Here is a 461,373-nt window from a genome sequence, read left to right on the forward strand (position 1 = left end):
CCTGTTTCCTGTTAACGGGGTGCGTAAAGCAACAAGTTTTGGACAAAGTTACTATTCCTATTGTCTGCGCCTACGACGAAGCGCCAAACGATCAAATCGAATTAACGATCGCGGCGCCCAAGTTTCAAGCTGGTAAACCAGATTCTGTTTCAACTATATTGTACTCAAAGGTTGGCTACACAAGTAGGAATATCTTACAATTAATAAACATGCGATTAAACCGGCCCATTAATCCAGGAAAATTTTCTGTGGCATTATTTGAAAAAAATTTGGCAGCAAAAGGGTTGGCAGACGAATTGGATGTGACTCTTCGTGACGCTCAATCTTCGCGCACGAAGTATATGGCTGTTGTCGATGGAAAAACAAAGGAAATGTTGCAAGCGAATTTCAGTTCAAATGAGGAAAAAGGAATGTTTTTATTTAATTTACTCGATACGAACGTACGGAACGGGCTTGTTCCCAGACAAAATCTTCACGACTTCGAGTACTCCTTTTTGGGCAAAGGAATGGACCCTTTTTTACCTCTCCTTAAATTGCAAAACAATCAAGTAGTGATTACCGGTTTAGCTTTATTTAAGGATGACAAGTATGTAATGTCTCTGAACGAAAAACAGATGCGCGTCATGAAACTTCTTCTGCAAAATGTAAAGCACGGTACTCTTGAAGCAAAGCTGGACAATGGATCTTACATCGCTGTAGTAAATGTCGGTTCAAAAGTCAATTATCGAATCGGGAAAGATGCGAAAAGTCCAAAAGTGACGATTTACATTATGCTAAAAGGTGAAATTCTTGAGTCCATGGGGATTCACTCTCCAAAACAAGAGCAGCAGAGAATAAAAGACCGTTTCGAAAAGGATCTTACCGCAACTGGAATGGATCTCATTCAATTGTTTAAAAAAGAAGGGATCGACCCGCTCGGATTAGGGGATTTTGTTAGGAGTAAAACGCGAAATTGGAATGAAGCGGAATGGAAAAAAGAATATCGAACGTTGAACGTTAGTTTGAATGTGAAGGTGAATCTTACGGAAATGGGAATCAGGAAATAAAGGTCTATTGCACACAGGCGCTATGGCAATATTCATGGTCAACCTAAAGAGAATATTGAAACTGATAAAATAAGAAACCGACTAAACTGGCTTGCTTAGACCATGATAAGACGATCCTATCACCTGAACCACACCGAATATGCGCAACATACATTTTGACCAGTGAACGATCCGATCCACGGTTTCGGGACATTTGCAACGGCTCGGAGACTTGCACAGACACTGCATACTGACCGTATGCCGAATCAATTCCTACTGCCAAAACAACCGCAAGCTCGTTAAGTTCTCTGCGGTTCCAGCATCCGGTCAACAGCATCGTCAGTATCCCCATATATATCAAGAGGAAGAGTGTTGACAGCAAGGACGGGTCCGTCTCATGGCCGTTGTCTCCGATTTGTCTTCCGATTGCCCGAGAACCAGAAGGGAAAACGAAGGATCGCATCACTCTGTTCGTCGCGGTTATATGGGGCAATCGGACTCATATAGGGAATATTAAAGGAACTCAATTTACATAAATGCACGATTAAAATATGACCGACCGTCAGTTCGTATACCCCGAAAGTCGCAGCCATGACCATGAACGCAAATCGGATGATGCGGATCGGAATGGACATAGCGTAGGAGGGAATGACAAAACTCGTAATTCCCGTAATGGCAAACATAATAACCATTGCTGCAGATTTACCCCCGTGCCTAAATTTCTCTTGGATATTATGGACAAAGCGGAAAGTACTTATGCAAATTTTGGAATTAATAAGATGAATTATGTCACACATTTACATCGCCAATTGTCATATTAGTGTCAAAACAAAAACAACAAACAACTGGAGGGAATAAGAGGATTTTCTTCTCCTGATTAAAGAGATTCTCATTTCCGTTGTTTTCACTTTATTGCTGCTATTAGGTATTTGGAGCTTGAACAATCAGAACAGAAAAGGGATGAAGACATATTGAAATCATTTGGAAATTGTCCGGTTTGTCTGGTAGGTATTGTTGAACCGGTTGGTTACGTCGAATTAAAGGAGGGACCGCTGGAATTCAAACTTGGTCAATTTCCACCGACAAACAAAGCGACTATCACCGTCGGGATGTGTAGTCGGGAACCATGTCAGCACGTAGGTATGGGGGCAGTTCCGGAATCCCGTACTCAGGCCAAGATTTTATTGAGGGATCTGATACTATCGCTTGAAAAAAGAACACGGTAAAACAATCCATTCCCGATTTTGACAAGAACATTATCTCATTCCCGACGGAGCTATTCTGTAGGTAAAATGATGAAGATCGCTTAGTCCGTCATTGAGCTCCCATGGAAGAACGCAATTACTTCCATAATCTGTGGTGTCGTGTGAGCGGCATGGATGGGTAACGGAGAACGATAGTTAAATAAGCATCATCTTTCGATGGTGCTTTTCTTATGCTCACTTACGCTAACGGAAACATTAATTGAATGAAATGGTTTTTAAACACTTTATATCTAGCCCCACCACAAATCATATTCTTTGTCGATTTAGGCTATATTACAGAAGATGAAATCAAACGTTTAGGCACTGGTTCAGGGAGGGAATAGCCGAAAATCGAATACTGCAAAACGTGATGTCCTGAAATTGCAATTACTTCAGATTTCCCGCTTTTTACTACCCTGCTACCGGTTGAACTATCATTCTCAAATAGCTATAAAATAAAAACTTGTTTTATGTCACACATGGAAGTCGCCAATTGTCTTATTAGTGTCAAAAAAAAAGCAAAGTAAAGGAGATTAACTAAAATGGCAAAAGTATTGTATATTACAGCTCATCCGCACGATCACCAGAACTCTTATAGTTTAACTGTTGGAAAAGAATTTATAGATGCATATCGGGAAGCTAACCCCAACGATGAAGTACTGCATCTTGATCTCTATCGACTAAACATCCCACAAATTGATGCAGATGTATTTAGCGGATGGGGAAAATTAAGTTCTGGCACTGATTTTAACCAGTTGAACACAGAAGAAAAAGAGAAAGTAAGTCGTCTGGGTGAACTGGTAGACCAATTTGTTGAGGCTGATAAATATGTATTTGTCAATCCAATGTGGAATTTTTCTTTCCCACCAGTTATGAAAGCATACATTGATTCTATATGTGTTGCAGGAAAAACCTTCAAATATGTTGCGGATAAAGGTCCTGTTGGGTTACTTGGCGATAAAAAGGCTGTGCATATTCAAGCAAGTGGTAGCTTTTATGCTCAAGGGGGTCCATTTGCAGACTTTGAAATTGGTCATCGTCACTTAACTATGATTATGAAATTTTTAGGTGTTCCTTCATTTGAAGGCATCTTTATAGAAGGTATGGCTGCAACGCCCGATCAAGCACCAGCAATTAAAGAGAAATCAATTCAACAAGCTCGTGAATTAGCTCGAAAGTTTTAACAAGGACCTCCATAATTAATAAGGCAACCAGTTTTTCTATGGTTGCTTTTTTTGCGTTTCATGTATGGGCTGTGTGTTTTCGACTTCTCACCAATGGGCGGCGCTTCAATAGAGAATGACGCGATTCGCTCAAACCGAGATATTAATAAATCATACCGTCGATGTAAAGCTTAACTTATTGGAGAATGCGGCCAAAGGAGCGATGGAGAAAGTTCTGCTATGGATGACCCGATGCTGCCACGTTGGATTGAAATGGCGCTATCCAATACCTTTACGACAGAGAAGCTTAGCATGAAAAAGTGGATCATGCCAATTGGAGCCAGCAGGAGGTGCGAAGGGGGCAAACTGACATTGCCCCGCGCACGGATCCATCGACGTTTTGGAATATAGTTCCAATAGTGGGAATATGCAGGTCCGCGTTTGTATTGAATACCATAGATGAGACTGTTATACATGCTTACAACAACCTTGTTAGCCATTAATAGTGCGAGGTAAGTCATTCCCGGAATGGTCAAATGGATTTGGATGTGAGAATCGGTACAAATTCTTGTCATTTATCGGAAGAAGAGTTTCTGACGTTCGACTGTAGGAGGACAAGAACATATATCTATAGAGATCCGCGCGTGTGAACGCGGTGGCGAGTGGGCCTGTCGAAACTGCTTTTCTTCGAGAGCGAATGGGACTTACAGAAGAGCAGAGGAGCAATAAGGTTAAGGAACAGGAGCGTCAGATGATCCCACTTGGCCGACGAGGTGAAACAGATGATGTAGCACGATGGATTGTGAACTTGGCCAACTCGGAATCAGGTTGGATCACGGGACAAATCATCGGAGTTGACGGCGGACTCGTAATATCTTGACTTATAGAATGCGAATATTAAAAAGAAAAAGAGATTAATAATTAGAGAAAAAGGCAGCCACTAGTTGAAGTGACCCCTAAAGTTAGACAATATTTTATGCAACCTGTTGGGCATGAGTTCGGTATTGTACCGGGCTCATGCCTTTTAATTTTGACTTGATGAGTTTGTGATTATAGTAATCAATGTATCGTGGCTGTCTTTTCCTCTTCAAAGGGATTTTATGTTGAATAGATTTTCGTCTTTACTGATGAATTCAGAATTATTGAGATTTATGTCACACATTGACCTCACCAATTGTCTTATCAGTGACAAAGCCAAAAAACTGGAGGAATCAATGATGAAAGTATATAATGAATTCCAATCTGCAAATCCGAAAGTATTTATTTTGCCTAGATAATTATTTAATGGAATAGATCATTTCGAATTGTTTAATAATAAGTAGATATAGGTGAGATTTTTCGAATGAAAGAAAGGCGGATATTATGCAAAGTTATACAATTTCAACTAATAACATTGAAGATTTGTATAAAACCTACAAGCCTCATTTATTTTCAATTGCTTACCGTATGCTTGGTTCTAGATCAGATGCAGAGGATATGGTTCAAGATTTGTTTATTAGCATACATGGATATCTAAATGACAATGTGAATAATATCAAATATTACTTAAGCAAAATGATGATCAATCGATGTTTGAATGAATTAAAATCTGTACGAAAAAAAAGAATAAGCTACGTAGGTAATTGGCTTCCAGAACCTACAGTGCAATTCATCGATAATAGTCCGTTAGATAACGTTGAGCGTCATGATACGATTTCTTATGCCTTTCTTATTCTTATGGATAAACTTACGCCATTAGAGCGAGCCGTGTTTATTTTAAAAGAAGTCTTTGCATATGAACATAGTGAAATTGGCGAAATGTTCAACAAATCAGAAGTTAATTGCCGAAAGATCTTTAGTCGTGTCAAGAAAAAAGTGGATTTATCCTCCCCAAAAGATGAAATGCTATCATCGCATCTTCTAGAAGAAAAGGAATTGGTGAATCGGTTCATTTCTGCCATTTCGAATGGTAACATACAACCACTGGTGGACATGTTAACAGAGGATGTCATATTGATTGCCGACGGTGGAGGAAAAGTGTCCGCCGCAACCCATCCTATATATAGCAGAGAACGCGTGCTCGAGATATTGAAGGCCCTTTCATCCAGTCGATTTCCCGAATCAAAGGCACAGCTGGTCGAGGTCAATGATCAACCAGGGATATTGTTAACAAAAGAAGGCACTCCAACCGGGGTTATTTGTTTTGAATGGGTTGTCCAAACGATGACCATTCAACGAATTTACATTATAGTGAACCCAGATAAATTACAATGCTTAAACTGGATTCGATAGAGGCTTGAACAAACAGAACAGAAAGGATGTAGACACCTTGAACTTAAGCAATTGTCCGGTTTGCCTGGTAGGTGTTGTTGAGCCTTTTGGTTACATCGAATTAAAGGAAGGATCGCTGTCGGGATGTGTACTCGGGAACCATGTCAGCATGTAGGAATAGGTGTAACTCGGGAAACCCCTACTCTGGCCAAAAGTTTATTGAGAGATCTGATTTTATCACTGGAAAAAAGATCAAGGTAAAAGCAAGAACGTGATTTCGTACTCGCGAGACGGTCAAAAACGACTAACCAATATCATCATCGTGAAGTTGAGGCCGAGCTGTCATCGGTTCATTTCGCCATATCAAGCCGGATGTTTTCATTAATTTATCAATGGTTCTCTTCTTTTTGTTTATTAGCAGCAGCCTCATTAAAAAACTATCGGATAATAAGAACATTATCCATTACAAGCCGCTTATATGCGGTTTTTTTATATGAGATAAAAACAATTCTCTATCCCGATATGGTCTTTCTAAATGATGGATATCCTTATGACGAAGGTAATCCTTAATTCCTTAATTAGTTGATACATCAGGTAACAATTAATTATGAAAAAGAAAAGTTTGTGGAAGTGGAAAGGAGTGAAGGGAAAATAATAAGAACGAATTATGTCACACATGGAAGTCGCCAATTGTCTTAATAGTGTAAAAAAAAATAGGAGGTACTCAGTTATGACACAACGTATCAATTATATGCAGCAATCACCAGAGCTTTTCAAAAAAATGGTGGAATTCAGCAATGCCGAGAAGGAAAGCGCAATTGAAGAGAAGATCCTCGATCTCGTTCACATCAGGGCTTCACAAATGAATGGGTGCGGATTCTGTCTGGATATGCACGTCAAGCAGGCTAAGATTCATGGTGAGAGCGAGCTTCGCCTCTATCACATTTCGATATGGCGGGAATCGACGATGTTTGTTCCACGCGAACGGGCTGCGCTGGCGTGGACCGAGATCCTGACCAAACTGCCTGAGCAAGGTGTGCCCGACGAATTGTATGACCGTGTTCGCGTGCAGTTGTCTGAAAAAGAAATCTCGGATCTTACCTTCTCGGTCATGGCCATCAATGCTTGGAACCGCATAAACGTCGCTTTCAAGAACGTACCGGGTTCGGCTGACGCGGCGTTTGGATTAACTAAAGCAGGTTTGAGCTAATCAATTGCAAAGTATAGTTCGCATGATCAAGGTCTTAGGGGCACTATATATGGCTATATCACAGAACAACAATCCAAGGCCTTTCATTCTTATCAAGAAATACATCAGAAGCCCCTTTTACGGGCTTTCTTACTAGGAGGTTCAACAACAATGAAGATTGTAGTTATTGGCGGTAGCGGACTTATTGGAACAAAACTCGTGAACAACCTTCGTCAGCTTGGCCATGAGGTAGTGGCAGCATCACCTTCCTTAGGCATTAACGCCGTTACTGGTGAAGGTTTGGCTGAGGCGCTTACTGGCGCAAAAGTTGTCGTCGACGTGGTGAACTCGCCTTCGTTCGAAGACAAGGCAGTTTTGGAGTTCTTCGAGACGTCTACTCGTAATCTCCTTGCTGCTGAAGCAACCGCTGGAGTAAGTTATCATGTTGCGTTGTCGATCGTTGGTACCGAACGCCTTCTCCAAAGTGGTTATTTCCGTGCGAAAATGGCTCAAGAAGAGCTAATCCAGAATTCCAAGATTCCTTATACGATCGTCCGCGCGACGCAGTTCTTCGAATTCGTCGGCGGCATCGCCGATGTGGCTACAGAAGGGGAAACCGTTCGTTTGCCTTCCGCCCTTATGCAGCCTATCGTTTCGGATGATGTTGCAGCAGCGCTGGTCGATTTCACACTTGGGGCGCCAGTGAATAGCATTGTCGAGGTGGCTGGTCCAGACCAGATTCGTATGGACGAATTCGTTCGACAATACTTTAGCGCAACTCAAGACAAACGTCAGGTGTTCACAGACGCCAAAGCGCTCTACTACGGATCCGTAGAGGTGAATGATCAATCTCTTGTTCCAAATGGCGATAGACCCGTGCGCATCGCTACGACACATTTCCAAGATTGGCTCAGCCGCTCTACGTCTCAGGGATAAGTCAGCAAGGCATGGTCGACGCCATAGTTTCAAATGCATGGTATACCGGGCTAACGAATCCCTCTTGAAACACTGAGCAAATGAAAAGGAGATCCGTATATCATTGGATCTCCTTTTTATTTACACCTTGATTCTCGCCACCAACTGATTCATCTGGATAAATAGGATCAAACGACAGTTTTCAGATTGAACCATACTTCAATCAATTTTCTGATCTCGAGTTTGACCGAGTGGTGCCAATGTAGTATATAATTGCCCATTCCGTCATATGGAATGAGTTTCGATATTGTCCCAAGTATTTTTGAATGAGTCAACATTTAAAAAGTAGGGTAGCAGGTTTTCATTCGATTCCCGACATTGCGCTAACAGGTACGATAGTTGAATAAAACAAATGAATGAGCAGGCGCTGCGGTGGCCTGCTCATTTTATTAAGCTTACAGGCACAGGCAGAATTGTGGAATTATTGCAAATGGTAAACGTAAGATATGAATATTATTATTTGCCATATGGCGTTATAGTGCATGCAATTATGTGGAAAATTAAGGGGTGGTAATTTGGAGGTTTTATTAGGATTTTTTGCAAATCTAATTTTGGTTTTCTTCTTATTTTTATTAATTTTTGGGCTTATACAATGCAGGAAAAACCAGTTCATTGCAGGCTTTTACTTCTTTCTTATTATCATAATACTTTGGATCTATGATTTTATTGCACCTTTTACAATAAGTCGATTCGTTGAAGTGAATCGCATTACACTACCGTTGGGAATGACATTTGGAGAGTTGATCACATTACTGACTTTCATTCCTAGAATTATAGAAGTTATTGCCTTTATCTTTCTAGTTGTTGGACTGTATCGAATGTGGAAATCTAATTCATTAAAACCATGAGGCTGATCTAACGGGTACTATAGCTCAATAACCCATGAATAGACTGCTGCGAAAAACGCGACTCAAAACTGTTATTTAAGCAGTTTGGTCGCGTTTCTTATTTAAGTAAAGTTGTGTCGTGAACTAAAACAGTTTTGTGTCAGTGTACACAAGGAGTCACCTTAAAAAGAGTGGCTTTTCTTGTTTTCAATTGAATCGTAACAGAATATTCATTCTGTTACGTTTCAGTTAAACCCTTATTTTCACAAATAGGATAGTGGTCTTAAGTTACCAGAACGGGGCTGCCGGAATAAAACGGTAGCCACGTTGAGCTAACGGGTACGATAGTTCAATAACACATATGGATGAGCAGGCGCTGCAGCGGTGGTCTGCTCATTTTATTTAGCTAAACCAGCTAATATCTTGTCAAGATTTTTCAATAGAAGATGGGGAAGATGATGCTATACTAATTACAGAGCATGCCAAATAACCCTCCAATAATGTGCTGGAAAGTTTTTTATGTGCTTCGTTTATTTTCCAATTACATTAATTCGAAGTACGCTTCTTTTCGTTTAAGCATGGCAAAGATCCAGTGCAGCAACTTGTTTACACAGGCGATCATCGCTACTTTGTGGGGTTTCCCTTCAGCTATTTTCTTGTCGTAAAAAGCTTTGAGTTTCTTACTCCCATTTCGCCTGAGCCCGCAGAGTACGGCCATGTACAAGGCATGCCTGAGTCTGCTGGAGCCACGTTTTGTGATCCGATTAATCGTTGCGGTAAACTTTCCCGAGATATGAGCACTTGGATCTACTCCAACGAAGGCAACGAGTTTTTTGGGGTGATTAAACCGATCGATCTCACCAACTTCAGAGATAATCGTTGCAGCGAGTTTTTCTCCGATGCCGGGGATGGATTGGATTATCTCATATTCTTCAACTTCATTAGCGAGAGCATCTATTTGCTTTTCGAGGGTTGATAGATGCTCTTTATAATGGAGCAGCATGCTAATGTACATATTCATACTAAACAAATGACTTTGATATGGCGCTTTACGAAATGGATTTCGAAGTGCCGCTTCCATAAGGCTCTGAGCCTTTTCCTTTGCCCATTTTTCAGAACGACATGCACAAATGACTGCAATTCTTTCCGTTAATTTAGCTTCTCCAGCACTCAGTACGGCCTCAGAAGTCGGGAATTCCAACAAAGTTTTGAGAGACACCGCAGCGTACAAAGCCCCGTATACGCCTTTAAACTCCGGGAATACCTGATCTAATACCGCTTGGAATTGAAGTTTGATCTGGACAAACTGACCCGTAACCGATTCATGCTGTCTAGTAAGATTGCGGAGGTTTAATAATTGCACGCCTCTCGTCTTATAATGTTCGAAATCTTCTTTGTAATAGAATTCGCATAAGGCATAGGCGTCCATGGCATCCGTTTTTACTTTGCGTAAGCTCGAGGACTTCTTCGCCTGATAAGACAGGATCGGATTGACAACAATGTAGAGGTAGTTCTGTTCTTCTAGAAACTGAGTGATAGGGGCATGGTAATGGCCCGTAGCCTCTAGAATTACCACTGGTTGTTGCCCAGCTATCCTTCAAAAGCTGAAGAAAACCCTGTAATCCCTCGCGTGTGTGAATGATGGTAAAACTCTTACCGTAGGGTAGTCCTTTGTCTAAGAAGGCCTGGCCCTGACTTTCCCTTTTTGCTATATCCAGACCAATTACTGGATTCATTCTCCGAATCTCTCCTAATGACTGTATTTGCCGGCAGCCTCTAGTCCTTCTTGCAGTGTCATAGCTTCGCTTGTTATGCGAGATCGTTGTCTCAACCAGCCTCAAACATGTTTCTACAAGTAGGGGGTGAACAGTTTAGTTCACGGGATCACGGTCCCACGGGCAGTTACGTTCGACCCCGGCTACCGTTTACTAAACCTCTCAAAACAAAAGAGGTCAACCAGAAAAAACTGGCTGACCTTATAATACGAACGGGCAGTTTAATACAACTAATGGTTGCAAAATCAAGTCAACGATTCAACTTGAACTCGATTTACGCTATTGTGTCCCTATGCTAACCTTAGTTTTAGGAGGGATGAGTTAATGATTGATATCAAACGAGTCGGAGAGATCATAGCAACCAACCGCAAAGAGTTAGCTATGACTCAAATACAACTTGGTGATATTTTAAATGTTAGTCATCAGGCTGTTTCAAAGTGGGAAAGAGGTGAGTGTTTACCGGATATCGATATATTGGTACAACTCGCCAAGTTTTTTAATAAGACAGTTGATCAATTATTGGTCCAAGAAGAGAATGGCAATGCAACCACAAAAATGATTCAAAATAATGATTTTAATGACATTTGGGATTCAGTCCTGAAGATAATAAAAAATAAAATATCTCAGCCCAGTTTTGATCAATGGTTTTCTAACACAACAGCAGTTCATATTGGCGACTCACTAATAATTTCAGGGCACGACACATTTGCCACTGACTGGTTATATCGGAGATACTCCTCATTGATTCTAAAAGCTGTAGATCACATTAGAGGGGATCGTGAATTAGAGATAACCTTTCGTTTTTCTGAGGGCTCTAACAATAAAGAGCGCATAACAATAGAACGTTGAACTAACGGAGAACGATAGCTCAATAAAACAGCGGCAGTCTAGGTTGTGCTACAGTAAAGGCTGCTATCCCGTTGGCCAGGATTCAACGGAGAACTATAGTTCGATACCCTCGCCAACAGGCTGGATCGTCCGCCCCCGCCGGCCGATGTTACCCGGCTGCAACAACCGTTGTCCGGAGCGCTATCATATTTACTTATTTTTATTATTTCTCTTACAACTGCTTTACGATGGTCGATTATAGTTTGATAGAATCAAAGACAAATTCAACATGAAAGTGAGGTACAAGATGATGAAAGAAGACAAGCAAAATCGACAGACGAACGAAAGCAAGAATGACGTTACGGATCAGGGAATGGATCGACTCACCTTTTTAAAAAGATCGACCCAGCTCGCCGGAGCTGTAATCGGCTTGTCGCTTGCGGACACACTTCATCCTTTGAAAGCGCTAGCGGAGTCCGGTTCTTCCGCGCGGCAGACAAATTGGAATAAACCAGATCTCGTCTTCCCGGTGATCAGCGATATTCACATCCAGACCTCCAACGACCAAAACCTGAAAAAATTCGCCGAAACGATGGATCAGTTGAACCGGGCAGCCCCGAGGCAAGATGCGTTCATGATGGTGGGAGATTTGACCGATGATGGCGCGATAAAAGAATATGACGACTTGTTGGCCGTCTACAACGCGAAAAAACAAGCCGATGCGGTCTCCTTGTGCGCCATAGGCAACCATGACTACTGGAACGGTTTATCTGTTGCCGATGCTCAAAATCTGTTTCTCGAAAAAACAGGAATGAAATCTATTTATTTTCACAAGGTGATTAAAGGGTATCATTTTATCGTTCTCGGCACGGAAGACGGCACGACAGAAGGAACTTTCACCGTAACGCAAATCGCATGGCTCAGCGAGAAGCTGAAGCTGGCGCACGAAGACGATTCGAAGAAACCGATCTTCGTCTTCCATCACCAACCGATCATCGGCACAATCTATGGCAGCGAATGGGGCTTCACAGTCAACAGAGATCTGTTCTACGATACTTTGAAACCGTACCCGCAAGTCATCTCGTTCTCCGGCCATACGCACTACCCGTTGGACGATCCCAGAATCATTCATCAAAAGGATTTCACGACCATCGGAACTTCTACCGGTGCTTATCTGTGGCTCGATGCCGGAAGAATCCAAGGGGAAGTTCCCGAAGGCGCCGATGTCTTGAACCAAGCCCTCATCGTGGAGGTTCACAACAACAAGGTACTGATCAAACGCCGCGATATCCATAACAATGACTGGACGGGCGAACCATTTGAAATCAGCTTTCCCGCCAATAAACGCAACTTCAAATATACGGACGCTAGAAAGGACAAGCAGGCTCCCTTTTTCAACAGGGACGCGATGCTATCCGTCGTTGACGACAAAACGACTTTAACCGGGCTGACCGTTATGCTGACGCAAGCGAAAGACAATCTGCTCGTCCATGACTATAAAATCGTCGCAAAAAACGCGGGAACAAGGGAAGCTTCCAAGGAATATCTCGCGTTCTCGGAATTTTACAAAGATCCGGTCCCGAATCCCTTGATGCTGAACCTCGACGGACTGCAGCCGAACACGACGTACAAGATCGAGGTCCATGCCCTTGACGCATATGGCAATGAAAGCAGAGAATCTTTAAAGGCTCTGGGTAAAACGCTCGACGGCGTAGTCAAGGATGTAACGATAACTTTGTCGAAAAATGAATTACTTGGCGTACAAGATACGATAGAAGTTACCGTCGAGAACGCTAGAGCACCCCAAAGCGATTGGATCGGGTTATATGAAGTTAATGAAAAGCCGGGAGAATTAGCCTCGATCTGGTGGATGTACACGCAAGTGACGGACGGTACATGCAAATTTACGTATGATCCGAGGTATATCGGTTACCCGGACAGGTACAAAGAGGGTTCGACGTACAAATTCGTTTACTTCTACGGCGGCGGCTACGATGCCGTAGCTTCGACGACCTTCACCATCGGCAGCAAAGCATCATAACGAAAAAGAAAGCCCTCGTTCATTTATTGCGACGTGCACCCCATAGAAGAGACATTGGAAAACCACCTGGTTATTCCGATGAATTCTTAGGGGTGCATTTTTATGGCTATTAAGGGACAGAAGTTTAAGCATTATCCGGAATGGGCTCTAAACAAACTGACGCCGAATGAGCTTGCGGACATCAAGAAGCAGGGTGAATTTCAATTCATAGAAGAGTGCCACCGTTTGTTGAAGGAAGGGAACTACCATCCTTCGCCTGTGCGACGGAAGTACATCCCAAAGAAGGATGGAAAACAAAGGCCGCTAGGCATCCCGACCATTCGGAGATTTGACGCGGTTTCAGAGTTTGAAAAACTTTAGGTAAGTAAGGACTAACTTAGAGACAATTTAACAATAACTTAATAAATGAAAATGGGATGGTTCAGTAGCTATATATGATCCATCCCGTTTTCTATTTTGAGAGAGAATAATTTACTGAATAAGGAACAGGGTGTATAGTGAGAGTGAATATATTATTGATCAAAGTTCAAGTTAGGTTATTATATTATTATTTTATGAAAGCGATTTCAGAATGTATCTCAAACACACAAAGAGGGATCGAAATGTTTAAACTGATGATAGTGGATGACGAATTATTAATGCGTATTGGCATTCGTTCCATGATCGATTGGGAAGCGCACGGATTCCGGATCGCCGCAGAGGCTGCGAACGGCAAGGAAGCAATCGAAATGGCTCACTCGGTGAAGCCAGATTTAATCATTACTGATATCAAGATGCCCGTCATGGACGGACTGCAGTTGATCCGCGAAGCGTCGAAAACTTTCACCGATTGCAAATACGTGATACTGAGCAACTTTGACGAGTTCCGGTACGTGAAGGAAGCGTTGCAGCTTGGCGCAATCGATTACTTGATCAAAAGCGAGATAACGCCGGAAGTTCTAGCCGAACTGCTTGCCGGCATCAGGCGGAAAAGGGAGCTCGGCGGCAGCGGGAGCCAGACCGTGATGTTGACGGCGCACATTTCACAAAGCCTCTCCCATCTGAAGGAAAGCTTGTTCAAAGACCTGATCAGTGGCTTGTTGGGCGAGAAGGAAGCGGCTGCGAAGGTGGAACAATTGCAGGCATGTGTGCGTTCGGAAAATCTGACGGTCATCAAACTTCGCCTCGACGGCTTTGCGAAAGTACGTCAGAAGTATGTGGAGAAAGATGAGAAGCTGTTAAGGTTCTCCGTTCTCAATATTCTGGAGGAAATTATACCGGGCAAGTGGAACAAAGAACTGGTCGTCGAAAGCTCATCCGAATATTTACTTATTGCCAATACCAGGGGAGACGACATGATGAGCGCTCGCTCGGAGATCGCAGAGCTCTGCGGCAGCATTCAGCGAACGATGAAAGATTTTATGAATATGTCCATTACTATCGGCGTAAGCTCCGTCGTTTCGGGATTTCGATTGATGAAAGCAGCATACCGAGAAGCGGATTACGCACTCAGGCGCAGTTTTTTTGCAGGGGGCGGACGTATTATATTCTTTGAAGACACGGAGGACTGTCCGAGTGATGAGATTGCGGAACTTGCGCCTAAAGAGGCGAATGAAGCAAACGCTCTTGCATTGAGCCACGTCCTTGACAGAAACAATGAAGCAAAGCTGACGGAGTTCTTCGACGCTTTTCGGGGCGAATTGGCGGCTAACAGGGCGAATGAACGTATGATCCGCGAGGCATATATTGGGATGACTGAAATTGTAGGCGCACACATGTCCTACATGGTTAGGTCCCGCCTGCAGGTTTCGGACAAACTGCCTTACGAAGCGGTCCTTTCTGCAGAGACGTGGGATGATGTTCATGGTATTGTGCTTGATTATGCGAGGCTTTGCTTGGCGGCAGAAGGTCGATCGGTAGAGCAGAGAAGCTATGCGGATATGGCTGTCGAAATGATACACCGATACTATGCAGAAGATCTCTCCCTCCAGAGCGTAGCCAGTCAAATCAACGTCAATCCGTCTTATCTCAGCCGACTGTTCAAGCAAGAGAAGGGTGAAAATTTTATTTCATGCTTGACCCGCGTCCGGATTGACCGGGCAAAGTCGTTTTTAGAGAGCCGTAAATATAAAGTATACGAAGTGGCGGACAAAGTAGGCTATCATAATTACACATACTTTAGCAAAATTTTCAAGAAGGTCGTCGGAGTCAGCCCGGAAGAATATCGAGGGTAATGAGGCAAGGCACGGCCTTGCAATGGAGACGATGTATGCGGAGAAAAATTACATTTATTAGTATCAAAGCGAAAATGTTGATTATATGCCTGACCGTCGTGATCGTGCCGATTTTCGTTATGACGGTCATTTCTTATGCTTCTTCCCAGCGGCTGCTGGAACAAAAATATACGGAGCTGCTGATGGACATCTCTAATCAGACGAACGTGAGCATCGACGCATATTTGAAAGAAGTAGAGAAAATATCGCTGGTGGCCAGCTTTGGTATGAACAGCAGTGTAAAAGCGACAGCCGAAGACAATTATCCTCTTCAGGAATATTTGCGCGACGATAACGAAGAAAATGAGAATACAGCTTATGGCATGCTGATGAACTATATCATGATGAAAGACCGGGAAATTTCTTTTTATATCTATAACCTAAACGGCGGACAAGATCTGTTCGTCGGTACCGATCTCCCTTACGATTACAGTTATAAGGCGAAGGAAGAAGAATGGTTCAAGTTTTTTCAGGCGTCGAACAGCAAGATGATGACGCTCGATACGCATGTCGACCAACAGACGAAAAGCAAGAAGCTGGCAATTGCTCACGCCAGGAAAATATTGGACATGGACAGCGGAACGTTGCTCGGCATCATGGTTGTGCGAATCGACCTCAGTATCATCGAAGTTGTGAACAGCAGACTTCAGCGAGCGCTGCGTTCGCGGTTCACGATTGTGGACGAGGCGGATAACATTATCTTCAATGCCAATACAGGTCTGATCGGAAAAAAGTTTTCCGAAACCATTCGACCGGATAAGCGCGACCATATCATCGTGGAAAGCCCATTTGACCGGCAACGATGGACGACCTATTTATATATGCCGATGAGCGAGCTGTCGGCGGAAGGGGATATTTTGCGGCAAAACATTTATCTCCTGGCGTTCCTGATGCTCCTATTTCTAGTTATTATTTCGATCTACTTATCAAGCGTCATTACGCGGCCGATCAAAAAGCTGATGACCAACATTCTGCATGTGGAAAAAGGGCAATTCGAGCAGGTTGAAGACATCCATTCACGAGACGAAATCGGATTGTTATCGACAAGGTTCAATCGGATGTCCCGAGAGCTGAAAGGGCTTGTCTCTCAAATCCAGCAGGAAGAAATGAAGAAAGCTGCCGCTGAAATTCGCGCGCTGCAATCCCAGATCAACCCGCATTTCCTTTACAATACGCTGGGATCGGTGAAGTGGATCGCCTCCATGCAGCAAGCGGACACCATTGTGGTCATGACCGAAGCGCTAATTGCCATGTTGCGTTATGCCGCCCGCGGAGAGGGCGCGATGGTGTCCGTACGCGAAGAACTCGATAATTTGCGAAACTATATGACCATTCAAAAGGTTCGTTACTATAACCGGATTCGCATGGATGTCTTTGCAGACGATACGCTGATCGAAAAGCGCATGCCAAAGCTAATTCTCCAGCCGATTGTCGAAAACGCGATTTTTCACGGACTTGCGGAAAAGGAAGAAGACGGCATTGTCACGATTCGCATTGCACGGGGTGAAAATGGGTTTATCATTGACGTCCATGACAACGGAGAAGGCATGGACGAAGAAACGCTTCGGCTCGTAAAGGCCTCTCTCGCGGGAGAGGCGGACAATGGAGAGAGTATCGGCCTGCACAACGTGCAGCGCCGCATACAGCTTCATTACGGAAATAAGTACGGAATTGAGTGCAATAGCGCTCAAGGAGCCGGCACGACGTTTCGCATTTGTTTGCCTGAGGAGGAGAATTCGCAGGAAATGAAGCATCTCGGTGCATAAATAAAGGGGGAGGGCTCGGTGGCGGGAGGAGCAAGGTTTTTGTGGTGGATAGTCGTGGCCGCTGCCGTTCTGTTGGCTGACTGTGCCGCGGACGATTCGGCAGAACGGCCCGATACGGCATTGTCGTCAACATTTGTTGTACTGCGATATACAAGCTTCATGCTGGATTCGTCGGAGACAGCAAGCCATTATTTTGACGCTATCGCCAAATTCGAAGAGATGAATCCGGATATACGCATCGAGGTGGACCATATTCAGAACATCAATTATACGGCGGGATTAAAGATGAGATTGCTCGGGGGCGAGCAAATGGACGTGTTCGACGTTTGGTCGCCCAGTCTGTTCGAGGAAATCCGGCGGCTGGATGATCATGTCTACTTAGACTTGAGCAAAGAGGATTTCTTAAACGATTTTCTTCCGGCATCTTTGGAGCCGGTCACGAAAGTCGGCCATGTATACGGCGTTCCCGGCTTGATGCATACGGACGGCTTTCTCTATAACAAGACGATGTTCCAGAAGCTTGGACTTTCCATCCCTCGAACGTGGGCCGAATTTATTCGATTGTGCGAGAAGCTGAAAGATCAAGGAATTATTCCGATCGCGCTTAATTCCGAATGGTGGGTGCCGCAATTTTTGTTTGGCTCGCTCATGTCTAATGCCGGGGCGGACGAAACCTGGACGGCTATGCTGGAACAGGGCAAGGTGAGAGCGGATCATCCGATGATTATCGAAGCTATGTCGATGACAAAGGAAATAATCGATCGAGGCTTCGTGCCGGAGGGCTGGGAGCAGTTGAAGTATGAACAGTCAAGAGATCTGATTGGCAATGGCAGAGCTGCCATGATTGTTACCGGCACCTGGGATCTGTCGGAGCTGAACGCCAACAATTCCGGACAGGAAATCGACTTTATGATGGTGCCCGGAGTAGAGCGCACCGTACCAAACCTGAATATTGGCTCCTACAAAGTCATTAGCGCGAACAGTGCGCATCCTGAAGAAGCGAAACGATTCCTGGCCTATATGAACGGACAAGAAATGCAAGAAAAGCTGGCGAATCAAGTCATGGCTGTTCCCTCCGTCAGCGGTGCCTTGCTCCATGATCCCATTGTCCGCCGCATCTTCGAATTAGTTACCGGCGAGGAAGCGATGATTTATTGGCCGCATATCGTGTCGACGGAGTCACTTCAGCTGGAAATAATCGACGCTCTGAATGAGTACCTGAGAGGAGCCGATCTGGTCCGCGAATTGGCGAAAATACAGCTTGCGATTGACCGAGCCGGGAATCGTGAAGCTCAACCGAAAACGTAATCAGCTTTCCTGTTCGACTGTAATCCTTCCCGCCCGGGAAGGGTTATTTGTCGTGTGTAAATGAAGGATGCTCATTTTCTTGCACTTTTTTTTGATGCACAGGCATTATTTTTACTTTTGGGCAGTCATCGCGGCAGTCTGGTTTCGACGTGTCAAGAAAGGAGCAGGAACTTGTCAATTAAGTTGATAGCTCCAACTCTCATTTTTTTTTACAATAAACTCGTATCAACCAATGGATAAATAGGGGGGATAGTATGAGTAAAAAGTTATTGTCTATCGTGATGGTGCTGACGCTCGTCTTGCTGGCGGCATGCAGCGGAAATACTGGGAATACGGAAAATGATCCGAAGTCGGCGCCAGAACCTGAGCAGTCGGTGAATGCAGAAGGCGAGGTCGATTACGCGTTCGGAGCCTATGCCGAGCCGGTCACCATCCACACGGTAAGAGCTGAATATTCTTCGGCGCAGTTCCCGGAAGGGGACAATATGACCAGTAACGTATGGACTCGCGCTTACAAGGAACGGTTTAATATTGATGTCGTGACAGATTGGGTAACCGACGAATACGATACGAAGCTTAATCTTGCTATTTCGTCTAATCAATTGCCCGACGTGTTCCATGTCAACGCAACGCAGCTGCAGCAGTTGATCGAAGCGGACATGATTATGGATTTGACGGAAGTGCTCGACGCTTATGGTTCCGACCGGTTGAAAGGCTATATGGAGGCCGACAGTGCCAGTTATGAGTCGGGCAAGAAAGATGGCAAGCTGTACGGCATTCCGCAAATGCACTGGGGGTTCATCGACCAGCCCGACTATATCTGGATTCGAAACGATTGGAAAGAAGAGCTGGGCCTTTCGGATCCGAAAACGATGGACGATATCAAGAACATTGCCCTGAAGTTCAAGGAGGCGTATGGCGGCTACGGCATTGCGGTCGATCAGACGCTGGACTACTTGAATCTACTCGCAATCGGCTGGGGAGCTCATCCGGACATGTGGATTCCGGGCAATGACGGCAAACTGGTGTACGGCTCGGTGCAGCCGGAAATGAAAGATGCGCTCGAGGCATGGGCCGAATGGTTCAAGCTGGGCATTATTGATCCGGAATTTCCGATTAAAGATTTCAGCGCCATGAACTCCGGGATTGTATCCGGCAAGTCCGGCATGCAGCCGTATTATCAATGGTGGGGTTATAACCCAGGCGTCGATACCGTAACTAATCAGGGCAAAGACGCGGTGTTCTATCCTTATCTGATTCCGACTGTCGATGGCCAAGTGGCGACGCAATCCGTCTTCTTCGCGAACGGCTCTTACACGGTAGTGAACAAAAAATCGAAACACCCGGAAGCAGCCATTAAGCTTCTTAACTTCTATGCTTACATCCTCGACGAAGGAACCGAAAAGGAAACGCCTGAGACGCTGTCCGCCATGTTGGACAAAGACATCGCGCATGTCACAGGCGCCTTCAAGATCATTAATCCGATGACGGATTATGAACAGTTCGAACGAGTGAGCGAAGCTCTGAAATCGAAAGATACGAGTCAATTTACGACAAGCGGCATGTGGCAAAAATACAATAACAGCGTTGAATTTATGACGAATGCGACACCTGCGGCTACCGGCGACTATCTGCAGCAAGGTTCACAGAAGCCTGCTTACGGCCTTGCCAAGTCCATTCTCGACAATGACCAGTATATAAAGACCGCGATGTGGGGTGCGCCGCCGAAAGAGCTTGCCAAATACGGCTCCACACTGGATGATATTCTGACTGAAGGCTTCACGAAGATCATTATGGGCTCGGAAAGCATCGATTATTTCGATACGCTCGTCAAAAATTGGCATGCAGCCGGCGGTGAGGAAGCGACCGCAGCCGTCAACGCTATGTATGGCCAGCAGTAAGCAATCCGAACAAGCGTATACGGCTGACGCCGTCCTTGGTGGCAAAAGCAAAGTTTCGTGGTGAAATATAGGCTTAAGTATAAGTATGAAACTTTTACCTTCCTATATTTTGAAAACGGGGAGGCGGGGATGCGCTCGCCTCCTTTACGTGAACGGAGGAGCGGGACATGTTAACAAAATTAAAACAGCAACGAGCATTCCACCTTATGCTCATTCCGAGCGTTATTATCGTTTTTATTTACAGTTACCTTCCGCTATATGGAATGATTATAGCGTTTCAGGACTATAATCCTGGTCTCGGCTTTAAATCGCATTGGGTCGGAATGGATAACTTCGAACACGTTTTCAGACAGCCTAATTTTGTGCGAACGATCTGGAACACGATGTATATGTCGGTCTTCAAGCTGATCGGAGGCATCGTCGTACCGGTCATTTTCGCTTTATTGCTGAACGAAGTCGCGCGTGCAGCGCTGAAGAGATCGATTCAGACGCTGGTCTATGTTCCGAATTTCCTATCGTGGGTCATTATGGCGGGTATTATGATCGATATTTTGGGATCGGACGGCATCGTCAATTCTTTGTTCGTCTTTTTGGGAGCGGAGCCTATTTCATTTCTGGGAAGTCCCTCCATGTTTCCTTGGACTATGATCGTGACGGACATTTGGAAAGGCTTTGGTTTCGGCACTGTCATCTACCTGGCGGCCTTGACGAGCATTGACCCGGGACTGTATGAAGCGGCGTTGATTGATGGCGCAAAACGATGGAAGCAGACGCTCTATATTACGCTGCCGCTGCTTATGCCTACGATTATATTGATGACGGTCCTATCGCTCGGCAATATTTTGAATGCAGGCTTCGACCAAATCTTCAACTTATATTCGCCCGTCGTCTATGAGACAGGCGATATCATCGATACTTATGTGTATCGGCTAGGCATTCAACAGGCGCAATATTCGGTAGGCGCTGCCGTCGGATTTTTCAAGTCGATCGTTTCCTGCATTTTAGTTGTCTTATCCTATATACTAGCTTATCGCGTCGCAGGATACCGTATCTTCTAAGGAGGGATGATCGTGGTTCAAGATAACAGCCTGGGGCGGAAGATGTTTCATATCGTTAACTACACGGTGTTGATTTTGGTTTCGCTGATCTGCGTGCTGCCGTTCGTTAACCTGTTGGCCGTCTCGTTCAGCAGCAGCGCCTCGGTATCGGCGGGCGAAGTCATGTTTTGGCCCGTCGACTTCAATACGAAAGCCTATGAGTACGCGCTTAAAGGCGATGAATTTTTTCGGTCAATGTGGGTTTCGCTCCAACGTGTCGTATTAGGTACGCTGGTTAACCTTATTTTGATGGTGCTCGCGGCATATCCGCTTTCGAAGACGAAGGAGAAAGTGTTGGGCCGCGGTATTTACATGGGCTTTTTTGTTTTCACCATGCTGTTCAATGGGGGATTGATTCCTACCTATTTGATCGTGGTTCAGACCGGGTTGATCGACTCCATCTGGTCTTTGATTTTGCCCGGAGCGATCCCCGTCTTCAGCATGATTATACTGATGAACTTCCTCAGAGGGCTGCCGGAAGAAATTGAAGAATCGGCAACAATTGACGGGGCGGGGCCCATTCAAATATTGGTCCAAATCTTGCTGCCGCTTCTGAAGCCGGCGCTGGCCACAGTCGGTCTGTTTAGCATCGTCGGCCATTGGAATTCTTGGTTTGACGGTATTATTTATATGAACGATACGGCGAATTATCCGTTGCAAAGCTATTTGCAGACGCTGCTTCTCAACTTTGAACAAATTATGTTGAGAGCAAGTACCGACTATACTCAGCTGCTGGCGATGATGAACGTACGCACCGGTCGCGCCGCCCAAATGTTTCTCGGGGCGATACCGATTTTGGCGATCTATCCTTTTCTGCAAAAATATTTTACGACTGGCCTCGTTCTTGGCAGCGTCAAAGGCTAAACTTGTACGTTACATGCGTTATGCGTTCATTAAGCCGGTCGCCTAGTAGTAAAGACATGTGAATGGCGCTCTGTTCGCCACTTTCGGCACGGACAAGGAAGGTATAGTTTCAAATTGAGCTGATTGTTTATCCGAAATTACGGCACAGAAATGGTTCAAGCCCAGCTGTTATTACAAGAATATTCGATTGATCTCATGCTTTGCGATTCCGCCTCATGCAACAGTGCAGCTACCTTGTATATTAATTCTTCGGCTACACTAGCTTCTGCTCGGAAACTGGTGCTGAAACTTCCTTCTGCGGGAACTGAAGCTCGTAGAGTTGCTTGTATCTGCCTTGCCCTGCAAGCAGCTCGTCATGCGTGCCGGATTCGAGGATGACGCCGTTATCTAGCACATAGATGGTGTCGGCTTGCTGGATCATCGACAGCCGGTGCGCGATTACGAGGCAGGTACGGCCTTCGAGCAGATGAGTGAGCGCGTCTTGAATCGACTTCTCCGATTCGGTGTCGAGCGAGGACGTTGCCTCATCCAGTATTATGATGGCTGGATTTTTCAAAATCGCGCGAGCGATCGAGATGCGCTGCTTTTCGAATTGTCAAACCGTCAGACTCCAAAAAATAAGTTTTAGACTGAGCCTAGAAATTGAAACAGCGACAGCCAAGGACGAGAAAATAAAGTCCTAGACTGTCGCTGTTTTATTTAACTAACGTTTCCCGTTAATTTAAGTACAATATTTCACAAACTATAACTATTTTTATTCAAACGAGTACATAAGAATGTCGTCACGGTTGGTACAAGCTCATTTACGAGGAAGCTCTGCGGGTTCCGTTCCTCATTCGTCAGCCAGCCCAGATCCCGCAGGGCGCAGTGACCGATGTGTGTCTGAACACTTGCGATATCATGCCCACTCTACTGTCCATACTCGAACTCCCCGTTCCGGATGAGGTCGTGGGAATAGATCTCAGTCCGTTCGCGCTCGGAGGGGATGGGCAGGAGCCAGAGGCGGCATTCCTGCAAGGAAGCGGCGCCACCGCGGATTGGTCAGACGGCCACGAGTGGAGAGCCATGAGAGACAAGCGATACACCTACGCGATTTATCGGACCGACCGGAAAGAGTTGCTGTTCGATCATCAGGCGGATCCGTACCAAATGAATAATTTAGCTGAAGATCCTCAATACAGCGCTATTCTGGACCGTTTCCGCGAGATGCTCGAACGAAAAATGGAGCAGATCGGAGTTAAGTTCGAAAGCTGCACCTGGTACCGGGATCATTGGACGGAAGACCGCCGATTCGTAAGAACGGCGACGCTAGATATGCCAATGAGATAAATGGACACCGATTGCAGGTTATTCACATGTTCATGATGGAAATATGAAAGCAAAGCAGCCCTTCCTCGGAAGGGCTGCTCAGTAAGACAGTCGCGGAAATCGCGGGCTTATTTTATATTAAATAAAGTATATAAATATATATTAATATTATTTATAATTTAAAGCGCTTACATATTTTGTGGTTGAGAAAGGAGCAGCCGGGTTGTTGTCATTTATATCATGTCGATCTAATAAAAGGAGATGACTTATGATGAAGAAATGGTTAGGTCTTTTGTTTGTTGCCGCTTTGGCGCTGACCTTTCCGGCTGGAGGCTTCGCTTATACGAATCCTATCCAGATGCCGGAATCCTGGCATTGGGACAAGGGGGACTTCTATGGGGAGGGTGACCCGTACATTCTGAAATTCAATGGTATTTATTATCTTTATACGAGTACGGTGGACGATAAAGCCGGCGTGAAGGCCTGGTCCTCCGCGGATTTGGTTCATTGGGAATACCGCGGTCTGGTGACAACGGAGCTGGTAACAAAAGCAGCATACGCTCCGGAAGTCATCTATTGGAATGGGCAATTTTATATGTACACCTCACCTGCCGGTCGAGGCCATTATGTATTAAAAAGCGATAGCCCGCTTGGCCCGTTCACCGTCCAGACGGAAAACAAAGGCATGGGGATCGATGGCCACGTATTCATCGACGATGACGGGAAATGGTACTTCTATAGTACGGGTGCGGGCCGTATCAACGTGCGTCCGATGTCCGACCCTTATACGTTCGGAGCCTTGGCCGATACGGGGGCGGAAATGAAGGGTTGGACGGAAGGACCTACGGTAGTGAAGCGTAATGGAAAATACTATATGACCTACACAGGAAACCATATCTGGAGCAAAGCCTACAGAGTGAATTATAGCAGCAGCATAAGTCCTATGACTGGCTTTACGCCGGCCTCCTCACAAAATCCGATCCTAATCAATACGGAAGGAAACCATGTCGGACTCGGGCATAACAGCATTGTGCGCGGTCCCGATCTTGATTCCGATTATATGGTCTATCATAACCATGCCAGTCCGGGACGGAATATGAACCTCGACCGGATCGTATGGAACGGTGATAAAATGATTGTTCTCGGTCCTACGACATCGACACAGACGGACCCGGAGATGCCGGATTTCAGCGACCGTTTTCAAAGGGCGGCTCTAGGCAAGGAGTGGAAGGCTGTTAACGGCGGCAACTGGGGGATTCGAAATGAAGAGTCCTTATACCAGGATAGATTGGGAGATCCGCTGCGTCCATATCTGATTACATCGAAGGAAGAAACGGAAAATCAATATACGGCTGAATTTCACATGAAGCAAGTCGAACAAGGAAAGAGCGCTAACCCGCTGATTGGCGCCGTGTTCTCCTATAAGGATAAAGATAATTATGGCGTTGCGGTATTAAGCCGCAATCATGGCACGTTGGAGACGTTCTTCCGTGTTAATGGAAGGGATATAGGCTGGGAAGCTTCTCCGCTGCCGGAGGACTATGATTTTACGAAGTGGCATGAGATCCGGGTGGAAAAGGGCGGGTCCGACTACCGAATCTATGTAGATGGTATGCTGAAGCAGACTCGAACGATTGATCGACTCGGCAGCGGTAAGGTTGGCTATACGACAACCGATGCACGGGCGGACTTTGGCTATGTCGCCTTTAGCAATGAGGTTGACGGCAGCAGCGCCAACCAAGCATCCAAGCCGATCCCCGGGGAGATCCAGGCTGTTCACTACAATACTGACGGAAAAGATTCGGATGATCGAAGTAATGAGTCGGATAAGAAAAATAAACAGGATCAGCATCGCAGCAAGGATATCATTCCAAATCCAGAGGGCGGTTATTACGTGAAATTAGTTGGAGCCGGTGATTCGCTGCGCTATAACATAACTGTTACGGAGGCCGGCACTTACGATCTTGTTATCAGGTATTCGACGGCTGCCGGCAATGCACGGTTAAAGCTTGCGCTTGACGATTCTGATTTAATGGAAAACATGCAAGTGCCGTCAACAGGAGGTGTCGACCAATGGGGCAATCTCCATATTAAAGGACTTCAGCTTCCGAAGGGACAGCACATACTCAAATTAAAGGCGGATAGAGGTGAATTTAATTTCTCTGCACTGAAGTTTCAACGATCCGCTGATACGAAAACTATTTCCGATGACTTCAATGATGGTAACGATACAGGGTGGAAAAAATTCGATCAGAGTTGGAGGATCAAAACGGATGAGCCTAGCAGCTTTGACGCCTACAAACCGATCCCGGGTATTGTCGAAGCGCCGTATTATAATACCGGCGGGGAAGGCGTTGCCTACCATGATGCAACAGCGGAAAATATCGGCGGGGCACTTCGCGGGGATGCCGTCGATATTCGTACAAACTCCTTCAATGGAATCAATGTCGGTTGGAATCAGACAGGTGAATGGTTGAAATATAACGTCGATGTCAAAGAAGCAGGCTTTTACAATTTCGAGCTTTCCGCAGCTACGACATTCACAGGAACTCAGGCTCGGCTATGGTTGGATGAAGAGACAGACCTGACCGGTATTATCGATATACCGACATCAGGGAATTGGAACGTCTGGCAAACCGCATCGTCGCAGCGCTTTTTCCTGCCCGAAGGCAAACACACGCTCAAGCTGGAAACGGTAAAGGGAGAATTTGATTTTGCGCGATTGAAGTTCACGTCATTCGATATCTATAAGCCGCTGCCCGGTATAATCGAGGCTGTGCATTACAACACTGGGGGTGCGGAGGCCGGGTATCATGACAATACGCAGGAGAATATTGGAGGCAAGTATCGTGCGGATGCCGTTGATATTCGCGTCAATCCGGAGGGTGGCTGGCATGTCGGATGGAACCAGACCGGCGAATGGTTGAAATATAACGTAGATGTTGCTGCAACGGGTACCTATAAGGTGGACGCCCGGATTGCGACGGCGCTTGATGGCGGTAAAATCCGATTATGGCTTGATGACATGACCGACTTGACGGACATCGTCGAGATTCCGAATACCGGCGGATGGGACACTTGGAATGTTGTCCGGCTAGGCGACATCGTACTTCCGCAAGGCAAGCATACGATCAAGGTTGAGATCGTGGAAGGCGAATATGATTTCTCGAAGCTTACCTTCTTTGCGTTTGATAAGCCCAAGTCCGTTCCGGGAACCGTGTATGCTGCGGAGTATAAGACAGGGGGAGAAGGAGACGGCTATCATGACCTCACTCCAGAGAATATCGGTAGTGAGTACCGCGATGATGCTGTCGATATTCGAACGCATCCCGAGGGCGGATTCACGACGGGTTGGAATCAGAGCGGGGAATGGTTGAAGTATAACGTTCATATAGACGAAGCCGGCACATATAAGCTTGATCTAAAGGTAGCGACCGCTCTGGAGGGTGGTAAAGCGCGACTATGGCTTAACGATTCAATAGATCTCACCGGAATAATGGAGGTTCCGAATACCGGCGGTTTCGATGCGTGGTCTACCTTGACTAAAGAGGGAATAACCCTTCCCGAAGGCGATCACACCATTAAAGTTGACATTGTAGAAGGGGAATTCGATTTCTACAGCTTCAGATTCCATAACGATCCGGCCGTTCTCAAGCAAGGCATGTATAAATCCGAAGCGGGAGGATTTGCGAAATCCGTCATTGGTGACGGAGGATGGTCGGACTATACGATTGAGGCGGACATCAAACTAGCCAGCGGTACTTCGGGTCCAGCGAATAGCGGCATCTTAATGCGCGTAAATAATCCTGCGACCGGGAATGATTGGGGTCAAAACAACGGGAACTTCTTGCAAGGCTACTCAGCGTATTTAACTGCGGACGGTGTTCACTTAGCCAAGTTTAATTATAACTTTGAGTACTTGACCGGAACCGCCCTGAGCGATACCGTCGACACCTGGCAGCATATGAAGGTCGTGGTTAGCGGTGCAAATATCAAGATTTATGTCGGTGACATGAATCAGCCGTTGATAGACTATACCGATCGGAGCAGCACGGCGTATACGCACGGCAAGGTGGGGGTTAGAAGCTTCTTTGCGGAAAGTCTTATCGATAACTTTACGGTAAAACCTAACAGCGTGGTTATGAAAGAACATGAGGACCAATTTTGAAGCCGGTGAATATTTGGTTTAGTTAGTATTTAAATGTAAGAACGGCCTGCTTTCCTTTGAGCGGGTGCCTAAGCTTCCGATTGAGATCTATAGTCAATTGAATGCCGGGACGATTCCGATGCTGCAAGAGGAAAAGGCGCATATCCTCAGATGAAAAAATCCAATCTTTCGATATGCAATAGACTCGCCTCACAGGCGAGTCTTTTTATGTGATGATCTTGCTCGATAGGCTTATGCTTGACAAACAAATCACAGGCGAATGCTTAATATCGGATCTCATGCTCATCAACTCTTATGATTTTATTGTGGTAGTAAACAAATACGACACGCGGTACGAGCTTCAGCGCGTCGGCGTCTTCATAGATTCCAAGACTCAAAATGATAACTTTGTCGCCTGGTGCCGAAGAAATCAGAGTTCCTACTTGGACTGAAGTTAGTCGCATGGTAGTTAATAGCAGCGGTGGATTTGGTTTTTGGCACTAACAAGCCGCTTCACGACGAAGTCACGATTAGAGTGAAGCACACGTAGATCCTCGAAGGCTTCGGGGTCGTGCGAGTTTCTGAGTAGTAACCGTTCTTGACCATGTCGGCGATAACGAGTGCATCCTTTCTGTCACTCTTTGAAGGCGTATTGTCGCGATTTTCTTTGTTCTTTTTGACGAGATGAGGATTGACTAAAACGACTTCAAAATGGTGTTCTGTGAGCCACCGAGAGACGTTAAGCCAGTAATGCCCGGATGGTTCCATCCCGACGACGGCTGTGCTTAAATGATGGGTGGTTTGCAGCTTTTGAATCCATAGCAAAAGATTATGAAAGCCCTCCTCGTCATTAGAAAAGGATAAGTAGTCTCCGATGATGATGCCACGAAATTTACAGCGCGCGCAACATGCATCTGCTGGGCGATGTCGATCCCGACAACTAAATGCTGAGAAGTAATTTTTTCAATGAGTTGATTTTGTTTCACTTGCGATTTAAACTTCATAGTAGAGCGTCCTCCTGGATGATGGGATTTCTAGGGCTATGACCCGTTGCGTACTCCCATCGTACCGAGGCGCTTCTTTTTTTGCAAAGCTGATAATTAACGCTCTACAGGAATGTTAACGGGGAACGATAGTTCAATAAAAACACGGAAGCAGCCGACCACAATGATCGGCTGCTTCATTACGCTAACGGGCAATTATCCTCAATACAGAAAGTGTGATAAATGTTAATATTGGGAATATAAAGGGGTTGTAAATATGTTTAAGTTAATATTAGGAGTGGGAGTTTATTTTTTGCAATTTTGCTTATGAGTTATTACTCTGTAGGGATTGGCTTTATAAAGTCTATACAGATGGCATTTATTATCACAATAATACATATTTTAATTCTTTTTATAGATAGGCTCTACAAGAGGGAAACTAATAATGGTGGAGAACGATAATTGAGCAAATTCACGGGAAAGTCTACGGCAACTACTCCCTTTTCATTAAGCTATCGGGTACGTTAGTTCAAAATCAAAAGGTGCAGTTTGCCGTCCGGCAGCTGCTCCATTTTTATTAAGGATAGTTGAATGAAGACAAGAAAGCAGCCGAACTGCTGAATGATCGGCTGCTTTCTCATACCCATACTGTTACCTTAAACCTGTGCAGTGGGACGGATCACAATCTCGTTCACATCAATATCGGCCGGCTGCTCGATTGCGAACGCAATAGCTCGAGCAACAGCATCCGGCGGCATCGCCAATTCGTCCCGAATAGCGGCTAGCCGATCCCTCACTTCCTTATTTGTTACACTTTCCGTGAAATTTGTTCGCACAATACCAGGCGAAATGACCGTTACGCGCAGTTGGTCGCCTGCCTCTTGTCGCAGCCCCTCGGAGATTGCGCGAACAGCGAACTTCGTACCAGAATAGACTGACTGGTTCGGTACCGTTTTATGTCCTGCGGTAGAAGAGGTGTTCACGAAATGTCCAAATCCCTGCTTGCGAAAGACGGGTAGCGCTGCAGCGATACCGTACAGTACGCCCTTCAAGTTGATGTCGATCATCGCCTCCCAGTCTTCGATACGTAATTCATCAAGGGGTGAAATCGGCATAACGCCGGCATTGTTAATGAACACGTCAAGCTTGCCGTACCTTTCGGCAGCTAACGTGACAAGACTGGACAAGTCTTCACGCTGTTGTACATCTGTTCTTGCATAAATGGCTTCACCACACCGATTTACGATGCGCTCCGCCAGTGCCTCAAGACGATCAACTCCGCGCGCTCCAAGCACGATCTTTGCTCCACGCTCGGCAAGCAGGAGTGCGGCTGCTTCGCCAATTCCGCTGCTTGCACCCGTAATGATGATGACTTTGTCTTTGATTCCAGACACGGTCACGTTCTTTTCAAAACTCATATCTGATTCCTTCTTCCATCCAAATTGTCCTTACACTTTGAAGTATAAGAACAATCAATTAATCCCAGGTAGACAAATCTTACGCGTTCTTTGCCTAATCCTGTTCGCCTAGTTACAATAAACTCATGAGAATACACGAAAAAGGATTGGTGATGAAACATGAACCAACTCTTCCCCACGCTGGCCATTTCGACCTATCAACAAGAGTTGGCTCGGCTGATTCAACGCCATACGCCTAGCGATGGCACGTACACTACAGAAATTCCCGAGCTTTGTTTTCGGCGTGCATCCCATGAATCGGAGCCGATGCATACCGTCAATATGCCTTCTCTTTACGTGATCGCCCAAGGTTCCAAAACTGCCACTTTGGTCGGAGAAAGTTACCGGTACGATTCGGCAACCTATATGGTTACTTCCGTTCATTTGCCGGTTATCGGGAGAATTACACATGCCTCGCCGCAGATTCCGTACTTAAGCTTACAATTAACTCTCTGTCCAGATGTCATTCTGGATGTGAACAAGAAATCTAGCCCGGAGGAAAAGGGAGAGACAGGACGGGGTGTTGTGGTCAATTCGTCCACTCCATCCTTGTTAGATGCGATTCTGCGTCTTGTCAATCTATTGGACACACCTGCGGATATTGAGATATTGGCTCCTCTCACCATCCGAGAAATATTTTATAGGGTGATGCAGGGTGAGAAAGGGGCTTTGATCAGGCAGTTTGCCGTGATCGGAAGCTATGCACAAGGCATTTCAAATGCAATACATCTGATCAACCATGATTTTTCTAAGCAGCTCGTCATTGAAGCGTTAGCGAAGGAAGTGAGGATGAGCCCGACATCCTTGCACAAGCATTTCAAAAGAGTAACAGGAATGAGCCCGATTCAGTATCAAAAGATCATTCGATTGCAAACCGCACGCCGATTGATGCTTACAGCAGGTTTGGATGCTGCAACTGCAGGATTTCGCGTTGGTTACGAAAGCCCTTCCCAGTTCAGCCGGGAATACGCTCGCTTATTCGGACGTCCGCCGATGACAGATATCAATCGCCTTCGGAATTCTTTATTTGAACATCAATGAATTCTTTTTTCTATTACATAGAACGTTGAATGCACAATGGGAGTAGGCCACCACGCAGCTTGCTCCCTTTCAGCATTGAAGTAACGGGAAGGGTACTGCGGTATTTGTACAACCAGAACGTGTATGCGCATCCAGCTGACAGGGGATCATACAGCGTGGAGGTGTGTATATATGCCAAACATCAATTCCAATAACAATTCAAACTTTGAGGGAATTTACAACCAATACCGCCAAGAGGGGCAGCAAGTAGCTGCTCAAGAAATTAAAGCGGAACCCGGTAAAGAACAAATTGTAGCCGTTCGAAAGAATGAGGACGGGGACATCATTGCTTTTAAGACGGCATCCGGTAGAGAACTCGATTATGTAACTGCTTTAGACGATGCAAAAAGTGGAAAATTGGCACATGTAGATGTGTTCCACAAATATGGACGCGATATCATTCGCAGTGAACCGGACGGGGTTGACGGGAACAATTTAGATAACCTTCCCACTTTTTGATTTTAATTTATTGGAAAATAAGAAATCCCGTCGAGTAACCGGCGGGATTCGTTTTAAAGTATATCCTCAGGTGAATTTCTCTAGCAACGATGCGAGCTTAGTCAACGTTGATGCAGACGGCTTGAATTATTTTTTCACTATTAGAGTCGACGGCGACCTCAATGACGTTCGGCGCATCGCCCAGATTTGAAACATAACGGACAGTCTACGTCCCGTCTTCTTGACTGACGTTTTTTTTTGATCATAAATCACGTCTTTCAGTCGATCGTATTCCTCCTTGCTGGATTTTGACCTCTCATCACTCCAAAGAAGGTAGTATTCTCCGTCGACAATTGTGAAGATCCTTTCGCCCGATTGGCTCTGGATCCATTTTCATGCTTTAAAGCGATTTCCTCCGCGCGCTTGGCCGAGATGATTCTACGACCGGGCCCTTGGTGAGAAGTCATTAAACTCCCTTAGTACGATATGTTTTTCTCGCGAATGCTCGCTTATTCGCAGGATCTCGCCCGGTTGGTAAGGGCTGAAAGACAAGAAGGGGAATACCCCGTTAGACTTCGGCAATTACATTACTGGTAAGTAATTTAGAGAAGGCTGATGTTTATCCCGATGAATATGAAAAAAATTAATTTAGGATCATGGAAAACCAATTTCAATTTGGATTATACGGATATCTCAACAACGCATCAGATAGATCAGGGCATATCATTATATAACTACGAAGCAACACTATCATCCATTTCCATTTCGCCCGTTTCCGTAACATTAAAAGTAGACAGTACGCATACCAAAGAGATTTCTGAGGCGTCCAGCCGCTCCTCGCGGGAAATAGGGCTAAACGAGTATGAGGACAGTTATCCGATCACCATAAATTACAAAGATGGAACATCGGAGACAACGGCCGTTTTTAAGGGGATCACCTCAGGAGATCTTATAACTAATACCATTACGATCGTGAAACTATTTACCCCAATTATAAATGATAAAGAAATAAAATCTGTCGAATTTTTTGATACTGTCGTTCCGATCGACTAATTCAATGATTGTTTGAAAATTCGCCCCTATAGCGTAGGCGGGTAAAGAACGAGAGAACATAATGAACCTCATGTCATTGCGCTAACCGGACACGATAGTTAAACACCGAAAGGGCTGCCATTGGTAGCCATTCATTACGCTAACGGGCAGATTTATGCAGTGACCTTAACGATCTACTCTCGCATTTAGAAATAACACGCAAGATTTGTCTCTTCTGAAATCCGTGAAGGATGCGAAAAAGGAGCATGGGCTGCTCTGTTTGTAGAGGAACGAGAAGCGTAGAAGCCATAGACTTATAGCAGCATAGAAAAAAATACATCGCTCAAGGGCTCTGGTCCTTGGGCGACATACAGCTTATCACAGCAGATATTTGCTGCAACTGAGGCGTTGGGCTATAGTGCTAATTTCTCAGGACGGGATGTTGAGGTTGGATGAAATCGATGGTGAGGCTGATTTATACGTTGATTTTAAGAGCCTTGGTTCTATACTGCAAAGGGGTACACCCGGTCAGCTTGCGGAACAGGGCATGGAAAAATTTCAGATCGGTATAGCCGATACGTCCAACAATTTCGTTGACGGGCAGGTCCGTCGTCTCCAGCATGACGCAGCTTCTCTGAATGCGGACATGCTGCACATAACGGTTAAAGGTTTGTCCGGTGGCTTGCTTGAACAGCTGCTGCAAATGATTGACACTGATGGAGCTAGAGCTCGCCATGTGCTTTAGGGTGAGCTGCTCATGCGCATGATGATGGATGAATTGGATCATATCCTCCACCTTCTCGCGGTAGCGATTCGTGGTTTGAAGCTTGTCTGCATTGGTTACCTCGGATTGCATGCGGTGTAGTAGAATCAAAATTTGCAGCAGAATCGTTTTGAGCATCGTACGGTGCTCGGAGAATTGCTGGTGAAACTCCAGATAGGCCATCTGGAACATCTGGGAAAGACGGTTATGCTTGTCCTGATAATAGTACCAGCCCTGCTTCAGTTCCTGCGGTGAGTACAGCACCCGGTAGAGCTCAGATTGTGATGGTATCCAGTCCTTCACATCCTGAATCGCTTCGAGCTGAAAAATACAATTGCAAATAACCAGAGGTTCGGTCGATTGCGGGGACGATGGCCGGAAGACGTGAGAGGTTCCGATCGGCAGCAAAAATAAATCCCCTTTTTGAACAGGAATGGTCTGATCCCCAATAAATTGAAAGCCCCTCCCTTCCTCTACCAGGCAGATCTCAATAAAATCATGCGTATGATATTTGACCTTGAACGACTCGGTCTCCCGATTGAGAAAAATGGGGAAATCAGGTTTGAAAAAACGATCTCCAGTCAGCACCTGAACCATTTCGCATCTCCTTGTCTTGGTTTGTTTTATTTATCGTAAGCGCTTTATATGCAAAATATCAAGTAGAAAAAATGATAATGACCTATATCTAGTTTGATATCAACCTATAAAAGTCGATTCATGATCTTTTATACTTTAATCAACGAAGCAGGATGCAGAGAGGAGCGCAAATGTGGGTATTACCGCAAGTCGTTTAAAAATGGTTCATCAGCCCGAACCGCAGCAGAAGGCGGCAGGCGCTGTCGCCTGCATGAGCTGGATGCTGCAATCCGCCGAGTCGGAGCAGCTTCAAAGTGCTTACCATATCCAGGCTGCATCTGCACAAGAGCAGCTGCTTCAGGGTAAGCCGGACCTGTGGGACAGCGGCGTTGTTGCATCGGGGCAATCGCTGCATGTAGAATACCAGGGCCTACTGCCCAGAGCAGGCAAACGATGCTGGTGGAGAGTCAGAGTGTGGGATGAGTCTGGATCGCCATCGGAATGGAGTGAAGCAGCCGTTTGGACGCAAGCGCACCTTGAGCCATCGGAGTGGATTGCGAAATGGATTGGAAGCGTTATTCCGAAAGAGCTGGAGCTGCCTCCGGCAAGCTATCTGCGCAAAGCCTTTCAAACGGAAAGGCATGTAAAAAATGCAACCGCTTACGCAAGTGCATTAGGGCTCTATGAGCTAACAATTAATGGAAAGCGCGCGACCGACGAGCGGTTCGCCCCCGGATGGACGGATTATCATACCAGGGCACAATATCAGGTCTGCGATGTCACACACCTGCTGCATCAAGGGAGCAATGCCATCGGCATTATTTTAGGCACAGGTTGGTACGCGGGTTATCTGGGGATGATGGGACGCCAGGTGTATGGGGAGTCTCCAAGGCTGCTGTTTCAGCTTCATCTGGCGTATGAGGATGGAAGTGAAGAATGGCTGATCTCGGACGACTCTTGGAGAATGAGCAAGGGGCCGATCCTTTACTCTGACATTATCAAAGGGGAGAAGTACGATGCCCGCCTGGCGCAGTCCGGTTGGGATGAGCCTGGTTTTCAGGATGTAGATTGGGAGCAGCCGCACTGCTTTCAGTATTACGAAGGGGAGTTGACACTGCAGCGTGATCCGCCGATCCGGGTGATGGAGCAGATTCGTCCGTTATCTGTCAGGAAGACAGAGCAGGGCAGCTATATATACGACCTTGGGCAAAATATTGCCGGCTGGACACGACTACAAATAAGTGGGTGTTCCGGACAGGAAATTACGGTTCGGCATGCGGAGATGCTGGATGCTGACGGATCGTTGTACCTCGCCAATCTCCGCAAGGCGGTTCAAACGGACATTTATATTTTGCGGGGGGATGGATCCGAGGAGTTGGAACCGCATTTTACCTATCACGGCTTCCGCTATGTGGAAGTCGAAGGTGCAGAGGATGAGCTAACCCTAGACCAACTGCTTGGACTCGCCGCCTACTCGGCTGCTGAAGCATCGGGCTGGGTAGAAACATCGGATGAGATGATTAATCGGCTGTACAGTAATATTGTCTGGGGGCAAAAGGGGAATTTCTTCAGTGTTCCGACAGATTGCCCGCAGCGGGATGAACGACTCGGCTGGACGGGAGACGCGCAAATCTTTGTACGTACGGCCTGCTATAACATGGATGTCGAAGCCTTTTTCAAAAAATATATGGTGGATGTAGCTGATGCGCAGCGGGAAGACGGCGCGTTCCCGGATACGGCACCGGATGCGAACTGGTCATACTTCAAGCAGGTATCGAGCGCGAAGTGGTTCGCACCGGATAATGCGGGCTGGGGAGATGCGGGTGTCATTATTCCGTGGACGTTGTATCTGATGTACGGAGATGCTGCCATTCTAAAACAATATTACGATCGAATGAAGCAATGGGTCGACTACTTGAAGGCTAATAGCAATGATCTGATCCGGCCGGATTATGCGGATCACGCCGACTGGTTGTCGGTGAATGCGGATACGCCAAAAGATGTGTTGGCCACGCAATATTTTGCCTACAGTACTCGGTTGTTTGCTCGGATTGCTGCCCTTGTCGGCAATGAGGCGGATGCGGCTAGCTACGATGAATTATTTGAACAAATAAAGAGGGCTTTTACGAGCCGATTTGTTACAACGGACGGTATCATTGAAGGAGATACCCAGACGGTATATGCGCTGGCATTATATTTTGGCCTGCTGACCGAGGAACAGTGTGAGAAGTCGGCTCGGCGGCTGATACAGCTCATTGAGGAGAATGGCAATCATCTATCGACGGGTTTCCTCGGCGTAGGATATCTTCTTCCTGTATTGTCCGAGATTGGCCAAAATGAGCTTGCCTACACGCTGCTTCATCAGGAAAGCTATCCTTCTTGGCTGTACTCCGTCAAGCATGGGGCTACGACGATCTGGGAGCGGTGGGACGGCTGGACGGAGCACGGCGGCTTCCAAAGCCCAAGCATGAACTCGTTCAACCATTATTCGCTAGGTTCGGTCGGAGAGTGGATGTTCCGTTACATGGCAGGATTGGAACCCGATCCGCAGCAGCCCGGCTTCAAGCACATCCGGTTTCAGCCAAGGCCGGGAGGAACACTGAAATATGTGAAAGCGCATTATGAGAGCGGATACGGCCGCATCGAAGCAAGCTGGGAATATGATGAGCAGCAAGGAATTACGGTCAAGCTCACTCTGCCGCCCAATACGACTGCTTCTGTGATTTTGCCAGAGCCTGCGGTGCGAGCGCAAGGTCAGGCGAAATCGCTTGAAGCGGGCAGCTTGCATTATGAGGTAGGCTCAGGAGCATATACCTTTTACTGCGTGCAGACAGGGAAAAAGGAAGGAAAAGCAGACTATGAGTGAAGCTTTCGATCATTATGAACAGCTGTTAAGAGCTTATATTGGCGAGAAGGCGGATACCATCCTGAAGGCGCCCGCTCATTATCTCAAGCATCCCTTTGTAGATCCCGGCTCCATCTATGACGGCAATCTATGGGACTGGGATTCCTTCTGGGCGGTCTATGCGTTGCTGAATATGGCGGAGGATGAGAGCAGAGACCGTTATATTGCACATGCCAAGGGCAATATTTTTAACTTCCTGGATTATCAGCTTGAGGATGGCTACATTCCGATGATGATTGAGAAGAGCAAGCTGCCCGAGCCTTATTTGATCGGCAAGCGCAAGGAAGGGCATATCATGAATATGCACAAGCCCTTCCTATGCCAGCAGGTTGCAATTATAAGCGGAGCATGCGGGGATTACAGCTGGATCGAGCCGCATCTGGAGCAGCTTGAGCGCTACTTTGATTGCTATGACCGTTTCTATTATCACGAGAATAGCCGTCTGTATGTGTGGGCGGACGATGTGATGATCGGAATGGATAATGATCCGGCAACCTTTGGTCGTCCGCGCTTCTCAACTGCGAATATCTATTTGAACAGCTTTATGGTCAGCGATATGAAAGCCTTTTCATCTATTACTGCTCACCTTGGTCGCTCTGAACTGCAGTCGCGCTTTGATGAGAAGGCAGCCGAGCTCAGTAAGGCCATTCAGGAGGAATGCTGGGATCAGCGGGACAAGTTTTATTATTCGGTTGATGTGGATATTAAAACCCGTGCTTATGATTGGTTCCATACTGGACTAGGGGTGTTCTGGAGAACATTACCTATTAAAATAAGGGTATGGTCTGGTTTCATCCCGCTGTGGGCGGGCATTGCCGATGATAGGCAGGCTGCTCTGCTGGCGGAGCTTCATGCAGCAGATAAAAATACGTTTAACAGCCCGTCCGGAATGGCAACGCTTGCCCAAGATGAGAAAATGTTCGATTGCCGGGCAACGAATAATCCGTCCAACTGGCTTGGCCCGGTCTGGATCGTTGCCAATTACGTGGTCTTCCGCGGCCTAATGAATTATGGATATGTGAAGCAAGCCGAGGAGCTGTGCATGAAGACGGTAACGCTGCTCGGCAGGGATCTGGAGAAAACGGGCGTACTTCATGAGTACTATATTCCAGAAACCGGGGAGCCAGTCATGAACGGCGGATTTTTGAATTGGAACCTGCTTGTACTGAACATGATTGATGAGATGCGCGGCAAACCGCCGATCAGCAGCTTTCTTGGGATTCATTTTCCTTGAAATGAAACCGATAGCAATTATGCAACACCGTTAATGTTTTAGCTTGCTAACTAAAAGGGAGGTTTTTTAAAATGCTCAGAAACAGAATGTTATGGTCTTCGCTGCTCGTCACCCTGATGATTTTCCTCGCTGCATGCGGCAACTCGTCGACTAACAGTCCTTCCGGCAGTAATAAAGGGGAGGAAGCCGCAGAGAAAAACGTAGAATTGCGGATGATGTGGTGGGGATCTCAGGCGCGTCATGAAGCAACACTAAAGGTCATTGAATTGTTTGAGGGCAAAAATCCTAACATTTCGATTAATGCCGAATATTTGGGAGCGGACGGCTACTGGGATAAGCTGAATACCCAAATTGCGGGAGGCAATGCGCCTGATCTCATTCAGCTGGGCAACAATTACCCAGACTATGTATCCCGCGGTACGCTGCTTGAATTGGACCCGTTCATAGGCAATGAAATTAATTTAAGCGATTTTGACGAGGCGATTGCCACAAGCGGCAAGCTGAATGATAAGCAATATGGCATTAATCTTGGCTCCAATGCGCTTGGCATCGTGTATAACACCGAGTTGATCAAAAAAGCAGGCATGGAGCCGCCGAAAGCGGGTCTGAGCTGGGAAGAGCTGGAACAGTACAGCAAAGAGCTTGTAGGCAAGCTTGGCAGCGGCTACTATGCTTTTGCAGACCAATCTGCCTTTACCCATTATGTTGGACATTATGTGCGGCAAAGCGGCAAAGCGCTGTTTGATGGCAGCGACATTTCCTTTGATGAAGCAGACATGACCTCTTGGTTTGAGATGTGGAAGCGTTTCCGTGACGAAGGCATTATTCCTCCAGCAGAGAAATCGGCCGCTTATTTGGAAGTTGCGCCTGACAATTCTATGCTGGTTGAAGGTAAAATCGCGATGGTCGTCATGTGGTCCAATCAGATGAAGGCCTTCCAGGAAGCGATGCAGGATGAGCTGGAGATGATCCCGCTGCCAAGTGGCGGTACTGAGAAGGGCATGTGGATTCAGCCTAGCCAGTTCCTGGGAGTAAGCGCAAAAACCGAGCATGGCAAGGAAGCGGCTGCGTTTATTAACTTCTTCGTCAATGATCCTGAAGCAACAGCGATCTTAAGCAGCGTCAGAGGTATTCCGGGTTCCAAGATCGTTCGTGAAGCTCTGAAAGCGAGTGCAGAGCCCATTGTATTGAAGACGTATAACTATCTGGATGTGGCCGCTGAGCAGTCCCGCGAGATGGACCGTGAAATGCCTAACATTGCCGAGTGGGATGCCGCTTTGAAAAATGCGGCTCAGAAAATATCTTTCGGCACGGCTTCTGCCCAAGAAGCTGCCCAAGAAGCTTTGAAGGCCGCTCAAGCTGCAGCCGCCAAAGCGAAATAAAATTCCAATAGGAGGGACCGCGTTTGAATCAATCAGCTAAATCAAATCGGACTTCAATGTATTTAAAGGGGCTGTGGAAGAAAAATGCGGTCCCCTACCTTTTTCTTCTACCCTGGTTTTTGGGGGTTTTCGCACTAACGATCGGACCGATGATCAGCTCATTGTATCTCTCTTTTACCCAATATGACATGCTGACACCGTCCAAATGGATCGGGACCGAAAACTATGCCCGAATGTTCGATGATCCCCGCTACATGCAATCGTTAAAGGTGACTTTTACTTATGTATTCGTATCCGTTCCGTTCAAGCTGATTTTTGCGCTTGCGGTAGCCATGCTACTGAACAAAGGAATACGTGCACTTCCGCTGTACCGGACGGTCTATTACATTCCGACCCTGCTTGGGGGAAGCGTAGCGATAGCTGTGCTGTGGCGCAAAATGTTTGGCGGCGGCGGCGTGCTGAATGAGTTTTTGCTCAGCGTGTTTGGCATTCAGGCCCCGGACTGGGTATCGAATCCCAAATATGCGATTTATTCGATTATTGCGTTAACCGTATGGCAGTTTGGCTCATCGATGATTATATTTTTGGCGGGCTTAAAGCAGATTCCGATGGAGCTATATGAGGCATCCGAGGTGGATGGGGCAGGCAGATTGCGCCGCTTCTTCAATATTACGATTCCGATGCTCTCGCCGGTTATCTTCTTCAATCTGGTCATCCAGCTCATTACGGCCTTTCAGGCCTTTACTCCAGCCTTTATTATTAGTGGCGGCAAGGGCGGGCCCATTGACTCGACGCTGTTCTATACCCTGTATCTCTATCAGAAGGGCTTTGCGTTCTTCGAGATGGGTTATGCTTCAGCCATGGCGTGGGGACTTCTGGTCATTATTGCGGTATTTACAGCTATTATTTTTGGCACTTCCAAGTATTGGGTTAATTATGCGGACGGGGGGAAATGACGATGAATACAACTTCAAGAGCACAGACCATGGGTACGCACCTCTTCGTCATTTTGCTCGGTCTCGTTATGCTCTACCCGATAATTTGGCTGGTGGTCAGCTCGTTCAAACCAAGCTACCTCATATTTTCGGATTTGTCGATTTGGCCCAAAGAGGTCACGCTGGACAATTATACGAAGGGTTGGTCAGGCGTATCCAAATCCTCCTTCGGCACGTTCATTGGCAATTCCATTATGCTCGGACTGATTTGCGTGGTGGGAAACCTGGTTTCATGCTCGATGGCGGCCTATGCATTTGGCAGGCTGAACTTCTCCTGGAAAAAAGTGTGGTTCGCGCTGATGATGGTGACAATTATGCTGCCTCATCACGTAACGGTCATTCCACAATATGTTTTTTTCTTCAAAATGGGCTGGGTAGACACGTTCGGTCCACTATTTGTACCTAAGCTGCTGGCAACGGAGGCATTCTTTATTTTCCTCATGGTGCAGTTTATTCGCGGCTTGCCGCGTGACCTGGATGAGTCCGCGACGATTGACGGCTGCGGGACGATACAGATTTACTGGCGAATTATTTTGCCGCTTGCTTTTCCAGCGCTGATTACAACTGCCATCTTCACGTTTATCTGGACTTGGGACGATTTCTTCAGCCAATTGCTGTATCTGAACTCACCGGATCATTATACGGTACCGCTTGGTCTGCGCCTGTTTATGGACTCCTCAGGTGAATCGAACTGGGGTCCTATGTTCGCGATGTCAGTGGTCTCGTTGATCCCGGCCCTGATCATTTTCTTCTCCCTGCAGCGATACTTTGTGGAGGGCATTTCTACGACGGGGATTAAAGGGTAAGCAGCGGAAAAGGATTAGTTAAGGCGGCTTGTTAGACAGCAGTAGGCTGGAGAACGCCTACTGCTGTAAACGAATATGGAGGGGGAAATCGCATGACGGTACGGGAAGCAGCAGTGGAGCGGTGGGGGCAATTTGAGCTTTCACTGGCCGGTCCGCAGGAGGGCAACCCTTATGCGGAGCAGGAGCTGAAGGGTTATTTTAGCAAAGACGGGCATGAGGTATCGGTTAGGGGATTCTATGACGGGGGCGGCGTATACCGCATTCGATTCATGCCGGAGCAAGAGGGACGGTGGACTTATAGAACCGTGAGCTCGGCAGTGCAGTTGAATGGACATACGGGAAGCTTTGAATGTATCCCTGCCCAGGCGGGGAATCATGGTCCGGTCCAGGTGAAGGATGAGTACCAGTTTGCCTATGCGGACGGCAGCAGCTATGCGCCTTTTGGTACCACCTGTTATGCGTGGATTCATCTGGACGAGGCTATGCAGCAGCAGACGCTGGCTACTCTGGCAGAAGCGCCGTTTAATAAGCTGCGGATGTGCGTTTTTCCGAAGCATTATGCGTTTAACTCAACCGATCCGGACTGCTATCCGTTTGTGAAGAAAGAAGGCGGCGGCTTTGATCTGGGGCGGTTCGATCCGCGTTTTTTTGCCAAGCTTGAGCAGCGCATATCCGATTTGCAGCAGCTTGGGATTGAGGCGGATTTGATTCTATTCCATCCGTATGACAAAGGGCGTTGGGGCTTTGATGCCATGGAAGCGTCAAGTGATGATTATTATTTACGCTATGTGATTGCCCGCCTGGCTTCTTTCCGCAATGTATGGTGGGCGCTGGCTAATGAATATGATTTTATGGAAGAGAAGCACATGACGGATTGGGACCGCCTGCTGCAGCTGACACAGGAGGAAGATCCTTACGCACATCTGCGTTCTATTCATAATGGCACGAAGATGTATGATCATGCCAGTGTCGTGTTCTATGATCATAAGCAGCCTTGGATTACTCATCTCAGCGTTCAGCATTGGGATGTAACGATGCCGCCGATCTGGCACAGGCAATTCCATAAGCCTATCGTGGTGGATGAATGCTGCTATGAAGGCAATCTGCCGCAGCGCTGGGGCAATGTGACAGGCGAGGAAATGGTGCGCCGTTTCTGGGATATCATCGCCCGTGGCAGCTACTGCACGCATGGAGAAACCTATGCCGATGAGCATGATACTATCTGGTGGGCCAAAGGAGGCAAGCTGCATGGCGACAGCCCGGAGCGAATCCGCTTTCTGCGGACGATTCTGGAGGCAGCGCCGGAAAACTGCAAGCCGATTCCTGAGGTATATGATGTACCGACCATTGGAATTGAAGGGGAGTACTACCTCCAATACTTTGGCATTCACCGTCCAGCATACCGGATCATTGAGCTGCCTGAAGGCAGCAGCTTCAAAGCGGAAATCATCGATACTTGGGAAATGAAGATTACCGAGGTCGAGGGACTGCTAAGCGGAACAAGCCGGTTGGAGCTGCTGGATAAAATTTATCAGGCCGTTAGGCTGACGCGCGTGTCTTAATGTGGCAGCAGCAGCAAGCTGTTAGGTTGGGACTCATTGAACGCTTACTGCAAGAAGGGAGCTTTTTTCAAGCTTCCCTTTCTTGGCGGCCAGTGTTCTTTTTTTGGAACCTAACGGTTATCTCTAAAAATGTGTCAAAGGGTAGTGCTTGCAATCGTTTGCTAAGGAGACGAATAGTAATTTATCGTAGGCATGTTTGTGGTATTGCTCATTGTCATGAATCAGGTGGAAATAGTCCCGTGAAAATGGCGTTTTTCAATTGGTATCCTCAATCGTTTATTCGTTCATTGCAGGATTTAATGAGATTTGACCCTTTGCATAAACGATATCTGCAATAAAATCAGTGCGCTCCGTGGTGAAATTAATAAATCCCGCCATGCTAGTTATCTTTGCCGCATAAAGGGACAAGCTGCCGTCTCGATTAGGCATGAGCGCCATATCCCCATTCATATGCGCATAGTCAAAGGAATTCGCGTGCTTCGTAGCCGGATCAAAATAACCTGCTAGGGAGCGATGAAGGCCGGAGCCCCATGAATAGGTGAAATACAATTCCGCTATCCCGTTGCTGTCCGGATCGAGAGCCACGCTGGTTATGCTAAACCCGCCGAACCACTCCCCAAGCGGATATACATTCCCCTCATATAGCAACTCAAAGTCCTTTTGCAAAGCTAGAAAAGAATCGACATCGTCTTGAGTTCCCACGATTGCCGTATTTTCGGGCATGTCCTCGTTGAGCTTCGAAATTTTATAAATGCTCCATTGCTCTTGAAGACCTGACGAAGCTCGGGGAAAACAACGTCAATCCAACTTCATCTAATCATCCTGTACAGCGACTACATCAATTTTCCGCAAATCATAATCAACCGAACTCTGGTTATGACGGACGAACAAGCGCTGCTCCGTATATTGAAGCTCATAGAGCTAAATGGAGGATTAAAGCTCGGCCAAATAAACCCAAAAAACTCTTCAGTTAAAGTTTAAACAATATGCTAAGGTTATTCGTTTGTATTTAAACACCAGCGGTGTTTTTTAACCTTTGGATAATCCGGAGCCCCGGTTCCCAGGAGATTTTGACATCTCACGGGAATGGGACAATGACCAGCAGGAACCAGCAGGATAACCAGAAACGCTGGATGTGGAGCACTATTTATGGTCCGCACCAAGAGCCAATCGTCTATTGTTACTATTGTCTATCATGATCACACAGAATTTTAAGTACCTGGGCAGCCAGAAATCCTGGCATTAAGAGAAGTGGAAAAGGAGGCTGTGGTTGAAACCTTATCTGCTCTCACTCCCGAATTTTCCCGAGCGCTTGAGTTTACAATCGAGTATGAGCTTCCTCGGATGTTGGCATAGATTAAGCTTATTTCGAGAATGCTACTGGTCTGAATATGGAATAAACGTTATAATATTTTTTATTAAAAGAATGGAAGTTCTATTGTATTAACGGTTTGACCATGTTCAATAAAAACAGAGCAGGTGGAAATTGATGTATACCAACAATGAATTTTTAGATAACTGGCTATCCCTTACAAACATCCAAATGAGCATTAATAACAAGTTGGAGACTGCTTTACAAGAGAACTACAGTTTGTCGTTAAAGGAATTTTATGTTCTTTATTTCCTGTCACAAACTAACGATAAAGAATTAAGATTGCTGCAACTGCAAGAGATGGTCGGTTTGAGTCAAAGCGCTATTTCAAGACTGGTGGGCAGGATGGAAGCGAAAAGCTGTGGTGCCCTGCAGCGGCACGTTTGTGAAGACGATCGCAGAGGAATATATACTCGCATGACGGAGCTAGGAGAAGAAAAATTAAACATGGCTCTGCTTACTTTTAATGAAATTTTCCAGACCGCATTTATGGAGGATGGTCTCCAGCCTGAGCTGCAATCCTTAATCGAAAAATTCAACAGCATGGATAAATAAATCCGCATCACAATAAGAACAGATGCCATAAAGATAAAATAATTGAACTTTGCTCGGAGATGTTGCGCCGAGCTATATTTAATTGTAAAGATAAGCAGATCATTTTCTGCCATTCCTTGTTGACACAGAAAAAAAATTTGTGTTAATATATGCGTGCGCATGCATATAGATGATCAAAAGGAGTTTTTACGATGATTAATTTATTTAGTCCATATAAGTTGAAAGGAATGGAGTTGAAAAACAGGATTATCATGTCTCCGATGTGTCAATATTCGGTTGATAAAAAAGACGGAATCGCGACCGAATGGCATTATTTGCATTATGTAAGTCGTGCTGTTGGAGGAGCCGGGATGATCATGATTGAAATGACCGATGTAGAACCAGACGGACGAATCTCAGATTTCGACTTGGGCTTGTGGTCTGACGAGCAAATTCCTGCATTAAAAAAAATTGTAGACGCCTGCCATGACTACGGTGCAAAAGTGGGAATACAAATTGCACATGCAGGACGCAAAGCGGAAGATGTTCAAGTCCCGGTCGCTCCTTCGGCGATCCCGTTTGACGAAAATTCAAAAATGCCGAGAGCCCTCACAACCAGCGAAGTTAAAAATATGGTGGAGAAATTTCGCAAAGCCGTACAGCGTGCTGTCAAAGCCGGAGTAGATACGATTGAAATTCATGGTGCTCACGGATATCTGATTCATCAATTTCATTCTCCGCTAACGAATAAAAGAGACGATGAGTATGGAAAAGATCTAACCAGATTCGGTCGTGAAGTTATCCAAGCCGCGAAGGCCGAGATGCCTGAAGATATGCCGCTAATCATGCGCATATCCGCTAAAGAATATGTAGAAGGCGGGTACGGGATTAAGGAAAGTGTAGCTTTTGCTAAGGAATATCAAAAAACAGGTATAGACATTTTCGATATATCTTCGGGCGGGGAAGGACCGATTACAGCATGGGGAAGACCTGGTACTCACGCTGCATATCAAGTGCCATTAGCCAAAGAAATGAAGTTGGCACTTGGCGTACCCGTCATCGCGGTAGGAAGACTGGAAGATCCTATTTTGGCCAATGCAGTTATCGGAAATGAAGAAGCGGACCTTGTAGCCGTAGGGAGAGGAATGCTTAAAAACCCATACTGGTCCCTAGAAGCCGAAATCAAACTAAAAAAAGAATCGACTGCTCCAAGACAGTATACGGCGGGTTTTTAACGGCTCATCACGACACACAGCTGCTACGGTAATTTCGAAAGGAGCGCAGGATGATAACGCTACTGTTTATTTTAGCCGGCGCTGTGATCCTGTGGATCCTGCGTCAGTGTTGGCCTATTCATGGCCTTATCGAAGTGAACCAGCTAAACTGTATTGAAGCTAAGGGCAGGAACCGAACCTTGAAACTGCTCGATGTCCGAGATGCCAGCGAATATCTCACTGGCCATATTCCAGATTCGATTAACATATCTACGGGCAGGCTCCCTTACGTCTGGCAACTTAATTTATCGCCAGATGACGATGTCGTGATCCTATCGGATAACGCGCACCAACGTAATAAATCAGCTAGAATTTTACGCAAACATGAATTCCGACACTTGTATGTATGGCATGGAAGCATCACGGACTCGCCAATAACGATTTGTAAGGAATCATAGAATTAATTAATAACCATGATAAAAAAAGGTCTTTCATTTACGCAGGAACAAGAAGAAACAACTTCAAAAGTCATTCGAGCAATGTTCGTAATGTTCGATTTACTGAAGATTGACTTGAATGGAGCAGTTAAAGTTATGCATGCTGCCGAGCTCACTAAAATAAAGAGATTAAAATGCTCAATTCAGCTTTTTCTCTGGATCAAGACAAATGGAAGGAGTCTTTTTTAAAAGATATAACGGACTATAATATTGCCAAACATTTTGCTGATCAGTGGCTTATAAATAATACCAATCTAGATTATACAATATTACAACCCGGAGTTTTAAAAGAAACTCCTGGATCTGGAAAATTAGAAGTCAATATAAATGAGCGATGGTAGAAAGCTTATACCAGAAGCTTTACGGGATTTATAAGAACACCAAGTTTTAAATCTTCCAACTGAACATATAAGACTAAGAAGTCGCGTAATCGCGGCTTTTTTTATTTATATCGATATATGTTTTGTTAATAGTCTATGACAAGAACATTTATCGTTTGCCGGTTTGGGAAAAGATCATGTATTGTTCCCATTCATTGAGGGGAGTTCTTAATCAGCAAACCAACAAAATTACATCAACTGATCGTAAAAACGAAAATAAAGGTCGTAATATTGTATGTGAGCCTCCATATGTTTCCGGTAGAATGAAAACTAGGGGGTGAAACGGCAATTTGCTTATCTAATCCAGGTCGCCGATCAGAAAGATTTCGGATCTCCGGCTTTGTATAGCGGGCGCTCTTTGTCTGATGAATACGATCTCATTCCTTGATGGGGTCCGGAATCGGAATCCCGGACCGACAATGTTTTCGCGTAAGACTATTTCTGGCGAGAGTCAAACATTTCAATCTGAGAAAAAGGTGGATTTTGTTATGGGAAGAAGTTACTACGCAATTATCGAGATAACTGATCATGGTCCTTACGTTACCAAACTGGTACTACCCATGCCGATGAATGTGAAGGCGGAAGCGGTGCAGCCGGAATGCTTTAGTGTATATGTGGAGCGGAAGGACAAGAAAGGTGAGATCCTGAAAATCTCGAGGAACTGGTTAGAGAAGACGGATAAGGAGTTAAGCAAGGGCTACTGCGTGGTGAAAGCCGCTTATCCTTCCTGCCAGTATGGCGTTCGGAAAGAGGAAGGGGAATTCGTAACTCTGGAAATGAAGTATGGACCGCTCGATTCCTTATCCGCTGCAATTGCCTGTCCGAACGTCTTCAACGAGTTTATCATTAGCGATTACCAGATTACCCAGATTGCAGAAATTCCGGCGGATGATGAGAAGCTGACGGGATTGGTATATGACCTGCGTGCAGGCAATACCATGAAACAGGCAGAGAAGTTCCTGCACGGCATTTCCTCCTATGAAGAGGAGCCGTTAAAGTATGGCTACTTCGTGCCGCAGACTGGAAACGGCAGGCGGCCACTCATCATCTGGTTGCACGGAGCTGGAGAGGGCGGAGAGGATCCGACTATCGCTTATACGAGCAACAAGGTAGTGAACCTGGCCAGCGATGCAATCCAAACCAAGTTTGGCGGAGCTTACCTGTTAGTTCCGCAGACACCGACCTTTTGGATGAACGACGGCAGCGGGCAGTACGGCAGGACAGGTCAGTCCAAGTATGGGGAGTCATTGAAGGCTTTGATTGATGAGTTCATTGCCAGGAATGATGCGGCAATCGACACTAACCGGATCTATATCGGAGGCTGCTCAAATGGGGGATTTATGACCATGCGCATGGTGCTGGACTATCCGGATTTCTTCGCTGCCGCTTATCCGGTTTGCGAAGCGTTGTATGATGAGGTCATCAGTGATGCGGATATCGAGACGATTAAGCATGTGCCGATTTGGTTTACCCATTCCAAGGATGATTTGATTGTGAAGTCGGAGGAAACGGTCATACCGACTTATAAGCGCTTGATTAAGGCAGGTGCGGAGAATGTGCATTTCTCATACTTTGATAAAGTTGTGGACATCCATGGCTTGTTTGAGGATGAAAAGGGAGAGCCGTTTATCTATAATGGGCATTTCTCCTGGATATATGCCCTGAACGATGACTGTCACCTGGATTATGACGGGAAGCCGGTCGTGGTGGAGGGTAAAAAAGTATCTCTGATGGATTGGCTTGCTATGCAGAGCAAGTAAACGAGAAACATATCCAATTTAATGGAGAGTAAAGCAATAGAAGAATTAATTATATGAGATGGTATATGCCACTTATAGTTGCAATAGATGTATTTGAAAACCCAAGTCAAAAAAATAAACAATTCTAAATTTGTGTCGAGCGATATATATCTAAACTGAGTTTTTATAAACGATCTTATAAAAGCGCTGCCAATTATGGCAGCGCTTTTATTATTAAACAAGATACGAAATGATATATGTTCCCGAATGAATGATGTCGAGTGTCATGAATATAAAACTGGGATCTTAAGAAAGAGCGTTGTCAATAGAAATGGCAGGATAGGATCGAAGATTGCTCTGATGGGGGGCGCGATATGCAGAGGCGATGGAAAAAATGACCGGCCTCTGAGTGTAATTAGTCTAAAACTTTATTTTCTCTGAACGCTTATTCTATGAGATAAAAGACGCACATGTATGTAACGTTAAAATCTTTTGTATAAACGGTACTTTCCTTTCATTCTGTGTATAATCAATAAGAGTTGTTATATTTTGCAACAGTCATAATTGATTATAAAGCGAGGATACAAAATGAAAATCAAAGTGTTGGCGATTGCCCCATATCTTGGCTTGAAGGGTTTGCTGGAAAGTATATCACAAGAAGAGCCGCGGATCGAGATGGACATTGAAGTAGCCGATCTCCAAAATGCGGTTCCAATCGTCACCGGATCCAAAGGACATCCATATGACATCATCATCAGCCGCGGGGGAACCTCTTCCGTGATAAGAGAACATATTTCCACTCCGGTAGTGGATATTCCCGTCTCAGGATATGACATTTTGCGTGTGCTTACCTTAGTCAAAGATTCCAGCACCAAGGTGGCCATCATTGGCTTCCCCACTATATGCCGCGGGGCAGCGGCCGTTTCGAGCCTGCTCGATTTTGAAATTCCGATCTATTCTATTGAGCATGAAACCGAAGTTCACACCGCGCTGCAAACGGCTTTCGATCATGGCGCAAAAATCGTTCTTGGAGACGCGATTACGGTTCGTACGGCCGAGGAGATGGGGTATAACGGCATCCTTATTACTTCAGGCCGCGAATCCGTGCTCGAGGCACTGTCGGAAGTAAAACGCATCTATGACGCTCTATTGAAGGCCCGAGAAAACGAACGTTTTTTTGAGCATATGCTAGAGCATCACCGTACGGGCGTACTTGCGTTAGATAACCGCGGCGTTATTCGTTATGCCAATCATGCTGCCTCGTTATTATTAGGTTACGATAGTTCGGTCATGTGCGGCATGAATCTTAGCGGCATCGACCCGATTTGGGGTCATTATTTGGAGGAAGCAGCCAAAAGCGATGCAGTCTCTGAAAATCAGCAAAAAATAAAATGGTTTTATAAACGCCAAATGAAGGTTGAATTTGTCGTGCCTGCCATGGCAAAGGAACAAACCTATTTAGTCTATATGTATCCGCTGGAGAACCACGTTAAAAACCCTATTTCAAGCACCTTAGAAGTAACCGGCCGAATTGCTACTTTTGCTCAGGTAATCGGTTCAAGCATAACGATTCAGCAAACTGTCAAACGCGCCAATTTGCTGGCTCAAACGGACAAGCCTATCTGGATTGTCGGGGAAGCCGGTAGCGGGAAATCGTTATTTTCTCAAGCGATCCATTCCGCCAGCGCGCAAAGTGGCGATGCATTATACGTCATTCCATGCGACAAGTTAACGGAATCCGAACAAGAGTCTATTTTATTTGGCAATGAAACGACGCCGGGGCTGCTCTACATGGAATCAGTCGGTACGGTTTGCCTCCAGCAAATCCAGCATACCAGTCAACATTTGCAGCAAAAGCTGCTGGCCGCCATGCAAGGCGGAGCCCATCCGCGCCTTATCTTCACTTCCCTGTTGCCAATAAAAGCTTTGATAAAAAAAGAAGAACTGGCCCCCGATTTTGTGCATTTATTCGCCAATACAAGCTTGCAATTACCGCCGCTTCGTGAGCGTCTGGAGGATATCGGAGAAATAGCCCGCGTCTTAATCGCCAATTACAATTCCCGTCATGGCAAGCAAATTGTCGGTATACGGCAGCCTGTGCTAGAAGACGATCTCATGCAGAAACCATGGCCGGGCAATATACAGCAATTGAAGCTGGTTTTAGAGTGCATTTTATCGGTTACGAATGGAAATTATATTGGCGCCAATGAAGCAGCTGAAGGATGGCTAAAAGTAAGTGAGTCCATACAAACGGAAGCTGACAGCCACAACGTGCTTTTAAACTTGTCGGGCACCTGGGATGAAATCGAAAAGAGAGTTTTATGGGAAATCCTGCAACACGAAGGCATGAATCAATCCAAAACGGCTAACCGATTAGGCATCAATCGCTCCACTCTTTGGCGAAAACTAAAAAATATGTTGCAATATTAAACAATACTGATATTGTTATGCAACATTTAGTCCCTTATAATAATCGTATAAAGCGTTTTTTATTTAAAGTGTTGCAAAATAAAGCAATTGATTCTAGGAAACTTGGATAAATAAATGCGTGAGTTTCTGTCAAAAGCCGTACGTACCTGTTAGGGTTCCATTCTCCGGACCTTTAAACACTCTTATGAAACACAAGAATGAGTTGCAAGGAGATACCACAATTATGAGGCAAATCGCAATTATTGCTGATGATTTAACCGGAGCTTCCGACTCTGGCGTGCAGTTCGCAAGAAAAGGCTTTGAGACCCAGGTCATTTTTAATATAGATCATTTTTCTACAGGCATAAAGGAAATAGAAGTCATTGTTCTCGATACGGATAGCCGGTCAGTTTCCGGGAAAATGGCCTATGAGAAGGCAAAGATAGCTGCGGTTCAAGTCAATCAACTAGGCTTTAAGCATGTATATAAAAAAATGGATTCTACGCTGCGAGGTAACTTAGGCTCAGAAATAGACGCCGTCGCGGATGCCATCCCAGTGGATTTTACAGTTGTAGCGCCTGCATTCCCGAAACTAGGCAGAACAACAAGAAACGGCATCCATTATATGAACAATGTACCGATCGATCAGACTGAAGCAGCAAGAGATCCCAAGTGTCCCGTAACGGAATCCAACTTAGTAAAGCTGCTCGCTTCCCAATCGAAACGGAAAGCGGGACTAATCCCGTTAGAAACCCTTCGTTCAGGCAAAGAAGCCGTTTTGTCCCGAGTAAAAGCTTTACTTCAGAAACAAATCGAAATCATTGTGTTTGATACTGTTTCGGGCGAGGATATGAAACAAATCGCAGCAATCATGGCGGTAAGCGAATATCGGATTCTATGGGCAGGATCGGCAGGTCTCGCAGATTACCTTCCAGAGGCGCTGGCTTTGTTGAGCAGCAGTAAAGCTTCAAATTCGGTTATATCCGTCACCAATAAGCCCGTACTTTTAGTTGCGGGCAGCATTTCTAAGGTAACCCGAAGTCAGGTTGCCGCGTTTAATTTAAGTCCGCAGGTGACAGCCGTGGAGTTTAACACGGTTGTGGCCCTTACCTCCGATGAGGGCTGCTCCAAGGAAATCGAGCGGTGCAAGATGGAGCTCCTGACGGCCATAGCTGCAGGCTCGGATGTGTCTCTTTATGCAAGCTCTTCACCCAAGCATGTCCGATTATCCAAAGCGGCAGGCGCCGTAAGAGGATTTGATTCTACGGAGGTTTCCAACCGGATCGCAGCTATATTGGGTGGAATTGCTTCCGGAATTATTCGAGAGATTGAACTGCAAGGCGTTATTCTAACCGGCGGGGATACGGCTAAGGCCGTATGCAAGCATCTAAGTGTATCCGGCATTCAGCTCATCAGTGAGATTGAACCGGGAATTCCACTTGGAAAACTCGTGGGGAGCACGCCTTTGTGGGTAGTCACGAAAGCCGGTGCTTTCGGCAATGAAAATAGTTTGGTGCATGCTAAAGTGGCTTTGAAGGGAGGACAATCTAATGAATAGACCAATTATAGGCATTACAATGGGGGATGCTGCAGGCGTTGGCCCTGAAATTATATTGAAATCCTTGCATGATTCCCTTGTATATGAATCTTGCAGACCTTTCGTCATCGGCGATTCGAAAATCATGGAAAGAGCCGAAGGCTTTGTCCAAACAGGACTGAAAATCCGTAACATTCAAACCGTATCGGAGGCTCAATTTCAAATCGGCACGGTAGACTGTCTGGATTTGGATTTGGTTCCCGCCGATCTCAAGGTCGGACAAGTGTCTGCCGAGGCTGGGCATGCCTCCTTCAGCTTTTTGAAGAAAGCGATCGAGCTTGCAAATGCCGGCGAGATAGATGCGATCTGCACAGCGCCATTGAACAAAGAAGCACTTCACAAAGGAGGACATATTTATCCGGGTCACACCGAAATTTTGGCCGACTTGACCGGTACAAAGGATTTTTCGATGATGCTGTCCGCACCAAAGCTGAAGGTCATTCACGTCACGACTCACGTTGGCATTATCGATGCCGTTAAGATGATCAATCCGGAACGCGTTTATAAGGTCATTCGCATGGCGCATGAAACGTTGCAAAAGGCAGGCTTTGCCGCTCCGAAAATCGCTGTCTGCGGCATTAATCCACATGCCGGAGAAAATGGGCTGTTTGGTTATGGAGAAGAAGAAGAAAAAATAATTCCCGGCGTCAAACAGGCTCAAGAAGATGGCATTCATGCGGTTGGGCCCCTTCCGGCCGATACCCTGTTCTTCCGTGCGACGCGCGGCGATTTTGATATCGTCGTAGCGATGTACCACGATCAGGGTCATGGTCCTATTAAAGTGCTTGGACTTGAGGCTGGCGTTAACATTACCGTCGGTCTGCCTATTATTCGGACCAGCGTAGACCACGGCACCGCGTTTGATATCGCCGGCAAAGGAATCGCTGACGAGCAAAGCATGAAGGAAGCTATCCGCCAAGCGATTGAGTTAGCTCCTAACCGCGTATTTGATCACCTTCCTTGGAGTAAACAATGCTAACGTTGCGATAAGTTCCACTATCGTTTCGAGGGCTTGATCAAACGGCTATAACGCAGAAAAGTATGAAGAGGAGGAAATGAAATGGCTAAGCGTCCCATACCGGATACTTTGATGCTGGAAGAACGGGCTGCCCATGCTCTGAATGCGATGGTGGGCATTGCGGATAGTGATTACGATTATGTGCCGTTCTTTGCGGCAAATTTAATGGCTAAGCCCGCTTACATGACGCATGGAGATTGGGATTACGGTTCCTCCCACGGCCGGATGATCGACGGGATGATCCTTGCAAGACATATGTCCGGTGAAACATTCGGACAGGAGGTAGAGGAGCGATATCGCTCCAACTTGCTCTCCTTCTTTAAGGAAGACGGAATGAGCTACCGCCAGTTGAACCCGGTATACAAATGGGAGACGAATGCGAATCTGATCGATCAGCGTGCTGTGATCCTGTCACTGACAACCTGGTACATGGAATCGGGAGATCAGAAGGCTAAGGAAGCTGCGGATCGTCATGTTGCGGCACTTAAACGGATCGCGATCAAGGAACGCGACATCTGGTATTATCCGGCTTCTGAATATAAGGAAACGGGATGGCCGTCCAAGAATGCCGTCCAACTCCGGCTTGCTCCGGACCCTGCTTCTTTCTGCGGGAGACTCATTATGCCACTGCTGAAGTACCACGAATTAACGGGGAACCAGGATGCCTTTGAGCTCTGCCAGTACTTCACGGCGCTCATTACGGAAAGAAGTCGTGTATTCCTTGAAGATGGGAGCTTTAATGATTCTCCAGCCTACCGCAGCGGACACTTCCATACCCGGTTGGGTACTTTGGACGCGATTGCCCGTTTCGGTGAGTTCACGCGAAACGCCGCGATGATTAGCTGGGTTAAGAAGAGCTATGATTGGGCGCTAACGAAGTGCACCGCATTCGGCTGGACACCAGGCGACCTTCACGAGCAAGCTTATGAGCACGAAACCTGCTCTTTAGTGGATCTGATCGCGACCGGGATTACGCTCGCCAAAAATGGTTACGTGGAATATTGGGGAACCGTTGAACGGTTTCTCCGGAACCACCTGGCGGAATCTCAACTGCTGGACTTGAATTGGGTAGAGCAATCTACGGACAAGTTGAGGGACATTCACGCAGATCGCTCCTATTACAAGGTTGCGGATCGAACGCGGGGAGCCTTCGCCGGATACTCCGCTCCTAACGACTTCTGCTGTGACGTTAATGAAGGACGCGGCCATACAAACGATTTGCAAATATGCTGTTTAGGCTCGGGAATGCGCGGTTTGTTCATGGGCTGGAGTAATAGTATTACGGAGCAAGAGGGCATGATCAGCGTGAACTTTCTGCTGAATCGGGGTTCGAAGTGGCTCGACGTCGACAGTTACTTGCCGCACGAAGGCAAAGTCGTGCTTCACATCCATCAGGATCTGCCGCGGCTTACCGTCCGAATTCCTGAGTGGGCGGGATTCACCAAAATCAACGTTGCCCGCAAGCGGGGCAATACATTGACGGAAGGCAACGGAAAAGATCCGAGCAGCTGGATTAACAAGTGTTTCCTGTTACTCGGTCCCGCATTTGAAGGAGAAACAATTACGATTACGTTCCCGCTGAGCTTGCGAACAACACAGGAGAATGCAGTTGGTCAAGTATTCGATACACAGTGGCGCGGCGATGATGTTGTAGACATCAGCCCTAAGGGACGGCAAAAGCCACTGTACAGCGGGCGTGAAGTATATGATCATGCGCCGATGCGGATGGGCGATTATCGGAGACTGGATCGTGAACTTGTTTGGTAGAGTGGGAAGCGGCATGAATTTCTGAAGGAAGTTATTCAGGTCTCGAATGAAGTGACCGTGCAGCGGTTTCTCCGTACTGCTTGAGAACATGGGAATCTGCAGAACGGAATTCGTTCCGCAGATTCCTCTTTTTTTTGGACGTGCAGAATGAGACCTCTGGCGTGCTGATACGAGTCGCGTTCAAAAAACAGGCAGAACTTTCGTCATATTATGGGAGGAGAGATTGCAATGAAAAGGACAATTGTAGCGGTCTATACGGGCCAAGGCCTTGCAGATCCGTTAAAAAAGGTATTCAACGAGCTCTTGCCGGACTGCCGACTCGTTAATATCATCGATGACAGCCTGATTTATGACGTCGTACAGGCTGGAGAGGTCACTCCACAGGTGTCCGGGCGGCTGTTGAACTATTATCAGAACGCGGCGGAGCTTGGGGCCGACGTCATTTTGAATACCTGCTCGTCGGTTGGTGAAGTGGTCGATCGAGCAAGGCCATTTGTATCCGTGCCAATCGTGAAGATCGATGAGCAGATGGCTCAGGAAGCAGTAAGGCGCTATTCCCGCATTGGCGTCATTGCGACCTTGCCGACGACGCTGCATCCGACAATGACCTTGCTGCGTTCCCAAGCAGAAGCAACTGGAAAATCCATTGAACTGGTGGATGGTCTGGCGAAGGGAGCATATGACGCGCTGGTCAGCGGCAAGCCGGAGGAGCACGACCGGTTAATCACGGAAACGGCGGCGAGTATCGCCTCTTCGGTGGACGCTATTGTGCTCGCGCAAGGCTCGATGGCAAGGATGGAAGCAGCTCTAAATGAGAAAACCGGCAAGCCGGTATACACCAGCCCGTATTTGGGCGTATTGGCGGTTAAACGGTTATTGGAGGCGCTTGAATAAATCGATAACAGATGGCGAGGTGTTTAAATTGGAAACCAAACGTATAATAGCCACTTATTTGGTCGAAACCCCGTTCACGCTTGAGCAGGCAGCTGCGTCCATCGCAGGGGAGCAATCAACCGGTACGTTCACAGCAGTGCCTGGCGAAACGGCGTCGCTTAAGGATCGTCATGGTGCCCGAATCGAGTGCATCACACCTTTGGAACAGGTTGGGCAGCCTTCACTGCCCGGGGCGGTCGTACCGAAAGGCCATAACGGTATCTATTCACGCGGGGAAGTCGTTGTTTCTTTTCCGCTTCATAATTTCGGACCGTCGATTCCCAACCTGATGGCTTGTGTAGCCGGCAACTTGTATGAGCTGCGCGAGTTATCGGGGTTGAGGCTTCTGGATTTGGAGCTGCCGGATGACTTCGCGGCCTGCTATCCGGGGCCGCGTTTCGGCATCGAAGGGACACGACGGTTAACCGGCGTTTACAATCGACCGATTATCGGTACGATCATCAAGCCGAGTGTAGGTCTAGGTCCGGCGGATTTAGAGTCACTTGTGTATAAGCTGGCGGTATCGGGACTTGATTTTATAAAGGACGATGAATTAAATGCGGATCCGCCTTATTTTCCGCTGCAGGATAAAGTGGTGACGGTCGCGCGGGCGATTGAGCGGGCAGCAGATGTTACGGGCCGTAAGGTGATGTATGCCTTCAATATTACAGGGGACATCGATGCGCTGAAACGCAACCATGATCTCGTGGTCAAGGCAGGAGGCAATTGTGTCATGGTCAGTATGAATAGCGTAGGAATCGCGGGTCTCGCTTATTTGAACACCTTTAGCGAGGTTCCGATTCACGGTCATCGGAATCAGTGGGGGATGCTGACGCGACATGGGCAGCTTGGTATGGACTTCCGGGCATATCAGAAGCTGTGCAGACTCGCGGGTGCTGACCATCTGCATGTCAACGGATTAGGCAGCAAGTTCTATGAAACCGACGATTCTGTCGTGAGTTCTGTGCAAGCCTGTATGCAGCCGTTATTGGGCGGTTATGCGACGATGCCGGTCCTGTCTTCGGGACAATGGGCGGGGACGGCAGCGGTCACGTTTGAACGGACGCGCACGGTTGATGTAATGCATCTCGCTGGAGGCGGTATTCTCGCTCACCCGGACGGCCCTGTCGCTGGCGTCGAGAGCATGAAGCAAGGCTGGGAGGCTGCGATACGCGGTATTTCTGCTGAAGATTATGCGAAGGATCGAGTCGAGCTGCGCCGCGCCTTCGACAAATTTCTACGTAAGGATCATGCGCAATGAACAACTTAGACGCAATGATGCAAAAAAAGGAACGACTGCTTTGCTACTATGGCGATGATTTTACCGGCTCCACAGATGTAATGGAGGCTCTGGCCATGAATGGCGTGGAGACGGTCCTGTTTCTTGAGCCGCCATCAGCGGAGCTTCTAGCTCAACGGTTTCCGAAGGTGGAGTGCTTTGGCATTGCCGGAGTAAGCCGTTCGATGACGCCGGACGAGATGGAGCGCGAGCTGCGGCCGATGCTTGAACGGCTGAAATCCTATGGGACGGCAGTCGTGCATTATAAAATATGCTCGACCTTCGATTCTTCGCCCCGCGCAGGCAGCATTGGCAAGGTGCTGGAGATGGGCCGGGAAATCTATTCTGAGCGCAGGTATGTGCCGATTGTGGCCGGTGTGCCGATCCTTAAGCGCTATACAGTGTTCGGCCATCATTTTGCCGCTGCCGGAGCGGATGGGGAGACGTATCGGCTTGATCGTCATCCCACGATGTCCCGTCATCCCATTACGCCGATACATGAATCGGATCTTCGACTCCTTCTTCGGGAGCAAACCGAATTGCCTGTTGCTTTAATGGAGCTGCCGGCATTGGATGGTGAGGCTGAGAAGGTGGCGGCTAGGCTCGAGCAACGGTTAGAGAATAAGGAGACAGCTGCTGTCCTGTTCGATGTGCTCGATGTCTCGCGCTTGGAGACGACAGGCAGGTTGATTTGGCAGGAAGCGTTAGATCAGCAGATGAGCTTATTTGTAATCGGCTCCTCAGGCGTCGAATACGCGTTGACCGCACATTGGGCAAGTGAGGGGCTCGTTGACCGGGATACTATACAATTACAAGCACCAGGCGAAGCGGATCAATTGTTGGTCGTATCGGGGAGCTGTTCGCCTGTTACGCAATCGCAAATCGAGTGGGCTTTGGGGCAAGGCTATGCCGCCATTAAGGTGCCAGTGCAGGATTGGCTGGAGCCGAAGCGAGCGGAAGAGTCGAGACAGGCGCTTTTGAAGCGGGTACTACCGCTACTGGAAGTAGGCAGGAATGTTATTCTTTATTCCGCTATTGGTCCGGAAGATCCGGCAATCGAAGCGCTTCGGAAGGTATTGAAGGTTCTTGGTCTGGAACCAGCGGATTCCGGTCGTCTTATCGGAATGCAGCTTGGTAAGTTGACCCGGGATATTTTGCAAGCATCCGGCCTGCGCAGAATTTTGATTGCGGGCGGTGACACTTCCGGCTATGTGACCCGTGAACTGGGGATCTATGCAATGTCGTGTATAAGCACCATTGTCCCTGGAGGTCCGCTATGCCGTTGTTATGCAGATGACTCCCGAATGGACGGGCTTCAGCTATCGCTTAAAGGCGGGCAAGTTGGCGGAGCCGATTATTTTGAGCGCGTTAGGCGAGGAGGGTTGGCATGAACAGCACGGTCAAAGCATTGCCGGATTGGAAGAACCTGCAAGTGCTGCAACGGAGCATGCTGCCGCCGCGTGTAACGGCCTTTCCCTATGAGAATCGGCAGTCGGCAATCAGCAATGTGAGGGGGAATTCCCCCCGTTTATTAATTATAAATGGGAGCTGGAAGTTTTGCTATTCGGAGAGTCCGTTGGCCGTTCGCGTCATCAGATGACCTGACTAATAATTGGGCGGAGGGAATGAATGTTAAACGTTAACATTGCAAGACGTCTGCGTTCGGTCGTCGGAGCACCCTATTATAGAGACGATATGGAAGCATTGGTCGCACATTCCTATGATGGTACACCGATGCTGCAGGCTCTGCCTGACGGAGTTATTTACCCCGATTCTACACATCAGATTGCTGAGATTATGACTATATTATCTGAAGAAAAAATACCGCTTGTGACCCGCGGGTCAGGTTCGAACTTATGTGGTGGTACAGTCCCGGTACAGGGCGGAATTGTGATGGTCATGCATCGGATGAACCAGATTATTGATGTCGATTTAGAAAATCTCACTGCGACTGTTCAAACTGGATTAATAACGGCCGAATTTACCGCTCATGTCGAATCATTGGGTTTGTTTTATCCGCCTGATCCCAGCAGTATGCGTATTTCTACAATTGGGGGCAATATCGCGGAATGTTCCGGCGGTCTTCGAGGATTAAAATATGGAACAACAAAAGAATATGTCATTGGTCTTAAAGCGGTATTGCCAAGCGGAAGCATCATCCGTACCGGGGGAAAGCTAATGAAGGATGTAGCTGGCTACGACTTAACCAAATTGTTAGTCGGATCGGAGGGAACGCTTGCGGTTATAACAGAAGCAACGCTTAAGCTCATTCCTCCTCCAAAAGCCAAAAAGACGATGCTCGCGATGTACCGTGATCTCTATGGTGCAGCACGTACGGTGTCCAAAATTATTGAAGATCGAATTATTCCAGCGACGCTAGAGTTTATGGATAATTCGACAATTCGAGTCGTCGATGATTTCGCTAAGCTAGGGCTGCCGCATGATATGGAAGCCATTTTGTTAATTGAACAGGACGGGGATCCTGAGACCGTTGAGCGCGACATCGAGCGGATTAGAGAGATTTGTATGCTTGAGCAGGCTGACCGAGTTGAAGTGGCGGAGAACCGCGAGGAAGCGGAGAAGCTGTTAATGGCTAGGAGGAGCGCATTTACCGCTTTGGCTCGGCTAAGACCCACGACAATACTCGAAGATGCAACAGTTCCTCGGTCCAAAATTGCCGACATGGTGCTTAGGATCAATGAAATTGCGCAGAAATACCAGGTTACAATTGCCACTTTCGGTCATGCAGGTGACGGTAATCTTCATCCTACGGCCATGACAGATGCAAGGGATACGGAAGAGATACATCGAGTAGAATTGGCTTTTGCTGAAATTTTTGAGGCGGCTATCGATTTAGGAGGCACGATAACCGGAGAACATGGCGTGGGAATGGTAAAGGCACCTTATCTCGAATGGAAGGTGGGTATGGCAGGCATGGAAGTTATGCGCGGTATCAAAGAGGTATTTGATCCTCACCATATTCTGAACCCTGGAAAAATATTTGCAAAAGAAACGAAAAAAAGGGTAGTTCTGCAGCATGGCTAACGCTGATGGTATGAACAAGCCTAATATCGAACACAGTAATCCACTGTCACATACACTTCTGAAGAAGATGGATTATGATCAATTAACGAACTGCATGCGCTGCGGGTTCTGTCTTCCGGCTTGTCCAACTTTCCGGGAAACAGGCGTAGAATCAGAATCACCGCGCGGCCGAATTGCGCTTATGAAAGCGGTTGTTGATGGGCTGATGGAGCCGGATGACAGATTTAAGGAACAAATGAATCACTGCCTTGGCTGCAGGGCATGTGAACCGGTCTGTCCTGCGGATGTGAAATACGGACAGCTCATTGAACAAGCTCGAGATGCCATTGAGGACCATAATGACCATAGTCTTCCCGTTAAGGGCCTTCGCAAATTGTTTTTTAACGGCGTTTTTCCGCATCGCAACCGCTTAAAATGGCTGGGGCGTTCCTTGCATTTTTATCAGAAGTCGGGATTGCGGCAGGTGGCTAGAGGAACTGGCATGATGCGGTTATTCCCTGCCTACTTGCGAGAGATGGAAGGGATTTTGCCAGAGGCATCCGCTCACGGAGTAGTCGAGCAATTGGGAGATTACTATCCAGCCAAAGGAGAAGCGATAGCAAGAGTAGCTCTATTCAGGGGTTGTATCATGGAGGTTTTGTTTGCGGGAACGAATGTGAATTCAGTGGAACTATTGTCAGAAGCAGGATTCGATGTGCTTATACCAAAGGCGCAAGTTTGCTGTGGGGCGCTGCATGCACATAGCGGAGAGATGGATTCCGCGAGAGAGCTGGCTAAGAAAAATATTGCAGTCTTCAAGGAGACAGGCATTGACTATATCGTTTCGAATGCCGGCGGCTGCGGAGCGTTGCTGATCGAATATGACCATTTGCTTCATAAAGATGAGAACTGGCGTGAGGACTCAAGCTGGTTTGCATCACGTGTGGTCGATATCAGCTATCTAGTGATGGAAAAAGGACGAATCCCATCTTTTACCGAGAGTCTTGTGAATAACAAGGAAGAGAACATTCGAATTACGTATCAAGATTCCTGTCATCTTCGCAATGTAATGAAAAGCTCAGCGGCCCCAAGACAATTGTTGAAGCAGGTAACTAACGTGGAATTCATTGAGATGAAAGAAGCGGATCGCTGCTGCGGTTCTGCAGGTATTTATAATGTTACTCAGCCAGTAATGGCGGGGCAACTATTGGAGCATAAGATGGAGCTTGCTAATCATACACAGGCTCGATATATGCTGACAAGCAATCCTGGTTGTTTACTCCAAATGAAGCTTGGAATTGAGAAGCATAAGCCCGATGAAAAGATGGAAGCTATGCATATCGTCGATTTTTTGCATGAGAGAATGGTTAAGTCCGATTGTTGATGTAAAGTCGTTCATCTATAAGTCACAAGTAATCATAAATTGCAGATTTGGAACGGAAAATTGTCGCTAACGTTACAGATGGTCAATTCGCGTGCAATTTCTATAAAAGAAGCGGCAGTAATGACAGCCCAGCAAAAGTCTTGCTTTTGTATAAGTGTAATTTGATACCTGGAAAAAGCCATCGTAAGACGGAATAAAGCAGTCCATCCTCAACCGAGGGGGGCTGCTTTTGCTCTGTTAGCTTCTCCAATCGTTTTATATTTACAACGAATGCGGTGAGGTAAGCTTGTAACCGAATATAGAGGGGGAGCGGTATGAGAATATAGGGAATTTAAAACGTATGTTATCGATGGCCAGCTGGTGATCTCGGGGCGCTCGAACGGCAAAAGCAATCGCCGATTTCGCAGGAGACGCTAAATTAGTTTCGCAAAAATGATCTAACGTGCATAATGCAATGGCTCTTTAAAAAACCCCCTATAAACACGGTAGATTTAGCCTATAAAAGAAAGCCTGAAACCGTGTAAAGTGGTTGTCAAACGAGCTTCCGGAGAAGCATGCGAACGGGACAACTGCAGAATCGAATTCGATATGTCGGTTGAACCGGGAAAGCTGAGCAGATACAACTTTAATCAAAAATAAGAGATCTGGAAGCGTTTTCGAAAATGAATGACTGGAATAACCGGTCGGCGAGTTTGACCATTACATCGAAAACCGCAAGAATCTCGAAGTCGGGCAGAATGCCAAGGCAGTCGTATAATAGCTGGGCCTCTCACGGCCGAGCGACGGACAGTTAATGAAAGGAGAGGACAAACAAATGGTTTCGAGCTTGGCTCAAATGCGCGTTCGTTTTTCGGAGCCGGATCCGCATTACGGACCGGTGCCGTTCTGGTGGTGGAGCGGCGAAGAAGTGACGGAAGAAAGAATCCGCTGGCAGCTTCAGAAATTCCGTGAGGGAGGCCTTCGTAATATCGGGATTATCCATCTAGCGCCGACCGGTCCGCAATACGGTTCCTGCGGCGATCGTCCCGTCTTCATGAGCAAGGAATGGTGGACGTTGTTCGAGGTCGCATTGCGGGAAGCCGAGCGGCTGGGGATGAGGCTGTGGTTTTACGATCAAATCGGGTTCTCCGGTGCCAACAAGCTTGCGCATCTCGTAGCGGAGAAGCCGGAATATGCCGGATACCAGCTGCGCAGGTACCCTGCATCGGAGGAATTACCGTCTGGCTCAAAGCTTCTGCTCGAGTCGGGCGAATACCGATATGCCGCCGTACGCCAAGGTTTTAACTGGCTGGATCCGCTGGCGTCGGCAGCCCTGCTCGACCGGATGCACGGCGAGCTCGAAAGGCGCTTTCCCGATGACCTGGGCCGAACGATCGCGGGCAGCTTCCAAGACGAGCTTCCGCCGCTGCCTCTCTGGTCACCGGATGTTCCTGTTATTTATGGTGAACGATACGGCGAGGATTTGTTTAAGGCTCTTCCGGCTCTGTTCGACAATATACCCGGCGCGGCCGACGTTCGTCGCCGTGTCTATGCGATCTCGGCGGAGCTTGCCGAACGGGCGTTTTTCATTCCGCTCGGCGATTGGCACCGGAAATACGGCATGCTGATCGGCTGCGATCAAGCCGGCCAGGCACGCAGGGTAGACGTACACGGCGCACAGCGGTTGTATCTCGATTATTTCCGGACGCACCGCTGGTATAACTCGCCCGGAGCGGATATGGATGGAGATTCGAAAGCCCATTCCTCTATCGTCCATCTGAACGGTGGATCCCGCGTATGGCTGGAAGCTTTCCATTCAAGCGGCTGGGGCGGAACGATCGAGGAAACGATGCATTGGCTGGTGCCGTGGCTGCAGTCAGGCGTGACGCTGTTCAGTCCACACGCCGTTTATTATTCCACCCGCGGCGGCTGGTGGGAATGGGCGCCGCCGGATACGGGCTGGCGCCAGCCATACTTTGAGCACTACGGCGTGTTCGCGGACACAGTCAGCCGGGTATGCCGATTGCTGAGCGAAGGGACCCACGTGGCTGACATTGCCGTTCATTATCCTTCTTACGCTGCGGTAGGCTATCTGTCGCTTGACGATGTGAAGCCTCTCGAGCATCCTATGGCCGCTTCCAACCGCGACCCTAATGAGCGAATTACACAGCTGCGGAAGGCGTATTTGAGCATAGCAGGAACCAATCACAGAAAGGTTGCCGAATCGAATACGGGCTCGCTTCGCAATCGGGGGCTTGACTTCGATATCGTGGACGATTCCGCGCTGGAAAGAAGCGACGTCCGGGACGGGAAGCTGGAAATTGCGGGTGAGCAATTCAAGGTACTTGTACTATGCGGGACTACCTTATTGGACGCGCCTGCGCTTTCGAAAGCGCAAGCCATGGCGAAGCAGGGCGGGCTGGTCGTCGGGGTAGATGTTCCGGAGGAAGAGCGCAGCGCACTTCCGGGCGCCGTGTTTGTCAGCTCGGCAGAGGAAGCAGCTGCGCTCATCGAGCTGAAGCTGGAGAAACGGGTGGAAGGACCAGGCTTGTCGCTACATCGGCGCACGAACGATTCGGACATCTTCCTCCTGCTGCCGGAGAATGGCACGCTGCTTCGGATGCACGAGCCTGCGGACAAGTCAGCGCAGCCTCTTCAGGCAGCCGTTTATAGGATTCGAACGGCAGGCGTTCCGGAACTTTGGGATCCGGTAAGCGGCCGGACCGAGTCCGTCGCCTATACGCGTGAAGGCGATTGGATTCGCCTTGAGGCCAGCTTCGACAATTGGCCGGCCGCGTTGATCGTCTGCGCCGGGGCATCCACCGTGAAAACGGGAAGCCGCAAGGCGGAAGAGGTGCAGGCCGCCTTGCGGCTTCCCGCGGGGAGAGCGCGCTTCCCAGCAAATCCGGGCGAATGGACGGCCGGCAGCGGAGAGATTCGGACGTTGGATAATTGGCGCATCCGGATCGAGGCGACGCTGGACAACCGGTACGGCGACTTCGACCTGCACAACGACCAGCGCGGTCTTATGCCTCCCGAGCGGCGCATGATGCTTGTCCGTACGGAGCAGCCGGGCGAAGACGGGGTGGCGGAAGGCTTTTATATGCAGGGGATTTCAGAAGCGGGCTGGGAAGAGCGGCTGTGGAGCGAATCCGCCTACTGGCATGTCCATAAAGGGGAGACCTTCGAGCCGAAAAAGGCGCAGCCTCTCGTCTACAGCACGGTGTTCGGCGATTTGAAATTCCGGTCCTGGGCCGGACGGATGGGCCGCGTGCCGCGAAGATACTTGCATCTTGGCGAGGCGTCTAAGGGCGAGATCGTATGGGCCGTTACGAACGCTGTTGCCCCGAAGGAAGGCCGCTACTGGATGAGGACGGAAAGCAATGCCGAGCTGATAGGCTGGGTGGGCGGGAATGCAATCGAATGGAGCGGAGGTCCCGAGGAAAAAACGGCATGGATTTGGCTGAAGGAAGGCCCCAATACGGTCATGCTGCGCGCGGAAGCCAGATCGAACGGCATGCAGCGTGCCGGAATCGAAATAAATGAATCGGCCGGAGAGCCTCTGCCGAAATGGATTTACACAGAGCTGCCGAACCCCGAATCCTGCTTGCGAATGATGCTGACATCTCCTGCGGATCGCCCGGTAAACCGCGTCCGCGTCGTCTTCGCCGCGCGGGGGAGGGCCGTGCTGCAGGTGAACGGAGTCTCCGTTACCGAGCACGGGGACTTCAATCCGTATATTCGCCAGGGACAGGAAGAAGTCGATATTACCGCCTATTGGCGCGAAGGTATAAACGAAATCAAGTTCCTGCTGCCCGAAGGCAAAGGAGAAGTGTTCGCGGACGGAAGAATCGAGCTGCTGGACCGCGGCATGATCCCGTTTTGCACCGGCCCCGACTGGCTGGATGAACGGGGACATGCGCCGCTTATTCTTCATGCGGGAGTGCTGCAGTTCGCGGAGACGGAGTCGTTATGGATCAATGACCGACCTCATCCGCTTCCCGGCGTGGGCTGGCTAATGCCCGGCTCGGCACCTGCGATGCCGCCTGTCCCGTTTGTTGCCGATTTAGACGCGATTGGCCGGGCGGTCTGGTTCAGGTTCCCTCTCCCTGCCGGAGCGCATCGGCTGTGCCTGGAGACAAAGGGCCGGGCACGCTTATGGATCGGAGGAAAAGAGGTGCCGTTTGCGGGCGGCGGCTCCAACTTCGAACCGCAGAATGCAGGTACGATAGCCGCCGTTCGTATCGAACCGGACGGCGCTCATACGGAAGCCGCCGTCTTGAGTGCGCCTGTGCGGTTCGAGACGGTTCCTCACAAAGGGGAGCTCGGCGACTGGCGGACGGCGCTTCATCTGCCGCACCATAGCGGAGCAGTGGAATACGAGACTAAGTTGGAGCTTAAGGAAGAAAGCGCGGTTGCGCTGGATCTGGGCCATGTCAGAGGGACTGCGGAAGTCTGGGTGGACGGCGCGCCGGTCGGCGTCCGTGTATGGCGCCCTTACCGTTATGCGGTAGGGACGTTGTCGGCAGGCTCTCACAAGCTGCGCATACGGGTAACGAATACGCTCGGCACGCATTACGAGCACGGTCGTCCGACCAGTCTCGTCGGCGCGAATCCGGCCGTTACATATTGGGACAAGACGCCTCGGCCGGAATGGCAGGCTTCTTTTCCGACGGGAGGTCTATATGGTCCCGTACGCGCATCGATAACACAACCTAGGGAGGATAGAATTTGAATCTCGATAACTGGCTAACGCCTTATAAATGGAGCAAACCCGTCCTTATCGGCTCAGGAGAGAAAGGCGCCTTCGATTACCATGCGGTGGATTGCCCTTTCGTGTTCCGCCACAACGGCCGTTTCTACATGATGTACGTCGGCTACGACGGAACCGGTTATCAGACGGCGCTTGCGGTTAGCGACGATCTGCTGAACTTTGAACCCCAATCGACGATTTTGCGCCGGAATGAGGGCTCGGGCTGGGATTCAAGGAACGTGGCGGGAACGTGGATTTTGCGTGATAACGAGATGCGCGGACCGGGCACATTGAAAAAATGGAACGGCAAGTATTGGCTTGCCTATCATTCCTATCCGGGAGATGGATACGAGGAAGGCTCCGCCAAAATCGGTCTGGCTTGGACGGAGGACGAAAATTTGCTCGAATGGCATCGCCTGCCGGATCCGATCCTGACGCCGGAGGGAGGGGAACCGTGGGAAAGAGGGGGGCTCTACAAGGAGTGTCTGCTGGAGCACGAAGGGACATTCTATTTATTTTATAACGCCAAAAACCAAAACCACGGGCGCTGGGTTGAGCAGACCGGGCTTGCCACTTCGACGGATTTGATCCATTGGACGCGGCATAAGGACAATCCGGTTATCCGTGTGACGCCGGATGCGTGGGACAGCGGATTCGTCAGCGATCCATGCGTGCTTCTGGACGGGGACCGCTGGGCCATGTTCTTCTTCGGCTACAACTACAAGAAGGCGCAGGAGGGGATCGCTTATTCTGCCGATCTTTTGAACTGGACGAAGCATCCCGAGCCGATCATCACGGTCGGCAAAGAGGGGGAGCTCGACGAAGTATTCGCACATAAGCCGTCTGTCATAACCCATAACGGCGTTTTATATCACTTCTATACCGCATGCAGAAAGCCGCAGGAAGGTGACCAGACTTGCAATTTTTTTCCCGAATTTCGTACGATAGCCGTCGCGACGTCACGAAAGCTTTGACCGGATTCGCCCAATGCCTTTCGGCATTTCCGATGATGGATAGAGCAATCATGCGGCCGTTTGCAAGCGGTCATAAGGAGGAACATGATGGCAACGATGGAAATTGCGACTTTACGCACAGAGGGAACACATTGTCCGCTAGGCTTGGACATTGACAGACCGAAGTTATCCTGGTCGTTCGGAAGGCCGGACGGTCCCGGAAGCAGCCAGAGCGCATTCCGGATTGTCGTTGCAACCAGCGAAGAACGGCTTAAGACGGGATTGCCGGATGCGTGGGATAGTGGAATCGTGAGTACCGGCGCGCATACTTCCGTCCCTTACGAAGGCGTCGCGATACTGCCGAGGCAGCGGTATTACTGGAATGTGACGGTGTGGGACGAACATGGGAAGCCTTCGACCAGCGGAACGGCGTGGTGGGAAACGGGTATGCTGGCAGGAGACCGTTGGTCGGGACGCTGGATCGGTGCCTCTGCCGTGGCGAGCGGCGAACAGCGACTCGTTCAGCTGCGAAGGTCTTTCACCGTAAAGGGGACGGTTACGCGTGCGCGTGCATACATATCCGGATTAGGCCACTATAAAATGCGTTTGAACGGGGCGAAGGTTGGACAGCGGGAGCTTGAACCGGGATGGACGGACTACGACAAAACCGTGCTTTACTCGGTCTATGACATGACTTCCCAAGTCCGGCAGGGGGAGAACACGGTTGGCGTTCTTCTTGGCAACGGATTTTATCATGTTGCCGGCGGACGCTATACGAAGTTCAAAGACAGCTTCGGCGAGCCGAAATGTCTTGCCGAGATGATCATCGATTATGACGACGGTACGAGAGATACAATCGTCACCGATCGTTCGTGGTCGATGAGTGAAAGTCCCCTCACCTTCTCCTGCATATACGGCGGAGAGGATTATGATGCCGGACTGGAGCAGGAAGGCTGGGACGAGCCCGGCTTCGAGGAGAACGAAAGATGGAGGCGAGCCTGCGAGCTGCAGCCGCCGCAAGGCAAGCTGTCGGCGCAATTGGCGCCTCCCCTTGCGGTAACGCAGCGGTTTTCGGCGTCTAGCGTTTCGATGCCGCGTGAAGGCGTCTATATATACGATCTTGGCCAAAATTTTTCGGGCTGGCCGTTTATCCGCATAAGCGGACCGAAAGGAGCGCGGGTCAAGCTGACGCCAGCGGAGCTTCTAACGGATGAGGGCATGGCCAATCAGAAATATTCGGGATCGCCGTACGAGCTGAACTACGTCTTGAAAGGCGGGAACATGGAAGAGTGGCATCCCCGGTTTACGTACTACGGCTTCCGGTACGTGCAGGTGGAAGGCGCGGTGCCTTACGGTTATGAAAGCGAAGGGGAAGCTGGGCTTCCGGTGCTGCACGGCCTTGAGGGCCAAATGATCTGTCCGGACACGCCCGTGTGCGGCGGCTTCCTGTGCTCGGACCCGATGCTGAACCAGATTCACGAAATAATCGATAGGGCGATCCTCAGCAACATGAAGAGCATTTTCACGGACTGCCCTCACCGCGAGAAGCTGGGCTGGCTGGAGCAGCTTCATCTGATGGGCCCCTCCATCATGTTTAATTTCGATATTGAAGCGCTTTTGGACAAAATCATGCGCGATATGGCCGATGCCCAGCTTCCGAACGGGATGGTGCCGACAACGGCGCCGGAATACGTGGTTTTCAAGGAGCCTTGGCATATGTTCCGCGATGCAGCGGCTTGGGGAGGCTCTTACATTCTGGTAGCCTGGGAAATGCTTCAACGGTATGGCAGCACTGGTTCGATGGAAAGACATTACGAAGGGATGCGCCGCTACATCGATTATTTGACAGGGACCGCTGACGGGTTCATTCTCCGCGCAGGACTTGGAGATTGGTATGACATCGGACCGAAGGGGCCGGGATTTGCTCAAAATACGCCCGTCGAGCTGGCGGAGACGGCCATCTATTTCGGACTGGCCAGCGCGATGCGGCAAATTGCGGCCGTGCTCGGCAAGGAGGAGGACGCTTCCGCTTATGCGCTGCTTGCCGAATCCATCAAAAAGGCATTCAACGCGGCGTTCTACGATTCTACCACCGCACAGTACGCCGAAGGCAGCGATGCCGCCATTGCCATTCCTCTTGCGATCGGCCTTGTGCCAGAAGAGCAGCGAGGCGCGCTCTTGAACCGCCTCGTCCGAAATATTTCGGAGCGGGGATGGCTAACGAACGCAGGCGACGTCGGACACCGTTATGTGCTCTTGACGCTTGCTCGCGGAGGCCGTTCGGACGTCATCTACCGGATGACGAGGAATAGGGATACGCCCGGTTATGGCTATCAGATTGCGCACGGCGCTACGACGCTGACCGAAGCCTGGGACGGACCGACTGTCGGCAAATCGCAAAATCATTTCATGCTAGGCCATCTCGAAGAGTGGATGTACAGCAGCTTGGCTGGTCTGGATTACCGGTACCAGCCAGGGACCGGACGCTTCCTCGTCAAGGTGAAGCCGGCCGTAGTAGGCGATGTTGCATGGGCGGAAGCATGGCAGGAGCTTCGTCCCGGCAGGGCGAGCGTGAGATGGGAGCTCGGACCAGTACGGACGATTGAGGTCAAAGTCGAAATACCCGCGAACAGTGAAGGCCGTATTTACATTCCTGCCGTAGCGGACGCGGAGGTTCGCAAGAGCGGACCGGATGCCGAGTATTTGGGGTACGAAGACAGCTATGCGGTTTATCGCACCGGTCCCGGTCAATATTTTTTTACCGCGGCTTATTGAAGCTGACGGCTGAATGGCCTTGGTCTGCGTACTTTGCCGGACTATGGCTGCCGCGATATTTCTAGCGCATTAGGCGGAGAGGAGCTGTCAAGATATGAGATTGCGATTCAATCAGAAATCGCCGGATTGGGAGAACCCGGACATTTTGCAGATTCATGCCGAGCCGGCGGACGCGCGCGGCATTCCTTTTCCCGACAGGGAGTCGGCGCTTGCGGCCGCGGCTGCTTGCGACAAGAACGCCTCCTCCTACGTCCAAACGTTAATTGGCGAATGGAAGTTCCATTACGCGGAGTGTCCCGAGGATGTGCCGGATCGGTTTTTCGAAGAATGGTTCGCGGGGGAGGATTGGGACCGGATACCGGTTCCTTCGAACTGGCAGCTGTTCGGCTACGGCTCCCCCTTGTACAGCAGCAGCAAATATCCTTTCCCGGTCGATCCGCCGAATATACCGAGGCGAAATCCGACCGGGTCTTACATGCGATCGTTCGACTTGCCGGAGCGATGGGCGGACGGAGACGTTTTTCTTGTGTTCGAAGGCGTAGACTCCGCCTTTCACGTCTGGGTCAACGGGGAGGAAGCAGGCTTCGGTCAAGGCAGCCACAACCGCATGATGTTTAATGTGACGGACCTGATCCGTCCAGGGGTTAACAAGCTTGCCGTTCGCGTCTACCAATGGTCGACCGGCAGTTACTTGGAGGATCAGGACAAATGGCGGCTCAGCGGTATATTTCGTGAAGTCTACCTGTTGTCCTCGCCGGCTCTTGTCCGTGTCCGGGACACGCATATCCAGACCCGCTTATCCGAGTCATACGACAGCGGAGTGCTCGAGCTAGGCATAAGCCTTGAGGCATCCTCTGGCATCACCGGCGAGGGATACCGGATCCGGTACGAACTGCTGGATGCCGATGAGTCGACGGTCGCGGCAAACGAAGCCGATGTTCTGGGTCTGATCGGAAGCTCGCATGAAGCAGACATCCGATTGGAGCTACCCGTGTGCTCTCCCAAGCTTTGGTCGGCGGAAGAACCGTATCTCTACACGCTGCTCGTCATCCTATCAGGAGAGACGGGACAAGCGGCGGAGGTATACCGATACGCGGTAGGCTTCCGGGATATCCGGGTGGAGGGAGGCCGGCTGCTGGTGAACGGCAAACCGATCATCATCCGCGGGGTGAACCGGAACGAATTCGATCCCGAGCATGGTCACGTCACAACGATGGAAGCGATGATCAAGGACATCATGCTGATGAAGCGCCACAATATCAATACGGTACGCTGTTCGCATTATCCGAACGACGAGCGCTGGCTTGACCTGTGCGACCGTTATGGCCTGTTCGTCGTCGACGAAGCGGATTTGGAGACGCATGGCTGCGTATTCCTCGGCGAAATCAGCCGCTGGATCGACAATCCCGCCGAGAAAACAGCCTTCGAAAGCCGACTGGCGAAGGACCCGGCATGGAATGAGGCTTTCATGGACCGTATCGTTCGGCTCGTCGAGCGGGACAAGAACCATCCGTCCGTTATCGTCTGGTCGCTCGGCAACGAATCGGGCTACGGAGAGAACCACGACGCGATGGCTGCCTGGGTACGGGAGAAGGATCCGACTCGGCCGGTCCATTACGAGCGGGCTTACGACGCGCCAGTCGTGGATATTGTCAGCAGCATGTACCCGTCTGTGGATATGCTGATTGCGGAAGGCGAGAAAACGAACGAAACCCGGCCCTATCTGATGGTCGAATTCGGTCATGCAATGGGTAACGCGCTAGGCAACCAGAAGGAATATTGGGATACCGTATATCGATATCCGCGTCTTTGCGGAGGCTTGATATGGGAGTGGGCAGACCTGTCCTTACGGCGGACGAAGGCGGACGGAGGCTTCGAATACGCCTACGGTGGAGATTTCGGCGACCGTCCGAACAGCGGCCATTTCTGCATCGACGGACTGCTCTTTCCGGACCGGTCCGTCAAGCCGGCGCTTCTTGAGTTCAAAAAGGCGATAGAGCCGGTCAAAGTGTTGCCCGCCGATAGGGAACGCTTGCTCCGGATTCGCAACCGGTATGATTGTGTCACGCTGGAGCATTTAGCCGTCCGGTGGACCGTCTACCGGGATGGCGATGCGGTCGAGGAAGGGATACTGCCGCCGCTAGCGATTGCCGCAGGAGAAGAGCGGCTGGTCACCGTTCCTTACCAGACGAAACCGGAGCCGGGATACGGAGAATATTGGCTCCATCTGAGCTGCTCGCTCCGTGAACAGACAGGTTGGGCGCCCGCCGGGCATGAAGTAGCTTGGGCGGATATTCCCATTCAATCCTCAGCGGCTTCCTTACAGCCGTTATCACCTGCGATGATGAGCGCCGTCGCCTTAGAGGAAGGCAGCCGGTTCGTAAAGGTGACCGGAGCAAGGTTCGTTTTAATGTTCGACAAAGTAAGCGGCGTGATGGACCATTGGGAACATGACGGCATTAGCCTGCTGGAGTCGGGACCCCGGATCCAGTTATGGAGGGCGCCGGTCGATAACGATATTCATCTTGTGAAGCGGTGGCGGGAGGCCGGTTATCACGAGCTGGAAGCTCACGTCAGAAGCACCGAGGTTCGTCATGCCGCGGGAGGCCGGGCCGTACAGGTTCGGACGGAGACGATTCTTGGCGTGAACGGTTTGCGGCCAGTGTTCGGGGCTGTTCAGCTGTACACCGTCTACGGCAGCGGAGATGTGACGGTCGAATCCGTGATCGAGCCGCTTAAGGAAGGGCTCCCGCCGCTGCCTAGGGTCGGACTCCGGTTCGTCATGCCCTCCCAGTTCGGGAATATGTCCTGGTTCGGCCTCGGCCCGCATGAATGCTACGCCGACCGCAAAGAAAGCGGCAAGCTGGGCTTGTACGAAGGAACCATCGATGAACAATTCGTTCCGTACATAAAGCCGCAGGAGAACGGCAGCAAGGCCGATGTCCGCTGGGCGAGCATCGCCGCCGCTAATGGAGCCGGACTTCTGGTTTCCGGAACGGGTGCTCCGCTCGGACAGGTCGGTGCGAGGCTGTATTCGACCGAGGCTTTAAGCGCCGCCAGACACCATTCGGATTTGGAGCTGCTCGGCGCGACCGAAGTAAACGTCGATTGGCGACAATCTGGACTCGGCAATCACAGCTGCGGTTATGCGCCGACCCTGCCGGATTATTTGATCCCTGCGGAGCCGGTTTCGTTCTCGATCCGATTGATTCCGATCGCCGCGGGAACGGATCGCGGCGAAAGCGCAAGCCTGCGTTTGCCGCAACGGATCGAGTGGGAACAGAAGAGAGAGGAGCCGGTTTAATGAACGGATTATCAAACAAAATATTGTACGGCGGGGATTACAATCCCGAGCAATGGCCGCGGGACGTATGGAAAGAGGATATGCGGCTGTTCAATCTCGCCGGAATCGATATCGCCACGGTCAACGTCTTCTCCTGGGCACGGAACCAGCCGGACGAGAAGACGTACCGTTTCGAATGGCTGGACGACGTTATGGATATGCTGCACACGAACGGAGTACGCGCTTGCCTCGGGACTGGCACCGCGGCCCATCCCGCCTGGATGGCGCACACGTTTCCGGACATGTTGACCGTAGACTCGCAGGGCCGCAAGAAAAAGTACGGGCGCCGGCACAATTCCTGCCCGAACAGCCCTACTTTTCGCCTCTATTCGGAGCGGTTGGCAAAGAAGCTGGCGGAACGGTACAAGGATCATCCCGCTTTGCTGTTGTGGCATGTCAACAACGAGATGGGCTGGCGGTGCTATTGTGAGAACTGCGAGCGAGCATTCCGCGTCTGGCTGAAGGAGCGTTACGGCACGCTGGTTGTATTGAACGCCGCTTGGTACACATCGTTCTGGGGGCATACATTCTACGACTGGGAGGAGATCGTGCTGCCGAGCCAGCAGAGCGAGCATTTCAATGTTTCCGGCCATGAATCCACGGCATTCCCGGCCATGTCGATCGATTACGACCGCTTCAACTCGGACAGCTTTCTGGCGTGCTATAAATTGGAGCGCGACGCGATTAAATCCGTTATTCCGGAAGCTTTAGTCACGACTAATTTTCAGAGCAACGGCACCTATAAGCCGCTCGATTATTTCAAATGGGCAAAAGAGTTGGATATCGTCGCGCTGGACAGCTATCCGGCAAATGATACGCCGATGAGTCAAATTGCCATGCGGCACGATCTGATGCGGGGGTTGAAAAACGGCGAGCCGTTCCTGCTGATGGAACAAAGCCCCAGCCAGTTGAACTGGAAGGACGTCAATCCGTTGAAGCGGCCGGGCGTCATGCGGCTGTGGAGCTATCAGGCGGTCGCGCGGGGCGCGGAGGCGGTCATGTTTTTCCAGCTCAGACGTTCCGCGGGCGCCTTCGAGAAGTTTCACGGCGCAGTTATCGATCATGTCGGGCATGAGAATACGCGGGTATTCTCCGAATGCGCCGAGCTCGGCCGCGAGCTTCAGCAGCTTGGAGATACGTTGCTCGGCGCGACGACGAAGTCGAGGGTGGCGATCGTGTTCGATTGGGACAATTGGTGGGCGATCGAGCATTCCAGCGGTCCGACGAAGCAGCTCAAATATTTGCAGCAAATTCAGCGCTATTACGACGCCTTCTATAACAGGAGCGTGCAGGTTGATATGATCGGATTGGAAACCGAACTCAGCGGTTATGACCTTGTCATCGCTCCTGTGCTCTACATGGTGAAACCGGGTTATGCGGCGAAGCTGGAAGCTTATACGTCCGGCGGAGGAACTTTCGTGACGACGTTCTTCAGCGGTATCGTGAACGAGATAGATCTGGTCACGCTGGGCGGATATCCCGGCGAGCTTCGGAAGCTGCTCGGTATTTGGGTCGAAGAAACCGATGCGCTTTTCCCCGGACAACCGAATTCGATGGTCATGAAAGGGAATCTAGACGGACTGGAGAGGTCCTATTCATGCGGAACGCTATGCGACCTGCTGCATACGGAGGGAGCCGAAACGGAAGCGGTGTATGGCGGCTGCTTTTATGCCGGAATGCCCGCGGTTACCCGCAATCGGTTCGGTAAAGGCGAGGCCTGGTATCTCGCGTCTGATCCGGAAGCTGCCTTCCTGGAAGCGTTCTTTAAACATTTGACAGACAAGCTAAATATTGTCCCGGTCGCCAAAACTCCGCCAGGTGTGGAAGCGAGCGTACGGGAGAAGGACGGGCGGCAATTTACGTTCCTTCTTAATCACAACGATCGCCCGGCAACCGTACAAATCGGGGAGGAGCCGTCTATGGAGCTGCTTAGCGGCATGCGATTAAGCGGGGAATCGGAGCTTCCTCCGTATGGCGTATTTATTCTTGAAGGTCCAAGTAAAGGAGCGGGTCCGTGAGATGAGCGATAACGATTTAACGATGTGGTACCGCAAGCCGGCCACCGATTGGGTGGAAGCGCTGGCCGTTGGAAACGGGAGACTGGGGGGGATGGTATTCGGCGGAACGGGACGCGAGCGCATCATGTTGAACGAGGATACGCTTTGGTCCGGACACCCCTACGACCCGAACAACCATAAAGCGGCGGAATACTTGGATGGCGCGCGCCGGCTGATTTTTGAAGGGAAGTACCCGGAAGCGCAGCAAATGATTGAAGAGCATATGCTCGGTCCATGGACGGCATCCTACCAAGCCATGGGCGATCTGTATATTCAGCTCGATGCGCACGGCGAAGCTTCCGATTACCGCCGGGAGCTCGACTTGAACGATGCCGTCTGCCGGACGCAATTCACGCTGAAAGGGGTTCGTTATTCCCGCGAAACCTTCGTATCCGCGGTCGATCAGATTATGGTCGTCCGTATCACGGCTGATCAGCCGGGCAAAGTATCTCTGCAGGCGTCGCTGGACAGTCTGCTTAATCACAGCTCGCGTAAGGGAGCGCCCGACATGATTAGGCTGACCGGACAATGCCCGAGCCGCGTCGAGCCTTTCCATGCGAAAAGAAGCTCGGAGCCGGTCATCTATGAAGAGGATAAGGGAATAAGTTTCGAGGTGCAGCTTCGCGCGCTGCCGGAAGGCGGGCATGTGGAAGCGCACGGGAACCGGCTTTGGGTCAGAGGGGCAGATGCCGTGACGTTCCTGCTTGCTGCGGCGACCAGCTTCAACGGCTTCGACAAGGATCCTTGCAAGGATGGCAAAAATTCGAATCGGCTTTGCCAGGTATGGCTTGCGCAAGCCGCCGAATATTCGTACGACGAGCTGCTGCGCCGGCATCTGGCGGATTATCGGGAGCTGTTCGGCAGAGTAGCCCTGGAGCTTAACGCGCCAGGGCTGCAGGAGCTCCCGACGGATGAACGGATTCAGGCTTTGCGGGACGGCGAAGCCGACGAGCAGATGGCGGTGCTGTTTTTTCAATTCGGCCGGTATTTGCTCATTGCCAGCTCAAGGCCGGGAACTCAGCCGGCAACCCTCCAGGGAATATGGAATGACAGGGCTAGACCGCCTTGGGCATGCAATTATACGGTCAATATCAACACGCAGATGAATTACTGGCCCGCCGAGACATGCAATCTGGCGGAATGTCACCTGCCTTTATTTGATATGCTCGAGGATCTGTGCTCGGCAGGGAAGGAGACGGCGCGCGTCCACTATAAGGCCAGGGGTTGGGTAAGCCATCACTCGGTTGATCTTTGGCGCATGACGACGCCTTCCGGCGGCCCGTCGAAGGGGCCGGCGAGCTGGGCATTCTGGCCGATGGCGGGGGCGTGGCTGTGCCAGCATCTTTGGGAACATTATTGTTTCGGCGGCGATCGGGGCTTCCTGGCCGACCGGGCTTACCCGATCATGAAGGAAGCCGCCCTATTCTTCCTGGACTTTCTTGTAGAGGACCCGGAAGGATATTTAGTCACGAATTCGTCCACGTCGCCGGAAAATACGTTTATTGGACCGGATGGCCGGAAGGCGGCGGTCAGCTTAGGATCGACGATGGATAACTCGCTCATTTGGGAGCTGTTTACAAATTGTACCGAAGCTTCCGCCATACTTGATACCGACGATGAGCTCCGTGCGGAGCTGACAGCCGCCCGTGCTAGGCTCCGGCCGCTTGCGGTTGGCCGTTACGGCCAGCTTCAGGAGTGGTTCGAAGACTTTGAGGAAGCGGAGCCGGGACATCGTCACATGGCCCATCTCTATGCTCTGCACCCCGGTCATCAGATTAACAAGCGCGACGATTCCTTGCTCGCGAACGCTTGCCGGGTATCTATTGAGCGCAGACTAGTGCACGAGAAGGAAGACGCGATTGGCTGGTGCTTTGCATGGCTTATCAGCCTGTTTGCCAGACTGGAAGATTCGGGGATGGCGCACCATTATTTGATTAAACTGCTCAAAAATCCATTTCCCAACCTGTTCAATGCGCATCGTCATCCGAAGCTGACCTTTTACCCGCTTACGATTGAAGCCAATTTCGGAGCGACGGCGGGTATTGCGGAGCTTTTGCTGCAAAGTCACGCCGGCGAGCTGAGTCTGCTTCCAGCGCTTCCCGGAACATGGCCGGAGGGCCGGATAAGCGGTCTTCGTGCGCGCGGGGGATTCGCCGTTAACATGGAATGGAGCAGCGGAAAGCTAAAGAGAGCCGTAATCGAGTCGGTAAACGGGAATCCATGCCGCATCCGGACGGGAACGCCAGTGCTGGTAAATGAAGGAGCCGTCGAAATTGTGGAGATCGAACCGTCGGTTGTTGAATTCAAGACGGAAGCAGGCACCGCCTACATCATTTCACCGCTAGCATCACGCGAAACAGCGGCCGTTTCCCATTCATTCAGATGACCGCCGGGCTGTTTGATAGCAGCCTGGCAAAAAGCTGTTGGACATTTACGCCGTACTTAATGATTGAAAGCGCCTACAATATGCTCGGAATGCCTATTGGTTCCTGCTTCCAAAACGTATATTTTTTTAATAGGCTCCTTAGACTTTGGAGCGTGCGGAATGATGGGAGGAGCTTAATTCTTATGATGTCAGGGGGTGAATGATGTGAAATCAAGACTGCTCTGCTAATAATACAACGCCAAAGCAACTATTTTCATTCGTCTTTTCTCTAAAACGATTTAGTAATTGGAGGTTTATTAAACGGTGAAGAACAGGATTTGTTTAGCGATTGTATTGTCACTGATCATGCTTGTATCTATCGGATGCACCGAAAATAACAACGGCAAGAATACAATCGAGGCTGTGGAGAATCAACAGGAAACCGAAATCGTAGATGTAGATACGCCTGATAACGAACTGTTTATTTTTACGGCCTGGCCCGCTTTCTACGTCGACGAAGCCATTTTCGAACAGCAGGTCGGTCAATTCATTAGAAAGAAGTTTCCGGATATCAAACTCAAACATATTGCCTGGAACGACGGAACGAGGTATGAGGATTTGATTGCGAAGGGAACCATCCCCGATATCGTATTTGACGACATCGGCCGCAACACATACCGGCAGATTAAAAAGTTTAAGCTGGAATACGACATGAGCGACTTAGTCAAAAAATACAATTTCGACACCAGCAAATTGAATCCGTCCGATATGCAGCATTCCATAAATGCATCGGATGGGAAACTTTACTCGCTGCCTTTTAATACGAATGATTATGTTCTTATTTACAACAAGGATCTTTTCGACAAGTTCGGCGCGGAATATCCCAAGGATGGCATGACATGGAACGAAGCATATGAATTGGCCAAAAAATTGACGCGTCAGGAGGGAGACAACACCTATAAAGGATTTCAGATGAATCCTGCGCATTACATGAGGTTCAATCAGCTCTCGGAGCCCGCGCTCGACCCGAATGAAGAGAAGTCAGCCATGATATCCGACAATTGGTTGAAAATCGTAGACAATGTTAGAAAATTTTATGATATCCCCGGCAATCAATTGGTGAAAACGAATGATTTCGTCAAAGGCAATATCGCCATGATCGTCGATACGATGGAAAATGCCTTCCGAATCGTCAATGAAAATAAGGACATCAATTTCGATATTTCTTCTGTACCCGTATTTCCGGAAGCGCCTACATCCAAATTCCAGCCCAGCACAAACGGCATGTTCATTACGCAGCAATCGGAAAATAAGGATCTTGCCTTCCAAGTCATCGCTTATCTGCTGTCGCCGGAAGTTCAAACCGAGCTGTCCAAACAGGGCGTCCTGTCCCCGCTCACGGATCCGGCGGTCCAACAGGCATTCGGGAAAGGCATACCGGAATGGAACGGGAAACATTTTCAATCGATCTTTTATTTGACAGGCGCCATGCCTCCTGCACGCAAACCGGGACTGACCTATATTTACGCCAACACGGACTTGGTGTGGAATTCGATTGCGAAAGAATCCAAAGACAACCAAACTGCGCTTCGGATCGCCAATGAAGCGATGGATAAAGCCATCCAAGAGACGATAGCGATTCACAAGGAGGGCGGTGACAGTCCTCACGAATAAACGGATGGGTATGCCGCTCAAGGCTGACTTCTTAGTTAGGAGAGAATTTACATGAGTAAACCTGCGAGGAACTATCAATTTCAAACTGCCGGGAGAATCATCGCCGGCCCGCATTCCTTACAAAATCTGGGTGATGCACTTAGCGGTGCGGGTCAGGTAAGCAGGGTGCTCATCGTCGCTTCGGACACCATTCGAAAGCACGGAATAACGGATGAAATAGCAGCACAGTTGGCGCAAAGAGGCATTGCCTCCGAAGTGATCGGCGGCGTCATGAGGGAGCCGACCGAAGATCATATTGAGGATTTGGCCAATCAGATCGGAGAAGAGCATTTTGACGTCTATATCGGAATCGGCGGCGGCAGCGTGCTTGATGCGACGAAGCTCTTGTCCGTTTTGAGAACGAACCGGCTGCGCGTAAGAGAGATGATCGGCACCGAGCTTATTCCGAGCGAAGGAATTCCGACGGTTCTTATCCCTACGACATCAGGTACGGGATCGGAAGTAACACCGAACGCCATCGTCACATTGGCGAAAGAGGAATTGAAAATCGGCATTATCAGCCGCCATTTACTTCCTAAGCTGGTCGTGCTGGATCCGGTCTTGACGCTTGGACTTCCTAAGCATCTAACGGCTGCGACCGGCATGGACGCAATTACGCACGCACTGGAATCCTATATCTCTGTGAAGGCGAACCCGATCAGCGACATGATGGCACTGGAGTCGATCCGCCTCATTTCGGGCAGCATCGTTCCCTCTTTTCATAACGGAAGCTCAATTGAAGAACGCAGCGCGATGCTTCTCGGCTCCATGTTCGGCGGAATGGCTCTTGCCGGCTCGGGGACGGCCGCCGTTCATGCGATGGCTTATCCGCTGGGAGGCAGGTTTAACATCCCGCACGGGGTAGCGAACGCCATGCTACTTCCTCATGTGATGGCGTTCAACATGGACCGCATTTGGGACAAACTGGAGATCGTCGCAGGTGCAATGGGGATCGCGAGGGAATCGGGTAGTTCCGTTGCTGCGGCGGAGCTGGTGATTAGCCGGATAGAGGAATGGACCAAAGAACTGGAGATCCCCCAGGATCTGATGGCCTATGGCGTGCAATCAACAGATATCCCTTCCCTGTCGTCTGCTGCCTTCAATGTCCGGAGACTGATGGACAACAACCCGAAACCGATGTCGACAGAACAGATTGAAGCGGTATACCGCGAACTGCTCCCTCAGCGTGAAACCGCCTATAATAAGGATGAAGTCAGCCTATAAATACACTGAATCAGCCGTATACAATTTATCCTATAGAGAAGGAGGAATGTTTTGTCTGATAGTTAACGGGCACGGAGCTTTTGTAAGCGCTTATATTTTATAACAACCTTGAAGGAAGTGTGAATGATGAAGCGTATATACGGGTTTCTTTCTCTTTTACTTTTGTTTTACACGTTTTGTTCCCCCGCAGCCCTGGCAGAGGAGGCGGTACCAGCGGAAGAGAGGACGGCTGAGAATTCGGCCGACCGTTTCACTGATTTGAAGTATCTTTCATCCGAATTGAAGGATAAGTTCGACGTCTTAATAAAATCAGGCATATTCAATGGTATTTCGGCTGATCGGTTCGGACTGGAATTAAATATGAACCGTGCGCAGATGGCCAAAGTGGCCGCCCTTGTTTTCGAATTGCCGGTTGACAATCGGCTGAAGGCTTCCAGTTTCTCGGATGTTTTGCCGGATGATGCAAACGGTTACGCGCTTCCGTACATCGAAGCATTGAAAGCGGCGAAATTGACCAAAGGATCCGATGCCAAAGGAACCCGTTACAATCCGTCTGGAGAGGTCGGACGCCAGGAGCTGGCGGCGTTTCTGATTCGGGGACTTGGATTGGAGAATGCAGCCCTGCAGGCCAAACCGGTCGATGACCAGACCGTTGCCCAGTGGGCGCGTCCTTATGTCGCGTACGCACTGGAAAATAAACTGCTCATAAACAAAGACGGCGGGAAGGCATTCGAAGGAGCGGCGCCGGTGACCCGGTATGAGCTTGCTTTAGCCGCTTACGAGGCACGTAATCTATTTCTCGCAGGTAAAGTACCGGATAGAGTGTCCATTCTTAACGCGCAGGCAACCGGCGCCAAAAAAGTGACTGTCTGGCTGAACAAAGAGGTTGACACCGATAAAGCGAAGCTCGTCGTAACGAAAGACGGATCGGTCCGGTCAGGCGATACCGAATGGGCGAAAGATAAAATGTCCGCCACGATAACGCTGGATCAGAAACTGACCCAAGGAAAATATCAAGTCAAACTGTCCGGTTTGGCTGAGGATACCGTCAATAACGCGTTAGCGGAATTTATCGCGCAGGATGAGCGGCTGACATCATTACAATTTGCCGCATCTTCGGATATATTGCCGCAATCCAAAGTCGACATAGCGTTTAAAGCGGCAAACCAATTCGGCGAGGAATCCGACTGGACGGCAAGCAATTTCCGAATTGAAGTGGGGTCTGCGAATGTTAAAGCGGTCCCATTGGCCGGAAAGCAGGCCTTCCAGCTGGATTTGAGCCGCCATCCGAAAGGTTCGCCCGTCTCGGTTATCCTACTGCCCAATCAGATGACAGCTGACACCAACCCGGTTAGCAAGCTGTTTACAGTCGGCGATCCGCCGATCGTGTCGAAGGTCGAACTGGGCGATCTTAAATTTTTCGGTTCAGATCAGACGTTAAAGCCCGGCGGAAGGGCCTACCTGTTATTTTTCGCCTTCGACCAGTACGGCTTCCGCATCAGCGACACAGATTTATTAAACGGTGAACGGGGAATCACCGCAGTTTTCTCGGAACCGGGCGTATTTAGCGACAACCCGTCAATGGGCAAGCTGTTCGATCACAACAACGACGGTTATCCCGACTTGTCAATTGAGGTTTCACCGGATGTGAAGGTTGGCAAAGAAGTGAATTTAATGATGTTCACCAGGCTATATGGCCAGCAGACATCAGTAAAGTTGAAGGTTAAGGCGGCGCAAATGCCAGCTTCCGTTGAATTTGACTTCTCGGATACACTGACGGTTGGGGATGAAGACGTTTATATTCCGATTATCGTCAAGGATGAGGAGGGCAACGTCCTTTCTCCATCGCAAATCGTCGATGCCGAGACGAGCGGCCTCATTCAGGTCGTGAGCTCCGGTCAACTGGTGCTGGAAGCGGATCCGCAGTTGCGGACCGATTACAGCGTTAATCCGAACGTAAGCCGAAAAGTGGCTGTACAGGCGAACGGACCGGAACGGGGCAAGATCCGGATTGCCCGAGCTACGGGCGCCGGTCAGGCGCTGGTCAACGTAATTTTGCCGCTTACCGGCAAAAATGCGCAATTGAACGTCTATGTCGAGCAACCGCAGGAGCGGGTTCCTGCATCCGTCAAGATGGACGGCGACAACAGCATCCTGCTTCTTCCGGGGGAAGAGCAGCAGGTGAAATTTAAAATTTTGGATCAGTATGGCGATCAATTTAATTCGGCGCTTCCCGAATATAAAGTCGAATACAAGCTGGAGAGGACAGCAGGCGAAGCGGGGGCAGTTACAACCAAGGGAGCGGCTGCACTAAGCGACGGGAACTCAACGGTCAGGAGTGAAATTAACAATAGCTCCGGTAAAGGGGTTACTTTAGTCGCTGATCCGATAAAAACGGGATCCTACCGGCTTAGCGCCTCGCTCATAAGAGTGGACGCAGCCGGCGCCTCCATCGGCATCCTGTCTTCGGCTTCGGCCATTGCAGAAGTATTCGGAGGAAGTCAAACGCTGACCTACGAAATGGAACTGGACGATACGTTGTTCGCAGCCGGCAAATATTATTACGAGCACAAGGAAATAACATCAGTCACCGATTCAACCTATCTTCTCAACAACAGAGATGTGTTCGCAAGGGAAATCGAAATCAGCGCCAAGGATCAACAAGGCAGAAATGTCACCCTTCCTTCCGGCATTATTAGGCGGATCGGATCATCTGACCCGGATTTGATCGGTGATGACGATGTGTCTCGGATAATTGGCTTGAATGCTGGAAAGGCGACGGTTACCGTTATTTTTGATACTCCGACAGGGGCACGAATGCTGAGCAAGGAAGTGGTGGTTAAAGATGAGCGTCCGGCGATTCAAGAGATAAAAGCCGATAAATCCGCGAACGTTATCGACAGCCATCTTCTGAACGGCCTTCTTCCATGGGATGAAAAGCTGATGAAGAAGGTTACCGTGAAAGACCAGTTCGGGAACAGCTTTGCAAACGATAAAATAACCGAGTACAACGATTTATTCGGCATCACCTTCTTGATCGGAGACATTCATTACCAAACGAATACCTCTCCGGACATCAAAGATAAAATCTATATCGACAGCAGCAACCGGATCGTGTATACGCCAGGCAGCAATGCGGGCGATAACAATATAATTGATTTCACTTTGACGGCAGTAGTGCCAAACGGTAAAACCTACTCGACGTTCATAACCGTTCAATAAGTCGCAGCTTCTAATTTCCGCCCCTGCCGGTACCGGCAGGGGCGGTTTTCTTTATCGGGGGCATTCGAATGTGCGAATATAGGGCGGTAAAGGACTCATATACCGACAATTACGGACTTGAAAAGCAGAATTCCCCCATAGTTCGGGCAGAATCCACCAATGATCGGTCAACTCAGTGATATATACTAATTTTGACAGAGATGCACGATATTCAAATTTGTGAAATGGGGGATTTCATTATGACGGCAAACCGCATCGATGAACAGCTCTTTGCGGGGAGAAAAGCTCTTCGCACATTACCGGGTGCTTTATTGCTCGGTTCGACGGGCGCACGCCTGTGGGCTGATTATTTGGAACCGAGGCCCGGCTTCAGCGGCAGGTTTGATTTTATTCATAAGGTTAACATTCCGCTGCTTTACACCGTATCGGCATCGGGAACCGAAAGCTTTGAGCCGTGCCGGACGGCATGGTACCCAAGTCATTTGGGAATGGAATATAAGGATACGCGCTTATCGTTCAGTGAGCAGAAGTTTATTACATGGGACGATTGCGCCGTTTCCTTCCAGACGTGGTCCAACCTCGGCAAAGAGGAGCTTGTTTTGAAGCTGGAAACTTACGGAGATGCTTTTCATGAAACCGACAATGGGCTCTACGGCACGTTTCTGGTTCAACACCTCAGCTTTAATATCGACGCCGCACTTGTATCGAGCGATGAAGATTTATTCCGTGAAGTCCGTCTGAAACCGGGGGAAACGAAATCCTTCATGATTGCTGCGGCACTTGGAATAAGCGGTCAAGATCTACCGGATGATCTGACGCAGAGGGCGAGCGGGTATGCGCTTAGCGGCCGTTCACATGCCCAGATTGTTGCCGATTATATCGATGCTTATAATGAGTGGTTCGAGCATATCCCGGGTTTTCACTGCAGCGATCCGCTGCTGAACAAGACGTGGACATACCGTTGGTTTTTGCTGCGCCACAATTTAGCTGATCCGAAGTACGGGCATTTGCAGTTTCCTTTGTTCTACGAGGGCAGATCGCACAAGAAGAGCAAAGCCCCTTTCAGCAAAGGGGGATGGGAGTTTTGCAAGCTAATTAATCTGTCTGTTCCGCTTCATCTCATGGATGCCAGATGGCATCACGACCCTACATACAGCGAAGGCTCCTTGCAAAATATGAAGGAAAGTCCGAATGAGGACGGCATGTTTTGCTGTATGACAGTCGACACCGTGATGCACTCCTTCGCCAATTTTTCCTGCTGGGCCGCGTATCAGCTGTATTTGGTACACCGGAACAAGGAGTCAATGATTGCGCTGCTGCCGGGCTTGAAAGCGCAGATCACCGCCTGGAAGCGGGCGCACGGCAGCGACCGGGACGAATTGATGATCGAATACCGCCATACCCGTACGGGTAAGGAATACCAGCCGAGCTATTGGTATTTTCATCAGTATCCAAGAAATCCCAAGGATCCGGAAACTTATACGCATGTTAAACGCGTTGACCGAACGGTATACCATTATTTGAATGCGCTTGCCGTAGCCAAGCTGTGCGAGGAACTGGGTGATCTGGATGCCGAGGCTTTCCATAAGCAGGCCGAGAGCATCAGAACGGATATCCTGCTAAAAATGTGGGATGATGAAAGCGCATTCTTTTATGATCTTCATCATGAAACGGACGAGAAAGCGCTGGTGAAAAATATCGTCGGCTTCTATCCGGCCTGGGCACAAATCATCGATAACAAGCACGATGCGCTCATCGATCATCTGTTCAATGCGGGCGAGTTTGACACGGGCTGTCCGTTTCCGTCTGTCTCTGCCGACTGCCCCGCTTATACGAAAGATGGGGGATGGATGGGGCATTTCGTTAAAGGGCGAAACGGCTGCGTGTGGGACGGGCCGACATGGCCTTATACGAATTCGATCGTCCTTGACGCGCTTGCCAAGGAGAGCAAGCGCAGCGGCCACCGGTATGACGGCCAGTTTACCCATTATTTGCGCGAATACTCCTTCCTGCACTTCTTCAACAGGGATTTGAACCAACCCGGGCTCGTCGAGCATTATAACAGTGCAACGGGCGAGCCGCTCAGCGATGAGCAGGAGTACAATCATTCGTTTTACATCGATCTGCTGATTGCTCATATTGCCGGATTATCCATCGAGGAGGACCGTATCGTACTCGATCCGATTGACGCCGGACTCGATTATTTTTGCCTCGACCGGGTTAAAGCAGCCGGGGCGGAGCTTCGCATTACTTACCGGAAGCCCGGAAGCGCACTGGATGATGCCGGAATTGCAGAAGGCTATCGATTATATGTAAACGGCAAACAAGCTTTTGCAAATGATGGACTTTGCCGGTTCGAACTGCCTTTGAGTCAATTGCGGTGATGAGCTAAAGGAGGGGATTGTCGTGAACGGAATAGTGGCGGAGCTTAAAGGTGAGAGCTTCTTTGATCTTGACATCGATATTTTCGTCAACCGGGAGCAGGAAGCATTTTCTCTTGGCCAACATACTCACGATTTTGTAGAGATCAGTATTGTCGGAGAGGGCTGCGGTTTTCATTACATCGAGGATAAGGTGGTGCAGGTCAAGCAAGGGGACGTGTTTCTCATCCCGATCGGCACCTCTCATGTATTCCGGCCCTCCTCTCCGGAACGCGACAAGGTGCTTGTCGTGTACAACTGTATTTTCCGGAACAAGGCGATGGAGAACTGGAGTCATTATTTCACCGGAAATTCGGAAACGATTCGCTTGATCCATTATCCGCAAGAGCGAAAAGGGAGATGGCTTCAGTTTCAAGACAAGCACAACACGATTCAGAATATGATCCACAACATGCATTGTGAATATCTGAAACGGAACCAGGGCTGCGAAATCATATTGAACACAACCCTGATCCAGCTTTTGATTTTGCTGCAGCGTCTGGAGATGGAAAAAGAGTACATGCCTTCGCCCATCGACAAACTGGACGATGTCATGCATTTTATTAAAAATCATTACTCCAAAAACATTACGGCCCAAAATGTGGCGGACCATTTCTATATGAGTATCAGCCACTTTCAGCGTCAGTTCAAAAAATTGACGGGACTAACGTTTATCCAGTATTTGCAAAATATCCGGATTCAAAAATGCTGCGAGCTGCTTGAATCGACGGATATCTCCATTCACGAAATCGCTAACCTTATCGGGTATCTGGACATGAAGTTTTTTCATGCTTTATTCCGCAAGAAAACCGGTGTTACACCGAGAAAATACCGTCAAAATTTCCAGGATTGGAAAATCGAATAATCCGTTGCAAAAGCGTAATCCGCCTATAGAATGTGCGAACCTCACCTATAATGCAATCAAGAGGCCAATATATAATGAGTATCATACTAAGAAAGTTGAAACCGTTATCATAAAAAAGGAATCGGGAGGTGTCAATGTGGGCTGTATCATACTGAATCACGTGGAAAAACGATACGGTAAGGATAAACTTTGCGCCGTACAAGATTTTAACCTGGAAATTAAGGATGGGGAATTTCTTGTCATGGTTGGCCCGTCCGGATGCGGCAAATCGACGACCTTGCGAATGATTGCAGGGCTGGAGAACATATCATCCGGCGAAATTTTTATCGGCGACCGTCTGGTCAATCATTTGCCTTCGAAGGACCGCGATATCGCGATGGTATTTCAAAACTATGCTTTATATCCGAACATGAACGTTTATGAGAATATCGCGTTCGGTCTGCGCATGCGCAAGCTGCCCAAGCACGAAATCGATATGGCTGTCAAAAAAGCGGCCCGCACGCTGGAAATTGAAAATTTCCTGGAGCGCAAGCCGAGGCAGCTTTCCGGTGGGCAGCGGCAGAGGGTTGCGCTCGGCCGGGCGATCGTCCGCAATCCACAGGTTTTCTTGATGGATGAGCCTTTGTCTAACCTGGATGCTAAACTTCGGGTACAGATGAGGACGGAAATTATTAAGCTGCACAAGCAGCTCGGCGTTACGACGGTTTACGTGACGCATGACCAGGTTGAGGCAATGACGATGGGAAACCGCATCGTTGTGATGAAGGACGGGATCGTCCAGCAGGTCGATACGCCGCAGCGAATATACAGCAGCCCGAAGAACATGTTCGTAGCCGGATTTATGGGAGCTCCTCCGATCAATTTGGTTGAAGGCAAGCTGCTAGAGACCTCTAGAGGCACACTTGAATTCCATACCCGGAAGTATTCGCTCGCCATTCCCGAAAGCCAGTCGAAGACGCTGATCGATAAGAGAAAGGCGGGCAGGAACGTCATGCTCGGCATACGAAGCGAGGACGTGTATTTGGATCCTGCCATGTGCGAGACGCACCCGCATTCGCAGATTCCGGGCATCCATAAGCTCAGTGAGTTTATGGGAGCGGATCTTTATTTATATGCCGAGATCGGGGCGCCTAATTTGATGACTGCCCGCTCCAACATCGACCAGGGCAGCCGGGAAAACGAGAAGGTTATTCTGACGCTTAATATGCGGAAAGCTCTCTTTTTCGATTTGGATACGGGAGAAAACTTACTGCACTACGATGAGCGCGTGGAGGGATGAGAAGTGAAAACGTTTCTGCGGTTCCGGCATCGGATCGGAATCGCGATGGTATTGTTGTTTCTGTTCGGCACAGCCTTTAATGGCTATGCATCGCAGATGCCGTCCAACGAGAACGCTTCCGTAACGAAGGATGACGCTCTGTCTCAAGCGCCAGAAGCTGATCTCTCTGACGACAGCGGGGATACGGCAGCGGATAGCGGCGAGCCCTATTATTCCGAAGTGCTTGAGCAGTGGAAGCAGAAAGGAATCCCTGAAGTGCACGGTCAAATAACCGTCCAAGGGCCGGCTTACTCCGGGAAATCTGAGAACGCAAAAATAAGGGTTGGATCTTACGAAAACAAAGACAACGTGCTCGTATGGGGAGCGGAATCCGACGAATGGATCGAATATGAGATCCATGTGGAACAGGAAGGCCTGTATGCGATTGACATTTCTTATCATCCATTTATCGGGGACAAATACCGCAAGCCGATTACGCTCAATCTTATGTTCGATCAGACCAGTGCCTATTTGGAATCCAGATCGGTGCAGCTGTACCGCAAATGGCAGGACGAAATGCCTCCGAAGAAGGACGAATACGGCGATGAAATCAGGCCTCCTTCATTTGATGTCAGCGACTGGATGACCGCCCAGCTGCGTGATTCGGGAGGCAGCAATGAACATCCGCTGCTTTGGCATTTGACAGCAGGCAAGCACCTACTGCGCCTGTCAGGTAGCGATCCGCTGGCGATCGAGTCGATCAGGCTGCACGCCCCGGATCCAATCGACGATTATCAAACCGTCGCAAACAGGCGGACTGGTGGAGCGGCGGCCGTATCCGGCGATCCGATCGAAATCGAGGCGGAGCGGGCAACTTGGAAGAACGATTCTTCCATCTCGCTCTCTTACGATAACGACGTCGCCTCCACTCCCTATGAAAGAGGGAAAATAATCTACAACGCAATCAATGGAGAGCGCTGGGCGACAGGCAATCAAGAAGTGACCTGGACCCTCGACGTCCCGGAAAGCGGCTTGTACAAAATCGCGATGCGCTTCCAGCAGTCTTATTCCTCTAACCGTTCGACATTCAGGTCCATATCTGTCAACGGAAAAGTGCCTTTCTCGGAAATGGAAGCTTATCGTTTCCCTTATGCGTCCGGCTGGCAAGGGACTACTCTCCAGGATGAGAACGGCGAGCCGTACGAGTTCGAGCTGAAGAAGGGTGCTAATACACTGACGATGCGTGTAACGCAAGCTCCGCTGAAGCCAATTATGGTCGATTTGGACAATATTATATCCGGTCTGAAGGACCGGGTGCTTGATATAAACGCGCTCACCGGCGGAGCAGTGGACCCGAACCGGACATGGAACATCGAACGCGATTTGCCCGATTTTGTCACCCAATTCCAAGATCTTTACGAGCGTCTTCGCGAGGTTAAGGAGCGTCTCGTATCCGTAAACGGGAGATCGGATTCCCTGACGCAGGGGATGGTAACCGTCGAGAAGGATATGCAGGAGCTTCTGTCCAACATTAATCAAATTGCTTATGAAGCCGATAAGCTGACGAGTATGCAGGGCAAGCTCGCCGATTATTTGCAGCAGCTGAGTTCGCAGCCGCTTCAGCTCGACCGTCTGTACATCGTTCCTTCAAACGAAGACGTTCCGAAGATGAAGGCAAGCTTTTTCCAGGAGTTTAAGGGTGGCATGTTTGACTTTCTGTACACCTTTAAGTCCAAGTCGAAGCTTGGTAACGGGGATAAAGGAGTACTGAACGTTTGGGTTCAGCGGGGAAGGGATTACGTCAATCTGATTCAACAGCTGGCCGATGAAATGTTTACCCCGGAAACGGGGATCAAGGTTAAGGTGAACCTGCTGCCGGGCTCAGATCAGCTCGTTCTCATGAATGCGGCCGGCATCGCGCCTGACGTCGCGCTTGGATTATCGCAGGATTTGCCGTTTGAATACGCCGTACGGGGCGGGTTGTATGACCTGACGCAATTTCCCGATTTCAATCAAATGTACGAGCGGTTTGCTCCTGGAACATGGATTCCGTTCTATTACGACGGCGGTTATTACGGTGTCGCGGAAACGCAAACTTTCGAGATGCTGTACTATCGCAAGGATATCTTGAATCGCTTGGGACTGAAGGTTCCAAATACGTGGGATGACGTCTATGAGATGCTGCCAACGCTGCAGCAGAACAACTTGAATTTTCCGCCGGTATCCAACGCCGCGTTCTTCTATCAGAACGGTGCCGAATTTTTTGAGCAGGACGGATTGAAGACCGCTTTGACAACGCCGAAAGGGTTTCAAGGCTTTAAAGAGTGGACGGATCTATACAATGTTCATGCGGCTGACCAGCAGTTAGCCAGCTTCTTCCAATCGTTCCGTAGCGGCGCTGTCCCAATTGGAATATCCGATATAACTGCCTACATTCAGCTGATGGTTGCAGCGCCGGAATTGAACGGACTTTGGGGGATAGCGCCGATTCCGGGCAAGATGCAGACTGACGGAACCGTTGCCCGCTGGATGAGCGGCGGCGTCCAAAGCGGCGTCATATTCAAAAGCACAAAAATGGCGGAGGAAAGCTGGGAATTTCTGAAATGGTGGACGTCCGCCAAGGCGCAGGAGAGGTTCGGCAACGATATCGAGATGCTGAACGGACAAGCGTTCCGTTGGAATACGTCCAACATCGAAGCGTTTATGACACTCCCGTGGAAACCGGAAGATGCGGCCAGCATTTTGGAGCAGTGGAGATGGTTTAAGGAAGTTCCGAACGTCCCCGGCTCCTACTATTTAGCCCGCGAGCTTCAAAACGCATGGAATCGCACCGTATTGGACGGCATCAATCCCCGGAGCTCGCTGGAGACCGCCGTCAAGGACATCGAGCGGGAGATGACCCGGAAATTACAGGAATTTAAGTTCATCGACGCAAACGGCAAAACCGTCAAATCATTAAATTTACCGGTGGTGACGGAACCTTGGAAAGGAGTGGAGCCGTATGTTAAAAGCGGAATCGAAGCCGATAAACAGCCTTGATGCGACTGCTGCCTTTAATACGGCGCGCAAAACGCAAACGCTCCTTCAGAAGATTTGGTCCTACCGCATTTCTTATCTTTTTATCGCGCCATTTATGATCTGCTTTATCCTTTTTATCATGATTCCGGTAATCGCCGCCTTCTTACTTAGCTTTACGTATTTCAACTCGTTGCAGCCGCCGCGATTTGTCGGATGGGACAACTTCCGTTACATGATTTCGCAGGATCTGCTGTTTATCAAATACGCGCTGCCCAATACATTTAAATTCTCGGTCATTGTCGGTCCCGGAGGTTATATCGCTGCGTTTCTCCTTGCCTGGCTGATCTCGATCCTGCCGCGAACGTCACGCAAATGGTTTGCGCTGGCGATGTACTCCCCGTCTCTGACGGGGGGGATCGCCATGGCTATCGTGTGGCAGCCGATGCTGTCCGGAGACCGCATCGGTTATCTGAACAGTTTCCTGCTTAAGCTCGGCCTGGTCAGCGATCCGCAATTGTGGGTAACGAGCAAGGAGTATTTGATGACTTCGATGATTGTCGTCACCTTGTGGTCCAGCATGGGAATCGGCTTTCTGGCCATGCTGGCCGGCATTCTGAACGTGAACTCCGAGCTGTATGAAGCGGGTAAGCTGGACGGAATCCGAAGCCGCCTCGAGGAAATATGGTACATCACGATTCCATCGATGAAGCCGCAGATGCTGTTCGGTGCGGTCATGGCCATTGTCGGCACGTTCAAGGCAGGGGGGATCGGCAGCCAGCTTTCCGGCATGAACCCGACGCCGGAATATTCAGGGCATTTGATCGTTAACCATATTAACGATTATGGTTTTATCCGCATGGAACTCGGCTATGCGACAGCCTTATCCGTCTTCCTCTTGCTCTTGATGTATGTGGCCAACAAATTTTGTTGGAGTTTGTTCGGTACGAAGGAGGATGAATGATGAAAACGACTTCTGCGATTCGGATTTCCAAGCTTTGGAGGAGACGCTCAAAGCCGTTCCGCCTGACTCCGACGGAAAAAATATCGGCTGTAATGCTTGTTCTTCTCAGTATTTTTATGCTGATGCCGCTCGTGTACATTTTTAATAATGCACTCAAGCCTTACCAGGAGCTGTTCAATTTTCCGCCGACGATATGGGTGCGAAACCCGTCGATGCAAAATTTCATTGAATTGTGGGCGATTACGAAAAACTCGGCGATTCCGATGTCCCGGTATATTTTCAACAGCGTGTTTGTGGCCGTCATGACTGTCGTGCTCGTCACGGGAGTAAGCGCGATGTGCGCTTATCCGATCTCCAAGCATAAATTTCCCGGACACCGGATCGTATTCGGCACTATTCTTGTGACGCTGTTGTTCGCTCCGGAAACCGTCGCGATTCCAAGGTATTTGGTCGTCAGTAATTTGGGAGTCATGGACACTTATTTCGGGCATCTTCTCCCAATGGTTGCCGTACCGGTCGGCGTGTTCCTAATGAAGCAGTTTATCGACCAGCTTCCGGATGAATTATTGGATGCGGCCAAAATAGACGGCGCGAAGGAATTTACCATATTTTTGAAGATTGTCATTCCGATCTGCATGCCCGCGGTGGCGACGATCAGCATCATCGCATTTCAGGACGCATGGGGAAATACGGAAACGTCAAGCCTCTTTATGCAGGATGAGACCATGAAGACATTTCCATTCTTTATTTCCACACTGACATCCAATATGGCCAATAGTGTTGCAAGGCAAGGTGCAGCAGCAGCAGCCGCGCTGATCATGTTCCTGCCGAATCTTATCATATTCCTTATTTTTCAGAGCAAGGTCATTACAACTATGGCTCACTCAGGCATCAAGTGATGCGGAGCAAACGGAGGTCTAAAGCATGAAATATAAACGCGGCGGGCTGTGGTTGTTCCTTTCGCTGATCATCTTGAGTACCGTATTTCTTCCATTGACAGCTAAGGCAGACGTCAAGTACAACACGTACACGAAGAACAGCGCCGGTAACCTTATATGGCTTCAGCCAGCCTACATTCCGATCGATGTCATCGGAGAAGATCTATATATGACCGATCCGAACGATCCTTCGGTGAAGACGATATCGTCCATGTCACATCCGAAAGACATTTTTATCGATGACAAAAACCAAATATTCATTGCGGATACGGGAAATAACCGGATCGTGCAGCTGGACGACAGCGGCAAACTCATCCGCTTTATAACCGTTCCGGAAAGTACGCTGAACAAGCCCGAAGGGGTGTTCGTCACCAAGGAGGGCGAAATCTTCGTCGCCGATACTGGCAACCGGAGAATCGTCAAATTGGATAAGGAAGGGAAGCTGATCACGGAATTCAAGAAACCGGATTCGAAATTTATTTCCGACACATTCGTCTTTACACCAGTTAAGCTGATCGTAGACGAACGCGGATTTCTGTATGTCGCTTCGCAAGGGAGCTACGAAGGACTGCTGGTGCTCGATCCAAACGGCAATCTTCAAGGATATTTCGGGACAAACCAAACGGTGCTGTCCGCCATGGATGCTCTAAAAAAATGGCTGTATACCGAGAAAATGTACGCTAGGGAAGTGCTGAAAAGACCGGAAACGATCAACAGTCTGGCAAGCGACAGCAACGGGTTCATCTACACGGTTACCGGAGGATCGATTTCCAGCAACCAGCTGAAGAAATTGAACTCCCGCGGGGCTAACATGCTTCGAAGCTCTCAGGGCTCGTTCGGGGAATACCGTCCATTTGATACGAGAGGGCTCGCGCCGACCGCCGTCAAGACCCCGCAGCTGATCGACGTTGCGGTAGACAGCGAAGGAAATATCGCTGTTGTCGACCAGCAGTTCAAATATATAAGCCATTACGATGGCAATGGAAGTTTGCTTTACTTCTGGGGCGGACCGTCCGCTGCAGGCACCTCTCAAATCGGGCTCATGAAAAGCCCGGTTGCTCTCGATTTCAACTCCAAGAATGAATTGTTCGTCCTGGACGATCAGGAAAATATTATTCAGAAATTCCGGATGTCGGAATTTGGGCAGAAGGTCGTTGAAGCAAACAAAATGACCTTGTCGGGCTTCTATGAGGATAGCGAGAAGATGTGGCAGGAGGTGCTTCGGCAGAACGCCGATTTCACTCCGGCGATTCAAGGCCTGGCACAAGCGGCATTCAAAAAGGAGCAGTTCGAAGAAGCGAAAAGTATGTTTAAAGCTGCAGGAGATCAGGAAGGGTTTTCTGAATCCTATTGGCAAATCCGGCTGTTGTGGTTTCAGAAAAACTTTTCCTGGATCGCCACTTTTATAATAGTAGGAATTTTCCTGATGGTTGCGTTGGATAAGTGGACGGTGACGAAGCGTCTGAAGGCCAAATGGCGCAGCCGGGAACGTTCGCAAAACCCGCTCATTACCCATTTTAAGCATGCGTTCTATATCCTGAGGCATCCGGTTGACGGATTCACCGCCATCCGGTATGAAGGCAAAGGAACGTATTGGAGCGCAGCTGTTATTATCGTCGGGACTTATTCAGCCCTCTTGATTCGCGAATACGTCACCAGTTTCTCTTTTCAACTTGTTCATTTTGTCAACGTTTACAATGTATTTACCCAGTTTTTCGTTGTGTGGATCATGTGGGTCATCGCAAATTATTTAGTCAGCTCGATCTACCGGGGTGAGGGCAGGTTCCGGGATATCTTTATAGGAAGCGCTTACGCACTTGTTCCATACATTCTTATAGGAATTCCGCTTGCCATGCTGTCTAATGTCATGACCTTATCGGAATCGTCCGTGTATAGTTTCATTTCCCAAGGCCTTGTCATTTGGATCGGCCTGCTCATGTTCTGGAATACGCAGTGGATTCACAATTACAGCGTCGGCGAAACGCTTATCAATATTGTGCTGACCCTGGTTACGATGATCATCATTGGTATTCTTCTCTTTATTACGGTTGGATTGACAAGCGATTTGTTCTCCTTCCTATATGAAATCTTCCAGGAGGTGACTTTGCGATGAAGTGGATCAAATTGCTGCTCACTAAACGGTCTCTGCCCGCCGTAATCGCAGCCGTCCTGATTGTTATTGCCCTTATTATGATCGCCGCCAATACCCGGTTTGTTTGGAAAGCGACGGCGGGACCGCCGGTGGTGCCGGCGGATAACAGCTCCAATAGCGCTCAAACCGATAAAAATCCTACGCTGCCCGAATTGACCAGCTTCAGCAATGTTGCGGAGTCGGATGTGCTCCGCCTGAAGATGGACGTCAATACCGGCCATTTTATTATGGAGGACAAGAGGAACAATGAGATCTATTATTCCTATCCCGATCCTAAGTATTGGTCGAAGGAAGAGGTATCCAAAACCTGGAAGCAGCATCTCTCCTCTCCAATCATGATTCAGTATGTTGATTTCTCGGAGCCGATTCTGAATCCGAAGGAATTGAGCTTTACTCCTGGTGTTGACCGCATTAAGGACTTGAAGACGATTCCCGGAGGATTTCAACTGACATTCGAGCTGCCTGAGACAGGCTTTACCATACCGGTTGAGGTAACCATCGACGGGGATTACGTCCAGACGAAGATTATTCGGGAAGGCATTAAGGAGAACAAGCTGGGACTCATCTGGGTCAGGCTGTACCCGTTTTTTGGCGCGACCCATACGGATGGACAGGAAGGCTATTTGTTTATCCCGGACGGACCCGGGGCACTCATCAATTTCAAGGAAAACGAGCTGAATGTTAATAAGTTGTACGACGAGAGCGTGTACGGATCGGATATGGTTTATAAGGGACTCGACAATAACCGGAATCCGGTTACAATGCCTGTTTTCGGAATGAAATCCGGCAATAAAGGGTTTCTTGCCGTCCTGAATGACGGCGAGGCGTATGCCAATATCGTTGCGTCGCCCTCCGGCGTATTCAGCGATTACAACTGGATAACGGCACAGATGAACTTCCGGTCGAGCTTTCTTCAATATACAAGAAAAAATTTAGAAGAATCCGGTTTCGTTGATTTTAACCGGGATGAGCTGTTCGGCAGCGACCGGGTCGTACGATACTACATTCTTGATAAGGCGAAATCGGATTATGTCGGAATGGCAGAGCGATACCGCCAATATTTAATGGAAGAAAAAGGACTGAAGAAGTTGGAAGCCGGTACTTCCGACGTGCCGCTGTACTTAACCATTGTCGGCGGCGATCAGGAGAAGGGAACCTTGGCGGGCCGATACATCAAGGGCACAACGACCTCTGAAGCGGAACAAATGGTGAGAACCCTGCATGAGCTTGGCATCGGGAACATGTCAATCACCTATACCGGATGGCAAAAAGGCGGCTACAGCCAATTCGGGCAAACGCTGCCGGTTGATTCCAGCATCGGCGGCGACGAAGGAATGAAGTCGTTCGTCGATTATGCCCACAGCCTGGGCGCTCCGGTATATCTGGATACGGAATACGCCTTGAACAATACCGGCGCGGGAGGATTTGAGAAGGAATTTGCCGGCGTGACGAATTTGGCCGGTCAAACCATCGATGTACGGATGCTTTACAACGAGGATAATGTCTCTGCGGTCAGCGATAAATTCAATTTGAAAATGTTCAAAGACGACTTGGAAGGTTACAAGAAGCTGGGTATCGACGGCCTTGTCGTGAGCCGAACGGGACAGGAGCTGTTCAGTGATTACAATACCAAATACGGCTCGTCAAGAGATGAAGCGAAAGATGTCCAAGTCGATATCCTGAAAACGATCCAGAGCGGATTGGGCGGCGTGCAGGGCGTAAGGTCGAATTTTTATGCTTTGCCTTATGTTCACCATATTCAAAATATGGTTTCTGACTATTCCTACGATTTGTTCTCGGACGAGGCGGTTCCGTTTTCCCAAATCGCGACTCATGGATTAATTACTTACTCGTTTGATTATTCGAACAACCGGGACGAGAACGGCAACGGCTTTTTACGAGAAATCGAGTACGGGGCCGTACCTTCTTTCGTGTTTACCCATGCGGACACAAGCGATTTCCTTAGCGCTTACGGCATCCGTTATTACAGCACGAAGTTTTCGGACTGGGCCTCGTATTCGGCGGAAGAATACAAACGCTTCAACGAGACGCTCGGCGACGTTCAGAACCAATTTATCGTCGAACACAGGACGCTCGCTCACAATGTGAAGGAAACGGTATATGAGAGCGGCAAGAGAATTATCGTCAATTACAATACGGAGCCTTATAAGCACGGCGATTTGGAGCTCCCGGCGAAAAACTTCATCGTCTTGGACGGGGAGGCGGCGAACCAATGACTAGAGCAACAAAGCTTAAAGCGGCCATGATGGAATATGTCGAAGGGACGATCTTCATTGCTCCCTGGTTTATCGGCTTTGTGATGTTTATGGGCTTTCCGCTCGGATTTTCCCTATACATGAGCTTCCGCAAAGTTAACGTGGTGGCGACGGGGATGACAAGCTCTTATGTTGGGCTGAAGCATTACAAAGATATATTGCTCGCGGACGGCAGCCTGCTGTATAACGACTTGATCCCGTTCCTCCAGAAAACCTTATTTATGGTTCCGGTTATCGTCATCTTTGCTTTGCTGATCGCGATTGTCTTGAACCAGAAATTTATGGGCCGTTCGCTGTTTCGCGCCATCTTCTTTCTGCCGGTCATTTTGTCCACGGGACAGGTCGTCAGCGAGCTGCTGACGCAGGGCGAAGGCGCCCTCGGCTTTATGTCCAAATATAACGTGTCGGGATTGATCAGCGGAAACTTACCCCAGACGTGGGCGACACCGCTCATATGGATACTCGATTCCTTCGTCTTGATTTTATGGTACTCCGGGGTTCAAATTTTGATCTTTCTGGGGGGACGCCAGACGATTTCCAATTCGGCTTATGAGGCGGCGCGCATCGACGGGGCTGGCCCGTGGGCGACCTTTTGGAAGATTACGCTACCGGCGATGACGCCGTTTATATTCCTGAACATGATCTATACCGTCGTAGATTTGTTTACGTTTCCTACCAATCCGATTATTATGCGGGTGCGCGATAGCGAGTACGGGCAGTTCAGTGCGCTCATCTGGCTTTACTTTTTGATCATCAGCATCTTTTTGATTGTTATATTCATTCTTTTCAGCAGAGCGACGAGATCGCAGCGGATGACCGCTTAGCGGCCAAAAATGAGGGAAGAGGTGACTCGGGATGGACAAAATGCTGGCCAAAATCGGTTTGCGGACCAAACGCGCGGAAATTTCCACGCGTTTGGGAACGAAGCGCACGGATATGACCGCTGTTTCAAGTTGGTTGAGCAAGGTCCGCTATACCATTTTCGGCAGGGAGGCCGACAAAGGACTCCTATTTAAAATATTCATCTATCTGATTCTGATCGATGCGGCTTACATTTACTTAAAGCCGGTGCTGCACATGGTCACAACCATGGTCAAGGACGGAGCGGATTTGCTGGACCCTTCGGTAAATTGGATTCCGCGGGTTATTTATTTCGGAAATCTTCAGGATGCCTGGGAATGGCTCAAATATCCGAAGGCTTTCGGACTCAGCATGCTGCTTTCCGTCTCTGTGGCTTTACTGCAAACTTTCTCCTGCGCAATTGCCGGCTATGCCTTTGCAAGGCTGAAGGTGCCTTTCAAGCCGGTCCTGTTTTTCTTTCTGCTGATCACCTTTATCGTACCGCTCCAGTTGACGATTCTGCCGAATCTGGTCTTCGCCAGAGTGCTGGGCGTTCTGGATACGGTAATTCCGATCATCGTTCCCGCCCTGTTCGGGCTTGGGCTTAAAGGCGCGCTGTTCATCATCATTTACCGTCAATTCTTCTCCACCCAGCCGAAAGAGCTTGAGGAAGCTGCGAGAATCGACGGCGCCAGTGTCTACAAAGTTTTCTTCAGAGTGATGATGCCGCTGGCCAAGCCGGCCATTCTTGTCGTATTCCTGTTTTCCTTCGTTTGGACCTGGAACGACTTCTATTTACCGAGCATGTATTTGGCCAATGCTGAAACGCCGCCGCTCTCGCTTGGCATCTCGCGCATTGCTTCTATGATCCGGGAGCAAGCCGAAATTAGCGGACCTTCCATATTCACCGAACCGATCAGCATGGCGACAACGTTTTTGATGATCCTGCCGCCGATTGTCCTCTATATGTTCGCCCAGCGGTGGTTTATCGAGGGTGTTGAAAGAACAGGAATCGTGGAATAGGAAAAAGCAGTAAAAATAGCCTATAAATGCGCAGTAAATCACCTACAAGTTAAGGCTGCATTCGATATACATTTGAATTAACGGCAGGCAAGGGAGGAGTGAGTGCCCAATTGGAAGGATTAAAGACGCTAGGTGAGGGGGAGAGTGAATGAATGCCGATGAGCGATCGCTAATCGGAAATCCGCTTGTAAAGGCTGAAGGAATTACAAAAGTGTTCGGACATGGCGCTGGCAGCGTGCAGGTATTGAAAGGCGCGAGCCTGACCATTCAGCCGCAAAGCCTTGTGGCGATCCGAGGGAGATCCGGCTCAGGGAAAACGACGCTCATCAATATATTGGGAGCACTCGACCGGCCTACCGAAGGCAAGGTGCATTTTAAAAATACGGAAATCGGCGGGCTGACGGAATACAGACGCAACAAGCTCCGCCGAACCGATATCTGTCTGATTTTCCAGTCTTTTGCCCTTGTGCCGATGATGTCGGCATACGAGAATGTCGAGTTCGGCCTTCGCATCGCAGGAATTTCCAGCGCTTTTCACCGCGAATATGCGGAGAGAGCCCTCGAGCTTGTCGGCCTTAAACACCGGATGAAGCATCGTCCCTTTGAAATGTCGGGAGGCGAGCAGCAGCGTGTCGCCATTGCCAGGGCGATTGCCCATAAGCCGTCGCTCATCCTATCGGATGAACCGACGGCGGAGCTGGACAGCAAAATGGGGCTTCAGGTGATGAAGGTATTTACAGAGCTGGTCAAGTACGAGGGATTGACCATTATTTTGACGACACATGACGCAGCGATTATGGAAATTGTGGATCATGTTTATGCACTGGAGGATGGTCGCATTGCCGAGGAAAGGTAAATGGATCCGGATCGTTATTGGCCTATCCGCCGTCATGCTGTGCCTATCGGGCTGCTCGCTGCTTCCGGCCGAAGAGGAGCAATTGAAGCCGCCGCTCGCCCGGCCGGCCGAACAGAATATTGAGACAGTGGATGCAAAAAAGGGCGACATCGTGAAACAGGTTACCGGCGTAGCTACATTCGTTTCGGACAAAATGGATTATTTGTTTTTTAAGGAATCAGGCGGAAGGTTGTCTCAGATCAACGTTCAATTGGGCGCTAAGGTGAAGGCAGGGGACGTACTGGTATCAACCGAGACGGATGAGCTTGAAGCGAAGGTGCAGCTGCAGGAAATCGCCATCGAGAAAATCAAGATCGATCTTGAGCAGGCAAAATTTGAGAAGGGACAGGGCGATCCGTCAGTCAAGATGAAGCTGCTCGATTTGGAGAGCGCCCAAATTCAATTGAATCTTCTTAAAAAGCAGCTCATCCAAACAAGGCTGATATCTACCGTAGACGGCATCGTCACTTATATCGAACCGATGGAGCTTGGCGAGCAGGTTTCGGCCTACAAGAAATTGGTGACGATTTCAGACCCTGATGAGAGGAAGCTCCTTTATGAGGCTTCGGACCACAACAATCTTGCCGGCATTCAGATCAATATGAATGTCAGCGTCAAGCATAAGGACAAAACCTATCAAGGAAAAGTGGTCCAAACTCCTTCAACGGCTCCGACCAGCGATAACGAAGCAATCGAAGCCCGCAACGCTAAATCGATCGTAATTGACGTGCAGGGACTTCCGACTGATGTAAACATCGGCGACCAAGCGGATATCACGATCGTGACGGAGAAACGGGATCAGGTGTTGATCATTCCGAGATCGGGGCTGCGCACCTATTTGGACCGCGATTACGTGCAGGTGCTGGATGGGGAAAGCCGTAAAGAGATCGATGTGGAGAAAGGAATCGTGACCGACACCGAAGTGGAGATCAGAAAGGGTTTGTCCGCAGGGCAAAAGGTGATTTTGGCTAATTAGGGGGCTTATGCATTGGCGCTGATAATTATGATTTTGCGCAAAATGATAAAAAACAAATGGCTGCAGCTCAGCCTGCTGTTCGGCCTCGTCTTAACCGTCGCTTTATCAAGCAGCATTCCGATCTATACGAACGCCATCTTGCAGCGAATGCTAAGTCAGGAGCTGCAGAATTTGCAGTCGGACAGCGGACAGTATCCGGGCACGTATTGGCTGTCTGCCGATAATCCCGCTGTTGAAGGCAAGAACTCTCAAGACGGCGGATTTTTCTCCACGGATGCCTATTTAAGCCAGAAAGCGTCCGGCCGTTTCGGTCTTCCGGTGCAGCAGTTCGTTCGGGAGAGATCTACGGCTGTCTACAGCTTTCTGCCGTCCGACACCGTGCGGATGGATGTCAATAAGATACGCTGGGCGAATTTTGCCGCGATCAGCGAATTGGAAGAGCATGTAAAGCTGAAGGATGGACGGCTTCCGAAGAAAGAGCCGGAAGGCGGAGTATACGAGGCGCTTGTCGTTCCAGAGGCGCTGACGGAGCTGAACCTGGTGCTTGGCAATGTCTTTACGATTAAAGACGACAACGTCAATTCGGAAATCCGTGTTAAGCCTGTAGGAGTGATCGAACCAAGCGATTATTCGGATCTGTTCTGGTACAATTCCACAGTAAGCTACAAAAGCAGCTTCCTCATCGACCTGGATTTGTTCGATAAGTCGTTCACGACAGGCAATGCGCTGACCGTCAAAGCAAGCTATTGGTACTTTGCCCTCGACTACACGAAAATGACGTTGAGCTCGGCTAAGGATTTCCTTGCAGAGAACGGGCGTATTACCGCCCATATGAAAGGGCAGTACGACACGTATTCGAAAAATGCGCCGGCTCTCCGGACGCTCAGCCTATACAAGGAGAAGGAAGCGAAGCTTAAGATATTGCTTTTGTCGCTGAATGTGCCGGTCATGCTGATGCTCGGGTTTTACCTGTATATGGTGGCCAACTTGATTACGGACCGACAGAAGACGGAGATCGCCGTGCTGCGCAGCAGAGGTGCGAGCCGATTGCAAATCGTACTCAGCTATACCATCGAAGGCTTGGTTCTTGGCCTCATTGCCTTCTTCGCAGGACCGTATGCAGGTCTCATGATCACCAAGGTACTGGGCGCCTCCAGCGGCTTTCTGGAATTCGTCCAAAGAGCGAAATTGCATGCAGAGGTCAACAAGGATGCATTCGAATATGCGCTCATCGCCGTTGCCTTGTCGCTTGTAATGACGCTGCTTCCGGTGCTGTTTGCGACACGTTTCTCGATAGTAGCGCATAAGCAGCAGCTGGCACGCATTCAAAAGCAGTCGTTCTGGCACAAGTATTATATCGATTTCATACTAATCGGCGTATCGCTGTACGGCTTGCAAAGCTATGAAACGCGGATGAGCAAGCTGCTTTCAATCGGCGCGAATACGGGCGGTATGTCGATCGATCCGCTTCTGTTTCTTATTCCGGCTTTTTTTGTTCTGGGGCTGGGCCTATGCCTGCTTCGACTATACCCTTGGCTCATCCGATTGATTTATCTGCTCGGAAGACGCTGGTGGCCGCCGTCGCTTTATTATACGTTAATTCAGGTCGGACGAACGACTGCTTCATTCAAATTCATTATGGTATTTATGATCATTACGATCGCCACCGGTATTTTCAGCGCGAGCGCAAACCGCACAATTAACAAAAATGTCGCAGACAAAATCGATTACCGGATCGGCGCGGACATCACGATGAAAATTCGTTGGGAGAACGACGCGCCGCCTGTATTATTGTCCGGCGGGGCGGGCAGCGAAGACTTGGATACGGCAGGAGGGACCGCATCATCGAATAATGGGGCCCCGCAGAAGACACAGTACACTGAGCCTTCATTCCTGCCGTTTACGCAGATGCCGGACGTGGAGCATGCGGCCAAGGTGTTCATCAAGAATGAAGCTTCCTACTATGCTTCGGCAAAGGGGAACGACGCAGGCGCTTCGAAGCTGCAGGAGCAGGGTAAAGTCGAATTGATGGGAATCGATACTTATGAGTTTGGCATGACAGCTTGGATGAGAGACGGACTTCTCGATTATTCGTTCAATTCCTATTTGAACCTGCTTGCCTCCGAGCCAACGGCCGTGCTTATTTCCAGATCGATGGCCTCGCAGCATGGCTTGAATACGGGGGATTTGATCCAAATCGGCTGGTACGGTGCAGATACTGCGGAATTTATCGTCTATGGGATCGTCGAATATTGGCCGACCTGGAATCCGGGCGCTGGCGGGGCTTCGCAGTCGGCAGCGGACGATGGCGGCAGCTCTGCCGCAGCGGCCATGCCGAATCTGGTGATCGGCAATCTCTCCTACATCCAGAGCAGCGTTGCCCTTGAGCCGTACGAGGTATGGCTGAAGCTGAAAGAAGGGTCGTCAAGTAGGCATGTCTATCAAGCGATAACGGACAAAAGCTATGACATTACTTCGATTGCGGATGCGAATCAGGAGAGGATCAGGGCGGTCAACGACCCGTTCCAGCTTGCGATTAATGGTGTAATGACGCTTGATTTCCTGATTTCGATTATCATTACGTTTGTCGGTTTTTTGTTATACTGGGTGCTTTCCCTGCTCGCGAGGACGCTCCAGTTCGGCATACTCCGGGCGATGGGGATATCCTTTTTCCAACTGATCGGGATGCTGGTCGCCGAACAGCTGCTCATTTCCGGGGCGGCGATATTACTTGGGGTTGTAACAGGAAATTTGACGAGCCGTCTGTTCGTGAGGCTGTTCGAAATGTCTTTCGATCCGAAGAAGCAAATTTTGCCGTTCGAAGTGACGTTTCAATCCAGCGATCAGGTTGGGCTGTACATGATCGTGACGGCGATGATGGTGCTTGGAATCGGTATCCTCGGCTTTACCGTGTCCCGGATCCGTATCCATCAGGCTGTCAAGCTGGGGGAGGATTAGGATGATCCGGTGTGAAAATCTTGTGAAAATATATAAACAAGCCGACCTGGAAGTGGTTGCCCTGCAGGGACTTGACTTGCAGGTGGAAGCCGGCGAATTAATGGCGATCATCGGAAACAGCGGCAGCGGGAAATCGACGCTGATGAACGTACTCGGAGGACTTGACCGCCCAACGGCCGGTTCAGTCACCGTAGACGGCAAGGATCTGCTGCAAATAACGGATAAGGAGCTGGTTCAGTATAAGCGGGAGAGCGTCGGCTTCGTCTGGCAGAATAATGCCCGGAATCTCATTCCGTATTTGACGGCGCAGGAAAACGTGGAGCTGCCCATTTTACTTAAGGGGCGGAGAAAGCGCGAACGTGCGCAGGAGCTGCTTGAGGCGGTCGGGTTAAGCCATCGGAGCCAGAACCGGCTCAGCCAGCTTTCCGGCGGCGAACAGCAGCGTGTCGCCATCGCCATCGCTCTGGCAAACCATCCGAAGCTGCTGCTTGCGGATGAGCCGACGGGATCGGTCGATTCGAGCATGGCCAACCAGATTCTTGATTTGTTTCGGCATTTATCCCAAACGCTCGGTCTGACGGTCGTTATCGTCACCCACGACCCGCAGCTTGCCCAAAAAGTGGACCGGGTAGTCGCGATTCGTGACGGCAAAACGTCATCGGAAATGGTCAGGCGAAAGTCTTATGCGCAAGAACTGGATGAACTTGGAAGCGCCGGTACTGTGGAAGACTCGCATATCGAATACGCCGTACTGGACAGGGCAGGGCGGCTGCAAATCCCCGGATCCTATTTGGAAGCGATCGGGATGAGCAGCAAGAATAAGATTCGTGTCACGCTGGAAGAAGGGAAAATCGTCTTGTCGCCTCCCGTGCCTTAATGGCGGACGGGGGCAGCTTTCACCAACCAAACAGTTACCTATTCTATAACTGGGGGAATCGTAACCATGAAACATCGTTTTATTATTCTGATCGCGGCTTTGGTGGCGGCGACTGCCGCATTATCGTCGTGTTCTTCTTCTACAACCGCGAAAGAAACGCCGGAAGAGAAAACGGTTATTTATGTCGGCAATGACACAATTGGCGATACGCTGACAAAAGACCACTTGAAAAAACTCGGATTTGAAGTGACCGAAATGACGGACCGGGAAATAACGGATACAAAAGCAAAAAACTATTCGCTGGTTTATATTAACTCCACCATCAGCAGTGCGGGCAATATCGGCACAAAGCTGTACAATACGGCCGTGCCCGTCATTTATGCTTCTTCTAAAGTGACAAGCTACAATGATATGACGGGGACCAATGAGAACGCCGATTACGGCAGAGTTCTCGGGACGGCCTTGAGCATAAAAGACAGCGAGCATCCTATCTCATCAGGTCTTAGCGGCAGTGTCGAGGTATACAAATCGAACGGAGGCTTAGAATTTATCGTTCCTACCGGAGATGCCGCCGTCATTGCAACCGCAGCGGATGACGATAAAAAAGCACTTATAGCCGTTTACGATAAGGGCGTCAAGAACGGGATCGGCAATGTAATGCCTGCCCGGCGCGTGTTTATGTATTTGGCACCTGAGGATCTTATTTATACGACTGACGACGGCTGGAAGCTCTTTGATTCTACCGTCCAATGGGCGATCGGCGAGAAGTAAGCAAAAATGTATGCAGGTATCAGCCTATAAAGGTGGATTAAAAGACCCATATATGTGCCCGGCCGCTATGATAATTTTAAGTTAAGCAGCTACGCATTGCCCATAAGATAGATTCCGATGAGAGGGGATACGTCGAAACGGTAAAACGAAAAACTTACGTTTGATGCATTGAAAGCGCTTCTATTGTTTTGGCAAGCGATTGCGGTGATGCCGAAGGATGCATTGTAAGACTATTAAAACAGGAGGTCTTCCATTACGTATGAAAAAATTACTCATTTCAGCCCTTATAGCAATTTTTTCCATTACAGGCCTGGCAGGCTGCACAAGCAACGACACGAATGCTCCTGCACAAACCAGCAACGCTGATAGCACGAATACAACGAACAATGAACCCTCGGGTTCGAATACGGAAGGTTCCGATTCGGATGACAATACGCTGTTTTTCTACACCGCGCAAAACCCCGTTTACGAAGACGAAGCGAATTTCGAGCGGTTAATTGGGCAGTACATCAAGAAAAAGTTTCCGGATATCACGCTCAAGCACGTGCACTGGAATGACGGTACGCGTTATGAGGATTTGATCGCCAAGGGGACCATCCCGGATATCGTATTCGAGCAGGTTCGCCGGAACACCTCCAGAATGGTCAAGAAGTTCAAAATGGAATACGATATGAGCGATCTGATCAAGCAATTTAATCTCGATACGAGCAGATTAGATCCGGCAAGCATGGAAGTCGTGAAGACGGCTTCGGACGGCAAAATTTATTCGCTTCCGTTCGAAATGAGCGATTTCGTGCTTGCTTATAACAAAGATATTTTCGATAAGTACGGTCTTGATTATCCGACGGACGGCATGACGTACGACGAGGTTTACGAATTGGCCAAGAAGCTGACGCGTCAGGACGGAGATATTACTTATAAAGGCTATCAGCAGCATCCGAGTCACTACATGATGTACAACCAGGTATCCGAGCCTTCGCTCGATCCTAACGAAGACAAAGGCGCCATGGATTCGGATAATTGGCTGAAAATCGTAAACAATATCCGGCGTTTTTATGAAATTCCCGGCAATCAGTTCACCACGACGAGCGATTTCCCGAAAGGCCAAATGGGGATGTCCGTGGATGTCGTGGAAAATGTGCTCAAATGGGCAACCGAATTTCCGGATTTGAATTTCGGCCTTGCGTCCGTACCCGTATTCCCGGAAGCATCGGGTTCGAAATATCAGCCTAATCTGAACGGCCTGTTCATTACACAGCAATCCAAGAATAAAGAGCTGGCGTTCCAGGTCATTCAATATTTGCTTTCCGACGAAGTGCAGGCGGAACGGCAAAAAGAAGCCATTATCGGACCATTGAATGTCCCTGCGGTCCAGCAGGCCTTCGCTCAGAACGTTCCGCAAATGAAGGACAAGAACATTCAAGCTTTATTCGCTCTGAAAAGCGCAATGCCGGCACCGCGCAAACCAGGCCTGACATTCATTAATCCGCCGGTTCAGCAGGTGTTCCAGCCGAATATTTTTGAGCAGTCCAAAGACAGCGCGACGGCGCTGCGGGTTGTCAACGAGATGATCAACAAGCAGCTTGCAGAAACAAAAGCGGCTATAGATGCCGGCGGCGACGGTACCGCATATCAATGACGAGTTTTGTAGGAAGGCCTCTCCAAATCGGAGAGGCCTTTACACCTAATAATGGAGGATTAATAAAAATGAAGAATATCGCGGCTTGCGCATTGTTAACGATCCTGGCATTCTTGCTGCTTACCGGCTGTACGGACAATAATAGCAGCGAAAGCGTGAATAAGGGGGGAAACCAAGCGGCAAACGAGAGCGGAACCGGGAATGCCGACTCCGCTTCGGATGATAATGTATTGTTTTTTTATACTGCCCAGAACAAGACGTATGAGGACGAAGCGAATTTCGACAGGCTGATCGGGCAGTACATCAAGAAGAAGTTTCCGGAGATTACGCTAAAGCACGTGCATTGGAATGACGGTACACGTTATGAGGATTTGATTGCCAAAGGAACGATTCCGGATATCGTATTCGAGGAGACGTACCGCAATGCCCACCGGATGATCGAGAAGTTCGAGCTGGAGTACGATATGTCGGATTTGATCAAAAAATTCAATTTCGATACAAGCGTGCTGGATCAAGGCAGTCTTGAGCGGATCAAAACGGCTTCGGGCGGCAAAATATACGCGCTTCCATTCGAGCAGAGCGATTTTGTCCTGGTCTATAATAAGGATATTTTCGATAAATACGGTTTGGATTATCCGAAGGACGGAATGACATACGACGAAGCTTACGAACTGACCAAAAAGCTGACCCGTCAGGATGGGGATATCACCTATAAAGGTTACCAGCAGCACCCGAGCCATTATATGTATTACAATCAGCTTTCCGAGTCCGTGCTGAATCCGAATGAAGACAAAGGGGATCTGGATACCGATTCCTGGCTGAAAATCGTAAACAATATCCGTCGTTTCTATGAAATTCCCGGCAATCAGTTCACGACGACCAGCGATTTTCCGAAAGGGCAGATGGGGATGTCCGTGGATGTCATCGAAAATGTCCTGAAATGGTCGCAGGATTATCCGGACTTGAATTTCGATATTTCCTCGGTTCCTGTATTTCCGGAAGCGTCGAATAACAAATATCAGGCCAATGTGAACGGATTGTTCATAACGAAACAATCAAAGCATAAAGATCTTGCTTTCCAGGTTATCCAATACCTGCTTTCGGATGAAGTTCAGGAGGCCAGGGCGAAAGAGGGGATAATCAGTCCGCTGAACGATTCGAAGGTGCAGCAGGCATTCGCTCAGAACGTCCCGCAGCTGTCAGACAAGCATACAGAGGGCATCTTCGCTTTGAAAAGCGCAATGCCGGCGCCGCGCAAGCCGGGTCTTACGTTCATCAACCCGCCGGTGCAGCAGGTATTCCAGCCGAATATTTTCGAGCAGTCCAAAGACAGCGCAACGGCGCTTCGGGTCGTCAACGAAATGATCAACAAGCAGCTTGCGGAAACGAAAGCGGCTATCGAAGCCGGCGGCGACGGTACCCAATACCAATAATCCAAAAGCACTGGTTGATTGATATCACCTATGTTGGTCATCCATCCGTATCGTATTTACGTAATCCCGCACAATGGGGCGCCTCCGGCGCCCCATTTCTCTATCGGAAATGACGCTGGCAGCAGGTCCAGCGAAAGCACGAATCACCTATAGAATAAGTGCCCATCACCTATAATCGGCGAATTCGGAAGCAGTATAATGAAACCATCGGATCACACAACAGAATTGACAATAGCGCGCAAGATCTGCTTCTTATCGACATAAACGCGCGTTTACAACCGGAAAGGAGTGCTCATTGATTTGGTTGAATTTCTGAAAAATATGACAAATGTGGAAAAATGGGGGGTTTTTGAGCTCAGCCTAAACGGGCCGTCCGAAGGAAATCCGTATCAAGAGGTTCATCTAACCGCCCGCTTTCAGTATAAAAACCGAATTGTCGAGCAGGAAGGCTTCTATGACGGAAACGGCGTTTTCCGCATCCGGTTCATGCCTGACGAAATCGGCGTCTGGCGCTATATGACGTCCTGCAGCAGTCCCGAGCTGGACGGACGTCACGGCGAGTTTATCTGTACGCAGCCGTCACTTGGCAATCACGGACCGGTAAGGGTGAAGGACGGCTATCATTTCGCCTATGAAGACGGCACGGCGTATATGCCTTTTGGCACCACCTGTTACCATTGGACCCATCACGGCGATGAGCGGAATGAAGAACTGACCCTGCAAACGCTGGGATCCTCTCCTTTTAATAAGGTTCGGATGTGCCTTCTTCCTACCCGCGGCATGAGGCCGCCTCAGCTGGTCTTTGCCGGAACGAGTCCGGAGGATACAGACCGGACACGATTTAATCCGGCGTTCTTCGCCCATTTGGAGAAGCGCATCGCGGATTTGCTCAGGCTAGGCATCGAAGCGGACCTGATTCTGTTCCACCCCTACGATAAAGGCGAATGGGGCTTCGACAGCATGGACCGGGAGACCGATCAGTATTACTTACGTTACGTCATCGCCCGCTTGGCATCGTTCCGCAACGTTTGGTGGTCCTTATCCAACGAGTATGATTTCAATAAATTCAAGACGGTGGAGGATTGGGACCGGCTGATTCAATTCGTTCAGCGCCGCGATCCTTACCAGCATCTTCGTTCGATCCACAACGGAACCAAAATGTATGAATCGTCACCGCTTTATGATTTCTCAAAGCCATGGATTACCCATCAAAGCATTCAGCATTGGGATCCCGAGATGACGACGGAGTGGAGAATGGCGAACCGCAAGCCAATCGTAATCGATGAAATCTCTTATGAAGGCAACAGCTCCCGAAGATGGGGCAACATTTCCGGCGAGGAAATGACGCACCGCTTCTGGGAAACGATGGCAAGGGGCGGTTACGTCACCCACGGCGAGGCGTTTACTTATCAGGATAAACGGGCCTGGATTTCTTCCGGGGGAACGCTGCAAGGCGAAAGCGCTGAGAGAATGGCTTTCTTGCGCCGGATCATGGAGGAAGGTCCCGCCGATTGGCTGCAAGCCGCCCAGGACGGCGACTATTATCTGAACTATCTCGGCCGTCATCAGCACGCCTATTACGAGCTGGCTCTCCCTATGGGGACGGTGTATTCTATCGAGATCATCGATGCCTGGAATATGACGGTCACTCCGCTTGAAGGAACCTTCAGCGGTCCAAGCAGGATAGAGCTTCCGGGCAAGCCATATACAGCGCTGCGCATACGCAAAGCGGCACAGCGGGCAGGGGGAGGCGAGAGCGAATGAAGACGATGAAAGAAGTGGAACGCTGGGGGTTATACGAGCTGAGCCTGAAAGGTCCGGCAGAAGGCAATCCATTTGTCGATATAAGGTTCGGCGCCCAGTTCAGACAAGGTGCGCAAGTTTATGAAGCCGAAGGCTTCTATGACGGCGGCGGAACGTATAGGGTCCGTTTCATGCCGGAGACGGAAGGGACATGGACCTTTTCGACTTCAAGCAACTGCAGGTCGTTGGACAAAATTACCGGGGAATTCAAGGCTATTCCGGCAGCGAAAGGAAACTACGGTCCGGTTCGGGTCAAGAACGAGGTGAAATTCAGCTATGCGGACGGTACCCGCTACGCTCCAGTCGGCACAACGTGTTACGTCTGGCATTTGCAAAGCGGTGAGCTGCAGGAGAAAACGCTTCGTTCGCTGAAGGCGTCCCCTTTCAATAAGGTTCGAATGTGCGTGTTTCCAAAATCGTATTTATTTAATGATACCGAACCCGCTTGCTATCCGTTCGAAAGGTCGCCTCAGGAGGGCTTCGACCTGTCGCGTATGAATCCGTCCTATTTCGCCCATTTGGAGCGAAGGATAAGGGATCTGTCGGAACTTGGGATCGAGGCGGATCTGATTTTGTTCCATCCATACGATGAAGGGCGATGGGGCTTTGACCGGATGTCAGCCGAACAGGATGAACGGTACCTGCGTTACGTCATGGCCAGGCTGTCCGCATTCCGTAACATATGGTGGTCATTAGCGAGCGAGTACGATCTGATGGCGGAGAAGACGGAAGAGGATTGGGACCGTTACTTCCGGATCGTCCAGGATTACGATTATGGAAGACATTTACGATCCATTCATAATTACAGGGACTGTTATGATTACGGAAAGCCGTGGGTAACCCATATCAGCATTCAAACCAGCGATGTGAAAGCGGTTTCCTCATTCACAAGGAATTACGTTAAGCCGGTCGTTGTCGACGAATGCGGCTATGAGGGAAACATCCATGAACGGTGGGGCAGCCTGACGCCGGAGGAAATGGTATGCCGGATTTGGGAAGGGACGTTTCGCGGGGGTTATGTGACGCATGGGGAGACCTATGCGCGTCCGGACTCTGTTTTATGGTGGTCTCATGGCGGAACGCTGCATGGGGAGAGCGTCCCGCGGATCGCATTTATGAAACGGCTGCTGGAGGAATCACCAGAGGGGATTAAATACTGTACTGCCCGCCATGATGCTTCGACGCTGGAAATTCCCGGTGAACATTATTTTCAATATTTCGGTCCGCACCGTTTCGCTTACCGCGAGTTTACCCTGCCGGAAGGGAAATACAAGGCGGAGCTGATCGATACATGGAACATGACGGTTACGCCATTCGGCGAACGGTTCGAAGGATCGTTCCGCATCGATTTGCCTGCTAAACTCTACTATGCTTTAAGAATTCAAAGGGTTACGGCTGAAAACGCAGGAACGGGAGAGTGAAACGGCCTTGGACAAAACAAGAGAAGCCGCTAATAATTCGACAAATATGATCTGGTACGACAAACCGGCCAAGGTTTGGGAGGAAGCGCTTCCAATCGGAAACGGCCGCCTTGGGGCAATGATATTCGGGAAGGTGTACGCAGAACGGGTGCAGCTGAACGAGGACTCGGTGTGGTACGGCGGCGTGAAGAACGGCGACAACCCTGAGGCGAAGCGGTATTTGCCGGAAATACGCCGGCTGCTAATGGAAGGCCGGCAGCAGGAAGCGGAAGAGCTGACGCAGATGACGATGATGTCAATCCCGAAATCTCTCAATCCTTATCAGCCGCTTGGAGATTTGAATATTTACCATAACGGGGAGAAAGGCATGATCGCGGATTATTACCGTGATCTCGATATCGAGCACGGAATTGCCCGCGTCAAATACCGTCTGAACGGCATTCGATACGAGAGGGAAATGCTCAGCAGCTCGGTTGATCAAGTCATTGCCATTCGGATCACGAGCGAAGTGCCCGGGGAACTGAACCTTAGGCTTCAATTAAGCAGACGGCCTTTTGATACCGGAACCGAGGCGCTTTCCGGCGATACCTTGCTGATGAAGGGGGAGTGCGGGAAGGAAGGCGTAACGTTTTGTACGGCGCTCAAAGCGGTGTCCGAAAGAGGCTCGGTCCAAACGATCGGCGATTTCCTGCTTGTTCGTCACGCGGATGAAGTTACCCTGTACCTTTCCGCAGCGACGACGTTCCGCCATGAGAATCCGCAGGCGGATTGCATCCGGCAGACGGAGGAGGCGGCCCGCAAAGGGTTCCGGAAGGTTAGGGAGGATCATGTTTGCGAGCATACGTCCAAGTTCCGCCGCGTCCGGGTTCAGCTCGGCACGGAACAGGAAGCCGCCCGTGCGCAGTCCGTTCCGACGAACGTAAGGCTGGAGCGGTTCAAAGAAGGAAAAGCGGATCCTTCGCTCGCGGCCCTGTATTTCCAGTTCGGCCGTTATCTCTTGATGTCAAGCTCAAGGCCCGGCTGCAATCCCGCGAATTTGCAGGGGATTTGGAATGAAAGCTATACGCCCTCCTGGGAGTCTAAATATACGTTAAACGTGAATACGGAGATGAATTATTGGCCAGCCGAGGTGTGTAACCTGGCTGAATGCCACGAGCCCTTATTTGATTTGATTGACCGAATGCGGATTAACGGAAGAATAACGGCCTCGAAGGTGTATGGCTGCAGAGGCTTCGTTGCCCATCACAATACGGATATGTGGGGCTCGACCCAAATCGAGGGGAACTTCATCCCGGGATCGGTCTGGCCGATGGGAGGGGCGTGGTTATCGCTGCATTTGTGGGAGCATTACCGCTTCGGGATGGATGATGCTTTTTTACGAGAACGGGCTTTTCCGGTCATGCGCGAGGCAGCGGCTTTTTTTCTGGACTATATGTCAGAGGATGAGCACGGCCGATTGCTGACCGGCCCAACGACGTCGCCCGAAAACCGGTTTATCCGTTCCAACGGCGCGATCGGGTCCCTCTGTATGGGTTCTTCCATGGATACTCAAATCATCTACACGCTGCTGAGCGCATGTTTGGAGGCGGCGAAGCAGGTCCCGACGGATGAGGCGCTGTGCCGTCAATGGGAGGATGCTCGCGGCCGGCTGCCGAAGCCGCAGATCGGGAAACGGGGACATCTGCAGGAATGGTTGGAGGATTGGGACGAAGCGAAGGCTGGTCACCGTCACATCTCCCATTTGTTCGGTTTATATCCGGGCGAAATGATCCATATCCGGGAAACGCCGGAGTTGGCTGAGGCGGCTCGCCGCTCACTGGAGCGCCGAATCGAAAACGGCGCCGCGCATACCGGCTGGAGCCTAGCATGGGTCATCAATTTCTGGGCGCGGCTTGAAGAACCGGAAAAGGCATACGAGAGCATGAAGCTGCTTCTTTCTGATTCGACGCTTCCGAATTTATTCGATAATCATCCCCCGTTTCAAATTGACGGGAATTTCGGCGGGACGGCAGGCATTGCAGAAATGCTGCTGCAGTCGCACCGCGGAATTTTGAATGTACTCCCGGCGCTGCCAAATGCCTGGAAGCAAGGCAGCGTTCAAGGTCTTCGGGCGCGCGGGGGATATACCGTTGATCTCGAATGGGCGGAAGGCGAGCTGACCGGCTGCCGCATTCATGCGTCAAGAAGCGGGATATGCCGGATCGTTTGTGCGCGTCCCCACAAACCGGTTCATATTGCTGCGGACGGACTGGCGGTCGTAAGCCGAACGGACGGACCAGTTACGGAATTCGAAGCTGTAGCGGGAAATACCTATTTCCTTGAGCCGGAACGTATCGGCAGCGCCGTTCAAACCCTTTTGGGCAGCTGAAAATAAGAAACAACAGAAAAAGGAGGACGAGAAGTTGGACCGGCATAACCAACACGACCCGTTCGCCGAAATCGCTTTCCGCGAACATCCGGCTTACGATCATTCCATTCACGAAATTCCGCCGATAGCGTATGAGACCGTTTATTTTACAGCGGGGAAGGAAATGGCGGATAAGCCAAAGGAAGCAACCTATGAAGAAAGCTTGTCCCGATTTCACGAGCAGCTGCAGGAGCTTCGCAGTCGTTACGCCCCTTTTCTGCGAAACCTGGCGCCGGATTCCGGCAATATTCGCAGCAAACAACATTTGACCGATTTCATGTTCCGTTACCGGACGGAGGAAGACAACCGGTTTCAGCACGTGCTGGAAGGAAGCGGTGAGTGGGAAAAGGTATCGATTCCGGATTTCCGGGGACCGACCGATGAAGAGGGCAGATGGACCGGTTATTACCGGACCGAATTCGAATATTGCCGGAATGATTCCGGGAACCGGATCTTTATCCAATTTAAAGCCGTCGATTATAAAGCCTCCGTTTACTTGAACGGCAAATGCCTGGGCGGACATGAAGGCTTCTTCTCGCCCTTCGATTTCGATGTGACGGAGCTGCTGCAGGCGGAAAATACACTTATCGTCGAGGTGCAGAACGACTATCCGATGATGGGTGTGGGAGGCTCCCTGCTCGATGGAGACAAAATTTATGCGGCAACCGGTCCGGGCTGGGACGATTCGGAAAGCGGCTGGCACCACTGCCCTCCCGGCGCGGGTATTTACGGCGCCGTCTATTTGGAAGAGCGGCCGCCGCTCTACATTCACGATCTATTCGTCAGGCCCGATATCGACGGGGAGAGTGTGGAGATATGGATTGATGCGGTGAATACGACGGATACGCTGATCGAGCACGCGGAGCTTCAGATCGACATCATGCCGAAAAATTTCGCTGGTGACGCATATGGCCCCTTCCGTTTCTCTACGGCGTACGCAGGACCGGGATTAAATTATTTCCGCTACCGGATCGAGCTTCCGTCCTACAAGCTGTGGGAGACGGAATCACCCTTCCTGTACGTGGCCAGTGTCCGGCTCGAATCAGTCGGCCAGTGTCCGGACGTCCGGGATCGCCATTTCGGCATGCGGAAGTTTCATCAGGATGAGCAAACGGTGCCGAAAGGAACGCTGTATTTGAACAACCGTCCGGTCATCTTGCGGGGCGCCAACGAGATGGGTCATTTGCAGCAGTGCGTCATGCAAAATAATACCGAGCAATTAATTGACGATATTCTAATCGCCAAAATGGCAAATATGAACTTTTACCGCATTACACAGCGGCCGGTTCAAGAAGAAATTTACGACTATTTCGACATGCTCGGGATGATGCATCAGTGCGATTTGCCGACGTTCGGATTTATCCGCCGCAACCAGTTTTGCGAAGCGGTCAGGCAGACAGCAGAGATGGAGAGGCTGATCCGCAGCCATCCGTCCTCCATTATGGTTTCGCTCATTAACGAGCCCTCGCGAACGGAGAAAAGAAGGAAAGGGCATCGCTTCCTGCACCGGGACGAGTTGGAAGCGTTCTTCGTCGCAGCCAGACAGGCGATTTATATCGAAAATCCGGACCGCGTCGTGAAGAACACAGACGGGGATTACAATCCGCCGACGCGCGAGGGGCTTCCTGATTTTCACTGCTATAACATGTGGTACACAGACAATATCATGACCGTCGGAAAAATGCACAAAGGCTTCCTGCCTCCGATTAAAGAGGAGTGGAAGGCGGGATGCGGCGAATACGGGACCGAAGGGCTGGATAATCTCGATGTCATGATGAAGCGTTACCCGCCGGAATGGCTTCCGGCAGGCCTGCATGAGCCGTGGTCGCCAGCCGAAATTGTCAAAGCGCAAACCTACACCCTGCACGGCGATTGGTTCACGGAGCAGCAAACGATCACAGAGTGGATCCGCGTCAGCCAACAGCATCAAAGCATGGCGACAAAATGGATGACCGATGCATGGAGAAGAAGAGCGGATTATATCGTTTCCACCGCAATCCATTTGCTGATCGACGCCTGGCCGGCCGGATGGATGAAGGCGCTCGTCGGCGTGGACCGGATACCCAAACCCGCCTATTTCGTTTATCAAGCCTGTCTGGAACCTGTGCGCGTTCATTTGCGGAGCGACAGATGGAAGGTATACGCAGGCGAACAGCTGGAGGTGGATGCCTGGCTGCTGAACGATTCGGCGCAAATGCTGGAAGGATGCCGCATAATAGCGACCCTGAGAGACGATATCCGCGATTACGGTCATTATGAATTGCCGACCAGCGGCGTTCCGCATACGTCATCGCAGTACGCGGGCACGATCAGGATCGACGTGCCGGAGCCGGCAGCAGGCAGAGGTAAGCTGCACATTGATGCATGTCTTCTGAATGAACAAGGGGAAACATTGAACAGGGAACGGTTCACATTCGAAGCGTTCGCTGCTGTCGCTTCACCAGAAGACGAGGCGGCAGCTTCAGTCACTTGTCTCGGAGAAGAGGCAGAGAGGCTTTGCACCTGTCTCCATTTGTCCGCAGAACCGTTTGACCCCGAACGCTGGGCAGCCCGCGGCGGACCGCTTGTCGTTTCCTCAAGCATGCTGTTCGAGGCCCATAAAACGCTCATATTGGAACGGGTGAAGGAAGGGGCTGCGGTTGTGCTGCTCCGGAGTAACGACGGTGAGCCCGATATTTGGGACATCGCGGGCTCGCCGGTCAGAACGGTCAAAATGAAAAGCAGATATGTTCTAGCGGTTCAATCCGGCAGGCCAGAGCTGGATGGGCTGCAGGAAGATGATTTCTCCTATTTCTATGATGCGGGCAAAGACCGTATAGAAGGGATAGCCGACTGTTATCTGGAAGGTGAAGGGCTTGAGGCGCAAGTTTTCAGCTATTATTACAGGCGCTCTGCCAAAGAGAAAGGAACGCTTCCCGTTGTCGCCGATAAACGTTTCGGAAACGGCGTTCTCCGCTTTGTCGGACTGCCTCTGGACGGACGGGCAGGCTATAATCCAACGCTGGACAAATTCTTGCACGCTTTGCTTAACCGTCCCGCCCGGCACCCGGACGGCGCCGCAGTTGCGGCTGCGGTCAAGGATGGCTGCGAGGAGTTGAATCGGTTTGTTTAGTAAATGGGAAAACCTGCCGATTTCCGGTTTTGATGTGAAGAGCATGCTGCCGCGATGGACGTACGAAAGAGCGATGAAAGCCTCTTTCGATGGGGAGAGGGAACGGGAATGTATTCAGGGGATCGCTGACTTGGAAAATCGTCAATGGGCTATCCGCGAAGGAATCGAGCGATGCATCGGCGGCATGCCCGAGAGGGATACGCCGCTTAACCCACGCATTACCGGAACCGTCCGCGGAAACGGCTTTCGAATCGATAAGGTAATCTTCGAATCGAGACCATCCGTTTATGTGACTGCAAATGTATATATTCCCGACGGAATGGGGGAGCCCCGGGGTGCGGTGCTGCTGCTCTGCGGCCACCGCGAGAAGGCGAAGCATTGCGATGAATACCAAACCGCCTGTCATTACCTCGTCCATTCGGGGCTTGTCGTGATGTCGGTCGATCCGACCGGGCAGGGGGAGCGGTTCAACCGATATGACCCGGAATCGAAGCAGGCTGGCATGACCAGCGTGAGAGATCATGAGAATGTTGGCCGCCAATGCCTTCCGCTTGGCGACAGCCTGGCGCGCTATATGCTTCATGATGCCGTACGGGCGATCGATTATTTATGCACCCGGCCGGAGGTCGATCCGGACCGGATCGGGGTAACCGGACATTCTGGGGGAGGCATGCAGACCTCGCTTGTGATGATGTACGACCGTCGCATTGCGGCGGCCGCCCCGGGCGGTTTCATTATGAATCGGCCCTATTTTCTGCTTACCGGCAAAACACAGGACGCCGAGCAGAAATGGCCCGGCTTCTCGGCGCTCGGCTTCGACCATGAAGATATCGTGCTCGCCATGGCTCCTAGGCCGGTTCTCGTGCTTGCCACGACGTATGATTCCGTTCCAATCGAGGGACCCCGGCATACGGTTGCCGTTAACCGCAGGTTCTGGAAATTGTTCGGACACGGAGAACGGATCGGGTTGGCCGAGGACGAGAACGCTCACCGTTTTACCATACCTTTGATCCGAGCGGCCGCCCGCTTTTTCTCCACCCATCTGCTGGGCTCCTCCGAAGTTCCGCCGGATGACCGGATTGAGCTGCTCCCGCCGCAGCAGCTGCTATGTACCCGCAGCGGTCAGGTTATCGGGGAGCTGGAGCTTGCGAAAACCGTCTACGATGAAAATGCGCAGCGGCTTTCTCAGTTCGAGGCAGCCAGACTGACCATGCCGGAAAGCCATCGCAGAAGCCGGTCTATCGACTGGCTGAGAGCCGCTGTACAGACTGGCCGACAACCGGCCGACCCGAATCCGCGGTATGCGGGCGGAGGGGAGGCGGACGGGATACAGGTTAGCCGTATCGTCTGGTGGAGTCAGCGAGGGATGCTTAACCATGCTCTGCTATTCACAGGCGGTCAGCAGGGTGACCGCAAACGGCCGGTAACGATCGCGATTTGGGACCGGGGTACAAACAGCCTCGAGCCGCATGCCTCATGGATAAGAGAGGTATGCGAGTCGGGCAGAACGGTGATGGTTCTCAATCCGACCGGTGTCGGGCCGCTGCTGCCGCATCTTGATGTGCCGGGCGACGATCCGTATAAGATGTTCGGGGTGCTCGACAAGCATACGGATGAGTTAATGTGGCTTGGGGACAGCATGGCCGCGGTGCGCGTCTACGATGTTCTTCGCGCGGCGGAAGTCGCAAGAGGAACGGCTTTCTTGGACGGAGAGAACATGGAGCTGCATGGTTTCGGGCGGTATGCCGTATACGCCGGATTGGCCGCATTGCTCGATCCTCAAATCAGGGGCGTCCGGATGGAACGTCCTTACCACAGCATGGCGGAGTGGATCCGGAATCCGGATTATGACCCGGAGGACTCGCTCAGCTTTATCGTACCCGGCATGCTGCGGTTGTTCGATCTTCCGGATATGGATCGGTGGCTTACTGAAGAGGGACGATTGATAAGCGGGCCGACGATTCCGGTCATGAATCCGCATAACTGACAACTTTAGGGAATGAAACGAAAGGAGAGTATTGCATGACACTGCTTCAAGGCGTTATCCCTGTACTCATGACCCCTTTTACGGATAAACAGGAAGTTAACGAGCGGGTGCTTCGCCATTTCATCCGCCGTTATTTGACCGCCGGCGTACACGGTCTCTTTTGCCTCGGAACAAACGGGGAGTTTTTCTCTCTCACGCAGGAGGAAAAAATTCGGATCATGGAAATCGCCGTTGAGGAGGCGAAGGGTAAAGTTCCGATTTATGCGGGCACGGGCGGCAACAGTACGAAAGAAGTCGTACAGTTGTCCGAGAAAATGGAGGAGCTCGGCGCGGATGCGCTGTCGATCATCACGCCGTACTTTCTTCCTCTTACCCAAAAAGAGCTGATCGGCCATTACCGAAGCATTGCGGCCTCGGTATCGCTTCCGATCGTGCTGTACAATTTTCCCGCTCGTACAGGTTTGAGAATTGAGTCCGAGACGGTCGCGGAGCTGGCGAAAATACCGAATATTGTCGCGATCAAGGACAGCAGCGGCAGCTTCGAATTAATTGAACAGTATATAGCAGCGGCAGGGCCGGATTTTGCCGTGTTAGCGGGCTCGGACGCCCTGCTTCTGAAGACGCTGCAGGCAGGCGGAAAAGGCGGCGTCAGCGGCTCCGCCAACGTGCTTCCGGAGCTGATGGTATCGATTTACACACATTGGCAGAGCGGTAATATCGAAGCGGCCGAGGCGGCGCAGTCCCTGCTTCAGCCACTGTCGCAGGTATACCGGATGGCGACGCTGCCTTCGGTATTCAAGGAAGCCATGAACCGTATGGGACTGGAAGCGGGTCCTTGCCGGTCGCCGATCGGCCCGCTGCCTGCGGAAGCCTCGGATGAGCTTGACCGCGTGCTTCGCTATTACCGGGAGCTTGGCTATATACCCGGGGAGCCAAACGATCAGTTCGCCGGAAGGAGGAGTTAACAATGAAGGAGTTGGGAGAAACCGCAACGATGACGGTGACGGGCAACGATTTGGAAGTTTTGCAGACGACGGGCGACAGCGCCTGGTTTACGCAAGACCGCTTTGGTTTGTTTATCCACTGGGGGCTTTATTCCATGGGGGCAAGGCATGAATGGATGCAGTCCCGTGAACGGTTGGGCCCGGAGAAATACAGCAAATATTTCAAAAGGTTCGAACCTGATTTGTACGACCCGAATATGTGGGCGGAGCTTGCCTCGGAAGCAGGCATGAAATATATGGTCACGACGACCAAGCATCACGAGGGCTTCTGTTTATGGGACAGCGCCCACACCGAATATAAAGCGACGAATACGCCGGCCGGACGGGATCTGCTCTCGCCGATGGTCGATGCGTTCCGCGAAAGGGACATGCGGATCGGATTATACCACTCGCTGATCGACTGGCATCATCCTCATTATACCGTCGATACGAAGCATCCGCTGCGTTTCGATTCGCAGTTTATCGAAGAGAGCAAGCGGCGGGATTTCGCGCAGTACCGGGCGTACCTGCATGCGCAAACGAAAGAACTGCTGACGAAGTTCGGCAGCATCGACCTGCTTTTTTACGATTTTTCGTTTCCCGAAGAGGGTGAACTGCCTGGTAAAGGCAAGGAGGATTGGGGAAGCGAGGAGCTCGTCCGCATGATCCGATCGCTGCAGCCGCAAATATTGCTCAACGACCGTCTTCAAACCGGCGGGGATATTACGACGCCCGAGCAATATATGCCGAGGGAATGGGTAAAGCTGAACGGTCAGCGGGTCGTATGGGAAACCTGCCATACGTTTAGCGGATCGTGGGGCTATTACCGCGATGAGGAATCGTGGAAAAGCGTGGATACGCTGGTCAAAATGCTGATTGACGCAGTCAGCAAAGGCGGCAATTTGCTGCTAAACATCGGACCGAACGCACGCGGGGAAATCGATGAGCGCGCGGTCGACCGGATGAAGGGCATCGGGAAATGGATGAGGCTCCACAGCCGTTCGATTTACGGCTGCACCGAGGCGCCCGGGTCTTTCGAATGTCCGCAGGACTGCCGTCTAACCTACAATCCTTCGACGAACCGGATGTACTTGCATGTATACAGCTGGCCGTACAAAAGTATTCACTTGAAGGGATTTGCCGGCAAGGTGGAATACGCCCAGCTGCTGGGTGACGCTTCGGAAATCAGGTTCAAGGAAGGCGTCGTGGAAAGCAGCATGATTAACGGGGCGTTCCGCGAAGGCAGAGATGAATCGACGCTCACACTGTCAATTCCGGTGAAGAAGCCGGATGTGACCGTTCCGGTCATTGAATTGTTCTTGAAGTCTTAAATCCTGAGACTGTAAAGGAAGGAGATGGACCAATTGGCAAGGATTATCGTGGATTTGCGCGGGGGAGGGGATTTCCGAACCGTGCAGGAGGCGGTAATGGCGGCTCCGGAGCATTCGGATGAACGGACCGTCATTGAAATCCGCAAGGGGATCTATGAAGAAAAAATCATCGTTCCGGAAAGCCGGAAAGGAATCAGCTTCATCGGCGAAAGCCGGGAGGGCACCGTGCTCGTTTCTTCCGATTATGCCAATATGCTCGGACCGGACGGTCAAAAGCTGGGCAACGACAATTCCGCGAGCACGTTTGTATACGCCGATGATTTCTACGCGGAACGGCTTACGTTTTCCAATCAAGCGGGGTTGTATAAAGGGCAAGCGGTCGCGCTTGCCGTCTCCGGCGACAGAGCCGTCTTCCGCGACGTGTGCATTCGCGGAAATCAGGACACGTTGTATACGCCGGGGCAAGGACGGCAGTATTACGAGAACTGCTTCATCGAAGGCACCGTGGATTTCATATTCGGTTCGGCGACGGCCGTGTTCGAGGGGTGCGAGCTGCACAGTATCCGAAGACATAACGGCTATGTAACGGCGGCTTCCACGACGGAGGAACAGCTTTATGGTTACGTGTTTCTCAACTGCAGATTGACAGGCGCCGCGCCCGAGCATACCGTTTCTCTTGGAAGGCCGTGGAAGCCTTATGCCAAGGTTGTGTTCATCGATTCGTGGATGGATAACCATATCCGGCCTGCGGGATGGGACAATTGGCGAGATCCGGAACGTGAGAGAACCGCCACGTTTGCAGAGTATGGCAGCAAAGGCCCCGGCGCGCGGCTGGCAGAGCGGGCTCCGTGGGCCAAACGGCTCGGAAAGCCGGAAGCCGGAGGCATAAAGGCTGCCGCGCTGCGGGGAAGCGACGGCTGGGATCCGGCGATGACTGTAACCGCAAACGTATAACGACTACGCGAGCAAACGCGGAGCGAAGGGGGAGTCAGCGGATGTCGATAGCAAGCGGGCGTACCGGAGAACTGATGAAGGCGGCGGTCAATCATACGGATTATGTACTGAAACGCGCGGTTGACCGTACCGGCAAGACGCCGTTGTTCGTCAATGCCCTGGATGCGGATGGCGGGGAGCCTGTGCGCCACGATTATGATCATGTCGACCAAACGGCGATGCTGTCCAGTCCGGCCAGCCAGCAAAACTGGCTTCGGACGCTTGCCGCCTTGACCGCTTTAACCGGGCAATCCGGGTACAGGGAAGCGGCCGAAGACGTCTGCCGGTATATGCTGAAGGAGCAGACAGACCGGAACGGTCTTATTTACTGGGGCGGCCATACCTCATACGATTTGGAAGAGCAGCGCTTGGCGTTCGCTTCCGATAAAGCCCATGTGCACGAGCTCAAATGCCATTACCCGGATTACGACCTGATGTGGAGCGCCGATCATACCGGCACGAAACGCTATATCGAAGCGGTATGGAACGCACATATCATGGACTGGACCAATCTGGACTTCAACCGTCACGGCTCGTACGATGCACCGCGCGGAGCGCTGTGGGCTAACGGCTACGAAGGAGGGGATGTTTTTTTCTGGGGCAGCGGCCTTACGTTCGTCAACGCGGGCAGTGACCTGTATTACGGCGCTTCGATGCTGGCGAAATTGACGGGTGAAGCCGCTCCGCTCGATTGGGCTATGCGGCTGGCGGAACGATATGTACTGACGCGCCGGAGCGGCGTCGGAATCAGCGGTTACCAATTCAGCCAATCGGCTTCAGCATGGTGCGATGGCCCGGCGGTCCGCGGCGATCGAGCGCAGTATCAGCTGGCTCCATTGATTCCGGAAGGCCGCCCGGTATACGAGAGCACACTGTTTAAACCGCGTCCCGCCGTTCAGCGGTGCCAGCTTGCAATCGGAGAAGCGCTGGGCGAAGGGGGAGGACAATTCCGACAGTGGGCTTGCGAGGAAATGGCCGCTTGGGGACGGACGGCTTACCGCAGCGCAGACAACAGCTTCGTCCCGATGCTTACAGACGGATGGAGCCTGGAAGGCGTGACGCTGGACAGGAAGGGATATTTCGGCCGGAAAGGAACGGTCTTCAAGGCAATTCCGGCTGCCGCAGATTTTTTTTGGATGTACGCTATGGGGTACCGACTGTCAAGAGATCCGTTTCTTTGGACAATGGCCATGAATATCGCGTCCGGCCTCGGCTTCGAAGATATCGGCGAACCGGACGGGGGGAGGCCTGAAGAGAGGATGCCGCGCTCCTGCCCGAAGACAGCCGATCACCGCATCATATTCGGTATGCTTGAGCTGCACAAAGCAACAGGCCGGGATGCCTTTATCGGTATTGCTATCCAGGCGGCGAATCAATTGCTGGCTTCCCGTTATCGCAAGGGAAGGTTTGAAACAGGGGGCAAAGTGCTGATCAATGATCCGGCGCCGCTCGCCCTTCTTCATCTGGTCTCCGCCGAAACGAATGCCGGCCCTTGCCTTCCCAGCGTGTTCCAAACCTAGATCCATCATGAAAAGCCGGCCGCATCCTGCAGCCGGCTTTTCGCTTTTGTGTGTCAGCAGTGCAGGATATCCCTATAGATACAGCGGATTCCGCCTAAAACCCGTTAAACTCCTCACGATATAATGAATATCAAGCGGGAGAAGCATGACGATCTCCTGCAAACATAGCGAGTCAGAGGGTGGAAACCGGCAAACACCAAAAAGCCGGGCAAAGGAGCAGACGCGATGATCACTTATGGCGAAGTAACGAAGGAATTCATTTTTGAAGAAGATCGGCCTTTCCGCAGCTGTCACTCTTCAACGCTCGCCGTACTGCCTGACGAGACAATCGTTGCGGCTTGGTTCGGCGGATCACGTGAGGGTGCGGGAGACGTCGCGATTTGGGCTTCGCGGAGAGTAAGCGGCGTCTGGACGGCGCCGGAGAAGCTGGCGGACCAGGAGGGCATGCCGCACTGGAATCCCGTCTTGTTTCGCAGAGACGACGGAATTCTCATGTTATATTATAAAATCGGCGAACGCATTTCCTCATGGACGACGATGGTCATAACCTCCTTGGACGGCGGTTTATCCTGGACGTACCCGAAACAGCTTATAGACGGTGATGTCGGGGGAAGAGGCCCGGTGAAAAACAAGCCGATCGTCCTGACGGACGGCACGATAGCGGCGCCGGCGTCACTGGAGCCCGACTGGGACGCTTTCGTGGACCTATCCACGGATGGTGGAGAAACGTGGACCCGCAGTGAAACGGTTCCGCTCGACCACAGCACGCTGCTCGGTAAAGGGATCATACAGCCTGCCTTGTGGGAATCGGCTCCGGGAAACGTCCATATGCTGACCAGAAGCACGGAAGGAGCGGTATATAGGAGCGACTCCGAAGACGGCGGGAAAACATGGTGTCCGGCCTTTGCGACGGACCTTCCCAACAATAACAGCGGGATCGATCTCGTCAAGACCGATGGCGGCTTGCTGGCTCTTGTATACAATCCCGTACGACCGGAGGCAGGCAGCACAAAGGGACTGCGTACTCCGCTTGTCTTGCGATTGTCCGATGACAACGGACAATCATGGCATAATGAGCTGATGCTCGATCAGGGCGAGAAACAATATTCTTATCCGTCGGTTGTGGCTATGGGGAATGTCCTGTATGTGACTTATACATGGAAAAGGGAGCGGATCGCTTTCTACCGGATCCAGCTGCTCAATAAGAAGGGGGACCCGTGTTGAACCGATTGTACGCATCCGGACTCATCCCGCAGACGCACCAGCTGCCGGAAACACCATCATTCCCGGAGAAGCAATATTCTATCGTTGATTTCGGTGCAATCGGTGACGGTTTAACGATGAATACCGAAGCGGTTAACCGGGCGATCGAAACCTGCTTCTCCGAGGGAGGAGGAACGGTTAATATTCCTCCGGGCATCTGGCTTACCGGACCGATTCAGCTGAAGAGCGGCATCAACTTGCATGCGCAGCAGGGGGCACTTGTGCTGTTCAGCCGGAATTTCGACGATTATCCGCTTATACCCACTAGCTACGAAGGCATTAGAACGGTACGCTGCATGTCAAACATCTATGGGGAAAACCTGACCGATGTCGCGATTACAGGCAAAGGGATTTTCGACGGCTCCGGCGATGCCTGGCGGCCTGTCAAACGAATGAAGATGACGGAGAACCAGTGGAAGGCGTTAACGTCGTCCGGCTGGACGGATCCATCCAACCTGATGTGGTGGCCGACGGAGAGGGCTATCCGGGGGGCCTCGACCGCCAAACGCTTGATTGCCGAAGGGGTGCTGCAGACGGACGCCTTCGAGGAGGCTCGCGACTTTTTGCGGCCGACGCTGCTGCAGCTGGACCGGTGCAGGCGTGTGCTGCTGGATGGACCGACCTTTCAAAACTCGCCCAGCTGGTGCCTGCATCCATGGCTTTGCGAGCATGTGACCATTCGGAATGTGAGTGTGAAGAATCCGTGGTACTCGCAAAACGGAGACGGGCTTGATCTGGATTCCTGCCGATATGTTGAAGTATCGGATTCGCAGTTCGATGTGGGTGACGATGCTATTTGCATCAAATCGGGCAAGGATGCGGACGGGCGAGAGCTTGGCGTGCCGTGCGAGGATATCAGCATCCGCGGTTGCGTCGTTTATCACGGGCACGGCGGCTTTGTCATCGGCAGTGAAATGTCTGGCGGCGTGCGAAATGTCAGCATTTCGGACTGCTTATTCATTGGAACAGATACGGGCCTCCGCTTCAAAAGCGCGAGAGGACGTGGGGGCATTGTGGAGAAGATCCGGATCCGTAACATCCGGATGACCGACATTCCGAAGGATGCGATCACGTTCAGCATGTTCTACAGCCATGGAGGCACCGATCAGCCGGCCGCCCAGAAGGTAACGGAGAAGACGCCCGCATTCCGCGATTTTCTGATCGAGCATATTCAATGCACAAGCGCCCATCAGGCGATAGGTATGAAAGGGCTTCCAGAAATGCCGATCGAAAACATCCGTTTCGAGCATATAGACATTAACGCAAAGAAAGGCATCTCGCTTGAAAACGTGCGGGATGTTCACTTCACGGACGTATCCGTCACTCCGGTGCAGGGGCCGCTTTTCTCGCTGCAAGCATGCTCAGGAATCCGGATTGAGCGGACGAAACGCCCCGGTACCGGGCAATTGTATATGGAGGCCGGCGGTGCGGGTACGTCCGATATCGAGATTCGCGGCATCGCGGGGGAAGCGTACGAAGTGAATTGCGCACTGGAAACGGACGCCTCGCAAATTCGAATTTATCCAGAAGAGGATCGGGGAAGCAATGACGAGGCTTAACATTAGCCGCTTGTTGACGGAATATACGGATGCTCCGCTCGGACTCGATACACGCCGTCCCCGGCTAAGCTGGATGCTTCAATCGGAAGAACGCGGGCAGCGTCAAACCGCCTACAGGGTACTTGTCGCTGCAAACGCGCATGAGCTGGAACAGGATGAAGGAGACATGTGGGACAGCGGGCGAATCGAGTCCGGCCAATCCGTACATGTTCATTATGCGGGAAGCCCGCTTGAATCCGGTACGCACTATTATTGGAAAGTGCGAGTTTGGGATAAGCGGAACGTCCCCTCCGAATGGAGCCGGATGTCCTCGTGGTCCATGGGGCTGCTGAATCAAGCCGATTGGCAGGCGAAATGGATTGGCATGGAAGTGCCGCATTCCGATGAATACCGTCCTGTCGCCTATTTGCGTAAAGCGCTGGATATCTGCAGGCCAGTCAAGCGAGCCGTCGTTCATGCAACAGCCCTTGGCTTATACAGGCTGTTTATCGGGGGCCGACGGGTAAGCGACCACGAATTTGCTCCGGGCTGGACAGATTATAAGAAGCGGATCCAATATCAAACCTATGATGTAACAAGCCATTTCGGCTCCGGCGGTCAAACGGTTCTCGGTGCGCTCCTTGGAACGGGCTGGTATTGCGGCAAGCTGGCGATGGTCGGCAAGCGTGTATACGGTTATTGCCCTTATTTGCTCGTACAGCTGCGGCTTGAATACGAGGACGGGTCGACGGAAACGATCGTGACTGACGAGACATGGAAGACGTCCGGGGGGGCATACGGCTACTCGGAAATTTTCCGGGGCGAAGCCTATGACGCACGCAGAGAACCGGAAGGCTGGCTTGAGCCGGGCTATGACGATTCACGCTGGAAGAGGCCGATCGAGCTGCCTTACCGGGGAGACCGCTACGGGGGCAAGCTGGTTGCGCAGGCGGATCCCCCGGTACGGGCGATCCGCGAAATTCATCCAGCGGCCGTCAGTAGAACGAAAGCCGGGTCCTATCTGTTCGATCTTGGACAAAATATGGTCGGACGCGTCAGATTGAAGGTAAAAGCCGAGAGTGGATCGCGGATTACGCTGAACCATGCGGAGACGCTTGGCTTGGACGGAACGCTCTATAAAGCGAATCTCCGGACAGCGGTGCAAACCGACTTCTTCATCGCAAAAGGCGGAGGCACGGAAATTTACGAGCCTTGCTTCACGTTTCACGGCTTCCGGTATGTCGAGGTCGCCGGCCTGCCCGGCGAACCGGAACCCGATATGCTGACCGGCATCGTCATCCATACGGATTGTCCTCCCTCCGGCAAGCTGGAAACGTCCCAACCGCTTATCAATCAGCTGCAGAGCAACATTGCTTGGGGGCAGCGAGGAAATTTTTTGAGCGTGCCTATGGATTGTCCGCAGCGGGACGAGAGGCTGGGATGGACCGGCGATGCTCAGGTATTTTGCCGCACGTCGACCTTTAACATGGAGTCGGCCCGTTTCTTCGCCAAATATGCGGCCGATATGAACGCCGCTCAGCTGGATTCCGGGTCGTTCCCGGACGTGGCGCCGAACTGCGGTTACCATGAGCGGAAGGTGAACAAGCGGAAAGGCGAAGAATGGACGCGCCCGTACAGCGCAGGTTGGGCCGATGCCGGTGTCATCGTCCCGTGGACGATTTATACGGTTTATGGCGATACGGATATTTTGGAGCAAAGTTACGATTCCATGGTTTCTTATATGGGTTATCTGGAAGGCATCAGTGAGCGGGATCTGATTCCTGAATCGCGGACCGGCAACTACGGCGACTGGCTTTCGATCCATGCCGATACGTCGAAGGAGCTGATATCGAACGCCTTTTTCGCATACAGCACCGGTCTGATGGCCCGGATTGCCAGCGTGCTTGGGCGGGAGGATGATGCGCGTAAATACCGGGAACGGGCGCAAAACATTAAAGACGCCTTCGCCGCTAAGTTCGCGGACCAGGACGGAAGGCTGAAGGGCGGAACGCAAACGGCCTATGCCTTGACGTTGTCCATGGGGTTATTGCCAGAACCTGCATCCAGGCTCGCGGCATGCCGTCTTGTCGAAGAGGTGAAGGCTTCGGACAATCATGTGACGGCCGGTTTTCTCGGCATTCCGCATTTGCTTCCCGCATTGTCCGATTACGGTTATTCAGACACGGCCTACGATTTGCTCATGCAGGAATCGTTTCCATCCTGGTTCCATCAGATCAAGAGCGGGGCGACCACAATGTGGGAGCGTTGGGACGGTTGGTCGAAGGAACGGGGCTTTCATAAGGTAGAGCGGATGAATTCGTTCAATCATTATGCGTTCGGAGCAGTCGGCGAGTGGTTGTACCGCTATATGGCCGGCATTGATGCCGACCCTCTGCAGCCCGGCTTCAAGCATATACGGATTGCTCCGAGACCCGGAGGCGGCTTGACCCGCGTGTATGCCGAGTACGAGACCATGTACGGAACGATCGTGTCCGCATGGGAAATTCAAGACGGTTGTTTCCGGCTGCAGGTCCGCATTCCGGTCAATACGACCGCTGCCGTCCAGCTTCCGGGGGCTGAGAGCCTTATGGAAATCGGGTCTGGAGCTTATGAATTCGAGATCCGTTTATAAATCGGAGATTCACCGAATATCGGTGAGGAAGAGATAAAGGAGAGTGGGACTTGGTGGATCGATTTAATGGAAGGATTGCAACATCGGAGAATGATCCGGAGGTAACGGAAGGTTATATTCCGATTAAATATGAGCAGGACAGCCATTCGGCCAATTTACTTGCCTTGGACAACGGAGATTTACTGTGCGTCTGGTTTACCGGAAGCGGCGAAGGAAATCCGGATACGAATGTCGTGATGTCGAGACTGCCGGCAGGATCGGACCAATGGTCCGAACCGGTATTGCTTGCCAATGACCTGGAGCGCTCCGAGCAAAATCCCGTCCTGTTTCAGGAGCCTGGCGGCGGGAATGTATGGCTGCTTCACACGTCCAATGAGCCGCATGATCAAAAAACGTCCCGAGTGGTGCGCCGCATTTCGGAGGATCAGGGACATACGTGGGGGACTCCGGAGGTTTTGTTTGAAGGTCCGGGCATTTTTCTTCGCCATCCGATCGTCGTTTCGCAAAACGGGGATTGGCTGCTTCCGGTTTACTACTGCAAGCCGGGAGGGCATTATAGCGTCGTTCAGATCAGCACGGACAGCGGGCGCACATGGGAAGAGCATGAAGTTCCGGAAAGCCTGCACCGCGTTCAAATGAATATCGTCAAGATTAGTGACGGAACGCTCCTGGCCATGTACCGCAGCCGCCAAGCCGACCGAATCTATACGAGCGAATCTGCGGATAACGGCCGGAGCTGGACGGTTCCCGAGAAGAGCATGCTGCCGAACAACAATTCCTCCATGCAGGTGACGGAGCTCGGGAACGGGCGTCTGGCGCTTATTTTCAATAACGCCTCCATTGAAAGAGATCAGTTCCGATGGGTGAAAAAGGGGGACGGCTTCCGCCGCAAAACGCTCCGAACGCCGCTTACGCTGGCTATTTCGGAGGATGACGGGAAGACATGGCCGATTATTCGCAACGTCCAAACCGCGGATTTAGAGTATAAGGAACGTGAGGTCGGCTACTCCTATCCGTCAATTATTGCAACCGGAGACGGGAAGCTTCATATCGCGTTCTCCTATTTGCGTAAGGCGATCAAATACGTCCGCGTAGATGTGGACTGGGCGGAGAAAGACAGCTTTGCCGGTATGTAATCCGCCTTGAGGAAAATGAGTTGAAATCGAAAGAAAAGCTCTGCAAGCAGCAAAAGCTGCCGGACCTGGAGGTTCGGCAGCTTTTGCTGCTTGATCCGGCGAATTTATACCGGATACGCCGGATATTCAGCCGACTGATGATATTTGCGGTATTGCTGAGGAGTCATGCCGGTTTTTTTTAGAAACAGCGTATAGAAGAACTTCATATCCTTGTAGCCGATCCGGTTGGCGATGTAATTGATACATTGGTCAGATGTTTTCAACAGGCTGCAGCAATTTTCAATCCGTGTTTTTTGCAGGTATTGGGTAAATGTCAAGCCGGTCAACCTTTTGAAGGAGCGTTGAAAATGGCTTTCACTCATAAACGCATTGGCTGCGAGCTGCTTTACCGTAATGTTCTCCGCATAATGCTCCTGAATAAAACGCATGGCGTCGCCGAGCATATCGGAGTGTTTGCCGCTTCTGCCGTTTGTGTCAGCCGCTTCCACCTCGTTCAGGAGACGGTTTATGACCATGAGCAGCTGAATGAGGGTCGCCGACAGAATCGTTTCATAACCTTCATCTTTTTGACGGAATTCTTTATGCATCGTCGTGATTAATTGCTGCAGCCGTTCATGCCTGTCGAAGACGTGGTGATAGGGAATGCCCGCGCTCAATTTGTTGTGCATGACGCGCTCGATGTCGGATTCGCCGAAGAACAGATGCTTCCATTTCTCGAACGTTGCGTATCGGAACAAACAGTTGTAGACAATGAGCTTAGCGCTCTGGTTCGGCGACGACGGCCTGAAGACATGGGAGGTTCCGACGGGAATAATAAACAGATAGCCGCGTTTAACCGGGATGCTTCGATTAGCGATATAATGGTAGCCGCTTCCTTCCGCCACATAGTTCAATTCGATAAAATCATGCGTATGCTCGCAGATTGTAAACGCTTCCGTAACACGATTCACATAAATCTCATCTTTTCCCTTGAAAAACCGATCCCCTTTATAATGCCGGGTTCGTGCTATCATATTCTTCCTCCTCTTCCAATCGATAGCCGAGTGAAGCCGGCGTTTTTTTAATTGTATGGCGCATTTATAGGGAATTCAAGTCTTGAAATTGGCAGAATAAGCCGAAATCAGAGGTTTGAGGCGCATTTCACCTATAGATTCAACCTAGAACGCCTATAGAATGCAAATATTCGCAACGTATAATGATTGTAATTATTGTAGACAAGGAGGACGCCAATGAAGGTCCATACGATCCAATGCTTGAATGGGAGTAAAATGGCCGACTGCACCGAAACGCCGGAAGGCATTCGGCTTATATTGCGAGTGAAAGGGGAAGCTTCGCCGTACTTTTCCGGATCGCTCGATCGGATGCTGATTTGTTCGCTCGGAAAGCCGTGGATTGATGAACCGGTCCGGCTGTTGAATCCCCGGGTCGATTCCGATTCCTCGGCGATTCGGCTGAGCGGCTTTATTATGAAGTTTGCCGTCACACTCGAGCTGACTTTCGATAAGAATCACTTGCTGAATGTAAAAGCGGATTGGACCAATCACAACGGGGAACTGCTGGCCGATGCCGCTGTCGGTCTCATATTCGAGCTAGAGGCAAGGGGCGGGGAGAAAATTACGATCCCCCATATGATTTATAACAACAATCCGTCCTCGGATCCCGAGAGGGTTGTCCCAAAGCTCGGCGATAACGAAGGCTTCATCTGCGAAGAGCATCGGCTGCCGATCCCGTGCGTTAACGCGGAATGGACGGAGGGAGAAGGCGCGGGCTTCCTTTCTTTATTTTCCATTCCTACTTTCACGGAGACGAAGGACGGCGCTGTACATTACGGAGCGCTTGGCGTGCTTCGGCAGAGCGGCAGGTCTTCGTTAGCCGCCACGAGCGGCACCGTGCTTTTCAACGGACAGAAGGATATCTATTACGTAGGCAAAAGCAAAACCGCGCAGTATTCCGGCGGATATTTGAACGTCGATGCGGGCCGCACACTCTCCAAACGTTACGCACTCGATTGGGGAAAGCTGACAAGATCCGGATGGGGGTTTCGCGAGATCGTCCGAAAGGGCTGGCAGCTGTTTGAACCGACAGGAGCAAAGCCGTGGACGATGGACGATATCGTCCGGCTGAAAACGAACGCGATGGACGACCGATGGCGCAGTGCGGACGGCGCATCCGGGTATGTCAAATTTAATGATTCAAATGCTTTCGGCAAATTGAACCGTTTACCGTTCCATTTTCTGTACGGCTGGACGGGGCAGTGCTTGAAGCTGGCCTGGTGCGATGCGCGAATCGGGTTTCAGTCGCGGGACGAGGAACGCATTTCCCGGTGCGAGCAGGCCGTCGGCTTTTATTTGAATGGAAGCGCTACCTGCGTTCCCGGCTTGCGCAGCTGTTCTTATGAACTGGAAAGCCGTACTTGGGGTTATTTTACGATGAAAGGAGAGCCGGTCGTCTCCAGCCGCGCGTACGGAGAGACGATTTCGGATCTGGCTGATATTGTCGAGCTGTTTCGGGAGCAGGGCCGGGAGGTTCCAGGGGAATGGCTGAATGCGCTTCGCGAAGCCGCCGATTTCTTTATGGCCGGAACGCTTCCCTCCGGCATTTATCCGATGGGCTGGCTAAAGGATGGAGCGCCTAACGACGAGATGGTGACCGGTGCCGGCATCCCATGCGTCATCGCGGCAGCCAAGGCATACAAGGTGACAGGTGAAAGGAAGTTTCTGATACATGCCGAGGCGGTACTGGAGCGCTATTACGATCTGCACGCCCGCACGTTCGAGCGCCCTTTCGCCCGTTCTACGCTGGACGCCCGGTGTGAAGACAAAGAAGCCGGCATGTATTATTTTCTGGCCGCATATGAACTGTTCGTTCTGACCGGAGATGGCAGATACGAGGAATGGGCAGAGGTTGCGGCGGATTGGCTGCTCACGTATGTGTTCGTATGGAATCCCGAATATGACAGGGATGCTCCGCTCCACCACCGTCATTTCAACGCCGTTGGCTGGCCGGGCGTCAGCGTCCAAAATCATCATTTGGACGTTTTCTTCCCATGCTACGAGTTTTGGCGGTTCGGTCAAATGACCGGAAAAACGGAATATGCAACGATCGGAAAGCTCATGGCTGAAGCGATGGGACAAGGAATATGCGCAAGCCCAGGGGAATGGGGATTTACCGTCGTCGGGGAACAAGGGGAAGGATTTTACCAGACTCATTATCACGACCGCGGGAACAGCAATGTATGGAATCCTTCTTGGGTAATCGCGCTCGTCCTGTCGGGCGCGCTGCGTTTGCAAGGCGAGAAGGAGTACCGATGACAATCGGGAGGTTAAATCGTTGGCAATACGGGGTCTCGTGAGCACCGAACGAATGAATTGAAAGGAGTTGAAGCTTGTGAAGGCCGTATCGGTAAAACCGGCTTATGAGATACCATGGACGCTTGAAACGAGATACTGTCATGACGGCATGCCGCTGTCAAACGGCGTGTTCGGCGCTTTGGTCTGGTTTCAGGCGCAAACGGTGATGCTCACGATTAATAGAGCAGATTACTGGGATCACCGGGGAGGAACGGAATGGCTTGAAGACTGTACCTATGATCATCTGAAGTCGCTGCTGCAAAGCGGCGATTTCAATGGTGCCCGCCGGCTTTATCCGACGATGATCATGAACGGCAAAGAAAAACGGCCGACCCGGCTTGCGATGGGCCGCTGCGATATCAAGCTGAAGCCGGGTGTTACGTTCGAAGCCGCTTCGCTCCGTCTCGACGTGGGGGAAGCCGTCATAAGCTGCCAAATGGACGGGAAAGAACGGCTGATCCGCGTCAGCGTGGCGATCGATCGACCGATGCTGCTGCTTTCCGCCGATGAGGAGCTGATTGAAGGCATAGAGGCGAAGCCTGCCTATTCCTTCGAGAAGGTGAAGACCTACTTTGACGATTTCGGCATTTCAGCTCCCAGGTCGGTTCAGCTGCCAGACGGGGAGGGCTGGGTCCAAGAGCTTCCGGAGGATCCGGCGTGCGCCGTGCTGCATGCGCAGCAGGGAAGCGGAATCGCCATTGCGGCGGAATACGGCGACACTGCGGAGCACGCGATTCAGGCGGCGCTTGAACGGCTGAACGATGCAGAGCTTCTCGGATACGAAGGGACGCTGCATGAAACGAAGAACCGCTGGCGCGCTTTATGGGAGCAGGCGGCGGACATTTCGCTTCCGGACCGCAATATCGAGAACATGTACTATTTGGGGATCTACCGGATGCTGGGCAACTCGATGCCGGGCAAAATCGCTCCAACGCTTCAAGGGCCATGGGCCGAGGAGTACCGCAATCCTCCCTGGAGTTGCGATTACCATTTTAACATTAATGTCCAAGAATGCTTGTGGCCCGCGTACGGTGCCAATTTGCTGGACTGCCTGAAGCCGCTCTTTACGATGATCGACGGCTGGAAGCCAACGCTTGCGCGTAATGCGAAACGATTCGTCGGCATCGACGACGGATATATGCTCGGACATTCCGTCGATGAACGCGGACGCCCTGTCGGGGGCATGTGGACGGGGACGATCGACCAGGCAAACACCTCATGGGTCGCCCAGATGATGTGGCAGTACGCCCGTTACGCCGGCGATACGGAATACCTCGTGAACGAAGTATATCCGTTTATGAGGAAAGCGCTTAACGTCTTTTATGCGATGATGGATAAAGAAGGGGATGAATACGCGCTTCCGGTGTCGGTTTCTCCGGAATACGGCGGCTCGTCCCCAAACGGGCTCGGCCGAAATTCAACTTTTTTCCTCGTCAACGTTCATTTTCTGTGCGAGAAGCTGCTTGAGCTTGAAGGGAAATACCGCCTGGACGCGGACTACGCGGCGTTCGCCGCCGATGTTCAAGCCAAGCTGCCTGCCTTTACGGCGGGACCGAGACAATACCAGGAGTTCGGCACAAAGCCGGGACTCGAACTGTATCTGTGGGAAGGCCAGCCGCTTTCTGACTCGCACCGCCATCATTCGCACCTTGCCGGCATTTACCCTTTCGATACGATGGACATGTCGGACCCCGAGCAGCGTGAAATGGTATCGAATTCCTACAAGTCTTGGGTCGACAAAGGGATGGGACGCTGGGCTGGTTGGTCGATGCCTTGGGCTTCCATCCTGCATAACCGGCTGGGCCGGGCTGATATGGCGCTCCTGTCACTCCACTTGCTGAAGGATGTATACATGATGCCGAGCTATGCGACGAGGCATAACGCTAACTATGGCGGATTCTGCCAATTTACCGGCGGCGACACGATGCAGGTGGAAGCTTCGATCGCTGCTGCCGCTGCCGTGCTAGAAATGTACGTACAGTGCGTCAGGGGCACGATTCGCGTATTCACAGGACTCGCGTCGCGTTTCAAGGATGCTTCGTTCTCGGGCATCCGGGCGGAAGGCGCGTTCCTCCTGTCGGGACTTAAGCGGGACGGCAAAGTCTGCTTAGTTACGGTATTCAGTGAACGTGAAGAGACACTGCGGATTGAGAATCCGTTCGGAGGGATGGCGCGCATCCGCCGGGGCAGCAGGATGATAGATACGTCGGAGAGATTGATCTCGCTTGAGCTTCACGCCGGAGAAACTGTCGTCTTCGAGAATACCGGCGAACATGAAGGAGGATGACGAATATGGAAAAGGGACAGCCGAAGTCAAGCCAAATCGGCCTTCGGCCCAAGCTCGGCATCCAGGATCGGAGGAATTCCTATGACAATGATACGAATAACTGCATGCAAAACCGAATACGCCGTTAACCCGGTCGGCATCGATTCGATGCACCCCCGCCTTTTCTGGCGGCTCGAGTCAGATGAGCGCGACGTACGGCAAACGGCATACCAAATTGTCGTCGCTTCATCCCGCGAGAAGCTGGATCAGGGCGATGCCGATATGTGGGACAGCGGCAAAACGGCTTCCGGCGAATCGATCCAAATCACATACGCGGGACTGGCGCTACGCTCGGAAGGCGAATATTTCTGGAAGGTTCGCGTCTGGGATAGCCGGGATCAGGTTTCGCCGTGGAGTGAGACCGCATATTGGACGATGGGGATTTTATCGCGCGGAGAGTGGAAAGGGAAATGGATCGGCAGAAGGTCGAGCCCGGGACTAGCTATGCAGCCTTCTCCTTATATGCGCAGATCGTTTGCCGTCAAATCGAACGTTCGCCGCGCTGTCGTATACGCCACCGCGCTGGGGCTGTTCAAGCTGAGTGTGAATGGGGAAGCCGTCGGCCATCTGTTCGCTCCAGGTTGGACGGACTATGACAAGCGCGTTCAAGTACACGCTTACGACATCACGGACAAACTGAAGAAGGGCGAGAACGCAATCGGCGTTATTCTCGGTGACGGCTGGTATGCGGGGACGGTCGGATTTCTCGGCAGGCATATATACGGAGAGCGTCCGTTCTTCCTCATGCAGGCTAGCATCGAGTATGGGGACGGCAGCCGGGAGCTTGTTGTTACAGACGGTTCGTGGCGGGCTGCCGAAGGGCCGATCCGTTATTCAGACCTAATTAAGGGCGAAACGTACGATGCGCAACTTGAGCTGACGGGCTGGGACTATCCGGGCTACGACGATTCCGGCTGGGAGTCGCCGGACGTCCGGTCCGGCTATAACGGCCTGCTCGTTGCAGCGATGGAGCCGCCGATCCGCATCACCGAAACGGTGAAGCCGGTTGATGTCAGAAAAACCGAGGCGGGGGCATACATTTTCGATATGGGACAGAACATGGTCGGCTGGACCGAAGTAACTGTGAAGGGCGAGCCAGGCACGCAGATCACGCTTAGTCATGCGGAAATGCTGAACCCGGACGGCACACTGTATGTAGACAATTTGCGGGAAGCGGTGCAGCAGGATCATTACGTGTTGAAGGGCGCTGGCGAGGAGCGGTACGAGCCTCATTTTACGTTCCACGGCTTTCGTTACGTCGAGCTGATCGGGTACCCGGGGGAGCCTGAACTGACGACGATTGCCGGAAAAGTGATTCATTCCGATACGCCGGTGACGGGAAGTCTGGAAACGTCCGACCCGATGGTCAACAGGCTATATGCAAATATTACATGGGGACAACGGGGAAACTTTCTGTCCGTTCCCACCGACTGCCCGCAGCGCGACGAACGGCTCGGCTGGACCGGGGACGCGCAAATCTTTGCCCGTACCGCTTCCTACAATATGGATGTATCGCGGTTTTTCACGAAGTATATATGGGACATCATCGATTGCCAGCAGCCTTCAGGCGCATTTACAGACGTAGCGCCCGATGCCGGTTGGATCCGCCACAAAATGTGGAACACGAATTTGAACTGGTTTGCGCCGGATAATGCCGGTTGGGGCGATGCGGGCGTCATTATCCCGTGGACGCAGTACCTAATGTACGGGGATAAGCGGATTCTCGAAACCCACTACGGAGCCATGGTGCGGTGGGTGGAATATCTAAAGCATCACAGCGAAGGTCTGATTCGTCCGGATTACGCCAACTACGGCGACTGGCTGTCGATCGGAGCGGATACCCCAAGCGAGGTGCTGGCAACGGCTTACTTTGCTTACAGCGCGAAGGTGCTGGCGCAAATTTCCGGGGCGATCGGTAAAACTGCGGATATGAACCGTTACGCAGCGCTGTTTGACGAAATAGCCGGAGCATTCCGCTCCGAATTCGTCGGAAGCGACGGCCATATTCATGGCGATACGCAAACCGTGTACGTGTTGGCGATCCAGTTCGGGCTTCTGACAGACGAACTGAAGAAAGCAGCAATCCGCCGGCTGACAGACAATATCCGGGAGCGGGGCGATCGCTTGTCCACAGGGTTTCTCGGCGTAGGTTACCTGCTGCCGGCTTTGACCGACAGCGGCGAACTGGTGGCCGCGTATACGTTGCTTACCCAAGAGGCTTTCCCGTCGTGGATGTATTCCATTAAGCACGGCGCCACGACAATCTGGGAAAGATGGGACGGCTGGACGGAGGAGAAGGGCTTTCAAACGCCTTCTATGAATTCCTTCAACCATTATTCGCTCGGTTCGGTAGGAGAATGGATGTTCCGCTATATGGCCGGAATAGAAGCCGATCCGGCTGATCCCGGTTTCCGCCACGCTATTATCCGTCCGAGACCCGGAGGGCGGCTGAAGTGGGTGAAGGCGGGGTACGAATCGCTTTACGGGACGATCTCCGTCGAATGGAAGCTGGAAGCCGACAATCGCCTGGAGCTTGAAGTCGAGATGCCCGCGAACACGAGTGCGACGGTGTACGTGCCGGGGGCAGGTGTAATTTCGGATGGCGAGGACAGAGGGAATCTTGCTGCAGGCTGCGCGCTTTTGACACAGGAGGAGCATCGATCCATTTACCGTCTCGGCTCGGGCAAGCACCGCTTTACAAGTAAGTTCGGAGCCGTTGAAAGCTCCATGGCAGGTAAGAAGTAGGAAACGGAGGTATAAGGATGAAGAAAATATATTTGGGTATTCATGATAACGCATCACCCCGGCTGCTTCACGGCTTGAAGCTGCTTACGGAAGCTTTGGAGGAATGCGGCTGCTTGGCGGAGGTTGCGGAGGGGGAGTGGAGCTCTCTAACTTACCGGAATCGGCCGGAGTTGAAAATATATGTCGGCAACAGGGAGGAGTCCGGGTTTATCCGCTCGCTGGAGAGTCAGGAGGTTCTTATTTATCATACGGAGCAGCCGGGCAAGGAAGGTTTCTATATCGCCACGCTTCCGGGGAACCTGATCGTCGTTTCGGGCGGTAACGACACCGGCGCATTATACGGAGCCCAAGAACTGGCCGAACGGGTTCGCCGTGCGGGTCGGGTCCCGGAATTGCTTGCGCATGGCGAAACGCCGGACTTCGTGCTTCGCGGTCCGGTGCTCGGCCTGCAAAAGACGGAAATCGAACCTCCCCGCCGCACTTACGAGTACCCGATAACGCCGGATCGATTCCCTTGGTTTTACGATAAAGCGATGTGGCTCGAGTATCTGGATATGCTCTGTGCGCAGCGAAGCAATGTTGTGTATATTTGGTCGGGTCATCCTTTCTCATCCTTAGTGAAGGTGGTGGACTATCCGGAAGCGCTGGAAATTACGGAAGAGGATTACAAACTAAACGTCGAGACGTTCGGCTGGTTGACGGAAGAAGCGGACAAGCGAGGCATCTGGGTCGTGCTGAATTTCTACAATATTCATATCCCGCTGCCATTCGCAGAAAAGCACGGCCTGGAGCTCCATCAGCCGAAGCCGCTTCCGATCACCGCCGATTACACGCGAAAGGCAGTAGCGGAATTCGTGAGGTCTTACCCTAGCGTCGGACTCATGCTATGCCTGGGAGAGGCTCTGCAGGGTGGCGTCTATGGCACCGAATGGTTCACGGAAACGATTCTGGCGGGCGTTAACGAAGGGCTTCGGGATCTGAATGTAAAGGAACGTCCGCCGATCATCCTCCGCGCTCACGCAGTTAAGGCCGAGCCGATCATCGAGAAGGCGATTCCGCTTTACCCGAATTTATTTACCGAGGCCAAGTACAACGGCGAGTCGCTAACGACCTGGACGCCGAGGGGCGGATGGAAGCAAACCCATAACAACCTGAGCGAGATGCAGTCGGTCCATATCGTCAACGTCCATGTTCTCGCGAATTTGGAACCGTTCCGCTACGGCTCGCCCGCCTTCATTCAGAAAAGCATGCAGGCGGCAAAGCACCGGCAGAAGGCGAACGGTCTGCACCTCTACCCGCTGTTTTTCTGGGATTGGCCTTACAGCGGAGACAAGGCGACACCTAGGCTGAAGCAGGCGGATCGCGACTGGATCTGGTATGCCGCATGGGCGCGTTATGCCTGGAACCCCGACCGCGATCCGGAGACGGAACGCCATTATTGGATCGAAGAGCTTGCTGCGCGGTTTGGGTCCCGGGAAGCGGGCGCAGCGCTGCTTGAAGCGTACGACGCTTTCGGCGAATGCGCGCCGCGGCTTCTTCGCCGCTTCGGCATTACGGAGGGCAACCGGCAGACGCTGTCGCTCGGCATGAAAATGAGCCAATTGACCAATCCGGACCGCTATTCGCCTTATAGGGCGCTATGGGAGGATCACGCGCCGCAGGGCGAGCGGCTGGAACAGTATGTCCAGAAAGAGCTGGCGGACGAGCCCCACATCGGGGAGACGCCGGTCGACGTCATCGAATCGGTCGAGCTGTTCGCGGATCAAGCATGGACGGCGATCCAGCGCGGAAGCTCTCATATTACCCGCAATAAGGAAGAATTCGAACGGATTGCAAGCGATGTGGAAGCGATCCGGTATATGGCGCGTTTCTATGGTGCCAAGGTACGGGCCGCCATCCAAGTGCTATCTTACAAACATACGGTGAATGGCAGCTATCTGGAGCACACGGATCTGTTGGAGGAAGCCGTTCCTTACCTGCAGGAAAGCATTGAATGGTACCGCAAGCTGACCGGGCTGACCGAGAAAACCTATCTTTACGCGAACAGTATGCTGACGCCGCATCGTAAAATTCCGATTCCCGACGGCCGGAAATACAAGCATTGGACGGACTGTCTCCCGGTATACGAAGAGGAGCTTGCGAGCTTTCAAGCCAGCGTGAATGACCTAAAGGCAGGAAAGCTGCCTTCGCAGGTAAGCGGGGAAGAAAAGATCGATCCGTACCGCCAGGCCGCCTTCCAGCTGAAGTCCCCCGGCATGGAGACGTATACGCTTTCGAAGGACTGCTTGCTCTTCACGGACGGCGAGGTATATGTTCAAAGCTGCGCGGAGGAGCTCGAAGGCTTGACCGGTATCCGGTTCAGCCGCGCGGAAGCGGCGAAAGGCGGCATTACTGTCGAGTTCGAGACGGATACGCCGGTTCGTCTGCTGGTCGGTTATTTCAATTCATCCGACGATCAGTGGCTCCAAGTGCCGACACTGGACGAGAATACGCATGCGGATGACCGGGGCGGCTTGTCGCCGATTTTGCGCAAAGGGATCAAGACCTCCTTTTACCCAAGCGTAAACGTTCACGCGTTTCTGTACGACACCGGTAGTCACGTGCTAAACCTGGGCAAAGGCGCCTTCGCGGTTCTCGGCGTCATCGCTGCCGACCAGGAGTTAAAGGAGCGTGATGTATCGCCGTTCAGCGAAAGTTCCCGCTCGCTCGATTGGTTATATGAAAGCGAAAGAAAGAAGGGAGCGCTGTCGCACTGATATGTGATCCTCACTCCGCACATTTCCGGATTGACCGTCAATTACGAGGAACGCGTGATGGACATTTTTTTGAGTAATTTGCGGGAATACCTCGGGGGAAGGTCGCCATCCGTTAACCGGATCGATTTATTGAAAAAATATGGATGCGTGAAACAGCAGCTAGGCCGCTTTGGTTCTGGCTGCTGTTTTTTTCGTGCACAAATCTACAAGGCTGCTGGATCGGTGCCACTTCTCGTCGAATAAATATACGATATCCCGCTTGTGGATGTTACGCCGAACTCTTTGACACTCATTTATGCGATGATCGCCCCATTGACTCTTTATTCCTGCTAATGAAACAATAAAAAGTAGTTTACTCTCATCGAAGCGCAAGTCCCATTGAGACGATTGAGGAGGCAGATGAATAGATGAAGAAGTTTATTCAGCCGGAAACACTGAAAACGGATAAGGAAGTCCCATTCAGTGGAGGAGCGGGCAACGAGGTATGGAGCATGCTGGCAGCCTGTGCGGCGGGGAATTTGCAGGTAGTACGGGAGCTGCTTCAGAAAGATCCGTCGTTGTCTAACTGCAGTTGGGCGTATTTTTCCCCGATTCATTTTGCCGTAAGGGAAGGTCATGCGGATATCGTGCGTATATTACTCGAGCATGGCGCGGATCTAACGGCAACAGGAGTCAGCTGGCAGGACATTCCGCTGCAAATAGCCAAAGACCGTGGCCATTCCGGCATCGCCGCGATGCTGGAGGATCATCTTGAGCGTACGTTACATAGCAATTCATTAGGAGATTCCATCGCTGCGCTTATCAGAGAACGCAATGAGTGTGAAATAAAGCGGTGGATCGACGAACATCCGGATGCGGTGAATGCAAGCGACGATCGCGGAAACACCCCGCTGCATTGGGCCGTTCTGACCAGGCAGCTGAAGCTGATTGATTACTTCATTCAGCAAGGCGCCGATATGGAAGCGCGAAGAGCGGACGGTTGTGGGCCCGTTCACTTGGCAATGGAAGGGGATTACTTCTACCGCGTTAACCGGGATTTACCGGCCGAATCGATTAGGAACGAATGGTTTCTGCTCGGTTATCTGACTGCAAAAGGGGCCCATTATGATATCTACACCGCCGCAGCGGTCGGAGACACGCCGTATATGCGCGATATTTTGGCACAAGACCCTAGGCTGGTCAATGTCAAGGATTCTTCCGGAAGATCGGCGTTATATTATGCGTCAAAACACGGATACGAACATGCGGTACAAGTCCTGCTTGAGCACGGTGCTGACCCAAACCTGGCGGAAGCAGGCGCGCCGGGCGGGGCAGCCTTGCATGCTGCAGCGCAGGGCAATCATTTGTCATGCGCGAAGCTGCTGCTTGAGCATGGTGCCGATGTCCATGCCAACGTCGAATCCTCCGGCAACCCAGTCTCGATTGCAATGAGTAAAGGGTATACCGAAATGCGGGATTTACTATATGCTTACGGAGGTACCGCAACGCTGGCCGCCGCCTGTTGGCTGGGTAAAATCGAATTGGTTGGCGAGATCCTGGCCGTGGATCCTTCCGCGGTGAATAGTGGCGATGATTTCGGTCCGCTAACGCTGGCTGCGGGATTTGGACATAAGTCTATCGTACGGCTGCTGTTGAAATATAACGCCGATCTGAATCGTCCCTGGTACATCAATAACTATATGGGCTATGCATTTCGTTCCGGGGAAGAAATGGTGGGGCTACTGCTCGATCACGGCGCCGATCCTAACTTGACCAATTGGCTTGGCGTCAGCTACTTGCACGTATTGGCATCCCAAGGGAATACAAAACTAGTCAAAGTGTTAATCGATCGCGGCGCTGAATTAGACACCGTGGATGATGTATATTGCACGACACCGCTCGGATGGGCTGCCAAGTACGGTCAATCGGAGATGGCCGCTTTACTTCTCGAGCAAGGTGCCCGGCGGGCTCCAGCGGGTGTTCCCGAGTGGGCATCGCCTAAAGCTTGGGCCAATCGCAGGGGCCACGTGGCAATGATGGAGATGCTTTAAAAACGGAGTATACTATGAAAAATGTGAAGAAGTATTTTTCAATAAAGAGCCTGAACAGATCCTTAAAAATAGAGGGTATAATGAAATGTGCGTAACACGGAGTCGAGGTAAGAGAAGGGGGAACCTTTCTCTTTTTTGCCGCTGCATTTTACCCGGAGACGCTACATCCTGATGGAAGAATTTCTTTATGATTTCCATGCTAAGGAGGTTAACAGTGTGTATGATCCACTACTTCATATTAACTTTCGTTCGGGCAACAACTTCGGTAAAGCCCGTTGTGAACCCGGTTGGAATTGGTGTCCGCTGCCTTTGTCTGACTTTGATCTCTGGTATGTGGTGTCAGGTTCAGGAACAATGCGTATTGGAAACGAACAGCATAAGCTTGCGAAAGGAAGCTGCTGTCTCATTCACCCAGGGGATCGGCCTGAAGCCAATCAAAACCTGGAAGATCGGCTCACAGTCATCTTTATCCATTTTAAAACGAGGAAGCTTACCGATGATTCGGTTGTTGAACAAGTCATTCCGATCGCTAGACATACATTCGTTCATGAACAATTTGGCTTTGAAATTTTGTTAAATCGTATTCTGGAAACATTAGAGCTTGGAGATGCCTATTCCCTAAGCGAGTTTGACAGCTTGATGCGACTTGTGCTTTATGAGTTGCTCCGGAGTCAGGAAGGTAACCTGACTGGCGATAGCATCTCAGCAAAGCAGCGTCAGACCGTGGCAAGGGTTAGTTCTCTCATTCGTTCCAGCACTCAAGGGAAAATGACAGTTATGGAGGCAGCGCAGTTGGCGGGATTGTCGGCGGAATATTTGAGCTTGCTCTTTAAAAAGACGATTGGAATGTCACTGCAGGGTTTTCTCACGAAAGCACGCATGGAAAGAGCGATGCATCTTTTGACCGAGACGACTATGAATGTTTCGCAAATCGCAGATGCGATCGGTTACGACAATGTGTTTTTATTTAGCCGGCAGTTTAAACGTCATTTTGGAGGTCCGCCTTCGATATATCGGCGTTCATCGGTAGCAGCCGTGCCGCACGGAAAAAATTAGACTTCCTGCTGATATCGGAAAAAGGATAAAAAATCAAAGGCTTGCTTCATGTTCGATGCTCTTTGCTGCATGATACGATAATGACATCAACAAACCATTCATCGTATTAAGGAGGAAGAATTCCACATGGAAGAGCGTAAATCGAAGCGAACGCTGCATTCTTATGACACCGATGAGGAAGAACGTCTGGCTAGAACAATCGCAAACACCCTTTATCGTTACGATCAAATCGAGGACGACCGCATCCCATCCTGGGCCGATTTAACGGATAAGCATGTCCGTCTTTTTTGGGAAAGAGGATATTTGGTGGTGGAAAATGCATTGACGGATTCTGAGGTTCAAACGAGCTTAGAAGCCATAATGGACATTTTATTCCGTCGCTCGATAGGCTCTCGTATTCAGTTTGTTAAACCAGAGAATGAACTTCATACCGATGAAGAGCGCGAGTTCGCCGCACGCAAAATTCACGGTTTTATGGATCACGAACCCCGATTGCGGGATATTGCTCTTCATCCGGATGTAGTGAATGCGATGGGTAAGCTTTTCGGAGAACAGGCAATAGTCGTTCAAGATCAGGGGATTCTGAAACCGCCAAGCGGTGGTTCGGAAAAACCATGGCATCAAGATATGGCTTACGGAAACTTGGCGTACGATAAATCCGTCATAGGCGCATGGTTTGCATTGGATCCGGCTGAATTGGACAACGGTTGCATGCATGTCATTCCGTATTCCCATCGGGAAGGCGCTGTCCCACACTATGCAGAGCGCGATTGGCAACTCTGCGATCGCAGCGTGGCCGTTGCAAAGGATGTAGCGGTTCCATTGAAGCCAGGGGGAGTGCTTATATTCTCCGGTCTTTTACATCATGGCACACCACCGAATTTCTCGTCGAAGCGTCGCCGTTCGGTCCAAGTTCACTACGCGCCTGAATCAGCGGTTAAACTTAAACCCCGTGAATATAAAAAGATGTTTACTAACGAGATGACCGGAGCCGAATGTTGAATCCCACATGTGTTTGCAGGCAGAGCTCTCGGGTTCTATTTGCATAGAGCATCCGAAGTACGGCCGTCTCGATACGCATTTCTCCGACTTCGTGAGGCGTGTGGTCAACCACAGGTCGTATCACCGCGGCAATGCAACCGCGATGCTCAGGCAGTTAGGATATTCCGGGGTCCCGACGGATTATTTGTTTTATTTGATGGGACGTCGGGAAGGTCAGCGGTAAACGGTTCCGCCAACGAGAAACCAGAGTTGAATAAATGATTCGGGAGCAGACCGCTGTGGCAGTCTGCTTTTTCTTTTAAAGCACCGCTTAATCAGAGAGAAGTCTTTCTAATACTAATGAGCAAGGGCATGCTTCTCAGAAGATGTTAGTTAACGATCCTTGATGATTAATTTCTTAGTATGTTGTAGAAACTGAAGAATAATAAATATTTCCAATAATGATAATGGGAAATCATTAAATTACGATGGGTCGATATAGACATGTCAATTTGATGAATCAAGAAGCTGGAAGTGAATCCGATGATCGCCGGTCTAAGAAAAACATAAGACTAAAATAATGGGCGAGGATATCATCGGTAAGGGATTGCATGAAAAGGTAGTTGCCTTATAATCGGCTATCCTCCTGCTCTATTGCTGATAATTTCAATCCTTAGCAAGAAGAGAGGTAATCGTGTTGAGGACAAGTAAGTTGATCAGAATCTTTAAAATACTTTGTTGCATCATTCTTGTCATTCCCTTTCTGACCGGCTGCTGGGATCGACTTGATATTGAAGAGCGGGCTGTTGTATTAGGCGTATCCATTGATACGGCTGACACAGAAAAAGCTGAACAAGAGGAGGATGAGGTTTCTCATATTCGCGGATCAATTCCTGCACCGCAAAAAGGGTTGATTCGCGTTGCCGTACAAATCGCCCTGCCAGGAAGAATTCCACTCGGACCTGGCGAAAGTGGAGGTGGTAAGGGCTCAGAGAGTCAGAGCGTATGGGTAATAGATGTAGTTGGACACAGCATAAATGATGCGATTATGAATTTGCAACAACAGGTCTCCAGCAGACTCTTTTTTGGACATTTGCGCGTCATCGTGGTGTCTGAAGCAGTGGCAAAAAAAGGACTTGAAAATGTAAATGATTATTTTCGACGCAATCCGGAAGTACGCAGGATGGCCTGGTTGATGGTATCGAAAGGGAACGCTCTTAAGTTCATGAAAGCTTCACCGAAGCTGCAAAGGGTACCTACTCTTTACTTGATTTCAACGCTAGATGAAGGTATTAAATTAGGTAAGTTTCCAAAAGATTATATCGGTATATTTTGGAAAAATGTGTCTAAAAAAGGACAAGAAGGATTTTTACCATATGTGGAAATGAAAAAGGAACAAAATGTCGAGATAAAGGGCCTCGCCTATTTCGTTGGCAATCAAATGGTGGGTGTAACGAAACCTTTTGAAATTGCTGGATATTTAGGTATAAAAGGTGTGAATCCAGCGGGTTATAGGAGATTCATCCCTTTGGGCGGGTCAAAAGAATACGTTATGACCAATGCCACGCAGCGTAGATCAAAAATTGATGTGCAGATTAAGGACAATATTCCGCACTTCACTATAAAAATCTCCATGGAATTTGATCTTGAGGAAAAACTTAGCGATAAAATAAAGATTAATAACCTTGTTACATTAAAAAAAATAGAACAAATACAGAAAGAGTCGTCCGTGAAATTTTATATGAAAATGATTAAAAAAACGCAAGTGAAAGGTTCTGATATATTCGGGTTCGGTGAATATGTAAGAGCAAAAGAGCCTCGTTATTGGAATAAACAGATTAAAACGGCTGAGAAATGGCGCACTATGTATAAAGAGAGTACTTTTGATGTTCAAGTATCAAGGAAAATACGACGGATTGGAATGAAGGCTAAATAATAGCCTGTAAAACGAAATGAGATACAGATCATGAAACCCCTACATGGAAAATGGATTTGGTGGCAGGGTTTCATATACGAGAGTAAAGGAATGTAATCCATCGGGAGCTGGCGGATGAGCTAATCCGGGGCTAACCCGCTATTCTGGCTGGATCGGGGAAGGGATAAGAGCACCGGAAAGCGTTAATTTGTGCCAATTAATCTTCCTCTAATGTTTGTCCGCTATAATCAGTTCATCTTTTGCCAACTGAGAATAGAGGTGACACCATGGGAAATTTGCAAGCGGAAATAGAACGGCAAGCGCCTCAGCCAGAGGTACGTCAGAAAAAAGAGCGGATCGAAGAAGTGACGCTGCTTCGCGCGTTTGCCTTTTTGGCGGTGGCGCTTCAGCACTGCATTGCGGAGTATATTTATCGGCCCGACATCCTGCCGGCTGACTCGATCATGCTGGCGATGCTGTTTCATTTCACCCGGTTCGGGACACCGACGTTCGTATTTCTGTCCGGTCTGATTTTGTTTTACAATTACAGCGGGAAGCTGCATTACCGTTCGTTTATCCGAAAAAGGTTCGGCGATATTTTTATTCCTTTTCTAAGCTGGACGATCATTTACTGGATAGCGGTGGAAGGGGTATTCGGCGGAAAGCTCATGCAGCCATCGGCTTGGACGAGTATCTTTCAGCAGCTGATCAAGCCGACATACGGCTACCATCTGTGGTTTATCCTTATGATTTTTCAGTTTTATTTGTTATTCCCGTTGTTTTCCCGGATGGTCGGAACATTCCGGTCACGGCTGCGGCCCAATTCGGAAGATGAATTATTTCCCAGGGTTGCGGGGATATCCCTGGCGCTGGGTCTGCTGCATGGAGCGCTGATGTGGCTGTCTTACTACAAAATGCCTGACTGGGCCGCTTCCGCAGGCGGTTTTTGGGCGGAGCTGATCGCGAACCGATCTTATTATTTTGTCATGTACTTATTTTACTTCCTGATGGGGAGCGTATGCGCCTTCGGCTTGAACCGGTTTCGGAAGTTCGTAGGAGATGCTATGGGCTGGACGATGATTGCGTTCATCGGGGCATATATTTGGCTCGGCTATGATGTTTTGCGCTTCTCATCGGAGCGGATCAATTTGAATCTTTCCACCTATTTGAAGCCTTCTACTTTCGCGATTATCGTCTCCCAGCTGTTGTTGCTGTACGGAGCCGCGCTGCTGCTGCAAAAAAGGAAAGGCGCGCTTTACCGTATCCTGCTGTTTATCGGGCGGCATTCGTTCGGCGGTTTTCTGGCTCACGCGTTTGTGCTCATGCTGGTGAGCGGGGTAACACGGCCCTTGCATCTCACCGGGTATCATCTGCCGGCGGTGTTGATTACATTTATATTGGTTGCAGCAGGAGCGATCGGATTAGCCAGTTTACTGGATAAGCTGCCGTTCGGTCGATGGCTGGTCGGCCCGACGAGCCGCCGAAAACCGATGGCGCCTGAGGCAAGCCGTTCCGTTATGCAAAACAAACGCCGGCTGAATTTGGAGAAATAGTCAAATGTTGAAGGGACATCACGAACAAGGCCGCGGCTTGGCGATTGCCGGACTTGTATGCGGAATTATAGGTACTGCTTTCTATGCCATTTTTTTACTAATCGCCATAATTGCTTTAATCTTTATCGGAAGCACCGGTACAGATCTGAATTATTCTTCGATCTAGCCCACTTATTAGAACGGCGGACCGGTCAGATAGACACTTATAAAAAAGTGCCCATCTGACCGGTCTTTTGCACTTATAAGGAAGGTCCAAACGACTCGTTGCGTTGAGCTTCGGTTTTGGATTTTTTCCAGTCTGCATGAGCGCTCTGTACCCTTTTCCAAAATTCGTCTTTTATAGTGAGCCATTTGAAAGTCCCAGGGGACGCTGCCTCTGGGACTTTTTTTGAAAAATTCCTTACTTACAGAGAATCGTATCAATCAGATAAAATTTAACGTCTTTACGATAAACGTCAATCTGAGGTTCTTATTGCATGATCCCAATCGACGTTGTAAAGACACTTCACCAGCAATGATATGTTGAGGCTATAGCATACTATGCAGCCGCAACAGCTCAACTATTGTCAAACTAAGTCAGTAATCTGTATGAAAAATAGGTTTCCTATTTACCCGGCTTGTCGGGGTTTACCACCCGTGGCTCCCGCTTCCTATAGGCACGTGTACTGTAAACCGGCATATAGTATAGAGGCATCAAGTCAGGCGCTTACAAGGCGAAGCGCAATTTTTCGCGAAAATGAGGTGGGATGATGTCAAACGGCGGTGTAGCGTATTTCTCGGCAGAATTTGGACTTGACGAAACTTTACCGATTTACTCGGGCGGCCTTGGCATATTAGCAGGCGACCATATCAAGGCGGCCTCAGACATGAATGTTCAGCTTACGGGTGTAGGCATATTTTACGGTAACGGTTACTTCCAGCAGCACATCGATGAGGGCGGCTCGCAGCAGCATCTGTATCAAAAAATCGACCCAGAGGCAAGCACCTACCCAGTTCGTCTCGTGCGGGATGCCGAAGGGCGGACTCTCGTTGTCGACGTGATGATAGGCGGCAGGCAGGTGTATGTGAAAGCGTGGTCCGTTCAGATGGGCTCGGTCACTCTGTACCTGCTCAATACCGACGTTGAATCGAATAGCGACGCGGACCGCCGCTTGACCGACACACTCTATCCAAGCGAACAAGACGTTCGCATAAGCCAGGAGATAATCCTTGGCATCGGCGGAGCGAGATTGCTTGCAACGCTGGGCATCCGGCCGGACGTCTGGCATATGAACGAAGGGCACCCAGCGTTCCTGACGCTCGAGCGCATCCGCATGCTGTCCGCCGAAGGAGTGCTGTTCGAGACTGCACTCGAAGCGGTAAAGGCGAGCACTGTATTCACGACGCACACACCGGTACCCGCCGGGCATGATGTCTTCTCCATCGACATGATGGACCGCTATTTCGGCGACTATTACTGGCAGTTCGGGACGGACAGGGAGCGAGTGCTGTCGCTCGGCCGAGTGGGCGATGCGTTCAACATGACACGGCTTGCCGTCAGCACGTCGTCAAAGGTGAACGGGGTGAGCAAGCTGCACGGCGAGGTGACACGGGACTTGTTCCACCGGTGGATGCCGCATATTCCGAGACAGGACATTCCAGTCGATTCAGTCACGAACGGCATCCATATCGGGACATGGCTAGCCACTGGCATGAAGGAGCTGTTCGACCGGCACCTCCCGCCCGACTGGGCCGTCCGCACCGCGGAACCGGACGTATGGGCTGCTGTTCGGGATATCCCACTCATAGAGCTGTGGGAGGAGCATCAGCGGGCGAAATCTGAGATGGTCCGGGAGTTGGGCCTGCCGCTTGCCTTATCCGGTGAAGGACCGTTGATCCTCGGCTTCGCCAGGCGATTTGCGACGTATAAGCGGGCACTGCTCATCTTCCGCGACCTAGAGAGGCTTGCGCACATTTTGGGCGATCCGCAGCGCCCCGTGTGCCTAGTTTTCGCCGGAAAAGCGCATCCCGCGGACGGACCGGGACAGGATCTTATCCGCAGAATAGTGGAGCTATCCCAGGAGGAAAGGTTCAAGGGCAGGGTTTACATTGTGGAGAACTATGCGATGGATAAGGCGAAGAAGCTGGTCCAAGGCGTCGACGTTTGGCTCAACACACCCGTGAAGCCGATGGAAGCGAGCGGTACAAGTGGGCAAAAGGCGGCCATGAACGGCGTACTCAACTGCAGTGTACTGGACGGCTGGTGGGTAGAAGGCTACAACGGGCGGAACGGTTGGGCCATCGAAGGCGCGACGGATGGCGACTTCGAGTACCAGGCGCATCAGGACAGTGAAGCGCTTTACCGGCTGCTCGAGGAAGAGATTATTCCGCTGTTCTACAAGCGGGGTGATCGCGCGGTCCCGACGGAATGGGTCAACCTGATGAAAGAGTCGATCTGCTCAATCGCGCCCTTCTTCAACACCCACAGAATGGTAAGCGATTATTGGCACAAGTTGTATGTCCCCACGACCGTAAGGGGGAAGCGGTTCGCCGCTGACAACTTCGAGGTCGCATCAAAGGTTGCCGCCTACAAGCAATTCATCCGTGACAACTGGTCCGGCGTCCGCGTCAGGAAAGCGGATATTCTGGCCGACCATAGCAGCAGGATCGGGCTGAACAAGACGGCCTTCCGTGCCGAAATTCAACTCGGCGCCATCTGGCACAAGGACGTCCGCGTCGAGGCGGTCGGCTCCGACGGCCGTCATGGCATCTGGAAGGCAAAGCTGGAGCTGGTACAGCAGCAGGCCAAGGGACTATACGTCTACGAGGGCACTTTACCCGATATCTCAATCAACATATGGAAGTCTAACGTGAACGTGCGGGTCACGCCGATCAGCCCAGATTTCACGACCGATTTCGAGATGGAGCTGGCTGCTTGGGGATAACGGAAGAACGGTATATAAGACGGCGGAGCCTTGAAGGACACCGTCGTCTTGCATTCCCGTAGATGGTATCGGATGTCGTCAGCTTCCGCTAAAATGAGGGGAAAGACAGGGAGGATTACGGATAAATCGAGTCAGCATGCGGGAAGTTTCGTCCTGGGGAACACCATCATAGGGAACGTTTCGTTATTTTTACGGCTGAACTTACACATAATAAGAGTGACAAAATAAACAACTAAACAAAAGAGTGATATAAAAGCTTAACTTATATTTATAGAAAATATGAAAATGGTTATATAGTGTTTGACACTATATATAAAATCTTATGAAATAAGGGTTTTCCTCTGAATAAATACATATGTGCAAAATACAAATTTTATCTAAAATCAATTATAAAGATAGAGATCAATACTGATATAGACTTTGTTAATAGGTGTCACATTATATTTCAGTAAGTTATATTGGTTTTATAAAATTGATCCTTCTTTTGAAAGCAAGCACCTAATCTTGTTAACATAAATTTAAAAGGAGATAAAAATGAAAAAGTTAACGTGAATCAATACATCGAAAAAAATAAGAAAACACTCTATGCCGCCATGTTTGAGAATGAAACAAAACAGAACAGATCGCAAGGGCTCAATTGTTGATTCAGAAACTTAAAAATCTAAATAATATTGATAATAATTTGATTATTGAAAAGATTGCCGCTGAACTTTACAAGGATAAGTAACACAATAAAACAACGAGTAAATTAATGGAACTATTGATTAATTAATTGACTATTACACAAAACTCGTATTTTGTACATATGTATATAAATCGGAAACATCTCTTTAATAACCTGATATTTTGTATATTGTCGGATGACAAGAACTTGATCCCATTCCCTACGCGAATAAGCAAAACAAGAAAAAAAATGCTTGCACGGATTCCCGGAATCTTAAATGATTAATACAATAAAAAAATCCGCCTGCGCGGATTCCCATTGTTGATTATGCAGTTTATAATGTCAATCTCAATACATACTGATCGACATTCTGACGAAGCTCTTTGTTTTCCTCGGTCATATGTGAGTAGTACATCATTGATGCACCTAACGGACTGTAGGATTTCATCGAATATAAACTCGATCGAATTGACTTCTTTTCGTGCGGGCATTCACCGAACAATCTGTCCATTAACGAATGCAAAGTGTTTCTCGTCTCATAATAAAATTCTACAGACTGTTTTTTTGCCATGTCAGGATGAAATCTAAAAGCCATCTCTGGAATACATCTATCTTTCATTCCTTTTATTTCAGCACTAGTAGGAACGGTTATATTCTTTGATCTCTGTTTTGCAATATTAAGCCACTCTTTGAAAAAGCTTAAGCATATATGTGCCGTGACTTTATTTATGATCCAATGAACCAAATTTCTATTTTCGATTACTTTAAGATTGGAGTAATCGAAAAGATTATTTATGTACGCTTCAACAACATCTTCGATTAGCTCTGTGGCCGTTAATCTTCCTTTTCTCCAGGAAGTTATATCACTCCCTCTTTTCTCTTTGTAAAAATGATCTAACTTAAGCAACGATTGTGTATAACTATCGCTTCCCAACGCCTGAACATGAATGTGGTCATGAAGTCTCTGATTGCCGAACTTCCATGTTACAGTCCATCCATCATTTCCATCTTTGTCATAACCAATGAGTTCTCTTTCACTCCAAGTCTCCGTCCCTGTCGGTATTAACCAAAAAAGAACGGTTTCTGTATTTTTGGCATCGGCATGGATTGTCATCTTACTAACGCCTTTTGGAACACCCCACCACCCTGATTCCTCGGGTAAATCCGTGTATATACTCGCAAAAGCTGGGCACGATTATCGTCATGGTTATGTAATTGTCCTATAAGAAAGCTTATTACTAATATTAAATTACATAGCTTCACTTAAAATTCACCCCACTGGTTAATCTACCCAGTAACATGCAAATGTATTAAGTAAAACTGCCTGTTAGTTGAACGAAGGGCTACCTAACGGCAGCCCTGTCAGTATTGAACTATCGTTGCTCGTTAGTTTAATCATAATTGAGCAAAAAGCTTTAGAAAATTGTGCTATCTTATGCCTGCCTCCGCCAGCTTTTCGTCCAGCTTCACCTTCTGGCGCAAATGGTGCCTGCTGTGCATACCAACCATCTCAAACCAATCACGTGCGTTGAGCCAGCCAAACCAGCCATGGCGCACCTTGCAAGCCGGATTCGACTCATCTATGCAACCCGCCCAGTTGGCTAACTTCTCTAGCACCTGCTCCAGGCCAGCTATGATTTCATCCTTGCTCTCGGGGTTGCATGTCGCGTTGGGCGGTTCCTCAAGTTTCACTCGGATATTGGGCCACTCTTTTTCGGCAAGCGCCTTCGTTCCGTCTTCCGTCTTTCCTTCAGACTCTTCGTTTGTTGCCTTGGTGCATGTTTCAATATGCCCGATGTACTCTTTCGCCACTTCGATCACGTGGATATACATTTGCCCGACCGACCATACGTTTTCTTTGCATTTAAATCGCAACTGCTCTATCGAATATCTGTCCAGATTCCGAATATATTGCTCGATAATAGCCGAAGAATCGTTCACCATCCAGATCCTCTCCCCGCTAATGCCAATTCATTACAGCACCTGCGCAATCTCCCACACATGCCCGTCTGGATCGGCAAAACAAGCCGTCCGCCGCCCCCAGGGGCGCGTTATTGGTCCATTCAATAACTTAACGCCCCGCACTTCTAGCTCATCGCATACCCGGTCAACGTCTGGCACTTGGATCGTAAACTGAAACCGCGCGCCATCTCCGCCGCGACCAACCTGCGCCGGCTCAATCAACTCGCGGGCATTCGATTGATTTAACAGATTGATGCTTGTATTGCCATAATCGAACACCGCGCAGCTTTCATCTTCATATATGATCGCAAGTTTGAACGTCTCTTGGTAGAATGCCTTCGACCGACGCAAATCTTCCACAAACAATGTGATTTCGGTAATTTTGTTTGCCCAGTCAGCTGTCTCCATCCGCATTCAACCCCATTTTCATTTTTTTTACAATTCTATTTGGATCATACGAATTGCCCGTTCCATTGTCAATGCTAATATGGAGGCTGTGCTCATCGCTTACGATCCTACGCGTATTGCGCATAACTGCCCGTTAGCTTAACGACGCATCGTCAGTCAAAAACTTTAGTCGGGAATGGGACTATGTTCTTGTCATTAGTCGGGAATGGGATCAAGTTCTTGTCATCAACAAATGACAAGAACTTGATCCCATAAATAAAAAAACCGCAATTTGCGTGGCTTTAATGGGATAATGTTCTTGACTTCCGACATCTATGGTGTGCAGCGACACAAATTTACTTAAATAAAAAATCACGACACAAAACTACTTTAATAAACTAAAAAGTTTTGGGTCGCGTCCCACTCTCATTAAATAATTATTGGTTGTTACGTCTTCGTTTCTTTATCGAGTCGAATGGACATGTTGCATAATGGAGATTCTTCAGTTGAAAGTCTCGATCGTTCTGCCACCATTGAAATTCTATAATATCATCGTTATTTATCTTCAAAATAAAGAACGGCAGCTTTTCGTATTTAAACGGCGGCCAATGGTTATAAACATATTGATGAACGACGGAAAGAAGAAAATTGTTTCACCAGCGTATAAATGTGTTTATACCACATTAGTTAATGGGAACGGTTTAAAACAATGTGCCCCCGTTAATGGTGAGATCGTACTAAGAAATGGTTCGAACAAGATTCGTGCAAAATCTCCAGAACTCTACGAATGGCTTCAAAATGGCTGGAAACAAAATAACTAAAAAAATTAAATAAATAAATAACAGTGGTTAAGTCTAATTTAAAACCACTACAGAAAAATCGCATACCTGATTAATATTCATTTATTCAAGTAGAATTGTGTCGCGTGGTCATTAATTAAGCGTATTTGTGTCAATTAAAAACGACATAAATATGCTTAATTAACAATCAAAAAACCACTGTTTTCTCTCATTATATTCAAGCAATTTTGTGTCGCTGCACATATGGCTTGTGTCGGACGACAAGAACTTCTATACATACCTGTTAACGCAATGAAGCTGCCGATTGTGCTGGCAGCTTCGTCCTGGTTGCTTATTGAACTAACGTTCCTCGATAGCTTAAGTAGACTCATCTTTAAAATGAAAATGTTCGTGAATGAATAGCATTTATCCGCTACAATTGTCTCACGGTTTGAAGCATTATCAATATTTCACTTTATTTGCTTCTGCGAACTGTTCATCATTTACAGGCTCAAACCATTCAGTCTCTGGCTTGCTCGGATCACCAGCAGCTGCTAAATGAACAAACCATGAGTCATCTGCTGCACCATGCCAATGTTTCACACCTGATGGAATGATTACTACATCCCCTGCTTTTAAGCGTTGAGCAGGTTCGCCCATAGCTTGATAATAACCTTCACCGGCAGTAACAAACAATAATTGCCCCCCTGTATGAGAATGCCAGTTATTACGGCAACCCGGTTCAAACGTCACATTTCCAATAGCATTTGGTCCGGTTGTGAGCATTTTTAAATAACTTTGTCCTAAGAAAAATTGAGAAAATGGATTGGGTTCTCCTGCATCGAATAAAATCGTATCTTTCATGTCTTTGATAATCATGACCTTTGTCTCCCTTAGTCCTTATAGATTTCTTTTGCTATATTAAATGCTGACCATGCTTTTGGCCATCCAGTATAGAAAGCAAGGTGGGTTATCATTTCAGCTATTTCCTCTTGGGTAACACCGTTTTTTTTAGCTCTTTGTAAGTGGGCAGACAATTGTTCAAAGTTTCCTCCGCTGATTAATGCACTAATCGTTATCATACTGCGATCGCGAGGAGATAATTCATTTTCTCGTGACCAAACCTCACCGAATAATACATCATCGTTAAGTTCTGCGAATTTAGGTGCGAATTCTCCAAGCAAATCTCGCCCTGCTGTTTGTTTTTCTGGCAAAGTTGTTATCTCCTTTGTTAACCACTATAGTAATGCTCTCTAATGTACAAGTTCTTTCTCTTACACTTCTCTTTATTAAGGTCTAATTAGTACTTTGAGCGCTTCACGTTTGTCCATGGCACGATAACCTTCTGGAACCCCGTCCAGATCAACGGTTACATCAAATACACGACCAGGTTCAATTGTTCCGTTAAGGATGTCGGGCAATAATTCTTCCATATATGCACGCGTTGGAGCTGGTCCCCCCGTTAGCGTTATATTACGACCAAAAAGACTAGCAAAGCCGACTGGAGCATCCTCATACTGTGGCACACCAACACGGCTGATAACCCCACCAGCCCTCACTACACCAAGGCTCATCTCATAAGCAGGCATTAGACCAACACATTCAAGAACAACGTGTGTTCCTTCTCCATTCGTCAATTCCAGAACTTTCGTAATGCCTTCTTCTCCGCGCTCAGAAACAACATCTGTGGCACCAAATTCAACACCAAGATCTGTCCGTACCTTATGGCGACCCATGAGAATGATTTTCTTAGCACCGAGTTTCTTCGCTGACAGGACGGCAAGAAGACCAACTGCTCCATCACCGATAACCGTTACTGTCGTATTTTCATTCACACCGCCCTTCACAGCCGCATGATATCCAGTACCGTATACATCAGACAATGTTAATAGGGAAGGCAGCAATGGTGAGTTCTCATCTATTTCTTCAGGCAATTTGAACATACTTCCTTGTGCTTGAGGTACTCTAACAAACTCCGCCTGGCAACCGGACATAAACCCTCCGTGTATGCATGAAGTCATTAATCCTTCTTCGCAAAAAGGACATGTGTTGTCACCATAAGCAAAGGGAACGACAACCAAATCGCCTCTTTTGAATCCAGTAACGTTCGATCCCATTTCTTCAATTCTTCCGATGACTTCATGGCCCATGGCTTCACCTTCGCCATGCTCATGGGCATGCATGCTATGATAAGGATGCAGGTCGCTTCCGCAAATGCAGGCGGTAACCACCTTCAAAATGGCATCAGTCGGTTTTTGCAATTTCGGAACGGGTACTTCTACTACGCGAACATCACCAGCAGCATACATCATATTTGCTTTCATTCCAATTAACCCTCTTTTCATTTAAGAAACTTTTTGTTTCGATTTAAACTTTCGGCAGAATTAGCATTTGCTTATTTGCCGGTCCTTTTCTTTTCTGCTTCCGGATAACGGTCACCAACAATTTGAATCTTGGCGATTTCTTCATTGATCTCCTGTAGCTCTTGTTCAGTAAACACGATATTAGTTGATGCAACATTTTCAGAGATTCTGTTGACATTTGTTGTCCCTGGAATTGGAACAACAAAGGACTTCTGGGAAAGAATCCATGCAAGTGCTATTTGTGCAGGAGTTACATTCCTCCGCTTAGCCAGTTTATTCAAAAAATCAATAATTACCTGATTCGCTTCCATTGCTTCCTTGGTAAACCGCGGAAGCTCCCCTCGGTTGTCATTCTCAGTGAAAGATGTGTTCTTGTCTATTTTTCCGGTGAGAAATCCACGTCCCAGAGGACTATAGGCAACTAAGCCAATCCCTAATTCCTTGAGTACCGGGAAAATGTTTCGCTCTACATCGCGCCACCAAATCGAATACTCACTCTCCACTGCCGCCAGCGGTTCAACGGAGTGCGCACGGCGAATGGTTTCAGCGCTTGCCTCCGACAATCCCCAGTGGAGGATTTTTCCATCTTTTTTAAGTTGCTGCATAGTCATTGCAACTTCTTCAATTGGAACCTTTGGGTCTATACGATGGATATAGTATAAGTCGATATAATCCGTTCGCAATCTTTTTAAAGATCCTTCAACTGAACGTATGATGGACTCTGGCCGGCTGTCAAGCTCATTTGTTAAACCAGAGATCTTAAAACCGCCTTTTGTCGCAATCTGTACCCTGCTGCGGCGACCTGCAAGCGCCTCACCAACAAGCTCTTCATTGGTATAAGGCCCATAAACTTCTGCTGTGTCATACATGGTAATACCAGCATCAATAGCGGAGTGCACGACCTGAATCATTTCATTACGGTCTTTTGCCGGACCCCGATGATAGTTTAGCCCCATACACCCGAATCCAAGTAATGAAGTCTCCAAGTCACCCAATTTTCTTTTCTTCATAAGTCCTAAGTCCTCCCTTTCTTTAATCCGTATTTGTAAATGAAAGCTTCAATATTACGTGTACTAAATGAGATCAAAATTCATTAAACTTCTCAATCAAAAATTATTGCGCAAAAATCACGATAAACAATTCAAGTTGTTTAATCCACTCGTGTCTATTATTATAGATCTAAGCAGATTGAATTCAATGGTTAAAGAATTCTGATTTGTTAATTTAGCAACAGATCATCAAATTTTGTTTATTATTATTAATTCTTACTGGCTCTCTTTGTTAGTAAGTTTAATGGGATAATACCTGTAGTTTCTCATTAGAATAAACAATATACTCAATAACAAAAATAGGAATCCACCTAATATCACATATTTTGTCCCCATCTCAGTAATAATCGTTCCTCCTACTGTTGTCCCGATTGTTACCCCTACGTTACCAGAAGCTAAAAATAAGCCATTTGAGAACTCAGGAGCTTCTGGAGCTGCAGACACAATACAATATTGCGAGATATTGTTCCCTATAGCCACTACTATCCCAAAAGCGAAAACAATGATTGCCATAGGTATAGTGAACTGCCCCATTGAAAACAATGAAATGTAAACAAATGCCAATACGAATGGAAAGGATATTATAGATTTCATTGTGTTTTTTGTAAGGAGCTTACCTGCAACAATGTTCCCTATTATGCTGGCCCCACCGAATATGAATAACATTAAACTGGTTGTTTTCCCAGGTATTTGAGTAATGGTTTCAAGATACTCAGCAAGGTAACTACTTACTCCATACATCGCTGCATTTATAAAAACGACAGCAGCTATGGACAGCCAAGTAAAGAACCGTTTTAAAATACCTAACTGAGATCCATAAGAGAGTCTTTCCTTAACAGGCATTGATGGTATAAATAGTAAAGTAATAAATGCAATTACATTCACGACAGTAAAAAACAACATGGCCATCTTAATTGAAGTTAAAGTAGCAATAAAACTAGAAATTGGTGATCCAAGTACCATCCCCCCCGTTACTCCCATAAATACTTTTGAAATCACCTTAGGAGCCTCTTCCTTGTTAACTGATGCAGCTGCTGCTGTTAAAGCTATTGAGACGTATACGGGATGTAAAAAGGCCGGAAGTACACGAGCAATTAATAAAACGGTAAAGCTTGATGCGAATATGGAGACAACGTTGCCAAGAACGAAAACACCTATTACTAATAACATTACCTTTTTACGATTTAAGCCCGAAAATAATAACGGAAGAATCGGTCCAGAAATGGCGACAGCGAGTGCAAAGAGACTCACTAGTAACCCTGCTTTGGCTATACTGACATTAAAGTGATCAGCAATCGAAGGTAATATCCCAACGATACCCATTTCCGTGTTTAAGATACCGAAAACACCTATCGTCAAAATAACTATAAACAAATGATTTTTTCTATCCACTAAAATAGCTCCTACTTTCTTTAAACGAATCTTTCGTAAAACTTCTATATTACGCGCACACTATTTAACCATTACTTAACTCCGCTCAAATGGTCCTATCTTCAACCAACTAACTTCCTGACATGTTTCAAGATAATCATCTAAATTGTCAAAGAAGCAAACACTGTAGGATGGATAGTTGCAGGACATATATTCGTATAGTAAGATTCCACCGTTTCCTAATTGCCATGCGGTATGACTGCGGATCACCTTCTTCCCTTCGACAAAGACCTCCTCGGCTATACTCCTGATCGTCTGTTGGATATTCATTTCTTAATCCTTCATCTCTTTTCCATAATCCAATCCTTGATGATTAAACAACAAAACTAGATTAAAAAACTTGTGTTAATTATTATATGATCAAGATGCGTTAATTCAATGGTTAAAGAAACGCGATATGTTGATAAATCAACATGAGGAATAAAAATGTTAAGTATCTTTAGAAGGTATGGTGGGTAGACGATGGCAAAAGTGGATCGGAGAATTCTTAAAACGCAGGAAGCTTTAAAAAAAGCTGTTATTGAACTGATGACTGAAAAAAATTTTGATGATATAACCATTCAAGATATTGCAGACCGGGCGAACTTAAATCGTGGTACAATTTATCTTCATTTTCAAGACAAATTTGATTTATTGGATAACCTCATAGAAACACACTTAAATGAATTAGGTGAGATGGACGAATGGGCATGTGAGATGGATTGGAACGAGGCTCTAGTTCCTTATTTTGAATATTTTGAGAAAAATTATTTATTTTTTTCAACTATGTTGGCAAGTACAGGTGTGCCGTCAGCGTTTAGAACTCGACTTCTTACTTCTTTTATTGAAGGTTTCAAAGGTGAGATTGATAGAGAAAGCGGAAGAAATACGGATTTAATTGATGATGTACTGCTGCAATATGCCGGTACTGCTTATGTAGGAATAATTGAATGGTGGATCCGAAACGGAATGCCATATCCGCCTCGAGTTATGGCAACACAAGTTGGGACCCTATTAGGGAGAAGTCTTTAGTCCGTCTATAAACTCAAAAATGTTTGCAGGAACTTATGCAAGCGGGTGGACTAGCCTTTATTCAACTATCCTGCCCGTTAGCTTAATAAATCGTGCTTTTAAAGGGATCACGGGGCTGTATAGAAGTTCTTGTCCTAATACGGCTTTGTATAGAAGTTCTTGTTTTGAGCAAACGACAAGAACTTCTATACAATAAATAAAAAAGCCGCAGTTTATGCGGCTTTCGTTGTATAGATGTTGTTGTCGTCCGACAGCTTGTGACACAATCACATGATTTATTATTATCGACTGATTGATAGTTTAATATTAATACTTATAATTCTCTGCATCGTTGTGTCTCTGGGGCTTAATGTTGGTGGCTTTGTGCTTTTTCTGATGACACAAATTTCTATACATATACAATAAAAAGTCTGATTACTCAAGCTCTCACTCAATTAATAGGTGAAATTGTGTCCCCTAGACATCATAGATGTAAGGACTAACTCGAAAAAGCAGCTGCCAGCATTGACGGCATCTACTTCTTCGAGGTAAAAGCTTTTCTCACTTAAAGCGTTGCCGACAACGCCATCTTCATCGCTACATCTCCTGGGATTGACCCGGTTACGCCAAAATGGACATCTTCCATCGTCCAGAACAATTCAGTCATGCCCGGTTGTTCGAATACGAATCCGTCCACTTCGCCCACTTTCGTCTTCGTAAATAGCTCGGCCGGATAGACGGATGCCATGCGGCTGGCCGAGAACGTCACCGTATGTTCGCCCGACGTATACGTAAAGATGATATCTCTAACTGGTTGACCCGGCATCCCCACCGCTGCAATTTCTGTTAAGGTGTACCCTTTCGGTACAAAGGACGGCAGCATCAAGCCTTCTCCAAAAGACGCCTTTGCTTCTTCGATCGAACCAAGCGTCATTGTCGTCAATTTAGTCACATCCGAACCGACGATGCCTCCGTTCGTCTGTGTCGGAGATACATTCTCCGTCGTACTATCCACAGGCGCCGGAGCGCTCGGTGTACCTAACAGCGGGATGGCTACAACGATTGAGACCGCTGCTGCCAATCCCACCGCCGCCACCTTCCATGATTTCGCAAGTTTCCATTTACGCCCTGCCTTCTCAGCAGCAACTTCTTGACGAATCTTCCGCTTCAGTTGCTCACTCATCTCCATACTCGAAAATAACATTTCATCAGACTCCTTTCTAAACTGTTGATGCAGTTCATGATCCCTATCCGTCATGAATGATTCCCTCCTTACCGATCTCTCGGGCGAGCATTTCTCGCGCCCGATGCAGTTTGTTGCGTACTGTTCCTTCCGGAGTGCTAATTGCTTCTGATATCTCCCGCGTGTTGAGGTCCGCGTAGTAATACAAGTACAACGCTTCCTGATACGGTAACGGTAGGCGAAGCACATGCTGCAGCACTTCGCTCTTCTTTAGCCGTTCAAGCGCCTCATCTTCCACGCTGATCGTTCGGCCAAGCTCCAACTTGCCTGGCTCGGTCGGCTGTTCCGTGAACATACGAACGCTCATTTTGTCGCGGCATATGTTGACTGTGATCGTCGTCAGCCACGTCTTGACGGTACTGTCGCCGGGAAGGTGTTCCACTTTCGGTACGCACGTAGGAACACCTCCTGGCTAATGTCCTCGGCAAGATGAGCATCCCCCGTATAGAAAAACGCGGTCCGTATAACAATCGTGCCGAATTCGTTCATGAGTTGCTCCAGTGCTTGCGTGGGGTCTTTCGAAAAATCATTCTTATATCGACTGCCGGTCGGCTTCACGTGATCACCACCTTCACCTTATTAGACGGTCCGAGTGGGAAATCCGCTGCAGATATAGTCACGGTTACGTAATTTGGAATATGTTCTTGTCCTCAATCGGTAAACGATATGTGTTCTTGTCATTAGCTTTTGACAAGAACATATATCGTTATAACAAAAAAAGCTGATTTTCCACGACTTATAGGCATATATGTTCTAGTCAACCGACAGCTAAGTGGCAAGCATGTTAAAAACCGTTCCTTTCATAAGGAACGGTTCATCTTTTGTCGTTGTTCCGCAACTAAATGTGCGCTTTGGATCGACTGGCCGCTGGTACCCCTTACCGCTTGGATCATCAAAAGCTTTTACTAAAGTGATATTCAACGCAATAGCTGCTGGTAAGTGGCTTTGATAAGCAACTTTGCCTCGCATCTTATATTGAAAAACATTTTCAATTACATAATTCACTGGCAAATTGCTTTCGATTAAACCTTTCATTATCTAAGCCCTGCTTCAGAGTCAAGATATATAGAGCCGAAGCAGCAGCCTAAATCCTTTAGGAAATTCTACCATAATCTTAAACTTAATTAATAGCCCCGAATACGACGAAAAAAGACAGCTTAATGCTGTCCAATTGTAAGAGTAATAGTTATTGTGTCACAATCCATAAAATCTATCGTAAACACTAGCGTATTCTGTCGAATTAGTAAATGTAGACTACATTGTATTTTGTGCACATATACGAGTATTCCTATATTTATAGTAAGAATTATTGTCGGATGACAAGAACTTGATCCCATTCCCTACGCGCCTCCTCCGGGATATGAATGAAACCGGAAAGCGAAAAGTTCCAGAAGACGCGCCGCTGAATATCATTCCAAACCGCTGGCAAAAGCACGTTTACGACGATGACGGAACCATCTATCGACCGCCTTCATTAGCGGCTCTGCCGACTAAATCTTGGGGGTTCGGTCAAATGAATGCACCCGTATTCCCAAATGAGATAACCGCATCTGCATGCTTATCTTTTACAAACGTTACGGCGCGAACAATAGAAGAATTCTTTTTGTTTCTAACCTTCACTCGAGGAAATGTATTCATCACAATAATGCACCTGAATATTTGTCATACCTAAGCCCGATAAATGCTCCTTGATAATGCGTTCATCGCCAAATAAATGAAACTCAACTGCATTCTCACCTTGATGACTTTTAATAAAATCAACCACACCGGTTATGACGGAAGCGGTCCTTTGTCCCCGCCCATCGTATCTATCGAAATTCTAATCATATTAATCCCTCGCTAAATTTAATTCTTCACAGTTTTCAAAAACTTACGAAACCTTTTTTGGAACATGAAAAAAGGCAGCAACAACTTTGCTACCCTTGAGTAGTTATAAAGACTAATTCGCATTTAAGAAAGAAACAATTCCGCCTGCGATAGCACTTGCTACCGTATCGCGATAAGCACTTGTTTTTAATTTAGCTGCTTCTGCTTCGTTGGTAATGAAACCAATTTCTACTAATGAAGCGGGTTTTTCATTTTCCTTAAGCACTTTATAGTTTGCGGGTTTTGCTCCACGGTCAGTCGATTGCGTTGATTTCACAAGACTATTTTGTATGAGTGAGGCTAACTGTTGAGACTTCGCATCGCCTGTTTTATAGTATGTCTCAACACCCTTCGCTTGTGAGGTCGTCGCAGCGTTCGAGTGAACACTTACAAATGCGTCGACTTGATAATCGGCAGATAATTTTGCCCGGTCCTCGAGTTTAAGGAATGTATCTGTTGTCCGAGACATTAATACAGCAACGCCTTTTGCTTGTAATTTTTTTTGAATGCGGAGAGATACATCTAACACTAGATTTTTCTCTTGCAGTCCATTACTGACACCGCCTGGGTCTTGTGCGCCGTGCCCAGCATCTATTTGTACAATTTTAGGATTAACAAATTTAACTCTATAGGCGGGATTCAGGGTTCTTGCAACAACAACCGCAAATTCTCCTCTTGTTATCTCTCTATCTGGTGAGAACAAAGAGAAACTTGTCCCTGAAAAGAATCCAGCCGAGGTCATTTTATTAATATCCGTATAGAACGGATGAGACTTCGGTACATCCAAATATTTCACGACACTCGTGGTCGTCAGCTTATTGGCACGAGAAATGAGTGCAGAGCTTTCTGCGCGAGTAATTTTTTTGTTGGGTTGGAAGGTGCCGTTCCCGTATCCATTTAGCAGTTTATGCTCAACACCGGTCTGGATAGATGCATAAGCCCAGTGTGATACCGGTACGTCCGTAAAATTTGTAACGGTACTACTTTCCATATGGATGTCCATTGCGTTTTCGACGATAACAAGTGCTTCTGCACGCGTGATTGGATTGTTGGGTTTAAATGTCCCATCGCCATATCCCCCGATGATTTTTTTATCATATAGGAACTTAACCTCAGCTGCGTTTGTATCACTAAAAGGATTAGTAGATGCAGCTGATGCGAAATTTGCTTGCGACAGTAGACATCCAAAAATCACAAGCGTCGCAAGTAATTTCTTTTTCATTTTTATCACTCCTAAAAAGTTATAGATAATTAGCTTACATGAAAATAGGAAAGACCCTAATTAAAAAAAGTACAGAAAATCGTTACTCACAAAATAAAAGCCATCTATTGCTTGATATGACTGGTTTTTTTGTTATGTCATTTTCTTATTAAAAATTCTTAATAAATAGGGTATATCGCTTTCTGACAAGTAAAAACGTTTTTTACATTTTAGTGGCGCGATTCATCAATACGTTATATTAGTCGTTATTAAAAAAGTAGACGAAGCATTTATTTTATCAATAGGAAGGTTATTACCTAATGAAATTTCACAAAAGATTAATGATTAGTTCTATATTGCTTGCTTTTATTGCAACCAGCTCTATGGTTGGCGGAACACCGGTTTCATTCATTGCGCCCTATGCCCCTTTCGCATTAAGTTCATCAAATGACAAAGGTAATATTTGCAACAAAAATTCTAGATTTCTGATAAAATTACAATCAAATATGGTACTACATTCAATTTTTGGACATTAGGCCTAGAGTAGGGTAAACACGCAGCCTAAACCGTCTATATCGTATTTTAGTTAAAATGATGTCTGGACCCCATGCCCATCAAGCTAAGAACCTTCATTTTGGAATCTAGTGATAGAATCTCTTATTTTCAAGAGTCGTTGTGGAGCTAAGCGTTTCTGCTGTCGATCGGATTGTTCGGGGCGGGATCCATCTTATGCGCATTGGGGATCCCGAGCGTTAGTATTGATGACTCTCATGTAGAACGTGGAGACATTGATCGCTCATGAACTGATGCTAGGTTTGACTCTTACATCATATCCAGTTATTGGGCTATTAGGATCCAGGTCCCTAAAGAAAAACACCTCATTTTAATGCTAATATTTAAAAAATTTCATTTTGCACTTGAAACTTACGTAACGTAATGAATTATGATGTGGATACCGGTAAAAAAACATCGCGCGAAAAAAAGGGGATGATCATGAAAACGGAGTGGAAAGTTGGAGAACTTGCGAAATTGGCAGGACTAACGGTTCGAACATTGCGATACTACGACCAGATCAGTTTATTCTCGCCATCCGGTCATACCGACTCCGGACATAGGATCTATGGACGAAATATATGTTGAACAAGCTGGGCGATTTTTTGAAGACCGAATGACGAACGCTATGAACGGGACTGAGATGCAGGCCGGCATGCGTGAATGGTTCGGGCTCGCGGTTCTTGCTTTGCCCGCCCTTCTTGTCTCAATCGATCTCTCCGTCATGATTCTCGCACTGCCACACATTGGCGCCGACCTCGGCGCTGACAGCGCCCGGCAATTATGGATCATCGACATCTACGGCTTCATGCTCGCTGGGTTATTGATCATAATGGGGACGCTGGGAGATCGGATCGGCCGCCGCAAACTGCTGTTGATCGGCGGGGCCGCATTCGTCATAGCCTCGATAGTGGCAGCATTCTCCCGAAGCGCTGAGATGCTCATTGCGGCCCGCGCACTACTCGGCATAGCCGGGGCGACTGTATCGCCTTCTACTCTAGCCTTGGTAAGCAACATGTTCCGTTCACATAAACAGCGCTCCCTCGCCATCGGCATATGGTTAACGTGCTCCATGGGCGGCATGGCCCTCGGACCGGTGGTTGGGGGTATCATGTTGGATCACTTCTGGTGGGGCTCGGTGTTCCTTCTGGGCGTGCCGGTCATGTTGCTTCTACTAATATCCGGACCCATGTTGCTGCCCGAATACCGGAACCTCGAATCCGGCCGGCTGGATTTGACCAGTGTCGCGTTATCGCTGGGCGCCATCCTGCCGGTCATATACGGCCTCAAGGAAATCGCCAAGTACGGTCTGCAGATGGTGCCTGCGTTGTTAATACTGGCGGGGATCGTCCTCGGCACGGTGTTCGTGTCGCGGCAGCGCAGGCTGACGAGCCCCCTGCTGGACCTGCGCCTGTTCGCGAGTCCCGGATTCAGCGCTGCACTGGGGGGCATGTTCGGTCTTACACTGACAGGAGCGACCATGCTCTTCATCGCGCAGTACCTTCAATTCGTGCAAGGAATGTCGCCGCTTCAGGCAGGGTTGTATATGCTCCCCGGGGTAATTGCCTAGATGGCCGGTATGCTTCTCGCGCCGCTTATCGCACGCCGGATCCGATCGGCCCGTCTTATCGGAACGGGACTATTGGTATCGACCTCGGGCTGTTTTCTGCTGACCAAGGTGGGGATTGAGTCAGGTCTCACGTTTCTGGTGCTCGGGTACATCTGCTTCAGTATAGGTGCAGCTCCGCTCCCGAGCCTGTCCAGCGACCTTGTCATCGGCTCAGCCCCGCCGGAGAAGGCGGGTTCTGCAGCCTCCATGCTGCAAACCAGCGGCGAATTCGCCTTCGCGCTGGGCATCGCAGTCTTGGGCAGCATCGGCACGGTCGTTTACCGCAACCAGGTGGCGAACTCTATTCCCACCGACTTGCCGGCATCCGCGGTACAAGCTTCCCGCGACAGCTTGGCCGGTGCCACGGCTATAGCGGAAGGCCTCTCCGAACAAGTCGGCAAGGCACTGCTCACGGGGGCGCGCGAAGCCTTTACGAGCGGGATGCACGCCGTTGCGGCAGCCAGCGGCGCCATCATGCTAGTTACCATCATCCTTGTCGTTACGCGGCTTCGGAACGTACGACCAATCGGAGAGACTCAGTCTAACCAAACCGGTAGTATTCCAGAAGTTACACCCGGCGCTGCCAAAGAATCAAGGTAGTTGCACTACCTAGTCATGCTTAAGTAAGAAACCAACCTGTACGGGCACTGTCCATTACCAATCAATTCCTTAAATGATTGGACTGTAGACACTCCGTAATTAAATCCTGAGATAAATGCTGGATAGGATCGAAGTCTTAGCGTATATTTTCCGCGTTTATCTAAACGAGCATGTGAAAACCTCTTGAAAAATAAAGGCCTACACATTTACATGTATTCAATGTATTCATGGTAGGAGCATCAAAAAAGCCGACCAAAACTGGAACAATACAGTCTTGGTCGGCTTTTTTCTGTTTTCCAACTCCCTTGGTATGAATGTGCTGGCAAATATCCTCTTCCGCGGTTATAAACCTGGAATCAGTCGAGTTCATCTGATCCAGCGGCCAGGTTCTATAAAGAAAGGTAATGAAATCCAATCTGCCGTCCAATTGAAGACCAGTTGAGAATAACTCGTCCATTAAGTATTGTCTGGTTAATCGTGTAATGTTTGTGGCCATTTTTTAACCCCGATTATAACGAATTTCCTAATTATACTATATTCGTAACATCTGCGGGGTCGTTGACTTCGATATGATCTGTTTTTCACAGCCGGCAATGTTATATCAGTAGCATGCTCCTACAGCTTGCTTTAAAAAGTTCCCAAACGCCATTGATTCCACGCTGGCTTCTCTCTATCTGAATCGACGCAACTTCCTATCCCGCTCCTATATGACGATTGGAAGGATCTCATTTTATCGCTTGAAATAGTTGTTTTTTAAATTACACATAACAAAGAGGAGCCGCCGTCTGGCAAGCTCCTGCTTCCTTACTATAGGTTAGACTCAACACCGTAACGCCATATTAAAACGGAGATAACAGCTGTATATAAAATCCGCCAACAACCGTCCGGTTTTGAAAGCCTATTTGCTTGCCCGTGACCGTATCGTACCAATCGGTAAGGGGAACACGGCTTGGCGATTCATGAAGCGAATACCACAGCGGTGCAATCATTTTCGCAAAATCTTCCTTCGATGGCGCCATCGATGCACACCACACTAGCCAATCCGACTTCGTATACGTGTTTCGGCTGTCCAGCGGCGTGCCGTACCGGTTTTGTTTGGCCAAATAATAAGGAATTTCTTTCGCCATTACATCGCCCGAGAACAAGCCCAGTCCAAAAAGATTGTCCCATACGAGATTGTATTTCATACTCCATGTATCTTCCGAGCTGTCGAATGTCAATTTATAATGGTCGCTTGCTTCATCCATCGCGATCCACTGCGTTGCCATTTCTTTGGCCGTATCGGAATAACGCGACATTTCTTCCGTTTTCCCAAGCATTCTGCACAAAATGGCATATGCTCCGATACCGATGATCGCTTTAACTGAGAGGTTCGCATTATGGGCTAGATGACCGGCAAAATCGTCCGTACACAGCTGGTTATTCGGATCGAGACCGTTTTCTATCAAATAGTTCGCCCATTTCGTCAGCAGCTCCCAGTGCTTCTCTGCAAAATCCGCGTTCTGTTCAGATAAACAAACGGCTGCCGCCATAATGAGCATATTGCCGCATTCCTCGATCGGCATTTGGTATTCGAGCTTGTTTTCTCCGTACACTTGACCGTTAGCTACCGGGTAACAGCCCACATCGTGAGGGGCAAATTCATACGGCCATTGTTCGCTGGCTGCATACCGAAAAATCGGACGCATCATACCCTTGACAAGCTCGGAGTTGTACCGCAAAAACAGCGGAATCGACGGATAGCTAACGTCCACTGTGCCAATACAGCCGTTGCTAAAGCATTCCTTGGACAAAAACAGAATCTCGGCGTTCTCATCGACGACCAGCTTGTGCGCTGAGATCGCCTGCCTATAAGCGAGCGACAGTATATCCGCATATTGCGATCCGCCCGCATCCTCGCTCTCCTGCCGCAATTCCCGGTCAAACTCTTCGCATTTCCCGATGATTTCATCGTATTGCGAGAAAGCTGCTGCAAGCATATCCTCGAATGAAGTACCGTTCCTTCGCCAATACGCTTTAAGCGGTTGGTTAAAATATTCGATAGAATGGATGTCGTCATAAGCCAGCACCGCATACTCTGATTGCATGGTTTCATTTACAGCGCCAAAATCGAATTGCACAGCCATTACCGGCGTATCGTCTTCCACAGCTCGCGGCATATGCTCGTCATCCGGCAAGCTTACATGACCCGATTCGATAAAATGGTTGCGCAGCCGATAAGACTGAATCGCTGTACGGGTAGATTCGGATTTGGAAGCGGCCAGGTACATAAATCCCCAGTCGATCCGAACGTCATCGCCAACACGCTGAAGCACCGGCTGCTGCTCGCTGCCCATACGCAGCGCATCGATTCCGTCGCCGATCGCTTTGCGGGACCAGACAATTTTCTGATCCGGCGTATTGACACACCATTCGCCGGTAACGTCCAAATAAATGTTAACATCATGCGATTTGCCGTCAATGGATTGAGTACGGAACGTAACGTATGAAGCCGGCCGCGATAATAGCTCCAGATCGTCAAGCAGCAGCGGCGTGGTGAAGTCGACCTCAAGCCGAATGCCATCCCCTTCAAACCGGTATTTGCTGGACGTCGCTGTCACTTCCAGATTCGTCTGTTTGAGGGCATCCGGTTCCTGGAAATCGCTTCCCTCGGCAAGCTCCGTCATCCCCATAAACCGGCGCGTTTGGCCGTCGATTCTTATCAATCCGGTCATGCTGCTGCGTTTGTTGGTCCAATGGGTAGGATGTTGATCCGTAAGGCAATCGGCAGTAGACCATACACTGAAATACGGATCAACCGTTACTAGAGGTATTGCAGGGGGCCTGAAATGTTGTGACATTGTTTTTGTTCTCCTTTAAATTAGATTATGATTGTTTGTGAAACTGCTCAGCAGCTCTTTCGTTTGATTAAGACCGTGTCAAACACTTCCTGGTAAAATTCTTTCTCTACATCACCCTTGATTTTGTTCAGAATAATTTCAACTGCACGCCCCGCCATCTTCTCCTTGGCAATATTAATCGTTGTAAGCGGGAAGGGATAGAACAGCTGGGACTGGATATTATCGTAGCCAACCACCTTAATGTCCTCCGGTATGCGGATCCCCGCCTCCTGCATCGCATAAATGGCTTCTAATGCGACCAGATCGCTGAATGCGAAAATACCTGTATAATCCTTCCTGCTTCGCGCGAAATCCTTCATAACCGCATACGTATTTCCCATCGTAATTTCATGATAGACGACTAGGGAATGATCGAACGCTACACCATTATCGGCCAGCGCCTGCATATACCCCTTTTCCCTTTCCCGCGAGCAAGAAAGATAGCTGGGACCGGATAACATCAAGATCCTTCTTGCCCCTTTGCTTATCAAATATTCGGTTGCCAAGTAGCCTCCCCGAACATCATCGGTTATGAGATAATCGGTCTGCTCATTCTCGAAATGCCTTCCGACCAAAACAAATGGGATGTTGGCGTTCTTCAAGATCCCTACGCTTCCGGTACTGCCTTGAACCGGGAACAGAATGATGCCGTCCACCCCTTTGTTGATGGCCAGATAGATCGCCTGCTCTTCCATTTCCTGTTTCTCGCCGCTGTTTAGCACAACGATCGCATAGTCATTCTTCCTTGCATCCACTTCGATAAAGTTTGCCATAATAGAGAAAAAAGGGTTGGAGAGATCGCTTAGAATAACCGCAATCGTTTTCATTGAACCGGAACGCAGCCCTCTGGCAATGCCGTTAGGAATATACCCCATTTCTTTAGCTGTATGCAGGATGAATTGTCTCGTAGCTTCCGTCAGGTCGCCTTTCCCTTTTAAAGCTCTGGACACCGTGTTGATGCTATAGCCGGTTTTGGATGCGATATCTTTCAAACGTATCTTCATATTGCAATCAACCTTTTATTCCGGATAAGGTAACACCCTTTACAATATACTTTTGGAAAATGATAAAGATAATGATAATCGGAACCGAAGCGTACGCGTTTACCGTCATGGGCAAGGTTTCATCCTGGTTATAGGAGCTCATAAAAAACGGAATGCCGATCGGCAGCGTAAACAAATCTTCCGATTGAATAGCCAGAAACGGCCAAAGGAAATCGTTCCATGTCCCAAGGAAGGAAAAGATCATCAATGTAGACAACACCGGCTTGGATAATGGTATAAAAATATTCCACCACACTCGGAACAGACTGCAGCCGTCCATTTTGGCAGCCTCAACCAGCTCATTGGGCATCCCATCAAAAAATTGCTTCATGATTAGCACGCCGAGCGGTCCTGCAAGGCCCGGGAGAATAAGCGCAGCATAAGAATCAAGAATGTTCAAGCTGTTAGCCACCATATACAAGGAAACGATTGTCGCTTCTCCTGGAATCATCATGCCGCTGAGAATAAGCCAAAAGGCTAGCTTTTTATAGCTGAAATCGATTCTAGAAAGCGCAAACGCGGCCAAGGAAGCCATGATCAGGCTGAGTATCGGAACGATAACGGCGATAGTCAAGCTGTTCATCGTCCACTTGATAACCGGCGCATTCTCGAGAATATAAGCATAGTTCTCAAACGAGAATGGTGGCAAAAAGCGGTCGATCATATCCCCCATTGCGGTTCCTGGCGGCTTTAGTGAAGTGAATAACATGTAGATAATCGGAACAATAAAGATGATTGCCAATCCGTAAGCTGCAATGTACAGCATTATTTTCGGAAAAGTCCACTTTTTGGATCCAGCGAATTCGTTCATCTCTTCTTCCCCTTAATCCGTTTTTTTGCCGAAAACTTTAAACTGGATGAATGAGAGCACAATTAGAAAAACAAAGAAAATAAATGACATTGCAGACGATAATCCGAGATCGTTGGCGGTAAAGCCCGTTTCATAAATATATTGAATCATCGTTCGTGTTTCATTGCCGGGTCCGCCGCGCGTGACGAGCCATACCTGGCCGAAAACTTTAAAGGATGCGATAACCTGCAGCACGGTGATGAGAACAATCAATCCGCGCATCGCAGGCAAAGTAATAAATTTGAGCCTTTGCCACGCATTTGCCCCATCGAGTGTAGCCGCCTCGTAATGGTCAACGGGAATATCCTGCAGCCCTGCGAGCAGGACGATCATGTTGAAGCCCTGTGTCCACCAAAGCGTAATCATGACGATGGAAATCCAGGCAAAATGCGGCTCGTTCAGCCAAAAAATTTCCGTTTCCGGACTGAGTATGCCTAAGTTATGCAGCACCGTATTTAGCAAACCGGAATATGGGGCAAGAACGAATATCCAGATAAAGCTGACGACCGCTACCGATAAAATATTAGGCATAAAAAACACGGTACGCAGAAACGTTCTGCCCTTCACTTTCGAATCGAGAATCAAAGCAAGCAGGAAAGGCGTTAAGATCATAAATGGCGTTGAGATTAAGGCAAAATAGGTCGTATGCCATAAGGACGCCCAAAAATCCGAATCCTTGAGCGCATAGATGTAATTTTGAATACCGACAAACCCTTCCTTGCCAATCAAGGTCCAATCATGAAAGCTGACGAACAGTCCGTAAAATATCGGAATGATCGAGAAGAGAATAAAGAAAAAGAAATAGGGAGCAAGGAAGCCGGTTGCCAGCAATTCGTTAAACAGCTTCCTTTTTCGCTTGCCTATAGACATATCCGCCAAATTCGGATCCGTTATCGTTACCGGGTTCATGTTTCACCTCCAATCATGCAACGGCGTTATGTCACCATAACGCCGTTGCACGTGCATGTTTTATCGGTTCAGAAGTTTTTCCATGCTTTGTACGGCTGTATCCAAACCTTTATCGACAGGTGCTTTGCCGGACCAAATCGTGTCAAGCGCTTGGACGAGCTGGTCTTTCGCCGGCCACATTTTCGGAGATCTCGGCAAGTATACGCCATCGTTGCCTGCTTGCAGATAATCTTGGCGATACGGCAAGTTTTTGAACGCTTCCGACTCTACAGCAGTTGTGGATGGCGGAATATGTCCGGCCTTGGACCACTCGGCAGCATTGTCAGTCACCCATTTGGCAAATGTCATCGATGCCCTTACTTTATTCTCGTCTTGCCCTTTCTTCTGGATCGGCAGGATGAAATTGTGCGAATCAATCCATGTAGCAGGCTTGTCATAGATTTGCGGGAATGGTATGGCCCCGAACTCCAGCCCTTTAGTCGCTTCCAACGTGCTGGTAAACCATACGCCTGTTGGCAAAAGGGCACCTTTGCCTGCTTGGAACGTCTCGCCGATTTTTGGCATGTTTCTCTGGATCAAGCCACTCTCGAACAAACCGCTGATATATTCTGCAGCCTGCTTGCCCTGGGGATTATTTAGTGTCACCTTTTGGCCAGATTCATCGAACATGCCCTCTCCGCCAAGCTGGTTATAAAGCGCCCACCATATCCGGTACGGATCTTCGCCTGTGGAGGCGAGCAGCATATTTGCAATGCCTTTTGGAGCTCCGTCTTTGATTTTTTGCAGGAAGCTTTTAAATCCATCGGGGCCAGGCTCGATGATCGGTTTGTCACTTTCGTCCAGCAAATTCAATTCACGAAGAATTTTTTTGTTGTAGTACAGGATGAGCGGATGAGCGTCAAGCGGCAATGCGTATTGCTGTTCGTCAAACATCGTCGCGTTCACCATGTTTTCATTGAATCCGCTTAAATCAATGCCCATCGATTCGATATAAGGGTTCAATGGCTCGATAATTTTAAGATCCACTAGCTCGCTTAATTTGGACGTATGGGATATCGCAAGATCAGGTGCGTTTCCGCCAGAAACAGCGGTTTGCAGCTTCGTATAAAATTGGCCCCAATCCTGCGTCAATGCCTTAACTTCGATTTGTCCTTTATGTTCATCGTTAAATTTCTTCACGAGGCTATTCATGATTACGCCGTCTCCACCGCCGAACATGTTCCAATAGGTGATGGTTACTTTCTCGGCCGGAGCAGCGTCCGGTGTATTTGAAGCGCTTTCATTTGTAGCTTCCGTATTACCGCTATTGCCTCCATTGCCGCTACTTCCACTATTGCCTCCGTTGCCTCCGTTGCCTCCATTGCCTGACGAACATGCGCTTAACATTAATGACACAACAAGCAACATCCCTAGTACAATTGTATACAGTCTGGTACTTTTCATAGAAATCCCCCTCGAATAAATAATAAGAAACGAATGTTTATGCTTACATTGTTCTTCGGAAAATGGATAAATCATCGCTCCTTTCCCTCTTATTATTTTGGAGCATTAACGTTAACCCTAACGTTGATTTACACTCTATAAGAGAAAAAACGATCCGTCAACAGTTTTTTCTCATTTTTTTGATTGTTACCGAATTGTTGTAATGAATGAAGAATTCCGTCCTTCGAGCTTGAAAAATAGAACAAAAGAAATAGGCCGTCCTATCTAGGACCGCCCGTACATCTGTCGAATATGGCATTTTTTTCACGCATTTTTATAGACAAAATGACCGCGGATTATATATTCTTTTACATCATTCGCTGGAATGTTAGGATTATGAAACCATTCGTTTTACGTATCCGATTGGTAGATAATTCGCATAATGATATCTTGGTTATAATCGCCAAACTGTTTGCCGAATAGATTGATGCCTCCGATATGCTCCGCATTCTGCTTGATTCCGATTCGTAAACTGATGAACCTATTGTTGCTCAAATTGAGCTCGTTCAGCTTCACTTTGGAAATTTCTACATCATCAAGGAAGCTCCCCGCGTGGTCGACCTTCCACGTTTTAAGCAGCCCGTATTGCGTATGGTTATCGGGTATCCAATTCGGGTTCAGCTTTCCCCTTCTGTCGCCGAAATCACCAGGACAAGTCCATGTTCCGATTTCGATACCATTGATCCATATCGTAATATCCGACGGCCAATTGTGATCGTAATCTGGCGCTTCGGAGCATAGCTCCATCGAAAATTGTATCGATTTAATTTCTGCGTTCGTCTCAGACAACGGAGGAAATTTATAATCAACATATCCTCGGCTAAACCAGAGCAATTGTGCAGAAATTCTGCTCGGATGATAAAAGTGGGATGGCTCGTCCACCGGCTGTACAATGCCGGTTTCCGTAATTAAGCCGCAGGTTGGGTTTATTTCACAATCCGTGTAGCAGCCGACCGGCATTTCAATTTGGTAGACGCTCGCCTGATTATTGTAACCAGCGTTTACATTCAATTGCATATGTATATCGTCAAACGTTCTTGAGCAAACCTTCATCGTCCCTCTGGAAGCAGGCAGCACTTCTGTCACGATTATGCCTGCGTTTTCCAGCACTCGGATGTTGGAAGCGACCGTCGATACAGGCAAGTCTAACTTTTCAGCGATATCAACGATATTTTCCTGTTTGAAATTCAACAGCTTTAAAATATTTATACGGACATCCGAGGCAAGCGCATGCGCCACTTTTCTTAACCGCTCCGATTCATCAATCGACAACTCCAACATAAGGCATTGCTCCCCCTTCGATAGTACTAATTTCAGTTGCAAATTTCGACAAAGTTAATTAACCTTCAGACACATCTGCCCTTAATTCGCTCGCTACCTCAATCATCTTTGGAATCACCGCCTCATTTGTGCCGGATACATAAATATCTCCTTGATAATACCTGAATGGAATCGTTGTATCAACGCAGCTCCACATGAAAAAATCCCCCTCAATGGACATGCTGGTAGAGCCTGTCACCGTAAATACGGGAGTATAGGTGAATTCAGGATTGGACATAAAATATTGTTTACTCTCTTCCAAGCGCCAAATGTGGAGGAATTCCTACTATTTTGACAAAAAGGTTTTAGATTTCGATTACGTTTTTCTATCTAGGTGGTCATTGAGAATTCTGAATAAATCATCAACGTGTCGTTCGATCTCAGGATCCTTTAGTATGTGATGATTTTTACAGAGTGCTTCTGAATAGAAATTGATAATATCTACCGACTTCTGCAAGAGATCAGGCAAATCCCCATAAAGAATGGGGGCATCTTCTCCTAGCTTTAGACGATCTTTATCCAGAAAGTAGTTCTTATCTGGGTGTGCAAAATGTTTGTTTCTCCAGGTTAACAAGTTCTGCAGAAGTAGGGCCTTCTCCTCATAAAATTTTTGGTGAGTGGGTATCTCCTTAAGGACTCGCTTCTTATCGTTCTGAAATAGGTCCGCATTTACTTCAATCAGCTGAAAAAATTTGTGTATAGTACCGTAACTTTTGTTGCCTTTATCAAACAGTTTGGCGGTGCTGATGATGGAATCATTCTGCAAAGCATTCATCGATAGGGCAAAGAAAGAGGAAGCGATGGCTTGTGTTTTAGGGTAATCAACAAACTGATTATGAACGTACATGTACAATTTTAATTTATCGTGAGCATACTTTACTTCAAGAAAAAGTTGGATCATTATATCTGCGATGAAGCTGCTGGTTGTGTCACATCCCCATTATATGTCTATCATTTTGGTTTCGTAAAAAGATTAAAATAACCGATATACTAAAGGAGTCAAAAAAAGTTTGTAGAGCTTCTATTTTGTCCCTGGGGCTTCCTTCGTACTGAATTGTCATTCGGCAACAGCTGCAGCGTCGAAAGCGAGGCAACCTAGGCCGACAACGGAAAAAATATGAATTCAAAATGAATTTTGAATTCCGCCAGACTTTGGGAGCAGACGTCTAACTGCGCAGCCGCTTGCCTTCGTCTTGAAGCTAGGGAGCAACAAATTCATATAAGTCATTTACAGACTCAATTACAATGGAGTAATAGTCGGGCACTACCCCTACCATTATTAACGGTGTGTAAGCAATTATAGTGGTCGAAATAAGAAAGAACAGAATGCCCCAAACCTGCGGGGGGATTAAAGTCAATTCAAATAGATCGGTTGCGTCTCCGGCGTTCCGGTAATCACTGAAACTCAGGTGTGCAATTATTATTGAGCTGCTCATTGAATCCACCAAGATCACGGTCATTAGAATGTACAGAGGCCAATCTAAACTCACATCATACTTAATGGCCAGGATGAACCCTGCTATCAAAGGGGCTGACCAGATGAGACTTAATATGTCTCGAAGCCAGAGTAACACAGAGAGACAAAGCATGACAGTTAGAATCCACAATACGATTCTCCCGTACCCTCTAAAAAGCAGATAAAGCATAAACGAGGGGAAAATCGAAGCGAAGGGATACCCCGAAAATGCAGTGATCACCCTACCGCCCCACCATGTACTCATTACCTCTGCATACCCAGATGTATCAGCATTTAGTTTTATTCTCCGGACTCCTCCAAATGAAAGTATCGAGAACAGAGCGTGCCCAATTTCATGCACGAAGGTGTTTAAGAGTTTGGCATATTTATGTACAACGGGGATCTGAGTTATTACTGCGATCACGACAGCTGATATGAGTAAGTCCAATTTTGGCTCACCACCCTCTCAAGGTGCAAAACGTTCTCATGCCGGTTACTTGCCGAGGATCGACCATATGGTGAAGATTATTAATGTGCTGGCGATAGCCACTGCAAAAAAACAGAACAGAATGCGGTTTTATTTATTAAATTAGCGAATCTCTCCGTACGGAGTCGAGTTGCTTTGGCATCGTTACTAAATCGGACTGGAAACCAGGACAATAAATCATACTTTCACTATTCGCATTACTTTCCATTAACTAGTATTACTATATCGGAAAACGTTCGTTAAAAATAGAGCGGTATTAAATAAGAAAACCCGGCTCATGGCCGGTGATGGACTAATCAGATAATACGCTGAGGAGTTCATTTCGTAAGGGAGCGATGTTATGTTGCTGGGTCCTGTGATGAAAGAAAGATTCATCGGACCTCCCAATCCTAGACCTTTCGAAATCAGCTCTGATAATGTTGTGTTCACTGACGAATTCTCGAAGCTGGGGCGCAAAGCCCTCCACCTTATTCTTATAGGCCAGATTAATTAGCTGCTTTATTATCTGGAGTTGTTCATTAGGTTCTTGGGCTTTAGGACAATCAGATCCCGAGCAAACCATATCGTGAAGAAACAACCGCGTGAAAGATGCCCTACAGTGTAGTCGATTGAATCGGCTTTGGTTACGACACCCGCCGAAGGAAGTGATGAAGCGAAGGTGTTGAGTTCTTTGAGGAACCCGTTAGCATCGTAACGGTTAATGATTCTCTCTGGAGTCACTTCGCTTGTCTTTTCGCCAATGAAGTGAAATTCACAGAAACTGAGGAATTCGTTGATGAGCAACGTATTGCGGTGCACACTCTGATATTGAAGCCGTAGTTCTTTAAAGAAATCGATCGTTGATCGCCAAGTAAGAACGATCTCTTCGACTTGTTGTGCCGGCACCCGCTTGAATCTTTTCTTGTGAGCATTGAGTTGAGGTCGGGTTAATCCCCCTACCCCGCGCTTACAACCTTATATCTGGCCGTACGATGCGGTCTGCGCAGCTCACGCAACCAAAAACTCAGAGCCTTTTACGATAAAAAGCGTGCCGAGGGCAAGCCGTTTAAAGTGGCTGTTATTGCCTGTAAAAATAAGCTAATTCACTGGATTTTCGCGATTCTTACCCATAAAGAAGCATTTCGTCTGACCTAAGCAGGAAACACTATCCTGCTTAGGAAAGCTTCCCCATCCACCTATGGATGGTTATTTGGCATGCTCTTTTTTCAATATAACATCATGGGCTTTATTCTTTTAGTTTTAAATATTGACAAGCTATTAGCTAGAATAGCTTAATGGTTGAGCAGCTGATTTATTGCAAAATAGCCTGCCTGAACGGTATACAAGTTCAGGTAGGCTATTTTTTGTGTCACAACATATCAAACATTCTGTTTCATATACGTTTTGATCCAAGGTTATTTATCGGCTTGTTAGGCTTCACCTTTCTCATATCAACGGTATATGCCGGTTCCAGTACGCCATTATTGGCAATGTCATAGACATAGACTTCAACCGGTTTAAGCCCGGGTTTAAGCGGAATCGGAACACTAAAGCTGCCATCCGGGGCTATAACGCCATCCGCTTGCACCCATCCTTTATCATAGTATAAAGCGGCAACTCCAATCGCTGAATAATCGCCGAACAGGTCAATCATAAAATCACTCTCAATATGTCCGGTAATCGTGCCTATGCCACTCTGTGCAGTGACAGCCGGATTAGCCAGTTTTGAGACCGGTGCGTTCACGTCAATGACAAATGGAGATGCCTGTTCCTCCAGCGGTACGGCTGCCGTATCGTCTCCAGCCCAAGGAATGATCACATAAAAGCCTTCCTCTAACGGGGCCGAGCCTGCGTCATTCGTTACGATGCCGTCCCAAGCCTCAATCGTATAGCTTCCGGGATCGATGCCAACGCCAGCCTCTGTAATAGTTCCTTTCCATTGTGAAGTAACAGCGTCGTATACATCTAATGAGAAATAGGATGAAGCCAAATTCACTTTGAACGCAATATCCGTCGTATCCGTCATCCCATCACCATTCGGCGAGAAGAAAAGAGGGTCAAGCGCTACATTGGATATAGCATCCGGTATGTCAGCCTCGCCAACGTATACGGCGAATGGAACTTGGAGGGTATGCCCTCCTCCAGCTTCGGTCAATACAATTTCACCCTCGTAACGTCCGTCGGCCGCATTTTGGTCCACTTGCAAGGTTATATCAAATTGAGTCGAGCTTCCGGCGTTTACTGAGACGTTATCTTGGCTGGCTGTAATACTACCGGCGGAAGAACCGTGCCAAGTCGAAGTGATGGTGTAAGAGGAAGCGGCTCCGGCAATATCTTTTACGGTAATGGTTCTCTTATCAAGCGCTCCGGCATCCTTCTGTCCGAAGGAGATGCTTCCGGTGAAATACGGCATGCTCTCCAAGCTTGGCACCGCGGTCGTTGCTTGTTCCACCATAGCTACCGCTTTCGCTTCAATCGTATGCCCGAGGTCTGCTCTGCCTGCCCCTTGTTCCATATGCGAATAGCGTTGGCCTTCACGGTCGGACAATTGGAGTGCGTTATTCATCAATAAGGACTTTACTTCAAACGGATCCATCGAGCTGTCCTTCTGTAATAACAGCGCAGCGGCTCCGGCGATATGAGGGCTAGCCATACTCGTTCCTTGCAAATCGGCGTAGGCATCCTCATAGTTTCCGTCAAAAGCAGGAACCGAGGAGCGAATCGCCACGCCAGGGGCCGAAATATCCGGCTTGATCGTCAATCCCGGCAAAGTCGGTCCGACCGAACTGAATTCCCCCATTAAGTCCTGCTCAAGCTCAATGCCAAACGTAAACGGGTATGACTCCGCCGTATCTGTTTGAGCTTTGAGAGCCAGTCCATCTTCTTGCGAAATGCTCACAGTAGGGACATAATCGCCTTCCGTTCCTAAGGTGCCGCCAAAGTTTCCGGGTTCATTGTTATAAATAATAACGGCGACAGCACCGGCGGCTTGCGCATTCAATGATTTCTCGGCAAATGAGATCGAGCCGCGGGAGATTAAAGCCGCTTTTCCAGTCAAATCTTTGCCTTCAAAATCCTCAGGAGTGCCTAATCCGGTAAATACTAGATTTAAGGCTTGACCTTTCAAATCTCCTAACTCCGGAGAAAATGTCATAATGCTCGCAAAAACCTTCTCTACTCCGTCCGCTTGTATAGTTGGAACATTGAGCGGCGGCGAGGAAGCTCCGACAGATATAGCCATATCCGCTGTTGCCGGGGAACCGACTGTATAGGAGTCGGGTCCGTCGTTCCCGTTCGATGTAACGGCAACAACTCCGCCGAGCATCACATTATTCAGTGCAATGGAGGTTGCGTCATACTGATCGTTTACGCTGCTCCCTAAGGATAAGTTAATGACATCCATGTCATCCAGAACGGAACGCTCTATAGCAGCAATAACATCCTCCGTTGATCCAGTACCGCCGGGCCCTAGAACGCGATAAGCATATATATCGGAGCCATACGCTACGCCGCGCACCCAACCTGTCCCGCTATCGGGATTGAGAGGATCTCCCCGGCCCGCAATCGTACCCGACACGTGGGTGCCGTGGTCTGTAGCTGCCTCAGGATCGTCCGGATCCGGAAGCGTCTCCATCGGATCTGAATCATCGTCTACAAAGTCGTATCCACCTTTATAAGCGGAAGCTAAGCTGGGATGATGATAATCGATTCCAGTATCCAATACGCCTACCTTAATTCCGGCTCCGTCCAAGCCAAGATCCCAGTAGAAATCGGATCCCATAAAAGGCGCGCTTTCATCCATATTCGGCGTGATACTATCCATTGGAGACACCTTATATTCTATATTCGGATAGATGGCTTTTACGCCCGGCAGCGTTAACAGGCTGTCCACTTGATTGGCGGGTATCTTTAAAGAGTAGCCGTTAAATACATGTTTATATTGTCTCTTTGGCTTTGCGTTCATTTTGGCCAAAACTGCAGCGAAATCGGCTTGTTCCGTGGATAATTCACTTTGATGGACCGCACCGGATTTCTTCAGACCTTTCTTTGCTTTCACTTGATAAACGGAAACGGGGTCCGTCTTCAACTCGGCAATGACTTCGATTGGCTCCGTGCTGTCCGAAGAAGGAACAAAATTTTTCGGCTTGATCGTCTGCGTTATAATAGCATTATTATTGCTGCTTGCCTGTTGCTTCATCGCTTCCAATTTCAATGAATGATCGAATGGCGAAGCATTATTTGCCGATGGCAGTGTCAATTGGTCAGCGTGCAGGGAAGAATGAAGGAGCTTTGCTTCGGCAGCCGTTCCAGCTGCTGGGGAAATAAGAGAAAATAGAATAGCGAACAGGAATGAAAGGGCCAATCCTTTTTTTCTAAACTTTTGGTACATCTAATCCCTCCAATACCATTTTTCTGAAAACAAACGGACTACACTATTCCCTTTAATCCGAATGTCACCCCTTTCCCCTACCGACTTGTACTGTTTCAGTGTAAATGATGAATTTTAAATAATTTGTTGAAATCTCTGAAAATTGAAAAATAAGTAGATTTCCCTATAATTTGGCGCGTGAGACTTCGACAAAAAAAGCCCATCCCTAATGAGATGGACTACTGCTTATAAGCGATGAGCCAGTTATATGCGTCTTTGAAACTATGCCGGAGGTTATCGTAGCTTAAAAATTGGTAAAATTTCTTCATTTAATCAGACGAAAATAAAGATTTATTGTTGCACAATCCTGCCCGTTAGCTTAATGACGCATCGTTAATCAAAAACTTTATTTTCTCTAATACGATTTATTCATGAATATTACGGCAGCACGTTTGTTTTTTAGAATGTACGAACTTGGACATCATTCGCCGTCGGGAATGGGACTATATTCTTGACACTAGTCGGGAATGGGATCAAGTTCTTGTCATCAACCAATGTCAAGAACTTGATCCCATAAATAAAAAAACCGCTATTTGCGCGGCTTTAATGGGACAATATTCTTGACTTCCGACATCTATTGTTGTGCAGCGACACAAATATGCTTAATTACGCGACACAAATTTACTTAAATAAAAAATCGCGACACAAAACTACTTTAATAAACTAAAAAGTTTTGGGTCGCGTCCCACTCTCATTAAATAATTATTGGTTGTTACGTCTTCGTTTCTTTATCGAGTCGAATGGACATGTTGCATAATGGAGATTCTTCAGTTGAAAGTCTCGATCGTTCTGCCACCATTGAAATTCTATAATATCATCGTTATTTATCTTCAAAATAAAGAACGGCAGCTTTTCGTATTTAAACGGCGGCCGATGATAGATATAACAATTCCATTCTTCATGTATTTTTTATTTCTGCTTGTAAAGGTTTGAGTGTGTTTTAATAATGTGGCGCTTTACATTTACTAACGGAGTATTATTTTCAAGCGAGCTAATCAGATATTCCATGAGGTTGGGTACTTTATCCAGATCGAGTTCGCGAATAAAAATGAATGATTTTAATTCTGCTCGTTCATTCTCATCCAATTGAATCCAACGATTAACTAGGGGAGACGAGATTTTGGGCTTGTGCTCCCTCCACCTCTTAAAAGAAAGCAATTCATCATACAATCTGTTGCCACATTTACATTGAAAACCAGTGCAATCATCACTTAAACGATACGGTATGAGCTTTAAGCATTTTGGACAATAATCGTAAAGCTTTGATTTTGGGTGAAAAGGACATTGATGAATGAGGGTAAATTGGTGCAAAATGCTATGATACCCCTTCCGGATACATCGCCGGCAGTAAGTTACATGCTCGCGAATAAAATGATCTCCTGGGTATGTTCTTAATATGCGAAGCTGCTGAGCCATTGGAATCTCAGAAAGCAGAGATTCGATGTCCTTTTCAATCTGTTCAAGCATGGTTGTAACTCGTTCATACTCTTCAATAAGCCGTATTAAATCTGCCTTCGATTCTTCTACTGCGGTCCGATCTCCGACACTGCGTTTAGCATGAGCGATGAGCTGTGCAGCCTTCTTCATCCCCGTAGAACCCCCAGCGCGCTGCATATGAGTTCTCCAAGCACTGATCACATCCGGTATTGCATACGTCTCCAAATCCTGTGGGCACGGGAATGTCTTGAGGGTCGCCAATAATCGCTTACAGGTCCAGTCTTTGAATACGGATGGATACTCAGGAAAGCGAATGTCCAGCCAGCGTATGATTCGATTCTGCAGACGTACACTGTTCGACACCCAGAATTCGCGATCACTCATTATGGTCCGTAAGCGTTGAAACACAACCGATTGACGCGTGTACTCGTAGTAGAAGCCAAGGCTGACAGAGTCTGCGATGACAAGAGCATCTTTGGGATCATTTTTTGATGGACTGTTATCCCGGTTTTCTTTGTTTCTCTTGGTCGTAGCAGGGTTAACCATAACCACATGTAATTCCTTATCTGCTAACCAGTTGGCCAGGTTAAACCAGTAATGGCCGGTTGGCTCCATACCGATGATGAGCTTCTTTATTCGGTGTTTCTGCTGTAACTCCGTCATCCAGCGGTTCAATTTTTCAAAACCTTCAATGCTATTTGAGAATGAGAGATGTCGATTGGAAACCACGATCCCTTGGAAATTCGTAGCTTGTGCTACATGCGTTTCTTTGGCCATGTCGATCCCTACGACGAGATGCGAGGTGGTCATTCGTTCAATCCGTTGATTTTGTGCGTCTGATTGCTTAAACTTCATAGTAAGAGCGCCTCCTTGATGTGTTGTCGACAAACCCATCATACCGAGGCGCTCCTTTTTTGACAAAGGCTATTTCTTAGCCTTAACAGGAATGTTTAGCGTAACGAACAAGTATGTCATCCTAGTTAAGCCCATCTTCTGAATAAGATAATGACCTTACCGAATAGTGCTAGGAATACATTTATATCCACGTTTGAAACGATTTATTGACCATCTTTACATTATTCATTTTTGCCCAACTCTTTAAATCCGTGATACCTCTATCTTCATCCTTTGAATACCTAAATGCCATATCCGCGGGGACGATTTCCCTCCTGTAAGGTAATATCCCGATAACAGGTCATCTAGATTAAAGACGCAGAAAGACCGCCAATCTGGCGGTCTTTCTGCAAATATAAGAATTTATAAGTTTTGCACTTATAAAAATGGCTTATATTTCATCGCGAAACGAGCTTATACCGCCTAAGGACGGCATAAGTCGTTCACACTTGGCATCACGCCTTATTTTTGGCTTAAATCGTAATAGAACATTGGCCGTTCCCCGAGAAGGACCTTGTAGATGTCGTAGTTGGTCGCCATGACCTCTTTCAAGTATTCCTTATAAGGACGGTCGGCGACATTCACAAGGCCCGAGTTATAACGTTCTCCCCAAACGCCTTCCCAATATCTGCCCAGAGCAGCCTGGTCGACGTAATTGAACACATGAGCGCCCACAATGTTGTCTAGACTGGCCGCCGCCTCTAAATAATTCCGGTAACGCGTTCCCCTCTGGGACTGATTCTCGGCGGAATTCTCAAGAAGCGGATCCAAGCCTTGTTCCGTCGTGCCGAAACCGAATTCGCTAATCAGAATCGGTTTGCCGCCCGATTTCGCGTACACGTCCTTCAGAAGGTCGGCATCCAGGTTATAGCTGTAATAGTTAATGCTGATGACATCCACGTATTTCCCTTCCAACTCCGCCATTATGCTCCGAAACTTCTCGTTATGGAACGGCGTCGTTAACCATCGGTCTCCGAGAAGAAGATGATTCGGATCATATTTGCGGTAGAGCCGCGAGACCGTTCCGTAGAACGTATCCAGATAATACCTGAAAAAGGCGTCCATATCGCGCCAGGCCGCCGACGTCTTGATCGGAAGCTCCGCTTCCTTCAAATCCTCAAAGGATTTAAAGTTTGTCTGCCATTCGCTATTAAATTTGTCTATGTCTTGATATTTATCCTTCAGCCTTTTAACCAAACGTCCTTTGATCGCCGCTTCGCTTGCCTTCAGCTTCGGCACATGGGAATAAAACTTGTGGAAATCGTATTCGTTGTCGATGAAATACCCGATCAGCATCGGATCGTCCTTCGTCGGCTTGACGACCTGCGCAAACGACTTATCAAGCTTGGCCACCGCATCCGGCGCGAAAATGTCGAATAGCGAAATCCCGTTTATCTTCGCCCAGTTCATGCTGGCGAGCGGCAGCATCCGCACGTAAGGCAAGTTGTTCTCGCTGCCGTATTTGTCGGGCGAAAAGCCTCCTACGCTGTTAAATCCCCATTTTTTGATGCGCCCAGCCGCTTCCGAATAGACCGCATGCTCGGTTGGGACTTTTCCTGTTTTCAAATATTTGTTCGCCAAATAGTACGAAAAGTTATTGGAACCGTTATAAGCCGTTTTATATTCCCCAAGAATGGACGGAATCGATTCGAACAGCTCCTCCCGCCCCTTTACCATCGTAAAGGTTTCATTGGCCGTTAGTCCGTTCACGCCTAAGCTGAAGAAGAGATTGCCATCCGGCGTCGTCATCACTTTGCGGCTTCCCATCTGCTGAATGGCGAAAAAGCCCTTTTTTTGCAAGCCGTATTTGGCCGCGCTGCCTGCCAGACCGCCGAAACGGTCACGGCCTGAAGGAGGCGTTAAACCGGCGTAATAGGAGGCGTCCGCCTCGGCATCCGCTTCCACCTGCAGCTCGGTTGTCACCTTCCCGGGAAAATTAGCCGATATCATTTGACCGAATCGGTCCACTTGAATTTTATTGCTAGCGTTGAGCTTGGTTTTGCGGATGGGACTCGGTACCAGGCCGTCTTTCACAGCATAGGTTTCGAGCACGCTGTACCCCGTAAGCTGGAACGGCCCGGTGTAGAGCTGATACGCAGGGGCGTTGTCCTTGCGGTAATAGATTCGGGCCCCTTGGGTCGCCGAAGAAAGCTCGACCTGAAGCGATTCGACGTTTCGGGTCGAGCTGACGTCGATGGAAGCGGTGCTTCGATTGATCGAAACCCTGGAAAGCTGCGGCGACCAGGATTTGGCAACTCCATGCAGCTCGATTTTCAAATAGCGCGTCCCTGCCGGCAGCGAAAAAGCTTCATAGGCGTACTGCTGCCAATCACCCGAAGGATTGCCGACCGGATAGGCTTTGATCGGTATTTCCTTATACGTTTTCCCGTCCGCCGAGGCGAACGTCTTGCTCTTTTCCAGCTCGACTCCGGTAAAAAAGTAGCTGTAAAAGAGCACGGAAGCGATATCGTATTCCGTATGGTAAACGATGCTTCCCGGCGCCGTCGACGTTCGCGCGATCCGTTTCGCGTCGCTGCCGAAGTTAGCGGGATGGTTTGTAGCGATGTACATATTCGTGCGGGTCGCCATCCGTTTGAAGCTTTCGAGCGGGTCGTAAAGGCCTACGGACGGCCCCGGAGGCGTTACAGCCCCAACCTCGTACTTGTATACGGAAACGCCGCTGACTTCCGTTTTGCCGGAAACGGGATGGTAAACCGCGCATGTCTTCAACTGAAGCCCTCCTAGTACCGGAATGGGCGAAGTATACGGTTTACGGGCGGACGATGTCCGGGGATCGCTGCCATCCGTCGTGTAGTAGATGGCCGCACCCGGTCTGGCGGCGCTCAGTATCGCCATGCTTCCGTACGGAACGCTTCCCGAAGGCAAGCCGGACGTAACGCCGTTCACCGGAATCGCGGCCAGTGACAGGCTGCCGGGAATCTCTTTCATCGACAGGTCGATTAAGGCGGCTGCTTCCTCGCGGGTCATCGCGTCCTGCGGCCGGTACGACCACGCGCTGGAATCCCGGGTAATGTCCGAACCGTACCAGCCGTGGGCAATAATGCCGCTGATTTCTTCCGCCGCCCAAGTATTCGGCTTATCGCTGAAATTCAGCGCGCCGCCCGGAGCGAGACCCTGTTTTTTGGCATACCGCCATACCATAACCGAGGCTTCTTCGCGTTTGACCGGCTCATTCGGTGAAAAAGTCGTAGCGGAAGTGCCGTTAACGATGCCCGCCTGATAGGCGGCGCGTATATAGGCGGCTGCCCAGTGATCCCGGATATCCGGGAAGGGTACCGCTCCTCCTTGGTCCTTCAGTTGAAAAGCGACGGAGACGAATTTGGCAAACTGGGCGCGGGTCAGCGTCTGTTTCGGACCGTAAATCCCTTCGGCGATTCCGTCCGCTATGCCAAGCGTCTTCAAATCGCGAATATAAGCGAAATAGGGGCTTGTATCCGGCACGTCTTTAAAATCCGCTGTCGCTGCGCTGAATCCCGTGCACGGCAATGATGCAAGGGCGATCATTGCGGCGACTGTAATCGATAATTTTCTCATCCAGGCTCCTTTCTTACTAAATTTATCCACCTCCATTATAAAAATCGGGCCTGTCCAAAGATATAAGGGGGTGCCTGTTAGCGTAACGAAGGGCTACCACGCGGCAGCCCTTCGTTGTTTACTATCTATGGTATTTCTTCCAGCCGTGTCACTTAGAGGTGCTCTATCCTCATTCCAGTAGCCATATTAATTCTGATGTCCCGATGTCTTTCTCAGCTATTATAGGTAAGTTTCTTGCGTCGCCTAATTTTTCAATCCGCAATCCAAACGGTTTAAGCATTTCTTTCCAATCGTTTGAAGGCGGCGAATTTGAAGCAGCATGACTAAGATAATCAGTAATGATTTGTTTTAGTTGTTCATTATTTATTTGACTTTGGTCATATTCAATTCCAACCTTAAATATTTTCTCACTTGAGTCGGAAGCGAACGCCGTAGTAAAATAATAATCTCCCCTTTTCTGCGAAGCTTATTTATCTAACATTTCCAATACCTCTTTACTTACCTCTTCATAATGAATCCCTTTAATATCCCCAGATATGGCATCCATGTTGATGATAATACGATCAACGCCATCTTTGTCTTTGTGAATAGCATAAAACATAACGGTCCACATTCCATCGCTTAAAATGGCGTCTTCCGATTCGATGAACATATCCTCTTTTTCATGTTCGTCAAACCATTTCATCACTTCTATATTTTCTTTTGCGAAATCTTTTGCTTGATCCACGGTCATTATTTCAAGGTCTTTGTCCATCATCAATTCTAATGGTAATGACGAAAAGACTCTCTCATTGTCATGCATTTGGAAGGAAAAAGACACCTCATACATGCCGCTTAATGCACTCACAGTTCGTCCATTCGTTAAACTAACCTCGCGTTTAAATGTTATTTCTTTTTCAAATGTTTCGTTCGGTTCCATTTCCCTTAAATCATTGGGATCAAACATATCATCACAACCTACTTCTTTTTCATCACGGGTAATGAGGTGCGAATGGGCGTCTTCCTTTTTTACAGATATACCAAAAGGAATGCCGCAACGCCCATTATAAATAATTGTCTTCCCGCTGTTATTGGTAATCGATGCATCTACTTTAATGTTTTTGCCTACCTTTATATTAGCTTTTATTGCAAGCCCATTCTGGTTATAGTCGTAGGTAAGAGTCTCCTGCTCGCCATATGCTGATTGCCTATTCGCCCCGCATCCAGTAACGGTTAAAATTAAAAAAAGAATCAAAACGAATTTTTTCATTCCGCCACCCCCTAATTATCAGAACGAACGTACAAGCATGATAGTTGCACAAAACCGGTCGTTAGTTGAGCGAAGGGCTGCCACGCTGCAGCCCTTCGCTACTGAACTATCGTACCCGTTAGAATTCCTGTAAAACGAATAATTTGGTGTTTGAACAAAAAAGAGCGCCTCTGTACGATGGGGTTAGGCGCGAGGTAATTGCCTCAAAAAGCCCATCAGGAGGTCGCTCTACTATGAAGTTTAAGGCACAAGACAAGCAAAATCAACTCATTGAAAACATTACCGTTCACCATCTGGTCGTCGGCGCAGACATTGCCCAAGAAGTTCATGTGGCTCGCGCTGTCAGCTTTCGAGGGGTTGCGCTGTCATTTGAGAGTAATATCATGTTGCTTCTGCAACGATACTGTCAAAATATATATCACCCATGTATATTTCAAGACGCCATTTTCCTTTTTTATCTCCTTCTTGCTCCAGAATAAACTTGGCTTCGCTTCACGCATCTTCTTTTCGTTTTTTGCTTTGAAAGGCTATGCTACCGGCTCCATTATTTCGATTAAGCAAGTTCCCAGACATCGAACTGCAAAACCGTCGCATGAGCTGATTCACCGTACAACCTCACGCCCGTGCTTTGTTCCAGCGTCGGATAAACCCTAGTAGAAAGGCTTGTCTTTTCGCAACATAAAAAAGCCCGCCGCCACGGCAGGCCCACAGGCTTATAGCCATTCACTATACGCAGCAGCCATTCGCTGCAAACTTTCCACCGGATCACCTGCCGTAAAATACTCCAGGCCTACATACCCTTGATACCCGGCTTCTGTCAACCGCCTAAAAATGTACGGGTAATGAAGCTCACCCTCACCGAGCTCACCTCGGCCCGGATTGCCCGCCGAATGAATATGCCCGACCCGCTCCAGCATACGGAGCAGATTCGTCGTCACATGCCCTTCGGTAATCTGTTGATGGTAAATATCGAAGAGCATTTGCACTTGCGGATGACGGACTTCCTGCAGAATATCCCAAGCCTCCTGGGAATAGGACAAAAAATAGCCGGGATGATCGATAAGGGTATTCAGCGGTTCTACGGCCAGCGTCACACCGGTCCCCTCCAGCAGAGGAAGGCTCGCACGGAGTCCTTCTACTAAGCTCCGCCGCTGCTCCTCCCGGGGTACACCGGCTTGCTCACTGCCCACTGTCAAGATGAGCGTTCTGCACTGCAGTCGCTTCGCCACCTCCAGCGTTTCTTTCAATCCATCCAGATAAGCCGAACGTGCGGAGGGCTCTGTCAGATTCGGTTGCTTCACACAGAAGGCACTGAGCGATAAATCCAGTTCCTGTGCCAGCTTCGTCATCAGACCTAAGTCCTTCTTCTCCCAGCCCCAGAACTCGAAGGCCCGGAAGCCCTCTTCCTTCACCTTACGAAGACTGTCTTCCAATCCTTGCTCGCGAAACACGGAATCGATACATACCGATAACTTCACACGTTACAACCTCCCATATAGCACGGCTCCAGCTTACTTTGTAAATCAGAACCAGCCAAAATCGAAACTCGAGCCCGGCAGGAAGAGAAAGGTCACCTTCTGCATCCCCGCCACATGTGTCCAATGCAAAGCATTGCTCCTCATATCCCTCGGTCCTTACGAATTCGACCAATTACTGTCGTATTCCTTCCGGACTCGTGAAGCGAAGTTGAATCGTGTTCTTCTCAATCGGTGATCTGCCGTAACGACAAGCTTCGCGGCACCTTCGCCCCCAAAATCCATTTGTTCGAACTCCAAAGAATCGTTATTGCCGATCGTTTGCTACTATAAGAGTAAGCGCAGCAATTACTTACGTTTCGTTACGGAGTTGTCGACCGTAGCGCCTGCTCATCCATGTGTATTTTTAACTATCGTTCCCCGTTAGTTCAATTAGTCAGAGGGGTAAAAATGCAGGTGTTTATTTTTTACTGATTGTACTTACATCCTAATGTCATAACCAATAATTTTATTTGCATCTGTGTCGATATAAATACCGAGTGAACCTAATAGGGGATCAAAAGTAGTCTTAAATGAGACCCGAGCTATGCTTTCAGGTTTTTTTTTAGTTGTTTTTAACCCAATGTCATCCCACTTAGCTAGGGTGACCTCTGCTTGTTTCCAGTCACCAATAACTGTTTTTTCTCAGCTTCCTCCAATGAATTCCATGCGATCTCTCGCATCTCCATTTGATCTAATGACTTTGACTCTGTTGTTCCTTTACTGCAACCTATAAGCGTCATCATTAATACGAAACACATTAACATTAGTTTAATCTTCAAATATACACCTCCTGAGCTATCACGTTTAATAGTTTGCTTGAATCTTCTACCATTTATTAGACGAAAAAAAGTTCTATTTGTTCCACTATACTGCCCGTTAGCTTAATGACGCATCGTCAGTCCATGAATATTACGGCAGCACGTTTGTTTTTTAGAATGGACGACATGGTACATCATTTCCCCGTCGGGAATGGGATCAAGTTCTTGTCATCAACAAATGACTAGAACTTGATCCCATTAATAAAAAAAACCGCAATTTGCGCGGCTTTAATGGGACAATGTTCTTGACTTCCGACAACATTCAGGTCTTCTTCAAAGTTAATGTCAGGACCTTCTTCGACATTTACACGAGTCTGAATGTAAGCCAAAAGTTGTGTAGCTTTATCCAGTTCACCATTTGTCGCCTTAATGTATGACAAGAGGTAGTAGGTATAGAAATATGGTTCCTCATTGGTATCGATGTAACCGTCCATCTCTGTTGGTACAACTGAATGTTGGATTTTCACGATCCCCCCTTGTATTTTCACTTCTGCTATACTCATCAACTAACCTCCTGAAAAAAGCCTCGGGCTGTTTTAAGGCCAAGGACGCTGCGATAAAGCATTTGTTTCATCTATAGGTTAAATCACCACGAGCAGAATTTTAGCCCAACGCCGTGCGAAAGGCATAATTGAAGCAGCAACTGGACACAAGCTTATAATCCTCGTTGCTGCCAATTTGAATTTGAATCTACTCGCCGGAATTCATAGTCTGCCCGTCGTTGAACCGAAAGACCATCGTCGCCTTACGGTCGTAATAATAGCTAATCGTGTTCATACTTATTCTAAATCGGAAATAATCTGGTTCGTTGCTACGTTTTCCTCATTAATATTGATGCTCGGCAAAAGGTCTTCCACCAATCGCAAACATATTCGAGGTGATCGCAATGTATCAAAATCCAGGCTTTATTAAAAACCTTATTGTTTTTATCGCCGGCGCTATTTTCATCGGCACCGACTTTTTCAGTACTTTCAACTTGGACCAACCCTTAAGGTATCCAGTTGGAGGTTACATGGTCATCTCTGCGTACTATGCCAGGATATTCGGGTCCGCGCGATTTGGCAACGTGTATTCACTTGTAGTCTTTTGGATGCTCCCATTCGCTGCAATTTTCTGTTTGGCGGCCTCTCTCATTTACGGGATCGTAATGTCCGTTCCTAAATTCATCATGTCATTCATTAAATGGAAAGCTTCGAAAAATCGCAGCTTAGTGCAGGAAACCGCATCTGGACATGTTAGCCCATTCCCTGTCATGGCGAAACCGACACATCAAAACGTAGCGCAGCCGATCCGTGTTCCTAAACGTTCCATCATTGTTGTGTTTCCTGGTGAAAAAGCGAAGACCTCTTCCGCTAATTTGCGGTAAGCAAAAGACAGCAAACGTGACTTTGTCTTATGAGGATACAAGGGACGGTTATTCCTACTGGTCCGGATCTGATCCATCAACGAGTACGACGGTGCGGGCTTATCAAAATTCAGAGGACACCAATTTAGAAGTCATTCAAAATATTGACCATATAACCAGTTGGGATACTGGATCCGGGGATTACAATAAGATCAGCGATGAATATGTAGGAGCAAAACAAACTGTTTCGGTTAATTTAGACATTTTATCGGCCAATGGCACCTATGGCGATAGCTATTCCATCGCTCTGACGCCGTTTCACAACACTTGGGATTATGACGATCCTCGGGAGCCGGACCATGTAACGCGGAATTGGGGACAATACAACAGTTACTCCGGTATAAGCGAAGGAGTAGCGCCATAAAATAAGGAAACATGACCTATATGACGGTCATGTTTCCTTTTTTCATATCAGGCTTGCATGAAAAAATGCTGCGCGTTTCCGCTTAGTATACCGGTTACCTGAGAATTTGGAATTTCACTTGGAACGTCTTGCCTTCAGAATCCGCGGTATCTACCGAGAAGCGGATGGTTGGAACCGATTGTGTTACCGTAATACCGGGATCTGCGGAAATGACAGCGATTGCTTTTTTGTCAAGCTCGATCTCAATCGTTCCGTTATTTGCCCGAGTCGGGTCGGCTACGGAAACGGTCAGTTCACCGTCCTTATCCTTGACCATAACGGCGGCGACTTTGTTGCTGGTTATTCCGCCTGCCTTGATTTTTTCGTTGTTCCAGAAGAAAGCGCCGGTGATGCCGAGCTTTTTCTCGTTCACCGCATGAGCGTCCGGTGAGTTCACCAATATCTTGATATCCGGTTTGGAGGCATAATCCTCCGTTTGATTTGCCGTTTTATTAGGCAGCGTTACGTATTGGTACGCGGCGTTGTTCGGGCTAATGCCGTGATCGAGCCAAAGCGTCAAATAATTGCGGGTAATCGGATTATCCGGTGACGGTCTCTGATTGACGTTCAGGTCACCCCATTTAGCCGTGCTGGTCAGGCGCGAACCTTTAACGTCAGTCTGTCCTCCTGGAAAATAGTAGCCGATGTCGGAATTCGGAACATTGCCTGCCAGGTGCGCCCACGAAACATTGTTCATCGTTTCTTCTGATCCGAGCGAGGTAAGTTTGGCCGTTCCATTTACGGTCAGCGCGTTATCTCCGGACGATTTCAGCTTCCGGTTGTCTACGATGGTTTCAACGGAATAAGCCTCTTGATCGTCCAACTGAATACCGGATCCAAGCGAAACCACTTCGTCGTCGAAGAGAAACCACGATTTTTTCCCTTTTAGCGAAGTACCCGATGCCCCCGGCGCCGTAAGGCCCATTCCGACTACTCCGAATTTCCCGTCAGACACGCCGCCGACCCGATTATCCGAATTCACGTGTACCGATTCATTGACGTTAAGCGTTCTTGGTTTTGTATCGGCCGTGGTTCCGGGAAGCCGTTTAAAATTAACGGTCGCCCAGAAATTATCGCTGTACTGTTCTTTATCTTCCGTATAGGTGTAGGTCATCCCCGAACCGGTGTACCAACCTTTACGCAACTCAAAATTGTTCTCGAAATTTGCGATTTTGTCGGAGAACATACTGATGCCGAAGCCAAATCCGGGACGCACATGCACGGCACGGGCCATTCTGCTGAATACTTTGTTATAAAAGATGTCTCCGCGGGAAGGGATCGTCGAATCCTTCACGATTTCATTGGCTCTCCAATTCATTTCGATGGAAGCATCTAAATAATATCCGCTGTCATTGCTGACGAGATATTTAACCAGGCTTTTAAAGCTTGCCGCATCCGCTTGCGGAGCGATTTGCGACAGACGAATAATGCTTGCGGTCGCTTTATGTCCTGCCACGGAATCCTGGAAATTGTAGCGGGCCACTTCTCTGCCCCGGACCATATCCATCATTAAACCGGTTTTATACAACAATGGCTCGAAGGAATCATAGACCCATTTCCAAACATTGGCGCTCTTCGGATCGGTGACTTCCCAAGGGGTGTCTTTTAATAGATACATGACATCGGAAAGGTCTTTGAGGAGGGAGTTGCCATAGCCGCCATTATAAGCGAATATTCCATGCTGTATAAAGGATCCGTCCGGATAGTAGCCATCGCCATTGGTTGCGTATTCAAAAACGTTAAACCGGCCATTCCGGCCATCGGTAACATCGCTCAAACCGTCGCGCGCCTGAATCATTTTGCCGCTGCTTTCACCGGTAATTCCGCGCAGGGCATGGACGATCGCGCGCCAAACCCGATTGGCAGCCATATATTTATATTCTTCGACAGAGCTATAGGAGATAGGGCTGTTATAATCGATAGCGGCCGTCCAGGCGGCAATTTGTTCCGGGGACAAATCGTCGTACATCATCACCATGATTTCTCCAAGCCGCAGCGGAGATCCAATTTCAATATACCACCATTGCGAAGTGCCGGGGCCGGGTTTGGTCGAATTGAAACGATTCGTGTTCAACCAGTCCAACGCTTCGATAATATCCATCTTCAAGGTGTTGTCGTATTGAAGTGAGCTCCCATGGGTTGTGTAAGCTAGAGCCAATGCTTTGATCCGGTCATAGCTTGTAAATATATAAGATCTGGCGGAAAGCTCTGAGGAGCTTGCCGGCCATAGGCAATTGCAATTGATGCGGTCCGTTCCACGTTGAAGAGAATCCCGGTAACTGATAGCCATATTTTCGATCTGTCTGATTTTCGCGGCGATTTCCGGAGTCGCTGAATCATAGTAGGTTCCGCCCGTCAATACATCTTTCCATTTCTTCCGAAGTTCGTCATAGGCAGCCTCCGATTCTGCAGAAACGGTAAATACCGATACCAGAAGGGCCATGACTATAAGGAGGGCAAAAGCTGGTTTAATGGTATGTCGCACATTGTTCATCCTTTCTAAATCACATAGTAAAAAACATTCATTTAAGCAAACGCTTTCATTTCAGGGCTATTAAGAGACAAAAAAAAAGCGGTTGAGCAGATACAAATACTGCTCAACCTAAACAATTATGCGTCACTGCAATTTGATTTCGTTAGGGGCCGGGTTTAGCCTCCGTTCGCATGGATTGTTTCCAGCCCCCCATTGACGTTCTTCATGATATTGACCATATCCGTATAGGGCTGATCCTGCTGGTTTACCAAGCCTGTATTGAAATTCTCGCCGTCTTTACGCCCGGTAACCGCTTGATCAAAGTACACAAACCAGCCCGAGCCGACAAACAGCGGATGTGCCGTTTGGCTTTCGATGAAAGCTTTGAAAGCCGCGCCTCTGTCCGCTATACTGGCTGTTCTTGTAGCCGCATTGACGGGCGATAACCCGCGCTCGCTAGTGCTAAATGTATATTCCAGATTCAACAGCGGTTTTCCGAAAGCTTCATATCTGGAAAGCCAGCCCGCGTCATTCGTATAATTATCTACGGAAAATGCATCTACAAATTCCATGGCTGCCGAATCCCAATCCAGACTGGTCCGCCAGGTGGGAACGATAGAAGATCCTAAGAACAAATGGTTCGTATCATATTTTTCAATAATATTCCGGATCATCGAGAAGTACGTTTTGGATGCCAGCTTGATATAGTCCGATACATCCGCAGCCGGAACGCTCGCGATCGCGATCGACGTATTCTTTAATGAGTCAAATGATTCGGCGCTCGTGCCAAGAAGCTGGTTGACGGCGGCAATGTCGTTGTTATACCTTTGCGCAAGAAAATCCACAAAGGCGCCCTTCGCCGCAGAGGTCGAATCATACTTCAAAATCTCTTTTACAATATCGGCCGTCCATCCGGCCTCGTTATCGTAAGTGTAGCCGATCAGCCACCGGTCATTCCTCGCTTTTTGAAGCTGTGTGCTCAAGGCGTTGTCGATAATGGATTCAGCCTGCGGATCGAACACATCGTACGTCCATTGAATCCTTTTCAAATTTAACGGATCTTGCAGAACCTCTATATAGGGAAACGTGACATTATTAGGTCTGCTCCACTTGCTAAAGGCATTAAATCCCCAATTGATCAAGCGCTTCTTGGTGATTTCCTCCCATTTCGACTCATAGTTGCTGCCGTATTTTTTCATAATGTTGGCGATGATGAAGCTGACTCTTTCACCATTTAAGTCATTGGCGTAAGCGGGGGCATAGACGGTAGGATCAGGAAGCTCCTCGAACACCTTTCGGGGAGTGCCGTCCGTTTTATTAAACGGCGTTCCGTATCCCCACTCCCATATGCTTGTCGCATCCACGCCCTTTAAAATGAATTTATAGCCATCCGGCGTAATAAACCACCATTTATTATCGATTTGTTCAAGTCGGAAAAATCCGGTGGATTTGTACTGTCCCCCGCTTTTAATCCCGCCGTACTGATCATATTTGTTTCGATCCAGCGAAACTTTCGCCAGCGCTTTCGCCTCATTCGCATATTCCTGCTTCAATTGCGCGTCTGTTGCAACCTTTCCCGTCCACGTTTCATAAATCCACTGTCCGTATTTATCCACCATTAAAGAATCTTTCTTAAGCTCAGCCTGCATCTGTTCTACGGTAAAAGCAGCAGCCGGGTTCTGCCCTTCATCGCCTGTGCCCTTATAGATTTGTACTTCCGTAAGCGGGATATGCTGATAGGCGTGCGACCGCTTAATATCGATGACAATAAACCTGGCCGTTTTGTTGTTCATCGGGATATTGACCGAATAGTTCAAGGCGGTTCCTGATTTTACATGCTTGCCGGCAATATAGTAATAATCCGTTGTAGCCTCGGGGCGGTATTTGACCGTAAATTCCTTAAACCCCCAAAAGCTGTTGGGCGAATTCAATACGATGTTTATGCTGTCCAGCGGGTAGTCCTTCAGCAGGTCAAACACCACCTGTACCGTCCCTTTGGAGGTTGCGCTTCCCATCCATCCGGCATAAGTCGTCGTTAAGGTGTCAAGAAGTACGCCGCTCTCTGACGATACCAAACCGGTAGCTCCTTTGTCGGGAGAACTGCCTGCATCTGGGGCAGGGCTGTAATAATAGTTTCCGGTTCTAAGCAGCGTACCTTCCGCGAGAGCTCCCCCGGCAGGGATGAACGACAATACCAGCACGATTACTAGTAATAGTCTAAAAGCACCACCTAGATACCCTCTATACCATTTGTTCATAATTAACCTCCACCATCGTAGTCATCGACATTGTTAAAACGGTTAATTAATCCTGTAAAGCGTTTACATACAAATTCCTTCCACTGCGGATTAGAGTAACCGCGAGAACCTGTCTCAGAGGCATGTGTACGCCTACACAACTGCAGATATTCTTTTACTATTGAACAATTAACCTTTTTTAATCAATTTTGCTATTTAATACCTCTGTTTTTCCACCTTCCGGCCTTCTGCGTCAAATTGCTTGATATACTCCACCAGCTCGGCAAAATTCACCCAAGAAATGCCTGCTTTCTGATCGGCTGCCCCATAAGACATAATCAGATCATCTCCTATAACGATTCCTCCTGTTGTAAATAAGCAAGGCGTAGGATAATCGCTCGGCATCTCCCATTCCTGGCTGGCGTACATCAATCGCTCGGAGCATCGATGCGCCACAACCGGGAAATCGTTATCCTGCTCGCGCAAAATCATGAAGGATTGCGTATAGCCGAAGCTGGCATCTTTCTTGCCATGGTAAGAAACCAGCCATTCGCCGGCCGAAATTTGGAGCGGCGCCCAGCTTGCCCCGATCCGATCCTCTTCCCAGTGGAATATACACGTGGCCAGCAGACGGTGGGTTACCCTGCCGCAAGCGAAATCCTGCAGCTTTTCCGCCGCAGCGAGATAGATCGACGGTTTCTTTGCCCTGGCTCCTTGAGGGAATAAGGCAGCCGTCATCGGGCGATGGAGCATCACATATTGCAGCTTCCCGCCAATAAGCATCTTGTTCGGGAACAGGAAGGCGTCGCGGTTATCGCTGACATAGCCCTCCGTCAACGGGCATACATAGGCAAAGGCTTCCTCATAGCGGCCCGCTTTCAACTTATCCAGGTCCAGCTTATACAGCACGGTTACGGTCGGGTTGGAGCAGGCGGTCACGCGGAAAGGATCATCCCCCTCATGCACCCATTCCGGCACATAGTCGTTGCGCGTATCGACTGGCGGCTCCCGATCGATAAGCCAATACGGGCCGGGTGGAAACAGTCGGCATGCCGCGGACAGATAAAGCTCCCCTTCTACTGGAAAAATGCGCGGATCTTCGATGCAGCCGTTCGAATAATCCCGTACGCGGTTACCGTTTATATCCGTAATATAAATGTCTTCATACCGCTCATTCAGTGCAGGGGCAATGGCAGGCCGGGAGAAATCGGCAGTCCACGTTCTCCCCAGGTCGCTGCTTGCCGCATATCCGAGAAAGATCGGATACGGGTCATGCTTGCCTTCCTTGCGCTTCCGGGACCATGGGCCCGTTGCCCGGAAGAGCATATGCAGCCGATCGGAAGCCGGGTCTTTAACAATAGCCGGGTTCAGCACCATTTTGCTTGCCCACTCGCAGCCCGGAACCGGCTCCAGCACCGGCTCCGGTGTATACCGGAAACGAGGCCTCATCCATCCATTCCCCCTATCCCTTAATGGCTCCGATCGTCATCCCCTTGATAAAATAACGCTGCAGAAACGGATACAAGAAAATGATCGGCCCGATCGTAATAACAACAGTCGAAAGCTGAATGCCTGTCGTCGTGACGGGAATATTGAGATTCGCGTTCAAATAATCCAGATTCTCCGAATTGGAAACGATTCTTCGCAGCATCATCTGCAGCGGATGATTTTGCGGATCGTCGATAAACATCAGCGCGTTAAACCAGTCGTTCCAATAAGAAAGGGCATAGAACAGGGTGATCGTCGCAATAACTGGCATGGAAATCGGCCAGATGATCCGGAAGAAGATATACATCTCATGCGCACCGTCCACGGTTGCCGCCTCATTCAATTCGAAGGGAAGCGTCCGGAAATATGATGTCATCAAGAAGGCGTTGAAGGCGGAGAACAAGAGCGGCAGCATAAGTGCGAGCATCGAATCCCGCAGGTTCAGCCAGTTGGAAATGAGCAAATAATAACCGACCAGACCGGGCGGAAACAGCATCGTGAAATAAATGTAGAAGGAAAGGACATACCGGTACTTTACCTTTGGATGGGCAGTAACATAGGAGAACATGGAAGTCATTAGCACTGCTGCGACGGTACCGGCCACAGTAATAAAAACAGAAACGAAACTGCTGTAATACACCTGGCTGCCCTGGAACAAAAAACGGTAGGAATCAAGCGTAAATTCCGTAGGGAACATACGAAAGCCCTGGACAATCTGACTCTCTGCCGTAAACGACCCGATATACATAAGCCAGAAAGGAATAAAGCAAATCAGAGCGAAAGTGCCGATGACTAGATAAGCCGCTGCGGAAACGGCGAGTTGCGAAGTATCCCGCTGTTTCATGCTCATTCAATCCTCCCTCTCTAGAACAGCTTCGAATCGTTATCTACCCGGCGGACAACCCAATTGAAGAACAAAATGGTGATCAGCCCCATAACAGACTGGAATAAGGCGACTGCCGAGGCATTGCTGTAGCTGTTCATATTCGTGGACCTCAAAGACCGGTAGGTATACGTATCGATCACATCCGTAGAATTGAAGAGCAGCGAATTGTCTCCGATGATGCCGTAAATCAAGCCGAAATCGCCGTAAAAGATACGTCCCAGCGAGAGAAGCGTCAGCACGATAATGGTCGGCCGCAGCAGCGGCAGCGTAATATACCAAATCTGCTGCCATCGCTTGGCGCCGTCGATTTTAGCGCTTTCATAATACTCCTCGGAGAAACCCGTCAAGGTTGCAAGATAAATAATGGATCCCCATCCTGCTCCCTTCCATACGAATAGGATTGTGAGCAGCCAGGGCCAAACCTCCGGCGTTTGAAACCAGGCGATCGTCTGAAAACCAAATTCCTTCATCAAGCGATTAACCATGCCGTCCTGCCCGTTAAAGAAATTTGTGACCAACAAATTAAGGACGATAATGGAAATAAAATGCGGTAGAATGACGAGCGATTGCGTCACTTTTTTGAATACGGAATGGTGGATTTCATTCAGCAGCAGCGCAATGCATAGGGAACATACAGTTCCCGAAACAATGAACAGAAGATTCAAGTAAATTGTATTCAATGTAACCCCCAGCCAATCCGGACCGGTGAAAAAAAACGTCAGATTGTCGAAGCCGACCCACTCGCTTCCCCAGAGTCCCTTTGCCGGTGTAAACTGCTTGAAGGCCAATATATGAGCGGACATCGGCAAGTAAGAAAAAATAAACACGTACACTATGACGGGAAGCGACATCGCATAAAGCCATTTGTTTTTCCTCAGCTGCTGCAGAATCGCCATTTTAAGCCTCCTTTCTTTTCTTCTATACGTGCATATTACGCAATAGTGATGCCGTACGTATAGTCTTGAATTTATCAAAAGGTATGAACGGCAACATCCTGTGAAGGTTCGAATTCTATCACTCCGATAAGTACGGAGTTTACCGATATTAGAAAAAAACCGGCCGGCCTTAATTTAAGGCCGCCGGTTTTTTTTTGATGGCTTACTTGTTCTTGCCAGCCAGATATTCATCCAACTGCTTCTGATACTCTGCTTGGACTTTCTTTATATCGCCATAGGCCTTTTCCTTAAACTTGGCCAGACCCTCGTTCGGTTCCACCAGCCCCATCACGATCGGATTATAAAACTCCACGCCCGCATTGCTGAGTTGTGACACTTCATTGGCTACCGGGCTGGGATTGAAGGTGAAGCCCGTCAGAATATCCGTTGTGAAGTTACTCGGATCCCTCTGCCACTTATTCAGCGCAATAACATCTTCAGGCAGGCTGGCATCGATTCGATCCAGCTTCGGATTCCAGCCCCATGCGAAAGGAATTCCCGCATAAGGGTTATCTTTGATCGGGTTATAAAGACCTTCTCCCGCATCTTCCCAGTTTTCCCCCGCTATACCATAGGCAAGTAAATCGTAATTATCCTTCTGGTTCAGCCAATTAAGGAATTGAATGGCGCGTTCTTTGTTTTTACTGACCACTGGAACAGCAATAAAATTGCCCGCTTTGTAGGTCGAGCTCAGCTTCATGCCTGTGTCGTATAAGGAGTAGGCTTCGGCAGAAGCTCCCGGAACCGATTTTTCAAGCGCCGTGCGGGTATTCAGATTGACGCCGAAATCGAAAAACGTGGATACAGCCGCCTTTCCTTTGGCAAATTCCGCATTTTTAAGCGTAAGAGTGTCTTTGGCCAAAATTCCGTCCTGATACAGCTTGTGGTATTGTTCGAAATTTTTCATTATCATGGGGTCCATGTTATCGAAAATATTATAGACCTTCCCGTCGTTCCCTTTGGTGTACAGTCCGGGATAGTTCAATACGGCTGCAATGTTGGCCGTCGGATCAAGCATGTTAGCAAGCCTCAGGCTGATATGTTCCGTACCGTTAGGAATGAACGGAGTGATTTCCGGAACCTTCTCTTTCACCAAATACATAAATTCGATCAGCTCGTCATAGCTCTTGATCGGTTCGACTCCCAGCTGCTCCCGAATGTCCTTGCGAATGACAAACGTCCATGGGCGTATGAAATTCACTTCAAGCGGAACCGCATACAATTTACCGTTTACCTTATTGGCTTCCATCAGCTCCGCAGAGCGGTTGGCCTTGATGTCGGGCCCATATTTTTCGATCAATTCGTCCAACGGTTCATAAAGGCCAGCGGCTATATTTTGCACCGGATTATTGTCCCAGATCAGATCGTAATCTTCCGCGGAGGATAATGCAACTTGACGCTTCTGAAGAACGTCCGTCCATGGGATAAACACCACGTACAGCTTCACATTAAGCGTACCCGCCAGACGGTTCTCCATCTCCGCCTTGACTTCATCCCAGTTAGCCGGCGGATCTCCGGGGAACATGATCTTCAATGTAGCCGGATTCAATTTACCGTCCTCGGAAGCCTGCGGCGATTCGCCTGTTTCGGAAGGGACCGGCCCATTCGAACTGCAGCCGGCCAATATTCCTGTCAGAATTAGCGATACGACCATTAACAAGAACCCTCTTCTTCTTAACTTCATGGCTTAACCCCTCCTGCTTGATGATCATCCGGGGGGCGGCCGCGACGATTTCCGTCTTGACTCGCGCATCCCGCTTCTGTCTGATCATACTCGGGTTGTTCGGTTTCCGTACAGTCCGGTATCTAACAATTGGTACGAAAGCTGATAAAAGGGCATGTATTCATTTTTCAATTGGCTAAAGTACTGATTTCTACTCTTTATCTTGCGTATTTTCAGTACGGTATTGGTTCGGCGTCATTCCGGTTGCCCGTTTGAACAGGGAATAGAAGGTGCTCTTGGTTTGAAAACCGGACTGTTCCGTTATATCGGCTACCGTCCAATCGGTCGTTGTAAGCAGCTTGATCGCGTACTCGATCCGTTGGTTTGTAATATAGTCGGATAATGAGCACTCAAAATGCTCCTTGAAGATTTGCCGGGCATAGTTTACGGATATGGACACATGAGTGGCAATGTCGTCCACGGAAAGCATCGGATTGTGAAGATGGTTGCGCACATATTCGATCATCTCGGCGGCGACCTCGTCCTTTCGGCTCGAAGCATTCTTCTTGCGGTGCTGATCCATGATCTGCAGCAGCTCCCCGTACAGCCACGAGTTCACTTCTCCAATGGTTGCGAATTGCTCCAGGAAAGTATGGATGCTCTTCATTCCTTGGAACGTCTTATAGTTCTTGAAGCTTTTCATAATCGAATAAATAATATGAGTCAGCTGCATCTTGCATTCCTCATAGCTTAGCGCCTGCATATGCAAGGTAAGTTCATCCAGGTAACTCTTTAGAGCCTTATCGTTCTTAAGGTGAACGGAATAAATCACCTGCTTCAGCAAGTCTTCATCCAGCTTGCTGTCTTCGCCCAGCTGATACCGCTCCAGATCTTCGGAGGTGAATACCCGATCCTCGTTATAAATGAACCCGATCAAAGTCAGTTCGTACATCCGGTTATAAATGGTGTGCACATTGTCTTCCAAATGAAGCAAGGAGCTGACAGCGGCATGCAATTCCAGCTTCAGCCACCGTCTGATCTGAGCTCTTACCTCTTCCATCGCTGCGATGACCGGCGCCGTATCTTCCCCCGAACCGGACGAAGAAATAAGCGCTACGAGGTGATCCGAGCTGAAATCAACCGTTTCCGCGGCAAACCCGTGATTCGCAAGCACTTCGACCATAATATTGCCCAGTGCATAGCGGAGCAATTTTCGCGAAGCGAAATCGTAACATTCCTTGAACCGGCCGTAAGATTCCAGCCGTACGACCGTCATACGGAAAGAGCCCGTCTGGAGGATTTTCGTTTCACTTCTAATAAAGGCTTCTACGGGTCCGGAAGCTTTCGAATTAAAAATCCATTGACGTAAGAAATCCTCCTTCACCAAAGCTTTGCTGCTCTTGATCGACAAGTCCAATTGCTCGATCTGCTCGACAAGAAGATGGAAGCCGGAATGAATCCACTGAATCTCATTATTGGCATTCGCTGTCTGCGCCATCGGATGCTTCTTGCCGAGCTTGCTTTGCAGTTGAAAGGCCAAGTCGCTAATGGGCTTCAAGCTGCGGTAGGATTGCCAGAACAAGAATAACAGCAAAGCGAACAGCAGAATGATCGAGGAACCGATAATTTCCGTCCGGATCTTGGTTATTTTCGCTTGCCACAGAGAGATTGGTGACAAATGATAAACCTTCCAACCATCAATAGGAAGCTGTGCCGTCTGAATGGACCAGGTTTCATGGCCGTACTCCCATTTCCAGCCCTGTTTTGCCGCCTCCGGCTTATCCGTCCCCATGAGAGCTTCCGTCAAAGCGGCATCCGTATTGCCCAGAATGAACTCCTTATTTTTGCCTTCAATAAAAATTTTGTTCTGATCTTCCTCCGATATTTGCAGCATGTGCTCATTCAGCAGCGGCTTGCTGAAGAGAATCGCCACGAATCCATGATAGTTCTGATTAGGCCCGGCTGCCGGTACGACAAGCGCTAGATGCGATTCGCCCTTCACCTCATGGTTGACAAACTGCAGATAAGGCGTTTTCTGATTCTTAATGTAATTCAGCATGGCCTGGTCATAGAAATCCTGTATCGTATAAATGCTTGAGTCTGAAGTATAGATTTGGCCTTGATTGAAGTTAAATAAATAAATGCCGTCTATGAAAGGCTCGCTGCTCATATATTCCCTTACGCTTTCGGCCGCTTTATATAACGACAGGGGGGAATAATCATTTTCACCCATTTTGATCCACATTGCGATATTTTCATCCGAATAAATTCTGAGCGCAAACTGACGCAATTTCTGCAAAGTAAATTCCGAGGTTTTCACGACCTGGTTCATTTTCTCTTGGTTGGACTTATTGATCTCATTCATTGCGCTTTGAGCGAACTGCCGACTCAGGAACAAGGTAAACACCAGGGTGAGCAAGCTTACGGCTATGAAAGAGTAAAAAAAAATGCTGGAATACGTCTTCTTCGGCTTTATCCGGCTCCACATTGGGATCCCCCCCCCTGCTATCTCCTAAAAACAATAGGATAACATTACCAACTTGTCCAGTATGAAATATATTAAAATTTATTAAACAAGTCTGGTTTTTATTACTTGATAGAGCTTTCTTATCAATTGAGTGCACAAAAAGAGCTATATGGAATCCGATTAAGGTACTCCAAACAGCTCTTATATTTAGAAAAAATGTTCTATTAGACGAGCCTTAAACCTCTAAAAGGTGTATTTCACAAGCCCTTTATAAATAATGCCCATTGCTGTATAAGCTGACTTTCAATGATACTAATACAGTATATAAATATAAAGGTAAAGAACAATTATGGTTAAAGTATCCTGCCAGTTAGCCATCCATGCCGCTCACGCGACACCACAGATTATGGAAGTAATTGCGTTCTTCAATGGGAGCTTAACGCCTATCAGTACATATGTACAAAATTTCTTATTTTGTGAAGAAGCAAAAAGGAGCTGCCACGGCAGCTCCTTCATCATAAGCTCATGGTGGTCAACCCTCCCACATCTCGCAGAGTCTACGCTCCCACATTCCTTCATTCAACCTGTCCATGAGGTGGAGGTCAGATATGCTGCCCGACAGGATCTTCGTCCGTATGTTAACGCCGTTCCGACTCATCCGTGCTTCTTGTTATCTGTTTCTTTCATTATTAGGTCATTATCAAAGACAAACGTTCAGTTAAGCTGCTTGTGGTAATTCTGCGAATCGAGGGATATCCTGAATCATTTTCTCTTCACTGAACTCATGTCCCTTCTTCAATATGCCGAATAAGATTCGAATGAGTTTGTTACACAACGCGATGAGAGATTGCATCTTTTTGAGCGGATTTATCGGCCGTTTGGTGTAATACTCGTGCAAAGAGCGGAAAGCTGCGTTTTTAGCGACCAACGGCATCATTACTCTAAAAAGCAAAGCACGTAGGCGTTTTCGCCCTCTTTTGGTTATCTTGGTCTGTCCTTTGTGTGTGCCGGATGAATTTGTTTTCAAATTCAATCCAGCAAGCTTCGTAATCTGCTTTGGATGACGGTACTGGCTAATGTCACCTACCTCAGCAAGGAACCCTGCGATGGTGCCTCTTCCAATCCCCTTCATAGCCAGTAATTGCTGCACATGTGGGATCTGTTTGAGTAGTTCATCCAATTTCGCTTCTAATTCTTCGAGCTTGTTATGAAGCCATGCGTACTGGGAAAGCAAGAGCTCAAGTTCCATTTTCGCTAACACCGAGCCAGTTCTTATGCCTACTGAACGGCTCGCTGCTTCCTTCAGATTTTTGATCCGACCTAGACCAAGCCCTCGTTTTGCAGCTTCTCTCAGGTGCGGCAGCAAGGTTTCATCCGGCACGTTTACAAGCTCATGTGGCAGTAAATAGAGGCTAAGCATTTGGATGGCAGACTTGCATTCCCAATCTTTAAATACGGTTAGAAACTCTGGAAAGTACCGATCTAGCCAGTTATGGACACGTGCTTGGACCACACAAAGGTCAGTCGTTAGGTGATCGCGAATCTTCATCGCTTCCCTTAATTCTGCATAAATGCCCTGAGGTAGGCTTGGTACTGCGTATCTCCCATCTTTGACCAGCTGTGCAATGACTTTCGCATCCTTAATGTCATTTTTCGTCGGCGAATTGTCATCGAGCTCTTTGCTCTTCTTTACGTGCAGCGGATTTACAACACCGTACGCTATTTGTTTTTCTCGCAGGAAATGTGCTAGGTTCAGCCAGTAGTGGCCGGTTGGTTCCATGCCTACCATGACGTCATGGAAGCCGTGTTCCAATGTGATCTTTTGAAACCAGTTTACAAACAACTCGAATCCTGCTTGGGTGTTTTCAAACGTAATTGGCTTCCCGAACTCGACTCCGCGGTTGTCTTGTGCGCGTGCCACATGTTTGAATTTTGCGATGTCTACACCGACAATTAAGGTAGAAGATGTAATTTGATTAATTCGTTCATTTTGATTAGAATTCATGTTGTAGTCTCCTTGGTTTGTTTTTGAATCCGTTAGCTCGCCAGCGTCGTGGATCCATTAACATCATACCAAGGAGTCTTTTTATTTCTCAAACCTCGTATTTCTTCATAATAGGAATGCTGCCCGTTAGCTTAACAAAGAAAGGGAGCAGCTGCCGCAGCAAACTACTCCATGTTTGTTCAACTATCGTCTCCCGTTAGTTCGGTACCATTAAACAAATAATCCAAAGTTAATACTGCCCTTGTTCTTTAATTATCTCTATTTCTTTAGCGCTAGCTTGTGCAGGAAAAGATTCGTCTACCCCGCCATCGACCCAATAACGTACTTTTTGTCCAACTTTATATTTCGAAGAGGATGTTTTTAACCAAATAGCGTTACCTGTATAATCTTCAAAAATATCGTTCCAGTCTTTACCAAAATCACTCTTTTTAACTTTATCCAAAATCAATACTCTGTCTTCACTTACTTCAAATACATATCCTTGACCAGAGGGTTCGGAAGCTAGTTTCTCTTCACATCCCAATAAAGCAATTGTCATTACTACTATCGTCAATATCTTTAAATACCTCATTTTCAATTCGCCTCCATAAACTAAACGAATTTGGTTCCATTTTTGTTACGAACGGTTAAACTAACCTGCCCGTTAGCTTAATGACTCATCGTCAGTCTAATACTTTATTTTCTCTAACACGACTACTCATGAATATTACGGCAGCACGTTTGTTTCTTAGAATGGAAGGCATTGTGCATCATTTCCCCGTCGGGAATTTGACTATGTTCTTGTCACTAGTCGGGAATCGGATCAAGTTCTTGACTTCCGACATTAAAGTGTCGGATGACTAGAATTTGTACCGATAAATGACATGAAAGTTCCATTTGTACCGAGGGGCTTTAAGGTGTTTCCCTCAATTAGTCCTATTAGCCAATAGAAATCCGCAAGTCTACCGTCTTATTCAGAAGTTACCATCCGTTTGGATCGGCTTCGCAATGGTTTGGACTAAAAGGCAACTCGTTTGTCGTTTATATGGCTTCAAGCAAACTGCTGGCACCCCCCTGCTTATTGCTGTATTTCTGATTCTCGGCAACGTCGGGCAATTTTTCATTGTCATTGCGTTATCCAACTCGGTTTCAAGAACCCTACCTAAGGAACAGGTCGGCGTGGGATGGGCATGCTCGCGATTCTAGCGATTTATCATCTTTCTTTTGGCAGCAAAATTAACATAGAAGTATTAAAAGAGACAGAACTCGCTGCTTTATCGAATATTTAGAACTAAACGATAAAATCAAGTGGGCCCATGCGCAGTTGCATGAGCCTACTTGATTTTATCGACAAATTCTGGGTAAGACAATAGGCTAGAACACTAAGCAAAAACTTTTAAGTTATAACTAATACACTGGAGAAAATATGACTTTTATGATAAGAATCTTCGGTTCCATTTGTTTCTTTCTATTGCTTGGATGTTCAAATGAACATATAAATTGCGAAGTCAGTTATTGTATTTACATCAACAGTATGACATGATTCGAACCTTCCCAGATTCCAACATTATTTTGTTAAAAGCACGCGATGAACGCCCTTACTGCCTCCTGGTGCTGTTCCTATGTATAAATATCCGTTATGGCTTGCAGCTGTAGTTACGCCATACAGCGAACCTTCCGGATCATGCCAGCTTCCTAAAAGCTCTCCCTGCGGGCCGAACTCAGCTGCAAGCCCATGCTTCGCCGGTGCGCTTGCGCCGCTAAGCAGCGACTCTGGCACTTTGGCCATGATACCAGCCAACCACGGGCTGCGATGCATCTGATCTACGAAAGAAAGTCGAGTCGTGAAGATCCCGACCCAGAAATGACCTTGCTCATCACGCGTAATGTTGTCTGGAAATCCTGCGAGATTGTCAGCAAAAACATCAGATGTTCCCTTCTTTGGACCCTTGAGCCAGTATCTGGTCAACTGATAATGATACGATTCCGCCACAAGCACGTAATCTTCATCCGCAGACAAGGCAACCCCGTTCGCAAAATAGAGGCCTTCTAACAGGACGGTCGTCTGTTTGGTCATTGGATCGTACTTCAGCAAGCGTCCATGCGGCTTGTTCTCGGCAATTTCTCTGAATGTCACACGTCCATAGTTCGAGGTATCAGAAAAATAAATGGAGCCGTCCCGGGCAATATCAAGCTCATTAGCTAAATAGATCGGCTTACCGTCTACTTGATTTGTCAATACCTCTATGCTTCCGGATTGGTTTATAGACAGAAGTCCCATCTTGATATCCGTAACGATCAAATCGCCTTTGGCATCGAATTTAAGCCCATTAGGTGTTCCTTTGGTGTCTGCAAACACTTGGGCCTTTTGCGGATTGCCTCCCGCATCGAAAGGAACCTTGTAAATTTTTCCGTCTGAATCTCCTGTATATAGCTGGCCAGCTTTATCGAATGTTATGAATTCTGGGAATTGTGGGGTATCACTGACCAGCTGAGCAGCGCTAAGTTTGTTGTTCTGTTTCCAAGGGCTCGCTTCCTGAAAAGAGAGAGCCCTCGGCGCATACCATTTTACCGGTTCAATGGGTGAAGGAATAAGTAAGAATACGATGACTCCAACAAGGATTACCGCAAGCAGCGATAGCCCTAATCTTCGTATTTTAAGTGTTGAGCGCTTAATTCGATTCACGCCTTCAGTAGATTTAACGGATCGAACTTGTGTATTTGGCATTAGAGTGCCTCCAGTGTCTTTTAAATAAGATTTAAATTTGGACTACGATTTTACCGAAATATTGCTTTCCTTCAGCCAAGAGCGCGAATGCTTCTCCAATTCGATCCAGAGGGAATACACGGTCGATGACGGGATGTAAACGATGATGGGTAATCGCTCGATTCATCTTTTCAAAATGATCCCGGTTGCCGACTTGACTGCCGCGAATCGTAGCGGCTTTCTGCAAGATGCTCGCGACATCGTATTCCGGAATGGTCAAGCCCGATAAGAATCCGACCATACTCAAAGTCCCTCCAATGCGAAGCGCATTTATGGATTTCACCATCGTAGACGCTCCTCCAACATCCAGAACGTGATCGACGCCGCCAGTCAGCTCTAACGCTGCCTTATCCCAATCGGGAACTTCCGTATAGTTGATCGTTTTCCATGCGCCGAGAGCTTTTGCTCGTTCTAACTTGGCGTTGCTGCTCGATGTGATGATGGCTCGTGCTCCAGCCATAAGAGCGAATTGAAGCCCGAAGATAGAAACCCCGCCTGTTCCTTGCAGCAGCACGGTATCCCCCGCTTGCAAACCACCATATTCGATTAGCATGCTCCATGCGGTTAATGCCGCGATCGGCAAGGTGGCGGCCTCCTCCCAAGTGAGGTGATCGGGAATATGGACGATTCCGTCTTCATGTAGAACGACATACTCCGCCGCTACTCCGTTCAACGGACCTCCCAGACTGTCTTCTAATACCCCCGGTCTTGGGTTGCCGGCAAAAAATCGCTGTTGCAAATTACCCGCTACTCGGTGTCCCACCTGAAACCTTGTTACTCCTTGGCCAACGGCTACAATTTCTCCCGCACCATCTGATAATGGAATGATGGGGAATTTGATTTCAATCGGCATTAATCCGCTGAGGATCACTAGATCCCGGTAGTTGAGAGAAGCTGCCCTCATGCGGATCAGCACCTCATAGGGGCCTGGCGTTGGTATGTCGAGTTCCGTTAAGTTTAATTCCTCAAAGCCGAAGCCGTTTGTCAGTTGTATAGCTTTCATCGAATAGTCCTCCCTGCAAGATCAGATTGATTACCTGTATTCTTATAATTATTATTATTGCCGGATCCTCCGCGTGGACGAAGCATGCCTCCAACAAGTCGAAGACCTTGCTTGCGAGTTATGAATCGCGATAACTGCGCCCCGATATAATTCTGCACACCCGGAACGACGTATATTTTCCCTTCCGTCAACGCACGAAGTGCAACCTCTACGACTCTTTCCGGCGTATCTTTCTTTCCGACAGAGGCTTCTTCCGTTCCTACAACATTAAAGAAGCTGGTGTCCGTCGAACCGGGACAAAGTGCGAAGAATTTGATACCTCGGTCGCGGTTTTCCCACCATAACGCTTGAGTAAACGACAGGACGAAAGCTTTCGTCGCCCCATATACAGCCATATAGGGAAGCGGTTGAAATCCGGCGGTTGAAGCAACATTGATAACTGCACCTGAGTTTTTGCGCAACATATCCGGTAAGAACAAGTGGGTCATATCTACAACAGCGGCGACATTGAGCATAACTTCTTCATGTTGACGCTCACCTGACACTTGTTCAAAAAAACCATGTGTAGCAAAGCCTGCATTGTTGACCAACATTTCGATATCCACTTTCAAACGTTGACATTGCTGATATAGCTCGCTGGGCGCGCCTTCTTTCGAAAGATCCATAGAAATAACCTCAGCTTTGATGCCATACATCTTTTTGAGCTCTGATGCCAGGCTCTCAAGCTTGCTCACCGATCGGGCCACGAGTACCAAATGGCTGCCTTGTTTGGCCAGTTGTCTCGCGAATTGCTCTCCAATACCGGAAGAAGCTCCCGTGACGAGTGCCCATTTTCCTTGAAAAGTCATAGTGTTAGCCTCCTTTTAGACACTTAGTTACTACAAAGAAACGTTGTTACCAAATGATTAAAGTTAATCCTCAATTACCAAGAAAATGAAGAGTCATCCGTCATTTGGTAACAGTGTTTCCGATTGATTTCATTGTAACTACACTTTTTTAGAAAGTCAATACGATTTTGGAACATCACACGTCTCATTGACAACTATCCATTCACTGTATAAAATTCTTTGTAAGAAATTAAGAAACTTTGTTTCCTGACGAAAACATGATAACCGAAGGTGATGATTATGAGCGACCAGGATAACTCCATTAATACGAATACAAACACACGAGTGTTAAAAACCTATCAAGAGGCTCGCTTACAGAATATTGAAAATCTACGCAAGCTCGTTGTTGATGCTGCAGCCACGCTCTTGCAAGAAGAGGGACCGGAAGCCGTTACGGTGCGTAAGGTAGCGCAGAAAATGGATTGCTCGACAAAAATCATTTATAGCTTATTTGTCAATAAAGAGGGCTTGGCTCAGCAGTTGTATCTGGAAGGTTGTAAGCTTCTCGCTAACGAATTCGAGGGGACGCCGCAAGCTGCTGATCCGGTGCAGCATTTGCTGAATATAGGGGAAACCTTTTGGCAATTTGGGCAGCGTTACTCCAGCTATTATAAGCTGATGTTCGGAGGAGCCTTCGCAGATTTCAAACCGGACGAAGAAAGTCTGCATGGCACCGTAACAGCCATGCGGCAATTATTGACCTTGATAAGCAACGCACAAGAGCAAGGGCTGATTCCCGACCAGTACGACACGGAATCCGTTGTACGAATAGTCTGGGCCTCGCTCCACGGCGTTATTCATCTTTACATGGGTGGACACTTGGGAGATGTACAATCGGCTCATGCCGTATACAAGCAAACTCTGTCAATGATAGTCAGTTCGTTGTTGCCAGATCACAGCACCTAATGCGGGACCCCGATTCGTTAGACAAGTTTAACTGTAGGTATAAATGCCATACTCCTCTGTAAACGTCAAATAGCCCCCAACTAGAAAAGATGGGAATTTGCTAAGGGCCGTTTTTTGGGTACAAATTCGTTGCCAGCCCCACGGGCGAACAAGGAGCCTTTTTGTAGCTGAACAATTGTGGCCGCGTCAGGAGGCGAAGAACATTCTGCAATGGCCACAAAAGGAACAAGAAGAGACGGCAACGCCATTAAAACCCGAAAGATGGGCACTTTTTCTAAGTGTCTATCTTTCGGGTTACAGTTCGCGATGGCAAATTCCCCTCTTCTTTTTTCCTATCAACCCAAATGTAATTTGATGTTTTTATTCAAGTTTCATTACTTCTCCTAAATTTTCATTATATTAGGCTGACTACTATGTGTAGTGATTCTATAACATTGTATTCTGCGAACTTACTTGAATATTCTAAAATTCCATACTTAGTATTCGCGAAGGGATGAAACTTTCCTCCCGTTTGCTTAATGTCAATTTCAATACATAACTTATCTTATGTATTGAAAAAACCAGCCCCTCAAGGACTGGTTCGCCACGGCCATCATTGAACTATCGTATCCGTTAGAATAAAAGGCACCAAATTTAGTTGCCTTAATTTAATCACTATACATTCACATTGTAATTTAACTGAAGTTCATCCCCAGGCAATCCTCTTATCCCCCAATTTGATTTAGGGGTCTCCAAAATCGTTATTTCAATATCTTCTGGAGAAATACTTAATTCGCTTTGAATACGTTCAAAAAGCAACCGTATTAATTGCTTCTTCGAGTCAAGTGAACGTCCTTCAAATATGCTTATTTCAATTATGGTGTATGCTTCTGTTCGTCCAGGGGCGTAATAAAAATCTTCCTTATCCATCGGAAAAAAACGATGAAACTTCTTATCTAATGGGAATATAAAAGCTTCAACAACACATGAATGAATGATTTCCGAAAATCTCCCCTTTATTGAGTTCAGACTTTCCTTTAAACCAAAAACTTTTACTTGAGCCATGCTCCTCATCTTACCTTTCTCATCTCAATTTTACTCAGCTTAACTGTGTACCATAACATCCAAATTATAACATATGCTTTTAGGTTATAACACTCATTACTACGCAAAACTGCCCGTTACTTGAATGAATAAAAAGAGGAGCTGCCGGCGAGGTAAGCTCCTTCACTATCGTACCCGTTAGTTCAATGAGTTACTTTAATTATCAAACCAAAAGACCATACGGACATTCTCAGGCTCGTCAATTTCACTCAAACGCGGGATAAATTCATTCACAAAAGGGATAACCAACGCTTCGAGAGGAAAGATTTCGTTATTGTCATCTTCGATTTTTTGTTGCCAATCGTATTCGAGGAGTTCTTTTAGAGTTAGCCAACTTCTTGTATGTGCGTCCTCGTTTTCTTTGTCGCTCTGATTTTTCACTTCTGGGCTTACATCGTCAGGCAGTCCCTTTGGCAACGATATGGGATGGATATTATATTCATTTCTTTCATCTGCTAGTATCGCAAATAACAGATAATTTCTATCTGTCCAGAAATGTTCTCGAACCCCCATTCCCACAAAGTAAGAGGCATGTATCCATTCATCTACACTAATCCATTCAGTCATTAAAGGATTGTCATTTTTATATATTTTCTGCTCGATATATACATGGATGTCGGTCCCCATCTGATCCCCTGCCTTTCATTAACTTAATTCGAATTAAGTTCACCAACCCCCTTAATTTTAACACATATTGGAACTAAACTGCCCGTTAGCTTAACAACGCATCGTCAGTCAAGAACTTGATCCCATAAATAAAAAAAACCGCAATTTGCGCGGCTTGAATGGGACAATGTTCTTGACTTCCGACAGTTCTTGTTTTCATTTGGTGTCATACACTATATAACCCTTTTTTTTCATGTTAAAAATAATAAGTTGTTGAATTAGGTATGCTCCTTTACCATTGATGATCTTCTATCCTGTCCTGTGAGCTTCTAATTAAACGAGTCATCATCCTACGAGGCAGCAACCGTGGCACAAACGCAATGAAACGGTTGCGGACACCGGGCATAATTAATGTCTTGCCACGCAAGAAGCCTCGATACCCTTCTTCAGCCACCTGTCCAGCATCCATGATCGCGCCCTTCAACATTTTCGAGGCGCCCATACCTGAACGATCAACAAAGCCGGTTGACGTCAGCCCCGGGCATAATGCGGTTACAGTCACGCCTGTTCCACTCACTTCGTTCGCCAAAGCTTCGGTGAACGACAACACGTACGCCTTCGTCGCATAGTAAATAGACATCATCGGTCCTGGGAAGAAACCCACCAAGGAAGCTACATTCATCACTCCACCTTGCCCGCGTTTGATCATATCCGGCAAGAATAGCTTCGTCATAACCGTTAGAGCCTTGATATTAACGTCAATCATATTCACTTCTTGCTCCATATCCGTTTCCATAAATGTCCCAAACAAACCGAAACCGGCATTGTTGACCATATAGTCAACGGTAATCCCCTTCTCCTTGAGCTCCGCGAAGATTTCCAAAGGTACCCCTGGTGCCGCCACATCCTTGGCGATGACAGTTGCCTGAATGCCGTATTTTTTTCGATATTCCTGTGCGAGTTCCACTATTTTACTCTCGCTGCGAGCCACCAGCACTATATTATGTCCGCCCTTTACAAACCGATTAGCTAATTCTTTACCGATCCCACCGGAAACCCCTGTGATAAGAACCGTCTTTTTCATTCTGATATGCCACCTCATAATTAAACGACTGAAAATTAGGGAATGATCATTCTAATAAAATTAACAAAATATTTCGCTTTTCTAAAAAGTAATTGTCTCTGTAATCGGAAATCCCTTACGAGAGCTCTCCTAGAACGTTACAATTACTTTGCCTTGCGAATGGCCAGTAGAGACTTTAACCAATGCCTTGTTAATGTCATTAAAATGATAAACGGAGTCTATTGAGGGCTTGATGTTTTCTTGTTCAACAAGCTTAGTAACCTCTTGTAACTGACTGCCATTGGCCTGCACGAATATAAAACGATATTCAATTTGATGCTTGCGTGCTAAAGAATCGATGCGGGCCCCAACTAAGCCAAACAATAGTCTTTTCCATAATGGAAAATTTCGATCAACCGCAAAGTGATAATTTGGTGCAGCTTTCAAGGATACCAATTTTCCTTGGGGTTTTAGAATACCCATTTCTGCTTTGATCTCTTTGGTTCCCAAGGTGTCGATCACATAATCAATGTCGGATAGAACGTCAGCATAGTTCTCTTCTTTATAATTGATGAATTGGTCTGCGCCAATCGACAGGGTACGTGATCTGCCTCTTTCGCTGCCACTTGTGATGACATACAAACCCATGGATTTGGCGATAGGAATTGCCATTGCACCAAAGCCTCCGGTTCCTCCAGGAATAAACAGCTTTTTATTGGACTGAGCATGAAGCATTTCATGTAAAGCTTGATATGCAGTCAAAGCAGTGAGGGGTACAGCCGCTGCTTCAGTAAACGAAAGATTTTCAGGCATGATGGCTATAGCCTCTTCCTTCACCGCTGCGTATTCCGCAAAAGCTCCAATTTGGTTCACCGGCAATCGCGTATAAACGTGATCACCCACACGGTAATTCACAACCTCTTTTCCTACGGCTACAATAACGCCGGATAGCTCATTTCCTAAAGTTAATGGGAACTCATAATCAGAAATCATCCGAACACTGCCATTTATAATTAGAATATCTAATGGATTTACACCCGCAGCTTTTACGCTAATGAGAACCTCATCTTTATTGATTGCTGGTATTTCCGTCTCAATCAGTTCCAGTTGAATTTTTTTTGAATACTTGTGCATTTGCGCTGCTCTCATGTTTTGTCCTCTTTCTATGCATAATCAGTCTTCGTGGAAGATGAATGGCGTACAATTTTCGGTTGTACGCCATTTTGACCTATACTATTGTTACCTTTCTTGAGAAGCTAATTCATTCATTGTAGGGTAATCGGTATATCCCTTGCTTCCGAGACCAAAGAATGTTGTCGGATCCGCTTCATTCAATGGCGCACCTTTTTGGAGTCGCTCCGCTAAATCCGGATTAGCTAATGACCATACACCGACGGGCACGAGATCAGCAAGACCACTATCTATGTCAGTGCTAAGATCTTCCAATGCCCGTCCAGCCCGATTAACTAACAATGGATTCGTCCATAGGGAACGAATGTCTCGGAGCAGTTCTTCATTTCCGAGGTGCATAATATGAAGGTAAGCTAAATCCAATTGAGCTAATTCTTGCACCAGGTAACGGTAAAGCTCAGGACCTTGTTCACCATCTTGAATTCCCCCCAGAGGAGTTCCTGGAGATATACGGAAGCCTGTTCTTTCGGCTCCAATCTCATCGACGATGGCTCTTGCTACTTCAATGGCGAAGCGAGCACGATTTTCTATAGATCCGCCATATTCATCCGTCCGCTTATTCGAACTTTCCCCGATAAATTGATTAATCAGATAACCGTTAGCTCCATGAATTTCAACACCATCAGCTCCTGCTGCAATAGCTGCCGCAGCCGCTTTGCGGAAATCAGCAATGGTCGTTTGAATATCTTCTTTACTTAACTCACGTGGTACGGGGATATCCTGCATGCCTGTAGCAGTAAACATTTCTACACCCGGCGCGATAGGGGAAGGTGCTACGGGTTGTCGATGATGGGGTGTATTGTCGGGGTGCGACATACGACCAGCATGCATCAATTGGATATACATGTACCCACCTGCTCCATGCACTGCATCTGTAACTTTTCTCCACCCTTCAATATGCTTTTCCGTATAGATCCCGGGCGACCACAAGTAACCTTGACCATCATCTGAGGGTTGCGCACCTTCTGTAATAATAAGTCCCATGGATGCGCGCTGGGCGTAATAAAGGGAAGCCCCCTCTCCAGGTGTACCGTCTTCTTGAGCTCGACTACGTGTCATTGGTGCCATCGCTAATCGATGAGGCAATTCCATTTTTCCGATTTTCGTTTTACTCCACAATTTTTCCATTCTTTCATATTCCCCTTTTCAAATTTCTATCAACCGAATAAGTATTACAGCCCTTCAAAGATCGGATAGATTTGACCTCTCAAATTGAAATCATAGTTCTGGTCTACGATCCCTACCACTTCGTTGCTATCAAAAAGATCCAGCATGAAGCTCGCCATTTGCTTGGCAGTATGGTACTTAGGCAAGTTGGTTTTGTAATCAAAATCTTCGACATCGATTGATTTTTTCGCGAATTCCGTTTCCGTTATGGCTGGTGCTAGAACTTTTGCCTTTGTTTTCGCGCCTTTCAGTTCGAGTTCTTTTGCTAGCCCTTCTGTGAAGGCACTCACATAATATTTAGATGCAGAGTAAGCAACACTACCGATAGCAATGACATATCCGAGTGCCGATGATACGTTAATTAACTGAGTACCTTCTTCATCAGCATAATCTCGCACATAAAGTGTTGAAAGGATGGTCAAGGATTCGATGTTAACGCGTAACATAGTTTCAACTTTTTCCAGTTTCTGCTCGGCCACGAAGGAGCCTTCACCAAGCCCTGCATTATTAATCCATGTCTCGATTTGAAATTCCTTTAAATCGTTATACAGTGTATAGGCCTGATCCGTAACCGAAAGGTCGCTTGTACGAATCACAACATCTATGTCAGGATGGTTATTTTGGATCGTCGATTTAAGCTCTTCTAATTTGTCCAGTCTTCTGGCTACCAAAATCAAGTTTTTACCACGTGCAGCAAACGCCAATGCTGTCTCATATCCAATGCCGGAGCTTGCTCCTGTGATCACGGTGTACTTCATATTAATCTCTCCTCCAAAAGTTCAGATTCATGTGTGTAATATAATTGAAGAACGATCATTCTAATTAATGTAAAAAAGTTAGATCTAACTTGTTTTTCACTATACCATTTCTAGAACGATCAGTAAAGAATTTTTTCGAAAGGATAAATCCTACCTGCCTAGAAAGCGATCCCGTTGGACATCATGCCCAAAGTACTTCACTTTTACGGTCAGGATACAAGTTCTTTTTTTGGAGAAAGATAAGAACTTGTATCGTTGCGACATATAAGTATGTTCAGCTGCCCCTTCAACTCTATCTCCTGTTCGCCCGCATTGTTATAGTATTCAAAAATGACACTGGTTGTAATTACGTTCAATCTAATACAGCCAACGTTGTATTAACAATATCCTTTAGCTTTTGTTGATCCGTCGTGGTCTTAACCAATGTGCGTAGTCCCAACCAGGCATTCATTAAAAAGTGAGACATAACTTTAGCTTCAATGTTAGCCCTGATTTCACCGGTTTGCTGCCCTTCCTGAAGAAGTTGAGTCAAAAACTCTTCCGTCTTGGAATAACTTTTCTCAACCAAAGATGCAACTTCCGGATCCAATATGCCCAATTCCACACCTGAATTCACAAGTAAACAACCCAGAGGCTCTCCTTCATTTTTCAAAGTCAATTCGAACATTTCCCGGATTAATTCCTTGACCGGCTTTTGCTTTTCAACGAGGAATCTTATTTTATGGGTTTGCTTTGCTTCATACCGTTCAAGTGCTTTCATAAACAAGGCATGCTTATCCCCAAATGTGTCATAGATACTTCTCCGATGAATGCCCATAAAATCAACTAATTCCTGCATTGAAGTTTTCTCATATCCTTGTGTCCAAAACAGTTGTATTGCTTTATCCAATACTTCATTAACTTCAAATTCTTTGGATCTTGCCATAGTTATCACCTCAGACAATCATTATACATTTAAGTGAACGATCAGCAAACTGGATATGAAAAAACAAGAATAAAATCAAGCGTGGCGCTAGATTTTATTCTTTTCAATGCAGTACACGATGATTCAGATCGGTTTAACGAAGGATTCTTCGTTTGACCGCTTGTAACCAAACCGGATTCCAGCCTTTTTCCAACGTTTCAAGTGTTACTCCCGGTGGTACGATGGCATCGATCGCATTCTTTACATCGGCGCTTAATCGTATTCCACTGCCCTTTAACGTTACACGAAGTTGGTCCACTGTTCTTGCACCAACAATGATATACGTATTCGATGAAGGAGCTAGTGTAAATGCTATAGCAAGATGGGACAAAGGCAATTCTGCTTCATCCGCAAGGGCTTGCAGTTTGGCAATGGCTTCAAACTTGCTGCGGTTTTCTTCGTGATTAGGGTCAACAATGACTCAGTAATCCATATGTCGCACTAACATTGAACTCATATAAATTTTTGCATACCTGGTTGTAATCTGAGTCATTAACTAAACAATATTTCTCCTTCAAAATCTCTATATATTTAGAGTGTATTCCAGTGATATTTAGAAACAGTTTTTACTTCGACACCTTCTTTTATGGCATTTCGGGCCATTCTTAAATTATGTTTTACTTCTGAAATCCTCTGTTTTAATGAAACATCTCCAAAATCCAAACGAAGCCACTGATGAATACTAACAGTTAGCATAAAAAAGATAAGGAGCAAGAACGTACATTTACTTCATAATACGGGAATCATCAAAATAATAGGTTTTTCTATTATGTTGAAATGGACAGAATATTTTCATATCCCTTGCCAAAACTAATGCCGTTAGTTAAACTAAAGCTAATAACATTAGTTTTAAGTGAGGGTGAACAAAGTTGATCCTATTTCAATCTGTCGTGCTATTAATCTTATTTTTAATTGAGTTAGCCGCTCTCTTTTCATTAGGATATTGGGGTTTCCATTTTAATCGAGGCTGGATCGTCAGATTCGCGCTGGGAATTGGAGCGCCACTTGTCATAGCGGTGTTCTGGGGACTCTTCATAGCACCCAAAGCAACCTACCCCGTTACCATTCCTGTTCGTCACCTGCTTCAGATAGCAGTTTTCTCGTTGGCTAGTTTAGCACTTTACACATCTGGACAGAAAACAATAGCAGTTGGTTTTTTCGTTGTTGCATGGATTGTTGTCTTATTGGTCTATTTGATGAAATTATGAAATACGAATGAAGAATATGAAGACAAGGAATCGAGGTCGGTGAGGATGAAAATCGTCGTCGTATCTGATACGCATATGCCCAGAATGAACAAGAAACTGCCGGATCGATTGATTCGCGAGCTAAAAACGGCAAAAGCAATCATTCATGCAGGTGATTGGACAAACCTTTCCGTGTACGAGGATCTGGTATCATTCGCCCCGATATACGGTGTCGCAGGTAACAATGATGGAGCAGACATTATCCGGAAGTTTGGATTGCAGAGGCAAATTGAGTTCGAGGGTGTAAGAATGGGTATCGTTCACGGACATGGTGATGGGAAAAGAATAAATACGGAAGCGCGTGCGTTAGAAGCCTTCAAGAATGTTCATTTGAATGCGCTGATCTATGGCCATTCTCATATTCCAGTACTTAAGCGCTCAGGTGGCCTGCTGGTATTTAATCCCGGGTCACCAACTGATAAGAGGAGGCAGCCCATGTATTCGTTCGGCATTTTTCAACTTGCTGGTGGAACCGTATCTGCCAAGCATATATTTTACAATGACAAATCGTAGGATGATAGTTCGTTCTGGCTTGAAGATCGGAAAGTACTTTGATCATCCATCCGTTCTTGACGACAACTACCGAGCAGTGTTTTAATTCGCCGATATGATTTTCAAGAGAAATGAAGTATTAATTTATTAATCCCATATTTCTTCGCTGCGGCCAGAAAACCAATTCCCCCGCTTGATACTTCTTCGAGAATTGTGAGTTTCTCTAAAGCATAATATTTTCCTCTAGACATGAAAAAATCTCCCCTCACAGTAACAGGTTTTATTATTTCACCTGTCTACCGTAAGGGGAGCATATCAGACTTTATTTTTCAAGTCTTTGTCCGCCGCTGTTTGACTTTTTTCAAGTCCAATAGTTAATTTTAAAGTCTGACGATTTTCAATCTCATTAACCAAATTAAATCAAGCACTTCACTATAAAAACTTCTTTTTTTTGAATAATAATGTCAATCCGCTTGGGAGCAGCTTCTTCCCGTCCTCGCAAAATCCTTATCTCGCGTGATTTCTTATTGCACCTGCGTGCCGGTGTCCGTCGTTCCTTGCGGTGCGGCTTCAGGGACCGTGCCATCAGCCGGGGGCTGACCGCCCTGGCCTCTCATCGGACGCTCACCGCCGCCCATGCCACCTCTGCCTCCGCCCATACCCATGCCGCTCTGTGCAGTCGTTACGCCCGACTCGTTCACCCAAGTCACGGCGCTCGTAATCTCGAAACTGACGACTTTCGTACCGCCCGTGTACTCGCCGTCCTCATACAAGCCGTTCGTTTCGGTGCCGCTAGACGAGCCACCGGAGTAGATGGTGTACGTGCTGCCTTGCTTCAGGTCAGGCGAGCTGATCATGATCGATTGGAACGTCTTTGCCGGAGCGACCGTCGCGATCGCGTTTCCTTCGCTGTCCTCGAGGCGCACTATCGTTCCAGCTTCCAGTGTCTGCGGGAAGGTCATGAGTACCGATTGCTGCGTCGACGTATCGGAAGTCGATTGCACCATGCCCGAGCTGCCCGCGGCGATCAGGTAGCCGCCCGTCATCTCGAAAGTGCCGTCGTAATCAAGCGAGCCGTTGCCCGCATTGGTAGGACCGCTTACGGTTACCGTGCCGCCGCTCATCGCGATCGAACCGTTGGAGTCAAGTCCGTCGCCCGTCGCGTTCACGTAATACGTGCCACCGGTAATCGTCAGCATGTGCGTTCCGTCAGTAATCGTATTCTGTCCCGCACGTCCGTTCACTGACGAACCATCGTTACCGCCTCCCACGTTCACGCCGTCGTCGGACGCCGTTACCGTCGTCTCGCCGCCCGCCAGCGTAATGACGGAGCCTTCGATGCCTTCGTAGCTCTTCGTAATGTTGATCTTCCCGCCAGCTATCGTAACCGCCGTATCCGCATGGATGCCGTCATCGCCGGTTGTGAGCATGAGCTCGCCGCCCGCTATCGTCAGATTGCCATTGCTGTGGACGGCGTCGTCCGCAGAGTCGATCTCGAACGTGCCACCTCCTACTTGAATATCCGTACCTGCTTTCAGCGCTTTGGCACTTGTCGATTCTTCTTCCGTTGCCGCCGCATCCGTACTGGACGCTGTGCTTGCCGTATCTGGCGCAGCCTGTTTACCGCCGCCCCAGCCGCCGCGCTCTTCGACATGCGTCTCTCCGTTCACGCTGCCGACGCCAGTTATGAGCGAGAACGTACCGCCGTTAACCAGCATTGATGTTTCCGCTTGAAGCGCGTCGTTGCCGGACGTAATGTCGAACGTGCCGCCGCCGATGGCAATAATGCCTTTGCCTTCTTCTTCTGCGTTCGTCGCTTTCACTCCGTCTCCTCCCGCTTCCACCGTCAGCGTGGCGCCTTCCAGAGCAGCCACGCGGTCTTTACCCAGTACGCCGTCGTCTACTGCTTTAACCGAGATCGTACCCGATACCAGCTTTAAGTCGTCTCTGCTGTTGATGCCGTTGTTGAAGTTGCCTTCCACCGTCAGCTTGCCCGTTCCGTTAATCGTCAGGTCCGCCTTGCTGTACAAGGCTGCGTTCGGTTCTTCGGCGGTCGCATCGGCATAAACGTAGTTCGTGCCGTCCGACAGCTTGTTTTCCGTGCCTTCTTGCAGCGTCATAACAACCTTGCCCGCTTCCACGATATACAGCGGAGCACTGTCGTTATCATGCAGTTCCACGCCGTTCAAGACCAGGTGTACCGTGCCGTCCGGCACGTTTACCGTCAACTGGCCGTCGTTCAGTGTGCCGCTTAATACGTATGTTCCGGCTTCCGTTATGCTCACCGAACCGCCTTCGCCTGCTGCGGCTCCGGCTCCCGTCACGCTAGCCGATGTGCCGTTAAAAACAATCTTCGTCGAGCTGTCTTCGCTCCAATCCGTGTTGTAGTCTTCATCGTCGAACTCCGCGAGTTCGTCCATCGACAACTCAGTTGTCACAACCGCTGCCGTATCCGTCTGCTGATCCGTCGAAGCGGTCTCCACGGCCGCCGCATTGCCGGATGCCGCCGTATTATTGCCGCCATTGCTGCAGGCCGAAGTCAGCAGCACCGTGCACAAAGCGATTACGCCTATATAATGTTTTAATTTCGTCTTTTTCATATTGATCTTCCTTCCGAATTGTAATTGTTATTGCATTAATACTCGGCTTGAACCGTAGGGACCATCGTCAGGGACAAATCCAAGTTGCCATTGCGGCATCGAATCGCGTCGAGGAACTCTTTCTGGTTCATGTTCTGATCCAACGTAACGGTGTAGACGAGCTCATACAAGCTGCCAAGTTCGGTCGTGCGGATTTTTTTCAGTTCATGCGCAACACCAAACGTAGCGAATACTTCGGCGAATGCTTCTTCGTAGCCTAGACTTTCCGGAATCGTGACTTTAAGCAGCTTCTGAGCCGACTTTCTCGCTCCGAAGTTAGTTTTGCTCAAGATGAACATCAAGCCGCAAAGGATTAAAGTGAACAATACCGCGTAGCCGAAGGCGCCTACTCCGCAAGCCAGACCGGCCGCCATCGTGAACAGGACGTACGCGATATCCTTCGGATCGCCGGGCGCGCTTCGGAACCGGATGATGGAGAAGGCTCCCGCAAGGCTGAACGCTCGGGCAATATTGCTGCCGATCAGGAGAATAATAATGGCGACGATTGTGGGCAAAATGATCATCGTTAGCGTGAAATTTTGCGAATAGCCGGTCGGGCTCGTCTTCATGTAAGTGAAACTGATAATGGCGCCGAGGGCGATGGCGATCAGGATCGTGACGATCGAACTGCCAAGCGTCATCGTAGTTGTCGTGGTGGTCGGATTGAACAAGGTTTCGAAATCAAACATAGAGTACACGCTCTCTTTATATAAATGGTGTTGTTTTTGCCGTTTGCGTAATCGGTGTTGTTTGCGCCCGCAACGTCGGTTGCGCGTTGCCGTGTCTTACCGTCTTCTTGTATTCGTTACCATATTTGGAGAAACTAGTGCGGTACAATCCGTGCTCCGATAACAGCCGCGACAGCCATAGCGGAATCGTATTCTCCGCCTTTACTTCCATCAGCCACATATTGGCCGGGTCGAGAAGCTCACCATGATCGCCAAGCTCCAATCCCAGATCGTACCGGCGATGGCGGATGTTCGTGTCGAACGTGATGCGAAGGTCTCGGCTCTCCTTGCTAAACATCGCCTTCCGCTCGTAAGCCAGATACACCTTCGGTTCGAGCTCGTAGCGGCAGAGGAAATATTTGATTTCCTCGATCACCTGCTTGTTCATGTAAGGCTGGAATATTGGCTCGATCCCGGTTCGCACGAACTCGTACGCTTCGTTCAACTTCAGCCCCGTCCTTCGTTTGTTGACGAGACCGAATACCTTCTTTTTCATCTCCAGGTACACCTTCGCGTCGCTGCTTGGCACGCCGTACGCTCTCAACCGAAGCTTCTCCTTGTATTTCGGCTTCGACAGGCTCGTCCGGATGAGCGAATCATGTGGAGTATCGAAGTAAAGGTTACTGATCGAATAAAATTCATGCTGCTTGTTATAGTCGTCAAGCTCCATATAATCAAGCAGGTCGCTATAGAATCGAAGGTACGCATCATGGTCCAGCAAGTATTTGTTCTCGTACCGGTTGAACACCTCAATCGCCATCCTTGTTTCATTCCTTTCTGTGGTTCGCTGTGGTCTCATCTCTCATGTCTGTATCTTAGTCCCCCAACCTTTAATGAATCTTAAATCGATTTACATTTTCTTAAAAAAATCGCGTTTCCTATATATAGCGACCGGAAGCGATCGAACGAAAAAAGTTAAGGTTGGCTAAAGGTTCGCTTGCTATAATGGGGATAACAAGTCTAGAAAAACAACAAAGGATGAACAGACGATGCGAATTTTGATCGCGGAAGACGAAATACATTTGGCGGAAGCCTTATCCCAATTATTGAAGAAGCAGAACTACTCCGTGGATATCGTCCACGACGGCAGATCCGCTTACGATTACGCGCTGAGTGGCATCTACGATCTCCTGCTGCTCGATGTCATGATGCCGGAGATGGACGGCTTCGCCGTGCTCCGCAAGCTGAGGGGCGAAGGCGCGGCGACGCCGGTCATCCTGCTCACGGCCAAAGGCGAAATTACGGACAAAGTAACCGGGCTCGATTACGGCGCGGATGACTATATAGCCAAACCTTTCTCGACCGAGGAGTTGCTGGCCCGCATACGGGCTGCGCTGAGGCGTAAGGGAGAGGTCGTCCCGGAGGACGCGCTGACGTTCGGGGATATTGAGCTGAATACGACTCTATTGAAGCTGACCGTCAAGGGCAAGGAATTGAAACTGAACTTGAAGGAAAGCGAGCTGCTCGAGCTGCTTGTGACGCGGAAGCTGGCCGTCACGTCGAAGGAGCAAATTATCGAAAAACTGTGGGGCTTCGATTCGAATGCGGAATACAACAATGTGGAGGTGTACATCTCTTTCCTGCGGAAGAAGCTGACCTTCCTCCATTCGTCCGTGAAGATTTCAACGATCAGGGGCGTTGGATACATCCTGGAGGTGACGTGAGTAGCATGTTCAAAAAGCTCAAAAACCGATTTCTCTTACTGAACCTGATCACGATCACCGTCATGATGCTGGCTGCTTTCACAGCCATCTATGCCATCACCTTTCAAGACGTGAAACGCGACATCGATATGGAGCTTCATCAAGTTTCGGAATTTTATCATAAACAGCAGGACGGACCTCGACGGTTCGATCCGGAAGATGACGGCGCATCACCTCCGGATGAGTTCCAGGGCGAGCCACCTGCAGGCATGGAAGACGACGGCTGGCGACCCGAACGGTCCGTATCGTTCAAGCTGGAAGCGGACAGCTCCGGCACGTTAACGAGCACCGACTCGCGGTTTGATATGGAGGAGTCCTTCTACCAAGAGGCACTCGAGAAGGCACTAGCTACGGGGAAAACGGCCGGCCAACTCAAGCTGGACGGCAATGAATGGGCGTTCATCGTTCAACGGACCGCTGCTGCCGGCAGCATGTTCGTCTTCATGGATATCACCGCGCAGCAGGGCATTCTGACAAATTTGATTTATACGTTCGGGGCCGTCGCTCTCGTTATGCTCGTTGTCATTTATTTCATCAGCCGTTATTTCGCCAGCCGATCCATCGCTCCGGTTAAGGAGGCGTTCGAGAAGCAGAAGCAGTTTATCGCCGACGCTTCCCACGAATTAAAGACCCCTCTTGCAGTCATTCAGACCAACGCAGACGTGCTGCTCGCCAACAGCGAGGATACGATCGTGAACCAAGCCAAGTGGCTGCATGTCATTAAGCAGGAGACGCTTCGCATGGCCAAGCTTACGGGCGATCTCCTCTATCTGACCGAAATGGAGGATTCGCGTTCCGCAATGATGCGCGCCGAGTTCGACCTGAGCGAAGCGGTGGAGACGATTATGCTGACGATGGAAGCCGTTATTTTTGAGAAGGAGCTCCAACTCGACTATGATATTGAGCCCGGATTGACAGTGAACGGCAGCAGCGAGCAGATCAAGCAGGTCATCATGATCTTGCTCGACAATGCCATCAAATACGCGGGTCCGCGCGGATCGATCGAGATTGCGCTGAAAAAACAGCATCAGGATATCGTCCTGTCGGTTACGAACACGGGCGAAGGCATTGCCTCGGAGCACTTGCACCGGATCTTCGACCGATTCTATCGGATGGACTCTTCCCGCTCCCGTGCCCAAGGCGGTCATGGACTGGGCCTTGCCATTGCCAAATCCATCGTCGATCAGCACGGCGGCAAGCTTTACGCGAAGAGCGAGCTTGGGGAATCGACGACTTTCTATCTGCATCTGGACTAGAGGTCCTCGAACCGAAAAAAAAATCCCTTACGACCGTCTCAAAGGTCGCAAGGGATTTTTGATTTTTGTCGTTTCGGGACATCCTATAATAACATGACTCGTCGAGCCATCGAATAACGGTGCGAGTAGTCGCTCAGCTTGTTAATACGGTCCGTTTGTAGAAGAGGATCAGAATCTCCCTTCTGCAGATATTACACGCAACACACAAAATTTGATCTGCAAGTATCGGTATTCTTAGCACCAAGTTCCCCCGATACAGTGAAATCTGATTCCAGTATTTTCACTGAATATTGTTAGCTGCCGTGAGTTCGTACTTCAAATATGACAAGTTCGGTGGTTCACGGTTCATGTCCTCCTACACTCGCCGCCTGCTGGCTAAGGTGTGGGGCGTCTATCCGTTAGAACGAGGCTGCCGCTTCGAATGGTTCGAATACTAGCGTATGATTCCGCGACCTATACCGTAATAAAAGAAAAACCCCGCATAAGTTAGCGGGGTCTTATCTATACATTTCGCTCTCTTATATCGTTCACTATCATTAACGCTTCGCGTAAATTATCCAAGTTCCCACCGTCATTAAATTTCTCCACTAATTCTGCTACATATAGGATATCATTCGCTGCCCCGTAATCATTTACCATGTGTGCTAAGGCTTCATATACGACAGACTCAAGGGCGTGGCTATCGAAGCGGGTTATATACGTTCCGTTCCACGAAATAAATCGCTCTAGGCGCTTACTTGCGTCATCAAAAGTTAAAGTCATAGCGGGCTTGCTTGCGAATGCGTCGGGCATATAGGTTTTAAAGGTGATTCCGCCAATAATCACCACGACTAGAGCAATAGCGATTATGTCGCGTTTTAAATCCGTAGTCATGGAATCATACCTCCTAAAAATTCTTATAAATTTTATTATATTAAATCTCTTATCGTGTCACAAACGAAATTTTCCTGCGACATATGTAAGTGAGGGGCGAAAGCGTCCCTTAATAAATCGTTCGCTTCATGGATACAATCGGAAATGAGATATATGTTCTTGTCACTCGACATATATGTCGGAGGACAAGAACATATATCCTTAAAAGACAAGAATATTCATCCTATCCTTCTTCTTAGGTTGAAAATGAAATATGACACAGCCCAAATGGATTGTTACGGAGCTTGGAGTTGGACAAGAACACATATCCTTACAACAAAAAAACCGTTGTTTACGCGGTTTCCAATGCATAGATGTTCTTGTCCTCTGACAGTATAGCTTTCTGCGCCGTTGCATAACATTGCTTGTTCATAAATGAGTCTAACACCAGCTCGTTCGCATGCTTTTCCAAATGTTGAATACATATTTAAGTATTATATAAACAGGAGGAAACAAGCCAATGGTGCATCAAGGGCAATCGTTCATGAGAGGAACGCTAGTCTTGTCTGTCGCTGCTTTCATCAACCGTATTCTCGGCTTTATCAGCGGCATGTATATTGCGCGTGTACTGGGCGCGGAGGGAATCGGCCTATTGATGATGGCGCATCCACTCGTCCCTCTCGTCATTACGATTACGGAGCTTGGATTGCCTGTGGCAATTTCAAAGCTGGTCGCGGAGGCCCACGCCCGAGGCGAACGATTGAAAGTGAGGCGTATCCTGCACGTGTCGCTAGCCGTCACCGGCATCTTGAGCATAGCGCTTACGTTCATTTCACTACTAGGATCCGAATGGATCGCATCCATCCTGCTGAGCGATCAACGCGCCTATTATGCGATGCTCGCGATTACGCCGATCGCGCCGATTGTCGCTGTCTCCGCGGTGTTAAAAGGATACTTCCGCGGCATGCAGCAGATGAAGACCATCGCCACCTCCGATGTGCTCGAGCATACGGTGCAAATCGCCTGTGTCCTTGCATTGGTGCACCTATTGCTGCCTTTCGGCATCGCCTATGCGGCTGCGGGCGCAATGGCTGCATCAGTCGTCAGCGAAGCGATCAGCCTCTTATTTCTGGTGGCAAGCTACAAACTGTACGGCGAATCGAAGATGCCGGGCGAGACATGGGCGAGCCACATGAAGCAAGGAAGAAGCACACTCGGAGAGCTGCTACAGATCGGTCTGCCGACGACCGGGCATGGCGTTATTCATTCGTTATACAGCACCTTCCAACCGCTTCTCATTACATCCAGCCTGGCGCTGGCCGGCATTGGCACAGTGTTGGCCACGAAGCAATTCGGCCTGCTGGCCGGTTATGTGTTTCCACTGCTGTTCATGCCAAGCTTCATTACGCAGTCCTTGTCCACCGCTCTCATTCCTGCGATTGGCGAAGCAGCGGCGAACAAGAACAGTCTGCTTATGCATAAGAGGATGAATCAGGCGCTAAGCTTAGGACTTCTGATCGGCGCGCCGGCGACCGTCATCCTATTCGAGTGGGCAACTCCACTTACAACGCTTGTATACAACGCACCGGAAGCAGGATTGCTACTCAAAATATTGGCGCCGTTGTTTTTTTTGCATTATTTTGACGCACCGCTGCACGCGATCCTGCTCGGTCTCGGCCGAGCGAAAGCTACACTGTGGAACTACGTGGTAGCAACGATTTTCAAAGCTGTCTCGATCTTCGTGTTCGGCAGTCAATTCGGCATTATCGGCATCGCGTACGGCATCGGAATCGGAATTGTTATGCAAACACTGCTAAACTTCTTTTCGATCTCAGGCTCGATCGGAATTTACTGGAGTATTCGTCCTTATATCAAGGTTGGGATCTGTATGATGCTGATGGCGATATGCGGGCACTGGGCCTATAACTATCTTACCGTCCAAGGCCTGCCGCTGTTATGGAGCGTAATCGTTTCAATTGTCTGGTCCTTGCTCATCTATTTCATTACACTCGTATTGACGGGTACGCTAAATTGGAAAAGCACGCTCCAGAGGTTTTCGATTCCATGGTAAATAATTTTTGTTTTCTTTCTTCTCTAACGATTAACACGACACGTTTTGAAATCAATTTACCGTTTCAAAAATATCCCGATACCATCCCTTTTCCGGCGACGGATTAACGCATTTAGGCTTACGTTAATACGCATGTCGGGAATGAATCAACGTTCTTGTCACTCATCGGGAATGTTATTAAGTTCTTGTCATTGCAATTTGACAAGAACTTGATAACAAAAAAAAATGCCGCATTAAATGCGGCATCCAATGATACTATGCTCTTGTCACCCGACAGATGACAAGCACTTGATCCCATTCCTCTACGTGAATAATCAAAACGAGTAAAAAAATCATTCCCATTGTTGATTGTGCTGTTTATCATGTCAATTTCAATACATACTAATGGACATATTTGCTCCCAATTCTAATTTACATCCGAATCTTCACTATTGTTCTCCGTTAGCTCAATAGCAATTGAATGACAACTCGTTATTTCTCCCAAAGCTCGACCAGTCGACCTTCAGGATCTTCAATCCAAATAAACTTTCCAAATTCACTAATCTCTTTTTTCTTTGCAAGAGGTACACCAATATGTTCAAGATGCTTAATAGTCTCGTTTAGATTATGTACTTGGAAATTTAACATCACTTGTTGTTCTGTTGGAAAATAACTGTCATTCTCGGTAAAGAAAGAAATGATAGTCTCAATTCCTGATTGGGGTTTTATCACAGTCCCATTCCAATTTTCTATATCAATCTTCAACACTTCACTGTACCATTTTTTTATAACTTCAAGATTCTTAGTTCTCCAAAATATTCCTCCGATACCTTTTATCATCGTATCTAACTCCTGTCTGTCATCAAATTTTTAGCTATCCGATTACATTAGATATTCGAGATATAAATTCAAGTTCCTTTTTCAACTATACTACCCGTTAGCTTAATACCTTCTCGTAACATTCCCGTATTCACGACGTCTTACCGACTAAAGGCTTTATATGTATTATTAATATTGAAAACTAATTGCCGGGCAGTTGGATGCCACGCCAGCCGCTTACATCACATTGGCCATATTCATTATCACCCACAGCAACCACCGTGCCGTCCGATTTAAGGCCGAGAGTATGCGCGCAACCCGCCGCAACCGCCACAATATCGTGCCAGCCACTTACATTGCATTGGCCATGCTCATTCCAACCCACAGCCGCCACCGTGCCGTCCGATTTAAGCCCGATTGTATGATTACTACCCGCCGCTATCGCCACAATACCGCGCCAGCCACTTACCTCGCATTGGTCATGCTTATTCCAACCCACAGCCGCCACCGTTCCGTCCGATTTAAGCCCGACGGTATGAAGGTAACCCGCCACTGCCGCGACTATGTCGCGCCAGTCGCTTACATTACATTGGCCATACCGATTATTACCCACAATAGTCACCGTGCCGTCCGATTTAAGACCGACGGTATGCCAGTCACCTGTTGCTACCGCCACCATATCACGCCAGCCGCTTACATTGCATTGGCCTTCATTATTTCGACCCACAGCCACCACCGTGCCATCCGATTTAAGACCGACGGTACGACGCCAACCCGCCGCAACCTCTACAATATCGCGCCAATCGTTTACCTCGCATTGGTCATGCTTATTCCAACCCACAGCCGTCACCGTTCCGTCCGATTTAAGACCGATTGAATGAGCATTACCCGTGTTCGTCGCCATATGAACATTACCAGCCGCAACCGCCACAATATCGCGCCAGCCGCTTACATCACATTGGCCATATTTATTATCTCCCACAGCCGTCACCGTTCCGTCCGATTTAAGACCAACGGTATGACGACGACCTGCCGCTATGGTATCTTTAGGCCATCGTTTCATCTTTAATGCCGCTTCAATCAATAAAGTGTAATCCATGTTTTACCTCCTTGAAAACAAGATCTATTTTATTATCAGGTCATGCTCCTTGCGAACTTCGCAAACACTTCAACATTTTAAATATTTCGCGCATCCATTAAACTATCCTGCCAGTTAGCATATTAAAATGAGCAGGTCACCGCAGCGCCTGCTCATCCATATGTTATTCAACTATCGTTATCCGTTAGTTGAATCATCTTTGAATAACGAATAGACCATCCATAAAACGCCTTCCAATGGATGATCTATTCGTTATGTTTAATAATAGTAAGTCGTACATAGCGTTAGGTGAGTCTTAATCATCACGTCCTGCTTATTGCATTGGGTTACCTAATCGGAATTCTTGCCATAAGAATGCTAAAGGGTACATTGCCAACCGGAATACGTCTAGGAAGTTCCACATTCCTTACAGTGTCAACGACGGATACCGTGTTCTCTCCTTGGTTTGTCACGTACGCTCGTGTGCCATCCGGAGTAAATGCAAGCGTAAATGGCCTGACACCCACTGGAATACGCGGGAGAATTTCTGAGTTCGTCGCTGTATTGATGACGGATAAATTGTTATTCTGTGAGTTCGTTACATAGGCTCTGGCTCCATTAGACATGAATATCGCGACAATTGGGTTAGTTCCGACTGGAATACGCGGGAGGATTTCAGTATTTGTGTTCGTATTGATAACCGATAGATTGTTACTTTGCACATTTGTTACATATACCCGCGGAAGCCTAGGGTTTATTGTCGCTGCTGCTCGCGTATTCCCGACTGGGATACGCGTGATTTCACTGTTCGTCGTTAAATTAAGCACGGACACCGTATTTTCACCCGAATTTGCGACATAAGCTCTTGTACCGTCTGGCGATATGAGAATACTCGTAGGATTTAACCCAACCGGAATTGGTTGACCAACCGGGGTATTGGTAGCTACATCAATAACGGATATTATGTTTACTTCCGAATTGGCCGCATACAAACGTTCACCATCCGGCGAAACACTCATACCTGACGACACGATATTAATACGCGGGAGGATCTCGGCGTTCGTTAAGGTGTCAATTACGGAGATCGTACCGTCACCGCTGTTGGCCACATACAATCTTCTCTGGTTAGGAGTCAGGGCTAAGCCCGTTGGTTCCGTTCCGACGCTTATTCGAAGAATCTCCATATCAGTTCTCGTATCTATGACGGAAACTGTATTATCTCCTTGATTGGTTACATAGGCAAGCACCCTTGCGGGGAGAACTCCCAAACCAAACACCTCTCTTCATTATTTTTGAAGTCTGTTGCCTAATATTCATTGTATTTCCATACTACTTAAACCGTGAGGCCAAATGACTCTTAGCAATAAACCTATTATCAGAGACATGCAAATATGTCCCACACACTTAGCGTCTCGTCCGCGTAAACTATTAAAAAGTCTACTAACGACTTATGTGGGTGATTAGATGCATGAAGAAAATCCCTTTGATAGGAATTATGGTATCGAAAGGCAAAGATCTCAAACCAATTCTTCAAACATATGAACGCTATAAAGGGAGACTTCCCGTCCGGCTCTTCACCTTTACTCCCCAAGACATTCATTGGAAAAAACGAACGATTCGAGGTTTATGCTTGGAAAATAAAATGTGGATAAAAAGAAGATTTCGATTTCCCGATGCCATCTACAACCGTTGTTATCAAAAAGAGAATCAAATGGTTCAACGTTTGGAAACCTATCTTGGACCACACAAATGCTTCAATCGTGTAACCCGAATAGATAAATGGCAGTTATACACAGAGCTAATAAACAGTGATCTCTATCAATATGTGCCTGAGACATCGATCTATCATCCGGATCAGCTTCGAGGATTACTCCAAGAAGAGAAGCCTTTAATTCTTAAGCCCTGCTTTGGGAATCAGGGAAAGAAAGTCTATATGGTTGAAAAGACAGAACAACACCTATTCAAGATTTATGAAGATACGTTCACACCACTGTACACGTCCTATAACGTGAACGGCTTTTTCCAAGAAATCGGTCAACTTGTTGCAAAAAAAAAGTTCCTCATTCAACGAATGATTTACTTTGCGAGAGTAGATGATAAGGTTGTTGATTTTAGAATACTCGTGCAAAAAGAAGCGACCGGCTGTTGGAAGATTACAAAAGGGATAAGCCGAATAGCTCCCTATCACTTTTATATTACAAATCGCGCTGAGAGCATCCATGAGATGGATGAAGTACTCGAGGCCTTGTCATGTCCCTCTTCGGATTATGAGTCTTTATACCAAAAGATCAGCTTAATCAGTATAAGGATCGCTCAGTTATTAGACGAAAGAATTGGATTATTGGGGGAAATCGGTATTGACTTAGCCATTGATAGGGATGGTGATCTATGGATCATTGAAGTCAATGGCAAACCACAAAAATCCATTTATCTTAAGTTGAAGGGGGAACAACGCGTCGGGATTGATTCGGTGTATAAATTCCCTTTGGAGTATGCTTATTATTTATCACAGACTTGATTTCAAACCGCGAATGTAAGTTCCCGGCAGCTGTCTCTGAAAAGTTATTTCTTACACCTCATCTAAATACACTTTGCTTTAGAGCCTGATGTCTCATCTTTTCGCAGTCTAGGTATGCGCAGTTCCGGAGTCTAACCCTAATTAATAATATGTTAATCATAATGTTAGATTCCGAGAGGGGGAAGATTTATGGCTGAATTACGCCGTAAGGAAGTTCAAGTTTCATTATCACCGCCCGAGGTTACGTACTATAAAGAAATCAAGTTTTCCATAGTTGGCAAAGACCCGCTTATCCGCATCAACCCTTTCCGACTATTACCTGGTGGTCTCGTTATCGTCAATCTGCAAGTTCAAGGATTTCGAAAGGCGCAAGCTCTCGCTACGCTTCTGGTGCTCAATAAAACCATTGGAAATATCAGGATCAAGGTGAGGGTATGGACCAGTCAAGGAAAACGTGTTCAACCTATTCAACGCAGACTATCTCCTCTGGAAATCAATTCTCTTTACCGTACTGCTTTCCGAACAAATCCTATGTTTAAATTTGTCGCCACTAGAAAGATATTTGGACGCACTTTTGTATCCCCCGTATTTAATACTAGAGTTATTCAATTTTTTAATGATGACCTGTCCGACTTTTATGGCAATTATAATAATGTAGCTGCCTTTGTTTTCCGCAATGTCCTCAGAAATACGATTAACCATATTCCTGTCCAGTTTTCTACGGCTCTTAAAAAATGCAAATAAGAACAAAAAGCCGCCGGCTTGCAGGAAGAACCAATTTTAAAGGCACCTCCTTTGAGGTGCTTTTATTTATTTTCCCGTTGTGAAAGCATTAACGGCGGGACGGTTAGACGCGTATATGATTAGTTCGTTAACAAGGCCCCACAAGGGGAACCGATGGCACCGCGAAACGGCATGACTCGTCAAAGCGACAATGACCGGTTTTAACGAGAAAATAACAGGAAGAGGAAGGCACCGGGCCTTCCTCTTGCCTTTGCTTATTATTTTCCAGACTGATCATGAGGCACAGTGACGGTAACAGATACAGCCGTTTGGTTGCCCGCTTTGTCGGTTGCCGTATACGTGATGGTATAGATGCGTGATTTTTCCGCACGCAAGCTGAACGAATCGACTGCTGTGCCGAATTCGGCCTGAATGTCGCCTTTATCGCTGTCGGGTTTATTGGACGTAATGGAAGTTAACACCACCGCTTCAATGCCCGATCCGGCATCGCTCGCATTCAGCGCGGCATAGACCGTCGCCATTTTATGATTCGCCGGCCAAATTGAATTCTTATCCAGCTGAACGGATAGCACTGGCGCGATCTTATCAATATTGCTGATCGTATAACTGGTTACCTTCGATACACTTCCTGCAGCATCCGTTGCTCTTGCATACACGGTTTCATTATCGGAAACAACGATCGGGGTGGTGTATGGCGTCCATACCCCTTCTGCGCTCTTTTTGTACTCATTGACCACAGCATCGTCAGGATAGCTGACCGTTAAGGTAACGTCGCCGTTAGTCGGCGTTGTAACGTTCGCCGCGATGGAGGGATCGGCAGGGGCCGTCTTGTCCACATGAACCGCAACCGTATGCGGCTGTTCCGCATTACCTGCAAAGTCCACGCTCCAATACACCAAAGTATGCGTCCCCTCCTCGGTCAAAATAACCGAGCTGCCGGTTTGCTGCGCGCCCCCGTTTACCGTGAAATAGGTAGCCGCTACCCCGGAACTGGTATCGACGGCATCGAAGCTTACTAACGCATCCTTGTTAACGGATCCGATCGGAGCGTCATCCGATGTCACCGGTGGTGTCAGGTCTGCCTCTTTTACTTTCCCATGCAGTCTCAATTCCGCCATATTGCCAAACCACGCATTCGGATTATAAATGCGGATATAACGGTAAGCTTCCGTACCGCTGATCGCGAGCGATTGCCAATCCGCCGTTACAGCCGCTGGCTTCGAGATCGTTGTCCAATTCGTAAGATTGTTAGATCCCTGAATCTCCGTCCCCCTAATCCGGGCGTATAAATTATTATCCTGTCTCGCAAGCAGTTCTACACTCGATAATACGGCTTGATTGCCTTCCTTGAAATCGAACGTAATGAAGCCCCCCGCTCCGCCGCCGTTCATCCGGAAATCGGAATTCGAAAGCGGATTGTTATCGAATAGATAATTTACCTGCTTTAATGTTTCTGCTGCTGATCTTCCGGAAGTAGAATCGATTAAATGGGCGATGCCGGTCACATTGCCGATCAAATCCGACTCGTCAGCGAGATACAGCTTGGTGTTATCTGTCGTAGTATACGTCGTGTCTCCTTCCGTTCCGTCGTTCGCCTTATAGTCAATCGCTAATTTGACCGAGCCCGTCTGGACGTCTCCGTTCAACGTCGCCGCGGCCGTCCAATAGATATTGTCCTGTGTACTCACGATTGCATCCCGGCCTTGGATCGTGACCTTTACGTTCTGGATCGGTTCTTTTGCTTTAATCGTTAATTTTGCCGTATTGCCCAGCACGATCCGGCCATTAACGCTCTGGTCCGAGCTAAGCGACACGGACTCCAGCTTGTTATTCGTCTCATGACGCTCGCCAAAGATTTTAAGCTCGGCCAGCTCTAGCATATTCTGAACTTGACCGCGGAGAGCATCCGGCTGTGGATCAATCATTTGGATTTTAATATACCGGAATTGGGCATTTTTGTACGCATCGTCCATGTCAAGCGTTGCGATCCCGTCGGTATACGCCGTTTGTCCTGGTGTCAGCCGCGTCCAGTTTTCTCTGTCATTGGAACCGAATACCGTCGAGCCTGCCATCCGATCCACAAAATTCATTCGGCCCTCAAAAGCAAACGCATCGGCCGAAAGCTTATAATCAGGTCCAAAATCGATGATATGATACAAATTCGGATACGGCGCCAGCGAATAAGCCGGGAACGTATTATCGTTGCCATCCGTTAGGAGCGAAATCGCGTTTCCAAAGGTGGATGTCACGAGGCCCGTATAATTCATACTTCCGTCAGCCGCGAATAAAGGAGTCAATAATTGAAGACCCTCGGCCGCTTTTCGAAGGGCTAATAATTGCTGATAAAAAGCTTCATTCGTTGCAGCTTCCAGCTGACTCATCGTATCCTCGTACACGGCTTTAAACTGATTAAGAGATGCCGTCACATAAAGAGTACTCGGATTATAAAGCGCTGTAGCTGCTTGTACGGCAGAAGACCGGTCTTGGCTTACAACGATATTGACATTTTTAGTTGTAAGCGTTGTGCCGTCGGAAGCCTGGACGATAAAAGAATACGTACCGGCTTGCGTCGGCTGCCAGGCCAATGCGCCGCTGCCCGCATTAAATTCCGCGCCTTGCGGCATATTCGCAATCTCATATGCGAGGACATCCTCTTGACCGGAATCGACAGCGGAAAAGTCCAGATTCACAGGAGCGCCAACGTATGCAAAACTATTCAAATTCGATGCTCCGTCTTTAAACGAAGGAGGGGTCAGTTGTTCGCCTGCTTTTACATTCAGGTGTTCAATATCAACTGTTGTGCCTGCTCCTTTCACCTTCACGTAAAGGAGGCTGTAGTCGCCGTCAAGCTGACCGTAGGTAACTTTGTTAATGCCCATGTCATAGGTCATGTATTTCCACTGACCCTTCGTATCCTGCAGCGTCAGCGTATGGTAGGGCATCGAACTGATTTCTTTGCTCAGCTCTAAGACAGCTGTGCCGTTCGTACGAAACTTGATGCCAATAAGCCGGGAATTCGTGCGATTGGCATATGACAAATTAAGAAGGACAAATTTGCTTCCATCTTCCGTTGCTTTTGTCTGCACATACGAGGTATCTCCTTCTTGGACCGTAGCCGTATTTTGATCAAATACCGTATACCTGTCTTCTACTTCGACCAGCGCATCGCCTGTCTGCTCTTTGGGAACATACTTCCCGCCTTCCGACTCCGCTTCCTTCGGAATGTAGATCCAGAAGTCTCCGCCTCCGTCCGGACTTTCCCATGCTTGCCTGAGCGTCCCTTGATAATAATAATTGGACGGAATTTTCTTGATGAAAGCTTCATAGAAATACGGTGCTTTCTCCGCTACATTGATCCCTCTCTCGTAGGTGTAATAGTAGTACATGTCCCAAAATAAAGCCGTATTCATCCTTCCTCTATAAGAGTCCGAGAACTTTTGGTAGATGCCTTTCACCGTTCCATCCGGGAAAATAGAAAAAGGAACCGGTACCCAAGGCGTGTCATAACCAAGCATGTATTTCCAAAAAAAGTCGGAAGCCGCTAAAACTCGGTCATCCAGAAATTCATAATAGCCTACGGCATTATCCTTTGTGGATACGGTTCCCTCCACCGGGTCGACCTTGGTTCCCTGAGCAATAAACATACGCGACAGAATTGCCGCATTCGTTAAGTCTCCGGCTCCATGCGCCTGGTCCCGGCCCATTTCCACTTGCTGGACGACCGGCGTGTCCAATTTCTCCCCTGTCTCCGCATTGGTGTCGACCAAACGGAACAATTGCTTAATGGAGCCATTGAAGCCTTGATTGCTGGCCGTCTTATTCACAGTGGCCCATTCTACAGCCTCATTATACCTCTCTCGGTTATCGGTAAAAATATACCCCGCCATCGCTCCGAGCAGCGGATAGTTATGCTGGTTCATAAACTGGTTGTTATCATGCTGAAAGGTTTCGATAACCGGATTGATCAGATTATTCGTAAAATCAGCGGTATCCTTGTCGGTCCATTTCAGCTCTTCCGATTGATAGCTGGAGTACCTTAAAATTTCTGCCGCAGTGACCATCCTGTTGAGCGGAATGCCCGTATGGATATGAGCATCAGTAAAATACCGGTATTTCGCAGGGTCCATTCGGGACCAAATACGGATAATGCTCATCGCATTCGCCCGGTACACCTCATCGCCGGTTAAATAATACATAAGCGATTGTGTATACGCTTTCAGACCATCTGCTATAAATCTCGAATTAAAGCCCTGACTGTCAAAAGCATTGATTGCCGGCATCGTCGGATCCTCAGCACTCTGGTTGCTCGATGTAACCGTCTTTGACGCCATCCCGGAGACGGTCATGGCCTTATAGTAGGAATACCAAGGCTCCTTTTGCGCTAGTACCTGATCTCTCATGTTTTCAAGTATTGCTTTGGTTACTCCGACACCTGGATGCGTAAACCCATTGGTAACGGTTTCATTTATTTCGACAGTAAAACCTGTGTTGGCGGCCACGCCGTCATCCGCAGCCGAAGCCGTGTCAATCGGCACAAGCGCAGCAGCAATGCTCACAGCAACAATGACCGACAACAGTCTCCTCCATGAATCTCCGAAATGTAATGCAGCTTTGCGAGTCATCATATTCCTCCTTGTTTGATAGAAATAGAATACATGCTTTGAACGATTCCTATTTGGCATAAATGAATCATTCTGCTTCTCATTATAAATATCTGCTCAAAAACGAAAAGGAAGTTTTTTAAGGCATTACCGATGCTTTTTGCAGAACTTCATCCATAGATTCTATAAACTGCTGCAAGTTTTAGCGCAAAACAAAACGGAAGGCCAAGGCTTGAACCTTGACCTGCCGTGCTTTCCCGGGCATGAGCCCGGATATATATTTCAACTTCTAGTATTGCTCCATACTGATCAGCCCAAACCGGTCTTGTTAATCCGGAATTTTTTCATAATCTTTCTTATACAATCCTGCCCATATGAATTAGAAAAAGATGAAATATATTTCTGTGCCGAAGGGGACGGTTATTTGTCGTATCTTTTTTAAGTATACCACTTCCGGAATCGGCCATTAATAATTAAATATTGACAAGCTATTAGCTGGAATAGCTCAACGAGGCTGCCATTTATTGAAGGCATCCTCGTCCTGATAGGAATGTTAACTATAGTCTCCCGTTAAGTTAATAAAGCTACAGAATAATTTGTGGATCTTAAACATAATCGATCTCTTTCCGGTTGCCGTATGTAAATTCACTCATAAAACTACACTTCACTCAAAATAATTAAGAAATCTACCTCTATTTCTAGATGTTCTCGAAGAAGTCCTTTATTCACGTAAACTGCCCGTTAGTTCAGCGACCCTTCCCACTTAATATTGCTTGCAGGTGCTCGCTGATGCGAACCACGCCTACTGAACTGACGCCGATAATACCGCCAGCAAATGATATATGTTCTTGTCTTTGAGTTTGGACAAGAACATATATCGTTAAAAAAAAGCCGCGATTTACGCGGCCACTTTAGTATAAATTATTGTCCCCCGACAGTGTCATAAATGAAGACTGCTAAAATTTCTTATTCTTCTTTAACCGTTTCCACATATTTTTTGAAATTGTCTAAAATCGCCTGCCATCCGGCTTGCTGCATCTCGATGGCGTTGATCTCTTCCGCTTCGAACGATTCGATGATTTGCGTATCGTTGTTTTTACTAATAAATGCGATCTTCACTTTTCTACCGTCGGCTATGGTATAGGAAATGCTCTCGTTAATTCTTACCTCGTCGTACACTCCACCGAAATCAAATCCAAAGCTGCCGTCTTTGGCTTCCATTCTCGAGATGAATTTACCGCCGACCTTCAGATCATTCTCGGCGTGTGGCGTGTGCCAATCATCTGATGCATTATTCCATTGCATGATATGATTCGGTTCCGTCCAATATTTCCACACGCTTTCGACGGGTGAATGAATGATCGTTTCTACTGTTATCATTACCGGATTACCTCTTCCCATTGTATAACCTCCTTAATATGATTACATTTTCCTCAAAGAATACCACCAATAGAGGCTAAGTTACACCATTTACCTACATCTATTATAGCATGTAAGTATTTGCTAGATTTCTTTTCAATTGCTATTGTGCAAATCTGCCCGTTAGCACAATATCTAATTGCCGTCACAGTAGGATGTTATACCATCGATCAGTTAGTTCATTTCCGGTATAGATTCTTGGAGGCTCTTTGGAAGATTTTTGACAACCAAATCGTAAGAGTGGTCAATCATTTCAAAGACATCCGACTCTGGGAAGGAACCATCGATCGTAATTGTATTCCAGTGCTTTTTGTTCATGTGGTACCCTGGTCGAACGGTCTCATGTTGATCTCTCAAGTTTTCCGCAATCACCGGGTCACATTTTAAGTTTAAGAGAAAATTATCTACTTTGTCCTCAAAAATAAGCGCAAACATTTTACCTGCAATTTTGATCACCAATGGATCGTGTCCAAAGGGATAATCCTTAGTCGCACCTTTCTTCTTTAAACAGTATTCGATGATATTATTCTCCAAAATCAACCTCTCTCCTTTCGAGACAACAAACTCCCTATAGCTTGTATTTCATTATTACTGAATGTAAGCCGATAATTACTCCCGTTAGATTTTACAAAAAGAGCAGGCTACTTCAGCACCTGCTCATCCATGTGTTATTCAACTATCGTACCCGTTAGCTTAATAGCTCGGTTTGTAAATTCTATCCGTATCAGTATCAATTACGAAATCAACCTCGTTATCACTATCAAGAGTTATTTGCTCAAAACTATGGAGTCTACAAAATACATTAGGTAAATCTCTAATATCGGATGTCATCCTTTTTGCTTGTACATACTTTTGTCTTAATTCCTGTTTACTACACTTGCAACCTGTAATGTGAACACAGTGAAAATAACCATCAATTTTAACTAACATTATCCTCATGACTGGTTGCTAACCAATCCATATAGCTAAGAATGCTTGCATGAAAACTAAACTCTATCGTCTCCCGTTAATTGAATAATACAACGAAATCCAGAAATGAGTTACTTCTCTATCACTTGCATAGTGACTAAAAAAAGTTCCTTCTAACGAACAGTATATATAAAACCAGAATGGTAACAGATCTTTATAAAACTATCCCATTACTAGGAGGGGAAAATCTATGACTATCCAACTCGCTAAAAGTATTAATCACTCAGCTCAAAATAATCACAATATAATTTCTATTATGTCCGAAATGATCGCAACTATGGAGAATGACGCCAAACTCAAAAAAGAAATTCTTTTTAAAGTTGATGAAATCAGTATGGAGATTTCCAAAAAAGACAAACTCTGTTATGACGTAGTAAATGCTACTCGTAATAACGGTGACTATTACAAAGCTAAGAAGGTATGGAAACAATTTAGAAATAGAGTAGAACATGCCCTTGGAGAGCTGAATAAGCGAATTCAATGGACAAGATACCCTGACGAGTGGATCGAGACATATGAACTCCTAAAGCGTCGAGCAGCTTTACATGATGATGAGGTGGAAAGATTAGAGCGGCAAGAGTTAATGAGCGTATCACCTAACATTTAGATTCTCTCCAAAATTGGCTGCAGTTTTGTCTTCAACACTTATAATACCACATATTGGAACTATCCTGCCCGTTAGCGTAATAGGACCGCCAACAGCAATGTGATAACAAGAATATATCTTATTCAATTTTTCCCTTTCCAACCAATTGTGTTCCACCAACAACACTTATCTGACCGAATGTATAAATATAATCTGTTTTTTGGGCTTCCTTACTGCCTTGGACTGAAACGAAATACTCTTTGCCTTCTTCTATTAGGTTATAAAGCCTTGAGTCATCTATCATTACTTTATATTTTGTTTTATTTATTGTTGTGTCATTGGCATTTGACCCGATAATCCACATTTTAAGGTATTTACCAGGTTCAATAAGGCTTTCTTTCTTTTCAATATGCATTTCCATAACTATGCTCTGAAAAGATTTCTCTCTCTCAACTTGAAAATAACAAGTTAGCGATAAAACCAACACCAAGATAATCACTGAAAAAATAATCAAGTAGATACTTTTTTTCTTGAAAGAAATATTCAGGTTTTACACCACCTGTCAATTATTCGATTTAAAATAACCGCCCGTGACAGAGGGACTCTTTTGCCTATAGTCCAATGGAAGCCAATCAGAAAAATCACAAACACCAATATTGTTGAGTTCTTTAACGGTGTTTATTATATTTTTATATTTAACCAATTTCGCCACAGCTGTGCGTTTGGCAAGTCTGGCTGAATTCCAGTTGACGGTCCCTCCATGAAAGGTAGAAGTTGCCAATCCTCGCATCCAACACATCCGATCTTTGTCCATTTATCAATAAAATCTATAAAATTATGTCCTAGTATGTATCCGTGCCCTTCTCCGTCATCGTGTGATAAATACACAACTGGTGGATCATTAGAAATTGATAAATCAAAAGCTATATAATCTCCGTTACCTACTTCCATTAACCCTAGCTTATTGTGCCAAACCCTATCGTATTCATCCTCTTCGTCTGAGAACACCTCCTGTTCCCATCTCTTTCTGCCTTTCTCTACATTAATTATGTTCTCTATACTCCAACTAAAATTGCTGGCAGAAATCCCTTTTAACACTTCTGGAATTGGTACTTCTCGTTCATCATCATCAGGCAGGGACCAAACCATCTCCATCCCACTTATAAATTCACTAATCACTTTAATAAAAGATTCTGGCAATGAAACTCCCAGTTCTTCTTCAACACTTTTTATTACTGAAATACTGACTGATGGCTTAATTAAGTATCCATCCACCTCGCCTCCAATAAACTCAATAGCTTTAATAAATACTTTAATATTATCTTCCCATGTTTCCCAAGTTTTCATATTTTCTTTTCCTCTCTTGATAAACTCAATAACATCTTATTTTATAAAAATAGGATGCCGATATTTCGTCTGGCCGTCTGTCGTCGTGTTTTTATTGAACTATCGTTACCTGTTAGTTTAGTTTAATAAAGATCCATATATTAATTAACGATTCCGAAAAATGATATAAACATCTCTTTCTTCTTGTGGTATTCAGGCGAATCAGAAGGTAACAATCCACAAGCATATTCTATAACCACTTTCCGACCGAACGGAACTTTTTCTGAGGTTTTAAAACCACAGTTTTTGCAATTGAAACCAGATCCGTCCTGTACGTTTTTCCATTGTTCCTCTAAAGCATTTATAGCTCTATGTTTTGCGAAGCTTTCAGTTACCCACGGTGAAAATAAAAAACCTGAAACGATAACAATAAATGCTATCACGCTAAAAATTATTTTTTTCACTGATTCACCCCCTATTTTATCTGACGTACTTTCTATGCATTTGTTTCATTCGTTCTTAATTTACATTCCTGCCCGTTCTTCAATGAAAAAAGTGGAGCAGCTGCCGCGGCACTCCACCCCACTATCGTTCCCCGATAGTTGAACTAACATTTAGATTATAGAACAGCGTTCTAAGTCCAATACACTGGTTTGTTTTACTTCAAATAATTCTTCTAATGCTTTAAATCAGAAAGACCAATGGTAGAAAATGAACGACTTTTATGCATGTCGTTTGAAGAGGATAGAATATCTATTGAACTTTCATTATTATCATCCCAATACTCAAAGACCTCAGGTTTACCTTCAAATGCTTTAAGGGCAGCCTGAGCAATTTTCTTATTGTCTTCTGACACTACCAAATTCAATCCCCATTTCATATCATATAAACCAAATATAACATATCAGCTTTTTAAACCATATTGCCCGTTAGTTTAATAAAATGAGCAGGCCACCGCAGCGCCTGCTCATCCATTATTATTCAACTTTCGTTACTCGTTAGAGTAGAAATTCTCAATCACTTTACCATCATGAGCCAGTAAAGCATTATACTAACCTGCCGTTAGCTCAACTTTCATGGTTTAACTTTAGTGAAATACAGATTTAAATCGTCATCAACACAAACCATGGCACCAGGTGTGACTGGTTGTTGTTGATACATCAACCCCCTGCCATCTGGTATATATCCCCTTTTTGCGTATAAACGCTGTGCACTGCCATAGCTTTGATACAGTCCAACACCAATTCCCACTATTCCATATTTCTCAAACGCAATTTTCTCGATGGCTTCCATTAATTCATTTCCAATTCCTAGCTTTCGAGATGGAGGAATAACATTAAAATCATTAATTTCCGGTATGCCATTCTCAACAAAGTAAGGATAATAAGATATAGCAAGAAGATGTAAGCTTCCCGCAAACTGACCTTGGTAAAAGGCTAGTAAAGATATTCTTTCTCCTGCTACGTTCTGTTCCCAACATTTCAAAATGTAATCCTTAGGTTTTTTAATATCATGTTCAGTGAAAATCTGATACACAAGATCTACGTCTGATCCAGTCATTTGACGAACTTCAATCGAATTATTCATAATTTCACTCCAATGTTCAATTGCGTTTAAGCTTATTCTACCAATTGGCCTACTGTAGATGAACGTTTTCTTACATAAAAATGCTTGTGAAGCTGCAAAATAACCATGAGGTGACGAGAATGTCAAAAGTATGCCATGGTTATTTTTCAAGGATATTAATGTCAGTATTATTGACTTTCTTAGTTTCAACTTCTTATGCGCAAGGATTATCAACTTCTCAATCAAAAGACCCCGAAGATGAAAATAAACGTGTAGAAGATCTAGAAAAACGTTTACAACAACTTGAACCACCTAAACCGACTAAAATTGTTACATTACCTTGGGAAATAGAAACCGAAAAACACTATCCAATTAATACTATTCCTATTTCAGAGGTCATGGATATGGGAACAAAAATTCACTTCAACGTTATAAAGAATGACTCAAACTATAAAAGACCTGTATATGAAGAACATTGGCATAGCACATATTGGGGAGGCAGATGGAGTTATGTTCCTATGCGAATACATTACGCGCTCCATCGGGTTTTTACCACTTATGACATTGGAATATCAGTCGAGTTAAATTTCAAACAAAACGTTGGCATTGATTTTCCCATGTTTCAAAATAAAACTGACCTTGATTTGTATATCATTGTTTTCCAAACGACTGTCACCGATGTATATACAAAAGGAAACCAAGTAATTGTCGTGGGTACTCCAGAAAGAAATGGAGTGCAAGTTTTGACCATTAAAACAGGTAATTTAAATCCTGCGGATTTAGAGAAATTGTTGCTTATTCAATTAGCAACTCCCCTTGGACATGAACTTGATTACTCACTCATTGTCTACGAACCACCAGATTTTTGGTTAAAACAAATACAAAAAGCAAAAGAACGAAAACGAACCTCTTCCAAGCCCTTACGTTGAATGTCGACATTATATTTAGTTGGTGATTTCTCGCTGACTTTGAAAAGTGAATGGAAGGTTTTCATTTATTGCTTTTCCGATAATCGCGCGGCGCTAGTCCAAACATTCGCTTAAAAAACCTCTCGAAATTCGGCATCGTATTAAAGCCAGAGGCGTAGCAGATTTCCGTTATTGGCAGCGTTGTGCTGCATAGCAGAGCTCTGGCGAACTGCAGCCTTTTCTCTTGAAGATGCTCTTGGAATGAAGTTCCGGTTTGCTTCCGGAAGCATTCGCTGAAATAATTTGCCGAGAGTCCGACATGCTCTGCCACTTTATGGAGAGTAATCGGCTCACGGAAATGATGCTGAATGTAGATAACTGATTTCCTTATGGAATGATGGACGGCGCGAACAGTAACGTTTTCCGCTCCCGTATTTTTTTGACTCGTTAGTCTGAATAGTTCAATCAGTATCCGCTCAAAGCTGCCTTGAACAATCATGTCGCTGCCTAGCTGCCAGAGCAGCGATTCGTCCCAAATGCGATCAAACTCAGCTTCGATCATGCCAGCTTGTGCGCTTTCAAAAGTATAAGCGTAATGAGATGCCTCTTCAAAAAGCATTTCGGTTAAAGCAGGACGAATAAATGAATCCTCAAATATAAAATCGTACAGACGTATCGTTTCGCCTTCATCCGGTATAATTTCATGGAAATCGGCGGTAGTAAGCAGAAAAACCATCCCTCTTTCCAAAAGAGATGACTCGCCGTTAAGAATATGAGTACCTCTGCCTGATACGATAAAGCCCATCTCGAAAAACTCATGCCAATGCGTATCAATTTTGTGATCGATCACATGCTTAAAAATACGGAAGGGGGACGATAAAGATAAAAAGTTTTTGCTAAGCAGTCTCTCTGGTGTTTTATGGTTATCCATCCCTGTTCCCCCTTCATGCTTATTAAGGCCAAACGTTGAACCACTCCGCAAATTTAGCGGAAATATAGTCAGTCATCCATTGATTGACTTCCCATAAATCAGCGACCGGCTTATTGGTGAACGGCTCTGTCGGCATATAGCCAGGAGGTCCAAATTCAGCCGTGAAGGTAGCATCCGCTTTCCCTTTCAGCGCTTGGTTAATGAATATTTGCTGCCACCATTTTGTGAACAGCGCAAGCTCCGCTTTATATTCCGGAGCAGCAGGATGCGGAACCTGCGGTCCTTGTGGGAACCCAACCCGGCCATGAATGTGAATGGTCCTCTTCATCGCAAGTGCAAGCTCATTCTCGTGATTATCCAGATGCGATTCGCATACGTTTACCCAGTGGCTAAAATCTGCCGTAATCGACAAATCAGGAAATTGCTTCAGCAATCTTGCCGTTGTCCAAGGCGTAAACAACGCGCGGCTTCGATGCGTTTCGTGCCCAACCGCAATCCCGATTTTCCGCTCTACGGCAAGAGCTCCCTCATAGAAGTGATCCTGCTCTGTTTCTGTCATGCTGTCTCTCGCGCTTTGCGCTACGATAAACAACGGTTTAAAGGCTGCGGCGCGCTCCACCTGCTTCTCGAAGCTGGAAAGATGGTCGCCTTCCGTACACACCTGAGCGATGAAAGCCAGCTTGTGCCGCTCGAGCGCTTCTTTAAAGGACTGCTCCTCGGACAAAGGCGGCAGCGGCGCTTCAACGCCGGCATATCCAGCCTCCGCCGCGCGTGCTAACTGTTCATCGTAAGTGCCAGCCATTCCCCATAACGCCTTTATTGGCTTCAATTCCATGAAGTACAGCTCCTTCTGCTTCAATCATTATACTTTTATAAACGGATTGCCTGCCAGATCCTTGCCTCTTGCAAGCCAAATTTTATGATTTTGGTTTTTCTCCTCATATACCTTGGCATCTGTCGAGAAATAACGCATCGTATAGCCGCATCGGCGAAACTCGCTCGTATTGGCAGCTGCCCCATGAATGATGCGGGAATCGTGCACCGAACACTCGCCCGGCTCTAATTCGAAATAAACGGCTTTTTCATGATCTACTTTTTTAATTTCGGTACTAAAAATGTTTTGGCTTCCATCAACCTCTTCATATTCGGAAAATCCGTCAGTATGTGTACCGGGAATAACGCGCATGCAGCCGTTTTCCTTCGTGCTGCGGTCGATTGCCAGCCACACGGTTACGATTTTGTCAAAACTGCTAAGACGGCCGTTCCAATAAGCGGAATCCTCATGCCATGGCGTTTGCTTGCCGACCAGCGGCTCCTTGCATATGAAATGACTCGACCACAATCCAATATTTGGCCCGATTAGCGGCTCAACCAAATCGAGCACTTCATCGCTTAACAGAAACTTCAGCAGCCGCTCGTCACGGAAATGCGGAGTGTCCAGCTCGCTGTTCAGCTTTCTGCCAACCAGCTCCCATTGCTCTTCGAATATGCCGGACAGCTCTGCCATTTTCTCTTGACTGAATAGCTGTTTCTTATGGAGAGCATATCCATTTTGCTTATAGAATTGAACCTCTTGCTCAGCTAGTGTCGCGCATGCCATTATTATTCCCTCCAATTGATGTACTCTTGCGTTGTTTTCATCATAACGGAGGGGACATTTATTTACTTCTCATTCTATCCGCAAAAGTATGCATATCTTCGGCACTATCTATCGGATTGGTATCGGCAAGCAAGGGGAAAAAGGACTTTTTCTCTAAGGACGGTATCCACTTAAAGCGTCATGGAGCGGGATTTTATGCGGAGCTGCTGGCGAAAGCGATCTAATTACATCTGCCTGGAAAGTAAAGGATCAGTTAAAAACGACAATTACTCGTTTTTAACTGATCCTTATTGCGCTGCGGGAATGTCACCGCACAAGCGAAACGATTACTCAGCTTTAATTTGAGCCCGATTCAAACATTAAGAATGGCTGATGAGCATTGATTTGAGCGGCACCATCGAGTCTTCAGGGACATAATACTTAAACTTATTGTCGCTAATTTGTCCCAGCAGTTGACGGCGGATCGGATCAGCGTCCTTCAAGAGACCCTCGTCTGCCTGATGGTAATCGATTGGACGCATCCAGATCGGGCTGTAGCCGAGAAACAGCTGTCTTCTTGTGAACTCGGAATGATTTGTTGAGCCGGCATGCCACAGATTTTGCGCAAAAATAAACACATCCCCCGGCTTTCCGCATACCTGTATCTCCCCATCCAATTGCTGGCTTACATCCTTATGGTTCGGATTGTATGGCTGCTTATGGCTGCCCGGAATCACCTTTGTATTGCCTCTGTTTGGCTGCGACATATCGCTTAAAATATAACAGACCTTAATATAATAGGTAGCCGTTAAGCCTGCTATGACCGGAAACTGCGGATGAGGGCCGTCTTGATGCCAATCGATGAAGCTGTGCGTAGCTGTTTTCACATCGTTTGGATTAGGCTTCCTCACCGTCAGATGGGAGATATGCAGCTGAATATTATGGCCAAGCAAATTAACGATTAACGGTAGGATGGTGGCATGGTCGATCAACGAAGCGATCTCAGCATGCCGAGAAACGCTATTATAAATATTATGAGAAAGCGTTTCTTGCTCCTCAGCGAGAACTTCATCGATCGCTGCATTCAAACGGGTTACCTTATCCTCTGATAAAACATCGGGTATAATCAAGTACCCTTGCTCGTCAAATTGGTTCTTCAATTCAAGAATATTCAGCGAAGTCGTTTCCATAAGGCCTCTCCTCCTGCTTGCATACATATAATTAGCCGCTTTTCTTTCACACTCCATTTGCAGCCTTCAATGCGTTAGTCTCCGTACCCTAGCGCCTTCAACTGCTCGTATGCGCTATCCAGGAACGCTTTATAATTCATGGATGTCTCAAGCGTCTTAATAAACGCATCGTATTCGCTTATTGGGCGTTTGTTATAAATAAATTTCGCGATCTCTTCCTCTATATACCGATCGGCGTCAGCCGAATTAAAGCCTTCGGGATTATCGGCAAATCCGTTGAGCGCTTTAATGCGAGGCTGATCGTTAGCAAATTTGATTGCATCAGACTGCATGGTGAACTTTGCTTGCAAATATTCCATTTCAGGCCTTCCTGTGAATTGGTATAACCATGAATAACCGACGTCGCCTGCCTTATCCGTCATCTTTGGCTTTCCATTATCAATGGTGAAATGAGTGTCCTTCACCCCGAATTGAACGAGCATCGAGCCGCCTTCCGGGTTCGAGATATAGTTCAGCAGATCAAAGACGCGCTGCAGCTTCTCCGGATCCTTCTCCAGTGCCTTCGGAATAGCAAATCTCCCCGGTGCTGCGCCAATATCCCATGAGCCGTCAAATTGTCCCCCTGGTCCGCTTGGCGCGGCCATTTGCAGCCACTCCGCATTCGGATTAACGGTCTTGATTTGCTCGACGAATTGCTCCTTCGTCATATTCGGCCAATCGATATAGACCATGCCGGCTTGCCCCTTAATGGCCTTCTCCTGATGCTGAAGCCCGCTGTTGGCTAACAATTCGGGATCAACCGAGCCCGAAGCGATCATTTGCTGAATGAGCGTCAGTGCGTCTTTCATTGCCGGGTCGTACAGAGAATTAACAACTGCCCCGTCTTTCTCATAGAAATTTCCTGGCATACCGACACCGAACGCTCCGAATACCGGTGCAAATGCGCCCAGCTTACCTCCCGTCAAACCAAACGTGTCCGGTTTGCCGTTGCCATCGGGATCCTGAGTGGTGAAGGCCTCCGCTACGTCCTTCAATTGTTCAATCGTTGTCGGAACCTGCAGCTTCAGCTTATCCAGCCAATCCTTGCGAATCCACAACGTGTTATAAGGGATTTGCGGGGATTTGGAGATGCCGTAAACTTTCCCGTCTACCATGCCTTTCTTGACGCTATCTTCACCGATGTAGTCGACCGTCTGCTGTAATTTATCCATGTATGGGGTTATATCTAGCAATAGTCCTTGTTTGGAAAATTGAATGAGCTGCTGCCGGCTCACCATGAACAGGTCAGGGAAATTACCGGAGGACATGCGAACATTCAATTGGTTTACGTAATCATCATTCGAAGGATAGACCGTCAGATTCAGGTCGATGTTCAGCGCCTTATCCAACTCCTTCTTAATGATATCCTTGTCCGGCGTAGGCAGGTTATTGCCGCTCTCGATAATTTCTAGCTTAATCGGTTTGTCGCTTTCCCCGTTGCTTGGCTTAGCGGTAGAGGCATTACTAGGCGTATCGCCTTCTTTTGTATTTCCGTCTTTGGTTTCGCCGCTGCCTCCCGAACAACCCGCAAGCAAAGCACCTAACAATGAAATGGTCAGCAAGAATGAAAATACTTTTCTCATCTTCATATCCCCTTTCTGAAATCTATCTATTGAATAGGTCCGTATAGCTGGCCAGTTATCCATACGGCGACTAGGTCAACCTTTAATCGATCCGAGAAGCATTCCCTTCGTAAAGTGTTTCTGGAGGAAGGGATAGATCACGATAACGGGCAGACTCGCAATCATAACGGAAGCCATCTGCATCGTCTGGGTAGGCATGATGTTCTCCGCATTTTCAAGCGGCTGCTGGCTTTGCATCAAAATTTCTCTGACGATGACCTGCAGCGGGAACAGCGTCCGGTCTGTCACATAGAAGATCGCTTGGAAAAACTCATTCCAATGACCAACTAAATAAAACAATCCGACAGTAAGCAAGACCGGAATCGAGAGCGGCGTGACGATCTGGAGCAAAATCCGAAATTCCTTGGCGCCGTCCATCCTAGCAGATTCGAACAATTCTTCGGGAAGTCCCTCGAAGAAGCTCTTCATAATGAGCACGTTAAAGCTCCATACCGCGTTTGGCAGGATCATTGCCCAGATCGTGTCTAGCAGCCCCATCGATTTGACGACCAGGTAGGTCGGAATAAGTCCTCCGCTGAACAATAAAGTAAACACAATCATCAGGAGAAAGAACCTTCTTGCTGGCAGGTTTTTACGGCTGAGCGGATAAGCCATCAAGCCCGTCAATATGAGATTGACTGCCGTCCCTATAACCGTAATGAGGACCGTTATTTGAAACGCTTTCGGTATATTTGACTCTGTTAACAGCGTGCGGTAAGCAGAGAACGTGATCTCGCTCGGGAACAAAATAAATCCGCCGTTTCGCAATACTTCCCCGAAAGGAGTGATGGATACCGATACGACATAAAGCATCGGTAGAATGGCGGCAAGACCGCACAGTCCAAGAATAACATATACGACGCCATTAAATATTTTATCGTCCAAGCTTTTTACCATATTCCCTCACCCCACTTTTTCGCCAGCCGGTTAGCTCCTAGCACCAGTATCAGCCCAATGAGTGACTTGAATAATCCGACTGCTGATGCCAAGCTGAAGTTCAATTGCTGCAATCCTGTTCGGTATACCCAAGTATCCAAAATGTCGGCAACCGGATACACCTGAATATTGTACAGGATATAGATTTGGTCGAACCCGGCATCCAGCAGATGGCCCAGCTTCAGAATGAAGAGCAGGACAATGATGCTTTGAATTCCTGGAAGCGATATATGCCAAATCATCCGCAGCCGGCTCGCGCCGTCTACCTTTGCCGCCTCATAGAGAGTAGGATCGATTCCTGCCATTGCTGCCAGGTAGATGATCGCGCCCCAGCCAAGATTTTGCCACACCTCGGAACCGACCAGAATGCTGCGGAAATAGTCCGTTGAGGTCAAGAATGGGATGGACTGGCCGCCCGCCTCCACAATCCATCGATTCACCAGTCCCCCGTTCTGGGAGAGCAAGGTCAGCAGGATGCCGAAAATAATAACCCACGATAAGAAATGCGGCAAATAAGTTAGTGTTTGGACAATATTTTTCAACCAACGAACGCGGCATTCATTCAGCAGCAGCGCGAGTATGATCGGGGGGAATGTGCCAAAGATTAGCTTGTAACAGCTAATTAACAACGTATTCGTCAAGAGCTGGCTGAAATAGGGGGATTGATAAAAATCTCTAAAATGCTTATACCACGGGTCTACCCAGGTACTCCCGGTAATGCCGTCCATGATGGCAAAGTTTTTAAAGGCAATAATGACCCCGTACATCGGAAAATATCGGAAAATAATAAAATAGATCACACCCGGGAGCAGCATGATGTAGAATGCCCGGAAACGCCAGATCGTTCTTAAAACCGACTGCAGCTTCGTTTGCGGAGTAGGCTGCATTCGAGAGGCTGGTATGTAGCTTTGATCGGCTTCCATGTAAGCCCTCCTTTTATGATTGCGCTTTCAATGCATGTCTTAAGTATAAGCAGTGCCTCAATTTGCCGATATACACAAAAACGTAAAAAGTGTATGGATTTAAGGGAAAAGGAACGTATGTAATTGCGGCTCGATGTACGCCAACAAACCAAGAGGCCATCCCGCAGGACAGCCTCGAACTCTGATAGAACGCTTAGCTCAACACACCTAAACGCTCATCGTTTTCGGTAAGAACGGGGATGTCCACCCGGATAACGGTTCCGACGCCGCTGGCACTTCCTATTCGCAAGCCATAAGGCACGCCATAATGAATACGGATTCGATCATGCACATTGCGTAAGCCAATTCCGGTAAAACGGTATTTCGAGCGCTCCTGCTCGAAATGGTCATGCAGCGCTTTGCGAGCTTCGGTTTTTGAAATGCCGACGCCGTTATCACGAACATAAAGCCTGATCATGCCCCGCTCCAATCTCCCTTTAATGATAATAAGTCCTCCGCTACGCGGTGAAATGCCATGAAACAAGGCATTCTCTACAAGCGGCTGCAGGGTTAGCTTAAGAATCCGGTTTTGCAGCAGGCTGGGGTCGACATCCAAACGGTATTTGTTTTGCTCGCCGTAACGCACCTGTTGAATGTGCATATACATTCGCAGCCCTTCCAGCTCCTCTTCGATCGAGACGTATTCCGATTGTTTATCGAAGCTGAAGGTTAACAGCTTAACCAAGGATCGAATGGTATCGCGCACCTCGTCAATCCTCTGCTGCTTGGCAAGGCTGCTTATACAGGCAAGCGTGTTATATAGAAAATGAGGCGCAATTTGGCTCCGCAGCATTTTTAGCTCATATTCCTTTTTCTGCTCCTCCGCTGACTTCGTTTTTTGCAGCAACGTTTGAATTCGGTCCAGCATGTCATTATAGCTTTGTGTCAGCCGGCCGATCTCATCCTTTCTTGTGACCGGCAGCTTCGCGACAATCTGCACATCGTTTAACCGGTCCATCTTTTCCACGAACCGGCGAATAGGCTTCGTGAAGGATCGGCTCATCAGGTAGGCGCTTATCAACAGAATGATCATCCACACGATGCTGGCCGTTCGGTAATTATAATTTAACTGCTGCAGGTCTTGGTAGAAATAGTCTTCCTCAATAAATGCCGCTAAGGACCAGCCCAGCCGGTTTTTCGTCGACTTCACGGCAACAAGCGGTTTCAAACCATTTCCTTCGATCTGGCTAATGCCGACTTTAAGGGAAACAAGCTGCTTCCGAAAGCTATCCTGCAGTACAGGCGGATACACCGCTGCCTGAAAAGGAAGCATTTTATCGCGAGAATCAAGCCGGTTAATAATATTCCCGTCTTTCGTTACTAAAGCATACGATTGGTAAATCATCGGAGCGATTCGCTCCGTAAGCAAATCCAGATTCACCTCTGCAACGACAACACCCTTCACTTGTCTGCGCAAATCGGTAACCGGCAAAACATAGGCCAGCGTGTGACCAGATATAGGGGAGTAATAGGGCTCGCTTACATTGATTGCCCCATAATTCTGAAGCGCCAGCTCATACAGCTCCGGCAGCTTCGGATTGCCGATGATATCATAATTGACTTGCGAGTTCGCGTAGACCTTCCCATCGGTACGAACCAAATACAGCGTCTTGGCTATCGAATTGTTATTATCGGCGAATTTGCGCAGCGTATCATCGGCAAGCGCCTCATTTCCTTCCTCGAACAGATCGTAACGGGTAGAGAGCAGCAGGAGCATATTCTCGACATTGTCGAGACTGGCATCAATATATTGATTTGTCCGGCCTACAAGCAGCTCGGCATCGCGTATGACTTGATTTTGCAATAGACTTTCTGCCTCGCTCAGATTGCGATAGGCAAGAACCATCACGAGCAGAAGCGTCACAATGAATAAATAGATGAACTGCTTGGTAGCAAGACCTAGACTGCTATACCAATTGACCAACTTAGACATATGCTCCATACCCCCGTATCCGATCCCGCAGTTGTTTAAGGATTCCGTTTGTAATCCGTCGGAGACACCCCTGTCCAATTACGAAACGTAACGGTAAAATAACGATAGCTCGGAATTCCGACTTCTTCCGCGATCTCGTACACCTTTTTATTCGTTCGCTTCAGCAGCTCGACCGCCTTCTCCATTCGAAGACGGGTAATATATTGATTAACCGTGTCGCCCGTCTGTTCACGAAATAACCGACTGACATAATGCGGGCTTAAGCCGACCTGCTCAGCAAGGATCGGCAGCGAAATGGGCTGCTGCATGTTCGCTTGAATCCACTGGATTGCGGAGCGTATTTCGATGCGCGAGCGCGATCCCCCGCTCTCGATTTCGTTGATATTATGAATGAGGCAGGCGATCAATTGCCCCAAGGTTTGCGCTCCCATCAATTGCGTAATGCCCCGGCCATCAAGCTCAGCACCCTCATGGACCTTCAGCCATTCCATCTGCCAAGTCAGCATGCGCTGCTTGAGCTGCTGAGGCCGAATGCGTATCGCTGAACACCATTTGGGTAAATCACCTTGTATGCAATTTTTCAGGTATGCAGAGGACCTGCTAGCCATTCTTAACATCTCATTCAGTTCCTTCGCATGCTTATCCGTCATCTCGCTCAAAGGAAGCGGTCTGCCGATCCGTACGCTGCTCCCAGACGAGCCATCATAAAAAAGCGCGTCTTTCCATTCAGTCGTATGAGCTAGCGAATACGCAAGCTCTTCCTTCCTTGTGATTGGTTCACTGATAATCGCATGCACCGTCACCAGGTGCTCGGGCAGCTCTTCACACTCCTTCAAGCAGCATTCAAGAGCTTGTACGACCCCGCTAAGCGTTTCCACTGCTTGCGCTTCCGATTGCTGTTCTGCCAGTAGGACGAAATACTCATTCTCACCTGTAGTAAGCCAAGTCAGCCAATTTGGATCAGATCTTTCTCTATCTTTCAATGTCTGTTGGATTCGCTGCCTCGCGGGAATGTAAGAAGCATTCGGCGCATCCGGAATCAAACGCGCCAATCTATAGTTCCCCGCTCCATCCAGCTCGATAGGCTTCCAATCATCGCTATTAAGCGCATGACCGCGCAGCAGCTTCCCGAACGCTGCCGCTTGCAGCAGCCGCCGTTCAGATCTTTCATTATCAAGCGAACGGCGCTCCTTGATGATCGCTTCTCTTACTTTGATCATCGCTTGCTTCATTTCCTCTTCTTCCATCGATACCTTTAATAAATATTCAAGCGCTCCAAGCCGGAGCGCCTCCTGAACATAATGGAAATCGCTATGACAAGTCAGCAAAATAATTTGAATGGCAGGATATCTTTTCCTAAGCTCCCTAATGAGCGTAATTCCGTCCATAATCGGCATCGTGATATCCGTAACCACGACATCCGGCACGCAGACCCCGCACGCTTGCAGCGCTTCCTCGCCATTCCCGGCCTCGCCGATTAAGACGGCGCCGCAGTCCTCCCATGGGAATAGGCGAAGCTCCTGCCTCAGCGGAACCTCGTCATCGACAATTAGAACGTTCAACGGTTTCTCAGCCATGATACCCTCTCCCTTCCATTCGCCTAACCTATACCAGTCTATGCTGTAAGCTATTCCAATAGTAATAGATTAGGATAAACCATAGACTCTGATCTCGCAAACCTCCGCTCGCGGACATCCATTCATTGCCTCTATGCATAGTTTTATTTGGTTAGTAATAATCGCTTCTGGCAGGTGATGCACTTTTTTTCGTTTGTGATTATCCTGCTCCGTTATAATCGTAACCCATTCCCCAGCGATGTAAGCTTGAATGCGATAGCTTTGCACGACCTCGGGAATAACAGCAAATGGCGTTCGATGATGATGCAGGTTGATTAAATCCTCATTTACGTCATCGTTAAAGGTTAGATGAATTTCACCAATCTCCTGCTCGTTATCCCAAACTAATTGAATCCATTCCTGGGAATTAGCGGATAATGGGTTGGATGCCCACAAATGCGGGCCAGCATAAGGCCGTATATAGCCGTCGGTAACTTGACTCGCCGCATAGGACTCCGTATTTGGCGTTACCCGCAAGCATACTGGCCGACGATTCCATTTGCGCATGCTCCACTGCGCGACCGGCTGGTCGGGCTGATGATCCTCCAGCAAAGCGGATACTACCGGCTTAGGCCCCTTCTCAAAGCAAAGCACACCGGTTAACGGCTCATCTGATCCGTGCAGCGTTATAGCCTCATTCGCTTTGACAATAACAAAAGCATTACAGGCTGACTCCGGCTGCCAATCCAAATCCAGCTTAACCCACTGCTTGTTGCCCGCGGCAACGGACTTGGAAGCTGATTTCAGCCATTGCTTAGGTACATAATTCTCTCCTTTGCCCGTGTGCCATAGCTCCGCCTCAAGCGTTGTGATCTGCTTTGCATCGACAAGCAGCTCAACCGATGACAGCATGGGATGAACCGGGAACAATATGCCGATATCGCGATCCAGTGAATGCACGATTGTGGCGTTTTCGATTGCAATTCGCTCCAGCGTGCTGGATGCGGAAATACGGGCGGTTTTTGCCAAATCATCCGGATCATTGCCGGCCACACCAATGATTGATGCATCCTGCCGCAGCATAACCTGCTGCAATTCCTTCATATGATCGCGGTGAAGCACACGCGGCGTAATCCCTTTCTGTACGGAAAGCGCAGCGCCGCTGCCTGCCGCTTCCCCGATTACAGCACAGGTTGCCATCACTCTTGTCGTGCCGAAAGCAACATGTGTCGCGCTAATGTCCCGGCCAGCAAACAACATATTGCGAACATTACTTGAATACAAGCTTCTGAACGGGATGTGATAGACGCCGTCCGGGTATAAATGCTTCGAGCCGCTCTCTTCCGAGTACATGCCCTGCGGTGGATGAAGATCGATGGACCAGCCCCCGAAGGCAATACGGTCCTCGAATGGCTCCTGCGCCATAATATCGTTCTGGTTCAGCATATAATCCCCGAGAAAACGCCGATACTCCCGTTTGCCGGGAATGGATCCTACCCATTCCAAAGTCATATTTTCCGCATCGAATTGGCCTGAATTTTTAATATAGTTCCAAATCCCGTAAATAACCGACCACAGCTCATCACGTATCCGTTCGTTGTCATGGACCGTATCCAGCTCTCCGCCCCATTCAATCCACCAATAGTGACATCCAGAGTCTCCGCTGCGGATTACCCGCTTCATCGGAATCGTCGTTTGCGTTATATCCTTGGCAAAGCTTGGCGGAATATATTTGACCGGCCTGTCTGCCTCCTTCGTATAAAACAGCAGCGTGCTGCCAAGCGTAATGTCATCCGCCACCTCCGGCGCCCAATCCTCGTTATACTCATCCTTGGCTTCGCGGCCGATTCTGTATTTCGCTCCGGCAAGGAAGCCAACAAGGCCATCGCCGGTACAATCGATATACATGCTGCTCTCGAAACGAATTTTGCGCTCTGAACCCATCATCCAGCCTGTTACACTTTGAATGACCCGGTCATGCTCCGGTCCTTCTGCTTCCGCCTCATGCACATCCGTGTTAAGGAATAAGCGAATATTTTCTTCCGCGCGAACGGTCTCCAGAACAACAAGATCCCATAAATAAGGATTCCCTTCGGGGTTTCGGTACTGGTTCTCGACGAACATTTCACCCATGATGCCCGTTTCTCTTGCATAACGCTGCGTTCCATGCGCCGTGGCACCGCACACCCATACCCGGACCTCGCTGCTGGAATTGCCTCCGAGAACCGGTCTGTTATTAATTAAAGATACGGTCTGCCCAAGACGGGCAGCAGAGACGGCGGCGCAAACACCCGCAAGCCCTCCGCCAATTACGGTAATATCGGATTTTATATGCTCGATTTTCATCTGGCTAAACCTCCACTACATCGATTTGACTTCATCATAATATGGAGGCTAGTGATTTAACATGCACTACGCTATCATATACCCATATACTTTATTTCATCGTGGAGGTAGAGAAAAGTGACGCTGCTCAGCTCCAGCCTTTATCCTATTCTTTCTCACCATATCTATTGGGATAGCAAGTCCCAGTTTCAATTAAGCGTAGATACGTATGATCTATGGGTGCTGTTTGCCGTGGAGATCGGGAGCTTCTCGTATCGAATAGGGGAAGTAGAGGGAACAGCTCGAATGGGAGATGTGGTCGTCTGTCCGCCGGGCTTTCGCTTTCATCGCAGCGTGATCCATGCGTTATCGTTTCATTTTATCGGATTTACCCTTGGCTTGGTTTCAAGCGATGCCTTCGGCTTGAATGAACGTGAACAGGCGGTCCAGCAGCAGCTGTCCGAATCCGCATACAAGCTGATCATTCAGCACCGGAATCGGCTGGCCGACAACTTGAATAGCCTAAAGCAGCAATCCGGATACACCCAGGATCAGAATCTGTATTGGCAAAATCATATACTGAACGATATTTGGCAATTTTGCCGCCAGACGGAATCCTTCTCCGACAATCAGGAGGCTGAACTTGCTGATCCGCTTATTGAACAGGCCAAGACCTTCATTCATCAGAATCGCTATCAGGATATTAGCATGCATAATCTTGCAGCTGAGCTCGGCATAAGTCCTGTACAGCTTAGCCGCAGGTTCCAGCGGAGCGTAGGCTTGGCGCCTTCTCACTACCTCTCCACGCTTCGAATAGAAAAAGCCAAATCACTGCTGACCGAGACCCATTTGCCGTTAGAGCAAATTGCCCAAGCATGCGGTTACAGCAACGGATTTTATTTAAGCCGAATATTTTCAAAAAAAGTGAAGGTTAGCCCCTCTGAATATCGTCGGATGAATCGAGTATAGCGTTAACACAGCGGAATGAAGGAAGAAGCAGCCTAAAACGATAGTTTCCAGCTTCGGGCTGCTTCTTGTTATTCTATCCCCTATAAAGGGAATAACCTTCCCCCCTACCCCCGCTTCACAAACCTCACTCCCGTGCGCTGCCGGAGCAGCTCACGGATTCCGTCACCGATGGCGCGGATGCCGGGCTCGATGAGTCCTTCCTCCACCTGTGAGACGCTCAGCCGGAGAACATCCTCCTGCCGGAACTCCGGCAGGTACATGTGCTGGGCCGGATCGACCCGTACGCCGCGCTGCAGCAGGTGGTCGGCCGCTGCCTGCGCCCGGAGCGGGGCCGGCAGCCCGATCGTGGTATAGAAGCCGGAGTACGACCTTGTGTAAGCGGTTCCCGGCGGCAGATGCTTGCGGTATGCTTCCTGCAGCAGCACCGCTTTGCGGCGATATATTTCCCGCATCCGGCCGATGTGGGCGGCGAACATGCCGCTCTCTAGGTACACCTCGAGCGCCCCCTGCGTCAACAGGGGCGAATGTACGTCTGCCGCTGCTTTCGCCCGTAGGAACCCTTCCCGCAGTCCGTCCGGCAGCACGGCCAGCCCGAGGCGCAGGCCGGGAAGCATGACTTTGGAGAAGCTTTTTACATAGATGACCCACCCGGACGGATCGTAAGCGAACATGGGGTCATTCCTCGGATCGCCATCCAGGTCGCCCATGTAATCATCCTCGACGATGTACACGTCATACCGCTTCGCCAGCTCCACCATGCGCTTGCGGGCTTCGTTCGTGTGACTGTACCCGGTTGGGTTGTGGAACCGCGAGACGGTGTAGAAGAACTTGACGTCCCCGTCCCGGAACAGCCTCTCCAGCCTATCCAGATCCATGCCGCCTTCCTCGTACGAGATGCCGTGCACTTCGCCCCCATATCCCCGCAGCGATTCGACCATGCCGGCATGCACCGGCTGTTCCACGACGATGTTCCCCTTGCCGTTCGGAAAAGGCAGTCCCACCAGCAAATTCAGCGCCTGCTGAGAGCCAGTTACCACATAAATGCGCTCCGGGGCCGTGAACACCTGCAAATCCCGCAGATGCCGGGCCAGTTGGATCCGCAGCGAGGCGAGGCCCTGCCCCTCCGAATACGTAAACATGTCCTCGCGGTACCGCTCGATGGCCTCGTTCATGCAGTGCTGGAAGTCCCGGTATGGCATGGCGCTCCGGTCCGGGCCTGCCCACTGGAAATCGATGACGTCAGGCACCTCCGATGCGTCTCTCGCATCCTCCCCGCCTGGGCTGCGGTGCGCGATATAATAGCCGCTCTGGGGCACAGCATAGATCCGGTGCCTCTTCTCGAGCTCCCCGTATGCCCGAATCACCGTATTTCGGCTGCAACCGAATGCTTCCGCCGCTTCCCGGATCGACGGCAGCTTGTCCCCCGGCCTCATCTTCCCGTCCTTCATTTCCTGCAGGAACTGTTCCACAATCGCTTCATACAGCATCTTCCCTCGCACTCCTTCCTGCCAACTGTACGGGTACAATCACCGCAAACGGCGGTACAGCCCAGCCGTACATTCCTATATACTCAGTGTTGTCGACACGAGCCATTCTGTTTTGCCATTATGAAGAAGACCGAGGAGGAATGCAACTTGATTACCTGGAAAAAGAAAAACCGAGTCGTCCTGGCGCTCGCCGCCCTGCTATTCGCCGGTACAACGGGTAGTGCCGCACTTCCCGTAAATGCCGCCCCGAAAGAGACTAAGCTCCCCTGCAAGGAGCTGTTCCATGACGTGCAGGGCACCCTGATCGTCAAAAACCTGAAGACGGACCGCGTCTACGTCTGCAATCCCGAACGGAGCCAGCAGCGGTTCACGCCAGAATCGTCGTTCAAGGTGCCGAACGCGCTCATCGGACTCGAAGTGGGAGCGGTGCGGGACGAATATGACGTGAAGCGGTGGGACGGCGTTGTCCGGCCGTTCGAGGAGTGGAATCGGGACCATACGCTGGGTTCGGCAATGCGGGCATCCGCAATCTGGTATTACCAGGCGATGGCGCGGGACATCGGGATCGAGCGGATGAAGAGCTACGTGGATCGTATTCGTTACGGCAATATGGATATTAGCGGGGGCATCGATGCCTTTTGGCTGGACAGCTCGCTGAAAATCTCGGCGGAGGAGCAGGCCGGCTTCATGGAAGCCCTGGTGGAGGAGACGCTCCCCTTCCAGGAGCAGACGATGAAGACCGTCAAGCGCATCATGATTGATAACGACCAGGACAACTACACCGTGCATGGCAAGACGGGCACGAGGCTGTCCGACATGGGCCTCGGTTGGTATGTGGGCTATGTGGAGCACGGGAAGACCGACTGGGTGTTCGCCGCTAACGTGGACAGCAGCGGGACGACCGCCAAGACGGTCACGCTGGAAGCCTTGAAGCGCCTCGGCATTTTGTGAGCACCTTCCACGTTATCATTTATGAGGTGCTATTCGCCGGATGCGGCACGTTCGAGCTGTGGGCGTACCGGAAGGGTTGGCCGCTCAAAATGAAGCATGGCGATTGTTTCCCGTTCGTTCAGTCCCGTAACGCCCCCAGCCTATTCCTTGACTGGCAGATGAATTTAGACTTCAAGTATTGTTGTGTTTCCAGTCAGTTTTACTTCGGCGATCAAATCAGATGAGTCCGTAATTTCTTCTAACGATTCATACCGTCACTGGTCGGTGCGGTTGCATCAGGATTCAAATCACTGGTGCTATCCCAATCTTCGTACATTTCAACCCAACCGTTTAAATTATTTTCTAAGTTTCCATAGTTTTGACCGTAAGCTTCGATTTCCGAATTGCAGCTCGAAGGGAGCTCGGGATAGTGTGCCTCCGTCGCGTTATTCCAGGCATTCATACCGCCAAGAGCAGTTTGAGCCATATTGTAGTTTGTGCCATCTGACATGGTCACACTCGTGGACGCATTATTATCAAAAATACCGTTACTGATAACATTTAGCATTCTATATGGATCCGATGTGGGTCCATAATAATTTGCTGCTGATACTTGAAGAGGAACAATTAACGTTATAGTCGCTAGCGGCCTTTTCTAAAATAAAATCGACCCATTAGAAAAAAAAGAATAACCCGATTTAATATCGGGTTATTCGTTATTTAGTAAAGCGCAAGCTGGCCAAGTGTTTTCGGCGCATATTGATCAATCACGTCGCGGCGGCCTGCTTATTCTCTGGCTTATTATCAAATTCTCAGGGACCAGCCGGATCGCTTTATAAGTTTTGTTACAAGTTCATCGTCGAATACGATTCCGAAACCCGACGTGGTCGGAATATGAATCTGTCCGCTTTCGATTCGATACCCAGATACATCCATTCCTTCAATTGTAATGTCGTCATATTCCACAAATTCGAAGTTGCGCACCGCGGCTGACAAATGTCCCGAAGCGTAAATGCCATAAGCATTGCCGTAACAATGAGGCGCAGACCGTAAACCATGCGCATCCAACTTCTCGCCTAATTCCAGCCAATGCGTGAAGCCGGGCCAGATGATATCGTACTGCAGCACATCGACACGGCCGCGAGCCGCCCACTCAATAAGATGCGGTGAGGCAAGCCCTTCCCCATCAGCGATAAGCACATTCTGCCCACGTTGCCGGAGCCATTCCTTCAAATCCTCGTACAAGGCTTCATCCTCATGGAACGCTTCTTCCAGCCAATACAGATTCACATCCGCCAAAGCCGCCAAGACCTCTTTGGTTAAGTTCAAATTATATGCATTATTCGCATCGATCATGATCTTGCCTGTGGGACCTGCCACTTCCGAGATCCCCTGTACGATCGCGATATCTCGTTTCGTCCCTTCCCAGAGTGGCATATGGCGTCCACCTCGACCAACTTTAATCTTAAAATGACGATGGCCCATCGCATATCCTTGTTTCGCTTCTTCTTGCATCAACGCGACCGCGGCTCTCTCATCGGGCAGATGCAAATCGTCGAAGTATAGAGAGGTATCATAGCAGGGGACAACCAATGGGGCTCCCCTTTCAAAGTGGGCACCAGACACCAAGTCATAAACTGGTTTGCCTTCTCTCTGCCCTAACCAGTCTAATATTGGATATTCCAATTGCAAACGATACTCTTCGCGCAATCTGCCCCGGTCGTCGAATAAGTCAAGCAATCGGCGGCCTATAATGTCTTCGGCCCATTTCGGCGTCATATGAATCGAGCTGCCGTAACCCATTTGCCCATCGATCGTAATTCTGGCAATATCCACTGTGCAGCTTTTGCCATGAATGCCGATTCTGCCATTGGCCCCTGCGCTTCTGGCTCGTTCTCCCGTTAATTTGGCGAATTCGATTTTTTCCACTTTCCAATCAGATTGTATACCCGTAATGTTCATAGGATCCTCCATAACCGAATCGACGGCTTCATGTCCCGATTTTATTCGTAAATAAAATTCCATTTTATAGAATTATACTATTTAGTAGATAAAAAGATTCTTCATAAATTGGATGTCTGTAGTCTTGAATAATGAATGGATCAAGAGTAGGAAGTTTCAGATCACGAAGTTTTTTTACTTCAATTAGTTGATCTTTACTTATATTCATAAAAGTCACCTCATTAACGCTGAACTTCATTCCATACCTAGAATATTCGTCGAAATGATCAAACAATCCTACACCTTTCTTTGTTGCGCTAAACTGTCCGTTAGCTTAAGGACCAAACGCAAATTTCATTTACAGTAAGTAAAAGAAGCCGAAACCGGACTCTCCGCCATAAAATGTAATAACATCACTATTCAAAGTCCAAAGCCAAAAGTGAAGACAGAGCGTACATTCGATATGGATGAACAACAACTGCATATTCTTCATCCCCTTCCCTACCATTCATCATCGTTCTCGATGCTATAAAAAAATATTATGAACGGAACCGTCCGCACTCCCTCGCTTCTGTTACATTCCCGATTGATCCATCTCTCCTGCCCCATGCTTGGGACTTAAGTCATTTTCCTGAACCCATTCCCACATAGCGGCAAAAATAGGCTGCAGATTCCGACCACGCTCTGTTAGCTCATATTCAACGTGTAAGGGCACACCGGGGTACAGCGTTCGTGTTACAATCCCCTTCTCCTCCAGCACCCGCAGCCGATCCGTTAAAGTCTTCGGACTAATCGGGTTCAATCTACGCCGCAGCTCTCCAAATCGTTTGGTGCCGACAAACAACTCCAGCAGAAGAGGAAGAGTCCACTTGCCGTCCAAGATTTCCAGCAAAGGATCAATGGCTTCGATACAAGAGCGATCCAACATTAGTGATTCCTCCTTAGTTCATTTTTTGAAACTATTGCACTTTAATGTAACTACTTTCCAAATGTACCACAATCCGCTACCATTGATAACAGAGATGGGAAAAAAAGAAGATCGCATCAGATGGGAAGTGACGACAATGAAAAGACCTTTTGAAGTAAATGTGATGGAGTACCCGTTCAAAGACCGCTGGCTGCCATACCGAGACGGAAATATTCATTATATTGATGAAGGAAACGGACCGACGGTTCTGCTCCTTCATGGGAATCCCACATGGTCATATCTTTACAGGAATGTCATTAAGGAACTCCGCGGTGAATTCCGCCTTATCGCTCCGGATTATCCCGGCTTCGGAATGTCCAAAGCACCATCCGGCTACGGTTATACGCCGCAAGAGCATTCAGAGGCCATATCGGACTTCATCCGCCACCTGGATTTGAAAGACTTTATAATAGTGGTCCAAGACTGGGGCGGGCCGATCGGCCTTAACTACGCCATACGGAACCGGGATCAGCTGCGCGGAATCGTCTTAATGAACACTTGGGCTTGGCCTGCGACGCTGCTTCCTATGAAATTGTTCTCGCTTGTGATGGGGGGATGGCCTTTGGGATACTGGCTACAGACTCGATTCAACTTCTTTGCCAAGGTCATTGTTCCGAACGGCATTCATCATGCCGAGATTGTGACGGAAGACCTGCGAAAAGCATATACGGACCCTTTCCCGACACCGAAGTCCAGAATCCCGACATGGGTATTCCCCGGACAAATTCGCAAGGCCCGGTCTTGGCTGACCGCAATTGAATCAGGACTGCCGTTTATATCCGATTTGCCCGCGCAGATAATGTGGGGGACAAAAGACAGCGCCGGCTTCCCGCTTGAAGTCATGGCTAAATGGCAGAGTTATCTGCCGATGAACGAAACCGAAATCCTCGACGATGCTTCTCACTATGTACAGGAGGATCGGCCGGACCTTGTAGCAGCATCAATTCGAAAAATATGGACTAGAACGTCTGGAGGGAAAATCATATGAAAACTATCTTATGGGCAACATTAAGCGCCAACGGTAACTATGCGCAGTCGAGTCCCGAGAATCCGCCGAAGAAGGAAGCACTTGACGATTTTGCGGAGCATGCCAAAGCAGCCGGGAATTTTATTGTCGGTCGCCGAACCTTTGAGGCTATGGCTGCCAGCGGTGGTGCAGGCCGCGATGCAGGCGGCGGTCCTTTTGCCGAATTGGATATCGTTGTGGTTTCCAAGAACATTGATGCCCTTCTGGGGGCAACGATTGCGAGATCGCCGCAGGAAGCCCTGAACTACCTGCATCATAAAGGATATCAAACCGCAGTCGTAGCAGCTGGCGCTGATCTGCACAATGCATTTTTAGGTCAAGGGCTTGTCGACGAGCTGATCTTCAATGTAGCGCCTGTGCTGGAGGGCAAGGGGCTTCATCTGATGATCGACACAGATAACTATACGTTCAAAGAGATTCAACTTTTGGATACCAAGCCGCTTGGCGGTGGCGTTGTCCAGCTGCATTACGCGGTTAATCGCTAATTTCTTGGAAAAGAAATATTAAATAGGCTCTAAAAATGAAACCACGGCTGGACTAGGACATGAAAATAAGGTCTTGGACTAATCCATATTTGGTTAACGATGAATCGAGAGCTCTTTATACAAGGTGTACCAATCACACCTTTAGGATCAATCAAAGAGGCTGCCGATTTTTGCCGGCAGCCTCTTTCTGCTGATTGTTAAGCTATAGTTCCTCGTCCCTCGGTTTTGAGGGTTTCTCTTATATACTCACGCATTCGCAGGATTTCATCACAATATGGGATTAGCGTATTTACTTAAATATAGCTTCGAGTATCATTGTTTCTGCCAAACTTATAGACCGCTATTAAAGATAAGGCCACGGAAAAAGCAATCAAAATGATCAAGTTCAAATATAATTCCCCGAGGGATACCCCCTGCTGTAGATCGCTGAAGGTATCCAGCAACCAATACTGGGGAAGAAAGTGCGCGAGCTGCTGCATGGTTTCCGGCATTAAAACAAGCGGAAACATACATCCTGACAATAAGCTTGTAGGAATGAGGATCATATTCTGCATGCCGCTGGCTGCTGAAGAGCTGCTTGAGAATGCGACGATTACAAGCGATAGACCTATTGCCACCAGGGCAAATAACACAAGAATTAAGAACATGCTCCAATAAGGAATACCCGGATCGACATGAAAAATATTTATCATGATCAACAATGTCACTGCAATCTGCAGCATCATCATAGTCAAATTAACGATGATATTAGATAAGACATAGGTTCTAGGGTTGATCGGTGAAGATAGAAGGCGATAATAGGTTCTATTCTCTCTTTCCTTGATAAGAATTCCAGATAAATTCGAAGCGGACACCAACATAAGGACGAGCAAGTAGCCTATTGTTTGATTAGTTTTGTTGTGATTGACGGATTGATCCTCTACTTTCTCGGCTGATAATCTGAAGTCCGTTTTTTGAAATTCGTCATAAAGGGTAGTAAACTTAGCCTCATCTCCTTTAGCTACGCTGCCGATCGAAGCCATATTTTTAATATGTTGATCCAAGGATGCCTTTACCTGTCCGGTAACCTGCGCCCCCTTAATGGATACGATCTTAACATTTGCTGGTTTGCCAACAATCAAGCTCTGCGCGAAACCTGCGGGAAAGATAATTGCTGCATCCAGCTCGCCAGAAGCAATCCGCCCCTTTATCTCATTCTCTTCAAGCTCAATTACAAGCATGGAATCTTGTCTGCCGACCGAATCAATGACACCTTTTGTAATCGTCTGACCCCCATCATGATTAACTATGCCCATTTTTAAATCAACTTCTCCCGTGCCTCCTTGGACCAGGGTCGCGAGCAGAATTCCCATAACAGGAAAAACGAAATATATAAATAGATTCAAATAGTTTTTAAAGGTGGAAATAAACGTCTTCCGGATCAGCCATAACGTGTCTCTCATTCTTACAACCCCTCTTTTCTGCGCATCATCGTGAATGCGATACCAAGCAAGACGACCGCGAAGCCGATATTCAACAGCACGGCGTTAACCGTTGCTGACATATTGTTTGCGTAGATCATTTCAAGAAGTGCAGCATTTGACCATTGCAGCGGAGAAAGAGAAGAGAGAGCTGCCATGAATCCAGTAGCCTCCTCGACCGGGAAGTATGAACCACCGAGAAATGCGGCCAATTGGATAATAATCATAACAACAGTGCCTGATGAGTTACCCTTAATGATATAACTGAGCCCGAGTCCCAAGCTCACAGCAAAAATGATTTCAGTAAAGAGCGTTAAAAACACTAGACCCAAATTTTCTCCCCAATAAGCATTAAACATGTATTTACTGATGAGCACTACAACCATTGTGAGTATTAAATTCAGCACGACAAGCCCTGCTAGTTTACCCGCAAAAATTTCGATTTTCGTCACCGGTGAAGCAAGCAATCGGACAGCTGTGTTCCTTTTGCGTTCACCGTCTATTAATTGTGCGGCCGTCAAGGCGCTATATAAAATAATCATTGTCGTAATCGCTATAGCGAAATAGTCCATAGCACCAGGTTTTCTTGTCGCATTCAGCGACTCCTCCACTACATAACTTTCACCGCCGTTTCCGGTCATGATCGCATCCGCTTGCTTCGAATCTGTACCTGCTACTTCAGCCGCCAATCGGTAACGATCTGCAAAAGCTATAAGTACACTCTTAGCAATATCGCTTTCAATCAAGCTCTGACTACTGCTATAATACTTCAGCCCACTGTCCGAAATCTCGACGTAACCCGAATATCGGTTATTCTTCACTTCAATTTTTCCATCCGTCTTCTCGTCTGCCTTCTCGAGTTTAATGCCGGCTTGACGCATTTGACCCGTGAAGTCGTCCCAATATTTAGTGAACTCACTCGATGAGCTATTATTCTTATAAAGTACGTTAATCTCTTCAACCGTTATACTGCCGTTAAAAGCATTCGTAAGCGCCGTTCCCAAAATAAGCATAGTTAATAGCGGCGAAACCACTAAGAACAAAAGCATCTTGGGATCTCGGATAACCTTTAACTCTTTTAGCATTATTCTGAATACATTCATTTCCCCTTCGCCTCCTTATCCCTTCTATCTTATTAGTCCCGCAGGCTTCTGCCTGTCAATGTCAGAAACACCGTCTCCAAACTAGGCTCATTCTCTTCCACTGAACGAATCTCAATATCGTCAGCCATCAACTGCTGAATGATCCGGTTCAAATTATTGACCTCGGAATCAGAGGTGATCTTAACGATTCGATCCTCCACTTCAACCCGGTTTACGCCAGCAATTCCCTCCAGCTTGTTCCTATCCAGATTTTCCGCCGAACGGACCTCGATACCTATATTTTTCTGATTCGTAATGATGGCCTTTAATTGGCCTTTCGTTCCTTCCGCGATGATCTTGCCGTGGTCGATAATGGCGATTCTAGTACAGATCTCCTCGACCTCCTCCATGTAATGGCTGGTGTAGATGATCGTACAGCCCAATTCATTCAGTTTCTTCACGGAACCCAGAATATAGTTGCGAGATTGCGGATCAATACCCACCGTTGGCTCATCCATAATGAGCAGCTTTGGCCGATGGGCGATTGCACAAGCTATGTTCAATCTTCGTTTCATGCCGCCCGAGAAATTTTTGGGATAGCTTTTGTGCTTGTCGCCAAGTCCCACGAATGCTAATGCTTCAATCACCCGCTCCTTTAACTCGGCCCCTCTGAGTCCGTATAATCCGGCGAAAAAATGAACGTTCTCGTAAGCTGTCATATCCTCATAAATAGCCATTTCCTGAGGTACAATCCCGATGTTCATCTTCGCGAATTTGCCATGCTTAGCGATGCTCTTGCCAAGAACTTCGATTTCACCTTTGGTAACCCGGAGCAGAGAGGCAATCATGTTAATGGATGTACTCTTACCTGCTCCATTCGCACCCAGAAATCCGAATATCTCGCCTTCCTTCACGGACATCGTGATATTATCCACGGCAATAAAATCCCCAAATTTCTTCGTAAGCTGCTTAATTTCCAGTACGTTCATTCGTAACACTCCCGTTTCGTCTTTAGGATAATGTCATTGTAATAAAAAAGGATGCCCCTGTGACAGTGCACAAGTTCATCCTTAACCCCTGAGAATCTTCCTATTTAATCATCTTAAATCTCATCTTATCCGTGAGGAATTAATGTAGTGACACTGAAGCCTCTTGAGCCATCGACGATAATCGTACCATTTACGCTTGCTGCCCTTTCTTCCATGCCGATGATTCCCATGCCTTTTATCACCTTCTGCTCTCCTTTGCCGTTGTCCGATACTTCGACCTTGATTAAAGTTCTCAGTACCTCGATATGGATGGAGACAAAAGTAGCGTTTGAATATTTCATGGCATTGGTCAACGCTTCCTGGGTGTTCTCCTGAATGATCTTCCACTTGATCGGAGTAATGATGTCGACATTACCTTCATGAGTGAGAGAGGTCCTGACCGTATGCTTCGCTGAAAATTCATCAACGAATAATTTCATCCGATTTATTCCGAGCTGCTCTGTTGGCGGCTTCATATTCTTAAGCACAAGGCGGATACTCTCAATCCCATCCTTGGAGATATGGATTGCATTCTGCAGCAGCTCCGCCGACTTGTTCGGATCGGAGGCGAACAAACGCTTCGAGGCTTCCATCTGGATCAATGCACCCGTCATCGAATGTCCGATCTTATCATGAATTTCCTGGGACAGCCGGTTACGCTCCTCCAGCTTAATCGTATAATCGGACTGTCTGATATATTCTTTATTCTCATTTAAACTCATAGTCAACTGCTGAATATGTTCGTTTCTATTTTCTATGTCCTCTTTGAGGTCTGTAATTTTGCTTATGAAGGTGTTAAGCAATAGGTAATAGAGGAAACTTAGCATCGCAACGAGGCCATATGTAACCAAGATGTCTTGGGATTCTTGAGACAGCAACAAGAGCGGAACCAGCATGAGGAATAGGATAATTCCGCGTTTACGCAGGTATATAGTGAATAGTTCGTATATATTCAGAGGGAGCAGGAGTAACAATAAGGGTTGGATGTATGACGAGGACGCTGCGGTAACGAGCATGGACAGCAAAAGCACGATCGTCGTGATACTTACCTTTTTAGCGATATGAATGGAAATATTCAAACACAGGTAGAGGAGGATGGACAGCATATACCATGGTGAAATCGAACCTGCGGCTACATAAGATTGAATGACCACATAGCTTAAGAGAATCGCTTTGATGCCCATTGTCCAGAGTTCTATAGGGGTTCCCCTCTCCGTCATTTAATCCACTTCCCCGGTCAGAAAATAAATCGCGATTTGTGTACGATGCGTAAGCCCCTTCTTGCCTAGGATAGAAGTAATATGGTTGGCAATGGTGCCTTCTGAGATGAACAGCTTCTTCGAGATTTCACGATTGGAAAGCCCCTTCGCGATGAGGGACATAATGTCGTGCTCTCTATCAGTGAATAAGCTTCTGTCGATCTTACTCCCTCTATCTTCTTTCTTATCTTTATCCTTGTCCGGTAGCAAATTAGATTTCAGCTTATCCAGCACGGCATCCTGCAGCACATTATGTCCGTTGTATACAGTTATGATGGCATCCCGAATCCGCTCCGGATCATTATTCTTGAGCAGATATCCCTTTGCCCCGTTGCGAATCGCATCGAGAATAAACTTCTCGTCATCGAAGGTGGTCAGGATTAGCGCTTTGGTTTCTGTCTGTTCGGAGATCAGCTTGGTCGCTTCCACACCATTCATATTGGGCATCTGCACATCGAGCAGTGCCACGTCAACTTCATTCTCCCGGCAGAAATCTACGGCTTCTTGACCATCCTGAACCGATGCCAATACCTCGAATTCATCGAAGGATGTCAGGATGATCCTCATGCCTTCCCGGACAAAAGGGTTGTCATCGGCAATAATGACCTTTATTTTCAACGCTGCTCACGCTCCGTTCTCTGCTTATTAACAACATCCATCACAGTGTTAACTTCATTTATTAGTATATCATTCTTCTTTTCGTTCATTGATAAATAAATAGCATAAGCTAATAATTAGAAGATTATTTTTTACCTAAGGAAAGTTATAATTTAATATGAAACCTAAAAGTATGAGTTATCCTGACTCCTATATCATTGAGAGGAGATGAATCATGAAAGTTCATAATTGTCCTTCTTGTAATACCTACAGTCAAGAGTGTATGATCGTCATCCAGAAAGCATCGCACCCTACGGAAGAGAGACTTAAGTGCAGTGTCTGTTCATGGAGCGGTATGTGGTCGGACATGAATGTGAAGGAGATCGCAGACGGCGAACCGATCCCAGGCGTCGCACCAATTACCGATTATGGCGTGCTTCATTCAGATCAAATTAGACTACGATATACGGGAGGTTTGTGCCCGCATTGCGGAGGAGTTGATCCTTTATGCTGGTGCCATACGTTTTAGGTACAGGCATTATTATTTAAGCTTCCTGCCATAAACTAAGAAGGCTGTCGATCCACTGCAGCAGCCTTTTTCTGGTTTTAAAATATTGAGTTAAAGTCACCGTTAGTTCAACGAGGTACGAGATTGTTTCCAGAAATGATACTGGTAACTTCTGAAGGTTTCTCCACCCTGCTATTTAGTAACTCAACACTTGGAAACTTTGCCCACCCCGCCGTCGCAGCAAATTGAGTGCCTCCCGATTGTCCCCTCCCCTCTCCCGCACAATCGCGTTTTGCAGGAAGCATCGGGCAAGCCGAAGGCTCTGGATTATATTTTATATCCGAGGTTGTCCTAAGTATCACTAACAGAGTGTGGTGAGTGAACAGAACCACACTCTGTTTTTTAGTGCTTAGAAAGGGGTAGGAATCGGAGGACACGATACGGCATCAATGAATCGCGGATCGATACCATAAAAGTACCAGTATGAACCGCTCCATCTATAGCCTGCAACACCGTCCATATCGACATATGTCGGATAAAACCAGAAGTTCTCGCCAGACCTAAGCCAAACATAGGTGTACTGGTAAACGCAGTCGACGATATAAGAAACAGCGGGTTTCGGCGGGATGAATGCGGGAGGAGGAGACTGCGGCGGTTGTCTCATGGGTCCTTTATTTCTCATATGAGCCATAACATCACTCCTAGCGGAAGATATTCATGATTTTACATGAAAGTGTATCTTATACTACGTAGGTGAATAGCCACTTGACTGTACCCATGCCTAGTCATAATCATTTTGCACGGTCATCCGCTGCAATTTCTGTCCTGAAGCTTCACATTTCTTAGCATCCTCCAGCAATTATTTTGCCGCTGGCGCATCCTCCCCTTGAACCTTGTATCCGCTTAAGACGCCTACTGATTGCGGGTAATGTATCTCTTAGCGATAAATGATAGGTTAAATCTCTCATTGTAAATGTGACATATATTCGAATGCTGTTGTACCATATACACTTTTAAAATGTTTGTTTAAATGGGTTAAATCAACAAAACCGCAGGCAGCTACTGCTGAATAAATATCTTTATTCTTTTCGATTAAACTCTTTGCGCGTTCGATTTTACAGTTAAGAAAATATTGATAAGGTGAAATTCCGGTATGTGCCTTGAACAATCGGATAAACTGAAACTTTGATAAATGCAGCTCGCTGCTGAGCTCGTCAAGCTTAAGAACATGTTCCAGATCGGCATGAAGCATATCCTTTGCTTTTCGAATTAGTGCATTTTCCTTCTTATCGTCAGTCGAAAGTTTTGTTTGAATGAGACTTTCTGTGAGGGATAAGAATAATTCACTACACAAAGCCTCGTCTTTTTCACCCAATATTGCATCGGAAAGACTTAATATTCTTTGTTCAAGCCGAACATCGTAAACAATCGGTGTTGAAAAGCGTAAGATATCCTTTTTTTCTATGGCCTCCAAAAGCAATTGGGGTTCAATATAAAGCATGACATAATCCAGACCTGTCTTATCATGTGCCATTCCATCGTGGGCCTGTTCCGGATTAAAAAGCATAATACCATTCTGATACGATAATTGTAAGCTGCCATCTAAGTTATACTCTTGAATCCCACGTAACGTAACGCCAATGGCATATTCCTGGTGAGCATGCTTTTTATACGTAAAATCGGTCATACTTGCTGACAACGCGGTAATACCGGCCGATTTTTTATAAATAAACTTGTTCAATCCCATTCACCTCTTCATAAGCTTACCTACATCCAAATCATGATAGCTGCAAAAGCGAGAGATAACGCCATTAATACATTAACAGTCTTGTTATGCTTCTGTAAAAACGCCTTGAAGATCGCGCCGAAAAGTACCCATGTGATAAAAGCTGAAAAACCAATTACTGTGATCGCTATAATACTTATTGTCATCGCAGTGCTTGAGCTATAGTTGGGCATAATAAAAGTTGGAATGACAGTCAATGTAAATAGCACTACCTTTGGATTAAGAAACTGCATAAGGAAACCTGACAGAAAGGTGGCCGTTTGGTTTGCAGCTGGGTTTGATGCATTCATATTGTAAATCAGATAGGAAAGATAAAGCATATAAATGCTTCCGATGATCTGTATCACAATAATTATTTTCGGTATGAACGTGATGAGAATCGTATTCAACATAGCGGAAATAAACAATAATAAACCAAAACCAATCGTAGCACCATACGTATATTTCATCGCCTTTTTCGCCCCAAGATTATGCACGGTGGACAATATAACGATATTCGTAGGTCCAGGTGTAAACGTAGCAATCATACAGTAAATCAAAAAAGATGCAATATCCATGAGAACCCCTCTTTCTGGCTATTCTCATATATTACATCTTAGATTAAAGGGCCTATAGTATATTATTGCAGATTTTGAGCGTCTTTCGTTATGGAATTATGTGGATTGGTTTCCGACGAACAAGCATGGCTAAAAAGAGAAAGAGCGGTAATGCGACCTGGAAGATTAAAAACAACGGGGGCATCTTCTCTATACCTAACCACATATGATGAGTGTAATTGGGTGAAATAAAGGAAGCTACAAATATAATAATTCCCAACGGCAGGACCCACTTTTTAAAACCAATACCCGATATTTTTTGAAAACCAGTCACTGCACCGACAAAAAAAGCTGCCATTTTTATCCCTAAACCCATAAACAGGATCAATACGAAAATCACGTCCATGCGTTCAAAAACATCGATGATCTCAATCAACTGGACAACTTGCAAGAGCGGAATCGTACTTTTATCTACAAGATAAGGCCCGAGAACAAGATATTTCATTTGATTGATTACAATAAGAAAAATCGAAACCAATAAGTAAGAATAAGAACGGGCCGTCTTAACCGCCTTCGTTCCTTGACGAGAGGGAAAAATACGAGAAAAAGCACTAGCTGACCAAATGGAAAGGCGACAATTGATGGGACAGCCTCCCATATGGGTTTCAAACCCCTTTCAAGCACGGGAACTATTTGTTCATATTCAATCATCCCCGTCCCCATGACCATTGTGCCTAAAAAAATATAGCTTAATATTCATCCATCCAATTAAGCGGTCTCCTTTGAAAATTACCAGACGCGAAAGTTTGATCTTCTCCGTGATAACCCACAAGAGGGTCACTTTTTCCAAAGTGTCCTTCTTATGGGTCACAGTTACCCTAATGATCCGTTCCTGATATACGGTTCACCGCACTTCATTCAAAGGTAAAGCAGATTTTAATAATAAATCGTCTCCTAAAAATCAGAGGACGATATTCTTAATACTCTTTATGTCTCCTATTCACTCTTTACAGGAAATCTTAAAACAGTCCTCATCTTCGACATATCAGTCTTACGCGGGTCGGATAGATAAATTTCCCTATGAGTTTTAGCAGTACGCACATATCCTTTTTCCTTGCAAAACACTTCCATCTTTGCAAAGCTTTCCGGTTCATCATCAAAACTTCCTATATGCATCACTTGGCAGCATAAGCCATCTCTAATTTTTCCGAATATTAACATTTCAAGGTATGGGTTTGGCTTTTTCTTTTTGGTCTGCTCTACAAATTTTATGAATAACTCATCTGTCAGAAAATCTGGTTGGCGTATCATAATGGTGTATTTCAAATTATTTTTATCTGTTGCCGGCTTTGACTTATCGATCAAGTCCCAGATTCCCTCAAGCGGGAAAACGGTATATTCATAGTAACCGTCCGGTACATCATCACTTTTATATGACATTTTTATGGCATAAGTTACGCTATATAATGCTTCTGTCTCTCGCGTAAACTCAGCTCCATTAGGATCACCTGTGCCACTAATCATAATAAAGGGCATCTCAGCGATATCAATAATGTCCGGGATCGTTTTTGGCAGATAAAATTGTTTATAATCTTTTTTATATTCTATTTTTTTGCTCATAACTAATCTCTCCTTCATTCACTTTTGACATTAGTATAGAACGAATAATAGGACAACTGTATGTCCTATTATCCATTGTATTGCCGAAAAGCTTGTTCTATTTTTTTCTTTGTTTAAACAACATAATGATATAAAGAATGACGGGTATAATTGCGATGAAAATCTTATTAACATGTAAATTGTCCGCGACGTAATGTCCAATCTCTAGATGCGATTGCCAACTTGTAGGAAGAAGTGTAGTGAAATAAATAATTCCTCCGACGGGAATAGCAAATCGCCTGTAATCCACACGAAACAACTGAGATAAGCCAAGTAATGCTGCTAAATACCATAATGTCGCTTTGATAAATATCCCCGTATAAAAAAGTAAAATGACGAGTGCGTCAAAACGCTCGAAAATTTCAGCGACCTCAATTAGCTGTACGGATTGTAATAAAGGCACAGTACTAATTTTAACTAATTCAGGGCCCAAAACGATCAGATTTATTATGTTAGTGAGTAGGATAACCATACTTGAAACAAAAAAAGCTAGAATAGATGTTTTAGTCAATTCTTTCTTTTCGTTTAAATTACTCCAAAACATGAGAAAAACCACCATTTGTCCAAATGGCATCCAAACTTCATATAAACTGCTCTTTAATACAGGTTGAATGCCATTTTCCAAAATCGGAAGAATTCGATCCCAATATACAATTCCCGAAATAAAAGGCATGAAAATTAATATAAGATAAAATAACAGTACGCCTACCACGATAAATTCCGCGAACCGAAAAAAGACTTCAATCCCTTTGTAAACGGAATAGATCGACAAAGTTAACATAATCAGCATAATAACGGAGATAGGGCCGTGTGGAAGAATAGTAAAGAGGGAAAGATCGCCGAAATCGCGTACATTTCGCATAGCTTCGTATGTAAATAAAATGGTATAGAGCAATAAGAGTAACTTTCCCACAAAGGAACCAAAAAAGTGTGTCAATAACTGACTCAAATTTTTTTCTGGTTCCCTTCGTTGGATCGCCAAAAAAAGAATAAGCAGCATTAACCCAAGCAGCATACTAGTAATGACTACCAACCATGCGTCTTGATTAGCTTTGATACCTAATTCAAATAATGGCGTGCTGCCAATTTGAAATAAAATAATCATCGAAGCCAACTGATATTTACTAATCCGTTCCATACGAAGCCTCATTTCTCATTCTTTTTTCCCAGACATCTTAGAAAAAGAATCATCAATCATTCCGGTTTGTCGGATTGTTACATTAACCTTTACGTCCATGCTTATTTCTGTGAACTCATTATCCCAATTGTTACGAAGCTCTTTCCATCTTTGTGGATACGATTTGTGAAATGTGTCTCCGAAGCCCAATGCATCGGCTTTCATTTTCTTCAGAGCAAGAAAGGAATATTCTACATCATTTTTTATTTGATTTTGTATATTGTTTTCTAGAATTTTTAAATTTTTCGTCTTTTTTAGGTCTAGATCGCATGTCGTTTCAACAAGATTACCTTTTGCTTCAATTTCTACTTTCATGAACAAATGACCATTCAAAATATTCGGTATTAGTTTTGTATGGGCTTTTTCAACTAAAAAGGAGGATAGCTGTTCGCTTCCGCTCTCACCTTCACATGAAAAGACAATAGTCGTTCTTTTGATTTGATTCGTTATCCAAGGTATTCCGAGACTTTCTTTCCGACTTAACCAATTTTCAAATTTATCCCGCTTAAATACCCCTACTCTATCCAATGTCATTGTGGCATAATTCCGAGTTTTTTTAAGTGAGTCTAATGAATTTTGTTTCTCTGGCTTACCCACGATGCTGATTTCTGGCAAAGTAGAACTAGATGTTGAATTTGTCATTGTAGAAATTAAATCATGTAACTTAGTCTGAATAATGTTGGTTTGCTTATCACCTTGCCCGCTTATCAAATTGGAGATCGCGTTAGCGGGATTATTTTCTAAAGGCGAAAGAATCCCCAACACATTCTTTGCTTCTACATCCGAAATTAAAACATTTGCTGTTTCTCTTGATTCATAACTTCTTAAGTAAGCGTCCAATATTTGGTTGATTCCATATTTGGCAACACGTTTGCTGATAATAATAACTTGAGTATGAGAAAAAAATAGATGGCGTGGGGCCTCTAAATCACTTTTTTGAATGGCCTCAAGTACGGTCCTTCCTTTTGTTGAAAAAACGGTAGCCGGAGAATGGGATCCGCCACCACCGTTTTTACTCGATGTTGACTTTGGTATAATGATTTGAAAAGTCAAAACCCATTGATTACTTTCATCTAAATCAAAGGCAACTGCACTGATGATACCCAACTTGTTAAGTTCAATATGGTTCGAACAACCACTGGCAGCTAATAACATGATGAAAATAATCAGAAGAATTATTCCTCGTTTCATTCTCCGATCTCCTTTTGGTGTCCATTTCCCGGTTGTATGAAAAACATCGTTACTTTTCCTTCTCCTTGTCAGAAGTCTCCGGACGTACGTTTACGTTTTGTCGCACGTTATTGTTCTTAGAGAAAAGACGCGGTCTGGTAACCATCATCCACCAGGGCACCCTTACTAAAGAATCTTTTAAGTTGCTAGGTACGAAAGGAGCTATTGGTGCCATATAAGGGACACCGAAAGAACGTAGAGATAACAAGTGGATGATTATGAAAAAGAGCCCCGACAATATCCCGAACAATCCTAATACTGCGGCAAGAATCATCAGAATGAATCGAATCAATCGAGCAGCAATCGAGATATTAAATGCCGGAACAACAAAGTTGGAGATCGCTGTAAAGGCTACTACAATGACCATAGCAGCTGAAACAAAACCGGCTTCAACCGCAGCCTGTCCTAAAACAAGCGCTCCTACGATGGAAATTGCAGAACCGATTGCCCTAGGCATACGTACCCCTGCTTCCCTTAAAACCTCGAATATCAATTCCATCATTAATGCTTCAAAGAATGCCGGAAAAGGAACGCCTTCCCTTTGTGCCGCAAGACTGACCAACAAGGTCGTTGGAATCATTTCTTGATGAAAAGTCGTAATTGCAATATATAAAGAAGGAAGAACCATCGAGATGGCAAACGCAAAAACGCGCAAAAGACGTAAGAACGAAGAGATATCGAATCTCTGGTAATAATCTTCACTGGCGATGAAGAACTTAAGAAATGTAATAGGCATTACAAGGACAAATGGTGTTCCATCCACCAATACGGCTACTTGCCCTTCCAGTATAGAAGCCGCTACTGTGTCTGGTCTTTCTGTGTTTATGATTGTGGGAAAAGGAGTTAACGTTTGATCCTGTATAAATTCTTCAATATAGCCACTTTCGAGTATGCCGTCAATTTCAATGCGATCGAGCCTTTGAAGCACTTCGTTCACAACTGAATCATCGGCGGTCCCTTTAAGGTACATAACAGAAACATCAGTCTGTGTCACCAATCCAATTTTTCGGTCGATTTTCCATAGTTTCGGACTCTTTATTCTGCGCCTGAGTAAAGCAACATTAGTGCTAATATTCTCTGTGAATCCGTCTTTGGGTCCGCGAATAACCGATTGGGAAGAAGGCTCTTCTACTCCTCTTTGAACCCATTTGGCAGAACTTGCAGAAATAGCTTCATCCCAGCCATCTGCGAGAATAACGGTATCTCCTTTGTACAAAGCCGAGATCAAGTCATCTATTTTACTTACGGTATTAGTACCATTAACGGTAATCACTTTATCTTTAATGACTGAAAAGAATTCATGTAAAGTTCTACTTTGAACGGTATTTGCTTCTACATCTGACAAGATTGGGTTTATAATGTTATCATTTATCAATTCGGTATCCGTTAGACCATTTATATATACAATTGCCATGGGCAAGCCATTGGCCCCTTGAAACTTACGTATGACAAAATCCGAGCTATTTCCTGTTAACGCTATGATGCAATTAATATTTTGCTGAAGTTCGCCTGATAGAATTTCTATATGTTCGTTATTTGACTCGAACATTTTTTTCATCTTAGCATCCACCTAGAAGTAAATTATTACTTCCATTATCGGTTTTGATTTAAATATCCATACGTATGTTAAGCGGGGTGCTTAATGCTCAAAATCAAAAAACCGGTCATCACAGATGACCGGTTTTCTCCAACTTCATATTCCTATACGACCCTGACTTCTTGTGATCCTTGATACTCACCTTAATTACTCATAATCCTTCGCCAATTCCGTGAGCTCCTCATAGGCTTGTTCCGGCGTAATTTCACCGAACATGATTTTTTCCCCGACTGCTTTGAAGTCCTTCTGCGTGAAGTTGCTCCAACCCTTAGGCTCCGGTACATACAGCTGAGCATCCGACGCCGTATCGGTAATTAACGCAATGCCCATTTTATCGGGAGCGTTAAATTTCGGAGTCAGCTTCTCGACAATCTTCTTAGAGACCGGAACGCCGCGGGATGTACCGAGAAGCTCAGCTGCTTCCGGATCATTAATAAACCAGTCGATAAACTTTTTCGCTTCCTCCACATGCTTCGAGTTAGCGCTTGCGCTCCAGAACATTGACGGTTTGAGCCAGCCGCCGGCCTCCTGGTTTCTCGGGATCGTTACCAAATCGAATACTCCTGGCTTCAGGCTATCAAAGCTGTTGGATTGTGCGGCGTGAACGACACGCAGCAGGGTAGTGCCGTTTACCATGAGATCAAGCTGAGGATCAAGCTCCTTATCCGTCACGCTGACTTCACCCGGAGGCACGATCCCCTCTTTGCGCAGCTCCGCAAATTTATGTTGATATTCGAGGTAAGTATCCTTATCCAAATTCAGCTTGCCATCTTCCGTAAAAACTTGGCCTAAGCCTTTGCTCAGCTGATAATTTACGTATTGCCCGAAAGAGGCTGAAAGATCAGTTAACGCGTAATGATCGGAACCCAGCTTTGCTTTCGCTTCTTTGCCGAAGGCGAAAAATTCATCCCAGGTCCAGCCGCTCTTTGGCTTCGTAATGCCCAGCTTTTCTACAGCCTCTTTATTAAAGACCATCCCGATAGCATTATTGCCCAGTGGAATGGCGTAAAGCTTGTCCTGGTATTTCCCTGTGCTTAAAAGAGAGGCATCGATATCTTCCGTCGCTATGCCCGTAGATAAATCTGCCAGCTGCTTACGGCCCGCATATTCCGCCAAATAGGACGCATCCATTTGAATAATGTCCGGTGCATTTTTCGCCGCAGATTGGGTGGCCAGCTTATCCCAATAGCCTTCCCAGCCGGAAAACTCAGGCTCGAACGATACATTCGGATTTTTTTGCGTATACAAATCCAACGCTTTTAAAGTAGCATCATGTCTGGACTGAGATCCCCACCATAAAATGCGCAGCTTTACCTGGCTTGCGGCCGCTTGGTCCGTGCTCTCCCCCGCCGTGTTTTTCTCATTGCTGCTGCCGCAAGCGACAGCGGTCAGAAGCATGATTCCCGATATTAGTACGGTGATCGATTTTTTCACATTCATTTTCAAAGCGAATCCCCCTTTTAGCAATGAATAAACCGTTTACATTTCATATCATAACAACCAACCGGGTAACCTTGGTATACGAGGGATGCACAATTTATTATAGAAATGCATCCTTTTAGCCTTTTACCGATCCGGCTGTTATCCCTTCTACGAAATGGCGCTGAGCCAAGAAAAAGATAAGGACGGAAGGTACGATCGAAACAAGAGACATCGCGAGCAATTGCCCCCATGGGACGGATGACTGGGAATCGACGAACATGCGCAGCGCCAAACCGACTGTGTATTTATCCACCGAGTTAATATAGATCAAATGCCCGAGAAAATCATCCCAGTTCCACAGAAAACAGTAGATCGCTACTGTCACCAATGCCGGCCTCGTCAATGGCAGCACGATTCGCCAGTAGATGCCGAACCAGCTGCACCCGTCTATTTTGGCCGATTCATCCAGCTCCTTCGGAATGCCTCTAATAAACTGTACCAAAAGGTAGACGAAGAAGGAGCCGCCAATCCCGCCCGCCAGCGTATGCGGAACGATAAATGGCAAAAACGTATCGACCCAGCCCCAGCCGTTAAACATTACATATTGCGGAACCATCGTTACCTGATGGGGCAGCATGAGAGTCAGCAAGAGAATCGAAAACCACAAGCCGCGCAGCGGGAAATCGAGCCGGGCAAACGCAAAAGCGGTCATACTGCAGGCAACAATACTTGTAAGGAGCACGCCTATAATTAATTGAAAGGTATTCAGATAGAAGTGGGTAAACGTAAATCCAGGTATCGCCGTCCATCCCTCGCTGAAATTACTCCACATCGGAAGCTCAGGAAACAGACCGGGCCTCGACATTTCCTCATTGGTCTTTAACGAAGCCCCGATCCACCAAAAGACGGGATACATCATGATAAGGCTTAATAGGCTGAGCGTCGCGTTTTTTTGAAATAAACTTCGTTTAGAGCTCTGCATCATCCTTTTTTCCCCCCATCATTCTCGTAGAATACCCAGTGCTTCGCACTCACGAAGATCAAGGCTGTGCATACGGCAATGATCACGAGCATGATCCAAGCCAAAGCCGAGGCGTATCCCATCTGAAGCCGTCCGAATGCGCGGTCGTACAAATATAGAGCGTACATATACGTAGAGTTGATCGGTCCGCCGTGCGTGATGATGAATGCCTGCGTAAACATTTGGAAAGAGCCGATCGTTTGAAGCACTAAATTAAACAAAATGACCGGTGAGAGCATAGGAAGCGTAATACTGAAAAACTGTCTGATCTTGGTGGCTCCGTCCACCGACGATGCTTCATAAAGCTCTGTCGATATTTGCTTGAGTCCGGCTAAAAAAATAACCATAGAAGAACCGAACTGCCAAACCACCAATAAAATCAACGTTCCAAGAGCGGTTTTCGGATTGCTAATCCAGTTCATGCCTTCAATCCCGAACAGGCCCAGCAGTTGATTGAACAGCCCGTCCGAGTTAAAAATGTTTCTCCAAAGAATAGACACCGCAATGCTGGTCCCGATTAAGGAAGGGAGATAAACCATCGTTCTGTAAAAAGACATGCCGCGAATATTTTGCTTAAGCAGCAGCGCAATCAGCAGAGCAGCGAACAATTTGAGCGGAACCGAGAATAGAACAAATAAAAACGTGACCTTAAGGGATTGGATAAACACCGCATCGGAAGTGAAAATCCGTTCATAGTTCCCGAACCCGGTCCATTCCGGCTGCTCCAACAGAGAATATTTCGTGAAAGAGAAATACAACGATTGCAGCATGGGCCAGAACGTCAATAAAAAAAGACCGATTAGCCATGGGGCTAAAAATAAATATCCGGCTACCGGCGATTCCCATCTGCTCAGAAAACGGCTCAGCAGCGACTTCTTTTTCGGGACCGGTACCGCATTCGCCGCATTAACAAGGACTGAAGAAGAGCTCCGATTCAAAGTAGCATCACCTCTGTCTGGTTTATATAAGCTAATCATATAAGACCTGAAGAGAATGAAAAATAGGAACGATGTACACTTTGTTATACATATTAACAAAAATAGAAGAATGCAAATTCATTAGCTTGAATCCGAGAACAGTGAGATGATTACGATTTATTTTTATACAAATCTGTGGGATTGCAGCCGGTATACTTTTTAAATAACGTACTGAAATAAGGCACATACTTATAACCGACCCGGTCTGCGACCTCGTAGATCAAATACTTCCCTTCCAAAATCATTTCTTTCGCCTTCTCCATCCGAATCCGTGTCAAATAGCTGTTGAAGGACTCCCCCATCGCCTTCTTAAACAGAAGGCTTAAGTAGTTTCTCGAAATATGAATACGATCCGCCAGATCGGATATCGTAATGGGCTCGGCATAATGCTCATGGATAAACTGAACGATAAAATCAACGGCCTGTCGATGCTTAATGTTCTCATTGCTGCTGCGGGAGCCGCAAATCAGATCAATTTTTCCGTAAAGCCACTCTTTCAGCTGCTCCAGCGTCGTAACGCTACGCAGCTCCCGGGTAACCTCGTTCACCTTCGCGATGTCTTCTAGTTGAACGCCGACTTCAAATAGCGTATAAGCAAAAATAGTCCACAGCTCCGAACCCAGCATTTCAAGGTTGCGAGCCGATACAGCCCCGCCCTTGCTCCACTGGTCGAAGTAATCATCCACAATCTCCTTCGCCTTATCCTCCTGGAACAGCTTCATTGACTCAGCCATATGCTGATAAAATTTAACCGGACGGAGGGAGATCGGGTAAGCTTGCTGCTCAATTTTTCCGCCATGGACATATTCGTATAAGTGGATGCCTTCTATTGGCGCGGTGTTTTTAAAGTAAAGAGCCTGGAACGCCTCCTCGGTCGAATCCGCAATTTCCATCCAATTCGGCTTAAACGTTCCGATTCCGGCATGAAGCGTAATATCCAGGAAGGAGCGGACGCTTTGAATGACCCTTTCCCCAAAGCGATAAGCTTGCTTTATCGTAAATTCGCTCCATTCTTCATTCGGTGAATGAAGGATAATCGCTGCGTGGCTGCTGAATAACTCCACATAGTGAGAATCCGGCCACTCTTCGCGGGAGAGCTCCTGAATAATGTTTGCGATGGCGAACCTGAACAAGCTTAAATCCTTTGTCGAGGCCCTAGTCACGCGGTCCGTGCGGATAATTTCAATGCCAATCACCGCATGGCGGCAGCCATTCCAATACCGGTACGCTTCGGGAATCATCCGGGTATCCGGATGCTTTGTATGATCCGGTCCTGTGGAGACCGATTTGATCCATTCTTTCTCCACGAACGGCTCGTACAGCTTCAATTTCTCCTCCAGCTCTTCATTGCGATGTCTTTGCTCCAGCTCTTCCTCCAATTCCGCGATCGTTCTCCCCAGTACATCCTGAATCGTCTGAACGCTAATCGGTTTGTTTAAATAATCAGCTATCCCAAGACGGAGCGCTTGTCTTGCATATTCAAAATCAGCGTAGCCGCTTAAAACAATAATCTTCCCGTGAAAATTCGCCTTGTTCAGCTGCTCCACCATATCCAAGCCGTTAAGCACGGGCATATAAATATCGGTGATTACAATATCTGGCTGACACTCCCCCACGACCCGCAGTCCTTCTTCCCCGTCCATCGCTTCCCCGACCCATTCCGCATCAAGCTCCGACCAGGGGATGACGCTTTTCATTCCTTCCAAAACGTTCCGGTCGTCATCTATGATTACAATTTTCCACATGCCGCATCATCCTGTTCTTCTTTATTGTTTAACACTGGAATACGTATGCGGACCGTTGTCCCGGGTCCATCCGTATTCGGCATCAACTCCAGACCGTAGCTGCTGCCAAAATAAACGTCAATTCGTTCTCTGACATTCCGGATTCCGTATCCCCCTGTTTTTCTCTTTTTCGGCTCCTGCCAGTTATCCCTGAGACCGTTGCCGTTATCGGTTATTCGAAATACGACTTCAGCATTCTTGGTGATCTCCGCACATACCTCGATCATCCCCTCTTTTTTACCGTGAAACCCGTGCATAATGGCATTCTCGATAAAAGGCTGCAGCGTCATCTTCGGAATATATAAGTCCCTGATGGTTTCAGGTACGTCTACCCGTAAAACGAACTGCTCACCTAGGCGAATTTGCTGAATCTGCATATAGCATTCCATGTGCAGCAATTCGTCACGAATAATGATTACGCTTTCACCGTTCGAGAGGCCAATGCGGAACATTTTTCCCATTAACTCCAATATGGTGCTCATTTTCTCCTGTCCGCCTGAAATCGCCATCCAATTCAGCTGATCCAAAGTGTTGTACAAAAAATGCGGATTGATCATCGCCTGCAGCGCTTTAATTTCCGCTTCCTTCTGCCTCCGGTATTGATCCTCTAATGATGCGTACAGCTCCTGAATACGTTCGATGAGCCTGCGATAGCCAGAAAATAACGCTCCGAATTCATTACGATAACCCGTCGGCAAACTAACTTTGCTGACATTAACCGAATTTCGGCTCATTTCATGCAGCAGCAGCCCGATCGGCTTCACGAATTGCCGGGAGAAAAACAAGTTGAAGCATAGCGCGATAAGCATGGCTGAGCCTCCTGCCAGCAGCAGTACCATAGCCAGACGAAAGCTTCCTCCCGTAATATCCTTCCATGGAGTCGATTCGATCAACGTCCAATCCCTATCGAAGTGCTTTGCCCATACCATCAAATGTTCGCTTGAATCCGAAAGGCCGCTGCTAATGGATTTCGTTTTCATATAACCGGACTCGCCATTGATATTTTCTAAGTAAGCCTCGACCTGGTCCTGCGACATGGTGTCGCCGCCGATCATCGTAATAAGCCGCCCCCCGGAATCGAGAAGGATCCGGTTTGCCGCAGGGTTATGACTTTCAATCAGCTTCTTAATAGAAGACGCTTTAATATTCAACAACAGCAGCCCACGGTAATCTCCTGCGACCGAATACACCTTGCGGACAAAGCTGATGACCCGCTTCTCACCTTGAACGGTTCGAATGTCATGCTCACCAATCCAACCGAAGTCGTTATTTTCGATAGCCGGGTTATACCAGACTTCTTCTTTGATTAGATCATGCTCGATAAATTTTACGGGGCCCTGTGGCTCAAATTGAAGCTTTTGCTTGATATAGAAATGAACGGACTCAATATCGGGTGTCGAGAAAGTAAGCTGTGCAAGGAACGATTCCATTTCCTTACGCTTCTTATAATTGGAATACTTGTCCCCCGGCACGTTTACATCATCCAGCAGATTCGTGTTCCGGGTGGCCGTTAAGGAAATCTGTTCAATCGATTTCATTTGAATATCGACTTTATTATAAAGCTCATTAAGCAGACCTTGCTGGTAATAAGACGTATTCTGCACCATCTGCTGTGCGGAGTATGAATAGGCGATCCAAATGACAATGGTAAGAAGCGTTACGATGAATGCTGCTGAACCGCCGAACAGAAGGTAGTCTATGCGGTATTTTTTAAACATGCTAGGTTCGCCTCCTGAAATATCATAAATAGCCCTCTGGAGACACTATAAGCGTATAGAAGTCAAGATTACAAGACTTAAAATAGAAATTACGAATACATGCACGCTAAAAAACGTACTCGCCTATCCGTTTTACTTCGTCAAATGACTGGTAAAAACATTCAACAAACCGACATAGATATATTACTGGATAGTAAGTCACTTTAATGGATAATAAAATACCGGGAGGTGTAATCGCAACCAGCTTAGCTGGTGTGTTAAGAAAAACCGGGGATCTATGAGGCTAAGTGCACGAAAATGCCATGCTTCATTATGGAGGTCTAAACCTGTCCGAGGTTGGCGCCGGAAAATAGCATGGAAAAAACGCGGACGCCTTCTTTTCCGACGTTTCCTATATCTCATTAAGATGTGCATAGTCAAAACTAGGGCAGTCGATGACGCCTTCGCGAGATCGACGCCCATTCCGCGCCCGGCCCCTTTATTCGTATGAAACGACTCTTTTTTCCTGAGCGCTCTTTTTAACCAACTCGATAATCTTTATCGTATTCATGGCATCGGTTGCGTTTACAGGAACTGGTTTGTTTTCAGTGATGGATTCGTAAATGCCTTTATAAAAAGATTCATATGCGCCTGTTTTTGTTTCAAGCTTTCCTTTCAACAGCAGATCACCTACATTTACCGATAATTCTCCATAACTTTCTTCGAGGTCCTTACCCCAAATAGGGTCGCCGGGCAATTTTCCTCGCTTTAACGAATCCTCTTGCGAGTCCAAACCATATTTAATAAAGCTGCCTTTATCCCCGTGTATTTGAAATTTAGGACCCGCGCTCTTCACGAACGAACCGGAATGCAAAATCACCCTCAATCTGCCATATCCTAAAACAATGTGAAAATAATCATCGGTAACCGAATCGTTTCTTTGGGCCATCACATCGCCAAACACCGTTTCGGGAAGTCCAAATAAATGAAGTGCTTGGTCGATCAAATGCGAGCCAAGGTCATATAGCATGCCCGAGCCTTCCAAATTTTGCTCTCTCCAACGACCGCTTACTTCAGGACGAAACCGGTCATAGTGGGCTTCATACGAATAAATTTCACCCATTACGCCCGACTCCAAGCATTCTTTAACCGTAAGGAAATCATTGTCCCATCTTCTGTTTTGATAAACGCTTATTATTTTATTTTGCTCGGAAGCTATTTCGATCAGCTCTTGCGCTTCTTTAGAATGGATGACGAACGGTTTCTCGACCACTACATGTTTTCCCGATAATAAGGCTTGTTTGGCAAATCGATAATGCGTAGTGTTTGGCGTAGTGATGACAATAAGGTCAATAGCAGGGTCCGTGAACAGCTGTTCAACATCGGAAACAACCTGGACGCCAGGATAATCTTCCTTTACTTTCAGAGCATTTGAAGAAACGATTTTTGAAATTTCTAGTCCTTCAACCGTTTGGATAATAGGCGCATGAAAAGTTTTCCCGGAAAAACCGTAACCAATAATGCCGACCTTTACTTTTCTCAAATAATCCATCCCCTTTATATGCAAATAAAATTTAAATACGACCTCATGATAAGTTAAAAAACTAAATGTTGCAAGTTTTTTAAGTTTTAAACTTACGATTATAAGTAATGTTGAAACATTTAGGCAAGAAACTTATACTTATAAGTGAAATCCTTTTTTGGAAGAGGTCAAATGATGAATCAAGATGAAAGAATACAATTGATTATTCAATATTTAAAAGAGAAACAAAAAATTCAGCTTGAGGATATTTGTGAGCTGTATGGCGTTTCCCGCGATACTGCAAGACGAGACTTAGTCAAATTAGAAGAAGAAGGCGCTATTATTCGTATTCGGGGCGGAGCCATGCTCCCTACTCTTACGAAAAGTATAAGAAGCTACAGGGAACGGTTTCAAGACTCAGGAAACAAACGCTCGATTGGTCAATTCGCAGCTTCCCTTATTAAAGATGGAGACTATTTATTAATGGATACCTCGACAACCGTACAATTTACCGCTGAAAACTTATGTACGAAAAACAATGTCGTTGTAACCAATTCCATTGATATAGCCGGTGTTTTGTGTGATAACCCGGATATAAAGACACAACTGCTTGGCGGGGAATTAAATGCCTGGCACCGGAATGTCTCCGGCCCCCGTACATTAGAAATGTTAGCAGACTTCAAAGTAGATAAATTGTTTCTTGGCGCATGCGGCATTTCTTCCGCTGGGTTATCGGCCCCTTCTGTTGACGAAGCTTATTTGAAACTAAAGATGATTGAAAGAGCTGATCAAGTTATCGTATTAGCTGATTCGTCTAAATTCGATAAACATCTTTTTCATCGGATTTGCGATTTCGGAAAAATTAATATCATTATTACGGATCAAGAACCTGATCCTAATATGAAAAAGATTTTAGAGGACAATCATGTTGAAATAATCATTGTCCCCGTTTAAGTCACTCCTAGCCGACGTTCATCAATTTAAACAATCATAAATCATAAAACCCCCGTAAATACAGGCTTGCTGTATCATTACGGGGGTCATATCGGTGACAAATCATCGGTTTTCTTGATACTTAGTACGTTTTTTTATCACGAATGGTAGTTTTGTGTTTATTGCCTTCGCTGTCATAGGTGACCCATTCACCAACAGGCTCGCCCATATCAAAATACCCTGAACGCTTTATTGTTCCGTCGAGACGATACCATTCCCAATAGCCAACTGGCGTATCATCAATCATTTTTCCCTTTGACCATATTGTTTTTCCGTTTGCATGGTATTTGATCGTGCAGCCATCAATCATTTCCAGTTTCTTTTCCTTGACACCGTTTGGGTGTATCAAGTCACATTTTTCATTTTCCATGACTTGCCTCCGATAATCAACTTTTTGTTAATTATATCACTTTTCTATAATCATGATTCTCTTGCACCATTAGTATTCATTATTCCTGCCTTTTCGTTTTAACATGACAATATATAACTTGTTTAACTAACCTGCCTATTACCTTAGCATTATAACTGGAATTTCTTCAAAAATCATTCACCTAACTTTACGCTAAAAATAGCACGTATTTCATCCACTTTTATATCATGAATAACCTCATCTGATGTTACTTCAACGGGCAACGGCAGCCGATCGTGTGGCCGGCTGCCGTCGTGTCATTATTAAGCTAGCTCTTTTCAGGGTTTAAGCATAACATCCAGATAGTCAATCTCCGCGTAATTAGCGCCTTTGGTAAACCGGATTTTATTATGTCCTGCTGTTAAGGCTTTCTCGATTGCAGTCGTTCCCCAGTTTCCCCAATTGGAATACGCAATGTCGACCGCTTGACTCGTTCCTCCATTGACAGTCATGTTGTAGGTCGAAATCGGATTGCCAATCGTTCCGTTAGCCGTTCTTGCCAACAGGATATAGGAACCGGCCGAAGCGACGGTAACATCGAATTCGACGTAACTGTTCGTATTATCGATGTATCCAACCTTTTTGCGGCCTGAGGCCGTCTCGTCCTGAACTCTCTTTGCCCCGTTCGCAAGCTTCGCCTCCTCGGCTTCATATCTCTTCCTCTCGGGCTCTCCGGACGGTGCCCGGATCGGAAAATTCGGCGAGACCGGAACGCTGAGGTTAGGCGTGTTGTCGGCATTCCACGTAAAAGGCTGCGCCCTTACATTCCGTGTCCAACCTGCGCCTGAAAATCTAGCGGTATGATAGATCAACCAATCCTCCGTGCCGTCAGGCGATTTAGTGAAGCTATTGTGCCCCGGTCCGAAGATGCCGCTTCCACTGCTGAAAATCGACGCGTTCTTCTTCGACCAGGAAGCTGCCGACAATAAGTTGGACGTGGTGCTTGCCGTCAGCAGTCCCAAGTTGTAATTATCGCTCCAACTGCCATTCGCCGAGTATACAAGATTAACCTTATTGCCTTTGACGATAGGCTGCGGCGCTTCATTTACATCAGGTGCAAGAGGATCCGGAGTAATCTCCCAGCCGTAAGTAGGCGATGAAATTAACGTCTTTGCGCTGGACAGCGTATACGGATTGCTCATCGATGCCACGTAGAGGTTCTGGCGAACCTGATACGGAGAATCCCATCCAGACCAGAAATAATACAACTGACCTGCAAGATTCAACACGGTGCCGTCGATTGCCCACAAATCCGTCGCGTCGGTTATTTTCCCTTTATCGGTAAAAGTTCCTTGGAACGGATCTGCGTTTGTATTTTCCAGTACAAACATGCGATGGTTTAAACCATCCTCATCACCGCATGTCGTGGCCGAATAATAGGCATACCAGGCATTATTCAGAAAATGAATTTCCGGCGCCCAGATAGCCTCACAGTTAGCCGCGTTGGGGTTATTGGTCGGCGGGGTCCAGATGACCTTCTTCTCGCCGGATTCTATACCGGACAGGCTCTTGGACCTCCAGATCGTCACATTGTTTCCCGTCGTCCGGGTGTAATAATAGTAACCGTCGGTGTGTTTGTACATCCATGCGTCAGCGCCATCCTGAGAGATGACGTTATGGAAATCGGATCGGGCAAGCAGCGGAGAACGCACCTCGACCTCGGATAGTTCCACAAGGCCGCTCTGGCCGCCTCCTGGAAATTTTAACCGCAAATACCTCCCCGAAGCGTTCAAGGTGTACGTGTACTTCGATGAATCGTAGTTCAGACCCTCGGCAGGTACATTAGTCGCGCTCAGAACGTTAGTCCAGGCAACCTTGTCGTTGCTAACCTCAAAGGTGATGTTGGCCGGCACGGTATATGCGGTACCATAAGGATATTCCCGGAAGTATAAAGCCACATCCTGTATGGACGTTATTTTCCCCAAATCTACCTCCCACCATGAGTTCACTGCTCCCGCGGCGGTTGATGCCCATGCATTCTCCGCCGTTCTGCGGGAGTGCGTACCGTCGTTTGCCTTATTGGCCGGATACATCGTCGAATACACCGATGAAGCCGTCGCTTTTCTCTTAAAGGCGGCATTTAGCGTCTGCCGCTGATGCTGAGGAAGACTGCGGTTGTAGATCCCGACCTCCGACAATTGCACTAGCGTGTCCTGGCCGCCGTCCTCAAACAGCAATCGGACATATCTTCCTTTGCCGTTTACGGAATAGGAATACGTAGCGGACCCATAGGGCTGACCAGTAGCAGGAACGTTAGCCGATCTTGCGATCAGTGTCGTCCAATTCGTATTATCGTCGCTTGTTTGAATAGTAATCGTCTTAGGCACCATATAGGCCGTATCATCGATAAATTCCCTGAATTTCACCTCGATGGTTTTGAATTTTTCCTGCTGCCCCAAATCGACCTTCCACCAACTGTTCAGGTTCGTACCCGGGGCGCTGGACCACGCATTGTTTGGACTGGCGGTTCCATGACTATTCAACCCGTCATTCGCCTTGCCAGCAGCGTAGGTACTATCAATTACAGAAGATGCGGAAGCCGTCTTTCCGATCGCTAGATTAACGGATGCTGTTACCGCTTTTTCTTGAGCGATTTCAACCTCCGAAAGCTCGATCAGCGAATTTTGCCCGCCTGTAGGAAACTTCAGCTGCACGTATCTAGCCTCTCCTTGGAAAGGATAGAAGTACACTTCGGAAGCATAGGTTGAATTTTCCAGCGGAACATTCGTCGATTGATTCACGACCGTTGTCCAGTTGACGTTATCGTTGCTTATTTGTACGGTTACCGAGTTCGGAACCATGTATGCTTTTTCTTCAAACTCACGATATTTGACTCGCACGCCTTCCATCTTCTGCTTCTTGCCTAGGTCCAGCTTCCACCAGGAATTAAGCGCAGCGCCGTTAGCGGTAGCCCAAGCATTCTCCACGGAGTCATTGCTGTTAATACCGTCCACGGCTTTATCGGCAGCATAGGCAGCGCTGTACTGCGATGACGAAGTAGCGGTTTTCTTAAACCCCGGATTGGATACGATCGTATCCCAGTATTTTTTGGCACGCGCAAACTCGGTCGCATTGTTCATGTAGGCATCGGGATTCCACATCCAGTTCGCCATCGATATGGCATAGATTTTGTGAGGAGTTGTCGGCCGGAAAATATTTTCGATGACGCCTTCGGAAGTATTCCGCGGCATATCGTTCCATACGTAACCGCCCGGCAATGTTAAAGGTTGATTAGTAGGAACTAGTGTTTTCGTTTTAAACGGAACTCTTCCATCTGTAAAGTAATAATTGTCTATCTCCCATTTCGGTACGATCGGATCGTTAAAATTCAATCTTGTATCCGCCAGTTCGTAGTCATTATGCCAATAGAACGGCAATTTATAAGGATTGTTCGTAGAATTTCTCCAAGTGGATACGTGGGCTGGCGTTACCTCCGTCGAGAAAACATTATACCCTGTCCAAATCGCCCCGATCTCCGGGATCAGTCCGTCCGTAAAAGTATTCAAGTAAGTGCTGATATCGGACTCCGTAAGATTATACTTCTCCGGTGTCGTCAGCAAGTAGAACCCTTCCTGGCCTGACAGACTTTTTTGGATCTTATTGGACAAATCCCGATGTTTCGCCGGATCTGGATAACCCTGATCGTCAAAGGCCAGCATAATTTTAGAAGCGCCCTCATCCAGTGATAATTTAAATAAGTCGAGCAGCTTGCTATACTCCGAATCAGTCGGCATCCCTCCCGAATAACCGGGATTAACCTCCTGCATAAGCTGGATGATCCCTTTATCCCTTTCATAATTGCTAAGTTCCTTTACCGCATTCACGTAATCCGAATTAGGATTTCTCCATCCAGTTTCTTTCTGTAAAAGATGGCTGTAAGATAAGCTGAACACGTTGACCTTTAGCAAAGGAAGCATATGCATCCAGTCTCTAGCGTCGGAATACGTAAATTCGCCTTCATTATTTTCATGATATTTTGTGTAGATGTCCTTGATGATCCGCATATCCATATCCGGATAGTCGCGAACCGATACGACCCGCAGCCGGGTTAGGGCGCCGCTCGAATCTACCATTTGGGCAAGGCTCGTCGAACCGTAATAGGCTCCGATAGCCTCGTAACCGGTTACTAACACGATTTGCCGATTGCCAACCAACGCCCGCTCGATTGCATACCCTTCCTTATGATCGGGAACGTCAATGGAGTGGCTTCCGTTAACAGTATTGGTATTCGCCGTTCCGATGGCGATGACCACCGAATAGCCGGAATTGGATTGATCGTCGTAGAGTATCGGAATTTGCTGCCCGTTCTTGCGGGCAATGACTCTTTGCAGCAAATTCGCGCCTTCCTCCTCCGCCGGGGAAGCTTCTCTGCCGATTACAATAGCCGCTTTATAGGAAGTACCGTCATGCAGCGTCAAAAACTCGTCCGTATAGCTAACCTGCTGGGGAGTTGGTACGATTTTGTCGATATCCGCAATCGTCGCACTGGCGCGTTCAAACGGACCAATGAGAAATCCGGTTGTCGCAAGAGCTAGAACAATCACCGTTTTTGCCAGATACACTAGATAACGTTTCATTGAATAACCTCCTCTATTATTCTTTAAGCGATCCCAGCATTGCGCCTTTGACAAAATATCTTTGCAGGAACGGATAGACGACCAGAATGGGCACCGTGGCAAAGATAATAATGCCTGCGCTCATCATTTCCGGCGTAACAGGCATATTTAGTTCGAACTGCACCTCCCCCATGAAGTTGTTCAGTCCTTTCTTGGCGACCAGGTTCTGCAGCAGCACCTGCAAAGGATAGAGCGTCTTGTCCCTAATGAAAACAAGTGCGGAAAAGTAAGTGTTCCATTGATAAACGGCATGGAAGAGACCGATGGTGGCAATAACAGCCGTCGATAAGGGCAGCACGACACGGAAATAAATGCCCGCCTCGCTGCAGCCGTCCATCTTCGCCGCATCGAACAGCTCTCCGGAAACATTCCGGAAAAAGGTTCGCATAATGATCACGTAAAATGCGCTTGTTGCTCCCGGTATCATTAATGACCAGAGCGTATCGAGCATATGGAGGGATTTGACAAGCAGAAAGCCCGGTATAAGCGGTGCGGGTAAAATAAAAGTAAGCACGATGAGCCGCATAATCCACGTTCGGCCTGGCATGGTCGTTCTAGAGAGCGCGAAAGCAATCATGGACGTGAGCGCCAGTGTAATCAATGTGCCGATAACGGTAATGTAGACACTAACGCCCATCGCTCTCCACATTTCATCCATCGAAATTATTTTTTTGTAAACGGCAAACTGCAGCCCCTTCGGCCAGAAGTAGACTAGCTTAGCCTGCGCATAAAGCGGAGAACTTAGGGAAACCGACAGGATGTGAATTAAAGGAGCCAACATGATTAGGCTAAGAGCTGTCAAAATAGTGGTCAAAAATGCTTGGAAAGCTATAGGTTTACGCACGACTCCACCTCCTATGTTAGTAAAGGCTCTCTCCGGTTGTTTTACGACTGATCGCATTCAGCCCGAATACAAGTACAATACCCACCACGGCTTTAAATAAGGCAATTGCCGTCGTATAGCTGTACTGGCCGCCTACCAAACCGAAAGTATAAACATACGTATCGAACACCTCTCCCACATCCCTAACCAGCGGATTCAGGAAAATCAGCACCTGCTCTACATTCGCGTCCAGAATATGCCCAATCGAGAGAAGCAGCACGACAACCATGGTCGGCATCAATAAGGGCAGTGTGATGCTCCACATTTGCCTCCATCTGCCGGCGCCGTCAACCATGGCAGCTTCGTAGAAATTCGGATTAATTCCGGATAGTGCCGCCAGATAGAGGATAGTGCCCCACCCAACTTCTTTCCAGATCCCAGTGGATATCAGAACGGCAATGAATGTGTTTCCTTGCGTTACATAGTCAATCTTTGCTATTCCTATTTGACTAGCTATCGTATTAATAATGCCTTCGTAAGAGAGTAGATTGATGAAGATCGATCCGACGATAACCCAAGACAAGAAGTGAGGCATGTAGACAACGGTTTGCACGACTCTCTTGAACGCCATCGATTTCAGTTCATTCAGCAGCAACGCTAAAATGATCGGTGCAGGAAAGCCGAACAACAGCGAATAGATGCCGAGCTTCACCGAGTTGCGAAACACTTCATAAAAATCTTCGAACCCGAACATCCGCTCAAATTGAGCAAAACCCACCCACGGGCTGTGTAAAATTCCTTTGAAGATGTTGTAGTCCTGAAAGGCAATGACATTGCCAAGTAGCGGAACGTACTTGAATAGTAAAAAATAGAGCAATCCGGGCAAAGCGAACAAGATGAGAACCCACTTGTCGCGTAAAACCAACCGCCTATTCATAACATCACCTCCCGATTCTTGTGGATGGCCAACTTGCTTTATCAGCTATACTGGTCATTCGTGAACTGCGCCGCATGCATTAGGCATGCAGCGCAATCCACAATTAACGTTATTTATTGAACGCATTATACCACTGGGTCGCTTCTTCGATTGCCTTATCTCCGCCGCGTTTATTCCAGTCCGCAACAAATTTATCGAAGGCATCAATCGGTTGATTTCCCGTCATGATCTTGGAGAACATCTCGACGAACATCGTTCCCCATGTCGATATTTCCGGGTTGTTCTGGAAGGTGACAAGCGGCGGCATATACAGACTATCGTGCGGCATTGCAATATCCGCCGAGAGCTTATAGCCTGCAATTATCTTTTCCGATTCCGGCAACGTTTTTAATACCAGATCGTTGTTGAACCCGATTTCACGGGGATTGATGGACAATTGGAACATTTGGAACGCATTTTTATCCGCGTTCACGGGAGCCGAAACATCATATTTGAGTTCTCCGCCTTCGTCGGTATAGTTGGAGCCCTCAATCCCATAGGCGAAAAATTTGTCTGCTTCCGGGGCACTCCATGCCCAATCGAGATACTTGATGATTTCTTCGGGATTCTTTACCGTTTCTGGAATCACCCACACGAAATAAATGCCGTCGGACACGGGTCCCAAACCTCTTTCGCCTCTAGGTCCCGCCGGTGGAGCAACCATCGAGATCTTGACCTTGTCAGGCTCGTTGACGAATTTTTTCGGCGCATTGGTTGCACTGAAGTCTGGTGTGTATTGATAGACAGCGGCAGCAAAGCTTCCCGACTTGCCGTTATAGATATCGGCGCGGAAATCTGCCTCCTTCTTCGTGAACAAATCACGATTGACATACCCTTTCTCATATAGCATCCTATAAAATGCGATTGCTTCCTTCATCTTCGGGCTGATCATATCAGGAATAAGCTTGCCATCCTGCATGTGCCAAGTTCCGGGATCAACGCCGAACGATCCGAAGAACATCGAGCTCCAACCTACTCCTTCAAACATCGTATAGCCGTATTCGTCGTTCGGATCACCATTACCGTTCACATCCTGAACCTTAACCTGCTCGAAATAGTTAAGCCACTCGTCAATCGTTTCCGGTTGCTTCAGGCTCAGCTTGTCGAGCCAATCCTGGCGGATAAAACCGATTCTGTCGTTTGCCGTTCCGACAAGAACTGGAATGCCGTAAATTTTCCCGTCCTTCTGCACTCGCGGACTATTCCATGCGGTTTCGGGAATGCGATTTTTGAGGTTTGGACCATACTGATCGATCAAGGGGCCTAATTCTTTGAAGATACCCTGTTCAACCGCATCCTTGTGAATGGTAGAATCGATGCTGGGCGTCCGTACCAAGTCCGCCAATTCCTCGGAAACAAAACGCAGTGAGAGCTGTTGATCGTAATCGGAATGTCCCAGAAAATCAAAACTGAGATCATAACCCGATAACTTGTTTAACTCTTTGATATAGGGATCGTCTGCTTTTACAGTTTTGGCATACTCCGCTTCTGCATGGGAAAGAAGTACCTTAATGGATTTATTGCCTGAATCCGGGCTTTTGGCACCGCTTTCATTATTGTTTTCAGTGCTTGATTTCCCTTCACTATTCGGACTGTTCCCGTTTCCTTTGTTCTCCTTGCTAGAACACGCAGAAAGAATGAGTGCGAGTGCAATGACGATAACCCAAATTTTCTTCATTTCGTGATACCCCTCTCGTCTAGTGTTATTCATGATTTATATTTGCAAGGCGGTCATCTACCTGAGGTCGCGATCCTGCAAGGCATTTGGCCAATCCCATGAAATTAGACTGTTTACTGCGAAGCCGCCACTCATTTCTAAATCTACAGCTCTATCAATAGGAATGAATTACTTTGTTGATACCGCTCGCTATATCTTCCATGTCCCTCTCGGATCCAAGAAGAACGTTCTGGTGTAACCAGAGCAATTCATGTTCGGACGCTCTTTCTGCCACCGGACAGCTGTTAGTCCTAACTTCTCCAACCAGCTTGTGGATTCGATCGATAACGGCGGAATTCTTGTTAAGAGGGACATAACCTGCCGTAACCGGTATCCCCTCCGCATTCAACTTGCGGATAAAATCTTCTTTAACAATTTTGTCTGTAACGTCTCTATCCAGCTTGAACATATACAGGTGGTTCGCATGCTTCGTAATTCTGCTATCATACTTTACGGGATGGATTCCTTCAATTTGGTGCAAGAGTCCATCCAGATGATTTGCGCTGCGCTGGCGAATTTCCATCTGTTCTTCCACTCGGCTCAACTGGGCTAGTGCTAGCGCAGCCTGCACCTCACTGAACCTGAAGTTCCAGCCAATACGCTCGTGCTGATACCATTTACCGTTGCGAACACGGCCGCAGTTATGAATCGACCAGACATGATCGGCCAATTCCTCATCGTTGCTCACAATGACTCCGCCCTCACCGCTATTGATATTTTTACTGGATTGGAGACTGAAGGTACCCAGATCACCTAGAGCTCCTACCCCTTGGTCTTCCCATTTGGCGGCTACCGCCTGCGCGGCATCTTCTATTAACGTTAGTTTATGAGTCTTCGCAATTTGCCGCAATCGGGTCATGTTGGCCGGAGCGCCGGCAATATGAACTGCGATAATCGCCTTGGTAGCTGGAGTGATCGCTGCTTCAACTTTATCCGGATCGATCAGCATCGACTCATCTACATCCGCAAATACCGGAATAGCTCCTATCAACAATGCTGCCGTAGCGGTAGCAATGAACGTATAGGGGGGCATGATGACCTCATCGCCGGCATCTACGCCTGCAGCCAGTAAAGCAATGCTTATGGCAACTGTGCCATTGTTGACTGTTACGGCGTATTTCGCATCCTGCAGACAGGCAAACTTTTCCTCGAATAATTTGATTTTATCCGGATCCACACCTCCCCAGTTCCCTGATCTGACAGCCTCCAACATAAGCTTCTCTTCCAGTTCTCCGAAAATCGGCCACTTGGGAAACGGGTGCGTTCGTATCGGACTTCCACCGTCTACTGCTAATCTTAACTTCTGCATACTCTTACTCCTCCTAGGTTTGTTCGTCGATAATAGCCATAAGTTGTCTCTTTACTTCCGCCTCAACAGCTTGATCGAAGGGACAAGGAAGGCCGAAATAGGTGACGGATTCAATCGGCTCATATCCGCCTTCCTGCAGCTGATTAGCGGTTGTAATATATCCGATCATTCCATTGCTATAAGCCAGAGGGACTAGGCCCGGGGAACAGCTTTTCAAGAACAAGCCGTAATCCACGACCATTTCGCCATTCATAGCTATAAATGTTAACCCTTTGGCTATAGCTAGCTTCGTTATTTCAAATCGGGCTTGCCTCCTGAGCTTGTCGGGTTGCTCCAAGAAGCTTTGAGCCCACTTGCGGACGTCGGCTGAAGCCGATTCATCCACGACTCGCTGCAGCTTATCCTTTGTAGGTATTTCTCCAAAGGGAAGTACTGCAATCGAACGCCTGCTAGTCAACACATTGGGTTCAAGCCATTCAAGCTCTCCAGATAGGATCGCATCTACATCGTCGGCAAACCTTTGTCCTACGATGGAAATGACATCCTGATTGCTTTTTTCGGCAACTTCCGGCCTAATGGGATCAATATCGCCGCAGCAGCCTTGAAGATAAGCGCATACTGCCTCGGAGTCGTAACGTTTCTCCAGCCGTTCCATCGCGTAACCGCAAAATTCAGAGGAAACCGAATTGCGGCCCGTCAGCGTTGGATGACAGGCATAGTGTGTTAGCACCCCTTTCTTCTTCCCTGTGAAAGTAGTAAAAACGTATACCCTTAGCTCGGGATCGGTCACTCCTTCGGGGTTCGGAGACAACACCATTTGGTCCCCATCCTTCTTCCTGCGATTCACGCCGATTCCGGATGTGCCTTTTCCCATCTGAATGCTCACAGGCTCAGTATCGCCTACTGCCTGTTCCACACTCTGGATTACCGCTTGTTCCAAAAAAGCGAGGTAATTCGGATCAGGCTCTCCTAGCCCAATTGTTCGCATTGAAATGGCCGGACCGGAGTGCGTATGGGTGGCATGCAGAATAATGGCACCCATCGCGATTCCCCACTGCCGCTCAATTCGCATGCGCAGTTGATCAGCCAACTCTTCCGACCAGAACAGAATATCGGCAGACATGAGCAGCGACTGTAACTTTGAACCGTCCGTAGAGTGCTGTTGGAAATAAAACGTTCGCAAGTACAAGCGGCTATCGATGCTCTCGAAGTTTCGATTGTTTCGGCTGGCAAAACCAGCGAGCGGCAAAGCGAATGGCGGAGTGATATCGACTTTGGCTGTACCGACACTTAATTGAAGCTCCACAGAAACACTCCTTCCGATTTCTATGTTATAATATATTTAATTAAGAATTCGGTCATTTTTTTCATTTACCTGGTCAATAAAAAGAAAACATTGAAGAAATCGGGGGTAAATCGACATGGTTATGTTTCCGGAATATGAAGATGTTCTGTCTTTATCTGGAGCCGTGAGCCGAAAGTTTTCTTGTGTAGTTACAACGCATACGCTGCATAAGCATTATGCTTTGCATCACCATGATGTGCTCGAACTATCCCTCGTCGTTAGCGGAACCGGGACCGAATTCATTAATGGGAGTCCGCATAAACTTCAACCAGGAACAGTCACTTTTTTACGCCCCCATGATATGCACGAAATATTTTGCGATGATACGGGTGTAGAAGTGATTTGTTGCATGTTCGATATAAGCCTGCTGTTCGGATCAACAATGGAGGCGGATTTCGGCACGATCATTCTAGGCACGAATGACGGATCCACATCCTATGTAGATCTCGATCCTCACCCTTACGCCGAGATGAGAGCCTGCCTTGAAAAAATGCGGTTAGAATACCGAGAGGACAAGCTAGCTAAAAATTCGTATATTCGCAGCAAGCTAATCGAAGCCCTAATTATCTATTTCCGTGCTCATCAGAGAAGAAATAACCTCACACCGCCGAGTTCCAATTATCGCAATAAAAAGTTGATATGGAATGTCATTCAATACGTGAATATCCACTATATTAACGATTTATCCCTTGAAATCCTCTCCAGCCAATTCGATACCAGCGTTTCCGCCATTAGTCTAGCGTTCAAGGAAGTAATGGGAACAACTTTCCTTCAATATTTGCACAGCCTTCGGATCAGGAGAGCTACCGGTCTGCTTCTGAACACAAGCATGTCTATTCTTGATGTCTCCTTGGAAACTGGCTTTCAATCCTTTCGCACCTTCTCCAGGGTTTTCATGAAAAGCGAAGGAATATCGCCCCGCGAATACCGTCTAAAGTACTCAAGGGAGCCAGCAACCTTCTCCCCTCAGTCCGACGCTTCAAAGGATTAGGATTCAATGCACCCTACTATCCGATTCGCAATTCTGACGGCGGAACAAGCTTCTTCCGCCGTTATAGGAAGCGGACCATTCATTTTGATTGCCTGAATAAAGCTTAACAACTGGAAATAATAGGGATCTTTGCACTCTGACACCTCAGGTATAATAACACCTCGATCCGATGAATTCTCATGAACCACCTTAATATCGCTCTCAATATCCTCTTTGACGCCGCCTAAACTAAGAACCCCCTGTTCTCCCGTAATTTCAAACCCGGCATGAAAGTCAGACGCACCCCAAACAGCCTCTAAGCTAACCTTAGTTCCGTCAGCGTAATAGAGCCATGCCAACGCCTGCTCCACTCCCTCATGAGCCTTAATTTCAGCTCTGATATGTGTAATTTGATCTCCAAGAAGCCAAAGCACGTAATCGATATCATGAATCATAAGGTCAAACACAACGCCGCCGCTTTTTCGCTTATCCAGAAACCAGCTGTTCTCCGCCGGCATTAGACTTGCTCTTGTTGTACGAACGGACTTGAGCGCCCCAACTTCCCCTAAGCGCAGCCGCAGGCGGGCATCCTTATATTCCGGAAAAAATCTAACGACATGGGCGACACACAATTTAACACCTTTTGCTCGGCTTGTCTCTATTAATTTACAGCAATCCTCCTCGGTCAATGTGAGCGGTTTCTCGCAAATAACATGTTTTCCAGCCTCAAGAGCCATCTGCACATATTCCATATGCAAGTAAGTCGGCAAAGTCACGCAGATGATATCGATATCCGGACATGTGATCATTTCGCTGTAAGATTCATAGATTCTTGCCTGCGGCAATTCTGCTAATAAGGCTGCTTTCGCCCGCTCAGGATGGCAGACTGCCGTTACCCGAACTCCCTTCATCCTCATCAAACGAGCGACGTATACTCTTCCCATCGCGCCGCACCCAATTAATCCGATGTTCATACCTACCATCCTCCTCTTATTTCTACTTCATTTTAACTAAATCCACAAAAAAGAATGGTCAAAATTATTACGCAAACAGACAATTTTGATATTTCAATGAGGCCTTATAAAAAGATATAAAAAGGGAGCCCATTTGGCTCCCATGTTTATGTTTTATGTACGAACGACAGCCTATCTCTTGCGGATAATCACCGAACTGGTCTCCGAACCATCCCTCTAGCGTTGGCTGCTCCATCCCGCAAATGATCTCGGGTCGCCGGACGGCCAATCATCTCTTTCGGACCGACCAAGCCGCATCGCTACTATAATAACAAACGGATTAAGACAAAATTAAAAGGCATGAGCCCTGTACAATACCGGACTCATGCCCTACAGGTAGCTAAACGAATAAGTTGTCTACTTTAGGGGTCAATGCAATTCGCAATATGCTCTAAGAAATTAACTTTAATCCAACTGTTGCGCCAAATATCATAAAAATGAATAGAATCCTTCGCCAATCCTTTGATTCGCCAAAGAAAAGCATTCCGAGTAGCGCTCCACCAGAAGTTCCTATTCCCGTCCATATTGCATAAGCAGTACCCATGGGAAGGCTTCTCAATGTGAGGCTGAGAAGAATGAAGCTTACACCGTATCCGATGATTAAGATAAAATATGCTTTTAAGTTATTATCACATTTTACTCGATTCATACCAAGTACTCCAACAACCTCAAACAAACCGGCAGCAATTAAAGTTAACCAAGCCACTATTGTTCGGCCTCCTTAGAAGCAGGAGAACTTGTGAATAGTTTTAGTCCCATCACACCTGCCAAGAGCAATACAATTAACAGTAATTTAAATGCCAGAACCGGTTCATTAAATATCATCATCTCTACCAGCACAGTTCCTGCTGTACCTAGTCCCGTGTACACAGCATAAACCGTTCCGACAGGTAATTTTACTGCTGCTATGAGGACAAGTGTAAAAGAAATAATCAATGATGCAATAGAAATCATCCATAACAATGGCCCATCAGCGTGCTTGAAACCTGAGACCCAAACCACCTCAAACACAACGCCAACAAAAGTTAATATCCAACTTCGGTTCACTTTTTAACATTCCCCCAAAATTTTTAACCCTCGCAAAGGAAAAGCCTCACGCATCGAGCATGATGTCAGCATGTATGCCGGTGCCAGATCATATAGTATTGTCTTTGTTAGAAGAGCGTCCGTATAGATTTACTTGATATCAGAGGCTAATTTACGCTTTCGGTTTCGTGACCATAAGACAACTGGTATTAGCCCCAATGCTAATGCACCACCGGCAAAAGAAAGGATTGAATAATTGGTGTGCGCTACAATTACTCCTGATAAAATCCCTCCCGTTGCACCTGCTAAGGCTACCAGCACATCAATCGCTCCTTGTTTTTTAGCACGGTCCGCTGAATCTGTCGCATCAACAATAAGCGCTGTCCCACTAATTAAGCCAATGTTCCAGCCAAGACCTAGCAATGCAAGAGCAAGAATGAGCAGCAACTGGGAATTAGCAGGCGCTAGAGCAGCAATAAGACCTGCTAATAATAAAACAAAGCCCGATGCTATCGACATGGCGGTTCGGCCAATCTTATCCACCAAGATACCGGTAAAAAGGGACGGGAGATACATCAAACCGACATGAATGCCAATCACTACCCCGATGTCTCCCAAACTAAATCCATGATGCTTCATGTGTATTGGTGTCATTGTCATTATGGCTACCATAACGACTTGGATTAGAACCATCACTGTTGCCCCAACAACAAGACCTTTATTGTTCTTGGGAGATGAATCTTTTTTCTCGAAGGTCTTCGGATGAGATTCAACTGATATTGTTTTAGCTGTAATTAACGGGTCGGGACGAAGAAAAAGAAGTAATACTATTCCTGCTAAGATAAAGGATACAGCAGCTAAGATAAATAGGCCTGTAAGGGCGGGAAGTCCAAATGAAGTTGCAAAGCGGCCGGTCATGCCCACCATGTTGGGGCCAGCAACTGCCCCTAATGTAGTTGAGACCATCGCAATACTTATCGCCTTGGCTCGCTGATTTGGCTCTGCCAAGTCTGTTCCGGCATACCGTGCTTGTAAGTTTGCTGCCGTTCCTGCTCCGTAAATAAAAAGGGATAGAAACAAAAGAGGTACACTAGAATTCACTGCCGAAAGAATTACGCCAATTGCCCCAATACCACCGGCTATAAATCCCCATCCAAGACCTGACCGTCGCCCGAAATGCTGAGAAAAACGACCAATTAAAAAAGAAGCCACAGCAGAACCAAACGTTAATAGTGCGGAGGGAACACCGGCAGAACTTTCTGTACCTAACATATCCTGAGCAAGCAGCGCACCTACCGTTACTCCGGCAGCAAGCCCTGCACCGCCAAACATTTGAGATATCACAACAACGATCAGAGATCGCCTATATAAGCTACGCTGAATACTGTGGGGACCAACGTTTCTTTGAGTTTTCTGAGTTCGATATGTCAACGTACAATACCCCCTTCTTAATTGAATAGACACGACTCTACGCCGATTTTGCTTAGAATTTGAAAAGACCCTTAACGGGTCTAATTTTCAATGCACACAGTGCTCCTCAGCTACACATAGTTCTTCCGTTGTAGTGCATATTAAAAATTGTACGATTCACCGTCTCCTGGAACTAACAAACTGGAGGAAAAGCCTTTCTCTTCTCCGAAACGTTTTAGTTCTTCTCTGGATAATGTCCAGTGGTTAACAGCTTCCATATGAACAGCGATTATTTTGGCGTCTGGTGCTTTTTTGTGCACCTCGAAGACATCTTCCTTGCCCATGACAAGTGAGCCGGAATCCTGCCATAGGTTATCACCGGCGTTTACAATGATAACATCAGGTGTGTGAGTATCTAATTCAATTTTGACGCCTTCATAGTATACGGTATCACCAGCTACGTATAACGTCTTTTCCGTCTCATGTTTGAAGACAACACCACTCACTTGACCCATATTTTTTAGTAATTCTTCTCCTCTACCGTGCTCACCTTGTGTTTTTATTAACTGAATACCATCAAAGAGCGTATTTTCTTCAAGGATTTCTACTTGTTGAAAGCCATCGCTTTTAACTTGTTTAGCATCACCTTCATTTTGGACAAAAACTTTAATATCTTTGGGAAGCAATTCTTTTGCTACATCGTCGTAGTGATCTAAATGCATATGAGTCAGAATAACCGCATCGACATCATTGATGATATGGTCAATAGACGTTGGTAAATCGTTTAAAGGGTTTCGCATTTCCTCATTGATCCCCGCAGGAAATGGAGGATACGCACCTTTGTCTGCGAGCATGGGATCGACTAGAAATTTTTTACCTGCATATTGTACAATGATTGTCGCATTTCGAATATGTGAAATGTTCATATTTAATATCTTCTCCTTAAGTTCCATTTTTGTTTTCTGACAAAGATAAGTTTATACTGTAAACAATATTTGAGTACATGGTTTTAATAAAGTGTTTTGACCGATTAACTTTATTTTTGAAAGGAGCTTCCTTTGAGTTGGACCAAACAGATAAACGAATTATAGAAGAACTAAGTCAAAATAGCCGAATTAAAATGAAAGAATTAGGGGAAAGAGTTCACTTAACAGGACCGGCTGCAGCAGCCCGAGTGGATAAACTTGAGGAAAATGGCGTTATAGAGGGATATAGCATTAAAGTTAATCACGCGAAATTAGGATGTTATACGTATGCCTTTCTTAATATCTACATAGAAGGTACGCACCATCAAGCATATCTCTCATTTATACAAGCAAAAGAGGAACACATCCTCAATAATTATAAGATTAGCGGGGAGGGTTGTTATCTGCTTGAGTGCAGGTTCCAAAATAATGAAGTGTTGAACCAATTTTTAATAGAGTTAAACAAGTATGCAAATTACAAATTATCTATTGTGATTTGAATTTGCTTTTCTACGATGGGCGCGACGTACACGACATGGCTAGACCTATTCACGATGATTCCAAGGAAGTTATGAAAGTCGGAACCCCAGTTATCGAATTCTCCTTCCTCCTTAGAGTAAAGGGCTGGTTATCCAGCCCCTCCTCCGTGGCATCTGGCATTAAGCAAATGGAGAACATTCGTTCAATAAAATAGCGACAGTCTAGGACTTTATTTTCTCGTCCTTGGCTATGGCTGTTAAAATTTCTAGGCTCAGTCTAAAAAGTACAATTCACAGTAGCAGTTATAAATTTGCTCATATATACTGTCAAAAAAGTGAATACCTTCTCCACCAAGTACAGCACTATCAAATTCGTAGCTCATAATACTTTTTAACTTGTTAAGTTCAATTCCGTTGCCTGAGGATAACGGACGCTTTTGATACCATCATCAGACTCATTCATTTGGGGAGTATTTAACCCGATGATTAATAAACAATTCTGCCCGTTTGTTCAATACCAACCTGATTTTACTTTTCCATCTTTATAAAGCCTTGTTACTCCTGGATCGTAATTAACGGGTGTATTTGAAAAGCTATACCAAATTCGGCCTTTACTGGCACTTAGAATGGAAACGAACAAAATTATTGATGTGATCGAAAAGATTACTTTAAATTTCAATATTTCACCAACCAAAAATGCCCCATAAGCAAAATCATCCACTTTTCTCACCGCCTCAGCAAAAAAACAATAACCTTATTTTACCATGTTAATCTGCCCGATAGAATAATAAAAAGAGCAGGTTGCCTTAGCCTGCTCCAAAGTGTGATATTCAAAATCGTTATCCGTTAGCTTAACGCTTTCTAGGTTGAAAGCCCTGATGTATATACAAATTCATTCTCTACTTCATCTGTGTTGATCTATAAGAATGGAATTACCATCGGGATCTTCAATAGTAAAACTTGCAGGGCCTTCGCTTGATTCATCTGCTTCAGTTAATATTTTAATTCCTTTTGCTTTTAGCTGTTTTTGAATATCTCGAATGTCCGTAAACGAATTAAGATTTTCGGCATTTTCATTCCATCCTGGATTAAAGGTCAGAATATTCTTTTCAAACATTCCTTGGAATAAACCAATTATACAACTTTCATTCTTCATAATGAGCCAATTTTGGGTAATATCGCCACCGAACTCTAGAAATCCTAGATTTTCGTAAAATAATTTTGATATGTAAATGTCTTTTACACTTAAACTTACAGAGAATGCGCCAAGTTTCATATTTCCTCCAATAAAAAAATATTTTTAGTAGGTTTATTGCATAAAGTATAAAACATTCCTTTGATCAACAATTGCTTCACCCAGTATTGTAACCACAGAAGCAATTATTATTATACAAACAATGCCCCTCAAAAGTATTGCACTATCGTTACCCGCTAGTTAAACAAATCTTTTACCTATGAAAAAATTCCATCCGTGTTGCCATCCGTGACCAATACTCATACGCGTTTTCCCACGTGATTCGAGGTGTGGCGATTAAACAATGATATACCGAAAGTTTTCAACATATGATTCTTTCTTTTGCTCTATTCGCCGTAAATGGTCATAAAAACTATGGGAAAATTTAAATATGTGTCCGTAATCCCAATCATTCTCTATATAATCCTTTTCCCAAAACTTAATCTCGATCGGCAGCACGTTCGCCCGTTCCGCAGGTTGCAAAGGCAGTTCATCCACAGGTGAAATCAATTTGATTGAATTTCCTGGTTTAACGTTATGACTGGTGCGCAGAACTTTAATCAGCTTCATTAAAGGCGGTAATCCTCTTTCAAAAAAGGAGACATGGCCTAGGTCATACAAGATGTTTAACGCATGTGAAAAAGTCAGCATATGACCAATCAAATCATGATGGGATTCTGCGCGGTAAATGACGGGAAACTCAGCCAGTTGTTCCAGCACAAATATTGAAAGCTCACTGGGATTCGATATTGCCGGAAAACCGTCCGCGTCCGTAATCTTCATCCTTTTCACCTCGGATGCAGAGAACCCGATCCATGAACGTCCCGGAATCGTTCTCTCAAAAGCAAGTATGAGATCGGTTATTCCTGATATATCCTCAGTGCTTCCCCAGCCTTTGAGTTCATGGATAGCCAACAAACTTGCTGCGCTGTAAATTACATTATGGCCAACCCAGTGCAGCTGATCAATCGTTTTATCAAGTGCCTCAAGTATAGCATTTACAGCTGTTTGCTCGTTACAACCGTAACGGTTTTGTACGCCGTTCGCCCCAAGAACCTTTTTAACCATCGTTCCGGCCTGCGAATTTATCATTTGAGCCAGTTCTTGACTCGAATTATTAGATGTAACGAAAAAATAGCTGCCGATAGCGGCAGCACCAAAATGAGCCTGCCAAATGTCACCTGTTTCTTTTTTGCATGATGAGATGATCGTTAACCCGTCCATCAAAATGGATTGATTCAATTAATATCCATCTCCCCTATTTTAGCCGCTAGTTTAATTTTTATTGAAATCAGATTTGACTAGCCCAAAATGAACTAAGTCTTCATAAATGCCAGACTTTAAGATTTGCTTAGGGAAATTGTCTTCTGACTTCATCCCTATTTTACGCATAATCTTGTATGATGCTGGATTTTTGGTCATTGCAGCAGCATATATGCGATTTAAGTTTAACTTTTCAAAACCAAACTTAACTATTAGTTGGGCAGCTTCTGTGGCATACCCTTGCCCCCAAAAAGGACGACCAACCCAGTATGCTAATTCAGCCTGGTTTTCTTTTTTAGAAACACGCAAACTTACGCATCCAATAAGCATCCCATTTTCCTTTTGCAACATTGCAAAAGAATAGATTTCCCCTTTTTGAAAAGCGTTTCGAATACGTTCGATCCAAGCTTCAGCGGTACCATCAGGATATGGGTGAGGAATTGAGAGAGTTGTACGTGCAACCTCTTCATTTCCAGCTAAGATTTGAACTAATTTTGCATCCGAGGTTTCAAATAATCTAAGAATTAAGCGATTTGTTTCAAATCTTGGCTCCATACATACCTCCCATATTTATAAGTTATCCATACTCGGAGTATTCGTTGAGTGGTTTAGCGAGGCTGCCGATTGATTCCGGCAGCCTTGCTCATGGGATTATTAAGATATAGTTACCCCTTAGTGGAATAGCCTAAAGCTGGAATCGCTCTTTTATCAATTGTGCTGTCTCTTCCCGTGTTCGATATTAGTATGAACTTCATTAATGAGCGACCTCTCTTACCTAGTTAAATTAAAGTTATTACCAGATTACACCATGCGTATTGTGTGAACAATAGCAGGATTATTTCATGTTATGTTAAAGGATTCTGCTCGTTAGCTGAACAAGTTGCCGAAATATCGGCAGCAAATTGTCATTACTAATAAAACCGAGGGCATCAACATGAGGCTGGCTGCTTATTTTTAAGACATACTTGCCAGCTGCTCCTCAAGTCGATCCATGGTCTGTTCGGCACCTGGGACGGCATATGTTTTCACCTTCTCAAATACAGCGGATTTTTCTTCGAAAACTGTGCTATAAGTGAGCTTGGTCTTACTATCGAAATCCTCAAAAATAGCTGTCGCAAGAAAATGGGGAAACACAGCATGTTTGATGACGATTCGCTCGGGTTTAACGACCTCGACAATGACGTTGGTGTTGGGATAATCAACGCCATCCGGACCGTGCATAATAAACTGCCATATACCGTCCGGTTTCATTTCAAACTTCTGAAAAGTCGTCGTAAAACCGCGAGGTCCCCACCACTTCGACAGGTGCTTCTCTTTCGTCCAAGCTTCAAACACAAGATCGCGTGGAGCATCAAGTACGCGGGTAATTATAATCTCGCGATCACCTACTTGCGTTGCGATTTTATTTGTTGGGTTGTTTTGGTTCATGTCCATCCCTCCAAAATGAATTTGACTTTGACTTGTTGAAACCTAAATCACTATGCAGCTTCCCTTGCGTTCCTTTCCATATTTAAATTAGGGGAAAGTTTTACAGTCATCAATGATGAAGCCCTTATTTCAATCATAGCAAATAAATTATGTATTGATTTCTCTCAGATTGCTATCGTGAATAACCCAATAATAAACGCCGCTTAATCGATATGAATCGTAACTCGATGCATAACTGTTGGATATAAAAATACGTTTAACAATGTGCTCTTTCCTACGTTCGCACCGACCAGACTAATGAGATCATAATGTAGCAATGCATACCTCACATAGTATTAGCTCCATTTCATTTTATTTATCTAAATTTCGGATAGAGGGAAGCAACACGCATAGAATAGCAATTCCTATGATGCACACGCCTGATAACATAAACCACATATTAATTCCAATTTGATCGGCAAAAATACCGGATATTATTAAACCGATCGGCATAGCGAAGGACGTAATGCTGCCCAAAAGGCCAAATACCCGCCCCAAATACTCAGGTTGAATTTTTTCTTGAATGAGAGCCATCTGTACACCGCTATAAAATAGGCTCGAAAAGCCCATTAAAGCACTGCACAGAACAAAGATAAGGAAGCCATTTATCGGCAGCAAGCCAGAAATGAATAAAGCAATCCCCATCAAAGAAATGGAAAAAATAATGCTCATTGCACGTTTTTTGAATCCGCCCCACACATTTCGCCTTGTGTCATTTGCTTCGGAATAGCAACCATCGACACAGCGATACAAGCAATCAACGCACCCAACACATCAATGGCAATAATTGCGTCTAGTTCCCATTTTGCATATAGAAAAGCTCCAATTGCAGGGCTTAGAATATAGTGTCGGTTAGATACAAAATAATCGCCATTTGCAGGACAGAGCTAGTAATCAGTGAAACCGCCTGGCCTGCCCATATTGTAAAGAAACTTCGCTTCCAATTTTTTTGTATCATGTTCATTCTCCCCGTATTTTTTATTGTCTGATAGTTTTAGGCAATAAAAAATACAGATCCAAGTCCCTAATGCGGGCTTAGATCTGCATTTATCACGTGAGAGAACACGGCGATACTAGGCATAGCAAAAAAACGCTATCCAAATCGCAATCTATGTCTACATACGTAAAAATAAGCAGTTCAAAAAAAGCCCATACATGTGGAAAAAATCCGCTTTTTTATTGCCAGCTTATCTTAAACGCATGGAGTGTGTCATAGATAACTAGCCTCCTCATAAATTATACAGTCAATAATAACCTTGACTGCTCTAACTGACAATTTAGCATTATTACCAGCGTCATTCAAACGAGCGAAATTAACAAAAGAATGGATGTTTGGCTGCTAGCCGCACATCCATTTTATTTTTGCATAGATGCTATATCTGCAGAGTCGCGGTAATCGGATAATGATCCGATGGGTATTTCCCGCCGTACTTGCCCTTGTCGACATTCGCTGACATGATCCGAATATTCGGCGTAACGAATATATAATCGATCGGTTCACCTTCTTCGGCGCCCGTGAAACCATGATAAGTACAGCCTGGATTTACATCAAGGCCGGTGTATGTATGGCGCAGCCCTGCTTGATTCAGAGTCTGGATCGTTTTGGTTTCCGGTTCGCAATTGAAATCGCCTGTTAAAATCGCGGACGCTCCGCTTGTAATATTCATCTTGTCCAAGATAAGATTAGCTCCTTTTACCCTTGCCTCCTCGCTTATGTGATCCAGATGCGTATTAAGAATCAAATATTCCTGACTGTCCATTTGACGCAGCCTTACCCATGTGCAAATGCGCGGACAATCGGTGTTCCAGCTTTTAAACCCAAGCTGCTCCGGCCGTTCGGACAATCCGAAGGTGCCGCTTTCGACTGGCTTCAGCCTTTCTTTCTGGAAGAAAATCGCGCAAAACTCTCCCTCTTCGCCGCCTAGCCTGCCCTCCCCTATCCATTCATATTCGGGAAGCAGCGCATTCAAGCTCTGCAGCATGGGCAAGCTTCCTTCTTGCGTACATACAACGTCTGCTCCAGAAGCTTTAATCGCTTCTGCGGCTGCTTCAATACGGTTTGGCCAGGCATTTTCACCGTCCTCCGCGACATGGATACGAAGATTAAATGACATAATCGATAATTCCACAATGATCCCTCCTAGCATGAATATAAGATAAGCATATGGCGAGTTGTCGGGATAATCAACCCTTGACAGAGAGATGAGGATATTCCCCTATTTGAGTAGGGTAGTGTAGTTTGGATTGTATTTTAAGAATTCGACACTTTAATGTAATAATTCGAGGACACAATGAGATAGCGGCCAGAAGGCCGCTTGTCCACGCCATGCCGTCTCAAGCGACTTTACTTTGCTGCGGAGGTGCTTGCCCCGCCAGGGACATTTTCCGAGGCTTGCTCACTCCGTTCCGACCATAGCGCATAGCCCAGCCAAGCCAAAGCTACCCCCACCGGAATCGCAACTTTCGGCTGGTGCTCGAGTGGAAGCAGCGCAGCCACTATAGGGCCCAAAACAGACCCGACGACAAGCAGAACGGCGGGCCAGCGCGGTAAGATGCCGGCACGGAATGTCGCGATGCCAAACAGCAGGCCGCCGAGGATATACAGTGCCCCTGTTAGCGTCCAAAGATTTGCGAGGACTCCGAAGTTCATCTCGCCGGCGGAACTGGTGAAGACCCCTATGAAGCCCTCCGCAAGCGTCGGCGCCTCTGTCCCCAACAGCGGCAAGATAGATACTTCGGCGAAGGTAAAGTGCCCAGTGAGTACCCAACTGAGGCTATACAGGAGAAAGCTAGCCAGACCCAGCCACCCAGCCTTTTCCGCTTGCCTGGCGTAGAGCCCCGTTATGCCTAGCAGGAATAAGATGCACATGGCAGTAGCCAAGGCGTGAACGATTGCCCATTGGCTGGTGGTGACTGATGAAAGAATGTTAGATTGATGGAACATCCCGACAACCACGTAAAATATCCCTGCCACTATAGCTGATAGACCAGCCCAACGGATGAGGCTCGAGGTTGTTATCTTCCTTTTGCTTTCTTTGTTGTTTCCTTTTATAACTGCGGTGTTACGATTAGAATTCATAAGTTTCTCTCCTTTTTCGAACGATTCCTCAAACCGATTGACCCAACGGACATCAAGGTGTTCCTTGTGCGAATTTCGTAAAGCTCATGATGGTCCTCCGTTGATACTTTTGTTTGACTCATTCCGCGTCTCCTTCATGTTCCTCCTGTGGATGTATCTCCACATCGTCGTTCCTTTCTTGATTAAAAGATACACATTCATGTGGTGAGTCGGCATCACCATATGTGGTGATTGATGTGGTGATTTGTCAATTGGGAGGCTATGCGGAAATCAGAAAAATCCCCGGCATATGGTTTGCCAAACCTGCCAGGGTCGGAGTGAATTTTTTGGGGGGTGGTAAAGAAAGAGGTTAATCCAAGAACTGCCGCGCCGCCAAGAGGTACTGTACAACATAGCTCACCGGTACATGTTCATAGTGGAGGGAAAAATCTATTTTGTTGGTCACGGTACTCAACAAGGCTGACGATAATGCCAGCAACCTCGTTTTGGTGATTGTTAAGCTGTATCCTGTTAACTTAATCCTTTGAGGAAAACCATTTTTGCCAAATTATTGGGGGCATATCCGAAAGGGGAGTACCACATAATAGTTACCTCATTTTGCTTAGCAAAGGGCAAAATCTGACTCTCTATACTTCTATCGTTCAATGGTACGCTACTTGATTACAAACTAGTGGGATACTGCCTAAATTGTATTGAGCTTCTTGCAATAAATGAGTGGAAAAGTTACTTACCCCAACATTTTTAACCATGCCCTTGTTGACTAGTTCAGCCATAGCTCCCATCGTTTCCGAAACATCGTACTGTTCACTTGGCCAATGCTGTAAATATAAATCAAGTTAAAACTTCATTCTGCTATTTCAAGATCTTTCTCTTCACACCATTCAATAACTAATTCCTTTACCTTTTTTTCTTTAAAATCAAACCATAATTTTTCGACGTCATGTTCAATGATCCCGTCTTTAAATCTTCTAAATGCCCCTCTTCCTTGAATAGCTCCAAACAATTCTTTTCGAACCTCTGCTTTGCTTAATGTCCCGATAAATTCTTCTACTATTTCATATTCGTTGTACTCGTTACTTAATGTGAAATCGAGGTAAACCTCGCCTTCATCCTCAATAATTTTTAAAGCTTGTTCAATGTTCTCTCTTTGCCAATCCGGATAATTCTCAAGTGGTTCCCCATCTTCTGCCGCTCTCATCTCTTCTGTTGATAATGTTATAACTTCTCCTGTTTGAATGTTTATATATGTAATGCTCTCATCCATTTGAATTTCAATTACAGTAATTAGATCATCTAATTTCACAGCTGCGCTTCTCTTCATTTCATACCTGCCCTTTCATCGAAATTTTATTTACCATACAGTTTATTCAAATTAGCTGAATAAATCAAAGAGTAGAGAATCTGCTATAACCAAAGGGCACCGACCCGTTTCCAAAGGTCTTCACCACATTTACATTCAAAATGAGCCATTTGCACACTTCCTTCCTTTTCATGACAGATAAATATGTGCTTTCATTTACATGTGTTTGTTCAACTATAGACTTCCCGTTAGTTCAGTCAACTTGGTTAGAGTTGCACTAGTTAGTAGGTTATTTGCATAGTTTTATTTTTATTTTTTTGATGCTTTATGTGCTACCTCATCAATACCAACTATCTTGCGGAATTTCCATTGGATCTCCCGATTCAAAGGGTTGTCGTATTCCCAGATATTCTCGTACAGAATAATACTGATTGATCCATCATTTAATTCTAAGTTTCTATAACCATCTGAAAATGCAAGTATTTTTTCTTTTGGGATAAATGAGAAATACTTATGTCCAAACCACATTCTCCATGAAGAGCCAAACCAAATCCCTTCCTTCGTAAAATGATTATGTCCTGGGAAAGATTCGGTATCGATCATTTCTTTGTCTTTACGTATGAAATGCGGCTTAAATGTAACTTGCTCCAAGGGTTTATTAGCTTTTATAAACGCTTCAATATCCGTTTGGTTTTGCCAATTCTGATCTTCACAAGAAACCGCATAGCCGACTATTCCGCCATACACCTGAAAGAAATCAGTAAATTTGTTCGCAATTTCATTAATTGAAGTTTTTTCATAGACAGACTTGCTAAACATACAAAGGATCGAAGGAAGTTGACGAACGCCTTTTGTTAAGGTAAAGGAACTCGTATCATCTTGTAGATCTAATTGAAAATAAACGTACTCATCCGAAAATAACTTCTCTAATTCTCTATTTAGTTGGTTTACATTGAACTTGCGTTCAGTAAGTTTCGTCCTCATCTGATTATGGCTAAATAATACGATTTCATCGATCCATTTTTTAATGTTCTGAAGTGTAACGACCTCCTCAGGAATAACGATCTTCACAAATAATCGATGTTCCAATTAGCCTGCCCCTCCCATGAAAATTGACTTCATTCATAAGTCAACTTTACTTATCGGTAAAGGAAAAATTCGTTATGAACATTGAACTAACCTGCCCCTTACTGTGCTGAAATGAAAAATGCCGCCATGGCATTGGCGGCTAATCTCACTTGGGCCATTACTTCAGTTCGCTTCTAACTGAAATCGAACAGCTGCCGTAGTGATCCGGCAGCTGTTTCTGTAGAAGAGCCTGTTGTGATTGAATTATCGTTACCCGATAGCTCAATCAATGTGCGGCACTTTAAGTTATAGTTATATCAAGTATTTTCCCGTGATCGACTGCTCCGCATGAATGATCTGCGATGGTGTGCCTTCAAACACCACCTGGCCGCCCTTGCTGCCTCCGTCCGGTCCCATATCGATGATCCAATCCGCTTGACTGATCACATCGAGGTTATGCTCGATGACGATCACCGTATTACCGGCATCTACGAGGCGGTTCATGATTTCCATAAGGTGACCGATATCTGACATATGTAGGCCGGTCGTCGGCTCGTCCAACACGTAAATGCTGCCCTTCTTATGCAGCTCGCTTGCCAGCTTGATGCGCTGACATTCCCCGCCCGAGAGTGTGCTGAGCGGCTGGCCGAGTGTAATATAGTTCAGCCCCACATCGCTCATCGCCTGGAGCTTGCGCACAACCTCTTTTAGCTGGAAAAAATCCAATGCCTGTTCCACAGTCATCTCCAGCACATCTGCAATTGACTTGCCGTTCAGCTTGTATGCGAGCACCTCTTCCTTGAACCGTTTACCTCCGCATACTTCGCATGGCAGCTTCACGCTATCGAGGAATGCCAGGTCTGTATACACAACACCCAGCCCTTGGCAGTTCTCGCAAGCCCCTTTGGAGTTGAAGCTGAACAAACCTTGATTGACCTTGTTCGCGGAAGCAAACGCCTTGCGCACATCATCCATAATGCCCGTGTAGGTCGCGGGATTCGAACGTGTGGACACGCCTACCGCCGATTGGTCGATGACAATTGCATCGGAATGCTGGCTAAGGAATACTTCGTTAATCAGCGTACTTTTGCCCGAGCCGGCGACACCCGTAACGACTGTTAGCACTCCGGTTGGAATATCTGCACTCACGTTCCGCAGATTATGCAGCGTGGCATCCTTAATGGATAGTTTGCCGGCTGGCTGCCTGCAATCGTGCTTCAGCTGGAGCGGTCGTTTCATATGGGTGCCTGTCAGCGTACCTGATTCCAGCAGGCCTTGGAAGCTTCCTTCATACACAATGGTACCGCCGCGGCTGCCGGCGTGAGGACCGACGTCGACGATATGATCCGCCAACTTGATCACATCGGGATCATGCTCGACGACAATCACGGTATTGCCCTTATCGCGGAGTTTCACAAGCAGTTCATTTAACCTGTGTACATCACGTGGGTGCAAGCCAACGCTGGGCTCATCGAATATGTAAGTGACATCCACCAGACTGCCGCTCAGGTGCTTTACCATCTTGACGCGTTGCGACTCGCCGCCGGATAATGTATCCGTCTCACGATCCAGCGTCAAATAGTCAAGTCCGATATCCACCAGATGCTGCAGCCGCTCCGTTAGCGATTTGACGACCGGCACGGCGACAGGAATGTCAATCTCCCGAATGACGCGGATTAGCTGTCCGACCTCCATGGAAGCCATCTCCGCAATGTTGAGACCATTGATTCTGCAGCTTAGTGTGGCCTGGCTGAGTCTAGCGCCGCGACAGCTGGAGCAGGGACCCTCGGAAATGTACGGCATAACAGCTTTTTGTGTGCGCTCGGACTTCGTCTTCACATCCTGCTTGATGTATTTGTTGGTGAACTTCTCAATGACGCCTTCGACTGTAATATTCGTTGCCTTACCGGCGAAATCCATCTTAACTTTCCTTGCCTTCGAGTACAGCAGTTGCTCCAGTTCCTCATCCGAATAAGCGCTCAGCTTCTTGTCGAGATCGAAGTCCCCCGACTGCACGACCATGTTCCATTCCCAGCCGTTCAACGAATAGTCCGGCAGCATAATTGCCCCTTCATTCAACGACTTTGACATGTCAAGCGCCTTGCTCATGTCGACGCCCAACCTGCGACCAATCCCGTTGCACTCGGGACACATGCCTTGCGGATCGTTAAACGAGAACATGTGCGCTTGTCCAACATAAGGCTGACCCGCTCGTGAGAAGAGAAGACGGAGAATGGGAGAGATATCGGTAATCGTTCCCATCGTGGAATGGGAACCGCCGCCCAGCCGCTTCTGGTCCACAATAACAGCCATGCTCAGGTTCTCAATCGCGTCCGTATCCGGCTGGGGAACGCGGGGTAGGAAGCTGCGCACGAACATGCTGAAGTTCTCATTCAGCAATCGCGTGGATTCTGCGGCGATCGTATCGAAGACGATCGATGACTTGCCGGATCCGGATACCCCGGTGAAGATCGAGATCTTCCGCTTGGGAATGCGCAAGGATACGTTCTTGAGATTGTTTTCCCTCGCACCCGAGATTACGATATACTCCTGATTAGATTCGCTCATGTTAACATCCTTCCGAAAGTGTTAATTTCTACTTCTATTCACATTTTATCCATACGCAATAAGTGCGAACTTGATCCGAAATGACAAGAACTTGCCAGATTGTCTAAAGTAGACATAAACCGGCTGCAAACGACATGCAGCCGGTTTATATTGATTCGGGTCAAACAGAGTGCAATTATCGTACTCATTAAATTAGCATTGATGAAAGAGATATTTAGTACCTAATACGGTTATTGTGCCAACAGCTTTTCAAGCTCGCCGCTCCAATTACTCCAGCCGTACCTAGCGCCTTCGAGTCCTTGAACATTCGAGAATCCGGTTTGGTCAAGATGGAGATTAACCTTTCCTTCCCCTAAATCCTGCAGCGTCCAGTTGACCGTGTGTTTCTCCTCGCCGACGGCCCATGTATAGGACAACCGATTTGGTGGATCTACAATTAGCACTTCACCGTCAATAATTCCATCCCAATATTCGTTCGGCTGAGCGCGAAACTGAAAACGGTGACCCACGACGGGCTCGAAATCATTTTCCAAAACCCACTTGGCAAGCTTGCTTGAATCGGTTATGGCGGACCAAAGCTTCTCGATCGATGTCCTGTACTCAAAATCCAACTCTAATTTTAAACTCATTCTTCTTCCTCCTCTAATAGTTGGTTCAAGCGCAACATATTCGTGCTCCAGAAATTGCTGTAGAAAGCTACCCAATCTTGAATTTCTCTGAGTGGTGATGCGTTAAGCCTAAATCGCGTTTCTCTGCCGACTTTTCGGTCAAGTACCAGCCCGGCCTCTTTAAGGATTGTCAGATGCTTGGATACCGCTGTACGGCCCATTTGAAACTGTGCCGTTAATTCATGAAGCGGGATCTCCTCTGCCTCGGCTAACAGACGAATTAGTTGGCGCCTAGTTGGATCTGCAATCGCGTCAAACACATCCCGCAACTGGTTGTTCTCGCTCACAACACCCTCTCCATGTAGTAGAAATCTATTGGTGGTACGAAGGGCCAGCCGTTAATTTCGCCACCTCCTCATAATTGTTTCAAGTGAAACCTATTCAGGTGCCAAACTTTCTTAGCACCTAATTGGACACCATTTAGTGACGTTTTGATTATAGGTCACCATATGGTGTCGTGTCAACAACTTTAATATACCGAATAACACAAATTTGTTTCGTATTTTGCCTTAACACCAGGTCAATCCCATAGCCCTGCATCGCCTATTCAGACGTGGCTTAATGAAAAAAAGGAACAGCTGCGGTCCGCAAACTGCTCCTTGGTGCTTTAATCTAAAATACGGGATGACAATTTTATTCGGCTTTTTCAAATTCAGCACCCTTGCCGTTGTAAATAAAAGTATACCCACTATTTTTGTTGAACAAGTTGTAAATTTAACATCTTAAAGTAAGAGCATCTCTTTGTAATGAGAAATGCTTTTTATTTTTGTCAAAATTATAAGGACATTTCAATAACAATAATAATAAAATAAAAAACAATACTAATTTATTGAAAAACGATAAATCATATGATAAAATCATGTTGTCATTAAATAGGTGAGGTGTTTTAAATGAATGTTAAAAGAGGTTCAACCACTTTCTTAAAGGTAATTATTTTTCTGTCTGGCATTGCAGTGCTTGCTTTGTGTATCTGGTTGCCTGAGATAGCCGTTAGAGATGCAAGGGTACATCCAGATACGGCTTACTTCCTAATCCCCTTTTTAGTATGTGCATACGGATTCTGTATGGCCTTTTCTGTTGCGTTGTATCAAGCATATAAACTATTAACCTACATTGAAAAGAACAATGCTTTGTCTGAATTATCCCTTAAATCATTGAAGATTATAAAGAAATGTGCTTATACAGTCATTTTCCTCATTTTGTTAGGAATAGTAAGCTTAAGGGTCCTTGCTCAAGTTACAGATAGTGATGATGCGGCGGGCCCTACATCATTATGTCTAATGGGTATTTTAGCAACAAGTATCATCATAGCCATTGTGGACGCACTTCAAAAGCCATTAATAAATGTCCTGGAGATTCAATAAAACCAGACAACTAATTTATTTAACTACGGGGACGATATCTCAATGAACCGCCTTTTCACCAAGGCGGTTTTCTTATGGTCAATTATCAACATTAGAATTTAACATAGCTTTTTGATTAATACGTTATTCCATTCGCTTTTCCACGCTTATTTTATCACAATCCATCATTAACGTAATCTGCCAGTCCGTTCAACGCCCAGCAGTACATATGTAGTGAAAATCTAAAAAAGGCTGCCGCTGCAGCTCCTTCATCGTTGATATAAAGTCCTTCATGAACTAACGTTAACCGTTACGTTACTTGCCTATCTTTTTTCGCTAATCCATTGATTGAATTTAGTTTCCCTCCATGCAACCCATCCCATTGGCAGATCAGCAAGTTGGATCAAACTCGGGTCAATGTCTATTACTTCTTTCAAACCCAGTATACGTGCTTCTGTTTCACTCACATCGCCACCATCGAGAAACTGCCACATTCTATCATCGTCGTCATGGGATACATATAGAATAGGACTTTGTCTTTTCATAATTTTATGGGTGGTAATAACAGCTGCATTCTCGGGATCTTCAAATGGCCAAGATCGAACCATTTTTTTCATCTGTTCCATTCACCTTCTGAACCATAATAAAGTCATTTCCTTTTTCTGTTATAGAAACTAAATGGATACTTCGAGCAAATATATTATTTTTCGCTATTTGGTCTTTGAAAGAAACTCAACAAATTCGTCTTTCGTTAGACCAAACAAGATGGAATCATAATATCGTCCATTAGTAAAATAGACTTGGCGACGAACTCCTTCTTGAACACATCCGACTTTTCTGAGCATCGCAGCCGAGGTTTCGTTTTCTTCAAGTACGTAACTGTTGAACTTATTTAGTCTCCGCTCGAAGAAAGCATATTTTAATAGTATGGTTACTGCCCTTGTTCCGCAGCCCTTCCCTCGATGGTCTCTGTCTATTTGAATACCGATGCTAAACGTGCCGTTTCTTTCGTCGATACTGTTTAGATTAATCCCACCAACATTGTCACCGTCCAAGTTCTCAATAGTAAACATAAGACGATTCGACGAGAAGTCAGAAAATGTTTCTGCAAAAGATTTTGCTTCTGCAACTGTGGGCGGCAATTCAACAGCACACTCTAAAAGGCGCCGTGCAGGGGTATCGAATCGGTTGATATAGTGGTCTTCCCAATCTTTCGGTTGTATTGCACGCAATCTTAAAGCTTCATCCTGCCAAAAATAATTGTTGTAATCTATATCTCGCATGGTATGCCTCCAATAATTTTGTTTGTTGTACTCATAACGATTTTAACCATTAAATCAATATGTACGTAGTATTTTTTGGTTATAATTAAACTGTCCGTCAGCTTAATAAAGAAATGGAGCAATTGCCGCTGGAAACTACTCCTTGTTTGTTCAACTATCTTCACTCGTTAGCTGAACAGTTATTTTTTCGAGTTCGTGATTAAGTAAGCTGTAATAAAAGAGAATTGGAGAGAAATCACTAATGAAATCACTACTAGGGTTCCCTCATCGCTTTCAGGAATTAATAAAGCGGATAACAAATAGAATGCTATTATCGTAATAACAACAACACCAATAAAAACACCAACCAGCTTTATTCAACTTTCATTTTCCGCTCGGTTTTTCACCCCTAAATCCCCCCAAAAAACAAATAACAGTGTGTTCCACATTTTGTTAAAATATCCTGTCCATTAGCTTAAATAATGTGCTGGCCACCGAAGCGCTTTCTCTTATTAGTTCAATAATTGATTGCTATTTTTGGCAAGAATTTGCGTACTTCGCACCATCCTAAGTCATGTTTTCACTCGCACGCTCACCCCTGCACTCTCATATGCAAAAAAGTACCCATCGCTATAAACACTAATTCAAGTGTCTAAAGTATGGGTACCCTATTGTTTCATTCTTGTATTTCCGCTTCTGGCGTCGATCTCTTTGGCGGCGTCTCAACTGCACCGGCTTCCCTGCCCTCCCGATGAAGGTTTCTTGCAGCCGTTTGAAGGACGCTCATCCTGAAGCGTTTCGATCCGTCAGACGTTTCTTAAATGCCGGTGAAAAGAAGGCTGATGTCCTCATTGCCGTTCTTCGTCTTCCATCCGTTGAAGCCTGCCGCGTCGGTAATTCCCGGTTTGAACGTGAGATTGTACACCAGGCCCGGTGTCATGTCCTTGGTCAGCTTCAGCGTAACCTCGGTGACGACCGCGCCTGTGTTGTTTAATTCGTCGTGGGCGATACCGACGGTATCCCCTCCTTGTTCCTTCAAAACGAAGTAAGGCTCATTCACGTTTTTCACCGGTTCGCTGAAGACGACTTTAATCGTCGTCCGGTTCAAAACGATTACCTGTTTCGCGTAAGGAGCCTCATTGGCGGCAATGGTTCCCGCGAATGCGGACTCATTAGCACCGTCCTGCGAGATGAGTGACGATACGCCCGTTACCCTCGCCGTGTAAACGTGGCCAGGTTGGAACAAGCCCGGGTTCGGATCGGTTCCTGTGCGGAATTGGACGGCAACAACCCTATTCGTTCCCGGCTTGCGGACAGCGTATTTGCTCCAGCCGGACATCGAGACATTAGCGCCGTTGTCCTTGAGAATCGTTACTGCTAAGGAACCGGCGTCCGTGTCCTTAATATCTCTATCGAACGTGATCTCGATGGTGTTCTCGTTAACCGCGGCAATGCTCTGGAGCTTCACCGGCAGGATCGGATTGGAGATTCCCCCGAACAGCAGGCCTGATTTCGTCTCCATCACGTTGCCAGCCAGATCGGGAATGCCCGACACGGTAAGGCTGTACACGGTCTTGTCTTGTTGGGCGGATGTCCGCAGCGTGACGGTACGTCCTTCGTTGTCCAGACTCGCCGAAACGATCGCCAAGCCGCCTATGCTGTACCGTCCTGTCTGCACAGCAATGTCCCGATTCACCTTCTCGCTGAATTTGACGGTCAATGACGCATCCGCATTCACTTTAAATTCCGAATCGATGATCGCCGGCTTTATCGCGTCGTTGTTGCCGACGATGGACAAATCCGTTCGCGTGTCCATGACGTTGCCGGCGAGATCCTTGACGTTTTTAACGGTCAGCCAGTACCGGGCGTTGTCTGACTGGTTCGATGTGGAGAACGTGACCTGTCTCTTGTCCGAAGAGAGTTGCAGCGTCGTTATCTTCAACCCGCCGGAGAACGAGTAGTTTGCGGCATTCGTAGCCGTTTTGTAGTCGACCGGCTCGGAGAACGTCAGGACATAGACGCGAGCCGTTGCACGATCGAACGCGGTTATCGTCGGCTTCGCCATATCAGATCTTGGCGAAGTGTACGTCCACGCCTTGCCGTCGATGGTCAAGTAATGCGTGCGGTTCTCGATTTGATAGCCCGTCGTGAGCAATACCGACATCCCGTCTCCGCCGACCGTCGCGAGAATGATTGGCACGACATTGCCTAGATCGTCCCGCAGAGTGAATCGTCCGATATCCGCCGATTCGGTCTTCGCCTTCAGGTTTACCCGCACCGTCTGGACGTTCAGCCCTTCAACCGATTTCACGTCGAGCGCGCTGCCCCAGCCCGTATATACCGCGTAGATAGCATCCACGAGTACGCCTCGCGTGGCGTTGACCGTATAGTCGTTTCGAGGGGCAATCCAGCCTTTGCTAAGCGCGGTTCCGACCGCAACCTTCGCCCAGGCCGATACTTTGCCTACGAAGCCGATGTTCGGGTTGGGAGGGACATTGTTAATCTTCATCAGCACGGTGGCCAACTCTTCCACCTTCACCGGGGCGGTCGGCTCGAATCGGTTACCCCCTTTGCCAACCATGATGCCAGCGCTTCGCACCGCTTGGACCGCCGTGAACGACCAGCGCGTCTTCAGCACGTCCACGAAGCTCGGCGCGGAATTGGAACGAGGCAATTCGAGAAGCTTGTAGAGCACGGTAGCGAACTGTTCGCGAGACATGGATTCGTTCAGGCGGGATGACCCGTCCTCGAAACCGGTCATAATTCCTTGCCGCTTCAGCACCTGGAACTTCTCCTCCGTCGTGAGCGTCGCCGCTCCAGCGGCTGGGAGTGCCAATCCAAGCAGCAGCGATATCGCGAGCAATGCCAGAGCGATTTTCCTCATCATTACAGCCCTCCTAAGGTATTTCTGCCGGATCCGCAACAAAAGAATGTAAGCGGATGCGGGCCGGCGAATGTACCCTATTTAACGACGCTATGGAGGAAAATGTTTCTGTCGAAGGCTGTCTCTTCCAAAACTAGTCACGATTCGAGCAAACTTCCGAAAATCCGCCGCTAGCTATTAATTTCTCATCCTAGTCTTACTGTGCACCAACTACCGGATGAGGAACATATAGCTCCTCCAGCGATGTAATCTCATCTGGGGTTAACGTGATCGAAAGCGCGCCTACCGCCTCTTCGAGCTGGGATATTTTCGTAGCACCAATAATGGGAGCCGTTACAGGTTGCTTCTGAAGCAACCAGGCAAGTGCAATCTGAATGCGGGGAACGCCGCGTGTTTCTGCGATTTCGGTAACACGATCTGCAATTACACGGTCAATATTTGCCGTTGCATCATACTTCCACTTCTGTGCTTGGTCTGTTTCGGAACGAGGGGTTGTTTCGGACCAGTCACGCGCCAAACGACCTGAAGCAAGCGGACTGTAAGGAATTACACCGATTTTTTCTTCCTTGCAAAGCGGAATCATCTCCCTTTCTTCTTCACGATAAATGAGGTTAAGATGATTTTGCATGGATACAAACCGGGTCCATCCGTTCTTATCGGCTGCATGCAATGCCTTTAGAAACTGCCATGCATACATGGCAGATGCACCTATGTACCTTGCTTTGCCTGCTTTTACCACGTCATGCAGAGCTTCCATCGTCTCTTCAATGGGCGTATTATAGTCCCAGCGGTGAATCTGATACAAATCCACATAATCAGTTCCTAATCTCTGGAGGCTCTTATCAATTTCGCTCATGATGGCTTTTCGGGAAAGCCCGGCGCCATTGGGTCCTGGATGCATTCGGAAATGAACTTTTGTTGCAATGACAATTTCATCTCGATTGGCATACTCCTTTAATATCCGCCCAACCATTTCCTCACTAGAACCAACCGAATAAATATTCGCTGTGTCAAAAAAATTGATTCCAAGCTCTAAAGCTTTTTTGATGATCGGACGGCTATTCTCTTCATCAAGTACCCATGGATGTGTCCAGCGCTCGGCTTCACCAAAGCTCATACATCCAAGACAAAGCCGAGAAACGTCAAGACCCGTATTCCCAAGTTTTACATATTCCATTTTATTTCCCTTCTTTCAAAGTGATTTTCTATCAACTATTGTTCGCTACGATGACTGAAACGTTCAGCTAGTTGATATTATCCCACTTGGAGTTAACTCCAAGTCAAGAGATATTCTGTTAAAATTAGATTCTCGGCTTTATTAGCGGGCATCTAAATTAATGTGAATGGTGCTCACCTCTTCAGGAATCCCTCTCAGGACATTGTCTGCGGCAACAGCTTCGCGATCTCCCAGAACACAAAATGACACTCGCAGCCCCCCCTTCTCTAAGGAGAAAGAAACTGCCCAGTGCCAAACTTTTGTACTATAATGGATCTGAAAATGGATATGATCACGGATCCCGAAGAAGTGTATGAGACTGTAAAGGAAGAGTATGAAAAACTTCGGGCGCGCAAAACGCGCTGGCCATTACGTTACTCGCTTTATTCGAACCGGGAAAACGGATTGCAGTCGATGTGTTCACGTTTGCTAATTTTATTGAAATAGCAAAGATGTATCGGATCCAGTTGGTCCCGATTCTTGGTGACGAGGACGGCATGCTGCCGAGCGAGCTTGAAACTCAGTGCCGGCTGTTGGATATCCACGGCATCTTTCTCATGCCTTCCTGTTCGAACCCAACAACAGTAGTAATGTCAGTGGAACGAAAAAAGGCACTCGCTGCCGTTATTCGCGATCATCATCTAATTCTGATTGAAGATATAATTCTTCTTTTCAAATAGAGAGCGCCCTGCTAAGCCAAGGCGTCCGCGTGTTCCATTCGGATCGCTTTCTGAGCGGTGCCGGCGTGCAGGATAAATTTTAACGTTAAGCACTTTCATCAACGAACTCCATGCAGGAATTAGAAACCGGATTGAAAATTTTGAAAGATTTCATAGATGAATAGGAGCAGGCAGCCGATAAAATGTCGGCTACCTGTTCTATTTTAAAATTCATATGTTCTATACTGATCTAGGTTGCTCGTTGAAAGGTGGCAATTCTACCATATGAAGCTCCTCTTTATTTCTTCAATAATCGCCTTAACCCCTTCAGCGATTTGCTCCGGCTGCGCCCGTGAAATGCTGATCCGCAAAAACTTCTCCCGCTCTAGATAGTCAGGCAAATAGAAGCCATTGCTGGACACGACAATAACATTCCTCGCCGCAAGCCGCTTAATCAGTCGCTCCAAATTGACCGTTTGCGGCAGTTTGAACTGCATATAGACACCCGAACTGACATCAGCGGCTTCAATCAAACCTTCATCGTTGTATTTCAGCAATGCTTCATTCAGCGTACGAATCCGTGCGGCATACTGTTTGCAAATTTTATGCTTGTGACGTTCATACATGCCGCTTTTGATGTACACCTCAAGCGACGCCTGGGACAAAAGAGAGGTGTCGCTATGTCTTTTGTATGTTTGAAAAGTCTCCAGCAACCGTTCTGGCAAAACGGCGGCTCCCAACCGCAAACCAGGGAAAATGATTTTCGAGAAGCTTTTCAAATAAACGACGTGCGAGGTTCTGTTGTACGCGTAAATCGGATCGAAACCTCGTTCTTCGCCCAAGTCGGCCATGTAATCGTCTTCCACGACGTACACGTTATATTTGCTGGCGAGCCCAGCAATCTCCTTCCTTTCCTCAGGGCTGTACGACGTGCCCAGCGGATTGTGGTATCTTGACATCGTGTAAAAAAATTTAATTCCGTCGTTTTTGAACTTGGCCTCTAATTCACGCAAATTGATACCTGTCGCCGTTCGCGTAATTCCGCAGACCGGTATTCCCTCTGTCATAAGAAAACGTAAATATATATCGTAACTAGGCTGTTCGACCAAAATGACCGAATTCCCGTTCGGAAACGGCATTTTCGCCAAGATTTCCAACGCCTGCTGCGCACCCGAAGTCACCATAATTCGCTCCACATTCGCATGCACTTGATCTCCTGCCAAGTGGGAAGCAAGCGTATGCCGAAGTCTCTCCAGCCCTTTCGAATCGCCATACGTGAACAGGTGGTGTTTATATGTATCAATTGCCTTGTTTAAGCAATGCTGGAAATCCAAATACGGAAATACGTTTTCATCCGGCAAAGCCGAAGCGAAATCTATGAATCTGATTTCATTGCCGTTAGGCAAATCTCCCTGTTTTTCGACTACGTAATAGCCGCTCTGCGAGATCGAATAAATAGCGTGCCGCTTCTCCAGCTCTGCGTATGCCCTTATGATGGTGCTGATACTGCATCCGTACTCCTTTGCAGCGCTTCGAACGGAAGGTAGCTTTTGGCCCTGGCGGAATTGTCCTTCCACGATTTTCTGCTCAATATCGGAAAGAATAAACAAATACTTTTTCATGCCGCTCCCCCTCTGCTATCTCTAATCATTATACAAGTCTTAGCCAACTGTATCGATACAGTTTTGATAATACATTATTGTTCAGGCCGCGTTTTAGCCCTATCATTTCAAGTAACGGATAGATGTTCGCGAACACGATCCTGAATTTAGAGGAAAGGAAGAAACCATCATAGAACAAAAAGGATTGAAACTTGCTTATGTCTCTGCGCTATTGAACGCTGCGATAATCGGATTTTCGTTTCTGTTTGCCAAAATGGCGCTCGAACTCGCTGATCCTATTGATACGCTAACGTACCGTTTTACCCTTTCGTTTGCGGTCATCTCGATCCCGGTAATGTTCGGCCGAGTTAAACTGAACTACCTCGGCAAACCATTATATAAAGCATTACTTTTGGCAACAATGTACCCTATCGGTTTCTTTACGCTACAAACGTTTGGGCTGCAGCGCGCCAGTTCTTCAGAGGGAGGCATATTATACGCCGCGACACCGATCTTGACGATGTTATTAGCCGCCGTATTTTTAAAGGAAACGACAACCGTCCTGCAGAAGCTATCGATCTTCCTGTCGGTATTCGGTGTTGTGTTCATCTTTGTGATGAAAGGCAGCGGCATCGATTTGACGAACATAAAGGGTATATTCCTGTTGTTCTTATCATGTCTGGCTTTTGCCGGTTACGGCGTTCTGGCCCGGTCGCTTTTACGAACTTTTAGCCCTGCGGAAATCAGTTATTTGATGCTCGGAATCGGATTCGTTACTTTTCTTGCTGGTTCGCTCACAAATCATGTGACCGCTGGGACGATTGATCAATTCATTGCGCCGCTCGCCAACAGTACCTTTATCATGTCGATTTTCTACCTCGGAGTGATGTCCTCCCTTCTCACATCACTGTTGGCAAACTACGCCTTATCCAAAATCGAAGCTTCTAAAATGAGCGTATTTTCCAATCTTGCGACTATCGTCTCTATCGCTGCCGGCGCGCTGTTCCTTAGGGAAGAGTTAACGATGTATTCGATTATCGGTTCGGCGTTGATTATTGCGGGGGTTATGGGAACGACTCTTTTTGGGCAAAAAAAAGTAAAGACACAAACGTTGAATGCAGACCGTGTTGAAACTTGATGAGAGATCTTATTAAAAATTATTAGCTGAATGTAAAATGTTATCCTACTCACAAACCGATTTTTTTGCGGTAGACAAGGAACGTCATGCCGTCAAAAATTTTGACTCTAAACATAAAATAACTAATTCTACAAAAAACAAAAACCATCGTCAGTTTGGATTGACGATGGTTTTGTTGCGACTCTGTTCATTATTTTAATTGTTAAACTTGGAATTAGTTTCTTCCTCATTCGACTCTCTAAGAGATATAATAGGTTCAAATAATGTGCTATCACTCAAAGATAAGGAGTCGATTTAGGATGGATAAGATTACACCGTTCTTAATGTTTCAAGATGGCCAGGCAGAAGATGCAATGAATTATTACACTTCACTTATTGAGGATTCAAAAATTACAAGTATCGTTCGTTACGGAGCGAATGAATCTGGAGCAGAGGGAACGGTGATGAATGCAACTTTTTCGTTAAAAGGGCAAGAATTTATGTGCATCGACAGTAATTTGAAGCATCAATTCTCCTTTACACCTTCGTTCTCGATTTATGTCGCTTGTCATTCTGAAGAGGAGATTAACCATCTTTATGAGAAACTCATTATGGATGGACAAGCACTTATGCCGTTAGATGATTATGGTTTTAGTAAGAAATTTGGATGGTTAAATGACCGGTTCGGTGTCTCATGGCAGCTTAATCTTCCGAAATAGGCGTCTTCCGCGTTATCCTGTCAGTTAGTCAATACCTGACAAAAAAGCCCGCGGCATATAAAAATCCGCCAATTCATGAATTGGCGGATTTTCTGGTCAGAACCTCTTTAGTTATTTATTATCCACGTTACATCATTTCTGTTCGTTCTTATTTGGTTGCCTCTCTCCTTTCGGTTCGCCGGCTTAAAGCTGATACTCCCCTTCCAGCTTTCTCTATGCAATTAGGATTATAACAATGGCATAATAGCGTTTGCGTAAGCTTGCGCGCCCTTCGGATTCGGATGGCCCATCGAGGCACGTTTGCATTTTTCCATATCGAAACCGTTACAGCCTGCCTCCGTGCAGGACATCAGCCGGTCGCTCGCTAAGAAATCCTCGGTGAAAGATCCAGGTTAACGCCGAACAGGTACGGATCGTCGGTAAGCGCCGCATGGTCGGGGCCGAAGTTAGGATCGGCGAAGAAGATCCGCGGAGGAGCATTCAGCTCACCGTTTTTGCGGTTAATGGCCTGCTGCAGGTATATCTTAGAGTCTCTCTCCAACTTCTCGCAGCGGTTGCAAATCGCTTCGAATTCTGCAAGACCGAATATGCCTTCGCCCACGCCCCCACCGGCTCCTCCCACGAGGATGCCGAGGGCGATCAGCAGCGCCTCGACCGCCGCCAGATCGCTATTGCGGGAGATCGGCGCATAATATCCCGTAATGATGACTTTAGCTTTAGGATATTGTTCTGTAACTTTGTCCAGTAGTTTATACGCCTCAACTGTATGACCGGCTTCAAACCAGGGCCATCATCCACGCTTACGAATGATTTAAGCGTTCGCCGCAAAGCTTGCGCAATCACGAAGCGCTGGAGCTTACGTATTATGCTGGCGATGCTCTCATTCATGCCCTGATGAATTGGTTCGATCCTACGCCCCGGCCGTTCGAGCCCGTCGGCCGGAGCCACCGCGCCGAGCTGGAGAGCTATGTTCGGTACCGGCATGAAACGGCCGCTCCGCAGACGATTAAGCTTTTCGATGCGGCGACGAACCGCCGTTTCGACTTTCCGCTGACTACGGAGCAGAATCTATATTCCCTGAGCTGGTTCGATTTGGACCGGTTGTTCTCGCTCGAATACGACGTGCTCCGCGTCATGCGGAACGACGCGGGAAAGATAGCGGTGCTCATCTCGTTGGTTCCGATCAACCGGAAAACGATGTCTTATTTGATGGATCACCCTTGCTCCCGCCTTATTTCTCCGGCCTTACAGAAGAAGAGCTTAAGCGGTTCGCCGTTCCGGAACATACCCGCGCGGGCTAGTTTATCGATATGATCGATCAAGACCATTACGAGAATGCAGGCCAGCACACGGCCATCGGTCACTTTCTCCACGGTTTGATGTTCACAGGGGAGTTCTTGCTGCGTACCCCCGCCCCTCACCCGTTCTTCCTGGCGGCACATGAGAGCCTCGGCTTTGATACGGCCGATCATGCCGTCCATACGAATTACGACGGTATTACACCGACGCCCGTCTTCGTACGGGATACGCAAGGCAAGCATCTCCACGCTTATATCCGGAAGCACGTGAAGCGCTCTGGACTTCGTATCGAGCTTCCGCTCGAGGAAACGGACGACACGGGTACAGATGCTTCCCCTGCCCCGGCGGCGAAGCCGGCATGCCGGATCTTGGCGGCTTGACCGCCCGTGAGAAGGAGGTAGCTGCTCTCGTATTCGAAGGGCTGACCAATGCGGAGATCGCCGCCCGCCTGTATCTTAGCGAAGTAAATGTGAAAAAGCATTTGAAATCGATCTTTGAGAAGCAGGATGTCAGCAGCCGTACCCAGCTGGTTCGGAAGATGCTGATATAACAAAGAGGAGCCGCAGGCATGCGGCTCCTCTTTGAATGTACGCCGTGCAACCGTCAGAACGTTCTGCGATTGCAGAATTATAATATCAACTTTGCCGTACGGTTAAAACCACGTTGCCTTTCTTATGCCCCTGCTCCGCATAGCGATGGGCTTCCGCCGCTTGCTCCAGCGGATATCGGCGGTCGATAACCGAACGCAGTTTGCCTGCTTCGATTAATTCCTTAAGATAATTCAAGTCTTCAGCGGTTTCCTTCATTGATCCGCCGATCACCTTCTTGCGGCTTGTCAAATTGATCCATAACCCGCGAACGATCAGCAAAGGACTCATATGGAACGCTCGCAGATAGAAGCCGTTCGGTGCGAGACGTTTTAAGCAAACCTCGAATGGACTCTTTCCCACCGTATCGAAAATGATATCGTAGACCGGACCGCCATCCGATAACTGCTCTTTCGTATAATCGATGACTCGGTCTGCACCCAGCGATCTCACAAGCGTCACATTCGACGTGCTGCATACTCCGGTCACTTCCGCGCCGAAATGCTTAACTAGCTGCACGGCATACGTTCCAACGCTGCCTGAAGCGCCATAGACGAGAACGCGCATGCCGCGCTGAATGTTTCCCTTCCGGAGAAATTGCAAGGCAGTATAGGCGCCGACCGGAACGGCGGCTGCCTCTTCGAACGTCATGTTCGCCGGCTTGTGCGCAACGCTGCCGGTCTCGGGCATGCATTTATATTCGGCATAAGCACCGAAACTGGTTCCACAGGCAGCATAGACAGCATCCCCAGGCTTGAATCGAGTAACGCCGCTGCCCGTCGATTCGACCACCCCGGCCAGTTCGAATCCGAGAATTTTGACGCGTTTCGGTTTCCACAAACCGTTGAACAGCCGCGCCAGGAAAGGATCTGCCTTGCGTAACCGCCAATCCCCCGCTGCAGCGGTTGCAGCATAGACTTTAATTAGTATTTCGTCGTCTTTCGGTATCGGCTTGGCGACCTCCCGCAGCTGCAGTACATTCGGCGGCCCATACCGCTCGTATATGATCGCTTTCATCCTTTTCTCCTCCATTCGCATTTCAAATCCTCTTACTTACGCTCTATAGCAAATTAACTGCTCAAGCATTCACGCATAAAAACAAAACACTGTGGCCCAATATAGGCCACTTTTAACAGGCTGACCTCATTGCAGACGGGAAACAACGTCTGATGCCATGCGGGCTGGAGGGGCTGACCGCTTGCGGATGGCCCATTCGGCCACGGCGAGGTTGATCACCCAGCCCGCGCCCATTAGCAGCGCTCCGCTGAATTCACTCGGCGGTCCGGCGATCAATTCCCCGGCCATCTGGGTCAGTACCTGCGTGCCCGCACCAAGCCCAATTGCGTAGCCGCGTATCATCCATGCGCGGTGCCGGAACACGTCCCCTCGCCGAATCGCGGCAAAGCCGAGGATGATAGACACTACCATGGCAGTCCCAAACAAGAGCCGCATTGCAAAAAGCAGCTCACCGGTACCATCCTGGCCTGCATAGAATAGGGTCATCCACAGCCCTGATAGCCCAACGAGCAGACCGCATAGAACAAGCAGCCGCCCGGCCGCGCGGTGCCAACCGGTTCTGCGCCGCCGGAAACCGGTTGTAAATTGGAACGGGCCTAGGATGGCAAATACAGTGGCGCTTAGGATATGCAGTACTACCGGCAAAGGTGACGTAAAGAACCGTGCGTTAGCCGGCGTGATTTCCGCGCTGCCAGCAAGCTCGGTTAAGCGGAAGGCGCCAGCGGCGAGCGGAACGGCGCTCAGCAGGAGCAGTGCAGCGACGACCCACTTTGCCGAACCTGCTTTTGCCGGCACATAGGTTTTCTGAGACATGGGTTTCTCTAACTCATTGTGCTGAGGCTCATCGGGGGTATGATTGTTATTTGTAGACATTCGATTTTATTTTCAGCTCCTTTGACGATTTACGCTGTACTGTGTGCGTGCGTTTCACAGCACGGGTCAGTAATTATCCAGCCTCATGGTGAGGCGTATCACCATCAGTGCTGACTAGCTTTTACACTGAATGGCTGCTTTTCCGCTTCATCCCGTCTCCGCGAACTTATTCGGCTCTGCTTTGGCGGAGCTGGACGTCTCCTCTGCCAGGTAAGGGTGTCGAGGCTTTCTCAGGCCAATTAGACCAGAGAGCATAACCCAGCCAGGCCAGAGCTATCCCCATCGGCACCGCCAAAATCCGATCGAGCGGGTGCGGGAGCAGCGAAGACGCAAGGGTCGACACGGAAGCAAATGCAAGCAGACCGGCCGCCCAGCGCGGCAGGATACCTGCGCGAAGCGTAGCGATGCCAAACAGCAGTCCGCCAAGAATATACAAGCCTCCTGCTAGCGGTGCTGCCACTGGGAGGGCTCCAAGATTAACCTCGCTGGCAACCCCGCTGAAAATCCCTAAGTAGCCCTCCACAAATTTCGGTGCGTCGGTCGAAAGCAGCGGTAAGATAAAGGCTTCGGCAAATGTGAAGGCCGTCGTGGTTATCCAAAAGAGGCTTAACATGAGAAAGCCGGCCAGACCAAGCCAACCGGTCTCTTTCACTTGCCTGGCATAGACTCCCGCAATGCCGAACAGACCGAAGAGTGCCATGACGATGGTTAAGTAATGGACGATTGCCCATGTGTCGGTGGTGACTGACGATAGATTTTCAGGTGGATGAATCGGTTGAATGACTATGAAAAGGAACCCTGCCAACATAGCTGATAAGCCTGCCCAACGGATGAGTCTCGAGGTTGAAATCATCATATAGCTCTCCTTTTTTTCATTGTAACTGCGGTCTTGCCATTGTTGTTCCTGTGCTTTCCGCCTTTTTCGAACGATTGAGATCAGTCCGCGTTCATATCCGGTCCGTTCGACTTTTTGGGATCAACTTGATTGACGGAGACCAATGGCAGGCCGATATCACGCACTCTTCTCAGCATGCCATGTAATGCGGCCTGATCGATCACAGGGCCGGTAAGGATGGTTGTTCCGTCATTTTTGTAGGTGAAGCTCAGCCCCTCAAACCGGTCGGCCCACCGAGCATCAAGATGTCCCTTGAGGCGAATTTCGTATCGTTCAAGCGAGTGATTGCCTTCAGTTGATACGTTTGTTTCATTCATTCTGCGCCTCCTCCATGTTCGTCCTGTGGATGCATCGCCACTTCCTTGTCCGCGATTCTTTCTTAATCTAAAGATACACGTTCATATGGTGAGAACGCATCACCACATGTGGTGATTGATGTGGTGATTTGTCAATTGAGAGGCTGCGCGGGACAAAAAAAGCCCCGGTACTGGTTCTTTAAAGCTGCCAGTGTCGGGGTTATGTTTATGGGATCGCTAGGACATATCGAGTTCTTCCGCCCGGCGGATTGCTGCCTGGGAGGATGTTTTCTGTCTGTTAAAATAGATCTTTCTTGAAGTAATAATGATTACTCCCGGTTGGGGCTTCCTTGAACACTGCAACCTCGTCATAACCATTCTTCAGATAAAATTCCGGAGCCTGGAAGCTGAAGGTATTTAGCTTGATAAACGTACATTCTTTTTCTTTTGCAATAAGTTCAATTTGATTTAACAGGTGTGTCCCGTAACCTAGTCCTCTTAGAGATTCCTCAATCCAAAGGATTTCTACTTCAATCCAATTCCAGCAAAGAGTAGACAACAACCCGCCAATAACCCTGCCGCTGTCATCTTTTATGGTTAGATTTATTTCTTCATAACGTGAGCTTAAATTTTCAGGAACATGCTCAGCATTAAACGCAATCAATCTCTTTCTAATGTAGGAGCTTTCTTCTTCATTTCCGTATGAAATATTCGGTTCATTGGCCATGATAACCCTCTCTTTCGACTTCAGTTTTGTTTACTCGAAAGCGTACGTATTGCTTGATTAAATGGTTTGTTTGGATATTGCCTCAAAATATTGTACAACGACCTCGCGGAATTCCAGAGCAGCCCGCGAAATGTACCGGCTCCTGTGCCACACCAAAGCGATCTCCCGGACCAATTCGTGATTCTCTACCTGGAGATATTTGATATGCTCCCGTGTAAGCCTTGCCGTGCTTGGTATGAAGGCGATGCCAATTTCTGCTTCCACAAGCGAGTTTAACCGTGCAGGTTCATCTCCCTCATACACATAATTGGGTTCAAATCCAACCGATTGGCAAATAGAGTCCACTAGATCGCGAGTACCGTAACCTCTCTTTACACCCACGAACCATTCATCCCTAAGTTCTATCAAGGATACGCTGCTTCGGTCTGCCAGCCGATGCCCCTTTGGAACAGCTACAAGGATCGGGTCGAGATACACGATTTGACATTCAATATCATCCCCTTGCAAAGGAGGTGAGGACAAGCAGAAATCGATCTCTCCTCTATGTAGAAGCGTAACCATTTCCTTCGTGGTCAGCATTTGCACATGAAATTGGATATAGGGCCGCTTTTTCCGAAACTCTCGGAGAATATTTGGTAGCGTGCTTGCGGTGGTTACCGCCAGCTCGAGTGTGCCATGTTCCGGGCTGGTTATATCGCTAATCTCCTGCTTCCCCTGTTCCAATTCAAACAACGCTCTTTCTGCACGGCGAAGAAATCTGCTTCCGCATTCATTCAGTCGCAGCTTCCTCCCTATTCGATCGAATAGCGGGACCCCTAAATCCTCCTCCAAGCGTTGAATCGTTTTGCTTAGTGACGACTGGGTAACGTGCAGACTTCGTGCAGCATCGGTCACATGTTCCAAGCGAGCTACCGCGAGAAAATATTGCAGTTGAAGAAGTTCCATTTCATTTCCACCACTCATTCCTTCAAGTCAATGAAACTATAACATAGAATGCGTTGGAATAAATATAAGATTTCAAGTACGATGTCATTAATACGCTTTAGGGGGACCAAAAATGAGTGTTCGCAGCAGGTGGTTGATGATTTCCGTTGGTCTTGGGGTACTATTGAATCCATTAAATTCTTCGATGATTTCGGTCGCGATTGCAAGGCTGCAAAATGTGTACCGTCTAGACTTTACAGCTGTTTCCTGGATTATTTTTTCTTTCTACATTGCAAGTAGCGTTGCTCAACCTGTCATGGGAAAAGCTAGCGACTTATTCGGTCGCAAGAAGATCTTTCTTACCGGGCTTGTTGTCGCTTTCGCTGCATCATTATTAGCTCCGCTATCGCCAAACTTTGGGTGGCTCATCGTGTTCCGTATTGTTCAATCCATCGGAACAAGCATGATGGTAGCGGTTGGATTGGCCATTGTGCGAATTCATATAACGGAGAAGCAGGCAACCGCGCTGTCCGTTTTGTCCATTTTTCTGTCAGGAGCGGCAGCAATTGGGCCCTTTATAGGTGGGGTCTTGATCCACTGGTGGGATTGGCCGGCTATTTTCTTCGTCAATATTCCTTTCGCCGTGACGAGCTATCTATTAGCTTGGAAGAATATTCCGAAGGACGAACCGCCAGCAGCCGTTGGCAGCATGTCTTTTCGTAAATGGCTTGATTTGATCGATGCGCCAGGAATTCTGCTATTTACAGTGGGTCTGGTTGCCCTGCTCGTCGGATTACTATCAGTAAAATCATCTGGGCATGTCTCATTTGTGCATGTCATTGTCGGATTGATCGGTCTCGTTTCACTGGGAGCTTTCGTACGGCATGAGTTAAAAGCGGCATCCCCCTTTATTCCTTTACGGACATTCGCCAAATATCCCGCGATGACTTGGGTCAATATCGAATTCATACTCGTTAACGTACTTTATTACTCGCTCTTTTTTGGGCTCCCGTCCTACTTGCAAGTGGTACGTCATGTGAGCGAAATCCAAACCGGGATTCTTATGCTAAGTTTGGGTTTGTGCTCGCTCATAGTCTCTCCAATAGCAGGTCGATGGATTGATAAATCAGGACCCCGGCCAGCACTGCTAGTATCCGGAATACTGATGGCACTTGGGTCAGTATGGATAATGACATTGAATCAGACTTCACCTGTAATCAGTGTGTGTTTGGCGTTAGCAGCATTCGGCATTAGCAACGGGTTGAACAATGTCGGTATGCAAGCGGCCTTGTTCAGAAGTTCTCCAAAAGGGATCATCGGTGTAGCATCCGGAGTATTTATGACTTCGAGATACCTGGGTACCATACTCTCTTCCTTGTTGTTAGGCATCTTAATGGGGGATAAGTTCAGCTCCGTGGGATTTCGGCTGCTTGGGGCTATTCTCACGGCCATTGCTTTGTCTTTGGTATTCATGAGTTGGCTGCGCCGGGAGCCAGGACAATTGGAGGAGTCATAGGATTACTAGTAATACAATGGGCTGCGAAGCAGGATGTCGTAAAAAAGTACAGAGCATCGCAGGCCGTGCCTCGCGTTGCTCTGTACTCAAGCATATAGATTATCCGGTTTGCTTCGCAATACGGGCGGCTTTAAGGCGCGTCAACTCCGCCTGTATCTCCTCATTCCGGTCTATCCGGTCCAGCTCGTTATCATACGGGGACGCAGCCCACTGCTTTGCCGAAGCACCGGCCTCTAACTGGCGCACGTTCTCTTCCAGACGTTCGAATCCGCGTATGACTTTATCGGTTCGATAAGCAGGAAAGGAAGCAGCGCTTTTGATTGCCCTTGCGGCTTTGGCTCTTGATATAAGGAAGTACAGACGGCCTTGCAGGTCACGATGCAATTCTTTCAGACGAATAATCTCCTGCTTCAACGTACCGATATGATTGCGGATAGCGTCCAGATTTCGACCGTAGCCTTGTATTAGCAACTCAAGCTGCAGCTTGTCCGCGAGCGCTATTTCTGCAATGCGTTCCTCTTCCCGGTCCACTGCCAATTCCGCTTGGCGCATACGTTTCGCGACAATTTGCGACGTGTGTTCGATCAGCAAAATCGTTTCTTGCTCCGCAACCAGCTGACCGGTAAGCGCCTCGTTCGATTTCTCGATCTGCTCCTCAATCTGGCGCAAATATAGCTGAGCCATGCTAACCGGATCCTCGCACTTATCCAGCATTCTATGCACATCCGCTGCCACTATTTCCTTCATTCTTCTAAAAATTCCCATATTGGTTTCCTCCTAGATAGCATCTATTTCATTTTTGTTTTTGCGTTCCCAATCATCCAGAAAACTTCCGGTTTCGGATGACCTATTCACGTATTGCATTGTACCTCCGCCAGTAAACAGTCGACCGCCGTTATGCAAAGCCTCACCGTGTGCTGCCAGCGCTTCATTCCCTTTGTTTTTGGGCTGCAAAATAAGCAAAGCTATAACGAGCAGCGCTCCCCATATCGGCGATAACAGACTCATTAGCGCGAGTCCCGCAACAACCATGCTTACTCCTCTAAGTATGCCGGACGATTTCGACCACAACCAGATTGCCGCAGCAAGCACCGCAAACTTAATTGCAATCCATGCAGAGGCTAAAAACGCCAAGGAATGGTGATCTTCAACCTTACGTAACACATAGAATGCATTATGTCCTCCGCGTCCTGGGCCATGTTGAATGTATACATCGTTGCTATGGCCAAATCCAAATAGCGTCATAGCCTTCAACAGCAGGAGTACCGCAGCGAACCCGGCAATCCCGAACACCGTCCATAATACGATACGATTCGTTTTCAAGCTGTCACCTCCTCCCGTCTTGTTTTTTCGTACAAGCTAACTATAAAACGATTGCCTGAAACATAGATTAGCCCCAACTTATAGGAAAATAAATATGGGCTGAAAGCTTGCTGAAAGAAAGCCGGCCATGTTGCCTACAATCCATTTAGGATTGAATATAAAAAGCCCAATTTCTCAATTTTAATGCTGAGAATTTGGGCTTTCTATTGGTCAATAGTGTTATTTCTTCATTATGACAGGTTCATTCGATTTCTAATTTACTTCATGTTCAATTCGAACAATAACTTTTCCCTTGGGGTGTCCTTCTCCGAGATACTGGATAGCTTGAGCAACGTCACTTAACGGATAACGTCGATCGATGATAGGTACTATTTTTCCAGCCTCAAAAAGCTCCTTCAAAGCATTTTGATCGTCTTTGTTAGGTTTGTGTATAAGGAGTCCCATTTTCTTTTTTTCAATCATTGACACGAATGGTCCCAATAATAGGACTTGGAAGATTCGACTCATTGGACCACCGACCATTACATAAGTACCTTTGGGTTTTAATGCACGCTTGTATTCGAAAACCGCGATCTATTTCCCACCACATCAAGAATTAGGTCATAAAGCTGTCCTTTTTTGGTAAAATCATCTTTTGTATAATCGATCACATAATTGGCGCCAATTGATTGCAGCATGTTTAATTTTGCCGCACTGTCAACGCCTGTCACTTCTGCCCCGATCGATTGGGCGAACTGCACCGCAAATGTGCCCACGCCTCCACCGGCCCCGTTAATTAATACTTTGTGGCCTTTCCGAATCTGTCCTTTATCGCGCAATCCCTGCAACGCAAGGACTGCCGCTTGTGGAATGGCCGCTGCTTCCTCGAACGTCATACCGGCCGGTTTTCGCGTGAATGCTTTTTCATGCGCACATGTATATTCTGCAAACCCACCCCAACCGTAACCGGAAATGTCACCGAAGACCTCATCTCCCGGCTGCAACAGCTTTACTTCACCGCCTACCGCGACTACCCGCCCAGCGATGTCAGCGCCGAGGATTTTGTATCTTGGTTTAAGCAGCCCGTCAAGGCGTGTTATGAGCGGTTTTCCTCTAAGGAGGTCCCAATCCCAAGAGTTTACGGATGCAGCATACACTTGTATCAGAACTTCATTTTCCTTAGGAGCAGGTGTTTCCACCTCTTCGAGTTTAAGAACGTCTGTCGTTCCGTATTTTGTGTAGACCATTGCCTTCATGGACATGTCTCCTTAACGCCTATCTGCATTTGCAAATGTATTAAATCCCTTAACGATCAGCCAGATCGGCAGTATAATTTCAAACAAAGCTCCTGGGAGAAATAATATCATGCCTGAACGATAACCGAAAATCCATAACAAAGCATTTATTAACAGCGATGCGTATCCAATAAAACCCAAGACGGATAACGAACGAGGGATGATTCTTGATTGAAATAGTAAATAACAGACCAAAAGGCTGTATAGGCCAAGGACGATCATTGCCAGCTGAAAGGCCAAATCCTTCCATTCTATCGCAAGCTTGCCAATCGTCTGAAAATAGGAGGCTTCGGGAGAGCCCGCTTCAATATATTCCTTGCTTAATAGGATTAGTAATAAGGGGCTGATCGCACCGACAATCAAGATAATGGCCTCCATAATCCTGAAAGCCACGTAACCAAGAGCTATCGTTTCATTATGCTTTTTCAAAATCGGAAACAGCACAATTGCAATGCCGACAATAGCAGCGGAATTCAGGAGTTCAAGCAGCATCCCTAGGATCACTTGGTTCTTATGGAGATAAACCATATGAAGATAATCCGGATCATTTACAATAGATTCTATAAGGCTGTTACCCAGCATATAGAATGCTGTGGCAGCAAGAAATAATATTCCCGTTATTTTTGCGGCTTTTTTGTCAGGAATCATTTTTTTACCTCCTGCTGATCCTATGATTCGTACTCGCGTTCAATGTTTATGAAGTGTGCCGATATGCCTGCCCATTTATGAATATCGCCAATGCGGATTGAACCTGAACAGCTTTGCAGGTCTATGCCCTGCATCCTTTGTAAATTGATTGGTTTCCGTAACCATGCCCGCGACCTTCCGTCTGAATGCGGAAGAAAGCATTTCTTTATCCAAAGCGATCTCGTAGACCCGCTGCAGCTCTGATAATGTAAAAAGTTCCGGCATCAAATGGAAAGCAATATCGGTATACTCCATCTTGTTCCGAAGCCTCTCCATGGCATATTGAATTATTTTCGCATGGTCAAAGGCAATCCCCTTCGAATCCAACACCTCTCTTTCCGTCATTATTGCTTTTCCTGCGTACTTTTCAATAACTTTCACTGTTGCTTCCAGTACGTCCTTATCGTTGGAAAGGGTGATTTTTACCGTTTTCTCAAATGTAAAATTCTTTTCAACCAAGGTTTTCTTCTCTTCAAGCACACTGTACTTAACGTTGAACCAGCTTGCATCATCAGCATCATCGCCAGCTTTCACTTCAAGCGATATGCTGTCGGCAAGCGCCATATACGAGCAGCTGATCACTCGAGTACGGGGATCCCTCGTTACATCTCCCCAAGTATAAAGCTGCTCCATATAAACCTCATCGATGTTCGTTTCGGTTTTTAGCTCACGTAAGGCAGCTTCATCCACGCTTTCGTTCTTTGCTACAAAACCTCCGGGCAAAGCCCATTGTCCCAAATAAGGATGGCCTCCTCTTTTTATCAGGAGTAATTTCAGTGACTTTTCCGGTAATCTTCTATAGTTTTCTTTTTCTTCATCAACGATTGTGAAGATTAACATATCAACGGTAACAGAAGGTCTTTCGAATACACGGACATCATACTGCTGCAAAAATTCGGTTTCAGTAAGACCCTGCTTATCTCTAAGTTGTTCTATGCTCAACAAGTCACCCCTTCATTGTTATTAATGTTCTGTTATTATCAAAATGTTATTATCAATGTATGAATAACATCGTATCTTAATTACCAAGGATTGTAAACATAAAAAAAACGACAGGCTAGGACTCAGAAATAAAGTCATAGACTGCCGCTGATTAGGTACTTAAAATTCTAATTTTCTTTCCACTTCTCCGGTTTCACTTTGATCGTGATAGATGTTTTCTTGCCTGCAAAATCGGCATAAACGTCAATTTTCCCGACTTTGTGTCCCGTAATGACTCCCTTTTCATCAATGGAAGCAATTTTCACATTTTGGGAGCTATAATTCGCATACTTCGTCACATCTGCAGAACTTCCGTCTTTATAGAGAGCAATAACCGTCATTTGAAGCCCTTCCCCGATTCTAACGTTTCCGGTCTCTTCCGTTTTAGCTTGTAGACCGACCAGCCCTTCAACAGCCGGAGTTACAGTCAACGCAACAACAGTGGACATCCCCAGATATGTGATTGAAATATTGGCTGTTCCGGCCTTTAATGCGGTTACTAGACCATTATCACCAACTATCGCAATCTCAGGATGATCGGAAACAAATTGGATTTCTTCCGTAATATCTTTGGAGCTGCCATCAGAATAGATAGCTTTCACTTTAACTTGATGGGTATCTTTCGCCTGGAGCTGGACAGCTTTTTCATTTACTTCAATTCCGCTTAATACGGGCTCTGGATTGTTTTCGGTGGTTTGCTCCACTTTGATCCAGCTGACCATCGGCTTATCGCCGCTTTCATGATTGATGTTACGCGTGATTTCTACATCGAGCATTCCATCAGCAGCCGTAATGCCGTCAAAAACTTTTGTCTCGATCTTGGTGCCAATGTTGTATTCGCTCAAAACCGTTTTGTTTTCGACGATGACATCCTGGAAACGGTTCGAGCTTTTCCAAGGATCTTTGAAGCCGAGCGTCACCTTATACGTTTTGCCGCTGTCTTTTGCAACCTGAAATTTGTAAGTTAGCCCTTTCCCTGGTCCGGATGCTTTTCCATCGTATTGGCGAATCGTATCATCGGCTTCCGAGGCATCTGTTCTGGCCCAGGTTGAATTTTCAAATGCGGTATATCCCCATTGCAAGCCTGTAACCGGATCAACTCCGAACGGCTGTTCTTCGTTACGGTTCATGGATCCGAATGTCTCGCCAGACTCAAGCGCGGCGGGACTGTTATCCCCGGCGTCCACATAATAAAGCATGCCGGTGTTGTCAATTTCCACTTTAACCCAGCTTACCATCGGATCCTCGTATTGCCCCGTATTCGCGATGTCACGCAAGACACCTACGTCAAGAATGCCGTCCTTTACTTCGACTCCGGTAAATTCTTTAACCGTTTCATTGCCTGGTACAAAAGACGGGCTGACCTGCTGATCTTCAAGTGTAATGAATTGTTTTCGCGCATTATTGTTCCATGGATCCTTGAAGCCGAGCGTCACCTTGTAACGTCCGCTAGGCACCTCGAATTTATAAGTGATCCCTTTCCCCGCAGCATCGCTTTCATCGATTCGCAAGCCGTCAAAATAACCGTCCCCTGTATTCTGCGACCAGGTTCCCCCGTTTGTCGTATAGCCCCAAGCCTTTCCTGTAACCGCATCTGTACCGTAAGCTTGGTCTTTGACACTCTGTTTTACACCGAGAATCTGGGAAGCTTTGATCGTGCCAGGCTCATCGTCGCCGGCTTTCACATAATACAGAAGCCAAGGATCTGCGGGTATGAGCGGCATTGCGGACAACGCATTAGAAACTCCGCTCTCCTGGTCGCCTTTTATTGCGCTTACCGCCACGTAATAGCGGACGCCGTTCTCAAGTCCGGCAATCATATGCCGAGGTTCATCCGTATCAATCGTTTTGGAATAAACGCCATCAGCCGTGCCATAATGGATGCGATAGGAATCCGCGCCGACTACTTCGGAGAAGGAGACCAATAGGGATCCCGCAGAAGGCTGCGCGGCATAAAGTTCCGGAGCGGTCAAAAGCGGTTCCCCTCCAGCTTCTGCTGCTTTAAAGTAACGGAATTGTGCATCCGTCCAACTGTGCAGTCCGAATCCCCCACCTGTAAAGAGGGTGTCGTTGACATCGAAAATTAGCTGGTCATCCAAGTAAGCTTTTATATTTTTCCCGTCTAAAACCACCGTCATTTTATAGATTCCATTTAGCTCCGGATTAAAATCAACTGACTTGGCAATGGAATCGTTTCCTCTTCGTAAATGAAGCTTTCCGTTTTCGAACAGGAATTTGTATGACTTGTCGTACGTTCCACGGAAAAAGACTCCCCAGTCCGCATCTGGCATTGCATGCATGGCCACCGCCGTAATCGTACCATCGATCAGCCGTTGACCGTCGACGGCAATCGCGCCCTGTGAACCATTTCCTGATTGGTGTTTCAATTTACCGTCACTTTCTATCCAAGTGCTAATAAGAGGCGTCCAAGCCGATAGGTTACTATCCTCGAATGCATCCTCAAATACTACGTTTTCAACCGATGGTTCTGCCGAAATTTCATCCGACGGCCTGCTCTCGCCTCCGGCGCCATTGGACGAGACTGCGACATAATAACGTTTACCGTTAGTCAGACCGGTCAACGTATGCGTCCCAGCTGATGATTCGGCTTTTTGCCCATAATTTCCGCTTTCCGTCCCATATTGAACATGGTAGCCTGTGGTCCCAGGGACAAGGCTGTATTCCACCGTTACTTCCTTATCGCCAGGAATGGCAATAACTTTAACTGGCGGCATAGAGGCTGGCGTCGCATTTAAGCTGAAAGGAGTGCTCTCCTCCGATCCGCTAACCGAAGCCACAAAAATATCGTATTCAGTGTTATTTACCAGACCGGTTATCACGGACGTGTGCAGGGTGCCAGGCTCCGCGCTAACCTCCTTGGTCTGACTATCTCCCCCTTGTGAAACGGGCTGCAGCCGAATCCTATAAGCGTCAACGCCTGCTCTTGGCATAAAAGATAGCGTTACTTGACCGTCTCCCGGTATAGCTTGCACATCATATGGAGCAAACAGATTGGGCATCGACTGCTGCTCATTCGATGGCAGGCTTTGCCCGTTTGCATTATATGCGGTTACGGCAACATAATAAGCCGTTCCATTCGTTAAACCTGTAATTGTATGAGTGCTGTCGTTAAAAGGCTCGCTTTCTTGCGTATATTGTCCGCTTGCGTTTCCGTATTTGACCTTGTACGATTCTGCTCCCGGTACATGCTCGAAATCGACGGTTATCGCTTGATGCTCTGCTATAACGGATTTCAAAATCGGTTCTTCCGGTACGGCTGTTTCGTCATGGTATGCGCCAACAAGCGTGACGATGGATTTTGCCGGTACGGAATATGCATTTCCCGCTGCAACGGCAGACTTTTCCGTTAAATCGTCGGCAGCTGATGTGACATACGGGATGTACTGGTACACTTTCGTTCCGGCCGGCAGGTTGTCCGCCTGCAAGCGAATATCCTTAGCCTCGGAAGTGTTGTTTACAAAAACAGAGATTACCTGTTTGTTGGCTTCATCAATGTAAGCGGAACCAAGAAATCCGTTCGGATCATTGTTCGGCAAACCCGTCACGGCAATCCTCTTGGAATCTGGGCGGATGAATTTGCTATAGTTTCCTAATGCCCATAGCATCTTGGAATCCAGCACATTCTGTTGATCCCCCGGAACCTGATAATCGGTGTAAACCAGACCGTCTTTATAATCAACGTTAGATACTGCGGTCCACCACTGCCATGCAGAGACGTTCGCAACCGTCAAATCATGATGAATAACCTTACTGATATAAAGCGCGGGATCAATGCCCAGTTCGCGGCCGGGACCATAATTACCCAAAATGCTGTACTCCGTCATCCAAAGCTCATCGCCGCCATACGCATCCATATTTTCCCGCGCGATGCTGCGAAGCTTCGTCAGATCATTGCTGCTTTCAGAAAAATAGGAATGTACGGCAAGCATGTTGCCGACTTTGCTTTTCATTTCCGCATCGCCGATAAAATCCTTGATGTATTCCCGGTATTTACCGGTGCCGGCACTGTTGCTCCCTGCCATATAGGGCGTATTACCGCCCGAATATTCCATATACTTCTCGTCGTCAAGCAGTGCTTTATACTCGACCGCTTCGGGCATCTCGATATGGGAATTGAGATCCTGCCGCTGCAGTTCATCATAGAGTGAATTTACGACGCGTTTGACATCCTCATTGTTATAACGATTCCCTTCCTGATTGCTGCGGTTCCAATCCCAAGTCGGTTCGTTGATCGGACTGATATGTTGGAATTCGATTCCTTTATCATCCTGAAGATGTTTCACGACATCGGTCAAGTAGCTAGCAAACTCATCTTCGTATCCTTCTTTTAAATTCGTTGAACCCACCGTATTATCGGCTTGTCCATGTCCGTTCTTTGTCATCCACACAGGTGGGCTGTTAGAAAAGGCAACGAACTGTTCAACGCCCCGCTGCTTGGCTGCATCTAGGAACCACTGCTGTCCGTCTTGCTTGGACCAATCGTATTCGCCGTTTTCGGTTTGTTTGAAAGCCTCAGACATTCTCCATTTTGTCTGCACGATATCTTGATCCGTAATATTGCTGCCGGCGCCGATATTGAATCGCCAGCCTGAAAGCCCTATCCCCTTATCTGCCGAAAATAACAGATCGGCGATTTGGTTTTTATTTTCCTCACTCCACTCCTTGCCAATCGGATCTATCGACCAGGCATCCGATGCGGCAAAGTTATGAATCGTTTGGTAGCGTGTATTCGCATCCAAGATTACATTCGTTGCTTCTGCCGCTAGTACCGGTTGAATATTCCCAAATGTACTTCCTGCAAGCATTGCACCAATAAGAGCAGCTGACATCAACTTTCGCATTACGCGTTCATCTCCTTTTTAATAGCCTGTCAAAAGTTCACTCAGTAGTGTAACCGGTTTCATTTATGGCGTTGTTTTCCCTTCATTTCATTACCATTTAGCAATGAAATAGGCGAAAAACCAGTGAAACCGGTTTCATTAAAAAGTAAATAACCCCCTTCCATTTCGACCAACAATGATTAATCAATTTTTTAGCTATTCGCGAGGATATCTTACTTGAATACGCGTTCCGTTGTCAACTCCACTTGAGTCAGGTCGACAATCTTCGTCAAGATAAATGATTTTCCGTCAGAAGTGGATATTATTAAAACGATTGAGTTCATCACTGAAGTGTATCTGCGGAAAAGGTACTCACTCCATCCGGCCCTGAACCGGAAGTAACACCACGGATTCTTGGATCCATACTTATTCCCGTGAATTGTCTGCCTATAAATAAAAAAACCGAGCGCAATATAGCGCTCGGTTTATTTCGACCTTATCTTTAATTATTGTCCAACTAGATTAAACGATTTCTTTATATCTGCATCAGCAACCTGCGATTGGCCGCTTAGGCTGCATTCGATACCTGGTTTTCCTTCTCTTTGTTACCGGATAGGAACCAACCGCTAACCGCAATGAGAAGCAACACTACGTAGAAGGTTACTTTCCAAGCTGTCGATTCCGCGAAGTCATGCGGAATGACGTGAAGCGATGGATGTGCAAGCGTATGAACAGCTAGTTTAACACCGACCCAGCCGACGATACAGAAGGCTGCGACTTCCAGAGCAGGTCTGCTCTCCAACAGTTTTACGAACATATTGGCTGCAAAACGCATGATGATAAGTCCGATAAATCCGCCTAGGAAAATAACGATAAAGTGACCGCCATCCATACCGCCGATCTTCGGCAAGTTCGTTGCCGGCAATGCTACGGCAAGCGCTACGGCTGCCAGAATCGAGTCGATCGCGAAAGCGATATCCGCAATTTCTACTTTAAGGACAGTCAGCCAGAAACCGCTTTTCTTCGGTTCTTTCCCCGATTTCTTAGCTGCGGATTCTTCGCCTTTCTTCACTATGACCTTACGCAATATATGGTTGAGCGCTATAAACAGAAGGTAGATCGCTCCGATAGCTTGCACCTGCCATACATCCACCAAAAATGAAATCGCGAACAACGAACCAAAACGGAAAACAAACGCGCCTGCCAATCCATAGAACAAAGCCTTTTTGCGCTCTGCTTCTGGCAAATGCTTGACCATAATCGCCAGCACGAGCGCGTTGTCGGCTGCGAGCAGACCCTCCAACGCAATCAATACAAGCAGCACCCAGCCATACTCGAACAATAATCCGAAATCCATTCTATATCCTCCTAAATTAAAATGATAGGCTTACCAGCTGCTCCCAAATTTCGTTTGGGATAACTTTTCAACAACGATAATCGTCTTGCGTATAGCGCCTAATAAAAAGTGATACGTGAAGCGGACAACTTTGGTTTCATGATTGGTCTAATTCAGTTATTTTCTCCCCGCACATAATCAAAACCAAACAGCTTCAAGCGATTAGAGTTGAATGATCTTTGTAGCAATATTTTCGCAAAATTCCCTATCATGCTCCACAAAAAGGATAGTTGGTGCATATTCAAGCAGTAACTCTTCAATTTGCATGCGAGAAATAATATCAATAAAATTAAGCGGTTCATCCCAAACATGCAAATGGGCTTTTTCGCTAAGACTTTTTGCTATCAGCACTTTTTTCTTTTGTCCTCCGCTAAAAGCTGAAATATCCTTTTCAAATTGAACCCTCGAAAAATCAAGCTTTCTCAAGATCGATTTAAAGAGACTTTCATCGATCCCGTTGTTTGCAGCATAGTCAGATAAATTGCCCTGAAGATGGGATGTGTCCTGTGAAACGTAGGAGATTTCCAACTGGCTATCCTTTCTGAAGGTGCCAGTATAGCTTAGAGCCTCACCGCAAATCAGTTTGATGATACTTGATTTTCCGGAGCCGTTTTTACCCGAAAGAGCGATTCGATCTCCCTGCTCAATTGTAAAACTAATACCGGTACAAACCTTGTTTTCCCCGTAAAAAATCGAGACATTATCTAGTTCGGCGAGTTGGTTTTTATGAAAAGCAAGCTGCGAAATCTCCAAGCTGTCAGAGCTTTCGATGTTTTTAAGCAGTTTTGACTTTTCTTCAATCGCAGATTGCTGTCTTTGCTCGATGGCTTTAGAGCGTTTCATCATTTTAGCAGCCTTGTGGCCAATATATCCTTTATCTACCTTAGAACCGGAGTTTCTTGTTCCGTTTTTTGTTTTTTCCACTTCATGCGACCATCCGCCTGTTCGTTTAGCCGAATCCGACAAGCGCTTAATGTCTTTTCGAAGCTTTTCATTTTCGGCAAGTTCAAAGTGATCTTGTCTCTTTTTATTTTCCCACCATCCGGAGAAATTGCCTTTCTGAATTTCTATGCTCGTCTTATTGATGGAAAGGATATGGTCGACACAGTTATCAAGAAATGATCTGTCGTGAGATACCAAAATATATCCTTTTTTAGTATCGAGATATTCACTGACAAGCTTTCTTGCATGCATGTCCAGATGATTGGTAGGCTCATCAATTAACAGAAAACTATTTTCTTTGATAAATAAAGCAGCAAGCAGCACTTTCGTTTGCTCTCCGTTAGACAAAGAAGAAAAAGGCCGATATAGAACGTCTTCCGAAACCTTTAGCAATGAAAGCTCCCGCATTAATTTCCAGTGAAGATAGTCTGGAAAAATGTCGTTGATAACATCAAGGGTATTATTTTCTTTGTTTTCGATACGGTAAGGGAAATATTCAAAACTAACATTAGCGGAAATATTTCCGCTGTATTCATAATTACCAAGCAGCAAGTTTAGAAATGTTGTTTTGCCTCTACCGTTTCTTCCCGTAAATCCTAATTTCCAATCGGTATCGATTTGAAAGCTTACGTTTTCAAATATGTTGTCGTAACTTCCATCATAGGCAAATGTTAAGTTTGTTACATTTATTAATGACATAATATATCCTCCTGTATAAAAAAATAAAAGCTACAAGAAAGTTACTTTCTTGTAGCTCAAATAAATACAGTTAATCAAGCCCAACGTAGAGCTAGATTAGGATATATTGATTGAGTGAAAGATTTAGTAACCTTCTTGCATATAACTAATAAAACATGCGAAAAAAACGCTTATCATGTTTTATTATTTTATATAGTCTGCAAGAAAAATTACATTATCCTCTTCAACTCCAATCGTAAATTAAAAGCATTTTACCATACCCGTTTTTTAATTTCAATGTTTATTCTCTAATGGTATGTACTTTTTAATGACTTTCGGAATAGCCGCTAAATTTTAACGTAAAGTTCGCAGCGCGCCGCTCCAAGCTAAAACTTGATCCAGCATTCCGTTAACATTCGTAAGATGCAAATCAGCCGGTTTGAAAACCGTTCCATTCTCAAAATCCGTGAATAGCGACAAAGCGGGGTGCACGCGAACGTCAGCGACGGACAATTCTCCCAGGATTCCTCTCAAATGCTCCGCGGCACGGGCGCCGCCTACGGAACCATAGCTAACGATTCCCGCAGCTTTATTGTTCCATGCATCACGCGCATAATCCAGTGCATTTTTCAAGGAAGCAGATATACTGTGGTTATATTCTTGAACAATAAAAACGAATCCGTCCAAGCTTGTAAGTTTAGCATTCCAAGCTGCCGCTTGTTCCGAAGCATCAGCTTCACCTAAAAGAGGAAGTTTGTAATCAGCGATATCTACGATTTCATAAACCGCATCTCCACGTTTGTCAGCTATGCTTTTTACCCATTCTCCTACCTGCGGGCTTACACGGCCTTGGCGGGTACTTCCTAAAATAATACCGATGTTTAATTTTGACATTGTTCTTCCTCCTTCAAATGTGGAAATCTACAGCTTTCCAAAGTTAACCCGCTTGCTGATTTCTACTTTATTTTTCCTGAAAAAGCCTTTTTTATTCTCAAGATTCTACGTTTTCTACCTAATAAAAAAACATGATGCTCAGTATAAACTAATACATCATGTTTTCTGTCTTATCGGAAAGTATCGTAGGAAGCTCTTGATCTTTCTATTCTAGCAGATTACGAATGAATTTTTCCAGTACTTCGACATCAGAAATGTTCTTGTTGCAGATGTCGCTGCTCACGCACATATAATTCCCAATCGCTTTGTAATAATCAGGGGAAGCATTTGCAGGCTTTGATTTTGCGATCGCCGAAAATAAGGCCACCTCTTCATGCCGATTGCATAAACAACAGGTGCTTTTCTTGTTGGCCCGGGTGAACTTCCCTTCAATGCCTACAAGTTTTCCGTCCAGATTATATAACAAAAACATCTTGTTCGTCGCGATATCCGTCCAGCCGATGTACGTGGTATATTTGTAATCGAGGACATCTAGATCGGGCAACTTTAACTTTTTCACTTTTGGAAACAGCTTTTTAATTTGCGCAGAAGATACCTGTTCGAATTCGGCTAAAAAGGGCTCCAAGGATTGCAAATACGTCTGAAAATCTTCCGTCCGATTCAGCGTGGATATCTTCTCGAAATACTGCTTTTGAAGTGCCGTTGCTTCCGGGAAGGCATCTAATACTTTAGTTACCGCGGTAGTCCGGACCGCCTCCACTACCTTTGGATCGGATACGGTACTGCAGGCGTTTTGAAGCAGTTTTACCTGCTTTTTTATCATATTATATTGATGGTTTCTAATAAATGGATTAACCATTGCTTTCAGCCCCTTATTTTTATTGAAGAAGGATAAGGTGCAAAGCCTATGATTAGAAACGATATGAGCTTTTTTGGGCGAAGTTATTTCAATCCGGCCCCTTGCAAAGTATCGCCCTTATATTAGGCTTTGCAGGAGCAGCTTCTTGTTCCGGCAATTTGATTTGCCATTCCTATCGCCTCCATTTCCATTCCATTATAAAGTGAAGCCCGTTGATCCCGCAACTCTGCAGCTCGCGATTCACTTTTCCTTTCCGGATTTCTCATTGTCATCGATTAATCCTCTGGCTCCTCTTTTAAACTCCGACAAAGTAGCTCCAATGGCTCTTCCTAACTGCGGTAATTTCGATGGTCCAAACAGCAGCAAGCCCAAAATGACAAGTAAAACAATGCCTGCAACGCCTATATTCATCGGCATTCCTTTCTCCCCTTCCTCCCGAATATTTAAAAGTTTACCAAGAGGGCTGTGGCATACATTAATAGCATTCCAAGCACCAATCCAGAGAAATTAATCCAAGAGACAGAGGCCGTTCCAAGCGTCTTGGCATCTCTAATAATCATTTTGAATATGACATAGATGACCTGTATGATTGCACCGGCTCCTATGCCGAAAAATAATGCCGCCAATGTCTGGTTAAACACAAATCCGCCGATCCAAGTGCCTATAATTGCCGGTGCGCCTCCTAAAATGGCAAGCGCTAGAAAAGTTTTTACGGATGGCTTGGCTTTCAGAAGCGGGGATGCGATGCCGATCCCCTCCGTAATATTATGAAGCGTAAAACCTATGATGAGAAAGGTACCAAGGGCAGCCTCGCCTGCAGCAAAAGAAGCGCCAATCGCGAGTCCTTCTCCGAGGTTATGCAGGCCAATTCCTCCCGCGATTTTGAATGATAACCGTTTACCGCTTTCCTCTGCATTCAGAACTTTGTTCGAATTCGTCTGGTCGATCGCAAGCAGAAACAAAAAGCTGAGCAATGCTCCGAACCATACGAGACCGGTTCCTTGGAATACGCCAGGCGCCTCGGCACCAAGCTCTAGTCCTTCTTGAATAGTATCTACGGCAAGGAAAAAGAGCAGCCCCGCAGTAAAAGCCAAAACCGCCTGTATCCCTTTCGAAGAGAATCGCCGCAAGAAAGGATACCACAGCAAACCCAGACCAACAGGAACCACGCCTACATAAAAACCAATCAGCGAGTATTGGAGAAACCGGTTTGTGTCTGCAGCCGGCGTCTTCATTGCGGCAGCTACATCACCTGTAAAGATAATCCCATTCGAAGTTATGAATTTAATTTCATGAGGATCACCCTCCACCCAGGGATAAGGGATTGATACGGTAGAACGGTCAAATCGTTCGATCGTAGCGCTTGGCGAAAACGAAGCGTTCCAAAAGGAGCCGTCGACCACAACTTGCGCGACCGTGAGCCCCTTCGGTCCGGAATTAAGTATGCGAACTTCGAATCCATCATCCGTTAAAATGATACGTTCGATATTTAACATTTCAATAGGCGCTGCTTGTTGTTCTTCTACGCCTGTACCCCATAAAGCAATAATCGATAGAATGCCTGCTAATAGCACCAGCGGCAGTGCGCCCAGCAACCAAATCAGCCCTTTATTGGGCTTTTTACTAACCGTCCCACTTCGCATGGCAAGCTCCCCCTTGTTATCCGACTTCAAAAAATCCCATCCAGCCCAGCTCCGTAAACTCACTCTGGTGAGCATGGAACATATATTTTCCCGGGGCAGGAAACGTAATTTCAATGATGCCCCTTTCGCCTTGGCATTGCATGATCGTATCCGTAAACTGAGGCCTCGCGTCCGGATCCGCGCCAGTCGCATAATAATGAAAGTAGTTGGCATGCAAATGAAACGAATTAACGGGATCGAATTCCGTCAAATTGCTTAAATAGATTCGTACAAGCTCTCCCGTTTTTACTTGGATAGGCCTGGATTGATAGGCAAAAGCGTACCCGTTGACCGTATAAACCTCATTTTCGCCATCTAAGTCCAAGTCAAAGCCGTTCATGATCATGCTTAATTCTTTAGCGGGTTTTCTTGGTTTCTTAGGATCAATGATGAAATGTCCATAGAGTCCTTTATGAATATGCCTGGCCAGCGGAGGAACATGGCAGTGATAAGGCTGCAGCCCGGCTGGTTTTGCTTCAAACTCGTATATGAATTCCTTCCCAGTCGGAACGGGTTCCAAACCATCCATATTCGTAGGATGAATACCATGCATATGGATGGAATGCGGATGCGCGGAGCCGTTTCCGAATATTATCCGCACGATATCGCCCTCCGTACAGCGCATTGTCGGTCCAGGAATCGTGCCGTTGAATGTCCATCCTGGAAATTTAATGCCTTTCGCTATCTCTACTTCAGCGTCATATGCCTGAATCTCATAATCCCTGATGGTCCTGCCATCGGGAGACTTGCTGACAACCCCGTAATCAAAAGCAGTTAAGGCCTTTACAGCTGCTTCCAGTCCAGGGGTCGAATCGGTTCCGGGATCATAACCATGAGCCATTCCTTGTTTCATCTGATTTTTAAGCGAATGGTGCATCTCTTCCTTGCCATTGGCTTGCGCTGGTTTCCCGTACAAAGCACCCGGATTTAGGAAGCTGCTGCCCAGCACACCCAATACGCCAACCGCTCCTGCTTTTAGAATGCTTCTCCTTGTAAAATGCCGATTTGGATCAAGTGCCATTCACCATCCACCCCCATGTTAATAACAGGAAATTATTTTGCCTATACGCAAAATAATTAATAAAAAAATTTTATTTTACTTAAGGACAAAATGTTTACCTAAGGAAACTTTATCCTTGAGTAGAATATAGAATACAATGGGCGCCAAGTAAAGTGTTTTTTGTAAAAGCTTGTCCACACCCCTCACGGCGCGGATAGGATAACCCGCTTTGTTTAAATAATCGAAACGCAGTTTGTTAACCTTTCACGCAATATAAAAGGAAAAAGCCGCATCTCTGCGACTTATAACCTGCTATTTAGACACCGTAAAACCGTATTTAACAAAGACGTCCAGCGATTCATGCGACTGCAAATAAGCAAAAAGGTTTTCAGCCTCCCGGCTGTGCTTCGTCGCTTTGACAATGCCGATCGGATATTGAATCGTTTTATATGCAGAAGGATCAACCTCAAAAGCAACTTTTACTTTATCGGAGGTCAGCGCATCCGTTTTATATACAAAACCGGCATCCGCATTGCCTGTTTCTACGTATTGCAGCACTTGCCTTACATCCTTCGCCTGTACGGTTTTTGGCTGTAAAACTTCCCATAGCTTCGCGTTCGTTAACGCTTCTTTCGCATAGCTGCCGGCTGGTACGCTTTCTGGTATGCCGATCGCAACGGTTTTAACTGCAGCATTCGTTAGATCTTTTACCTTTTCAACAAGCGATTTTCCGTTTGCAGGAACAATTACGACAAGTTCGTTTTTCAATAAGTTGACTTGCTGGCTCCGCTCAATCAGTTGTTTGTCAACGAGTGCCGACATATTTTTTACTGCCGCAGACAGAAACAAGTCAGCTGGCGCCCCTTGTTCAATTTGCTGCTGCAAAGCGCCAGACGCGCCGAAGTTGAAGCTTAGTTTAATATTTTGGTTTTCGGCTTCATAAGCTTTCTGAATTTCAATCAAGGCATCGGTCATGCTTGCTGCAGCGGATATGATTAGTTCAACTTTTTCGGTTGGCTGTTCACTAGGCGTGCTTGCGCTTTCTCCCGGCGTTTTTGTGTTTTTGTTCGTATTCGTATTTTGTGCATCGCCACAGCCTGCAAAAAATAACGCCATTACAACTACAATAGATAAAATCATATAGCTTTTAGTCTTTTCGATCACATTAGATCCCCTTCAGTTATAATTAGATATATTTAAGTATATCCTATTGTAATTATATAGAAGGATTGTCTTATTTGTAAATGAATTTAACAAGAGTTACACATCCATATTCGGGAATTTGTATAAAAAAAGCCTTTTAGCCGTATCAGCTAAAAGGCTCTCGTCATGTTCAATCTGGCGTTGTATTAATTCATTTTAAATTGCGACAAGCTTTCTTTAAGTTCACGCGAAACGGCATCCAGCTTCTCGGACAATCGCACCATTTCGTCGCTTATGTTAAGCTGTACGGAACTAAGTGATGCTACTTCCTCGGAGGTGGCCGACGATTCCTCGGCTACGGCGCTTACATTCGTCATCGCATCAGCTAATATGCCTTGCGAATGGTCAAGCTGACCGATTGATTCCGTCACGAGTTCAAGCTTCTCGGCGAATTGTCCCATCTGCCCTTGCACGGTCAAGAAAATCTGATTCGCTTCCTTGACCGATCCGATTTGCTCTTGAAACAATGGGTAAGCGTTTGAGAGGACTTGTACCGTCTCATCGATTTCATCCCTGATTTTTTCGGTAATTTGGCCTACGATATCAATGGACTGGCGCGACTGATCAGCAAGCTTGCGGATTTCGTCGGCAACGACCATAAAGCCTTTGCCCGCGGCACCCGCACGCGCCGCTTCGATCGTGGCGTTAAGAGACAGAATATTCGTTTGCTTCGTCAGATTATTCAATACCTCCAGTATTTTGACGATAGATCCCGTACTTTCCTTGAGCGCGTCTACCTTCTCGACCATCGAGCGGGTCATTTCTTCGGTCACCCCCGTCTTGTGGATAAGAATGCCCATATAAGCGGTGCCCTGCTCACTCGCTTTCTCAACCTCGTTCGCTGACCGTACCATCATTTGATTGGATGCAATAACCTTTTTCATTTGTATGTTAATATGGCTGGTTAGATCGGTACCGCGCTCTGCTTCTACCGCCAGACTTGCGGCGCCGCCCGCAATTTCTTCCGTCGCGACCGCAATCTCTTTGGCTGATAAAGCCGTTTTGCGGGATGCTTCCGTCAGATCTGTAGCCGTTAATAGAACATCTTCTGCGGAACGGGTCGTCTGAACGGCTAAAAGCTGAATTTGAGTCATCATCCGATTGAAGCTCTCCGATAGCTCTCCGATCTCGTCTCGGCGTTTCTTGAAGCTGGCGCGGACGGTCAGATTGCCGCTTGCACCCTCATTCATAAGATTACGCAGCTTTACGAGAGGCTGCGCAATGGTCAAGATGACCAGCACGCCGATCGCAACGGCGATTAACGACGCGATAACTAACGTAATCCACGTCATCGTTTGAATCGCTTTGGCATCCTTTACAAGCTCTTTAACCGGAACAGTACCGAGCAGCTTCCAGTTCATCGTCTCGAATGTGGTATAAGCAGCCAGCACATCGTTACCATTCGAGACAGCTGCCTTTTGCGAACCGCTCAGGGCTGAATCTCCCTCCGTCGGCAGGCTCACTTTGGCGGATTTGCCGATCAGAGCTGCATCGGGTGAAACGATATAATTGCCTTTTGAATCTAGAATCGCCATTTCGCTTCCTTGACCAAGTTCCACATCCTCGAAACGCTTGTTGATCGAAGCAAGATGGATTTCCATTAAGAGTAAGTAAGTGGGCTGATTTGTCAATTTATCTTTGATCAAACGGCTCATACCAATAGACGGCGGCGCCGGCAAAACGGCCAGCCCTCCTGGTTGCGGCGGAATCCAAAGCGTTTTTCCGTCTCTTTCAATGACCTCTTTAAACCATGCGGATTCTTTGATGATCTCCGACCGGTTAGCTTGTGCTGTACCTACATTTAGAACGGTTAGCTTTGGGTTTAATGGAATTAATATCACTCCGCTAATCGAGACATTGCCCGTCACGTAGTTTCGAAGTCTTTCGTTAAGCTTGCCTGCAGCTTCTGATTTATTGAATCCGGCTTTGCTATCGAGAACCGTGCGGACTTGTTCATGAAAATCTTCATCGATCATGATTTGCATGGATAAATCCTCATAAGTCCTAAAAATAATATCTAAATTGTTAGCAACTTGATTTACGGTTTGAAAACTGGCTTCCGACACCTTGCTTTCGATGATCTCTTTCGCTTTTGAATAAGCCAAAAGTCCGACTGACATGACACATGCGATAATACCGCAAAATATGATCGCAAAAAGTTTCATTCCAACGGATTTAATCGGGTTAGCCAGCTTCTTTGCTTGTTTCTTTTCTACATTTGTCATTGGGAAGACACCGCCTTTGTGATTGTCAGTAAAATCTAATTTGCAGGCTGCTTGCGATTCAAACCGAGAAATGGCGGTTTCATGAGCTCCGATCCATATCCTTCTAAATTACGTTATAAAAGATCATATATCTTTTGATTTTTTCAGATCGTATATTTCATTTTAATCAGGAATTGATTTTCTAGAGGACTGCCGTATGCCGAGCAAACGATATTGTTGAAGTCCTATACTATTTAAAGTAATCTGTAAAGTTTTTGGGGTAGGAACTCCATCCGATACAAGGTAAAGTTTTTGGTGAACCGCAGCGATGCGCCTTGCATCGCCTCTGCGGAAATAAAATTCTATTATAAGTTTAGCTGTATAACTATTTTGGGAGGGATTTTTCCATATGCTGCTTAAACAAGGTACAGGCGCTTTTTATACAAACCATTATCGCAATCTATTTTTGGAATACGGCTACAAAACCGAGGCTATTAATGAACGTGTCGAACACACTTGGGAGCAATTGTTTAACGGTGATGACAATGTACGAATCTATTTTGAATCCGGAGAAGACATGGGTTATTTGCTGGATACCGGAAATATCGATGTCCGCACGGAAGGTATGTCCTATGGGATGATGATGGCCGTCCAGATGGATCGCAAGGATATTTTTGACCGGATCTGGAAATGGACGATGACTTACATGTACATGAATGATGGTGAAAATGCAGGCTATTTCGCCTGGTCATGCAATACCGATGGCTCAAGGCGATCAAACGGTCCGGCACCGGACGGTGAGGAATATTTTGCGCTGGCTCTTTTCTTTGCTTCGCATCGGTGGGGCGATGGCTCTGCGCCGTTTGATTACGGCAATCAAGCTCGAAGCCTGCTACATAGCTGCGTGCATAAAGGAGAAAATAACGACGGGAGTCCGATGTGGGAGCCTTCCAATCAATTGATAAAATTCATACCCGACTGTGATTATTCCGATCCTTCCTACCATTTGCCCCACTTTTACGAATTGTTTGCCCTTTGGGCGAATCCGGCGGACCGTCCTTTTTGGCAGAAAGCAGCGGATGCGAGCAGAAAGTATTTGAAGCTGTCCTGCCACCCCGTTACGGGACTTGCGCCTGAATATGCCTACTATGACGGAACTCCGAACGATGAGCGGGGCTATGGTCATTTTTTTAGCGATTCTTATCGCGTAGCGGCCAATATCGGTCTGGATTCCGAATGGTTCGGCGTCGATGCCTGGCAGCAAGAAGAAGCAAACCGGATTCAAGCCTTTTTCGCAGGGATTGATCCGACGGATTACAGACGGTATACGATTGCGGGTGAGCCGTTTGAGGAGAAATCGCTGCATCCCGTAGGTTTATTGGCAACAAACGCAATGGCCTCCCTCGCATCGCCCGAAGGTCCGAACGCAAAAGCAAGCGTAGATTTGTTGTGGGATACCCCGCTGCGTACGGGAGTTCGCCGCTACTACGACAATTGTCTCTATTTGTTCGCAATGCTCGCATTGAGCGGCAATTTCAAAATGTGGATGCCAGCGGAAACTCGCTCTTAGATCATTTGTGTGCTTGACTGAATATCGCAAAAAAGATGCTTAGCGAATTGCTAAGCATCTTTTTCTTCCTAATTTGACGAGAAAAGGGTTCGGTAATAATATAGATTGAGAATGAGACATTCCGGTTCATTCTATGATGCAATCATCGTAAGCTTAATCTAAATAGGCAGTGTTATAGGAGGAGAAAAGTTGCCTGATATTAATGGTTATTCCGAGAATAGATCCGAAATGGGAGAACGTCTGCAGGGGGACTGCGAGAAATGTTTCGGTCTGTGCTGCGTAGCCCTCCCCTTTGCGGCTTCGGTAGATTTCGCTGTGGACAAAAATGCCGGACAGCCTTGCCAGAACCTGCAATCCGATTTCCGCTGCGGCATCCATAGTCGGCTAAGGAAAGAAGGATTTCGAGGCTGCACGGTTTACGACTGCTTCGGAGCGGGCCAAAAGGTTTCGAACATCACCTTTAAAGGACGCGACTGGCGCGAAGCACCGGAATCGGCTTCCTTAATGCTCGAGGTGTTTCCGATTATGCGGCAGCTCCATGAGCTTCTTTATTATTTGACAGAGGCAGTGGCCTTACAACCTGCTCGGCCGATTCATGATGCGCTGCGCTTAGCTCTTGAGGAAATCGATAGACTGACACTTCTTACACCCGGTTCTATTATCGAGTTAGACATTGCAGCAAGAAGGGCCGAAATTAACGCCCTGCTTCTGAAGACGAGCGAGCTCGTACGAGCCGATGCCAAGCTGCAGCTTAAAGTGCCGTCTAAGCGTCAGAAAAGCTATGGGCGAGGAGCCGATCTAATGGGGGCTAATCTCAGAAAAGCAGATCTTAGAGGCGCAAACCTGAGAGGGGCGTATCTAATTGCCGCAGATCTTAGGGATGCAGACTTGAGAGCTGCAGACCTGATCGGAGCTGATTTCCGTGACGCAGACCTTAGAGGCGCCAACCTCATTGGCAGTATCTTTCTCACTCAATCGCAGCTCAATGCGGCAAAAGGCGATTTCGGGACGAAGCTGCCTCAGGCATTAACCCGGCCATCTCACTGGATTGCCTAATTCATTCGAAGCGGCAATACGCCAAGAAAGTGAGACACTCAGGAAAAAGGCTGACCACATTATTGTGATCAGCCTCTGCTGTATACCGCAAATTATTCGTCGTTGCTTGGGATGGTGAGCTGTTTTGACCAGGTTTTTCCCCCATCCGTTGTTCTATACAATGCAGGGCTAGACAAGCTTGTATCCGCCATCCAGCCTCGATTCTTATTCGTAAATGAAATGACGCTCTCATAACCTTTAATCGACTTGAGATTTGTCCACGACTTTCCAGCGTCTAATGAACGGCCAACTCCGATAACCCCGCCCGCTGGTGAAAAACCTGCCAGGATGGCTGCTCCGTCAACCAGCTCCACATTGCTAACGTGACCGCCTGGCGAAGCCGGCCCTTCATTAACGATCCCTGCCGCCGCACCTGGAGCAGCTCCGCCGCCCGCTGTGGTTTGACTTATTACCTTACGCCAGCTTGATCCGTTATCTGAAGAAGCATAGAGGGAATAGGATTGCTGTGACATTCCCGCGCCGCCGTTAAATATCGCCCATACTTGGCTTCCGCTCGTATAAATTTCACCGCCGCTGACTTCCCCTGCTTTCACCGTCAGTTTTGTTGCCCAATTCGCGCCGCCATCCGTCGTTCGGGTGAGTTTGTAGCCAAAGCCCGGCACAACGATCAGCGCCCAGCCATGCTTTACGTCTGCAAATTCCGCGTATCGGGTGTTAGCAGGTGTTGCGATCTTCGTCCATGTTTTTCCGCCGGTAGCTGTTTTGTAAGCAAATGCCCTTGTATACCCAAAGCCGTTTTTGCTATCGGTAAACTTGATCCTCTCCAGAGCGATCGAACCCATTGGTATTTTTGTGAAGCTGCTTCCGCCGTCTGTCGTATGGATAAGGGCATTAGAACCGGCTGAAGAAGATTTCGCCAAGGCCCATCCGGTCGTATTCGATATAAAATCAAGCTGGGTAAACTGCCAAGTGCCCTTATAGATCGACTGCCAGGACGCGCCGGCATCCGAAGTGCCGATTAAAAATCCGTTTCCGGCAGCGCGTCCGGTTGTCGCGTTTAGAAATTCAATTTCGCTGAAGCGGTATGAAGAATCGCCGGCGGGCGTGCCATTAAATAAATCATTAGCGCGATCTGCCCCAGCAGCATGCGCAAGCGGAACCGAACCTGATATTCCAATGGCAAGCGCCGCCGCTATCAGTCCGGTTTTAAGTTTCCATATTTTCATTTTCTATTCCTCCTGCTCTACGGTGTAGTTTAAACAGTTATGCAACAAAATACCCTTCATGGCTCTTAACGAATCTGAAGGGAATAAAGTTGCTAACGGGACTCCGCCTTCCGGCGTACCGGATACAGCATGGTGAAATTAAAGGTCTCGATATCCTTATAAGGGATTGTCAAAGCGTTTAGCGGTTCCAAGGGCACGGTCTCCATACCGAAAATACCATCTCGCTGATCAAGCTCATAGTCCTTCGACTGCTCCAGCCACGAAAACATGGTTTCATAGACACGCCACATATGCGCCTCGTCCCCAAGCACGCGTGCGCTCGCACAAAGTCCTCCGTTAATCGCCAGCTTCTCTATGCCGTCCGGTACAGCCCCGAACTCGCGAACTTCTAGACCTACCCATAGCGTATCGACCTGTTTGTTCCATTGCTGCTGCGGGATGAATACATAAGCTGCAGGCTTCCCCGCCAAACGCGCGTCATCAAGAGGGACATGTTCTGCGAGCTTGCTCCAAGCGAACCGTGTTCCGCTCTTGTCCGGTGTCATGCCCGTCCGAACCGCTAATGCTTTAAAGGAGGAAACCTCTACCAAATCGACTGTAATGGTCTCTTGCACACGAACCCTCTCCTTTTCTATTTCGCACGTATTGGAAAATATAAGTCAATCTCTGAATTGGGGTCGCCTGGCTGCGTATAACGCTGGTCATAAAATTCAAACTCGTATTTGCCAGTGTGTACGCCTCCGTCATATTCGTATGGGCTGTCCGGCAGTATCTGTCCCCAAAAATGCATGAAAGCATCGCTGATGCCATCAAGCTGTCCTCTATAAGTAAGCACAAGATAACGCGCAGCGGGTACTTCGATGCTAATCATGCCTTCAGGAATATCCCCGTCCGCAGCGATTTGTACGGAAGCAGTATAATCGAACGGAGCTCCTGGCGGATTGTCTGGATTTTGGAGCATTAATCCGTAACTGCGCCAGCCGAGCTGCCCTTGGATTTCCGGAATGCGTCTGCCGAACCGAGCCCAAAGCTTGGCAATGGCATTTTCAGAAGACGGCACGGTAGAATCAAAATGAACGGTTTCGGTAATGCCAACCACACGAAAGGCAGGTTTCTCGATGATTTTGGTTTCAATAATCATAATCGATTCATCTCTCCTTATACTAAAGTGTACGATGAAAAGGCACTTCACTATATTACCACATTATGGAATATTCGTCTTTGTTCAATTGCTCTATGAAGCTTCAAACCAAAAAAAACAGCCCTGTAAAATGGGCTGCTTTATCGATCATAAATTAAACGGTTTGAGCATGCTTCTCACGAGCGATCCGTGTGGCATCAACCATGTTACGCAATGATTCGACCGTTTCCTCGTAACCGCGCGTTTTAAGTCCGCAGTCCGGATTTATCCAGAACAGCTTAGGATCAAGGACGCGCAATGCGCGGTCAATCATGCTTGTCATTTCCTCAACGCGCGGAATGCGCGGACTATGAATATCGTAAACGCCTAGGCCGATACCCAGCTTGTACGTGTTCAGCTCGAAGCTGTGAATCAACTCGCCGTGACTGCGCGAGGTTTCGATCGAAATCACATCCGCATCCATATCCTCGATCGAATCGATCATGTCATGGAATTCGCAATAACACATATGGGTATGGATTTGCGTTGTTTCCTGAACCGTGCACGTCGTCATCCGGAAAGCTTTGACGGCCCAGGATAGATAATGGGCTTGGTCCTCTTCTTTAAGCGGCAAGCCTTCGCGAACGGCAGGCTCATCGACTTGAATCATGCCGATCCCTGCCTGCTCAAGTGCCTCTACCTCTTGTCTTAGCGCATAAGCAAGCTGATAGGCAATTTGTTCGCGCGAAATATCATCGCGGACGAACGACCAATTCATGATGGTAATCGGTCCAGTAAGCATTCCTTTGACGGGCCGGTCCGTTTTGGACTGCGCGTATTTCGTTTCCTCCACCGTCATGGCTTCCTCAAAGGCGACGTCTCCGAAAATAATCGGCGGTTTCACGCAGCGGGAGCCATACGACTGTACCCATCCATATTGCGTAAAGGCGAAGCCTGCAAGCTTCTCACCGAAGAACTCAACCATGTCCGTGCGTTCGAATTCCCCATGAACAAGCACATCCAGACCGATATCCTCCTGCAGCTTGATCCAAATGTCGATTTGATCACGGATGAAACCGGCATATTGCTCATTGTTCCATTCGCCCTTCCGCCATTGCTGACGGGCTTTGCGCACTTCGGCAGACTGCGGGAAGCTTCCGATGGTGGTCGTTGGGAAAATAGGCAGCTGCCATTTTTGCTGCTGCGCTGCATGACGCTCCGAGAAAGGCAAGCTGCGTTCAGGGTGCTTAGCGCTTATTGCAGCAACAGCCTGCTGGATCTCGCTGCGATTACGCTCTCCTGATTGCTTCAATGCTTGAACGGCCCGTTCATTTTCGTTAAGCTCTTCCGCGAACCCATCCGGGCCCTGCGTTACGGCTTTCGTAAGAAGCACTAGCTCATCCAGCTTCTCATCCGCAAATGCGAGCGCCTCCTGCAGTTCCGTATCAAGCTTCTGCTCATTTTTCACGGTGACCGGTACATGAAGCAGACTGCAGGACGACTGCACGACCAGCTGGTTATCGGTTACGATTGCCGCGAGCTCGGATACGAGCGCCAACTTTTCGCGAAGCGATGCTTTCCAGATGCCGCGGCCATCGATAACGCCTGCGCCTAAAACTTTGTCGGCCGGGAAGCCAAACGTTTTAATGGATGATAGATTGTTGGATAAACCATGCACGAAATCCAGCCCTATCCCTTTTACGGGTAGCGAGACAATCTCCTGGTAATTATCTACTGATTCAAAATAGGTTTGCAGCATGATGTTCAGTCCAGGCGCGGCTGCCGCAAACGCCTCGTATATGGTTTTCAGTCTCGCCAAGTCGTCCGCGCTAACTTTCGTAACGAGTATCGGTTCGTCGATTTGTACCCATTGGACGCCCTCGGCAGCAAGCTCCCGAAGGATTTGCAAATAGAGCGGCAGCAATCGTCCGAGCCATGCATCGGTTTCTGATTTGTTATACCCTTTGGACAGTTTCAAGAAGGTTAACGGTCCGACGATTACAGGCTTGCCTTCAATGCCGAGCTTTTCCTTCGCTTCGCGGTACGCGAGCAATGGTTTATTTTCGGTGAGCACTGGTGTCGCGCCGTCCAGCTCAGGCACAATATAGTGATAATTGGTATTAAACCATTTGGTCATTTCACTTGCGGTAGCTTCCTTCGTCCCGCGGGCAATGCCATAATATAGCGACAAGGGGAGGACGCCGCCGGCATAAGGAAAACGTTTCGGAACAATACCGAACATGGCTGCGGTATCGAGGATATGATCGTAATAGCTGAAATCATTGACCGCGATGAGATCGATCCCCTTCTCTTTTTGCTTGCGCAAATGGTTTAAGCGGATTCCTTGCAGCTGGAGGTGGAATTCCGGCTCCTCCAGTTTGCCTGACCAAAACGCTTCGAGCGCCTTCTTCCATTCTCTATCTGCCCCAATACGCGGATATCCCAAAACACTGCTTTTTATCATCTTGTAAGCTCCTCTGCAACTTGTTACAAGAAAGATATCACGGTTTCGTAGGTATAGTGTAACTGGATTAAACTATATCCAGTTATAGCCTTTAGCTATACCTTCGCTTTTATAAGGGAATCGCTTCTTTGAGCGCTTCGACATATGCAGTTCCTAGCTTCGAAAGCGATGCATTTTTATGGGAAATCCATCCGACATTTATCGTTTCCTCGCAATCCAATGGAACCGGAATGATTTCATTTCCATTGAGATCGGCGCTGAGAACACCTGTCGATATCGTATATCCATTCAACCCGATCAACAAATTAAAAAGCGTTGCCCGGTCATTTACCCGTATGCTTTTCTTGTGCGTCATCGTGCTGAGAATCTCTTCCGAGAAGTGAAAAGAGTTGTATTCCCCTTGGTCAAAGGAAAGGTAAGGATAATTTTGCAGCTGATCTATTGTCACCATGGATTGTTTGGCCAGCGGATTCTTAATGCTTATAAAAATATGCGGTTTAGCCGTTAACAAGCTGTTGAACTGCAAATTTGCGGTTTTGAGCAGTTTGTTTATGACTTTCCCGTTAAACTCATTGAGATATAAGATCCCGATCTCGCTGCGCAAGCTTTTGACGTCTTCAATAATTTCATAGGTTTTGGTCTCGCGCAAAGAAAGCTCGTATTCATCCTGGCCGTGTTCCTGAACCAGACTAACAAAAGCGTTAACCGCAAAAGCGTAATGTTGAGTCGAAACCGAAAAATGCTGCGGGGACGGTTTGGCATTAAGGTACCTGCTCTCCAGCAATTCCGCTTGTTCGACGACCTGCCTTGCATAGCTTAAAAATTCAACGCCTTCCTTCGAAAGCGATATTCCTTTATTGGATCTCTCGAATATGGCAAGCTGCATCTCATCTTCCAAATCCTTGATCGCATTGGAGAGGCTGGGCTGGGAAATAAACAAGCGCTTGGCTGCTTCGTTAATCGATCCCCGGTTTGCGACTTCAATCACGTATTTTAATTGTTGAAGAGTCAATGCAATACTCCCTCTCAAAAAATCTTTTAAAAAATGCCTTATCTTAGATTAGCTGTATTGCTTCTTTGACGTTTGAAACTTCTCCAGCACGCTGGATATGGAGCTGATCGAAAGCGGTTTGCTAATATAGTCGTCCATTCCCTCTGAAAGATATCTCTCGCGATCACCAATTAAGGCATTCGCCGTTACCGCGACAATGTATGGATATTTTTCGGGTATCAGGGTCTCTTTCAGTACGTTTGCGGCTTCTAGCCCGTTCATTTCAGGCATTTCTATGTCCATGAAAATAACGTCGTATGACTCGTACGCCGCGGCCTGAATCACTTCGTTTCCGTTCCAGACGGTTGTCGCCGTATAACCGAGCTTGCCCAGCATTTTTTTTAATACCAGCTGGTTTACTTCGTTATCTTCCGCAATTAATATTTTTAGAGTCTGCGTTTCCGTTCGGCTCTCCGATTGGGAATCAGCCTGCTGCATGGAATCCTTATGAGCTTCGTTGCGGAAAAAAACCGTAAAACGGAAGCTTGCCCCGCCTTCGTCGGTAGATTCTGCCCATATCTGGCCATTCATTAGCTCCACCAGCCTTTTGCTGATGGCTAAGCCCAGCCCGCTGCCCTCTTGTTTTCGCGTCATAAAATGCTCTAACTGATAAAATGGATCAAATAAATGAAGATGCTTTTCCGGTGGGATTCCGATCCCGGTATCTTGAATTGTGAACTGGCACTGGACGCGGTCTTTGTCAGCGAACATATTTTGTACGGAAATGGAGATGCTGCCGCTATAAGTGAATTTAACGGCATTGCCGACTACGTTAATCAGCACCTGCCGCAGCCGGTTAGAATCGCCGTTCAGAACCTTTGGAACATTTTCGTCAATCGTTACGGTCATTTCCAGGTTTTTCTCGATTGCTTTATGGTAAAAGATATCCAGCGTTTCTGCGATTAATTCTCTCATTTGAAACGGTTCATCCACTAACTCCGTTTTTCCGGATTCAATTTTAGATAAGTCCAAAATGTCATTGATCAAGGTGAGGAGGGTTTCTCCGCTTTTGTTAATTATCGTCACATACTCTTTTTGTTGTTCATCGAGCTGTGTCGTCTGAAGCAGTAAATCGGTCATGCCGATGACGCCATTCATTGGCGTTCGAATTTCATGGCTCATCATGGCTAAAAATTCGCTTTTTGCCTTATTCATTTTTTCGGCTGCTTCTTTCGCGATCAACAGCTTTTTTTGTTCCGTAATATCTTTGGCAATGATGTAATAACCGACCGTTTCCTTATTTACGATAATCGGCGCAATCGTCGTTAAGACCTCGACGAAATGACTGTTTTTATGCTTAATTTCGTTAATATTTCTTTCAACCTGCGTAATATTATTGGCTTCCGATAATATTTTGTTGAGATTTTCCGCGCCAATAAAGGTAGAAATACTCATTCCGATCATCTCTCGAGTCGAAAGTCCGGTGAGCTTCTCTGCCACTGCGTTGCAATTAATAATACTGCCTTTTAGATCAAGGGATATGATGGCATCATGGTTATATTTTTTTAACGAGGTATATCGTTGAACGCTCTCTTCCAAAGATAATTCCACTTTTTTGCGTTCCGTGACATCCTGCGTTGTCCCCAGCATTTTGATGGGAGTGCCTTTTTCGTCAAATTTAATCGAGATGCGAATGTTTAAATATTTAATGGTACGGTCAGGCTGCAAATTCCGAAACTCGCAATTAAATTCCTCGCCTTTCAACGCTTTAGTGAAGCAATCCCAATATCGTTCTTGGTCATCAGGGTGAATAAGCTTGATAAGATCTTCATTTGCTATTATTTTTTCGGGGTTAATATTGAAAATCTCATAGCAATTCTGGGACATCGTAACTTTATTATTTAAAGTATCCCATTCCCAGCTGCCAAGAGAGGCAATATCCTGTGCTTCGGCCAAATTATCCTCGTAATTTTTTCTTTCCGTAATATCCCGTCCGATACCGATTACTTTCTGAACGATACCCTGTTCATCCCGAATCGTTTTGAACGTCGTTTCGAACCATATATAGCGGCCATCCCGATGACGGACACGATAAGTTGCCACATCGATATCCTTATACGTGGCGGCTAATATTTCTTTCAAATCGTCCGGATGGTAGAGGTCGAAATTATTTTTCCCAATAAAATCCTCCGGCTCATAGCCCAGCAAATCGCGGATCGACGGCGAAATATAACGCGAAATCCCATCCGGCGTGTTATAGGAAATGAGATCAAGCACATTCCCGGTAATAAGATCATACAGCTCCTTCGTTTCAAGCAAATCGAATTCAATGGTTTTTTTCTCTGAAATATCAATCATATGGGCAATAAAATATAACGGGCTTCCATTTGTTTCATCACGGACTAAGGAGATATGAACAGATACCCAAACCGTGTTTCCGTTTTTTTGTATATATCTTTTTTCTGATTTATAAATAGCGGATCCGCCGTTTAACACATCTCTTCTAAAAGCCTGATTGGCCTGAATATCATCGGGATGCGTAATATCCATAAAGTCTAAGTTTACTAATTCCTCTTCCGTATAGCCTAAAATCTCGCACGCGAGGGGATTCGCATTTAGCCATCTTCCCTCAGTCGAAACCAAGGCAATGCCAATGGGAGCATGCGTGTATAGCTGCGCAAAAACATCATGCTGATCGTTCAAATTTTGCAAACAGAGCCCCTCCTATCGGGAATATCCCTTTATATATACCTGTCCATTTGATACTTCTTAGTATACTTACTTTGAATGAATATAAAAAGAAGTTAAGGCGTTAATGTATTCACATCTATGTTTATATGTTTTTCCCGGATGAAATCAGTGTATAATTTTAAGAGCAATAATCGAAGGAGTGGAGAAAATGAACCAAAGGCACATCGAATTCTGGGGTGATATTAATTTTGGATTTCACGAAAATCGACTCGGGAAATGTAGAATTAGAATGGCTGCCATTTGATTTATCGGATTGTTTTGAAGAAACCTTTGACCTTATGTCCGGATTAGCCAAAGATAAACAATTAGCATTAAATTACGATCTAGATCCGAATCTTCCGCAAAAAGTTGTGGGCGACATGACGAGGCTAAGACAAATTCTCATTAATTTATTGGGAAACGCAATCAAATTCACGAATTCCGGCAGCGTTTTTTTAAGCGTAAATTTATTGGAGCTGGCAGAGCCGAATCAGCATCAGCTGCTTTTTACGGTAAAAGATACCGGAATCGGAATACCAAACGAACAAATGGGATTGTTATTCAAACCCATTTCGCAAGTAGACACCTCTACTACCCGGAAATTCGGAGGAACCGGCTTAGGGCTGGCGATTTGCAAAAATTTGGTTGAGCTTATGGGTGGAGAAATATGGGCTGAGCCGGCTAAAGAAGGCGCAACTTTCGTTTTTACCATTATAACCCTTTCAGCGGACAACTGGACCCGCCGGCAAGAGACTACTATCGTAGGCGCATCTAAGATTAGGCAAGACTTCTCGCAGGAAATGCAGCCTAAAATTATCGCCGTTACTTCAAATGCTTTTACCGAAGATCGGGAAAAATGTTTGAAGGCTGGCATGGACGGTTACTTAAGCAAGCCCATTCGGCGGACTGAACTGTTAGCTGTATTGAATCGGATTTTCTAGGATCGGAATGCTGCTTGCTGCAAATCCTACATCCGAAGAAGTGAACGATGCCATTGCCTCTGATTCATTCCAAAGAGGTCATTTCATGCTCGTTCACCTGTTTCGGCTGTTTTTCCTCTAATTCCGCTTTGAATACCTCCTCTATTTCTTGCTTGCTCCCGTAAACGAATAATGTATCGCCTTCCTCTATTTGCGAATCAAATTGGCGTGACTTCTCCGTACCTCTTTGAATATAAAGAATATTAATATCGCTTGAGCGCTGCCTAATCTCGGAAACGGCATGTCCGATGAAATGGGAGTTATCCCTAATTTGTACCTCGGCCAATAAATCAGAACTCCCGTTTATGTAGAGAACTTCATGGATGGGCAGCTCATGCAATTCGAATACTTTCTCCAAATGATGCTCCGTTTTCCTTGTCAAATACGCGCCCATCCTCTTATTCTTAAGCACAATCAAGAATGCAGCCAATACTGCCGTCACCCAGCACAATTCATAGAGACGAAAGCTCTTCGTAAAAATATTGCTGAGCGTGGATATAATGACTGCCAGCGAAAAAACGCCGAATAGGATCAAAAAAATAGCGATTCGCCGGCGGAACGGATGGCGTAATACAAGCTCTGACTCCTTGGTGGTAAATCCGGTAGCCGTAAGCATGGATACGGCTTGAAACCGGGCAATATCACGGTTAAGTCCCGTCATAATAAGCAGTGCGGCAGCTATTTCAACTACGATTCCGATCGCCGCGCCATAAACGATAATAAACAACCAGTCCATAAAACAGATACTCCTTTCAAATGCCGCATTTTCCCCTACTCTATTATTACCAACACACTTGCCTTATGAATCGTTGTTCCCTTAAACGTGAAAAAGAAGCATCCGCCTCGGTCTAAAACTGAACGAGGTAGGTGCTTCCTTTTACCATTAAGCGCTGATTTTAAGCTTCAGCGGCATGTTCAAACCAGATATCCTTAAAATCGATCCAGCCCAGGGAATTTACGCCTACCCCTTTTATGTTTGGATTGTAGAAGGTATTCAATTTCTTATGGAGCAGGAACAGGACAAGCGTGTCCTCCTTTAGCTTATTTTCAATTTCAAGCAGATGACTCCATCGATCCTCTGCGGTTTGGCAGGCCAAGGCATCATCGATTTTCCCCTTTACCCAGCCCAGCAGACGCGGATCCATATGTTCCCTTAGAAAGTTGCCGGTTTGCTCATAAAGTTCGATTAAGCAAACCTCATCCTCTGCGAATACCACGCAATATAAGAGACAGTCGGCGCTTTGAAGCACATCAAGTTCTCTAATCGATTCCCATGTCTCAACCTGCACGGCAATGTTGATTCCGAAATCAGCCATATGGCGCTGCAGCCACAACGCATCCTGCTCATGAATGCCGTATGTGCAAATCCGGATTGATTCACCGTCGTAACCGGACTCCTGAATGAGCTGAGCGGCATGATCGAATTCGCACCGATCCTGCCAATTCGCTGATAAATCGTTAGGATGAAATCCGCGGGCGGGATACATGCGATCCTCGCCGAGCTCGCGGATCATGCGGGTACGGTCCACAAGCAAATCAACCGCCTTCCGAAAGGCAGCAGACTGCTGCGGACCTTCTTTCCCCATATTCCAGGTCAGCAAGCTGCAGCCGTTGCATACCGATTCGATCTTCTGCCAGCCCTGCTCAAGTTGAATATCTTTTAAATCGTGGTCAACGAGAAGCTGCTCCCAGCTTTTCGAAAATTCAATCGTATCCTCCGGCATCATAACGATGACAACGCCGTCTAGATGGGCCCGCTCGCCAAAATAATTCGGATTTACCTGCATCGTAAACCGGTCGGCCGTCCACTCCGCAAACTTAAACGGTCCAGTACCGACGGGATGCTGCCAGAATTGATCATCTTGTTCGGCCAAATCATGAGGCACGATTGACAGTCCGGGTGCACAAAGGAATCTCGGGAACAACCAATTAGGCTTATCCAATCTTATTCTGACGGTTCGCCGGTTCTTTATTTCAATATCCGTTATGGAGCGCACAAACCACCCCGAAGCGCTGCTCCCGCGCAGCCGATTAAGCGAATATACGACATCCTCCGCTTCGAGCTCCCTGCCATGATGAAATAAAACGCCTTTGCGTAGATGGAATGTCCATTCCCTGCCGGTGGGATCATGCTCCCATGCGTGGGCAAGGGCAGGCACGATTTTCGCTTTCTCGCGATCATATTGAACCAAACAATCAAACAGCTGTTTGATCATATGAGCGCTGAAGGAATAATAAAGCTCCTTCGGATCCAGCGTTAGAATCGGCCTGTACACGGGCAGGCGAAGGATGTCGGATTCCACGTCGTTTATTTGCTCGGTCCGATATCCAAAATGTCCATTCAGCCAATCGACGAATACGCTTCTGACGTTAGTGCCCGCGCCAAAGCTTTCAATCATTTCGAATGCGCGTTGGTATTCGCCTTTCAGCGCCAGCTGCTGACCGAGTTCAAGCAGTTCCTTTTCTTTGGCGACGAGGAATATCATGTGCGAACGGTTACCTCGCCCTCTTCCGGCAATCCACGTGATGAAGCCCTCTTCCTCTAACTTTCTTAGGATGAGCTTCACATTACGCGGCGTGCAATACAAGGTATCGGAAAGCTGTTCCAGCGAGATTTCAATGCGTTTACCGGTCCCGTCATCTCCGGCAAACTTCGTATATAACAACAAATAACGCTCATTCGTCAACATTAGGCGGCCTCCTTGCCATCTAAAACGGAATAAGTAAAGCTAAGCAGTTCTTATCCATATAAAAGGGGAAATTTATGAGTTAGATTATACTCTTTTTATCCCCTTTTCGCGACCGCATAATAAAGACATCAGAAACGCAATGTTGAAGGAGGATACTCAAATGCTGGTTCATTATTATATTGCCGAGAAGTTGTGGGAAGAGCGTGAACGGGAATGGGAGCTTAAGGTGCGAAGAGGGGAATTTATTGAAGCCGAACAGCCAAAACCTTCTTTTATCAGAAGAATATTGTCCAGACGAAGGCTTGCAAACACACCGATGGAGGATTCTCATGATGGCTGCGAATCGCGCTGACAACTAAAAAGGCTAGTCTCTTTAAAAGAGATTAGCCTTTTTTGACGATTTCATTAGTCATCCAGCAGCGATTTTACAAATCGCAAAGCATACAAAATGATATTGACCAAATCAAGATAAATGTTGACAACCATCATCGGAATTTCGCTCTCATCGAAGCCTTCTTTGGACATCCGGCTGAAATCGTAAAGCGTATACCCTATGAAGATCAGCAAACCAAAGCCTGCATATACCGTCTCCATTACTCCGACAAAGGGTACAAAAAACTGAATGAGACCAAGCACGATAAGACCGATCAGCGAAGCGAATAAAAATCCGCCCAAGAATCGAAAATCCTCTTTCGAGTAAGTCGCATAGATAGCTAACCCGGCGTACACCAGAACGGCAACCGCTACGGTTTGGAAGACGACAGCGGTACCGATCGTGGCTATATAATAGCTTATGGCAAACTGCAGCGTCGCTCCGGATACAACCATGAAGGCGTACATCAAGGAATACCCGACTACCTTTGATTTACGCAAAAACATGATCCCGATAATTAAAACAAGTTCTAATACAAACAACGGAATTCTTGCGGCTGGGGGGAGCAGCGTTCCTAAGAACATCCCGCCGATGGAAACAAGCAATGCAAAGAAAAAAGTTAACATTAGCTTTTGCATAGGCTTGCCGTAACCGCTTGATCGACTATAGCTCATCTTCTCTTTCTCCTCGTTACAATATGATTTAGACCCCATAATATCATGAATATTCACGATTAAAAAGAGGCATTCCAATTCTCTTCAGCTTTCAAATAAAATATGGCCGGTCTGGGCAAGGTTATAGCCGGAAATGGCTCCAAGCTCCTTTTGAAAAGCTTCGGATTTCAAAATTCGAGCAATCGTATCAATCAGGAACGTATTTTCCGCCTTCTTCAGAATAACGAGATCGTACCGTTCGCTTATAAGCGGGATAAAATCGACGCCGCTGACGATTGATGCGGCTTTCTCTATGCCTACCCCCGCGTCCGCATCGCCTGCGGCAACCTTGGCAGCCACGCCCAAATGATTCGTTTGCTCCTCTTGATAACCAAGCAGCCCATGTGCGGGAATGCCATGCAGCCTCAACTGCTCATCTAACAATACTCTGGCCCCGGAGCCCTTTTCGCGGTTAATCAGCCGGAGGCCAGGCTGTGATAAATCGTTCCAGCCTTTAATGCCGCGCGGATTTCCATGCCGCACATAGATGCCGGCTTGGCGGGAAAGCAAGTTCATAACGACAACGGGCGTACCGACGAGAAGCTTGCGGATATAGGGGATATTGTACTCCCCGGTATCCCCGTCGAGCAGATGGGTGCTGACAATATCGGAATGGCCATTATACATGGAAATTAAACTATCCAAGCTGCCGACGTAAGAGCGCAGCGGCCTATACCTCGGAGTTTCTTTTTCCACATGTCTTGCTAACAGGTCCAGACTCATATCTTGACCCGTAATGACAATCGACCGGGGATCATTGCTTTGAACGGTTACATACGGCATATCACTCTGTCTACTTGTTGTTTCACGGGTATTCTGCATGCCTTTTGAGCGCTGCTTATAGGCTTCCAGATCGGAGGCATCCACGCGCATTTGTTTTCCGACCCGGTAAGAAGCCAGCTCGCCTTTTTTTATCAAATCATAAACGGTTAACTTCGATATTTTGAGCAGTTTCGAAATTTCTTCGGTTGTATATGAAATATCTTCTGAAATGGCAATCACCTCGTACCCGTAATCTAGCTTGAAATATTGTAGAATATAAAAACGCGATCCTGCTCCTATCCCCTGTACCATCCGCTAAGGAGCAAGCCTTGTTCACAGTGAAATAAAAAAGCATGACACCTGGGTGCCATACTTCGGAATTACGATTACGTGTTCAAAATGAGCTTTAAGCCTTCGATTTTCAGCTGATCCATTCGTATAACCCAGTTTTTAATCGTTTCATAGGTTTCATCGGACAATCCGAACTGCTGCTTCAAATCTTTCGTAAGCTTCTTCTCGTCATCATTGTAATCGCCGTCAGCGAAAATAAGCAGCAAAATCTCAGCGAAAAAGATATTTTTCAAATGTTCGTCATGCAGGCCGCCAACAATATCAGAAAGCTGTTTCTCAGATGAAAAGCTAATCTCCGAGGACTGGATTTCCATCTCGTTCATATACGATTGCAGAAAACCTTGTTCTTTCTTATGCACATACCCGTCGGCATTCGCCACAAGATGAGCCAATTCCAGAAAAGCTAATTTATGTTCCTTGGATTGTAGAAAATGTAAAAACAATCGGTCCACTCCCTTAATTCAAATAAAATGTTTTACTCTCTTATTCGACATCCTTTGATCATTTCCTACATCGATCCATTTTCTTTTCGATTTTGTCCGATGTTTAACATTTGCGTATTCTTGTTTAATTTTATAGGAAAAGGAGGGTGACCACAAATGGCGAGCAAAACTCAAGCTATACAATTTGCAAAATGCTTATACAGCAGATTTCGGGAAGATGATGTTCCCGCACTAGGAGCCCAGCTGACGTATTATTTAATTTTGTCTTTTTTCCCTTTTTTAATTTTCATGGTCAGCCTGCTTGGATTTATTGAACTGTCAGGCGATAGTGTAGTCGCTGAGCTAATCCGCCTCCTACCCTCTGAAGCGAGCGAGACGATAAGCGGCATATTGAAGGAAGTCGTGGACAACAGCACCGGCACTCTGCTCTCTTTCGGGATGATCGCAACGATTTGGTCGGCTTCTAACGGCATCAATGCGATTGTAAAGGGCCTGAACAAAGCTTATGACGTGGAAGAGAAACGTCCCTTTTGGAAGGTTAGGGGGATTTCATTGTTGGCAACCGTTTTTCTTGTCATTGTCATCATGCTGGTGATGGTTATGTTGATTTTCGGCAAAGCCATCGGTGAGTATTTGTTCCTATGGATGAATTATCCCGATGGCTTCCAGTTGATTTGGGGAATTTTAAAATATGTCATTCCAATCGCCGCAATGGCCGCTGCCTTCTCTCTGCTGTACTGGATCGTCCCCAGCAGGCGGCTTAAATTCAAAGAGGTATTGCCCGGCGCCGTATTTGCAACGTTCGGTTGGATCATAACATCGCTTGCTTTTCAATTTTACATGAACAACTTCGGTAACTATACCAAGACCTACGGCAGTCTTGGCGGAATGATTATTTTGTTAATATGGCTTTACATCAGCTCAATCCTTATTATACTGGGCGGCGAAATTAACGCTACTTTTGCGTCAGCAAAAATCAACCCGCCTCAAAGCAGCGGCGTGAGGCACAGCTTCCGGTTTCCGGTGAATAACGGCAAGAATATCAATATAACTTAAGTACGCAGGCATCATTAACCTCGTGAAGATTTAGGCATATGCTGATATATCTGAATACGAGGAGTAATTACATGTATCCTTTCCAACACCATTGGGCGAGATGGACCCATACGCATCCCCCTGCGAATATTTACCGTTCTAGAGTCAGGTGGACTCCTAGACCAAGCGATCAGCTGCTTACCTTCGTGCTGATTCATGGCGCGTGGGCAGATATAAGCTTCTGGGACGGCATAGCCTATGAATTGCGTCAGCTGGGGCATACCGTTTATGTGCCGGAATACCCTGGACACGGAGCGGATTTAAATACAAATGTTAGGCACGCTATGCTGACGAGATCAATCGCCGATTATATCGTTGCCAGAAATTTGAAAGATATCGTCCTTGTCGGGCACAGCTTCGGCGGTACGCTCGTGCAGAAGGTGGCGGAGCTGGTTCCGGACCGTTTAAAACGTCTCGTTTTTTGGAATGCCTTTGTATTAAATGATGGCGAGATGGTTGCCGATGAGTTCCCGCCGGCTGCTCAAGCTCTTTTTCAACAGTTAAGGGAGAGCTCAGGGAATGATACCATTATGCTGCCCTTTCCCCTTTTCCGTGAAACTTTTGTCAATTTGGCCAGCTTAGGCATAGCAGAACAAATTTACAATCAAATCAGGCCAGAGCCGGCAAAACCATCCTATGAGAAATTGGACTTAAAAAAATTTTACAGTCTTAACATTCCGAAAAGCTATATTTATCTGACAGAGGACAATGTGCTGCCTCAGTTCAATAGCCAATACGGCTGGCATCCGCATATGTCCAATCGGCTGGGTTTGTTCCGCTATATTCAAGGAACTGGCGATCATATGACAACGGCAAAAACGCAGCCGGCTTTGCTTGCCCAGAAAATCTACGAGGCCGCAAGAGATTAGCGCATGAAAAAAGGCGAGGAAGTCTATGATTGACTTCTCGCCTTTTTTCATGCGCATCGATTGGATTAAGGTACGTATTGTTGGACGATACGAACGATTTCTCCATCCTTCACGGTCATATGGTAAGGAAAACCCTTGATATCGAGGTCGTCCTCTGTGTTCAATAACTCGATGAATTTAACCACGGAAATGGGCTCGTTCCACACGATATCCGCTTCCGCGACATTGCCTGTGCGATTGTAGATTTGCATGAGAACCTCGGCATTTTCAGCTATTGGCAGTTCATGCAAGTTCTCTGCGTCATTAATGATGTAATAGCCGTCCGGCGGACCGTCAAGCCCGGAATCCCCTTCGCGTTCAAGGAATTTCGCAACGGCTTGCTCTCCCTCGTACCAATCGATCTGATCGATAGACAAAAGGTATTGTTGATCCCGTTTCACCACACTGTCGATATATCCGCTTTCCAAATCCGGCGTAGGTTCTACCGGTGTATAATCACGGCCTCCCGTCGGCGCAAAGCTAAAGGCCGTGAGACAAGCTATCGCAACAACTGCGATCATTGCATATTTTTTCATAGCGCTGACGCTCCTTCTGTTTGGTGTATATTCTTATTCCGCTTACTTATAGAATATAACGTGTTTGGGCTGCGAAAGGTTACAGAAAAGCTACAAAAATTAGGATTAAAAAAAAGAAAAACCCGCGTCTGTCGCAGGCCTTTGTTTAAATGACAAATAACTCCATAAAGTGCTGGACAGAGGTATTTTCTAAAGTGCTCTGATTCCGGCAAAGCTCCACGATCGCTTGCGTTTGCTTCGCTGGAAAACGGCTTTTCAGATTGGCTTCGAATTTGCGTTCAAGGAGCGGGATGCCTTCGTCCCGTCTGCGTCGATGCCCGATTGGATAAGCGATTTCCACCCGTTCCGAAGCCGTGCCGTCTTTGAAAAACAGTTGAACGGCATTCGCGATCGATCGTTTATTCTCATCCAAATAGTCCAGCGAAAAGGCGGGTTCTTCAACCGTTATCATTTTTTGGCGAAGCTCATCGATGCGGGGATCAAGCGCTGCGGCTTCTTCGTAATGATCGGCTGTTAAATTCCCATGCAGCAGTCCGATCGCTACCATATACTGCAAGCAATGATCGCGGTCAGCCGGATTATGCAGCGGTCCCGTCTTGTCGATAATGCGCAAAGCCGATTGATGCGTAGTCAAAATGATTTTATCAATTTCATGATAGCGTGCAGCAGCAGCGGCATGCAGTTTTATAGCTGCTTCAACGGCCGTTTGCCCATGGAATTCGGCGGGAAATGAAATTTTAAATAAAATATTTTCCATAACATAAGACTCGAAACCGCGATTAAGCACAAGCGGCTTCCCTTTCAGGAGCACATCGCAAAAGCCCCATTCCTGTGCCGACAACGCGGAGGGATACCCCATTTCTCCGCTCAGCGACATGAACGATAACCGGACTGCGCGGCTCGTCGCGTCCCCTGCCGCCCATGACTTTCGCGTTCCGGTATTCGGGGAATGCCGATAAGTTCGCAGCGGGTGGCCATCGATCCAAGCATTCGATAAAGCGGATATAATCTCAGCATGCGTCCCGCCAAGGAGCGCCGTCACGACAGCGGTCGATGCGATCTTCACCAGAATGACATGGTCGATCCCAATGCGGTTGAAGCTGTTCTCCAGTGCAAGAATACCTTGTATTTCATGCGCCTTTATCATGGCGGTAAGCACGTCTCGTATGACTAATGGAGGCTTTCCCTCGGCAATGTTTTTTCTGCTTCGGTAATCCGCAGCCGCCAGAATGCCTCCTAGATTATCTGACGGATGACCCCACTCGGCTGCGAGCCAGGTGTCGTTATAATCCAGCCAACGGATGATGCAGCCGATGTTAAAGGCTGCGGTTACAGGATCCAGCACATAAGAGGTTCCGGGTACGCGTGCGCCGTTTGGCACGATGGTTCCAGGAACGGCGGGACCGAGCAGCTTCGTGCATTCCGGATACCGAAGGGCCAGCAGACCGCAGCCAAGCGTATCCATGAGGCAATATCGGGCTGTTTCATATGCTTCCTGGCTGGTGACCTTATAATCTGCTGCATAGGCAGCGATATCGACCAGCACCTGATCTGGCGAAGGTCTCTGGTTATTGGCAGGAACTGACATGGAAATTTACTCCCCCCTATCAGGATCGTTGATCAATGGATAACCATGGCAAAGGTTCTGGTCCTACATAATCCGCATTTGGACGGATGATCCGATTATTTGCCCTCTGCTCAATCACATGAGCCACCCATCCGCTTATACGGGAGATGACAAAAATAGGCGTGAAAAGCGAGGTAGGAATTCCCATTAACCGATAAGCAGACGCGCTGTAGAAATCCAGGTTTGGAAACAGCTTCTTCTCTTGCATCATGATTTGCTCTATTCGTTCGGATATTAAATAAAGTCGAGAATCATTCTTTTCCTCGGAAAGCTTTTTTGACCAAACTTTAATGATATCGGATCTTGGATCCCGCACAGAATAGACGCGATGGCCGAAACCCATAATTAATTTTTTATGCTGCAGCATCTGCAAAATCCCTATTTCTGCCTCGCTCGGACTGGAAAAAGCATCGATCAGCGCCATCGCCGCCTCGTTAGCGCCGCCATGAAGATTCCCCCTCAGTGTTCCGATGCCGGTCGTAACCGCCGAGTAAACATCGGATAAGGTGGATGCCGTGACTCTGGCCGCAAACGTAGATGCATTAAATTCATGCTCCGCATACAAAATGAGCGAAGCATCCAGTCCCTTTTCATGGAGTGCATTAGGCGGATGTCCGTGCAGAAGCTGGAGAAAATGCCCGGCAATACTGTCATTTTCCGTCTCGGTGTCGAGCCTTATGCCGCTTGCATGGAAATGATGCCAATAAAGCAGTATGGAGGCACTGCTTGCCAGCAGCCGATCGGCGATCGAATAGCGGTTATGCTCATCGGTCTCCGGCTCCAATGCGCCAAGCGCCGATACTCCCGTCCGCAGAACATCCATCGGATGCGCGTTTGCGGGAAGCTGCTCCAAAATCAATTGCAAGCCTGCAGGCAGTTTGCGCAGGCCGTGCAGCTTCTTCTTGTACTGACTAAGCTCGGTTGAATCAGGAAGCTTACCGTAAATAAGCAAAAATGCGGTTTCCTCGAATGAAGCCTCTCTTGCTAGGTCATCGATCGAATAACCGCGATAGGAAAGTCCCTTTCCCTGCTTTCCGACGGTAGAAATCGCGGTTTGCCCGGCAATTACGTCAGCGAGCCCTCCCTGCTTCTTAGTCGCCATCGTTGCTCCCCTCCTCCTTGCTGCCATAAAGGCGATCCAGCCTATGTTCATAGCTGTAATAGTCAAGAAAATCATAAAGCTCCGATCGTGTCTGCATGCGGCTGATGACGTTTACTTGTGTCCCTTCGCGTCTGATCGTCTCATATACGAGCAAAGCCGCCGCATTCATCGCGCGAAAGGCGGACAAAGGGTAGAGCGCCAACCCGACGCCCGCAAGCCTCAGCTCTTCAACCGTGAACAGCGGGGTCTGGCCAAATTCGGTAATATTTGCAAGCACGGGTACTTTGGCTGCTTCTGCAAATGCCCGGTAATCCTCAAGCTTTGTGACTGCCTCCGGAAAAATCATGTCCGCTCCGGCCTCTACGCATGCGCAGGCCCGTTCAATGGCGGCAGCTAAGCCTTCCTCAGCCAAGGCATCCGTCCTTGCCATAATGACAAAGGTTTGATCCACTCTAGCATCTGCGGCAGCTTTGATGCGGTCAACCATTTCTCCTTTGCCGACAATCATTTTGCCTGGTCGGTGACCGCATCTTTTCGCCGCGATTTGATCCTCTATATGCACGCCAGCCGCTCCTGCACGCTGCATCTCCTTGATCGTCCGCGCAATTTGAAACGCGCCGCCAAACCCCGTATCCGCATCTACGAGCAGCGGCAGCTCCGTGACGCTCGTTATTCGTCTTGCTTCCTCAAGACAATCCTGGAGCGATGTCATTCCGAGGTCGGGCAGCCCGAAGGAAGCATTGGCAACGCCAGCTCCGGATAGATATAAAGCTTGGAAGCCGACTTTCTCCGCCATCATGGCAGAATAAGCATTTATGGCCCCTGCGACCTGCAGCGGCGCTTCGTCTTGGACCGCCATGCGCAGCCGCTGTCCGGGAGTAGCCTTCATTCCGTCACCGCCTTTCATAAGAAGAGCGTTCATCTGAGCAATTGCCCGCCGATTACGATCCTGTGAATTTCATTCGTTCCCTCATAGATCTGGGTCGCCTTTGCGTCGCGAAACAGCCGCTCAATGCCGGATTCCTTCAGGCAGCCCTCTACGCCAAACAGCTGAATTGCAGCATTGGTCACCTTTACTGCCGTGTCTGACGCAAACATTTTCGCCGCGGAGGCTTCCTTCGTGCATGCTAAGCCGTTTTGCCGCAAATAGGCGGCACGGTAAACGAGCATTTTTGCCGCTTCGACTTGAGCGGTCAATTCAGCCAGCCTGATATGTTTATGCTGCAGCTGGACAAGACGCCTGCCGTTTTTTTTGTGGCTCGACAGAAATCGGTTATCCATTTCGCGAATAGCAGCCTCGGCAATTCCCAGCGCTTGCGCGCCAATGCCGATCCTTCCCCCGTCAAGGGAGCCTTTGGCGATGGAAAAGCCTTTTCCCTCCGCACCCAGCCGCTGCGCGACCGGAACCTTAAGCTGGTCGAAAATCAATTCACAGGTATTGGAGCCGTGAAGCCCCATTTTCTTTTCCTTTCGGCCGATCGTAAATCCCGGCATATCACGCTCGATAATGAACGCGGTGATGCCATGGGAGCCTTTTGATGAATCAGTCACCGCAAAGGTAATATAGGTGTCAGCCGCGCCTCCATTCGTAATGAACAGCTTCGTTCCGTTCATAATGTATTGCTCTCCGTCAAAAACCGCCGCCGTTCGAATGGCAGCCGCATCCGAACCGGCATTCGGCTCCGTTAAAGCGAATGCGCCCAAGCTTTCGCCGGAAGCCAGCTTTGGGATATATTTCGATAGCTGCTCGGAGCTGCCATATTGTAATATGGGAAAGGTTCCGACGGAAGTATGAACGGACAAGATGACGCCGGCTGCCGCGCTTATTTTTGACACCTCGTTAACCGCAAGAATATAGGAAATGAAGTCGGCGCCTGCTCCGTTCCAATGCTTTGGAATAGGGATGCCCATAAATCCTTTTTGCGCCATTTTTGAAATCAGGGAATAAGGGAATTCATCCCGTTGTTCCATGCTGCTTACGACCGGGGCAATTTCTTGCTCCGCAAAATGTTGGACCGCTCTCCGCAGCTCTTCTTGTTCCCGCGTAAACCGGAGCTCCATCGTCCTACACCCTCTCCGACGCTACGATTGCACTTTTATGAATAACGATAAAAGCCTCGTCCGGTCTTCCTTCCCAGCCAGCCGGCTTGCACGTATTTGCGAAGCAGCGGGCATGGTCTGTATTTTGAATCGCCGAAGCCATGGTACAGCGTCTCCATGATGGCTAAGCAGGTGTCGAGCCCAATAAAGTCGGCCAGAGCAATCGGTCCCATCGGATGATTCATGCCAAGCTTCATGACTTGATCCACCGCTTCAGGCTCCGCTACCCCTTCATATACGGTATAGATAGCCTCGTTGATCATGGGCATTAGAATCCGGTTTGAGACAAAACCTGGAAAGTCCTTCACTTCAACCGGCGTTTTCCCTAGTTGTTGCGATAGGATTTGTATCCTCTCGAACGTCTCGTTCGACGTTTCCAGGCCTCTAATAATTTCAACTAATGGCATAATCGGAACCGGATTCATGAAATGCATGCCGATAACGAATGGGGCTCTCTTGGTCGCCGAGCCAAGCTCAGTAATGGAGAGCGATGACGTATTGGAGGCCAGAATCGTATGCGGCATGCAGATTTGATCAAGCTGGGCAAAGATCTTCTGTTTGGTTTCCATACGTTCGGTCACCGCTTCAATGACAAGCTCCGCATCCTGCGTGCGGTCAAAATCCGTCGCGGGTACAATGCGGTCTAACAGCTGCGAGCGCTGCTCGTCAGTTGTCTTCCCTTTGCTTACTAGGCGGTTAAGAGAGGTGCTAATCTGCTTGATGCCGCGATCCACCGCGCTTCGGTCGAGGTCATAAAGCGTGACCTCAATCCCGCTTTGCGCAAGCGTCTGAGCGATTCCGCTGCCCATTTGTCCTGCGCCGACTACCGTTGCTTTTTGAATGGCCATCTGATCCCCTCCTCCGCGTCAGCTCCCTGCTTGCAAAAGCACCGCATCGCCCTGTGCACCGCCGCTGCAGATCGCCGCAATGCCAAGGCCGCCGCCTCTGCGCTTCAGTGCATGGGCTAACGTGAGGATGATTCTTGCTCCGCTTGCTCCGATCGGATGTCCGAGAGCAATGGCTCCGCCGTTAACGTTGACCTTTTCTTCGTCCCAGCCCAGGATTTTGCCGCAAGTGAGAAGCACGGCTGCAAAGGCTTCGTTGACTTCAAACAAATCGATATCCTTTAGCGATGTCCCCGTATCCCGCAAAAGCTTCTGAATGGCTAAAGCCGGTGCCGCAGCTAAATGAGGCGCTCGCGTGCCGATCGTGCAATGTCCGATGATTTTCGCCAGCGGCTCATATCCGCCGCGTGCCGCCGCTTCTTCAGACATTAACAGGAGAGCGGCAGCACCATCATTTACGCCTGGGGCATTTCCCGCCGTAATCGTTCCATTAGGACCTTGAATCGGCTTCAGCTGGGCAAGCTTGCTTTCATTCGTATCGCTGCGAGGGCATTCGTCAAGAGCAATCAACCGGTTTGTACGAGTCAAAAAAGGGTCGATTTCTTCATCGAAAAGCCCTGAATCCGCAGCAGAGCACGCGCGTAAGTGGCTTCTTAACGCCCATTCATCCTGTTCCGTCCGGCTGATGCCGTATTCCGCCGCCGCTTGATTGCCGTGCACTGCCATCATCACGTTGTGGAACGGGCATAGAAGCCCATCGTGAATCAATAGATCAGTCAGCTCCGCATTTCCAAGCTTGGTTCCCCATCTCGCCGCTTTGGCGGCAAATGGCGCTTGGCTCATGCTTTCCATTCCGCCGGCTGCAATAATTTCCGCATCGCCAGCACGAATCATTTGCTCAGCCATCGTGACCGCCCGCATCCCTGACGCACACACTTTATTTATGGTTTCCGCGTTTGAGCTCCAATCAAGTCCTGCCCGAATGGCTGCCTGCCGTGCCGGATTTTGCCCGCCGCCGGCTTGCAGCACCATGCCCATAAGGATATGATCGACTTGATTAGCGGCAATGCCTGCTTGCACAAGCGTGCCTTGAATCGCCGCCGCACCCAGCTCTACGGCTTCCATATCCCGAAACATGCCCCCGAATTTTCCGAACGCCGTTCGTTTTCCGCCGACAATGACGGCTTGGCGCATGATGGATCGCCCCCTATTTCTTCAGCAGCCGAGATAAACAATCCATGTTCATTCCGCCGGTTCCCAGGTCAGATTCCAAGCATTTGGCGTCCCGTAAAAAACGTTCCAATCGGTATTCTTGCATGTAGCCATATCCCCCGAACACCTGTATTGCTTCAATAACCGCCGCAACAGCGCACTCTGCCGAGAATTTACGGGCGATTGCCGCTTCTCTCCCGCAGTCCAAGCCTGCATCCTTGCGCCATGCGGCCTGATAGGTGAGCAGACGTGCGGCTTCAAGCCGAGTCCACATATCGGCAAGCTTAAAGGAGATGCCCTGCTGCTTTCCGATTAAGCTGCCGAATTGTTTGCGTTCCTTGGCATAAGCCGCTGCCGCTTCATATGCGCCTTGCGCAATGCCGACCGCTTGCGCAGCAGCGCTAATGTGGGCGATATCCGCTAATGACGAAGCTATCGTGAGCCCTTGACGATTTCTGCCTACTTGATTTTTTTTCGGGATGGAGCATTGCTCCAGCTTAATTTCCGAGAAGGGAAAGGAACCCAAGCCCAATTTATGGATACTTTTCCCTATGCGAAGTCCAGGAGCACCGCGTTCTATTAGAAACGTATGATATTCGTTCTTTCGTCTATTCGAATCGGTATGCGCAAATACCAGATAAACATCCGCAATGCCGGCTTGCACCGCGTAAGAATGCCCGCCATTTAGCAGCCAGCTTTCCTTACCTGACTGGGCAGAAATGCTGCTGGCCCCGTTACTTTCATCAATACTCTGCAGAGGCAGCGCGCAGGCACCCAGCATCGTTCCCCCTGCAAGCTTGCTTAAATAACAAGCTTTCGTATATTCATCGCCATAAACATAAATCGGCCATGCCGTGTAAACCGTATGCGCGGCCAAAGCTGCGGCGGTTGAAGCGCATACACGGGCGAGCTCTTCCACGGCAATCGAAAAGGTGAGCCAATCGCCGCCTGCCCCGCCATATCGTTCACTGACCGGAATGCCCGTTAAACCGAGCTTCCCCATCTTGTCAAACAGCTTACGATCAAACTGCTCTAGCTCATCCCGTTTCCCCGCCCCGGGAGCAACCTCGCTTTCCGCGAATTCCCTAACGACCGATCGAGTCATTTCCTGCTCCTCGGCTAAAGAAAACTGCATCTCCCTCCCCCCTTCTGATGGCAAGCATAGCAAGTGGACAAAGTTCGACGGTATCCGCGTATAGCGTATTATATGAAAGCAGACTGCGGAAAAATGCCCTTGAATGTGTCTAAATAAACGCAAAAAAGCCAGCCCGTTAAGGCTGGCTTTACATAGGGATTATGCTTATGTCGTCCGGTAAACATAGGGGTCCTTCGGTGTATCAATCGCATGCCAATCCGTAACCTTTAAGACGGGAATCGTCTGTTTAAAGGGCTGGTAAAACTCCCATGTGAGCTTGCCGGAAACATGGACCCAGTCATCGTCATTCATTTGCGTATTTTTTGGAAATTCGACCAGCATGCCAAATACGCCGGAATCCGCCACGCAATGGATAAATCCAAAGCGGAATATGAAATAATGATTGCCGTCTACCTGCTGTCCTTTATAAGCAAAGCCGTCGAATCCAATCGTTTTGCCTATAAAAGCGTCCGGCGAATTGTAGATGGCCTCCATGCCTTTTAAATAATCCGCATCGGTTAACGTAACGGCAGGACGGTTTGCGAATTCGGCCAGTTCCTTGCTTTTCACCTTGTCGTAATCGTCTTTCCGATAGAAAACACTCGAATCCGGCTTCAAAAACTGATGCGCGCCCGGGTTTTTCTCGATGTTTTCTTGAAAGCTAGGGAAAGAAAATCCTTTGGCTTTGACAAAGCTGGAATCGAGCGCGTGGGCCGGCAGGAAAAGGCCGGTTACGATGGGTACGAATAAAATAAGATAACCGAAAAAACGTTTAAGCTTCGTATCGTTGCCGTGGGAATGGTCATGTCCATGCGCATGCTCATGCGAATGATTATGATCAGGCTCGTGATGATGCCCTAGATGTATATGCTGCTCCTGACCATTTCGCTCCAATTGCAGGCGATCATCGCCGTTTTCGGCTGCCAAAGCGACTGCCGCTTGCTTCTTTTCTTCGGCAACTTGCAGGCGCGAGACACGCACAAACTCGAAAATACTGAGCAACCCCATAATGACAACCGCGCTTATGGAAAGATAAGCATATTTCATATTGATGTATTTATTGATGTCGCCGGTATAATGAAGCATAAAAAACATGAAGGAAAATCCGAACAAAATGAAAAAACGAATCATCCGAATAACCTCCCCACGATCAATGAGCCGATTAAGGTAAAGACAGTGACTAACCCGATCAGGACAAAAACAAATTTACTGCGATACGTTCCAAGCAGCATCAGCGTATTTTTAATATCGATCATCGGACCGAATACAAGAAAAGCGGATAAAGAACCGACAGTAAACGTGCTTCTAAAAGAAGCCGCTATGAAGGCATCCGCTTCCGAGCAGAGCGAAATGATGAAAGCTAAAGCAATCATCACGAGAGATGAGGTTACCGGATTGCTTCCAAGGTGCAGCAGATACGAGGTCGGAACGAACGTTTGCATGCACGCGGCTATTAATGCTCCCAAAACCAAATATTTGCCCACCGAGAAAAATTCATCAATGGCGTGAACAATGACCTCATACAGTCGCTTCCCTGCCGGCACGCGCGCCGCAAACGGCTCGGCTCCATGCTCGGCTGCCGCTGCCGCCTGTCCGTCCTGCACGCGAAAAGGAAGATCTTTAAAAATAAACGATAATATGATAGATACCGAGAAGGCAACGGCTATCGCTAGACCGGCGCGTATCCCCACCATTTCCCAATCATTTCCAAATGCAATGTAAGTCGAAAATAATACGATCGGATTTATGATGGGACCTGTGAGCATAAAAGCAATCCCGGCATGCAGCGGCATACCCTTATTGATTAACCGTTTTGTAATCGGTACGATCCCGCATTCGCATGATGGGAAGAAAATTCCGATCCCGCAGCCGAATACCGTGGCGAGATACCGATTGCGAGGCATAATCCATGCAATCCATTGATCCTTCACGAAGGTCTGGATCAAACCGGATATGAGCACGCCGACCAGGACGAAAGGAATGGCTTCCATGACCATACTGATGAAGATCGTGTTTAATTGATATAAAGTTGTCAAGCATGCTCATCTCCACTGCATAAACTTTTTCCTTTTCAAACGAATGAGCCGCGCAATTAAACGCTTTGCTGGCTTATCGTTCCGCCCGGTTCGTAGGTAAGAAGCTTCGTTGCAATTTTATCAATAAAGAAACGGTCATGGCTTACCGTAACCACCGCGCCCGGAAAATGAATCAGCGCCTGTTCCATGACTTGGATGCTTGTGAGGTCGAGATGGTTCGTAGGCTCATCCAATATGATAATTTCAGCCCCGGACAATAAGCACTTCGCCAAGGCGACCCGCGCCTGCTGGCCTCCCGATAAGCTTCCGATCACCTTCTGCAGATCAGCTTCGGAAAATTGCAGCATGGACAGAAATTTATTCACTTTTTTCCGCGGAGCATCCAGCCCAAGGCCGTAAACATTCACGGCATGGCTTACCGTATCCTTTTGGTCCAGCTCGTCCCACATCCGATTGAAGAAAGCATAGTTCACGCCTTTGCTAAACCGCACTGCGCCTTTATCCGGCTGCTCCTGACCTGTCAGCACTTTAATCAACGTCGACTTCCCGCTGCCGTTTGGTCCGATAATCGCAATCCGGTCTTCTTTCTGAATGTCGAAGCTGACATCTTGAAAAATCAAACGGTCGGCATAGCTTTTTCCGATTGCTTCAACCGAGCATAAATTGTCCGGGAACCGCAAATTTTCGTAAATGTCCGTAATGAGCACATTCACGGGATGAGGCTCGATTCGTTTCTTCATATCTGCAAGCTTACGTGAAAGCCGATCCTTGGAGGCTTTCCTTTTGGTTCGGTTATCGAGTTCCTCCGCTTCCATAAGAAGCAGCTCTTCTTCCCATTCAAACTGCCGGTCGAGCTCTTTTTTACGGAGCTTTTTTTTGCGGATATAATCCGTATAATTCCCTTCGTATTCTTGAAAATGATAGTTTTCGATTTCAATGGTACGCGTGACCACCCTGTCAATAAATTGCCTATCATGGGAAACCAGCACCATCGTGCCGGTGAAGCGATTCAACCACTGCTCGAGCCAAGCAAGTCCATCTAAATCCAAGAAGTTAGTGGGCTCATCCAGCAGGACCACGTCCGGCAGCTCAATAAGCATCTTCGCAAGGGCCGCGCGGTTGCGCCAGCCGCCGGACAGCTGATCCACGGGCTGCACACGTGAATGCTCGTCAAAACCAAGCTTCGTTAAAACCGTATCGATCTCCACCGCTGCATTCCAGCCGTCATGATGCTCCATTTGCTCAAACAGCTCCGCTTGCCGATCCAATAATTTCTCCATTTCCCGTTCATCCGCTGCGCTGCCTAGCTTCTCGCCGATTTCATTTAGCTCTCGCTCGATACTCCAGATATGCTCGTAGCATTGCTCTAGCTCCTGGCGTACGGAGCGATTTCCGCTCAGCTCGGAAAATTGGGAAAAATAACTCACCTTCGCCTTAGGGTCAACCTCTACTTTCCCGGATGTAGGCTCTTCTCTGCCGAGAATAAGCTTAAATACAGTAGATTTTCCGGCCCCGTTTCTACCAATTAACCCAACCCGTTCCCCTTTGCCAATACGAAAATAGATATCGCGAAAAATAAGAGTATCCTCATATTTTTTCGTGACGTTTTCCAATCGGATCACGCTCATGTCCTTCACCTCTGTATATGGTTGTAAACCACTCGCTACCTCCCTGTCAAGCTGGACGAAAAAGAGGACGGCCCAGCTCCGCCCACGGGAGTCTAAGTCCGTCCTCTCATTTTAAATCGCTATCGTCTATTCCTCTAGATCCGATGTGAAGCTTCTTTGTGCGTTAATTTCAACCGCAAAGGCAGAATCGAAACCGTCGAGGTTTTGAAGCCGGGCATTTTGCAGTTAGGATCGAGCTCGGGACTGGTGGCTTTGTTTACGTTTTGTATGCCGCCCCAATGCATCGGCACGAATAAAGTATCCTCTCTTATTTTATCCGTAATCCGGCTGCGTACGCTGAAGCTGCCTCTGCGTGAGGTAACCTCTACCCATTCTCCATCCACGATGCGGTGCTTCTTTGCCGTTTTGGGATGGATCTCCAAATAGTTTTCCACGTTACGCGCAGCCAAAGAGGGGCTTCTGCGCGTTTGGACGCCGGTTAAATAGTGTGATAGCACCCTTCCGTTCGTCATGGTAAGCGGGAAATCAACATTCGGCGTTTCCTGCGGGTGCCGGCTGGCGACAGGCATAAATAAGGCCTTACCATCCGAGTGGGCAAAGGAACGTTCGAACATCATGCCTTGATTACCGTCTTCTTCCGTTGAGGTGCACGGCCAATAAATCCCTCCGTCACGCCGTAAGCGATCGTAAGTAATGCCGTAATAATCAGCTACTCCGCCGCGGCTGGCTACTCGAAGCTCTTCAAAAATTTGTTCCGCCGATTCGAAAGGGAAAAAGGCCTTCTTGACGAGTCCTTCAGCGATTTGGCATAAAATCTGCCAATCATGTCTGGTTTCGCCTGGAGGCTCCAGCGTCGATTCCCGCAATAAGACTCGCCCTTCCAGGTTGGTTAAGGTTCCGTCATTCTCCAGGTAGGCCGTTACGGGCAACACGACATCGGCCATTTGAGCGGTCTCTGACAGAAACATATCCGCGACGACCAAGAAGTCTAACCCTTTGAGCCCTTCCTCTACCAAATCGGCGTTCGGATTCGATACGACGGGGTTGGAACCCATGACAAACAATGACCGGATGGTTTTGTTGTGAACAAGCTCCATCATCTCATAGGCAGATACTCCCTTGCGAGGAAGCTCATCCGGATGAATCCCCCACACATTCGCGACGTAAGAACGATCCTGCTCGTCTTCTATGCTTCGATAGCCGGGCAGCTGATCGCTTTTCTGACCGTGTTCCCTGCCGCCCTGCCCGTTTCCTTGGCCGGTAACGGCACCATAACCGCAGCCCGGCTTGCCAATCTTCCCGGTAGCCAGCACTAGATTCAAGAAATTCCGAACCGCAACATGCCCGTCCGTCTGCTGTTCTACGCCTCTTGCCGTGAAAATGATTCCGGTTTCCGCATTCCCGTAAGCTTTGGCTGCGCTGCGAATGGCTGCTTCATCCAAGCCCGTTAATGCAGCCACTTCATTCAAATCGACCGTCGAAAGATGCGTGCTTAATTCGGCAAATCCACTCGTTCTTTGAGCAATGAATGCCTCGTCCATCAGTTTCTCATCGAGCAGCACTTTAAGCATGCCATTCGCCAAAGCGGCATCGGTGCCTGGCTTGAGCTGCAAATGAATATCCGCGATTGCAGCCGTGGCTGTAACACGAGGATCAATCACGATGATAATCGCGCCGTTTTCCTTGGCTTTCGTGAAATAAGGCATTAATGTGGGCTGACATTCAGCAATATTCGTTCCGGCCAAAATAATGCAGCGGGCAAGAGGGATATCCGCCAATCGGCAGGTTAAACCGCGGTCTATCCCGAAAGTTTTGTTGCCTGCAGACGCTGCCGCCGACATGCAAAACCTGCCGTTGTAGTCGATATATTTGGTTCTTAATGCTACTCTGGCAAACTTACCGAGCAGATAGGCGGATTCGTTCGTCAAGGAGCCTCCGCCGTATACGCCAAGCGAGTCGGGACCATGCGTCTTGCCGATGGCCTGGAAGTTAGCAATAATGGCAGTCATGGCTTCCTCCCAAGTGGATGGCACGAGCTGACCATTTTTCTTGACAAGAGGCTGAAGCAGCCGATCTTTGCTGGTCGCATGCTGATGGGCGTTCATCCCTTTGACGCAAAGGCGACCCTCTGATGCGGCATTTGGCATGCCTTCAATGGAATATGAATAGCGGCGTGAGCCCGGTATAGGCAGTTCCTTGGTTACCCGCATCTTGCATTGCACGCTGCAAAATGGACATTGCGTTTCCGTAACGAAGCCTGAATGATTGCTCTCCTGCACATCTAGCAATTGCCGCATATCTCTTCACCGAGCCTTTCCGCGTTATTTAACCTAGCAGTTGAAGCTTCTGTCCGCTCAACAAGCTCTTGGCGATAGTCTTCATCAAAAACCATTTCTCTAATCTCTACGATTCCTTCCCGCTCGATCCATTTCCACAGCGGTTCGCCATGATCCGCTCTTTCGCGGTATAGCTGGAGACATGACACCGAGAGAGCCAGAGCGATCTCATCGGAATCGGCGATGCCAATGAGCTGGCCTTGCTTAACCGGGTGTTCCGAATGGCCGCCGATATAAATTTCCCAGCCCGCCGGGGCGCCGGTAATACCAAGGTCATGAACAAGCACGCCTGCCGGTTTATGAATACCTGACGTAATGGCTGCTTTCACGGCAACAGGATACTGGAGACTCCCGCAATAATTTTCAAGCTCGGTTCCGATGGCATGTGAATTATATTCCGATGAAATAGCTTGGATAAGATCGTTTCTAACGTTTAACGTTAACCCATTATGCTCCGTATTATAATAGTCCTTCTGAGCATGGGCCGGATGATAAAGTGATTCATAATATTGGATAGCAGAAGAACAAGTCGGGCAGCCCGAAACGCGATTCCAGCCTAAATCTTCCTTTAATCCGGTTAGATCCGCCGATAGTCGGTCGGCTATTGCTGCCTTTAAAGCTGCATGACTGACATCCGTGCAGCCACAGACCGGATCAGCTGCAGAAGCCATACCCTCTTTTCCATGCTTCAATGCATATTGCACGATAGCTGCTACCATCGGACGACAGCCTCCGCAAGAGCTGGAAGCCTTAGTACAATCCCTTACCTGCTCGGTCGTTTGCATTCCTTCCTCGATCACGGCGCACATAATCGAAGCTTTGTTGACGGCATTACATGCGCAAACCGTCTCGCGGTCCGGCATGTTAGCTGCCAACTCTTCATTAAAGTCATTCCCGCCAGCATTCACAGGCGAGGATAGCTCACTGATTGGCGCTCTCTTCTTCACTAAATTAAGCAGCTGGCTTCCTTCGGAAGAATCTCCGAACAAAATCGCGCCGCGTACCGTTCCTTCTTTCATCGTGACTTTTTTATAAGTACCGCGGATTCCGTCAAAAAGCTGGATGGCCGTTTCGGCGTCGTCCGAATGAATATCGCCTACTGAAAAAACGTCAACGCCTGAAACCTTGAGCTGCGCATAAGGGACTGAACCCTTATAGGGCTCTGATGCCTCTCCGCATAGGAGACTGGCTAGCACCTTTCCTTGTTCATATAACGGGGCAACAAGGCCGTAGGCAACGCCGCGATGCTCTGCGCATTCGCCAACCGCGTACACATTAGGTGCGCTCGTTCTCATAAAGTCATCCACCACGATTGCCCGATTCGTTTCCATTCCGCTCTTTTTGGCAAGTTCAATGTTTGGCCTGATGCCCACGGAGATGACGATCAAGTCAGCCTCTAAAGAGCTTCCGCTCGTGAAACGAATCCCTTTGGCGCGATTTAAGCCTGTAATGCTTTCGGTCTCCTTGCTAAGCCAAAATCGCATGCCTTGCTCTTCCAATTCCTTGCGGAGCAGGTCAGCCGACATCCGGTCAAGCTGCCTGTTCATGAGATAAGGAGCGTTATGGATGACATCGGTTTCCATCCCTAGATTCAACAGGCCTCTTGCGGCTTCAAGACCTAACAGGCCGCCGCCGATAACGGCTGCTTTTTTGTATTTTTTCGCATATTCCATCATCGTTTTGCAATCATTTATATTTCGGAATGAAATGACACCTTGTTTATGAACGCCGGCAATCGGCGGTATGAATGCAGATGAGCCTGTTGCTATAATAAGGCAATCGTAATCCGCGCGAATGCCGGATAAGGTTTTTACATACTGGGATTCCGTATGAATTTGAGCGACCGTCTCCCCCGTATGCAGCCGTATTCCGCGTTCCTTATACCAGGCCCAATCGTTGATCACAATGCTTTCGATTGAAGAATCTCCTTGAAGCACCTTGGACAATAAAATCCGATTGTAATTGGGATGAGGCTCATTGCCGAACACCGTAATTTCATATTTATCGGGTGAAAGCTTGATAATTTCTTCTACACATCTGATTCCTGCCATTCCGTTTCCAATGACAACCAATTTTTCTCTACTCATCTATGTTCACATCCACTCGCGTGTTTTTCTAGATCGTCAGCGAAACAAAACGAACCTCCTGGCCGGCATCGGCTCCTGCGCCTCCGGCTTGGATAAGCACAAGGGCATTGGCTCTTGCAAATGCTGCAACATTCCCCGACTTGTCGTTCCGCAAAGGTTCAACCATCCATTCCTTTTCGGTTCGGTATACAAATGCCCTTGCGTATCTTGGATATGGCGAAGGTTTTTGAATGGCATCGATTAGTTTGCCTTCCAACCATTCCGAGCGGTAATCCGTCCTCCCTGCTGCTTTCAATATAACGGGGCGAAGCAAAAGCTCGACTCCGGCAAAGCATGCCGACGGATTTCCGGAGAGACATACAAGCAGCTTAGATCCGAACTGATAGGCTGAAGTTGGAGTGCCCGGTCTCATGACGACTTTTGTAAATAATGGCTCGCCGCCTAGGGATTCCGCCGCAAGCTTTACATAATCGTAATCGCCAACCGAAACGCCGCCTGTTGTTACTATGATGTCAGCTTGTTCAATGGCATTGTTTATTGCAGCTTCTAACGCTATCGGACAATCTGGAATCGGTGAATGACGAATGACTTCGGCCCCCAGCTCGCGAAGTCTTGCGCTTACCATAAAGCTGTTCGCATCAAAAATTTGTCCGGATCGCAAAGCCTCGCCTGGCAAAGCTAATTCATCGCCTACCGGTAAAATAGCAACGACTGGTTTTCGGTAAACCGTTACATCGGTTTGACCAAAGGAAGCCAGCACGGCAATTTCCTTCGCTCTAATAGCAGCCCCGCGGTACAGCACCTTCATGCCTTCCGGCACATCCTCGCCCTTTTCGGCAATATGCTGGCCTTTCTGGTAGGACCGATCAATTTGCACGGAAGGGAAATCTCGCAGGTCATTGCGTGCAATCGCCGTTTCCTGCATAACGATGCAATCATAATCGGAAGGTACAGGCGCTCCCGTAAATATGCGTACGGCGTTCATAATACCCGAATCCATGGCATAATTCGTCTCCGATTGTCCGGCACGCACTTCATCCCTTACATGAAGCAATACAGGCTTTTCTCTGCACGCGCCTGTTGACGCTGCAGCGCATATGGCATAACCGTCCATCGCCGCCCGGCGGAACGGAGGCAGAGAAAACGGGCTTACGAAGTCGCTAGCCAGCACTCTGGATAATGAATCTTCTAATGAAACGATTTCTGTTAAAGGTTCTTTCCTATCGCGTGTCATCTTCATGACGGCTATCGATACGGAAGCTGTCAGAGGGTTTAGCGCGCTTATGACCGACATAATTATCAACCCCCAACCCGATATATGAGTAAAATGGACAGAAAAAGCCCTTTCCCGCACTCGAGGAAAAGGCATCGTTGCCGGTTGAGTTCGCACGGCACTGTGCGTTACTCTTTCTATAATGTAAGATTAGTTGATGACGGTCCTTATGTCAATATATATAACACGTAAAAATCCGGAATTGGGCAAAGGAAAAATTTATGTGTTAGGTATATTGACACATACATTACGTGATCTTATAATTCGAATTGAGATTACAACTTTGTGATCCGTTTAATAACAAGGTCGTACAATGTCGTGCAACCGATGGCAATGAGGCCGCATTTTGTTCCTGTTCAAGGACGAACTGCGGCTTTTTAGGTTGATTACAGAGAATAAGGGAGAGATAGGGATGGAGAGAAAAGGATTTTGGCAAAGCGGGCATAAGCCTACCCTGTTCAGTGCATTTTTGTATTTTGACATGAGCTTTATGATATGGGTGTTAATTGGTCCTTTAAGTGTAATTATTGCGGCAGATTATCCGATGGATCCCGTTCAAAAAGCGAATCTAGTCGCACTTCCTATATTAGGCGGCTCTATTCTCCGATTGGTGTTAGGTTTCATGACGGACTATATAGGACCAAAACGTACGGCGCAATTCGGGATGCTGTTCACGCTTATTCCATTAATCATGGGATGGAAATTCGTAGACTCCTTAGATCAGCTTTATATTGTAGCTTTGCTGCTTGGCGTTGCGGGCGCTTCCTTTGCCGCAGCGTTGCCGCTTGCCAGTCAATGGTATTCGAAGGAGCATCAAGGCCTTGCGATGGGTATTGCAGGGGCTGGTAACAGCGGTACCGTCATCTCAACGTTATTCGCGAATCGCTTGGCACAGCATTATGGCAGCTGGGAAGTCGTATTCGGACTTGCGATTATTCCTATCGTACTCGTTTTCATTATTTTCACGATCTTCGCCAAAAACAGTCCTAACCGGCCGGCGCCAAAGAAACTTTCCCACTATGCACAGGTGTTGAAGCAAGGTGATGCCTGGGTATTCTGTGCTTTCTATTGCGTGACATTCGGCGGCTTCGTGGGTCTCTCCAATTATTTGACTATTTTCTTTAATACCCAGTACGGACTTTCTCCCGTAAGAGCAGCTGATTTCACGACCTTTTGCGTCATTGCAGGCAGCTTCTTCCGTCCTGTAGGCGGTTACCTATCCGATAAAATCGGCGGAGTAAAGATGTTAACCATTTTATATGCCGGAGCAGGTCTGATGCTTGCAGCGGTAGCTTCCTTGCCAGCCTTACCTTTAGTCATTACCTTGCTGTTCATCGGCATGATGTGCCTTGGCGCGGGAAACGGCTCCGTGTTCCAACTGGTGCCGCAGCGTTTTGGCAGCGAGCTTGGACTAATGACGGGCATCATCGGGGCAGCCGGCGGCTTGGGCGGCTATGCGCTCCCGCTGATTCTCGGTAAGCTTTATCAATCAACGGGAACTTATACTTCCGGATTCCTTATTTTAAGCTTTGTGACGCTTGGCTCCCTTACCCTGCTGACCGTTATGCAATCGAAATGGAAAAATAAATGGATGGCAAAAGGCGGCAAAGCAGCGCTGGACAGTCGCTCTGATGTATCGCATGTGAATGTTTAATCTATAATTTCAACAAATTAAATCGGTGATGCAAATACCCTTAGACTAAGAAAGCTACTAGTCTAAGGGTATTTTATTGTCCATTAAAAATTGTTTCATATACAGTCGTTTTGGGTTTTGCAGCAGCTTCGTCATCGCTTCCGTCCAGCGATCGCTGCGTGCTCCCTGCGTCCGTTCCGTATAGTATCTGGAAATGACTTGATTGTAGGCATGCAATTGGTCCGCAAGCTGCTCTTGGTCTTGATTATAGCCATTTTCATTGTAAACGCTGCTTATGGGCAGTCTCGGTTTCTGATCGGAGAAATTCGCCGGATACCCTATGCTGAGTCCGAATAACGGGATGACTCTTTCCGGTATTTGAAGAAGCTCGGAAACGGCCTTTAACTGGTTCCTTAGTCCGCCAATGTAGCAAATGCCCAGTCCCAACGATTCCGCCGCGATTGCCGCATTTTGAGCAGCCAGCGCCGTATCGATAAGTCCGATCATAAACATTTCGGTTGAATTTAATGCTTCCTCTATGCTTTCAGGCATAGCGTTTTCGATTGCAGCCGCCATTTCAAGCCGATGCAAGTCTAAACAAAACACTAAAAAATGACCGTTTTTTGCAACGTAGGCTTGATTGCCTGCAAGCTCGGCGAGCTTATCCTTTTTCTGCTGGTTTTTTATGCCAATGATCGTATAAGCCTGCACATAGCTGGAGGTGGCAGCCGCTTGCGCGCTTTGCACGATCGTTAGGACCTGCTCCTCTGTAAGCGGCTTGTCCAAATACGAACGTATCGAGCGATGGTTTAAAAGCAATTTTATCGTATCGTTCACCGTTTCACGTCCTTCTTCGCAGCTCATTCTGACCTATCGAGCCCGTCTTTTCTCTATTTATTGCAGCACCGTATTAACGAAAAACACAAGGAGCCCAATAATAATACTTAACCATCCAATAAATTTCGAAACTTTGCGTTCTTTGTTCATCCCCGCTAATTGAAAGCCTCTTACATCAATCAGAAGGATGAGTATTCCGCTCAATATCCAAAGAAAAACAGCATAATTGAGATAACTGATCGTATATCCCTCGCCAATCATCCAATTCATGCCCCCTCATCTTCAAATGTAGAATCGCTATTGGGCTTTCATTCCAATTCGCCGTACCTTCATTAATACCTTTACTTCGAATTGGCAATTCTTATACATTTTGCGCCAGCCTTCAATGTTTTTAACATGCTTATTCCAATATTGAGGTTTTTTGGCCCTGACATACTCGCCAAACCCGAATATATCGGACCCTTTGGCCTGTGTTTTCTTAATAATGTCCGAATAAAACTTCACTGAGATCTCCTCTTGCTTTTGTTCGATTTCTTTCAAAGTTGCAGGATTATTTATCTTTACCTCATCGCTCATTTTCGCTTCCAAATTCAGCTCGACGGAAATGGTGATCGTGAAAACAGGAACATCGTCCTTAATTTGCAATTTAATGATGGATTTTCGATGTGTAGCATTTGTCATGATCGTTTCCGATTCTCCGTCAAGCTTGATGAAAACCCTGTAGCCGGCAGGATTTATGCCTTTAACGGCTAAATAGCCTGCAATTTCAAGCGGCTTCGTTACGCCGACCATGCGATCGCCGACAAAATATGCGAGTCCTTTAATTTCGACGTTTTGTTCTTTCTTCATTTCCACGTAAGGCAAAAATCCCTCTTGGCCTTTCTTGGACAGATTACTCCAGAAAATACCGATATAATCTTTGGGAAACTTACCCATCCTCATCCCTTCATCCAACGTCGACATCAAGTATAGGGTAGGCACCCGTTCAAGCTTAGGGGATGCTTTCATGAATTTAATGGCACTTCCTTGCGAGATCATCAGCCAAGCCATTCTGCGCACTTCCGGATTTCGCCTGAAGTAATCATTGACGTTTTCCAATCCCCTTTTTGCCATCGCTTCGGATACGACGATAACACGCAGATGTCCCAAAAAAAGCCTGCTGGAAACCTGCTGCTGTAAATTCATGAACGCGTCATTGATGCTGTGGCCTACGACATCTATGACCCATACCGTCTGTTCCGCTGAACCGTTCGAGCCTCCGCTTTCGCCCGGTCCGAGTGGAATCCTGCCCGGAAGAGCGATTTGAACCGCGACTCGCACCATGTTATTCCGAGGTGCTGTAATCGTCCCGCGCAGATGGGAAACCTCATCTTCCTCTTCTTCTACAACCTCCGGATCAACCGTATCGATGGACACGCCTAAAACAACAGCCCGTTCCTCGATTTCCAATCGGTCCCAGCAGCCTGTCAATAGCGGTATGAAAATACATAAGCAGCAGAGCGCTTTAACTGTTTTGGTCCACTTTCTTGTCCGCAACGTGAGTACCTCTCTTCTTGCGAAGGATAGAAACAATCAACAACAGAGCAGGATAGATAATCGTGACATACAAACCGAAACGGCCGACATTTTCAATAATTTTATACATTTGCACAATGTTTTGGGGAAGCATCGCCATAACAAACACAATAGGCAAAATAAAATAGGAAAATAACTTGTGTTCACGCAGCCGGAACAATTTACCAATGAAATAAATGGTTAGGAAATAACTTGAGAACAGCGTCGTAAACACGGCTGTAACCCACACCGCCAAAAATGCCGCATCTAAACGTTCCAAAATATTGGCTGGCAAGGAGGTCGCTTTCGCTAATTCGAGAGTCGGCCAAAGCAGCAGTTTGATTTCTTCCGCGCCGAATACACTGACTGCTGCCCCAACGATAACCACATAGAGCCCCCCGGCAATAACCAGACCCCATATGCTCGCCTTCATCGCCTTTTCAGGCTTCTTCATCGCCGGTATGACAGCTGTCAATACGAATGAGCCTTGAAACAAAGCGGCGATGGTCAGCATTCCTTTCAGCATTTTTTTGGGTTCCGTTCCCCAAACCGGCAGTAAATTGATCACCTCCGCGTTCTTCAGAGAGAGTGCAGCGATGAGCAAAACGGGGACAAGAAGCAATGGAAAATAAAAAGTATGGATGTAAGCAAAGGTTAAAATCGTATTTCGCGTAGAGATTGCCGCGAGCAGAAGCATGACGATTACGGTAACCTCTACGGGCGTTGATCTTAGTACGGACGTGACGACCACTTCACCGAACTCCCGGGCTGTTAATGAGGTGAGTACGGCGAAAAAGAGGATAATGCACGCGCTCCCTATCCACGCGATTCCTTTTCCGATAATGGCCTCGCTGTATTGTATAAAGGTCTGATTCGGAAACCTCATCCCTAGAATCGTAATTAAAACCAGACCAATAAAAGCCAGCAGAACGCCAAGCAATGTAACTAGAGGGGCTCCGGAATCCGCGGCTTGGACGGCGAAAAGCGGCAATGCAAGCACGCCTACTCCGATAATCGTGCTGACGAGAATAGCGGCTGCTTGGATTACGGTTATTTGGCGAGTCTCCACAAGCTGTTATCCCCCCTGCTGATTCTTGTCATTTTTTGGATCGAGCGCATTTTGGGCAGAACGGTCAAGTTCATCAAACGCCTGCTCGTTCACTCTGTCCCTATCCACGGGCTGCAGAAAGGACGGTCTTTTGCTCATCCACCACAACGGTGCTCTTACCAATAGATCCTTCATCCCTTGATACTCTGCGGGAACAAGAGGGCTCAGATAGGGAACGCCAAAGGACTTCAACGACAAAAGATGGTTCGCAATCAGGATGAGCCCGATCATTACGCCGTATAGTCCGAAGATCCCCGCCATGATGATGAGCGGAAACCGCAGCAAGCGCAAAGCAAGCGCGGCATTATAAGCTGGCGTTGCAAAGGATCCAATCGTCGTTAAAGCGATGATTACGATCGTAATCGGGCTTGAAAATCCCGCTGCTACCGCTGCTTGGCCAATAACAAGGACACCGACGATTGAAAGTGCGCCGCCTACCTGCTGCGGCAGACGAATGGTCGCTTCTCGCAATATCTCCATTGAAATCTCGATGATTAACACCTCGACAACGGCCGGAAAAGGCACCCCTGCTCTACCGCCGGCTACCGCTACCGCGAATTCGGTCGGAATCAGCTCGGGGTTAAAGGAGATGATCGACACGTATATCGAGGGAAAGATCAAAGAGAACATCAGCGCGATTAGTCTTGCAAAACGGATTGAGCTCATCAATAAAAATCGTTCGGTATAATCCTCAACCGTCTGGTAAAATTGGCTGAATACCGTAGGCACGAGCAGGGCTAACGGAGACCCGTCCACCAGAATCGAAACTCTTCCCTCCAATAAATTGGCCACGACCTTATCCGGCCGTTCCGTGTATTGCACCTGAGGAAACGGAGAGTAATGGTTATCCTCGATAAATTGCTCCAAATAACCGGAGTCCAGCACGCCGTCGATTTCTATTTTGGAGAGCCTCTTGTTTACTTCTTTAACGAGCTCAGGACTCGTGATGCCCTCCATATAACAGACCGCGACTTTTGATTTTGTCCGCACTCCGATTTCCATCGTTTTAATGCGAAGATCCGGAGATTGCAGCCGATAACGGATTAATGAAATATTTGTACCGATAGGCTCAATAAAGCCCTCGCGCGGGCCTCTAATGACCTGCTCGGTTGCCGGCTGATCAATGGCGCGCTTATCAATATTTCTTGTTTCGATAACGAATGCTTCGTGTAGACCTTCAATGGCTACGACCGTTTCGCCTCTTAGGATACTTTCGACCAAAGCAGCAACATTGCATTCGAATTTGCTTGCGCTGTGATAAAGCGCATCATTATGCAATACATCCTTCAAATGCTCCACTTCTATCGTATGTCCTTGAAGATGGGGAGGTATATACATAAGCGGTTTAACGATATCAATATTAACCGTGCTTTGATTAACCATGTTAGAAAAATACATAATGACCGCGGAATATTTGCCAAATACATGAAATCTGCGAATCGTCAAATCCTCGTTTACTCCCAAAATTTCTTGTATAAAAGCAATGGTCTCCTCGATATTTACGCTTATGTTATCGTGTTTGTGCTGATCAAGAGTACGGCTTGGGTTTATGATAATCGGTTTAGCTTTCTGCTTATTCCTACCTCGTACTGGCATTTCTTCACCGACCATTCGATTGTTATGACTTATTGTGAATGCTTTCTGGGAATTTTACTCATAAAGTTAGCTTTTACAGTTCATTCCGATATTAACCATTGCCCGTGAACTTGATCATTAATGAAACAACGTAAAAAAGCCTCGAAGGACCAAGTATTTGGTCTTTCAAGGCTCAACCTCATCGTTATGCGGCAAACATTATTTTTCCAACTGACGGACAGAACCATCAGCATATCCCGCAATAACGACTGCAGCCATATCGATAAACAATCCGTTATCTACGATACCCGGAATTAGATTCAGCATGCGATGAAGTTCTTCCGGCTGAGCAATGCTGCCTAGATGGCAATCCGCAATATAATTCCCGTTATCCGTCACATAGACCTCATCGCCGGCTTTCCTCAAAACAGGCTCGGCACCCAGCTTCTGCAGCTTTCTGATCGTCATTTCATAGCCGAAAGGAATGATTTCTACCGGTAAAGGAAATTTGCCCAGCTCCTTGACCAGCTTGCTCCCATCAACAATAATGATAAGCTGCTTGGTTGCAGCCGCAACGATTTTCTCGCGAAGCAGTGCACCGCCCCCGCCTTTAATTAAATTCCAATTTGCGTCGACTTCGTCAGCGCCGTCAATCGTAACGTCAATCTCATCGATATCCGCAAAAGGAAGCAAAGGTATCCCAAGCTCCTTGGCCAGCTCCTCCGATTGGTTGGACGTCGCGATCGCCCTGATCGAAAGTCCTTCCTTGACTTTTTGCCCGATTTTTTGAATCGCAAAGTAGGCGGTAGAGCCCGTCCCTAAACCAACAATCATTCCATCCTTCACAAATTCCACCGCTTTTTCAGCGGCCAGTTTTTTGGATTCCAATTTAATCGCTCCTTTTTAATAACTAAATGGATAAATAATAATGAAAATAAACTTCATCCTTTTCAAAGCCGTTACGTTCGTATAAGCGCTGTGCCTGGCTGTTGTCCATCGCTGTAGAAAGCTCTAACCCTTTTGCGCCATTAACCAACGCATAGCTCTTAGCCTGATCCAATAGCAGCTGCGCGGCGCCATGGCCCCGATAGCTCTCCGCCACAAACAGATCATTCAGAATAAAAGATCTCTTCATCGATACGGATGAAAAAGAAGGGTACAGCTGCGTAAAGCCGATCACTTCCCCATTTGCTTGATTTACGGCAATAAATATAATAGATTGCTGCAAATGCAATCGCTCGGATATAAAGGCTGCGGCGCCATTTAAATCCGAAGGCTGTTTATAAAAGATTCGGTATTGATTAAATAAATCCGCCACTTCGGGTATGTGATTCACCGCAGCCTGTTTGACTTCGATATTCATCGTAATTTCCTCCGAGTCATTCATTTTTTAGCTTCGCCTAGCGTTATGTCCTATTCAAAAATAGTTAATGACGTTTCCATGCCTCGGGCAGCCAAAGTTGCCCTGCCGCCAATCGGGAATGTGAACATGGGTGAAGTATGTCCGAAGTCAAGATTAGCGATTACAGGAATACGGGCAAGTTCCGCTTTGGATGAAATGATCTTCGCAAGCAGCTCTCTGGTCATATTGGAAGAGCGTTGGAACCTTCCGATCACTAAACCTTTGACATACTCGAAACCTCGCTGATGGATTAACGACTGCAAATCCCTATCAAATGTAACGGGCTGAGATTCATAGTCATCCTCTATAAACACTATCGTATCCGAAAGGCTTGGCATAAACGGCGTACCCTGCAGCAAATTAAACGTACACAGATTTCCCCCTATGATCGTTCCTTCTGCCATTCCTTCATTAAGGATATACGGTCCGTCATTGGTTTGGAAAGATCTATTTTCTTGATCGAGAAACCATGCGTCATCACTCCACTGTGCTGCCGGTTCAATCCTGAGCGAGGCATTCCCTGTCATCATCCGATTAAAACAATCGACGGTATAATCGTTTCCGTATTTCATCGCAAAAGTGGAGAAATGCGGACCAGAATAGCTGATTAAACCTGTTTTCGCATAGATAGCGTTACTTAAGGCCGTAATGTCGGAATAGCCGCATAGGCGCTTCGGTTTAGCCGCAATGACGGAATAATCAAGGCTGCCGAGCAGCTGGTTGCAGTTATACCCGCCGATCGTCGTAAGAATGCCTTTTACGTTAGCATCCAAAAAAGCTTCATGCAGGTCATCTACTCGGTCCTGAACGGATGAGGAAGTAAAATCATCGGATACCGAACTATTTTTGGAGTAGGACACGGTAAATCCCATCGATTCTAATTGTTTTTGCGCTAATCTGATTTGTTCTTCGGTAATTATTGACATGCTTCTGGATGGAGAAACAATACGGATTTCATCGCCGGGCTTCAATAGATCGGCTTTCATTTTCCGGCACCTCTTTTTCTGGAGTTGAAAATGATACGGAATCCAAATAGTATAGCAGTCATCCAATTTATTGAAAACATAAAATGTGCATATTGTGGCTTGCCTAAGCCAAAAGGAGCGCTATTTATGTCGTTAATTATTTATTTTTTGATGCAATAACCGACAAACATTACATCTATCATCTGCTAAAATTTCTATTAGGTTGTCCCATCACAGAATAGGAGCGCTGATCATGAACACAATTGCCAATGAACATTTTAAGAACGAAACGATTGTATTTGATGGTTTTAGTTTTATTAGCTGTACCTTTACGAATTGCGTGATTATTATTACGACGCTTGACTTTAATTTCGAATACTGTTCCTTCTACGAATCCTCCCTGCACGTTAATCCGAAGCTATCTATATTTGCCATCTCTCATAAGCTATCGCAATCGACATATGATTCAGAAACAAACTGCTACCGGAATGATTACAAATATCCGCAGACGGTTGTCGATCTCCCGGTCGTTACCACACCCATAAACGTATGAGAAAAAAGAAACGCGCTCCGTTTTGGGGCGCGTTTCTTTTTAATCGTTCAGGATTCTGCTGGCAAGGCGTTCGATCCGAAGAACCAGCTCCTGCATATGGAAAGGCTTGACGACATAATCATCGGCGCCGATCTGCAAAGCGTGCACGATATCCTCCGTATTGTTGCGGGCAGTCAACATGATAATTAGCAGCTGCTGCCCGGGATAGCGCTCGCGAAGCTGGCGCAATACCTCTAATCCATCCAAATCAGGCATTGAACCATCTAGCAAAATAATATACTTTGCGCTCTCGTCGTACCAATCGGAGGACAAGAAGGACCTGCCATCCGCAAACCCCAGCGCGTTAACCTTCGCATGATTCGTAGGTTTCCAATTAAAGAAACGGTTGATCAGAATGTCCCGGATTAACGGATCATCATCGACAACGATTAGATTTAAAACCGTTTCATTTTTTCTCTCCAGCATTTCCGCTGAGTACATAACCGTTTGATTCCTGCCTGCCCGTTTTGCGCAATAAAGGGCTTGGTCAGCCTCGTCAACCAGCTTCTCGGCATGTCCGGTTTCCCCGGATATTTGCGCAATGCCCGATGAAAATGTGACCTGGAATGCCGCATCCTTCACCGGGAATTTAATGGCGTTAAATGTATGCCGGAACTGTTCGATAAGGCCAGCTGCCTGCACGCTGTCCATACGCGGAAGAATCAAAGCGAACTCCTCTCCCCCGTACCGGCAAAGTATGCCTTTGGTTTGCACCACATCTTGTGCTGTGGATACGAAGGCTTGCAGAACTTCATCGCCTTTGAGATGGCCGTGAGTATCGTTCACATGCTTGAAATAATCCAAATCGAGCATAACAAGCGAGAAAATGTAATCGGAACGTTTAAAATCATCCATTTGCTGCCGCATCATACGGTTAAAATGCTTACGATTATAGGCGCCGGTCAGCTCGTCAACGATGATAGAGCGATCCCAATCCTTCTTCATTGCAAATCGATTCTCAATCAGCGCAGTTAAGAGCTCTACTTCAAGCGGCTTCGCGAGAAAATCCATTGCACCGGAACGATAAGCATTTACTTGGTTTTCAATCGAGAAATTTCCGCTGACCATAATAATCGGAATATGCTCCAGCTTTGCTTTTTCAACAATATGTTGAAGCACATACATTCCGCTTTGGTCAGGCAATATGAAATCTAAGAGAATGAGGCTGGGCTTCCACTCGTAAAAAATTTTTAAGCCCCGTTCCGCGGTTAAAGCGATCGATACGGGATAGTCGTGTTTCTCCAAAATTTCTTTAACATAAGTGACAAATTCCACATCATCGTCAATGACGAGAACACGTTTTTGGGTTCGAAAGTTTTCATCGAAGGAATGGGCTTGAAACAGGCTGCCAGCATCAAGCTCCGACCCTTCTACCCGTTGTTCTGCTGGCGGGAACATGTCCGCCAGCGGTAAAACATGCTCCGACCAATTCGCAAGCTGGAGCGCTTTTGCGCTTTTTTCGGAGAACAACAGCTCTTTGGCTTCAGAAAATTTCTCGACTTCTGCCAGCCCAATCGTACCGCTCGTGCCTTTTAAATTGTGGAAAAACCGATGGATTTCTTGTTCCGCCACAGCATCTTGATTTGACCAATCCTCTATAGTCTGTATAATTCTTTGGTGAATGAGCTTTTTATACTTTTCCGTTTTCATTGCAATGATCTCCCTCAATTAACGCAGCATGCGCGTTATAGCTGCACTTAGTCTGCCGGGTAAATAAGGCTTCACCAGAAATTCCTTTATTCCCCACTGCGCGGCTTTCTCCTTTTCTTCGAATGCGCTGGAGATGATGATTGGCTTATTCATCAGCAGGTCTGTTTTTTTGATTTTACTAATGATATCCCAGCCAGTAATGCCTGATTCAAGCATAAGATCGAGAACCACGATATCCGGATTTAGTCTTTCAATCGCAGCAATGGCTAGACCGCCCTCTTTAAACAAATGAACCCGATAACCGCTTGCATGCAGTTCCTCGCATAGAAGAGTGGCTAAATTATGGTCGTTCTCGACGAGCATAACCTGAATTGAAGCTTCCGAGTGCGTATTGTCCTTTGCTTCGTCGTTATAAATTCGAATGGGCAGCTCGGCAATTGGCAAAGTAACAATAAAGGTAGTCCCTCTGCCAAATTCCGAATAGACATCTATTTTGCCTTCATGCTTAGTGATAATTTCTTTAACGATGGCTAAACCTAAGCCCGTGCCTCCGATTTCTCTGCGATCCGAATTGTCGACCCGATAAAATTTATTGAACAGGTTCGTCATCGCGTCCTTGGGAATACCCAATCCTTCATCTTCGACGCGAATTAGCAATTGTCCATTGTTAATGCCGCTAATTATCCGGATTTCTCCGCCGTTAGGCGAGTATTTCACAGCATTGCTCAGCAAATTGATGAAAACCTGATGCATCTTGTCACGGTCTGCTAACACGATGGTATCCGGGGCTTCGTTTGTCCAGATAAGCTGATGGCTGCCGGTTGACAGCTGCTGGGTTTCGATAGCTTCAGTAATTAATGGCGTTAAAGACATGAGCTTCATATCATAAACCTGTTTGCCGGATTCCATTCGCTGCAGATCAAGAAAATCATTAATTAATGACGTTAATCTTTTTGCTTCTTGGTAGATCGTCGTTATATATTTCCGTTGGCGTTCAGGTTTCAGTTCGCGGTGAAGAAGCAGCTCCGCGAATCCAAGCACGCTGGCAAGCGGCGTCCTCAGTTCATGGCTTACGGTGCTTACGAACTCTGACTTCATTCTGTCAACTTCGTATTCCTTCGTTATGTCCCGATGGACGAGCAGTAAACCGAATTTTTGGCCGTTACGGTAAAGAGGCTCGCAGTAGATCTGAATAAATCTTCTTTCAGGCTCCAAAATTTCATAATTCATGCTGCGTTTACCTTGATAATGTCCGTGCTGGATAAGCTCCTCCATAAATTGAATGAGGCGATCCGCTTCACCGACAGCCGCACGGATCTGTGCTTGAAACCGTTTGAACGGCAGGCTTGTCCAAGTTTCATCCGGTTTGAAAAATGGCAGCAGCTCTGACATTTTTCGGTTTATCTGCAGCGTCGTTCCATCCAGATCAAGTAATTGTATGCCTTCTTGAATGGTGTTTAGCATGTCGCTTGTCATTAAACGCTGCTTCTCGGATAACTCATAAAGATGCAGTTTGTCAAAAGCCAACGAGACCTGCGTCATCAATCCTACGATCTCGTCTTCCTCTTGTTTGGAGATACTCCGGTTCACCTTAGTGATCACTAAACAGGCTACCATATCTTCACTGGCATTTAAGATCGGCAAAATAAGATCGGTTGCCTGCATGGCCTTATCATGATAGCCTCGTTCACCGATCGAACCCTCCCTTACAATGCTGTAAGCTTTCTTGGTTTGCAATGCGCGTAAAACTATGCCGTCATTCATATGTTCTATAAAATGCTTTGCAGACGTATCGGATATGCCGACGGAAGCATAATCATATTCCCTGTTCAACATGACGATTAACCCTTTATCGCAATCCGTTAGCTCGACAATATTGCTGACAATGCTCTGCAACAGCTCCTGCTGGTCGAGGGTGTTCGAGAGTGATTGAACAAACCGATTGCGCTTCTCCAAATAATTCTCGTTCTGCTCCATGATTACGACTGCATTTTGCAGCTCATCCTGTTGGGCCTGAAGTTCATCCTGCTGGGCCAGAAGCTCTTCATTCTGGGCAAGCAGCTCTTCTTCCTTGCTTTGAATTTGCTTCATCATCGTTTGGAACGTTCGGGCCAGCTCGCCCAGTTCATCCTCTCTATCCTTCAATTCAATCTCAGCATGCCCGCCGCTCGTGTATCGCCTTGCATGATTCGTTAATACCATTAGCGGCACTCCGATAGCGGTGGCAAATTTTCTTGTAATAATTGAAGATAAAATGAGGATGAATAGGATATAGCCGATGAATACCAAGGCTTGCGCAGATAGCTGATTTATCAATTGCTTGTTTTTTTGGTCGGCAATCATTTGCACTTGGTTTTCAAAATCGCGTGAGTAGCTGATCAGCTTGTTAACGGGATTATCTTCTCCTGCTGATACCAGCACACGGAGGGAATCGTAATCTTCAGCTTTTGAGAACGCGAGGGCTTTCGGAAAGACGACATCAAAGTAGTCGGTAAAAAATGATTCGATATTTTGCATAACCTCTTTTTCGGAATCGCTAAGCGTCATCACTTTAATTTCTGCCAATGCTTGATTTAACAATTCCTTTTCGGCAATTACCTTTTTATATTCAAAATCCGACAAAAATACATAATAACCGCGAGCACGTAATATAATTTCGGTGGAATGATCGGCAATCTGCGAGACCAGCTCTTGTTTTTCCCTTAACTCGGTTGTTTCAGCTTCATAGTTTTTCAATATCAATACCGTACTTATGAATACGAGTACGGCACCGATAAGAATGAAGCTTAAAGCAATCGTCATCATCGCTACCAATTGCCGGGTTATTCTTTTTTTGAAATAGAGGCGAAGCTTAGCCACGAAGCATCTCCTCTACTTTTGCAATAAGCTCTAACGGGCTGAAGGGTTTGGACATGAAGCCGTCTGCTCCGGCGTTCAATACTTTTTCTTGTTCGGATTGCTGGCTTTTAGCCGACAACATCAATATCTTAGCTTGCTGGCGGTTCTCCAATAAACCTGTTTTTTCAATAACTTCGATCCCAGTCATTTTAGGCATCATATAATCCAAAATAATTAAATCGAATTTCTTTTCTGTTATCTTTTGCAGCGCTTCTTCCCCGTCAGCCGCTTCTTCGAGCGCATATCCTTCGTCTTCGAGCGTATCCATGATGAGCATTCGTAGTATGGGTTCATCTTCCGCAATTAATAATGTCTTCAATGCTTATGCCTCCATCGATGATCTTTGAAATATTTTTCTGCAATTTTCGTCAAAATCCAACATTCCTATTTCATTCGACATTCGACAAAAAATCCCTTTTTGCCATTGCGATTTCTGGTTAAATAAACAAAAAAAAGCAGATGCGTGAAGCATTCTGCTTTCTTCTCATAGCTATCTTATCGTGATTTGACGATAATCTTCCGAATACTTTCACCGGACAAATGATATTTTCGCTCTAGATCGGCTACAGACCATCCATTCGAATAATAGCTGTAAATCTCTTTATTTCGTTCAGCCAGCAGCTTCCGGGTTCCGCTTACCTCTCCCCAGTGCGCACGCTTCTCCGCTAATTTAGGTACATAAATCAGGTCGCCTTGAATGTATTTTTGCAGCTCCTGCAACAAACTAGGGGGAAGCACATCTCTCCCATTTTTGTAGTTCACTATAAACGTCCTCCTCGAATAAGCTCATCGATTTAAGATTATTCCCTAACGTATTCAGCAACATTTTTTACTTCCTCCCTTCGATTTTTGGTAAAGCCAACGACACTTTGAAAGCAAAAAAAACCATGGACGCTACCTCACTCCATAGAAGCTTCAATCATGCTGTACTCTGTCATTATATTGTAAGCCTTTTCAGTTGACAAGAAATGTTTAACAAAATTTCCATTAATCCGAATGACGATGAGGATTAATCATAAAAGGAGACCTTTCGGTCTCCTTCATATGGGTGATCTCCGTTAAACGGAGATCACCTCCAGGTTGTTAATCAATTCGATCAGCTCCTTTCCTCATCATTCGTCGGCCCGACTTCATCAGTATAAACCCTCTGATACGGCACGCGAAAGTTAAAAAACGGCTATAAGAAATCTTTACCACAAGCCTATTGTCAAGATGAAAAAATGAGTTTTTTATCATCACTTTCTAATAATTATCATTTTCCCCTACGCCTGCAAAGGTTTGGTTTCTCATAGGTAAGTAATGGCTTTTTTATCTATGTTATTGTATTCCTAGCCGCAACACTATCAACACAATTCAAGGAGGGTCATCATGATAAACACACAGAAAAATCGTATGCGCAAGATCATTGCAGGTGTTGGTATCAGCTTGTCCATTGCTATCTCCGCAGGTACCGTTTCCATGCCGCAACCCGTAAACGCTGCTACAACTTCCACTGCTTTAAAAGCGAGCAGAATCATTGCCACTGGCAAAAAATACATTGGGGTTCCTTATAGATTTGGCGCAAGATCGGGCATCACAAGCGCTTTTGACTGTTCATCCTTTACGCAATACGTTTACAAGAAACACGGAATCTACCTTCCAAGATCGTCGAGAGATCAAGCAAAAGCCGGTAAATATGTTTCAAGAAGTAACGTTAGAGCCGGGGATCTTATTTTCTCCGACACGAACCGCGACGGTAAAATTAATCACGTTAGCATTTATATCGGCAACGGCAGACTCCTTCACACTTATAAAGTAGGCCTTGGCGTTACGATTTCGAAATTTTCCGGAAGCGCATGGGACAAAACTTACGTTACAGCACGACGTGTGATTAGATAATTAATAACCAATCATATAAAAGAAATGAAGAGACTGATCTCCTGCAGAGGTCAGTCTCTTCTTCAATTAGGTTCCTATCAACATCCCAATAATAGTTGCACTTAATTAATCTTTTAGCAAACCCAGCATCCTTAAGCCATACATAATCCCGTCATCCGTTACATCCTTGGTGACATAACGTGCAGCCTGCTTCACTTCGTCAGAGGCGTTCCCCATCGCAACGCTGTGACAAACGTATTGCAGCATTTCCAAATCATTGATCCCGTCCCCAAAGGCGTAGACGTCCTCGCTCCTAACCCCTGCTCTTTCAATAAGCGCCTGAATCCCTTTTGCTTTAGAGCCTCCCGGAGGAAGTATATCGCTTCCGAACATATGCCAACGTATAAAACCGAGCTCTGAAAAATTTTCTTTATAGCAGCTCTCGTCTTCTTCCTTACAATATAGCAAACACTGGTAAATTTCCTTCCCCATGTAATATTCGGGATCCATTGGCGGCAGTCTCATTCTTAAAGCTTCATTCGCCTCTTCCTCGTAAGCCGTTTGATGCGTGCTCGACCGCATTCCTTCCGGCGTCATATATACTAATGGATGCTTGTTTTTTAATGTGATTTCAGCAAGCTCAGCGAGCCTTCCAGGATCAAGCGGATGACTGTAAACGACTTCCCCGTTGTATACCGCGTAAGAACCGTTAAAGCTGACATAGGACTCAATGTTTAACTCTTCGGAAATGGGCTTGAGCATAAAAGGTCCTCTGCCCGTCGCGATTACGAGTTCATGGCCTGCCTCTTGGAGCTGCTTGACGGCTAGCCGCGTAGAAGGCGGGATCTTTTTCTCGTGATCGACAAGGGTGCCGTCAATATCAAAAAATATTAGTTTCTTCGTCATTGTTCTTTGCCTCAGTCCTTCTTGCCTTTTGCTTTATTATAGCTTATTGCAGTGAAATCAGCGTACTTTCGGTCAAAAAAAGCTAATGCCTATCAGCATCAGCTTATCTATATAAGGCACCTATGCAGCTATCTGCATGGAGGACTTATTATTATTTCGCGAGTGCCAAACTCGGCTATTCGCTTTTAATTTGGCGTTTTGGGCGATTCCTATTACTGCGGGCGCTTCCAAAATATCTCTTTGAGCCAGCTCAATGAGCAGTGCGACATCTCCGAGCTGGTAAGCAATCGCCATAGCGCTTAAATAGCTTTTCATATCCTCGTTATCCGGAGGTAGCATTGCTTCGGACTCAAGGTCGCGCCTAACCGCGCGCAAGGCCTCCCGCGCCCGGTGAAGCGCGGCTTTAATTGCTCCGCTTGATGTCTGGAGAAGCTCTGCTGTCTCTGCTGCAGAGTATTCGAAAACATCGCGAAGAAGGAACACCGTTCGCTGAAGCGGCGATAGATGCTGGATGAGCCCATATATAGCAGCCTCATGATCCAAGCTGCTCGTGTCCGATACAGCATCCAAATGCGAGCTTTGCTGATGAATCAGGCGAAAGTGGTTTTTTCTGCGCAGTTGATCGATCCATGTATTTTTGGCAATACGCAGCATAAGCGCTTCAGGGTTTTTGTGCGCAGTGTATACAGCCGCCCGCATACATTTTAACCATGTGTCCTGTACGAGATCCTCGGCTTCCCATTTCGATTTCGTAAGCGACATGCAATAGCGATATAAAACGGCATAAAGCCGTTCGATTTGTTGTTCTGAAGGATACCGTTCGTTACTTGGCTTGGTTTTGATTATTTGCATCATTATGCCTCCTCTTCGTTCTCCTGCCCACCACAAGATTAAGGGAGCTATCCTTATTATTGTAAACGAATGAGAATTGAAAAAGGATACGCATTTTTCTCTTGCGATTGTTCGTATCTTTTGAAGCCTGTGGTTCGTTTACCGTTTTGAAAGCCAAAAACATCTTTCAGGAGGCAGATAAAATGAACAGCTATGTACCATATGTCGTCGAACAATCAAGCCGGGGGGAAAGATCATACGATATTTATTCCAGACTGCTGCGGGACCGCATCGTATTTCTAGGCTCCGCGATTGACGATAACGTAGCAAACAGTATCATTGCCCAGCTATTGTTTCTGGCCGCTGAAGACCCTGACAAAGAAATTTCCATGTACATCAACAGTCCCGGAGGCTCGACCTCGGCCGGATTTGCGATTCTGGATACCATGCAATTCGTGAAGCCCCCTGTGCATACGATTTGTACGGGTTTAGCTGCTTCCTTCGCGGCCATCCTTCTGCTTGCGGGAGAAAAAGGACATCGAACCGCTCTGCCAAACAGCGAGATTATGATCCATCAACCCCATGGCGGCGTACAAGGGCAAGCCAGCGATATCGCAATAAGTGCTGCGCGTATTTTGAAAATCCGTTCTAAATTAAATCAGATCAGTGCCGAAAAAACGGGCCAGCCTTTAGAAAAAATCGAAAAGGATATGGACCGTGATTATTTTATGTCATCGGAGGAGGCTTTGGAATATGGAATCATCGATAAGATCATCCTTTCGATGCCGTGATTAAGCTTTTATGAATCCAAATCGCAGCTTGGCTGCCGTCCCCCATTGCAATGGTTACCATCTCGGAGTGCCCAGCCACATCCCCAGCTGCCCATACATGCTTCACGCTGGTAAGCTTTGTGCGCGGGTCGATTCGAATATGTTTATTTTCCATAAGCTCGACGCCAAGCTGCCGGGCTAGGTCCGAACGCACTTCATTGCCTCCGAAAGCGATAAAGCAGCGGGAGCGATTGATAACCGTTCCATCGTCCAATACGATGCCTTTGAATTGTTCTTCTGAAAGAATAACATCGCGAACCATCTGTTCGATACAGGGGATGCCATGTTCTTCTAGCTGTACGCGAAGCTCGTCGTCAACCAGCACACGTTCATGATTCACATAAATGAGCTCCGAGGTCCAATGGGTGAGAGTCAGCGCCATTCTTGCGCCTGCATTTCCTGCACCGAGCACAAGAGTCGGCTTACCGGACACCTCATACCCATCGCAATCCGGACATACAAAAACACTATTCCCCATGCAGGGAATAAGCATGCGGAAATCTGAAAGGCGATCCTTTACCCCCGTAGCAAGCAGCAGCCTTTTTCCGCGAAAGGACTGATTATCGGATGTTGTTAATTTCCAAGCTTCTCCGTCGCGTTCCGCATGTATTACTTTGGCCTGAATAAAAGCGGTGCCGAACCGCTTGGCTTGGGATTTACCCGAAGCAAGCAGCTCGGCACCGCTGATTCCGTCAGGAAAGCCGATCAAATTATGATAATTCTTACATATGGAGGATCTGCCTTCGCCAGCATCAATAACGGCAACATGATGACGATAGCGCCCTAGTTGTATGGCTGCCTGTAAGCCTGCAAAGCCCCCGCCAACAATCACACAGTCATAAAGCATTAGATTCCTCCTTGCTTAGTAAGCCCGCAAAATTAAGAGCATATGATTTTATTATCTATGATCAGGTTTCCTATTATTCATCAATGATTGCAATTGCCTAAGCAGAAATGCCTGTGTCATTTCTTACACTCATTTTTTTCCGTTTAAGCAGCTCAGGCAGAGCAATTCCGATAAGAACAATAATGACTCCCATCCATTGCAGCGCACTTACATGCTCATTCAGTACGAACGAAGAAAGCAGGACCGCTACAGGAAGCTCCGAAGCGCCAAGGATGCCGGCCATCCCTTCTCCGATATGTGGTACGCCGACCGCGAATAATACAGGCGGAATAAATGCGCCGAACATGCCCAGCAAGAAGCCGTAAAGCATCAAATCTCCCCAGATAAGGCCGTTAAACAAAAACGTTGGCGGGAATAAGATGAATACGAGAATCAACCCGCCTGTTATCATCCAAACGCTCCGGTAAGCTGGATGCACGGACGGTACTGCTTTTCCGCTGAACAAGATAAACAAAGAATAACTTACGGCGGATAGAAGACCCAAAACGACGCCCATTACATTAAATTTCCCTGCGCCCTGCTCAATGATTCCAGCCGCAAGCATAGTCCCGCCAAACAAAATTGCAATCGTGAAAAACATAATGCCGTTTGGACGTTTCCGCTGGCTCAGCGATTGAATGAGTACGCCGATCCAGGTGAATTGGAACAACAAAATAATGGCAAGCGATGCCGGAATATAACGCAGGGATTGATAGTAAAGCAAGCCTGTAATTGCAGTTGGCGTCCCTGCCGCCATCAGCAGCAGGCGCTGCTTCCAAGTCAGGCTTACAAAGCCGGTGACTGTCTTCTTGCTTCCATCAGAAGCTGTTGCCTTGCTGCGTTTCTCGCGCCATTTCATTACAAACGCAAGTCCCCATGCAAGTACAAAGCCCGTGAGCAATTGGCTTCCGACAACCTCTCCTAAGTTATAGCCGCTGCCATAAGCCAGAACGACTATGGTAGACAAAATGCCGTAGCTTGCGGCACCCAAAAAAACCGATAATATATATTTCACTTTTATATGAACCCCTTTCTTATTTGCAAAATAAAGCTGTTTAAACACAAAAAATCCTAACGACGAATATAAGATCATTGCAAAAATGATCGCATACTCGTAGTTAGGAAGTTAAGGCTTCCCGTAGAAACCCTCACCCTGTTCAAGCCATAAAAGCCGTGAGGTTATACGAATGATTTAGTTGTCAGCAAGCTACTTCAGCACATTGAATGTTACATGACAAGTAAGGTACTGTCAATAGTTTTTAGATGGAAAATAAAAAGCGGCATGTTTATTCCCTCGCCGTTTGAGTTAACTATGCCTCAGCGGAAATGGATTATGCTATGATAGGAAAACAGATCTTAGGTTGCTGGATGGAGTGAAAATGAGAATGAACAAAACAATTTCAGATGGAACGGTTCGTTCCGTTTGTCCCTTTGATTGCCCAGATACCTGTGGGCTCAGCGTCACGCTCGAGGATGGAAAAATAACGAAAATTACCGGCGATGCATCGCATCCGGTTACGCGCGGTGCCATATGCAATAAGGTTAGGCATTTGAATGAACGCGTATATCATCCGGAGCGGCTGCTTTATCCGATGCGCCGCGTCGGCCCCAAAGGCTCGCTTGATTTTGAGCGAATAACATGGGAAGAAGCTTATGGGGAAATAACCGCTCGCATGGAAAAAATCATTTTGGAGCATGGCGCGCAAGCGATTTTACCTTACAGCTTTTATGGAAATATGGGCGTTCTCAATGCTGAAGGCATGGACAGGCGGTTCTTTCACCGTTTAGGCGCGAGTCAGCTCGACCGCACGATTTGCAATGCAGCCGGTGCTGCCGGTTACGCTTATACAATGGGTGCTTCCATGGGCATCGATCCCGAGGATACGGTTCATACGAAGCTGTTCCTGATTTGGGGCTGCAACTTAGTATCTACGAATATGCACCAAACGATGCTGGCATCCGAAGCGAGAAAAAACGGTGCCGTCATCATCCATATTGATGTTCACCGCAACCGCACCTCGGCTTGGGCAGATCGGTTCATCCATCTCCGGCCTGGCACGGATGCTGCGCTTGCTCTTGGCATGATGCATGTGATTATTCGCGACGGACTCGCAGATCAGTCTTTCCTAAACCAGCATGCGATAGGCTTCGATGACCTTGCTGCCCAAGCATCCGAATATACGCCTGAATATGCAGAATCTATTACCGGCGTGCCTGCAGCCGAAATTGAGGAGCTTGCCCGCTTGTACGGTACGGCATCCCCTTCCTTTATTCGTATCGGAAACGGGCTGCAGCATCATGACAATGGCGGTATGACCGTTCGGACAATCGCATGCTTGCCCGCGTTAACCGGCCAATGGGGGATCCGCGGAGGCGGCGCAATGAAAGGAAACGGTTGGTATTCACGGCTTAATGCCCGGAAAATCGAACGTCCAGACCTAATGCCTGATCCGAATGTTCGCACAGTCAGCATGAATCAGCTTGGCGATGCCCTGCTCGATCCTTCAAATCCGGTTAAGATGCTGTTTGTCTATAACAGTAACCCCGCAGTCGTGGCGCCTGATCAGAATCGGGTCCGCGATGGCCTATCACGTTATGACCTTTTTACCGTCACGCATGATTTGTTTCTAACCGATACATGTAAGTATTCGGATATCGTGCTGCCGGCAACGTCGCATTTTGAAAACTTAGATCTGTACACTTCCTATTGGCATCTGTACTTACAGCTTCACGAGCCGATCATGGAGACGATGGGTGAATGCAAATCCAATTTCACCTTGTTTAAGGAGCTGGCATTGCGATTAGGTTTTGAGCGTGAAATCTTTGATATATCCGAGGAACAAATGATTCGCGAAGCGCTGGATAGCGATAATAACCCGCTCTTAAGTGGGATCACGTTCGAGGCGCTTAAGGAAAACTCGTGGATGAAAGCCGGCGGCAGCCAACTTCCTTCGGTTACCGCGATGATACCGACTCCTTCCGGTAAAATTGAGCTTTATTCGGAGAAAATGCGCGAGCTCGGCTTCTCCCCCGTGCCGGTCCATACGCCGCTTCGGGAGCCGGAGAAATATCCGTTCTTGCTCATGACGGGTCCGAATCACAGCTTTATTAATTCGACCTTTGCCAATCAAGAGCGGCTGCAGAAGCTCGAGAAAGAACCGCTGCTTCATATGCAGCTCGATGATGCCGCGGCGCTTGGCTTTCAAGACGGAGAGCGCGTGAAGGTTCGAAATGACCGCGGCGAAGTGGAAATTACGCTGCGTGTTGGCCGCGATGTGCTGCCCGGCGTACTGGTGACGCAAGGCTTATGGTGGGATGATCCAAGCAATGGCCGCCAAGCGGTCAATGCGCTCACTCCGCAGCGTCTCGCAGACATGGGCGGCGGCGCAACCTTCTTCTCTAATCGCGTGGAGGTCGTGAAGCTGTATAAAGGATAAAATACTGTAAGCAAAAAAACCTGGAAACCGCTCTTGCAGCGGTATCCAGGTTCTTTTAATCGATCGGCTGCTCATTAGTAGGCAATGCCTACCCGCTTCCTGATATGCAAGCCATTCAAATAGGCCGTCACGGCAAATTCTGCCGTATCGGCAAAAGAAATAGCTGAGCCGCCGGTTGGCAATACGTTCTCCCGGACGCGATATTCGCCTCTTCTGTCTTCATGAACGAGTCTTGTTGGACATATGATCGTCCAGTCAAGCTCCGATTGCAAAAGCTGCTCATACACCCGCTCATGCTCTTTGGCAGCTTCGTGATGTATCCGTTTATTTTCGATGGATTGATATCTATATAAATGCGGCTCCAGCTCACTTTGCAGAATGCCAGCCGTACCGATCGTGACGAGCCTCTTGATCTGATGCTGCTTCATGGCGGCAATGATGCTGCCCATTCCGCTAACAAGGGTGCCGTTTCCTTCTGTGTTCAATGCACTAATGACGGCGGTTGCACCAGCCATCGCTTCGATTACATCCTCTAGATTGCGTATATCACCCAAAAAGCTTCCTTGCCGCATTTGCTCTTCAGAGCGAACGAACCGTTTGAAGCTAACCTCTTTCTCTTCCAAGCCGCGTTCGATTAATTGTCCCGTCTTGCCTGTTGATCCGACCAGCAGCAGTTTGATTGAAACCATTCCCCTTTTCAATATGATTTAAAGAAGAGCCCTCACGTTAACGAAGGGCCCTTCCCTATACAAAATTTATTTAGCCTGTTCGAGCTGGAGACTATGGTACAGAGAAGGATTTACGATTTTTCGCAATAAATGCATCGGTCCATCCCCGTTATCGAAATCGAAGACATGGAGTTTCTCATACCCTCTCCGTTCATACATGGGCAGCAGCCAAGGATGCTTCTCGGCGGTTGCCAGCGTGACGGCCGCAGCGCCAAGCTTCTCCTTGATAATGCTTTGCTCGACCCAATTCAGCAGCTTATGCCCAAGGCCAACGCCCTGGTAAGCCGGATCCACCGCAAACCATTTGATGAACGGCAATTCGGTAACCGCTTTTACCTCATCGCCTTTGGATAAAGTTACGGTGGCTGCGATTTCCCCGTTCAGCTCCAGCACATAACATTCATTGCTTAAAATATTATCTTGAATCAAAGCCAAATCCGCATGGGCAGCCGGCCAGTGAAGCTCCAGCTCTCTGATCGTAACATAAGCTTCGAAAATAACATGCAGAAGCCTTCCTGCGTCCTCAAGTTTAGCCAGCCGATAAATCTCGCTCATCTCTACCACCTCTGCGCAGAATGAAGTTTTTAATTCCGATAAAATGAATAGGAATTAATTTTATTTCACTTTAACATCCCGGTCAGACCATGGCTAATAGAAATATATTATAGCGTCATAAAGAAGTTGTATCGGTTCAAGTAAATGACTGCAGCTCCGGTACGATATGGGCAGGGGTTTGTCCGGTTATTGCATCTACCAGATTTTGCGCGGCTAGCATAGCCATATCAAACCTAGTAGCCTTTGTCGCCGATCCGATGTGTGGCAGCGTCAGCACGTTATCCATTTTTAGAAAAGGATGATCTGCAGGTATCGGCTCAATTTCGTAAACATCAAGTCCGGCCGCAGATATCGTTCCCGATTGCAGCGCTTCGATCAAGGCTTCTTCGTCAACCGTCTGGCCGCGCGAAATATTAATGAAGATCGAAGATGGCTTAATGAGCCGGAATTGCTCCCTTCCGATCAGCTTCGTCGTTTCCGGCGTTAGTGGCGCCAGCATGACGACAAAATCCGATTCTTTGAGCAGTTCATTGAGTTCAAGGTAACGGACGCCAAGAAGGGATTCCGCTTCAGGCTTTCGGCTTCGGTTGTAATACGAAACTTCCATTTCAAAACCAAATCTCGCCCGGCGTGCAACGGCTTCTCCGATCCTGCCCATTCCAATGATGCCCAGCTTCGCGTGATGTACGTCTTGTCCGAACCAATTATTCCCTGCGCCCGACATCCATTTGCCTTCTTTTACATACCGGTCCAGCTCAGCTACGCGTCTTGCCGTTCCCAAAATGAGCGCAAATGCAAGATCGGCGACGGTATTGTTCAAAACATGAGGAGTATGCGTTCCAATAATGCCGCGCCGCCTCATCGCATCGATATCAAAATGATTGTAGCCTACGCTAATGGTGCTTACCGCTTTTAGCTGAGGAGCATGCGTTAACAGCTCAGCATCTACTCTGGATCCTGCTGTCAATAATCCGTCCGCGTTGGCAAGCTTCGCCAGCAGAAGCTCCCGGGGAATCGGGTTTGTCCCTTCCCACTTGTCGACAACGCAATGCTCGGCAATCCTCGCTTCTACCTCGCTCGGGACGGTGCGGTCGATAAAAACAGTTGGTTTCATTACCATTCTCCTCTCGGCCTTAGTCAGTATAAGCATAGCACAGTAGATAAATCGCGTGAGCGGTTTTTAACCAAGATAATGGAAGAATAATTACGTCTTCCCTATGAATCTAAGCATGCATTGCGGCTTGCCGTTTTATTAAGTCCTCGACGACGATGCAAGCCATGGCCTCAACGACAGGAATGATCCGGGGACAGATACAAGGATCATGTCTTCCGATGGTCTCGATCATTTTCTCTTGTCCGTGAATATCGATCGTATGCTGCGGCAAAGAGATGGACGAGGTTGGTTTCACGGCTATCCGGAATACGATTTCTTCGCCCGTGCTGATACCGCCAATAATTCCGCCTGCATGGTTAGTAAGAAAACCGTCAGGACTCATTTCATCGTTATGCTCGCTTCCGAGCATCTCTGCCGCAGCGAAGCCTGCGCCGAATTCAATCCCTTTTACAGCTCCAATCGAGAGCATCGCCTTCGCAAGCTCAGCATCGAGCTTATCGAATACAGGCTCGCCAATTCCAGGAAGGACACCACGAATCCGGCATTCCACGATGCCTCCGCAGCTGTCTCCAACGGCAGCTAAATTCTCGATTTTCTCTATCATCCGAACGGCTGCTTCCGGATCGCAAGCCCTAACCGCGTTTTGTTCAATGGCATCCTCAACGAAGGTTTTGCATTTGATTCCCCCGATTTCCTTCGTATAAGCAACGACGCTGATCCCTTTATTCTCAAGCAGCTTGCGCGCAACCGCTCCGCCGGCGACTCGTCCCGCCGTTTCCCTGCCGGATGCCCGCCCGCTTCCGCGGTGATCCCGGATGCCGTATTTTTGCAAGTAGGTGTAATCGGCATGCCCTGGACGGAAAGAATATTGGATATCGCTATAAGCATCGGGCCTCATATCTTTGTTATGCAGCATTATAAAAAGCGGCGTTCCCGTTGTTTTCCCTTCAAACATACCCGAAAGTATGCTGATTACGTCATATTCCTTGCGCGGCGATGTAACGGAGGATTGCCCCGGCTTGCGGCGATCCATTTGGGTTTGGATATAACGCTCATCCAATTCGACGCCTGGCGTGACGCCATCCACAATGACGCCTACCGCTTCGCCATGAGATTCACCGAAGGTTGTTATTTTAAAGCTTTCGCCATACGTGCTTCCTGCCATGAGTCGTTCCTCCCGATTGAATGCTTTGACGCATTCGTTATGTTTCCATTATAATTTTGAATGTGAAATAAATGAAATTTAAATATAATAGGACTGCCATAGAGAGAGGTTATGTCATGTTATTGAATATGGAGTGGTATCGCATATTTTTGCATACCGCCAAGCTCGGGAATTTGACAAAAGCTGCTCAGGAGCTGCATATTACGCAGCCTTCCGTCAGCTATGCCATAAAGCAATTGGAAGCTCAGCTGGAGGTGAAGCTGTTCGACCGGCTCTCCAAGGGAGTGAAGCTGACGCCGGAGGGCGCTGCCGTACTCGAATACGTTGAGAAATCGTTTGCGATCCTGCAGCTCGGCGAAACCAAATTGCAAGCGCTCAAAAATCTGACTGCTGGGGAGCTGCGTATCGGAGCTAGCGGTCCGGTCATTAAGCATTTGCTTCTGCCTCTGCTTGATACTTTTCATGCGGAATATCCCGCTATACGGATAAGGCTATTGCAAGGGAAAACAGCGGACATCCGCGCGAAGCTGAAGGCTGGACAAATCGAAATCGGTTTAATCCATTTGCCGTTTAGCGACCAAGAGCTGGTTGTGCAGCACTTAACCGATATACAGGATTGCTTTATTGTGGGGCCTGCGTATCGTCATTTATCCGAGACTGCGATGACCGCCAACGAGTTAACTCAGATTCCGCTTCTGCTGCTCTCCGAAGGAAGCAGTACAAGAATGTTCGTCGATCAGTGGTTTACATCGCAGGGCATAACGGCAGATGCGGACATGGAACTCAGCAGCATGGATATGCTGGTCGAGCTTGCTATGCGCGGTTATGGAGCGGCATTCGTTACCCAAACCTTCATCCGGCAAGAGCTTGATGAACAGAAATTATACCAATTAATGCTAAGTGAACGGATACCGCCACGGTCTGTGGGCTATGCTATTCGTCGGGACTCCACTCCGTCCATCATTGCCAAGCGTTTTATTGAACTGCTCCAAACATGACGAAGAGCCTCTCCGTTTCCAGAGAGGCTCTTTGTAGGTTTGGCTGCATATGGAATTAATATGCACGCTCCTATTGCATTAGAGGAATAACGTCGCTCTTAACGCTTTTTATGGCATGAATCGCCCAATTTTATAGGTTATCAAGATTCGAAAGGGTTTATGTTGATAATATACAGAGGTTCAACTATAATATAGTATGCTTTTATTTGTTTCCGGAAAGGAAAGACTACGATGAGCGAAGTGAAACCCTATCGAATTTTATTGTATTATAAATTTGTAGCAGTACCCGATGCGGAGCAATTTGCGGCCGAGCATCTTGCATATTGTAAGGAATTAAACGTGAAGGGCCGTATCCTTATTGCCGACGAAGGCATTAACGGGACGCTTTCGGGCACGGTTGAGCAAACCGAGCAGTATATGGAGCATTTGCGCGCGAACCCGCTCTTTTCCGATATTGTGTTTAAAATTGACGAGGCTGACGAGCATGCCTTCAAAAAGATCTTTGTCCGTTATAAGAAAGAGCTGGTTACGCTGCGTTACGATAAGCCTCTTGATCCGAATACGTTAAGCGGCACCCGTCTCTCTCCGAAAGAGTTCCATGATTATCTGCTAAGAGAAGATGTTATCGTACTTGATGGACGAAGCGATTATGAATACGATCTCGGCCATTTCCGCAACGCGATCCGGCCTGATCTCGAGACGTTTAAGGAATTTCCGGAGTGGCTTCGCGAGAATATGGCTGATTTCAAAGACAAGCCTATTCTTACCTATTGCACAGGCGGCATTCGCTGCGAGAAGCTTACAGGCGTGATGCTCAGCGAAGGCTTCAGCGACGTTTATCAGCTGGAAGGCGGCATTGTTACCTACGGTAAAGACGAGGAAGTACAAGGCAAGCTGTTCGATGGAAAATGTTATGTATTCGATGAGCGGACTTCCGTTGTCATTAACCAAACCGATGAAGCCGTAGTCGTTGGCAAATGCCATCACTGCAATGAACCCGCAGACACTTATATCAACTGCGCGGATGATTCCTGCCATCTTCAGCATATCGTTTGCACGGACTGCCAGGAAACCAAGCATGGCTTCTGCTCTACCGCTTGCGAAGAGCATGTAGTCGGCGCAAAATAAGCAGCAACTCAATAAAGAGGCCGGGCTTCAGCATGAAGCCCGACCTCTTTTTTATTTTTCCTTTATCTGCGTTTCCTATCTAATTAAGATTAATTCAATGGAACATGGATAACCTAATCATGCCTTAGTAAACTAGGCAATACAGGTAATGGAGGTTATACGATGGCAAAGCACAAAAACCAGTCGATTCCGAGTAAAAATCAAGCTTTTGAAGCAAACTCGAAGGAAGCAGAAAACAATTTGGCGGCTTCAACGAACGAGAACCGTAATCAAAAAGGGCATATCCCTAACAGTCCCTCAACAGGCTAGCAAGCAGCAGACCGGCATCATAAAAAGAGCTGTACGTGAAGGTATCTTCACGTACAGCTCTTTTTCGCAGGGAATCCATCGACTATTTTTGAATAACGGATTCCCATCGGTGTTTATATTCAAGGAGCCTTGGATGCAATCGATCCGGCTCTTCCGTCAGCAATAATCTAATTTTAACGATCCATTCTTCAAAGGAAGAGTAAGAGGCAAACAGATTAGCCATCTCTCCCGTCAGCAGCAAAAACAAAGGTTTAGGGTAGGTTTCGGTTAAATGCCTTAACGCGGAATCGATCGGCGTGTATTTTTTGCGTTTGATTTCAAGCCTTTCAACAATTACGTTCTCTTCTCCGCGGTCCCTCTTCCATTCATGCAGACGATCTTCCCGCTTATAAAAGGGACTAACCTCTTCCTTGGTCATTCGTTTCAAGCTCTGCTCATGCAGAGGATAAAGCACAAGCTTGCGAAAGGAACGCTCCTTCGTAATATAAGCGGCCAAATCAAGCTCCCGTTCCGTTGTATGCTCGAAGGAATCATAATACACGATCGTTCCCTTCAGCTCATCTACTGGCGGCTCATAGCCGAACGGCATCTTTTGAACGGTTTCACTCATCTATGTCACCCTCCTACACATCGTAATCTTCAGCTGCTTAGGAGTTGAAAATAACATATTTGAAACAAAAATGCCATGTTAGAGCTTCCTGTAATCGCTTTTCATTATATTTTTCACCAAGCTGGACCATTTTGAATTGGCGGGGCAATATTTTCGGGCAACCTTTTCTATGGTCGTGAGCCCTTTGCCGACGTAATTTTTGGAGAGAAGCTGTCCGAATTTTCGTACGCTGTCTCCTTTCGTTTTGAAGCTGAACGCCTTGTTGTACTTATCCCCGTCTATCGCATTCAAGCCAAACAAATTATTTTTGCTTTTGGCTAATCGGCTTTTGCCGTTTCCGCTTTCGAGCTTCATGACTGCGATTGTAAAATAGGCATTAATCCCGTATTCTTCCTCGATTTCGAGGATAGCTTGTTCCAAATCATGTCCGGATAACGCTGTGCCTTCAAATATTTTGGCGATATGCGCTTCGGTCAAGCCGGAATCGGACTTCACAACGGATGTCGGAGCGCTTAGCTCTTCCTCTATGGCCTTTTCGGGCTTTTCTTCTATGGTTTCGGATTGCTGCGCGATCTTTGCGCGGCCATCATTGATTTCAATTGTAGGTTGACGGTTGGTCGTATCCGGGAAGGATAATACTGAAACTTCATTTTTCACTTTTTTGGCGTAACCGCCGTGAATGTAACCACCGCCCTGCACCTCGAGCCAGCCGTTGTCTGTTTTTGAAGCAATTTCTAAACGCGTCCCCTGTTTCACTACTTTGAGGATTGCCGTTTTCGCGCTTGGTCCTTTACGGACGTTTAAATAATAGGCGGAAACTTCATATGTATTTACGGGCTTTTCTTGAATGGCGGGCTCTTCTTCAATGGGAATTTCGGGTTCGGGAAGGTTGGTTGAAGGCTGTTCGGCTATTGTCGCCGCAGCTTCGGCAAGCGTAGAAATCGGTGAGGGTGTCGCCGTTATGACTGGAGATGAAACAGGCTCTTGCGCTTGCGTTGTGAGGACAATCCCGGCAGAAGCTTGTTCTGCTGGCTTTTGCTGCTCTGCAGCCGTATGGACTTGCGTGTCGTTATTTATAGGTTGGACGTACATGCCTAATGTAATGACTAAAGATAAAACAAGCAGGTAAACAAAAAAATGCTGATTCAACTTTTTTCGCATGATTATACCTCTCCCTTAAGTTAATGAAGTATACCTGTTACGATAGAAGTTAGATAACGAGAATAGCAGGCATCGGGTTAAAGTGGACGGTCTGTGATGAGTATATGTCGCTGTTTCCATCAAAAGACGAGTTTTTATCCTTCTTTTCTTCCAAAAGGCAATTATGAGAAAAAATTTAATTATAGCTTTCATGCTTGCAATCTCGTTTTGGCGTGTAAAAGCAAGCACAAAAAGGCTCTAATTCCCTAGAGAATAAGAGCCTTTTTCAGCTATTTTCATTCGAATTCAGACTTATTTTTTAAAACCTGCCGCGTGGGCCTAGATGATACGGTCCATTTGATCATTCCATGCTTGATCCTCGGTACAGCGTTCCGGATGGGCTTCAAACCAAGCTACCGTGCGCTTGATGCCTTCCGCAAATGATAAAGCTGCGTCAAAGTCAGGCACTAAGCCTTTAATTTTGCTGTTATCGAACACGCTCGTTACGGATTTGTCGCCCAGCAAGCCGCCTTCAAGCTCCGGATCATGAGAAATCAGGAAAGGCGTGGAGATATGAACAAGCTTCGGCTCTGCGCCGGCAGCCGCCCCGATCGCTTCGTAGATTTGATTCCAGGTTAACACCTCATCGGAGGTGATATGATACGCCTCGCCAATCGCTTCCTCTCTGCCTAACAAGCCAACGAAACCTTTGGCAAAATCGGTATTATGCGTCATCGTCCAAAGCGACGAGCCGTCTCCATGCACGATAACGGGACGGCCGGCACGAATTCTCGCAATAAGCGACCACGGATGCTGCCAGCTATTCAGCGCCGCAGGAATCATCGTATCGCCATAGGTAAAGGAAGGCCGAACGATCGTGACCGGGAAACCCGTGGCTGCTTGTTCATCAAACAAAAGCTGCTCGCAAGCAATTTTATCGCGGGAATACTGCCAATATTTATTTTCGAGCGGCGTCGCATCCTCCGTAATAATATAATGCTTGGGCGGTTTCTGGTAGGCCGATGCCGAGCTGATAAAAATATATTGCTTCGTCTTGCCGCGGAACAGCTCGATGTCAACGCTGACATGCTCAGGCGTAAAAGCGATCCAGTCGACCACCACGTCGAATTGCTCGTTTTCGAGCGCTGCCGCAGCATCCTGAGGATTTCGGATATCCCCTTTGATAACATGCGCGCCTTCGGGAACGAATCCATCGCGGTTGCCTCTATTAAACAGATATAAGTCGATCCCTCGTGAAATAGCTAGCTTAGATACGGCTTCGCTGATTAATCCGGTTCCTCCAATAAACAATACCTTCATCGTTAATCGCTCCCTTTGTCATGCAGCATTTAGTACGATAAAATGGAAAAGTTGCAGAATTGAAGTTAGCAATCGCCCATTAATAGTATCATATGCACAAATTTTTTTGTATTTCAAAATGCTATAATAAACCATTGATAGAAAAAGGAGTGTCCCTACTTGAAACGAATGGCTGTAACTACCCTTTATTCGGTGCTGCTTTCCTCCATGCTGCTCAGCGCCTGCGGCAGCAGCTCGGACGCCGGCCAACAAGCCGCAAACGCAAACAAAGCAAGCAGCGCCAATCACGACCATAGCCAGCATACGGCATCCGGAGATTTGCAAGAGACGACGGCTTCCCTCGAAATTTTGCCTGTTTTTTTGGAGGGCGCCTCCAAAGACATACGGACCGCTTATCAAACGGCAGCGACGGTAGCCGACGTTTTGCCCTATATCCCCTGCTATTGCGGATGCGGCGAAAGCGCCGGCCACAAGAACAATCTGAATTGCTTCATCGCAGAGCTGAAGGATGACGGATCCGTTGTCTGGGACGATCATGGCACGCGCTGCGGCGTATGCCTTGAAATAGCCGTAACCTCGGCAGCAATGAAAGCCGCGGGAATCGAGACCTCGCGAATTCGCCAAATCATTGATGAAACCTACAAGGAAGGTTATGCCAAGCCGACGCTTACACAGCTTCCGCCTGCATAATAATCCATGATCTTTAACAGAAAAAACGGGCTGTCCGGCATATGAATCTTCATGTCCGACTGCCCGCTATTATTTTACATCAGCCTTAGCTGTCCCCTTCAATGTTCCTCCGCTCTCTTCCTGCTAGAGTTGGGAACATTCTCTAGCCTTCCCGAACCTCATGTATTGCAAAAAAACAAACGAAATCATAACTTTACGGCATCGCCACGTTAGGGGCAAACTCACTAAGATAAAGCTACAAGGCCTATCATTCTTTTTACGTCTGCTTTGATGGAGGGGATCTATGCATTTGCAAAAAAAGGTTGTCTTTCTTACGGATGCGGACAGCGCCAGCGGCCGCGCGATCATCAGGCGATTGACCGCAAGCGGTGCCCAGTTTATTCTGAATAGTTATTCGGGCGGCTCGGACCTCGCTGCGGAATTACTGCTGGTCCAGGAAGCGGGTTCGCAGGCGATCGTTGTCAATATTGACCTTTGCAAAAGTGCTGAAGTGACCGACATGCTTCAATTCGCTGCTCAGCAATTGGGTCCGGTAGACGTGCTCATCCACAACAATAAAGCGGTTTATCCATGCACCATTGAGGCTGGCGAGGAAGAAATTTTCGCGCAAAGCCTTGCCGTGAATGCCAAATCCGCATTTATTTGCACGCAGGCCGCCGGAAAACAAATGAAGGAGAAGCAGTCGGGAAAAATCATCTACGTCTCTTCGATTCATGCCGAGAAACCGACGGGCTCTGCCTTTACCTACAGCATTGCGAAAGGCGCGGTTAAAATGCTTTCAAAAGAGGCCTCGCTCGTATTAGGCCGCTTCGGTATCAGCGTGAACACCATTGAGCTTGGCCCGATCGAAGGCGATGATAAGCTTTTTGAAAGCACGATCTCCACGCTTTACCATGATTACGAATACAAGGTTCCCAATGCCGTTTTAGGCTCAAACGAAGACCTGGCAGAGCTGGTATTATTTCTCGCATCGGAGGAGTCGAACTATATTAACGGCTCTGATATTCGACTCGACGGCGGGTTTTTGCTCCATTATATGAACTTCAAAATGAAACGACCTTAACCGCCGGTATGGAGGTGTAGCATGAGTATTGCAGGTAAAATCGCATTAGTTACCGGAGCCGGAACGGGAATCGGCAAGGGGGTAGCCATCGAGCTTGCCAGGCGCGGCGTATCGGTTGCCATCCACTACAATCAAAGCGATGCCGGCGCGCTGCACACGAAGCAATGCATTGATGAGCAAGGCGGCGCCGCATTCCTTGTCCAAGCGAATGTCGCGCATAAACTAGAAATTGAACGAATGGTCAACAGCGTCGCGGAGCATTACGGCGGCATTGACATCTTAGTCAATAATGCGGCTCTTCAGCTGAATTATGATTTTTTTGACTATGATGAAAATTCGTTCGATCGTTTGATGAACATAAACTTAAAGGGCTATTGGCAGTGTATCCAGGCCGTTATTCCCTATATGAAGCAGAAGCAGTCCGGCCGAATTATCAATATGTCCTCCGTTCATAGTAAGCGGCCTACCGATTTCGACGTCGTTTATTCCATGACGAAAGGCGGCATACGCATGCTGGGCCGGGAAAGTGCAATCGAGCTTGCCCAATACGGAATTACCGTCAATACCATCGAGCCCGGAGCGGTGGATGTCGGCAAACAAAGCGCGAGGGAATCCAAACCGATCGTGTCCGCTGACGATATGGAAAGGCATAAAAAAACGTCCCGGTCTATCCGCGACAAATTTCCGCTTGGTCGAGTCGGAAGACCGCTGGACGTTGCGCAGCTTGTTTGCTTCATCGCTTCGGATGAGAGCGAATTCATGACCGGAGCGGCGATCCGGCTGGATGGCGGGAGCATGCTGCTTTAATGCACCCCGCTGCCCTTGTAATACCCATTCTAATAAAACCAAGGAGTGACCTTTTGTGTCCAATAACCCATCCTATGAAGAAACACTAGCCCATGTCAACACCTTCTCAAGCCCTGCTTCGCTGCGCATTACCGATATTCGCTTCACCGATATTGTTGGCGGTCCGTTTCACAGCAGCTTGATAAAAGTGTATACCAATCAGGGCTTAGTGGGATTCGGCGAGGTGCGTGACGGTGCCGATAAGGTATACGCGCAAATCCTAAAAGGACGTTTATTAGGTGAAAATCCTTGCAACATCGATAAGATCTTCCGCCGCATCAAGCAGTTTGGCGGCCACGCCCGTCAAGGCGGCGGTGTCAGCGGCCTTGAAATCGCCATGTGGGACTTGGCAGGCAAGGCTTACGGAATTCCCGTCTACCAAATGCTCGGCGGGAAATTCCGCGAGAAAATCCGTATGTATTGCGATACGGAGGTTGTAGGCAAGGATACGGGTACGGCCATGGGATTAGCGCTGAAGAAACGTATGGAGCAGGGTTTCTCCTTCTTGAAAATGGATTTAGGCATCGGCCAAATCATTAATGAGCCCGGTACGCTCAGCGCGCCGGTCGGCTTCATCGATGAAATGCGCAATGCTTCGAAAAACCGGTACAGCAACAATCACGATACGCTCACGGATGAAGAAATTCGCGATATCCGCAACCAGCATTACGACATTCACAATATCCCCCACCCTTTCACGGCGATTCATGTGACGGAAAAAGGACTGGATATGCTTGAGCAGTATGTGGCTGACGTACGTGCGGTCATCGGCTATGAAGTCCCTCTTGCGGTAGACCATTTTGGCCATATCGGACTTGAGGATTGCATAAAGCTTGGACGACGCGTTGATAAGTTCAATCTGGCTTGGATGGAGGATATGCTCCCTTGGCAATATACCGACCAGTATGCCAAGCTTGCGCGAGCCGTTGCCACTCCGATCTGTACAGGCGAGGATATCTATCTGAAGGAAAATTTCCGTCCGCTGCTGCAAGCTGGCGGCGTATCGGTTATTCACCCTGACGTTCTAACGACCGGCGGCATATTGGAAACGAAGAAGATTGGCGATATGGCGCAGGAATACGGCGTAGCCATGGCCATCCATATGGCAGAGAGCCCGATTGCCTGCCTGGCTGCCGCGCATGTTGCAGCCGCAACGGAGAACTTCCTCGCGCTTGAATATCATTCCTGCGAGGTGCCTTGGTGGGATGATATCATTATCAGCAGCAAGCTTCCGAAGAACCTCGTTCAGAATGGCTTTATTCATATGAGCGACGCGCCTGGGCTAGGCATCGATGATCTGAACGATGAGGTGCTTGCTCAGCATCTGCATCCGAAAATTCCAGGCCTGTGGGAGCCCACCGACAACTGGAACCACTACCACTCCAACGACCGGCTGTGGAGCTAGCCATTGCTGGCGCCAGCGCTTGAAAAATGATGCTTTTGTAAAAAGGTAGAAATGAAAAACGACAGCCGTGGACGCGAGTATCAGTCCTTGGCTGCCGTTTTTTAATGACAAACGATTCTTTTTTGCCCGTCTTATTTTTTGATGATTAAGTAAGCTTGCGGGATACCCAGCCAAAATCCGGATACCGGCATTAGAATCACACCGGCCACGCAGATGGCTAGGAAACACCAACCGACTGAACTAGGCAGCTCAAGCCCTTTCGTCTTAACCACCCACCCGATAAGTAATGCCGATAAAACCATGAAAAGACCGCTGAACAGAAACCAGATTACCGCTGCTCTTGGATAATCCTGCCCCACCGCATTAAAAATGCCTGCGTTCACAATCTCTTTTAATGGATTCCAGAATACAATAAACCCCACAATAATATGCAAATAACCAGTCAATCCAAGCAATAAACCGCTTTGTCTTTTTAGCCCTGTGACCATATGGCACTCCTCCATAATCGTATTAGAGCTTGCTTAGTCACTAATCTGTACTTTGCGTGTTTCTTGCCCCTGCCCGTCATTAGCTGTTTTTTCCGTTTCTTCGATTACTTCGACCGCGCTTTCGATTATACCCTGCACGCCAAGTAAAGCCTCTTTACACGAAGCAAGCAAATGCTGGCGTGCTCCATGCTTTTTCATCTGATCATCGAACCGCGCGATAGTATCACTCATCTTGATCAGCCTTTCGGCAAACCTATTGATTTCGCTCAACGCAGCCTCCTCCTTTGCTTTTCTTACTTATTCATCGCAAAACGGACAGACAGCTTTCCTTCGGAAAATTTAGCGCCTTCAACCGTGGATCCCAGCAATGCCCTAGGCAAAATAACCTTACGTTTATAAGAACCGACATGGAGCGTTAATTCTTCTCCCTTTTGCGTTAGGTCAATGGCCTGCTTATCCACGAAAGGAATATCCACGTAGAGATGATAAGCATCATCGACTTTACGGATTTCTTCGGTTCGCCCAACATACATGATTTGCATCGGATCGTTATTTTCAAATAAATGTTCGCCGACTTGGTCCAGCATCTGCAATCCATACACTTCAGACGTCATGAGAGGTACGCGCAAAATAGGAAGCGGGCTGAAATTCTCCATAATTTCTTCTTCGTAGCGGCGATGTAGCTGATGCCATTGCGCTAAATATCCTTCAGACGCTTCATCCGGCAATATTCGATTGACAATTATCGCGTCCGTATGGAAGCCGAACAAATTTAGGTAAGTAAAGGAACGCTTAGCCTCGGAGATTACCATTTTCTCGGGATTTAGCACAATACGCACGGATGTCATAGCCGGATCCAGCAGCAAGCCCTGCATTTCGCTCATGTCGTTGACCAAGGAAGCGATGCTGTCCAATACGTCTTCACTCGGCAGCTCGTAGCCGGTAAATACCTTGGTAACCGGTCTTAATACTTTGACCAGCCGGCGTTCATGCGGAAAGATTTTCTCCATCCACCATTCCAGCACATTCGGATAACTAAGCAGCCGCAGCGTTTCACCCGTGGGTGCGCAATCGACTATGAGCGCGTCAAATTGATCGCTTTGGGCATGCCGTTTAATTTGCAATAAGCTGAACAGCTCTTCCATGCCTGGAAAAACAATCATTTCATCTGTCGTAATATCCCTTAGATTGGCTTTGTCCATTAGCTTAGCCAGTCAGGCCTGCACCACTCCCCAATTCCGTTCACATTCACGCAAGCTATTTACTTCCTGCCCCCACAAAAACTCCGATATTTGAACCGGATCCGGACCTAGCGCTACGCCGAAGGCGTCTGCCAAGCTATGTGCCGCATCCGTGCTCAAAATGAGCGTTCGTTTGCCTTGTTTAGCCATTTTCACGGCTGTAGCCGCCGCGATACTGGTCTTGCCGACGCCGCCTTTTCCTGTATAAATGATAATTCTCATCGTCCACGCCCTCTCATTTAGTACGATTTCGTATTAATTTATTAAAAAAAAGCTTAGTCATCGATACGAATACGTTTGACGCTGCTTTCCTTTACATCTTTTCCTTGGATTTCGCTATTTTTAAATGCTTTCATAATCTTAAACACGAGCGATAGGAACTGCTCCATCTCTTCGGCCGTTAACGCTTGTTCCACACGGTGTAGGTTGACATCCATGATTTTGCGCGCTTCAGCGGCAACCTTTTTTCCTTCTTCCGTCATGCGAACCAACGTAATGCGCTGATCCTTCATGGAACTGAAGCGTTCAATATACCCTTTTTTCTCCAAACGCTTGGCGATACTGGTCATCGAGCTAAGCGGCGCTCCCAGCTCAGCCGACAGCTCCGACATCGCTAGTTCACTGCGGAACGATAAGATAAGCAGCGTGGTCAGCTCAGAGCGGTTCAAATTCCGTTCCAGCGTGGCCGTTTCAGAGAAAAAAGAAAAGGGACGCAAACCTGTTTTGAGGAGGATGTCGTAAAGCTGCTGCATAAAAAAGCTCCTTTTAGTACGAAAGTGAAGTATTATGGCTTTATATTATTACGATATCGTAGTAAAGTCAATAACCTTTTGGAGCCATAAAAAAGCATCTTCTATTCCGCGTGCAGCGCGGATAGAAGATGCTCTTCTTTTCTGCCGTAAATTCAGCTGGTACATATCTCTCGTTCAAAAGCTCTTACTGCAGCTTCTTATACGCTAATGCTTGCCACGGCGCCTGATGCTGCTTTAGCTGCGGAAGCCGCTTCCATTAAGCCGCGAATATAACCGATGCCGTATAACCGCCCCAGCAGCTCGTAACCCGGATTCGTGTTGTCCTCGCCTTCCATGGTCGGCACATGATCCGGTCTCGCCGGGCCGTTAAACCCGACTTCGTAATACGTATGCATGGACTCGAGCATATTCGTTTTACCGTCATCATGAAACGTTTCCTCGAACTTTTCCGGCGTTCCTTTGACATCCCGGAAATGAACGAAAAATAACTTATCTTGTTTGGCAAACTGGCGGATCACGCTCGGAATGTCATCGCCTGCCGTAGCTAAAGTGCCTTGGCATAACGTAATTCCGTTATAGTCGCTGGGAACTAAATCGATCGCCTGTTGAAGGGCAGCGCTGCTGGTCAAAATTCGCGATACGCCTCGGATAGGCGTGATTGGAGGATCATCGGGATGAAGCGCGAGCTTCACCTTCGCTTTCTCCGCTACGGGTACGATGCGCTCCATAAAATATTGGAGGTTTTCCCACAGCTGCTCCTCGCTCACCAGCCCTGCATCCGTCAAAGGAGCATCCTTCATTAAGCTGTGATCATAGCTGGATACAAGCGCTCCGCCGCGCGTACGCGTCGTTGTCGATGTCCGGAACCAATTAAACTGCGCCATAAAGTTATAACAGAGAACAGGAATGCCTGCTGCGCCCATATTGGTTATGAATTGCTGGAACACTTCTATCTCTGCGTCGCGCCCTGCTGTTCCGAGTTTGATCTCGTTGCTTGGCGGCATCGACTCAATGACGGTTAGCGCAAGGCCGGAATCGGCATACCGCTGCTTCATACGGATTAGCGGCATGAGATCCCATGGTTTTTCCAGCTTCTCCTCCCAAGGCAAACCTCCGACAGCATGGTCTACGCCAAGCTGCTTTGCCAATTGCCAGAGACGGTTAGGCTGTGACGAGAAAAATTCTGCTAATTGCATGCTTCAAGCACCTCTTTCTTTATTATTGGCCGCCCGCTTTAGCTGCCAGCTCTTTGCCCATCTTATCAATCTTATTGAACGCATCCTCAATGGATTGTTGTCCGAACGTAACGGCCTCCATTTCCTTCCTGTACGCATCCACCCACTCGGAGAATCCTGCAGCCGGCGGATAGAAAGGCAATGCCTTGTCTAGCGATAAATCATAGATTTCCTTGCCAAGCTTATCTTTGGCTTCAAGCGTCGGCTCAAGGTCCTTGTATACATCCGGATTAATCGGAATACCGCGTGTTAAGCCAAGCGCCTGTCCGGCTTCTTTATCCGAAATGAACCATTTGACGAATTTTTTCGCTTCATCCTTGTTTTTGGAGTTCGCGCTCACGCTTAAGAAAATTGTAGATTGCGCCCAGCCGCCGCCGGATGGTCCGACAGGCAGGTTCACAACGCCTACTTTACCAGGCATCAGCTGCTCCAAGGCGCTGACGGAGCCCGTTGTCGCGCCGCGGGTCATGACGACGCCGGATGCCATCGGATCGGCCTGCGGATCGTTTTCAAGGAAGGCGGCTGCTTTGTCGGCTGGCGGAACGATTTTGGCTTTGCGGAATTCCTCATACGTTTGGTAGAAGGTCATAAATAAATCCTTGTCGAGCGTGAAGGTTTTGCCGCCGTCGGACATAACCGGCGGTTTGCCCATCGAAGTCTGGTAATAGTTAAAGCTATCCCATGTCGTCGTATCTCCGATTGGATATTTTCCTTCCGGCAGCTTAGCTCTAGCATCTCTCGCCCATTGGAAAAACTCATCATAGGTCCAGTCCTTATGCGGGAGCGGAATGCCGTATTGCTCCAGCTCGGTTTTATTGAAGGCGATGCCTTGCGCGTTTTGGCTAAGCGGAATACCATACAGCTTTCCGTCGATTTGTAAATTCGAGATCACGTTCGGGTCTACAATGCCGCTTAGATCAATATCAGAGAGATCCTCTAATTGACCGCGCGATACGTATTCTTGAAGGTAAGCCGCATCCATTTGCAAAACATCCGTAATGGACTTAGACGCAGCAAGCGTCGGAAGCTTTTGCCAGAAGGCATCCCATGCCATGAATTCCGGCTTAAACGTTACGTTTGCGTTTTGTTTCGTATAGATATCAAGCGCTTTTTTCGTTGCCTCGTGACGCGCATCGGGCCCCCACCACATGATGCTTAAAGTAGTCGCCCCGCCGGCATCCCCTTTATTATCCGGTGCTTCCGTTGCGTTCGTGCCTTCGTTCGTATTGCCGTTATTGCTGCCACCCCCGCCGCTGCAAGCTGATAATACCATGATCAGAACCAGCATCAGTAACCCAAAGCTCTTTGACCAACCTTTGACCATTCCCATACATCCCCTTTATCTGGTTAAAATGAGTTGCCATTAGCCTTTTAAGCCGGTCGTCGCGATTCCTTCGACAAAATGCTTCTGGGCAAGGAAAAAGATGATAACCGAAGGAAAGATCGACACCAGGGACATCGCAAGGAGCTGACCCCATTGGATGTCGAATTGATCAATGAACATCCGCAGCGCCAAGCCTACGGTAAACTTATCGACGGAGCTTAAGTACAGAACTTGGGCGAAGAAATCATCCCAGCTCCAGATGAATGTAAAGATAGCGACCGTAACCAGCGCCGGCTTCAGCAATGGCAGGACAATGCGCCAAAAAATACCATACACGCTTGCCCCGTCAATCGTTGCAGCCTCATCGAGATCCTTCGGAATGCCGCGGATGAATTGCACGAGCAGGAAGATAAAGAATGCGCCTCCCCCGAAAAAATGCGGCAGCACCAGCGGAACGTAACTATCGACAAACCCCAGCTTGTTAAACAAAATGTACTGGGGAACGACCGTTACTTGTCCCGGAAGCATCATCGTAAGCAGCAGGATCGAGAACCACATGCCGCGCAGCTTGAAATTCAACCTCCCGAACCCATAGGCGACAATGGCTGCCGTGGCAACCCCTCCAAGCACATTTCCAAGCTCCATGAGCAGCGTATTGCCAAAGAAATGAGCAAATGTATATTCGGCTGAGAAATGCCAGCCATCCCAATAGTTGCTCCACATCGGCGTCGACGGCCAAAGCGTCGGCAGGCTGAGTTCCTCCGTTTTTTTAAGCGAGGCCCCTGCCCACCAAATCACGGGATACAGCATCAGAAAGGAGAAAACGGTTAAATAGACATGGCTCGAAAGCTTAGAGCGCAGCGAATTCATTTTGTTTTCCCCCCGTCCGATTCGTAAAAGACCCAATATTTGGATGCCATAAAGTTAATGATCGTAAGGATCGCGACTATCGTTAGCAAAACCCAAGCCAATGCCGACGCGTATCCCATCTGGTAATGCTTGAATGCCTTCTCGTAAAGAAACATCGCATACATATACGTAGAGTTGATCGGCCCGCCTTTGGTGATGATGAAAGCGGATGTAAACGTCTGGAAGGAACCGATGATGCCGAGCACTAAGTTGAAAAACATGACCGGCGACAGCATCGGCAGCGTGATGCTGATGAATTTCCTTACTTTTCCCGCGCCGTCAACGGATGCCGATTCATACAGCTCTTGCGGCACCTGCTTTAAGCCGGCCAGGAAAATAACCATCGTCGAACCGAATTGCCAAGTATTGAGCAATATCAAGGTCCCGAGCGATGTATCCGGATTGGAAATCCATCCGACGCCTTCGATTCCGAACCAAGCGAGCACTTGATTGATATAGCCGTCGATGCCGAACATATTACGCCAAAGAGCGGCTACCGCAATGCTCCCGCCTATTAAGGACGGAAAATAAATCGCTGTGCGGTAAATATTCATGCCTCTCATGTTTTTGTTGAGGGCTAACGCAACCATTAGCGAGAAAAACAGCTTAAGCGGAACTGAGAACAGCACGAACATAAAGGTGACGCTAAGCGATTTCGTAAAGGTGGCATCGCTCGTAAATATTTTCGAATAGTTGTCCGTACCCGTCCAAACGGGATCCTCCAGTAAAGAATATTCAGTGAAGGACAAATAAAACGATTGTGCGATTGGCCAAAGCGTCAGCAGCAAGAAGCCTATCAGCCATGGGGAGATAAAAACGTATCCCGCTAAATGATGCATCCCCTTATCTTTGCGCTTTGGCTTTGCAAGTCTGCTTACTCGTTCTATATGATTAGCTCTCTCCGTTTTCACTCCGATCATCTCCTCCCCTTTCATAGATAATGTTCTCTAACTTTATACGAAAGCGGTTACAGGGTTGAAGGGGAGGAATTTATGAATTCGTTTGATTTTATATAGTGTGAAAAATTCATAGATTGACGAAAAAAGCCTTAAGAAAGTCGCATCGACAAAAACTTGAATGTCCCTAACAATAGACTTAGGAAGCAAGCCACACCAGCCTTCACCATACTATTGCGAGAGAGGTGCTCATTATGAAATTTGATAATCCGGAAGATATGATTCAGCTTACGCCGCTTTGGGAGGGTGAACGTTTTCCTAATGGACGCCCGAAGGTATCCGAGGATGTCCTTCGCCGTATGCGGAAAATTACGTTGGAGGAAGCCTGGGGACCGCTCTGGAACAGAGGGTATGCCTTTCAATTCGAGGGTGATTTCAAAATCGTACATCCTAATAACGTGATGGTTGGCCGTGCCGTTACAGCCGTGATGGTGCCGAAGCGGCCCGACCTGCATGAAACCTTGCTCAAGCATGGCCATGAGCAGGAGGATCGCAAGGGCTTCTTCAATCAGTGGGTCATCGATGCCTTGGTTGAGGATGACGTAGCCGTCGTGGACATGTTCGACAAAGTTCATCTCGGCACATACGTTGGCGGAAATTTGTCGACGGCGATCTCGACACGGACCAAACGCGGCGGAGCCGTCATCTGGGGCGGCATTCGCGATAATCAGCAAATCGTTGAAATTGATAATATCAACGTCTTCTATCGCGGCAGCGATCCGACCGCCATCGCAGACGTGACAATGGTTGGCATGAACGTGCCAACGCGCATCGGCAAAGCGATCTGCATGCCTGGCGACGTAGTGCTGGGCACGCCGTCAGGCGTGATTTTCATCCCTCCTCATCTAGCCGAGCTGACGGTTGTGCAAGCAGAGAAATCACAGGTGCGCGATGTGTTCGGGTTCGTCCGTCTACGCGACAGCGTCTATTCGACCGCGCAAATCGATGCAGCCTGGGATGTGTCGCTCTGGACTGATTTCTTGAACTGGTTCGAAAATGATGCAGCGGCAGCGGAATACCGTCATCTTACATGGGATTCGGAGCTTGCGGATGCACAAAAAGCGGAACGGAACGGCCCGCAGAGCGATGTTCGCCTCTAACTGGAAACCAAAAAAGGACTCCGGCAGGCAGCGTTATTGCCGAAAGAGTCCTTTTTTTCTCTTTATTTTCCGACTGATTCCCGGTATTCGCTCGGCGACAACCCAACCTTCTTCTTGAAAATTTGGCTAAAATAGCGCGGATCCTGATAGCCGACCTTTTCCGCAACCTCGTAGTTTTTGAAATGCGTGCTCTTCAGCATATCCTTTGCTTTATCGATACGAATATCGGTCAAATGCTCGATAAACGTCTTGCCCGTATTCGTTTTGAATAACAGGCTTAAGTAAGTTGGCGTCATGTACACCTTTTGGGCAACGCTTTGAAGCGACGCGAATTGGCATTCCTGCTCCATGTGGTGAATCGTTTTTTTGATAATGCTGCGATGGGTCTCTTTCTGGCTGTGAGACAGCACGTCCTTTAATCCGATGAGAAAATGAATGACATAGTGCTTAATTTCTTCCAGCGTTTCCAGCTTGACGATGGACATAACGTCGAATCGTTCATAGGCGATGACATTCTCCGTTTCAGTAAGCACTCTCTTCTCGATCCCGACCAAAAGCCTAACCGTCAGATCGTAAACGATTTGCGTATCCAGCGGTCCCTTATGCAGCAGCTCGCCATAAAACAGCTGCACGCATTGAACGATTTCCTCCGACGTTTCAGCCGATTTATAAGCGTCATACAGCTCCTTCTCTTTATCAGAAGGATACTGCTGCAGCGATTCGTAGCGTCCGAGCTCGCTGTAACAAATAATCGTGCCCGTTCCCCGGTAAAATTTATGCCGAAGCGCTCGTGATGCTTGCTTGTAGGAATGAACGATGTCGTACAGGTGGCTGCAGGGTTTTCCTACGCCAATGTTGATCGGCTGCAGGAACTGCTCCTTTAACATGACCTGAATCTTTTGAATCTGTTCTTTGGATACCCAGGAAAAGAGAAGGCCGACCCTTCCCTCTTCATCCACGAATACAACGCTGCCATCCGATATATTTTTCTGCAAGTAGTCCCTCATTTGCTCCAGGTACAAAATCTTCTCATGCTCATCATCAAAATGAGCGGTCGGCTCAAGCAAAGCCATAGCCGGAAAAGTGTAATAAGGATTTAATTGCAGCCGAGATAAACTATCCTTTAAATCTGATTTCACGGCACCGGTATCCGACACCAAATTGCGAAAAAACCGGTCTCTCATCCATGTAAGAATGACATCTTCTTTAAATAATAATCCCTCGCTCAGCATACTCCACTACCCCTTTTGTAAGGTTGACTTGCGAGATGCATGACACTAATTGAGATGAATCATTTTATAGGAATGCATGTGCTCGATAAACGTTTGCTCCGCTAAGACCGTGTCGCCGGATCGCAGCACCTCTACAAGCCGTAGGTGCCAATCGGCAAGTTCATCGGTTGAATAATGACGATTAGAGATCGCCATAAAACGCATAACCTTGATCCGCATCCGGTTCCAAAGCTCAAGGATCATATGATTATCGCAGCGTCTATAGAAGAAGCCATGGAACTCCATATCGAGCTCTAATATGTTTAAGATATCGTTTTGTTCATGTGCAAGGTCCATTTTGTGAATGATGTCTTCTAAGTAAAGGAAATCCTCCTCGATTAAATGTTCCATGGATCTCCGAACGGCAAAACCTTCGATAATTTCACGAAGCTCGAAAATATCCCTGATTTCTTTGGAGGTTATATTTGAGACGACGGAGCCTTTGTTGGGAATTCCGGTAATGAAACCAGCCGACTTCAATCGTTCCAGCGCCTCTCGAACCGGTGCTTGGCTAATATTGAACTTTTTAGCGATTTCAAGCACGAGCAGTCGCGCACCTGGCTGCAGGTCTCCAGCTAGAATTTCTTTCTTCAATGCGGTATACACATGCTCGCTGATCGAGTTTACTGGTGAAATAGGTACGTTTCCATACATGCACTCACATCTCCGTTTCATATTATCGATTATCGATAATACAGATCAAAAAAAGAAAGCGTTCCCATATCCGATGAAAAAAAGAGATTCGTCACTTTAACCTCCTTCACTCACAGATTATCGATAATTTGCTTATAGGCTAATTATAGAACTTCTTTTCTTCCATAACAACCGAATACTTTGTCGAATCCTGATAAGTTATGTATTCTTTTCTATGCCTCCCGTTCATTCCATCCGCCTTTAGTCCGTAGTTCCATTAAAAATATCGGGACTGTCTAGTCACGCATCCTTCCAGAGCATATAATAGAGATTGATTTATATCCGATATAATTACTTGGACAATTGGAGAACAATAATGAATATGAAACATCCAACCATAAAAAAACAAGTTTTTGATTTTATTATCCGAAATGGCTTAGTCTCCAAAGCCGCGTTAATGGACCGGCTAACTGTTACAAGCACCAGCCTATCGAGACTGCTGGAGGAATTGCTGACGGACGGCCTCATCCTGGCATCCGAATTGGGACGTTCTACCGGAGGGCGAAAACCGATTCTATATCGCGTAAATCCGGAACACCGCGCAGTGTTTGGTTTGGAAATATCCCGATTCTCCTCCTCGATCGGCTTATACGACCTAAATCTAAAGCCGCTGGCTTTCGAGCGTTGGAAGATGGACGAACGAATGACGCCGGAGACATTGCTAACCAAGATTACGAAGCTGGCCGAGCGCATGCTGAGCGATTGCGAGATCGAACGAAAAAAAGTAATTGGAATCGGAATCGGTGCGGTTGGGCCATTAAGCCGCGAAGACGGAATTATGCTGAAACCGCGTTATTTTCCGGCGGAGGGCTGGAGCAATGTGCCCATTTGCGAATGGCTCGAACAGCGTCTCGGATTGCCGGCCCTGCTCGATAACGGCGCTAACACGGCTATCATCGGTGAGCACTGGGCGCTTCGCAATGAAGAAGTAAAGCATATGCTCTATGTCCATGCCGGCGTCGGTCTCCGAACCTCGATGATGTCAGGAGGCCAAATCGTCAGAGGCGCCGTTGACATGGAGGGCTCCTTTGGACAGATGATCATCCAGACGGATGGACCGAGGCTTGGGGACGAGGGGAATTACGGAGCACTCGAAGCGCTTGTATCCATCCCTGCGCTGGAGAAGCAGATACGTTCCCAGCTGAAGCTCGGCCGGGTCAGCTCGCTTTCAGGCATTCCGCCGGAGGAAATTCAATTCGATGCCTTGCAGAAGGCTTATCGGCTGAAGGATTCCTTCATAACGGAACAGTTTCTGCAAACAGCCACCTACCTAGGGATCGGCATTGCCAATCTCATTAATATTTTGCACCCGGAGGCTGTTATCCTCGGCGGTCCGCTCGTTAACGTACATAAAAGCATTTATGAAACGGTCATACAGGTTGCGCGCAGCAATATTTATTACTCCCCGCAGTACGAGCCTAAATTTACGCAAGGTCAGCTGACCGAAGATGCCGTAACAGCCGGCGCAGCAATTATGCTGCTCCAAGAATGGGAGCTAAGCTAGAAAACCGTTAATATGATGGCGAAGGGCAGGCTTGTAACGTTCTTTTAAATTGCTATAAATAAAAAAAGACAAAACATCCATTCGGATGTTTTGTCCTTCACCGTTACGAATCTTTTGATCGATTAGCCATATCGATGATCATTACGATAAGCATGAGCAGTTGAATGAGCAGATCGATACTCATTGCAATCCCTCCCTGCTGCAGGTAATGCTCCTTCGCTGCGGCCTCTCCTCCCGTTAAATCTAACTTAACGAACATCTCCCGCTATTATGTCTATGGTCGAAATTTGAATTTTATGACGGATAATCTGACGGCCGCGGCAGCCATTACGACAGACACCAGGCATACCGTGACAAAATGTATGACGCTGTTTGCGATGAACAACGCTTCAAGCTTCGCGGCTTCAGCTGCTCCGCGCACTAGCACGATCGCAATAGGATGCAAAATATAGATCCACAACCGCCACTCCCGAAATGCTTTACCGGAGCTCGCTTTCCAACTTAGTGCCCATTGGAATAAAAAATAGGCGGCGGGCAATGCAAATACATACATGCTGTCATGACGGGGAAATTCCGCTTCCTTTAACAGGATACCCTCGGCAAGCATAAGCACCAGACCTAAGAAAAACAAGCCGGCATTCCCTTTCGGCTTTATCGCTGGCGCAGGTCGCTTCGCTGCCCAGGCACCCAGCATGATATAAATAGGCGCATAAAATATACCATTGCGGGTATAATCAAAGACCAAAAACATCGATTCGTAAAGCTGATGAAGACCGGCTGCCCTCACCGTCAACCCGTAGTAGCTATCTCCGAGCAGTCCGATGCCGTAAAGGCAGACTCCGATCATGAGCAGCTTAGGAAGCGACATTTTCCGGTACAGGGTATAAGTCAAACTAAGACCGATGATCAGAGCAGGCAAATACCATAAATGATAAAAAGTGCCGTTAAAAATAAGATCTTTTAAGAGCGCAAGAGGCGAAAAGCTTTCCAAGAAGTATCCTTTGTACACATTCAGAGGAAGATACAGCAATATTGCAATTCCGTATAAGACCGTTATTTTCTTTATATAAGCTAGAAATGCCCGATGGTCCTTGGAAGGATCGCCAGATAGCTTTCGAAAGAAAAAGAAACCGGAGGACATAAAAAATAGAGGAACGGCTATCCGTGTCAGAACCCCGCTGAGCAGAAAATCCGCATAGGCATGGAAGGCATGCAGCGGGCCGGTATGGTTGGCTATGACCAATAACGCAGCTGCAAATTTCAGCCAATCCAGTCCGCTGTAATTTGGTTTATCAAGCACGGGCAGTATAACCTTTGCCGGTGAACGCGGAAATAATAAATCCATCCCTATTATTGCCCGATATCCGGTAATGCTCACAGCTTACGATCGGAACAGTCGTATAGGGTCCTTCTTCAGCCGGAACGTAATAAATCTCGACGCGAAGACTTTCATTTTCAAACCTGAAACGTTCTCCGGCGTTGGTGACGCTTTGCAAAAAATCGATGTACTCCTCGAGGCACCATTCGTTTTTCTCCATCAATACGGCATGCGGATATCCAACATAACGGAAATGCCAGGGCTCGCAGGCTATATTCGTTATCTGTTCCTTTCCCTCCTTATACCGTTGAATAAACCCAAATTGCGCGGCCAGCTGTTTAAAAGACCTATAAATTCCGCTGTCTGGAAAAGAAGGCGCGATAAAATCAACATCCTTGTCAGCCTTCCCAACGTCGATCGCGAGACCGGTTTGGTGTTCGCTTTGATCCGGCAGCGCAACGTAGCTAGCTGTATACTCCGGGCCGTTTTCAACCCATGAGCTTTCATAAATATGCGCCTGCTCCTCCTTTGTGCGATACCCGCTGACAGCGACAATATCTTCCATGCCTTGGCAAGCATCAAGAAGTGAAATAAGATGCTGCAAGCAGGATTTTTCCAATAGCATGCCATCCTGCAGCTCTTTTAAGCTTGGACTCACGCTAAGCGGCAGCAGTTTGTCGGAGGAAATCGCTTTCCGAATGGGATGATCGCGATTGACCAAAACAAGCTGTCCCTCGTAAATTTCGGTTCGTTTAACCTGGACGAACGTAGGCTCTACATTACGGCTTTCTTGTAAATCGACTGTGCGGTTCGTTTGCCCCATTTAGCGCCGGCCTCCTCTTTGCCTAAATCGTTCGTATAGTTCCTTACAACCCTCGCGGTAATGGAGGTTGAAACTTCTTGCGCAACGCTCCCGATATGCGCAGCAAGCTCAGCGAAGGTAATCTCTTCTGCTCCTTGGCACCCGATCAATGTCACTGCTGTTCCTATTTCACATGGTCCTGGCAGACGAACCATTAACTGATCCATGCAGATTTTGCCGATTACAAGGGCACGCTTCCCGCCTATAAGCAGCTCGGTATGCTGCATCCGTTGAGACCAGCCGTCCGCATAGCCAATTGGCACGGTTCCGATCCATTCATCCGCTTCCGCGCAATAACTATTGTCGTATCCCAGCCATTCTCCTTTGTTCAGCTTTTTCACATGAATGAGCCGGCTATGCAAGCTAAATGCGGGTTTCAGCTTTAAAGACGGTAATAGCTGCTGCGGATAAAAACCATACATGGCTGCACCGATTCTCACCATATCCATTGCCAGTGAAGGAAAGCGCAGCGCAGCCGTGCTGCCGGCGCAGTGATAGTGATTAACGGAGAGGCATGAGGCATAGCTCCAGTTCATCATTTCCGTAAACCGTTTCGTTTGCAGCTCTAAAAATGTCGTATCCGCATTGCCCGCTGTTGCAAAATGCGTATAAAATCCATCGATCACAATGTCGGCCGCCCTGATTAAAGGTACAAGCTCTTCCCACTCATCTTTCGTTTTCACACCAATTCTTCCTAGTCCCGTATCCATCTTAATATGCAATTTCAACCGTTTTGCAGGTGATAGCGGCTTATATTTTCTCATTTCCTTAAGCCATGCCGCACTCGCAACCGTTAGCATCAAATCATAGTCTAACGCCAGCTGCACATCCTCGGGATTTATTGGCGTCAGAATAAGTATAGGCAGCGTGATGTCATTTGCCCGGAGCCGGAGCGCTTCTTCTAAATGGGCAACGGCTAAATAATCGGCGCCGGCTATTTCAGCCATCCTTGCTGTCTCCAAGTCGCCGTGGCCATAGCCGTTTGCTTTGACAACCGCCATCAGCTTGGCGCTTCTTGGAAGAGATTGACGTATTTTCAGCAAATTCTCGCGTATATCGTTCAAATTAACTTCAGCCCATGTATTTAATGACATTTGGTTTCACCTCGTGTAGTGAATCGTTTGTTTTTCTGCATGGCGCGTGAAAGCATAATCAATGAGCTTCTCAACCAGTTCCGAATAAAGCGTACCATCCGTGCGCTCCCACATGACCGGATACATGCTGTAATTCGTAAAACCAGGCAGCGCATTAACTTCATTCACGTACAGTTGCCCTTCTTGATCGAGGAAACAATCCACGCGGGCAAGACCTGAGCAGCCATGGACTTGGTAAGCCTGTATGGCGATTTTCCGAATTCGTCCAGTCAGCTCTTCCGATAGCTGAGCCGGAATGGACATCGTAAGATGCTTGTCCATATACTTGGATTCGAAATCGAAAAAAAGATGATTATGAATGAACTCCCCTGGCAGCGACGCAAGCGGCTTCTCATTGCCCATGACCGCCACCTGTATTTCCCTGCCTAATACTTCGCTTTCCAGCACAAGCTTGCTGTCATATTTAAACGCTTCGGCAATTCCCGCGATCAGCTGCTGCTTGTCCGAACATCTGCTGATGCCAATGCTTGATCCCAGAGAGGCCGGCTTCACGTAACAAGGATACCCGAGCTTCTTTCCCGCCTCTTCCAAAATGAACGCACGGTCCTCCGCCCATTGATCGTAACGATAGGCGAGGTAGTCCGCTTGGTTGATTCCTGCTTGCGCGAGCAGCTGCTTGGATATGGCTTTGTCCAACGTCACCGCGGAAGAAAGCACGCCGTTGCCCACATATGGGATATTGAGCAGCTCCATCATGCCTTGTATCGTACCGTCCTCTCCGTTCGAGCCGTGCAGCAAAGGCAAGACGACCTTTCTTCCCGGCAATGCGAATTGACTGATGAGCGCCTGTCCAATCGATTCCGCAGCTTCCGCATGCCTAGGTACCGCGATCAAGTCGTTAAGCTCTAATTCGGAGCGGCTTAGCTTTCCTGGCGTTGACCAAATCCCTTCGCGGGTGATGTAAATCGGGAATAAATCATATTTGGATTCATCTATGGAAAGCATGACGGTATAAGCTGTTTTCAAAGAAACTTCATGCTCGACGGATTTGCCGCCGTAAAGGACATATAGCTTTGTTTTCACAAGAAAAAACCTCCTAAGATCGACTCGTTATCTCTACCTAAAGATAACCGTCAATCATTAAGAGGCATGTAATTAAAGTTTAATTAAGTCTTAAGTTTCCTTAAATTGTTTATATGCTTTTTTTGCCCGAATCGGTTATTGCTGCCGCAAGCGCCTGCAAATCCTGGCCCTGCAGCGCTCCCGCAATTAGCTCCGGCAGGCGGTCAGGCGTGCAGCCAAAGCAAGGAATTCCGAAGCCGGAAAGCTTCTTCGCAAGCTCGGCATCATACGAAGGCACACCTCCGTCTGACAAAGCCAGCAGGCAAATCACGCTTACCCCCGATTGACGCATGGCTTCCATCCGGCGAATCAGGGCAGACTGGTTGCCGCCTTCGTAGAGATCTGAAATTAAAATAAAAAGCGTCTTTTTCGGATCATGGATAAATGGCTCGCAATATTGAACCGACTTGTTGATATCCGTTCCGCCGCCGAGCTGAATGCCGAAAAGCATATCTACTGGATCGTTCGCGCATTGTTCGCTTAGATCAACGACTTCCGTGTCAAAAGCGACGACATGGGTATCGAGCGAGGGCAAGCTGGCAAAAATCGACCCGATTATCGAGGCATAGATTACGGAATCAGCCATTGACCCGCTTTGGTCAATATCAAGGATGACGGTCCATTCCTTACTGCGCCTTGCCCGTTCGAAAAAATAAAATTTCTCCGGTATGAGCAGCTGCCTCTCCCGGTCATAATGCTTTAAATTACGGCGTATCGTCGTCTTCCAATCCATCCCGGTTACGGATGGAAGCGGAGAATGTTTCCTGCGGTTCAGCGCGCCCGTCACGGCACGGCGAATATCATGCGCGAGTCTCGCCATGATCTCATCTACGACCTCGCGGACCAGCATTCTCGCCGTATCCTTCGTTTTCTCGGGAATACGCCCCTTTAACGCGATGAGTGTCGCAACCATACGAATATCAGGCTTCACCTGGCTGAGGGTTTCGGGCTCAAACAACAGCTGGGTTAAGCCCTTTCTTTCAATGGCATCCGCTTGGATGACGGAAACGATGTCGGAAGGAAAGAAGCTCCGGACATCGCCGAGCCATTTTGCCAACTTAGGTGAAGAGGCGCCTAAACCAGCGGAACGTGCAGCGTTTTTCCCTTGTATATCAGCGGATTCACTAGTCGTATCGTCATAAATAGCGGCCAGCGCTTCATCCATTAAGCTTTGCTCTTCATCAAGAAGTCCGCGTCCTCCTGCCATGTCGGACAGCCTATCGTTTGCAGCTTGGCCTAAAATAAGCCGCCAGCGCTTCAATTGTTCGAATTGTTCATTATCGCTCATCTTATAGGTCTCCAAAATCGAACTCGTTGAGCTCGTCCAATTTTTGTTGCTCTTCGCTGCTAAGCGGTCGCTGCAGGACATCGGCAGCTTCCGTTTCGCCAAATCCCCATAAGTCGCCCAGCATTTCGGCAATCGCGTTCTTCTCTCTTGGTTCAAAAGCAGCTAAGGCCCTTCTAAGAAAAACCAATGAACGCCTGAACTGCTCATCATCAAGCGAAGCGGTATACAGATTAAGCTGCTCCCATAGCTGCCTGCGAGAGATTAGCACATAGCGGTTTCTTAGCGACATGCCTTCAAACCAGCCTGCGCCGATATCTGCAGGGATCCCCGGCGATAATCTTCTGGATACCTCCCTGGCTAAACGGTCATGATCGATTAGATTTCGCTCTAGAAGCAGAGCAAAGGCGAGTCCGGAAAGCTTCGCGTTGCGGTCATCCCGGTAGGCGAGCATCTCCAGCTGAGTCACCCAACGCTCATCGTCTACCATATCGAAATGCTGTTGGGAAACCGCATGCATATCGATAATGGCCGATGCCATTGCCGCAGCCGCATCATCGCTGCATGCGGCAGAGTCAACCAGAAGCAGCGTTCCCCGCAAAAACAGCTGCTGCAGCAGCGGGATTAAAACCGCCGTATCCATTTTGCGGACATCGCCAAATTGCACTAATAATGACAGCTCCCGGAGCGTACCTGCAATTTGCGAATAATCGCCAGCGTCTACCGCAAGCCGCTGGAGCGTTTGCCGGGCATCTTCCATGGAAGCAGGAAGACCGCACTGCCATGCCGCCCGGACAAGTACCGCGGCATCTACGATATTCGCGCTTTGTGCCAAGGACTCTTTGATGTGAAACGAAGCGGCAATCTCAATCGTCTCCCCTTTCATGATGGATTCAACCGCTTCGATTTCCGCCTCCGGCGTCCAGCGCAGCACCCAGCTTTCCGCCCAGGTCGCGCTGTCCTGCCTGACCCCACGCTTCTTGGCAAAGCTAATTTGCAGCAGTTGAATTCTTTCAAGGAAAAAGGATCTTCTTAAATCGAGAAACGCAGCCTCCTCGGACTTCACTCTCCGGTTTTCACGGAGATCCAGCTCGAGCTCGGCCGCTACGGTCGTCTTATATTTTTCAAGCTTTAACGTCTTTAAATTCCGGTTCAAATCATCCTGTATCGGCGTTTGGCTGACGCCTTCCGGCAGAAAGCCGATGCGGGTTCCAACATCCGTTCTGACGATCGCATCCGCAACATTCGCCAGCTCTCCGTATCCAAGACAAGTGACGGCGGCATCATGAAGGTCTCGTAATACCGGCTGCCTTCCACCATGCAAGGAAGCTAACGACTCGGCGAGCCTAACCGCTTCAATAACGGAAGCAGCGGAACGGAACGTTCCGCTCTCGCGCATATGGCCGGCAATCGTAGCAAGATAGAGCGACGCCAGCTTAGCGGGATCCCCTTTCTTTGCGCACTGCCATGCCAGCTCAAAATACGAAGGTGCCATATTGCCTGCTCCGTAGCCAGAATGGTTAGACAGCTTATAGTACGAATAAGGCATCAAGGTCAGCTTGGTCGGATTGGACGGAAAGGAAGCCATTTCCTCCCCCGACAATCCCGGCCGTTCCGCTTCTAACGCAGAGGTATGATAGGCGCCTGTTACGACCACGATGCGGTTTGCCGGAATGCCCTCTGCAATCGCTTTGGAGATTTGGGACCTCATATAAGCCTCTCGGATTTCATTGTGCGCAGCCTCCAGCGGCGTATGCATTCGCTCCTCTGCCTCGGAAAGCCCGTGCATTTCGTTCGAGAAAGCATGCATGGCAAGGCGGTAACTTCTTTGGTCGTTTATTTGTTCAAAATGACGCTCCCAATAGGTTTCGTAATCGGGTTCTCCAGCCAGCAAAGCGACTTGCTCGTAACGTCCATTGCTTTGCTGACGGTACTCGCGCGCGCCTTCTGATTCCTCTTCCTTTTCCAATGCGGCTCTACGGCTTGCATATAGGCTAACGGAGACATCCGACGGCAGATCAATAAACCTTGCCTCCGCTCCATTCGCGGACGCCCATTGAAATGCCTGATATTCCGGCGAATATTCGGCTAGCGGGAAAACAACCGTACGGATAGGCAGCTGCTCCGTATAGGCCAAAATCGCGATGGGAGGCTTCACTCCGCTTGACGTGATCTGACTAATCAGCTCTGACGCATCCGATGGACCCTCGACAAGGACTAAAAGCGGCTTCGTCTCATTTAAATAACTGAGCAGCTGGAGCGCGCCGTTTGGCGAGAGATGGCGCACGCCGAATAGATGGACGCCGTGCCGTGCTGCGGCACCCGCGCTCACGAATTAAGCTCACGGCAAGCACGATATAGCCCTCTCCACTCGGCTCCCCGTTTCTTCATCACATTTTCCAAATATTCCTTCCATACCGCATCATCCTTGGCTTCATCCTTCACAACCGCGCCGAGCAAGCCCGCCGCAAGATCCTCTTCGGCTACCTGCCCATCGCCAAAACTGCTCGCCAGTGCCATGCTGTTGATCAACAAAGAAATCGCTTCGGCCGTCGAGATCGCTCCGCTTGGCTGCTTAAGCTTTTCCTTGCCATCCAGGGTCATGCCGCTGCGCAGCTCACGGAAAATCGTGACAACCTTGCGTACCGCCTCCTCTTCCGGAACCGCCTCGCCGAGCCGATAATTTGAAGCGATCTCGCTCACCCGCTTGCGTACGATGGATACTTCTGTTTCTAAATCGGAAGGCGCCGGAAGCACCACGATATTAAAACGCCGTTTTAATGCGGCCGACATATCATTTACGCCGCGATCCCTTGTATTCGCTGTCGCAATAATAGAGAACCCTCTTTCTGCCGGAATGTCCCTTCCCAGCTCAGGAACCGAAATCGTCTTCTCGGACAAAATGGATATGAGCGCATCCTGCACCTCCGATGCGCAGCGCGAAATCTCCTCAAAACGCGAGATGCCGCCTGTTTCCATTGCACGGTAAATCGGACTTTTCACCAACGCTTCCTCCGAAGGGCCATTTGCCAGCAGCATCGCGTAATTCCATGAATAGCGTACCTGCTCCTCGCTTGTGCCCGCGGTTCCTTGAATGACTTTGGAGGAATCGCCATGGATGGCTGCCGTTAGATTCTCCGAGAGCCATGATTTTGCCGTTCCCGGTTCTCCGATTAGAAGCAGTGCACGATCGGTTAGCAAGGTAGCGATCGCGATTTCCACCAAACGAGTATGGCCGATATATTTTGGCGTAATTTCGACCTCTCCAGCACGTCCGCCTGTAATAAAGGTAAGCACGGCCCGCGGTGACAGCTGCCAGCCGGCAGGTTTTTCACCTTGATCATGGGCTTTCAACGCTTCCAGCTCATGCGCGTACAGCAGCTCTGCCGGCTGTCTTAAGATAGTTTGTTTTTTATCCATGCTAAAAATCCCGCTCCCTCTGCATCCGTTTCGATTGCTGCCGGCTTGGCGGCAACATGATCGGCCAACTGTTTTAATTGATTGCGTGAATATTCATAAGTGATTTTATCGGCGATTTGATACAGCTTCTCCGCGGAATGGCTTGGCAGCATCGCAATTAAGAGCTGAATCTCCCGATCCAAATAATAATAGGAATGCTGCGTTGCCTGCTCCAAAGCGGGAAGGAACAAGTCAGCCGTTTCCCTGTGTCCAACCCTAAATAACGCATGAAAAAGATGAACGGTCCGCGGTTTCATCAGCTGAGGCGCAACCTTGGACTTTTCGACCAGATAAGCCACGATCTTCTTATCCGGCTCTCTAACCAAACGGCAAACCAGCTCTTCTTCGTTCAGCTCCACGAATCGATCGACCCATCTTGCATCCCACGCGAAATCCGATTGCTCCTCCTGTTCCGAGATCATATGAGCAAAGGAATTAGGCGTACAAACATAAAAGGCTTGAAGCAGCTCACGCGCATTTTTGCTTTTTTTCTGCGTAAGATAGCTTTCGTATTGATCGTACAGCTCAGCAGGGTCTAGCAAACGGAGAGCAGCTTTTAACGAATAGCCTATGAGAGTAGGCCGGTTATCCCGCAGCTCATGCAGATACGTCAAAGCAAGCTGATCCTTGGAATTCAACAAAATTTGAGCCGCTTCGTTCAAAAGCGATTCGTATTCTTTGAAATCCAGCTTTTCATTAGAGAGAACAAGCATTAAAAATGATCTTACTGCGCTCTCATTAGCTTTGGTTTGAAAACATGAAATCACGCCTCCCAGCGTTTCTTTTAAAACGGCGTTTTGTTCGCCCGACTCGATTTTACCGACTAGTGATGAACCAAATTGAAGGAGCTGCTCGGTGAGCCGTGGTGCTGTACATACTTGTATTGGTGCAATGGCAAGCTCTGTATCCTTTTTTGCCAGGGCATCAATCAAGCGCCCGACGACGCGGTCAGAATGCAGCCTTGAAAGCGCGGTTAACGCAGCGCCTCGGATCTCTTTCTTTTTGTCATGCGACAATTCCAGCAATTCGTCTTCAAAAGCAGGCAAACCTGCCATTAAAGAAATCGCAGCAATTCGAACCGGCTGCGCGCCTTCCTTCGAAGCAGCAGTAAAAAGCGGCCAAAGCGATTCGGTATCCGAGGTCAACTGGTATATACAAACTAGCAGTCTGGCGTCGCCGCTGTTTCCCTGGATTTGAAATTGCTCATGCAAAATAGGAAGTACCGCTGCACCCATCTGCGGGATCACTTTCTCCGCGATATACTCCGCAATTTCCGCATAGCTGTCCCTCAGTCCGTTTACTGCCGGAATAAACGTTCGAAAATCGGCAAATAAGCCATCTTCTGCACCTTGTTTGATGGTCTCAAGGCGGCCGGGCCCGCGCTGGGTCAACGCATCAAGCAATGGCTTCAGCTTTCTATAAGGGACTACCGTGGTCACGTTAATGGAATGGGCCGGGTTCCCGAGCGGAAGCAGTTCGCCTTCCGCTTCCGCCGAGCTTTGGGTGTGCAAGACCGCGTGAAGCAGGACCGCTAAATCCAAGAGCTTCCCTGACGCATGCTCCGGCTTGGCCGCCGTAACACCGTTAACTTCTTCGGCAACCCGTTTGAAAATAGGTGCTTTCTCCCCTAGCTGCTGCAGCTGCGGCAGCATCCGCTTCAGCTTTAAATCATCCGCCGCAATGCCCGCTCCCGCGATGACTAAACGGCGTACGTCTTGATGCAATTCTCTAAGTAATGGAATGCTCATCCTATGCTCCTTCGTCGCGCATTAATAAAATAATCGGATCATTTCATTCTCGGTTATCAGAGTCAGCGGCTGGGCAACAAGCTTGCCTTCAGATAATTGATCCTCGAACATGACCAATACCGCCGTATTTTTCATTTGCTCTTGATTCAAATGCGGCAGCAGCTGCAGCGTAGGATATCCAAGTCTCGCTATGTTGGCAAGCGGCATCCTTTCTCCCGTTTCATTAACCAAGACGCAGCCCTTTTCCGTTTTGGCCACTTCTGCAGCATGGAGCAGCAGAACTGGATTTTTATCGGCTAACGGGTTTTTTAAATGATTTTTTACGGCTTTCAATGCTGCGCCGTAGGAGTGCTCGGCAAACGATCGGATTTTTTTCCGGTCGTCTGCGCTGCACTCCCGCATGGTCATCTCTTCCCATCTCACTCTTTTGTTCAGCTCACCCGGATAGGTAAACAGTTCCTTCGTTTGAACGGCCATATAGACGGAATCGTCCTCTTTCATATGCTTTGCTGCTCTGAATGGCCGATAGTTCCGCGTAATGACGATTTCGCCGTCTTCCAGCTGAAGCCAATGCCCCTCATCTACATACTCCCCGCGCGCTTCATCCGAATAGGAGCGGAAGTTTAGCTGCATAAGCTCCATATTCTTGCGAATAAGCTCCTGCTCGCGAAGCTCTGAAAGCTGCCAAGCGTGTCCGATCTTTTCTTCTAGAACACTCGTGATATCCATCGGCAGTTCAGGATCTACCATGCGCGCAGTAATGTAGTCACGGCTTCTTTTAAGCAAGGCATGCAGGGCAGAAAGCATCTCGAATGCTTCCGAATAAACCGCTTCATGGTTATCGCTTGCATTTATTAAAATAAATACTTCGCGAAAAGCAGCTTGCAAACCCGGCACAAAATGATTGCCAAGCTGCTTCGCTTGGTCTTCATACATACGAATTGAACGTTTATCCAAAGACGCCAAACCAGATTGGACAATTTGCTGGACCAGCTTATGAGCAAGCTCAATGCCCTCTAACTGCGAGGCGAGTTTTTTAGCCAATGCATTTTTATTAACCCTGCGCTTGGCCTCCGTACCTGGCGGAGCTGCGGCTGTTTCTTTTTTCTTTTCCTCGCGTTTGTCTGCTTTCTCCCGTTTATCCGCAATATCGGCAGGAATATCGGCAATTTCAAAGGGTTTTCCGCCCGCATAGGCGTACAGGAGTCCTAATATATGTTTGCAAGGAAACTGCCGGCTTGGACAAGAACAACGAAATACAGGCTGCTCCGTTTTTACAAAGTCTGCCGAACAGCTGTAAGGCTCTTTGCCGCTTCCTTTGCATTCACCGAAAAGCAGCGTTCCATCTTCCGTTCGCGCTAGCTTCTGAAAGCTGTTTTTACGAACGAGATCATTTCCGTTTTTGATCGCACCCGCGTTTAGCGCGAATGAATCAATGTAAGCTACACTTAGTTCGGTCATAGTTTCCCTCATTCATTTCATTGTTTTTTCATCCAATATTTCCACAGAATACATTGCATTTCCTGCTTTTGGTTTAATTTTGCCGGCGAAGACAAAGAAAAACCCAGGCAGGTTCGCCTGGGTTTGTTTTTACCATGGAAGATTTCCAATATTATGAATAATTGAATCGATCTCTGAAATTTCTTCAACGGTTAACGGTGCGCTCTCGAGTGCCTTTACATTTTCTTCGATTTGGCTGACGCGGCTGACGCCGATAAGCGCTGACGTGACCCCGCCTTCGCGAAGCACCCATGATAATGCCAATTGCGAAAGGGTTTGTCCTCTCTTGGCGGCAAAAGCCTCCAAGCTGCGGAATTTCCGTACGCGTTCAATGGCAATGGCTTCCGGCTTCATTGTGCCGCTCGGCGCCTTGGATTCCGCTTCGATTTTATCGACGTATTTATTCGTTAGCTGACCTCTTCCGAGCGGGCAATAAGCAATTGACCCAATGCCTTGCTCAACAAGCACATCCTGCAGCCCATCTTCAATCCAACGATTGAGCATCGAATAGTTCGGCTGATGAATCAGACATGGCGTACCAAGCTCTTTCAGAATTTTTACCGCCGCGCTGGTTTGCTCCGCACTGTAATTTGATAATCCAACATATAACGCTTTGCCTTGCCGGACGGCATGGTCAAGCGCTCCCATCGTTTCCTCTAACGGCGTTTCC

At 47.5% G+C, this 461,373-nt stretch carries 365 protein-coding genes, 14 pseudogenes and 1 riboswitch (2 of these 380 running past the window's edge); of the genes and pseudogenes, 147 read left to right on the forward strand and 232 right to left on the reverse strand.

The genetic code is table 11. The annotated features are described in order from the left end of the window. On the forward strand, window positions 1–1,046 hold the 3' portion of the coding sequence (locus MRBLPE1_RS17120) for a Ger(x)C family spore germination protein (protein WP_364147517.1). 31 nt of this gene lie to the left of the window's left edge; the window shows 1,046 of its 1,077 coding nt (coding positions 32–1,077); the start codon falls outside the window, past its left edge; the stop codon is at window positions 1,044–1,046. A 374-nt stretch (window positions 1,047–1,420) separates the two neighbouring features. On the opposite strand, the gene MRBLPE1_RS17125 is transcribed toward MRBLPE1_RS17120, so the two are convergent. After that, the gene (locus tag MRBLPE1_RS17125; RefSeq protein ID WP_364147519.1) at window positions 1,421–1,717 is read right to left on the reverse strand and encodes a spore germination protein; all 297 of its coding nucleotides are present in this window, start codon (window positions 1,715–1,717) and stop codon (window positions 1,421–1,423) included. Between the two features lie 1,094 nt (window positions 1,718–2,811). Here MRBLPE1_RS17125 and MRBLPE1_RS17130 point away from each other — a divergent pair. Next, window positions 2,812–3,453 carry an FMN-dependent NADH-azoreductase gene (locus MRBLPE1_RS17130; RefSeq protein WP_364147522.1) on the forward strand — a complete coding sequence of 214 codons (642 nt, stop codon included), beginning with the start codon at window positions 2,812–2,814 and terminating at the stop codon, window positions 3,451–3,453. 625 nt (window positions 3,454–4,078) lie between these two features. After that, window positions 4,079–4,312 carry an SDR family oxidoreductase gene (locus MRBLPE1_RS17135; RefSeq protein WP_364147525.1) on the forward strand — a complete coding sequence of 78 codons (234 nt, stop codon included), beginning with the start codon at window positions 4,079–4,081 and terminating at the stop codon, window positions 4,310–4,312. Window positions 4,313–4,406: 94 nt separating this feature from the next. On the opposite strand, the pseudogene MRBLPE1_RS17140 reads toward MRBLPE1_RS17135, so the two are convergent. Continuing rightward, window positions 4,407–4,502: pseudogene (locus MRBLPE1_RS17140) on the reverse strand (IS3 family transposase); the annotation flags it as partial. A gap of 292 nt (window positions 4,503–4,794) precedes the next feature. Between MRBLPE1_RS17140 and MRBLPE1_RS17145 the strand changes: the two are divergent. The 3 genes from MRBLPE1_RS17145 to MRBLPE1_RS17155 all read left to right on the forward strand — a co-directional run bounded on the left by MRBLPE1_RS17145 (window position 4,795) and on the right by MRBLPE1_RS17155 (window position 7,807). Further along, on the forward strand, window positions 4,795–5,703 hold the full coding sequence (locus MRBLPE1_RS17145) for an RNA polymerase sigma-70 factor (protein WP_364147527.1): 909 nt from the start codon (window positions 4,795–4,797) through the stop codon (window positions 5,701–5,703). 709 nt (window positions 5,704–6,412) lie between these two features. Further along, window positions 6,413–6,892 (forward strand): carboxymuconolactone decarboxylase family protein, encoded by a 480-nt coding sequence (locus MRBLPE1_RS17150; RefSeq protein WP_364147530.1) that lies wholly within the window; start codon window positions 6,413–6,415, stop codon window positions 6,890–6,892. Window positions 6,893–7,042: 150 nt separating this feature from the next. Then, window positions 7,043–7,807, forward strand: a complete 765-nt coding sequence (locus MRBLPE1_RS17155; protein WP_364147533.1) for an SDR family oxidoreductase — start codon at window positions 7,043–7,045, stop codon at window positions 7,805–7,807. 1,407 nt (window positions 7,808–9,214) lie between these two features. On the opposite strand, the pseudogene MRBLPE1_RS17160 reads toward MRBLPE1_RS17155, so the two are convergent. Then, a pseudogene (locus MRBLPE1_RS17160) lies at window positions 9,215–10,409 on the reverse strand (IS110 family transposase). Between the two features lie 363 nt (window positions 10,410–10,772). On the opposite strand from MRBLPE1_RS17160, the gene MRBLPE1_RS17165 reads away from it, so the two are divergent. The 9 genes from MRBLPE1_RS17165 (at window position 10,773) to MRBLPE1_RS17205 (ending at window position 22,505) form a co-directional block, all read left to right on the forward strand. Further along, entirely contained in the window at window positions 10,773–11,297 is a 525-nt protein-coding gene (locus MRBLPE1_RS17165; RefSeq protein WP_364147536.1) for a helix-turn-helix domain-containing protein, read from the forward strand. A gap of 286 nt (window positions 11,298–11,583) precedes the next feature. After that, on the forward strand, window positions 11,584–13,317 hold the full coding sequence (locus MRBLPE1_RS17170; RefSeq protein ID WP_364147539.1) for a metallophosphoesterase family protein: 1,734 nt from the start codon (window positions 11,584–11,586) through the stop codon (window positions 13,315–13,317). Between the two features lie 102 nt (window positions 13,318–13,419). Continuing rightward, entirely contained in the window at window positions 13,420–13,677 is a 258-nt protein-coding gene (locus MRBLPE1_RS17175) for a hypothetical protein (protein ID WP_364149798.1), read from the forward strand. A gap of 242 nt (window positions 13,678–13,919) precedes the next feature. Then, complete coding sequence (locus MRBLPE1_RS17180) at window positions 13,920–15,530, forward strand: response regulator (RefSeq protein WP_364147541.1); 1,611 nt, start codon at window positions 13,920–13,922, stop codon at window positions 15,528–15,530. A 35-nt stretch (window positions 15,531–15,565) separates the two neighbouring features. Then, window positions 15,566–17,335, forward strand: coding sequence for a cache domain-containing sensor histidine kinase (locus tag MRBLPE1_RS17185; protein ID WP_364147544.1), 1,770 nt, complete (start codon window positions 15,566–15,568; stop codon window positions 17,333–17,335). 18 nt (window positions 17,336–17,353) lie between these two features. After that, on the forward strand, window positions 17,354–18,643 hold the full coding sequence (locus MRBLPE1_RS17190) for an ABC transporter substrate-binding protein (protein WP_364147547.1): 1,290 nt from the start codon (window positions 17,354–17,356) through the stop codon (window positions 18,641–18,643). Window positions 18,644–18,897: 254 nt separating this feature from the next. Further along, window positions 18,898–20,544, forward strand: coding sequence for an extracellular solute-binding protein (locus MRBLPE1_RS17195; RefSeq protein WP_364147549.1), 1,647 nt, complete (start codon window positions 18,898–18,900; stop codon window positions 20,542–20,544). 167 nt (window positions 20,545–20,711) lie between these two features. Then, window positions 20,712–21,602, forward strand: a complete 891-nt coding sequence (locus tag MRBLPE1_RS17200; RefSeq protein ID WP_364147552.1) for an ABC transporter permease — start codon at window positions 20,712–20,714, stop codon at window positions 21,600–21,602. 12 nt (window positions 21,603–21,614) lie between these two features. Then, entirely contained in the window at window positions 21,615–22,505 is an 891-nt protein-coding gene (locus MRBLPE1_RS17205; protein ID WP_364147555.1) for a carbohydrate ABC transporter permease, read from the forward strand. A gap of 253 nt (window positions 22,506–22,758) precedes the next feature. Here MRBLPE1_RS17205 and MRBLPE1_RS17210 read toward each other — a convergent pair. Further along, a pseudogene (locus tag MRBLPE1_RS17210) lies at window positions 22,759–23,094 on the reverse strand (ABC transporter ATP-binding protein); the annotation flags it as partial. Window positions 23,095–23,300: 206 nt separating this feature from the next. Between MRBLPE1_RS17210 and MRBLPE1_RS17215 the strand changes: the two are divergent. Together MRBLPE1_RS17215 and MRBLPE1_RS17220 are read left to right on the forward strand one after the other, a co-directional pair. Beyond that, a pseudogene (locus MRBLPE1_RS17215) lies at window positions 23,301–23,834 on the forward strand (sulfatase/phosphatase domain-containing protein); the annotation flags it as partial. A 250-nt stretch (window positions 23,835–24,084) separates the two neighbouring features. Further along, a complete protein-coding gene (locus MRBLPE1_RS17220; RefSeq protein ID WP_364147557.1) occupies window positions 24,085–27,981 on the forward strand; it encodes a carbohydrate-binding protein in 3,897 nt (1,298 codons plus the stop codon). A gap of 457 nt (window positions 27,982–28,438) precedes the next feature. Here MRBLPE1_RS17220 and MRBLPE1_RS17225 read toward each other — a convergent pair. Both MRBLPE1_RS17225 and MRBLPE1_RS17230 read right to left on the reverse strand, forming a co-directional pair. Continuing rightward, window positions 28,439–28,964, reverse strand: a pseudogene (locus MRBLPE1_RS17225) (IS110 family transposase); the annotation flags it as partial. A gap of 635 nt (window positions 28,965–29,599) precedes the next feature. Beyond that, window positions 29,600–30,361 carry an SDR family oxidoreductase gene (locus MRBLPE1_RS17230; protein WP_364147559.1) on the reverse strand — a complete coding sequence of 254 codons (762 nt, stop codon included), beginning with the start codon at window positions 30,359–30,361 and terminating at the stop codon, window positions 29,600–29,602. A 159-nt stretch (window positions 30,362–30,520) separates the two neighbouring features. Between MRBLPE1_RS17230 and MRBLPE1_RS17235 the strand changes: the two genes are divergently transcribed. The 3 genes from MRBLPE1_RS17235 to MRBLPE1_RS17245 all read left to right on the forward strand — a co-directional run bounded on the left by MRBLPE1_RS17235 (window position 30,521) and on the right by MRBLPE1_RS17245 (window position 32,971). Beyond that, window positions 30,521–31,441, forward strand: coding sequence for an AraC family transcriptional regulator (locus MRBLPE1_RS17235; protein ID WP_364147562.1), 921 nt, complete (start codon window positions 30,521–30,523; stop codon window positions 31,439–31,441). 171 nt (window positions 31,442–31,612) lie between these two features. Continuing rightward, complete coding sequence (locus tag MRBLPE1_RS17240) at window positions 31,613–31,939, forward strand: DUF3892 domain-containing protein (RefSeq protein ID WP_364147565.1); 327 nt, start codon at window positions 31,613–31,615, stop codon at window positions 31,937–31,939. 606 nt (window positions 31,940–32,545) lie between these two features. Then, complete coding sequence (locus MRBLPE1_RS17245) at window positions 32,546–32,971, forward strand: hypothetical protein (RefSeq protein WP_364147568.1); 426 nt, start codon at window positions 32,546–32,548, stop codon at window positions 32,969–32,971. Window positions 32,972–33,425: 454 nt separating this feature from the next. On the opposite strand, the gene MRBLPE1_RS17250 is transcribed toward MRBLPE1_RS17245, so the two are convergent. Next, a complete protein-coding gene (locus MRBLPE1_RS17250) occupies window positions 33,426–34,310 on the reverse strand; it encodes an AraC family transcriptional regulator (RefSeq protein ID WP_364147570.1) in 885 nt (294 codons plus the stop codon). Window positions 34,311–34,482: 172 nt separating this feature from the next. Between MRBLPE1_RS17250 and MRBLPE1_RS17255 the strand changes: the two genes are divergently transcribed. The 6 genes from MRBLPE1_RS17255 (at window position 34,483) to MRBLPE1_RS17280 (ending at window position 43,173) form a co-directional block, all read left to right on the forward strand. After that, entirely contained in the window at window positions 34,483–37,155 is a 2,673-nt protein-coding gene (locus tag MRBLPE1_RS17255; protein WP_364147573.1) for a family 78 glycoside hydrolase catalytic domain, read from the forward strand. Further along, window positions 37,148–38,428 carry an MGH1-like glycoside hydrolase domain-containing protein gene (locus MRBLPE1_RS17260; protein WP_364147576.1) on the forward strand — a complete coding sequence of 427 codons (1,281 nt, stop codon included), beginning with the start codon at window positions 37,148–37,150 and terminating at the stop codon, window positions 38,426–38,428. The genes MRBLPE1_RS17255 and MRBLPE1_RS17260 overlap by 8 nt, the downstream gene beginning before the upstream one ends. 71 nt (window positions 38,429–38,499) lie before the next feature. Next, the gene (locus MRBLPE1_RS17265; protein ID WP_364147578.1) at window positions 38,500–39,810 is read left to right on the forward strand and encodes an ABC transporter substrate-binding protein; all 1,311 of its coding nucleotides are present in this window, start codon (window positions 38,500–38,502) and stop codon (window positions 39,808–39,810) included. Between the two features lie 56 nt (window positions 39,811–39,866). Beyond that, window positions 39,867–40,766 carry a carbohydrate ABC transporter permease gene (locus MRBLPE1_RS17270; RefSeq protein WP_364149711.1) on the forward strand — a complete coding sequence of 300 codons (900 nt, stop codon included), beginning with the start codon at window positions 39,867–39,869 and terminating at the stop codon, window positions 40,764–40,766. Between the two features lie 2 nt (window positions 40,767–40,768). Next, entirely contained in the window at window positions 40,769–41,611 is an 843-nt protein-coding gene (locus MRBLPE1_RS17275) for a carbohydrate ABC transporter permease (RefSeq protein WP_364147581.1), read from the forward strand. 92 nt (window positions 41,612–41,703) lie between these two features. Further along, window positions 41,704–43,173, forward strand: coding sequence for a DUF5060 domain-containing protein (locus MRBLPE1_RS17280; protein WP_364147584.1), 1,470 nt, complete (start codon window positions 41,704–41,706; stop codon window positions 43,171–43,173). 276 nt (window positions 43,174–43,449) lie between these two features. Here MRBLPE1_RS17280 and MRBLPE1_RS17285 read toward each other — a convergent pair whose 3' ends face one another. Continuing rightward, the gene (locus MRBLPE1_RS17285) at window positions 43,450–43,896 is read right to left on the reverse strand and encodes a hypothetical protein (protein ID WP_364147587.1); all 447 of its coding nucleotides are present in this window, start codon (window positions 43,894–43,896) and stop codon (window positions 43,450–43,452) included. Window positions 43,897–44,662: 766 nt separating this feature from the next. Between MRBLPE1_RS17285 and MRBLPE1_RS17290 the strand changes: the two genes are divergently transcribed. The 54 genes from MRBLPE1_RS17290 to MRBLPE1_RS17555 all read left to right on the forward strand — a co-directional run bounded on the left by MRBLPE1_RS17290 (window position 44,663) and on the right by MRBLPE1_RS17555 (window position 132,130). After that, the gene (locus tag MRBLPE1_RS17290) at window positions 44,663–45,100 is read left to right on the forward strand and encodes a MarR family winged helix-turn-helix transcriptional regulator (protein ID WP_364147590.1); all 438 of its coding nucleotides are present in this window, start codon (window positions 44,663–44,665) and stop codon (window positions 45,098–45,100) included. A 191-nt stretch (window positions 45,101–45,291) separates the two neighbouring features. Beyond that, window positions 45,292–46,314 (forward strand): NADH:flavin oxidoreductase/NADH oxidase, encoded by a 1,023-nt coding sequence (locus MRBLPE1_RS17295; protein ID WP_364147592.1) that lies wholly within the window; start codon window positions 45,292–45,294, stop codon window positions 46,312–46,314. 50 nt (window positions 46,315–46,364) lie between these two features. Beyond that, window positions 46,365–46,751 (forward strand): rhodanese-like domain-containing protein, encoded by a 387-nt coding sequence (locus MRBLPE1_RS17300; RefSeq protein WP_364147595.1) that lies wholly within the window; start codon window positions 46,365–46,367, stop codon window positions 46,749–46,751. A 173-nt stretch (window positions 46,752–46,924) separates the two neighbouring features. Then, the gene (locus MRBLPE1_RS17305) at window positions 46,925–47,131 is read left to right on the forward strand and encodes an NAD(P)H-binding protein (protein ID WP_364147598.1); all 207 of its coding nucleotides are present in this window, start codon (window positions 46,925–46,927) and stop codon (window positions 47,129–47,131) included. Between the two features lie 527 nt (window positions 47,132–47,658). Beyond that, the gene (locus MRBLPE1_RS17310; RefSeq protein WP_364147600.1) at window positions 47,659–48,930 is read left to right on the forward strand and encodes a prolyl oligopeptidase family serine peptidase; all 1,272 of its coding nucleotides are present in this window, start codon (window positions 47,659–47,661) and stop codon (window positions 48,928–48,930) included. Between the two features lie 567 nt (window positions 48,931–49,497). After that, window positions 49,498–51,339 (forward strand): sigma-54-dependent Fis family transcriptional regulator, encoded by a 1,842-nt coding sequence (locus MRBLPE1_RS17315; RefSeq protein WP_364147601.1) that lies wholly within the window; start codon window positions 49,498–49,500, stop codon window positions 51,337–51,339. A gap of 223 nt (window positions 51,340–51,562) precedes the next feature. Then, on the forward strand, window positions 51,563–52,876 hold the full coding sequence (locus MRBLPE1_RS17320; RefSeq protein WP_364147604.1) for a four-carbon acid sugar kinase family protein: 1,314 nt from the start codon (window positions 51,563–51,565) through the stop codon (window positions 52,874–52,876). Beyond that, on the forward strand, window positions 52,869–53,894 hold the full coding sequence (gene pdxA, locus MRBLPE1_RS17325) for a 4-hydroxythreonine-4-phosphate dehydrogenase PdxA (RefSeq protein ID WP_364147607.1): 1,026 nt from the start codon (window positions 52,869–52,871) through the stop codon (window positions 53,892–53,894). The genes MRBLPE1_RS17320 and pdxA overlap by 8 nt, the downstream gene beginning before the upstream one ends. An 81-nt stretch (window positions 53,895–53,975) precedes the next feature. Beyond that, complete coding sequence (locus tag MRBLPE1_RS17330) at window positions 53,976–55,700, forward strand: hypothetical protein (protein WP_364147610.1); 1,725 nt, start codon at window positions 53,976–53,978, stop codon at window positions 55,698–55,700. Between the two features lie 228 nt (window positions 55,701–55,928). Further along, window positions 55,929–56,594: an aspartate/glutamate racemase family protein gene (locus MRBLPE1_RS17335; protein ID WP_364147613.1), complete on the forward strand. Its 666-nt coding sequence runs from the start codon at window positions 55,929–55,931 to the stop codon at window positions 56,592–56,594. After that, window positions 56,512–57,894 carry a ribulose-bisphosphate carboxylase large subunit family protein gene (locus MRBLPE1_RS17340; protein WP_364147615.1) on the forward strand — a complete coding sequence of 461 codons (1,383 nt, stop codon included), beginning with the start codon at window positions 56,512–56,514 and terminating at the stop codon, window positions 57,892–57,894. Before MRBLPE1_RS17335 ends, MRBLPE1_RS17340 begins: the two co-directional genes overlap by 83 nt. After that, window positions 57,891–59,303, forward strand: a complete 1,413-nt coding sequence (locus MRBLPE1_RS17345) for a four-carbon acid sugar kinase family protein (protein WP_364147618.1) — start codon at window positions 57,891–57,893, stop codon at window positions 59,301–59,303. Before MRBLPE1_RS17340 ends, MRBLPE1_RS17345 begins: the two co-directional genes overlap by 4 nt. Next, on the forward strand, window positions 59,300–59,512 hold the full coding sequence (locus MRBLPE1_RS17350) for a hypothetical protein (protein WP_364147621.1): 213 nt from the start codon (window positions 59,300–59,302) through the stop codon (window positions 59,510–59,512). Before MRBLPE1_RS17345 ends, MRBLPE1_RS17350 begins: the two co-directional genes overlap by 4 nt. Window positions 59,513–59,541: 29 nt before the next feature. Beyond that, window positions 59,542–60,957: an FAD-linked oxidase C-terminal domain-containing protein gene (locus MRBLPE1_RS17355; protein ID WP_364147623.1), complete on the forward strand. Its 1,416-nt coding sequence runs from the start codon at window positions 59,542–59,544 to the stop codon at window positions 60,955–60,957. After that, complete coding sequence (locus MRBLPE1_RS17360) at window positions 60,950–62,320, forward strand: (Fe-S)-binding protein (protein WP_414698894.1); 1,371 nt, start codon at window positions 60,950–60,952, stop codon at window positions 62,318–62,320. Before MRBLPE1_RS17355 ends, MRBLPE1_RS17360 begins: the two co-directional genes overlap by 8 nt. Before the next feature lie 814 nt (window positions 62,321–63,134). Then, window positions 63,135–67,034 (forward strand): hypothetical protein, encoded by a 3,900-nt coding sequence (locus MRBLPE1_RS17365; protein ID WP_364147625.1) that lies wholly within the window; start codon window positions 63,135–63,137, stop codon window positions 67,032–67,034. Continuing rightward, a complete protein-coding gene (locus MRBLPE1_RS17370) occupies window positions 67,031–68,026 on the forward strand; it encodes a hypothetical protein (RefSeq protein WP_364147627.1) in 996 nt (331 codons plus the stop codon). Before MRBLPE1_RS17365 ends, MRBLPE1_RS17370 begins: the two co-directional genes overlap by 4 nt. A gap of 87 nt (window positions 68,027–68,113) precedes the next feature. Then, window positions 68,114–70,780, forward strand: a complete 2,667-nt coding sequence (locus MRBLPE1_RS17375) for an alpha-L-rhamnosidase (RefSeq protein ID WP_364147629.1) — start codon at window positions 68,114–68,116, stop codon at window positions 70,778–70,780. A 94-nt stretch (window positions 70,781–70,874) separates the two neighbouring features. Then, window positions 70,875–74,084, forward strand: coding sequence for a glycoside hydrolase family 2 TIM barrel-domain containing protein (locus MRBLPE1_RS17380; RefSeq protein ID WP_364147631.1), 3,210 nt, complete (start codon window positions 70,875–70,877; stop codon window positions 74,082–74,084). Further along, the gene (locus tag MRBLPE1_RS17385) at window positions 74,084–76,141 is read left to right on the forward strand and encodes a beta-galactosidase (protein WP_364147633.1); all 2,058 of its coding nucleotides are present in this window, start codon (window positions 74,084–74,086) and stop codon (window positions 76,139–76,141) included. The genes MRBLPE1_RS17380 and MRBLPE1_RS17385 overlap by 1 nt, the downstream gene beginning before the upstream one ends. Next, window positions 76,095–78,566, forward strand: a complete 2,472-nt coding sequence (locus tag MRBLPE1_RS17390) for a glycoside hydrolase family 95 protein (RefSeq protein WP_364147636.1) — start codon at window positions 76,095–76,097, stop codon at window positions 78,564–78,566. Before MRBLPE1_RS17385 ends, MRBLPE1_RS17390 begins: the two co-directional genes overlap by 47 nt. 303 nt (window positions 78,567–78,869) lie before the next feature. Beyond that, the gene (locus tag MRBLPE1_RS17395) at window positions 78,870–80,219 is read left to right on the forward strand and encodes an ABC transporter substrate-binding protein (protein ID WP_364147638.1); all 1,350 of its coding nucleotides are present in this window, start codon (window positions 78,870–78,872) and stop codon (window positions 80,217–80,219) included. 51 nt (window positions 80,220–80,270) lie between these two features. Next, window positions 80,271–81,482 (forward strand): iron-containing alcohol dehydrogenase, encoded by a 1,212-nt coding sequence (locus MRBLPE1_RS17400; protein WP_364147641.1) that lies wholly within the window; start codon window positions 80,271–80,273, stop codon window positions 81,480–81,482. A 126-nt stretch (window positions 81,483–81,608) separates the two neighbouring features. Next, window positions 81,609–84,704: an S-layer homology domain-containing protein gene (locus tag MRBLPE1_RS17405; protein WP_364147644.1), complete on the forward strand. Its 3,096-nt coding sequence runs from the start codon at window positions 81,609–81,611 to the stop codon at window positions 84,702–84,704. Window positions 84,705–84,943: 239 nt separating this feature from the next. Next, window positions 84,944–87,088 (forward strand): MGH1-like glycoside hydrolase domain-containing protein, encoded by a 2,145-nt coding sequence (locus tag MRBLPE1_RS17410; RefSeq protein WP_364147647.1) that lies wholly within the window; start codon window positions 84,944–84,946, stop codon window positions 87,086–87,088. A gap of 22 nt (window positions 87,089–87,110) precedes the next feature. After that, complete coding sequence (locus tag MRBLPE1_RS17415; RefSeq protein ID WP_364147650.1) at window positions 87,111–87,989, forward strand: AraC family transcriptional regulator; 879 nt, start codon at window positions 87,111–87,113, stop codon at window positions 87,987–87,989. A gap of 136 nt (window positions 87,990–88,125) precedes the next feature. Next, window positions 88,126–89,268: an ABC transporter ATP-binding protein gene (locus MRBLPE1_RS17420; protein ID WP_364147653.1), complete on the forward strand. Its 1,143-nt coding sequence runs from the start codon at window positions 88,126–88,128 to the stop codon at window positions 89,266–89,268. Between the two features lie 3 nt (window positions 89,269–89,271). Then, window positions 89,272–92,286: an extracellular solute-binding protein gene (locus tag MRBLPE1_RS17425; RefSeq protein WP_364147655.1), complete on the forward strand. Its 3,015-nt coding sequence runs from the start codon at window positions 89,272–89,274 to the stop codon at window positions 92,284–92,286. Next, a complete protein-coding gene (locus MRBLPE1_RS17430; protein WP_364147658.1) occupies window positions 92,249–93,226 on the forward strand; it encodes a carbohydrate ABC transporter permease in 978 nt (325 codons plus the stop codon). The genes MRBLPE1_RS17425 and MRBLPE1_RS17430 overlap by 38 nt, the downstream gene beginning before the upstream one ends. After that, window positions 93,226–94,125 (forward strand): carbohydrate ABC transporter permease, encoded by a 900-nt coding sequence (locus MRBLPE1_RS17435; RefSeq protein WP_364147660.1) that lies wholly within the window; start codon window positions 93,226–93,228, stop codon window positions 94,123–94,125. The genes MRBLPE1_RS17430 and MRBLPE1_RS17435 overlap by 1 nt, the downstream gene beginning before the upstream one ends. Window positions 94,126–94,150: 25 nt before the next feature. After that, window positions 94,151–96,277 carry a YIP1 family protein gene (locus MRBLPE1_RS17440; protein WP_364147663.1) on the forward strand — a complete coding sequence of 709 codons (2,127 nt, stop codon included), beginning with the start codon at window positions 94,151–94,153 and terminating at the stop codon, window positions 96,275–96,277. Continuing rightward, window positions 96,274–98,553: a DUF5696 domain-containing protein gene (locus MRBLPE1_RS17445; protein ID WP_364147665.1), complete on the forward strand. Its 2,280-nt coding sequence runs from the start codon at window positions 96,274–96,276 to the stop codon at window positions 98,551–98,553. Before MRBLPE1_RS17440 ends, MRBLPE1_RS17445 begins: the two co-directional genes overlap by 4 nt. After that, window positions 98,550–99,416, forward strand: coding sequence for a carbohydrate ABC transporter permease (locus tag MRBLPE1_RS17450; RefSeq protein WP_364147668.1), 867 nt, complete (start codon window positions 98,550–98,552; stop codon window positions 99,414–99,416). The genes MRBLPE1_RS17445 and MRBLPE1_RS17450 overlap by 4 nt, the downstream gene beginning before the upstream one ends. A 31-nt stretch (window positions 99,417–99,447) precedes the next feature. After that, window positions 99,448–100,455: a carbohydrate ABC transporter permease gene (locus MRBLPE1_RS17455; protein WP_414698895.1), complete on the forward strand. Its 1,008-nt coding sequence runs from the start codon at window positions 99,448–99,450 to the stop codon at window positions 100,453–100,455. Between the two features lie 148 nt (window positions 100,456–100,603). Continuing rightward, window positions 100,604–101,311: an ABC transporter ATP-binding protein gene (locus MRBLPE1_RS17460; RefSeq protein ID WP_364147670.1), complete on the forward strand. Its 708-nt coding sequence runs from the start codon at window positions 100,604–100,606 to the stop codon at window positions 101,309–101,311. Next, complete coding sequence (locus tag MRBLPE1_RS17465) at window positions 101,295–102,326, forward strand: efflux RND transporter periplasmic adaptor subunit (protein ID WP_364147672.1); 1,032 nt, start codon at window positions 101,295–101,297, stop codon at window positions 102,324–102,326. The genes MRBLPE1_RS17460 and MRBLPE1_RS17465 overlap by 17 nt, the downstream gene beginning before the upstream one ends. 12 nt (window positions 102,327–102,338) lie before the next feature. After that, complete coding sequence (locus MRBLPE1_RS17470; RefSeq protein ID WP_364147675.1) at window positions 102,339–105,284, forward strand: ABC transporter permease; 2,946 nt, start codon at window positions 102,339–102,341, stop codon at window positions 105,282–105,284. Between the two features lies 1 nt (window position 105,285). After that, complete coding sequence (locus MRBLPE1_RS17475) at window positions 105,286–106,161, forward strand: ABC transporter ATP-binding protein (RefSeq protein WP_364147678.1); 876 nt, start codon at window positions 105,286–105,288, stop codon at window positions 106,159–106,161. A gap of 66 nt (window positions 106,162–106,227) precedes the next feature. Next, window positions 106,228–106,932 carry a hypothetical protein gene (locus MRBLPE1_RS17480; RefSeq protein WP_364147681.1) on the forward strand — a complete coding sequence of 235 codons (705 nt, stop codon included), beginning with the start codon at window positions 106,228–106,230 and terminating at the stop codon, window positions 106,930–106,932. A 259-nt stretch (window positions 106,933–107,191) separates the two neighbouring features. Beyond that, complete coding sequence (locus MRBLPE1_RS17485; protein ID WP_364147683.1) at window positions 107,192–108,571, forward strand: ABC transporter substrate-binding protein; 1,380 nt, start codon at window positions 107,192–107,194, stop codon at window positions 108,569–108,571. A gap of 68 nt (window positions 108,572–108,639) precedes the next feature. Then, a complete protein-coding gene (locus MRBLPE1_RS17490; protein WP_364147685.1) occupies window positions 108,640–110,004 on the forward strand; it encodes an ABC transporter substrate-binding protein in 1,365 nt (454 codons plus the stop codon). Between the two features lie 321 nt (window positions 110,005–110,325). Continuing rightward, window positions 110,326–111,768: a DUF5060 domain-containing protein gene (locus MRBLPE1_RS17495; RefSeq protein WP_364149716.1), complete on the forward strand. Its 1,443-nt coding sequence runs from the start codon at window positions 110,326–110,328 to the stop codon at window positions 111,766–111,768. Beyond that, entirely contained in the window at window positions 111,765–113,228 is a 1,464-nt protein-coding gene (locus MRBLPE1_RS17500) for a DUF5060 domain-containing protein (RefSeq protein WP_364147688.1), read from the forward strand. The genes MRBLPE1_RS17495 and MRBLPE1_RS17500 overlap by 4 nt, the downstream gene beginning before the upstream one ends. A 7-nt stretch (window positions 113,229–113,235) precedes the next feature. Next, window positions 113,236–115,596: a glycoside hydrolase family 95 protein gene (locus MRBLPE1_RS17505; RefSeq protein WP_364147690.1), complete on the forward strand. Its 2,361-nt coding sequence runs from the start codon at window positions 113,236–113,238 to the stop codon at window positions 115,594–115,596. Between the two features lie 34 nt (window positions 115,597–115,630). After that, a complete protein-coding gene (locus tag MRBLPE1_RS17510; protein WP_364147692.1) occupies window positions 115,631–118,747 on the forward strand; it encodes a glycoside hydrolase family 2 protein in 3,117 nt (1,038 codons plus the stop codon). Continuing rightward, window positions 118,740–120,734, forward strand: coding sequence for an alpha/beta hydrolase family protein (locus MRBLPE1_RS17515; RefSeq protein WP_364147694.1), 1,995 nt, complete (start codon window positions 118,740–118,742; stop codon window positions 120,732–120,734). The genes MRBLPE1_RS17510 and MRBLPE1_RS17515 overlap by 8 nt, the downstream gene beginning before the upstream one ends. Before the next feature lie 35 nt (window positions 120,735–120,769). After that, window positions 120,770–121,699, forward strand: a complete 930-nt coding sequence (gene dapA / locus MRBLPE1_RS17520) for a 4-hydroxy-tetrahydrodipicolinate synthase (RefSeq protein WP_364147696.1) — start codon at window positions 120,770–120,772, stop codon at window positions 121,697–121,699. A gap of 2 nt (window positions 121,700–121,701) precedes the next feature. Continuing rightward, complete coding sequence (locus MRBLPE1_RS17525; RefSeq protein ID WP_364147698.1) at window positions 121,702–123,048, forward strand: alpha-L-fucosidase; 1,347 nt, start codon at window positions 121,702–121,704, stop codon at window positions 123,046–123,048. A 24-nt stretch (window positions 123,049–123,072) separates the two neighbouring features. Beyond that, the gene (locus MRBLPE1_RS17530) at window positions 123,073–124,002 is read left to right on the forward strand and encodes a pectinesterase family protein (protein WP_414698896.1); all 930 of its coding nucleotides are present in this window, start codon (window positions 123,073–123,075) and stop codon (window positions 124,000–124,002) included. A gap of 41 nt (window positions 124,003–124,043) precedes the next feature. Continuing rightward, window positions 124,044–125,561, forward strand: coding sequence for a hypothetical protein (locus MRBLPE1_RS17535; RefSeq protein ID WP_364147703.1), 1,518 nt, complete (start codon window positions 124,044–124,046; stop codon window positions 125,559–125,561). Between the two features lie 225 nt (window positions 125,562–125,786). Further along, window positions 125,787–126,785, forward strand: a complete 999-nt coding sequence (locus MRBLPE1_RS17540) for a sialidase family protein (protein WP_364147706.1) — start codon at window positions 125,787–125,789, stop codon at window positions 126,783–126,785. Next, window positions 126,782–128,383 (forward strand): glycoside hydrolase family 28 protein, encoded by a 1,602-nt coding sequence (locus tag MRBLPE1_RS17545; RefSeq protein WP_364147709.1) that lies wholly within the window; start codon window positions 126,782–126,784, stop codon window positions 128,381–128,383. Before MRBLPE1_RS17540 ends, MRBLPE1_RS17545 begins: the two co-directional genes overlap by 4 nt. Then, a complete protein-coding gene (locus MRBLPE1_RS17550; protein ID WP_364147712.1) occupies window positions 128,370–130,994 on the forward strand; it encodes a glycoside hydrolase family 78 protein in 2,625 nt (874 codons plus the stop codon). Before MRBLPE1_RS17545 ends, MRBLPE1_RS17550 begins: the two co-directional genes overlap by 14 nt. 53 nt (window positions 130,995–131,047) lie before the next feature. After that, window positions 131,048–132,130, forward strand: coding sequence for a sialidase family protein (locus MRBLPE1_RS17555; RefSeq protein WP_364149718.1), 1,083 nt, complete (start codon window positions 131,048–131,050; stop codon window positions 132,128–132,130). Between the two features lie 104 nt (window positions 132,131–132,234). On the opposite strand, the gene MRBLPE1_RS17560 is transcribed toward MRBLPE1_RS17555, so the two are convergent. Beyond that, a complete protein-coding gene (locus MRBLPE1_RS17560) occupies window positions 132,235–133,143 on the reverse strand; it encodes an AraC family transcriptional regulator (RefSeq protein WP_364147714.1) in 909 nt (302 codons plus the stop codon). Window positions 133,144–133,359: 216 nt separating this feature from the next. Between MRBLPE1_RS17560 and MRBLPE1_RS17565 the strand changes: the two genes are divergently transcribed. The 12 genes from MRBLPE1_RS17565 to glgP all read left to right on the forward strand — a co-directional run bounded on the left by MRBLPE1_RS17565 (window position 133,360) and on the right by glgP (window position 153,766). Further along, window positions 133,360–135,441, forward strand: a complete 2,082-nt coding sequence (locus MRBLPE1_RS17565) for a hypothetical protein (protein ID WP_364147717.1) — start codon at window positions 133,360–133,362, stop codon at window positions 135,439–135,441. A gap of 76 nt (window positions 135,442–135,517) precedes the next feature. Next, on the forward strand, window positions 135,518–137,767 hold the full coding sequence (locus MRBLPE1_RS17570; RefSeq protein WP_364147720.1) for a glycosyl hydrolase family 95 catalytic domain-containing protein: 2,250 nt from the start codon (window positions 135,518–135,520) through the stop codon (window positions 137,765–137,767). Between the two features lie 81 nt (window positions 137,768–137,848). Continuing rightward, window positions 137,849–140,551 (forward strand): glycoside hydrolase family 78 protein, encoded by a 2,703-nt coding sequence (locus MRBLPE1_RS17575; RefSeq protein ID WP_364147722.1) that lies wholly within the window; start codon window positions 137,849–137,851, stop codon window positions 140,549–140,551. A 17-nt stretch (window positions 140,552–140,568) separates the two neighbouring features. After that, on the forward strand, window positions 140,569–143,307 hold the full coding sequence (locus MRBLPE1_RS17580; RefSeq protein ID WP_364147724.1) for a hypothetical protein: 2,739 nt from the start codon (window positions 140,569–140,571) through the stop codon (window positions 143,305–143,307). A gap of 407 nt (window positions 143,308–143,714) precedes the next feature. After that, the gene (locus MRBLPE1_RS17585; protein ID WP_364147727.1) at window positions 143,715–145,337 is read left to right on the forward strand and encodes an ankyrin repeat domain-containing protein; all 1,623 of its coding nucleotides are present in this window, start codon (window positions 143,715–143,717) and stop codon (window positions 145,335–145,337) included. 171 nt (window positions 145,338–145,508) lie between these two features. Further along, window positions 145,509–146,393 (forward strand): AraC family transcriptional regulator, encoded by an 885-nt coding sequence (locus MRBLPE1_RS17590; protein WP_364147729.1) that lies wholly within the window; start codon window positions 145,509–145,511, stop codon window positions 146,391–146,393. 126 nt (window positions 146,394–146,519) lie between these two features. Beyond that, window positions 146,520–147,395, forward strand: a complete 876-nt coding sequence (locus MRBLPE1_RS17595; RefSeq protein WP_364147732.1) for a phytanoyl-CoA dioxygenase family protein — start codon at window positions 146,520–146,522, stop codon at window positions 147,393–147,395. Window positions 147,396–147,402: 7 nt separating this feature from the next. Continuing rightward, the gene (locus MRBLPE1_RS17600; protein ID WP_364147734.1) at window positions 147,403–147,618 is read left to right on the forward strand and encodes a DinB family protein; all 216 of its coding nucleotides are present in this window, start codon (window positions 147,403–147,405) and stop codon (window positions 147,616–147,618) included. A gap of 468 nt (window positions 147,619–148,086) precedes the next feature. After that, window positions 148,087–149,310 carry a Ger(x)C family spore germination protein gene (locus tag MRBLPE1_RS17605; protein WP_364147736.1) on the forward strand — a complete coding sequence of 408 codons (1,224 nt, stop codon included), beginning with the start codon at window positions 148,087–148,089 and terminating at the stop codon, window positions 149,308–149,310. A 266-nt stretch (window positions 149,311–149,576) separates the two neighbouring features. Continuing rightward, window positions 149,577–150,842, forward strand: a complete 1,266-nt coding sequence (locus MRBLPE1_RS17610; protein ID WP_364147739.1) for an acyltransferase — start codon at window positions 149,577–149,579, stop codon at window positions 150,840–150,842. A 4-nt stretch (window positions 150,843–150,846) separates the two neighbouring features. Continuing rightward, window positions 150,847–151,008, forward strand: a complete 162-nt coding sequence (locus MRBLPE1_RS17615; RefSeq protein ID WP_414698897.1) for a hypothetical protein — start codon at window positions 150,847–150,849, stop codon at window positions 151,006–151,008. 583 nt (window positions 151,009–151,591) lie between these two features. After that, window positions 151,592–153,766, forward strand: a complete 2,175-nt coding sequence (gene glgP / locus MRBLPE1_RS17620) for an alpha-glucan family phosphorylase (protein WP_364147742.1) — start codon at window positions 151,592–151,594, stop codon at window positions 153,764–153,766. 998 nt (window positions 153,767–154,764) lie between these two features. Here glgP and MRBLPE1_RS17625 read toward each other — a convergent pair. The 3 genes from MRBLPE1_RS17625 to MRBLPE1_RS17635 all read right to left on the reverse strand — a co-directional run bounded on the left by MRBLPE1_RS17625 (window position 154,765) and on the right by MRBLPE1_RS17635 (window position 156,800). After that, window positions 154,765–155,544: a hypothetical protein gene (locus MRBLPE1_RS17625; RefSeq protein ID WP_364147745.1), complete on the reverse strand. Its 780-nt coding sequence runs from the start codon at window positions 155,542–155,544 to the stop codon at window positions 154,765–154,767. A 314-nt stretch (window positions 155,545–155,858) separates the two neighbouring features. Continuing rightward, window positions 155,859–156,374: a DinB family protein gene (locus MRBLPE1_RS17630; RefSeq protein ID WP_364147747.1), complete on the reverse strand. Its 516-nt coding sequence runs from the start codon at window positions 156,372–156,374 to the stop codon at window positions 155,859–155,861. A gap of 30 nt (window positions 156,375–156,404) precedes the next feature. After that, entirely contained in the window at window positions 156,405–156,800 is a 396-nt protein-coding gene (locus MRBLPE1_RS17635) for a VOC family protein (RefSeq protein ID WP_364147750.1), read from the reverse strand. 485 nt (window positions 156,801–157,285) lie between these two features. Between MRBLPE1_RS17635 and MRBLPE1_RS17640 the strand changes: the two genes are divergently transcribed. Further along, window positions 157,286–157,600, forward strand: a complete 315-nt coding sequence (locus tag MRBLPE1_RS17640; RefSeq protein ID WP_364147752.1) for a hypothetical protein — start codon at window positions 157,286–157,288, stop codon at window positions 157,598–157,600. 420 nt (window positions 157,601–158,020) lie between these two features. Here the strand turns inward: MRBLPE1_RS17640 and MRBLPE1_RS17645 are convergent, their stop codons facing one another. The 5 genes from MRBLPE1_RS17645 to MRBLPE1_RS17665 form a co-directional block, all read right to left on the reverse strand. Continuing rightward, complete coding sequence (locus tag MRBLPE1_RS17645; RefSeq protein ID WP_414698898.1) at window positions 158,021–158,437, reverse strand: cupin domain-containing protein; 417 nt, start codon at window positions 158,435–158,437, stop codon at window positions 158,021–158,023. A 14-nt stretch (window positions 158,438–158,451) separates the two neighbouring features. Next, a complete protein-coding gene (locus MRBLPE1_RS17650; RefSeq protein ID WP_364147753.1) occupies window positions 158,452–158,772 on the reverse strand; it encodes a carboxymuconolactone decarboxylase family protein in 321 nt (106 codons plus the stop codon). Window positions 158,773–158,847: 75 nt separating this feature from the next. Beyond that, a complete protein-coding gene (locus tag MRBLPE1_RS17655) occupies window positions 158,848–159,882 on the reverse strand; it encodes a zinc-binding dehydrogenase (RefSeq protein ID WP_364147756.1) in 1,035 nt (344 codons plus the stop codon). Window positions 159,883–159,953: 71 nt separating this feature from the next. Further along, on the reverse strand, window positions 159,954–160,931 hold the full coding sequence (locus tag MRBLPE1_RS17660; protein WP_364147758.1) for an aldo/keto reductase: 978 nt from the start codon (window positions 160,929–160,931) through the stop codon (window positions 159,954–159,956). Window positions 160,932–161,186: 255 nt separating this feature from the next. Then, on the reverse strand, window positions 161,187–162,362 hold the full coding sequence (locus MRBLPE1_RS17665) for an MFS transporter (protein ID WP_364147761.1): 1,176 nt from the start codon (window positions 162,360–162,362) through the stop codon (window positions 161,187–161,189). Between the two features lie 501 nt (window positions 162,363–162,863). On the opposite strand from MRBLPE1_RS17665, the gene MRBLPE1_RS17670 reads away from it, so the two are divergent. Further along, window positions 162,864–163,412, forward strand: coding sequence for a TetR/AcrR family transcriptional regulator (locus tag MRBLPE1_RS17670; RefSeq protein ID WP_364147764.1), 549 nt, complete (start codon window positions 162,864–162,866; stop codon window positions 163,410–163,412). Window positions 163,413–163,956: 544 nt separating this feature from the next. Here the strand turns inward: MRBLPE1_RS17670 and MRBLPE1_RS17675 are convergent. The 6 genes from MRBLPE1_RS17675 to MRBLPE1_RS17700 all read right to left on the reverse strand — a co-directional run bounded on the left by MRBLPE1_RS17675 (window position 163,957) and on the right by MRBLPE1_RS17700 (window position 167,722). After that, window positions 163,957–164,649: a hypothetical protein gene (locus MRBLPE1_RS17675; protein WP_364147767.1), complete on the reverse strand. Its 693-nt coding sequence runs from the start codon at window positions 164,647–164,649 to the stop codon at window positions 163,957–163,959. Continuing rightward, complete coding sequence (locus MRBLPE1_RS17680) at window positions 164,639–165,016, reverse strand: RNA polymerase sigma factor (protein WP_364147769.1); 378 nt, start codon at window positions 165,014–165,016, stop codon at window positions 164,639–164,641. The genes MRBLPE1_RS17675 and MRBLPE1_RS17680 overlap by 11 nt, the downstream gene beginning before the upstream one ends. After that, entirely contained in the window at window positions 164,974–165,123 is a 150-nt protein-coding gene (locus tag MRBLPE1_RS17685) for a sigma factor (protein ID WP_364149720.1), read from the reverse strand. The genes MRBLPE1_RS17680 and MRBLPE1_RS17685 overlap by 43 nt, the downstream gene beginning before the upstream one ends. A 279-nt stretch (window positions 165,124–165,402) precedes the next feature. Further along, window positions 165,403–165,669, reverse strand: coding sequence for a hypothetical protein (locus MRBLPE1_RS17690; RefSeq protein ID WP_364147771.1), 267 nt, complete (start codon window positions 165,667–165,669; stop codon window positions 165,403–165,405). Between the two features lie 474 nt (window positions 165,670–166,143). Further along, a complete protein-coding gene (locus MRBLPE1_RS17695; RefSeq protein WP_364147774.1) occupies window positions 166,144–166,272 on the reverse strand; it encodes a hypothetical protein in 129 nt (42 codons plus the stop codon). A gap of 301 nt (window positions 166,273–166,573) precedes the next feature. Then, complete coding sequence (locus MRBLPE1_RS17700; RefSeq protein ID WP_364147776.1) at window positions 166,574–167,722, reverse strand: N-acetylmuramoyl-L-alanine amidase; 1,149 nt, start codon at window positions 167,720–167,722, stop codon at window positions 166,574–166,576. 972 nt (window positions 167,723–168,694) lie between these two features. On the opposite strand from MRBLPE1_RS17700, the pseudogene MRBLPE1_RS17705 reads away from it, so the two are divergent. From MRBLPE1_RS17705 to MRBLPE1_RS17715, 3 genes and pseudogenes are all read left to right on the forward strand, one after another. Beyond that, window positions 168,695–168,823 (forward strand): annotated as a pseudogene (locus MRBLPE1_RS17705) (MerR family DNA-binding transcriptional regulator); the annotation flags it as partial. Between the two features lie 7 nt (window positions 168,824–168,830). Beyond that, the gene (locus tag MRBLPE1_RS17710; RefSeq protein WP_364149722.1) at window positions 168,831–169,823 is read left to right on the forward strand and encodes an MFS transporter; all 993 of its coding nucleotides are present in this window, start codon (window positions 168,831–168,833) and stop codon (window positions 169,821–169,823) included. Further along, window positions 169,824–170,462: a hypothetical protein gene (locus tag MRBLPE1_RS17715; protein ID WP_364147778.1), complete on the forward strand. Its 639-nt coding sequence runs from the start codon at window positions 169,824–169,826 to the stop codon at window positions 170,460–170,462. It abuts the gene before it with no gap. Between the two features lie 160 nt (window positions 170,463–170,622). Here MRBLPE1_RS17715 and MRBLPE1_RS17720 read toward each other — a convergent pair whose 3' ends face one another. The 11 genes from MRBLPE1_RS17720 to MRBLPE1_RS17770 all read right to left on the reverse strand — a co-directional run bounded on the left by MRBLPE1_RS17720 (window position 170,623) and on the right by MRBLPE1_RS17770 (window position 181,773). After that, a complete protein-coding gene (locus tag MRBLPE1_RS17720) occupies window positions 170,623–170,958 on the reverse strand; it encodes a hypothetical protein (RefSeq protein WP_364147779.1) in 336 nt (111 codons plus the stop codon). Window positions 170,959–171,301: 343 nt separating this feature from the next. Next, window positions 171,302–173,302, reverse strand: coding sequence for a glutaminase family protein (locus MRBLPE1_RS17725; RefSeq protein WP_364147781.1), 2,001 nt, complete (start codon window positions 173,300–173,302; stop codon window positions 171,302–171,304). A gap of 47 nt (window positions 173,303–173,349) precedes the next feature. Next, the gene (locus tag MRBLPE1_RS17730) at window positions 173,350–174,345 is read right to left on the reverse strand and encodes a LacI family DNA-binding transcriptional regulator (protein WP_364147784.1); all 996 of its coding nucleotides are present in this window, start codon (window positions 174,343–174,345) and stop codon (window positions 173,350–173,352) included. A gap of 7 nt (window positions 174,346–174,352) precedes the next feature. After that, window positions 174,353–175,195, reverse strand: coding sequence for a carbohydrate ABC transporter permease (locus tag MRBLPE1_RS17735; protein ID WP_364147786.1), 843 nt, complete (start codon window positions 175,193–175,195; stop codon window positions 174,353–174,355). A gap of 12 nt (window positions 175,196–175,207) precedes the next feature. Beyond that, entirely contained in the window at window positions 175,208–176,143 is a 936-nt protein-coding gene (locus MRBLPE1_RS17740; protein WP_364147787.1) for a carbohydrate ABC transporter permease, read from the reverse strand. A gap of 60 nt (window positions 176,144–176,203) precedes the next feature. Next, complete coding sequence (locus tag MRBLPE1_RS17745) at window positions 176,204–177,586, reverse strand: ABC transporter substrate-binding protein (RefSeq protein WP_364147790.1); 1,383 nt, start codon at window positions 177,584–177,586, stop codon at window positions 176,204–176,206. A gap of 390 nt (window positions 177,587–177,976) precedes the next feature. Then, the gene (locus MRBLPE1_RS17750) at window positions 177,977–178,906 is read right to left on the reverse strand and encodes an ArsR/SmtB family transcription factor (protein WP_364147793.1); all 930 of its coding nucleotides are present in this window, start codon (window positions 178,904–178,906) and stop codon (window positions 177,977–177,979) included. Between the two features lie 58 nt (window positions 178,907–178,964). After that, window positions 178,965–179,102 (reverse strand): hypothetical protein, encoded by a 138-nt coding sequence (locus tag MRBLPE1_RS17755; protein ID WP_364147795.1) that lies wholly within the window; start codon window positions 179,100–179,102, stop codon window positions 178,965–178,967. 159 nt (window positions 179,103–179,261) lie between these two features. Continuing rightward, window positions 179,262–179,846: a hypothetical protein gene (locus MRBLPE1_RS17760; RefSeq protein ID WP_364147797.1), complete on the reverse strand. Its 585-nt coding sequence runs from the start codon at window positions 179,844–179,846 to the stop codon at window positions 179,262–179,264. Between the two features lie 298 nt (window positions 179,847–180,144). After that, on the reverse strand, window positions 180,145–180,849 hold the full coding sequence (locus tag MRBLPE1_RS17765; RefSeq protein ID WP_364147799.1) for a M50 family metallopeptidase: 705 nt from the start codon (window positions 180,847–180,849) through the stop codon (window positions 180,145–180,147). 540 nt (window positions 180,850–181,389) lie between these two features. Then, window positions 181,390–181,773, reverse strand: coding sequence for a hypothetical protein (locus tag MRBLPE1_RS17770; RefSeq protein ID WP_364147802.1), 384 nt, complete (start codon window positions 181,771–181,773; stop codon window positions 181,390–181,392). Between the two features lie 69 nt (window positions 181,774–181,842). Between MRBLPE1_RS17770 and MRBLPE1_RS17775 the strand changes: the two are divergent. Beyond that, a pseudogene (locus MRBLPE1_RS17775) lies at window positions 181,843–182,022 on the forward strand (IS110 family transposase); the annotation flags it as partial. A 238-nt stretch (window positions 182,023–182,260) separates the two neighbouring features. Here MRBLPE1_RS17775 and MRBLPE1_RS17780 read toward each other — a convergent pair. The 4 genes from MRBLPE1_RS17780 to MRBLPE1_RS17795 all read right to left on the reverse strand — a co-directional run bounded on the left by MRBLPE1_RS17780 (window position 182,261) and on the right by MRBLPE1_RS17795 (window position 192,431). Further along, a complete protein-coding gene (locus MRBLPE1_RS17780; protein WP_364147803.1) occupies window positions 182,261–185,257 on the reverse strand; it encodes a S8 family serine peptidase in 2,997 nt (998 codons plus the stop codon). A gap of 948 nt (window positions 185,258–186,205) precedes the next feature. Continuing rightward, on the reverse strand, window positions 186,206–187,588 hold the full coding sequence (locus tag MRBLPE1_RS17785) for an IS110 family transposase (protein ID WP_364147804.1): 1,383 nt from the start codon (window positions 187,586–187,588) through the stop codon (window positions 186,206–186,208). A gap of 501 nt (window positions 187,589–188,089) precedes the next feature. Further along, window positions 188,090–191,182, reverse strand: a complete 3,093-nt coding sequence (locus MRBLPE1_RS17790) for an S-layer homology domain-containing protein (RefSeq protein WP_364147807.1) — start codon at window positions 191,180–191,182, stop codon at window positions 188,090–188,092. Between the two features lie 466 nt (window positions 191,183–191,648). Further along, entirely contained in the window at window positions 191,649–192,431 is a 783-nt protein-coding gene (locus MRBLPE1_RS17795; protein ID WP_364147809.1) for a hypothetical protein, read from the reverse strand. Window positions 192,432–192,664: 233 nt separating this feature from the next. Here MRBLPE1_RS17795 and MRBLPE1_RS33165 point away from each other — a divergent pair. Beyond that, a pseudogene (locus MRBLPE1_RS33165) lies at window positions 192,665–192,796 on the forward strand (IS110 family transposase); the annotation flags it as partial. Between the two features lie 348 nt (window positions 192,797–193,144). Here MRBLPE1_RS33165 and MRBLPE1_RS17810 read toward each other — a convergent pair. Further along, on the reverse strand, window positions 193,145–193,909 hold the full coding sequence (locus MRBLPE1_RS17810) for a hydroxypyruvate isomerase family protein (RefSeq protein WP_364147814.1): 765 nt from the start codon (window positions 193,907–193,909) through the stop codon (window positions 193,145–193,147). A gap of 1,039 nt (window positions 193,910–194,948) precedes the next feature. Next, window positions 194,949–195,269, reverse strand: a complete 321-nt coding sequence (locus MRBLPE1_RS17815; RefSeq protein WP_364147817.1) for a hypothetical protein — start codon at window positions 195,267–195,269, stop codon at window positions 194,949–194,951. A 383-nt stretch (window positions 195,270–195,652) separates the two neighbouring features. On the opposite strand from MRBLPE1_RS17815, the gene MRBLPE1_RS17820 reads away from it, so the two are divergent. Beyond that, window positions 195,653–196,132 (forward strand): hypothetical protein, encoded by a 480-nt coding sequence (locus MRBLPE1_RS17820; RefSeq protein ID WP_364147819.1) that lies wholly within the window; start codon window positions 195,653–195,655, stop codon window positions 196,130–196,132. Between the two features lie 16 nt (window positions 196,133–196,148). After that, window positions 196,149–196,535 (forward strand): hypothetical protein, encoded by a 387-nt coding sequence (locus tag MRBLPE1_RS17825; RefSeq protein WP_364147822.1) that lies wholly within the window; start codon window positions 196,149–196,151, stop codon window positions 196,533–196,535. A gap of 94 nt (window positions 196,536–196,629) precedes the next feature. Here MRBLPE1_RS17825 and MRBLPE1_RS17830 read toward each other — a convergent pair whose 3' ends face one another. From MRBLPE1_RS17830 to MRBLPE1_RS17885, 12 genes are all read right to left on the reverse strand, one after another. Further along, a complete protein-coding gene (locus MRBLPE1_RS17830) occupies window positions 196,630–199,059 on the reverse strand; it encodes a polysaccharide lyase 8 family protein (protein WP_364147825.1) in 2,430 nt (809 codons plus the stop codon). A 164-nt stretch (window positions 199,060–199,223) separates the two neighbouring features. After that, a complete protein-coding gene (locus tag MRBLPE1_RS17835; RefSeq protein ID WP_364147826.1) occupies window positions 199,224–201,305 on the reverse strand; it encodes a hypothetical protein in 2,082 nt (693 codons plus the stop codon). Between the two features lie 195 nt (window positions 201,306–201,500). Then, window positions 201,501–202,733, reverse strand: coding sequence for a hypothetical protein (locus tag MRBLPE1_RS17840; protein WP_364147829.1), 1,233 nt, complete (start codon window positions 202,731–202,733; stop codon window positions 201,501–201,503). Window positions 202,734–202,746: 13 nt separating this feature from the next. Beyond that, window positions 202,747–203,622 carry a carbohydrate ABC transporter permease gene (locus tag MRBLPE1_RS17845; RefSeq protein WP_364147832.1) on the reverse strand — a complete coding sequence of 292 codons (876 nt, stop codon included), beginning with the start codon at window positions 203,620–203,622 and terminating at the stop codon, window positions 202,747–202,749. A 14-nt stretch (window positions 203,623–203,636) separates the two neighbouring features. After that, window positions 203,637–204,554: an ABC transporter permease gene (locus tag MRBLPE1_RS17850; RefSeq protein WP_364147834.1), complete on the reverse strand. Its 918-nt coding sequence runs from the start codon at window positions 204,552–204,554 to the stop codon at window positions 203,637–203,639. 202 nt (window positions 204,555–204,756) lie between these two features. Beyond that, window positions 204,757–206,277 (reverse strand): extracellular solute-binding protein, encoded by a 1,521-nt coding sequence (locus MRBLPE1_RS17855; protein ID WP_364147835.1) that lies wholly within the window; start codon window positions 206,275–206,277, stop codon window positions 204,757–204,759. A gap of 190 nt (window positions 206,278–206,467) precedes the next feature. Further along, on the reverse strand, window positions 206,468–208,744 hold the full coding sequence (locus tag MRBLPE1_RS17860; RefSeq protein ID WP_364147836.1) for a helix-turn-helix domain-containing protein: 2,277 nt from the start codon (window positions 208,742–208,744) through the stop codon (window positions 206,468–206,470). A gap of 697 nt (window positions 208,745–209,441) precedes the next feature. Next, a complete protein-coding gene (locus tag MRBLPE1_RS17865) occupies window positions 209,442–210,728 on the reverse strand; it encodes an IS110 family transposase (RefSeq protein WP_364147837.1) in 1,287 nt (428 codons plus the stop codon). 229 nt (window positions 210,729–210,957) lie between these two features. Next, a complete protein-coding gene (locus MRBLPE1_RS17870; RefSeq protein WP_364147839.1) occupies window positions 210,958–211,299 on the reverse strand; it encodes a YobA family protein in 342 nt (113 codons plus the stop codon). A 975-nt stretch (window positions 211,300–212,274) separates the two neighbouring features. Continuing rightward, entirely contained in the window at window positions 212,275–213,435 is a 1,161-nt protein-coding gene (locus MRBLPE1_RS17875) for an SMP-30/gluconolactonase/LRE family protein (protein WP_364147842.1), read from the reverse strand. 31 nt (window positions 213,436–213,466) lie between these two features. Beyond that, window positions 213,467–214,477 (reverse strand): zinc-dependent alcohol dehydrogenase family protein, encoded by a 1,011-nt coding sequence (locus tag MRBLPE1_RS17880; protein WP_364147844.1) that lies wholly within the window; start codon window positions 214,475–214,477, stop codon window positions 213,467–213,469. Next, window positions 214,474–215,325 (reverse strand): SDR family NAD(P)-dependent oxidoreductase, encoded by an 852-nt coding sequence (locus MRBLPE1_RS17885; protein WP_364147847.1) that lies wholly within the window; start codon window positions 215,323–215,325, stop codon window positions 214,474–214,476. Before MRBLPE1_RS17885 ends, MRBLPE1_RS17880 begins: the two co-directional genes overlap by 4 nt. A 279-nt stretch (window positions 215,326–215,604) precedes the next feature. On the opposite strand from MRBLPE1_RS17885, the gene MRBLPE1_RS17890 reads away from it, so the two are divergent. Next, complete coding sequence (locus tag MRBLPE1_RS17890) at window positions 215,605–216,270, forward strand: TetR/AcrR family transcriptional regulator (protein ID WP_364147850.1); 666 nt, start codon at window positions 215,605–215,607, stop codon at window positions 216,268–216,270. Window positions 216,271–216,924: 654 nt separating this feature from the next. Here the strand turns inward: MRBLPE1_RS17890 and MRBLPE1_RS17895 are convergent. From MRBLPE1_RS17895 to MRBLPE1_RS17930, 8 genes are all read right to left on the reverse strand, one after another. After that, complete coding sequence (locus MRBLPE1_RS17895; protein ID WP_364147852.1) at window positions 216,925–217,314, reverse strand: tautomerase family protein; 390 nt, start codon at window positions 217,312–217,314, stop codon at window positions 216,925–216,927. A gap of 195 nt (window positions 217,315–217,509) precedes the next feature. Further along, window positions 217,510–217,980 carry a hypothetical protein gene (locus MRBLPE1_RS17900; protein ID WP_364147855.1) on the reverse strand — a complete coding sequence of 157 codons (471 nt, stop codon included), beginning with the start codon at window positions 217,978–217,980 and terminating at the stop codon, window positions 217,510–217,512. Between the two features lie 271 nt (window positions 217,981–218,251). Further along, window positions 218,252–219,043, reverse strand: coding sequence for an SDR family NAD(P)-dependent oxidoreductase (locus MRBLPE1_RS17905; RefSeq protein ID WP_364147857.1), 792 nt, complete (start codon window positions 219,041–219,043; stop codon window positions 218,252–218,254). A gap of 129 nt (window positions 219,044–219,172) precedes the next feature. Beyond that, entirely contained in the window at window positions 219,173–220,171 is a 999-nt protein-coding gene (locus MRBLPE1_RS17910; RefSeq protein WP_364147859.1) for an NADP-dependent oxidoreductase, read from the reverse strand. Between the two features lie 90 nt (window positions 220,172–220,261). Further along, window positions 220,262–221,341, reverse strand: a complete 1,080-nt coding sequence (locus MRBLPE1_RS17915; protein WP_364147862.1) for an alkene reductase — start codon at window positions 221,339–221,341, stop codon at window positions 220,262–220,264. Between the two features lie 44 nt (window positions 221,342–221,385). After that, on the reverse strand, window positions 221,386–222,138 hold the full coding sequence (locus tag MRBLPE1_RS17920; RefSeq protein ID WP_364147865.1) for an SDR family NAD(P)-dependent oxidoreductase: 753 nt from the start codon (window positions 222,136–222,138) through the stop codon (window positions 221,386–221,388). Between the two features lie 352 nt (window positions 222,139–222,490). Beyond that, window positions 222,491–223,063, reverse strand: coding sequence for a TetR/AcrR family transcriptional regulator (locus MRBLPE1_RS17925; RefSeq protein ID WP_364147868.1), 573 nt, complete (start codon window positions 223,061–223,063; stop codon window positions 222,491–222,493). A gap of 133 nt (window positions 223,064–223,196) precedes the next feature. Then, entirely contained in the window at window positions 223,197–223,520 is a 324-nt protein-coding gene (locus MRBLPE1_RS17930; protein ID WP_414698908.1) for an aldo/keto reductase, read from the reverse strand. Between the two features lie 472 nt (window positions 223,521–223,992). On the opposite strand from MRBLPE1_RS17930, the gene MRBLPE1_RS17935 reads away from it, so the two are divergent. Both MRBLPE1_RS17935 and MRBLPE1_RS17940 read left to right on the forward strand, forming a co-directional pair. Further along, window positions 223,993–224,310, forward strand: a complete 318-nt coding sequence (locus MRBLPE1_RS17935; protein ID WP_364149724.1) for a YrdB family protein — start codon at window positions 223,993–223,995, stop codon at window positions 224,308–224,310. A 45-nt stretch (window positions 224,311–224,355) separates the two neighbouring features. Further along, window positions 224,356–224,862, forward strand: coding sequence for a metallophosphoesterase family protein (locus tag MRBLPE1_RS17940; RefSeq protein WP_364149725.1), 507 nt, complete (start codon window positions 224,356–224,358; stop codon window positions 224,860–224,862). Window positions 224,863–224,963: 101 nt separating this feature from the next. On the opposite strand, the gene MRBLPE1_RS17945 is transcribed toward MRBLPE1_RS17940, so the two are convergent. The 4 genes from MRBLPE1_RS17945 to MRBLPE1_RS17960 all read right to left on the reverse strand — a co-directional run bounded on the left by MRBLPE1_RS17945 (window position 224,964) and on the right by MRBLPE1_RS17960 (window position 228,968). Further along, window positions 224,964–225,092 (reverse strand): hypothetical protein, encoded by a 129-nt coding sequence (locus MRBLPE1_RS17945; protein ID WP_364147873.1) that lies wholly within the window; start codon window positions 225,090–225,092, stop codon window positions 224,964–224,966. Window positions 225,093–225,365: 273 nt separating this feature from the next. Then, a complete protein-coding gene (locus MRBLPE1_RS17950) occupies window positions 225,366–227,441 on the reverse strand; it encodes a carbohydrate-binding domain-containing protein (protein ID WP_364147876.1) in 2,076 nt (691 codons plus the stop codon). A gap of 35 nt (window positions 227,442–227,476) precedes the next feature. Next, window positions 227,477–228,169 (reverse strand): DUF4956 domain-containing protein, encoded by a 693-nt coding sequence (locus MRBLPE1_RS17955; protein ID WP_364147879.1) that lies wholly within the window; start codon window positions 228,167–228,169, stop codon window positions 227,477–227,479. A gap of 16 nt (window positions 228,170–228,185) precedes the next feature. Beyond that, the gene (locus MRBLPE1_RS17960; protein ID WP_364147882.1) at window positions 228,186–228,968 is read right to left on the reverse strand and encodes a polyphosphate polymerase domain-containing protein; all 783 of its coding nucleotides are present in this window, start codon (window positions 228,966–228,968) and stop codon (window positions 228,186–228,188) included. A gap of 229 nt (window positions 228,969–229,197) precedes the next feature. Here MRBLPE1_RS17960 and MRBLPE1_RS17965 point away from each other — a divergent pair, with 229 nt between their 5' ends. Together MRBLPE1_RS17965 and MRBLPE1_RS17970 are read left to right on the forward strand one after the other, a co-directional pair. Further along, the gene (locus MRBLPE1_RS17965) at window positions 229,198–229,872 is read left to right on the forward strand and encodes a response regulator transcription factor (RefSeq protein ID WP_364147885.1); all 675 of its coding nucleotides are present in this window, start codon (window positions 229,198–229,200) and stop codon (window positions 229,870–229,872) included. 5 nt (window positions 229,873–229,877) lie between these two features. After that, complete coding sequence (locus MRBLPE1_RS17970; protein ID WP_364147888.1) at window positions 229,878–231,167, forward strand: sensor histidine kinase; 1,290 nt, start codon at window positions 229,878–229,880, stop codon at window positions 231,165–231,167. 501 nt (window positions 231,168–231,668) lie between these two features. On the opposite strand, the gene MRBLPE1_RS17975 is transcribed toward MRBLPE1_RS17970, so the two are convergent. Further along, window positions 231,669–232,040 carry a hypothetical protein gene (locus MRBLPE1_RS17975; protein ID WP_364147891.1) on the reverse strand — a complete coding sequence of 124 codons (372 nt, stop codon included), beginning with the start codon at window positions 232,038–232,040 and terminating at the stop codon, window positions 231,669–231,671. A 499-nt stretch (window positions 232,041–232,539) separates the two neighbouring features. Here MRBLPE1_RS17975 and spoVB point away from each other — a divergent pair, with 499 nt between their 5' ends. After that, window positions 232,540–234,090 (forward strand): stage V sporulation protein B, encoded by a 1,551-nt coding sequence (spoVB, locus tag MRBLPE1_RS17980; RefSeq protein ID WP_364147894.1) that lies wholly within the window; start codon window positions 232,540–232,542, stop codon window positions 234,088–234,090. Window positions 234,091–234,561: 471 nt separating this feature from the next. Here the strand turns inward: spoVB and MRBLPE1_RS17985 are convergent, their stop codons facing one another. From MRBLPE1_RS17985 to MRBLPE1_RS17995, 3 genes are all read right to left on the reverse strand, one after another. Next, window positions 234,562–234,909: a VOC family protein gene (locus MRBLPE1_RS17985; protein WP_364147897.1), complete on the reverse strand. Its 348-nt coding sequence runs from the start codon at window positions 234,907–234,909 to the stop codon at window positions 234,562–234,564. Between the two features lie 181 nt (window positions 234,910–235,090). Then, on the reverse strand, window positions 235,091–235,987 hold the full coding sequence (locus MRBLPE1_RS17990) for an RCC1 domain-containing protein (RefSeq protein WP_364147900.1): 897 nt from the start codon (window positions 235,985–235,987) through the stop codon (window positions 235,091–235,093). Window positions 235,988–236,313: 326 nt separating this feature from the next. Then, on the reverse strand, window positions 236,314–237,243 hold the full coding sequence (locus MRBLPE1_RS17995; protein WP_364147902.1) for a YncE family protein: 930 nt from the start codon (window positions 237,241–237,243) through the stop codon (window positions 236,314–236,316). Between the two features lie 191 nt (window positions 237,244–237,434). On the opposite strand from MRBLPE1_RS17995, the gene MRBLPE1_RS18000 reads away from it, so the two are divergent. Then, a complete protein-coding gene (locus tag MRBLPE1_RS18000) occupies window positions 237,435–238,484 on the forward strand; it encodes a YheC/YheD family protein (protein WP_364147905.1) in 1,050 nt (349 codons plus the stop codon). A gap of 189 nt (window positions 238,485–238,673) precedes the next feature. Further along, on the forward strand, window positions 238,674–239,228 hold the full coding sequence (locus tag MRBLPE1_RS18005; RefSeq protein ID WP_364147908.1) for a hypothetical protein: 555 nt from the start codon (window positions 238,674–238,676) through the stop codon (window positions 239,226–239,228). A gap of 257 nt (window positions 239,229–239,485) precedes the next feature. On the opposite strand, the gene MRBLPE1_RS18010 is transcribed toward MRBLPE1_RS18005, so the two are convergent. From MRBLPE1_RS18010 to MRBLPE1_RS18020, 3 genes are all read right to left on the reverse strand, one after another. Further along, window positions 239,486–243,850 carry an OmpL47-type beta-barrel domain-containing protein gene (locus MRBLPE1_RS18010; RefSeq protein WP_364147911.1) on the reverse strand — a complete coding sequence of 1,455 codons (4,365 nt, stop codon included), beginning with the start codon at window positions 243,848–243,850 and terminating at the stop codon, window positions 239,486–239,488. 945 nt (window positions 243,851–244,795) lie between these two features. After that, a complete protein-coding gene (locus MRBLPE1_RS18015; protein WP_364147914.1) occupies window positions 244,796–245,230 on the reverse strand; it encodes an SRPBCC family protein in 435 nt (144 codons plus the stop codon). Window positions 245,231–245,422: 192 nt separating this feature from the next. Beyond that, window positions 245,423–245,782, reverse strand: coding sequence for an MmcQ/YjbR family DNA-binding protein (locus MRBLPE1_RS18020; RefSeq protein WP_364147917.1), 360 nt, complete (start codon window positions 245,780–245,782; stop codon window positions 245,423–245,425). A 625-nt stretch (window positions 245,783–246,407) separates the two neighbouring features. Between MRBLPE1_RS18020 and MRBLPE1_RS18025 the strand changes: the two genes are divergently transcribed. Further along, window positions 246,408–246,824: a hypothetical protein gene (locus MRBLPE1_RS18025; protein ID WP_364147919.1), complete on the forward strand. Its 417-nt coding sequence runs from the start codon at window positions 246,408–246,410 to the stop codon at window positions 246,822–246,824. A 118-nt stretch (window positions 246,825–246,942) separates the two neighbouring features. Here MRBLPE1_RS18025 and MRBLPE1_RS18030 read toward each other — a convergent pair whose 3' ends face one another. The 5 genes from MRBLPE1_RS18030 to MRBLPE1_RS18050 form a co-directional block, all read right to left on the reverse strand. Continuing rightward, entirely contained in the window at window positions 246,943–247,224 is a 282-nt protein-coding gene (locus tag MRBLPE1_RS18030; protein WP_364147922.1) for a hypothetical protein, read from the reverse strand. A 260-nt stretch (window positions 247,225–247,484) separates the two neighbouring features. After that, on the reverse strand, window positions 247,485–248,150 hold the full coding sequence (locus MRBLPE1_RS18035; RefSeq protein ID WP_364147924.1) for an SMI1/KNR4 family protein: 666 nt from the start codon (window positions 248,148–248,150) through the stop codon (window positions 247,485–247,487). A 140-nt stretch (window positions 248,151–248,290) separates the two neighbouring features. Then, window positions 248,291–248,593: a hypothetical protein gene (locus MRBLPE1_RS18040; RefSeq protein ID WP_364147928.1), complete on the reverse strand. Its 303-nt coding sequence runs from the start codon at window positions 248,591–248,593 to the stop codon at window positions 248,291–248,293. 212 nt (window positions 248,594–248,805) lie between these two features. Then, window positions 248,806–249,009, reverse strand: a complete 204-nt coding sequence (locus MRBLPE1_RS18045; protein WP_364147930.1) for a hypothetical protein — start codon at window positions 249,007–249,009, stop codon at window positions 248,806–248,808. Window positions 249,010–249,203: 194 nt separating this feature from the next. Further along, the gene (locus tag MRBLPE1_RS18050; RefSeq protein WP_364147932.1) at window positions 249,204–249,716 is read right to left on the reverse strand and encodes a GNAT family N-acetyltransferase; all 513 of its coding nucleotides are present in this window, start codon (window positions 249,714–249,716) and stop codon (window positions 249,204–249,206) included. A gap of 119 nt (window positions 249,717–249,835) precedes the next feature. Between MRBLPE1_RS18050 and MRBLPE1_RS18055 the strand changes: the two genes are divergently transcribed. Further along, entirely contained in the window at window positions 249,836–250,624 is a 789-nt protein-coding gene (locus tag MRBLPE1_RS18055) for a hypothetical protein (protein WP_364147934.1), read from the forward strand. Window positions 250,625–250,685: 61 nt separating this feature from the next. Here MRBLPE1_RS18055 and MRBLPE1_RS18060 read toward each other — a convergent pair whose 3' ends face one another. The 10 genes from MRBLPE1_RS18060 to MRBLPE1_RS18105 form a co-directional block, all read right to left on the reverse strand. Continuing rightward, window positions 250,686–251,534: a helix-turn-helix transcriptional regulator gene (locus tag MRBLPE1_RS18060; RefSeq protein WP_364147936.1), complete on the reverse strand. Its 849-nt coding sequence runs from the start codon at window positions 251,532–251,534 to the stop codon at window positions 250,686–250,688. 22 nt (window positions 251,535–251,556) lie between these two features. Next, complete coding sequence (locus MRBLPE1_RS18065; protein ID WP_364147939.1) at window positions 251,557–252,369, reverse strand: sugar phosphate isomerase/epimerase family protein; 813 nt, start codon at window positions 252,367–252,369, stop codon at window positions 251,557–251,559. 27 nt (window positions 252,370–252,396) lie between these two features. Next, window positions 252,397–253,134 (reverse strand): phytanoyl-CoA dioxygenase family protein, encoded by a 738-nt coding sequence (locus tag MRBLPE1_RS18070; RefSeq protein ID WP_364147940.1) that lies wholly within the window; start codon window positions 253,132–253,134, stop codon window positions 252,397–252,399. A 359-nt stretch (window positions 253,135–253,493) separates the two neighbouring features. Next, complete coding sequence (locus MRBLPE1_RS18075) at window positions 253,494–254,303, reverse strand: phytanoyl-CoA dioxygenase family protein (protein ID WP_364147942.1); 810 nt, start codon at window positions 254,301–254,303, stop codon at window positions 253,494–253,496. Between the two features lie 74 nt (window positions 254,304–254,377). Beyond that, the gene (locus MRBLPE1_RS18080) at window positions 254,378–255,931 is read right to left on the reverse strand and encodes an extracellular solute-binding protein (protein WP_364147945.1); all 1,554 of its coding nucleotides are present in this window, start codon (window positions 255,929–255,931) and stop codon (window positions 254,378–254,380) included. 69 nt (window positions 255,932–256,000) lie between these two features. Next, the gene (locus MRBLPE1_RS18085; protein WP_169084203.1) at window positions 256,001–256,861 is read right to left on the reverse strand and encodes a carbohydrate ABC transporter permease; all 861 of its coding nucleotides are present in this window, start codon (window positions 256,859–256,861) and stop codon (window positions 256,001–256,003) included. Then, entirely contained in the window at window positions 256,855–257,787 is a 933-nt protein-coding gene (locus MRBLPE1_RS18090) for an ABC transporter permease (protein WP_414698909.1), read from the reverse strand. Before MRBLPE1_RS18090 ends, MRBLPE1_RS18085 begins: the two co-directional genes overlap by 7 nt. A 229-nt stretch (window positions 257,788–258,016) precedes the next feature. Beyond that, the gene (locus tag MRBLPE1_RS18095) at window positions 258,017–259,795 is read right to left on the reverse strand and encodes a cache domain-containing sensor histidine kinase (protein WP_364147950.1); all 1,779 of its coding nucleotides are present in this window, start codon (window positions 259,793–259,795) and stop codon (window positions 258,017–258,019) included. 35 nt (window positions 259,796–259,830) lie between these two features. Beyond that, window positions 259,831–261,372 (reverse strand): response regulator, encoded by a 1,542-nt coding sequence (locus MRBLPE1_RS18100; protein ID WP_364147953.1) that lies wholly within the window; start codon window positions 261,370–261,372, stop codon window positions 259,831–259,833. 69 nt (window positions 261,373–261,441) lie between these two features. Continuing rightward, window positions 261,442–263,697 (reverse strand): FAD-dependent oxidoreductase, encoded by a 2,256-nt coding sequence (locus tag MRBLPE1_RS18105; RefSeq protein ID WP_364147954.1) that lies wholly within the window; start codon window positions 263,695–263,697, stop codon window positions 261,442–261,444. Between the two features lie 117 nt (window positions 263,698–263,814). On the opposite strand from MRBLPE1_RS18105, the gene MRBLPE1_RS18110 reads away from it, so the two are divergent. Further along, entirely contained in the window at window positions 263,815–264,645 is an 831-nt protein-coding gene (locus MRBLPE1_RS18110; RefSeq protein ID WP_364147956.1) for an AraC family transcriptional regulator, read from the forward strand. Window positions 264,646–264,749: 104 nt separating this feature from the next. On the opposite strand, the gene MRBLPE1_RS18115 is transcribed toward MRBLPE1_RS18110, so the two are convergent. Beyond that, the gene (locus tag MRBLPE1_RS18115; protein ID WP_364147957.1) at window positions 264,750–266,132 is read right to left on the reverse strand and encodes a PLP-dependent aminotransferase family protein; all 1,383 of its coding nucleotides are present in this window, start codon (window positions 266,130–266,132) and stop codon (window positions 264,750–264,752) included. A 150-nt stretch (window positions 266,133–266,282) separates the two neighbouring features. Between MRBLPE1_RS18115 and blaOXA the strand changes: the two genes are divergently transcribed. Beyond that, window positions 266,283–267,083, forward strand: a complete 801-nt coding sequence (gene blaOXA / locus MRBLPE1_RS18120; protein WP_414698910.1) for a class D beta-lactamase — start codon at window positions 266,283–266,285, stop codon at window positions 267,081–267,083. A 238-nt stretch (window positions 267,084–267,321) separates the two neighbouring features. On the opposite strand, the gene MRBLPE1_RS18125 is transcribed toward blaOXA, so the two are convergent. The 3 genes from MRBLPE1_RS18125 to MRBLPE1_RS18135 all read right to left on the reverse strand — a co-directional run bounded on the left by MRBLPE1_RS18125 (window position 267,322) and on the right by MRBLPE1_RS18135 (window position 269,931). Further along, entirely contained in the window at window positions 267,322–267,630 is a 309-nt protein-coding gene (locus MRBLPE1_RS18125) for a hypothetical protein (protein ID WP_364147962.1), read from the reverse strand. Window positions 267,631–267,866: 236 nt separating this feature from the next. Continuing rightward, window positions 267,867–269,024 carry an enolase C-terminal domain-like protein gene (locus tag MRBLPE1_RS18130; protein WP_364147964.1) on the reverse strand — a complete coding sequence of 386 codons (1,158 nt, stop codon included), beginning with the start codon at window positions 269,022–269,024 and terminating at the stop codon, window positions 267,867–267,869. Window positions 269,025–269,577: 553 nt separating this feature from the next. Further along, window positions 269,578–269,931: a winged helix-turn-helix transcriptional regulator gene (locus tag MRBLPE1_RS18135; protein ID WP_364147967.1), complete on the reverse strand. Its 354-nt coding sequence runs from the start codon at window positions 269,929–269,931 to the stop codon at window positions 269,578–269,580. 136 nt (window positions 269,932–270,067) lie between these two features. Between MRBLPE1_RS18135 and MRBLPE1_RS18140 the strand changes: the two genes are divergently transcribed. Then, complete coding sequence (locus tag MRBLPE1_RS18140; protein WP_364147969.1) at window positions 270,068–270,958, forward strand: alpha/beta fold hydrolase; 891 nt, start codon at window positions 270,068–270,070, stop codon at window positions 270,956–270,958. Beyond that, on the forward strand, window positions 270,955–271,482 hold the full coding sequence (locus MRBLPE1_RS18145) for a dihydrofolate reductase family protein (protein WP_364147972.1): 528 nt from the start codon (window positions 270,955–270,957) through the stop codon (window positions 271,480–271,482). Before MRBLPE1_RS18140 ends, MRBLPE1_RS18145 begins: the two co-directional genes overlap by 4 nt. Window positions 271,483–271,775: 293 nt before the next feature. Here MRBLPE1_RS18145 and MRBLPE1_RS18150 read toward each other — a convergent pair whose 3' ends face one another. From MRBLPE1_RS18150 to MRBLPE1_RS18240, 19 genes and pseudogenes are all read right to left on the reverse strand, one after another. Beyond that, on the reverse strand, window positions 271,776–272,924 hold the full coding sequence (locus MRBLPE1_RS18150; RefSeq protein WP_364147975.1) for an ABC transporter permease: 1,149 nt from the start codon (window positions 272,922–272,924) through the stop codon (window positions 271,776–271,778). Between the two features lie 2 nt (window positions 272,925–272,926). Next, window positions 272,927–274,045, reverse strand: a complete 1,119-nt coding sequence (locus tag MRBLPE1_RS18155; protein WP_364147977.1) for an ABC transporter permease — start codon at window positions 274,043–274,045, stop codon at window positions 272,927–272,929. A gap of 32 nt (window positions 274,046–274,077) precedes the next feature. Then, window positions 274,078–275,013, reverse strand: a complete 936-nt coding sequence (locus MRBLPE1_RS18160) for an ABC transporter ATP-binding protein (protein ID WP_364147980.1) — start codon at window positions 275,011–275,013, stop codon at window positions 274,078–274,080. Window positions 275,014–275,138: 125 nt separating this feature from the next. Further along, on the reverse strand, window positions 275,139–276,251 hold the full coding sequence (locus MRBLPE1_RS18165; RefSeq protein WP_364149726.1) for a sensor histidine kinase: 1,113 nt from the start codon (window positions 276,249–276,251) through the stop codon (window positions 275,139–275,141). Window positions 276,252–276,272: 21 nt separating this feature from the next. Further along, window positions 276,273–276,929 (reverse strand): response regulator transcription factor, encoded by a 657-nt coding sequence (locus MRBLPE1_RS18170; RefSeq protein WP_364147983.1) that lies wholly within the window; start codon window positions 276,927–276,929, stop codon window positions 276,273–276,275. 896 nt (window positions 276,930–277,825) lie between these two features. Beyond that, complete coding sequence (locus MRBLPE1_RS18175) at window positions 277,826–278,107, reverse strand: transporter (protein WP_364147986.1); 282 nt, start codon at window positions 278,105–278,107, stop codon at window positions 277,826–277,828. A 273-nt stretch (window positions 278,108–278,380) separates the two neighbouring features. Then, the gene (locus MRBLPE1_RS18180) at window positions 278,381–279,157 is read right to left on the reverse strand and encodes an AraC family transcriptional regulator (protein WP_364147989.1); all 777 of its coding nucleotides are present in this window, start codon (window positions 279,155–279,157) and stop codon (window positions 278,381–278,383) included. A gap of 26 nt (window positions 279,158–279,183) precedes the next feature. Beyond that, window positions 279,184–279,759 carry a LysE family translocator gene (locus MRBLPE1_RS18185; RefSeq protein ID WP_364147992.1) on the reverse strand — a complete coding sequence of 192 codons (576 nt, stop codon included), beginning with the start codon at window positions 279,757–279,759 and terminating at the stop codon, window positions 279,184–279,186. Window positions 279,760–279,847: 88 nt separating this feature from the next. Continuing rightward, window positions 279,848–280,467, reverse strand: a pseudogene (locus MRBLPE1_RS18190) (GerAB/ArcD/ProY family transporter). Between the two features lie 267 nt (window positions 280,468–280,734). Beyond that, a complete protein-coding gene (locus MRBLPE1_RS18195; protein ID WP_364147993.1) occupies window positions 280,735–281,358 on the reverse strand; it encodes a GyrI-like domain-containing protein in 624 nt (207 codons plus the stop codon). A 97-nt stretch (window positions 281,359–281,455) separates the two neighbouring features. Next, the gene (locus tag MRBLPE1_RS18200) at window positions 281,456–282,535 is read right to left on the reverse strand and encodes a GerAB/ArcD/ProY family transporter (protein WP_364147995.1); all 1,080 of its coding nucleotides are present in this window, start codon (window positions 282,533–282,535) and stop codon (window positions 281,456–281,458) included. A 15-nt stretch (window positions 282,536–282,550) separates the two neighbouring features. Beyond that, window positions 282,551–283,765 (reverse strand): Ger(x)C family spore germination protein, encoded by a 1,215-nt coding sequence (locus MRBLPE1_RS18205; protein ID WP_364147998.1) that lies wholly within the window; start codon window positions 283,763–283,765, stop codon window positions 282,551–282,553. A 49-nt stretch (window positions 283,766–283,814) separates the two neighbouring features. Next, window positions 283,815–285,362: a spore germination protein gene (locus tag MRBLPE1_RS18210; RefSeq protein ID WP_364148001.1), complete on the reverse strand. Its 1,548-nt coding sequence runs from the start codon at window positions 285,360–285,362 to the stop codon at window positions 283,815–283,817. Between the two features lie 186 nt (window positions 285,363–285,548). Continuing rightward, window positions 285,549–286,841, reverse strand: coding sequence for an ABC transporter substrate-binding protein (locus MRBLPE1_RS18215; protein WP_364149727.1), 1,293 nt, complete (start codon window positions 286,839–286,841; stop codon window positions 285,549–285,551). A 118-nt stretch (window positions 286,842–286,959) separates the two neighbouring features. Continuing rightward, the gene (locus MRBLPE1_RS18220) at window positions 286,960–287,808 is read right to left on the reverse strand and encodes a carbohydrate ABC transporter permease (protein ID WP_414698899.1); all 849 of its coding nucleotides are present in this window, start codon (window positions 287,806–287,808) and stop codon (window positions 286,960–286,962) included. After that, a complete protein-coding gene (locus tag MRBLPE1_RS18225) occupies window positions 287,805–288,782 on the reverse strand; it encodes a carbohydrate ABC transporter permease (RefSeq protein ID WP_364148004.1) in 978 nt (325 codons plus the stop codon). Before MRBLPE1_RS18225 ends, MRBLPE1_RS18220 begins: the two co-directional genes overlap by 4 nt. A 149-nt stretch (window positions 288,783–288,931) precedes the next feature. Then, the gene (locus MRBLPE1_RS18230) at window positions 288,932–290,566 is read right to left on the reverse strand and encodes a response regulator transcription factor (protein WP_364148007.1); all 1,635 of its coding nucleotides are present in this window, start codon (window positions 290,564–290,566) and stop codon (window positions 288,932–288,934) included. Continuing rightward, window positions 290,551–292,323 carry a cache domain-containing sensor histidine kinase gene (locus MRBLPE1_RS18235; RefSeq protein WP_364148009.1) on the reverse strand — a complete coding sequence of 591 codons (1,773 nt, stop codon included), beginning with the start codon at window positions 292,321–292,323 and terminating at the stop codon, window positions 290,551–290,553. Before MRBLPE1_RS18235 ends, MRBLPE1_RS18230 begins: the two co-directional genes overlap by 16 nt. A gap of 478 nt (window positions 292,324–292,801) precedes the next feature. Next, window positions 292,802–293,845 carry an oxidoreductase gene (locus tag MRBLPE1_RS18240; RefSeq protein ID WP_364148010.1) on the reverse strand — a complete coding sequence of 348 codons (1,044 nt, stop codon included), beginning with the start codon at window positions 293,843–293,845 and terminating at the stop codon, window positions 292,802–292,804. A 174-nt stretch (window positions 293,846–294,019) separates the two neighbouring features. Here MRBLPE1_RS18240 and MRBLPE1_RS18245 point away from each other — a divergent pair, with 174 nt between their 5' ends. Then, a complete protein-coding gene (locus tag MRBLPE1_RS18245; protein WP_364148012.1) occupies window positions 294,020–294,778 on the forward strand; it encodes a DeoR/GlpR family DNA-binding transcription regulator in 759 nt (252 codons plus the stop codon). A gap of 121 nt (window positions 294,779–294,899) precedes the next feature. Here MRBLPE1_RS18245 and MRBLPE1_RS18250 read toward each other — a convergent pair whose 3' ends face one another. The 7 genes from MRBLPE1_RS18250 to MRBLPE1_RS18280 form a co-directional block, all read right to left on the reverse strand. Beyond that, complete coding sequence (locus MRBLPE1_RS18250) at window positions 294,900–295,187, reverse strand: hypothetical protein (protein WP_364148014.1); 288 nt, start codon at window positions 295,185–295,187, stop codon at window positions 294,900–294,902. Window positions 295,188–295,504: 317 nt separating this feature from the next. Beyond that, entirely contained in the window at window positions 295,505–299,803 is a 4,299-nt protein-coding gene (locus MRBLPE1_RS18255) for a family 43 glycosylhydrolase (protein WP_364148016.1), read from the reverse strand. 16 nt (window positions 299,804–299,819) lie between these two features. Beyond that, complete coding sequence (locus tag MRBLPE1_RS18260) at window positions 299,820–300,686, reverse strand: carbohydrate ABC transporter permease (RefSeq protein WP_364148018.1); 867 nt, start codon at window positions 300,684–300,686, stop codon at window positions 299,820–299,822. Between the two features lie 16 nt (window positions 300,687–300,702). Then, window positions 300,703–301,602, reverse strand: coding sequence for an ABC transporter permease (locus tag MRBLPE1_RS18265; protein ID WP_364148020.1), 900 nt, complete (start codon window positions 301,600–301,602; stop codon window positions 300,703–300,705). 109 nt (window positions 301,603–301,711) lie between these two features. Continuing rightward, window positions 301,712–303,319, reverse strand: coding sequence for a hypothetical protein (locus MRBLPE1_RS18270; protein ID WP_364148023.1), 1,608 nt, complete (start codon window positions 303,317–303,319; stop codon window positions 301,712–301,714). A 154-nt stretch (window positions 303,320–303,473) separates the two neighbouring features. Next, window positions 303,474–304,667, reverse strand: a complete 1,194-nt coding sequence (locus MRBLPE1_RS18275; protein WP_364148025.1) for a DegT/DnrJ/EryC1/StrS family aminotransferase — start codon at window positions 304,665–304,667, stop codon at window positions 303,474–303,476. 13 nt (window positions 304,668–304,680) lie between these two features. Next, window positions 304,681–305,973 carry a neutral/alkaline non-lysosomal ceramidase N-terminal domain-containing protein gene (locus MRBLPE1_RS18280; RefSeq protein ID WP_364148028.1) on the reverse strand — a complete coding sequence of 431 codons (1,293 nt, stop codon included), beginning with the start codon at window positions 305,971–305,973 and terminating at the stop codon, window positions 304,681–304,683. 121 nt (window positions 305,974–306,094) lie between these two features. Between MRBLPE1_RS18280 and MRBLPE1_RS18285 the strand changes: the two genes are divergently transcribed. Then, a complete protein-coding gene (locus MRBLPE1_RS18285) occupies window positions 306,095–307,003 on the forward strand; it encodes an AraC family transcriptional regulator (RefSeq protein WP_364149729.1) in 909 nt (302 codons plus the stop codon). Here MRBLPE1_RS18285 and MRBLPE1_RS18290 read toward each other — a convergent pair. Next, a complete protein-coding gene (locus tag MRBLPE1_RS18290; RefSeq protein WP_364148030.1) occupies window positions 307,000–307,956 on the reverse strand; it encodes a Gfo/Idh/MocA family protein in 957 nt (318 codons plus the stop codon). The genes MRBLPE1_RS18285 and MRBLPE1_RS18290 overlap by 4 nt on opposite strands. Window positions 307,957–308,256: 300 nt before the next feature. Between MRBLPE1_RS18290 and MRBLPE1_RS18295 the strand changes: the two are divergent. Beyond that, a pseudogene (locus MRBLPE1_RS18295) lies at window positions 308,257–308,361 on the forward strand (IS3 family transposase); the annotation flags it as partial. A 25-nt stretch (window positions 308,362–308,386) separates the two neighbouring features. Here the strand turns inward: MRBLPE1_RS18295 and MRBLPE1_RS18300 are convergent. From MRBLPE1_RS18300 to MRBLPE1_RS18315, 4 genes are all read right to left on the reverse strand, one after another. Then, window positions 308,387–308,701 (reverse strand): DMT family transporter, encoded by a 315-nt coding sequence (locus MRBLPE1_RS18300; protein ID WP_364148033.1) that lies wholly within the window; start codon window positions 308,699–308,701, stop codon window positions 308,387–308,389. Next, window positions 308,701–309,042 carry a DMT family transporter gene (locus MRBLPE1_RS18305; RefSeq protein ID WP_364148036.1) on the reverse strand — a complete coding sequence of 114 codons (342 nt, stop codon included), beginning with the start codon at window positions 309,040–309,042 and terminating at the stop codon, window positions 308,701–308,703. Before MRBLPE1_RS18305 ends, MRBLPE1_RS18300 begins: the two co-directional genes overlap by 1 nt. 129 nt (window positions 309,043–309,171) lie before the next feature. Next, entirely contained in the window at window positions 309,172–310,452 is a 1,281-nt protein-coding gene (locus MRBLPE1_RS18310) for an MFS transporter (protein WP_364148039.1), read from the reverse strand. A gap of 140 nt (window positions 310,453–310,592) precedes the next feature. Beyond that, window positions 310,593–311,357, reverse strand: a complete 765-nt coding sequence (locus MRBLPE1_RS18315) for an MBL fold metallo-hydrolase (RefSeq protein ID WP_364148042.1) — start codon at window positions 311,355–311,357, stop codon at window positions 310,593–310,595. A 77-nt stretch (window positions 311,358–311,434) separates the two neighbouring features. Between MRBLPE1_RS18315 and MRBLPE1_RS18320 the strand changes: the two genes are divergently transcribed. Continuing rightward, window positions 311,435–311,896 (forward strand): Lrp/AsnC family transcriptional regulator, encoded by a 462-nt coding sequence (locus tag MRBLPE1_RS18320; RefSeq protein ID WP_364148045.1) that lies wholly within the window; start codon window positions 311,435–311,437, stop codon window positions 311,894–311,896. Window positions 311,897–312,386: 490 nt separating this feature from the next. Here MRBLPE1_RS18320 and MRBLPE1_RS18325 read toward each other — a convergent pair whose 3' ends face one another. The 14 genes and pseudogenes from MRBLPE1_RS18325 to MRBLPE1_RS18390 all read right to left on the reverse strand — a co-directional run bounded on the left by MRBLPE1_RS18325 (window position 312,387) and on the right by MRBLPE1_RS18390 (window position 324,809). Continuing rightward, the gene (locus tag MRBLPE1_RS18325; RefSeq protein ID WP_364148048.1) at window positions 312,387–312,596 is read right to left on the reverse strand and encodes a hypothetical protein; all 210 of its coding nucleotides are present in this window, start codon (window positions 312,594–312,596) and stop codon (window positions 312,387–312,389) included. Between the two features lie 183 nt (window positions 312,597–312,779). Further along, the gene (locus tag MRBLPE1_RS18330; RefSeq protein WP_364148050.1) at window positions 312,780–313,151 is read right to left on the reverse strand and encodes a VOC family protein; all 372 of its coding nucleotides are present in this window, start codon (window positions 313,149–313,151) and stop codon (window positions 312,780–312,782) included. 255 nt (window positions 313,152–313,406) lie between these two features. Next, window positions 313,407–314,333, reverse strand: a complete 927-nt coding sequence (locus MRBLPE1_RS18335) for a hypothetical protein (protein ID WP_364149731.1) — start codon at window positions 314,331–314,333, stop codon at window positions 313,407–313,409. A 51-nt stretch (window positions 314,334–314,384) separates the two neighbouring features. Continuing rightward, window positions 314,385–314,927, reverse strand: coding sequence for a GNAT family N-acetyltransferase (locus MRBLPE1_RS18340; protein WP_364148053.1), 543 nt, complete (start codon window positions 314,925–314,927; stop codon window positions 314,385–314,387). Window positions 314,928–315,326: 399 nt separating this feature from the next. Then, a complete protein-coding gene (locus tag MRBLPE1_RS18345; protein ID WP_364148056.1) occupies window positions 315,327–315,800 on the reverse strand; it encodes an SRPBCC family protein in 474 nt (157 codons plus the stop codon). Window positions 315,801–316,151: 351 nt separating this feature from the next. Beyond that, window positions 316,152–316,684 (reverse strand): annotated as a pseudogene (locus MRBLPE1_RS18350) (MFS transporter); the annotation flags it as partial. Window positions 316,685–317,212: 528 nt separating this feature from the next. Continuing rightward, the gene (locus tag MRBLPE1_RS18355) at window positions 317,213–317,968 is read right to left on the reverse strand and encodes an endonuclease/exonuclease/phosphatase family protein (protein ID WP_364148059.1); all 756 of its coding nucleotides are present in this window, start codon (window positions 317,966–317,968) and stop codon (window positions 317,213–317,215) included. 215 nt (window positions 317,969–318,183) lie between these two features. After that, window positions 318,184–318,918, reverse strand: coding sequence for a hypothetical protein (locus tag MRBLPE1_RS18360; RefSeq protein WP_364148061.1), 735 nt, complete (start codon window positions 318,916–318,918; stop codon window positions 318,184–318,186). A gap of 641 nt (window positions 318,919–319,559) precedes the next feature. Further along, window positions 319,560–319,742 (reverse strand): annotated as a pseudogene (locus MRBLPE1_RS18365) (aldo/keto reductase); the annotation flags it as partial. 20 nt (window positions 319,743–319,762) lie between these two features. Further along, a complete protein-coding gene (locus MRBLPE1_RS18370; protein WP_364148063.1) occupies window positions 319,763–320,239 on the reverse strand; it encodes a UPF0158 family protein in 477 nt (158 codons plus the stop codon). A 288-nt stretch (window positions 320,240–320,527) separates the two neighbouring features. Next, on the reverse strand, window positions 320,528–321,307 hold the full coding sequence (locus tag MRBLPE1_RS18375; protein WP_364148065.1) for a hypothetical protein: 780 nt from the start codon (window positions 321,305–321,307) through the stop codon (window positions 320,528–320,530). A gap of 291 nt (window positions 321,308–321,598) precedes the next feature. Continuing rightward, window positions 321,599–323,854 carry an excinuclease ABC subunit UvrA gene (locus tag MRBLPE1_RS18380; RefSeq protein ID WP_364148068.1) on the reverse strand — a complete coding sequence of 752 codons (2,256 nt, stop codon included), beginning with the start codon at window positions 323,852–323,854 and terminating at the stop codon, window positions 321,599–321,601. A 230-nt stretch (window positions 323,855–324,084) separates the two neighbouring features. After that, entirely contained in the window at window positions 324,085–324,483 is a 399-nt protein-coding gene (locus tag MRBLPE1_RS18385) for an SRPBCC family protein (protein WP_364148071.1), read from the reverse strand. Continuing rightward, the gene (locus MRBLPE1_RS18390; protein ID WP_364148073.1) at window positions 324,480–324,809 is read right to left on the reverse strand and encodes an ArsR/SmtB family transcription factor; all 330 of its coding nucleotides are present in this window, start codon (window positions 324,807–324,809) and stop codon (window positions 324,480–324,482) included. Before MRBLPE1_RS18390 ends, MRBLPE1_RS18385 begins: the two co-directional genes overlap by 4 nt. A gap of 603 nt (window positions 324,810–325,412) precedes the next feature. Here MRBLPE1_RS18390 and MRBLPE1_RS18395 point away from each other — a divergent pair. Then, complete coding sequence (locus MRBLPE1_RS18395; protein ID WP_364148076.1) at window positions 325,413–325,886, forward strand: DUF2975 domain-containing protein; 474 nt, start codon at window positions 325,413–325,415, stop codon at window positions 325,884–325,886. A 302-nt stretch (window positions 325,887–326,188) separates the two neighbouring features. Here MRBLPE1_RS18395 and MRBLPE1_RS18400 read toward each other — a convergent pair whose 3' ends face one another. The 4 genes from MRBLPE1_RS18400 to MRBLPE1_RS18415 form a co-directional block, all read right to left on the reverse strand. Next, window positions 326,189–326,482, reverse strand: coding sequence for a hypothetical protein (locus MRBLPE1_RS18400; protein ID WP_364148078.1), 294 nt, complete (start codon window positions 326,480–326,482; stop codon window positions 326,189–326,191). A gap of 93 nt (window positions 326,483–326,575) precedes the next feature. Next, window positions 326,576–327,148, reverse strand: a complete 573-nt coding sequence (locus tag MRBLPE1_RS18405) for a GNAT family N-acetyltransferase (RefSeq protein ID WP_364148081.1) — start codon at window positions 327,146–327,148, stop codon at window positions 326,576–326,578. Window positions 327,149–327,944: 796 nt separating this feature from the next. Beyond that, entirely contained in the window at window positions 327,945–330,011 is a 2,067-nt protein-coding gene (locus tag MRBLPE1_RS18410) for an Ig-like domain-containing protein (RefSeq protein WP_364148084.1), read from the reverse strand. 196 nt (window positions 330,012–330,207) lie between these two features. Continuing rightward, window positions 330,208–331,188, reverse strand: coding sequence for an aldo/keto reductase (locus tag MRBLPE1_RS18415; RefSeq protein ID WP_364148086.1), 981 nt, complete (start codon window positions 331,186–331,188; stop codon window positions 330,208–330,210). 383 nt (window positions 331,189–331,571) lie between these two features. Here MRBLPE1_RS18415 and MRBLPE1_RS18420 point away from each other — a divergent pair. Then, window positions 331,572–331,901 (forward strand): annotated as a pseudogene (locus MRBLPE1_RS18420) (aminotransferase class I/II-fold pyridoxal phosphate-dependent enzyme); the annotation flags it as partial. Window positions 331,902–332,164: 263 nt separating this feature from the next. On the opposite strand, the gene MRBLPE1_RS18425 reads toward MRBLPE1_RS18420, so the two are convergent. Continuing rightward, window positions 332,165–333,508, reverse strand: coding sequence for a PLP-dependent aminotransferase family protein (locus tag MRBLPE1_RS18425; RefSeq protein WP_364148089.1), 1,344 nt, complete (start codon window positions 333,506–333,508; stop codon window positions 332,165–332,167). A 169-nt stretch (window positions 333,509–333,677) separates the two neighbouring features. On the opposite strand from MRBLPE1_RS18425, the gene MRBLPE1_RS18430 reads away from it, so the two are divergent. Both MRBLPE1_RS18430 and MRBLPE1_RS18435 read left to right on the forward strand, forming a co-directional pair. Next, window positions 333,678–334,625: a DMT family transporter gene (locus MRBLPE1_RS18430; protein ID WP_364149732.1), complete on the forward strand. Its 948-nt coding sequence runs from the start codon at window positions 333,678–333,680 to the stop codon at window positions 334,623–334,625. A 299-nt stretch (window positions 334,626–334,924) separates the two neighbouring features. Further along, window positions 334,925–335,323: a VOC family protein gene (locus tag MRBLPE1_RS18435; RefSeq protein WP_364148092.1), complete on the forward strand. Its 399-nt coding sequence runs from the start codon at window positions 334,925–334,927 to the stop codon at window positions 335,321–335,323. A 364-nt stretch (window positions 335,324–335,687) separates the two neighbouring features. On the opposite strand, the gene MRBLPE1_RS18440 is transcribed toward MRBLPE1_RS18435, so the two are convergent. Beyond that, the gene (locus MRBLPE1_RS18440; protein ID WP_364148095.1) at window positions 335,688–335,924 is read right to left on the reverse strand and encodes a hypothetical protein; all 237 of its coding nucleotides are present in this window, start codon (window positions 335,922–335,924) and stop codon (window positions 335,688–335,690) included. 230 nt (window positions 335,925–336,154) lie between these two features. Here MRBLPE1_RS18440 and MRBLPE1_RS18445 point away from each other — a divergent pair, with 230 nt between their 5' ends. From MRBLPE1_RS18445 to MRBLPE1_RS18455, 3 genes are read left to right on the forward strand one after another with little or no spacing between them, the layout of a single operon-like run. Beyond that, the gene (locus MRBLPE1_RS18445; RefSeq protein ID WP_364148097.1) at window positions 336,155–336,637 is read left to right on the forward strand and encodes a hypothetical protein; all 483 of its coding nucleotides are present in this window, start codon (window positions 336,155–336,157) and stop codon (window positions 336,635–336,637) included. Then, a complete protein-coding gene (locus tag MRBLPE1_RS18450; protein WP_364148100.1) occupies window positions 336,634–337,002 on the forward strand; it encodes a hypothetical protein in 369 nt (122 codons plus the stop codon). Before MRBLPE1_RS18445 ends, MRBLPE1_RS18450 begins: the two co-directional genes overlap by 4 nt. After that, on the forward strand, window positions 336,981–337,172 hold the full coding sequence (locus tag MRBLPE1_RS18455; protein ID WP_364148103.1) for a helix-turn-helix domain-containing protein: 192 nt from the start codon (window positions 336,981–336,983) through the stop codon (window positions 337,170–337,172). The genes MRBLPE1_RS18450 and MRBLPE1_RS18455 overlap by 22 nt, the downstream gene beginning before the upstream one ends. Window positions 337,173–337,257: 85 nt before the next feature. Here the strand turns inward: MRBLPE1_RS18455 and MRBLPE1_RS18460 are convergent, their stop codons facing one another. The 6 genes from MRBLPE1_RS18460 to MRBLPE1_RS18485 all read right to left on the reverse strand — a co-directional run bounded on the left by MRBLPE1_RS18460 (window position 337,258) and on the right by MRBLPE1_RS18485 (window position 341,962). Further along, window positions 337,258–338,226, reverse strand: a complete 969-nt coding sequence (locus MRBLPE1_RS18460) for an NAD(P)-dependent alcohol dehydrogenase (RefSeq protein WP_364148106.1) — start codon at window positions 338,224–338,226, stop codon at window positions 337,258–337,260. Between the two features lie 126 nt (window positions 338,227–338,352). Then, window positions 338,353–339,039, reverse strand: a complete 687-nt coding sequence (locus MRBLPE1_RS18465; RefSeq protein ID WP_364148109.1) for a DUF2306 domain-containing protein — start codon at window positions 339,037–339,039, stop codon at window positions 338,353–338,355. Window positions 339,040–339,265: 226 nt separating this feature from the next. Then, window positions 339,266–339,907, reverse strand: a complete 642-nt coding sequence (locus tag MRBLPE1_RS18470; protein WP_364149734.1) for a hypothetical protein — start codon at window positions 339,905–339,907, stop codon at window positions 339,266–339,268. 128 nt (window positions 339,908–340,035) lie between these two features. After that, the gene (locus tag MRBLPE1_RS18475; RefSeq protein WP_364148112.1) at window positions 340,036–340,311 is read right to left on the reverse strand and encodes a hypothetical protein; all 276 of its coding nucleotides are present in this window, start codon (window positions 340,309–340,311) and stop codon (window positions 340,036–340,038) included. A gap of 277 nt (window positions 340,312–340,588) precedes the next feature. Continuing rightward, window positions 340,589–341,017 carry a GNAT family N-acetyltransferase gene (locus tag MRBLPE1_RS18480; RefSeq protein ID WP_364148115.1) on the reverse strand — a complete coding sequence of 143 codons (429 nt, stop codon included), beginning with the start codon at window positions 341,015–341,017 and terminating at the stop codon, window positions 340,589–340,591. 57 nt (window positions 341,018–341,074) lie between these two features. Continuing rightward, a complete protein-coding gene (locus MRBLPE1_RS18485; protein WP_364148118.1) occupies window positions 341,075–341,962 on the reverse strand; it encodes a LysR family transcriptional regulator in 888 nt (295 codons plus the stop codon). Window positions 341,963–342,074: 112 nt separating this feature from the next. Between MRBLPE1_RS18485 and MRBLPE1_RS18490 the strand changes: the two genes are divergently transcribed. After that, the gene (locus MRBLPE1_RS18490) at window positions 342,075–343,457 is read left to right on the forward strand and encodes an MFS transporter (RefSeq protein ID WP_364148121.1); all 1,383 of its coding nucleotides are present in this window, start codon (window positions 342,075–342,077) and stop codon (window positions 343,455–343,457) included. 99 nt (window positions 343,458–343,556) lie between these two features. On the opposite strand, the gene MRBLPE1_RS18495 is transcribed toward MRBLPE1_RS18490, so the two are convergent. The 16 genes from MRBLPE1_RS18495 to MRBLPE1_RS18570 form a co-directional block, all read right to left on the reverse strand. Beyond that, on the reverse strand, window positions 343,557–344,222 hold the full coding sequence (locus MRBLPE1_RS18495) for a PspA/IM30 family protein (RefSeq protein ID WP_364148125.1): 666 nt from the start codon (window positions 344,220–344,222) through the stop codon (window positions 343,557–343,559). A 12-nt stretch (window positions 344,223–344,234) separates the two neighbouring features. Further along, complete coding sequence (locus MRBLPE1_RS18500; RefSeq protein ID WP_364148128.1) at window positions 344,235–344,780, reverse strand: hypothetical protein; 546 nt, start codon at window positions 344,778–344,780, stop codon at window positions 344,235–344,237. A gap of 252 nt (window positions 344,781–345,032) precedes the next feature. Continuing rightward, a complete protein-coding gene (locus MRBLPE1_RS18505; RefSeq protein WP_364148131.1) occupies window positions 345,033–345,302 on the reverse strand; it encodes a zinc-binding dehydrogenase in 270 nt (89 codons plus the stop codon). 20 nt (window positions 345,303–345,322) lie between these two features. Further along, window positions 345,323–346,015, reverse strand: a complete 693-nt coding sequence (locus MRBLPE1_RS18510) for an NAD(P)-dependent alcohol dehydrogenase (protein ID WP_364148134.1) — start codon at window positions 346,013–346,015, stop codon at window positions 345,323–345,325. A 12-nt stretch (window positions 346,016–346,027) separates the two neighbouring features. Continuing rightward, window positions 346,028–346,702 carry a DUF4386 domain-containing protein gene (locus tag MRBLPE1_RS18515; RefSeq protein ID WP_364148137.1) on the reverse strand — a complete coding sequence of 225 codons (675 nt, stop codon included), beginning with the start codon at window positions 346,700–346,702 and terminating at the stop codon, window positions 346,028–346,030. Window positions 346,703–346,777: 75 nt separating this feature from the next. Continuing rightward, window positions 346,778–347,683: an NUDIX hydrolase gene (locus tag MRBLPE1_RS18520; RefSeq protein WP_364149736.1), complete on the reverse strand. Its 906-nt coding sequence runs from the start codon at window positions 347,681–347,683 to the stop codon at window positions 346,778–346,780. 167 nt (window positions 347,684–347,850) lie between these two features. Continuing rightward, on the reverse strand, window positions 347,851–352,584 hold the full coding sequence (locus MRBLPE1_RS18525) for a glycoside hydrolase (RefSeq protein ID WP_364148139.1): 4,734 nt from the start codon (window positions 352,582–352,584) through the stop codon (window positions 347,851–347,853). 547 nt (window positions 352,585–353,131) lie between these two features. Next, window positions 353,132–353,920, reverse strand: a complete 789-nt coding sequence (locus tag MRBLPE1_RS18530) for a TerC family protein (protein WP_364148142.1) — start codon at window positions 353,918–353,920, stop codon at window positions 353,132–353,134. A 201-nt stretch (window positions 353,921–354,121) separates the two neighbouring features. Then, entirely contained in the window at window positions 354,122–355,600 is a 1,479-nt protein-coding gene (locus tag MRBLPE1_RS18535) for an Lsa family ABC-F type ribosomal protection protein (protein ID WP_364148144.1), read from the reverse strand. 333 nt (window positions 355,601–355,933) lie between these two features. Then, complete coding sequence (locus MRBLPE1_RS18540) at window positions 355,934–356,473, reverse strand: NADPH-dependent FMN reductase (protein WP_364148147.1); 540 nt, start codon at window positions 356,471–356,473, stop codon at window positions 355,934–355,936. A 205-nt stretch (window positions 356,474–356,678) separates the two neighbouring features. Continuing rightward, a complete protein-coding gene (locus MRBLPE1_RS18545; RefSeq protein ID WP_364148149.1) occupies window positions 356,679–357,332 on the reverse strand; it encodes a FusB/FusC family EF-G-binding protein in 654 nt (217 codons plus the stop codon). Between the two features lie 240 nt (window positions 357,333–357,572). Further along, window positions 357,573–357,749: a twin-arginine translocase TatA/TatE family subunit gene (locus MRBLPE1_RS18550; protein WP_364148152.1), complete on the reverse strand. Its 177-nt coding sequence runs from the start codon at window positions 357,747–357,749 to the stop codon at window positions 357,573–357,575. Between the two features lie 26 nt (window positions 357,750–357,775). Beyond that, window positions 357,776–358,975 (reverse strand): ZIP family metal transporter, encoded by a 1,200-nt coding sequence (locus tag MRBLPE1_RS18555; protein ID WP_364148155.1) that lies wholly within the window; start codon window positions 358,973–358,975, stop codon window positions 357,776–357,778. Window positions 358,976–358,991: 16 nt separating this feature from the next. After that, window positions 358,992–360,035, reverse strand: coding sequence for a multicopper oxidase domain-containing protein (locus tag MRBLPE1_RS18560; RefSeq protein ID WP_364148159.1), 1,044 nt, complete (start codon window positions 360,033–360,035; stop codon window positions 358,992–358,994). A gap of 291 nt (window positions 360,036–360,326) precedes the next feature. Beyond that, complete coding sequence (modA, locus tag MRBLPE1_RS18565) at window positions 360,327–361,178, reverse strand: molybdate ABC transporter substrate-binding protein (RefSeq protein ID WP_364148162.1); 852 nt, start codon at window positions 361,176–361,178, stop codon at window positions 360,327–360,329. A gap of 185 nt (window positions 361,179–361,363) precedes the next feature. After that, window positions 361,364–363,442 (reverse strand): methyl-accepting chemotaxis protein, encoded by a 2,079-nt coding sequence (locus MRBLPE1_RS18570; RefSeq protein ID WP_364148165.1) that lies wholly within the window; start codon window positions 363,440–363,442, stop codon window positions 361,364–361,366. A 388-nt stretch (window positions 363,443–363,830) separates the two neighbouring features. Here MRBLPE1_RS18570 and MRBLPE1_RS18575 point away from each other — a divergent pair, with 388 nt between their 5' ends. Next, a complete protein-coding gene (locus MRBLPE1_RS18575; protein WP_364148168.1) occupies window positions 363,831–364,991 on the forward strand; it encodes a glycosyl hydrolase family 8 in 1,161 nt (386 codons plus the stop codon). 228 nt (window positions 364,992–365,219) lie between these two features. Next, window positions 365,220–366,047 (forward strand): pentapeptide repeat-containing protein, encoded by an 828-nt coding sequence (locus MRBLPE1_RS18580; RefSeq protein WP_364149738.1) that lies wholly within the window; start codon window positions 365,220–365,222, stop codon window positions 366,045–366,047. A gap of 92 nt (window positions 366,048–366,139) precedes the next feature. Here MRBLPE1_RS18580 and MRBLPE1_RS18585 read toward each other — a convergent pair whose 3' ends face one another. The 6 genes from MRBLPE1_RS18585 to MRBLPE1_RS18610 form a co-directional block, all read right to left on the reverse strand. Beyond that, window positions 366,140–367,273 carry a WD40/YVTN/BNR-like repeat-containing protein gene (locus MRBLPE1_RS18585; RefSeq protein WP_364148171.1) on the reverse strand — a complete coding sequence of 378 codons (1,134 nt, stop codon included), beginning with the start codon at window positions 367,271–367,273 and terminating at the stop codon, window positions 366,140–366,142. 92 nt (window positions 367,274–367,365) lie between these two features. Then, complete coding sequence (locus MRBLPE1_RS18590; RefSeq protein ID WP_364148173.1) at window positions 367,366–367,887, reverse strand: GyrI-like domain-containing protein; 522 nt, start codon at window positions 367,885–367,887, stop codon at window positions 367,366–367,368. A gap of 17 nt (window positions 367,888–367,904) precedes the next feature. Next, window positions 367,905–368,414: a GyrI-like domain-containing protein gene (locus MRBLPE1_RS18595; protein ID WP_364148176.1), complete on the reverse strand. Its 510-nt coding sequence runs from the start codon at window positions 368,412–368,414 to the stop codon at window positions 367,905–367,907. A gap of 154 nt (window positions 368,415–368,568) precedes the next feature. After that, entirely contained in the window at window positions 368,569–370,857 is a 2,289-nt protein-coding gene (gene metE / locus MRBLPE1_RS18600; RefSeq protein ID WP_364148178.1) for a 5-methyltetrahydropteroyltriglutamate--homocysteine S-methyltransferase, read from the reverse strand. A 109-nt stretch (window positions 370,858–370,966) separates the two neighbouring features. Further along, window positions 370,967–371,869: a LysR family transcriptional regulator gene (locus tag MRBLPE1_RS18605; protein ID WP_364148181.1), complete on the reverse strand. Its 903-nt coding sequence runs from the start codon at window positions 371,867–371,869 to the stop codon at window positions 370,967–370,969. 48 nt (window positions 371,870–371,917) lie between these two features. After that, complete coding sequence (locus MRBLPE1_RS18610) at window positions 371,918–374,560, reverse strand: PAS domain S-box protein (protein WP_364148184.1); 2,643 nt, start codon at window positions 374,558–374,560, stop codon at window positions 371,918–371,920. 227 nt (window positions 374,561–374,787) lie between these two features. On the opposite strand from MRBLPE1_RS18610, the gene MRBLPE1_RS18615 reads away from it, so the two are divergent. Continuing rightward, complete coding sequence (locus MRBLPE1_RS18615; protein WP_364148187.1) at window positions 374,788–375,519, forward strand: ATP-binding protein; 732 nt, start codon at window positions 374,788–374,790, stop codon at window positions 375,517–375,519. 64 nt (window positions 375,520–375,583) lie between these two features. Here MRBLPE1_RS18615 and MRBLPE1_RS18620 read toward each other — a convergent pair whose 3' ends face one another. Together MRBLPE1_RS18620 and MRBLPE1_RS18625 are read right to left on the reverse strand one after the other, a co-directional pair. Next, a complete protein-coding gene (locus MRBLPE1_RS18620; RefSeq protein WP_364148190.1) occupies window positions 375,584–376,294 on the reverse strand; it encodes a TrkA C-terminal domain-containing protein in 711 nt (236 codons plus the stop codon). Between the two features lie 160 nt (window positions 376,295–376,454). Then, window positions 376,455–378,248, reverse strand: coding sequence for an SgrR family transcriptional regulator (locus MRBLPE1_RS18625; RefSeq protein WP_364148192.1), 1,794 nt, complete (start codon window positions 378,246–378,248; stop codon window positions 376,455–376,457). 160 nt (window positions 378,249–378,408) lie between these two features. On the opposite strand from MRBLPE1_RS18625, the gene MRBLPE1_RS18630 reads away from it, so the two are divergent. Next, complete coding sequence (locus tag MRBLPE1_RS18630; RefSeq protein WP_364148195.1) at window positions 378,409–378,600, forward strand: hypothetical protein; 192 nt, start codon at window positions 378,409–378,411, stop codon at window positions 378,598–378,600. Between the two features lie 53 nt (window positions 378,601–378,653). Here MRBLPE1_RS18630 and MRBLPE1_RS18635 read toward each other — a convergent pair whose 3' ends face one another. From MRBLPE1_RS18635 to MRBLPE1_RS18645, 3 genes are all read right to left on the reverse strand, one after another. After that, window positions 378,654–379,295: a Bax inhibitor-1/YccA family protein gene (locus tag MRBLPE1_RS18635; RefSeq protein ID WP_364148199.1), complete on the reverse strand. Its 642-nt coding sequence runs from the start codon at window positions 379,293–379,295 to the stop codon at window positions 378,654–378,656. 84 nt (window positions 379,296–379,379) lie between these two features. Beyond that, window positions 379,380–380,327: a helix-turn-helix transcriptional regulator gene (locus tag MRBLPE1_RS18640; protein ID WP_364149740.1), complete on the reverse strand. Its 948-nt coding sequence runs from the start codon at window positions 380,325–380,327 to the stop codon at window positions 379,380–379,382. Window positions 380,328–380,482: 155 nt separating this feature from the next. Next, a complete protein-coding gene (locus tag MRBLPE1_RS18645; RefSeq protein WP_364148202.1) occupies window positions 380,483–380,890 on the reverse strand; it encodes a TerB family tellurite resistance protein in 408 nt (135 codons plus the stop codon). Between the two features lie 156 nt (window positions 380,891–381,046). On the opposite strand from MRBLPE1_RS18645, the gene MRBLPE1_RS18650 reads away from it, so the two are divergent. Beyond that, entirely contained in the window at window positions 381,047–381,946 is a 900-nt protein-coding gene (locus tag MRBLPE1_RS18650) for a YihY/virulence factor BrkB family protein (RefSeq protein WP_364148204.1), read from the forward strand. 71 nt (window positions 381,947–382,017) lie between these two features. Next, a complete protein-coding gene (locus MRBLPE1_RS18655) occupies window positions 382,018–382,854 on the forward strand; it encodes an alpha/beta hydrolase (protein ID WP_364148207.1) in 837 nt (278 codons plus the stop codon). Between the two features lie 65 nt (window positions 382,855–382,919). Here the strand turns inward: MRBLPE1_RS18655 and MRBLPE1_RS18660 are convergent, their stop codons facing one another. The 14 genes from MRBLPE1_RS18660 to glp form a co-directional block, all read right to left on the reverse strand. Next, a complete protein-coding gene (locus tag MRBLPE1_RS18660; RefSeq protein WP_364148210.1) occupies window positions 382,920–383,429 on the reverse strand; it encodes a hypothetical protein in 510 nt (169 codons plus the stop codon). Window positions 383,430–383,574: 145 nt separating this feature from the next. After that, entirely contained in the window at window positions 383,575–385,017 is a 1,443-nt protein-coding gene (locus tag MRBLPE1_RS18665) for a bifunctional 2-methylcitrate dehydratase/aconitate hydratase (RefSeq protein WP_364148212.1), read from the reverse strand. A 19-nt stretch (window positions 385,018–385,036) separates the two neighbouring features. Then, complete coding sequence (prpC, locus tag MRBLPE1_RS18670) at window positions 385,037–386,158, reverse strand: bifunctional 2-methylcitrate synthase/citrate synthase (RefSeq protein ID WP_364148215.1); 1,122 nt, start codon at window positions 386,156–386,158, stop codon at window positions 385,037–385,039. Then, window positions 386,148–387,047: a methylisocitrate lyase gene (gene prpB / locus MRBLPE1_RS18675; RefSeq protein WP_364148217.1), complete on the reverse strand. Its 900-nt coding sequence runs from the start codon at window positions 387,045–387,047 to the stop codon at window positions 386,148–386,150. Before prpB ends, prpC begins: the two co-directional genes overlap by 11 nt. A 29-nt stretch (window positions 387,048–387,076) precedes the next feature. Further along, window positions 387,077–388,219 carry an acyl-CoA dehydrogenase family protein gene (locus MRBLPE1_RS18680; protein ID WP_364148220.1) on the reverse strand — a complete coding sequence of 381 codons (1,143 nt, stop codon included), beginning with the start codon at window positions 388,217–388,219 and terminating at the stop codon, window positions 387,077–387,079. 35 nt (window positions 388,220–388,254) lie between these two features. Then, a complete protein-coding gene (locus tag MRBLPE1_RS18685; RefSeq protein WP_364148223.1) occupies window positions 388,255–389,106 on the reverse strand; it encodes a 3-hydroxybutyryl-CoA dehydrogenase in 852 nt (283 codons plus the stop codon). An 18-nt stretch (window positions 389,107–389,124) separates the two neighbouring features. Further along, window positions 389,125–390,297, reverse strand: a complete 1,173-nt coding sequence (locus tag MRBLPE1_RS18690) for an acetyl-CoA C-acetyltransferase (RefSeq protein WP_364148226.1) — start codon at window positions 390,295–390,297, stop codon at window positions 389,125–389,127. Between the two features lie 13 nt (window positions 390,298–390,310). Continuing rightward, a complete protein-coding gene (locus tag MRBLPE1_RS18695; protein ID WP_364148229.1) occupies window positions 390,311–391,450 on the reverse strand; it encodes an acyl-CoA dehydrogenase family protein in 1,140 nt (379 codons plus the stop codon). Between the two features lie 165 nt (window positions 391,451–391,615). Then, window positions 391,616–392,581, reverse strand: a complete 966-nt coding sequence (locus MRBLPE1_RS18700; RefSeq protein ID WP_364148231.1) for a TIGR03943 family putative permease subunit — start codon at window positions 392,579–392,581, stop codon at window positions 391,616–391,618. Next, entirely contained in the window at window positions 392,578–393,447 is an 870-nt protein-coding gene (locus tag MRBLPE1_RS18705) for a permease (RefSeq protein ID WP_414698911.1), read from the reverse strand. Before MRBLPE1_RS18705 ends, MRBLPE1_RS18700 begins: the two co-directional genes overlap by 4 nt. 95 nt (window positions 393,448–393,542) lie before the next feature. After that, complete coding sequence (locus MRBLPE1_RS18710; RefSeq protein ID WP_364148235.1) at window positions 393,543–395,114, reverse strand: ABC-F family ATP-binding cassette domain-containing protein; 1,572 nt, start codon at window positions 395,112–395,114, stop codon at window positions 393,543–393,545. Window positions 395,115–395,248: 134 nt separating this feature from the next. After that, window positions 395,249–397,411: an assimilatory nitrate reductase catalytic subunit NasC gene (gene nasC / locus MRBLPE1_RS18715; protein ID WP_364148237.1), complete on the reverse strand. Its 2,163-nt coding sequence runs from the start codon at window positions 397,409–397,411 to the stop codon at window positions 395,249–395,251. Next, complete coding sequence (gene nirB, locus MRBLPE1_RS18720; protein WP_364148240.1) at window positions 397,396–399,537, reverse strand: nitrite reductase large subunit NirB; 2,142 nt, start codon at window positions 399,535–399,537, stop codon at window positions 397,396–397,398. Before nirB ends, nasC begins: the two co-directional genes overlap by 16 nt. Window positions 399,538–399,565: 28 nt before the next feature. After that, entirely contained in the window at window positions 399,566–400,831 is a 1,266-nt protein-coding gene (gene glp / locus MRBLPE1_RS18725; RefSeq protein ID WP_364148243.1) for a gephyrin-like molybdotransferase Glp, read from the reverse strand. Between the two features lie 391 nt (window positions 400,832–401,222). Here glp and MRBLPE1_RS18730 point away from each other — a divergent pair, with 391 nt between their 5' ends. Beyond that, window positions 401,223–402,464 carry a nitrate/nitrite transporter gene (locus MRBLPE1_RS18730; RefSeq protein WP_364148245.1) on the forward strand — a complete coding sequence of 414 codons (1,242 nt, stop codon included), beginning with the start codon at window positions 401,223–401,225 and terminating at the stop codon, window positions 402,462–402,464. 57 nt (window positions 402,465–402,521) lie between these two features. Here MRBLPE1_RS18730 and nfsA read toward each other — a convergent pair whose 3' ends face one another. From nfsA to MRBLPE1_RS18770, 8 genes are all read right to left on the reverse strand, one after another. Then, window positions 402,522–403,280, reverse strand: coding sequence for an oxygen-insensitive NADPH nitroreductase (gene nfsA, locus MRBLPE1_RS18735; protein WP_364148248.1), 759 nt, complete (start codon window positions 403,278–403,280; stop codon window positions 402,522–402,524). Between the two features lie 57 nt (window positions 403,281–403,337). Next, window positions 403,338–403,550: a CLC_0170 family protein gene (locus MRBLPE1_RS18740; RefSeq protein ID WP_364148252.1), complete on the reverse strand. Its 213-nt coding sequence runs from the start codon at window positions 403,548–403,550 to the stop codon at window positions 403,338–403,340. Window positions 403,551–403,577: 27 nt separating this feature from the next. After that, window positions 403,578–404,816, reverse strand: coding sequence for a Ger(x)C family spore germination protein (locus tag MRBLPE1_RS18745; RefSeq protein WP_364148255.1), 1,239 nt, complete (start codon window positions 404,814–404,816; stop codon window positions 403,578–403,580). Further along, a complete protein-coding gene (locus MRBLPE1_RS18750; RefSeq protein ID WP_364148257.1) occupies window positions 404,785–405,903 on the reverse strand; it encodes a GerAB/ArcD/ProY family transporter in 1,119 nt (372 codons plus the stop codon). Before MRBLPE1_RS18750 ends, MRBLPE1_RS18745 begins: the two co-directional genes overlap by 32 nt. Before the next feature lie 6 nt (window positions 405,904–405,909). Continuing rightward, window positions 405,910–407,538 (reverse strand): spore germination protein, encoded by a 1,629-nt coding sequence (locus MRBLPE1_RS18755; protein ID WP_364148259.1) that lies wholly within the window; start codon window positions 407,536–407,538, stop codon window positions 405,910–405,912. A 198-nt stretch (window positions 407,539–407,736) separates the two neighbouring features. Continuing rightward, window positions 407,737–408,405 (reverse strand): ribose-5-phosphate isomerase RpiA, encoded by a 669-nt coding sequence (rpiA, locus tag MRBLPE1_RS18760; protein WP_364148261.1) that lies wholly within the window; start codon window positions 408,403–408,405, stop codon window positions 407,737–407,739. A gap of 22 nt (window positions 408,406–408,427) precedes the next feature. Continuing rightward, window positions 408,428–408,874 (reverse strand): GNAT family N-acetyltransferase, encoded by a 447-nt coding sequence (locus MRBLPE1_RS18765; protein WP_414698912.1) that lies wholly within the window; start codon window positions 408,872–408,874, stop codon window positions 408,428–408,430. A 56-nt stretch (window positions 408,875–408,930) separates the two neighbouring features. Next, window positions 408,931–409,905 (reverse strand): S66 family peptidase, encoded by a 975-nt coding sequence (locus MRBLPE1_RS18770; RefSeq protein WP_364148264.1) that lies wholly within the window; start codon window positions 409,903–409,905, stop codon window positions 408,931–408,933. Window positions 409,906–410,137: 232 nt separating this feature from the next. Between MRBLPE1_RS18770 and MRBLPE1_RS18775 the strand changes: the two genes are divergently transcribed. Then, window positions 410,138–410,437, forward strand: coding sequence for a hypothetical protein (locus MRBLPE1_RS18775; RefSeq protein WP_364148266.1), 300 nt, complete (start codon window positions 410,138–410,140; stop codon window positions 410,435–410,437). Between the two features lie 39 nt (window positions 410,438–410,476). Here MRBLPE1_RS18775 and MRBLPE1_RS18780 read toward each other — a convergent pair whose 3' ends face one another. The 4 genes from MRBLPE1_RS18780 to MRBLPE1_RS18795 all read right to left on the reverse strand — a co-directional run bounded on the left by MRBLPE1_RS18780 (window position 410,477) and on the right by MRBLPE1_RS18795 (window position 415,786). Further along, on the reverse strand, window positions 410,477–412,126 hold the full coding sequence (locus tag MRBLPE1_RS18780) for a GGDEF domain-containing response regulator (RefSeq protein WP_364148269.1): 1,650 nt from the start codon (window positions 412,124–412,126) through the stop codon (window positions 410,477–410,479). A gap of 18 nt (window positions 412,127–412,144) precedes the next feature. Then, window positions 412,145–414,985: an ATP-binding protein gene (locus MRBLPE1_RS18785; RefSeq protein WP_364148271.1), complete on the reverse strand. Its 2,841-nt coding sequence runs from the start codon at window positions 414,983–414,985 to the stop codon at window positions 412,145–412,147. Next, window positions 414,978–415,343, reverse strand: a complete 366-nt coding sequence (locus MRBLPE1_RS18790) for a response regulator transcription factor (RefSeq protein ID WP_364148273.1) — start codon at window positions 415,341–415,343, stop codon at window positions 414,978–414,980. The genes MRBLPE1_RS18785 and MRBLPE1_RS18790 overlap by 8 nt, the downstream gene beginning before the upstream one ends. A gap of 176 nt (window positions 415,344–415,519) precedes the next feature. Continuing rightward, window positions 415,520–415,786 (reverse strand): CD3324 family protein, encoded by a 267-nt coding sequence (locus MRBLPE1_RS18795; protein ID WP_364148275.1) that lies wholly within the window; start codon window positions 415,784–415,786, stop codon window positions 415,520–415,522. A 606-nt stretch (window positions 415,787–416,392) separates the two neighbouring features. On the opposite strand from MRBLPE1_RS18795, the gene MRBLPE1_RS18800 reads away from it, so the two are divergent. Next, window positions 416,393–416,902, forward strand: a complete 510-nt coding sequence (locus MRBLPE1_RS18800) for a C40 family peptidase (protein ID WP_364148277.1) — start codon at window positions 416,393–416,395, stop codon at window positions 416,900–416,902. Between the two features lie 105 nt (window positions 416,903–417,007). On the opposite strand, the gene MRBLPE1_RS18805 is transcribed toward MRBLPE1_RS18800, so the two are convergent. Both MRBLPE1_RS18805 and MRBLPE1_RS18810 read right to left on the reverse strand, forming a co-directional pair. Further along, window positions 417,008–417,787: a Cof-type HAD-IIB family hydrolase gene (locus MRBLPE1_RS18805; RefSeq protein WP_364148280.1), complete on the reverse strand. Its 780-nt coding sequence runs from the start codon at window positions 417,785–417,787 to the stop codon at window positions 417,008–417,010. Between the two features lie 120 nt (window positions 417,788–417,907). Beyond that, entirely contained in the window at window positions 417,908–418,639 is a 732-nt protein-coding gene (locus MRBLPE1_RS18810) for an RNA polymerase sigma factor (protein ID WP_364148283.1), read from the reverse strand. A gap of 182 nt (window positions 418,640–418,821) precedes the next feature. Between MRBLPE1_RS18810 and clpP the strand changes: the two genes are divergently transcribed. Beyond that, window positions 418,822–419,409, forward strand: a complete 588-nt coding sequence (clpP, locus tag MRBLPE1_RS18815; protein ID WP_364148286.1) for an ATP-dependent Clp endopeptidase proteolytic subunit ClpP — start codon at window positions 418,822–418,824, stop codon at window positions 419,407–419,409. Here the strand turns inward: clpP and MRBLPE1_RS18820 are convergent. Together MRBLPE1_RS18820 and MRBLPE1_RS18825 are read right to left on the reverse strand one after the other, a co-directional pair. Next, the gene (locus tag MRBLPE1_RS18820; protein ID WP_364148288.1) at window positions 419,390–420,295 is read right to left on the reverse strand and encodes an NAD(P)/FAD-dependent oxidoreductase; all 906 of its coding nucleotides are present in this window, start codon (window positions 420,293–420,295) and stop codon (window positions 419,390–419,392) included. The genes clpP and MRBLPE1_RS18820 overlap by 20 nt on opposite strands. 97 nt (window positions 420,296–420,392) lie before the next feature. Continuing rightward, the gene (locus tag MRBLPE1_RS18825) at window positions 420,393–421,349 is read right to left on the reverse strand and encodes an EamA family transporter (RefSeq protein WP_364148290.1); all 957 of its coding nucleotides are present in this window, start codon (window positions 421,347–421,349) and stop codon (window positions 420,393–420,395) included. Window positions 421,350–421,429: 80 nt separating this feature from the next. Further along, window positions 421,430–421,541, reverse strand: a riboswitch (purine riboswitch). Window positions 421,542–421,719: 178 nt separating this feature from the next. Here MRBLPE1_RS18825 and MRBLPE1_RS18830 point away from each other — a divergent pair. Then, window positions 421,720–423,771 (forward strand): molybdopterin-containing oxidoreductase family protein, encoded by a 2,052-nt coding sequence (locus tag MRBLPE1_RS18830; protein ID WP_364148293.1) that lies wholly within the window; start codon window positions 421,720–421,722, stop codon window positions 423,769–423,771. 74 nt (window positions 423,772–423,845) lie between these two features. On the opposite strand, the gene MRBLPE1_RS18835 is transcribed toward MRBLPE1_RS18830, so the two are convergent. The 4 genes from MRBLPE1_RS18835 to aroC form a co-directional block, all read right to left on the reverse strand. Then, window positions 423,846–424,460 (reverse strand): NAD(P)-dependent oxidoreductase, encoded by a 615-nt coding sequence (locus MRBLPE1_RS18835; RefSeq protein ID WP_364148295.1) that lies wholly within the window; start codon window positions 424,458–424,460, stop codon window positions 423,846–423,848. Window positions 424,461–424,526: 66 nt separating this feature from the next. Continuing rightward, window positions 424,527–425,054, reverse strand: a complete 528-nt coding sequence (locus MRBLPE1_RS18840; protein WP_364148298.1) for a GNAT family N-acetyltransferase — start codon at window positions 425,052–425,054, stop codon at window positions 424,527–424,529. Between the two features lie 136 nt (window positions 425,055–425,190). Next, window positions 425,191–426,168 (reverse strand): 2-hydroxyacid dehydrogenase, encoded by a 978-nt coding sequence (locus MRBLPE1_RS18845; RefSeq protein WP_364148300.1) that lies wholly within the window; start codon window positions 426,166–426,168, stop codon window positions 425,191–425,193. A 109-nt stretch (window positions 426,169–426,277) separates the two neighbouring features. Continuing rightward, window positions 426,278–427,333 (reverse strand): chorismate synthase, encoded by a 1,056-nt coding sequence (aroC, locus tag MRBLPE1_RS18850; RefSeq protein ID WP_364148302.1) that lies wholly within the window; start codon window positions 427,331–427,333, stop codon window positions 426,278–426,280. Between the two features lie 116 nt (window positions 427,334–427,449). Here aroC and MRBLPE1_RS18855 point away from each other — a divergent pair, with 116 nt between their 5' ends. From MRBLPE1_RS18855 to MRBLPE1_RS18865, 3 genes are all read left to right on the forward strand, one after another. Continuing rightward, window positions 427,450–428,331, forward strand: a complete 882-nt coding sequence (locus MRBLPE1_RS18855; protein ID WP_364148304.1) for a LysR family transcriptional regulator — start codon at window positions 427,450–427,452, stop codon at window positions 428,329–428,331. Between the two features lie 231 nt (window positions 428,332–428,562). Further along, window positions 428,563–429,459: a rhodanese-related sulfurtransferase gene (locus MRBLPE1_RS18860; RefSeq protein ID WP_364148306.1), complete on the forward strand. Its 897-nt coding sequence runs from the start codon at window positions 428,563–428,565 to the stop codon at window positions 429,457–429,459. Between the two features lie 162 nt (window positions 429,460–429,621). Beyond that, a complete protein-coding gene (locus MRBLPE1_RS18865; protein WP_364148308.1) occupies window positions 429,622–429,768 on the forward strand; it encodes a hypothetical protein in 147 nt (48 codons plus the stop codon). A gap of 82 nt (window positions 429,769–429,850) precedes the next feature. Here the strand turns inward: MRBLPE1_RS18865 and MRBLPE1_RS18870 are convergent, their stop codons facing one another. From MRBLPE1_RS18870 to MRBLPE1_RS18880, 3 genes are all read right to left on the reverse strand, one after another. Continuing rightward, window positions 429,851–430,378, reverse strand: coding sequence for a hypothetical protein (locus MRBLPE1_RS18870; protein ID WP_364148310.1), 528 nt, complete (start codon window positions 430,376–430,378; stop codon window positions 429,851–429,853). Between the two features lie 78 nt (window positions 430,379–430,456). Beyond that, on the reverse strand, window positions 430,457–431,539 hold the full coding sequence (locus MRBLPE1_RS18875; RefSeq protein ID WP_364148313.1) for a glucosaminidase domain-containing protein: 1,083 nt from the start codon (window positions 431,537–431,539) through the stop codon (window positions 430,457–430,459). 318 nt (window positions 431,540–431,857) lie between these two features. Further along, window positions 431,858–432,838 (reverse strand): SDR family oxidoreductase, encoded by a 981-nt coding sequence (locus tag MRBLPE1_RS18880; RefSeq protein ID WP_364148315.1) that lies wholly within the window; start codon window positions 432,836–432,838, stop codon window positions 431,858–431,860. Window positions 432,839–433,006: 168 nt separating this feature from the next. Between MRBLPE1_RS18880 and MRBLPE1_RS18885 the strand changes: the two genes are divergently transcribed. The 4 genes from MRBLPE1_RS18885 (at window position 433,007) to MRBLPE1_RS18900 (ending at window position 436,842) form a co-directional block, all read left to right on the forward strand. Next, a complete protein-coding gene (locus MRBLPE1_RS18885) occupies window positions 433,007–433,528 on the forward strand; it encodes a PCYCGC motif-containing (lipo)protein (protein ID WP_364149742.1) in 522 nt (173 codons plus the stop codon). Window positions 433,529–433,811: 283 nt separating this feature from the next. After that, window positions 433,812–434,591: an SDR family NAD(P)-dependent oxidoreductase gene (locus tag MRBLPE1_RS18890; RefSeq protein ID WP_364148318.1), complete on the forward strand. Its 780-nt coding sequence runs from the start codon at window positions 433,812–433,814 to the stop codon at window positions 434,589–434,591. A 21-nt stretch (window positions 434,592–434,612) separates the two neighbouring features. Continuing rightward, window positions 434,613–435,398, forward strand: a complete 786-nt coding sequence (locus tag MRBLPE1_RS18895) for an SDR family NAD(P)-dependent oxidoreductase (RefSeq protein WP_364148320.1) — start codon at window positions 434,613–434,615, stop codon at window positions 435,396–435,398. Between the two features lie 55 nt (window positions 435,399–435,453). Beyond that, on the forward strand, window positions 435,454–436,842 hold the full coding sequence (locus MRBLPE1_RS18900) for a mandelate racemase/muconate lactonizing enzyme family protein (RefSeq protein WP_364148322.1): 1,389 nt from the start codon (window positions 435,454–435,456) through the stop codon (window positions 436,840–436,842). Window positions 436,843–436,973: 131 nt separating this feature from the next. Here the strand turns inward: MRBLPE1_RS18900 and MRBLPE1_RS18905 are convergent, their stop codons facing one another. The 8 genes and pseudogenes from MRBLPE1_RS18905 to MRBLPE1_RS18940 form a co-directional block, all read right to left on the reverse strand. Further along, window positions 436,974–437,330, reverse strand: a complete 357-nt coding sequence (locus MRBLPE1_RS18905; protein WP_364148324.1) for a DUF6463 family protein — start codon at window positions 437,328–437,330, stop codon at window positions 436,974–436,976. A gap of 33 nt (window positions 437,331–437,363) precedes the next feature. Next, the gene (locus MRBLPE1_RS18910) at window positions 437,364–437,600 is read right to left on the reverse strand and encodes a hypothetical protein (RefSeq protein WP_364148327.1); all 237 of its coding nucleotides are present in this window, start codon (window positions 437,598–437,600) and stop codon (window positions 437,364–437,366) included. A gap of 23 nt (window positions 437,601–437,623) precedes the next feature. Further along, window positions 437,624–438,793: pseudogene (locus MRBLPE1_RS18915) on the reverse strand (ArsA family ATPase). A 53-nt stretch (window positions 438,794–438,846) separates the two neighbouring features. Then, complete coding sequence (locus MRBLPE1_RS18920) at window positions 438,847–439,323, reverse strand: MarR family winged helix-turn-helix transcriptional regulator (protein ID WP_364148329.1); 477 nt, start codon at window positions 439,321–439,323, stop codon at window positions 438,847–438,849. 197 nt (window positions 439,324–439,520) lie between these two features. Further along, window positions 439,521–440,519 carry a mannonate dehydratase gene (locus tag MRBLPE1_RS18925; RefSeq protein ID WP_364148332.1) on the reverse strand — a complete coding sequence of 333 codons (999 nt, stop codon included), beginning with the start codon at window positions 440,517–440,519 and terminating at the stop codon, window positions 439,521–439,523. 22 nt (window positions 440,520–440,541) lie between these two features. Next, on the reverse strand, window positions 440,542–441,882 hold the full coding sequence (locus tag MRBLPE1_RS18930; protein WP_364148335.1) for an ABC transporter substrate-binding protein: 1,341 nt from the start codon (window positions 441,880–441,882) through the stop codon (window positions 440,542–440,544). A gap of 39 nt (window positions 441,883–441,921) precedes the next feature. Further along, window positions 441,922–442,752, reverse strand: a complete 831-nt coding sequence (locus tag MRBLPE1_RS18935; RefSeq protein ID WP_364148337.1) for a carbohydrate ABC transporter permease — start codon at window positions 442,750–442,752, stop codon at window positions 441,922–441,924. Next, window positions 442,749–443,630 (reverse strand): carbohydrate ABC transporter permease, encoded by an 882-nt coding sequence (locus MRBLPE1_RS18940; RefSeq protein ID WP_364149744.1) that lies wholly within the window; start codon window positions 443,628–443,630, stop codon window positions 442,749–442,751. Before MRBLPE1_RS18940 ends, MRBLPE1_RS18935 begins: the two co-directional genes overlap by 4 nt. Window positions 443,631–443,941: 311 nt before the next feature. Between MRBLPE1_RS18940 and MRBLPE1_RS18945 the strand changes: the two genes are divergently transcribed. Further along, window positions 443,942–444,847 (forward strand): RraA family protein, encoded by a 906-nt coding sequence (locus tag MRBLPE1_RS18945; protein ID WP_364148340.1) that lies wholly within the window; start codon window positions 443,942–443,944, stop codon window positions 444,845–444,847. 62 nt (window positions 444,848–444,909) lie between these two features. Here MRBLPE1_RS18945 and MRBLPE1_RS18950 read toward each other — a convergent pair whose 3' ends face one another. Together MRBLPE1_RS18950 and MRBLPE1_RS18955 are read right to left on the reverse strand one after the other, a co-directional pair. Next, window positions 444,910–446,079: a helix-turn-helix domain-containing protein gene (locus MRBLPE1_RS18950; protein ID WP_364148343.1), complete on the reverse strand. Its 1,170-nt coding sequence runs from the start codon at window positions 446,077–446,079 to the stop codon at window positions 444,910–444,912. 45 nt (window positions 446,080–446,124) lie between these two features. Beyond that, window positions 446,125–446,772: a GntR family transcriptional regulator gene (locus MRBLPE1_RS18955; RefSeq protein ID WP_364148346.1), complete on the reverse strand. Its 648-nt coding sequence runs from the start codon at window positions 446,770–446,772 to the stop codon at window positions 446,125–446,127. Between the two features lie 355 nt (window positions 446,773–447,127). On the opposite strand from MRBLPE1_RS18955, the gene MRBLPE1_RS18960 reads away from it, so the two are divergent. Further along, window positions 447,128–448,315, forward strand: coding sequence for an ROK family protein (locus MRBLPE1_RS18960; RefSeq protein ID WP_364148349.1), 1,188 nt, complete (start codon window positions 447,128–447,130; stop codon window positions 448,313–448,315). 103 nt (window positions 448,316–448,418) lie between these two features. On the opposite strand, the gene MRBLPE1_RS18965 is transcribed toward MRBLPE1_RS18960, so the two are convergent. The 11 genes from MRBLPE1_RS18965 to MRBLPE1_RS19015 all read right to left on the reverse strand — a co-directional run. Next, the gene (locus MRBLPE1_RS18965; protein WP_364148352.1) at window positions 448,419–448,574 is read right to left on the reverse strand and encodes a hypothetical protein; all 156 of its coding nucleotides are present in this window, start codon (window positions 448,572–448,574) and stop codon (window positions 448,419–448,421) included. Between the two features lie 15 nt (window positions 448,575–448,589). Next, the gene (locus MRBLPE1_RS18970; protein WP_364148355.1) at window positions 448,590–449,660 is read right to left on the reverse strand and encodes an acyltransferase family protein; all 1,071 of its coding nucleotides are present in this window, start codon (window positions 449,658–449,660) and stop codon (window positions 448,590–448,592) included. Beyond that, window positions 449,608–450,456 carry a D-alanyl-D-alanine carboxypeptidase family protein gene (locus MRBLPE1_RS18975; RefSeq protein ID WP_364148357.1) on the reverse strand — a complete coding sequence of 283 codons (849 nt, stop codon included), beginning with the start codon at window positions 450,454–450,456 and terminating at the stop codon, window positions 449,608–449,610. The genes MRBLPE1_RS18970 and MRBLPE1_RS18975 overlap by 53 nt, the downstream gene beginning before the upstream one ends. Then, the gene (gene alr / locus MRBLPE1_RS18980) at window positions 450,408–451,589 is read right to left on the reverse strand and encodes an alanine racemase (RefSeq protein ID WP_364148359.1); all 1,182 of its coding nucleotides are present in this window, start codon (window positions 451,587–451,589) and stop codon (window positions 450,408–450,410) included. Before alr ends, MRBLPE1_RS18975 begins: the two co-directional genes overlap by 49 nt. Before the next feature lie 6 nt (window positions 451,590–451,595). Continuing rightward, window positions 451,596–452,672 carry a D-alanine--D-alanine ligase family protein gene (locus MRBLPE1_RS18985; RefSeq protein WP_364148362.1) on the reverse strand — a complete coding sequence of 359 codons (1,077 nt, stop codon included), beginning with the start codon at window positions 452,670–452,672 and terminating at the stop codon, window positions 451,596–451,598. A 109-nt stretch (window positions 452,673–452,781) separates the two neighbouring features. Then, window positions 452,782–453,999, reverse strand: coding sequence for a VWA domain-containing protein (locus MRBLPE1_RS18990; RefSeq protein WP_364148364.1), 1,218 nt, complete (start codon window positions 453,997–453,999; stop codon window positions 452,782–452,784). Between the two features lies 1 nt (window position 454,000). Then, complete coding sequence (locus MRBLPE1_RS18995) at window positions 454,001–456,328, reverse strand: DUF5682 family protein (RefSeq protein WP_364148367.1); 2,328 nt, start codon at window positions 456,326–456,328, stop codon at window positions 454,001–454,003. After that, on the reverse strand, window positions 456,325–457,416 hold the full coding sequence (locus MRBLPE1_RS19000; protein WP_364148370.1) for an AAA family ATPase: 1,092 nt from the start codon (window positions 457,414–457,416) through the stop codon (window positions 456,325–456,327). The genes MRBLPE1_RS18995 and MRBLPE1_RS19000 overlap by 4 nt, the downstream gene beginning before the upstream one ends. Then, on the reverse strand, window positions 457,392–459,203 hold the full coding sequence (locus MRBLPE1_RS19005) for a HEAT repeat domain-containing protein (protein WP_364148372.1): 1,812 nt from the start codon (window positions 459,201–459,203) through the stop codon (window positions 457,392–457,394). Before MRBLPE1_RS19005 ends, MRBLPE1_RS19000 begins: the two co-directional genes overlap by 25 nt. A 21-nt stretch (window positions 459,204–459,224) precedes the next feature. After that, the gene (locus MRBLPE1_RS19010) at window positions 459,225–460,664 is read right to left on the reverse strand and encodes an SWIM zinc finger family protein (RefSeq protein WP_364148374.1); all 1,440 of its coding nucleotides are present in this window, start codon (window positions 460,662–460,664) and stop codon (window positions 459,225–459,227) included. A 129-nt stretch (window positions 460,665–460,793) separates the two neighbouring features. Continuing rightward, window positions 460,794–461,373: the 3' portion of an aldo/keto reductase gene (locus tag MRBLPE1_RS19015; RefSeq protein WP_364148376.1), read on the reverse strand. It continues 425 nt past the right edge of the window; only the last 580 of its 1,005 coding nucleotides appear in the window; its start codon lies off the right edge, out of view; the stop codon is at window positions 460,794–460,796.

Origin of the sequence: Paenibacillus sp. LPE1-1-1.1 (assembly GCF_040676435.1) — a bacterium.
Taxonomy (GTDB): domain Bacteria; phylum Bacillota; class Bacilli; order Paenibacillales; family Paenibacillaceae; genus Pristimantibacillus.

Bases quoted from the DNA above. Each gene is read 5' to 3' on its own strand.
- MRBLPE1_RS18970 (WP_364148355.1), bottom strand. From the start codon at position 449,660: ATGGATTTATTATTTCCGCGTTCACCGGCAAAGGTTATACTGCCCGTG.
- MRBLPE1_RS18515 (WP_364148137.1), bottom strand. From the start codon at position 346,702: ATGATTCCTGACAAAAAAGCCGCAAAAATAACGGGAATATTATTTCTT.
- MRBLPE1_RS18805 (WP_364148280.1), bottom strand. From the start codon at position 417,787: ATGACGAAGAAACTAATATTTTTTGATATTGACGGCACCCTTGTCGAT.
- MRBLPE1_RS17375 (WP_364147629.1), top strand. From the start codon at position 68,114: ATGGCAACGATGGAAATTGCGACTTTACGCACAGAGGGAACACATTGT.
- MRBLPE1_RS17155 (WP_364147533.1), top strand. From the start codon at position 7,043: ATGAAGATTGTAGTTATTGGCGGTAGCGGACTTATTGGAACAAAACTC.
- MRBLPE1_RS17675 (WP_364147767.1), bottom strand. From the start codon at position 164,649: ATGACGGATAGGGATCATGAACTGCATCAACAGTTTAGAAAGGAGTCT.
- MRBLPE1_RS17480 (WP_364147681.1), top strand. From the start codon at position 106,228: ATGAAACATCGTTTTATTATTCTGATCGCGGCTTTGGTGGCGGCGACT.
- MRBLPE1_RS17895 (WP_364147852.1), bottom strand. From the start codon at position 217,314: ATGGCTCAAGTAAAAGTTTTTGGTTTAAAGGAAAGTCTGAACTCAATA.
- MRBLPE1_RS18450 (WP_364148100.1), top strand. From the start codon at position 336,634: ATGATCGATCAAGACCATTACGAGAATGCAGGCCAGCACACGGCCATC.
- MRBLPE1_RS18730 (WP_364148245.1), top strand. From the start codon at position 401,223: ATGGAGAGAAAAGGATTTTGGCAAAGCGGGCATAAGCCTACCCTGTTC.
- MRBLPE1_RS18555 (WP_364148155.1), bottom strand. From the start codon at position 358,975: ATGCGAAGTGGGACGGTTAGTAAAAAGCCCAATAAAGGGCTGATTTGG.
- MRBLPE1_RS18975 (WP_364148357.1), bottom strand. From the start codon at position 450,456: ATGGGGCAAACGAACCGCACAGTCGATTTACAAGAAAGCCGTAATGTA.
- glgP (WP_364147742.1), top strand. From the start codon at position 151,592: ATGTCAAACGGCGGTGTAGCGTATTTCTCGGCAGAATTTGGACTTGAC.
- MRBLPE1_RS17565 (WP_364147717.1), top strand. From the start codon at position 133,360: ATGAAGGTCCATACGATCCAATGCTTGAATGGGAGTAAAATGGCCGAC.
- MRBLPE1_RS18895 (WP_364148320.1), top strand. From the start codon at position 434,613: ATGAGTATTGCAGGTAAAATCGCATTAGTTACCGGAGCCGGAACGGGA.
- MRBLPE1_RS18385 (WP_364148071.1), bottom strand. From the start codon at position 324,483: ATGAGTTTAAAATTAGAGTTGGATTTTGAGTACAGGACATCGATCGAG.
- MRBLPE1_RS18060 (WP_364147936.1), bottom strand. From the start codon at position 251,534: ATGGATAACCATAAAACACCAGAGAGACTGCTTAGCAAAAACTTTTTA.
- MRBLPE1_RS17265 (WP_364147578.1), top strand. From the start codon at position 38,500: ATGCTCAGAAACAGAATGTTATGGTCTTCGCTGCTCGTCACCCTGATG.
- MRBLPE1_RS17445 (WP_364147665.1), top strand. From the start codon at position 96,274: ATGAAGTGGATCAAATTGCTGCTCACTAAACGGTCTCTGCCCGCCGTA.
- MRBLPE1_RS18845 (WP_364148300.1), bottom strand. From the start codon at position 426,168: ATGAAACCAACTGTTTTTATCGACCGCACCGTCCCGAGCGAGGTAGAA.
- MRBLPE1_RS17795 (WP_364147809.1), bottom strand. From the start codon at position 192,431: ATGAAAAAATTCGTTTTGATTCTTTTTTTAATTTTAACCGTTACTGGA.
- MRBLPE1_RS17590 (WP_364147729.1), top strand. From the start codon at position 145,509: ATGGAAGAATTTCTTTATGATTTCCATGCTAAGGAGGTTAACAGTGTG.
- MRBLPE1_RS18875 (WP_364148313.1), bottom strand. From the start codon at position 431,539: ATGCGAAAAAAGTTGAATCAGCATTTTTTTGTTTACCTGCTTGTTTTA.
- MRBLPE1_RS17630 (WP_364147747.1), bottom strand. From the start codon at position 156,374: ATGGTGAACGATTCTTCGGCTATTATCGAGCAATATATTCGGAATCTG.
- MRBLPE1_RS18465 (WP_364148109.1), bottom strand. From the start codon at position 339,039: ATGTCTCAGAAAACCTATGTGCCGGCAAAAGCAGGTTCGGCAAAGTGG.
- MRBLPE1_RS18400 (WP_364148078.1), bottom strand. From the start codon at position 326,482: ATGAAAAAAATGGTTCGATCTTGGCCATTTGAAGATCCCGAGAATGCA.
- MRBLPE1_RS17695 (WP_364147774.1), bottom strand. From the start codon at position 166,272: ATGAATACATTTCCTCGAGTGAAGGTTAGAAACAAAAAGAATTCTTCT.
- MRBLPE1_RS18100 (WP_364147953.1), bottom strand. From the start codon at position 261,372: ATGGCTGAGAAACCGTTGAACGTTCTAATTGTCGATGACGAGGTTCCG.
- MRBLPE1_RS17985 (WP_364147897.1), bottom strand. From the start codon at position 234,909: ATGATAAAAGGTATCGGAGGAATATTTTGGAGAACTAAGAATCTTGAA.
- MRBLPE1_RS17360 (WP_414698894.1), top strand. From the start codon at position 60,950: ATGGCTAACGCTGATGGTATGAACAAGCCTAATATCGAACACAGTAAT.
- MRBLPE1_RS19000 (WP_364148370.1), bottom strand. From the start codon at position 457,416: ATGGATAAAAAACAAACTATCTTAAGACAGCCGGCAGAGCTGCTGTAC.
- nasC (WP_364148237.1), bottom strand. From the start codon at position 397,411: ATGCGGCAATTGCTAGATGTGCAGGAGAGCAATCATTCAGGCTTCGTT.
- MRBLPE1_RS17335 (WP_364147613.1), top strand. From the start codon at position 55,929: ATGAAAAGGACAATTGTAGCGGTCTATACGGGCCAAGGCCTTGCAGAT.
- MRBLPE1_RS17940 (WP_364149725.1), top strand. From the start codon at position 224,356: ATGAAAATCGTCGTCGTATCTGATACGCATATGCCCAGAATGAACAAG.
- MRBLPE1_RS18270 (WP_364148023.1), bottom strand. From the start codon at position 303,319: ATGAAGAAAATTTGGGTTATCGTCATTGCACTCGCACTCATTCTTTCT.
- MRBLPE1_RS17400 (WP_364147641.1), top strand. From the start codon at position 80,271: ATGAGTAAACCTGCGAGGAACTATCAATTTCAAACTGCCGGGAGAATC.
- MRBLPE1_RS17900 (WP_364147855.1), bottom strand. From the start codon at position 217,980: ATGGGGACCGACATCCATGTATATATCGAGCAGAAAATATATAAAAAT.
- MRBLPE1_RS17945 (WP_364147873.1), bottom strand. From the start codon at position 225,092: ATGTCTAGAGGAAAATATTATGCTTTAGAGAAACTCACAATTCTCGAA.
- MRBLPE1_RS18160 (WP_364147980.1), bottom strand. From the start codon at position 275,013: ATGAACGTACTGGAAATTAAGCAGCTTACGAAGAAATTTGGGGATTTT.
- MRBLPE1_RS17270 (WP_364149711.1), top strand. From the start codon at position 39,867: ATGTATTTAAAGGGGCTGTGGAAGAAAAATGCGGTCCCCTACCTTTTT.
- MRBLPE1_RS17230 (WP_364147559.1), bottom strand. From the start codon at position 30,361: ATGAGTTTTGAAAAGAACGTGACCGTGTCTGGAATCAAAGACAAAGTC.
- MRBLPE1_RS18095 (WP_364147950.1), bottom strand. From the start codon at position 259,795: ATGTCTAAGTTGGTCAATTGGTATAGCAGTCTAGGTCTTGCTACCAAG.
- MRBLPE1_RS17835 (WP_364147826.1), bottom strand. From the start codon at position 201,305: ATGAACAAATGGTATAGAGGGTATCTAGGTGGTGCTTTTAGACTATTA.
- MRBLPE1_RS18890 (WP_364148318.1), top strand. From the start codon at position 433,812: ATGCATTTGCAAAAAAAGGTTGTCTTTCTTACGGATGCGGACAGCGCC.
- MRBLPE1_RS17340 (WP_364147615.1), top strand. From the start codon at position 56,512: ATGAGAAAACCGGCAAGCCGGTATACACCAGCCCGTATTTGGGCGTAT.
- MRBLPE1_RS17970 (WP_364147888.1), top strand. From the start codon at position 229,878: ATGTTCAAAAAGCTCAAAAACCGATTTCTCTTACTGAACCTGATCACG.
- MRBLPE1_RS17475 (WP_364147678.1), top strand. From the start codon at position 105,286: ATGATCCGGTGTGAAAATCTTGTGAAAATATATAAACAAGCCGACCTG.
- MRBLPE1_RS19010 (WP_364148374.1), bottom strand. From the start codon at position 460,664: ATGACCGAACTAAGTGTAGCTTACATTGATTCATTCGCGCTAAACGCG.
- MRBLPE1_RS18810 (WP_364148283.1), bottom strand. From the start codon at position 418,639: ATGCAAATAATCAAAACCAAGCCAAGTAACGAACGGTATCCTTCAGAA.
- MRBLPE1_RS18200 (WP_364147995.1), bottom strand. From the start codon at position 282,535: ATGGAACGGATTAGTAAATATCAGTTGGCTTCGATGATTATTTTATTT.
- MRBLPE1_RS17260 (WP_364147576.1), top strand. From the start codon at position 37,148: ATGAGTGAAGCTTTCGATCATTATGAACAGCTGTTAAGAGCTTATATT.
- MRBLPE1_RS18835 (WP_364148295.1), bottom strand. From the start codon at position 424,460: ATGGTTTCAATCAAACTGCTGCTGGTCGGATCAACAGGCAAGACGGGA.
- MRBLPE1_RS18525 (WP_364148139.1), bottom strand. From the start codon at position 352,584: ATGCGAAAGTTGATGTCAGCTGCTCTTATTGGTGCAATGCTTGCAGGA.
- MRBLPE1_RS18315 (WP_364148042.1), bottom strand. From the start codon at position 311,357: ATGAACATTTCACATATTCGAAATGCGACAATCATTGTACAATATGCA.
- MRBLPE1_RS18940 (WP_364149744.1), bottom strand. From the start codon at position 443,630: ATGCATCATTTAGCGGGATACGTTTTTATCTCCCCATGGCTGATAGGC.
- MRBLPE1_RS18150 (WP_364147975.1), bottom strand. From the start codon at position 272,924: ATGAGAGACACGTTATGGCTGATCCGGAAGACGTTTATTTCCACCTTT.
- MRBLPE1_RS17735 (WP_364147786.1), bottom strand. From the start codon at position 175,195: ATGAACGAATTCGCTGGATCCAAAAAGTGGACTTTTCCGAAAATAATG.
- MRBLPE1_RS17170 (WP_364147539.1), top strand. From the start codon at position 11,584: ATGATGAAAGAAGACAAGCAAAATCGACAGACGAACGAAAGCAAGAAT.
- MRBLPE1_RS18155 (WP_364147977.1), bottom strand. From the start codon at position 274,045: ATGAATGTATTCAGAATAATGCTAAAAGAGTTAAAGGTTATCCGAGAT.
- MRBLPE1_RS17745 (WP_364147790.1), bottom strand. From the start codon at position 177,586: ATGAAAAGTACCAGACTGTATACAATTGTACTAGGGATGTTGCTTGTT.
- MRBLPE1_RS17200 (WP_364147552.1), top strand. From the start codon at position 20,712: ATGTTAACAAAATTAAAACAGCAACGAGCATTCCACCTTATGCTCATT.
- MRBLPE1_RS17845 (WP_364147832.1), bottom strand. From the start codon at position 203,622: ATGAGCATGAAACAGCGGGATACTTCGCAACTCGCCGTTTCCGCAGCG.
- MRBLPE1_RS17380 (WP_364147631.1), top strand. From the start codon at position 70,875: ATGAGATTGCGATTCAATCAGAAATCGCCGGATTGGGAGAACCCGGAC.
- MRBLPE1_RS18370 (WP_364148063.1), bottom strand. From the start codon at position 320,239: ATGAAGAGAAGCGCAGCTGTGAAATTAGATGATCTAATTACTGTAATT.
- MRBLPE1_RS18740 (WP_364148252.1), bottom strand. From the start codon at position 403,550: ATGAATTGGATGATTGGCGAGGGATATACGATCAGTTATCTCAATTAT.
- MRBLPE1_RS17195 (WP_364147549.1), top strand. From the start codon at position 18,898: ATGAGTAAAAAGTTATTGTCTATCGTGATGGTGCTGACGCTCGTCTTG.
- MRBLPE1_RS17285 (WP_364147587.1), bottom strand. From the start codon at position 43,896: ATGCCCGAAAATACGGCAATCGTGGGAACTCAAGACGATGTCGATTCT.
- MRBLPE1_RS18505 (WP_364148131.1), bottom strand. From the start codon at position 345,302: ATGGTCGGTGGTCCAATGAGTCGAATCTTCCAAGTCCTATTATTGGGA.
- MRBLPE1_RS18755 (WP_364148259.1), bottom strand. From the start codon at position 407,538: ATGCCAGTACGAGGTAGGAATAAGCAGAAAGCTAAACCGATTATCATA.
- MRBLPE1_RS17330 (WP_364147610.1), top strand. From the start codon at position 53,976: ATGGCTAAGCGTCCCATACCGGATACTTTGATGCTGGAAGAACGGGCT.
- MRBLPE1_RS17725 (WP_364147781.1), bottom strand. From the start codon at position 173,302: ATGTCACAACATTTCAGGCCCCCTGCAATACCTCTAGTAACGGTTGAT.
- MRBLPE1_RS18175 (WP_364147986.1), bottom strand. From the start codon at position 278,107: ATGGCTCATATGAGAAATAAAGGACCCATGAGACAACCGCCGCAGTCT.
- MRBLPE1_RS17280 (WP_364147584.1), top strand. From the start codon at position 41,704: ATGACGGTACGGGAAGCAGCAGTGGAGCGGTGGGGGCAATTTGAGCTT.
- MRBLPE1_RS17430 (WP_364147658.1), top strand. From the start codon at position 92,249: ATGTTAAAAGCGGAATCGAAGCCGATAAACAGCCTTGATGCGACTGCT.
- MRBLPE1_RS18950 (WP_364148343.1), bottom strand. From the start codon at position 446,079: ATGCTGAGCGAGGGATTATTATTTAAAGAAGATGTCATTCTTACATGG.
- MRBLPE1_RS18330 (WP_364148050.1), bottom strand. From the start codon at position 313,151: ATGAAACTTGGCGCATTCTCTGTAAGTTTAAGTGTAAAAGACATTTAC.
- MRBLPE1_RS18530 (WP_364148142.1), bottom strand. From the start codon at position 353,920: ATGGATTTCGGATTATTGTTCGAGTATGGCTGGGTGCTGCTTGTATTG.
- MRBLPE1_RS18045 (WP_364147930.1), bottom strand. From the start codon at position 249,009: ATGAAATGGGGATTGAATTTGGTAGTGTCAGAAGACAATAAGAAAATT.
- MRBLPE1_RS18560 (WP_364148159.1), bottom strand. From the start codon at position 360,035: ATGGCACTTGATCCAAATCGGCATTTTACAAGGAGAAGCATTCTAAAA.
- MRBLPE1_RS17885 (WP_364147847.1), bottom strand. From the start codon at position 215,325: ATGACTTTTCAAGGAAAATGGGCACTCGTCACGGGAGCTTCTTCCGGT.
- MRBLPE1_RS17760 (WP_364147797.1), bottom strand. From the start codon at position 179,846: ATGATCCAACTTTTTCTTGAAGTAAAGTATGCTCACGATAAATTAAAA.
- MRBLPE1_RS17750 (WP_364147793.1), bottom strand. From the start codon at position 178,906: ATGTTGGAGTTGTCGATTGATGAATCGGAGCGGTTAAGAAAAGTGGCG.
- MRBLPE1_RS18335 (WP_364149731.1), bottom strand. From the start codon at position 314,333: ATGGACGGGTTAACGATCATCTCATCATGCAAAAAAGAAACAGGTGAC.
- MRBLPE1_RS17540 (WP_364147706.1), top strand. From the start codon at position 125,787: ATGATCACTTATGGCGAAGTAACGAAGGAATTCATTTTTGAAGAAGAT.
- aroC (WP_364148302.1), bottom strand. From the start codon at position 427,333: ATGGCAGGAAGCACGTATGGCGAAAGCTTTAAAATAACAACCTTCGGT.
- MRBLPE1_RS17385 (WP_364147633.1), top strand. From the start codon at position 74,084: ATGAACGGATTATCAAACAAAATATTGTACGGCGGGGATTACAATCCC.
- MRBLPE1_RS18780 (WP_364148269.1), bottom strand. From the start codon at position 412,126: ATGAAAACGGAAAAGTATAAAAAGCTCATTCACCAAAGAATTATACAG.
- MRBLPE1_RS18205 (WP_364147998.1), bottom strand. From the start codon at position 283,765: ATGAAACGAGGAATAATTCTTCTGATTATTTTCATCATGTTATTAGCT.
- MRBLPE1_RS17595 (WP_364147732.1), top strand. From the start codon at position 146,520: ATGGAAGAGCGTAAATCGAAGCGAACGCTGCATTCTTATGACACCGAT.
- MRBLPE1_RS17785 (WP_364147804.1), bottom strand. From the start codon at position 187,588: ATGAAGTTTAAGCAATCAGACGCACAAAATCAACGGATTGAACGAATG.
- MRBLPE1_RS18105 (WP_364147954.1), bottom strand. From the start codon at position 263,697: ATGAAAATCGAGCATATAAAATCCGATATTACCGTAATTGGCGGAGGG.
- MRBLPE1_RS17240 (WP_364147565.1), top strand. From the start codon at position 31,613: ATGCCAAACATCAATTCCAATAACAATTCAAACTTTGAGGGAATTTAC.
- MRBLPE1_RS18125 (WP_364147962.1), bottom strand. From the start codon at position 267,630: ATGCTAAATGTTATCAGTAACGGTATTTTTGATAATAATGCGTCCACG.
- MRBLPE1_RS18775 (WP_364148266.1), top strand. From the start codon at position 410,138: ATGAACACAATTGCCAATGAACATTTTAAGAACGAAACGATTGTATTT.
- MRBLPE1_RS18855 (WP_364148304.1), top strand. From the start codon at position 427,450: ATGTTATTGAATATGGAGTGGTATCGCATATTTTTGCATACCGCCAAG.
- MRBLPE1_RS17875 (WP_364147842.1), bottom strand. From the start codon at position 213,435: ATGCCAAATACACAAGTTCGATCCGTTAAATCTACTGAAGGCGTGAAT.
- MRBLPE1_RS18960 (WP_364148349.1), top strand. From the start codon at position 447,128: ATGAATATGAAACATCCAACCATAAAAAAACAAGTTTTTGATTTTATT.
- MRBLPE1_RS17880 (WP_364147844.1), bottom strand. From the start codon at position 214,477: ATGAAAGCTATACAACTGACAAACGGCTTCGGCTTTGAGGAATTAAAC.
- MRBLPE1_RS18065 (WP_364147939.1), bottom strand. From the start codon at position 252,369: ATGGAATTGAAGCCAATAAAGGCGTTATGGGGAATGGCTGGCACTTAC.
- MRBLPE1_RS18880 (WP_364148315.1), bottom strand. From the start codon at position 432,838: ATGAAGGTATTGTTTATTGGAGGAACCGGATTAATCAGCGAAGCCGTA.
- MRBLPE1_RS17865 (WP_364147837.1), bottom strand. From the start codon at position 210,728: ATGAATTCTAATCAAAATGAACGAATTAATCAAATTACATCTTCTACC.
- MRBLPE1_RS18905 (WP_364148324.1), bottom strand. From the start codon at position 437,330: ATGGTCACAGGGCTAAAAAGACAAAGCGGTTTATTGCTTGGATTGACT.
- MRBLPE1_RS17180 (WP_364147541.1), top strand. From the start codon at position 13,920: ATGTTTAAACTGATGATAGTGGATGACGAATTATTAATGCGTATTGGC.
- MRBLPE1_RS17530 (WP_414698896.1), top strand. From the start codon at position 123,073: ATGGACCAATTGGCAAGGATTATCGTGGATTTGCGCGGGGGAGGGGAT.
- MRBLPE1_RS17670 (WP_364147764.1), top strand. From the start codon at position 162,864: ATGGCAAAAGTGGATCGGAGAATTCTTAAAACGCAGGAAGCTTTAAAA.
- MRBLPE1_RS17740 (WP_364147787.1), bottom strand. From the start codon at position 176,143: ATGAACCCGGTAACGATAACGGATCCGAATTTGGCGGATATGTCTATA.
- MRBLPE1_RS17185 (WP_364147544.1), top strand. From the start codon at position 15,566: ATGCGGAGAAAAATTACATTTATTAGTATCAAAGCGAAAATGTTGATT.
- glp (WP_364148243.1), bottom strand. From the start codon at position 400,831: ATGTCGGTCATAAGCGCGCTAAACCCTCTGACAGCTTCCGTATCGATA.
- MRBLPE1_RS18195 (WP_364147993.1), bottom strand. From the start codon at position 281,358: ATGAGCAAAAAAATAGAATATAAAAAAGATTATAAACAATTTTATCTG.
- MRBLPE1_RS18705 (WP_414698911.1), bottom strand. From the start codon at position 393,447: ATGGTCATGGAAGCCATTCCTTTCGTCCTGGTCGGCGTGCTCATATCC.
- MRBLPE1_RS18630 (WP_364148195.1), top strand. From the start codon at position 378,409: ATGCTGGTTCATTATTATATTGCCGAGAAGTTGTGGGAAGAGCGTGAA.
- MRBLPE1_RS18460 (WP_364148106.1), bottom strand. From the start codon at position 338,226: ATGAAAGCGATCATATACGAGCGGTATGGGCCGCCGAATGTACTGCAG.
- MRBLPE1_RS18455 (WP_364148103.1), top strand. From the start codon at position 336,981: ATGCCGGATCTTGGCGGCTTGACCGCCCGTGAGAAGGAGGTAGCTGCT.
- MRBLPE1_RS17440 (WP_364147663.1), top strand. From the start codon at position 94,151: ATGAAATATAAACGCGGCGGGCTGTGGTTGTTCCTTTCGCTGATCATC.
- MRBLPE1_RS18495 (WP_364148125.1), bottom strand. From the start codon at position 344,222: ATGGGAATTTTTAGAAGAATGAAGGAAATAGTGGCAGCGGATGTGCAT.
- MRBLPE1_RS17600 (WP_364147734.1), top strand. From the start codon at position 147,403: ATGTGTTTGCAGGCAGAGCTCTCGGGTTCTATTTGCATAGAGCATCCG.
- MRBLPE1_RS18650 (WP_364148204.1), top strand. From the start codon at position 381,047: ATGGCGAGCAAAACTCAAGCTATACAATTTGCAAAATGCTTATACAGC.
- MRBLPE1_RS18360 (WP_364148061.1), bottom strand. From the start codon at position 318,918: ATGAATTCTAATCGTAACACCGCAGTTATAAAAGGAAACAACAAAGAA.
- MRBLPE1_RS17450 (WP_364147668.1), top strand. From the start codon at position 98,550: ATGACTAGAGCAACAAAGCTTAAAGCGGCCATGATGGAATATGTCGAA.
- MRBLPE1_RS17345 (WP_364147618.1), top strand. From the start codon at position 57,891: ATGAACAACTTAGACGCAATGATGCAAAAAAAGGAACGACTGCTTTGC.
- MRBLPE1_RS18545 (WP_364148149.1), bottom strand. From the start codon at position 357,332: ATGGTTAATCCATTTATTAGAAACCATCAATATAATATGATAAAAAAG.
- MRBLPE1_RS17485 (WP_364147683.1), top strand. From the start codon at position 107,192: ATGAAAAAATTACTCATTTCAGCCCTTATAGCAATTTTTTCCATTACA.
- MRBLPE1_RS17720 (WP_364147779.1), bottom strand. From the start codon at position 170,958: ATGGCCACAAACATTACACGATTAACCAGACAATACTTAATGGACGAG.
- MRBLPE1_RS18285 (WP_364149729.1), top strand. From the start codon at position 306,095: ATGTTTCCGGAATATGAAGATGTTCTGTCTTTATCTGGAGCCGTGAGC.
- MRBLPE1_RS17315 (WP_364147601.1), top strand. From the start codon at position 49,498: ATGAAAATCAAAGTGTTGGCGATTGCCCCATATCTTGGCTTGAAGGGT.
- MRBLPE1_RS17690 (WP_364147771.1), bottom strand. From the start codon at position 165,669: ATGAAAGGTTTAATCGAAAGCAATTTGCCAGTGAATTATGTAATTGAA.
- MRBLPE1_RS18620 (WP_364148190.1), bottom strand. From the start codon at position 376,294: ATGGACTGGTTGTTTATTATCGTTTATGGCGCGGCGATCGGAATCGTA.
- MRBLPE1_RS18535 (WP_364148144.1), bottom strand. From the start codon at position 355,600: ATGTCATTAATAAATGTAACAAACTTAACATTTGCCTATGATGGAAGT.
- MRBLPE1_RS18085 (WP_169084203.1), bottom strand. From the start codon at position 256,861: ATGGTAAAAAGCTTGGACGATAAAATATTTAATGGCGTCGTATATGTT.
- MRBLPE1_RS17715 (WP_364147778.1), top strand. From the start codon at position 169,824: ATGGCCGGTATGCTTCTCGCGCCGCTTATCGCACGCCGGATCCGATCG.
- MRBLPE1_RS17965 (WP_364147885.1), top strand. From the start codon at position 229,198: ATGCGAATTTTGATCGCGGAAGACGAAATACATTTGGCGGAAGCCTTA.
- MRBLPE1_RS17860 (WP_364147836.1), bottom strand. From the start codon at position 208,744: ATGTGGAGCCGGATAAAGCCGAAGAAGACGTATTCCAGCATTTTTTTT.
- MRBLPE1_RS18140 (WP_364147969.1), top strand. From the start codon at position 270,068: ATGAAAAGACCTTTTGAAGTAAATGTGATGGAGTACCCGTTCAAAGAC.
- MRBLPE1_RS18490 (WP_364148121.1), top strand. From the start codon at position 342,075: ATGAGTGTTCGCAGCAGGTGGTTGATGATTTCCGTTGGTCTTGGGGTA.
- nirB (WP_364148240.1), bottom strand. From the start codon at position 399,537: ATGAGTAGAGAAAAATTGGTTGTCATTGGAAACGGAATGGCAGGAATC.
- MRBLPE1_RS18685 (WP_364148223.1), bottom strand. From the start codon at position 389,106: ATGGCCATTCAAAAAGCAACGGTAGTCGGCGCAGGACAAATGGGCAGC.
- MRBLPE1_RS17820 (WP_364147819.1), top strand. From the start codon at position 195,653: ATGTATCAAAATCCAGGCTTTATTAAAAACCTTATTGTTTTTATCGCC.
- MRBLPE1_RS17890 (WP_364147850.1), top strand. From the start codon at position 215,605: ATGAGCGACCAGGATAACTCCATTAATACGAATACAAACACACGAGTG.
- MRBLPE1_RS17355 (WP_364147623.1), top strand. From the start codon at position 59,542: ATGTTAAACGTTAACATTGCAAGACGTCTGCGTTCGGTCGTCGGAGCA.
- MRBLPE1_RS18680 (WP_364148220.1), bottom strand. From the start codon at position 388,219: ATGGAGCTCCGGTTTACGCGGGAACAAGAAGAGCTGCGGAGAGCGGTC.
- MRBLPE1_RS18130 (WP_364147964.1), bottom strand. From the start codon at position 269,024: ATGAACATTACGGGTATACAATCTGATTGGAAAGTGGAAAAAATCGAA.
- MRBLPE1_RS18425 (WP_364148089.1), bottom strand. From the start codon at position 333,508: ATGAAAAAGTATTTGTTTATTCTTTCCGATATTGAGCAGAAAATCGTG.
- MRBLPE1_RS17645 (WP_414698898.1), bottom strand. From the start codon at position 158,437: ATGATTATCAAAGACATGAAAGATACGATTTTATTCGATGCAGGAGAA.
- MRBLPE1_RS18010 (WP_364147911.1), bottom strand. From the start codon at position 243,850: ATGACTCGCAAAGCTGCATTACATTTCGGAGATTCATGGAGGAGACTG.
- MRBLPE1_RS18580 (WP_364149738.1), top strand. From the start codon at position 365,220: ATGGGAGAACGTCTGCAGGGGGACTGCGAGAAATGTTTCGGTCTGTGC.
- MRBLPE1_RS17455 (WP_414698895.1), top strand. From the start codon at position 99,448: ATGGACAAAATGCTGGCCAAAATCGGTTTGCGGACCAAACGCGCGGAA.
- MRBLPE1_RS17250 (WP_364147570.1), bottom strand. From the start codon at position 34,310: ATGGTTCAGGTGCTGACTGGAGATCGTTTTTTCAAACCTGATTTCCCC.
- MRBLPE1_RS17550 (WP_364147712.1), top strand. From the start codon at position 128,370: ATGACGAGGCTTAACATTAGCCGCTTGTTGACGGAATATACGGATGCT.
- MRBLPE1_RS17625 (WP_364147745.1), bottom strand. From the start codon at position 155,544: ATGACAATCCATGCCGATGCCAAAAATACAGAAACCGTTCTTTTTTGG.
- MRBLPE1_RS18255 (WP_364148016.1), bottom strand. From the start codon at position 299,803: ATGAAACGTTATCTAGTGTATCTGGCAAAAACGGTGATTGTTCTAGCT.
- MRBLPE1_RS18345 (WP_364148056.1), bottom strand. From the start codon at position 315,800: ATGAACCAAAACAACCCAACAAATAAAATCGCAACGCAAGTAGGTGAT.
- MRBLPE1_RS18320 (WP_364148045.1), top strand. From the start codon at position 311,435: ATGGTTTTAATAAAGTGTTTTGACCGATTAACTTTATTTTTGAAAGGA.
- MRBLPE1_RS17150 (WP_364147530.1), top strand. From the start codon at position 6,413: ATGACACAACGTATCAATTATATGCAGCAATCACCAGAGCTTTTCAAA.
- MRBLPE1_RS18665 (WP_364148212.1), bottom strand. From the start codon at position 385,017: ATGTCAGTTCCTGCCAATAACCAGAGACCTTCGCCAGATCAGGTGCTG.
- MRBLPE1_RS17460 (WP_364147670.1), top strand. From the start codon at position 100,604: ATGAATGCCGATGAGCGATCGCTAATCGGAAATCCGCTTGTAAAGGCT.
- MRBLPE1_RS18275 (WP_364148025.1), bottom strand. From the start codon at position 304,667: ATGCAGAAGTTAAGATTAGCAGTAGACGGTGGAAGTCCGATACGAACG.
- alr (WP_364148359.1), bottom strand. From the start codon at position 451,589: ATGTCATTAAATACATGGGCTGAAGTTAATTTGAACGATATACGCGAG.
- MRBLPE1_RS17730 (WP_364147784.1), bottom strand. From the start codon at position 174,345: ATGAAGATACGTTTGAAAGATATCGCATCCAAAACCGGCTATAGCATC.
- MRBLPE1_RS18005 (WP_364147908.1), top strand. From the start codon at position 238,674: ATGGCTGAATTACGCCGTAAGGAAGTTCAAGTTTCATTATCACCGCCC.
- MRBLPE1_RS17850 (WP_364147834.1), bottom strand. From the start codon at position 204,554: ATGGCGATTCTGCAGCAGCTGAGGAAAAACAAATGGCTTTATGCGATG.
- MRBLPE1_RS17365 (WP_364147625.1), top strand. From the start codon at position 63,135: ATGGTTTCGAGCTTGGCTCAAATGCGCGTTCGTTTTTCGGAGCCGGAT.
- MRBLPE1_RS18660 (WP_364148210.1), bottom strand. From the start codon at position 383,429: ATGAAAAAATATGCAATGATCGCAGTTGTTGCGATAGCTTGTCTCACG.
- MRBLPE1_RS18380 (WP_364148068.1), bottom strand. From the start codon at position 323,854: ATGAGCGAATCTAATCAGGAGTATATCGTAATCTCGGGTGCGAGGGAA.
- MRBLPE1_RS17905 (WP_364147857.1), bottom strand. From the start codon at position 219,043: ATGAAAAAGACGGTTCTTATCACAGGGGTTTCCGGTGGGATCGGTAAA.
- MRBLPE1_RS18925 (WP_364148332.1), bottom strand. From the start codon at position 440,519: ATGCAATTAGCAGAATTTTTCTCGTCACAGCCTAACCGTCTCTGGCAA.
- MRBLPE1_RS18935 (WP_364148337.1), bottom strand. From the start codon at position 442,752: ATGAATTCGCTGCGCTCTAAGCTTTCGAGCCATGTCTATTTAACCGTT.
- MRBLPE1_RS17700 (WP_364147776.1), bottom strand. From the start codon at position 167,722: ATGAAAAAGAAATTACTTGCGACGCTTGTGATTTTTGGATGTCTACTG.
- MRBLPE1_RS17300 (WP_364147595.1), top strand. From the start codon at position 46,365: ATGATAACGCTACTGTTTATTTTAGCCGGCGCTGTGATCCTGTGGATC.
- MRBLPE1_RS18145 (WP_364147972.1), top strand. From the start codon at position 270,955: ATGAAAACTATCTTATGGGCAACATTAAGCGCCAACGGTAACTATGCG.
- MRBLPE1_RS18990 (WP_364148364.1), bottom strand. From the start codon at position 453,999: ATGAGCGATAATGAACAATTCGAACAATTGAAGCGCTGGCGGCTTATT.
- MRBLPE1_RS18595 (WP_364148176.1), bottom strand. From the start codon at position 368,414: ATGATTATTGAAACCAAAATCATCGAGAAACCTGCCTTTCGTGTGGTT.
- MRBLPE1_RS18080 (WP_364147945.1), bottom strand. From the start codon at position 255,931: ATGAAGATGAGAAAAGTATTTTCATTCTTGCTGACCATTTCATTGTTA.
- MRBLPE1_RS17290 (WP_364147590.1), top strand. From the start codon at position 44,663: ATGTATACCAACAATGAATTTTTAGATAACTGGCTATCCCTTACAAAC.
- MRBLPE1_RS17295 (WP_364147592.1), top strand. From the start codon at position 45,292: ATGATTAATTTATTTAGTCCATATAAGTTGAAAGGAATGGAGTTGAAA.
- MRBLPE1_RS18965 (WP_364148352.1), bottom strand. From the start codon at position 448,574: ATGTTCGTTAAGTTAGATTTAACGGGAGGAGAGGCCGCAGCGAAGGAG.
- MRBLPE1_RS19005 (WP_364148372.1), bottom strand. From the start codon at position 459,203: ATGAGCATTCCATTACTTAGAGAATTGCATCAAGACGTACGCCGTTTA.
- MRBLPE1_RS18625 (WP_364148192.1), bottom strand. From the start codon at position 378,248: ATGTTGACGAATGAGCGTTATTTGTTGTTATATACGAAGTTTGCCGGA.
- MRBLPE1_RS18075 (WP_364147942.1), bottom strand. From the start codon at position 254,303: ATGGAAACGACTTCGCTGAATATTCTTGAATTGAAGAACCAATTTGAC.
- MRBLPE1_RS18575 (WP_364148168.1), top strand. From the start codon at position 363,831: ATGCTGCTTAAACAAGGTACAGGCGCTTTTTATACAAACCATTATCGC.
- MRBLPE1_RS17235 (WP_364147562.1), top strand. From the start codon at position 30,521: ATGAACCAACTCTTCCCCACGCTGGCCATTTCGACCTATCAACAAGAG.
- MRBLPE1_RS17245 (WP_364147568.1), top strand. From the start codon at position 32,546: ATGAATATGAAAAAAATTAATTTAGGATCATGGAAAACCAATTTCAAT.
- MRBLPE1_RS17175 (WP_364149798.1), top strand. From the start codon at position 13,420: ATGGCTATTAAGGGACAGAAGTTTAAGCATTATCCGGAATGGGCTCTA.
- MRBLPE1_RS18090 (WP_414698909.1), bottom strand. From the start codon at position 257,787: ATGCAGCCTACTCCGCAAACGAAGCTGCAGTCGGTTTTAAGAACGATC.
- MRBLPE1_RS18830 (WP_364148293.1), top strand. From the start codon at position 421,720: ATGAACAAAACAATTTCAGATGGAACGGTTCGTTCCGTTTGTCCCTTT.
- MRBLPE1_RS17125 (WP_364147519.1), bottom strand. From the start codon at position 1,717: ATGGTTATTATGTTTGCCATTACGGGAATTACGAGTTTTGTCATTCCC.
- MRBLPE1_RS18210 (WP_364148001.1), bottom strand. From the start codon at position 285,362: ATGAAAAAAATGTTCGAGTCAAATAACGAACATATAGAAATTCTATCA.
- pdxA (WP_364147607.1), top strand. From the start codon at position 52,869: ATGAATAGACCAATTATAGGCATTACAATGGGGGATGCTGCAGGCGTT.
- MRBLPE1_RS17535 (WP_364147703.1), top strand. From the start codon at position 124,044: ATGTCGATAGCAAGCGGGCGTACCGGAGAACTGATGAAGGCGGCGGTC.
- prpB (WP_364148217.1), bottom strand. From the start codon at position 387,047: ATGAAGGCTACTCCCGGACAGCGGCTGCGCATGGCGGTCCAAGACGAA.
- MRBLPE1_RS18015 (WP_364147914.1), bottom strand. From the start codon at position 245,230: ATGGGAAGAGGTAATCCGGTAATGATAACAGTAGAAACGATCATTCAT.
- MRBLPE1_RS17410 (WP_364147647.1), top strand. From the start codon at position 84,944: ATGACGGCAAACCGCATCGATGAACAGCTCTTTGCGGGGAGAAAAGCT.
- MRBLPE1_RS18215 (WP_364149727.1), bottom strand. From the start codon at position 286,841: ATGAATGTGAAAAAATCGATCACCGTACTAATATCGGGAATCATGCTT.
- MRBLPE1_RS17320 (WP_364147604.1), top strand. From the start codon at position 51,563: ATGAGGCAAATCGCAATTATTGCTGATGATTTAACCGGAGCTTCCGAC.
- MRBLPE1_RS18235 (WP_364148009.1), bottom strand. From the start codon at position 292,323: ATGTTTAAAAAATACCGCATAGACTACCTTCTGTTCGGCGGTTCAGCA.
- prpC (WP_364148215.1), bottom strand. From the start codon at position 386,158: ATGGCGACTAAGAAGCAGGGAGGGCTCGCTGACGTAATTGCCGGGCAA.
- MRBLPE1_RS17580 (WP_364147724.1), top strand. From the start codon at position 140,569: ATGAAGAAAATATATTTGGGTATTCATGATAACGCATCACCCCGGCTG.
- MRBLPE1_RS18415 (WP_364148086.1), bottom strand. From the start codon at position 331,188: ATGGAATATGTAAAACTTGGGAATACGGGTCTTGACGTTTCTCGGCTT.
- MRBLPE1_RS18340 (WP_364148053.1), bottom strand. From the start codon at position 314,927: ATGGAGCCAAGATTTGAAACAAATCGCTTAATTCTTAGATTATTTGAA.
- clpP (WP_364148286.1), top strand. From the start codon at position 418,822: ATGAACAGCTATGTACCATATGTCGTCGAACAATCAAGCCGGGGGGAA.
- MRBLPE1_RS17610 (WP_364147739.1), top strand. From the start codon at position 149,577: ATGGGAAATTTGCAAGCGGAAATAGAACGGCAAGCGCCTCAGCCAGAG.
- MRBLPE1_RS17575 (WP_364147722.1), top strand. From the start codon at position 137,849: ATGACAATGATACGAATAACTGCATGCAAAACCGAATACGCCGTTAAC.
- MRBLPE1_RS18025 (WP_364147919.1), top strand. From the start codon at position 246,408: ATGACTATCCAACTCGCTAAAAGTATTAATCACTCAGCTCAAAATAAT.
- MRBLPE1_RS18510 (WP_364148134.1), bottom strand. From the start codon at position 346,015: ATGAAGGCAATGGTCTACACAAAATACGGAACGACAGACGTTCTTAAA.
- MRBLPE1_RS17525 (WP_364147698.1), top strand. From the start codon at position 121,702: ATGAAGGAGTTGGGAGAAACCGCAACGATGACGGTGACGGGCAACGAT.
- MRBLPE1_RS18475 (WP_364148112.1), bottom strand. From the start codon at position 340,311: ATGAATGAAACAAACGTATCAACTGAAGGCAATCACTCGCTTGAACGA.
- MRBLPE1_RS18250 (WP_364148014.1), bottom strand. From the start codon at position 295,187: ATGGAAAATGAAAAATGTGACTTGATACACCCAAACGGTGTCAAGGAA.
- MRBLPE1_RS17145 (WP_364147527.1), top strand. From the start codon at position 4,795: ATGCAAAGTTATACAATTTCAACTAATAACATTGAAGATTTGTATAAA.
- MRBLPE1_RS18870 (WP_364148310.1), bottom strand. From the start codon at position 430,378: ATGAGTGAAACCGTTCAAAAGATGCCGTTCGGCTATGAGCCGCCAGTA.
- MRBLPE1_RS18540 (WP_364148147.1), bottom strand. From the start codon at position 356,473: ATGTCAAAATTAAACATCGGTATTATTTTAGGAAGTACCCGCCAAGGC.
- MRBLPE1_RS17950 (WP_364147876.1), bottom strand. From the start codon at position 227,441: ATGAAAAAGACGAAATTAAAACATTATATAGGCGTAATCGCTTTGTGC.
- MRBLPE1_RS17165 (WP_364147536.1), top strand. From the start codon at position 10,773: ATGATTGATATCAAACGAGTCGGAGAGATCATAGCAACCAACCGCAAA.
- MRBLPE1_RS18585 (WP_364148171.1), bottom strand. From the start codon at position 367,273: ATGAAAATATGGAAACTTAAAACCGGACTGATAGCGGCGGCGCTTGCC.
- MRBLPE1_RS18135 (WP_364147967.1), bottom strand. From the start codon at position 269,931: ATGTTGGATCGCTCTTGTATCGAAGCCATTGATCCTTTGCTGGAAATC.
- spoVB (WP_364147894.1), top strand. From the start codon at position 232,540: ATGGTGCATCAAGGGCAATCGTTCATGAGAGGAACGCTAGTCTTGTCT.
- MRBLPE1_RS18070 (WP_364147940.1), bottom strand. From the start codon at position 253,134: ATGGCATGCGCGACACTAGCTGAGCAAGAGGTTCAATTCTATAAGCAA.
- MRBLPE1_RS18185 (WP_364147992.1), bottom strand. From the start codon at position 279,759: ATGGATATTGCATCTTTTTTGATTTACTGTATGATTGCTACGTTTACA.
- MRBLPE1_RS18435 (WP_364148092.1), top strand. From the start codon at position 334,925: ATGGATAAGATTACACCGTTCTTAATGTTTCAAGATGGCCAGGCAGAA.
- MRBLPE1_RS18220 (WP_414698899.1), bottom strand. From the start codon at position 287,808: ATGATGCAGAGCTCTAAACGAAGTTTATTTCAAAAAAACGCGACGCTC.
- MRBLPE1_RS17615 (WP_414698897.1), top strand. From the start codon at position 150,847: ATGTTGAAGGGACATCACGAACAAGGCCGCGGCTTGGCGATTGCCGGA.
- metE (WP_364148178.1), bottom strand. From the start codon at position 370,857: ATGATAAAAAGCAGTGTTTTGGGATATCCGCGTATTGGGGCAGATAGA.
- MRBLPE1_RS17780 (WP_364147803.1), bottom strand. From the start codon at position 185,257: ATGTACCAAAAGTTTAGAAAAAAAGGATTGGCCCTTTCATTCCTGTTC.
- MRBLPE1_RS18955 (WP_364148346.1), bottom strand. From the start codon at position 446,772: ATGTATGGAAACGTACCTATTTCACCAGTAAACTCGATCAGCGAGCAT.
- MRBLPE1_RS17660 (WP_364147758.1), bottom strand. From the start codon at position 160,931: ATGAAGAAAAGAAAATTGGGTGACTTGGAGACTTCATTACTTGGATTC.
- MRBLPE1_RS18410 (WP_364148084.1), bottom strand. From the start codon at position 330,011: ATGAGGAAAATCGCTCTGGCATTGCTCGCGATATCGCTGCTGCTTGGA.
- MRBLPE1_RS18115 (WP_364147957.1), bottom strand. From the start codon at position 266,132: ATGCTGTATGAAGCGATTGTGGAACAGTTCCTGCAGGAAATGAAGGAC.
- MRBLPE1_RS18865 (WP_364148308.1), top strand. From the start codon at position 429,622: ATGGCAAAGCACAAAAACCAGTCGATTCCGAGTAAAAATCAAGCTTTT.
- MRBLPE1_RS17955 (WP_364147879.1), bottom strand. From the start codon at position 228,169: ATGTTTGATTTCGAAACCTTGTTCAATCCGACCACCACGACAACTACG.
- MRBLPE1_RS17305 (WP_364147598.1), top strand. From the start codon at position 46,925: ATGCTCAATTCAGCTTTTTCTCTGGATCAAGACAAATGGAAGGAGTCT.
- MRBLPE1_RS18770 (WP_364148264.1), bottom strand. From the start codon at position 409,905: ATGAAAGCCGATCTATTGAAGCCCGGCGATGAAATCCGTATTGTTTCT.
- MRBLPE1_RS18050 (WP_364147932.1), bottom strand. From the start codon at position 249,716: ATGAATAATTCGATTGAAGTTCGTCAAATGACTGGATCAGACGTAGAT.
- MRBLPE1_RS18635 (WP_364148199.1), bottom strand. From the start codon at position 379,295: ATGAGCTATAGTCGATCAAGCGGTTACGGCAAGCCTATGCAAAAGCTA.
- MRBLPE1_RS18030 (WP_364147922.1), bottom strand. From the start codon at position 247,224: ATGGAAATGCATATTGAAAAGAAAGAAAGCCTTATTGAACCTGGTAAA.
- MRBLPE1_RS18470 (WP_364149734.1), bottom strand. From the start codon at position 339,907: ATGTTGGCAGGGTTCCTTTTCATAGTCATTCAACCGATTCATCCACCT.
- MRBLPE1_RS18800 (WP_364148277.1), top strand. From the start codon at position 416,393: ATGATAAACACACAGAAAAATCGTATGCGCAAGATCATTGCAGGTGTT.
- MRBLPE1_RS17685 (WP_364149720.1), bottom strand. From the start codon at position 165,123: ATGAACGAATTCGGCACGATTGTTATACGGACCGCGTTTTTCTATACG.
- MRBLPE1_RS17495 (WP_364149716.1), top strand. From the start codon at position 110,326: ATGACAAATGTGGAAAAATGGGGGGTTTTTGAGCTCAGCCTAAACGGG.
- MRBLPE1_RS17490 (WP_364147685.1), top strand. From the start codon at position 108,640: ATGAAGAATATCGCGGCTTGCGCATTGTTAACGATCCTGGCATTCTTG.
- MRBLPE1_RS17655 (WP_364147756.1), bottom strand. From the start codon at position 159,882: ATGAAAGCAAATATGATGTATGCTGCTGGTGATGTTCGCGTAGTAGAA.
- MRBLPE1_RS18920 (WP_364148329.1), bottom strand. From the start codon at position 439,323: ATGCAGCAGCTTTACGACATCCTCCTCAAAACAGGTTTGCGTCCCTTT.
- MRBLPE1_RS17435 (WP_364147660.1), top strand. From the start codon at position 93,226: ATGAAAACGACTTCTGCGATTCGGATTTCCAAGCTTTGGAGGAGACGC.
- MRBLPE1_RS18570 (WP_364148165.1), bottom strand. From the start codon at position 363,442: ATGACAAATGTAGAAAAGAAACAAGCAAAGAAGCTGGCTAACCCGATT.
- MRBLPE1_RS17350 (WP_364147621.1), top strand. From the start codon at position 59,300: ATGAACAGCACGGTCAAAGCATTGCCGGATTGGAAGAACCTGCAAGTG.
- MRBLPE1_RS17635 (WP_364147750.1), bottom strand. From the start codon at position 156,800: ATGGAGACAGCTGACTGGGCAAACAAAATTACCGAAATCACATTGTTT.
- MRBLPE1_RS17790 (WP_364147807.1), bottom strand. From the start codon at position 191,182: ATGAGAAAATTATCGATTACAGTCGCCGCAATGATCGCCCTTGCATCA.
- MRBLPE1_RS17585 (WP_364147727.1), top strand. From the start codon at position 143,715: ATGAAGAAGTTTATTCAGCCGGAAACACTGAAAACGGATAAGGAAGTC.
- MRBLPE1_RS18405 (WP_364148081.1), bottom strand. From the start codon at position 327,148: ATGCGAGATATAGATTACAACAATTATTTTTGGCAGGATGAAGCTTTA.
- MRBLPE1_RS18695 (WP_364148229.1), bottom strand. From the start codon at position 391,450: ATGCAGTTTTCTTTAGCCGAGGAGCAGGAAATGACTCGATCGGTCGTT.
- MRBLPE1_RS18480 (WP_364148115.1), bottom strand. From the start codon at position 341,017: ATGGCCAATGAACCGAATATTTCATACGGAAATGAAGAAGAAAGCTCC.
- MRBLPE1_RS17275 (WP_364147581.1), top strand. From the start codon at position 40,769: ATGAATACAACTTCAAGAGCACAGACCATGGGTACGCACCTCTTCGTC.
- MRBLPE1_RS17130 (WP_364147522.1), top strand. From the start codon at position 2,812: ATGGCAAAAGTATTGTATATTACAGCTCATCCGCACGATCACCAGAAC.
- MRBLPE1_RS18930 (WP_364148335.1), bottom strand. From the start codon at position 441,882: ATGGTCAAAGGTTGGTCAAAGAGCTTTGGGTTACTGATGCTGGTTCTG.
- MRBLPE1_RS17755 (WP_364147795.1), bottom strand. From the start codon at position 179,102: ATGTGGAGCTGCGTTGATACAACGATTCCATTCAGGTATTATCAAGGA.
- MRBLPE1_RS17310 (WP_364147600.1), top strand. From the start codon at position 47,659: ATGGGAAGAAGTTACTACGCAATTATCGAGATAACTGATCATGGTCCT.
- MRBLPE1_RS18395 (WP_364148076.1), top strand. From the start codon at position 325,413: ATGAATGTTAAAAGAGGTTCAACCACTTTCTTAAAGGTAATTATTTTT.
- MRBLPE1_RS17990 (WP_364147900.1), bottom strand. From the start codon at position 235,987: ATGGATTACACTTTATTGATTGAAGCGGCATTAAAGATGAAACGATGG.
- MRBLPE1_RS17405 (WP_364147644.1), top strand. From the start codon at position 81,609: ATGAAGCGTATATACGGGTTTCTTTCTCTTTTACTTTTGTTTTACACG.
- MRBLPE1_RS18710 (WP_364148235.1), bottom strand. From the start codon at position 395,114: ATGAGCGTGATCCGATTGGAAAACGTCACGAAAAAATATGAGGATACT.
- MRBLPE1_RS18055 (WP_364147934.1), top strand. From the start codon at position 249,836: ATGTCAAAAGTATGCCATGGTTATTTTTCAAGGATATTAATGTCAGTA.
- MRBLPE1_RS18230 (WP_364148007.1), bottom strand. From the start codon at position 290,566: ATGTGGAAAATTGTAATCATAGATGACGACCGGAACGTTTTGGAAGGA.
- MRBLPE1_RS17815 (WP_364147817.1), bottom strand. From the start codon at position 195,269: ATGAGTATAGCAGAAGTGAAAATACAAGGGGGGATCGTGAAAATCCAA.
- MRBLPE1_RS18655 (WP_364148207.1), top strand. From the start codon at position 382,018: ATGTATCCTTTCCAACACCATTGGGCGAGATGGACCCATACGCATCCC.
- MRBLPE1_RS18840 (WP_364148298.1), bottom strand. From the start codon at position 425,054: ATGAGCGAGATTTATCGGCTGGCTAAACTTGAGGACGCAGGAAGGCTT.
- MRBLPE1_RS18485 (WP_364148118.1), bottom strand. From the start codon at position 341,962: ATGGAACTTCTTCAACTGCAATATTTTCTCGCGGTAGCTCGCTTGGAA.
- MRBLPE1_RS17915 (WP_364147862.1), bottom strand. From the start codon at position 221,341: ATGGAAAAATTGTGGAGTAAAACGAAAATCGGAAAAATGGAATTGCCT.
- MRBLPE1_RS17560 (WP_364147714.1), bottom strand. From the start codon at position 133,143: ATGATAGCACGAACCCGGCATTATAAAGGGGATCGGTTTTTCAAGGGA.
- MRBLPE1_RS17220 (WP_364147557.1), top strand. From the start codon at position 24,085: ATGAAGAAATGGTTAGGTCTTTTGTTTGTTGCCGCTTTGGCGCTGACC.
- MRBLPE1_RS17855 (WP_364147835.1), bottom strand. From the start codon at position 206,277: ATGAAGTTAAGAAGAAGAGGGTTCTTGTTAATGGTCGTATCGCTAATT.
- MRBLPE1_RS18035 (WP_364147924.1), bottom strand. From the start codon at position 248,150: ATGAAAACTTGGGAAACATGGGAAGATAATATTAAAGTATTTATTAAA.
- MRBLPE1_RS18000 (WP_364147905.1), top strand. From the start codon at position 237,435: ATGAAGAAAATCCCTTTGATAGGAATTATGGTATCGAAAGGCAAAGAT.
- MRBLPE1_RS17390 (WP_364147636.1), top strand. From the start codon at position 76,095: ATGGCGTATTTATTCTTGAAGGTCCAAGTAAAGGAGCGGGTCCGTGAG.
- MRBLPE1_RS17840 (WP_364147829.1), bottom strand. From the start codon at position 202,733: ATGAGGCCTCGTTTCCGGTATACACCGGAGCCGGTGCTGGAGCCGGTT.
- MRBLPE1_RS18860 (WP_364148306.1), top strand. From the start codon at position 428,563: ATGAGCGAAGTGAAACCCTATCGAATTTTATTGTATTATAAATTTGTA.
- MRBLPE1_RS17960 (WP_364147882.1), bottom strand. From the start codon at position 228,968: ATGGCGATTGAGGTGTTCAACCGGTACGAGAACAAATACTTGCTGGAC.
- MRBLPE1_RS18690 (WP_364148226.1), bottom strand. From the start codon at position 390,297: ATGCGCCAAGCCGTCATTGTCGGCGGAAAACGAACGGCGTTCGGAAAA.
- MRBLPE1_RS18245 (WP_364148012.1), top strand. From the start codon at position 294,020: ATGAATCAAGATGAAAGAATACAATTGATTATTCAATATTTAAAAGAG.
- MRBLPE1_RS17910 (WP_364147859.1), bottom strand. From the start codon at position 220,171: ATGAGAGCAGCGCAAATGCACAAGTATTCAAAAAAAATTCAACTGGAA.
- dapA (WP_364147696.1), top strand. From the start codon at position 120,770: ATGACACTGCTTCAAGGCGTTATCCCTGTACTCATGACCCCTTTTACG.
- MRBLPE1_RS17975 (WP_364147891.1), bottom strand. From the start codon at position 232,040: ATGACTACGGATTTAAAACGCGACATAATCGCTATTGCTCTAGTCGTG.
- MRBLPE1_RS18290 (WP_364148030.1), bottom strand. From the start codon at position 307,956: ATGAACATCGGATTAATTGGGTGCGGCGCGATGGGAAGAGTATACGTC.
- MRBLPE1_RS18885 (WP_364149742.1), top strand. From the start codon at position 433,007: ATGGCTGTAACTACCCTTTATTCGGTGCTGCTTTCCTCCATGCTGCTC.
- MRBLPE1_RS18820 (WP_364148288.1), bottom strand. From the start codon at position 420,295: ATGCTTTATGACTGTGTGATTGTTGGCGGGGGCTTTGCAGGCTTACAG.
- MRBLPE1_RS17870 (WP_364147839.1), bottom strand. From the start codon at position 211,299: ATGAGGTATTTAAAGATATTGACGATAGTAGTAATGACAATTGCTTTA.
- MRBLPE1_RS18550 (WP_364148152.1), bottom strand. From the start codon at position 357,749: ATGCCGATGAATATAGGCGTTGCAGGCATTGTTTTACTTGTCATTTTG.
- MRBLPE1_RS17920 (WP_364147865.1), bottom strand. From the start codon at position 222,138: ATGAAGTACACCGTGATCACAGGAGCAAGCTCCGGCATTGGATATGAG.
- MRBLPE1_RS18700 (WP_364148231.1), bottom strand. From the start codon at position 392,581: ATGATTCGTTTTTTCATTTTGTTCGGATTTTCCTTCATGTTTTTTATG.
- MRBLPE1_RS18265 (WP_364148020.1), bottom strand. From the start codon at position 301,602: ATGAATAGGCGGTTGGTTTTACGCGACAAGTGGGTTCTCATCTTGTTC.
- MRBLPE1_RS18945 (WP_364148340.1), top strand. From the start codon at position 443,942: ATGAAATTTGATAATCCGGAAGATATGATTCAGCTTACGCCGCTTTGG.
- MRBLPE1_RS17500 (WP_364147688.1), top strand. From the start codon at position 111,765: ATGAAGACGATGAAAGAAGTGGAACGCTGGGGGTTATACGAGCTGAGC.
- MRBLPE1_RS17925 (WP_364147868.1), bottom strand. From the start codon at position 223,063: ATGGCAAGATCCAAAGAATTTGAAGTTAATGAAGTATTGGATAAAGCA.